This window comes from Phytoactinopolyspora mesophila, assembly GCF_010122465.1.
Lineage (GTDB): Bacteria > Actinomycetota > Actinomycetes > Jiangellales > Jiangellaceae > Phytoactinopolyspora > Phytoactinopolyspora mesophila.
Map to the genome: position 1 here is coordinate 1 of NZ_WLZY01000004.1, position 454,987 is coordinate 454,987.

The window sequence follows — 454,987 nt, forward strand, 5'->3', positions numbered from 1 at the left end:
CGTTATCGTAACAAATCCCGGTCCGGCCAAGTGAGGCCCGCATGCCAAGCTGCTTCAGCTTCTTGCTGTAATTATCAGAAGTATATTGTGAGCCGCGGTCTGAGTGAAAGATGCAGCTTTCTTCAAGATGGTGGTTACGCGCGGCCATATCAAGCGCTTCGGTGACCAATTCGGTGCGCATGTGATCGGCCATCGCGTACCCAATCACCTCTTTGTTGAAGCAATCGATGACGGTCGAGACATAGAGCCAGCCCTCCCACGTTCTCACGCACGTGATGTCCCCGACGAGCTTCACGCCGGGTCGCTCGGCGCTGAAGTCGCGGTTCACCAGGTCCGGTGTCACCGGGTCGGTGTCGCCGCGGATCGTGGTGGTCTTGTACGGCCGTGGCTGGCACGGCACCAGGCCCAGCTCACGCATCAGGTCGCGGACCAGCTCCGCGCCGATCTGCTCGCCGCCGCGGACGAGCTCAACGTGGATGCGCCGGTATCCGTAGACGCCGTCGTTGTAGTCAAACAACGCCTGGATCTTGACCGCAAGCTCCTCGCGCCGCCGCGCGGTCGCGCTCATCGGCCGGCCGCGCCAGTCATAAAACCCGGACTTCGACACCTTCAACCACGTACACATCTTCTGAATGCTCGGAGCATCGGCCGAATCGCCGTCGGCGGCGGTGGCAGCACAACCAGCGATGAACTCGTACTTCTCGCTCACCGTTGCTCCTGCGCGAAGTATGCTGCCGCTCGTTTTAGGAAGTTGTTCTCCATCTCCAGTTCACGGTTCTTCCGCTCAAGCTCTCGTAAACGAGCCCGCTCGGACATCTCCAACGCCGGCTCATCGCCAGCATGCGCCTGTCGATAAGCCTTACACCAATTATCCAGGGTGGTCTCACCCACCCCAATCTCGCGAGCCACATCGACTATTCTCCGGTCGTTCTCGACCACCAACCGGGCCGCTTCCTCGCGGAACTCAGGCGTAAACCTGCCGTTCTTCCTAGCCACGAAATACTCTCCTCTCCAAACAGAACCCTATGGGCTCCGCAGTCCGGAAAGTAGGAGGCACCCCACATTGCAGGTGGGTGTTGGGGACTCTTCGGCCCTCAGTGTTGCAGCGCTGGGGGCCGCTTTGCGTCCCGGCTGGTTTGCGGCCTTGGCTCAGGCCGCGAGGTCAACGGTCTGGGCATCGAGCCACTCCTCCACATCGGCCCAGCGGTAGCGCAGGTGGCGGCCGACCTTGAGGGCCTTGGGGCCGATGCCCCGATGGCGCCACTGGTACAGGGTGTTGTCCGGCACTCCGAGATACTCGGACAACTCCTCAGGGCTGGCGAGGGGACGACGGTCTCGGTGAGCGGCATTGTGGGGCGAAGCAGGCGGCATTGAGTCTCCTCCGGAATTCTGGGCAGGCGGAGCGTGGCACACACAACCACGCAACCCGCGCGATATCCAGCGACAGTGTGCAGACGATCCACGGCCGCACCAAACCCGGTGCATGTGGTAGTGGAACCACGGTAGGGGTAGATCCGCCGATGACCTATATGAGGCTCTTTCAGGGCACACACCTGTCTGCTTCGCCAGGTCAGGCGGGTGCTCGGGTCCACAGCGGTCCTGTCGGGTGCGGCGGGATTATGCACCATGAATCGCGGTCGCCCAAACCGCGGACTGCAAGCTACAACTACACGCTATGGAGAACCGAACCGCGAAATCCCTGCCATTCCTTACCTCCTTCGTGGGCGAGGAGGCTGTCCATGGCTGACGTCTACGACCGCTGGCACAAGAGCTATCCGAAGGAGGGCGATCCCGAATGCGCCGAGCACAAGGGAAAGGTCCCGACAAAGGGACACGGCAAGGGAAAACGCTGGCAGGTCCGCTACCGCGATCCGAGTGGTGAGCAGCGCAGCGCCAACTTCCACCGCAAGGTTGAGGCGGAGGCCGCCGCCAACGCGATCGAGAAGGATCTGCGGCAGGGGACGTACGTCGATCCCGACGCCGGAAAAGTCTTGCTGCGGACGTACGCACGGCAGTGGCTGGACGCCGCGACGGCGGGCGTTGGCACGGTGGACGCCTACGAGGGAGTGGTGCGCAACCACATCGAGCCGCACCTCGGAAGCCGCGAGCTGCGCTCGCTCAACCGGCCTTCGCTCGTCCAGGCTTGGGTGCGGAAGCTCCAGGACGCAGGTCTGGAACCGTCCACCATCGGCTGGATCAGCTCCATACTCACCGCCATCCTCGATGCGGCCGTCGAGGATGGGCTGCTGCACCGGAACCCGTGCAAGTCCAGCTCGGTCAAGCTCCCCAAGGAGCCCAGGAAGAAGATCACGCCGTGGAGCCTGGAGCGGGTCCACGCAGTGATCGCCGGTCTGCCGGGCCGCTTCCAGTGCGGCGGGAAGCTGGCCTTCGGGTGCGGGCTGCGTCAGGGCGAGGTTCTCGGCGTCGCGGTCGAGCACCTGGACTTCAAGCAGCGTCTGGTGCGCGTGAACCGGCAGATCAAGCTGGTGCGCTCCACGATGGTCTTCTCGCTGCCGAAGGGGGAGCGGGTGCGCACCGTCCCGATGCCCGACGAGCTGGCGAGGGCTCTCAAGGCCCACATGAAGGCGTACCCGCCGAGGGAGATCACCCTGCCGTGGGCCAAGCCGGACGGAGGTGAGCGCACGTTCCGGCTGCTGTTCACGACGGAACAGGGCAAGGCGTATCACCGGAGCGTGCTGAATGAGGGCGACTGGAAGCGCGCCCTCGCCTCGGCCGGGGTGATCCCGCCGCGCGACAAAGGGGCGCCGCGCTTCGCCGCCGCTCCGGAGGACGGGATGCACGCGCTCCGTCACACCTACGCCTCCGTGCTGCAAATGGGCAGAATTGCATCTGATGCATCATTCGGCAGTTTGTGTGAACGTCGTTTAGCTGGGACTCGAGGTCAATGGGCCGCTGGTGGGAGTCGCTTGATGATGTGTCGACACGCGGTGTGAGCTGCGCATTCCCGGTTCCTGTTGCTGTTGATGCAACTATGTGTCATCCATTTCTGTTGCATTGGGTGTTGATTTGTTGCATTCGGTGCTGTCCTTGGAGGGTCCTGGATGACCGAGGCGCGAACGGCGGGGTCGGCGGCGTTGGTGCTGGTCGATGGCGCGACGCCGCTGCGGGTTGAGCCGGCGCTGTTCGACTCGATGCTAAAGGGGTGGCGGCTGCAGCAGTCCAGCCGACGGCTGAGCGGGCCGCTGATCGATGGCCGGGAACGGCTCGTGCGTCGGTTCGCCGAGTTCACCGGTGCCTGGCCATGGCAGTGGACACCGGAGCAGGCGGAGGCGTGGATCGCCTCGGGTGGGTGGGCGCACTCGACGGTGCGGTCGTATCAGGGCGCGCTGGGCATGTTCCTGGGATATGTGTGTGATCCGCGGTATGGCTGGATCGCCGAGTGCGAGCAGCAGGTCGGGGCCCGTCCGGTGCAGGTGTGTCACGAGGACAACACCGTGTCGCACGTGGCCGATCACGAGGGCCGTGCGGAGCGTCGCCCGCTGACCCGTGCTGAGCTGCAGGCGTTCTTCGATGCCGCCGACGACCGGGTGGAGCAGGCGGCAGGTGCGCGGCGCAAGGGGTGGCTGGCGACGTTTCGGGACGCGACGTTGTTCAAGGTCGTCTACGGTTGGGGACTTCGTCGCCGGGAGACGGCGATGCTGGACATGGCCGACTTCACGGTCAACCCGGCGGCGCCGGAGCTGGGCCGGCTTGGTGTGGTGCATGTGCGCTACGGCAAGGCGATGAAGGGCAGCCCACCGCGGCGCAGAGCGGTGGCCACGCTGATGCCGTGGACGGCCGAGGCGCTGGAGCAGTACCTGGAGCAGGTGCGGCCCCGCTACGGCTGCGAGCGGCATCCGGCGGTGTGGCTGACCGAACGTGACGGGCGGATCTCGACACGGCAGATCGATGACCGCTTCGCCCAGTTCCGACGGCTGGCCGACCTTCCGGATGATCTTTCCGTTCACTCGCTGCGCCACTCATACGTCTCCCATCTGATCGAGGACGGGGTCGATCCGCTGTTCGTGCAACAGCAGGTGGGACATTCGTGGGCGTCGACGACCGCGGCGTACACGACGGTCGGCACCGACGCACGCAATCGGATGCTCAAGCAGGCGCTGGGTCGTGTCTACGGTCCGGATCGGGGATGATGCCCAGCATGGCGAACAAGACCGGGTATGTGTGGCATCTACGCAGGGTGATGGCCGATCGTGGCATGTTCCAAACGACCGACCTGATCGCCCCGCTGGCCGAACGGGGCGCAAAGTTGTCCAGGGAACAGGTCTACCGGCTGGTGACGGGCACGCCGGAGAGACTCAACCTGGCCGTGCTGGCCGCGTTGTGCGACATTCTCGACTGCTCCGTCGGCGACCTGATCGAACCGAGGACCTCGGCGACGCCCACGTCGGCGAAGACGTCGTCTTCTCCGGAGCCGCCCGAGCGGCTGCGGCCTCGCCGCGCCCGGATCCTGCCTGAGCCCGGACAGTAGAGTCGTGACCGGCATGGTGGTGTGTGCAGCCGGGCATCAGATGCCTGCCGGGCCGGACCGTGTCTGTTTCACCTGCCGCCGGGATGAGGTCATCGCTTGCGCCAGGGCCGTGGAGACGTCACTGTCCGGCGACGACGTGGCCGCGGCGGTGGACACGGTGGCCACCAACCCCGCGGTGTGGCGTTTCCTGGCCGAGGCGTTCGCCCGTGATCCGGACGCGCTCGCCCACGCAGCGCCACCCGTCGTTGGGCGGCTGGTGACCGAGCTGATCGCCCGCGGTTCCACCGTCATGACGGTGCCGACGTGCGTGACTTGTGGGGTGAGCGGACGGCCATTGACCGTCACCGACGACGGCGGCATGTGCAAACGATGCGCAGCACGGCGCAACCCGGCGGCCTGCTCCCACTGCGGCATCGTCAAACCGGTCGCCGGGCGCACCAACAGCGGCGGGCCGATCTGCGAACCGTGCCGCCGTCACCAGCGAGGACACCGTCCATGCGGTGTGTGCGGTAATACCACCTCGATCGCGGTACGAGCCCGCGGTGACCAACCGGACATCTGCGTCAACTGCTACCGCAGACCTGAGGCCACCTGCCACGTCTGCCGACGACGACGGCCGTGCAGCTTCGCCGACACCGACCGACCGATCTGCGCGTCGTGCTCACCCCGAGCCACGGCCATCTGCGCACGCTGCGGCGCCCATCGCCCACCCGCGGCGCGCTGGGACGAAGGGCCGATCTGCGACACCTGCTACACCGCCGCGCTACGCCACCGTGGACGCTGCGCGGTCTGCGGGGACCAGCGCCGCCTCGTCGCTCCGCCCGGGCCGGAGGCCACGACCTGCGCCGACTGCGCCGGAGTGCCCGTCGTGCACGCCTGCATCGACTGCGGGCTGGAGGACAAACTCTACGAGAAAGACCGCTGCGCCCGGTGCAGCCTGCGTCGCCGGGCCACCGAGCTGCTCTCCGGCGCCTCCGGGCAGGTCCCAGCCGAGCTGAACGGGGTGCTCGAGGCCATCTGCGCGGCCCGCACACCACGCGCGGCGCTGAACTGGCTACGCCAGGGCGCCGCCGCCGCTGTCCTGACCGAACTCGTCTCCGGACAACTCCAGCTCACACACGAGGCGTTGGACGCACACCCACATCCGAAGGCGGCCGACTATCTGCGACACATGCTCGTCGCCAGTGGCGCGCTCGAGCCCCGCGACGAGGCCCTGGCCCGCACCGAACGCTGGCTCACCGACCTGCTCGCCACTATCGACGACAACGAGTACCGTCGGCTCGTCCAAGCCTTCGCAGCCTGGCAGGTCATGCGACGGCTACGCCGTCACGCCGAGACCCGCCCAGCGCCTCGGACCTACACCGCCCACGCCAAACTGCGCATCAAGGTCGCCACCGAGTTCCTCACCTGGCTCACAGCACACGACACCACCCTGGCCGAGGCCCGCCAAACCGACATCGACCAGTGGCTGGCCACCAGCCCGCGCGCCTGCCACGTGCGAGACTTCCTCACCTGGGCCACCGAGCGGCGTCACTGCCCGGCCTTCACCATCCCGGCGCCACAACGCTTCACCGGCACCGCCACCGATTCCGACCAACGCTGGGCACACCTCGCTCGACTGCTCCACGACGACGAACTCGCCCTCGTCGACCGAGTCGCCGGCTGCTTCCTACTGCTGTTCGCCCAGCCACAATCCCGGATCGCGGTCATGACCACCGACCAGATCACCCAGCACGACAACGAGGTGTTCGTCCGCTTCGGCCAGCACGACGTGCCCGTCCCCGAACCACTCGACACGCTACTGCTCCAGCTCATCGCCAACGGCAAGTCCTACACCGGGATCGGATCACCCGCCGACACCCAATGGCTGTTCCCCGGCGGCATGCCCGGACGACCCATCACCGCATCACGACTCGCCGAACGCCTCCGCGCTGTGGGCATCTCCACCCAAGCCGGACGCCGAGCCACCCTGATCGACCTCGCCGCCAAGCTCCCCGCCGCCGTCCTCGCCGACCTGCTCGGCCTGCACCGCGCCACGGCCGTGAAATGGACCGGACAAGCCGGCGGCGGCTGGAACCGCTACGCCGCCGAGATCGCCCGCACCCGCTAGAAGCCACCCACAATCACCAACCATGCGAATAGCCCTCACCCGCCAGGACCCGTCCACCTACTCACACGAGCCGAAACATTGCTCTCTACCGGTTTCGACGCGGGAGAGACGATCAAGGCGCTCGCCGAGTACCTCGGGCATTCCGACCCCGGCTTCACGCTGCGCACGTATACGCATCTGATGCCGGCGAGCGAGTCCCGGACGCGGAGGGCGATCGACGCCGCGTTTGTCTCTGGGGGATCCGAGGGCTCGGGCGAGGGGAATCCGTGGCCGTGTGCACTGCTTGTGCACTGGCCGCCTGATCCGGGGCCGGAGGCGCAGCCAGGGTGGGGTCGCGCTCGCGGCGTCTGTATAGGTCAGACGGGATGCGGGCGGGTCAGGAGGCGTGCAGCAGGGCGTCGTTGCGCCATTTGAGGTTCTCGTGGCGTTCCTTGCGGCTACCACCGGCATCATGGCGGTGCTTCTCCTCGGAACTGACGGTGGTCCGTCTGTCACGGACGCCGTCGGCCTGTATGAGCTTATCGGCTACAACCTGCTGGCTATCAGCGCCATCCTGGCTCTGCGGGTTCTGGTGCGCGTCTTCCGCCGGTCTTGAGGACGCCGTGTTCGGCTCGTGGGTCAGCACCCGGTCCGTCGGAGCGACCGCACTCGGTGCAGGCACCCCGGCGGCGGATGTAGTAGCAATAGGTCGCGACGGCAAGCGCTACCCCCCAGAGCGGCCAGAACAGTGCCGGACCGACAGCAGCCCAGTTGTCCAGTGATAGTGCCGCACGGTCGGCATCAAGGCCGATTTTCGCCAAGCTCAGCCCAGCCGAGACGGTGAGAGCCGACACGCCCGATGCCGGGATCACCGCCAGCTTGAGCGGCACGCGGCGGCCACGCAAGACAGGCATCCAGCGAGGGAAGATCTCCCCCCACTTCTGCACCAGGCCCAGTGTCAGCAGGCTTCCCACCAGTGCGAACGAGCCCAGCCACGCACCCGACGTCAGATCGCCGGTCGCGGTCGCCTCGTCAAAGTGCTCACTGTCGATTCCGAGCGGAACACCGGCGACCCACACCCATCTGGTCAGCGCGTAGAAAGCCGGAATCACCATCGCGATGGCTACCGCGATCCGCCCTCGGCGCGCGACGACTGACGGGTCCATCCAACTCGACAGCCGGCCGCCGCGGCCGCACTTCTCGCATCTGCCAGCGGTGCGGCGTGCAAACACGGCGGTCGCCAAGACCCATGCGAATCCACCCACGAGCACCGCCAGGTGATTGAGATAGACCCAGTCCATCGCGTCGATGAAGTCGGCACGCATCTCGGCGTCGAACGGCGCGACCACGATGACCAGCGGGAGGTAGCCGACGATAGCCAAGACCCGCGCGTCCGGCACCACCAGCAGCCAGCCCAGTGCCATCAGCGAGCCGACGACGATGAGCGTGGCCCTCCACCAGGATCGAAGCTGCCTGTTCGCCTGCACCACGTGTTCGGGGCGTCCGTGGGATCCTCCTGGCAGCCGCTCCTGCACCGAATGCGGCCAGCGCGCCATCAGGAAAGCTATGCCGGCACCGGCCAGCGCGGCCGCGGCGAACAAGGGCGCGCCCACGTTCGCCGGCAGGTTCTCCAGCAAGGACAACGCCCCTTCCGGGTCGTTCTCACCAAGTGGGAATCCTCGCCCGGTGACCGTCCAACCGAGCGCCAGCAGGCCGTAAGCCAGCGACCACCCGGCGGCGGCGTACATGGCCCATCGGATGCGCCCGGAGGGTCGGACCGGCGGCGGCGCCGCGGTTGTATCTGCCATGCCTCTCAGCATGGATCCGAAAGGGTGCCCCCGAGATCCCCCCGGCACGTGAACCCGCTCCCCCGAGCGAGTGAGCCCCAACCGCCCGCGGCCATCTCCAAATGATCATGTTTGGTGGGTTTCCTCGTGCAATGCCATGCCTACAGACCTATTGAGGCACGAGAACACAAACCAAACATGATCATTTAGCTAGGGCGCGGTGGGCCGGACGAACCCGGATTCATACGCGGCGATCACGGCCTGCGTCCGATCCCGCACGCTGAGCTTGGCCAGCACGTTGCCCACGTGCGTTTTGACGGTCTCGACCCCGAGGTAGAGCTCGGCGGCGATCTCCGTGTTGGACTTGCCTGCCGCCATCATCCGCAGGACCTCGCCCTCCCGCTCGGTCAATCCGGCCCGCGTCACAGCGCTATCCGTACCGGATCGGCTCCCGCCGACGTGCTGCGCGGCCAACTGCCGGATCGCATCCGGAAACAGCAACGATTCACCGCGCACCACCAGCCGGATCGCCTGCACGATCTGCTCCGGCGGGGTGCGTTTGAGGACAAACCCGTGGGCGCCGGCCTGAAGGGCGTCGTACACGTAATCGTCGTTCTCGAAGGTGGTGATCACGAGGATCTTCGGCGGATTTGGCCGCTTCATCAGCAACCGGGTGGCCTGAATACCGTCGACCGACGGCATCCGCACGTCCATCAGGACGACGTCCGGAAGCAGCCGCGCCACCAGCGGCCCCACCTCCGCCCCGTCACCGGCCGCTCCGACGACGGTCAAGTCGGGCTGCGCATCGATGATCACCCGGAGGCCCGCACGGACGAGTTCCTCGTCGTCGACCAGCAACACCTTGATGGGTGCATCATTCATCTCGAGTTCCGTTCATCTGTTGCTCCAGGCAGGTGGGCCCGGACCACCCATGCGTCGTCAGCTGGCCCGGTGACGAGCTCGCCACCCAGCACGCTCACTCGCTCTCGCATGCCAAGCAGCCCGCGGCCGCCGGTCTTGGACGCCGGCTGCAGACCAGAGCGGCTCGGCGGGCTGACCGGGTTGGTCATCTCGATATCCACGCCGGCCGCCCCGGCACGCACATGCAGAGTCACCGGAACCGGGCCAGCATGCCGGAGGGCGTTGGTCAGCCCTTCCTGGGCGATGCGGTACGCCTCTCTCGACGTCACCGCCGGCACACCGGTGGCGTCCACGTCGATCACAGCATCGACGTGGAGACCTGCCGCACGCATCTCGTCAGCCAGCAGGCCGAGGTCATTGAGACCTCTCAGCGGCGTCGTCCGGCCGGGTTCTTGGTCGCCCCGCGGCGCGTCCGGCTCCGGACGTCCATCTCGTGGTGGTTCGTTCACCCGCAGCAGCCCGAGGACGTAATCGAGATCGTCCATGGCGGCCCGTCCGGCGTCCTCGATCGCCTGGAGTGCGCGCCGCACGAGTTCTGTATCCGAGTCCAAGACTTGCCGCGCAGCCGCCGCCTGAAGCGTCGTCACAGTCAGCGCATGCCCAACAGAGTCGTGCAACTCGCGGGCGAGCCGGTTGCGCTCGGTGAGCCGCTGAGCCTCGACTTCCAGGGCACGGATCTGCGCGACCGACGACGGTTGCAGCAGCACCGGAGCCACGGTGCCCAGCACGCGCCCGGTCACCGCCACGAGGTAGACCACCGCCAGAATCATCCCGATGGCGACGGCGAACGCGGGCACACCCTCCAGAAGGTGGAAGGGGGCGAGGTTGAACTCCGTCATCCAGCCGCCGTCGACGCCCACACCACGCATGACCAGCACGACCACGAGGGGCGCGGTGAAAAGCATCGCCAGCATGATCCCGCCGCCACAGATCAGATGCAGGCCATACCAGCTGGCGCCGCGCCATCTGGTTTCCCACGGCGGGTTCCGTTCCGGTTCCGGCAGCGGGACATCCAGCAAGCTGCGGGCAGCCGCGATCTCCAGCGCACGCGTCACCGGCAGAAATGCTGGGACGGTACCGATCGCTACGGTGACGGCCGCGAGCACCGCCACCGGAATCACCGGCGTCTGCGGATCCGCGAACATCTGCACGAACCCGGCTGCCAGCATCACGTACGGGAGCAGGATGACGCCACCGAGCAGTAGGTGCACGCCCCGACGGAAGGTGGACCTGCTGACCAGCGGCGCCAGTATCCAGCGCAGTCTCACGTGTGTGATTGTTCCCTATGCCGGCTCAGCTCGGAGCACGGACGGCGCATCTTTGTGCCTCGCGAGTGCCGGGGAGCAGAACGCCGACGTCCTGAGTGAGCAGTTCCGATCACTCAGGACGCCGGCGGTTTCGGTCAGGACGCGACGATGTTGAGCCGGACGTCAGCTGCCACCTCAGGGTGCAGCCGGACGGTCACGGTGTGTTCACCGATGGTCTTGATCGGGTTGCCGACCTCGATACGGCGCTTGTCCACGTCTGGCCCACCAGCAGCCACCACCGCGGAGGCGATGTCAGCCGGGGTGATGGCACCGAACAGCCGTCCGGTATCACCGGCCTTGGCGGTCAACCGAATCGGCGACTGCTCGAGCCGGGCCTTCACGCCGCGCGCAGTGTCAAGATCGGCGATCTCCCGGCTGGAACGCGCCCGCCGAATGGTGTCGATCTGCTTCTGTCCGCCCTTCGACCACGCGATGGCATAGCCGCGCGGAATCAGGTAGTTGCGGCCGTAGCCGTCCCTGACCTCCACGACGTCGCCAGCCGCGCCGAGCCCGGGCACTTCCTGGGTGAGGATGAGCTTCATGTCTACCGCAGCCTTCCTCAGCGAGCCGTCGAGGTGTACGGCAGCAGCGCAACCTCGCGAGCGTTCTTGATCGCGGTGGCGACGTCGCGCTGGTGACGCGTGCAGTTGCCGGTCACCCGGCGAGCACGGATCTTGCCGCGATCGGAGATGTATTTCCGGAGCAACGCCGTGTCTTTGTAATCGACGTAGCCGGATTCGTCTTTGCAAAAACCGCAAACCTTCTTCTTCGGCTTGCGCAACGTGGGGTTAGCCATCGTGGTGCTCTCCTTTGAAGAGCCCGGTCACCACACTTGGGCGGACCGGGATGGGGTTGATGGACGTGGGGCTCGATGCCCCTAGAACGGGGGTTCTTCGGCAGCCGCGGGGGCGCCGCTGGCCCAAGGGTCGCCGCCAGGTGCGGGGCCGCCGCCTTGAGCGGGTGCACCTTGCGTGGCCCAGGGGTCGTTGCCGCCCTGAGGAGCTCCGCCACCACCGAATCCGCCACCTTGACGTTGGGTCTTGGTGACCTTGGCCGTGGCGTATCGCAGGCTGGGACCGACCTCGTCGACATCGAGCTCGACGACGGTGCGCTTCTCACCTTCGCGGGTCTCGAACGAGCGTTGCTTGAGCCGACCGCTGACGATCACCCGCATGCCACGCTGCAACGACTCGGCAGCGTTCTCCGCGACCTGCCGCCAGACCGAACAGCGCATGAAGAGTGTCTCGCCGTCTTCCCACGCGTTGGTCTGCCGGTTGAACGTGCGCGGCGTAGACGCGACGGTGAAGTTCGCCACGGCCGCACCACTCGGGGTGAATCGCAGCTCCGGATCGTCGGTCAAGTTGCCGATGATGGTGATAACGGTCTCGCCTGCCATGAATTGCTCCCTAGGTCGGGTAGGTCAGTTTCTTCGTCGAGGACGCCGACCCACGAGCCCGTTCAGTGCACCTCGGGCCTAACGACCTTGGTGCGCAAGATCGACTCCGACAGTCCGAGCTGGCGATCGAGCTCGGCGACAGTGTCAGCCTCACAGGTGACGTCGAGCACCGCGTAGATGCCCTCACTCTTCTTGTTGATCTCGTAGGCGAGCTTGCGGCGGCCCCAGATGTCGACTTTCTCGACCGAGCCGCCGGCCTCGCGTACGACCCCGAGATACTGCTCGAGGGTTGGGGCGACGGTGCGCTCCTCGGACTCTGGGTCGAGGATCACCATGACCTCGTAGTGACGCATGCCGGTTCACCTCCTGTGGTCTTCACGGCCACGGTCTCTCCGCGGCAGGAGGGCTATGTCGTCCATGTTGGCCCGGCGAAGCGAACGTCGGGTCCGCACATCACCAGGCCGCAGCTAGCGTACCAGCGGACCCGTCAAATTCCGATTCCTCTGTCCACAGGCTCCAAATGATCATGTTTGGTGGGTTTTCTCGTGCCTTACCATGCCTGGAGGCCTGTTGATGGACGAGAAAACCCACCAAACATGATCATTTAGGGTGAGGGGGCGGGGATGGGGGTGCCCGATATCGCCCGCCTGCAACGCCGCACCCTCACCCTGTTGGTCGCCGCGCAGGTGGTCGGCGGACTCGGAATCGGATCGGCCATCTCGGTCGGCGCCATCCTTGCCCTGCGGTTGTCCGGCTCGGAACAGTGGTCCGGCCTGGCCGGCACCATGATCACCCTGGGAGCGGGCGCCATTGCCCTCCCGCTGGCGCGTCTGGCCGCGTCGAAAGGCCGGAGGATCAGCCTCAGCCTGGGCTGGCTGGTCGCGGCCGCAGGTGCCCTGGTCACACTCCTGGCCGCCACCGTGTCGTCATTCGTCCTGTTGCTCGCCGGGCTGCTGCTGGTGGGTTCCGGAACGGCCACCAACCTGCAGTCTCGCTACGCCGCCACTGACCTCGCCGATCCCAGGACCCGCGCCCGCGACCTGTCGATCGTCGTGTGGTCGACGACGGTCGGCTCAGTCCTCGGCCCCAACCTGACCGGCCCAGGCGAAGTGGTCGCCGGATGGCTGAGCATTCCACCGGTCGCGGGTCCATTCGTCTTCTCCGCGGCCGGGTTCGGGCTCGCGTTCGCGCTGATCGCCAGCCGATTGCGCCCAGACCCCCTCCTCATTGCCCAAGCGCGCCGCGAGCAGGTGAATCCCGGGTACCAGCCAGCGAAGCCGTCCGGTTCCGCACTCATGGTGATCCGGAAGCGCCCGGCGGCTTTGATCGGGCTTTCGGCGATGGTGCTCAGCCAGGGCATCATGGTCGCCGTCATGACCATGACTCCGGTACATATGGACCACCATGGCGCGGAACTACGCCTCGTCGGCCTGACGATCAGCCTGCACATCGCCGGGATGTATGCGTTGTCGCCGGTCGTGGGCTGGCTGACGGATCGCCTCGGGCGCCGTCCCGTGATCATCATCGGCCAGCTCGTCCTGGTCGCATCCGCCATCACCGCCGGCACCGCGCATCATTCGACGCCTCAGCTCACGATCGGGCTCGTGTTGCTGGGGCTGGGCTGGTCGGCCGGCCTGGTGGCCGGGTCGACGCTGCTCACAGAGTCGGTTCCGGATGAGGCACGGACCCGGATCCAAGGAACGTCGGACGTGCTCATGAGCCTCATGGGAGCTGTCGGTGGCGGATTGTCCGGGGTGATTCTGGGCGCTACCAGCTTCGGCACCCTGAATGCGCTCGCCGCGGTCCTCGTCATCCCCACGCTTGCTCTGATTGCGATCGAGACGGTAACCCGGCGTCGTCGCCCCCACGACGACGCGCCTGTCAGCCTCGAGCGGTAGCGTGCCAACCATGGCTGAGCTACGTATCGGCGCCCACACCGCGCAAGAAGATCCCATCGGAGGGGCGAAGGCCCGCGGGGCCAACGCCGTCCAGTTCTTTCTCGGCGACCCCCAGGGCTGGAAAGCCCCTACGGTCTCGTATCCGGGCGGCGCCGATGCTCTTCGCCACGCGGCCGCCGAAGCAGACATAGAGCTGTACGTGCATGCGCCGTACGTGCTCAACGTCGCCACCACCAACAACCGGATACGTATCCCCAGCCGGAAGATCTTGCAGAAGCAGGTGGACCTCGCTGCCGAGGTCGGGGCCAAGGGAATCGTCATCCACGGTGGCCACGTCCTCAAGGACGACGATCCCGATGTCGGTGTGGACAACTGGCGCAAGTGCGCCGAGCGGCTGGATGCCAAGGTTCCGGTCTTCATCGAGAACACCGCCGGCGGCGATCGCGCCATGGCCCGCAAGCTCGATCGGCTGGCGAGGCTGTGGGACGCCGTGGCCGAGTACGGGCTCGGTTTCTGCTTCGACACCTGTCATGCCTTCGCCGCGGGCATCGACCTGGCAGAGGCGGTCGACAAGGTCATGGCCATCACCGGCCGGATCGACCTGGTTCATGCCAACGACAGCCGGGATCCGTTCGATTCCGGCGCTGATCGCCATGCCAACCTCGGCGAAGGCACCATCGGCCTGGAGCCGATAGCCGAGGTCGTCAGGGCGGCCGGCGCTCCGGTCATCTTGGAAACGCCGGGCGCCAAGAGCGGCGAAAGTGACGACATCTCCGTGTTGCGTTCTTATCTGCACGCCTGACGCTGTGCAGGCCATACCCCTAGATTCATGATCATCTGGGTTCGCGATCGGGCCTGTCCGGAATCGTTGAAGGCGACAGGCAACGGGTACGCTCAGGCCCGTGACAAACGCACCAGCCCTCACCGTCCGGACCATCTCCCGCGAGGAACACCTCGCGGCGATCACCGACCGCCCATCGGTCAGCTTCCTGCAAACCCCCGCCTGGGCGCAGGTCAAGAAGGAATGGAAGGCCGAGTCCGTTGGCTGGTTCGACGGCGACACCATTGTCGGCGCCGGTCTGGTGCTTTACCGGCAGGCGCCGCGACTCCGTCGCTATCTGGCCTATCTGCCCGAGGGTCCGGCCATCGACTGGGAGGCCGCCGCGAAAGCCGGCGATCTGCGACGCTGGCTCGATCCCCTGGTCAGCCACGTCAAGGAGTATGGAGCGTTCGGGCTGCGGATGGGCCCCACCGTGGTCACCCGAGTCTGGGAGAACGCAACACTCAAGGCCGCGCTGGCGGACGAGCAGATCAAGCGGCTCGGCGACGTCCCCGCTGACGAAACCACCGAGATCGGCAACTCCCTGGCACGTCAGTTGCGAGACGCCGGGTGGCGCCCACCACCTGACAGCGAAGGGTTTGCCGCGGGCCAGCCACGACATGTCTTCCAGTTGCCGCTGCACGGCAAATCCGAAGACGACGTGTTGCGCGGCTTCAACCAACTGTGGCGCCGCAACGTCAAGAAGGCCACGAAGTCCGGCGTGGTAGTCACCCAGGGCAGCGGAGCCGATCTCACCGCTTTCCACGAGCTCTACGTCGAGACCGCGCACCGGGACAATTTCACGCCACGCCCGCTGGGCTATTTCCAGGGCATGTGGGAAGCGATGCAAGCCGAGTCTCCGGACCGGATCCGGCTCTACCTCGCGCACCACGAAGGCGACCTCGTAGCCGCCACCACGATGACTCGAGTGGGGACACACGCGTGGTACTCGTACGGCGCCTCCTCCAACGCGAAGCGCGAGGTCAGGGCTTCCAATGCGGTGCAATGGCAGATGATCTCCGACGCGCTGGCCGACGGCTGCGACGTCTATGACATGCGCGGCATCACCGACACCCTCGACGAGTCCGATCCACATGCCGGGTTGATCCGGTTCAAGCTGGGTACCGGCGGCCGCGCCGTGGAGTACCTCGGCGAATGGGATCTGCCGATCTCCGGCCTTCTTTACAAAGCCTTCGACCTGTACATGAAGCGCCGGAGCTGACCATGCCACTGACTCTGCATATCGACGCCGCTCGCTGGCGCGAGCACCTCTCGCGCTTCGTCGAACCGGACGGCGCGGCCGTCGTTCCCGTCGCCAAAGGCAACGGCTACGGTTTTGGCAACTCCACGCTGGCGGCCGAGGCAACCAAGCTCGGCGCCGACACCGTGGCGGTCGGGACATACGAGGAGTTGCCTGAGATCAGCCAGGCATTCCGCGGTGATCTTCTCGTCCTCACACCCTGGCGGCCATGGCTGGGCGGCGCCGGCGACGACGAACGCGTCATCCACACCATTTCCCGGGTGGCGGATTTGCAGACACTGGTGCAACACGGGGGCCGCCCACGTGTGGTGCTCGAGGTGCTCACCAGCATGCGGCGCCACGGCATCGATCCTGGCCAGCTCGAGACGGTGATCGAACTGCTCGCCGGCGTGCGGTTCGAAGGCTTCGCGTTACACCTGCCGCTGGCCGGCGACCACACCGACGAGGCGCGGCGACTGGCCACGACGGCCTTCAGCACGGTCGAGGGGGTGCCCCGCCGGCTTTGGGTCAGCCATCTGACCTCCGCCGCGGCGGGCGAACTCGCCGCGAAGACCGGCGCCGAAGTCCGGTTGCGAGTAGGCTCCGCGCTCTGGCTCGGCGACCGGGGAGCCCTGGCCGCCCGCGGCACGGTCATCGACGTCCACCAGGTCCGGCGCGGCGAGCGCTACGGCTATCGGCAACGCCGCGCGCGCCGGAACGGCTCGGTGATCGTCGTCGCCGGTGGCACGGCACACGGCATCGCGATGGAGGCGCCGTCGCCGGTCGTGACAGCTCGGCAGCGGGCCGCCTCGATCGCGAAGGGTGGCCTCGAGGCGACCGGCCGGGCGCTGTCACCGTTTCACGTGGGTGGCAAACAGCGATGGTTCGCTGAACCGCCACACATGCAATGCTCCATGATCTGGCTGCCCGGCGACGTGACGCCGCCCGCGCCCGGAGACGAGCTAGACGTCGATGTCCGGTTCACGACGACGGCCTTTGATCGCATCAGCTGGGGTTAACCGCTCCGGCAGATGGAGTCGCTCCTCGCCCAGCAGACTCGGTCGGGGGAGGCTTCGCCATCGACCTCCCTCGCTGATGCCCACCACACCATGGAGAGACTCCATCTGCCGGAGCCATCCAGCCCAGCAAAGCGGGGGGTCAGAGCGTCGGCAAAAGGCCGGCCCGCGCCAGTATCCCGCGTGCGTCCTCGGTGTATCCGCCCCGGATGACCAGGTCGTACTGCGCGGCCACGAGGTTACGGGTGGACGAGTAGCCGTTGCGCCCAGCCGTGACGGCATGAGACGCGAAGCCGAATGCCGCACCCCATGTCGCACCGATCATGGCACCGACCAGGATCAAGCCGAGCCAGGCGAATCCCGGTGAGAAGAGCCCGAGCAGCAGACCGAAGAACGATCCCAGGCCGGCACCGGTGAGCGCGCCGTGTCCGGTAGCGCGAAGCTTAGATGTCTGGCCGGTCACTCGTTCGACCAGCCGAAGATCGGATCCGACGATATCGACATTGTCGATCGGAAAGCCGTCCTGGGCGAGCTGCCGGACCGCGGACTGGGCTTCGTCATACGACGGGTAAGTCGCGACGGTGTTCCAGGCTGCTTTGATCGGGTCGAACTGGGGGGTGTCCGTGAATGTCATCGTGATCTCCTCTCGCTGAGGATCCACCACCATCGTCGGTCGCACGGCTGAGATGTACCTGTGCTTAACCTGTGAAATACCCAAGAACCGCGACCTTCACCCCTATCTGCCCGGCCGGGCCGGTGGACGAGGGTGCGGCGAGCCGTTTGGCCCATCGTCAACAGGCCGCCGGCCGCTGCCGACTCGGCTCAGATCAGGCGTTTGACTACTTCGCCCCCCTGTACGACGAGTACGACGTTGCTTGGATCGGCGAGCAAGCCGATGTCGGACAGCGGATCACCGGCGCACACGACGAGATCGGCAAGTTTGCCAGCCTCGATGCTCCCGACCCGGTCGGCGACACCCAGCAGCGTCGCGGCGTTCAGCGTTCCGGCTTGGATGGCGGCCATCGGGTCCATGCCGACCGACACCAGTTGGCTGAGCTCGGTCAGGTTCGTGCCATGCACGGAGATCGCCGCATCAGTGCCCATCGCCACCCGCACACCTCGGCGCACGGCCTCGGAGATGCGTTCGAAGGTGCGCTCTTCCAGGGCCAGCTTCGCCTCGTACGCCGCGATCGGCAGCAAGTGTCTGCGGTCGTGATAGCCGACGAAGGTCGACAGCGTGGGAACCAGGAACGTGCCCCGTTCGAGCATCAGGTCGATACCCTCATCGTCGATGAGATAGCCGTGTTCGATGCTGGTGACACCTCCACGCACCGCGTTGCGGATGCCGGCTGCGCCCTGGGCGTGTGCGGCGATGGCACGTCCTCCGTGCCGGGCGACCTCCTCGGCGATGGCGGCGATCTCACCGACTGTCAGGCCTTCGTCGTCGGGCGTGTCCGACGGGCTCGACACACCCCCGGTCGCACAGAGCTTGATCACGTCGGCGCCGTCCCGGATCAACCGTCGCGCTCCGACCCGGGCTTCTTGCTCCGAATCGACGATCTCCGCCGCCGACAGCGGGTGATCGCCGTGCAAGTCGATGCCAGTGGGCCATCGGAAGTCCGCGTGCCCGCCGGTGTGGCTCATCAATCGCACGGCTACCTGCAGCCGCGGAGCGCGCAGCAAGCCCCGCTCCTGAGCCATCCGGAAACCGGCGTCCAGCCCACCGAGGTCACGGACGCTGGTGACGCCAGCATCGAGAGTGAGCTGCGCGCGGGCCGCCACCTCGAACGCGGCCAGGCTCTGGTTGACGTCGAGGTTGTTCAGCAACAACTTCGATGCGTCCTGGTAGGCCAGGTGGACATGGCAGTCGATGAGTCCCGGCAGGAGTGTCCGGCCGCCGAGGTCAACGGTGGTGCTCCCTTCCAGCAGCCCGATCGCGCCGGCAGCGGGCCCCGCGTATGTGATCAGATCTCCGTTGACGACGACGGTTGCGTCGTCGATCGGATCGCTACCGGTGCCATCGATCAGGCGGACGTGGGTGTAGGCGGTACGAATCTCGGTCACCAGGCCTTTCTCAACGTACGAACTGCGGCAGGGCTGATAGAGCGGCTCAGAGGTGAATCCCCATCCCCGGACCAACCGGAGTGCCGGTGAAGAAGAACACCGCGAGCACCACGATCCAGAGGACCAAGAACACCAGGCTGAACGGAAGTGCTCGCGCAATCACCGTACCGAGTCCCGCATTCGGCGCGTATGCCCGCAGGAAACCCAGGATGATCACCATGTACGGATTGAGCGGGCTCAGCCCATTCGTTGCGGAGTCGCCGATCCGGAAGGCGGCCTGAATGAAGCCGGGTTCGTAACCGAGCAAGGCGAACATCGGAACGAACACCGCCGCGAAGAGCGTCCACTGCGCCGACCCGGAGATCACGAAGAGGTTGATCAACGCCGCCAGAATCACGAAGGCGACGATCGCGCCGAAGCCAGTGAAGTTCGCTCGCTCCAAGAGGTCGGCGCCGGTCACCGCCAGCCACGACGACAGCCCGCTCCAGTTGAACAAGGCCAGGAACTGAGCCATGACGAAGGCGACGACCAGGAAGCCGGACATGTCCTTGACGGCACCCGCCATCATCGAAGCGATGCTCGCGCCCCCGGTCACGGTTCGCAGGACCAGACCATAGGTGATGGACGGCACGATGAGTGTCAGGAAGACCAGGAAAACCACGGAATCGAGCAACGGCGACGACGGCAAGAAGCCGCCGTCCTCGCCCCGCATCGGCGCACCGGCCGGCAGGGTCAGCAGCAGGACGCCACTCACGGTCAGCATCAGTGCCAGACCAGACCATCGCAACCCGCGCCGCTCCTGGGGCGACAGTTCGGGGTCCAGCACCACGTCGGTTCCGTCCTCGCTCTTCGCGCCGGTCGAGGTCACGCCCTCGACAGTCTCCGTAGGCATCTGACGGCGGTTGAGGGACGGTTCCAGCACCCGGTCGATGAGCAGACCGGAGACGAGGCCGAGCAGCACTGCGATGGTCGCGGTGATGAAGTAGTTCGACACCGGCGTCACGGCTGTGCCTACATCGCCCAGCGGTTCCGCGGCCGCCGTCGTGATGCCACTGAGCAGCGCATCGGCGCTGGTAATGAATGGACTGCAACTGTATCCGGCGGTGACAGCCGCGAATGAGCCCAGCAGCCCGGCCACCGGATGCCGGCCGGCGGCCTTGAACACCATGGCCGCCAGCGGTGGCAGCGCCACCATGGCCGCATCGCTCATGATGTTTCCGGCGACCGACACGATCCCGACGACGTACGGCAGCGCCCAGCGCGGTGCCCGGCCGAACGCCCGGCGCACAACAGCGGCGAGCAGGCCGGTGCGCTGGGCGACCCCCACCGCGAGGAGAATCGTCAGGACCACACCGAGCGGCGGGAACTCGACGAAGTTGGTCACCATGCCCGTCGTGAGCCAGGTGATGCCCTCACCGGTGAAGAATCCGCGGATGGGTGTCGGCTCTTCGGCGTCGGGGAGTTCGACTACGACGTCCGCGGCGGCCATCACCGTCGACACCACGGCGATCACGGCGAACAGAAAGATGAACAGTGCGAATGGATCGGGCAGGCGGTTGCCGGCGCGCTCGATTCCGTCGAGGACGCGGGCTCCTAGACCTACCTTTGTGTGAGTACGGGAGTTCGTCACCATGTGCACACCTCATCGCTCGCGGATTCATGGCGTTGGTGGGACGTCGGCGGCCACGCTCGCGGAATGCTCCCGGGTGATCGGCCGGCTCTGGCTTCTGCCCTCATTGATGCGGGACACTACGTCCGGCCGGGCGGAGACTCGCCCAGGCGCAGGGAATCCGTAGGAATGAAGGATTGAATGCAGGATTCGAACGTGTTGGATGAGCTCGACCTGGAGATCGTCAATGCCCTTCAGCTAGCGCCGCGGGCACGCTGGGCTGACCTCGCGCCGATTCTCGGGGCCGACCCGACTACGTTGGCCCGGCGCTGGCAGCGACTCACCGACGACGGCATCGCGCGGATCACCGTCGTCCCCAGGCGCGGCACGGTCAGCCAGCAATCCGTGGCCTACGTGGAGCTTCGCTGCGCGAACGGGGCTATCCCGAAGGTGACTGCCAGGCTCGCCGCCGACCCGGACGTGCTGACCATCCATCACACGGCAGGCTTCGCCCAGCTGATGATTGTGCTGACGGCCGGGCCCCGTCTGCCCGACTATCTGCTGAATCGGATCGGCCCCATCTCGGGCGTCCTGGACTACGCGGTGCACATCATCACTGATCTGCCTTTCGAGACGGACCGCTGGCACATCCGGGCACTGACCGCGGACCAGCACAATCGCCTCCGGGCACTAGGCGTCGGCGCCGGCGACGGACGGTCATTGGAGGGACGAGTCACCGATCTGGACCGGGAGCTCGTGACCCGGCTGTGCGTCGATGGGCGGGCCAGCTATCAAGAGCTGGCGGATCAGACCGGCGTCAGCGCCCCCGCCGTGGCTCGCCGGCTGAACCGGCTACTGCGTGCCCGGGTGATCGGTCTCCGATGTGACGTGTCCCGGCGACGCCTGGGGCTGCCGGGCGCGGTGTTCCTGCGCGGCACGCTTGACCGGGCCGAGTTCCGCACGGCAATGGGCGAACTCGGTGCGCGGATTCCGGAGCTGAGGCTGATCACGGCGGTCGCCGGCGCGAGCAACTCCCAGCTCTCGGTGTGGCTTCGCTCGATAGCCGATCTGTTCCAGGTCGAGGAACGACTTGCCCGCGAACTCCCGAGCCTTCGCGTTACCGACCGGATCGTGGTGTTGCGCACCATCAAACTCATGGGGCACATCCTCGACGACTCCGAACGGCGAATCCGTACCGTCCCGATCAACGTCGACTATCTCTGAACCCGCGCTGGTAGCCCGCCTGGGCCACAAACGCTGCCCGAATCCTCGGTGATCGTCAGTACGTTGTGGTCGCTGTGAGGTGATCATCAGTACTTTGTGGTCACGGGATTGCGACCACAACGTACTGTCGATCACCGCTGTGTTACAGGAGGGCCTGGTCCCGTGCCGCATCGGCGATCCGCATACCCAGGTCATCCAGTTCGTCCAGGATGAGCCCCGCACCCCACACTTGGTTACGCTTCCGCTCGGTCAGCGGGCGCAGGACACCCGCGTCCCGGAGCCGATCGATGGCTGCATACACGCTGCTTACCGGCGCAGCGATCTTTCCGCAAACATCCTCGGCCGATATGACCGGTTGGGCCGGCAACAGGGCCAGCACCATGTCCACCGCGCTGCCACGGCGCGTCCGTCCCACCCACGTCCGCCATTCCGACTCGATCTCCGTCAAGCGCTCCGCGGTGGTGTAGGACTCGCTCGCGGCGATCAGCGATGCGCTGGCAAAGGATCTGACAATCGCCCGGAATTCGCCGCGCCGGTAGTCGTTGAGCAGGCCAAAATAGCCATCGCGGTTCGCCACCAGGGCCGACGCCAGCGGGACAACGATCCTCTTGGTGGCACCTCGGCGGCGCAGAATCGCGTTGATCAACGCCCTGCCGATACGCCCATTGCCGTCAGTAAAGGGATGAATCGACTCGAACTGAGCATGCGCGATCGCCGCCTGCACCAGAGCGGGAACGTCATCGCGGTTGGCGAATCTGACCAGATCGTCCATGTACTCAACGACGGTCTCCCAGGGCGGCGGCACGTAAGTCGCGTGGCGAGGCGAGTAGTCGCTACCGCCGATCCAGTTCTGAACGTCACGCAGCCGTCCGGCATAGTGACGTTCCACGGGATCGTCCCGCAAGAGTGCCGCATGCGCGGATGTCATGGTGGAAACATCGATCAGCCGCGTGCGTTCCACCTCCGCGATCATGGTGTCCAGCGCCTCGGTAGCCGCTACCATCGAGGCTGCGGACGAGTTTGTCTTGATGCCGTGCAGGGCACGAGCGTAGTCATCGATGCTGGCCTCGACCTGCTCGATCTTCGACGAAGCGACCGACTCAGTCCGCAAAAGCAGCACACCGAGCGCGCCCAAGCCGCGACCGTGCGCGGTATCCAGCGCGGTGACCTCCCGCGCCGCTTGTTCGACCACACTGGCCAGCAACCCATCCACGCTGATCGAGATGTCTGCGATCAGCGGTGGCAGCGCTACCTCGATCTCGCTCAACATCCGATCGTCGCGAGTGCCGCCGCGAACCGCCTGGCGCCAGGGGCGTATCTCGTGCCTATGCGCCGGCCACTCATGGCTCATGTCGGGTCCCCGCTAAGTCGGAACAATGATGTCGTTATTCCGACTTAGCTTATCTAACTCGGAATAACGATGAGCTTACTCCGAGTTACGGCCGTGCGCCTCGAATCATCCCGCCCATCGGCCGGTCAGGAAGACGACCGCCCACACACTCATGAGCGGAACGCTGACGGCGAGGTAGACCCACAGCACCCATCGGCGGCGGACAGCCAGCAGGGCGATGCCGATCCACAGCGGCCACCACAGGAGGGTGGCGCGCGGGACCGAGAACAACCAGTACGAGGTGGCGAAGGCGGCCACCTGCAGGCCGACCCACGTCGCCTCACCCCATCGGCGCCACACGATCAGAACCACGGTGAGCGCCACTCCGATCAGGGTGGCGACGAGTTCGGCGCCGAACATCCACGCGAACCCGGGTGATTGAGTGCCGCCGAAAGCCGCGTTCCACGTGTTCGCCCAGGCGTCCCAGGGCCAGGTGAACTCACGGTTCCACTCCTGGGCCTGGGCGTCGAGCCAGGCCAGCCAGTTGCCGGTGAGGTTCTTCAGGTAGGCCATCCACGCCGCCAGTGGTACAAGCGGCAGGAACAGCCAGCCGAAGCCGGACCAGGAGCGAGCGGCCTGGCGGGTGGTGAGCCAGTGCACTCCGATCGCGATCGCGAGAAAGATCCCGCTGACACGCACGGTGCAGGCCAGTGCCGCCAGCACGCCCGCCATCAGCCAGTTGCCACGACGTGCTGCCAGCCACGCCGGCAGGGCACACGCGAGAAACAGCGCCTCGGTGTATGGCGCGGCGAGGAAGACCGCGGGCGGTGCGCACACCCAGGCGAGCACCGCGAGCCGGCCGACCGCCGGACCGCCTTCGAGTTCACCGAGGCGCCCGAGAGCTACCGCGGCGATTCCCCCGGCAACGAGGGAAATGAACAAGCCGGTGACAACATGCGGGATCCCGATCTGGTGGCCGAGCCAGAGGAGACCAGGCAGCCCGGGGAAGAACGCCTCGTTGGGCACGCCGGTGGGCTCACCGCCGTAGCCGAACTCCGCGATGCCACGGTAATGGTGGAAGTCCCACTGGATCCATTGGTCGAACCACCCGGCGACGTCGGTACCGTTGGCGGCGAACAGCCAGGCTGTCGCGGCCGCGACAATCCACACCGACAGTCGGCTGAGTGCCCAGATGCCCAGCGCGTCGCGATCGATCTCCCGCGTCGGCCACGAGGCGCTGCCAGATCGGCCCGGTCTCGCATGGCCGGTGAGCTGACCCGCACTGGTGCCCTCGCCGGCGCTCATCGCACTCCCCGCCGGCCGGTGGCGAGTTCGGGTCTGGCCTCTTGCGGGTCGGACACGTACGCGCGCACGGGATCGTGTTCGGGATGCAAGACGTCCCGGACCACAAATCCGGCCAGCCAGATGAGAGCCACGACACGCAGCACAATCGAGAGCGCGTAGATCTCGGCCGAGATGATCGGCTCACCGTAGAAACCGGCCAGGTGCAACCACACGGCCACGAAATAGACAACTTCCGCTGCCTGCCAGACGAGTAGTTCCCGCCAGCGCGGGTGGGCCAGCACGGCGAGTGGCAGGAGCCACAGTGTGTACTGCGGAGACCATACTTTGTTGATCAACACGAAGGCGGCCACCGCGAGGAACGCCAGCTGTGCCAGACGGGCCGGTTCAGGAGCCACGACCGCGAGGACGATGATCAGCCCCAGCAAGATCAGTCCCGCGCCCACAGCGAGGCGGTTGATGTCCTGGCCGGCAAAGATCGCAATCCCGAAGGTGTCACCCAAAATCTCCAGGGCATGCCAGATCGAACCGAATTCCGCTCCTCGGTCCGCGTTGAACTCGAAGAACGACGCCCAGCCCTCGCGCGCCACCATGGCCACCGGAATGTTCACCGCGAGCCATGTCACTACCGCGGCTCCGGCGGTCACCCCCAGTCTTCCGAGCGCCGCTGCCCGGTCGGGTGCACGCATGGCGACAAGCAGCATGGGGCCCAGCAGCAGAACGGGGTAGAGCTTGGTTGCCGCGCCGAGGCCGATCAGTACCCCGGCCCAGGCTGATCGCTCACGCGTCCAGGCCAGTATCGCCACGCTGGTCATGGCGACTGCCAGCAGGTCCCAGTTGATGGTGGCGCTGAGGAGCAACACCGGCGACGCCGCTACGAGCATCGCGTCCCACGGCCTGCGCGGCACGGTCCGCGCTGTCGCCACGACAACGACCAAAGCGGCGATGCCCATCAGCAACGCGGTGAATTCGTAGAAGCGGACCCCTTCGGCAAGCCTTCGATCGTCAGGGTCCGGATCGGCTACGGACTGGGCCGTCTGAGCGACGTAGGCCGAAGCCTGCATGACCGCTCCGGTGAATACCGGGTATTCCAGCGCCCGATCGACGTAGGCGATCTCACCGTCGGCGAAGCCGCGTTCGCGATAAAGGAAGGGGACGTCGCTGTAGCACATCGCCGTCCACACGGTTGGGTCGTCGCGGCTGGCCCAGGAGGCGTCGTGACAGGGCTTGTCGGCGATGAAACCCAGAGCGAGAACAAAACAAGCCACGGCGAGCGTCACCCGCAGCGGCCCCCACCATCGCATGGGCTCCGCCCCGGCGTGCCTTCCGGCCGGCCCCCCGATCCACTCACTGGCGGCAGCCGCCAGCCGATCGTCTCGGCTCGGCCGTGCGGTGCGCGAGTTCACGGACATATCGTGCCGCACCGGGTCACGACCGCGCTCAGCGGTAGCGGTCGCGCGGGTCGGAGGCCAGTGTTCACGTGATCGTGAAGCCAGCTCGGCGAATCTCGCTTCGATCGACCAGGCGCTCAGTCCCAGCCGGCATCCCCTTCGTCGGTGCCGTCGTCGCCCTGATCGGTGCCGTCCTCGTCGCCCCCGCGGTCGTTGCCACGATCATTGCCGTTCTGGTTGCCGTTCTGGTTGCCGCCCCAGACGTCGCCGTTCTCGTCGTCACCGCCGCTCTCGTCGCCGGTGCCGCCGTCGTCGCCCTGATCGGTGCCGTCGTCGGTGCCGCCGTCGTCGCCTGAGTGGTCGCCACCTCGGTCGTTGCCGCCTTGGTTGCCACCTTGGTTGCCACCTTGGTTGCCGCCCTCGTCTGCGCCGGATTCGTCGCCGCCGGACACGTCGTCCTCTTCACGCGGCGGCTCCGGCTCACGGGTCGGCTCCGGCGTCGGCTCCTCGGTCGGCTCCGGGTTGACCGGCTCGCCGACATCGGCGCGTTCCGGGAACTCGAGAACCTCCTCGTCTTCGAGCACGGCGGACATGAACGCGGTCCAGATACGCGCCGGGTACCGCCCGCCCGGGAAGCTGCTTTCTCCGTCGATGCCACGCAACGACTCAGTGCCGCCGGCCTCGCCCTCACCGCGGATGAACGAGACCGCGGTGGCCAGCTGCGGCGTGTAGCCGGCGTACCAGGCGGTCAGGTCTTGGTGAGTTCCGGTCTTACCGGCCGACGGGCGCCCGAGCTCCCGCGCGACATGACCGGTCCCGTTCTCACCGTCCACAACCTGTGTCAGTGCGTACGTGGTGTCGGCCACGACGGCGGCGTCGAACACGGCCTTCGGTTCCGGTTCGACCGAATGCACAACGTTGCCGCCGCGGTCGGTGACCCGTCGGACCGTGTACCAGTCGGTCTGTCGCCCGCCTGCCGCGAGGGTGGCGTAGATCTCGGCCATCTCCACGGTGGAGACCTTGCCGATTCCCAGCGTGACGCGGGCGTCGTTCTCCAGATCCTCGGCGTTCTCGGGCACGCCGGCCCGGATCAGTGCGTCGACGACCCGGCTCGGCCCGAGTTGCATGGTGAGATCGACGAAGGCCGTGTTGATCGATCGCTCCATCGACTCGACGAGATCAACCGCCTCGCCATAGTCGGCATCATTCTGGTTGTTGACCGGCGGGCCGAGTTCGGGCGGGTCGAACGGTGAGTTGCCCCAGTACCGGCTCTCGAGAGAAATCCCTTCCTCGAGAGCCGCGATCAGCGTGAAGGGCTTGAATGCCGAGCCGGCCTGTTGTTTGCCGTCTATGGCGTCGTTGAACGATTGCTCGACGGCGTCCGGCCCCCCGTACATCGCGATGACGCCGCCGTCCTCGGGGCGCACGGCTGCCAGGCCGATACGCACACCTTCGGCGGATTCGGTGGGCCGTTCTTCCTCGACCGCCCGTACCGCCGCCTCTTGGGCGTCTTTGTCAAAGGTGGTGATCACCCGGAGGCCGCCCGTTCTGATCTCAGCCTCGTCGATGCCCGCGGCGCGCATCTCCTTCTCAACTTGCTGCAGCAGGTACCCGTTGGGCCCGCCGAGCCGATTCTGGTCTTGCCGTGGCTGGACTTCAGGCGGCTCGGCTTCCCTGGCCTCTTCCGGAGCGACCGTACCCATCGCCAGCATGCCGTCGAGGACGAACCGGAAGCGCGCTTCGAACCGCTCGGTGTTCTCCGGCCCCAGGGTGGGGTCGTAGCGGTGCGGGGACCGCAGGATCGTGGCGAGCGCGATCCCCTCCTCCAGAGTGGTTTCGCTCACCGGCTTGCCGAAGTAGGACTTCGCCGCGGTCTGCACGCCGTACAGGCCATCGCGGCCGTACCAGATGGTGTTGAGGTACGAGGCCAGGATGTCGTCCTTGTCGAGCTGCTGGTCGATCTTGATCGACACGAACAGCTCGTTGATCTTACGGTCCCAGCTCTGGTCCTGAGTGAGGTAGTAGTTCTTGACGTACTGCTGGGTGATGCCGGACCCACCGCCGTCAATCTCTCCCCCGGACCGGACGAAATTGAGTCCGGCGCGGGCAATGCCGGCGGGGTCGAATCCAGGGTTGCTGTAGAAGCGGCGGTCCTCAGCGGCGAGCACGGCGTTGCGCACGTGTTCGGGAATCTGGGAGAGATCCACACTCTCCCGGTTCTCGGCGTTGAACCGGCCCAGCTCGGTCTCACCGTCGCTGTAGTAGACGATGGTCGTCTCTGACAGCGCGAAATCGTTGGGCTCGGGGATATCCGTCCAGGCGTAGACCACGCCGATGCCGATGACTCCCAGGCAGGTGAAGCCGAGGAAGTACAGGAAGAACGCCTTGAAGCTGACGAACTTCCGCCAACCACGTTTCCTGGGCTTACCGGCTTTGCCGGCCGCACCGCTCTGCGCGTTCTTACCGTGCGCAGCATAACGCCGGCGCGATCCTCCGCGCGCGGCGTTCGCTCTACGTCCTGCGTCCGTCACGTCTGCGTCTCGATGTCTCGAATTGGGTCTGAGGCGGCCTGAGGTCCGCATAGGTCCAATGGGCAACGGTACATCCTCGCGCCAGGCGCTTGTGACACTCACACCGTCGCGAGGTACTATCTCGATGTATCAATTCGATACATCAGTCCGTCAGCACTGCGATAGGGAGCGTACTTCGTGGGCAAGCGTGCCGAAGCTCTGGAGCTGGCCGTACTCGGTCTGCTCCATGACGGGCCGCTGCATGGCTACGAGTTGCGTAAGCAGGTGAACTCGCTGCTCGGGTGGGGCAGGGCATTCTCATACGGCACGCTCTATCCCACGTTGAAGGAGATGGTCCGGCGCGGGCATCTGGCCGAGGACGAAACCATCGACACCTCGGGCACGTCACGCAGCGGCCGCCGCGGCCGGATCGTCTACAAACTCACACCGGAAGGCAAAGAGCGCTTTACCGAGTTGCTCAGCGCCGCCGGTCCATCGTCGTGGGATGACGAGCAGTTTGGTGTTCATTTCGCCTTCTTCGGGCGGGCCGACGCCGACACCAGGATGCGCATCCTGATCGGCCGGCGGTCTCGTCTTCAAGAACGGCTAGAGCAATTCCGGTCCGCGCTGAACCGGACCCGGGAACGGCTCGACGCCTACACGCTCGAACTGCAGCGGCACGGCCTGGAATCCGTCGAGCGCGAGGTCAAGTGGCTCGACGGCCTCATCAGCGCCGAACAGCGCACCAACACATCAGAAAACAATCATTCGCGGGAGCATCCGCTGTTCCCAACGTCCGGCTCCGAGCCGGACCGACCAAGTGACCATGAAAAGGAGAAGAGCTGATGAGCTCGCTTCGGGTAGCTATTGTCGGCGTAGGTAACTGCGCCGCATCCCTTGTTCAAGGTGTTCATTACTACCGCGATGCCGACCCGGCAACCAAGGTTCCGGGCCTGATGCACGTGCAGTTTGGTGACTACCACGTTCGTGACATCGAGTTCGTCGCCGCCTTCGACGTTGACGCCAAGAAGGTCGGCCAGGATCTGGCCGATGCTCTGGGTTCGAGTGAGAACAACACGATCAAGATCTGCGATGTGCCGCCTACCGGTATCAGCGTCCAGCGTGGCCCCACACTCGATGGCCTCGGAAAGTACTACCGCGAGACGATCACCGAGTCCGACGAGGATGCCGTCGACGTGGTCGAGGTGTTGAAGGCCACTCAGACCGACGTCCTGGTGTGCTACCTGCCCGTCGGCTCGGAGCAAGCAGCGAAGTTCTACGCACAGTGCGCGATCGACGCCGGGGTGGCGTTCGTCAACGCACTTCCGGTGTTCATCGCGGGCACAAAGGAATGGGCCGACAAGTTCACCGCAGCCGGTCTGCCGATCGTCGGCGACGACATCAAGTCGCAGATCGGCGCCACGATCACCCACCGCGTACTCGCTCGGCTCTTCGAAGACCGCGGGGTCACCGTCGACCGCACGTATCAGCTCAACGTCGGCGGCAACATGGACTTCAAGAACATGCTCGAGCGCGACCGGTTGGAGTCCAAGAAGGTATCCAAGACCCAGTCAGTGACGTCGCAGCTGGCAAACGGCCTGGACGACCGCAACGTGCACATCGGGCCGTCCGACTACGTCGCATGGCTCGACGACCGCAAGTGGGCGTTCATCCGGCTCGAGGGCCGGAACTTCGGCGACGCCCCGGTGAGCCTGGAGTACAAGCTCGAAGTGTGGGACTCCCCCAACTCGGCCGGCATCATCATCGACGCCCTCCGTGCCGCCAAGATCGCCAAAGATCGCGGCATCGGCGGCCCGATCCTGTCGGCATCCTCGTACTTCATGAAGTCGCCGCCCGAGCAGTACTCGGACAGCGAGGCACACGACCTGGTCGAGGCCTTCATCGCGGGCACCGTGGAGCGCTGATCACACCTGTACGGCATACAGCCGCACACACGACCTAGCAGTCTGCGCGCTGAAACCACTGGTCACTCCGAGAACCGCGCGAATGGCGAGCCCGTCGGCTCGCTGTTCTCGCGGGCTCTGAGGACTGTTCCTGGTGCGGGCCGGTCGTTCAGGCGTGAGCTGGTCCGGAACCAGAGCCGCCGCAGTGACGTTCAGAACACGGGTGGGGCCTACGCTCACGTGACGTCGCAAGAGCGAAAAAACCGCCCAAAGCGACCGGGTTCCGGCATCGAGCGTTTGGCCCACTCGACTACCATTCGAATGTCCGGCTTATCGGTCGTCTATTGACAGAGCGGGTGCGAGACAGCCAGCGTCGGCTATTGTCCCGTGTCCTGTCGTCCTGTTGTTCGGCGGCCATGATGGACTCGCGCGATCCACGCGCGACTCCGGGGACGCCAGACCAAGGGAGGAACGTTCGATGACGCGGACCGCGCGAGGCCGCCGGGGAACCAGCGCAAACCCGAAAAGAGCGCGCGCAGCTCATCAGTCACCCGAACCCGCAACGCCGGCCGAAGAGCAGCCGCCTGCCCAGGACGAGGGCGAGCGCTCCTCTTTCTGGCACACCCTGCTGCACGACCGAAGCGTTCGGTCCAGGGTTGCCGCGCTGGTCATCGTCCCGTTGCTGGGCACGTTGGTGCTCGGCGCCCTGTTCTTCAAGAACGCTCTCGACGACGCCGGGTCGGCGGGCGACGTCGAGCAGCTCGCCACGGTCGGCGTAGCCGCGACCGATCTGCTTCACCGGATCCAGGACGAGCGCGATGTGACCGGCCTCAATCAAGCCGGTGCCACGGGTGTCGGCGCCGTGGGTGACGCCCGGGACCGCACTGACACCGCCATCGAACAGCTCCGGGGCAGCCTTGGTGACGTGCGGGCCGCTGGTCCCGCCGCAGCATCCGTCGTCGAGGCGCTCGATGAGGAGCTCGACCAGCTCGCCACCCACCGGGCCCAGAGCGACGAGTCCGACCCCGCCTTCGACGCCGGCGGTGCTTCCGGATACCACGAGCTCGCCGAAGCCGTGCGCGGAGTTGTCACGGCCTCGGGCACGGTGGTTCACGATGGCGAGACCGCCCGCCTGATCACGGGGTTGGACAACATCACCCAGGCCGTCGAGTCGGCCTCGATGGAGCGCGGTCTGGTCACGTTCCACCTGACGCCGGGCGAAGAGCCGTCATCGTCGCTGACCACCAACGCCGTTGTCTATCGCGGACAACAAGATCTGCTGCTCGGCCGTTACCTGGCCGGGCTCGACGACACCGATCAGGCCCAGGGCCTGGCCAGCCGGATCGCCGGCGCCGATGAGCTCACCGCGGAGACCATCGAGGAGATCCGCGCCGGAGACGAAGTCGGCCAGTCACACGAACAGTGGTTCGAGAGTTCCACCGAACGCCTGGACACGCTGCGTTCGATCGAGACCGAAGCGGCGGAGACGGTCGTCGATCAAGCCGCCAGCGCGGCCAGTGGCGCCCGCACCACCGCCATCCTGAGCGCCGTGGCAGTCCTGATCGTGCTCGCGCTGACCATCTTCCTCGCGGTGGTGGTCGCCAGGTCCATCGTCGGGCCCTTGCGCCGGCTTCGGGGCGCCGCCCAGCAGACAGCTACCAAGGACCTCCCCGCGTTCGTGGAGCGGATTCACCGGGACGGCCCGGCCGCGGCAGCCACGTTCGGCTCAGGGGCTGACGACGCCATCGTCGCCGAGGGCAACGACGAGATCGGCGAGGTCGCCAACGCCTTCAACGATGTCCACGCCATGGCCGTGCGCATCGCCGCCGACCAAGCGTTACTCCGCCAGAACCTCGACACCATCGTGGTCAACCTCTCCCGGCGCACCCAGTCCCTCGTCGATCGCCAGCTCGGTGAACTCGAGAGCCTCGAACAGCGCGAACGAGACCCAGACCAGCTCAGCACGCTGTTCCGCATCGACCACATGGCTACCCGGGTGCGCAGGCATGCCGAGAGCCTTCTGGTGCTGGCCGGCGTGCAGGAGATGCGCAAGCAAAGCTCCTCGGCTCCCGTGCTCGACGTGGTGCGAACCGCCGTCGGTGAGGTCGAGCAGTACCCCCGCGTGAAGTTCGGCGTCATGCCCACCGACCTCGTCTCGGCATCGGCCGTCGACGATATCGCGCACCTGCTGGCCGAGCTCATCGACAATGCCACCGAGTTCTCCTCGCCGTCCACGCCGGTGCGCGTCACCAGCCAGCCGTTGCTGGGCGGCGGGCTGCGAATCCAGGTGACCGACAGCGGCCTCGGCATCCCGGCCGAGCAGCTCGAGAAGCTCAACGAGCGCCTGGCCAACGTCGGCGACATCGACGTCGCCACGTCGCGAACGCTGGGCTTGTACGTCGTGGCGCGGCTGTCCGCCAAGCACGGCATCCGGGTCCGCCTCGAGCCGGGTTCCACCGGCGGCACGGTGGCACATGTCGACCTACCGGCCAATCTGATCCACTCACCGCTGGACTCAGACGTTCAGCTGCCGGGCCACCAGCAGCACCAGGACCCCTTCGACGCTCCCCGTGCCCAGATGCCGGCCTCCCGCGCCGACACCGATCCTGGCCACACCCAGTCGTTCCCCGAGCCAGACCCCTTCCCGCCGCCACCGGCCGACCGGCCGGCACCACGAGCACCGGCCCGTCCGGCAGCCGAGCCCTCGGGATTCCCGCCGCCCCCAGCACAGCCTCCGGCGCAGACGCCTGAACCCGCTTACGGCGCCCACAGCTTCACCTCCGACCGGACCCCAGCGGCCGAGACCACCGGGCAGATGTTCGCCCAGTCCGCCCAGGCGAAGAGCGAATCACCGATCTTCGAGTCGGTCCGGTCGGCGTGGTTCAGCAGCGAGAGCTCGTCGGACTGGTCGAGTCCGGCCGACGCCGGCTGGCGACGTGCTGCTGAGGTGCTCCGGTCGGCGGAGGAAGCCGCGAGCGCCCGGCATACCCAACCGGCCGCTCGCCCGCCAGGCCACCGCAGGGCGCGTCCGGCGGCCGGAACGCAGGAGTGGCCGAGCAGCACCACACCATCGGTCGACGCGGGCCGGGTCGAGACGGGCGCCCACGTGACCGCGGCGTCCGAGACCCCGGCCGCGGCTGCGAGCAGCGCCGCGGATGTACCGGCGATGAACGCTGCTGGGCTCCCTGTGCGCCGCCGTGGCGCATCCCTGGTGCCCGGCTCCATCGCCGAACAGCCAGACTCGCGAACATCGAACCGGCCCGCGGCTCCCGCAAAGAGCGCAGACTCCGTATCATCCACACTGGCAAGCTTGCAAAGAGGTGTCGGTCGCGGACGTCAGGAAACTGGTGGCTGGGTCCCTAAGCGGCCCAGCGACCCCGAGAGGAGCAGGCAGTGACGAATGGGACGAACGATGAGCTCAATTGGCTCCTCGATCGCTTCGTCGACCGCACGACCGGTGCCGCGCACGCAGTGGTGGTATCGGCCGACGGCCTTCACCTGGCCGGTTCGTCCGGCCTTCCACAGGAGCGTGGCGAACAGCTGGCGGCTGTTGTATCCGGATTGGCGAGCCTCACCGTAGGGGCGTCACTGATCCTCAACGCCGGCGAGGTCCAACAGACCTTGGTCGAGATGGCCGACGGGTTCCTGCTCGTCATGGCCGTCGCTTCGGGTGCGCATCTGGCCGTTTTGGCGGCGGGGGGATGTGACCTCGGCCAAGTCGGCTACGAGATGGCGTTGCTCGTCGAGCGGGTCGGCGCCGCACTCAACCCGGCCGCCCGTGTGGGGTGACGCACACGGTGAAGATCGGATCGGGGGAATCGGCCTACGTGACCGGGAAGAATCATGGGGACCGCCATGTCGGTACCTGACTCTGGCCGCATAAGGCCTTATCTTGCGACGAGGGGCCGGACCCGACCGGTCCAGGACATCGCCATCGAGGCGCTTGTATCGACTACCAACGCTGGCCGGAATCGTGGGATAGATCCCGAGCCAGAACGAGATCGCATTTTGCGACTGTGCCATTCGCCCCGGTCAGTGGCTGAGATAGCCTCGCTTGTCGCCACGCCACTGGGCGTTGCTAGGGTGCTTGTCGCCGATCTCGAGGCCGAAGGCCTCGCCCGCGTAGCGGATCCGCACGCGGCATTCCACGGGTCGGCAGAGCCGGCTCGCGATTTGAGTGTGCTGGAAAGGGTGAGGGATGGCCTCCGTCGACTCTGAGGTGTCCCGAGGGACACACGCCTCGCAGGACGCGCTTTCGGTGAAGATAGTGGTCGCCGGCGGGTTCGGCGTTGGTAAGACGACGTTCGTCGGTTCGGTGAGCGAGATCGAGCCGCTTCGGACCGAAGCGCTCATGACCGACGCTTCGTCGAGCGTCGACGATCTCAGCATGCTGCCGGAGAAACGGACGACCACGGTCGCCATGGACTTCGGCCGGATCACCCTGGCTGAGGACCTGGTTTTGTACCTATTCGGTACCCCTGGTCAAAGCCGGTTCTGGTTCATGTGGGACGACATCACCCGGGGCGCCATCGGCGCGGTGGTCTTGGTGGACACGCGTCGCCTGGCCGACTGCTTCGGTGCGGTCGATTACGTGGAGCAGCGCGGCATTCCGTTCCTCGTCGCGCTGAATGCCTTTGACGGCGTGCAGCAGCACTCGGTCGAGGAGGTCCGCGACGCGCTGCAGATCGGGCCCGAGGTGCCGTTCGTCGTCACTGACGCACGCGACCGTGAGTCGGTGAAGACGGTTCTGGTGACGCTCGTGGAACACGCCATGTCGATGGTGGCGCAACAGGGCTGATTCTGTCACTGCTCCGGAGTTGTGGCCTCAGGCTGTTCCGACCACCAGGTCAACAGCTCGGCTTTGGCATCCTCCTCGCTGAGCGGCCCGCGATCCATACGTACCTCGAGCATGTGCCGGTAGGCGCGGCCCACCACCGGGCCGGGCCCGGTGCCGAGTATGCGCATGATCGCGTTTCCGTCGAGGTCCGGCCGGATCGCGGCCAGCTCTTCTTCCTGCTCCAGCCGTTCGATCCGCTTCTCGAGGTCGTCGTACGACCGTCGCAGCGCATCAGCTTTCTTGGGGTTTCTCGTCGTGCAGTCGGAGCGGGTCAGGACGTGCAGCCGAGCCAGCAGATCACCGGCGTCACGCGCGTAGCGCCGTACGGCGGAGTCGGTCCATTGCCCGCCTCGGTATCCGTGGAACCTCAGGTGCAGCTCGGTGAGCTTGGCCACGCTGTTGACCACGGCGGACGGATAACGCAGTGCCGTGAGCCGTTTGCGGACCAGCTTCGCGCCGACAACATCATGGTGGTGAAAACTGACGCCGCCGTCGGGCTCGAACCGGCGGGTCTTCGGCTTGCCGATGTCATGCAGCAGCGCGGCCAGCCGGGTGACCAGATCAGGGCCGCCGTCCGGCAGCCTGTTCTCGAGTTCGATCGCCTGGTTCAGCACGGTCAGGGAATGTTCGTAGACGTCCTTGTGCCGGTGGTGCTCGTCGATCTCCAAGCGCAACGCCGGGAGCTCGGGCAGCATCCGGTCCGCCAGGCCGGTGTCGACCAGCAATCTGAGTCCCCGTGTGGGCTCAGTGGCAAGAACCAGCTTGGACAGCTCATCACGTATCCGTTCCGCCGAAACGATGTCGAGGCGGTCGGTCATGTCCGTCATGGCTTGGACCACTTCCGGGGCCACGTCGAAACCGAGCTGCGCGGCGAAGCGCGCCGCACGCATCATCCTCAGCGGATCGTCGGAGAACGACGCCTCCGGCGTCCCGGGTGTCCGGATGATCCTCCGGCCGAGATCAGCCAGACCTCCGTGCGGGTCGACGAACTCGCGTCCAGGAAGCTTCACCGCCATCGCGTTGATCGTGAAGTCGCGCCTTACCAAGTCCTCCTCGATCGTCTCCCCGAAGGCGACGTCCGGTTTGCGGCTGGCGCGGTCGTAGTTCTCCGAGCGATATGTGGTGATCTCGATGTGGAAACCGGACTTCTTGGCGCCGATCGTCCCGAACGCCTGGCCCACGTCCCACACGTTCTCGGCCCAACCCGTAAGAAGCCGTTTCGTCTCCTTGGGCAGGGCCGACGTGGTGAAGTCCAGATCCTGGCCGAGCCGGTCGAGCAAGGCGTCACGCACCGACCCGCCCACCAATGCGAGCTGGTGGCCGGCCGCGGCGAAGCGCTCCGCGAGCTCATCGGCCACCGGCGAGATCCGGAGAAGTTGGCGGACGGCGCGGCGTTGGGCCGCGGTGAGCGCATGCTGATGATCGGTCAACCCAGTCACGACCCACCAGCGTACGACGTGTGGCTGAGGAACAAGAATCCCGTACTGGTAGAGCACTGATGGGACCTATGACGGCACTCCCTGGACCGGCGGTAACGGGGTCATTCCCGCCAATCTATGAGCGGGACCTCTACCCTGGACGTATGCCCGGCCGGATAGTCCTGACCATCGCCGCGGTGGCCGTGGTGTCGATGATCTTCGCCGCTCCGGCCCCGGCGGCAGACCGGCCCGACGCACAAGACACTGGCGCCACCGCCGAGAGCTACCTGAACACGGTCGAGCCATCTGCCCTTGCCCCAGGCGAAACACTGACTCTTGCCGGTGTCGTGGAGAACACGGGTGATGAACCGATCACCAACGTCCAGGCACTGCCGCGCTGGAATACCGTTCAGCTCGAGACCCGGGACGAGATCGCGCTCGTGTCCGTCGACGACACCGTACGCTGGGGATTTCGCTATGACGACCCCTTCCAGGTTGTCGCCGAACGGCTCGATCCTGGCGAACAGGCGGAGTTCCGCCTGGACATCGATGCCGAGCAACTTTCTTTCGGCAGTCCCGGTGTCTACACCGTGGGCGTCGACATTCGCGGTTCCCTCACCGACGGGGACCGGGTCACACTCGATACGGCCCGGACGGTGGTGCCGTGGATACCGGACGACGTCCCGGCGAAGGTGGACGTTGCCCTGCTGTGGCCCGCCGAGGCGCCGCCGGCCCTGATGCCGAGTGGTGACCTGCGCAACGACGCCGTCGCCGGCCGGATCGCCCCAGGCGGCCCTCTCGATGCGATCGTCGACGCGGCCGGCTCCAATCCGGTGACCTGGCTCGTCGATCCGGATCTCCTCGACACGGTCGACGCCATGACCGAATCCGATTCCGGTGACGCGGCCGAAGCCGCGGAGGAGTGGGAGTCGAAGTTCCAGCCGGAGCGCGACGGCAGCCTGTATCTGCTGCCCTACGCCCGCCCGGACGTGAGAGCTCTGCTGGCCACCGATCCCGAGCTCGCCTCCCAGCTCACCGCTGCGTCGGTCGACGCGACCCGGCAGACCGCCCGGACCCTGGCGGACGTGCGTACCGGGGTGGCACGTGCGGACGCCGGTGCTGACGACGACGTGTTCTCGGCGCTTGCCGACGCCGGAGTACGCACCGTGATCCTGTCCGGGGCCGCCGCGACGTCGTCGGAGAGCCCGATGGCTCACATGAGCACAGCCCGGGGCGAACTCGAGGTGGTGCTGACCGATCCGGGCCTCGACGCGGTGGTGGCCGACGCCCACAACGCGACCAACACCGACGCCGGCCTGCTGGAGCTTCGCCAGCGGTGGGCCGCGGAGACCGCCATGGCCGCGATAGAAGCCGAACTCCGGGGGGCTCAGCCCCAGCCGCTCGTCGTCGCGCCACCGGCGCGCTGGACGCCGCATGAGGACCTTGCCAACGCCGTAGTCGATGTGTGGACGGACTTGCCGTGGGTCGAGCCTGTCACCGTCGACGAGCTGCCGGCGCCATCCCAGCCGGCGTCTGTGACCGTTGAGCCCGCGGATGCGGGAAACGTACTGCCGGCAGAGAACGTCGCGGCGGCTGCTGACCTGCAAGATGCCGTGCAGAAGTACACCGAACTCCTGGCCGATCCGGATCAGGACCTGAACCGGGCGCTGGGTCTGGCCGCGATCCGGGCGGCGTCCTCAGGATGGCGCGATGACCCGGCCGCGGGTCTCGAATACGCCTCGGACATCACCGACGAACTCGGCCGGCAGCTCGGCGAGGTGAGCGTCACCGTTCCCGAGTCGGTCACCCTGTCCAGCCGAACCGGGATCTTTCCCCTGACCGTCACCAATGAGCTCGACGAGCCGGTGACCGTCAAGCTCGCCATTCAGTCCGCCAACCCGGATCGCCTCCGTGTCGACGACGTGCCGGAACAACAGGTCGGTGCGGGTTCACGTGAAACCATCGAGATCAAGGCACAGGCGGCAACGAACGGACGGGTACCCATCACCGTCCAGCTCGTCACCCACAGCGGCGCTCCGCTCGGCCCGACAACCCAGTCGGTGGTCAACGCGACCGACTACGGCACTATCGGCTGGATCATCATCGTCGGCGCCGGAGCATTGTTCGGAGCCGCGGTGATCCGCACCATGCTGCGACGTCGAAACTCGGCGACCGGCGACCACGATTCGGTGAGCGAGTCCGCGGCAGATGACGTCGCGACCGGTGACGACCCCGGTTCGGCGGGTGCCGCCGGCGATCACACCGGTGCCGCGCCACGGCCGCCTGCGCAGGGGGTCACGCGGTGACCGATACGCGTAACGTCGAGTCGCCCGACCCTAGACGCCCCAGCCTCCTCGGCTCCAGCGTCGTCATGGCGGCCGGCACGATCGTCTCGCGGCTGACCGGGTTCGGACGAGCCGCCATCATCGCCGCGGCACTCGGGCTGACCGTCGCCACGGCCGACGTGTTCAACGTGCCCAACGTCATCCCCAACATGATCTACATCCTCGTGGGCGGGGGTGTCCTCAACTCCGTACTGGTGCCGGTCTTGGTGCGAGCCATCAAGAACGACGCCGACGGTGGCGCGGCGTACTCACAGCGGCTGTTCAGCCTGGCCATCACCGTGCTGGGGGTGGCAACCGTCGTGGCGGTTCTCGCCGCGCCGTGGATCATCCGGGCGATCGTCGACTCCAGGTATCTCGAACCGGAGATGCGGCCGCTCTACGACAACATGGTGATGTTCGCCCGGTTCTGCCTGCCGCAGATCTTCTTCTACGGGTTGTACGTCCTGATCGGCCAGATCCTCAACGCCAAGGGCCGTTTCGGGCCGATGATGTGGGCGCCGATTCTCAACAACGTCGTGGCGATCGCTGTCTTCGCTCTCTACCTCATCGTCTACGGCACCAAGTCTGCAGGCACGTTCTCCACCGCCGAGATGCTTCTGCTCGGCCTCGGCTCGACCGCCGGAGTGGCCGCACAGGCGCTCATCCTGATCCCCGTCCTGCGCAAGACCGGCTTCTCGCTCCGGTTCCGGACCGATTGGCGCGGCGCCGGCCTTCGTGAACCGATCCGGATGGGCTTGTGGAGCGTCGGGTTCGTCATCGTCAACCAGATCGCCTACCTCTTCTTCGTCAACGTCGCGACCGGTGCCAGTGCCACAGCGGTCGATGGCGACGGCGCCGGCTACACCGTGTACGCGAACGCCATGTTGATCATGATGGTGCCGCACGCGATCATCACGGTCTCTCTAGCCACAGCGCTGCTGCCCCGTCTGGCCGATCTGGCGGCCGACGGGCACATCGACGAGGTCAGGGAGAAGCTGGTCTCGGTCGTGCGCATCTGCCTGGCCATCCTCCTGCCCATGGCCGCGCTGATGGCCGTGCTGGCCTTCCCGATCACGGCGGTGATCTTCGACTACGGCTCAGCCGAAGGCCAGACCGGGATGCTGGCCCGTACGCTGATCGCGCTCTTGCCCGGCCTGCTCGCGTTCACCGTGCATTACCTGTGCCTGCGCGGTTTCTACGCGCTCAAGGACACCCGGACACCGTTCTTCACCCAGTTGTGGATCGCTGCGGTGATGATCGTCTGGGCCATCGGGCTGAGCGTGATCTCGCCGAGCCCCCATCTCGTCACGATGACGCTGGCCACCGGATACAGTGCGGCCTATCTCGTCGGAGCCACCGTGAGCGTCGTGCGCCTACAGCGCGAGATCGGTGCGATCGACTTCTCGCCGCTGGTACAGCATATGGCCCGGCTGGCCATCCCCACCGGTGTCGCCGCCGGACTGGCCTGGCTGCTCTGGCGCGGCTGGTCGCAGCTCGGCCTGCTGAGTGCGTTCCCCTCCATGATCGAACGGTTAGTGGAGCTTGCCATCAGCGCCTCCGTGGGGGGCGCCACCTTCGTGGCCCTGGCATACGTCTTCCGCATCTCCGAAGTTCGCCGCGCGATCACCATGATCATGGCCAAGCTCCGTGGCCGGCACGCCGAGGCGGCACCCGCCGAAACCGAGAGCACCATTCCGGACGACATGCTCGAGGAGACCGCCGACTACATTCCGCCGGTGCTGGAGACGGGCACCCTCAGCATCTTCCGCCGTCCCAACTTCGACCCCGACGTCACGGTCGAGTTCTTCCTGGACGAAACCATGCACGGCGCGACCATGCATGGCATGCCCGCTCTCACTGACCGGCCCCGGCCGCCGAGCATCCTGCAGGAGGGAAACCCGGCGGCACGGCGCCATCCGAATCTCGACATCGACACCCATCCGGAGCTGCCCAAGCACGGGGAGGCCGGCCTTTCACAGCCCTCGGGGCGGGCACGCACACTGGCCGGACGGTACCGGGTCGAGAACCTGCTCGACGAGACCGCTGGGGTGCGCTCGTGGCTCGGGTTCGACGAGATCCTTCAGCGCCAGGTGTTCATCCAGACCATCCCAGCCGGCGACCCCCGCGGGGACGACTTCATCCGTGCCGCGAGGAAAGCCTCCTCGATCGACGATCCACGCTTCCTGCGGATCCTCGACATCGGGGCGGAGGACCTTTCCTATCTCGTGCGCGAGTGGACCCCTGGCCGGAGCCTTGCCGGCCTCCTGGCCGAAGGCCCGTTCCACACCGAGCACGCCTCGGCGATCGGCCGTGAGGTCGCGGACGCTCTCGCTGTCGCGCACAACATGCAACTCTCACACCGCCGGCTCAGCCCGACCCTGGTATTCCTCACCGCGGAGGGATCGATCAAGATCGCCGGCCTCGAGACCGAGGCGGTGCTCTACGGCGCGGCCGAGATCAACCTCGACGGCGCCGAGACTCGAGAAACCGATGCGGGCGTCCTCGACGCCGCTGGCGTCGGAAGCGTCCTGTACGCCTGTTTGACGGCCCGGTGGCCCATCGGAGCCTCCGGAGGGCTCGAACCCGCTCCTCGCATCGACGGGCGACTGGCTTCGGCCCGGCAGGTCAGACCCGGAATACCCACCTCGCTGGACGTCGTCACCGACCGCTCCATCGGCAACGCTCGCCGCCATCATGTCCCGCCGCTTCGTTCGCCTTTCGAGATCGCCTCCGAGCTGGGCACCGGTCCGGGAACCGACCAGTTCGCGATCGTCGGACAGGACTCCGCCGAGGGTAACGGCAACGGCCTGCTGGATCCGGTCTCCGGCCCGTATCTCGGCGTACCCGCGGGCACGGCGGCCACACAGCTACGCAGCCGGCGCGACCGGCGCCGGACCAGCAAACTCGGCAGATTCCTGGGCGTCTTCGGTGCGGCTCTGTTGCTGGTCGGGGCAACCCTCGTCGGACTGCAGCTGATGCTCAGCGCGTTCGACGATCCGGACCGGCCCGCCCGAGAGGAGCCCGGCTCGGCCGAGACAGGCGAAGATCCCACCTCGCCACCGCCGGAACCAGAACCGGAGGCGGAGCCACTAGAAGCCGTCACAGCGGACTACTTCGACCCCTTCGGCGGCACCCCGGAGAGTCCCACCGAAGTCGGCAATGCGACAGACGGCAACCTCGACACCGTGTGGCGCACGCTCCGGTATCTGGACCCGCTAGAGGCACAAAAGCCTGGCGTCGGGTTGTACGTAGACCTCGGTGAACCCAAGAGCATTACTGAGATCGAAGTAACGCTGATGAACGACGACGCCGATCTCGAACTACGCGTGGCGCCGGAGGATGCAAGCAGCGTGCCAGGCGACTTCGACGATTGGTCCAGGGTTCACGTCGAGGAGAATGCCGAGCTCACGTTCGGTCATACACTTGAGGAATCCGTCACAACACGCTATGTCTTGGTGTGGTTCACACGGCTGCCACCTTTCGAGGGTGACTATCGAAGCGGCATCGCCGACGTGACGGTCTTGGGCACCGAGGGAGGTTCGCAGTGACGGGTGGGCCGTCCGGGTACCAGGACGCTGACGATGGTGAGCTATTGCGCCGCCATGTTGGCGGAGAACACGAAGCATTCGGCGAACTGGTCCGGCGGCACCAGGACCGGCTCTGGGCAGTAGCGCTCCGCACCCTTGGAAATCCCGAAGATGCCGCGGACGCGCTTCAGGACGCACTAGTCAACGCGTTCCGGCGAGCGTCGTCATTTCGAGCCGAATCGGCAGTAACCACCTGGCTGCACCGGGTAGTGGTCAATGCGTGTCTGGACCGCATCCGGCATACCGCCGCGCGTCCCTCGGACCCGGTTGCGTTCGACGGCACCGAGAACCCCGTTCTCACCGCGGCCGCCGGCGCCGGCGGCGACCCGGCGGAACATGCCCCGCTGCGGCTCGACCTGCAGGCAGCGTTGGCGTCCCTGCCCGATGAACAACGCGTGCCGCTGGTCCTCGTCGACGTCGAGGGTTACCGGGTGGCCGAGGTCGCCGAGATGCTGAGTCTCCCCGTCGGGACCATCAAAAGCCGGTGTGCCCGAGGCCGTGCCCGGCTACTCCCACTGCTCACCCAAGGCGAATCCTCGCAACCCAGAGGGAACCAAGCAGACAACCCTCGCGTCCCACCTGCAGCGACCAGTGAACCAGGAGGAGGTGATCGCCGGTGACCCGGACCGACGCGCACCCTCCTGGGCACGTACTGGCTGAGCTGGCCGAAGGCATCCTGGACGACGTCGACGCGGCTGAGGTTCATGCCCACACCGTCGACTGTGCGCTGTGTCAAGACACTCTCGGACGTCTCACGGAGGTCCGCCGCCTGCTGCAGGGAGCACCCGCCGAGATCGCGCTGCCTGGCCACGTGTCCGCCCGGATCGACGCCGCACTGGCCGCCGAGGCAGCAGCCGGCCACGGTGCGGAATCCGATGCCACCGTGACGAACGTCACCTCCATGAACGATCGCCCTATCGCGTGGTTCCGCAAGAGCCTGCCCCGGGTAGTTGCGGCCGCCGCGGCCGCGGCCGTGGTGGGCTTCGCCGGATACGCCGTTCTCTCCGGCGACGAGCAACCGGTCCCGTCGGCCGGCGAGAACGCGGACGAGGATCGGGCCGAGGCCGAGGAAGACTTCGCGGACGACGATTCCGCCGGGCTCGAGGCGCAAGACCAGCCCACGGTCGCGGATGCCCCTGATGCCATGGCCGAAGACGGCGCCGTGGCTGATGGCGACGTTCTGGTCGACGCCGCGTTGGCCGTCTGGGCCGAGCGCACTGAGGTCCGGCCCGACTGCGGTGATGGTCTCGCTCACGACCTGGAGTTCGAGCTCGTGGGCAGCACCGAGGTCGAAGGTGAAGTTCTGGTTGTGCTCTCCGACGCCGGTGAGCTGTTCGGCTGGACGCTCCCGGATTGCGACTCCGGCCCTACTACCGGGGAGCCGGTGGTCGTGGTGCCCGAGCCTGAGCAGTGATGCCCGCCGGACAACGGCGTGCCGGTTCGGCCGCGGGAATTCTCGGCGCCTAGGATCCGTTGGGCCAGATGAACTCACGACTCATCCGTGGAAGGCACCAAGGTGACCGAGACTCGACAGCTGATCATCATCGGTTCCGGCCCAGCCGGATACACGGCGGCCGTCTATGCCGCTCGCGCGCGCCTCGATCCTCTCGTTCTGGAGGGAGAGGTCGAGTGGGGCGGTGCCCTGATGAACACCACTGAGGTGGAGAACTATCCCGGATTCCGCGACGGCATCATGGGACCCGCGCTGATGGAAGAGATGCGGGCACAGGCCGAGCGGTTCGGCGCGGAGATCATCACCCGCGACGCCGTGGACGTGGATCTGACCGGTCCCGTCAAGGTCGTCAAGGACGGTGAAGGCAATGAGTACCGCGCCCACGCGGTGATTCTGGCCATGGGCTCGGGCTACCGGAAACTCGGTCTCGAGAACGAGTCGCGGCTGTCCGGACACGGTGTCTCCTGGTGCGCCACCTGCGATGGCTTCTTCTTCCGGGACCAAGACATCGCCGTCGTCGGCGGTGGCGACTCCGCGATCGAAGAGGCGACCTTCCTGACCCGCTTTGCCAGCAAGGTCTATCTCATCCACCGGCGCGACGAACTCCGTGCGTCCAAGGTGATGCAGGAGAGGGCCTTCGCGAACGAGAAGATCGAGTTCGTCTGGAACACCGAGATCGCCGACGTCCTGGGCGAGGAGAAGGTGTCGGGGCTGCTCCTGCGCGACACCCGTACCGGCGCAGAACGTACCCTGGACGTCACCGGACTGTTCGTCGCGATCGGTCACGATCCCCGTTCTGAGCTGGTCAGGGGGCAGGTGGATCTCGATTCGGAAGGCTACGTGCTGGTCGATGCTCCGTCGACGCGCACCAACCTCCCGGGTGTGTTCGCCTCCGGCGACCTCGTCGACCACGTCTATCGGCAGGCCGTCACCGCGGCGGGCACCGGGTGTTCGGCCGCGCTCGATGCGGAGCGGTTCCTTGCCGAGCTGGATCTGACCCCCACGGCTCAGATCGCCGGGTCGGAACTCGTACCGTCCTGACCTTTGTTTCATCCGTCCTTCGGGCCGGCGACACCGCACCATCCATAGTTGAGGAGTACACATGGGAACCATCCAGCACGTGACTGACGCTGACTTCGAAGAGAAGGTCCTGAAGAGTGACAAGCCTGTACTCGTCGACTTCTGGGCTGAGTGGTGCCGGCCGTGCCAGATGATCGCTCCGGTGCTCGAGGAGATTGCCCAATCGCAGGACAACCTCCAGATCGTGAAGCTGAATATCGACGAGAACCCCGCGACGGCGGCTGCCAACCGAGTGACCTCGATTCCGGCGTTGAACGTCTACTCCGGCGGCGAGGTCGTCAAGCAGATCATCGGCGCCAAGCCCAAGTCCCTCCTCCTGAACGAACTCGCCGACTACGTCGGCTAGTCTCGTTCGATGACGACAGTTCGCTACCGCTTGGGCGACACCGGACCTGCCATTTCGGAGATCCGGACCAAACTCACGCTGCTGGGGCTGCTGGACGACACCGCCCCTGGCCCGCACACCTTTGACGAGGACGTTGACCGGGCGGTCCGGCAGTTCCAGCAGGAGCGCGGTCTGACCGTTACCGGCGTCGTCGATGCCACCACCTACCGGGTGCTGGACGAGGCCCGCTGGCGCCTGGGCGACCGGCTGCTCTCGTACGTCGTCGCGAATCCGCAAACGGGCGACGACGTTCTCGCGCTGCAGCGCAGATTGAGCGAACTCGGTTTCGATGTCGGTCAGGTCGACGGTGTCTTCGGTCCGCGTACTGACGAGGCGGTGCGGGAGCTGCAGCGCAACACCGGCCTCACGCCCGACGGAACCTGCGGGCCGAGCACCTTCAAGGCACTTGGCCGGCTGGCCCCGATCGTCACCGGCGGCCGCCCGGACACGCTACGCGCCTCGGAGGCGCTGCGGCGTGCCGGCAAGCGGCTGCCGGGCAAGGTCGTCGTGATCGACCCCGGTCACGGTGGAGCCGACCGCGGAAACACCGGGCACGGTCTCGAGGAGGCCGCCATAGTCGAAGATCTCGGGGCCCGCATCGAAGGTCGGCTGACCGCTACCGGCGTCCAGACGTATCTGACCCGAGGACCTGGCTCCGAGGTCGAGCTCGACGAGATCGGCCGCGCAGAGTTCGCCAACGAGACCGGCGCGAACCTCATGGTCTCGCTGCACGTCGACGCCCATCCGAACCCGTCGGCCTCCGGTGTGTCGACGTACTACTACGGCGGCGACCGCCCGGGCACTATGAGTGCCATCGGCGAGCAGTTCGCCGGATTGATCCAACGCGAGATCGTCGCCCGAACCGACCTGCTCAACTGTCACAGCCATGCCAAGACCTGGGACCTGCTGCGGCACACGAAGATGGCCACCGTGCGGGTAGAGCTCGGATACGTCACCAACGAGAACGACGCCGCGCGGCTCGCAGACCCCGACTTCCGCGACGTCATCGCCGAGGCGATCGTCGTCGCTGTTCAGCGCGTCTACCTGCCTACCGGCGAAGACGCGCCTACGGGCGTGCTCCACCTGGATGATCTCGCTCAGGTGTGATGTGTCATAACCGTGCCCACTAAGCAATGTGCGTTGAGCCACGTTTTGGGGCATTGTTGGTAGCTGGCGGCGATGCTATCCGAGCGTGGTCGACGAGCGAAGGTGGAGGTGTGACGTGGGGCAGGATCCAGACGCGAATCAGAGGACTGCCGAAGCAGCAACACCTGCGACCGGCTCCCGGCTAGATTCATACGTTGACCGCTATGCCACCCGTACTCATGGCATGACCGCCTCAGAGGTCCGCTCGCTGTTCGCCGTGGCCTCCCGGCCGGAGGTCGTGTCCTTGGCCGGCGGCATGCCCAACATCTCGGGTCTACCAATGGATGTCGTCGGCTCGCTGCTGAACAACCTGATCGAGAAGCGCGGCCTGACCGCCCTGCAGTACGGCTCCGGCCAAGGTGACCCCCGCTTGCGGGAGCAGATATGTGAGGTCATGAGTGCTACCGGCGTACGAGGGCATCCGGACGATGTCACCGTCACGGTAGGCTCCCAGCAGGCCTTGGACCTCGTCACCAGGATTTTCATCGATCCGGGCGACGTGATCCTGGCCGAGGCGCCGTCGTACGTCGGTGCGTTGAGCACGTTCCGCTCCTACCAGGCCGAAGTTGTGCATGTGGAGATGGACGACGAAGGTCTCATCCCGGACCGTCTGCGCGAAGCGATCCGCGCGGTGAATGCCAGCGGACGGCGCATCAAGTTCCTGTACACGATTCCCAGCTACCACAACCCGGCCGGAGTCACGCTTCCCGCCGAACGACGCACCGAGATCCTGCGAATCTGCCGGCAAGAGGACCTGCTCATCATCGAGGACGACCCCTACGGTCTACTGGGTTTCGACGGCGAAGTGCCGCGAGCCATGCGGGCCGACGACGACGAAGGGGTGGTGTACCTCGGCTCGTTCTCGAAGACGTTCGCGCCCGGCTTCCGCGTCGGATGGACGCTGGCGCCACATGCCGTACGGGAGAAGCTCGTCCTGGCGGCCGAGAGCAGCGTATTGTGCCCGCCTACCTTCAGTCAGCTGGCGGTCTCGGAATACCTCTCGGGGTATGACTGGCGGGGTCAGGTCAAGGCTTTCCGTGAGCTCTACCGCGAACGGCGTGATGCGATGCTCGGCGCATTGAGTGATCTCATGCCCGAGGGCACGCATTGGACCCACCCGAGCGGTGGCTTCTACGTGTGGCTGACCTTGCCAGAAGGCCTCGACACCAAGGCGATGCTGCCTCGTGCCGTGACCAACCGGGTCGCGTACGTCCCTGGCACCGCCTTCTACGCCGACGGCTTCGGCAGCCGCTCGATGCGGCTGTCCTACTGCTACCCCACACCCGAACGGATCCGTGAAGGCGTGCGACGCCTGGCGCAAGTCGTGGAGCAGGAAGTGGAGCTGCGCACCGCGTTCGGCGCCTCGACGTCGTCGCGCCGGCCCGGACTCGACGCCCCCGCACCGGACCAGAGCTGATCCAGACGCGCCCCGGCTCGAACATCCCTGATTCCAGATGAAAGGCGATCAGATGAGCGATCTCGGCCACGTACTCGTCCTGGCCGGCGGACTCTCCCACGAACGGGACGTCTCGTTACGGTCGGGGCGTCGGGTGGCCGAGGCGCTCCGGGAGATCGGCGTCGACGTCAGCCAGCGTGACGCCGACGCGGATCTCCTGTCGACGCTCGTGAGTGAGCCGCCAGCTGTCGTTTTTCCGCTGCTGCACGGCACTCAGGGCGAAGACGGAGCCATCCAGGAGGTTCTGACCCTGGCCGGGATCCCGTATGTGGGCTCTCCGCCCGGTAGCTGCCGGCAAACCTTCGACAAGCCGGTGGCCAAAGGGCTGCTCGAGGCCGCCGCCCTCAAGACACCCCCCGGGGCGGTGTTGTCTCAGGCCACATTCCGTGATCTGGGCGCAGCAGCACTGCTCGACGCCTTGGTTGCCCGCCTCGGCCTCCCGCTCATAGTCAAGCCAGCCCGCGGCGGGTCATCGCTAGGCACATCGGTCGTGACCGAGGCCGAGAGCCTGCCATCGGCCATGGTGGAGTGTTTCGCCTATGGTCAGGCAGCTATGATAGAACAAAAGATCGATGGAACGGAGATCGCCGTCTCGGTGGTCGACACGGGGTCTGGGCCAAAGGCGCTGCCCGCCGTCGAGATCGTCGCCGAGTCAGGCACGTACGACTACCACGCCCGCTACACCGCCGGCACCACCGAATACTTCGTCCCGGCACGGCTCGGCGACGCCGTGGCCCAAACCGTCGCCGACGCCGCCGTGAAAGCTCACCGAGCCCTCGGCCTCCGGGATCTTTCCCGCACCGACATGATCGTCGACCACCACGGCACGCCCTGGTTGCTCGACGTCAACGTGGCGCCCGGCATGACGGAGACATCATTGCTGCCCCAAGCGGTGCGTGCCGCTGGAATCGGCCTGGGTGATCTCGTGCGAGATCTGCTTGTGGTGGCGTTGAATCGCCGCTGATCATCGCACTTGTCGTTTGAGGCGCTTCTGTCGTGTCCGTGGGCGCAGGCGCCTTGGCGGGTGGTGTGTACGTGGGCGGGTTGGGTGTTGTGGCGCATGCCCGAGCCCTTTTGAGTTCGGGTGGCGTGCCTGCTCGAACCACCGGGCCCACTGAACTGCTCAAGCCGCTGGTGCCGGCGGCCCGTCGTGGTTCACACGACGATCTTCACGACTGGTGTGTGCCCACTCGTGTGAATTCTGACGGCGTACAGCGGCATTGGCTGGCACGACGATCTCCACGACCCCGAATACCGACCCGGCGGCCCGTCGTGATTCACACGACGATCTTCACACCAGCAGCAACCACCCACGAAGGCGACACACCACAGCCAGACCTCGCCGAAAGCCCTTAGGGAACAACCCGCCAGCAGCGGCCCCCACGAACTCACCCACGCATAAGTCACAAGAGCCTCATTTGATCGCCGTGATTCAGCCGACGTCGCCGCCCTGGCAAGCCATCGCCTGGACCTGCTCGAGCATGCGCGCCCAGACCCCCGGCCTTCGACCAGCGGCCGAAGTTCTTGTAGATCGCGTTCCAGTTCCCGAACCGCTCGGGCAACACGTTCACACCTCATCGGAGATCGCGTCACGCGACACAAGCACAAGGCTGCGCCCCGACGACTTCGAAGCCCCTAGCAACACACTGCGAGGCTGACCGAGACTCGTTGCCCGTGCGGACCACGAAGCGTCTACTGGTCAGACGGGATCGGTGAACGAGATCGGCTTGCCGGTGGCGTGGGCATATGCGATCTCCCTACTCGTGGACTCGCCGATATACCCGCCGGGGTTGACGACCAGAACCCGGTCAGCCAGGTCGATCTTGCGCAGGTGGAGCGCGTCCAGCGCGGTCTTCTGCTCGTTGGTGATCAACTCGTCAGCTTCGCCTGGCGCGACGACGATGACACCTGCCAAGGTCAGATCACGGTTCGCCGCACGCATCTCGTCTACGAACCGCGTAGAGCCGCAGATGCAGACGATCTCAGGTCGGTCGGGCACGTCTCAGTCCTTCGGTCGAACGGGAAGGCCGTCAGTGCGCACGGGGTGTTGACAGAGCGGCACACGAGTCAACAGCTTACGCGGCGAGATGGACACCACGCGGCTGCACCGTCGCAGGCGGGAGGCATGGCCCGTACTGGGAATGGCGCTGCTCGACGGCGAAGTCTGGTGTGCGTTCGGCTCGCCAGCTTCCTTGAGCAACACGGCCTGGCTCGAAGCGGCGAGTGTGTGCCCTGGGCGCGTACTCGCGGCGGCGGCCGTTGTTTCACGGGAAACATGCACCGAGACCTTCGGTGTTCTCACCCATGGCGGGGCAGATCACCTCAGCTTCACTCTCGTCGCCCTTCGGGAAGCGTAGCCGCGGCAATCCGCTGAAACTGTGCACTAGATCCAGGAACCAACACGTTGACGCCACTCCCCGGCGGCGCGTCAGGCCGTGGGGTCCCCGCTTCCGCGTGCCTGCACTCGGCGGCGGGGATGTTTCACGGGAAACATGCCGTTCCCGGGACCACGAGCCCGCTGCATAGTGGCCGGGTGCCTAGCTTCCGTTGCTGTCGGGGGCGATCTTGGGGTCGATGGTGCTGACGATCCGGTCAAGGTCTTCGATGCTGGCGAACTCGATCGTGACCTTCCCCTTGCTCCGGCCCAGGTCGACCTTCACCCGGGTCTCGAGCCGATCAGACAGCGCAGATGCGATGTCATTCAGCCGCGGCGCCACCGGCTTCGGGCCTCGCCGCTGCTTGCGGGCCGGTGTGTTGCCGTCGCCGATCGCGACGATCTCTTCAACTGAACGAACACTTAGTCCTTCGGCGACGATCCGTTGAGCCAGCCGCTCCTGGGCACCGCCGTCCTCCAAGCCAAGGAGTGCCCGGGCGTGCCCCGCGGACAACACACCCGCTGCGACCCGACGCTGTACCAAGGGTGGCAACTTCAGCAACCGCAGAGTGTTGGAGATCTGGGGACGGCTCCGGCCGATTCGCCCCGCCAATTCATCGTGTGTGCATGAGAAGTCGTCCAGGAGTTGCTGGTATGCGGCCGCTTCTTCCAGGGGATTGAGCTCGCTCCGGTGCAAATTCTCCAGGAGCGCGTCCCGAAGCATCTCGTCGTCGGACGTCGACCGCACAATCGCGGGCACAGCGGCCAGTCCGGCACGTTGCGAAGCGCGCCAGCGCCGCTCGCCCATGACGAGCTCGAAGTGACCCTCGTCGATCTGCCTCACGACGATTGGCTGGAGGAGCCCGATCTGGCCGATGGAAAACGCCAGCTCCGACATGGCTTCCTCATCGAAGTCCTGGCGCGGTTGCCGGGGGTTTGGCTTAATCGCCTCGATAGGTATCTCAGCAAACGCGGCGCCTGTCACTGGCACTAGGCCGTCATCCGAGGGAGCCGCGCGTGGGGCCGTTTCACGTGAAACAGTGTTGCCGACCTCTTCGGCAATGTGACCGCCAGAAACCGGCTCGGCCTTCAGAACGTCAGCCGGGGCGCTGGGAGCTTGTTGCTCATCCACCGGCCCCGTCGGGATCAGCGCTCCTAACCCACGCCCAAGTCCCCGCCGCCGTTCCGTCATCGCTGATCCCCCGTCGTTCGGTCATCTCTACCAACGCCCCGCTCGGCGATCTCCCGTGCTGCCTCGAGATACGACAGGGCACCGCTCGACCCGGGATCGTACGTCATCACGGTCTGTCCATAGCTGGGCGCCTCGCTGATCCGGACCGAACGTGGCACCGCGCTCTTCAGAACCGTATCCCCGAAATAGCGGCGAACCTCGTCGGCCACCTGGGAGGCCAGACGAGTCCGGCCGTCGTACATCGTCAAGATGATCGTGGATACGGCTAGTTCCTGGTTCAAATGCGCACGCACCATGTCGATGTTCTTGAGCAACTGGCTCAATCCTTCGAGTGCGTAGTACTCGCACTGAATCGGGATCAGCACCTCGTCGCCGCCTACCAGCGCATTCACCGTCAGCAAGCCCAGGGACGGCGGGCAATCGATGAACACGTAGTCATACCGGCCGCCGTCAGCTTTCACGTGTTGCTCGATCGCATCTCGCAGCCGGGCCTCACGGGACACCGTCGAGACGAGCTCGATCTCCGAACCCGCGAGATCGATCGTTGCCGGAACACACCACAACGTCTCGAAACCCTCAACCTGCTGCACGACGCCATCCATCGGATTCTGCTCGATGATCACGTCGTAGATGCTGGGGATCTCCGCGTGGTGGTCGATCCCCAGAGCCGTCGAGGCATTGCCTTGTGGATCGAGGTCGAGCACCAGTACCCGCAGGCCGCTGACGGCCATCGCCGCGGCGAGATTCACGGCCGTCGTCGTCTTGCCGACCCCGCCCTTCTGATTGGCCACCACCATGACCCGCGGGCTGTCCGGCTTGGGCATCGGCATCCGATTGCGGCCGGTGGCGATCAGCGCAGCCGCTGCCTCTCGTGCAATCGGGGTGTCCGAATCCGCGAGCACTCCGGGCCCGCCCACATCGGCAAACTCCGAGGCTCGTCGCGCCGACGAGACCACGTCGTTCTCAACCATCGGGTCGTCACTGCTCACCGGCTCATCCTTCGGGGTTCGTTCCGACTCTTCATGCCTGGACGTCTCGCTGTCCGCGATCCATCCCACAGGGGCGCTCCCCGTCTCCCGGCCGTCCGGCCTGATCTGCGGCCAGCCGAGACCACGCACCACCGACGTCATACTCTCAGGACTTCCTTCCGGGCCGCCCTGCCCCCTGGGCTGTCTCACCTCTGTTAAGCCTTTGTCACTACCGCCACTAACGTAGCCGGATCGACCACATTCTTCCCTACAGTTTCCACGGTCCAAGACGCCGCACCGGCACTTCTCAGACTCGACCGCGCTTTTTGCAGCTCTTCGTGCACTGATTCGCCTTTCAGAGCCACGAGGCGACCGCCAGGGCGAAGCATTGGAGCACTCAAGGTCATCAGATGGCCAACCTTCGCGACCGCCCGCGCGGTGACCACGTCGAACGGAGAAGGAGGCAGGTAGTCCTCGGCTCGTGCACGCACCACGGTCACATGGGGAAGGCCAAGCAGCGCAACTGTCTCAAGTAAGAACTCGGTGCGTCGGAGCATCGGCTCGATCAGCACGATCTCCAGATCGGGGCGAGCAATCGCCAATGCCAGGCCGGGTAAACCTGCACCCGATCCAATGTCGGCCACTTTCTCGCCGTGACCGATCACCTCACCGATCACAGCACAGTTCAGCAAGTGCCGGTCCCACAGGCGAGGCCCCTCGCGCGGGCCTATGAGCCCACGCTCGATGCCAGCCTCGGCCAGCCACGATACATATCTCTCCGCCATCGGCAGTCTGGAGCCGAAGACGGTGGTCGCGCCCCCCGGCGGCGCGCCAGTTTCACGTGAAACCGAGGGCTCAGACCCTGGCGTCACGCCGGCAGAACCACCACATATCGGCGCGGCTCCGCACCCTCCGACTCGCTCCGCAAGCCTGCGTCGGCGACGGCGTCGTGAATGACCTTGCGTTCGAAGGGCGTCATCGCCCCCAGCGACTCCGGCTCACCGGAGGCACGCACCGTCTCGACCGCACGCTTCGCAAGCTCAACCAGCTCACTCTTGCGTTGTGCCCGGAAGCCACCGATGTCCAGCATCAACCGGCTACGCTCGCCTGTCTCTCGTAGTACAGCGAGCCTGGTCAGGTCCTGCAGCGCATCCAGCACTTCGCCGTCTGGACCAGCCAGCGAACCCAGGTCGTCGCCCACCACCGAGACCACCGCGCGGTCGTTCTCAACGTCCAGGTCGATATCGCCGTCCATGTCGGCGATATCGAGTAGCCCTTCCAGATAGTCCGCAGCCACATCGCCCTCGTGTTCGAGCTGGCTCAGCTCGGGCTTCTTCTCCGCTTCGACGTCCTGAACCGCTGCCGCGCCCGCGTCCGCATCACTCACCAATGACTCCTCAAGAACTGAACTCGTCCAACGCGCCGACCGTGAACCGGTGACTACTTACGCTTCTTCTTCCGCTGCGACTTACTTGCCCGCTGCGTATTGCCCGTCCGCTGCGATCTACTTGTCCGCTTGGGCTGTTGGCGCCGGACCTCACCGTTCTCCTGTCCTGCTTCGACCTCCGGAGCGGCCTCAGGCTCAGCCACCGTCAGCCCTTTACGGCGTGCCTTCTCCGCCTGGCGACGCTGCTGGGCCATCTCGGCATCGCTGCCCGGCGCCGGCATCCGGCGGATCACATAGAGCTGCTGACCCATGGTCCAGAAGTTCGACGTGAGCCAGTAAAGCACGGTGCCCAGCGGGAAGTAGACACCCGAGAAGAGGAAGACCAGAGGCAGCACATACAGCAAGATCTTCTGTTGCTGCGCGAACGGACCTTCCAGGGCCTCCTTCGGCATGTTCTTGCGCATGATCTGCCGCTGGGTGATGTACTGCGATACCACCATGCCGACCACCATGATCATCGCGAGCACACGGGTCTGCATGACGTCAGTGGTGAGGAAAGAGTCCGCCAGGCGGGCACCGAAGACCTCAGCGCGGCCAGCCGATTCGAAGAGGCCGAGGTGGTCGGCGAAAGCTCCACGCGGCCGGTCGCGCGCGATGCCGTCCAGCACGCGGAACAGCGAGAACAGGAACGGCGCCTGCAGCAGGATCGGCAGGCAAGAAGCGAAGGGGTTGGTCCCGGTCTTCTTGTAGAGCTTCATCATCTCCTGCTGGAGACGTTCCCGATCGCCCTTGTACTTCTTCTGCAGCTCACGTAGCTGAGGCTGCAACAGCTGCATCTTTCGCTGCGACCGGATCTGCCGCACGAAAAGCGGGATCAGCAGGATACGAATAACGATAACGAGACCGATGATCGACAGCGCCCAGTTCACGCCGTCGTGGTCGATGCCTATCAGCTCCGCGAAGACCCAATGCCAGCCGATCATGATCCAGCTGACCAGCCACAACAACGGCGAAAGAATGGTATCCACGGGTGCTCAGGCTCCTCGGCAAACAGAGATTTCAGAGACGGGCGTGATCCGAGTGTCTTCGATCGAGGACTCGTCCTCGCCATCGGTTCCGGCGGCGCGGCCCCACCAAAGGTAATTGGCCCGCGTTGGCACCAGGTCTACTCCGCCTTCGCACCAGGGATGGCAACGACCCAGCCGGCGCAGCGATAACCAGCTACCACGCACAGCGCCGTGGGTCTCCAGGGAACCTAGGGCATAGGCCGAACACGACGGGTAGTAGCGGCACGTCGGGCCATACAGCTGGCTCGAGATCAGCCGATACAGCTTCAGAACAGCGATCAGCAACCGGGACATCTACCGACTCCGTGCCCGATTGAACGCACTCGAAAGTGCTCGTTGAAGATCAGCGCCCATGGATTCGCTCGACAATCCGGCCGCTCCGGGAAGCGCCCGGACGACCACTGTGGAGCCATGGGGGATTTGGTCCATCCGGCTCGCCATTTGATGACGCAGCCGACGGCGCACGGTGTTGCGGACCACGGCGCCTCCTACTGCACGTCCCACGACAAAGCCCACCTTTGCCGGGCTCGAATCTTCTGTCACGGCCGCGTGCACGACCACCGAAGCCGCCCGAGCCGCCGATCCGCGCCGGACTGTCCGAGTGAAATCACGGGACCGGCGAAGGCGGTGCTCCGACTTCAGCAACCTCGTCTGGCCGAGTCAGGCGGACAGCTGCGAGCGGCCCTTGCGCCGGCGCGAAGCGACGATGGCGCGACCAGCGCGCGTACGCATACGCAGCCGGAAGCCGTGGGTACGGGCACGACGGCGGTTATTCGGCTGGAAGGTGCGCTTCACGTCCGGGCTCCTGAAGTCGATAGACAAGCTGTCTGTGGGTACACGTTACGGTCTGTCCGACGATACGCGTTCTCTGGTGCCGGGAACCATCGTGTCTTAGGCACACTGATAAAAGCCCCCCGTCGGACCGATTAACGGTACGCGCTCACGGCACTTCAGGTCAAACTGCCAGCATTCTGCCCTTCAGCATCACGCAAACCCGCTAGCATCTCACTCAACCAAAGCATGACAGGATAGCGACACGCCCATGAGACTTGTACGTACCTGTGGACATCGGTTGAACGCTTGGCCGCATGTTGTTAGCGTCACGTGTTCCACAGGACGGTCGATCAAGGCCTGAGCCGATCTTCACCAGGACGCATCGGAGCAGGTCAACGAGAGAAAGACGGCTCGTCGTATACGCGACACGCACCTCTCCACATCCTGTGGAGGACGGTGTGGACAACATATTACGGGGGGTGGCGTCCCAAGCGCTGCCAGTTTGGAGTATGGAGTGACCGATCAACCGATCGGCGACTTCACCGTCGCCTGGGCCAAGGCCCTCGATGCGCTTGACGGCGAGCACGTCGGGCCCCAGCAGCGTGCGTTCCTTGCCCAGGCCCGGCCGGTCACGCTCGTCGAGGGCACCGCCGTGATTGCCGTGCCAAGCGAATTCGCTCGCTCTCAGATAGAGCAGCGGCTGCGGGGTCCGCTCATCGAAGCGCTCACCATCGTGCTGGGGCAGCCGATATCGCTGGCCATCAGCGTCACGCCGCTGCCCGAAGCTCATCATGGCAACGGCGCCTTGCCCGACGGTTCGGAGTATCACGGGGAGTCCACGTCCCCGCTCGCCGACGGTCCAGGTCCCGGATCGCGCCTGGGGCCTGGCGCTGACTCCGAACCTGCCATGCCTGGCCGTCATCAGGCCGCTTCGGCCCACGGTGAGCTCTCCGGCGCCCCCGACGTGCCACCGCACCGCGTCTCCGCCCGCCCCGAGGCCGAGGCACCGCACCTGAACAGCCGGTACAGTTTCGATTCGTTCGTCATCGGTTCGAGCAATCGATTCGCACATGCCGCCGCCGTCGCCGTCGCCGAAGCACCAGGCAAGGCGTACAACCCGCTACTCGTATACGGCGAGTCCGGGCTCGGCAAGACGCATCTGCTCCACGCGATAGGCCACTATGCGCGCGACATGTATCCCGGCACCCGGGTTCGGTACGTGAGCTCCGAAGAGTTCACCAACGACTTCATCAACTCGATCCGAGACGACAAAGCTTCGGCCTTCCAGCGGCGGTACCGGGATGTCGATGTCTTGCTCATCGACGACATCCAGTTCCTCGAGGGCAAAATCCAGACGCAGGAAGAGTTCTTCCACACGTTCAACACCCTCCATAACGCCAGCAAGCAGATCGTGATTACCTCTGACCGGCCGCCCAAGCAACTATCGGCCCTCGAAGACCGCCTGCGTAACCGCTTCGAATGGGGACTGATCTGCGATGTGCAGCCGCCGGACCTCGAGACCCGGATCGCGATCCTGTCGAAGAAGGCCGCACAGGACAACCTCAACGCCCCGCCCGACGTCCTCGAGTACATCGCCAGCCGGATCGCCACCAATATCCGCGAACTCGAAGGTGCTCTCATCCGGGTCACGGCCTTCGCCAGCCTCAACCGGCAACCTGTAGAGATCACGCTGGCTGAAGTCGTCCTCCGCGATCTAGTGCCCACTGACAGCGGCCCGGAGATCACCGCCGCGACCATCATGGCCCAGACCGCCGGCTACTTCGGATTGACTATCGAGGACATCCAGGGAACCAGCCGCAGCCGGGTGCTTGTCACAGCCCGCCAGATCGCCATGTATCTGTGCCGCGAACTCACCGATCTCTCGCTTCCGAAGATCGGACAGCACTTCGGTGGCCGGGATCACACCACCGTCATGCATGCCGAACGCAAGATCCGCACCCTGATGGCCGAGCGCAGAAGCGTTTTCAACCAGGTCACCGAGTTGACCAACCGAATCAAGCAACAGGCCCGGCAGACATGACCCGCAGCGCGCCCAGAGCCACGGATTTCTTGAGGTTCCTGTCCTCACAGGATGTGGACAACCCTGTGGACACTTGTGCGGACTCGGTGGAGTGTCGGGGGAAATCAACATTCTTGTCGTGGACGGACCTCTGCTGTGCACGTAGCGCACCGGCCGCACCCACAGCCCTCGTGGACAGCCATTCGCACTCCTACCTGCATCGTTCTAGCTTGTCCACAGTTTCCACCAACGCTATGGCCAAGACGAGTCCCTCTATGACTTATGACGAACCACAACTTCTGCCCGGCCCGCTCGGTGTGGAAAGCCGATTCGTACCCCTGCCAAACTCTTCAGGGCATCCCGCACACGTGTCGGCCACGCGTGCAAGGATGACTGCCATCAACACCCATCACTCACAGACCACGCATAGAACATCCGGCGGGCTTGTCCTGCGGGGAGGACGGTGAAACCGGTGAAGTTCCGGCTCGAACGCGACATACTTGCCGACGCCGTCGCTTGGACGGCTCGGGCTCTGCCCAATCGGCCGACGGTTCCGGTCCTGGCCGGCCTCCGGCTCGACGCCTCCGAGGGCGAAGTCGCCTTTTCCTCGTTTGATTACGAGGTCTCGGGAAAGGTATCCGTCAGCGCCGAGGTCGCTGACCCAGGTACCGTCCTTGTGTCGGGCAAGCTCTTGGCCGACATCGCGCGTTCCCTTCCGGCCAAGCCGGTCGAGTTCTCCGCTGACGGCTCAAAAGTAGTGATCACCTGCGGAAACGCCCGGTTCACGCTCGTAACGCTCCCAGTTGAGGAGTACCCCGAGCTGCCCTCGCTGCCCGCCGCATCGGGCACTGTCGACGGCAGCCTCTTCGCCGAGGCCGTCACCCAGGTAGCCGTTGCCGCGGGGAGGGACGACATGCTGCCCACCCTCACCGGTATCCGCATCGAGATCGAGGGCGAAACGGTCACGCTCGGGGCCACCGACCGGTACCGGCTAGCCGTCAGGGAGCTCACGTGGAACCCGGGCCGCCCAGATCTGTCGGCCCTGGCCCTGGTGCCCGCGCGTACCCTGGTCGACGCCGCGAAGACGCTCGCGCCGGCTGGTGAGATCACTTTGGCACTCGGTAGTGAGTCCGAAGACAGCCTCATCGGGCTCGCTGCCGGAGGTAGGCACACCACAAGCAGGCTCATCGATGGGGAATGGGTTCCCAACTACCGCCGGCTGTTCCCTGCCGAGGTCGCCACGGTGGCGAAGGTCGAGATCGACGCCCTGATCGATTCGGTGAAACGAGTCGCCTTGGTCGCTGAGCGCAACACGCCGGTCAGGCTGGCCTTCGACGACGGCCAGGTCGTTCTCGAGGCCGGTAGTGGCGAGGACGCCCAGGCGTCGGAGGCTCTTCAAGCCCACGTCGACGGACCAGCCATCGCCACCGGCTTCAACCCGACCTACCTGCTCGACGGTTTGCAGGCCCTCGGCACGCCCTTCGTCCACATGTCGTTCACCGACACCCCACTGAAGCCCGTGGTGGTCGAAGGGATCGATAGCCTGGAGAGCCAACCGTCGTCCGGCTACCGGTATCTGGCGATGCCCATCCGGTTGTCGAGTTAGAAGGGAAACACGTACGTGGAGCTTGGCCTCGTCGGTCTCGGCCGCATGGGCGGCAATATGAGAGATCGCCTCCGTGCGGCAGGTCACACAGTCATCGGCTACGCCCTCGATCCAGAGACCACTGATGTCAACAGTTTGGCTGACATGGTGAAACAGCTGCCGCAGCCGCGCGCGGTTTGGGTCATGGTGCCGGCCGGCGAGCCCACCCGTTCCACCATCACCGAACTCGCCGGCCTCCTCAGCACCGGCGACATCGTCATCGAGGGCGGCAACTCCCGGTTCACCGACGACGTCGAACATGCGGCACTGCTGCGCGAGCATGGCATCGGTTACGTCGACTGCGGTGTATCCGGTGGTGTATGGGGCCGGGAGAACGGCTACGGCCTGATGGTGGGCGGTTCACCCGAAGATGTCCAGCGTCTGACGCCCATCTTCGACGCACTCCGGCCTGAAGGCGCACGTGAGGACGGATTCGTCCACGCAGGCGGCGTCGGCGCCGGTCACTACGCCAAGATGGTCCACAACGGCATCGAGTACGGCTTGATGCAGGCATATGCCGAGGGCTTCGAACTGCTGGCGGCCTCCGACGTCGTCTCCGATGTGCCGGGTGTACTCAAAGCGTGGTCGAAGGGCACGGTCGTTCGGTCGTGGCTGCTCGACCTACTCGTCGACGCCCTCGATGAAGACCCCGAGCTCGCCGGCCTCACGGGATACGTCGAAGACTCCGGTGAAGGCCGATGGACGGTTGAGGAAGCCATCAACAACTCCGTACCGGCGCCGGTCATCACGGCCGCACTGTTCGCTAGGTTCGCCTCCCGGCAGGAAGACTCGCCGGCGATGCGCGCTGTCGCGGCCTTGCGGCAGCAGTTCGGCGGCCACGCCGTACGCCGTGTGGAGCCGGGCGACGCCTCCGGTCCTCCGGGCACAGCTAGCTGACCGATGTACGTCAGCCACTTGTCGCTGGTCGACTTCCGCTCATACGGCGAGGTCGAACTCCCACTCGACAGCGGCGTCACCGCGTTCATCGGTCCCAACGGGCAGGGCAAAACCAACCTGGTGGAAGCCGTCGGCTATCTCGCGAGCCTCGGCAGCCACCGGGTTGCTCAAGACGCGCCGTTGGTCCGGCTCGGCGCGGAGCGAGCCATAGTCCGCGCCAACGTGGCCAGCGCCGCCGACCCAGATAGCCGGCCGTCGCTCGTCGAAATCGAGATCACGCCGGGCAAGGCCAACCGCGCACGCCTCAACCGCTCCCCGGTCAGTCGTCCGCGCGACGTGCTCGGAATTTTGCGCACTGTGCTCTTCGCTCCGGAAGACCTGGCATTGGTCAAAGGTGATCCTGGAGATCGGCGCAGGTACCTCGACGAGCTCCTGGTCGCTCGCGCGCCGCGGTACGCCGGCGTCCGTTCCGACTACGAGCGCGTGCTCAAACAGCGCAACGCCCTGCTCAAGTCCGCCGGCGCGGCGATGCGGGCCAGCCGGGGCGGTTCAGGGAGAGCACCTGATCTCAGCACACTGGACGTCTGGGATACCCACCTGGCCCAAGCCGGAGCTGAGTTGCTCGCGGCGCGCCTTGAGCTGGTGGAAGCTCTGCGTCCGTTGGCGGCCAAGGCCTACGAATCCGTCGCGGCCGCGGAGGCCGGCACCGGCAACACAGACATCAGACTCGACTACAGGTCTTCTCTGGGCGCCGGTGTCGAGCTCGTTCCCGACCGCACCCATCTCGCCGCGGCCATAACGGAGGCCGCTGGTCAGCGGCGCAAGGACGAGATCGAGCGGGGGGTGTCCCTGATCGGACCACATCGTGATGATCTCGTACTCGGGCTCGGCCCGATGCCAGCCAAGGGGTACGCGAGCCACGGCGAGTCCTGGTCATTCGCCTTGGCACTGCGGCTCGCCTCGTTCGAGCTTCTCCGCACCATCGGCACCGATCCCGTGCTCATCCTGGACGATGTCTTCGCCGAACTCGATACCGGACGCCGGCAACGGCTGGCCGAGCTTGTCTCCTCAGCTGAGCAGGTCTTGGTGACCGCCGCCGTGCCGGCCGACGTCCCGGAGTCGCTCAGCGGAGCCAGATACAACGTCCTCGACGGTGCGGTCCGGAAGGCAGCATGAGCGACAAATGGGATCCCGACGGCGTTGACCTCGCCAAAGCGCTGGTTGCGCGGGCCAAGGCGAACGGCCGCGCCGGCGGAGCCAGGCGCCGGAGCCGGGTCGGGCGACGGTCCAGCACCGGCGTCAACGCCTCGTCGGGTACCGGGTGGAGCGGCCCTGGTCATGATGACCGTGATCCACAATCCCTGGCCGCAGCTGTGGAAAAGCTGGCGAACGAGCACGGCTGGGAAGAAGACCTGTCGGTGCACGGTGTCATCGCACGGTGGGACGAGCTCGTCGGCCCGGACGTCGCGGCGCACGTCACCCCCGAACGATACGAGGACACCGTGCTCACGGTGCGCGCCGATTCCACTGCCTGGGCGACCCAGGTGCGCCTGCTCGCGCAAGAACTGGTCCGGCGTCTCAATACGGCCGTGGGCCACGGCACGGTGACCCGCGTCGAGGTGCAGGGACCTCAAGGCCGGAGCTGGACCAAGGGCCGGAGGAGTGTGCCGGGCCGGGGCCCGAGGGACACCTACGGGTGAGCCTCGGGCGCCACTCTTTCTCTGCGGCCTGCTGGCGTGATCGGAAGGTTAGTGCGCGTATGGGGGCTAACCGACGGTGATCTATGCCGTCCAAACAGCATTTCTGGGCCGCTCAGGCAGCGTTCACGTCGATCGACAGGGTAGACTTGGAAGGTCCAAACAGGCCGCTCGGTCTCCTGGGGCTCTCAGCGGCCTTCAGGCGAGCTGGGCGGGCTGTGCACTTTCCGGCAGGAGGTCCCCGTTCGTGACGGACGACATCGCGTCCTACGATGCTAGCGACATCACCGTTCTCGAGGGTCTCGAGGCAGTCCGCAAACGTCCCGGTATGTACATCGGATCAACCGGTGAGCGCGGACTTCATCATTTAGTCTACGAGGTTGTCGACAACTCAGTCGACGAGGCACTCGCCGGCGTATGCGACACCATCGGGGTCACCTTGCTAGCCGACGGAGGCGTCCGCGTTTCCGACAACGGCCGCGGCATCCCGGTTACCGAGCATCCGATCGAGAAGAAGCCGGCCGTCGAGCTCGTTCTTACTCAGCTTCATGCCGGAGGCAAGTTCGGTGGTGGCGGCTACAAGGTTTCCGGTGGGCTGCACGGTGTCGGCGTCTCCGTCGTCAATGCGTTGTCCTCCAAGCTCGAGGTCGAGATCATTCGCGACGGCTTCCGCTGGACACAGACATACATTTACGGCGTTCCGGCCGCCCCCCTGCTGCGCAACGAGCCCGCGGAGGGCTCTGGCACCACGGTGACGTTCTGGGCTGACGGCGAGATCTTCGAGACCACGTCGTACGACTTCGAGACACTCTCGACGCGATTTCGGGAGTACGCCTTCCTCAACAAAGGCCTGAACCTCACGTTGCGGGACGAGCGCCCGGAAGGTATGGACGAAGGCGCCGACGAGGACGTCGAGACCGAGGACTCCGGCGGGCCGCGCGAGGTGCGCTACGAGTACGCCGACGGACTCGTCGACTACGTGAAACACCTCAATGCCGCGAAGAGCCCGGTGCACCGCACCATCATCTCTTTCGAGGCGGAGTCCGAGGACGGCGACGGCCAGGCCATGAGCCTGGAGATGGCGATGCAGTGGAACGACCAATTCACCGAGTCGGTCCATACCTTCGCCAACACGATCAACACGCACGAAGGTGGCACTCACGAAGAGGGGTTCCGGGCGGCGCTGACTTCTCTGCTCAACCGTTTCGCGCGGGACTGGGGTGTGCTCAAGGAGAAGGACCCCAACCTGACCGGTGACGACGTCCGGGAAGGCCTGACCGCCATCATCAGTATCAAACTCGCTGAGCCGCAGTTCGAAGGACAGACCAAGACAAAACTCGGCAACACCGAGGCGAAGAGCTTCGTGCAGCGAGTGTTCTACGAACAGATGGGCTCGTGGTTCGAACAGAATCCGGCCGACGGCAAACTCATTGCCCGGAAGGCACAAAGCGCCGCGGTCGCGAGGGTGGCCGCCCGCAAGGCCCGCGACGCCGCCCGCAGCCGTAAAGGCTTGATGGGAGGCGCCGGACTTCCCGGCAAGCTGGCGGATTGCCAGTCCACCAACCCGGACGAGTGCGAGCTCTTCATCGTCGAGGGAGACTCCGCCGGCGGTCCGGCCAAGCAGGGCCGCGACCCCAAGATCCAGGCGATCCTGCCGATCCGCGGAAAGATCCTCAACGTCGAAAAGGCCCGGATCGACCGGATTCTGCAGAACCAAGAAGTCCAGGCGATCATCAACGCCCTCGGCACTGGTATCCACGAGGACTTCGACATCAACCGGCTGCGCTATCACAAGATCGTGCTGATGGCCGATGCCGACGTCGACGGCAAGCACATCCAGACGCTGCTGCTGACGTTGCTGTTCCGGTTCATGCGCCCAGTCGTCGAACGTGGCCACGTCTTCCTCGCGCAGCCCCCGTTGTACAAGCTCAAGTGGGTCGGCCGGGACGTCCCCCACGAGTACGCCTACTCCGACCGCGAGCGAGACGCTCTCATCGCGGCGGGACAAGAAGCGGGTAAACGGCTACCAAAAGACGACGGCCAGCAGCGATACAAGGGTCTCGGTGAGATGAACGATGACGAGCTGTGGGACACCACCATGGACCCCGACCAGCGGCTTCTGCTGCAGGTGACGCTCGACGACGCCGCCCAGGCCGACGAAGTATTCAGCACCTTGATGGGCGAGGACGTCGAGAGCCGGCGGAAATTCATTCAGCGCAACGCCCGCGACGTCCGGTTCCTGGATATCTAGAAGTGTCCGGGCAAGGAACAAGCAGACAACCAGGTGTGACGACCAAGACGCAGGTCGTCCCGTTCGCCCGAGCTTGTGAAGGCCGGGCGACGGGAGTCGAGGGCAAGAACGACCACGCAACCAGAGGAACTTCTAGTGACTGACGACATCACCGCCGCCGGCGAGCCCGGCGCCAGCCGTATCGAGCCTGTCGATCTCCAGGTCGAGATGCAGCGCAGCTACCTCGACTACGCGATGACGGTCATCGTCGGCCGGGCGCTGCCCGACGTGCGCGACGGTCTGAAACCGGTGCACCGACGGGTCATCTACGCGATGTTCGATGGCGGCTACCGACCCGACCGCGGCTTCTCCAAGTGTTCTCGTGTCGTTGGCGACGTGATGGGTCACTACCACCCACACGGCGACTCCGCGATCTACGACACCCTGGTGCGGCTCGGCCAGTGGTGGTCGATGCGTTACTTACTGGTGCAGGGGCAGGGCAACTTCGGATCGCGAGGCGACGATCGCCAAGCGGCCATGCGTTATACCGAGTGCCGGATGGCGCCGCTGGCCATGGAGATGGTCCGTGACATCGAAGAAGACACGGTCGACTTCACGCCGAACTACGACGGTCGTGGCGCCGAGCCGAGCGTGTTGCCGGCACGATTCCCCAACCTGCTGGTCAACGGCTCCGGTGGAATCGCTGTCGGGATGGCTACCAACATTCCCCCGCACAACCTGCGCGAGGTTGCCTCAGGTGTCGATTGGTACCTCGAGCACCCGGAAGCCACCAGTGAAGAGTTGCTCGACGCGTTGCTCGAGCGGGTCAAGGGACCGGACTTCCCCACCCACGGGTTGATCGTCGGCACGAGTGGCATCCAGCAGGCGTACCGGACCGGGCGGGGCTCGGTCACCATGCGCGCTGTCGTCGAGGTCGAAGAAGACAGCCGCGGACGCACGTGCCTGGTCATTTCTGAGCTGCCGTATCAGGTCAACCCGGATGCGCTCTTGCGCAAGATCGCCGAGTTGGCCGATTCCGGCAAGGTTCCTGGTATCGCCGACCTCCGGGACGACTCCTCGTCGCGGACCGGCATGCGGATCGTCGTCATTCTGAAACGTGACGCGGTGGCCACCGTCGTCCGGAACAACCTCTACAAGCACACCCAGTTGCAGGACACCTTCGGCTGCAACATGGTGGCGCTGGTCGACGGTGTTCCGCGGACGCTCCCGCTCGATGCGTTCATCCGGCACTGGGTCACCCACCAGGTCGAGGTGATCCGGCGCCGCACCGAATTCCGGCTGCGCAAGCGTCGTGACCGGCTGCACATCGTCCGTGGCCTGCTCAAGGCCATCGACGCGATCGACGAGGTCATCGCACTGATTCGCCGCTCAGCCGATGTCGAGGAAGCTCGCACCGGGCTGATGCAGTTGCTCGAGATCGACGAGGTCCAGGCAACGGCGATCCTCGATATGCAGCTGCGCCGGTTGACAGCGCTGTCGCGGGACGAGCTCCAGAGCGAGCACGACACCTTGGTCGCCGAAATCGCCGACCTCGAGGAGATCCTCGCCTCGGAACCGCGTAAGCATCAGATCATCCGGGACGAGCTGGCGGAGATCGTCGAGAAGTACGGCGATGAGCGTCGCACCACGATCATCCCGGGCGAGGGCGACCTCACGGCCGAAGATCTCATCACAGAGGAACCGGTCGTGGTCACCATCACCCGCGGTGGTTACGCCAAGCGGACCAAGGCTGACCTCTACCGTGTGCAGAAGCGTGGGGGCAAAGGCGTTCGTGGAGCGCAGTTGCGCGAAGACGACGTCGTGGATCAGTTCTTCGTCACTACCACGCACCACTGGATCCTGTTCTTCACCAATCGCGGACGGGTCTATCGCGCCAAGGCCTACGAACTGCCCGAACTCGCTCGCGATGCCAAGGGGCAGCACGTCGCCAATCTGCTCGCTTTCCAGCCCGACGAGAAGATCGCCCGGGTCATGACGCTTCGCGACTACGAGCAGGCTCCGTACCTGGTTCTAGCCACCAAATCGGGCATGATCAAGAAAACACGGCTCACAGAGTACGATTCCAATCGCTCAGGGGGTGTCATCGCGCTGATGTTCCGGCATGATGACGATGAGCTGATTGGTGCCGAACTCGTCAGTGCCGAGGACGACATCCTGTTGGTCTCGCGGAAGGCGCAGGCGATCCGGTTCACCGCCAACGATGAGCAACTTCGCCCGATGGGACGAGCAACCAGCGGTGTGGTGGGTATGAAGTTCCGTGACAGCGACGAACTCCTGTCGATGTCCGTAGTCCGAGATGGAACCGAATCGTATGTCTTCACCGTCACAGATGGTGGGTTCGCAAAACGGACGGCCGTGGAGGAATATCGGGTACAGGGCCGTGGTGGGCTCGGCATCAAGGCAATGAAGATCAACGAGGATCGAGGTTCTCTGGTGGGTGCGCTAGTCGTCGCCGAGGGCGACGAGGTGCTCGCTATTCGTGCCACCGGCGGTGTCACGAGAAGCGCCGTGAGTGACGTTCCTGCCAAGGGGCGTGACACTATGGGGGTCAAGTACGTGTCGCTGGGTTCCGACGACGCCGTTGTCGCGATTGCGCGCGGCGCCGATGAAGAAGACGAAGCGGCCGAGGTAGCCGAGGTTCTGGAGACCGAGACCAATTCGGAAGGTGATGGCTTGTGACGAGCACCGGCGGGACCGGACGTCCCGCGACCGAAGATGCGGCCGAGCAGGCATCCGGTTCCTCGAGCGGCTCCACAACCAATGGCAGCCCAGACCCGGCTGTTCAGGCTCGACGTCCCTCGACCTCGAACGGTCCAACGGCAGGGCCTCGTGGCGCCGCAGCGGCCCGGTCGGCTACTAGCACCAGCCGCCGCAAGACCCGGCCGAAGTCGGGCCAAGCTCCTTCGGAGTCGCCACCTGCGCCGCCCGGAGCCACCCAGCAGCAGTCCGCGCAGGCTCCGTCGGCTGCGCCCCCGCCCGTGACACCGCCGTCGGGGCGGAACTCCGCGGACCGGACCACTCCCCCGGCGGTCGTCCAGGCTGCTGAGGCGCAGAACCGGTCGCGGCACCCCGCACCAAAGCCTCCGGGGCCCGCTCGCGGGCCGCGGCCTGAGCCGGTTCCACCGCCATCGGCACAGGCTGGTGGTTACCCCGCGCAGGCAGCCCCGGCGCCACCAGTGGCGCCGCCGGCACCTCAGCCATTGCCGGACGACACACAGGTCAGCATCGACGCCAAACCCGGCTACGACGACCCCAGGGCTACCACCGCTGAACGGCCAGTGGCTCAGCGGAGCCCGTCGACCCGCCGTCCACCACGAGTACGTAAGGCGAGACTGCGGTTGGTTCGGGTCGACCCCTGGTCGGTCATGAAAACGGCCTTCCTGCTGTCCGTGGCGCTCGGGATTGCATTGTTCGTCGCCGTCGCCGTCCTGTGGTCGGTGATGGACGCCGCGGGTGTCTTCGCCTCGGTCAGTGACTTGGTGACGGACTTCACCGCGTCCAGTACCAGCGCGGGTGTGGACGTTGATCAATACGTCGAACTCTCTCGCGTGCTGGGGTTCACCACGCTGATCGCCGTTGTGAACGTCGTGCTCATCACCGCGCTGGCGACGTTGGGAGCGTTCTTGTACAACCTCTCTGCCAGCCTGCTGGGTGGTCTGGAGCTGACGCTTGCGGAGGACGACTGATCGCCTACCGCTGAACCCGGGCCGGCCAGTTTGGGCTGACCGGCCAATCTGCGGTAATCTTCTGCACGCGCATCGCGTACGAGGGCCTATAGCTCAGTTGGTTAGAGCGCATCCCTGATAAGGATGAGGTCAGTGGTTCAAGTCCACTTAGGCCCACCGCAAGTCTGCAGGTCAAAGCCCGGTTCTCAGTTGAGGAGAATCGGGCTTTCGCCTTTCATGCGTCACTCGTGCGCCAACAGCCTCCGGGCTCCTGTGATTGGCCCGGATGTTGGCCGCAGCCAGGGTCACTGTTTGATCGATCCGGCGTCGCCGGGTGTCGGGCTTCTTGGCTGCGGCGATCCACTCGAGAATCAGCCGCTTCGACGATGGTGGGAAACGCCGGAAGTTCTCGCCAGCGGCTGGGTTGCCGTCGAACAGCGCTTGAAGATCATCCGGGACAGTCTCACGCTCCGCGTCGGGCAGGATCTGCCAGGTGCCGTTCGCTACGGCCGTGTCGATCACTGCCTGACCGTCCTCGGTCATCAAACCCAGCGCAACCATCCTTGTAGCGCGTTCCCGGTTCACGCGGCTCCAGCTGCTCCGCTGGCCGCGCGGGGTGAATCGGAGAAGTGAGCTGTCGGCATTGTGCTTTCGGGCGTGGCTGTCGATCCACCCGTAGCACAACGCGTGCTGGATCGCCTCGTGGTAGCGCACACCGGGAGTGGCACTGTCCTTGTGGTGGATGATCAGCCATATTTCCTTCTCGAGCCGGGCGTTGTCCGCCAGCCAGGCCCTCCAGTCGGCGGCAGTGGCTGGCGCGAAGGTTTTCACCTCACGCACCCGCCCGCGCCTCGAGCACACCAAGGTAGTGCTCGTTGTACATCACACCGAGGATGTTCCCGAACGGGTCGATGACGGAGGCGGTCACGAATCCAGGTCCGCGTTCGGTGGGCTCTTCATGTGTGGTTGCTCCCATGGCGAGCAACCGGTGGTAGGCGGCCCGAGCGTCGTCCACGGCCCAGTAGATCACCGCGCCGGCCGGCTTTTCCGATCGGCCGTGGGGAGAGAATCTACTGTCAATGATGCCGAACTCGTGCTGATAGTCGCCGACCCGGAATTCGACATACGCCGGCGGTCCTTCCACCGGGCGGACGAAGTACGGCTCGATGCCGAACACCTCGGTGTACCAGGCCGTGGCGGCGGGAACGTCGTCGGCGAAGAAGCTGACGGTGGTGAATCCTCGCAACATGGGAGTCCTTCCTCCTTGATTAGTGACACCGACCATCCTTGCGGCGAAAGTGCTCACCAATTGAGCACTTTCTTTGGGAAACTCAATTCATGCGTGCCGACCGTCTTGTGGCTGCCCTGTTGCTGATGCAGGCCCGCGGCAGAGTGACAGCCCGTGAGCTTGCTGAAGAGCTCGAGATCTCGGTGGCCACCGCCAGACGTGACCTCGAGGCTCTGTCTTCGGCAGGCGTCCCCGTCTATCCACAGCCGGGCCGTGGTGGTGGATGGTCGCTGGTCGGTGGAGCGCGTACCGATCTCAGTGGCCTCTCTGCAGGCGAGGCGCAGGCTCTGTTCCTGCTTGTCGGCCCGGCCGCGGCTGTGTCAGGCGAGGCCAAGGCGGCCTTGCGTAAGCTGCTCCGGGCATTGCCGCAGACCTTCCGGAACCATGCTGAAGCGGCCACCACGGCCACCGTGATCGATCCGACCCGATGGGGCGAGCAGCTGCGCGATAGACCGCAGATGGTCGACGCGTTGCAGGATGCGGTGGTCCGTCGTCGTAAGGTGCGCTTGACGTACGAGGGGCGCAACCGTGAGAAAACAGAACGTCTCGTCGACCCATGGGGCCTGATCGACAAAGACGAGACCTGGTACATGATCGCGGGAACCGAGCGCGGACAACGCACCTTCCGGGTGGACCGGATCGCCGGGGCCGAGATCACTGATCAGGCAGCCCAGCGTCCGGAAGACTTCTCCCTGTCCGATGCGTGGCGCGAAGTGGTCGGTGAGATGGAAGAACGACGCTCCCGAACCTGGGCGACCGTGACCATCGAGTCCAGATTCGTGCCGATTCTGAAAGATCAGTTCGGCCGGCACTGCCACGCCGACGGTGAGGTGGGCGGCGGACTCACTCGGGTCCGTCTCGCGGCCCCGACGCCACTGGACGTGGCGCGCCACCTGGCCGGCTGGGGCGCCATGGTCGACGTCCTCGAGCCGCGTGCCGTCCAGGTCGAGCTGGCCCGGATCGGTGCCGAACTGGCCGGCCGCTACGGCGGATTGGCGGACCGGGCGACCGGAGATGACGAGGATCGAAAACAGCCAGGTGAGCAGAATACGAGTTGATAATCGTTATCGACTACTATCGGCTATATGACGCCGCCGACCCATTCCGGACTCGATGCCACCGAGGCTGCCCAGCTCCAGACGAGCTGGGAAACGCAACAGGAACCGTTTCTTCCCCACCGAGCCGAAGCATTCGAAGTGCTCGTCCAGGTCGCCGCTGAAGTTGCCGGTGGGCGTGGCCGTCCATTACGAGTTCTGGAGCTAGCCGCGGGTACCGGCTCCATCACCTTGAGGTTGCTCCAGACGCTGGCCGAGGTTGATGCCACGGTGCTGGAAATCGATCCGGTTCTACTGGCAATCGCCGGGGCATCGATCGGTGACCGGGCGCAGATCGTTGAGGCGGACCTCTCGGATCCGGGCTGGCCGGCCAAATTGCCGCACCAGGGGTTCGACGTCGTCCTCAGCGGCAACGCGCTGCATTGCTTCTCGGCTGAGCGGCTCGCCGACCTCTATCGGCAGGTCCGTGGCGTTGTCGGCCCCGGTGGGGCGTTTGCGTTGGCTGAACAGATGCCGCGGAAACCGGAGCCCGGCTCCGGGGCGCCTGATGAATCCGCCTCCCCTGAAGCTGTCCGTGCCGCCGTAGATGCGTGGGACACATGGTGGGTTGATGTGCTGAGTAGACCATCTCTCAGTGCCGCCGCCGAACGTCGCCGTCATCTCCAGCTGTGCTCAGCCGACTTCTATCCGGATCCGGCGTGGCACCACGACGCTTTGACGGCGGCCGGCTTTGCCGGCACTGGCATCGGGTGGAGCAAGGCGGACACCGTTGTGCTGGTGGCAACCTGACCTGACACCTGCCCGCCGCATGGCCCGCAGGCAAGACTCACGTAGGCTCGTCGGCTGTGACCGAACCTGCAGCCGAAGACATCCGAACTCATCCGAACGTTCAGCGGGTCCGGAAGGCTCTCGACGCAGTTGGGCTCAGCAGCGACATCGTCATCTTGCCGGAATCCGCACCGACGGCGGCGGCCGCGGCCGAGCAGCTCGACTGTGAAGTGGGCGCTATCGCGAACTCGCTGATCTTCAGCTGTGCGCAGGAGCCAATTCTGGTGTTGACCAGTGGTGCCCACCGGGCTGATACCAAACTTCTCGCCCAGGCTGCGGGTGGGAGTGTCGGCCGGGGGGACCCGGAGTTCGTGCGACGGCACACCGGTCAGCCCATCGGAGGAGTGGCGCCCGTCGGGCATCCGCAGCCGATCCGGACGTTCATCGATAACTGGCTCGCGAGGCACGACCGGATCTGGGCTGCGGCCGGGCACCCTTACTCGGTGTTTCCCACCACGTTCGACGAGTTGATGGCCGCGACCAACGGCACGGCCATCGACGTTCAACTCTGACAGTTCTCCGATGCTAGCGAGCGCTTCTTCGCTGGTCGGTCACTTTGTCTGGTCCTGCGCAGCCTGACTGTAGAACTCGAAGAGCCCCGCGTAGTCGGGTTCGGCCGCTGCCGGGTCGCCGCCATCGAGGTATATGCCGAAGGCATCGAGCATGGCGTGCCAACCAGTGGCGTAGTCGACAGCCGGAGCCTGTCGTAGCTGACGATGCAGCATGACCAGCACGGTCTCGTCTCCGTCGACGGAAATGTCCCACCGCACCACCGATCGCGGCTCACCGGGCCAGATCCAGGTGTGTTCAAGCGCTCGAGGCGGCTCGACCGCCAATACCTCGCCCTCCGCCATGCCCTCGTCGCCGAAGTCGAAGACGACCTTGCCGCCGACCGTCGCCTCGATGGTCACACCCGGCACCCATTGAGCCTGCTGATCCGGATCGGTCAGCGCGGCCCATACCCGGCCTGGGGCGTGCCGAAGACGTCGTTCGAACCGGATCTGCCACTCACCGTCTGGGCCGACGCCGAGGGTGCCTCTACGGTCGCCAGGGATGGGTGGCTGGTCTTGTGCAGTACTGGCCTTGTTACTCATCAGGTGTCCTTCTCCAATTTGTCGAGGTGGCGTTCCATGGCATCGAGACGGGCCGCCCAATTGCTGCGGGTCCGTTCGATCCACGCTGAGGCTTCGTCGAGCGGCGCGGTTTCGAGGCGGTAGATGCGTTGCTGCGCTTGGCTTCGGCTACTAACGAGGCCGGCCTCACTCAGTACCCGCAGGTGGCGAGATATGGCCGGTCTGCTGACCGCGAACTCCCCCGCCAGTTCCCCCGCGGGACGTTCCCGCTCAGCAACGAGTTCGAGGAGCCGTCGCCGCACCGGATCGGCTAACGCTTCGAAGACTGTCGAGTTCACCCTCCCTTTGTAGCCTGTCAGTTACGTAACCGTCAAGTTACACAATCCTTGGCTCTACCGTGCGTTGTGATGCTTGAGCTCACTGCGCGGTGCCGCAGTTGGAATCGAGTCGGCGACGCGGGGGTTGATTGTGGGTGCTAGGGCCTAAGCTGGCGCCATGGAGCAGAAACTGCTGACCCTCGCTGATGTCGCTGAACTGTTGAACACGTCATCTGCTCAGGTATATGCACTGGTACGCAGCGGTGACCTGCCCGCCATGAAGATGGGCGGCCGCGGCCAGTGGCGGGTCCACCCCGAGCGTCTGCAGCAGTACATCGACCAGGCGCACAAGTCCACGGCTGAATGGGTAAAACAGAATCCGTTGCGCGAAGAGGCTGTCACGGGCGAGGCGGACAGCTGAGGCTTTGGTGGCCATCGTCGGCGCCTTGACACGAGCGTGGTGATCCGCTGGGCGGGCGGTCGACGATTGAGTTAGCCTCGCAGGGAAACAACAACTCACCTGGAGGGGCGGACCCACGCGTGTCCAAGAAGAAGATTCTGTTCAGTGCTCTTATTGCCGTCGCGGGATACCTCGGGTACCGCCGCTATCAGTCTGGTCAGGAGGAGCAGGGCCTGTGGGCCGAGGCGACGGACCGGGTGCCTTCGACTGACGAGCGCTGAGGCGCAAGTTTCTGACTTGAAGTTGACGTAACGTCAACTCCTATCGTTCTAGGTGGCCGGAGATACCGGCCTGGTGAACGACACGGAGGAGACGTCGTGAGCTGGTCGATCAACGAAGTGGCGCAACTGTCCGGGGTGACGTCCCGGACACTGCGTCACTACGACGCGATCGGTCTACTGTCTCCTGCCTGGACAGCACATGGCGGGCGCCGTTTCTACGAGCAGGAGCAGCTACTGCGGCTGCAGCGGATTCTTCTGCTGCGTGATCTTGGCCTTGGTTTGGACTCCATCGCGGAAGTCCTCGCCGCACAGAGCCAGCACGGAGCAGTCGACGTTCTACAGCAGCACCGTGAGTGGTTACTCGAAGAGCGACAGCGTCTAGGCCGGCTGATCAAGACCGTGGAGGACACCATCGCCACCCTCGAGGAAGGAGGGACGATGAACCCGAACGAGATCTACCAGGGCTTCGAGAACCACCGCGAGTACGAAGCCGAGGCACGTCAGCGATGGGGCGACGAAGCCGTCGACCGGGGTAACGCGATTGTCGCCGAGTGGACGCCAGAGCAATGGGCGGCGGCCAAGGCCGAATTCGACGCCCAGAACGAGGGCTTGGCCCAGCTCATGGACGCCGGAACACCGGTTGCCGACGAGCAGGTCCAGGCCATCATCGAGCGCCACTACAACGGTATGACCCAGTTCTGGACCCCGGACCGTGAGTCCTACACCGGACTCGGCCAGATGTACGTCGACGACGACCGGTTCGCCCAGAACTACGAGGCAGTCCGCCCTGGCTTGGCGGCCTATCTGCGAGACGCCATAGCGGTCTACGCCGAGAACAGACTGAGTTAACGGCAACAGTGTCGGGAAGAGCTGCAGATCTTCCCGGCACGGCCGGCTGGCCCGTTGTAATCCGAGTGTGAGCCAGTGGGCGAATAGGCGTGCCACACGATTCGGCATTACGCGCAGGGACGCGTTACCCTTGTCGCGGTCCCGTGCGCAGGGCGTTGCGCGGATCTCCCCCAGGGGGCGTAGCTCAACTGGCAGAGCACTGCCTTTGCAAGGCAGGGGTTAGGGGTTCGAGTCCCCTCGTCTCCACTCGCACGTATAGAGAGAATCTCGGCCGCCATGTCGGCCCGCGTGCCATCCACGTGCCAGAAGGGCGTCGGGTGGTGCGTCATGACTCGTCTCCGTCCGGTGTGATCGTTGCGGCGATGTGGGTGTTCATGGCGTCGGCGATCACGCGGTCACGGTCGTTGGCGGCGTGTAGGTAGATCACTGCGGCGCGAGTGCTGGAGTGGCCCATGCGCTCCATCAGTTCCCGCAGATTCGCCCCGCTGGCCGCCGCCAACGTATTTCCGGTGTGCCGGAGATCGTGAAAGTGAACGCCGCTGATCCCGGCAGCCGTGCACGCCTTGACCCAGATGCGCCGGAAGTTCTGCCGCCTGATGTAGCCGCCTTGAGGTCCGACGAACACGCGCCCACCGGGTCCGGGCTCAGCGAAAGCCGACACGTGCGACCGCAGCACGGGAAGCAGATCCGACGGAACCGCGACTCGGCGCTTGCCCGCGTCCGACTTCGGCCCTTTGACCACCAGTTCGCCGGTCTTCAGTTCGACCTGTCCACGCCGCACGGTGATCCATCCGTGATCGAGGTCTAGATCCCGGCGCCGGAGCGCGGCCAACTCCCCCAGCCGGAGCGTGGTAAAGGCCGCCAGCAGGACCAGGACCCGGTATCGGGGGTCGGTCTTGGCAAGCACGGCCGTGATCTCAGTGACCGTGAGAGTAGGGCGCTCAGGGCTTCGGTCGTCACCGGCACCTTTGATCCGGCACGGATTGCGTCGGATCAGCCCATCGTCAACGGCGGTGTTCATCATCGCCCGCACCAGCCGGTATGCCTTGGCTGCCGACGGCCAACCAGTGCCACCGTCCAGCAATGACGCGTGCCAACGACGGATTACGGCAGGGCTGATGTCGGCGAGCGCCACGTCACCTAGCCCGGGGAGAATCTGGAGCCGGAACGCACTCTCGTACCGCTCGACGGTGGTCGGTGACAGGCCCGTTCGCTCCGCGGGCCCCGTCTTGCCGAACTCCCCGAGTGAGATCTTGCCTGCGTCCGGATCGATCCAATCGCCCCTGGCCATCTGCGCGTAGACGTCAGCGAGAAACAGCTCAGCATCCCGCTTACGTTCAAACGGGTGCGGCCCGACACGTGGCAGCCCGTCCGGACCCGGATACCGCGCTTGCCACCGCCCAGACGCCAGACGACGAAGATTGCCGAACAAACGACGGCCCGCCATCACAGCACCCGCTCACGGTGTCGGCGGCGCGGTTCCACGGTGCCAGCCTCGATGAAGTCCGCCAGCGCCTTGGCCGGGATGCGCACGTGGCGACCAACTCTCACGTAGCGGATACGTCGTCCGGAGATGAGCCGCCGTGGAAATCGGGGTGTCGTTCCCAGCAGTTCGGCGGCCTGGCCGACGGTGAGTAGGCGTTCCATGGTCGGTTCCTTTCGATCATGCCGCTGTGGCGGCTCCGGGGATGGTTGCCGAAAGATTCGGGCCGGGTGGCCCGGCGCGTTGTTTGGCTTGCTCGTATTGCTCACGCCAGGCCTGTCGTCGGGTGATGGCGTGGGCGATGAGCCGCAGGTACGAGGGCGCGTCGGTGTCGCCGGGTTTGACGGGTGACCAGTGGTAGCGGGGTGCGCCGTCTGGCCGGGTGGCGGTTGCCGAAAACTCGCCGTGGTCGTCCATCTCAATGCCGGCGTCTTCGAGGACGGTCCGGACGATGGCGGCCCGGTCGGCCTTGTGCTCGGTCAACGTCTTACCAGTCCATTTACGCGAGACCAGGACCCGGCGCCCGCCCAGGCCGAGATGGTCCCGGTCATGGGCTTTCGACCGGCACAGGCCGGCGGCTTACTCACCGCCGCCCAGTCTGAAGGCTTGGATGCCCTGCTCGACCACATCCACCACACCGAGACAACAGACCCGCACGGGCAGCGATGGCCCCGCAGCAAACCACACGACGACAAAACCGCAGCCCTCGTCACCTTTCATGGCCATGGCCAGGACCGGTGAGACGCTCGGCTAGTTCAGGTGTTTGCGAACGGTGTCCCGCAACGAGTCCAGGCGCATAACCGTCATCCGCCAGACATGGTCTTCATCGATATCTGGCAACCGCGTGTGTGCGATGACGTTTCGCAGTCGGTACAGCGTGCCCCACGGCTGCACCTTCAACGGGTGCAACCCAGCCGCCTCCGTGTAGGCATGTGCCTCGTTGCCCACAGCGATCCAGAGACGATGCAGCACCCACCGGTAATCCGCGTCAGTGTCGTACCTGGTCCGATTACCCGCATCACGGCGCCGAGCGATCTGATCAAGCAGCGCATCCAGCTCCAGAAGCGCGTGACGATCTGGACGCAGCTCCTTACCGCTCACAGCGGACGAGCCGACAACAGGTCAGGACTGACGTGCGGCTTGGCCAGAACGCCATCGGAATACAACCGCACTTCAGCGCGCAGCAGCTCGACCGCCGCAAGCTCGAACGCCGCAACGTCCATCAGATCCCGATCCGGAGCCACATGCCCCAGCAGCCGACCAGGCGAGGCGAACCGCAAGTTCGTGATGCCATACCCTGCCGCAAGCTCGGCAAGCTCGTCCGAGCGTGCCCGCGCCGTGGCCTCGTCCAATAAGGGCCACTCCATCTCCGGGTGAGGCATCGTCATAGACATCAGCATACCCACCCCTTCCCACCACGCCAGATCAAACAGAACGCGCCGATCCACCGGAGATTGCCGAGTTGACCTCTTTGAGATCAAGGGACGCAGGCCCGGCCCGCCTGTCCACGACGACCTGTGTGCGGTGGTCGACGAAGGCGGCAGAGTGCGGCACGTGTTCACCGCGGAGACGCCGAACGAGCTCTGGCTGACCGACATCACCGAGCACAAGACCGCGGAAGGCAAGCTGTACCTCTGCGCGATCAAGGACGTGTTCTCTGGCCGGATCGTGGGGTACTCGATCAGCGACCAGATGAAGTCGAGACTGGCCGTCACGGCGCTCGAGAACGCCGTCGCGCGGCGCGGCGACGTCGCCGGCTGCGTGGTACACAGCGATAGAGGCAGTCAAATTCGAAGCAGGAAGTTCCTGCGTGCTCTCGCCCGTCACCGCATGGTCGGATCCATGGGAAGAGTGGCCGCGGCGGCTGACAATGCCGCCATGGAGAGCTTCTTCGCCCTGCTGCAGCAGAACGTCCTCGACCGCCGCTTCTGGTCGACCCGCGAGCAGCTGCGGATCGCCATCGTCACCTGGATCGAGAGGACCTACCACCGCCGCCGACGCCAGCCCCGCCTCGGCTGACTGACGCCCATCGAATTCGAGACCATCATGAACACGCCAGCCGCACTGGCTGCGTGACTACAACCTGTCACCTATCCGTGCAGCAGACCCCGACGCGATGCAATCACGCTGGCTGGCACGTCGCTCGCTGCACTCCTGCGGAAACGCCATGATCCCACGTTATCGGCCCGGCAATCGCGCCCTTGCCGCCGCACGTGCTGCCGTCGCACGCGAATACCCACAGCATGCAGAGCTCGTGGCGACCGAAGATCGTCAGTTTGCGCACAACGCGGCCGCCGGTAATGCCGTGCTCGCAGTCGTAGATGGTGCCCGTCAGTCCACGGACCGGCCAGGTCAGGAGGCGCGCACGACCTGTGCAGCATTGTCCTGCCTTCGTCAATGGTGCACGTTAGTCTTGTCAACCATGGCTGTGGTCCGAGGCAGGCTGCGGGACGTATCAGCTGCGCCGCCGCAGGGTGAGCTCACCGAAGACATCGTGTCGGTGCGTAACCTCGTCGTGGAGCAGATCCTGAGCGGCTCGGTCGAGCCGGTCGACTATGTCCAGGACCAGGACGAATGGGTCGTGGTGCTCGACGGCGCCGCGGTCCTGGAGATCGACGGCGAGCGGCATGATCTTGTCCGGGGTGACTGGATGCTGCTCCCCGCGGGCACACCGCATCGTCTGGTTTCGACCCAGCTCGGCACGAACTGGCTGGCGGTGCATCTTCACCCGGTTTCATCGACCGGCGGCGGCGGCGTTTAGGCTCCGAACTGAGGAATCGTCGTCGCGCAGAGGAGACCTCGATGGGCGTTTTCATCGGATCCGTGGTGCTGAATGTGTCGGACAGCGAGAGGGCTGCCGAATTCTGGAGCCAAGCCCTCGGATACGTTGCGCGCTCCAACAACCCGGAGTTCCTTCATCCTGAGAAGAGGCGTTCCACTTCGGCCACTCGGCTGGACCACAGCGCGGGTGCGCACCTTCACCTCGACAGGGGTGACAAAATGCATATCGACCTCTGGGTGGACGAGGGCTCTGACCTCGAAGCCGAGGTCGAGCGGCTCGTTTCTCTCGGCGCCACCCGAGTTGAATGGTCGTATCCGGAAGGCGCTCAACATGTAGTTCTCGCCGACACCGAAGGCAATCTCTTCTGCGTGTGCCGTTAGGCCTAGGCAGGCGAGTCAGCCCGGCACGATCGTTTCGACCAGTGCCGCCACGACCTCGTCGATGTGCTCCTCGCCCAGCACACCCGGCAGGGTCAGGTGCTCTAGGAGCAGGCCGCTCATCGCGACATAGAGCAGCACCGCGGTGGTGCGGTTTCCGGGGAAGCCACCGTCGACGTGTGTCTGCACGATCTGTTCCAGGTTGGCGCGGAACCCGCGGGTGAAGGCCGCGCGCAGCTCTGGCCGGCGCACAGCCTCCAACCGCAGCTCGAACATCGCAAGATAGCCGGCTCGGTCTGCCTCGGCACGCCGGAGCAGGTCTTGCATGAGCCGCCGTTCATGGTCGCGGTCGCGATCATCATCGAGAAGCGCGGCGGTGGTGGTGTCGTCCGGGGTGAGCCGGACGAAGACGTGTTCGCCGGCCTGTCGAAGCAGTTCGTCACGGTTGGGAAAGTAGTTCGACGTGGTGCCGACTGGGACGTCGGCGGCGGTGTCGACGGCGCGGAAGGTCAGCCCGCGTGCCCCCTGAGCGGCGAGGACGTCGATCGCTGCGTTGAGCAGCGTGGTGCGTCGCTCTGGATTCCGGACCATCGTGCCTCCTGGCAGCGCGACTTGTTCAAACCGGTACAGATGAAGTACTTTACACGTAGTAGTTTATCGCACCATCGATTGGGAGAGACCTATGCGTGAACTCGTCTACTACATCGCCATGACGATCGATGGCTACATCTGCGGACCAGCCGATGAGGTCGACTTCTACCCTAGTTCCGATGAGTACACCGCATGGATGATCCAGCGCTACGGTGACGCGCTGCCCACGCACGTGCGTCGCCAGGTGGGCGTCGACGACGCTCCGAACCAGAACTTCGACACCATCGTCATGGGCCGGCGCACCTACGACCCAGCACTGGACATTGGGATTACCAGCCCGTATGCCCACTTGCGGCAATACGTCGTCTCCCGCTCGCTGACGGAGAGCCCGGACCCGGCGGTGCAGATCATCGACGACGATCCGGTCGCCGCGGTCCGAGCGCTCAAGGCGGAGGATTCGCCGCTGGACATCTACCTGGCCGGTGGAGCTCGAATCGCGGGACAGTTGCTGCCCGAGATCGACCGGCTGATCGTGAAGCAGTACCCCGTCGTGGCAGGAGCCGGGCTGCCAATGTTCGCCAGTGAGTTCTCGCCGACTGCCTTCGACCTTACCGACGTCCAGACGTTCGCCGGCGGCAACGCCGTCCTGGATTACCGACGTCCGTCGTCGCCATGATTCATCGGCGAGCCGAATTCCAGCGCCGATTCGGATTTCGGCGGGACACCGTCGCTGCTGTCCACGCCTCAGCGTGTGGCGGAGGTCGGCGTCAGTCCGCGCAGAGGCAGAAGGGGTGACCGGCCGGGTCGAGAAACACCCTGAAGTTTGCACCGGGCTGGTGCTCGTGCTTGGTCGCGCCGAGCGCTAGCACCGCCGACTCGGCGGCGTCGAGGTCGTCGACGACCACATCGACATGCATCTGCTGAGGCGCCTGCTGGCTCGGCCATTCAGGCGGCGCGTAATCCTCGACCTGCTGGAACGAGATGCATTGACCGTATTCGCCTCGGACGTCGGCCCAGTCGGAGGAGACCTCGACCTTCCAGTCCAGCAACGCTCCGTAGAACCTGGCGAGAGCGCTCGGGTCGGGACAGTCGATGACGACACTCGGCAAGCGTGCGATAGCCATGACAAGAACTGTAGAAACGATTCCGGACGATCTACGCCCGGAATATGCAAGGTAGTGCCTCAAAACGGGGACTAAGAGTGCTCCAGATGTGGTGAAGGACCTCACGAAGGAACCGCCCCGGCTGGTTAGTTCGATCAGACGACCGTAAGTCTGTGGTCAGCCGGCAGTAAGGCGTGCCCGGCATCGTGGTCGTGACGACGATCTCGAAGGGGCACGATGATCACCACGATGACTCCGGCCGACCGCCGGGCCGGACCGCGGCAGTGGGCCGGACTGGCGGTGCTCGCCTTGCCGACGATCTTGATTGCCCTGGACCTGACCGTCCTGTATATGGCTCTTCCCCACCTCGGAGCCGATCTGGGCGCGAGCAACACCCAGATGCTATGGATCACCGACATCTACGGATTCATGGTCGCCGGGCTCCTCATCACGATGGGGACGATCGGCGACCGGATCGGCCGCCGCCGGCTCCTGCTGATCGGCGCTGCGGCATTCGGCGTCGCCTCGGTACTCGCCGCCTACTCCTCCAGCGCTGAGATGCTGATCGTGACCAGGGCTCTGCTCGGCATCGCCGGAGCTACCTTGATGCCGTCCACGCTGTCGCTGATCGGGACCATATTCAACGATCCCAAGCAGCGGGGTCTGGCCATCGGCATCTGGGGCATGTCCTTCTCGCTGGGCACCGCCATCGGTCCCGCCGTGGGCGGCGCGATGTTGCAGAACTTCTGGTGGGGGTCGGTTTTCCTCCTGGGTGTTCCCGTGATGGTGCTCCTACTCGCCACCGGCCCCGTGTTGCTGCCGGAGTACCGCGCTCCGGTGGCGGCGCGGACCGATCTCGCCAGCGTCGCGCTGTCTTTGGGTGCCATCCTGCCCGTCGTTTACGGAATCAAGGAGATCGCCAAGAACCAGGCTCTGACACCTGCACCGGCAGCGATCGTGGCGCTCGGCGTGATCATGGGGTGGCTGTTCGTGCGCCGGCAGCACAGGCTCACCGACCCGCTCCTGGACCTGCGGATGTTTCGCGATCGCCGGTTCTCCGGTGCGGTGGCCGGCCTTCTGATGGCAGCGATCACCTTGTCCGCCGTGATGCTCTTCTTCACCCAATACGTGCAGCTGGTCGAGGGCATGTCGCCGCTACGTGCCGGACTCTGGTTCCTCCCGCTGGCGGCAGCGTTCGTGGTCAGCTCGGTGGTCGCTCCGCTGCTAGCCCGAAGGGTGCGGCCGGCGTTCGTGATCACTGGTGGCCTGTCGCTCGCCGTCGTCGGCCTCGTCGTGCTGACGCAGCTGCAAGCAGCGTCCGGGTTGGCTGTCCTGGTGGCCGGTAGCACCATCTTCGCCTTCGGCGTGGTGCCGCTACTTGCCCTCGGAACCGACATGGTCGTCAGTTCCGCCCCGCAGGAGAAGACCGGATCGGCCGCTGCCACCTCCGAGACGGGAAGTGAGCTGGGTATGGCGTTGGGAATCGCCACCCTGGGAAGCGTCGGAACCGCCGTATACAGCGATCAATTGGCCGGCACGATCCCGGCCGCGGTCCCGGATCCAGCGGCAGCTGTTGCCCGCGACAGCTTCGCCAGCGCCTTCGCGGTAGCCGAGGAACTTCCTACAGCGCTCGCCGGGGACCTCATCGCCGCTGCCCGGGACGCGTTCACCACCGGATTGAACACCGTGGCGGCGATCAGTGCCGCCCTCCTGGCTTTGATCGCCGTGCTCGTCGTGGCCGTACTGCGGCACGCACGTCCGCTCGGCGCTGAGAACGACACACCAGAAACCCGCAATATCAGTCCCAACCCTTGAAAGGCGCCTCACCATGACCGTCCCCCAAGCCCGGATCGCCATCGTCTACTATTCGTCCACCGGCAACGTGTACCGGCTGGCGCAAGCGTTCGCCGACGGCGCCGCGGATGCCGGTGCGGATGTGCGGCTGCGTCGCGTGCCCGAGCTCGCCCCGGATGCGGCCGTCGACTCCAACCCGGATTGGCGTTCGCATCTGGACGCCACCGCGCACATTCAACTGGTCACGCTCGACGACTTGAAATGGGCCAACGGCTACGCCTTCGGGACGCCGACTCGATACGGAAACGTCAGTGCCCAGCTTCGGCAGTTCTTCGACACCACGGGCGGGCTCTGGGAAGCAGGAGAGCTTGCCAACAAGCCGGCGACGGGTTTCACCAGCAGCTTCTTCCCGCACGGCGGGCAAGAGTCCACCCTGATCTCGCTGTACAAGACCATGTGCCACTGGGGATCGATCGTCGTTCCTACGGGATATGTCGATTACGAGATCGCGGCGGCCGCCGGTGGGAATCCGTACGGCGTCAGCTTCGTCGAGGAGCAAGCGGACGACGATGCTCACGTCAAAGCGGTGCTGGAAGCAGCACGGAACCAGGGAAGGCGCCTCGCCGAGGCCGCGGTGATGTTGGGGGCGCTGTCGAACCGGGACGTGGCGTGAGCGGCCAGAACCGCTCGCCGGAGTTCGGCTTCTTCCCGACGCCCCTCGCTGCCGGCCAGCTGGACCTACTACATCAGGTCCAGCTGGCCGAGCAGGTCGGCATTGATCTGGTCGGAATTCAGGACCACCCTTACCAGTGGAAGTACCTCGATACGTTCACACTGTTGCCTTGGCTGGCGGGCCAGACCGAGCACATCCGGTTCTTCCCCGATGTCGCCCACCTTCCGTTGCGGCCACCAGCCATGCTTGCCAAGTCGGTCGCTTCACTTGATGTTCTCAGCGGCGGACGGATCGAGCTGGGTCTTGGCGCAGGTGCCTATCCAGAGTCCAGCCAGGCCATGGGAGCGGAAGCGCGATCACCGGCCGAAGCGATCGCGGCTCTGCAGGAAGCGATCGGAATCGTGCGTCAGTTCTGGCGATCACCCCAACCCCCTATCCATCACCATGGCGATGCCTTCCAGCTCCGCGGAGTCAAAGCGGGCCCGCCTCCCGTCCACGACATCAGCATCTGGGTGGGTGGTGACGGGCCGAGGATGCTGCGGCTGATAGCCGGCACGGCGGACGGCTGGATCTCGCCGGGAACGCGGCATCTCTCCAAGGACGAGTTGCTGGCCAAGCAGGCAGACATGGACCGCTACGTCGTGGAATCGGGCAGGGACCCGTCGGCGATCCGACGCATCACCGATGTCAGCGGAGTCATCACGGACGGACCGGCCAGCGGGTGGCTGCATGGGCCACTCGACCATTGGGTCACCGAGCTCGAAGACCTCATCGCCGAACGCTTTGACACGTTCATCTTCTGGCCCGACGACAGCTCCGATGAGCAGATCCACGCCTTCTCCGAGGTGGCCATGAAGCTGCGGAGGAAATGAGCGCGGTGCGCCGAATTACGGGAGTTCGTCGATTCCCATCTGGCCGCCGAGTGCGAACTCGGTGCCGAAGGTGTTCTCACCGAGCGCGGTTTGCGCGCGGTGCGTGATCCGGTCGACGTCGCCACGCTCGCCGGGCGGCAACGGTGCGTCCACGGAATCCCGGGCTGCGGCCGCGGCACCTAGCAGTCTTGCCGCATGATCGTGATCGCCGACCAGGGTGGAGGCGCCAGCGAGCCCTTCGAGAGCCAGCGCCACGGCGCGTGAGTCCCTCGTCTTGCGTGCCACTGCCAGTCCTTCTGTGTGCACGGTACGGGCCGACGCGGCATCACCGCGCTGCTCGGCGACGAACCCCATTTCGGCGAGGATCAATGCGGTGCCGGCATGAAGGTCCGTCCGGCGGTGCCATTCGAGCAGCTCGCTCAGCCGTTGTTCCGCGAGGTCGAGCTTGCCCGCGCGCCGGGCACCTAGAGCCAGGCCAATGGCGGCGAAAGCGGCGGCTGCGCTGTCCGACAATTCTTCGGCCAGGCGGTGTGCACGCTGGTGATATTCCTCGGCCTCGGCCAGGTCGCCGACGAGTAACGCGATCCTGCCGAGGTTGGCGAGCTGAGTTGACACGGCGGGCCACAGCTCCATGTCTTCCGCGCTGCGCAGCGCGTCCCGGTGCAGACGGGCGGCTTCGTCGTGGTGACCGGCGATCTCGGCCAATACGCCCAGCCAGCGCGTCGGATGCAACCGGCCCCAGCGATCGCCGAGCTCGTCGAAGAGCCTGAGCGACGTCTCGCTGTCGCGTCTGGCGCCCGCCAGATCTCCTGCAACCAGAGCATGCTCGGCGCGAGTGAACAGCGCCGCGGCGATGCCCCATCGGTCTCCGAGCTTTCGGAAGCCGGCCAAGGCACCGGACACCAACTCTTCACCCACCACCGTATGACCCGAGCCCGGCATGGTGAACGCACACAGCCACTGTGCGCGCGCTAGGCCGGCCGGATCATCCAGCTGTTCGTAGAGCCTGAAGACGCTGTTGCGCCGGGCTACGGGGTCGTCTTGGTAATCGGTGAACGCGACGCCGGCCAGCCACGTCAGTGCCTCGGCGCGTGAGGCGTCGACGATGCCGTCGGGGGATGGCACTGACAGCGCCCGAGTGAAACAGCGGCGTGCTTCTTGGTGCCGGCCGCGAAGGAACCAGTACCAGGCCAGCGAGTTGACGAGGCGGAGTGCCATGTCCGCGGAGCTCAGCTGAACCGTGGTCTCCAGCGCGCTGCGCAGGTTGGCGGATTCGTGGTCCAGGCATCGCAGCGCATCCCGCTGTCCGTGTCCGCGCAGGAGCGGGGCGGTCCGTTCGGCTAAGTCGGCATAGTAGGCGGCGTGTCGGCGGCGAACAGATTCTGACTCGCCCGCGTTGTCCAGCTTTTGCAGGCAGTACGCCGCCACGGATTCGAGGAGTTGATATCTGCGGCCGCCTCCGTCGTCATAGACCGCGACCAGCGACCGGTCGACCAAACGTCCAAGCAGGTCGACGACGTCAGCAGCGGCGATTCGACCACCGGCGCAGATGTCCTCCGCTGCCTCCAAGGTGCATCCGCCAGTATGGACGGCCAGCCGTTGCAGCACCGTTCGTTCGTCCGGCGACAACAACTCCCAGCTCCAGTCGATCATCGCCCGGAGTGTGCGTTGCCGTTGTGGTGCTGTGCGGTGTCCAGCGGCGAGCAGCTTGAAGCGGTCGTCGAGCCGGGACGCTAGCTCGTGCACGTCGAGTGTCCGGATCCGGCTCGCCGCGAGTTCGAGCGCCAGCGGGATACCGTCCAGTCGGCGACAGATCTCGGTCACGGCCTCGGCGTTGCCCGCAGACAATGTGAATCCGGATGCCGCTGCCGCGGCTCGGGTGACAAACAGCCGAACGGCCCCGGCCTGCGACAGCTGATCCAGCCGAGCACCGGAAGGGGGCAGGTCCAGTGGCGGAACACGGAAGACTACCTCGCCGGACAACCCCACCGGCTCTTGACTGGTCACCAGTATCCGGAGCCCGGGTGCGGACTCCAATAGCCGCTCGGCCAGGTGCGTCACCGGCTCGATGACATGCTCGCAGTTGTCCATGACGAGCAGCACCTGCTTGGGGCGAAGGGCGGCGACAAGCCGGTCGATCACCCCGGGGGGATCGGCGCCGGGTGCGACACCCATCACGGAGTCCTCACGGATCCCGACGGCGGCCGCCACGAGTGTCGCGATCGAGGTGACCCCGTCAGCCAGCGTGGTTGCGTGTGATTCCGGGCTGCCCATCTCGACGATCCAGGTACCGTCGGCGCACATGTCGCCGGTGGCCCGGGCCACTTCGATAGCCAGGCGGGTTTTGCCCACCCCGCCGGGGCCGGTCAATGTGACCAGGCGGGCCGAGTCCAGGAGCGCACGCACGTCGGCGATCGCCGCCGTCCTGCCGATCAGTCCGCCGTCGGGCTCCGTGGATATCGAAACGGGGAGGTTGGTGGGGCGCGTGGTGGAAGTGACCAGCGGTGAACGTTGCACCAGCTCGGGATCCTGGCGCAGGATCGCCTGGTGGAGCTGGACGAGTTCGGTGCTGGGATCGAGTCCTAGCTCGTCCCACAAATGGTGCCGATGCCGTTCGTAGCTCTCCAGGGCCTCGGTTTGCCGGCCCGAGCCGTACAAGGCACGCAACTGCGCCGCACGCAACCGCTCGCGGAGGGGATACTGGGCGACCAAATCGCCGATCTCACCGACGAGCAGCGCATACTCCCCCAGCTCCAGGCGGGCCTCGGCCAAATCCTCGAGCGCAACTAGTCGCTGCTCATCCAACCGGACGATCGAACCTCGTGCGAATTCCATGTCGGCGACATCGCCGAGGGCCGGGCCACGCCACAATGCCAGCGCCTGCGTCAGAAACGTGATGCGCCCGCGGGCGTCGTGCCTGGCGCGCGCTTGTGCGACGAGTGACTCGAACCGTCGTGCGTCGATGGCATCGGGCGCGGCGTTTAGCCGGTATCCCAACTTCCCGGACTCGACGAGATCGCGGGCACCGGGTTCCGCCTGGCGGAGGGCTCGTCGCAGCCTCGACACCTGGGAATGGAGAGAGCCGGAAGCGTTGCCGGGCGGGTTGTCGGGCCAGAGGTAGTTGATCAACCGGTCTGCCGAGACCGGTCGGCCCTCATTGACGAGCAGAGCGATGAGCAACGCCCGGACCTTCACTCCGGGTATGGACACCAAGCTTCCATCGGACGGCCACACCACCAACGGCCCGAGCACCCCGAACCTCATGCGCACACGATATCCGGCCCGCTTCTTGTCAGATGTCGTGCGAGTCGCTGCCTCAGATATGGATGCGCCCCCTGACAGGGAGCCCACTTCGTGGGTGCGGCGAGAGCGAACGCTTCGCCGTAGCAGCAGCTGCGGAGGTCGCCGATCCGGTGCGGTGGACGGCTAAGGAGCTTCGCAGCAGCTCAGGAGAGATGTATGGGTCGATCGATATGTGTGTCAGGTGAACAGCCGAAACGCCCTACTCATGATGTTCGACGCGTCTGCCCAAGTGGGCAGTGAGTCGATCTCGATGATGGTGTGCCTGAGTGGTTCGGTGTCGTACAGTTCGACCCTCCAGCCATTGCTGTCGTGGTCGAGGATCCCCCGGATCACGCTGATTCCTTTCCTTGTCTTGAATGGATGGGATTGAAGTCACCAACGTGAATTGTGTCACTTCTCACGCGTGATTGCCTGCTAATACGAGTCGGCCGTTCAGGTGATTTTCCCTAGGGCATATGGTGTTCGGCTCCGAGCGCCGTCCCTCCCTCTAGCCGGACTCTTACGCCCGGGGCGAAAGCCCCGGGCGATGCCGTACGGCCGTCGTTACTCTGAGACCACCCCGCCCCCTGGGAGATCGGGTTGTGGCGGCAGTGAGGGAGGGACGGGCGATGCCGGATCCAGGTGTGAAGGACCTCGGTGAAGACAAACCGCAGCCGAAGCCGTTGCTTCGAACCGCACTCGGAGACGTTCTGCGCCGCACCAGACTCGAGCAGGGCCGGATCCTGGCCGACGTAGCACGCTCGGCGAAGATCTCGATGCCGTATCTGTCGGAGGTCGAACGAGGCCGCAAGGAAGTCTCGTCCGAGGTCTTGGCTGCCATCTGCGATTCCCTGAAGATCGAACTTCCCGACCTGTTGTCCGAAGTCCGTCGTGACCTGGATGCTGATCGTCAGGTGTCGTCGGTAGTACGCCTGGATGCCTTCCGGAGTCGCCGCGCCTCGTCGCGAGTACGTCCTACCCCCGAAGCCCGGTTCCTGCTGGCTGCCTGATCACCATGCCTTGACTCGTGCGGCGGCCGGCATCGGACGGGCTTGGATCACGTGGTCCGCCAGGCCGTACTCCACGGCTTCGCGGGCACTGAAGGTCTTGCTCCGATCGGTATCGGTGCGGATCTTGTCGGCCGAATGGCCGGTGTGCAGGCTGAGGATCTCTTCCATCTCGGTACGGAGCCGGGCCAGCTCCTTGGCCTGGATCGCCAGATCTGGCAGGGTGCCGCGCGCCTGACTGGAGGGCTGATGCAGATTCACCTTGGCGTGCTTCAACACCGAACGTTTCCCGGGGGTCCCGGCCGCGAGGAGTACCGCCGCCGCGGACGACGCTTGCCCCATGCAGAAGGTGGCGACATCCGACCTGATGAATTGCATCGTGTCGTAGATCGCGGTCAGCGCGCTGAACGAACCGCCGGGTGAGTTGATGTAGAGGCCGATCTCGAGTTCGGGACTGGCGGATTCCAGGTGGAGCAGCTGGGCCATCACCACGTTGGCCACTCCGTCGTCGATCTCAGTGCCGAGAAAGACGATCCGTTCCGACAGCAGTCTGGAGTAGATGTCGAAGGCACGCTCTCCGGTCGCTGTCTTCTCTATCACCGTGGGTATCGTGTACTGGCTCATGATCAAATTCCTGCCGATCGCCTGGCGGTCGTGGGGCGGACATCGTCGACCCGTTCCACGATGTGGTCGATGAATCCGTAACTGCGGGCTTCCTCCGCGTTGAACCAGCGGTCCCGCAAGCTGTCTTGTTCGATCTTCTCGACCGGTTGTCCGGTGTGCTGGGCAATGAGCTGGGTCATTGTGGCCGACGTCCGCTCGAGCTGTTCGGCGTAGATGGCGATGTCGGCGGCGGTGCCACCGAACCCGGCGGAACCCTGATGCATCAGGACCTGGGCGTGTGGCAGGCTGAACCGCTTGCCGGGTGTCCCGGCGCACAGCAAGAACTGACCCATACTGGCGGCGAAACCCATCGCGAGTGTGCTCACGTCGTTGGGAACCAGTCGCATCGTGTCGTAGATGGCCAGCCCGGCGCTGACGGATCCGCCGGGTGAGTTGATGTAGAGGCTGATGTCGCTGCGGGGGTCTTCCGCTGACAGGAGCAAGAGTTGGCCACAGAGCCGATTGGCGACCTGGTCGTCCACCTCGGTACCGAGGACGATGATCCTCTGATGGAGCAGCCGGGCGGCAAGCTGGTCGTCCAGGCCGGCGGACGAGACGGATTCGGCGGTGTGCATACGTTCTCCCTGCGGTGAAGTCAGAGGCGCTGATCGCTACCTCGTACCTCTGATCCTGATCGTGCGGCGGTGCCCGGCCAAGGCAATCTGCCAGCAGCAGAGAATCGCGCTCCGGTCGAATGAGTGGACGGGGCGCTGGCGGTTGCGGCGCCGATGCGATTGCTGAACGCCCTCGTGGGTAAGCGTGAGGAAAGGCGTTGACGTTGCCCACGAGCGAGACGACGACGTCGCCCACGAGACGACGCTGATCGAAGAGAGCAGGGAGTAGCGCCGTGATCGACGTCGCGCTGTACGCAGTTGCTGTCTTTCTGCTTCTCAACGTCATCGTCGGTCTCGTTCGCGCGATCCGGGGTCCGTCGATCCACGACCGGTTGATCGCATTCTTGCTGCTCGGGACCACTGGTGTGGCATTGCTGGCCGTGCTTGCCTCGGTGGCGGATGTGCCGGCGCTCCGGGACGCCGCGCTGGCGCTTGTGAGCCTCGCGGCCGTCGTGGTGATCGTGCGGGTACAGGCGGAGGACGCACGTCGATGATCTCCGATGTCATCGTGGTGCTCCTGCTGCTGGCCGGGTGTGTGTTCTTCGCCGGCGGCACCGTGGGCCTGCTCCGCTTTCCCGACCTCAACAGCCGTCTGCATGCCTTGACGAAAGCCGACAACCTCGGGTTGGGCTTCGTCGTCGCCGGCCTGATCGTGCACGCCGCGGACCCGGCGGTGGCCGCGAAGCTCGTGATCATTTGGGTGTTGGCGCTGGTTGCCGCGGCGACGAGTTGCCACCTGCTCGCAGACGGCTCGGATGACGCGGAGCGTTCCAAGTGACGGCCGCCGCCTCCGCCTTCGACATTTTCCTGGGAGGGAGCCTGCTGGCGGTCGCCGCATGTGTCCTCTTCCTGCCACGCCGCGCGACCGCGGTAGTGCTGTTCTTGGTCTTCGGTGTCCTGCTCGCGATCGTCTGGGCCAGGCTGGACGCTCCGGACATCGCCCTGGCCGAAGCGATCCTCGGAGGCGGCGTCACCGGAGCCCTGCTGATCGACGCCGTAGCCGTTGGGCGGCGTGCCGCGGATGAGAGAAGTGAGGGCCCGGCAGGTGCCGCGCGATGGCTGGTCCCGATCGCCGGGGGTGCTGCGGGGGCCGTGATCGCCGTGGTCCTCGCAGCCGCTGTACTGGCATTGGACACACCTGGTATCCGGCTCACGGACGACGTGAGAGACAACATCGCCACAACCGGGGTGGAGCATCCGGTCACCGCAGTCCTGCTGAACTTCCGCAGCTACGACACGCTACTGGAGGTGGCCGTCCTGGCCATCGCCGCGATCGGAGTGCTCGGATTGCGGCGCGACGCGCCGGCCTGGAGCGACGCCTGGACGAAAGCCGCGCCGATCGCCATCGACGGGCTGGTCCGGGTCCTCACCCCGGTGATTGTTCTACTCGCCGGTTGGCTGCTCGTCGCCGGAACGACACGACCAGGTGGGGCCTTCCAGGCAGGGGCCCTTGCGGGGGCTGGATTGATCTTGCTGTACCTCGGAGGCCGGACCGGCGTGATTCCCGTCGGCCGGGGCCTGACTCCGGCGTTGATGCTGGGGCTTGCCGGATTCGTCGGGGTGGCCTTCGGGACGGCCCTCGGCGGCGACGGTTGGCTCGTCCTGGACGTGGCCTGGGCCGGGAGCGTGATCATTGCCATCGAGGTCGTCGTCACTCTCAGCATCGCAGCTGGGCTCGCGGTGATCTTCGTCGCCAATCGGGAGCCCGTGGACACCGAAACCGCTGGCGGCGGTCCGACCGATGTTTCAGGGGAGGACGCCCGATGACGCGGCTCGACCTCGCCCTATTGACGGCGATTGTGCTCGTGGCGATGGGCGTGACGAGTCTTCTGCTGACTTCCGACCTCGTACGGCGGATCGTCGCGCTGAACGTGGCGAGCGGGGGCGTGATGATGCTGTTTCTCGGGCTCGCCTACCGAGCGGATCCGGCGGCGCCGGATCCCGTGCCGCATGCGCTGGTCCTCACCGGCATCGTCATCATGGTCGCGGTCACCGGCCTGGGCCTGGGCCTGGCCCGGCGGGTGGAGTCTGTGGCCGAACAGAGCGGTGATCCCCCGCCCGGGGAGGCGGATCACTAGTCATGGATCTGCTGGCTGCTGTGGTGTTCGTCCCGCTCGCCGCGTCGATCGTGGTGACGCTGGTACCGGCTCGCCACACCGGCGTGACGACGGCCATCGGTTTGCTGACGTCGCTGGTGGTGGTCGGACTCGTGGCCGGAGTGGCGGCGACGGTGCAACGAGACGGCATCATGCGCTTCGCGCTGGCGGACTGGCGCGCTCCACTCGGCATCGAACTGCGGGCCGACCAGCTCAGCGTGCTGCTCCTCGGCCTGACTGCCTTGGTTGGCGCGGCGGTTTCGGTCTACGCGACAGGCTCGTCCAGCGCTCGTGGCGGCAGGATGTTCTGGCCGTTGTGGCTCGCGTTGTGGTCGGGGCTGAACGCGGTCTACATCGCTGGCGACCTATTCAACACCTATGTCGCCCTGGAACTCATGGGGGTGGCCGCCGTGTCGCTGGTGGCGCTCGGCGGAGCCCAGGCACTCCGGCCGGCCTTGCGCTACCTGTATGTGGCGGTGCTCGGTTCTCTGCTTTACCTGCTGGGCGTCGCCTTGGTGTACGGGCAGACCGGCACGCTCGACCTCGAACTGGCCGCGGACGGGATCCGCCCCGATGTGGTCGGTGGTGCGGTGCTTGTGCTGATGACGGTTGGCCTGGCGCTGAAGACAGCCCTGTTTCCCATGCACTCCTGGCTGCCGGACGCACACTCGTCCGCGCCGGCCGCGGTGAGTGCGTTGTTGTCCGCACTGGTGGTCAAGGCCACGCTGTATGTGCTGATCCGGGTCTGGTTCACGGTGCTCGACACGGAGCCGGCGTTTCCTCTCGATCTGGCTGTAGGCCTGTTGGGCGCCACCGCGGTCGGATGGGGCACGGCCATGGCGTTGCGAGAGGTGCGTCTCAAGCGCATTGTCGGCTACTCGACGGTCGCCCAGGTGGGCTACCTCTTCCTGGTCTTTCCGCTGGTGACGCCGGGCTTGGAGGCCGAACCGGGGTCCGCGCTCGGGGAAGCGGCGCTGGCCGGCTGGACCGGTGGGCTTGCACTGCTCCTCGGCCATGGAGTAGCGAAGGCCGCGATGTTCCTGGCCGCCGGGAACATCGGGCTCGCTTACGGCTCAGACGATATCTCGGGTATCACCGGGGCAGCAGCGCGCATGCCGTTGAGTGTGGCAGCGTTCGGGCTAGCCGGCGTCAGCCTGGCCGGTTTACCGCCGACGTTCGGCTTCATCGGCAAATGGCAACTACTGCAGGCCAGCTTGGGGACCGGGCAATGGTGGTGGGTGATCGTTCTTCTGGTCGGCGGCTTGCTCACATTCGGCTACTCAGCTCGGGTGCTGCGCGCGACGTTCAACCCGACCCGGGCGTTTGAGCTGCCGGAACCGGAACACCTGCCGAGGCGGATGGAGGTCGTCGCGCTGAGCCTGGCGGTGCTGGCCGTGGTGCTGGGCATCGGGTCGCTGCCGATCCTGACCTTCGCCGGTGACGGCGTGCTGATCGGAGCCGGGCCATGAACGCCGACGTGATCCAACCCGGCCACATCGTCGTGCCGCTGATGCTCTTGACATCGCTGCTGCCCGGCATCGTGATCTTCTTCCTACGGGAAGAACAGGTTCAGCTGCGCACCACGCTGAACATGGCCGGAGCGATCGCCAAGGTCGGTCTCACCGCGTCCCTGATCCCGCCGGTGGTGGCAGGTATTCGCCTCGAGTGGAGGCTGCCGATCCTGCCTGGGATCGACCTCGTTCTCGTGACGGACCCGCTCTCCCTGTTCTTCGTCGCGCTGTCGAGTGGATTGTGGCTCCTGACCACCATCTATGCCATCTCCTATCTGGAAGGATCACCGAACCGGAGCCGGTTCTTCGGCTTCTTCAGCCTGTGTGTCACTGCCACGACTGGGATCGCGCTGTCCGGCAATCTGCTGACGTTCCTGCTCTTCTACGAGATGCTGACGCTGGTCACCTACCCGCTCGTCGCCCACCGGGGCACCGGCAAGGCGCTCGATGCTGCCCGGACGTACCTCGTCTACACGCTGTCCGGCGGTGTCGTGTTGTTGCTCGGCGTAGCGTGGCTGACCTGGCTGGTGGGCCCGGTCGAATTCACGGCGGGCGGAGCTGACCAAGTCGCTGAGCTGGTCGCCGAGCGTCCCGCCGTGGCGACGGCGGTCTTCGCGATTCTGATCGCCGGCCTGGCGGTCAAGTCAGCGCTGATACCCCTGCACGGCTGGCTCCCGAAGGCGATGATCGCTCCCGCGCCGGTCAGCGCGTTGTTGCATGCCGTCGCGGTGGTCAAGGCGGGTGCGTTCGGCATCTTCCGGGTGATTCACGACGTCTTCGGTGTTTCCCGGGCCATGGAACTGGGCGTGCTGACGCCGCTGGCCGCCATTGCCTCGATCACCATCGTGTACGGATCGGTTCGCGCGCTGACCCAGGACGGGCTGAAGGAACGTCTCGCCTACTCCACGGTCAGCCAGCTCTCGTATATCGCCTTGGGCGCCTCCGTCATCGGCCAGGTCGCGACGACGGGTGGCGTCGTGCATCTGGTGCATCAGGGGTTCATGAAGATCACCCTCTTCTTCTGCGCCGGCATCTTCGCCGAGACGCTGAAGGTGACGAAGGTCAGCGAACTCGCCGGCATGGGCCGCAGGATGCCGCTCACGTCACTGGCGTTCACGGTGGCCGCGTTCGGCATGATCGGTCTCCCACCCATGGCGGGATTCGTCTCCAAGTGGTACCTGGGCCTGGGCGGCCTCGAAGCCGGCGAGCCATGGGTGATCGGCATCCTGGTGACAAGCACGTTGCTGAACGCCGCCTACTTTCTGCCGGCCGTCATCTCGATGTGGCTCCGACATCCCGGCCGGAGCGCGGAGTGGGCACCTGAATCGCCCGGGGGCTTCTTCGAGGCACCGAAAGCGCTGCTGTTTCCCACCCTGGTCACGGCCCTCCTCGCGTTGCTGATGGGGATGCTGGCGGGTATTCCGTACTCGCCGCTCTCGATCGCCGAGCTGATAGCCGAGGGGAGTTATCCGTTCCGATGATCACGTTATGGCTGCTTGCTGTGTTGGCTCCGTTGCTCACGGCGCTGGCGATCGCGCTGGGTGGGCTGGCCCCGGCCGCTGCGGCGCGCGCTGGCGGGACGGTCCTGACCAGGATCGCTCCGCTGGCCCCGCTGCCCGCGGGGCTGCTGGCCGTCGTCGGGACCGAGCACAGCAGGATCGAGCTGCCCTGGCTGTTGATGGGCACGGTCGTGGAACTCGACTCGGTCGGCCGCCCCCTGCTGTTGATGGCGTCGTTGCTCTATGCCGCGGCGTTGGCCTTCGTCCCTCGTTCCGGCATCGAGCGGCCCGCCTTGCTCAGTGGGCTGCTCCTGCTCTGCTTCGTGGGCAATGCCGGTGTCTTCATCGCGGCGGACGCGGTCACCCTTTATCTCACCTTCACTCTCATGAGCTTCGTGGGATATGCCGCGGTCATCCATGATCGTAGTGGTGAGGCGCGTCGGGCCGGGCGAATATACCTGGTCATGGCTGTGCTCGGTGAGGCCGCTGTGCTGGCGGCGGTCATTCTGGTCGTCGGCAGCGGTGGTGTGCTGCTGTCCGACGCCCCGGCGGCCGTGGCGGGGTCGCCATACCGCGACGTGATCATCGCGCTGCTCTTGTTCGGATTCGGTGTGAAGGCCGGCACCGTGCCGCTGCACGTGTGGCTGCCGCTGGCTCATCCGGCGGCGCCTACACCCGCGAGCGCCATCCTGTCTGGCGCCATGGTCACGGCCGGACTGGTCGGATGGCTGCGATTCCTGCCGCTGGGTGAGATCGCGAGCCCGGGCTGGGGAACCGTGTTCGTCCTCGCGGCGTTGCTCGGCGCCTTCTTGGCGGTTCCCGCTGGGCTCCTGCAATCCGATCCGAAAGTGATCCTCGCCTACAGCACGATCAGCCAGATGGGGTTCCTGGCGGTGCTGGTGGGTGTAGCACTGGCCGAGCCCGAGCTGGCGCCGGTCTGCATCCTGGCCGCTGCTTTGTATGCGCTGCACCATGGCATCGCCAAGGGCGCGCTGTTTCTCGGTATTCCGCTATGGAAATCGCACGGCGGTGGATCAGCGCGGATTCCGCTGCTCGCCGGCCTCGGTGCTGCCGCCCTGGCCATTATTGGCGTCCCGCTCACCAGCGGCTATGTCGCGAAATATGTCGCGAAGGAGGCGGTAGGCCCGGCGATGGTTCCAGCAGCCGGCGGTGTGGAGCTGGCGGAGGTACTGCCCTTGGTCGGTGCCGGCTCGACGCTTCTGCTGGCGCGCTGCGCATGGGTGTTGCTACGCCCCAGCGCTGGTCGTGCCCGTCCAGGCCCGGCGCTGCCGGTATGGCTTCTCCTGGTGGCCGGAGGATTTGCCTTGACCGCAGCTGTGGCCCACCGATGGACCGGGACCATCGCTGTGCCGAAGTTGACGGACATGTCGATCTGGTGGGAACAGAGCTGGCCGTTGCTTCTGGGCCTGGTCCTGACGGGGGCCGGCTGGTGGGTCTCCTCGCGCGACCTGGTGCCACCTTGGGCGGCGCACCCGGATGGGCGGACGGTGCCCCCGGGCGACGTGGTTGTCGTGGAAGAGGAGCTTCTTCGCCGAGTTGCTCACGTTCTGGAGCGTGTCGGCGCCGCGCTGCTAGCCGGCCATGTCTGGGTGCTGGCGATGGTCCGCCGGATGCCATCGGTTTCGCCGATCGTCGGCGTACCACAACGCATTCTCGACGGCTGGCGGGAGTCCGGCCTGGTGTTGCTCTTGTTGCTGGCGCTCTGCCTGGCGCTTGTGGTCGGGGGGTTGTCATGAGCGCACGGGCGCTTGGCATCCAGGAATGGGCGTCGTCCGCGCTGTGGCGGCTCGTCGTCCTGAGCGTTCTCTGGTGGGGTCTGATCGAAGGTGATATGTCGGTGGCGTACTACGGCCTGGTGGTGGTGCCTCTCGCTGCCGCGGCGAGTATGGGCCTGCACCGGCCCCGCCCGGACGCCGTGGGGTCGTGGCCCCGCCGGACGCTAGCGGCTGTCTCGTTGCTGAGGTGGTTCATCTGGCGGTCGATACTCGGGGGCGTTGACGTGGCCAGACGAGCGGTATCCAGGCCGGTGGATCTCGATCCAGGCTTTGTGGAGTACGAGCTGGCGCTGCCCACTGGTCTTGGCCGCTTGGCGGTGATCGATCTGGCCAGCCTGATGCCCGGCACGCTGTCCGCCGAACTCGAAGGCGACGTACTTCGGGTACACCTGCTGCACACCGAGATGCCCGGGTTGGAGCTCGTCGCCGAGCTGGAAGCCCGGGTGGGACGCGTCACCGGCTGGGACCCAGGCCAACCAGAAGAAGAAACGGACAGCCCCTGAGCCGGTTTCACTGAGACGCCGGGCCGGTCGACCCGCCTGGCCTCCGATGACGACGGGCGGGGGCTACGGGCGGAACGTGTCGGCTGCGTCCTGGATCCGAGCGAGGTAGCTGGCCCACCAGGCGGGATCGCCGACTTCGTCGTGATCGGCGCCAGCCCGTCCGTCGATCAACTCACGGATGATGTCGGCGTGCCCGGCATGTTGAGTGGTGTCGGACAGGACACGGATCAGCAGCGCACCCAGCGTGGTTTCCCTACGAGGTTCTGGCCACCACGGCACGTGCGCGGGCGCGTCGAGAGCCAGCTCTTGCAGGGATTGGTCCGAGTGCTGCCAGGCCGACTGGTAGAGCGCTATGAGGTCTGCCTTCGACTCCTCGGCGGTAGCCCACATGTCGGCGCTTTCCCAGATGGATCCGTCGTCGACCCAAGCCAGTCTTATAGGAGAGCGGCGGCCCACGCAGTCCCCCAGGTATCCGAGTTCGACGCCGGTCAGATGCTTGACCAAACCCAGCAGGTTGGTGCCGGTCGGGGTGAGGGGCCGCCGGATGTCGTATTCGTCGAGACCCTCCAACTTGGACAGCATCGTCTCGCGGGCCTGTTGAAGGTAGCGGTGGAGTTCACCTTTGACGTCCAGACTGGTTGTTCGCTCACCGGCAGTCATGTCGCTCACCCTATGGGCTCAGTACGGACTCGAGGAGGACAAATGTGCCGCCATCGTCTCGTACGCCCGCTGCGGGTCGTTGCTCGCCAGCGCCTCGATGATCTCCTCGTGCTCTGCCGCGATCCGGTCGAGCTCGTCTTCGTCCCACGAGATGTCCCTCGTCACCAGCCGAGTGAGTCCACGCAGGCGGCGTAGCGCGTCCTCTGCCAGATGATTGCCGGCGGCGTGCGGGATGTGCAGGTGGAAGTCGTCGTCGCAGTCGAGGTACGCATTGACGTCGCGAACCGGGATGGCCCGGCGAGCTCGGATCATGATCAGGCGTAGCTGGTCGACATCGGAGACGTCGAGTTTGGCGGCCGCCTCCCGGGCGAAGACCGGTTCCAGAGCATTTCGCATCAGGACCACTTCGGCGAGCAACTCGTCCGACGGATTGGCGATCACCACCTGGCGCCGGGCGCCTTCTTCGAGGATGCCCTGATTGAGAAGCTCGGCGAAAGCCTCGCGCACCGGCGTCCGGGACACGCCGAGCATGGCCCCGATATGGGCCTCGCCGAGACTGGTCCCTGGAGCGAACTCACCATGCAGGATAGCCCGCCGAAGCTGTTCGTAGACCCGCTTGCTCGACGGCGTCTTGTCTGGTGTCGCGGGCGGGGCCGGCTGGGGACGAAAGCCCTTCATAGACGTGCTCCACAGGTGGTAAGAACGGTGCAGCGTAGCCGGGCGGGGTAGGCGCCGCCCAGAATCAGCTTCTGTTCCGTCGCTCGGTAGTCCTGGCTGGTCCACGGATCGGATTCGGTGCCCGGATGCAGGATGTAGCGAGGGAATTCCGAGGAGCTCAGCTCGAGGCGCAAGCGGTGCCGTGGGCGTACCCGGTAGCCGGTGCTCCCGAGCTCGACGGTGACCGCCTGAGGCCACGGCCCACTCACGTAGGCGGCGCCGTCGAGGATTCTGAACGCCGTTCCGTCAGGCGCCACGTCCATCAACCTCGCCATGATGTGGGTGGACGAACAGCTCGAGCTGAGCCGGAGCGGCACGTCGGCCGGGCCGGCCAAGTCGATCGGCTCACGGACTGGGGCGGACTCGAACACAAGGACATCGTCTCGTTCCGCTGTGGCGTTCTCGTCCGCGGGCTCGATCAACGGGTGGTACGCATGGGAGAGGCTGGGCACCGGGTCACCGGGGTCGTGCAGCCAGCCAGCGTGTCGCTCAACCGGGTTCTCCGTCGTGGTCAGACTGCCACCCGACGAGCCGCCGTCCAGGTACCAGACCATCGACGTGCTCTCCGGCGGCGGCCAGGTCTGGCTTTCGTGCCAGGTGTCATGAGTGAGCATCCAGCGCACCGGAGGGGCATGGTAGGAACCGTGGCCTTCCAGGAAGTGATCGAAGAACGGCACCATCGGTTCCAGATACGCGTCAAGGAACTGGCGCATCGCGGCCGGGTCGGCACGCGGGTCGACGTACGGTTCGCCGGGGGCGCGCAGATAGGTCCAGCCGTGATCGGTTGCGTCCATGACGAGGAACTGCGGAGCCCGGTGTTGCTGCGCCGACTTTCGCCAGGTGCTGATCTGACCATGCTGGACGATGTCCCACCATCCGCCGATCTGTAGAGCCGGCACATCGCCGCGCACCGGCAGCCTCGCGGCCGGGTCGAGATTTCCGCGGGCAGCGTCGTGGAGGAATGCCGGGCGGCGGCCGCCCAACGCCGTCGGCACCACATCTGCCAGCGGCCGCACGCCCCAGTCCAACTGCCCGTCGTAGTCGTAGAGGGCCTCGTCCACCCAGGTTTCGAACGCCCACAGGGCACATACCTCGAGCGCGAATACCCCTTGGCGCGCGACGATGTCACCGAAGTCCGCGGACACCACTCTGGGGGCGATGGCGCGCAGGGCTGGATGTTGTGACGCGGCCGCGGCCCATTGCGTCCAGGCGAAGTAGGAGTCTCCGAACATTCCCACCTGGCCGGCGCACCAGCGCTGACCGGTGATCCAGTCGAGGGTGTCGTACCCGTCCAGCATCTCGTTGGCGAACGGCGCGAGCGGCCCGTCGGAGCGGATCTTTCCCCGGACGTCCTGGACCACGACCGCATAGCCGCGCTCGGTGAACCACTGGGCGATCCGTGGCATGAAGCACTCGTCACCGCACTTGTCATAGGGCAGCCGGGACAGCAGAACTGGCCACGGTCCTCCGCGCTCCGGCAGATAGACGTCGGTGGCCAGCCGGATGCCGTCGCGCATGAGTACGGCGTAGGGCTTGGCCTGACTGGACACGTCGGCGAAAGGCCGTCGGACAGCGCCGTGGGCGGACGAGTTCACGGCGTAAGAGTACCAAAGCGCCTTTCGTATACATACGGACTTGTGGTGTACTTGCGAGCCCAAGGAGGCTTGATGGACATCGAGATTCAACTTCCGGCGTTGCTGTTCGCGGCGCCGCCTGCAGCCGAGCAGCCCCCGCTGTGGCTGACGAATGCCCGGCTGTTCGACGGAACCAGGGCGCCGGTCCGGGACCATGTCGGCGTGCTGGTCGACGGCGGCCGAATCACCCGCGTCGGCGCTGCTGGCGACGGTGCTCCGGACGGCTCGGTGGTGATCGATCTGGCAGGGAAAACGCTCATGCCGGGATTGATCAACGGCCACATGCATGGCGTCGGCCAGGTTCCCGATCCGGGATTCGGCGCCCAGCCGACCCTGCCCGGAACGGCAAGCCACCTTCTCGGAGCGAAGCTGCGTGAGTTCCTGCAATACGGCGTCACCACCGTGCGCGATATGGGAACCTACGGCGACCAGGTCATGGAGAACCGTCAGGCCATGCGGTTCGGCGCCTACCGCGGGGCGCGGGTGCTCACGTGCGGGCTCATCATTTCCGGCACCGCACCCGGTGGGTTGGTCTTCGAGGGTATGTATCGCGAAGCCGACGGCCCGGACGAGGTCCGCAAAGGCGTCCGGGAGCAGATCCGCCGCGGTGCGGACTTCATCAAGATCATGACCGACGGTGCGCGTTCGGTAGAGCTCGAGTCGGGCGTGTGCCGGCACTCCGACGGTAGCGCGGCATCGTTGCCGAACCAGCTCACCTACGACGAGATGACGGTGGCCGTCGAGGAAGCCCGGCGGATGGGGTACCGGGTGGCCGCACATGCCGAGGGTCTCGCCGGCTGCGAAGCAGCGATCGACCTCTGGATGCAGACCGTAGAGCACGGCTTCTACCTGCATCGTCGTCCTGAATTACTGGACCGCATGGCGGAGCGGGACGTTGCGCTCGTGCCCACGTTCTCGAGTTCTTACGTATTCGCCGGCCGCGATCTCGATGTCGGGCTCGACGGCGACCCGCAGCGCTATTGCACGCCGGAGCTCGACGCAGTCGCCAACGCGAACATCCGCGAACTCGAAAAGACCCTCCAGGCGGCCCAGGCCGCTGGAACCTTGCTGGTCATGGGCGGCGATGACTTGGAGCTTCGGCGGGGCGGTGTCTGGATCGAGGTGCAGCGTCTGGTGCACCACGGGCTGCCGGCGCACGACGCGTTGGTTGCGGCCACGTCGGGTGCTGCGCGCGCCCTCGGCCTGGACGAGCTCGGGCAGGTCAAGACCGGCAATATCGCCGACCTTGCCGTCGTGGATGGCGATCCCATCGCGAACCCGGAGCTCCTCGGAGACCGCGGCCGGTTCTGGCTCGTCCTCCAGGGTGGCTCCGCGGTAGCGGGCTCGGCCCTGGAGGTCGGAGTCGCCGACCTGGGTATTGCCGGATGAAAGGCCGGCGAGCATGAGTTTCGGGGAGTACCTGGCCCAGCGCTGGCAGGACATCGTCGTGCTGGGGATCCAGCATGCACAAGTTGTCCTGATCGCGGTCGGGATCGCGACCGTCGTGGGCGTCGCGACCGGCATCCTCGTGGAGCGTCACCCGCTCGCCCGGCGGGCAGCACTGACCGTCACCGGCACCATGCTGACGATTCCTTCGTTCGCACTCTTCGGCTTGTTGATCCCGATATTGAATCTGGGCGCACCGCCGGCGATCGCGGCCCTGGTCCTGTATGCGCTCTTTCCCATCCTTCGGAACGCGATCACCGGTCTGGAGTCGGTGCCGGCCGAGATCGAAGACGCCGCCCGGGGGATGGGGCTGTCGAGCCGAAGCCTGCTCCTGACCGTCCGAGTGCCGCTGGCCTGGCCAGTTGTGCTCAACGGCATCCGAATCGCCACCATCATGAGCGTCGGCATCGCCGCCATCGGGGCGGCCGTCGCGGGTCCGGGCCTCGGCCGGCTGATCTTCGACGGGCTCGCCAGGATCGGCGGCGCCAACGCGCTCAACGACACTCTTGCCGGGCTCCTGGGGGTGGCGGTCCTCGCCTTGATCCTTGATCTCGGCTTCGTTCTGATCTCCCGATTCACCACACCGCGAGGTATCCGTGGCTGACAACCAAGCCAATGAATCGCCCCGGACGATGATCCATCTCGACCGGGTCAGCAAGACGTACCCCGGACCAGGCGCGCCGGCAGTGGACGAGTTGTCGCTGGAGGTGCACGCCGGCGAGATCGTGGTCCTGCTGGGCCCATCGGGCTGCGGCAAGACCACCACCATGCGCATGATCAACCGGCTGATCGAGCCGACGAGTGGCCGGATCTTCTTCGACGGCGAGGACGTGACCAACGTCAACGCTGACCAGCTCCGGCGGCGTATCGGCTATGTGATCCAGCAGGTCGGCCTGATCCCGCACCTGACGGTCGCCGCCAACATCGGCATGGTTCCGCGGGCGCTCGGCTGGGACAAGAAACGGATCCAGGCGCGGGTCACCGAGTTGCTGGACCTGCTCGGACTCGATCCCGACGTGTATCGGCGGCGGTACCCCAAGCAGCTTTCCGGCGGCGAGCAGCAACGGATCGGAGTCGCCCGGGCGCTGGCAGCGGACCCGCCTGTGATGCTGATGGACGAGCCCTTCGGCGCGCTCGACCCGATGATCCGGGACCGGCTGCAGGAAGAGTTTCTCGCGCTGCAGGAGAAGATCCAGAAGACGGTGGTCTTCGTCACGCATGACATTGAAGAGGCGATCAAGCTGGGCGACCGGATCGCCATCTTCGGCAAGGGTGGGAAGATCGCGCAGTTCGACACACCGGCCCGGCTGCTGTCCCACCCGGCCGACGAGTTCGTCGCCTCGTTCATCGGATCCGGCGGATCGGTGCGTCTTCTCGGCTTGCAGCCGGTCACGGATCTGCCCCTGGAGTCGATCGACATCGTGGAATCCAGTGCCGTATCGGTGCCCGACGCTGGCGGGGCCAGCCGCGCGCTGTGGGTTGAGGACGGCCGTCCGATGCGGTGGACGCGTGGATCCCGAGGTGACGCACTCGCGGTGGTGCGGCAGAGCCAGAGCCAGTTCGACGCTCTTGATGCGATGCTCGGTGCACACGACGATATGGCCGTGGTCGTCAGCGACGACGGCCGGGTGCTGGGCGGGCTGTCGCTGAACACTGTGCTGCGGCATACGGCGGGCAACGGTCGCGAAGCGTCTGAATCGGCCCGCGCCGACCACGAGCGAACACCATGACAGCGCAGGTTGATCACGTGCCTCCCGGCACGCACGCTGCCCTTCCCGCCAAGAAACGACGGCGGGTTCGTGACCTCACGGTCGCGGACCTCGTGTTGACCCCGGCTGTGCTGCTCAGTGTCCTGGCCGCTTTGTATCTCTACCTGCAGGGACAGGAACTCGACGAGATCGAGCAGCGGTCCATCAATTGGGCCACGATCAGCCGGCTGCTGGTGGAACACGTTCAACTGGTGGCGGTGTCCAGCCTCCTCGTCATCATCATCGCGGTTCCGATGGGGGTGCTGCTGACCCGACCGGCGCTGCGGCACGCGACGACACCGGTTCTAGCGGTGGCGAACCTCGGCCAGGCCGTGCCGTCGATCGGCGTACTCGTACTGCTCGCCGTTACTGTCGGCACCGGGTTCCGGATGGCGATCATCGCACTCGTCCTGGTCGCCTTCCTGTCAGTGCTGCGCAACACCATCATCGGAATCACCGGAGTCGATCGCTCCCTGATCGAGGCGGCGCGCGGCATGGGTCTGACCAAGACCGCGGTGCTGTTCACCGTCGAGCTTCCGTTGTCCATTCCGGTCATGCTCGCCGGGATCCGAGTCGCGCTGATCCTCAACGTCGGCAACGCGGCGCTCGCGTCGTTCACCAATGCCGGTGGGCTCGGCAGCTTGATCCAGACCGGTATCGCGTTGAACCGGATGCCGGTCCTGCTCACCGGGTGTGTGCTCGCGGCGGTCCTCGCGCTGGCGTTGGACTGGCTCGCGGGCATCGTCGAGCGAGTGCTCCGTCCACCCGGCCTCTAGGCGGCGATTCGGCCGCCCCTACACCTACCTTCAGGAAGGAACATGCTCATGCAGTCCACCGGGATCGCCGGTCCTCTCTCGTCCGGAAAGTTGCGAATCGCCGCCCCGCTCGCGGTGATCGGCTTGTTGACCAGCGGCTGTTTCGGGGATTCGGACAGCCAGGGAGGAGCCGAGCCAGGAAGGCTCGCGGAGAACGTCTCTCTCGACGACGCAAAGTTCACCGTAGGCTCCAAGGAGTTCACCGAGCAGCTCATCCTGTGTGAGATCACCGCCATCGCGTTGCAGTCCGTCGGCGCCGACATCGAACGGCAGTGCGGGCTTGCGGGGAGCGATACGACACGCACCGCGCTGACGTCTGGAAACATCGACATGTACTGGGAGTACACCGGTACCGCCTGGATCAGTTACCTGCAGCACACCGAGCCGGTGGACGGTCCCGACGAGCAGCACCGCGCCGTCGCCGAGGAAGACGAAGCCGACAACGACATCGTGTGGCTCGATTACGCCCCGTTCAACAACACCTACGCGATCGCCGCCGCGGACGGGATTATCGAAGAGTACGGCGTCACCACCCTGTCCGACTACGCCGACCTCGCAAACTCCGACCCGGCGGCCGCGTCGTTGTGCGTCAACAGCGAATTCAGCGTGCGAAACGACGGCCTACCTGGTGTGCAGGAGTCCTACGGGTTCGAGATGGCCTCGAACAACCTTGCCACCCTCGAAGAGGGGTCGATCTACAACGCGATCGGGAAGAGCGATCCGTGCAACTTCGGCATGGTGGCAACTACAGACGGACGTATCCAAGGGCTCGGCCTAACTGTGCTGGAGGACGACAACGGCTTCTTCCCGGTGTACAACCCGGCCGTCACGGTGCGGAAGCCGGTCATCGACGAGCATCCGGAGCTTGCCGAGGTATTGAACCCCATAGCGGCAGCGCTGAGCACCGAAGCCATGCAGCAACTCAACAGCGAAGTGGACATCGACGGCGAGCGGGTCGAGGATGTCGCCCGGGAGTGGCTGCGAAGCCACGGCTTCGTCGGTGACTAACGGGTAGTGGAGCAGGCGTCTACCGACATTGTGGTGCCGATAGCCACCACAATGTCGAGTCATCCGCTGTCGGTGCGGGCTGGTCGGCATCCACGGCCACGCCGCGGCGGTTGGAACCCGGCACGTCCTCATGTCGGACGAGCCGATCACCGTTTCTCGGGACCCGGCAGAGCGAACCACCGCCGTGACGGTCCCGGGCCGGGCCACCGGCTTTCTCATGGGCGGGAAACCTGGGCACGCTGCGCACCTCGCTGGGAACCGAGCTGCCGTCCCTGGAGGGCGCCATCCTGCTGATCGAGGACAACAAGGGCACCGGGCTCGGCCAGGTTGACCGCGAGCTGACCCAGCTGATGAAGTCCGGTTTGCTGGACGGCCTGCGCGGCGTTGCCCTGGGTCAGTTCACCGGCTTCGGCGATGTACCGGAAGAGTCCGATGACGGATGGACGGTGCTCGACGTGTTGCAAGATCGCCTCGGGCAATTCGGTGTGCCGGTGCTGGGTGGGCTACCCATCGGGCATGGGGCGCGGCCCTGGACGGTGCCTCTCGGCACGTCCGCCACCATTGACACCAATGCCGGCACGCTCACGGTGGAGCCGGGCGTGAAGTAGCGGCGGGTCAAGGTTGCGCGTTCGTGGTGTAGCGCCAGAACTGTCGGCCTTTCGGTTCGTCACGCACGACAACGTCGAGGGCCGCCAGTTCGGTACGCAACTGCGCGGCATCGTCCTTGTCGCCCTGCTTCAATGTCTTCTCCCGAGCCCGGAGAATGGCGTTGGGGCCAGGCGGGAGATCGGGCGCGCCGTCGACCCACCGCCGGTACTGATGCCGATGCGGATCGCCTTCCGCACACCACGGCCAGGCATGCGACTGGAACACTTCTCCGAGACGCCGGACGTCGTCGTCGTCCATGTCGAACGTACTCCGCGCCAGCTCTTCGGTGGCGGTCCCCAGGATCACCAGGTCCTTGCCTTCCACGAACACCGCGGTTGCGGATGTTCGGGAGACCCGCTGTGCCGAACCATCACGGCCGAGGGTCACCTCATGATCAGCGACACTCACGTGGAGGGCCTCGCTCTCGGCGAGAAGCGCGATGACCCAACCGGCGACCAGTCCAGCGATCATCGCGCCGATGGTGACGTAGGGCTCAGGCAGTGAATCGATCAGTTCTAGCGGGCCCTGGAACGGCATCCACGCAACACTGGTCGCGCGCCCAGCCAGCCACCGGAGGAGCAGGCCCGCCGCGGCCCCCAGGAGCGGAATCCCGACATGAACGAATACGCGTGCGGCGGCGGTAGGTTCGATCAGAGTGGTGCCCCGCCCGAGCTCCGGCTCGGCGCTCATAGTGCTGCCTCTCGTTGACCTGCGGCTGATGGAAGCCGCCTCAAGCGTGAGCGGCGGAGACGCCGGGGTGCATCGGACGGGCGGCCACGAAGGCTGGCCGGGTGGCCAGATGTTCTTGGCCGCTGGTCGGCCGTCCGGCGTGGCTTACCGACGTAAGCTCCCAAGGCATGGAACACGCCCCTGCCGATCACCAGGTACGCGGCCAGCGGCTGCACTGGTCGCTGCCCGGTGAGCTGGCGGTGCCCGACGACGAGCACACACCTGGATCGCGCCGCACCCTCCGGGACTGGGCCGCCGACGTCGCCCTGTTCGGCGCGGCTGCGGCCTTCTGGGCGCCGACGTTGGGCGATCCCACGCCGTCGGCCCCCGATGTGCCGGACTGGTTCGTGACGGTGGACCCGTGGGTGGGAGCGGCCGCCTGCTTGGCACTGTGGCTGCGGCGGCGGTTCCCGGTGGCGTTGGTCCTCGGACTGATTCCCGTACTGGTGGTTTCGGACTCCGCATTCGGCGCGGCAATGGTGGCAGTGCTGACTGTGGCCGTGCACCGGCGCTGGCAGACGGCTGCGCTGGTGACCGCCCCCTATGTCGTGATGGGTGCGCTTGCCGGGTACGCCTACCCCGATCCGGATTTGACCAGGCGCGGCACCATGATCACGGTCGTGCTGATGTTCCTCGTGCCGCTGGTCTCCGGTATCGCCATCCGGAGCCGCCGCCAGCTCGTGGTCAGCCTCCACCGCGACGCCGAGCGACAGCGCCGCGAGCACGAGCGCCGGCTCGGAGAGAGCCGGCGGGCCGAGCGGGAACAGATCGCCCATGAGATGCACGACGTCCTGGCCCACCGGATCTCGTTGCTGTCGGTTCATGCCGGAGCACTGGCCTACCGGGCTCAACGAACCGAAGAGGGCGCGGCGCCCGCCATGGATCCGGCCGAAATCGGCGAGGCCGTCGTCGTGATACGTGACAACGCAAATCACGCGTTGACCGAACTCGGGGAGGTCCTCAGGGTTCTGCGATGGGGACGTTCTGAGCACGACGGCCACCCCGCGGCGCTGCCGCAGCCCAAACTGGCTGACCTAGAGCGGCTGATAGACGAAGCGGAGGCAGTGGGACAGCAGGTGACCCTGGAACCGGGGTCGGTTCTCGACAACCGTGACCTCGTTCCCGCCCGGGTACAGCGCACCGCCTATCGTGTCGTGCAAGAAGGTCTGACGAATGCCCGTAAACACGCGCCGGGACAGCCCGTCGTCGTCCGGCTCGACGGCGCCGCCGCCGATGGACTCCGGGTGACGGTCACCAATCCACTGGCCGCGACCGTGATCGCCCGGGAGGCGAATGGCGCCGGGGTGGGGCTAACCGGGTTGGCCGAGCGGGTGACCCTCGACGACGGCACATTTGAGCACGGCGTGCGAGACGGCGGTTTCGAGGTTCGCGCACAGCTACCATGGCCGGATGACCGAGCCGCCGACTGACCCGGTCAGCGTGCTACTGGTCGATGACGATCCCCTGGTGCGGGCTGGCCTGCGGCTCATGCTGGGTGGCTCAGGCGACATCGAGATCGTGGGTGAAGTGGGTGACGGAACGGAGGTGGCTGACGCTGTCAGCCGGCACAGACCCGACGTCATCCTGATGGACATCCGGATGCCCTATCTGGACGGGATCTCCGCCACCCGGATGCTCACCTCGCGTCGCCCGGCTGCCGATCACCACCGGCAGCCGGTGGTGATCGTGCTGACGACCTTCGACGCCGACACTAACGTCATTGCCGCGTTACGTGCCGGTGCGGCTGGTTTCCTGCTCAAGAACACTCCACCCGACCAGATCGTCGAGGCGGTGCGCCGCGCGGCGACAGGAGAGCCCGTGCTCTCGCCCACCGCGGTGCGAAGTCTGATCGATCACGTCGCCACGACCGGCGCCGACGAACGATCCCGGCAGGCGCGCGACCGTTTCGCGCTGCTGGCCGTGCGGGAGCGCGAGGTAGCCGTTGCTGTCGCCGAAGGGTTGTCGAACGCCGAGATCGCCGAGCGCCTCTACATGTCCGTCGGCACAGTGAAAGCACACGTCTCCAGCATCCTGACGAAGCTGGGGCTCACGAACCGGATCCAGCTCGCGATACTGGCACACGACGCCGGGCTCGACTGACCGGATCACAAATCCGGTCGGACGACGACCGGCCTAGTTCTGACGCGGGCGCAGTCCGGCCAAGACGGTGGCGACGACGGCGTCGGCGAACTCGGGGGTCAACGGCCCGGAGCGCAGCATCCAGCGCTGGAAGAGCGGTGCGAAGAGCAGCTCGACCGCCACGTCGAGATCGACGTCAGAAGCTATCTCGCCGGCCCGTTGCGCGCTGCGTAGCCGTTGCTTTTTCAGCTCTTTGATCGGCCGGTCCAGCCGTTCGACGTAGTCGGCGGCGAGGGCGGGATCATGTGCGACCTCGGTGTTGAGCGCCCGGGTGGGAAGGTCGAATCGAGGATCCGTGAGTTCGTCGACTGTGGCCCGGAGCACGTGCTTGAGGTCCGCCGCGATGTCGCCGGTGTCCGGCAGGGTGGTGTCCGCCTGTCCGTCGGTGGCGAGGGCGAGAAAGGCGTCGAACAGGACTGCGCCCTTCGAGGGCCACCACCGGTAGATCGTCTGCTTGCCGACGCCGGCACGAGCTGCGATGGCCTCGATGCTCAGCTTCGCGTAGCCGACCTCCCCCACGAGTTCGAAGGCTGCGCCAAGGATCGCCCGCCGCGACGTCTCACTGCGACGGCTGGGCCGCGGGCCCGACGGAGTGCTGGTCACGCATCGAGCTTAGCAGCGATCTGAGACGAGACGGTCCGTCTTGACTAATGTGGCTCCGCCCTCCATAGTGGTCAATGCGATACGAGACGGTCCGTCTCGCATATCGTCCGACCACAGAACGGAGTGCGTCATGCCCGAACCGATCGCCCCGGGTACCTCGCGGACCTGGTTCATCACCGGCGCCGGCCGTGGGCTGGGCCGGGAGTTCACCAAGGCGGCGCTTGAAGCCGGAGATCAAGTGGCTGCCACTGCGCGCACGCCCTCCGCGATGGACGACCTCGCCGCCGAATACGGCTCAAGGCTGGCCGTCCTCGCGCTCGACGTGACCGACCGAGAAGGGGTCCTTGCTGCCGTTGACCACGCCGTCGCCCGGTTCGATCGCCTGGACGTCGTGGTCAACAATGCGGGCATCGCATCGTACGGCGCGGTAGAGGAGTTCACTGAGGCCGACGCCCGGGCCCAGCTCGAGACGAACTTCTTCGGTGCTCTGTGGGTCAGCCAGGCCGTACTTCCGAGGTTGAGGGAGCAAGGCTCCGGACACATCGTTCAGATTTCTAGTATCGGAGGGCTGGCGGCGTTCCCCACCACCGGGCTGTACAGCGCCAGCAAATGGGCGCTAGAGGGCATGAGTGAGGCGTTGGCCATGGAAGTGGCGCCGTTCGGTATCAAGCTCACGATCGTCGAACCCGGCGGCTACTGGACGGGGCTGTACGACAACATGCTGCAGCCCGCGGCCCACCCGGCATATACCAATATGCGATCCGAACTGGCTCGGCATTGGGCGGACAACTCGGTGGACAGTGCGCCCCATCTCGCCGCTGAAGCGCTCATGAAACTAGTGCAAAGTGATGACCCGCCGTTGCGGCTGATCCTTGGCAGCACGGTGTTCGACGCCGCATTGGACATCACACGACAGCGGATACAGGCCTGGCAAAGCTGGGAGGAAGTCAGCCGCGCGGCCGAGCAGGCTATCCCGGCCCCGGCTTCGTAACGCACGGTGACCACCGAATAGGCCCGGCCCGCCGCCCACGATTGATCATGTGGAAGGCGGGCCGGGATGGAGCGTGCTGCGCCTGGTCAGCTCTGTCCGTCGAGCGTGGCCTGGCTGTTGTTCTCCGATGATGTGGGGTTGGAAGCCGGCTTGCTTTCGGTGGTCTTCTTGGCCGGTGCCGTCTTCTTGGCAGCGGTCTTCTTCGTTGTGGTTTTCTTCGCCGTCGACTTCTTGGCGGCCGGCGAGGTGTCTTCCTCGTCACCTTCGGGCGAGGAGTCCGTGGCCGCGTCAGGCTTCTCGGCCGATGTGTCTCCGGACGAGGTGTCAGCGGCCTTGGGCTCCGGCGCCGGAGCCCAAGGACCGGCCGACGGATCGTACGTGGTCCACTGCTCGTCCACGTTTCGCCGGCGCAGGACTCCCGCCACGGCAGCGCCCGCGGCGGCAAAGCCACCGAGCACGAGCAGCACGGTACGACGGCGCTTCTTCTTGCGCTGCCGTTTCGGCTCCTCGGCGATCTCGGTGGCACGCTCGGACAACTCGTGTGCGCGTTCGGACACCCGGTCGGCAGCGTCCGCGAGCGAACCGGCAACCTTCGGAACGACGTCGTTCCGGAGGGTCTCCCGCGCCTGCGCTGCCTTGGGAGCGACCTTGGCCCGTGCCGTCTCCACTCGTGGCCCGACCCGGTCGGCCGCCGACTCGACCACTGGCCCAACACGCTCGCGAGCGTTCTGAACCACCGGGCCGGCGGCTTCGCGCGCACGTTTGCTAGCGGTGCGAGCGGCCTTACGTGCTTGGGCCGCGGCTTCGCGTACCTCTTCGGCCGCGTCCTCTGCCTGCTTCTTCCGTCTCTTGCCGAACAACCTACTCAAGACGGGCCTCCTCGTTAATCGTCTTCATTCGGCCCTTCCCCATCAGATCTAGATCATGCCTTGCTATACGACCCTATGCCTACTCGGGACACGCCGTGGGAGGATGAATGCAAAATCCATCGCTCCGATCTCGAAAGGCGAACTGTGGCTGAGAAGCTCCAAGCCTCCTTGCACACCAACCATGGCGACATCACTCTCAATCTCTTACCCAATCACGCCCCGAAAACCGTGCAGAACTTCGTTGAGCTTGCCGAAGGGACGCGTGAGTGGACCAACCCCGCCACCGGAGAGCGGACAAACAGCAAACTCTATGACGGCACGGTCTTCCATCGCGTGATCGCCGGGTTCATGATTCAAGGCGGCGACCCCCTCGGCAACGGCACCGGCGGTCCAGGCTATGACTTCGCCGACGAGTTCCACCCGGAACTCGTCTTCGACCGGCCGTACCTGCTGGCCATGGCCAACGCCGGCCCCAACACCAACGGGTCGCAGTTCTTCATCACGGTGGGCGCCCAGCCGCACCTGAACCGCAGGCACACTATCTTCGGCGAGGTCGCGGACGACCAAAGCCGCCAGGTGGTCGATTCCATCGCTCGGGTTTCCACCGGCCGCGCGGATCGTCCGGTGGACGATGTTGTCATCGAGTCCGTCACCATCACTCGTAGCTGAGATCACCGGGTATGAGCGGATCCGGTGACCAGCTGAACGCCCGCGGCGACAGCCCGGACGTGCCGGTCTGTTATCGGCACTCGGGCCGGGAAACCTATATCCGCTGCTCGCGTTGCAATCGGTTCATCTGTCCGGAATGCATGACGGCCGCGCCCGTCGGCTTTCACTGCCCGGAATGTATCGCGGAGGGAAAGAAGTCCGTCCGTGAGCCGCGAACGGCTCTCGGCGGGCAGATCCGCGAGAACGGCGACGTGATCACCAAGTCGCTGATCGGCATCAACCTGGTCATGTGGCTGCTGGTCCTGTTGATCCAGGACGGCGCTGTATCCGCCCAGACGGGCGGGGTCTGGAACGAGATTCCGGCGAGGTTCGCCCTGGTGCTCGGTTCGACGGCCGACCCGGTATCGCTGGGCGTTGTGGACGGCGAGTGGTACCGATTGCTCACCGCGGCGTTCCTGCATCAGGAGTTCTGGCACATCGGTCTCAACATGTTCGCGCTGTGGATTCTGGGCAGCGCGCTCGAACCGGTGCTGGGCCGATGGCGTTTTCTGACACTGTTCCTGCTCTCCGCGCTGGGCGGCTCCGCGGTCTCGCTCCTCGGAGCGGATCACCCTTATGTGATGTCGCTGGGCGCGTCTGGAGCCGTCTTCGGCCTGCTCGGGGCGCTGTTCATCGTTATGCGGCGATTCGGGCGGGACGTCAGCGCGGTGATGGTCATCCTCGCGATCAATGTGGTGATCGGCTTCACCATGCCGCGCATCGACTGGCGCGCGCATTTGGGCGGGCTGATCGTCGGCGCCATTCTTGCCTTCGTCTTCGCCCACGCACCACGCCAGCATCGCACGGTGTGGAGTGTGGCAGCGTGCGTCGTCGTCGCAGGTGGAGTCGTTGCCACGGCCGTGGTGGCAGTCTCGTGAGACACCGGCCTGCTCCAGTTATCCACAAGGGTTTTCCCCAGTGGGGAAAACTACACCCGTGTAATCACAGCTGTGTAGGAACTGTGTGGACAAGTCGTTCCGACTGGTCAACGCGGGAATGGCAGGTTGGACGTGATGAATCGGTCAGGATGCAGTGGTGCACCCTGACCGATTTATCCACAGAACCAGCCAAACCAGGGCGTATCACTACTTCCACTGGGTTGCGGTGATGAAACCACCGGTGATCAAACCCATTCCGATCACCAGGTTCCAGCCACCAAGTGCGTCCATGAAGCCAATGTGCTCGCGGAGCAGGTAGTACGTGACAATCCACACCAGGCCCAGGAGCAACAGCGTGAGCATGGTGGGAACGACCCAGCGGCCGGAGACACTCGGGTCGCGACCCTCACGCGGCTCCGGCGCCTGGGCGTCATCCTTCTTTCGGCGGCGCGACTTCGGCACGGTCGTTTCCTCTCCCGATAGAACTAACGGTCACTTCGTGTTAGACGATGTGCTCGGATAGCGTAGTAGTCGCCAGTGTCTACCACCTAAAGCGTCCCGTGGAGGTGCCCAGTCATGCCAGAGCGCACCGCCACGGCGCGTGGCTGGAAAATCGCGGCGCCGCTCGTGCTCGCGATGTGTGGCATCCTGCTCGTCATCAGCGCCAAGACTTCCGGTGGTACCGACCTCCGGGGCAGTGATCTGCTGGAGATGCCGGAACTCGTCCGCGCCGAGGAACGCCGCGTCCAGCAACTGGCCGCCCAGGCAGACGAGCTTCAAGCCGAAGTGGACAGTCTGACCGAGAGTCGCGCCGACGACGATACGAGACGTGTCCAAGAGCAAGTCGAAGCGCTGCGCCCCGCAGCCGGCATGACACCGGTAGAGGGACCAGGGCTGACCGTGACGCTCGACGACGCTCCCCGGCCGGTCGAACGCCAGGAGCTCGCCCCCAACACGCACATCGAGGACTACATCGTCCATCAGCAAGACCTCGAAGCAGTCATGAATGCGCTGTGGGCGGGTGGCGCCGAGGCGTTGATGGTGATGGACCAGCGGATTGGTTACACCAGTACGGTGCGATGTGTCGGGTCGTTCCTGTTTCTCGAAGGGCGGCAGTACTCGCCGCCGTACAAGATCTCGGCTATCGGTGACCCGGAGGCGCTGCAGGCCGCGCTTGACCAATCCGACGCGGTCTCGTGGTTCCGGTCGGCGTCCGACGCCCTCGGGCTCGGGTACGGAGTGGAGCTTGCCGAGACGATCACCATGCCCGCCTACGAAACCGCGCTGACGACAGGAAGCAGACTATGACACCAGGGGAGCCGCTGCGCATCCTCGTCGTGGACAACTACGACAGCTTTGTGTTCAACCTGGTGCAGTACCTTGAGCAGTTGGGTGTCGAGTGCGAGGTCCGTCGCAACGACGACGTCCCGTCGGTCGACGGGTACAACGGCGTGTTGCTCTCGCCCGGTCCGGGAACGCCGGAACGCGCCGGCGTGTGTATGGAACTGATCCGCGAATCCGCCGGCACGGTGCCGATCTTCGGGGTCTGCCTCGGACTGCAGGCCATCGGTGCCGTCTACGGAGCCACGGTCGGCCGGGCGCCCGAGCTGCTGCATGGCAAGACCAGCCAGGTGCGGCACCGATCGGCGGGAGTGCTCGACGGACTGGCGGACCCCTTCACCGCGACGCGTTATCACTCACTCGCCATCGAACCCGCGACCATGCCGGCAGAGCTTGAGACCACGGCTTGGACTGACGGCGGCGTCATCATGGCAGCCAGGCACCGCGATCTGCCCGTCGAGGGTGTCCAGTTCCACCCTGAGTCGGTCCTGACCGAGGGCGGGCACCGGCTGCTGGCCAACTGGCTCACCGTCTGCGGTGATACCGACGCGGTCCGGCGCTCGGCCGGACTCGCGCCGGTGGTATCACGCTAGCGGCCTAGTCGCCGCCGCCCCAGTCGCCGCCGAGCAGGTCACCTTCGTCGCCCTCGTCGTCGCCGTCGTCGTCGCCGTTCTGGTCACCGTTCTGGTCACCGTTTTGGTCGTTGCCGTTTTGGTCGTTGCCGTTCTGATTGCCGTTCTCGTCGTTCCCGTTGTCGTTGTTGCCGTTGTCGTTGTTGCCGTTCTCGTCACCGTTGTCCGGCTCCTCTTCCGGTGCTTCAGACACCCAGAGGATGACCGAGGAGCCCTCGTCGACGCTGGTGCCCGCGTCCGGCGTCTGGTTGAACACGGTGTCGGCCGGGAAATCGCCCGTAACCTCGTACCGCACGTCGGCTTCCAGGCCCAGGCGGGCGAGCTCGCTCTCCGCGGCGATCCGCGTCTCACCGATCAGCTCGGGGACCTCGACCTCCTGGACGCCGCTCGACACAACAAGATTCACCGTGGTGTTGGGCGCTACGGAGGTGCCGGGCTCAGGATCCGTACTGAGTACCTCGCCGGCGGGCCGGTCGCTGTCCTGAGTCTCTATGCTGCCGGGCCGCAGGCCAGCGTCCACGAGCATCTCCTCGGCCTGCTCCTGAGATCGGCCGACCACCCCGGGCACCTGCACCTCGTCCGGGTCGACACCGACGACGATCGTCACCTCGGAGCCCTCTTCGAGCTGGGTGTTCGGCGCCGGATTCTGGCTCATGACGTTGCCGACCTGGTCGGCGTCGCCCGTAGGTTCAGTGTCCACCACGGGAACGAGATCGCGGGCCTCCAGCGCCGCTTCCGCGTCCGCCTGGCTCTCGCCCACCAGGGTGGGTACGGTCACTTGCTGCACGCCGTCGGAGCGGAAGAGCAGGAAGCCGATCAGGCCGGCGATGGCCAGCACCGCCAAGGCGCCCAGGACCACCGCCCACCAGCTCACACCCTTGGCTTCGTCGTCCTCGAGGTCCTCGTCACCGTGCAGCGTGTCGGAGTCGAGCATGTGGGTGTCGTCGTACGCCGGGGCCGAGGACCCCATCAGCTGGGTGGTCGCGGAAGTGTCCGCATAGGCCGCCACCGGGAGCCCGGCCGCCGCGCGCTGAAGGTCGGCCCGCATCTCGTAAGCGCTCTGGTAACGCTCTTCGCGAGCCTTCGTCAGGGCCTTCATGACGATGGCATCGAGATCGGCTGGAATGGACGGGTCGAGCACCGACGGCGGGGTGGCCATCTCGCGCACATGTGACACGGCAACCGACACCAGCGACTCACCGACGAACGGTGGCCGGCCGGTCAGCAGCTCGTACATCACACAGCCGACGGCGTAGAGGTCGCTGCGGGCGTCGGCCTGCTCGCCCCGAGCCTGTTCCGGCGAGATGTACTGCGCGGTGCCGACCACCGCCGCGGTCTGGGTGAGCGCCATACCGGTGTCGGCCAGCGAACGGGCGATACCGAAGTCCATCACCTTGACCTCGCCGGCCGTGGTGATCATGATGTTGCCCGGCTTGATGTCGCGGTGGACGATTCCGCCCCGGTGGCTGTACTCCAGCGCGTCGAGCATCGCGCTGATGACCTCGATGGTTCGCTCCGGCGTAAACCTCGCCTGGTCACGGACCATCTCGCGGAGCGTGTGCCCCTCGACGTATTCCATGACGATGTACGGGACCCGGTGTCCATTCACCATGTCTTCGCCGGTGTCGTAGACCGCGACGATGTTCCGGTGGTTCAGCGACGCCGCGGACTGTGCCTCGCGGCGGAACCGTGCCTGGAACGTCGCATCCGACGCGTGGTCGACGCGCAGCATTTTGAGCGCCACGATGCGACCCAGACGCGTGTCACGTCCCCGCCGTACCTCCGCCATGCCGCCACGGCCAATCACCTCGCCGAGCTCATAGCGATCTCCGAGGAGTTGCGGCTCGCTCATCCTTGGCCCCTTCTCAAATGTTCGTTGCGCACGCGAACGGTACCGGCAATCGCCTCCACCGCGCTGCCCGGTCCACGACTTGAGTCCAATAAGTGAGATGTGAAGGTCATACGCCTAGCACCGCTTCCATAACCGCCTTGGCGATCGGAGCCGCCAGCCGGCCGCCGCCGATGTCGCTTCGTGCCGTGTCCGGTGCTTCCTCGATCACCACGGCTACGGCCACGCTGGGCTCGTCGGCGGGTGCGAACGAGGTGAACCACGCATACGGGGGTCGGTCTGGAGCACTTTGAGCGGTACCGGTCTTGCCCGCCACCGGGATTCCCGAGATCTGCGCGTTGGAACCGGTGCCGTTCTCCACCACCTCAACCATCATCTCGGTCAGCTGGCGTGCGGTGTCGTTGGAGATGGCCCGGGAGAGTTCTTCCGGTTCGGTCTGCTCAATGGTGGATACCAGATCCGGCGCCCGTAGTTCCTGGATGACGTAGGGATCCATGAGCACGCCGTCGTTGGCGATGGCGGCGGAAACCATGGCCATTTGCAACGGCGTCGCCGTCACGTCGAACTGCCCGATGGCGGACAACACGGTTTGCGGCGCGTCGGGGTCGTCGGGGAACCGGCTGGTGGCGGCCCGGAGGTCTTCGTTGGTCAGCGGCTGGGAGTTGAAGCCGAATCGCTCCGCCTGGTCGCGCAGGACATCGTCGCCCAGTTCTTCACCGAGGTAGGCGAAGGCGGTGTTGCAGGAGATACGCATCGCGTTGGTGATGGTGGTCTGGTCGTTGCTCCCGCAGGCCTCGCCGCTCTGGTTCGGCAGGGTTCGCTCGCTTAGTGGCAGCTGGTACCGCGCCGGGCCGGGGATGACGGAGTCCGCTTCGTAGTCGCCCGACTCGAGCGCGGCTGCGGCCGTGACCAGCTTGAAGATCGAGCCCGGTGGCAGCGGCTGCGCGATGGCGCGGTTGTCGGCCGGCTTGTCCGGGTCCGGCGGGATGTCGTTGTCGGCGTCGCCGTGGATGTCGATCCAGGCCTCGCGCTGCTCGCTCGGCGAATGGCTGGCCAGCGGGTTGGGGTCGTAGGACGGTTTGCTGACCATGGCGAGGATGGCGCCGGTACGGGTGTCGATCGCGATGACGGCGCCCTTGTTGTCGCCGAGGCCGTCATAGGCGGCCTGTTGAGCGGCTGGATCGATGGTGAGTTTGACCGCACCACCCTTGGGTTCTTCTCCCGTCACGAGGTCGATCAACCGGCGCACGAACATGCGATCGTCCTCACCCGAGAGGACCTCGTTCTGCGCGCGTTCGATGGCCGAACGCTGGTACAAGTACGAGTAGTAGCCGGTGATCGGCGCATACAGCCGACCCTCGGGGTACTCGCGGAGGAACTGGAAGTCACCGTCCACCTCGGTAGACACTGCCACCGGGGTGTCGTCGGCCAACAAGATCGGCCCGCGTTCACGGGCGTACTCCGCGATGGTGACCCGGCGGTTGTCTCCTCGGGCGTTGAGCTCGTCGGACCAGAAGGCCTGGATATAGGTGATGTTCACCAGCAATGCCAAGACCAGGAGCAGGCAGCCGGCCGAGACCCGGCGGATAGGCGAGTTCATCGCAGCTTCACCACCTGCGTGACGGCATCGTCGGTGTACGACGGTGCTTCCGTGGGCGCTGGCCGACGGGCCGCGTCCGAGAGCCGGATCAGCAGCGCGATCAAGACCCAGTTCATCACCAGCGACGATCCACCCAGCGCCATGAAGGGCGTGGTCAGGCCGGACATCGGGATCAGCTTCGTCACCCCGCCGAGCACGACGAACACCTGCAGCATCAGGCCCGACGCGAGCCCGGCGGCGAGCAGTTTGCCGAACGGGTCTCGCAGCACGAGGGCTGCGCGCAGGCCGCGGGACACCAGCAGCGCATACAGGAGGATGATTGCGGTCAGACCGGCCAGCCCGAGCTCTTCACCGAGCGCGGCCCCGATGAAATCGCTCTCGGCGATCGGGATCATGTCCGGGTAGCCCTGGCCCAGTCCGGTACCGATGGTGCCGCCGTAGGCCAGGCCGAACAGGGCCTGGGCGATCTGGTTGGAGGGGTCGTCGAACGGGTTGAGCCACAGGTCGAATCGAGGCCGGACTTGACCCACGAACTGGTAGGCCGCCCATGCCCCGCCGACCATCATCATCAGGCCCAGGATGATCCACGAGATTCGCTCGGTCGCGATGTAGATCATCAACACGAAGCTGCCGAACAAAAGCACGGATGGGCCCATGTCATTTTGCACGGTGAGAATGCCCAGCGCGGCCAGCCAGACGATCAGAATCGGCCCCAGGTCACGTGCCCGCGGCAGGTCGATGCCGATGAAGCGCCGCCCCGCCAGCGCGAGAGCGTCCCGGGTCTGCACCAGGAACCCGGCGAAGGCGATGATCAAAACGATCTTGGCTGCCTCGTTCGGCTGGAAGCTCATCCCCCCGATCCGGATCCAGATCTGCGCGCCGCGGATGGAGTGGCCGATGACGGGCATCAGCGGTAGCACGAGCAGGATCAGGCCGGTCAGACCCGCGAGGTACGGATAACGGGCGAGAATCCGGTGGTCGCGGATGACGAAGAGCACGAGGACGAACAGCGCGAGTCCGACCAGCATCCAGGTCAGCTGGATCGACGCGCGTGATGTGTCGTCGGCGATGTCCAGCCGGTGGATCATGGCCAGGCCGAGGCCACACAGTGTGAGCACGATCGGCAAAATCACCGGGTCGGCGTACGGAGCGCGGATCCGGATCACGATGTGTGCCACGATCGCCACGGCGAAGAAGCTGCCCATGTACGCCATTGCGTCCGCCGGTACCTCGCCGAGCGCGCCGAGATCGACGTTGACGTAGGCGAAGGTCGAAATGCCGACTGCGAACAGCAGCAGGATCAGTTCCGTGCCCCGGCCCCGGCGCGGAACCACGACATCGTCGTTCGAAGGCTGATCGAGTCTCAGCCTGTTCTGGTCGAGACTCACCGTTCCCCCGGTTCAAACTTTGGCTCATGCCAAATCGACATTCACCACACCCCCGTGCAGTCCAGGTCGGTGTCGGCTGGGAGCCAACCGTCCCGATCGGCTTCGGCGGCGCGTAGCCGGTCGGTCTCGTCGTCGGTCTCGGACTCCGCTTCAGCTTCGTCGTCGGTGTCTGCGTCCTCGGTATCGGCGTCGGCCGGTTCGGTGGGCTCGATGGTCACATCCGCCGATCCGGTCGGGTCCGGCGTGCTGGTCGGTTCGGGATCGTCGGCCGGATCGTCGTCCGGGCGCGGCAGGTCGGAGGCGTTACACGCTTGCCGGCGAAGGTCGTGGACGATCTGCTGAGCGTGGTCGATGCTGTCGGCCGCCATGGTGCCCTCGACCTGGTTCTTGTACAGCGGGGGAAGGGCGTCTACGGGCAGGCCACCCGGGGTGTCGTGCAGTTCGGACAGGCGGATCGGGCCGACCTCCTGGCTCAGGCCCTGGAAGATGGCGACCTCGCCGGCACTGCTGCCGACGTAGTACTGAGTGCGGACCCAGTTGTTCGCCAGGCTCAGGCCGGCCCAGCCGAGCAACGCGACCGCCACCAGCACTACTAACGGCCGGACCCAGCGGAAGCGCCGAGGCGGCCGTGGTGCGTACCGCATGGCTTCGAGCTCGTCGGGGTCGCGTGGGCGTTCCTCGCCACCGAGCAGTACCCGCAGGGCGGCTGCCGGCCGCCGGCGTGTCGGACGCTCCCGGGACGGCGGGTGGTCTCCAGCGGCGGCGCCTACGAGGAATGATTCGGTGGTGAATCCGGCGGCGGCCTCGTCCTCCGCTTCGAGGATGTCGGCGACGATCAATGTGACGTTGTCCGGGGCGCCGCCGGCCAGCGCCAGCCGGATGAGTTCGTCCGCGACATCGTCCAGAGCATCCATGGCCCCGAGCGTCTCGGCGAGTGTGCTGTCGGAGACCACACCGGAGAGGCCGTCGCTGCAGAGGAGGAGCCGATCGCCGGCCGCCACATCGATGAGCATGAGATCGGGTTCGACCTGGCCCTGACCCTGCAACGCTTTGAGGATCAGTGAACGTGCCGGATGCACGCTCGCCTCGTCGAGAGTGATGCGGCCTTCGTCGACCAGCGTCTGGACGAATGTGTGGTCGTGGGACAGCTGGTTGATGGAGCCGTCCCGGAGGAGGTAGGCGCGGGAGTCTCCGATGTGACCCATGCCGAGAGCGGTGCCGTTCCACAACAGCGCGGTGACCGTGGTTCCCATACCCTCACGGGTGGGATCGTCGGTGATCAATTGACGGATGTGGTCATTCGCCGCGCTGATGGCCGAGGACAACGACGCCAGCGGATCGTCATGCGCCGGTACGTCTTCGACCTGGACAAGTTCTTCGATGGCGGCCTGGCTGGCAACTTCGCCGGCGGCGTGGCCACCCATGCCGTCGGCCACTGCGAGCAGATGCGGGCCGGCGTAGCCGGAGTCTTCGTTGCCCTCACGGATGAGACCGACATGCGATCGGGCAACGTACTGCAGCGTCAACGGCATCTGTGCCTACTTCCGCAGCTCGACGACGGTCTTACCGAGGCGGAATCGGCTCTTGACGTTGACCGGTGTGCTGCGTGTGAGCCGGTCGTTGCCGATGTATGTGCCGTTGGTGGATCCGAGATCCTCGACATACCACTGACCTTCGTGGAAACGCAGCCGAGCGTGCTGCGTGGAGATGTATTCATCGGCCAGTGGGAAGGTGCAGTCATCACCACGCCCGAATGTGACGGGCGCACCCTGCAGCGGGGCGTGCCGGCCGGTGTCCGGGCCCTCGATGATGACGACGCTGGACGGCTGCCCCTTGCCGTTGCGAGGTTGCTTTGCCTGACGGGCCGCCTCGCGGGACTGTTTGGGCGGCTTCGGCGGGCGCACGCCGAACAGGTCAGCACGCATCGCCGAGGTGACGGAGAGCACGAGCAGCCACAGCACGGCGAGGAAGCCGAGCTTGATAACCGTCAGGGTTAACTCAGACACCCCTCACCTCCTTCTGTGTACGTGAACGACCGTCGAACCGAGCGAGATCCGCGAGCCGTCGGTCACCTGGGCTTGAGGCACGCGTGCGCCATCGATCACCGTACCGTTCGTTGAGCCGAGATCCACGGCTACCAGCTGAGTTTCTTGCCCGGTCTGGTGCACACGTACCTCTACATGGCGTCGGGAGATGCCGGGATCATCGATGCGGATGTCGGCTTCGCTGCCTCGGCCGAGCACCACGCCGGGGGGAATGACCGGATGCTGGGTGCCGTTGATCACCAGGTATCCGGCGGCGCGAGTCTCACTGGTGGGAGTCGGCGCGTACACCGGGGCACGGTCGACACCGGCCCTGACCTGGCTGCGGACGCGGAACTGTCCGGTGCCGAGGTCTTCGTGCCGCTCGAACGCGACACTGACCGGGCCGGTGAAGGCATAGTGCTGCAGGTTGGCGTGTTCGTTGGCCATGTCGATGAGTTCTTGGGTGAGCGTGGCCGTATAGGGACCAAGGTGGTCATGATCGGCCGGACCCAGCTCCACGACGAACGCGTTGGGCACGAGTGAACGCTGGCGCGAGACGATCTGCGCGTTGTTGTCGATCTCACGCTGGATGGCGGCCGCTATCTCGACCGGTTGAACCTGTGACCGGAACGCCTTGGTGAATACACCTTGGACAAGACCCTCGAGCCGTCGCTCAAACCGCTGCAGAACCCCCATGGCCACCTCCTTCGCCTCATGACATCTCCACCCGCTGCCTTCAGCCTCCGATCGTAACGGCGACAACGCCACCGACGTGGGCATGGGCTCGGCTTTTACGAGTGCATCCGACCATTGTGCGCCCTCAGAGCCACTGGTTCGTGCACACGTGCGTGCGTGTTAGACTGCTTTGCCGCAGACGACATTGTGTCGTTATGGTGATGGGTAGCAGCGCGCGGGTGGCGGAATAGGCAGACGCGCACGGTTCAGGTCCGTGTGTCCGAAAGGACGTGGGGGTTCAACTCCCCCCTCGCGCACCAAAGTTCAATCCCTTGGCCGGGTACGTCCGGGCCAGGGGATTTTTCTTTGGTCTGGCTGCTCCGATCAGACGCCGTTCTCCAGTGTGCCCTTGCTTCACGACTACAGCTCCGGTGTGTTACTGCCTCGTGCGGAACAACCTCATGGTGATAGGGCCGAAAACGGCGACCAGCAGGGCGCAGGCGAGGAGCACCCACATGACCTGCGAGCCGTCGACCGATCCGTGCATGAGCCCACGAGATGCCGTCGACAGGTGCGTGATCGGGTTGACGTCGACGAATGCTTCCAACCATCCGGGCATGGTCGCGGGGTCGACGAAGACGTTGCTGATGAACGTGAGCGGAAACAGGATCATCATGCTCACTGCCATCAGTGACTCTTCAGTCCGCATCAGCATTCCAAGCGTTGTCCATACCCAGGACAGGCTGAAGGCGAAGACGAGGAGCAAAGCCACGGCGGCGATGACTCCGATGGCGCCGCCGGCCGGCCGGAAACCGAGCAATAGGCCGAGCCCGATCACGATCAGGGAGGCGAGTGTATAGCGAAGTACGTCTCCGAAAAGGGCGCCGACGAGTACGGCAGGCCGCCAGATGGGCAACGAGCGAAACCGGTCGAAGACCCCCTTGTTGATGTCTTTGTTGATGCCGAGGCCCGTGTACATGGTGATCATTGCCACGGTGAGGACCAGGATGCCGGGCAGGAGCTCCTGGATGTACTCGCGCGGGGAACCGGCGAGAGCGCCACCGAACAGGAAGGTGAACATCAGCGTGAACATGATGGGGAACATGGTCACGTCGAAGAGCTGCTCGGGAACATGTTTGATCTTTAGTAGTGCTCGCCAGCCGAAGGTGAACGAGGCGCGGGCCGGCGAAGGGCGTGGCGGCCGCTGTCCGGTGGCGAGTGCGGCGAGCAGTTTTTCGTCGACGGTCGGCTGCGTCCGGCTGAGCCGATCCGAGGCGGGCGTAGTCATGCTGCTTCCTCGCTAGTGGTCTCGGGTTCTTCTTCGGCAGGGTGCCCCGTGAGTGCCAGGAAGACTTCGTCCAAGCTGGGCTGACCCAATGAGAACTCGCTGACGCCGATACCGGAGCTGGTGAGTTCGTTGATGGCCAGCGAGACAAGGGCGGCGTCGCCCGTCTGGGCCGTAAGGGCCACGGGGTCGTTCTCGAGGTAAACCTGGGTGCCGAGGCGTTGGCTGAGAAGCTGCTCGGCATCCGGGCGCTGCGCTGCGTCCGCCAGCCGGATGTGGACCGTTCCGGAGCCGACTGAAGCCTTCAGCTGACCGCTGGTCCCCTCGGCGATGACCTTGCCGTGGTCGATGACCGCGATCCGATCGGCGAGCTCATCCGCTTCGTCCAGGTATTGAGTGGTCAGTAAGACAGTGGTGCCGCCCGCCACCAGGACCCGGACGATATCCCACACCTGATTGCGACTCCGGGGATCGAGGCCGGTGGTGGGCTCGTCGAGGAACAAGACGTCCGGCGTGGCGACGATGCTGGCGGCGATGTCGATGCGCCGGCGCATACCACCGGAGTATTTCTTCACCTGGCGATTGGCGGCGTCGGTCAAGCCGAACGCGTCGAGTAGATCGGAGGCCCGGGACCTTGACTGCTCTCGCGAGTGTCCGAGCAACCGCGCCAGCAATATCAGATTCTCCAGCCCGGTGAGGTCTTCGTCGACGGAGGCGAACTGGCCGGTGAGGCTGACCCGGCTGCGCACGGCGTCCGCCTCGCGCTGGACGTCGTGGCCGAGCACCCGAGCCGTTCCGGCATCGGGCTTGAGCAGCGTGGCGAGCATCCTGACGGCAGTGGTCTTGCCTGCGCCGTTGGGTCCGAGAACACCGAACACCGTTCCGGCGCGCACGGAGAGGTCGATGCCGTCCACCGCACGGGTCTCACCGAAGTGCTTCACCAGCCCCGACGTCTCGACGGCCAGGTCGGCGTCTGTATCAACCACTTGTATTCCCCCTTCTGGCCCGATCAGTACGGGCAGTTCAGTGTTCTGACGGTGACGACGGGGTAGACCGGACTCACCGTCAGGAATCATCGCTGCCTGCCAAGGGCGACTCAGCTGTTGATGGGGCCGCGGCACCTTTTTCGGAGTAGCAGCATCCTCCTCGGAATATAGGACCAACCAGTGACAACGTCCATGGGATATCGCCACCCATGCCGGTGATCGTCACCGATACGTGTGTTGCGGTTTGGTCACGGGGGTCGACCGGCAAGACATAAAGTGATTAGATCACTTTATGTCTTCCTATGGTCCGGCCACGGGTACCGGCAGCCCTGAGCGCCGTAGCCTGTCCAATGACCTCGCGATGGCCGTGGCCACCATGATTCACGACGAGTCGCTGCAGCCCGGTGACCAGCTGGAGTCAGTCAAAACGCTCGCAGGTCGGTTCCAGGTGGCCGTACCGACTATGCGGGAGGCGTTGCGTCGGCTCGAGGCCATGGGCGGAGTGAACCTCCGCCACGGCTCGGGTGTGTATGTAGGCGAGAACGTGCGACGGATGGTGCTGCCGAATCCACTGTCGCCCAAGCCGACCGGCGACCAACTCATCGAACTGCTGGAAGCGCGCCGGCAGATCGAACCGCCCATCGCCGCCCTGGCGGCCACGGTCCGCAGCCCGGACGGAATCGACCTCCTGGTGGACACGCTGGACGAGGCACGCCGGTGCATCTCGGGCCATGACGATCGGTTGTGGCTGGTCAACCTGAACTTTCACCGAACCATCGCGACCACGGGCGGTAACACGATCCTGGCCGAGGTCCTCGACTCCATCGTGTTCATCCATGCCGAAGAGCAGCGGGAGATCCTCCGTCTTCACGGCGATGAAGAACGCGACTTCGACGAACACCGGCGTATCACCGAGCTGATCGTGGACGGCGACGTGAATGCTGCTCGGCAGGCCATGGAGGAGCATCTCGACAACGTCCTCCGCATCGTGCGGGAGCGGCTCTCTCGCGAATCCTGACCTGACCGGCGAAAGACTTCCAGACCGTCGGGCGCCTGAGCCTGCCTCCTTCGTCTGCGGGCGCCCGAAATCGACCAACACACAACGAGGTGGAGTCATGAAGAACAGTTCCAAGCTCATGATCGCGGGTCTCGCCGCCGGCGCGCTGCTGTTGAGTGCCTGCGGCGGCGACGACGGCAACGGCGATGGCACTAGTAGTGCCAACGGCAACGGCACCAGTGGCGCCAACGGCGAGGCCCCCTCCGGCGGCGGGACGCTGAAGTTCTACACCGACAAAGCCGCATGGGAACCGCAGTTCGACCGGGTCAGTGATGCCTCCGAAGAGCAGATCGGATACGACCTCGACTTCACCGGCTACTCCGAAGCCGACGCCTACTCCGCCTTCATCAAACAGTCCTTCCGCACCGCGGAGAAGCCCAGCCTGTTCACCTGGCACACGGGCGATGCCCTGGCCGAGCTGGTGGACGAGGGCATGGTGGCGCAGACCAGTGACCTGTGGGCCGAGGCGATGGCGAGTGGCGACATCCCCGAAGACCTCGAGCAGTACTACACGTACAACGGCGAGCAGTACTGCGTGCCGCTGCACGTCGTCTACTGGGTGATCTACTACAACAAACACGTCTTCGCCGAGCATGGACTGGACGTGCCGGAGACGTGGGACGATCTGATGGAGATCGCGGACACACTCGCGGGCGAAGGGATCCCCGCCTTCTACCAGACCAACATCCTGTTCTCGTTCGTCTGGTTCCAGACTCTGCTTGCCGGCAGCGATCCCGACCTGTACGAGGCCCTGTCCACCGGTGACGCCAGCTACACCGATCCGGGCGTCGTGGCCGTCATGGAGCAGTGGCGCGACATGATCGACGCCGGCCACTTCACCGCTCCGGACAGCGCGGATGACCCCCAGATTCTGCTGAACAACGGCGACGTCGCGATGCTCAACTTCGGCACGTTCTTCACCGGAGCGCTGAACGAGCTGGGCATGGAGTCCGGTGAGGACTATGACTTCTTCGTCGTTCCCAACATGGACCCGTCGTTGCCGCAGACCTCGCTGATCGTGGAGTCCGGCCCGCTCTGCGCGGCCGAAGAGGCCGACGACCGCGCTGACGCCATGGAGTACATGAGCTGGTGGGTCGGCGCGGAGGCGCAGACCGAATGGGCTAACGCGCGCGGCGATGTCTCGTACAACCCGAACGCCGAAGTACGCGACGAGCGTCTGGCCGATCTCGGAGAACAGGCCGGCACCGACGACGTCCGGCTGATCGAGCGCTACTTCGAGGCGACCCCGCAGCCGATCCTGACCGCCGCGCTGGACGGGTTCGGCGCGTTCGTGACCAACCCGGGTGACCCGATGCCGATCCTGGAGGCGATTGAGGCCGAAGCGGACGCGTACTGGGCCAGCCAGCAGTGACCTCGCAGTCCGTACAGCTCGAGCCTGAGACGGGGGTCGCGCGCCGCAGTGGTGGGGGTGGCGCGCGACCCGCATACCGGTGGCCGGCGAAGGGTTTCGTCGCCCCGGGCGTGTTCATCGTGGCCGGGCTGCTCTACCTGCCGTTCCTGTGGACGACATATCTGAGCTTCACCCGCTACCGCGGCCTTGGGGCGCCGGAATGGGTCGGCCTGGACAACTACCAGGCGTTGTTCTCCGACCCGGCGTTGCTGACGTCGCTGCGGAATACCGCGCTGTGGGTGGCGGGGACCATCATCGTGCCGGTGGGCATCGGCCTGCTGATCGCCGTGCTCACTTACAACATGCGCTTCGGCGGATGGTTCCGGCTGCCGTTCCTCATCCCCTACGCCATCTCTGGCGTGGCGGTCGGGGTGATCTGGGGGTTCATCCTGCAGAGCGGTGGCGCGCTGACCCAGGCAATGGATTTCGTGGGACTGCCGGGAGCCGAGTCACGCTGGTTGCTGGACGCACCGCTGAACACCTTCGTGATGATAGGCGCGGCAGCGTGGCAGGCATCGGGGGTGAACGCGTTGCTGTTCGTCATCGGCCTGCAATCCATCCCGAAGGAGCCGCTCGAGGCGGCCCGGGTGGACGGCGCGTCAGGCTGGCGGATGTTCAGCAGCATCCTGTGGCCGATGCTGCGGCCCCTGACAACCGTCGTCGTCGGCCTGTCAATCGTGGCGAGCCTGAAGACCTTCGACGTGGTCTACATCATGACGCAGGGTGGTCCGGGACGCTCGTCGGAGACGCTCGCCATCACGATGTATCGCGAGACGTTCGTGCAGAGCGAGTACGGCATGGGCGGCGCGGTCTCGGTGTTCCTCACCGTGGTGACTCTCACCGCCTCCATCGCCTATCTGCGCCGGCAGCTGTCCGAGCGCAAGGCGCTGTAGGGGGCGACGATGACCAAAGTGATCAAGCCGGTCTTCCTCGGACTGCTGGGCCTGCTGTGGCTGCTACCCGTGTACCTGCTCGTCGTAAACGCATCGAAGCTGCCCGGCGACTATTCGTCGTCCACCGTGTGGCAGCCGTCGTTCGGAACCGCGCTGCTAGACAACTTCCGCGATGTGTGGGACCGGGCCAATCTGGGCTCTTCGATCATGAGTACGCTCATCTACAGCGTGAGCGGCCCGCTGATCGGTGTCCTGATCGGCGCCGGCGTCGGCTTCGCCATCGTGGCGTTGCGGATCCGGCACGGATTCTGGTGGTTCATCTTCATCTTCGGCGGGACGGTCTTCCCCCTGCAGATGATCCTGATGCCGCTGTTCGTTGGCTACGCCGACACCGGTCTGTACGACACCCGCATCGGTCTGATTCTCGTCTACACGGTGATCAGCGTGCCGTTCTCCGCGTTCGTCATGCGCAACTTCTTCACCGGAATCGCCCACCACGTGTTCGAGGCCGCGGTGGTGGACGGTGCTTCCACGTGGCGGATCTTCTGGCGGATCTACCTGCCGATGTCCCAGAGCGCGATGGTGGCGGTCTTCATCTTGCAGGCGACGTTCATCTGGAACGACCTGCTGCTCGGCCTGACGCTCAGCCAATCCGACAGCGTCCGCCCGATCATGCCGGCCCTGACCAGCCTGCAGAGCACGTACGGCGGCTCGGCGATGCCAGTGGTGCTGGCAGGCGGACTGCTCGTATCAATCCCGACGGTGGTGCTGTTCCTCGCCACTCAGCGGATCTTCTCGCGGGGACTCGCGCTGGGCCAGTTCTAGCGCCACCAGATCACCGATCCGACAAGGAGACGAGAGATTTCGATGACACCGACGATCGAGCCGCGGCCCCGTGTCGTCGCCGTGACCGGCGGCGCGGCAGGCATCGGCGAAGCGGTGACGCGGCACATGGCCGGAGCTGGGGCGACCGTCGTCGCTCTGGACCGGGACCGGGCCGCGCTTGCTCGGCTGACCTCCGCCGCCGAATCCGATGGCCTGTCGGTCGAGGCGGAGCAGGTCGATGTGAGCGACGAGGCCCAGATCGCTGCCGCCGCGCGGCGGGTGTCCGAACGCCACGGCGGAGTGGACGTGCTGGTCTGCGCGGCCGGGGTGCAGCGGTACGGCACGGTCGATGAGATGAGCATGGACGGCTACGACGAGGTGATGGCGGTCAACGTGCGCGGAGTGTTCGCGTCGTGCCACCACTTCGTCCCGCTGATCCGGGCTCGCGGCGGCGGGTCCGTCGTCGTCGTCGCATCGGTCCAGGCGTACGCGGCCCAAAGCGGAGTCGCGGCCTACGCGGCGAGCAAGGGAGCCCTCGTCGCGATGGTCAAGGCAATGGCCGTGGACCACGCGGCCGAGGGGATCCGGGTCAACGCCGTGTGCCCCGGCTCCGTGGACACGCCGATGCTGCGGTGGGCAGCCGACCGGTTCTCCGGCGACCGCAGCGCGGATGACCTGGTGGCGGAGTGGGGCCGGTCGCATCCACTCGGCAGGGTCGCGACGCCGTTGGAAGTGGCGCAGGCGATCGCCTTTCTCGCCGGCCCCGAAGCAGGCTTCGTCACCGGTGCCGACCTGCGGGTCGACGGGGGTTTGACCGCGGGGCTGAGCGTTGCGCTTCCCGAGTAACAACTGAGGAGAACAGAGACGATGCGGATCACTGACGTCCGTGCCACTACCGTCACGATGCCCCTGCGGGCTCCGTTGCGACACAGCAACGGGGCTCACTGGGGACGGTTCGTCCGGACCCTGGTCGAGGTCGAGACCGACAACGGCCTGATCGGCCTGGGCGAGATGGGCGGTGGCGGACAGAGCGCGGAGGCCGCGATCACGGGCCTGCGGGACTACCTGGTGGGGCACGATCCCGCCCGGACCGAGGCGCTGCGATTCATGCTGGCCAATCCGACGGCCAGCCTCTACAACAACCGCACCCAGCTACTCGCCGCGATCGAATTCGCCTGCCTTGACCTGCAGGGACAGCATCTCGGTGTGCCGGTGCACGACCTTCTCGGCGGCAGGGTCCGAGACCAAGTCGAGTTCGCCAGCTACCTGTTCTTCCGGTATCCCGGAGCGGACGGTGGGGGTGAGGTCCGCACCGCCGAGCAGCTGGTCGAGCATGCCGGTCGGTTACGGGAGAAGTACGGTTTCACCACCCACAAGCTCAAGGGCGGCGTCTTCTCGCCGGAATACGAACTTCAGTGTTACCGGGCGCTGGCCGAGGCATTCCCGCAGGATCGGTTCCGCTACGACCCCAACGGTGCGCTCAGTGTCGAGGAGGGCATCCGGTTCGCGCGGGCGATCGAGGACCTGCCCAACGATTTCCTGGAAGACCCGACCTTTGGCCTCAACGGGTTGCGCCGGGTGCGTGAGAACACCTCGCTGCCGATCGCGACCAACACCGTGGTCGTGAACTTCGAACAGCTGGCCACCAATGTCCGCGACCCGGCCGTGGACGTCATCCTTCTCGACACGACCTTCTGGGGCGGCATCCGGCCATGTGTGAAGGCTGCCGGTGTCTGCGAGACGTTCCAGCTGGGCGTCGCGGTGCACTCATCGGGAGAACTCGGCGTGCAGCTGGCCACGATGCTGCACATGGGCGCCGTCGTGCCCAACCTGACGTTCGCCGCGGACGCGCACTATCACCACCTTCAGGACGACGTGATCCAGGGCGGCAAGCTCGCCTACCAAGGCGGTGCCATCGAGGTGCCGTCCGGGCCGGGACTGGGTGTCTCGCTCGACCGGGACAAGGTCGCCGAGTACGCCGAGCTCTACCGCGAACTAGGCAACTACCCGTACGACCGCGATCCAGGCCGTCCAAACTGGTACCCGCTGCTGCCCAACTTCGACTACGCCGACCCCTCCACGCCGGGCACCACCTGGAACGAGGCACGTATCTCATGACATCGCCAGACATCCCCACCGTGCACGATCTCACCAGCGACGTGATGACACACCGGTTCGACGACATGTTCAACCCGCCGGGGCTGACCAACTTCCTCGGCGCCGTCCAGGTGGACCACGACGTCGTCGCGGTGCGCAGTGTGAACTTCCCGCCCTTCTCACATGGCGACACGGTGACCGGAGCGCTCTACCTCGACGGCAGGTTGCTGCGTTCCTTCGGCTGTGCGGTTGAAGTGGTGTGGCGCCCGGACCGGGTGGAACGGCATTGCGTCGTCGACGGCCTGCTGATCGAGACCGTCACGGTATGCCCGCCCGGTGAGCTGGGCGTCGTTGTCGATATCCGGGTGACCAATCAGGGCGATGTGGCGCGGACGGTGTCACTGGGTTTGTCGACGGCGTCCACGGTCACCGCCTCCGGCAAGCCATGGCTCGCGTCGTCGCCTCCGGGCGAGCCGAACACACTGGAGGCGGTGCCCGGCCTGGCAGCTGTGCTTGGCCGCGGTACGTCGGCCGCCGTGAGTGTGCAGGGATGGGCCGCGCAGCGTGACTCCGGCGACGATCCCGACCCGGCCCCCGGCAACGGGCCACGGATGCTGCCCACGCGGCTCACGCTGCAGCCCGACGAGACTGGCCGCGTTGGATACGTGCATGTCGTCGGCGGTTCGGAGGACGAGGCACTCGCCGCGTTCGGTCGATTGGCCGACGACGTTCCCGCCGCGGTCGAGGCGGCTGAGACTGAGTGGAATCGGCAGCTCGAAGCCGTTTTCACCCCGGGCTCGGGTGAGTTCTCCGGAAGCATGCCGATCCTGCGCACGAGCTCGGATGCGCTGCGCAAGCTCTATTGGTGGGGGGTCGTCGGCACCATGTGGTTCCGCCGCGACAGCGCGGCCAGCGTGATGGGACGGACCTACGACACGCTCACCCCCCGTTACTGGCAGACCACCACCTTCATCTGGGACTACAGCCTCAGCTCGATGGTGCACGCGTTGCTGGATCCGGAGCCGATGCGCAGACACATCGAGCACTGGGTGACAACGGACATCCACACACACTTCGGCACCGAATGGCAGGCGGGCGCACCGGTCGGGAACTGGTACTCGGTCAACGACTACGCGATGACCAGGCTGGTCCGCGATTATGTGCGATTCAGTGGAGATCGGGACTTCCTCGGCCGGTCGCTGGCCGCGGCGGACGGGCCCACGCGGCCGGTCGCGGCGCATGTCGGTGACTGGGCCGAGGCGTGGAAGGGACTACGCGCGGGCAGTGCGCTGGCCGACTACGGAGAGATCGACAACCTGCTGGAATGCGTGAGCACGTACGTCCACGAGGTCGCCAGCCTGAACGCGGCCAACGTCTGGTGTATGCGCGCAGCGGCCGAGGTCGCCGAGCTGACCGGCGACGACGCCGGGGCCAAGCGGTTGCGCGCCGAGGCGGACGAACTGGTCGAACACGTGATGGAGCTCTACGTCGACGGAGCGGGATTCTTCCAAGCCCGCCATCCCGACGGCCGGCTGGTGCCGGTCCGGCATTGTTACGACTTCACGACGGTGGGTACGACGATCGCCGCGGACCTGCCCGATGAGCGGCGGGCCGAGATGGTGGACTTCTTCCGGCGGGAACTCCAGACGCCGTCGTGGATGCGGGCTTTGTCACCGTACGACGACGACGCCACCTTCAGTGTCCGCCCCGACCACCAGTGGAATGGCGCATATCCCGCGTGGCCGGCCGACGCCGCCCGAGCGCTCGTGGCGTTGGGCGCCGGCGACGTCGCCCTGGATTGGCTGCCCGGCCTGGCTCGTACGGCCAACCAGGGCCCGCCCGGACAGGCGCATTTCGTGGAGGAAGCCGAGCCGCCGGTGAACGGTGGTGCGGTGAAGTCGCCGCCGCAGTATCCGTACCTCATCGACTGGGCTTGTTCGTCGGCCGGCTCGTGGGCGGCGCTGGTGATCGAGTCGATATTCGGCGTGTCGGTGTCGCTGGACGGGACGGTGAATGCTGATCCGCTGGTGGCCCGGCTGGATCCGGCTGCCGAGTTGAACGGTCTGGTGGTGGGTGGCGTGAGCTACGACGTCTTTGCCGACGGCACGGTCAGGCCATCTGCGACCGCGGAAAGCTGATCGGGATTCAGGCGGACTCGGCTTCGATGAGCCGCCGTGGACCCTCGCCGTGAGTGCCGAGCTCGTCGTGCGTGTTCGCCAGTGAGCATCGGTTCAGTGACAGGCAGCCGCAGCCGATGCAGTCGGTGAACTCGTTGCGGATCTGCTGCAGCTTGCGAATGCGTTCGTCGAGCTCGGAGCGCCACGCCCGGGAGAGCTTCTCCCAGTCCTTCTTGGTGGGATTGCGCCCGTTGGGGAGGTTGTCGAGCGCGGTTTTGATCTCGGCGAGGGGGATGCCGACGCGCTGGGCTATCCGGATCAGCGCGACCCGGCGCAATGTGGAGCGGGCGTAGCGGCGTTGGTTGCCAGTGGTGCGGCGGGACGTGATGAGTCCCTTGCGTTCGTAGAAATGCAATGCTGAGACGGCGGCGCCGCTGCGAGCGGACAGCTCGCCGACCGTCAGCTCCTTGCGATCCCATGCCGGTGGTTCCATGACCTCGTCCACGGTGTGGATGCTCCAGACTCATCGACCTCAACCAGAGTTGAGGTATTAGGATACTCGGTCCAGCCCTGTCGTATACCACTACCCGCGGTGATCGTCAGTGGGTTGTGGTTGCTGGCGCGCCCGTTATGTCCCGATCTGTACTCACGGGAGCGACCACAACCCACTGACGATCACCGGCGGGCGGGGGTATTAAGGATCTCGTAAGCATGCGCCAAGCGGCACAGTGGCATGCTGGGGCACTGAGACCAGCGAAATGATGTGAGGATGGTTCATGCGTACTCGCCGGATGGTGCCCGTGTTGGCCCTGGCTGTGGTTCTAGGGCTCACTGCGTGTGGCTCGGACGACGCCGGCTCGGCCGCCTTGGACAGCACGGCAGAACCTACCGAGGCCGCCATGGGCGACGAACAAGATGAGTCGGGCGACGAGGCGGCCATGGACGGCGCCGATGAGGCCGGCGACGAGGACGCGACGGAAGACGAAGGGGCCGGGCCGGAGGAGGACGCGGTGGGCGACGACGCCTCCGATGAGGCGGACGGCGCCGAGGCGAGCGGTCCGGAGATCACTGGCACCACGCTGGACGGCGAACCCTTTGACGGTGCTGACGTCGCTGGTCAGCCCGTCGCGTTGTGGTTCTGGGCGCCATGGTGCACCAAGTGCATCGCCCAAGCACCCGCGGTGTTGTCGCTCGCGGCCGAGTACGAGGGTGAGGTGCAAATCATCGGTGTTGCCGGCGAGGCGTCCGAGGCTGAGATGCCGGAGTTCGTCGAAAGGACGAACACTGGCGGGCTGACCCATTTGGCCGATCCGGATGGTGAGATCTGGCGACAGTACGGCGTGACCGAGACCAGCACTTTCGTCTTCCTCGACGTGGACGGCGAGCCCGTCGATAGCGGGAGGTTCAGCGACAATGACCTGGCCGACCGGGTTGCCGCACTGAGCTGAAGCTGGCCGTCCGGTGCCAGTGGCTCGACGTTGGGAGTGGGCTCAGGCGGGTTCCACCGATGTTCGCTGCGTGCTGAGGTTCGCATGTTCCGCCGCGGCGCGACCGGCCCCGTACCCGTCGGCATTTCCCGCCGAGAAAGACCGCTTGACGATCCGGCCGCTGAACAGTTCGCCGAAGAGGTCGGTTACCGCTTGCTCGCGGCGGGCGAACACCGGAACTAGCTGCGCGCCGGTAGCCGCGACGTTCTCCTCGGTGACCTCTCGCCTGACTTGGCTCATGTTCGCGGTTCCTGGCTAGGTGCAGGCTGTTGACCTGTGCCTTCGTTGTGTTGGTGTCGTGGATTTGCGCACTAGGTTGATCTATTTAGGCCGTGTTGGTGGCGTATGTGCGCACCGTGAAGACGGCCTCGGGATCCACGGCGGTGCAGATCGTGCACTCCTCACGCCGTGGGTCGCGGGATATCGAGCACATCGGCTCGGCCCACGACGACGCGCAGCTCGAGCTGCTCAAGGCGGCGGCGCGACAGCGCTTGGCCGCAGGCCAGGGCGAGCTCGATCTGGGGCCTAGGCACCGGCGCCGAGGTCGGTGGGCTCACCGCCGCCGACCGCTACCCGACGACTTCCGCGACGCACTCGCGCAAATCCACCGTCGATCAGGTGCGCACTAATTTGAGCCAACTCGGTCTGCCGCTATTCGACGGTCCAGGGGTCGCTACCAGCGATAAGCGCCGCGAGATCACCGCTGCCCTAGGCTCCACAGTATGGTCGAGCTGATCGCTCATTAGGTTATGGCGGCGATGGCTTCGATCTCTAGCAGCCATTCCTCCGCGTAGATGTCGGTGATGATGATGGTTAACGCTGGCCGGTGGCTGCCCAGGACTTCCGCTCTGATCTTCCCGTTGGCTTCTCGGTACTTGCGGTCGGAGAGGTAGATCGTGACCTTCACTAGATGCTGGACACCCATGTCGGCCTCGGCCAGCACGGCAAGCAAGTTGTGCCAGGTCATTCGGCATTGCGACTCGAAGTCGGGCGGCACGTGGCCGTCGGCATCTCCCCACGGGACCTGCCCGCTGACGAACACGACGCGGCTCGCGTTTTCGATCAGCGTCCCATGCGTGTAGCTACCGCTGGCCGGAGGCAATACTGCCGGGTCGAGGTTCTTCATCCGGGCTCCTTCGTCCTTCTTGATGGTCACTTCGCCTGGCCCGGCTGATGCGACGACGAACCTGCGACGTGCATTGCGGTGTAGTAGATGCACTCGAGATTGCCAGGGTTGCTGAACGCGTGGCGGCAGTCACCGGCGTAATACAGCGAGTCGCCAGTCGACAGTCGGTGCTCGACGCCGTCTAGCGTCACTACGAGTTCGCCGCATTCAACGGCCACGTATTCGCGAGATCCTGGCCCGTGAGGTGCGAACTCACCCACATCAACGCCCGCCGGGATGGTTGTCCGAATGAACTCGAACTCAACTCCTGTAAGGTTGGGAGACAAAATTCGCCGCTCCCATCCGGTGGGGTGGGTGATGGCCGGCTGGTGATCCCGCTGAAGCGGGATGATCCTGTCGGGCTGATCCTCGCCCAGAAGCTTCGATACCGTAGTTCCCAGCGCAGATGCCAACCGAGCGAGGACAAGTACGGTCGGAATGCGCGCCTCGCGCTCCACATCAGAGATCATGCTCCGGCTCACTCCACTGGCTTCCGCCAGTGCAGCCAGACTCAGTCCTTGTCCTGTACGGAATTCCCGTACTCGTGTTCCAAGGCCCTCCAGTGGTTCGTTCATTCATCCACTATAGCGGACGAAGGTCTGGCATAGTAGACGATTCTGTTGGTTGGCCTGTTTGCCAGCGGTGCCGCCCGGCCCTCCCAGGCCTGTGTAGCCGGTTGCCGCACCTGCCTGGGTGATCGGCGCGCCTGGTGATGTGCTCATCGTCGAGACTCCCGGCGGTGGCGGCTACGGCACACCGTCCGCCTGACGCGCCACTCCCGGTGATCGAGAGGGCGTTGTGGTCGTTATCCGCTGAATCCGTGGGTGAAACTTGACTTGAACGCGTTCGAGGGCAACACGGCGGAGACCACGACCATGCTGCCAGCAATTCAGGCGTTCATGGCCGCCCACGATCTGCCCGATGTGACGATCGTGGCCGACGCCGGGATGATCTCGGATGCGAACAAGAAGGCGATCGAGGCCGCCGGACTCTCGTTCATCCTCGGCATGAAGATCCCCGACGTGCCATACGTGATCGACAAGTGGTGCCTGGACCACGTCGACAAGGAAACCGGCCAGGTCAAAGAGATCCCGGACGGGCACATCTTCACCCAACCCTGGCCGGCCGGACCGACCGACAAGCGCCGCGACCAGATGATCTTCTATCAGTACCGAGCCGATCGAGCCCGCAGGACTCTGCGTGGGATCGATCAGCAGGTCGCCAAGGCCGAGAATGCCGTGGCTGGCAACGTCCCGGTGAAGCGGAACCGGTTCATCCAACTGAGCGGCGGCACCAAGAAGGTCAATCGCACGCTGGAGGCCAAGGCCCGCGCCCTGGCCTCCGATCAAGGGCTACACGACAAACCTGCAGGGTGTGAGCGCCGAGTTCGTCATCAGCGCGTACCACCGGCTGTTGCGGATCGAGTATCAACTCTTCCTGAAGTTCGCCGCATCCTGTGTTTCCGCAGGAGGGTCGTTGTTGCTGGTGGCTGCGTTGGCGACACGCTCGCTCGGCACCTGATTGAAATCCTCGACATTGATCGGGATTGCTGAACACTGATCGGGAAAGCAGGTTCTTGTGCGGGAAGTCTGAACTCCGGGAGGTGGCCGGGGATGGCGTCGCTGGCGGTGGTACGCGACATCCATTCGCCGCGGTTGTTGGACGCTGCGGATGCGGCGGCGGCGTTTCAGGAGGATCTGTTCGCGGAGTTCGTGCTGGCGCGCTCGGCGCATGGTGCGGCGGATGCGACGGTGCGCGCGGAGTTGGCGGCGGTGACGGAGTTTCTGGACTGGGCAGGCTGTTACGCGTGGGAGGTCCAGCCCGGGCACGGTGACCGGTTCCTGGCCGAGGCGCAGCGAGAACGGGCGGCCAAGACCCGGCAGATGAAGGCGGGACGGATCGCGACGTTCTATCGGTTCTTGGAGGTGCGCTACCAGGGCGAGATCCACCGCCTCACGGGTCGGGTGGTGACCTCGCCGATTGATGAGGTCAACCGGCCGAGAAGTACCGGTCCGTGCACGGTGCGGGTACCACCGTCGCCGGTCGAGTTGAGCGGGTTCTTCACCCGCTGGCGTGAGGCGTTGGCCGAGGCCCGCAAGTGGCGAACCGCCACCCGCAACTACGCGATGGCCCGGCTCGCCGCGGAGGTGGGGTTGCGGGCAAACGAATTGTGCGAGTTGGCTCTGGACGATCTGCATTTCGACCACGGCCCGCTGGGCAAGATCCACGTCCGGATGGGCAAAGGGTCGCGCGGATCAGGTCCACGGGAGCGGCTGGTGCCGATGCTAGGCATCGCCCGCACGCTGTTGACATGGTGGGTCGAAGACGTGCGCGGGGAATTCAGCGACGACTTCGAACGACCCCGCGCCGCGCTGTTCCCCTTCGAACGGGGCGGACGAGCTGACAAGGAAGCGTTCCGGGTGGCGGTCAGAGACGCCGCGGCTGAGCATCTGCGTGGACCGGTGCGCACGCTCACCCCGCATGTGTTGCGTCACGCCTGCGCGTCCAGGCTGTATGCCGACGGGCTGAGCCTGCTCGCCCTGCAACAGGCCCTCGGGCACCGATGGCTAACCACGACGGTTTCGTACGTCCACGTCGCCAGCGAAGCGATCGAGGCGGAGTACGCCCGAGCGGCCGAACGGGCCGCGGCCCGATTGACAGCCCGCTGAACAGGGAGGACACGAACTGATGCGATGGAACTTGCGGATGGTCGCCGCGCAGCGGGGTGTGTGGAAGGCCAGCGACTTGCGTCGAGCGCTGGCTGAGGCCGGACTCGAGCTGTCGGCCGGCAAGATGTCGCACCTGTGGTCGCAAACCCCGATCTCGATCCGTCTGGACGATCTGGACGTGATCTGCTCGGTGCTGGAGTGCGACCCCGCTGACCTGCTGATCCCCGAAGCCCAGGTCGCCGAGCCCGCTGGGCCGGCGGTGGACGCCGCCTCGGACGCGCCCACGGTTCGTCCCCGGCGGGGCAACAGAGGGCGTTCGGTGCCGCCGGTATGAATCGCCGCCCCCGGCTGATCACCTGCCCCGAATGTGGCCGGCACGTCCCGATCCACGCCCAGGGCCGTTGCGCAGGGTGCTATCAGCGGGCTCGCCGTCACTACGCGGTCTGCGACGTCTGCGGCGAGTACCGGCAAACCTACGGGCGCACCTGCCTGCGCTGCCAGAGCCGTCGTCGCGCGACCGGCGGGTGCTGCGCCAACTGCGGACGCAAGGTCGCACGGCTATGGACCGGGCGGTGCTCGTTCTGCGCCCACACCCCCTGGCAGGTCGGCAGCTGCGTCGACTGCTTCGCCTGGGCGGCCAGCATCGTCGATGAGCGTTGCCGCGCCTGCCGACAATTCATCGGCCGAAACGCCCAAGGGCACGTGTCGTTCCTGCCACCGGTCGCTGGCAGTCAACCGCGACGAACGCTGCCGGCTCTGCGCCACGGCCCGCCGAAACGCGCACCTGGACGGCGACCCCGACTGGGAAACCGAACCCGGCCAACGCCGGGGCATTCAATTGTTCCTCGGCGACAGCTTCTCAGCACCACCGCGCGCCGCACGGTTACGCCCAGCACCACCCGATCCCGAGGCCGCCGCGGTCCCGGCAGCCGGACAGCAGATGGAGCTGTTCAGCCTCCGCCCCGCTCCCGATCGCGCCGACGGCGCAGCCCGCACCTGGGCATCCTCACCCGCCGGTGCTGAGCTACTCGCAGCGGTGACCACCTTCGACCGGACACGGGGCTGGCCCGCCGCCACGACCCGCGGCGTTCAACGCGCCATCGCCCTGGTCGCGGTCACCAGCTCCCACTTCGACCCCAGCCCGGCGGTGCTGGCCGAGCTGCGGCGCCGCTACCTCCCGCTGCGGCGGCTGCGCGAGTTCCTCGCCGCCGCCGAACTCGGTCCCTTCCCACGCCAGATGCACCCCACCAGCCTCGTCAAGCACACCCTCGGCGAGCTGCCCGCCCCGATGGTCAAAGAACTGACCGCCTGGATCACCGCCCTGACCGGCGATGACAGCACGCACCGCCGAACCCGTCCTCACACGAGCTCCACCATCGACTCCTACCTTCGGGCCGTACGAGCGGCCGTGCAACAGTGGGCGCGGCACTATCCATCGCTGCGGCAGGTCACCGACGACGACGTCGACACCCACCTCGAGCCGCTCCGCGGATCGCGACGCACTCACACCGCAGTGGCGCTGCGGTCGCTGTTCGGCACACTCAAAGCCCACAAAATGATCTTCGCCGACCCCGCTCGCCACACCCGACCCGGCAACTATCCGCGCCGACCCGTCCTCGGCCTGGATGACGCCACCCGCACCGGCCTGCTGCCCAGCCTCGACCGCGCTGACCACCGCCTCGTGGTGCTGCTGGCCGCAGTCCACGCCCTGTCCCGCGCCGACATCGCCAAGCTCCGCCTCGACGACGTCGATCTACACGCTCACACCATCGTCATGCACGGCCACACCCGGCCACTAGACACCCTCACCCACGACCACCTCGTCGCCTGGCTGCACGAACGACGCCAGCGCTGGCCGAACACGGCTAACCCGCACCTGCTGATCACCACACAGTCGGCGCTCGGCCTCACATCAGTCTCGACCGCCTACTTCCAAGGGCTCCCCATACCGGTCGCCGATCTCCGAGCCGACCGGCTCCTCGGCCAAGCCCGCGACACCAGCGGCGACGTCCTCGCGCTCATGCACCTATTCGGCCTCAGCAGCCGCGGCGCCGCTCGATACTGCACCGAACTCGAACCCGACGTTCCGACGAACTTCCGTTAACCATCGTCCCGGACCCGCGCTCCCACCCCAAGTTCGCAGATAACGACCCTTCAGTAATCCGGAACTTCCGGCATTCAAGTCCTTCCGGATATCCAAGCACGACCTGCAGGCCAGACCGATCTACCACCACAACGCGACTCGATCGCCGCGCACCTGACCCTCGTGTTCGCCGCCCTCGCCATCTCCCGGTGGATCGAGGAGCGCACCGGCTGGTCAATCAAGAAGTTCGTCCGCACCACACGCCGCTACCGCACCATCCAGATCCAGGCCGGCAACCAAACCATCACCGCCGCCGACCCGCTACCCGACAACCTCCGCGACGCACTCGCGCAAATCCACCGTCGATCAGGTGCGCACTAATTTGCGCCAACTCGGGACCGGGTGGCCGCACTGAGCTGAAGCTGGCCGTCCGGTGCCGGTGCCGGTGCCGGTGCGGGCGGCTCGACGTGGGAGTGGGCTCAGGTGGGTTCCACCGATGTTCGCTGCGTGCTGAGGTTCGCATGTTCCGCCGCGGCGCGACCGGCCCCGTACCCGTCGGCATTTCCCGCCGAGAAAGACCGCTTGACGATCCGGCCGCTGAACAGTTCGCCGAAGAGGTCGGTTACCGCTTGCTCGCGGCGGGCGAACACCGGAACTAGCTGCGCGCCGGTAGCCGCGACGTTCTCCTCGGTGACCTCTCGCAGCCGCTCACCGATACGAGTGGCGTAGGCGATGAGGAACGAGTGCCGGAACGACCTCGTCCTGGACCGGCCTGTGCTGGTCACCTGCCGTCCTGTGCCCAGCATGGCGCGGGTGGCCTGAACCATGAGCGATGTGCTGAGCAGTTCTACGGCTTCCAGATCGGCGGTGTCGCCCAGTACGGTCACGAAGCCGAGCTTCTCGTAGCTGACCGTGCGGCAGTGGTTGGCCGAGGCTACCTCCGCGACCAGTAGCGATTTGGCGCCCACGTAGGGGGGCTCCAGCCAGATCCGGCTGGCAGTCGCTTCGGAGTTTTGGTGCGGGGCCTCTGCCATGGCCCGCTGGATCGAATGCCTGGCCATGAGTTCTTGGGCCTTGGCTGACAACGCCTCTGCTTCGTCGCTGAACGTGGTGGACTCCGCCTTGGCGAGAAGCGCGCGGATCTTGCCGAGCATCCTTTCGTCGATGCCGGATCTGTTTTGCTCTGCCGAGCCGGCGGCTACCCGTCCCGGTGGCGGGATGATGACCGGTAGGTTGCCCATGCTCATGAACAGGGCGACCAGCTCGACCATGGTGTTCACCATCACCCCGCGGTCGAGGCCGTGACGATCGGCCCACTGACTCGGGTGCGGCTGTTGCGGATCCCACCACTGAGCCGCCTCGAGTTCGTCGAGCTGCTCACGCCACCGGGGATGGATCGCGGCTGCCGAATACTGTGCGGCGTTGTCGGCGATGGTGTCGACGGCGAGGTTCGCCGCGAGGTCTGAGCGGTTCCGGCGGGCCATCTGGTAGACGTCCACCGGGAGCCAGCCGCGTGCCCAGAGCTGAGCCACCCAGGACCGGAGCACCCGCGTGATGGCGGCGTCAACGATTCGGGGCTGCTGTCCCAGCGAGCCGTTGAGCAGTGAGTCGGTGACGCGGCTGACCGCTGCGGTGTTGTGGCGGACTCGAAAGGCCGCCGCCGTCTCCAGCGCGTCGGCCGCGGCTCTGACGGATTCGGTATGGGGGCGTTCAGTCATGGACGGGGTTCTCCCAGAGTGGTTGTCACTGAGACAGGGGTCTGAGAGGTCTTGGACCATATGCGGACCGCGATCTCTGGGGCCATCTTGCCGAGCGCCGCCGACATTGAGCAGTGCCGAACGCACGATTGTGGATAACCGGGCCGCTCCGGGACGCCGTTCCTGTGGACAACGGGTCAGTTCGGATCCGGCTCTGGATCGGCTGCCAGACTCAATCCGTTCTTCAGCCGGGCGAATGTACGGTCGATCACCTCGTCGAGCGATTCGCGGTAGCCGGTGTCGTGCCAGTACGACAATGCGCGGACGAAAGCGGCCACGACCGCCGCGGTGACTACTTGGACCTCGAGGTCGGCCGACTCCCACCGGGTGTGCCGGGCAAGGATGTCGCGCAGCGCGACCTCCATCTCATCGGTCTGCCGGAGCATCTCGGCCCGGACGGCAGGCTCTTCCATCGTGTATCTCATGCGGCGCCGGATGACCTCCTGCTCCTCGCGTATCAGGTCGCGCAGGGACGAGGAGAGTGCGTTCTGGAGCGCGGTCATCACGTCTTGGTCGACCAGTTCACGTTCGAAGGCCTCGAACAGCATGGGGTCGTACTCGTCGTACAGGACGAGCTGTTCCTTGGTGCCGAAATACCGGTAAACCGAACTGGGGGAAACGTCCGCCTCGGCCGCGATGCGTTCGATGGTGACCTGCTGGTAACCCTGTGCATCGAACAGATCGAGAGCTGTCCGCTGAATATGGCGCATGGCCTCGAGCTTCTTTCGCTCGCGTCGACCCGGGACGTGTTTCATCGCGAGTGATAGTACAGCCGAGCCGTGGGGTGCGGACATCTTCCGGGCCCGCGGCGCGCGTGCCCGCGGATCTTTACGGCTTGCCGAGCACTTGAGTCCACCGGGTGTCGAGCAGGCCGCCGTGTGTGCCGACTCCGATGACGGTGAAATCGCAGTCGACGATCTTGGCCCGGGACTCCGAGTGTCGCGTCCAGCCTTTCACCACGGTCCGTCCACCGAGAATCCCGCGCGCGATGTTCTCCTCGACGGGTCCGTTGAAGCCGGCCTGGCGTGCCCGATCGGTGGGGTCGTGGCCGTCCGGATTCGTGTGTGAGTGGAACCGTTGCTTGCGCATGTCGGCACTGTGTGCCCGGGCGGCCTCGGTGAGGTGGGATTCGGGCCGCAAGTCCGGGCATCCCGCGTCGCGGCGGACCCGGTTGGTGGCATCGACGACGACCTGTTCGGCGCGGGTCAGCACCGGTGGCTCGGCCGTGGGCGTAGCCGTCGGACTCGACGATGGTGTGCGGGTTGGTGGTGGCGTGGGTGTGTACGGGTCGGTGGCCGTCGGGGTAGGCGACGGCGTGTGCGTGGGTGACGGCGTCGTTGTCGGAGTGGGCGACGGCGTGGCCGTGGGTGACGGCGTAGGTGTCGCGGTCTGACGCGGCGTCCGGTCAGGATCAGAGGGAGGCCGCCGAGGACCATCGCCGGTGCCGGAACCGGTGTCCGAACCTCCAGCCGGGTAGTCCGCGATCTCGTCCACCGATCCGTCCCGCTCGGCCGACCGGGAGGACGAGTCCTCAAGGCTGCGTTCGGCGGAGCCGGCGTCACTCCACGGTTGTGATGCCGGCGAACCGGGTGTGGACTCGGCCGAGGCCGCATCGGACTCGGCATCTCGACGGTCCGTCGCGCCGGGATCGTCGTCGCCCATCGTGACCATGGCGTCGCCGGACCCGGATTCACGACCTGCCTCGACGGTGCCTGACTCTCCAGACGGCTCGTACTCGCGCAGCGCTACATATGAGCTCACTACGATGGCGAGCGGCAACACCACCGCGGCTGTAAAACGTATACGTACTAAGAGCTGAGAGTTCCTACGATGGCGTGGATGCCGACTTTGCACTTTCCCCTACCCTTTCCGCGGTTTCCCGTGGACCCAAGTACGGGACGATACTGCACACAGCGCCCGGGAGCATATGGGCCGAGTGTCCCATTCTCGGTAACTAGACGCCCTATCTATGGTGATGATCGACATGTCATCTAAACATGCGACATATGTAGTTGCGGCGGCTATCGTGGACGATCTGGCTCACCCAGGGCGGCTGCTGGCCGCCCGCAGAACGTCGCCGCCCGCGTTGGCCGGGCAGTGGGAGTTTCCCGGCGGGAAGGTCGAGCCGGGAGAATCCGCGGTACAAGCACTACACCGCGAACTGAAGGAAGAGCTGGGCGTCCGTGTCCGGCTCGGGGGCGAGGTCCGAGGGCCTTCCGGCGACAGCTGGCCGCTCACTGGGTCGTTGAGGATGCGACTGTGGTGGGCGGTTGTGGTCGGTGGCACGCCCAGGGCGCTGCAGGACCACGACGAGGTCCGTTGGCTCGAACCGGGACGGTGGGAGGATCTGCCGTGGGTGCCGGCCGATATCCCGATCGTGCGGAGTCTGAACAGGTCCGCCACCTCCGCGCGCCCGAGTCCACCGATGGGTGGATGAGAGCAGGGCATCAGGGCATTACGCTGAGTGTCGTGTCGACACCACAAGAGCCGGCGGCTGAACACAACAAGCCTGCGATCCGTGCATCCGATCACGAACGACAGGCCGTGGTCGACCTGTTGTCCGAGCACACCACCACCGGCCGGCTCACGCTGGCCGAGCTGGAAGAACGCGTCGAAGCGGCGTATTCGGCCACCACTCGGGACGAGCTGGTGAAGCTGACCGCCGATCTTCCGGCGCCGAGCGCCACTCGCGCCCCCGAGGCCGCCCAGCCTCGCGTCTCGGGATCATCACGGAAAGTCACCAAGTGGATCTTCGGCATGATGGGCGGCAGCTCGAAGCGTGGCCGCTGGCGGGTGGCCGAGCGGGTGAGAGTCGTCGCCATCATGGGCGGTCATGACATCGATCTACGGGCGGCCGAGCTCGAGAGCGATGAGACCACCCTCGTCGTCATCAGCATCATGGGCGGTTCGGAGATATATGTGCCGGACACCGTCGAGGTCGACGTGGGCGGGTTCAGCCTGATGGGCGGCAGTGATGAGCGCGGGAGCGCCCGGCCACCCCGTCCGGGCGCGCCGCGCATCCGGGTACGCGTATTCGACCTCATGGGCGGCTCCACGGTCTGGAAGCTGCCGGACGAGGCCCGGGATGTCTCCTTGAAGGAAGCCCGGAAGATGGCGAAGAGACTCGGCTGAAGCTGACTACCCGGTGTCCACGGGCCGTTTCGCCTAACGGCGTGGTTCCTCGGCCTGGTCGTCGGGAGGTACCAGGCAGGCCCGCTCGAGGATCACGGCCGCAGCCGTGACCAGGACTGCCGCGCCCACCATCAGGCCGGCTCGCAGCAGCGCGTCGCGGCCCATCGGGCTCGCGAGATGGTCGGTCGCCAGCACCGACAACCCCACATAGCCGCCCACCAGGGCAGCGCCGAAGAACTCTGTGGCCTTGGCCAGTGCGAGGATTCGTGCCACCCGCAATGGGCCGAGATAACGGTCGTGGCGGCGTTCCTCGATCCATCCTCGTACGGCGCGTGCGCCGGCGAACATCATGCCCGCGAGGATCAGGACGAAGATCAGCAGCACGATCGGGACCAGCGGTAGCGCATCCGTCCGGTCGAGGACGAGCCGGCTGAGCGACCAGCCGATCGGCGCCGCGATGATCGCTACCCATCCGAGGGTGCTGATCTTTGTCTTCTGCATCACAGGTGGCGCGCCTGGCGCGTGGACGGCGACGGGATCATCTCACGTGCCCGTTACCCGAAACGGAGCTGCCGAAGCACGGTAGCCGAACCCGCGCGGCACTACGGACGTGGTGGTCCGTGGGGCCACGCGGGCTCTCCGTCGCCATCTGCGGCGCTCAGGCCGGCAACTCGAGCGCATCGTCGGTTCGCCGCACACCTGTCGCATCGACGGCCGAGTTCAGGTCGACAACCCGGCCCAGACCCGGCACGTCGAAGTCAGGGTCGACGTCCGCCCATGGCATCAGCACGAACGCACGCTCGGCCAGGCGAGGATGCGGCACCTTGAGGTCTTCGTCGTCCGCGGTGACATCACCCACGGCGAGGACGTCGACGTCCAGTGTCCGCGACCCGTCCGGCTCGTCTCTGGTGCGTCCGTAGGCGGTCTCGGTCGCCATCGCACGTTCGAGCATCGAACGAGCTGACAACGTGGTGTCGACCACCAGGACGGCGTTGAGAAAGCTGGGCTGCCCGGGCGGCCCACCGACCGGTTCTGTTTCGTAGACCGGAGAGACCGCCACCGGAACGATCTCCGGTGAATCGGTGAGCGCATCGACAGCGCCTTGGAGGAAGTCGAGCCGTTCGCCAAGATTGCTGCCGAGCGCGAAGGCCGCGCGACGCAGCGGGCGTAAGTCGCCCGTCAGCGTGTCGGCGTCGACCACGTTGGGATTGGGAACATTGCTCACGTGCGGGCCCTTCGAATAGTCACGGTCACGTCACCGACCGGCACCGTGGTGGGTGCTTCCGGTTTATGCACGGTTACTTCGACATCTTCCACCCGGTGATCTTCCAGGCAGACGTCGGCGATCCGCTGGGCAAGGGTTTCGACCAGCTTGACCGGCTCGCCTTCGACGACGTCGACGACGCGTTCGGCAAGGATGCCGTAGTCGACCGTATCGGACAATTCGTCGCTGGTCGCCGCCGGGCGAGTATCGACACTCAGCGCGATGTCCACCACGAACTGCTGGCCGTGCTCTTGCTCATGCGGAAACCAGCCATGGCGGCCCTGCGCGGCGATGGCGCGCAGCTCGATACGGTCAGGCACGAGACGACCCTAGCCGTAGGTGAGGGGGCGGCGCTGCCCCTGGGTGAGTGGATTCGGCCACTTCCGGCCTTGCCCAGTGTCGACGCGGCCTGATTTCGCATGGTCGTGTACGCGAATGACCGCCCCGTCACCTGGTCCGGAGCCGTTCAGTGTGCTTCGGCGCCGAGGCGGGCGGCCACCAGTACGGCGTCCATGTTCGCGGGCACCTCGTGTACCCGAATGCACCACGCCCCGTCGAGGGCGATGGTGGTGGTCAGAGCGGCGGTGGCGGCGTCGCGCTGGGCAGGTGCGCGGCGGGCGCCGGTGTGTGGATCCGCGAGGAGCTCGCCCAGGAACGTCTTCCGCGAGGCCGCGACGAGCACGGGAAAGCCAGCGGCGACGATCTCGGGCATCCGGGCCAGGATCGACCAATTGTGCTCCCACGTCTTGGCGAAACCCAGTCCGGGATCGATCACGACGCGACCGGGGTCCACGCCGGCGGCGACGGCTGCGTCGATGCGGGGCCGGAGTTCCGCTATGAGTTCGGTGACGACGTCGTCGTAGTCGGCATGCTCCTGCATATGGCTGGCGTGGCCACGCCAGTGCATCAGGACGACGGGGGCCCGGGCGTCGGCCACCACCCGCAGCAGGTCTCGATCGGCGAGCCCGCCGGACACGTCGTTGACCATATGTGCCCCGGCCACGAGTGCCTGATGGGCCACTTCGGCCCGCATGGTGTCCACCGACACAGTGACGCCGGCAGCCGCGAGCTCGCGCACGACCGGCACCACCCGGCGGAGCTCTTCCTCTGCCGGCGGGCGTTCAGCGCCGGGGCGGGTCGACTCGCCACCGACGTCGACGATGTCGGCGCCCTGCGCGGCGAGGCGCAGGCCGTGGTTGATCGCGCCTTCGGCATCGAACCACAGCCCGCCGTCGGAGAACGAGTCCGGAGTGACGTTGACCACGCCCATGATGAGGCACCGCGACGGCTGTGGTAGGCCGGTTACGTGGGCGGCTGGTCGGCCGGGCCGGTGCGTGATGGTCACAGCTCCAGGCTACGCGTCAGCTGTCCAACTGACGTGATACCCGCGACCACGTCATTCAGCTGGCGCCGGGACGCGGATCTCACCGCGGGCCGCCGCGAGGGCGATGTCCGTGCGGTGGTGGCTACCCTCGAGCTCGATCCTGGCCATACCCGCATAGGCATGTTGCCTGGCGGCGTCCAGGTTCTCCCCGGTGGCCGTGACGGACAGCACCCGGCCACCACTGGAGACGATCTGCCCTGACGAATCGGTCCGGGTGCCCGCGTGCAGCACGTCGGTCTGCGGGAGGGCGGCGGCCTCGTCCAACCCATGCACCGGGTCGCCCTTCCGAGGCGCTTGCGGATAGCCGTGCGCGGCGAGGACGACGCTGACGGCTGCACCGCTGTCCCACCGTGGGCCCGGGTGCTCCGCCAGCGTGCCGGTGGCGGCCGCGAGCAGGAGCCCACCGAGTCCGGAGCGGAGAAGGGCGAACACCGGCTGGATGTCCGGGTCCCCGAAACGGGCGTTGAACTCGACGACGCGGATACCTCGCGACGTGACTGCCAGTCCGGTGTACAGAGCACCCACAAAAGGAGTGCCGCGGTTGCGCATCTCGTCGACAGTTGGGACGACCACCCGCGCGAGCACGTCGTCGACGAAATCGTCGGCGACCCATGGCAACGGCGAGTACGCACCCATCCCACCGGTGTTGGGTCCGGCATCGCCGTCGTAGGCCCGCTTGAAATCCTGCGCCGGCGGCAGCGGCACCACCGTGTGCCCGTCGGTGACGCAGAAGAGCGACACCTCCGGCCCGTCCAGGAACTCCTCGATCACGACCTTTTCGCATGCCTGCGCGTGCGCCAGCGCGGCTGCGCGGTCGTTGGTGACCACAACCCCCTTGCCCGCCGCGAGGCCGTCGTCCTTCACGACGTACGGAGCGCCGAAGCGATCCAGCGCGGCCTCGGCCTCGGCCGGTGTCTCGCACACGACGGCCATGGCTGTGGGAACGCCGGCTGCGGCCATAATGCTCTTCGCGAAGGCCTTCGAACCTTCGAGCCGTGCGGCCAGCGCCGAAGGGCCGAAACAGGGGATCTCGCGAGCGCGGACCGCGTCGGCGACGCCGTTGACCAACGGTGCCTCTGGCCCGACGATCACCAGCTCGGCGCCGAGGCGGACGGCCAGATCTGCCACGGCTGCGCCGCTCAGGATGTCTACGTGGTGGACCGTCGCCTCTGCCGCCATGCCGGGGTTGCCCGGGGCGGCGTGGATCTCGGAGACGTCTGGATCGTGGTGAAGGCGACGGACAATCGCGTGTTCGCGGCCGCCGGAACCTATGACAAGGGCTCTCACACGCCAGGAGCCTAGCGCTCCGGGGCGTAGGCGAGCGTGGGGGGAAGGGCCGCGAAGTGTTCCGCGGGCCTCGCTTCTGTGCGGGAAAAGCGTCGCACAGAAGCTCGTAAAGCGCCCGCGGAACACTTCCCGCCCCTTCCCGCTTGGTCCGCCCTGTGCTGCGCGGCTCCTGGCGTGAGGTGGCGAAGCAATCGGTGATCGTGAGCGGATTTTGGTCGTCAACGGGTCCGGTATGCGGGATTTGTCGCCTAGATTCACGACCAAAATCCGCTCACGATCACCGGTGGTCGAGTGCGGGAAGGGCCGGGGTGAAGGGCCTTGGGAGGCAGCGGGGGCGTGCCGTTCATGTGGGTTTATGTCACAGGAGACCGGTATGATCGTGGAGCGTGACAGGTGATGGAAGATGGATCGATCTGGTCGGCGCGGTCAATGTTCGTGATCTCGGCGGCTTGCCCACACACGACGGCAAAACCACGAAATTCGGGCAGGTGCTCCGCGCGGACAACCTGCAAGATCTGACCGAGGCGGATATCGCCCATCTGCTCGACGGCCTCCGGCTGACCGACGTTGTGGACCTCCGCAGCGGTGCCGAGATCGAGCTCGAGGGGCCCGGTCCGCTCACCGCCCGGCGGGACGTGACCATCCATCACATGCCCATGCTCGCCGAGCCCGAGCCGGAAACCGGCGTCGATGGCGAGGCAGTCTTGCCTTGGGCGCAGCGTGACGGCGAAGAAGAGCGTCCGTGGCTGCCGCCGGGTGAGTTCTACCTCAGCACGCTCAAGCAGCGGCCGGGCACGGTCCTCAGCGCGTTGCGTGTAGTGGCGTCGAGCCCGGGTGCTGCCCTGGCCCACTGCGCCGCGGGTAAGGACCGTACGGGCATCCTCGTCGCCTTGACGCTCACCGCGGTGGGGGTGCCGGACGAGGCCATCGTCGAGGACTATGCCCTGTCCAACTCTCGTATCGAGAAGATCATCGACCGTCTCAAGAAGACGCCCACATACGCCGAAGACCTTGACAGCCGGCCGATGAGCAGCCATTTCGCTCTACCCGAGACCATGCGCGACTTCCTCGATCTGGCTCATGAACACTTCGGCGGGCTCGGTGAGTGGCTGACCAGCCACGGCTGGACGGCAGACGACACCGAGGTCCTGCGCCGCCGGCTGGTCGCCTGAGAGTGATCTCAACTCCGGGTCGCGGCCTGCCATTGGCCATGATGGACGACGTCCTCCAGGCCGCGCCTGCCGCGTTTCAGTGAGGGGGAACGTCGGTCTGGCGCTCGCCATCCGATGGTGATCGCACCGATGGGCGCGTATTCCCCGGGTATGCCGAATTCCGCGCGAAAACTCGGAATCCGCTCCGGCGGGATACCGAAGAAACACGCACCCAGGCCCTCGTCCACGACCGTCAGCAACATCAGCAGGCTGGCCATGCCGGTGTCGATGTCCCAGTACGGCGCCGGCCATCGAGACTCATCCAGGTCGGTCCAGCCTTTGTCCGGTGCGGCATAGCGCTCGAGATACGCCTGCTTGTTCGACATCGGGACGATGATCACCGGGGCTCGCCGCATGCCCTCCGACCAGGGATCGGTTCCGCCGCCCGGTGCCGTCGTGGCGGACCAGAAACGGGTGACGTCGGCAGTGGCATCGAGCCGCAAGAAAGCCCAGCCCTGGCTGAAACCCGCACTGGGGGCGTGCAGCGCGTTGGTCAGGACCCGATCGATGATGGCGGGGTCGACCGGGCGGTCCGCATAGTTGCGGACCATGCGCCGCCGCCGGACGACGTCAGCGAATTCCACGCGTTGCTCCTGATGGTTCTCGCGTGGCTATTCGGCGTCGAGATCACGTTCGAGCAGTGCGACCAGTGCGTCGAGCGCCTCGTCCGCGCGGTCTCCGTCGGCGGACAGGATGACTTGATCACCCTGTTCGACACCGAGCGTCATGATCGACAGGATGCTCGACGCGTCGACGGGTTCGCCGTCGGGCTTGCGGATGGTGACCTTGACCGGCTGCTCTGCCGCGGCCTTGACGAATACGGCCGCGGGCCGGGCGTGCAAACCAGACTGGCTGGCAACGGCGGTAGTGCGCTCTGGCACGGCTCTCCCCCAACATCGTGATGGTGTCCCTCCAGAGGGTAGCGCGTGCGCGTGATTGAAGCCCGTTCGTCCCCCGTCACTGACAAGGTGGTTGCCCACCTCGCGTATGAAGGCCGTGACGGTGGATACTGGCTGTGAGACTTCTCGCCTCCCGAAGCCGCGGGGTGAGAGCGGACCGGTGTCCGTCGCAGTCGTCCACATCGAATGGAGCACCTATGCCGATTGCCACCCCTGATACCTATGCGGAGATGATCGCACGCGCCAAGGCTGGCCGGTTCGCGTATCCCGCTATCAACGTCTCGTCCACGCAGACGCTGAACGCCGCTCTGCGCGGGTTCGCCGATGCCGAGAGCGACGGCATCATCCAGGTCTCGACGGGCGGTGCCGAGTATCTGTCCGGGCCGACGGTCAAGGACCGGGTGCGTGGCGCCGTGGCCTTCGCCGCGTTCGCGCACGAGGCGGCCAAGAGCTATGACGTCCAGATCGCCCTGCACACGGACCACGCACCCGTCGATGCCGTCGAGAACTGGGTCAAGCCGTTGCTGGCCGCGTCCACCGAGCGGGTCAAGAGTGGTGGTGACCCCCTCTTCGGCTCGCACATGTGGGATGGCTCGGCCGTGCCGCTCGAGGAGAACCTCAAGCTCGCCGAAGAGTTGCTGGCGCTGTCCGCTGAAGCCAAGACACTTCTCGAGATCGAGGTCGGTGTGGTCGGCGGCGAGGAAGACGGCGTCGCGCACGAGATCAACGACAAGCTCTACACCACCGTCGAGGACGGCCTGGCTACCGCCGCTGCCCTGGGCACAGGTGAGAAGGGCACCTACCTGACCGCGCTGACGTTCGGCAACGTTCACGGCGTCTACAAGCCGGGCAATGTCAAGCTGCGCCCGGAGATCCTGCGCGACATCCAGCAGGCTGTCGGTGAGAAGTACGGCAAGGAGAAGCCGTTCAACCTGGTGTTCCACGGCGGCTCGGGATCCACCGCCGAGGAAGTCGCCGCGGCTGTCGACTACGGCGTGGTGAAGATGAACATCGACACTGACACGCAGTACGCGTTCACCCGCCCGGTCGTGGAGCACATGTTCAAGAACTATGACGGTGTGCTCAAGATCGACGGCGAGGTCGGCAACAAGAAGGCCTACGACCCCCGTGCGTGGGGCAAGGCCGCCGAGGCCGGCATGGCGGAGCGTATTGTCGAGGCCTGCCAGTGGCTGCGTTCCGCAGGTCAGAGGATGCGTTGATGACCGGCGAGAACCTCTTCGCGGGCCCTCCGGAGACACATTTGCCGGATGATCCAGCGGCCCGGGAGGCGCTCGAGGCGGGCATCGACCCCGCGACGGTAGCGGCGTCGCACCCGTCCTATCCGATGGCGTGGGCGCTGCTCGCTGATCGCGCCTTCGAGGCCGGAGACGCGGTGTCCTCGTATGCGTTTGCCCGTACCGGTTACCACCGCGGCCTCGATCAGCTTCGGCGAGCGGGCTGGAAGGGCCATGGACCCGTTCCCTGGGAACACGGCCCGAACCAGGGCTTCCTTCGGGCGCTGCATGCGCTCGGCAGGGCCGCGGAGTCGATCGGCGAGGCCGACGAGGCGGAGCGGTGTGCGCAGTTTCTCCGAGATTCGAGTCCGGCCGCGGTAGAGGCGTTGTCTTAGTCTGAGCCGCCGGTAGCGGGGGCTCGGCGTCACGATGGATGGCACCAAGCCCCCCACCGTCAGCGGAGAACGGCGGAATCGCCCCCTGCTGCGATTCCGACTCTCCACCTGGCACACATCATGCCGAATTCTGTGGCCGGGCGCATGAAATCCGTCGGTTCCGGCGGCCGCGGGTCTTCTTCCGGCAGGTCTTCCGGTAACCTCCTGTCGGCCATGTTTTTGTGAGAAGGGGGAGCACCCCGTATGCCCGCGATAGTGCTCGTCGGCGCCCAATGGGGTGACGAAGGCAAGGGGAAGGCGACCGATCTGCTTGGCGGGTCGGTCGACTACGTCGTCAAGTTCAACGGCGGCAACAACGCCGGCCACACGGTGGTGATCGGGAACGAGACGTATGCGTTGCACCTGTTGCCGTCTGGCATCCTCTCGCCAGGTGTGGTGCCCGTCATCGGCAACGGCGTCGTGGTCGATCTCGGTGTCCTGTTCGACGAGATCGACGCGCTCGAGGCTCGTGGGGTGGACACCTCGGCGCTCATTGTCAGCGCCAACGCCCACCTGCTTCCGCCGTACAACCGCACGCTCGACAAGGTGGTCGAGCGATTCCTCGGCAGCCGCCGCATCGGCACCACTGGTCGCGGGGTGGGCCCCACCTACGCGGACAAGATGTCCCGCGTCGGGCTGCGGGTCCAGGACCTCTTCGACGAGAAGATCCTCCGGCAGAAGGTCGAGGGCGCGCTTGTCCAGAAGAACCAACTGCTGGTCAAGGTTTTCAACCGGCGAGCCGTCACGGTCGACGAGATCGTCGACGAGCTGCTGAGCTATGCTGATCGGCTGCGGCCTATGGTGCGGGATACCAGCCTGCTGCTGGCCAAGGCGCTCGACAACGGTGACAACGTCGTTCTCGAAGGCGGGCAGGCCACCCTGCTCGACGTAGACCACGGCACCTATCCGTTCGTCACGTCGTCCAATCCCACCTCCGGCGGAGCATGCACGGGTGCGGGCATCCCGCCGACGCGTATCGACAGTGTCATCACTGTGATGAAGGCTTACACGACCCGGGTCGGCGAAGGTCCGTTCCCCACCGAACTCACCAACGAAGACGGCGTCCGGCTGCGCAAGGAAGGCGGCGAGTTCGGTGTCACCACCGGCCGGCCCCGGCGATGTGGCTGGCTGGACACCGTGATCGGCCGCTACGCGGTCCGGATCAACGGGACCACGGACTTCGTGCTGACCAAACTCGACGTGCTCAGCGGATGGGATCAGATCCCGGTGTGTGTGGCCTACGACGTCGATGGTGTCCGGCACGACGAGATGCCCATGACCCAGACGGATTTTCACCACGCCACCCCCATCTACGAGTATTTCGACGGTTGGGACGGCGACATCTCCGGTGCCCGGAAGATGTCCGACCTGCCGAGCGCCGCACGCCGTTATGTCGAGGCTGTCGAGGAGATGTGCGGCGCCCCTATCTCGGCGGTGGGCGTAGGCCCGGGTCGCGAGTCCATCATCGCCGTGCGAGACCTGATCCGGTAGGCACCAGTGTTCATGATCATCGGTTAGGTGCTGTGCCGGATGACCAGTTCAGTCGGTAACACGACGGCCTCGACCGGCTCCCCGCCGAGCAGCCGCAGCAGAAGGCGGGCCAACGTGTGGCCGATCTCCTCGATCGGCTGGCGCACGGTGGTCAGCGGGGGGTCCGTGTAACGGGCCAGCTCGATATCGTCGAACCCCACGACGGCCACATCAGCCGGTACCCGCCGACCGGCCTCGCGCAAGGCCCGCAAAGCGCCATGTGCCATCAGGTCGGAGGCGACGAAGACGGCGTCGAGCCGCGGATCGTCGGCGAGCAGCTGACGCATCGCGGCCTCGCCGGACTCCCGGGTGAAGTCGCCCACCGCGACGATGGACCGGCGGTCCGACGCGCCCAGTACCTGCCGGTAGGCATCGAGGCGGGCGATTCCGGCGACCATGTCCTGCGGTCCGGCGATGGTCGCGATCCGTCGCCGTCCGCTGGAGAGCAGATGCTCGATGGCCGCGACCACGCCGGCTTCGTGGTCGACGTCGACATAGGGCACCGTAGAGCGGCTCAGCGGCCGGCCACTGCAGACGACCGGGACACCGTGGCTGGCCAGCATCTCCGGCAGGGGGTCGGCACCGTGCATTGAGGCGAACAGGACACCGTCCACATGGCCGCCGGTGGCATACCGTTTGGCGCGCTCGTGGGCGGCTGCCGAGCCCAGGAGCATCAGGACGAGCTGTTTGTCCGCCGCCTCGAGTTCCTGGCTCACGCCCCGGATGACGCCGGGAAAGAACTGGTCGTCGGAGAAGACGCGGGTGGTGGTCTCAGGTAGTAACAATGCGATCGAATCGGTGCGCTGGGTGACGAGGCTGCGGGCCGCCAGGTTCGGCACGTAGCCGAGCTCGGCGACGGCCCGGTGGACCGCTTCCCGGATTGACTCGGCAACCGTCGTGGATCCGTTGACCACCCGGGAGACGGTAGCCCGGGACACGCCGGCGCGTGAGGCGACCTGCTCGAGTGTGGGGCGGCTCATGGCGTGGCCGGCAGGCCGTGCCGAGCGATGACCTGTTGATACCAGCGGGCGCTGTCTTTCGGCACCCGGGCCTGGGTCGGGTAGTCCACGTAGACGATGCCGAACCGTTTGCGGTACCCCTCGGCCCACTCGAAGTTGTCGAGGAATGACCACACAAGATATCCGCGCACGTCGGCGCCGCCGGAGATCGCTGCGTGCACCGCCCGCAGGTGCCCGTCGAGGTATCGGATGCGGTCGGCGTCCGCGACCCGGCCGGTGGCGACGTCGAGGTGGTCGTCGAAGGCAGCGCCGTTCTCGGTGATCCAGATCGGCACCGTTGGATAGTCAGCCGCCAGCCGGGTCAGGAGTGTGGTGAGGCTGGCGGGTTCTATCGGCCAGCCCATCGAGGTGACCGGCCCTGGCACGGGCGGGAACGCCACGCCTTCGCTGCCGGGATAGGCACCGGCGGCGGGGCTGTCTCCACGGGCAGCGACGACGGTGGGTGCGTAGTAGTTGATGCCGAGCAGGTCGATGGGTGTGGCGATGACGCCGGCGTCAGTATCACGCAGCCAGTCCGCGGTGCCGAAACGCCGGGCAACCTCCAGAACGTCGGCGGGATACTCACGCCCGAACAGCGGGTCGAGGAAGACGCGGTTGTGCAGCCCGTCGATCAGCTGTGTCGCTGCTGTGTCGGCCGCCGACGCCGGATCGGCCGGGCGCACCACGGCTGGATTGAGCGTGATGCCCACGCGGTTCGCACCGCCTGCGCGCAGCGCTTCGGTCGCCAGGCCGTGACCGAGCATCAGGTGGTATGCCGCGGCGAACGACGCGGCCGGATCCTGACGCCCGGGAGCGTGCACCCCAGCGGCGTAACCGAGGAAGGCGGCGCACCATGGCTCGTTCAGCGTGATCCAGGTGCTGATCCGATCGCCGAGGCGGGCGTGTACCGCGGCGGCATACTCGGCGAAGCGATACGCGGTGTCGCGTGTTGCCCATCCACCGGCGTCTTCGAGGCTTTGCGGGAGATCCCAGTGATAGAGAGTGGCAACGGGGTCGATGTCGCGGTCGATCAGGGTGTCGGTGAGGCGGTCGTAGAAGTCGAGGCCGGCGGGGTTCACCGGGCCGATGCCGTCGGGTCGGATCCGGGGCCAGGAGATCGAGAACCGGTACACACCAAGGCCCAGGCCGGCCATGGTCGCCACGTCCTGTTCATAGCGGTGGTAGTGGTCACAGGCGACGTCGCCGGTGTCTCCGGCATGGACCTTGCCAGGGGTATGGCTGAACGTGTCCCAGATGGACCGGCCGCGGCCGTCCTCCGCTGCGGCGCCTTCGATCTGGTAGGCGGCGGTAGCCGCGCCCCAGACGAACCCCGGGGGGAACGAGACCGCAGCTTCTGGGGCGGCCTGTTCCATAGCCTGTGTACTCATCCTTTGACCGCTCCTTGCATGATGCCACCGATGATCTGTTTTCCGAGCACGACGAAGACCACCAGCAGCGGCAGTGTGGCCAGCAAAGTCCCCGTTAATACTAAAGAGAAGTCCGTGACGTAGCCGCTGCGCAGGTTCGACAGCGCCACCTGCACGGTGTAGTTGTCCGGCGACGACAACACGATCAACGGCCAGAAGTAATCGTTCCACGCCGTGAGGAAGGTCAACATGCCCAGGACCGCCGCTGCCGGCCGGGCGATGGGCAGTACGACGTGCCAGAACAGCCGGTGGGTGGCGGCGCCGTCGATCCGCCCGGCCTCCAGCAGTTCGGTGGGCAGCGCTTCGCGCAGGTACTGCGTCATGAAGAAGACGCCGAAGGCGTTCACCAGGGCGGGCATGATCACGGCTTGCAGCGAGTCGGTCCAGCCGAACTGATTCATCAGCAGGTACAGGGGGACGATCCCGAGTTGTGTCGGCACCATCATGGTCGCGACGACGACAACGAGCAGTGCCGTGCGGCCTTTGAAGCGGAGTTTGGCGAAGGCGAATCCGGCCAGCGTGGAGAACAGCACGACGGAAGCGGTGATGGTCCCGGCGACGATCACCGAGTTCACCATGGCTGCGCCGAAGGGCACGGTGTCGAACACCCGCCGGACGTTGTCCACCAGGTTGGCGCCTGGAAGCAGGGGCGGCGGAATCCGGCCGAGGGCGGAGTTGTCCTGTGATGCGACGACGAAGCTGAAGTAGAGCGGGAAGGCGGAGAAGAACATCACCGCCAGGAGCGTCAGATATGTGAGCCGGCCGGGCCGCAGCCGATGTGACAGGGTGCGGACGGGGCGGTGTGATCGTCGGCCGATCCGCGGGGCGGGGCCGGCTTCACCACCTTTGACGAGCTGCATAGTCATGAGCTGCTCCTGATCCGGCGCACCAACAGGTAGTTCAGCACGGCGATGACGACGATGATCACGAACATCACCCATGCCGTCGCTGAGGCGTACCCGAATTGGAAGCCGCGGTTGAAGCCGTGTTCGTACAGATAAAGCGTGAGCGTCTGGAACTGGCGCGACGATCCGCCGGTGACCGTGTCATAGCCGCCACCGGCGAACAGCTGTGGCTCGGCGAAGACTTGAAGGCCATAGATGGTGGAGACGATCACGGTGAAGATGACAGTCGGACGGATCATCGGGATGGTGATGCTGCGCAGCTGACGGATCGACGACGCGCCGTCGAGCGTCGCCGATTCGTACATGTCGCGCGGGATCGCCTGCATCGCCGCCAGATAGATCAGCGCGTTGTATCCGGTCCACTTCCAGATGATCATCACGGCGATCGCGATGTGCGACGACGCGACCCCGGCCTGCCAGTCGATCCGGCCGGCCCCGAGTGACTCGAGTACCCAGTTGATGACCCCGAAGTCACGGCCGAACAACTGGCTGAAGATCACGGCGACGGCGACGACGGAGGCGACGTTCGGCAGCAACATGCCCATCTGAAAGAACGTGCGTCCACGCAGGCGCATCGTGAGTAGATGCGCCATCAGCAAAGCCAGGAGGAGTTGCGGCACGGTCCCGAGAACGAGGATGGAAACGGTGTTGCGTAGTGCGTTCCAGAAGTACGGATCCCCCAGGAGACGCTGGTAGTTGTCCAGCCCCGCGAAGGTGTGTTCGTCGGAGAGCAGGCTCCAGTCGTGCAGCGACACCCAAGCGGTGTAGCCAAGCGGAAACAAGCCGAACGCGGCGAACAGCACGAAGAACGGGGCGATGTACAGGTAGGGCGAGGCTTTGACGTCCCACCTGTACAGCCGGCTTCGGGTGGAGGAGTTCACGATTGCCGAACTAGGCCAGCGACTCGAGGTCGGACAGCACCTGTGTCCACGCCTCGTCCGGTGTCTGGGCGCCTTCCTCGATCCGTCCCAGCCCTTGGCCGATGATCGTCAGCACATCGCCCTGCAGCGGACCCTGATACTGCGGCTGGACCAGCTGCGCCGCCTCGGTGAAGATCTGTCCGATCGGGGCGTCGTTGAAGTACTCCTTGCTGAACTGGGTCAGTTCCTCGTCGTCGTACAGCTCCGGAGTGGATGGGAAGTTGCCCGTCTCCTGGAAGACCTTGAGTTGCTGCTCCGGTGCGGTCAGCCATTCGATCAGGTCGTAGGCAGCCTCGGGGTTCTCCCCCTGTGCTGGCAGGACGAGGTGGGCGCCACCCATGTTTCCGGCTCCACCGGGCACGGAGGCGACGTCCCACAGCCCTTCGGCATCGGGTGCGCTGCCTTCGATGTACGCGGTCATCCATGCCGGGCAGATGATGGTGGCGAAGGTGCCTTGACCGAATGCGGCGGTCCATTCTGGTGTCCAAGCGGTGAGCTGGTTGGACATACCTGCCTCGATGGCCTCCACCGCGAGATCCCAGGCGTGTTTGACGTGGTCGCTTGTCGCCACGATCAGGTTGTCGTCCGAGTCGTAGACGCCGACGGGCGCCTGCTCGATCATGGCGCGGAACATGTTGCCGGAGCTCTCGAAGAAGTACTTGCCATCAGCCGCGGCCATGAATTCTTGTCCGGTCGCGACATAGTCTTCCCAGGTTGGCCATAGCTGAGAGACTTCGTCGCGGTCCGTGGGGAGGCCGGCTTCGTTGAACAGATCTGTCCGATAGCACATGGCCATGCCTCCGACGTCGGTACCTAGACCGATGAGGGCCGAGTCGTCGCGGGCCAGCGCTTGCTGCCATTTCCAATCCAGCCAACGGTCCTCGAGTTGGTCCGCGCCCAGATCGAGCAAGTTGTGGAAGCGGTCCGGGGTAGCAGTGAACTGGCTGATGAAGCCGACCTCTACCGCTTCGATGTCGGCCGTGCCCGAGCCTGTGGCCAGGCGTTGGGTCAAGTTGGTGTGGTGGTCGCTGAACTCGGCGATGCGTTCCTCGATGGTGATGCCGGGGTGTGCCGCCTCGTACTCGGCGTAGAGCGGTTCGAAGCCGAAATCGCCGAACAGGCCAATGGTCAGGGTGATCGCCTCGCCGTCAGATCCGGCGTTCGAGGCGGCGTCGGGCTCATCGCTGGAGCTGCAGGCGGTGAGGCAGAAAAGTCCGGCCGCAAGCCCGGCGGCAAGGAATCGGCGGGTGTGGATGGCGCGCATCTCGTCCTCCCTGGAGGTTGTTGAGCGATCTGAAGAGAGCGCTCTCACACGAGAGTGTTTCGCTATGTGATGTATGTCAATAGTGCACGTCACCTACGTTACCTATGTGTGACTCTTGTGGAGAGCGCTCTCTGACCTCGCTGCCGTGCTGCGCCCGGCGTGCTGGCGACGATTGCTGAATCAGGCGAGGGTGGAGCGAGCCATCGTGAGGCCCGTGGGAGACTCGTGGAGCACGTGGAAGCCGAGGTGCCGGTAGAAGCCGATCGCGTTGGTGTTGGTGGCGCCGACGCCGAGGTGGACGCCGGGCGAGCCGGCCGCGTGCAAGGCGTCCAGCAGTCGCTTCATGAGTACCCGGCCCATCCCCTGGCCCTGGGTGCGGGGTAGCAGGTCGATGTGCAGGTGTGACGGATACTCGGCGGCGACGTCGGCCGCCGCCGTATGCGGATGGTGGATCAGATGGACGAACCGCGATTCGGTGGCCTCTGCGGAAAACGAGCCGAGCGGATACCTGCTGCGCAAATTGGGCCACCATCGCGATTCACAGACCTTCTCGAAGGCCCGGGTGTCCTTGGCGCCCAGCACGTAACCGGCGACGCCGTCGTCGTCCTCGACGACGAATGCCACGTCTGCTTCGAACTCGATATACGGCCCCACGTAGATTTCGCCGAGGATGCGCCGGTCGGTGAACGCGTCTTCGCCACCGGGCCCGGTCTTCAGGCAGATCTCATAAAGAGCGTCGTCATCACCGGGTTGGTACGGGCGCACGTTCATGTCACCTGAAACTATCGGCCGGGTTGTCTTCCGCGCAAAGTCCGATGACGCGGCCTACCGGCCGCGCTCACGCTGCACGAGTGCGTTGAGGAGCCCGGCCGCGGTCGCGGCGTCGTCGACGACCACGACCAGCCGGCGCCCGCTGACCCGCTCGAGCACGATGGCCTCGCCGCCGCGCATCACGAATCCGCTGGCGCCCCGGTATGGGCCGAACGCGGCGATCCGGAAGCCGTACCCGCCGAAGTGCCGGATCGGGTTCACTGTGGCGGTTTTGGCATGGTCGATCTCATCGAGAGCGGTATTGAACTTCGGCCATCCCACCGCGCTGGTGATGGTCAGGCCGCGCTGATCGATGGTGACCCGGATCGAGAGCATTAATGCGACCAGCGCGAAGAGCAGAACAGTGAGGATCAGCACAAGCCACAGGCCGGTCGCCGCGGTCACCACGCCGGTGAACCCCGCGACGAGGGCGAGGAGCATCACGACGTTGCTCCCAGCTGCCACTGACTGAGTCCACGTGACCAGTTCCGATGAGCCGAGTGACAGCGCGGGTGCGTCTTCCGGTAGGTCGTCCACGGGCCGGCCCCAGCGCGGAATGATCGCCACGGCGACCACGGCGATCCCAACTCCGGCGGCTATCCCGCCGACTATGGCGCCGGCATCGAGGCTGGCCTCCGCGGCGGCGGTCAGGCCACGCTGTCCGGCGATCAGCACGACCATCATCACGGTGACGAACGCGGCTGTGCCGGACGTGGTGCCGGCGATGACTCGGGCGAGCGAGGCATCCATCTGCCCGGCCATGGTCACCGCCGCACCGACCACCGCGAACAAGGCGCAGAAGCCGGCGATCAGAAGGGCGGTCTCGGTGACTCCGGCGAAGCCGTCGGCGTCGCCGCGGACGGCCCAGTGGATGGCGATCTCGGCGGGCAAGTCGTCGCGCCAGCTCATCACGAGAATCGCGCCGACGATACCGACACTCAGCGGCAGAGCGGCTGTGGCCAGCAGGATTCGCGCTGTGGGCCGTGGTCGTTCACCCGCGTGGCGCGTGTCGATCATGGTGTCTCCTATGTGGTTCTGGTGTGGCTTGTCACGCCGGCGGTTGTTCCGGGTATTCGGCTGTGATCAGTTCGATCAGTTCGTCACGGGTGAGCCCGAATCGCCGCGCCTGGCTCACCAGCTCGGCGACGGCCTCGCGCAAGCTGGCGAGGCCTTCGCTCGCCTGCTCGGTCAGCACGGCGCCGCGACCGCGCCGGAGCTCTATCAGCCCTTCGTCCCGCAACTGCTGATAGCCCCGGAGTGCGGTGTGCATATTCACGCCGAGTGACTCCGCAAGTTCGCGGGCGCCGGGCAGCCTCTCGCCGGGACGGAGCTCGCCCCGGGCTGCCGCGCCGCGCACGGCAGCGGCAAGCTGCGCGAACAACGGCACGGGCGAACTCGGGTCTAGGCGGATGAGCATGCAACTTAGTCTATTGTTCTAGCGTTAATAGAACAAGTTGAGTGCCTGGTCCGACCGTTGACGGAGATGCCATCCCAGCGGAATCCGGCGACCGTCCCTGCGGTACCGTCGCCGCATGGCTGATCGTGAACGCCCGTCCCCGCCGGTGGCCAAACGGGTGCCGCACACACGCACGTTCCACGGCGACACCGTCGACGACGAGTACGCGTGGCTGATCGATCGAGACGATCCCGACACACTCGCCTATCTCGAGGCGGAGAACGCATATACCGAGGCGCAGACCGTTCACACGAAGGCCCTGCAGGAAGAGATCTTCGAAGAGATCAAAGCGCGCACTTTGGAGACGGACCTGTCAGTGCCGGTGCGCCGCGGGGAGTGGTGGTACTACATACGCACCGTCGAAGGACAGCAGTACCCGATCCATTGCCGTTCTCGCACCGAGCCCAAACTGCCGGACGACCCCACCGAGCCGATCACGCCCCCGGCTGACGAGCAGGTGATGCTCGATCAGAACGAACTCGCGGGCACATCCCCGTATTTCGCACTGGGTGCCTTCGACATCAGTCCGGACGGGCGGTTGCTGATCTTTTCCACCGATTACGACGGCAGCGAGAAGTACACGTTGAAGGTGAAGGACCTGAACAGTGGTGCGGTCCTTTCCGACGAGGTACCCAATACCTACTACAGCACGGCGTGGTCGGCGGACGGCTCGACGCTGTTCTACACCACGGTCGACGACGCGATGCGCCCGTATCGAGTGTGGCGGCATCGGCTCGGAACGGACGCCTCGACCGACGAGATCGTGCACCAAGAGGATGACGAGCGTTTCTTCGCCGGAGTGGGGCTGACGCGAAGCGACAGCTACATCGTCATCGCGGTGGACAGCCAGGTGACCAGCGAGATCAGGGTGCTCGATGCCACTGATCCCATGGGCGAGTTCAGTGTCGTCGAGCCGCGGCGTCAAGGTGTCGAGTACTCGATCGACCACGCCGGCGAGCACTTCTTCATCGTGCACAACGACGGCGCCGCCGACTTCGAACTGGCGAAGGCGCCGGTCACCTCACCCGGGCGAGCGAACTGGCAGCCGGTCTTGCCCTCCGACGCCGACACCCGCATCGTCGGCGTGGATTGCTTCGCGGGCCACGTGGTTGTCTCCCTGCGACGCGGCGGTAGCACGGCACTTCACGTCATCCCGCTTCTCGGTGGCGAGCCGGAGCCGGGCACCGACATCGAGTTCCCGGAGGAAGTCAGGACCGTCCGTCCGGGCAGCAACCCGGAGTTCCGTACATCGACGTTCCGCCTCGGTTACACCTCGCTGGGCACGCCCAGTTCAGTGATTGACTATGACGTCAACACCGGTGAGATGCAGGTACGTAAGCGCCAGCCGGTCCTGGGCGACTTCGACGCGGACCAGTACGAGACATTCCGTGAATGGGCGACGGCGGCGGACGGCGCCCGCATACCGATCTCGGTGGTGCGGCGGCGCGACACGCCCGGCGACGGTTCCGCGCCGTGTGTGCTCTATGGTTACGGGTCCTACGAGTCCTCGATGGACCCATGGTTCTCGATTCCCCGGCTCTCGCTGCTCGACCGAGGGTTCGTCTTCGCCGTGGCGCACGTGCGTGGTGGCGGCGAGATGGGACGTTCTTGGTACGAGAACGGCAAACTACTGGCAAAGCGAAACACTTTTACCGACTTCATCGCCTGCGCTGAGCGGCTGGTGGAAGCGGGCTGGACGGCACCGGACCGGCTGATCGGCCGAGGCGGGAGTGCGGGTGGCCTGCTGATCGGCGCGGTGGCCAACATGGCGCCCTCCGCGTTTGCCGGACTGGTGGCTGAGGTGGCGTTCGTGGACCCGTTGAACACCATCCTCGATCCGACCCTCCCGCTCACGGTGATCGAGTGGGAGGAATGGGGTAACCCGATTGAGTCGGCCGAGGTCTACGAGTACATGAAGTCCTACTCGCCGTATGAGAACGTGGAAGCCAAGGAGTATCCGGCGATCCTGGCCACGGCGGGCCTCAACGACCCCCGCGTGGGGTACCACGAACCTGCCAAGTGGGTGGCTCGGCTGCGCGCCACCGCCACTGGCACCGCACCCATTCTCCTGAAGACGGAGATGGGTGCCGGCCACGGTGGGCTCTCTGGGAGGTACGACGCCTGGCGTGACGAGGCGTTCACGCTCACATTTGTCCTCAACACGGCGACTCGATGACCTTGCACATATCCGGATTTCCGGGATGATGTACTACGCCCGCTGATGAAGCGGGCTAACTACGTCATGGGGAGCCTTGTGTCCAACTCATTCGATATCAAATCACTTCCGCTATACCGGCAGATCGCCCTGATCGGTGGCTTTCTGCTCTTCATCTCCCTGTTCTTCCCGTGGGTGCGGGCCAGTGCCGACATGGGCGGCGGCCTCGGCTCGGTCAGCGGCAGCGCGAGCGGGTGGGACGGGATCGGAACTCTGGTAGGACTTCTGGCCATTGTTCTGGTCGCTTGGGAAGTCATCCGTGTGCTCGGTGTCAGCAACCAGGTCAAGATCAACCCAGACATCCTGACCGCGGCTATCGCCGCGCTGGTAGCTCTGTTCGGTGTCATCCAGTTCATCAGGGCGTTGTCCCAGAGTGCTCCCATGCCGGGAATCAGCGTCGGACCGCACGTGGGGGCCTTCCTGATCCTGATCTTCAGCATCGGCCTCGGGTATGCGGCATTCCTCGCGTTCCAGGCCGCCGGTGGTTCGGCGGCCCTGCAGGACCTGAACAAGGCCCAGGCGGCCTCGGCCGACGCTGCTCCGGCTCCGACGGACAACGACGTGCCGCCGCCGGCCGCCCCGGAAGACCCGAACGCCGACGACCAGCGGCAGGCTCCGTCTGGGAGCTAGTGACCGGCGCCGGGGCCATATGGGCCTGGCTTAGCTGTAAAGCCGCGGCTCGCCGCCCTTTCGTGGCAGTTGATTGCATTGTTGGCGATGCCCTGGGTACTCGTCACATGTGAGAACTCACGAAAGGGCGGTGAGCGTTGTGACCGAGTCGGGTAACACTCGGCAGCGTGAGGAGTCGGCGGCGCAGCTCGTGGCCGACATGTCGGAGCAGACGTCTCGGCTGGTGCGAGACGAGATCCGGCTGGCTGTCGCGGAGCTGCGTGAGAAGCCGAAGTATGCGGGTCTCGGCCTCGGACTTTTCGGATCGGCGGGATTGTTCGCGTTTTTCGGCACGGCAGTCCTCATCACTGCGGCAATATTGGCGTTGGACCTGGCCGTCCCGGCCTGGGCCGCGGCGTTGATCGTGGCGGCGGTGCTGTTCGTCCTCGCCCTGATCGCGGCGTTGGTCGGCAAGCGAGAGATACAGCAGGCCAAGCCGATGCCGGAGCGAGCGGCGGAGAATGTCCGCCGTGATATCGAAGAGATCACCGGACGGGGGACGTCGTGATGGGCAAGACGAATCTAGCGCCCGAACCATCGTCGGATGCCAGCATCGATGAGCTGGAGCGGGATATCGAGCGCACCCGCGAGGAACTAGGCCAGACCGTAGAAGAGCTGGCCGGCCGGGCCGCCGCGACGGTCAAGCCGGTGGGATACGCCGTGGTCGGGCTGGCGGCGGCAACCGTGATCGTGTGTGTCATCGCCTGGCGTCGTCGCCGGTAGGAGGCGGGTCATGGCTGAAGAGACGCCGGCGAAGAAGGCCGGGCCGACGGACACCGAGGCACCGCCGGAGTCCACTCCTGAACCTCCGAGTGAGCCGGCTGCCGAGGATCAAGGGGAGAATCTGGAACCGCCGAGTGAGCCGGCCACCGAGAAGCAAGGACCGGATCTGCCGCGCGGTTTCGTCCTCAAACGAGTGGTACGTGGATTCTCCGCCCACAAAGGCACCGACCTGGCGGCGGCGTTGACCTACTATGCCGTGCTGGCGGTCTTTCCGGCGACCATTGCCCTCGCGTCGGTACCGGCGCTGGTGGGTCAGGAAGCCGACCCCACAGCGGCGATCCTTGACGTAGTGGACGACGTCGCGCCGGCGCTCGTGGAGGACCTGCGTGGTCCCATCGAACAGTTGGCCCAAGTTCCCGCCGCCGGACTGGGTCTGCTGATCGGGCTGCTCGGTGCCCTGTGGGTGGCATCGGGCTATGTGGGTGCCTTCGGGCGGTCCCTGAACCAGATCTACGGGGTAGAGGAAGGACGTCCGTTCTGGAAGCTTCGCCCGGCCATGCTGCTGGTCACGCTCGCTACCGTGGTCTTGGTCGCGCTGGCGGTCGTCCTGCTGGTGATGACCGGTCCACTAGCGCGTGCGGTCGGGGACGCGATCGGGCTGGGTGACGTTGCGGTGACGGTGTGGGACATCGCGAAGTGGCCGGTGCTGATCGTCGTGGTCCTGATGGTCATCGCGCTGCTGTATTGGGCGACACCGAATGTGCGGCACCCGAAGTTCCGCCTGATCAGCGCGGGCGCACTCTTGGCGCTTGTCGTGTGGGCCGTCGCGTCGGCCGGCTTCGGCTTCTACGTGGCCAATTTCGCCGACTATGACCGAACCTACGGCTCCTTGGCGGGCGTCGTCGTGTTCTTGCTGTGGTTGTGGATCACCAATATCGCGCTGCTGTTCGGTGCGGCGTTCGATATGGAACGGGAGCGGGTCCGTGAGCTGCGGGCCGGAATCCCGGCCGAAGAGCGGCTTCAGCTGCCGCCTCGGGACACCCGTAAGAGCGACAAAACGGCGGCAAAGGCGGCTCAGGATGCGCAGTCTGCGCGAGAGTTCCGCGAGCACCAGGGGCGGCGCGACGCCGACTGACTGGTTGGCGGGCATCAGCAGACGCTGGCCCGGCGGGCGATCGCGCGGGAGTGCAGTCTCCGGGCCAGCCCGCCGGTCCAGCCCGAGACACTGGCCAGGATGAGCGCGGTTCTCTCCATCAACCGGGCGCGACGCTGTGCGGCCCGCTCGGCCCGGCGCCTACGCTGTCCGGCCAATGCCGCTCGGCTCAGTGACGCGTCCCGAATGCGTTCCTTGCTCTCGTGTCTATGGAGCAGGTAATGGTCGTCGAACATGACAGGGCTCCTTGGGTTCAAATTCAGTTGCTGCGGGTGACGGTGATGGCGCCGCTGACGGTCTTGGCCGATACGGCCACGGTGCGGTCCCCGTCGGCGGGGGCGTCGGTGGGGGCGAGGTCGGACCTGACCCGGCCGGAGACGGCGGAGCAGTCGAGTTTCGCCGCGGTGCCGGACGCCACGCCGATGGTGACGTCACCGGAGGCAGTCTTCGCCTCCAGGGTGCCCTCCACGGTGCGTTGGACCCTGACGTCGCCAGAAGCGGTCTTGGCGGTGACTCGTGCGCTCATCGAGCCGATCTCCACGTTGCCCGATGCGGTGCGAAGTTCGCTGTCGCCGGCTAGATCGGTGACGCGCACATCACCCGAGGCGGTGTTGACGTCGACCCGGCCGGCGCAGCGCTCGACGTTCACATTGCCCGAGCCCGACGACGCGCGGACCGATGAGACGTCGTCGACCTGGATGTCGCCACTGCCTGTCTTGGTCAAGACGTCGGTGCAGCCAATGGCGGTGATGTTCCCGGAGCCCGTATGCAACGACGTCTCTGCGAGCCCGCCGCCGGCGCGGATGTTGGCAGAACCGGTGTGGACCGTGAGCGTGCTGGCCTGCGGGACGGTGACCTGGATGTCGATGGCCGGATCGGGTAAGAGGCTGGGGCCGGTACCTTGGCGCGAAACCTCGACGCGCAGCGAGTTCCCATGCTGCTCGACGGTGGCGCGTTCGATCACCGCGAGGGCTTCGGTATCGCCGGATCTGGACGGCCGGAGGTGCACTTCCGCTTCAGAGACGTCCGCGGCGAGGACTTCGACGTGTCCGGAGCGGGACGTGATCGAGACGTCCATCGGCGCAGGTGCAGGAAAGGTGCGGCGGTAATTGGAGGATGTCACAGGATTCTCCCTGGAGTATGCGGGTGAAGGTGAATGACGCGGGTCAGCGAACCCAGCCGGAGACGCGTCGTCCCAGGCTGATGTGGACCCCGGACTGCGGGCCGTCGAGCATCTGACTGATGGCCCGGACCAGCCAGGCGTTCACAGACAGGCCGTCGGCCGCGGCGGCTTCTTCGGCTCGGGTCTTGAGACTCTCCGGCAGCCGCAGCGAGATCCGCGACATGCTCTCGTCAGCCTCCGGTGGTGGCGGCGGGCTCGGAGGTTCTGGCGGCTGAGGCGGTGTGAAGCCGGCCGTCACGCGCTCGTCGCTGGCGACGAATTCCGGGTTTCCGCCCCGGAGCCGGACGTCCACCGAAACGCCGTCGAGTTGAGTGGTGATCTCCGCCGCGGCATCACCGAAGGCCTCGATCAGAGTTAGCCGCAGCGACGGTTCGACCGCGTACGAGAGCCGGTCAGCCGCCTCCCGTACGTCGTCTGCCGCGGCCTGCGCCGCAGCGGCCAGTGAGCCGCGGAGGGAATCGACGTATGGGGTGAGTTCCATGACGCCACAATGACATCATCTTGGCGTCATGTCAACGTCATTCGGCGTCATGGTGGCTTGAGTGTGACGCCATGATGACGTGTGGGTGGCGTCGCGGTGATTTGAGTATGGCGTCATGCTGACGTGTGAGCGGCGCCTTCTCGGCGTCAGGCAGCGCCAGGGCGCAGCACAATGCCAGCAACCCATTCGGTGATCGTGAGCGGATCGGCGCGTACGCCGGCGCCGAAATGTACTATTTGTGGTCTTGGCAGCAGCAATAAACCGCTAACGATCACCGGAGTCGGGGCCGGGATCGGTTCTGGGTAGAACTGGCGCCGGAAGGCTCGCTACCGGGGAGAGGGCCTGGGCTTACTCGGCCTTCTCCGCGAGGGCGTCGCGTTGTGCGGTGCCCCGCCTGACGCCCGCGAGCAGCAGCTGGGCAACGTCTACGACGTCGACGTTCTCGCCCTGGCCGTTGGCCTGCGCTTCGGTGAGACCGTCGGACAGCATGACGCGGCAGAACGGGCAGCCCACGGCGATCGACCCGGCGCCCGCTGTGGCATCGCCGTTGGTCGCGCCGAGGGTGTTCAGTGCTTCTTCGGTGCGGTCGGTGTTGATCCGCTTGCCGATGCGCTCTTCCATCCACATGCGGGCACCACCGGCGCCACAGCAGAACGACGTGGAACCACTGCGGGGCATCTCCCGGTACTCGACTCCGGGAAGCGCGCCGACGAGCTCGCGAGGGGGTTCGTACACCTGGTTGTGCCGTCCCACGTAGCAAGGGTCGTGGTACGTGACGGATCGACCGGCGACCTCGCCCTCCGGTGGCGCCACCGGGGTGAGCTTGCCCTCGCGGACCAGCCGGTTGAGTAGCTGCGTGTGGTGGACGACCTCGAGCTCGAGGCCCAGCTGCTGGTACTCGTTCTTGAGCGTGTTGAAACAGTGTGCGCAGCTGGAGACCACACGTACGGCCTTGGTCTCGCGCAGGACCTCGACGTTTTGCAGGGCCAACTGCTGGTACAAGAACTCGTTACCGGAACGTCGTGCGGGGTCGCCGGTGCAGGTCTCGCCGTCGCCCAGGACCGCGAAGGAGACACCCGCGGTGTGCAGCAATTCGGCGACGGCTTGGCTGGTCTTCTTGGCACGGTCTTCGAAGGCGCCGGCGCAGCCGATCCAGAACAGCCAGTCGACCTCGTCGAGCGACTCGACGTCGACCCCGACCTGCTTGACTTCGAACGGCAGCGTGCTGGCCCATTCCATCCGCTTGGAGGCGTTCATGCCCCACGGATTGCCGGACTTCTCGAGGTTCTTGAACAGCCCGTTGAGCTCGTTGGGGAATTCGGTCTCGATGAGGGTCTGATAGCGGCGCAGGTCGAGGATGTGGTCGACGTGCTCGATGTCCACCGGACACTGCTCGACGCAGGCGCCGCACATGGTGCATGACCAGAGCACGTCGGGATCGATGACCGCTCCGCCGTGCGGGCGGGCAGGGTCGCCTTCCGTGGGCCCGACCAACGCGCGCTCGGCTTCGGCGAGGGCAGCGGCCGGGACGTCGGCCAGCTGCTCCGGCGTGGCTTGCTCCTCGCCCATCATGTCTTTGCCTCCACCCGCCAGCAGGTAGGGGGCCTTGGTGAATGCGTGGTCGCGAAGCTGCATGATCATCAGCTTCGGTGACAGCGGCTTGTCGGTGTGCCAGGCCGGGCACTGCGACTGGCATCGCCCGCACTCGGTGCAGGTGTTGAAGTCGAGCAGGCCCTTCCAGGAGAAGTCTTCGACTCGGCCGACGCCGAGAGCGGCATCTTCGTCGAGATCGTCGATGTTCTCGAAGTCGACGGGTTCGCCCTTGACAGCCAACGGCTTCGCGGCACCGAGTGCGGGGCGGCCGTCGGCGTTGCGCTTGAAGAAGATGTTGAAGAATGCCAGCCCTCGGTGCCAGGCCACGCCCATGGTGAGGTGCCAGGAGATCACGGCGAAGAACAACCACGAGATCGTGATCTTGACGGCGGCGACGACGTGCACCGTCATCTCGACGGTGGAGGTGGCCACCCCCGAGAACGCCTCGCCGATGAAGAACGTGAAGGGGAAGTGGGAGGCATCGCCCATCAGCCGGTACTCCAGCCCGCGTAGCAGCAGGATGGAGGTGGCGATGGCGCCGATGGTGAACTCGACGTAGTACGCCTGCCAGAACGTCGAGCCGAAGAAGCGCGAACGCCGGCCCTTTTCACGCGGGTGACTCACCTGGCGGATGACGGTGAGGGTGAGAATGCCCAGGAGAGTCAGCCAGGCGAAGGCCTCGAGCAGCCATTCCAGTGGGTGCCAGTGCCCGATGAGCGGCAGCGCGAACTCTGCGTCGAAGAGCTGACCATAGGCGGTCACGAGGGTGATGAACAGGAGGAAGAAGCCCATCGCGACGAACCAGTGCGCCACGCCCACCAGCGGTCTCTTGACCATCTTGGTATGCCCGAAGAACTCCCGGGCGACGGTGGCGACCCGGCGGCCGGGGTGGTCGGTGCGGCCGTGCTCAGGCTGTCCTACCCGGATGACCCGCACGATCCGGATGATGGCGTCGGTCAGCACCACGAGTGCCAGCGCGGTGACCCCAAGCGCTACGGCAACGGCGACGTATTGCATCGAGGGCAGGCTCCCTTCAAATGTTCCTCTGCCGGAAGGATATGTTCGATCCGGCAGAAACTAGACTACCCGCCAGTAACTTAGATGTCCGCCCGGTGGAAACTCAGAAACGAACGGCTCGGGGTGGGGCCGCGTTGACCCTGGTAGCGCGAACCATACCGACCGGAACCGTACGGCTCCTCCGCTGGGCTGCTCAGGGCGAAGAAACACAGCTGCCCGATCTTCATGCCCGGCCACAGCTTCATCGGAAGCGTGGCGACATTCGACAGCTCCAGTGTGACGTGGCCGTTGAATCCGGGATCGATGAAACCGGCCGTCGAGTGTGTGAGCAGGCCCAGCCGGCCCAACGAGGACTTTCCTTCGAGCCTGGCGGCGACATCCTCGGCCAGCGTCACGACTTCGAGGGTGGATGCCAGCACGAACTCACCGGGATGCAAGATGAACGCCTCGCCCTGCACCGGCTCGACGAGCCGGGTCAGGTCAGGTTGTTCCTCCGACGGGTCGATATGCGGATACCGGTGGTTCTCGAAGACCCGGAAGTACCGGTCGAGCCGCACATCGATGCTCGACGGCTGCACCATGTCAGGATCGTAGGGATCCAGCGCCACCCGTTTGTTCTCGACGGCGGCTTTGATGTCCCGATCCGAAAGCAGCATGCTCGGACGATACCGAACTGTGGAAGCCAGGGCGACACCGATGTGCCGGTCAGCAGGGGGTGTCGTCCTCGATGAGGTCGTCGCTGACCATCCACTCCCCGAGCTGGGCGTCGACAGTGGCACTGATGACAGCCGTGGCGTTGCCCTGTGCGCCGCGTATGGCGTGTTCACCTTCGTCGTCGATATAGGTGAGATCGGTGCCGTCGAGACAGCCACCCAGGAGCACGTAGATCTCGTCGCTGTGTTCGACTTCGAGGTGGACGACGAGTTCACCGCTGTAGCGTAGTCCGTTCTCTGCTTGGTAGTCGATTGAGCTCTCGAGGCTCTCCGCCAACGCCGGGTAGGCGAGATCTTCGATTCGCTCGTCGAACTCGACCTCACGTTGGGCTGTGCGCCGTTCGCGGAGGTACTCGATGTATACGGCTACGGCTTGCGCGGCCTCTTCGGGAATCTCGTCGGGTTCGACAATTGTCAGGCCGGCCTCGGGAAATTCGTGTGTCTGTCCCCCGAGGCTCATTTCGCCGGCGTTGTCCGGCGGCGCGGTCTCGGTAGTGTCGGCGCTTTGTGTCCGTTCGCCGCCCTTGGTTGGTTCACCGTGTTCGGGCTCCGGCGTCGAATCGTCCGCCACCGTGCTGGGCGGATCGGTAGCGTCCAGCCCAACGGGCTCTGCGGAGTTGCCGGAACAACTCGTTGCCGCAAGCACACACAACGCCGCAGCGAGCAGGGGCATGCGCAACCGATGTGCCATGCTCACTCCACCCTCTCGATCAACCGGTGACTCTGGCTTGCACCTCGGCTACCGGCACGAGGAACTCTTGCTGGGTGGTCTGGGGATCCAGGGGTCCCTGTAGCTCGTCGTTGAAGAACCACTCGACCGACCAATGGCTCTGGGCTTGTACCCGGGTTGTCTGACCAGGCTGGTTGGCACTGGACCGGCGGAACTCCAGGAAGCAGTCGGACGTTGCGCCGGGAGCCCATGCAATGCCGAACCCGTCACAGACGACGGACTCTGCTGTGGCCGCGGAGAACCCCATCTCGCTCAGAACCGCGTCGACCGTGGCGCGGTTGCCGGCCGCCTCGGCGTGGACCTCGAGGTCCACTGGCCCGTCGTCGAGCCAGAACCAGGTGGGCATGTTGACCAGCGTCGCGCCGTCGCCTTGCCGTTGCGGGTTCCAGGAGACTTCAGGCGCAGGCAGTTCCAGGGCATCATGGGCAGCCTCGAGCAGGAACTCCGGCGGGATGTCTGGAACTGGGATCGGATCTCCGGGAAACACGTAGGTCACCGGATTGTTTTCGGTGAACTCGATAGCCTCGTCGAGGCTGACTCCCGCGCAGCCGGTGTCCCACCAGTTGCCTTCATCTTCGTCCTTGTACTCTTCGAGCATTTCCAGCGTCCATTTTCCCCCGCCTGTCGGTCCCCCTGTGAAGGAGGAGCGCTGGGCATAGGCTTCCGCACCGGAGTGCGGAAGCTCGAAGTAATAACACGGTGGCCTGGACCACACCGTGTTTCCCGGGATCTCGTAGCCATCTTCACCGGCTGTGGTGCCGGATCCCCAGACATTCACGCTGAGGTAGCCTTGCCGGGCGTCGCCATGGCCACCGTTGTCGTCACAGACTCCGAAGGAGCACCGAGAGCTTGGAGGTTCCGCAGCCATCTCTGCGGCGGCGGGCTCTGTGGTGGTGAGCGACAAGCCCGACACCAATGCGATGCCCAGCGCACTTGCCGACAACGTTTTGGCCCCCGACTTGTTTGGGGCCGAGGGGCTCCTGCTGCTCACGTGTGCTGTCCGTGGCATGGGTCTCCTCATCAGGCCTTGGCTCGCAGTCACGCGCGTCCGAGGACGGCAACGACATCGATTAGAACCTAACAGAAGACATGACCGCCGAAAAGGACGTTCCCTGTCTCACGTGTGACCGTGAGACAGGGAACGTGTACTGATCTTCAGCCGCTGCTGGTTACAGCGTGCCGGCCTTGAGACTGTCGACGAAGTCCTGGTTGTCGGCGATCCACTCGGCGACAGCCGCCTCGTGGTCGCCACCGTCGTAGTGGTCCTCGCTGAACATGATGTTCTCCAGTTCGGCGAGTTCGTCGGTTGTCATGGAGAAGTTGCGGAGCATCTGCGCCACATTCGGGTAGTCGGCCTCGAAGCCGGACCGGCCGAAGTTGTAGATGTACTCCGTCTCACCCAGCGCGCCCTCGGGGTCTTCGAGGTCACGGATCGGGAACGCGTCGTACGCCCAGTGCGGGTGCCACAGGGTCACCACGACGTTCTCGCCGGCATCGAGCGAGGCCTGAAGCTGCGCCAGCATCGCTGGAGTGGACGAGTCGAGGAAGGCCCAGCCGCCATCCGCGAGCTCGTAGGTCGGGAAGACCTCGTTCTCGGTGATGTCGGTCAAGCCAGCGCCGGCGTCGATGCCGTAAACGGCCGAACCGTCGAACTCGTCGGCGTAGTCGGCCAGCTCGGCCAGCGACTGAACAGGCGCGTCCTCGTTGACGGCGATGGTCAGCTTGGCATTGTCGTACCAGCAGCCCAGGCTCTCCATGTCGTCGCCGTACTCGTCGAGGTACTGCGGGTGCGTGACGGGCAGCCAGCCATCGGTCATGAAGTCGATGTCGCCGGCCGCGACGCCCGCGTAGGTGACACCGGCCTCGAGTTCTTCGAACGACACGGAGTAACCCATGTCCTCGAGAACCGCCTGGAACAGGTAAGCAGACGCGTACGACTCGTCCCAGCCGTCGAAGATCCCGATGACGAGGTCGGTCTCGTCATCACCGGTTCCCTCCGGGTCGGGAATCTCTGCGGCACCTTCAGTGGTGTCGCAGGGCGCCCATTCCGTGGCGGCTACGTCGTCGTCTTCGTCTGGGTCGTCTTCGTCGGGTTCGTCCTCGTCCGGGTCTTCTTCACCCGGCGCGGTGACGTCGGCGTCGTCGGCGGCGTCGTCGTCCGCGCCGCAGGCGGCGAGTACGAGCCCGCCCGCGACGAGGCCAGCGGCCAGTGCGGTGAGCTTGGACTTTCGCATTGTTCCTCTCCCCTAACTTGTTATGTGACTTGCACGGTCCGGGTGCTTAGTCCCGGACTCGGCTGGCTCGGACCACAGGGGCGCGATCAGCGAGCGCAGCGACAACTCGGTCCAGATAGATGGCCAGTATGACGATCGCCAGACCTCCTTCCACACCGAGTGACAGATCAACGCGGGTGAGCGAGGATCGGACCTCGCGGCCGAGGCCATGGGCCCCGATGAATGCGGTCAGCACCACCATGGACAAGGCCAGCATGATGACCTGGTTGATGCCGGCCATGATGGTCGGCATGGCCAGTGGCAGCTGGATCTGCCGCAGAATACGCCGCGGTGTCGAGCCGAAGGCCAGCCCGGCCTCTACCACCTCGGCATCTACCTGCCGGATCGCCAGCTCGGTGAACCGGACACCCGGAGGCATGGCGAAGACGATCGTGGCGACGATACCGCCGGTCACACCGACGCCGAACGCGACGATCGCCGGAACCAGATAGACCAGCGGCGGCATGGTCTGCATGAAATCGAGGACCGGCCGCACAGCGTTGCTGACCGACGACGATTTCGCGGCCCAGATGCCGATTGGGATGGATAGTGCGACGGCGAGGCCGGCGGCGACCAGCACCATCGCCAGGGTGTACATCGCCTCGCTCCATTGATCGACCGCAGCGATGATGTAGAACCCGACGACGGTGACAACCGCGAGTTTCCACGACCGTACGCCCCACGCCAGCGCGGCGAACAGGGCGATCATGATGAGGAAGTGGGGCGTCTCGAGTACCGTGTCCATGGCATCGAACGCACCTTCGAGGCCGTTCTGAATGCCGTCGAAGACCACGGAGAAGGTGCTGACGATCCACCTGATCCCGTCCTCGATCCGGTCACCGAGGTCGATGCGCGGATCGAGCGGGTCGAACGATTCAGTTCTGAACACGATCAGGCCCCCGTCGAATCCGGCGTTACCGTGCGGCCAATGTCAGGCCCTGGACCGGGTACCGGTTCGGCATGGTCGGCATCGGGTTGGCCGATCGGTTCAGTCTCGTCCGGTGCCGGCACTGCTTCACCCGTGTGGACGACGTCGGCGATGCTTGCCATGGCGTTCAGCAGCGTGACCCGCGGAACGACGCCGACCAGTCGCTTCTCGTCGTCGATCACCGCGAGCGGCAGCGGGGATTCGGCTGCGGGCGCGAACAGATCGACCATGTAGGTGTCTTGATGGACCGATGCGACGTTCGAGTCGATGACCCCGTCGAGCGACGTGTCGCCGCGCTGGACCGCACTGACGACATCCTTGTCGTAGACCACGCCATGCAGTTTGTTGTCCCTGCGGCCAACGGCGAAAGCCGCACTCATCTGCTTCTCCCGCATCGCATGCTGTGCCTCTCGGGGCCCTGCCTGTGCATTAACCACATATTGCGCCGGTTCCATGACACTGGAAGCAGTGAGTACCCGGGTGCGGTCGACGTCGGCGACGAACTGAGCAACGTAGTCGTTGGCGGGATCGTTCAGCACCTCCTCGGCAGAGCCGATCTGGACGATGCGGCCATCGCGCATGACGGCGATCCGGTCGCCAAGGCGCATCGCCTCGTTGAGGTCGTGTGTGATGAAGACGATGGTCTTGTTCAGCGAACTCTGCAGCTGAACCAGCTGATCCTGCATTTCACGTTTGATCAGCGGGTCGAGTGCCGAGAATGCCTCGTCCATCAGCATGATGTCGCTGCCTGCGGCCAGCGCACGCGCGAGCCCGACCCGCTGTTTCATACCACCTGAAAGCTGTACGGGGAACTTGTCCTCCCAGCCAGCCAGCCCGACCATCTCCAGCGCTTCGGCCGCCTTGGTGAATCGTTCTTCTTTGTCCATGCCCTGGATGTCGAGGGCATAGGCGGCGTTCTGGAGCACCGTGCGGTGCGGCAGCAGAGCGAAGTGCTGGAAGACCATGCTGATCTTCTCTTTGCGCACCTTGCGCAGTTCGGCGTCGCTGACGTTGGCGATGTCGATGCCGTCGATATAGACATGCCCGTCGGTGGTTTCCCACAGACCGTTGAGCATGCGGATGAGTGTGGACTTGCCAGACCCGGACAGCCCCATGACGACGAAGATCTCGCCGGGCTGGACCTCGAAGCTCGCGTCGATGACGGCTGCCGTCGCACCGAGCTTGGCAACGTCCTCGCGGCTAGCTCCTTCCTTGAGTTGACGCACTGCCTGGTCGGCCTTGCGGCCGAACACCTTGTACAGGCCTTCCGCGCGAACCGCGGCCAAAACCTCACCTCTCCGTTCGTTGGCCACGCGACACACCGGGTTCACCGGATCGGGCACCTCGGGTGCCGAACTGGCAGCCCGTGAGCCACGCGACTCGTCGACAAGCCGGGGTTTGACCTACGCTCGCATACAGCGACGCGATGACATCGCCACGCACCATCGATCAGGCGATGACTGGGTTGGGCGTCACCACCCGACCAGTCCGGGCAACCCCGCCTTTGTCCTGGTCCACTGCCCAACGCTATACGACCGGTTTACCTGGTCGCACGCACCGGGGCAGCGCGGACCCCACAATGTGGGGTGATCGAGACTAGATCGCAACCAGTTGTCTCACGTGACGGAACGGCTTAGCCGCTGCGCAACGCCGTGATCGGTTCTATCGTCGACGCTCGCCAAGCCGGATACATCCCGGCGACGAGGCCGATCAGCGCGCCCAGCAATGGCGCGGTGCCGGCCAAGCGGTAGTCCAGCAGTGGTGTCCAATCGCGCAGTGCCGAAACGCCCACGGTCACCAGCACGCCGGCAGCTGCACCGACTAGTCCACCGAGAAAGCCGATGACGACGCTCTCTGCGACGAACTGACCCGCTATGTGCCTACGTGCCGCCCCTACTGACCGCCGCAAACCGATCTCCGAGACGCGTTCCATGACCGAGAGCAGCGTGATGTTCGCGATGCCGAGGCCGCCTACCAGGAGCGCCAGCCCGCCAAGGGCGAGGAACACGGCATTGACGTCGGTGGACACGTCTTCTCGCATAGAACCGGGACGCGGCGGAACCTCTACGCTGAGCAGGCTTGGATTGTTCGGCGACACAGCCAGTGGCGCCTGGCCGCCGACGAGCTGGGCGGCACCGAGGACCGTCCGGATCTCCAGCGCTTCGGGTGCTTCCAAACCGAACACCGACGAGGCCGTGCCCATGGGCATGATGACGGCATCCAGCAGTTCAGTGCGGTGCGAGACCGTATCGAGGATGCCTGCGACGGTGAACGGCCGTTCGCCGATGAAGATGGTCGGCTGCGATTCCACGCGGGTGATGCCGAGCCGTTCCGCGGCATACCGGCCGAGGACGACCAGCTCGTCGCCTCGCTCGTCGTGCCCGGAGTCGAAGAACCTGCCGGTGGACAGCACGCCGTTGAGGGCGTCGAACAGGCCGGGTGAACCGGCCATGACCGGAATGTCATGGTCGATCCCCCCTGCCGGATCGACCACAGGTATGCCGCGGACGCGCGTTTTGCCGACGTCCACGCGAGCGAAGGTGCCGGATGCGGCGACGCCGGCCAACCGGTCGACCCGTTCCGTGGCATCCCAGGGCAACTGAGTGGCCTGAACCGAGCCGTCGGGGCCGTCGCGCTCACCGGCTTCGACGACGACGCGCGTGGCGGCCACGGCGTCGAAGCGGTCGGTGATCTGCCCGGAGGCGGTCTGCCCGAGCCCCATGGTGGAGACCAACGCGGCTACCCCCAGAACAGTGCCGAGGGTGGTCAGGATCAGCCGCGAGGGACGCGCTGCGACGCCGGCCAGCGCCTCGCCCAGGAGATCCCGGAAGGTGAATCGAAATCTCATGACATCACCTGGTTGGCCGGGGCGCCGAGCGGATCCGCGGCAAGCTTCCGGGGTACTGGTTGGTCGATTCCCTCGCTCAGGGTTCCGTCGGTGATCCGGACCCGCCGATCGGCCCGGTGGCTGACGTCGTCGTCGTGGGTGATCACCGCCAAGGTGAGGCCTTCGGCGTGCAGCTTGTCGAACACCTCGAGAACTGCCTCGGCATTACCGGAGTCGAGGTTCCCCGTCGGTTCATCGGCGAGCAGCAGGCTCGGCTCGGCGACGAGCGCCCGGGCGATGGCCACGCGTTGCCGCTCGCCGCCGGAGAGTGTGGTCGGCTCGAAGTCGATCCGATGCCCCAGGCCGACGCGCTCGAGGGTGGCACGGGATCGCTCCAGGCGTTCCCGCTTCGGCACCCGTCGATACAGCATGGACAGGCCGACGTTCTCCAGCACGCTCCGGTGTGGCAGAAGGTGAAAGGCTTGAAAGACGAATCCGATCCGCTCGCCGCGCAGCGTGGAGCGGCGGGCCTCGGAAAGCCCGCTGACATCCACTCCGTCCAGCCGGTACGTGCCGGTGGTCGGCCGGTCTAGCAAGCCCAGGAGATGCAAAAGTGTCGATTTCCCGGAGCCGGACGGGCCGATGATGGACACGTACTCGCCTTCCCAGATCGTGACGTTGACATCGCGCACGGCCTGAACCTCGGGCGGGCCTGGAAACGAGCGGCTGACTCCGGTCATTTCCACTACGGGAGGGGTTACCGCGGCCGATGGGTCAGCGCTCGTCATCTGACTCCCCTTCGCCGTCGCCCGTGTCGGCTTCGCCGCCGATGACCACCAGGTCGCCTTCCTCGAGTGACCCTTCGACGGGCTCGACCTCGGCATAGCCGCGCGCGGTCAGCCCGACCTCCACCTCCAGCAGCTCGATGATCTCTTCGCCCTCCGCGGAAAGGCGCTGGACCTCGACCCTCGCCTCGCCACCCGGACCGGCTGTGAGCGCTGCTAGCGGCACCGCCAGGACGTCACCCTCGGTGCTCTCGACCGGGATCGTCACCCGCACGTTGGCGCCGCGGAGTTCATCGACCTGATCAGCGGTAAGGTCCTCAGGTGTCATGGTCACCCGGTGCCCGGAGGAGTCACCGGACGGTTCACGTATCCGGGTGATGGGCGCTGTGATCTGCTCCCCGCTGGGCAACTCGATCATGGCTTCCATGTCCTCTTCAAGCAGCTCGCGAGCGGCCTCGTCCACCTCCGCCGTCACGACGAGGTCGGTTCCGCTGATGGACATCACGGTTCCCTCAACGACGCCTCCGCGGCGTACCTCGACGTCGTCGACCCGACGCGGCAGCGAGGAGACGAAGACCACCTCGGAAGCGGGCAGAGGTGTTCCGGCTTCGGTGGCGGCCGCATCCCGGGCGGCCTGAGCATCGCTCAGCCGCTGGCGGGCATTGTCCAGCATCTTCTGCTCCGCGGATGTGTCCGGACCCTTCTGCAGATCGGCCAGGGTCGCCTGGGCCAGCCTCAGCTGAGCCTCGGCCTCGGCGACGAGATCCGTGTCGCCGTCCCGGCGCGCCTGCTTCAACGCTCGGGTAGCCTGATCGACATCGTTCTGGGCGGCGACCTTCTCCGCTTCGGACGGCCCGGTCTTGGCCGCATCGAGTGCGGCTTCGGCGTCGGCGACTTCGTCTTCGGCCATCTGCATGGCCTGCCGGGCGGTGTCGAGCTCAGCCTGAACATCCGGGGCCGCCGCCGGTGGACTGTATCCCGCCTCGTCGAACAGTTCCGCCACCGCACGTCCCGTGGCGCTGGTGTAGGTGTCGTCGACCGTGCCGGGATCGAACCCGAGCGCGTCCAGCGCTTTCTCGAGTTGTTCCACGTCCGGGCCAGACATGCCGGGCCGCAGTGAGCGGTACATCGGCAGATCGCCCGGCAAGGCGATGACCGGCCGGCCGACGATCTCCAGCAGGACGTCGCCCGCCTTGACCTGGTCGCCGACGTCAGGAACTTGACCGGTGACCACGGGAGAGGTCTCCAGCCCGGCCAGCTCCGGCGCGACATCGACGGCCCCGGTGTACGACGCCTCCCCGCGGGTTGTCACCTCACTTTCCAGAGTCCGCCGCTCCACCGGAACGGTGACCGCGGTCGCGGTGGGCGGTGCTGTCCGCGCGGCGGCCTCCTCCGGTGAGGTAATACGCGTACCGGCGAAGACGCCGGCGGCCAGCGCCCCGACGGCGACTGCGACCACGATCACCAGTACTCGGCTGCGCGAACGCATCACCCGGCCGCACCCGACTCAGCCAGCCAATCGCGGTAACGCTCGAGCTCCTCGCGGTTGGCGTCGACGAACTCCTGCTCCATCTGATGAGCGACTTCGCGGTACGTCTCGTCGAAATGGTCCTGGTTGCAGGTGAAGTCCGCGGTCGCGACGTCGATTTCGTATTCCTGAACTTCCCGGAGAACAGCCGGGTCGATCGTGTCGGCCGAATCACCGACCACGAAGCCGGTCTCGGCATCGCCCGATGAACTCGCCTCCATCATCCGGTCGAAGACCGCACTCTGGGCGTCGTCAGGGGCGTCGAAGTCCGCGTATCCGGCGTCTGCCATGCAGCCACGCCAGTCCGCGAGTGCGTCCTCGATCCGTGGGTCCCGGCGGATCCGGTCCTGCAGTGCGGCGATCTCGTTCCACAGGCTGTCGAACTGCGAGTGGTCGAACTCCTCGGCATCGAAGGTGGACTCGCCGTAGACCTCGTCGCCTGCTTTGCCCATGCAGCCGGTGTCGGCGCCGTCCAAGTCGACCTGGTCACCGAGGCTCTCGTCCCGGACGGTGCCGTCGTCATCAACGCTGACCGCCATCGTTGGCACATCGCCCCACAAGGCCAGGTCGTATGCCTCCTGGGCCGACTCGGACAGCTCAGCGCGAATCGCCTGGTTGGGATCGTCCGGCGTGCCGTCGCCCTCCGCTGGCCCGAACATCAGGGTGGAGATGCCGTAGCCGTACTCCTTGGCGAATTCCTCCGGTTCCAAGGCGTACGCGTCCTCGAACCGTGAGACTCCGGCCGAGACGTCGTCGAGTGAGGTCGGCACGTACTCGAAGCCCTCTTCCTGCATACATTCCGCGACCAGTTCCTGTACGCGGCGGTACCTCTGCCGGTCTTCGTCCGTGGGTTCCTGGTCACCGAAGCCGGCGACGGCTACAACGCTGCTACCGCCGAAGCCGATAGTTGATGAGCCCATGTACTCGGCCAGGGGACTCTCCTCGCCTCCCGATTCTGACATCTCCCCCCGGTTGGAAGTGGCCGAGTCGTCGTCGCTACATCCGGCAAGTACCAGCCCGGTCATACCCAGAGCAGCCCACATCGTGGTTCGCATTCGTCTGTTCATGAGCCCGAGACTGCATGAGGAGCTGTGAAGATCTGGTGAAGAAGCGATCAGCGCCGGACTCTTCCCGGGATCGTCATCTCGAGGAACCGGATACGGGGGCGGGTGGTCGTGGCAGTCATCAGGACGCGCCCGATCCGTGGAGAAACTCGCGATACCGCTCGAGCTCCGCTCGCTGAGCATCGACGAACTCTTCCTCCAGTTCCATAGCGACCTCGTGGTATGCGGCCTCATGCTGGGCCCGGCATTGCAGGTCGGCGGTCGCCAGCTCGATCTCGTGCTTCTGGAGTTCGGCCAGAACCTGCGGTGCGATCACGAATCGGGTGTCTCCCTCGACGATGACGCCGACGTCGCCGGATGTTGAAGCGGCTTCGGCCTCCGGCACGCTTACCTCGGACGCCCGGTCCTGAATCGACCAGTACGGCTGGTCCAGTTCCTCGAATCCCGAAAAGCCTTGGCCGGCCATACATTCCCGCCATTCGTCGACCATCGCGGATACCCGCGGATCCCGGTCAACACGGTCGAAGAGCGCGTCAACATCGTTGAACAGGGCGTCGAACTCGCTGCTGATCTCATCCAGATTCGGCTGGTCGTCAACCATGTCCGCATACGCCTGGTCGTAGCAACCGGAGTTTTCCCGCAGGCCGGAATCCTCGTCCTGCTTTCCCCAGAGCGCGTCGTCGTGGGCCTCGCGCGCGGCACCGCCGAGGTTCTCCTGTATTTCCTCGTTGGGGTCGGGTTCGCGGGGTTCGTTGGCGGTCGAGGTGAAAATGATGGTGGTGAGGCCATAACCGAATTGCTCCGCGAATTCGGCAGGTTCCAGCGAGTAGGCCTCGTCGAACTCATTCGGGCCGGTGTCATCGTTCTCCAGTGTTGTGGGCACGTATTCGAAGCCCGCGTCGCGCATACATTCGGCGACCGACTCCTCGACGTGGCGGTGCTGCCGGAACTCTTCCTCGGAGTGCTCCGGAACATCGTCGTCCGCCCTGAACCCATGTCTGCCGAAACCGGATGTCACCGGTGTATGGCTCATGAACTCAGCGAGTGGACCAGAGGTGTCGTGGTCGGCATCCGGGCCGTCAGCTGTGTCGGTTTTCGAGCAGCCAGTCATCAGAAGGAATGTCGCGGCGCAGAAGGACAATGCTGTGCGCTGGTAGTTGTTCGTCATGCCGCATACGGTGCCGAGAAGCTGTGAAGTACCTGTGAAAGCGCGGTCAGATCCTCACTCTTCACAAGTTCTTGACCGGATCCTGGAACACTGGCGCGCATGGGAGCCCGAATCCTGGTAGCCGAGGACGACCACAAACAGGCCGATCTTGTGCGCCGTTACCTCGAGCGGGAGGGTCATTCGGTCATCGTCGCGCCCGACGGCAGAGTGGCACTCGACGAGGCACGGCGTCGCTCACCCGACCTGGTAGTGCTCGACGTCATGATGCCGCGAGTCGACGGGCTGGATGTATGCCGGATCCTGCGCACCGAGGCAGACGTCCCGATCATCATGCTGACCGCTCGAAGCACCGAGGACGATCTGCTGCTGGGGTTGGACCTCGGCGCCGACGACTACATCACGAAGCCGTACAGTCCGCGGGAGCTCGTGGCCAGGGTCCGGACGGTCCTGCGCCGCGCTGTGCGGCAAGTTTCGCTGGACGACGCGGTCCATCGGATCGGAGAGCTCGAGGTCGACCCGGTGCGGCACGAGGTCCGGCTGGCAGGCGACCGAGTAGTGGTGACACCCGCGGAGTTCAAGATCCTGGCCTGCCTGGCCGCCTCGCCCGGGCGGGTCTTCAGTAGGCAGTACTTGTTGGAGCAGGCGTTCGGCTTCGACCACTACGTGCTCGAGCGCACCGTGGATGTCCACGTCATGAACTTGCGTCGCAAGATCGAGTCCGATCACACCAGGCCGGCATATTTGTTGACCGTGTACGGCGTCGGCTACAAGATGACCGAGAAGATCAGACCATCCGGTCAGGCAGTGACCGTGGGGGCGTCCGATGCGACATAGCGTCCTGCTGAGGTTGCTGGGCCTCTCACTAGCCGTGGCCGTATTCGCCATTGCCGCTACCGCATGGCTGACCAGCCGGGACACCAGCGAACGGTTCCGTGGTGAGTTCGAGCGGACATTGGAGGCTGACACCTTCATCTACCAGGGGTTGAGTGAATACGCCTCGCGGAACGATTCATGGGACGGCGTCGACACAGTCGTGGCCGAACTGGCCGAACGCACCGGCCGCCGGGTGGCGCTGACCACCCTGGACGGCGACGTCCTGGCCGATTCCGCCGCCATCTCCGGTCAGCCTGCCCCAGCGCTGGCCTCGACTCCCACCGCGGAGATCGACGCGCTCTCCGGCCAGTTCCAAGGGGTGGAGACAACGGTGGTCGGCTACCAGGGTGACACATTCGTCGCCGAGACCATGGACACGATGGCCTTGCACGATATCTCGGATCCGTACTCGCTTCGCGGCACCGTGGGCCAGCTCGCCGTCTCTGCCGCGGCGCCGTCGAGCGTCTCGCCGGTGTGGCGGCTCGATCCCGACGAAGCAGCCGCGCGTTTCTCCTTGGCTGCGGATGCCCAGGAGTGTCTGAAGGAAGATCTCGATCTTGACGACGAGGTGATGGTCACCCCTTCCGGCGAGGTCTTGCTCCTCGGCGACGCCTATGTGGAGAAGGTCCTCCGCGGCGTGGTCAGTGAGGATCACTCTGGCGAATTCGTTCAGGGGCTGAACTCGCTGGACCTCGGTGGCGCCGCCGCCCACTCCTGCCTGCCGGCGGAGCTGTTCGAAGCAAGCGACGCGGCCTTGGCGTTCAACCGGCAGGAGATCAACTTGCTGGAAGAATGCCTCGACAACGGCAACGTCCCCCACATGGTGGTGGACGTCGAAGCCGGGCTCAAGCGAGTCATCCCGGAGCCAAGCGCTCATGGCGATCTGTCCTCGCTCGACGAGACGGAATGGAACCACTGGATCGACTGCGAGCAATCGGCGTGGAACGAGACGATGGAGGATTTCGTCGCCGAGCCTGCGCTGCTCTACTCGGGTGACGCGGGCCGGTTCGACCCATTTTTCGGTGACGGCTGGTGGCGGACCACCTTGGCTGGGCTGGCTGTGCTCGCGGCCGCCACCGGCGTGACCGTGCTGGTCGGCCGTCGGCTTACCCGCCCGATCCACGCTTTGACCACAGCGGCGACCCGGATGGGGGAAGGCGATCACAGCGCGCGTGTCGACGTCGGCGGCCAGAGCGAGCTGGCCCGGCTCGGTACCGCCTTCAACTCGATGGCTGAGTCGATCGAGACGAACGAGCGGCAGCGCAAGGCCATGGTGAGCGACGTCGCTCATGAACTGCGCACGCCGCTGTCCAACGTGCGGGGGTATCTGGAGGCTGCTGAGGATGGCGTCGTGCCACTCGACCGGGCGCTGGTCTCGTCGCTGCTCGAGGAGTCGGGTCTGCTAGAGCGGCTGATCGACGACCTGCAAGATCTGGCGCTGGCTGATGCCGGGAAGCTGCGGGTTCATCCTCAGGAGGTTGACGCCGAGCAACTGGCCCGGCACGTCGTCGCGGTCCAAGGGGCATCGGCGGACGACGCCGGGGTGAGCATCGAACTCGAGTCGGAGTCGGCCACCGTCGTTGTTGATCCCGAGCGGCTCCGGCAGGCGCTGGGGAACCTGGTCGCCAATGCGGTGCGATTCTCCGACGACGGCGCCCACGTGACCGTCCGGGTCCGGCCCGAGGACGCGGAGGGGGACTGGGTGCTCTTCACCGTCGAGGACGACGGCCCGGGGATACCCGAGGAGCACGTGCCCCGGCTGTTCGACCGCTTCTACCGGGTGGAACAGTCCAGAAGCAGGGCAACCGGCGGCAGCGGCCTGGGACTCGCGATCACCAAGCACCTCGTCGAAGCACACGGCGGGACGATCAGTGTTGAGAGCACGGTTGGTGAAGGCAGCGTCTTCACTATCCGGTTGCCCGCACGTATTCCGGTGCCGACCACCTGAGGTGTCTTCAACAGCAGAAAGCGGGTATTATCCACGACGACGCCGTCCGCATGGGCGGCGTATGCGGGTGTAGTTCAATGGTAGAACTTCAGCTTCCCAAGCTGACAGTGCGGGTTCGATTCCCGTCACCCGCTCCACCGCATCAACACAGGCCACGGCCTGTGTGAAGCGCTCACGCCGGGTGAGCGCGGGTCATTCTGTTCCCTCCTTGGGCATTTCACGGGCCATTAGCCAACTGTCGCGGGTAGCCCGGCCGTTCCGTCGTCATCCTCGTCGTGCCCGGTTTCGGTGAGCTGGGCGTCCAGTTGGTCGGCGATGGCCTTATCCGCTTCCTGCGGAGCATCGGCTAACTGAGAGAATGCGAGTCTCCGCCGAGAACAGGGGGACGTGGTCGTGTCACTCAAGCTCATCGAATGGCGGCCCGATTGGGCGCGAGAGTTCGATGTCCTGGCTGCTCTGATCAGGGAGGCATGTGGACCATCGGTGGTGCGGGTCGACCACATCGGCTCGACGTCTGTGCCGGGGATGGTGGCGAAGGACTGCATTGATGTCCAAGCCATCGTGCGCAGCCTGTCCGATGTGAAGCTTACGGAGGGCTTGTTGAGCTCAGGGTTTACAGTATCGCCGGGCCCTTCGGAGTATCGGGATCACGTCCCGGAGAGTTGGAATGGAGATCCGGCTGCTTGGGACAAGTTGGTGTTTCGCCCTCCCCTTGGTACCCGGATAGGCAATGTGCACGTTCGGGTCGCAGGCCGCCCCAATGAGCGGTACGCGTTGCTCTTCCGTGATTTCCTGACCCATGACCAACCGGCACGCGATGCCTGGGCAGAGTTCAAGCGACGGCTAGCACGTGCCGTGGCTCCCCAGCTGACTACGTATGGTCAGATCAAAGACCCGGCCACCGATGTACTGATGGCTGCCGCCGAGCGGTGGGCTGCCGAGACCGGCTGGAAGCCCCCGCAGCCTGTTAATGGATCAGTTTGACAACGGTGGCCGCCGCGTTCATCGGGAGACCGTGTGGAATCTGACATCGTCACCCGCTCCACAAGCTGACTTCGATACCGTCAGGTGGCGCAGAATGCCAGAAAAGGGGCGCTTAGCTCACCTGGCGGTATCGAAGTGCCGATGCTGAGACTGGTACCGATGGCAGCTATGAGGGGGCGGCGGGACGGGGTTGACTCTCACTCGCGTGAGGCTTGCAGAATCAGTGCCATGGATAGCGCAGAGGAGCGGTTGCAGATCGGCGCGTTCGCTGAACTGGTGGGTCTGTCCATCCCCCAGCTCAGGCGGTATGACCGCCTTCGTCTCCTGGAGCCGGCCGGCCGCTCTGCCGGGGGTATCGCTACTACAGCAGCGGCCAGACCGGCGCTGCGAGGGTGATCGCCCTGCTGCGTTCGATGGACATGCCTCTTCGGGAGATTCGCCGGATGATCTCCGGCGCGGGCGAGGCTGAGCGCCGCCGTATCTTTCAGGACCACCGGGCCCGGCTCGAGGGCCGTGTGGAGGAGGTTCGCGGTCTGCTCGATGCGGTGGACGCTATGACCGAGGAGAATCCCATGAGTGCGGAAACTTGTGTGTCGAGCTGGCTTCACGTGATGCCGCGCCTGCCGGTGGCGGACATGGAACGCTCGCTTGCCTATTACCAGGAGGCGCTCGGCTTCCGACTGGATTGGCGCATGCCCTCTGGACAGGTCGCCATGATGGCCAACGGACAGATCGAGATGCTGATGCTGATGCAATGGGCAGGGGGCGGGGCGCCACCTACTCAGTCGGCCTACGTCTATGTCGAGGACCCGGACGCGCTATGCGCCGAGTATCAACAGGCCGGTGCCGACATCGTCGAGTCCGTGGCCACTCGCTCTTACGGGATGCGCGATTTCATCGTTCGTGATCCCGACGGGCATACGTTCACCCTTGGCCGCGGCACCGACAAACTGCGTGATGTGGCCGATCAGTATGGCGTGCCAGCGGACGCGATCTCGGTAGACCCCAACTGGCTCGAGCAGCGTAAACCGCGTCCCTAAAGGTGTCTTCATCCGGCCCGGTGGTCATCGACGACGTCATCGCCGAAGGCAGCAGCAAGCGCCTTCGCGATGAGGTCGGGCAGGTCGGTTTGTCCGTCATCCTCGGCCCAGCGCACCAATGCCGTGTGCATGGCGGCCAGGCAAGCGCTCGCCGCGGCATGGGCGTGGAACGCTGTGTCGGGGTCGGCGGCATCGTCGCCGAGTGCCTCGACGATCGCCTGCTGAAGGGCGTAGTTGCTGTCCAGGTGTCTGGCCCGTAAGGCCGGAGTCGTGATCATGAGCCGGAGACGGGCGAGCAGGAATTGCCCGGCTGTCGTGGGTCTGTCGCCGCGGCTGCCGCCCGTGAGCGTCGCGGCCCCGTCAATGAGCGCGCGACTGATGCGGCGTACCAAGGGTTGGGCGGCGGACGTGGCGGCCATTCGCTCGGCGACGAGCCGGACGTGGTCGTCGATGAGCACGAGGTCTTCCTTTGTGGGGAAGTGCCGGTACACGGTCATGGGCGACACCCCCGCGGCTTCGGCGACGTCGGTCACGGTGGTGGCGTCGTAGCCGTTTTCGGTGAACAGCCGTACCGCATGCGACTGAATCATGCGCTGTGTCTCGGCTCGCCGGTTCGCTCGCAGGGTTGAGTACTGGTCGGGCATGTGATAGACACTACCTCACTGATAGTAACTACCAGATTGGGAGTAACTAACATGAGGTGGCTGGCATGACTGATCTGATCGGCAGGACGGCGCTGGTGACTGGAGCATCACGCGGCATTGGGCAGGCGATCGCCGCCGGGTTAGCGGCGAAGGGGGCGATGGTGATCGTGCATTTCGGCACGGACCAGGAGGGTGCGGCGGCGACGGTTGGCGAGATCGAACGTGCTGGCGGGACAGCGGTGGCCGTCGGTGCAGAGCTTGGTGTGGAGGACGACGTCGAGACTCTCTTCGCCGGAGTCGAGGCCGGTCTTGCCGGACGGCCGCTCGATATCCTTGTCAACAACGCGGCAGCCGCGCCCGCCGGTCCACTCGGTACTACAACCCGCACGGAGTTCGACCACCTCTTCGCGGTGAACGTCCGGGCGCCGTACTTCATCATCCAGCGAGCTTTGCCCCTCCTGCCCGATGGCGGCCGCATCGTCACGATCTCGTCCGTGGCGACCCGGATGGCCAACCCCACCCAGACCTCCTTCGCCATGACGAAGGGAGCGGTCGAGACGATGAGTATGACCTTGGCCAACAAGCTCGGGGCCCGGGGAATCACGGTGAACGCGGTCGCTCCCGGCGCCACCCGGACGGCGACCAACGGTGCGTTCTTCGAAGCGCCGGGCCTGGCCGACTTCATCGCTGGAACGACGGCGCTCAACCGGCTGGGCAATGCCGACGACGTCGCCGACGTCGTGGCGTTCCTGGCCTCGAATGCCGCCCGCTGGATCACCGGCCAGGTCATCGATGCCAGTGGGGGGCTGTTCCTCGGTCCACGCACCTGATCGGAGGTTTCCGGCATAGTGTCATTCGGATGGCACTCCGTGACGTTGTTCGGTGCGCCCGGCCATGAAGGTTCTTGTCTTGGGTGGTAGTGGTTTCCTCGGTTGCGAACTGGCGCGGCGGGCGGTGGAAGCGGGCCACGACGTGACCGCGACTTATCTGAACCGGCTGGGCGAGGTTGATGGCGTCGAGTGGTCTCTGCTCGATATCCGCCACCGTGAAGAGGTCGTCAACCTGGTTGGCACGCTCGGACCGGACGTCGTGATCAATACGGCATACCGTCAAACAGACTGGATCATCACTGCTGATGGCGCTGCACATGTCGCACTCGCCGCCTCCGCGGTCGGTGCGCGTCTTGTGCATGTCTCCAGCGACGCCGTCTTCTCGGGTGCCGATGTTCACTACGACGAGACCAGCGTTCCCGACCCCATCACGCCCTACGGTGCAGCCAAGGCCGCAGCGGAAACGGCGATCAGGGCGATTACGCCGGGAGCGGTGATAGCCCGCACGTCGCTGATCATCGGGGATGGCGGATCGTCGCACGAAGCCGTCGTCCATGCGTTGGCCACCGGTGAGCGCCAGGGGATGTTGTTCACCGACATGGTGCGGTGCCCGGTACACGTCGCCGACCTTGCAGCGGCGCTGCTTGAGCTCGCATCGTCAGATCTGGCCGGAGTGCACCACATCGCTGGTGTGGATGCCGTGAGCCGCTACGAATTAGGGCTACTGGTCGCGCGGCGGGATGGGCTGGATGCCGATGCCCTCCCGTCGGGCCGGTGTGCCGCCGCCGGCTTCTCTGGTCCGCTCGACGTGCGCTTGGACTGCACCGCCACCCAGCGACATCTCCGGACCAAGCTCCGCGGCGCGCGAGAGTTCCTAGCACCTGTTTGACGGGTCAAGACCGCCAAGTGTTCTTGGCTGCAACCTTGCACCTCACGCGACGTGAGGTCGTACGGTCGAGTTCATGGCAACGGGCCAGGGAGACCGGACCGGTCGCAGAGTAGGCGAATTGGCAGCGGCGACCGGACTGACCGTCCGCACGCTGCACTACTACGAGGAGATCGGCTTGCTGGTGCCCTCGGCGCGTACCTACGCCGGACACCGGCTCTACGACGACGCCGACGTGGCCCGGTTGTACCGGATTTGCGTGCTGCGACGGTTGGGCCTGCCACTTGTTGAGATCGGCCGGGCGCTCGAGGAACCGGCCTGGAATCTGCGCGCCGCGATGACAGCTCACCTCGGTGAACTCGACCGCCGGCTCGAGGCGATGGGCCGGCTTCGCTCCCGCCTCGCTGGTCTATTGGGCTCGATCGGTACTGGGGACTCTCGGCTCACCCACGACCTGCTCACCACCGTTGAGGAGATGACCATGCTTGACACCGCTGTTCAGGGACGGATCATGTTGCTGGTGTACGAGGACATCGGGGCTGCTCACGACTGGCTGGTCCGGGTCTTCGGCCTGGGGCCGGGCCGGGTCGACCGCAATGATGAGGGCCGGGCTGTGCACGCCGAGTTGCAGGCGGGTGACGGTGTCATCTGGCTTCACCAGGAGCAGGATGACTGGGGGCTTGGCTCGCCCCAGTCGGTGGGAGCCGCGACCGCATGCGTGGCCGTGATGGTCGACGACGTCGATGCCCACTACCGCCACGCCGTGAGCGAGGGCGCGAGTGTCGTGCACGAGCCAGTCGATCAGCCGTACGGATACCGCGAGTACAGCGCTCGTGACCTCGAAGGCCACCTCTGGTCGTTCATGAAACCACTCGACTAGGCACGGTGCCGGGAGTGGTGGGTCACCGCCTGGGGCACCCGTCTTCACGGCGTCGGACGCTCTGCAGGACGCTACAGTTCGTCCTGCGGGCCGTGGCTCATGGCGCTCACTCTGCAGGACGCTGTGTTACGTCCTGCTCATCGGCGTGCGAGCCGCGTTTGTGCCGCGACGTAGAGCGTTTCTTGTGCGCCCGCCTGCCCATCAGCGAGTTGGCCAACGACGTGGCGAGGGCAACGAACAGGCCCACTGCCAGCAGCGCGTACAGCATCGTGAACACCTTGGCGATCGGCTGCTCCGGCGTCAGATCGCCGTAGCCGATCGTCAGGCCCGTGACGACGGAGAAGTAGGCGCTGTCCAGCACCGACCAGCCCTCCACCAGTGTGTAGAAGATCGTGGCGCTGACCAGCAACGTGACCAATGTGACGGTTACGCCCCGGAAAGCACGATCGCGCCACGAGATGCGCACCGCCGCGATGAAGCGGCGAATCATCAACAGAAGGCCCAACATTCCTGCAAGATACGGCAACCAACGACCGGTGGCGGCGGTCAACGCCGAAGCGGTTGACCGGCATGATGTGCTTCATGCTGACCGTTGGTGCCATCCGCGAGTACATCCGGGGCCTTCCAGACGACACTCCGGTGGTGCTGGATGTCCACCTGGAACATCAATACCTGCGTATCGAGAACCTGAACCTGACGACCGCACAGGATGCGACGCTCGGCGGCGATCCGCATGAGGGCATCGAGTTGCAGTTCTTCTGGGAGGCGACTGGTTGACCCTCAACCTGGTCGAGGTGCCAGGGTGCATGGCGTGGACGACGACGAACTGCGCGGCATCGGCGACATGGCGCAGGCCAGCGGACTGAGCGTCAGCGCCCTGCGCTTCTACGATCGTGCCGGGCTGTTGATTCCTGCCGTTGTGGATCCAGCAACCGGCTACCGCCGATACTCCGCCGACCAGCTTGCGTCGGCGCGGCTGTTGGCCGGGATGCGTCAAGTGGGCCTGCCGCTCGCCGAGATTGCCGCCGTACTGGAGCAGCGTTGCGACGTGGCGGCAGCCACCAGTGTGCTTGACGCCCACGTCCGCCGGCTGGAAGACCGTTTGGACGACGCCCGCCGTGAACTGCGAAGGCTACGTTCCCTCCTGGATTCGGAGCAGGGGGAGCCGTCGCGCTGGCCCGACGAGTCGGTCAGCGTCGACGTCGACGCCCGAGCTCTGGCCCGGGCCCTCGACGCGATCCGTTTCGCGGTGGCTGACGCTTCGCGGGAGCCACGTCTCAACGGTGCACTGATCGAATGCGAGAGCTCCGCGGTCCGGATCGTCGCTACCGACCGTTATCGCCTGACGGCATGCGAGGTAGTGGCGTTTCAGCGGGCCGGCACGCGGATGAGCGTGGTCGCGCCGGCGGGGTTTCTCGACGACGCGCGAGCGCTGCTGGACCACGACGGCGACGCGACCATTGACCTGGACCGCGGGCGCATCGCGATCACGGCTGCCGCCGCCCACGTCAGCGCCGACTGCATGGTCGATGCGTTCCCCGATTATCGGCAGATCCTGCGCCGGCACGCAGGCGGCAGCCGTTTCGTCGTCGATGCCCAAGACCTTCGCGCGCATGTGAGCTCGGTGACGGCCCGGCCCTTCTACCGGGAATCCGACGGCGTGCGGACGACGGTGATCACTTTGAGGGCCCACTCAGACGGGACGTTCGAAGTGACGGCAAATCAGCCGGAGACCGAGACAGACGTCATTCTCGATCGAAGCTTCCTACTCGAGGCGATAGACGCTTGCGCAGCGGAGCGGATCACGCTGGAGATCGCCGGGCCGCTGGCACCCGTGGCGCTACGTCGTCCCGACGACGAGCAGTTCGTGTCGTTGCTGATGCCCGTGCGGCCATGATGGCTGGGCAGCGCTCGGCGCCGCCGGCGTCGTCACCGCACGACTCCCACGTCCCCGCTGCGTATTGGCTCTGGTTGTCCGGTGCCGCGTGCTCGATGCTCGGCACGCAGGTCATGGCCTTCGCGATGGCGTGGAGCGCCACCGGCCAGGGCGGGCTGTTCGCCGGGCTGGTGCTCACCATGGTGGTGCTGCCCAGGATCCTGTTCTCGCTGGTGGGTGGTGCCATCGCGGACCGTGTCGGTGCGTGGCCGGTGCTGACCGGCGCGGCCGCGGTCATGCTCGCCCTGATGCTGTGCGTGGCGGGTGTTGCGTCACAGGCCGGTGACGCGCCCGCATTGCTGCTCGTAGCCGCGCTGGCGATCGGCCTGGTTGATGCTTTCCATTTCCCCGCGTCAGCATCGGTGCCAAGGCTCCTGGTCGCCGACGGCGGGCTGGCCAGGGCGGCGTCAGCCCGGCAGATCGTGTTTCAGCTCAGCGGCTTTGTCGGTGCTCCGCTCGGTGGGCTGCTCGTCGCGACGGCCGGGTTGGCCGCTGCGGCCCTGGCCAATGCGGCGGCCTACAGCGTGATGCTGGCGATGCTGATCGCGCTCAGCCGTCGTGGCCTGGCCCAGCACCACCAGCCAGACATCCAAGCCGATCCCTGGTGGCGCCGGTCCGCCGACGGACTCAAACTCGCCGCGCAAGACGCCCTGCTGCGCCCGGCTTTGCTGCTCATCATCGGGGCGGCGGCGTTCCTGCTGCCGCTCTCGTCACTTCTCGTGCCGTTACTCGCCCGGGAGCGGCAATGGCCGCCCGCTTCGGCCGGCGTCGTGGTCGGCGCGATCGCCTTCGGTACGGTAGCCGTGGCGGGCATTGTCACCGTCTCCGGCGCGCGCACCCGCCCTGGGTACACCGCGGCGACGGGGCTACTGGTGGCGGCGGCCGGTGTCACGGCATTGGCCTTGGCCCCCACCTTCGCGGTGGCCCTCCCTGCCGGGGCGGTGGCAGGTGTCGGCACTGGCCTGTTCACCACACACGTGGTTCCGCTGATCCTCGGCAACACACCCCGGACACATACGGCGCGGATCCAGGCCGTGGTACTTCTCGCCCAGTCCTTGCCGCTGCTGGTGACCAACAACGGCCTCGGCGCACTCGTCGACCTGGCACAAGCCAGCACGGTGATCGCTATGTGCGCGACTGGCCTGGTGATATGCACGTTAGCGGTGCTGGCGGCATCGCCGACGCTTCGGCGCACCTAGTCTCAGGACGGCAGAGTCTGTTCCTGCAGCTGCGCGAGTTGGTGGACGTGCGGGCGGGTCGCCGGGTAAAGCTCCAGGTAGGTCTCGTACAGGCTGTCGTAGACGTCCCGAGTGGAATCGTCCGGCGTCACCGTATGGCTGATCCTCGACCAGTTGGTCCCCGGTTCCAGCAACCCGACGCCGATACCGGCCAGCAGCGCATCGCCGTAGCTGGCGCCGATGGTCTCCTTCGGGATGGCTTGCTCGCGCCCGCTGACATCGCTGACGATCTGCGTCCACAGCGGGCTCTGCGTGCCGCCGCCGACCGCGATCAACCGGGCCGGCGGGCCGTCGTCGTCCAGCAGTTCCAGAATCTGGCGGGTACCGAAGGCGATGCCCTCGTAGGCAGCCCGGAACAGGTGCCCGCGGCCGTGCCGCAAACTGAGACCGGCGACGACGCCTCGCGCCCGTGAGTCGAAATGCGGTGTCCGCTCCCCCGCGAAGTACGGCAGCATCATCAGCCCCTCAGACCCGGGCGGCACCTGCGACGCCTCCTCAACCAGCTGCTCGTAGGCGACACCGCCGACGAGCTCCTGCAGCCACCCGGTGAGGCTTCCCGACGTGGCCATCCCGGCGGCCAGTGTGTACGTGCCGGGTTCCACCCCGGCCGTGGTCCAGAGCACCGGATCGGCTCGGGGCTCGGTGAGCAATCCGACGAAGAACGCGGTGGAGCCGTACATGACCATCAGATCGCCCGGCTCGCGGACCCCGGCGCTGAACGCCTCGGCCCAGGCGTCGACCGTGCCCGCCGAGACCGGTGTGCCTTCGGCCAGCCCGGTTTCGGCCGCGGCCCGGCCGGTGACCTTGCCGACTACCTCACCGGACCAGGCCAGTTGCGGCAGCGGTAGACCACCGGCGACCTCGTCGGCCCACTCCCGGTTCCAGTCCCGGGCATGGATGTCGTACATCGGATCACATTGGCTGGCGGTGAGGTGGTCGAGCACGTACTCGCCGGAAAGCCGCGCGGTGATGAACGAACTGGAGCTGTACCACCGCGCGGTGCGCTGCCACGACGCTGGCTCGTTGCGTCGGGCCCACAGCAATTTGGGCCCGACGGCCTGGGAAGACAATGCCTTGCCGCAGCGCCGCAAGACTTCATCCGCGCCGAAGCGATCGGTCAGTCCCTCGATCTCCGCCGTGGCGCGGGTATCGATTCCGTAGAGAATCGCCGGGCGTACGGGCTGGACATCCGCGGTGCACAGCACCAGGCACGGTCCCACCCCGCTGACGCAGACCCCGGCGATGCGCGCCCCGCTGCTGCGTCCGACTAGTTCGCGGGCGAGGCTGGTGACGTCGTTCCACCACACGGCCTCGGCGTCCACCTCGGCCCAGCCTGGCCGCGGCAGCGACATCGCGTGTGAGCGAGCGGCGGTGGCCACGATCCGGCCGTCGGGCGTGGACAGGACCCCTTTGCTGCTGCCGGTTCCCATGTCGATACCGAGGAGAAGCTCGTCCATGTCCACCACCACGATCGTCGGGGCAGGCTGCCCCACATCCTAGGCAGCGGTGGCGGCGGATGGGAGAGGCGTATCACGAGCGGATACACGCGAGGTTGCGGCGACAGTGCTCAGGAGTGCACGTGCTCACCGCCCTCTCCGGCCTCGAAGCGGGAGATGATCGCCACCTTGCTCGCGGACGCCGACGCGGTGTCGAACTGGAGGTCCAGCCATTCCGACACCAGCAGGCGGGCCAGCTCGGGCCCGACGACCCGGGCACCGAGCGCAAGGACCTGACAGTCGTTGGACAGCACGGAGCGTTGCACCGAGTAGCTGTCGTGGGCGACGGTGGCGCGGACCCCGGGGACCTTGTTGGCGGCGATGGCCATGCCGATGCCGGTTCCGCAGACGAGCACGGCGCGGTCGGCGTCGCCTCGGGCCACCGCCTCGGCTGCGGCGAGGCCGACGTCGGGATAGGTGCGGTGGTCCTCGGAGTCGTGGACGCCGAGGTCGCTGACGTCGACGACCCGTCCGTCAGTGCGCAACGTGTCGGCGATCAGGTCCTTGAGCTGCAGTCCGGCGTCGTCAGCGCCGACGACGATCCGCCACGCATGGGTCATAGCTGTGCTCCTGTGGTTTCGGGGGCGGCGGGTGTGCCGGAGCGCTCCCCGGCGAAGTGGGCGGCAAGGGCCGCCGCCGAGGCGGCGAGGGAGACCGCGCCCGGGTCGGGTGTGCCGTCGCTCCGGTCGCCAAGACGGGCTGCTCTGCCGCGCCTGGCCGTCATCTGGGCGGTGGCGGCGGCGGCCGACTGCGCGGCGTCTGCTGCATGAGCCCAGGCAGCGCGGAGGTCAGCCCCGTCGGCCATCGCCGAGCGGAACGTTTCCACCAGTGGGTGCAGCGCGTCTACGAGTGTTTTGTCGCCGGGCTGGCTCTGCCCGAGCCGGACGACGGCTTCCTCTGCCGCGGCGAGCGCGTCAGCGAGCAGCGTTGCCTCGAGGCCCTCCGGGCCGGCCGGCTCGATCAGCCGCCCTACGGTCGTCAGTCCGGCACCCCAGAGGGCTCCCGACGCTCCGCCGGCCGCATCGGCGAACGCCATGCCTGCGGCGATCAGGACGGCGCTGGCATCCGGGCCGGCGCGGCCGGCCGCCTCAACCGCCGCGTCCATGCCACGGGTCATCGTCGTTCCGTGATCGCCATCGGCGGCGACCGAATCGAGCGCTCCCAGGTGGTCCTCCAGTTCCTTCAAGCGGCCCGCGACGACGGCAAGACCGGCGCGCGCAGCTCGCCCGGACGGCGTCAGCTCCATTTCCGGGAATCCGCTGCTCTGCTGGTCCTCCGCGCCCGTGGCGCCCAGCGGCGCGGCCTGGCGCCCGTCGAGCGGGAGCCGCTCGGTGCGGATGTAGCCGGGCGCGGTGGCCGGAGCCGACAGCAGGCCCTCGAGCTCGTCGTCAGTCCACACCAGGGTGACCGAGCAGCCGGCCATGTCCATCGACGTCACGAACTCCCCGACCTCAGGTTCGGTCAGGGAGACGCCGGCTGCGTCGAATCGGCCGGCCAGCGATCGGTAGAGGACGAACAGTTCTTCGTACTTGACCCGGCCAAGGCCGTTGACCAGGATCCGGGCGCGAGTGGCGCCGGACGGGCGTTCGGCCAGCAGCCGGTCGACCAGCAGGCCTGCCAGCTCGTCCGCACTGGAGCGGGGCATGGTCGAGATCCCTGGTTCGCCGTGGATGCCGAGCCCCAGCACCATCGAACCTTCCTCGACGGTGAACAGCGGCTCCGAGCGGCCGGGCACCATGCAGCCGTCGAACCCGACGCCCACGGTGCGGCAGCGATCGTTGCAGTGCCGGGCGATACGTTCCACCTCGTCGAGTGAGTCACCGCGGTGCGCGGCCGCCGCGGCGGCGCGGAAGACGAAGAAGTCGCCGGCGATGCCGCGGCGTTCGCCGATGCGCTCGGGCGGCGCCGACGCGATGTCGTCGGTCACCAGGACGATCCGGGCGTCGATGCCGTCGCGTGCTGCGGCTTGGTCGGCTGCGAGCCCGAAGTGCATGACGTCGCCGGCGTAGTTGCCGAACAGCATCACGACACCAGCCCCACCGTCCACCGCCCGGATGGTGCGATAGACCTGCTCGGCCGAGGGGCTGGTGAAGATGTCGCCGCACACCGAGGCGTCGGCGAGGCCGGGGCCGACGAGGCCCGCGAAGGTCGGGTAGTGTCCCGACCCGCCGCCGACGATCGTCGAAACCCGTCCCGGCGCCGGTGCGGTCACCGACGCGACGGCCGAGGTGTCGGGGACGCGGCGAAGGATCCGGGAGTAGGCGGTGACGAGCCCGTCGATCGCCTCGTCTTTGAATGCCCGCTCGGTGTTGTACACGTAGGTCATGGTCGGCCTCCTTCGGGCCAGGTGTCGTGGGTCGTCATCGCAGCCGTTCACCCGATTCGGGGTCGAAGAGGTAGACGCGTTCCGGGTGGGCGTCGAAACGGATCGTGTCGCCATGGCTCCAGTGGTCGCCCGGCGCCGTCTGCACCGTGATCGGCGTGTCCGTACCGGGCAGAATCACGGTGGCCTGGCCGAACTCGAGCAGGTTCTCGTAGACCCTGATCTCGCCCCGCAGAACCGTTGCTTCGGCGCCGATGCCGGTCCGGCAGTCCTGCGGGCGTACACCCACGGTGACGCGCTGGCCGTCTGCCGCGGATCGTGCGGCGGTCAGCAGCTCACCGGACTGCCCGACCTGCACGGTGACCCGGTCACCATGGGCCCGTACGGTGCCTTCGATCAGATTGATCTTCGGCTCGCCGACGAAGTCGGCGACGAACAGGTTGGCCGGATCGTCGAAGATCTCGTCGGGCGTCCCGAACTGCCGGATCACGCCGCCGTCCATCACGGCCATCCGGTCGGCCAAGCTCAGGGCTTCGAGCTGGTCGTGCGTGACGACGATCGTCGTGTACCCGAACTCACGCTGCAGAACCTTGAGTTCCCGACGCACCCGCTGCCGCTGCGAGGCGTCGAGGTGTGACAAGGGCTCGTCGAGCAGCAGCACAGGTGGGTTGCGGATCAGCGCCCTGGCCAGTGCGATGCGTTGTTTCTGCCCGCTGGAAAGCCCGGCCGGGCGCAGGTCGAGCAACTCCGTCATGCCGAGCCGTTCGGCCAGCACGTCGACCCGTTGACGCACGTCCTTGGCCTTGCGCGCCTTCAAACCGTAGGCAAGGTTCTCCCGCACGGACAACGGCGGATACAGTGCGTAGCTTTCGAACCCGACACCGATGTTGCGCCGCCGGGCGGGCAGGTCGGCCACGGAGGCGCCGCCGATCCGGATGTCCCCGGAGGTCACCGTCTCCAGACCGGCGATCATCCGTAACGTTGTGGTCTTGCCGCACCCGGACGGACCAAGCAGCGCCACCATCTCACCTGGCTCGATCTCCAAGTCGAGCCCGCGAACCGCCCGGAAGGACTCACGTCCGCGGCTCTCGTAGGTCTTGTACAAGCGGTCCAGCACCAGGCTTTGTGCCGTGCTGGCTCCGGAGAGAACGTCGTTCACCGCTGTCATATCCGCTGTGTCCCTTCCATCGCAGCCGAACCCAGCCGCGTGGTGTCCGCTCCCGCGTCACCCCCGGCGAAGATGTGCACGTGTTCGAGGGGAACGTCCAGGTCGACATGGTCCCCTTCGCCGCGCGCACCATCGCTGGAGGTGACCACGATCACCTGAGTTCCGCCGACGTCGACGCTCATCTCGACCGACCGCCCCAGCCGCTCGGCCAGTTCGACGGTGCCGCGCATGCTCAGGCGTCCGGCGGAGTCGCGCATGCTCAGGCGTCCGGCGGAGTCGCGGCCGGGCTCGGCGGAGGCGGTGGAGACGTCCCGCGGCCGGATACCCACGCGGACCCGTTGACCGTCCGCAAGGTGGAGCGACGGCGGTGCCGGCACGTCGATCGAACCGGCACTCACCACGATCCGGCCGCTCTCGACGCGACCATCCAGCAGGTTCATCTCGGGCTGGCCCAGTGCACGGGCGACGAAGGTGTCCACCGGCGCCTTCCACACCTCTTCAGGCGTGCCTACCTGGACGATGCGACCCGCACGCATCACGCCCACGCGGTCGCCCAGCGCCAGCGCTTCCTGATAGTCGTGCGTCACGTACAGGGTGGTGATGTCCGACAACTGTCCGAGCTGTTTGAGCTCAGCCCGCATCGCCGAACGCAGCTTGGCGTCGAGGTGCGACAACGGCTCGTCGAGCAAATAGATGTCAGCCGGGCGCACCAGAACCCGGCCGAGAGCCACGCGTTGCCGCTGGCCGTTCGAGAGCTCCCGTGGCAACCGGTTCAGCAGGTGAGATATGCCAAGGGTGGTGGTGACCGTCTCGATGCGTTCGCGCTGCTGTTGCGAGCTGAACCGGCCTGAACGGCCGGAGCGCAGCGGTGAGGCCAGATTCTCGAACACCGACTTCTGCGGATAGAGGGCGTAACTCTCGAAGGCCATCGCCACGTTGCGGTGGTAGGGCTCCACCCCGGTCATGTCCTGGCCGCTGATCTCGATGCGTCCGTCGTCGACGTCGACCAAACCGGCGACGCACTTCAGCGTGGTTGTCTTGCCGGCACCGGACGGGCCGAGGATGGCGAAGAACTCGCCGTTCTCGATTGCCAGATCAATTCCATCGACGGCCGTGGTCTGGCCGTAGGTCTTGTGCAGTCCTTGCACTTTCAAGGTGCCCATCAGGCCTTCACCGCCCCGAATGACAGCCCGCGCACCAGATACCGCTGGATGCTGAGCGCGAGTATGAGTGGTGGCAACGCGGCGATGACCGCGGCTGCCGCCGTGAGGTTGTAGTACGCCTGCCCGCCACCGCCAAGGAACTTGGTGATCGCCACCGTCACGGTGCTGGCCTCGTTACCGGTGAGGATCAGCGCGAACACGTAGTTGTTCCACGCGAAGATGAATGCGAGCAGAGCCGCGGCGGCGATCCCTGGGCGGACCAGGGGCAGTGCCACCATCACAAAGGCACGCCGCCGGGTGTAGCCGTCGAGCAGGGCCGCCTGTTCCAGGTCCTCCGGCAGGTCCTGGAAGTAGGACCGGAGAATCCACACCACCAGCGGCATGGTCACCAGTTGCAACACCCAGATCATGCCGACCCTGGTGTCGAACAGCCCGATCTGGTGGTAGATGACGAACAACGGGACGATCACCATCAGCTCGGGCGCGAACCGGAACGACAGGATCGTGAACATCACGTCGTTGGACCCGCGGTACTTCCACCGCCCCGCCGCGTAGGCGGCCGGTACCCCGATCACCAGCGAGACGAGCACCGCCCCAGCGCAGCTGATCACACTCGTGATCAATGTGCTGGTGAAGTCGACACTGGTCAGAGCCGTCCCGCGGTCACTGAGGACGATCGCGAAGTTCTCCAGCGTCGGCGAGAACACGAAGTACGTCGACGTCTGTTCGGCCGGCGTCTTCAGTGCCAGCAGCACCATCCACAAGATCGGGAACAGCGCGAACGCGAACCAGGCCACGAGGGCGATATCGGCGAGTACCGACCCGGCGGTGAACCGGCGGCGGCCGGGTAGCAATTCCTTGACCATGCCTTCAGCCCTCCGCCCCGGCGGCCCGTCGCTGTGCCTTGCCGAGCACACTGACGAGATACCTCGCGGTGATGAACACGAGAACCCACAGCAGGAACATGTAGGTACTGCCCTGGGAATAGTTCAGGTTGATGATCGAGTCCTCGTAGGCACCGATCTGCAGCGTCCGGGTGACCGCGCCCGGCCCACCCGCCGTCAGCACATAGACATGATCGAAGATCTTCAGGCAGTCCATGAACCGGAAGATGACGGCGACGAGGATGTACGGCCAGATCATCGGCAGCATCAGCCGCCGGAACATGTAGAACCAGCCGGCTCCGTCCACCTCAGACGCCTCGAACGGCTCCTTTGGCAGTGAGCGGATGCCGGCGAGTACCAGGATCGCCACGAACGGGGTGAAGATCCAGACGTCGACGAGAATCACCGACCAGAGCGCCATATCCGTGCTCAGCCAGTTGAACGTCGACCCGAGCCCGAAGATGTGGTTGATCACCCCGAACTGCGGGTTGTACATCAGGCCCCAGATCACCCCGGCGATGACCGGCGCCACCATCAAGGGAAGGATCAGCACCCGCTCGAAGAGCTTCCCTATCCGGCTGGCGCGGTTGAGCAGCAGGGCGATGCCGATGCCGAGCACCATCTCCACCGTGGTGGCGACTACCGCGTACACCAGCGTCACCCGCACGCTGCCCCAGAACCGGCTGTCCGAGAGCACCCTGGAGAAGTTGTCGAAGCCGACGAACGACGGCAGCGGGTTGATGGCTGAGTAGTTGAGCACGCTGTAGTAGGAGCCGAGAATGAACGGGTAGAGAATGCCCGCGATGATCAGGACGGCGGGAATCGACAGCAGGTAGGGACGTGCCTTGCGCCGCCAGGTGGGCACGGACGGTGGCCGGTCCGGTTCTCGTTTGACCGGTGTGGGCTCCTGGGTGCGCCCCGTGACCGTAGTGGACACCGGCGACCTCCTTTCGCGATCGGTCCAGCTGCGCTGGTCAGGAGTTCACGATGTCGGTGCTGGCGGCAGCCAGATCGTCGAGCCGGCTCTTGGCGTCGGCTCCGGAGTAGATGTCCTGGAGTGCCACGGCCCAGTCTTCGGTGGTCTCGAAGAAGCGACTTTGGGGCGTGAACTGGATGCTCGTGCTGTCGATGACGGTCTCGAAGGTCTCGAGATAGCCCGGGAAGTCGCCGAGCGTTTCCTTGAATGCCCCGTCGAACACGGACTGCCGGGTCGGGTCAGCGAAGGCGCCCTCGCGCACGGCGTCGGACATGGCTTCCTTGCCGGTCGCCCACTGGATGAACAGCCAGGCAGCGAGCTTCTTCTGCGAGGCCGCGTTCATGGCCAGCGACCACGTCCACAGGTTGGTCGCGTAGTTGCCGTCCGGCCCGGCCGGCCCGGGATGCCACGCGAGGTTGCCTGCCTCCTGGCTCGCGCCGGGTTTGTTCTGCGGGTAGGTCGCGGAGTCGGCGTCGTAACACATCATGGCGGTGCCATTGCCGAGGTCACGGGTGCAGTCGGGGTACTCGTACGTGGTCCACGACGTCGGGCCTGCCTCCTTGGCGAGCTCCACCCACTTCTTGGTGAAGTCGACGGCTGTCTCCGAGTTCATCGCCGCCACCAGCTCAGTGCCGTTGACTTCGTAGTCGACCGCGCCCTCGCGGCTGAACTGGCTCATGAATCCGGGATGGATGGTGGCCCATGACCGGGAACCGCGGAACGTGACGCCGTAACGGTTCTCCGACCGGTCGGTCAGGTCGATCGCGAGCTGCATGAAGTCGTCGAATGTCTCGGCTGGTTTGATGCCGCGCCGGTCGAACTCGGCTTTGTTGTAGGCGACGACGTTGGTCTCGAAGCCCCAGGGGATCGCCCACTGCCCACCGCTGCCCAGCGGGCTGCCCTTCTCGAAATCCCACCGGGTGGCCATTCGCAGACCCTCGTAGATGTCCTCGAAGTCGTACTCGTCGCTGGTCGCCGAGGAGTTCTCCAGCCACGGGCTCAGGTCTTCCAGCCAGCCTGGCGGGCCATAGGTCCAGACGAAGTAGGCACCGAGCATGAAGACGTCGTGCTCGCCGCTTCCGCCGGCCAATTCGGTGTTGAGTTTGGTGAAATAGTCCGCCTCCGGCACCAGCTCGGCGACGACATCGATGCCGGTGAGTTCGGTGAACTCCTCCAGTAGCGGCTGGAAGCTCTGCTGGTAGGGGTGTGGCGTCTGGAGGATCTTGATGGATTCGCCTTCGGCTTTGCGCCAGTCGAACCCGCCGCTCACCTCTTCTGCGCCGTTCTCTTGGTCGGTTGTCGTTCCACCGCCGACGCCGCAGGCTGACAGTATCGGTGCGAGCGCCGCGCTTCCCCCGGCGATGCCCATCAGTTTGAGAAGGTCCCGGCGGCGCAACGGGTCGCGGTTGGCCGAGAACATGGGTGTACTGCGTCCGGTCATGCCACTGCTCCTGAGGTCTAGTTCGGGTCTGCAGGGATCTTCAGAGGTCACTCGGGGATGAGTGAGACTTTGATCGACTCGGTTCCGTCAGCGACCAGATCGAGGCCGGCCTGGAAGTCGGCCAAGGGCAGCTGGTGGGTGCAGATCTCATCCATCGGCAGCCGCCCGGACTCGACCATGCGGATCGCCGCCGGCCAGCAGTGCGGCCCTAGGTGGGCGCCCAGCACGTCCAGCTCTTTGTCGTCGCTGATGATGCTCCAGTCGACGGTCACGTCCTCTTTGAAGACGCTGTACTCCACGAATGTCCCCAGCTTGCGCAGCAGGTTCAGTCCTTGCGGGACGGCTGACGGATGGCCGGTTCCCTCCAGGTAGACGTCGGCGCCGTAACCATCGGTGAGCTGGCCGACGACGTGCTGGGGGTCGTCCCGCGAGATGTTGAGTGTGATGTCGGCACCGCATTTGGCCGCGAGTTCGAGCTTGCGGTCGGATACGTCGAGGGCGATCACATGTGCCGGGAACTTGGCTGCCGCCCCGGCGACCATCCCTAAACCGATCGGGCCGCAGCCGGCCACAACCACCACGTCGTCGAACCGGATGTTCGCCCGTTCGACGGCGTGCAGCGCACAGGACAGCGGCTCGACGAATGCGGCATGTGCGGGTGGCAGTGTGTCGCTGACCCGGTGGACAAGTGCTTCCGGCGGGAACACCATGTACGACGCCATCGCCCCGGGTGTGCGTCGTTTGAAGCCGTAGAGCTCGTGCGGGGCACACATCCAGTACTGTCCGCGGGCGCAGTAGCGACATTGCCAGCACGGCACGATTTGCTCGGAAACGACACGGTCACCCGTGTCGACGCCCCACCTCTCGCGCGCAGCGTCGTCCAGGGCGATGATCCGGCCGGCGAATTCATGGCCTGGAATCACCGGTGACTCGGTGTAGGCCGCTCTGCTGTCGTCTCCCCAGAACTTGGCGGCACCGTGGTAGCACTTCAGATCGCTCGCGCAGATGCCGACAGCCTCGACCCGCACCAGAGCACCGCCGGGCGGCGGCGCGGGCACCGGCACCTCTTCCAAGCGGTAGTCCTGGGGGCCGTGGCACACCACGGCTTGCATCGTCTGTGGGAGGCCACCGGTGGGCGTCGACGGCTCGTTGACCAGCGGATTCGCTGGCGCCTTGCTGATAGGGGATTGCATGGAGACCTCCCGCGTGTCGGTGTAGCGCAGGTTAAGTACGTGTAACGCGGACCACACTAAGGTCGTACTGCAACTTTGTCCAGAACTTTTGTGCAAGGAATGGTGGAGCCTGAAACAATGTGCAACACTGCGGATGTGGAGGAGGATGACCATGCAGACAGGGTCTGAGGGCATGTACAGCACCGACGGGGAGGACGCGTCAGACAACCGCGCGGGCGCCGACTCTCGATTCCCTCCTGACCTCATGTATGCCGCGGCGCGGTTGTACTACCTCGAAGAGGCCAATCAGGCCGAGGTGGCGAGGCGGATCGGTACCAGCCGGGCCACCGTCAGCAGGCTGTTGTCGGAAGCCCGCCGCCAGGGCATCGTGCGGATCGAGGTGGTGCTCCCCGAGATGGAACAGACTGATGATCTCGCCGCTCAGGTGGCGGCCGAACTCGGTCTGCAGCGAGTCCATCTGTCGCAGACGTCAGCGTCGGGACATACCGGACGGGTACTCGCGCCGGCCTTGTCCGAGGCCCTTGAGTCGGTGGGATTGACGGCGGGTGACGTGCTGCTCGTCTCCAGCGGCCGCACCGTCTACGAGGCAGCGCAGTTTGATCTGCCCCGCCTGCCCGGCGTCCTGGTGGCTCCCACCGTCGGTGGTCAGGACGAGCCCGAGGCGTGGTATCAGACCAACGAGATCACCAGGGCGGTCGCGGTCAAGATCGGCGGGCGTCCGACGTTCTTATACGCCCCGGCCCTACCTGGACCAGATCTCTACGCGAGTCTGCTGGACGACCCCTCGATCCGGCGAGTGCTCGAACTATGGGTGTCCGCCAAGTGTGTCATGGTGGGCATCGGCGCTCCGCCGTTGACCAGGCAGTCGCTTCCCGCTTTTGTCCCGACGGACGCCGCCAGCCTGCGAATGGCGGTGGCCGATATCTGTTCCCGCTTCTATGACCGGCACGGCAAGCCGGTCAGCTTTCCGGGCAGCGACCGGTTGATGGCCACCGGCCTCGACATGCTGGAGAGGATTCCCTACGGCATCGCCGTCGCCGTCGGTGCCGAGAAGGTCGCCGGAATCATCGCGGGTGCCCAGGCCGGCTATTTCAACCGGCTGGTCACCGATCCGGAGACAGCTGCGTTGTTGCTCTCGGCAGCAGAGCAGCAGGCGACCGGGTAAGCTGCGTGGCCCGGAAGCGGCTCGTTGGAGTGCCGCATACCGGCTATGTAGCGCACCACGATACTGATAGTCCGTGAGCATCGAACGTGCCGACGAGATCGCCGAACCCAGCGCCGATGCGCCAGTCCGCCCAGTGGTCGTCACATTGGGCGTTCCATATCTCGCGCTTCTCTGGGCCGCGGTCGTGGGCTGGTGGGCCCCGATGTGGACCGACGACAGCCTGCGAGACATTGCCGTACAGATGCTGCTGGGGACGGCGATCTTATACACGGTGCTCTATCGGCTCTGGCGTGGTGGGCCGATGGCGTTGCGGGTGGTCGCCCTGCTGACCACCGTCATTCCGGGGTTCAGCCTCGTGGCAGTGGCGTTGATCGGCGTGATGATGCGCGACAGCTTTGGCGATGGGTTCTTCGGCGACCTGCCCCAAGCGTGGTGGATGATGATCCTGGCGTACGGGGGCGCGTTCACAGTCGGCCTTGGGTTGCACAGGCCGAACGTGCGCGAGTGGAGCGCCGCCCTTCATCCGCCTCGAAGCCGCGCCGAGATCGCATTGCGGCAGGCCGGCGGGTTGCCCTTCCGGCCACCGTCGCGAACCGCGCGTGTGGGGCCGGACTCTGCGCAGGATGAGGCGGAGGCAGCAAGCGCGGGCTCGGTGGATTCTGATGACGCGTCGGTCACCATCGACCTGGCAGCGAAGCTTCGCGGGCATGCCAAGGTGCGGATCGGCTGCTTCTCCGTTTTCGTTGTCATCTTTGCGGTGATCGCGCTGGTCATCCTGGTCCAATCGATACGCGGGGACGAAGATTGGCTTCCTGCCGCGTCGATTGGGGCCTTGGTGCTCCTACTCATCCTGACGCTGGTCATCAGCGTGCGCCGCTTCAGCGTGCGGCTAGGGGCGCGGTCGGTGCTGACCATCGACCGAACCGGCTTGGCGTGGCAGGGTGGTCACGACCTCGCGCGGTTCTCCTGGAACGGTCTGGCAGGCGTCGGGATCTCGTACAACATGGTGTCGACCAAGAACGGCCGCAAGATGCACATGCCGCAGCTCGACCTTTTCGAACAGGTCACCAGCCCGGCGGGCCGCTGGCCGGAACTCGACCGGCGTCGCCGCCAGGAGCGGCCCCCCGAGCCGCAACTGCCGGAAGCGCGCTACCGGCTCATGTTGCCCATGACGGATCAGGTCTATCGCGCGATCGAAGACGCGGTCCAGATCCACCGGCCAGATCTGTGGTTGGGCTGGTTTGAGCGTTCGCGTAGCGATACGCCGTGGTTCATGCGCTAGTGCCGGACACGGTGCGCCTCAACAGCGGCACTGGAAGTGCAGGACGTTAAGCAGCGTCCTGCAGAGTGAGCGCTCCAGCGCACACCCTGCAGGACGCAACACGACGTCCTGCAAGGTCGCACGTGCCGAAGTTGTGAAACCCTGTTGCGACGGGCGGGCCACACGGTTAGACCAGCTATGTGTCCGACATAGACCCGGCCATCCGGGATCACTACGTAAGCCGCAACGAGCGCGACCGGCTCACCGCCGGTGCCGGGCTGGTCGAGTTCCTACGCACGCAGGAGCTGCTCGGTCGGGTTCTACCCTCGGTGCCGGCCGTCGTTCTCGACGTGGGCGGCGGCGCCGGCATCCACGCTGCACCGCTGGCGCAGCAGGGCTACGAGGTGCACCTGATCGATGCCGTGCCGTTGCACGTCGAGCAGGCTCGCGAGATACCCGATTTGGCGAGCGCGTCAACGGGCGACGCCCGCGAGCTCGCCTGGCCTGACGACAGCGTTGACGCCGTGCTCCTGCTGGGGCCGCTGTATCACTTGACCGAGCGTGCCGACCGGGTACGGGCGCTGGCGGAGGCGCGCCGTGTACTTCGCACCGGGGGTGTGGTGGCCGCGGCCGCGATCAGCCGGTACGCCTCGACACTCGGCGGGTTGTTCCGAGGCCAGCTTCGTCACCCGGGTTTCGAAGCGATCGTCGAGCGAGACCTCATCGACGGCCAGCATCGTAACCCTGACGACGTCCCCGAATGGTTCACCACGGCCTACTTCCACGAGCCACGGGAGCTGATGGACGAGGCGAGCGACGCGGGGCTGGTCGACACCTCGGTTCTGGCCGTCGAAGGCCCGGCTGCGATGCTGCCGGATGTGGACCGGTGGCTGGCTGATGATCGGGACCTGCTGATGCGGGCGATCCGCCGGGTCGAGGCCGCGCCCGCGCTGCTGGGCGTGAGCCCGCATGTCTTGCTGTGTGCTTATGCGGCGTAGCTGCCGGTTGTCACCGCTGGCAGGCACAATGACGCTATGAGCGATGATCCGCTGGACCGGTTACGACGCCTGTGCCTTGACCTGCCGGAAGCGACGGAGCGCCTCAGTCATGGTGAGCCGACGTGGTTCGTCCGGGGCAAGAACGTGTTCGTCAGCTACGCCGATCACCATCACGATGATCGGCTGGCCTTCTGGTGCGCGGCGCCGCCCGGCACCCAAGAGGCGTTGATCTCGTCGGACCCGGATCGATTCTTCCGGCCGCCCTACGTCGGTCACCGGGGGTGGCTCGGCGTCTGGCTCGACGTTCCGGTCGACTGGGAGGAGATCGCCGAGATCGTCGTCGACGCCTACCGTGTCGTCGCCCCGAAGAAGCTGGTGGCCGAACTGGATGTCCGTCATTGAACCGGCGCGTACGCTGGCTGCTGTGGACCAAGAAGAGCGCCTGGCCGTCTTCCTCGACTATGAGAACCTCGCGCTCGGGGCGCGTGATCACCTTGCGGGTATGACGTTCGACTTCCGGCCCATTGCCGACGCGTTGGCCGAGCGGGGCCGGGTCGTCGTACGTCGTGCATACGCGGACTGGTCCTACTTCGACGAGGACCGCCGGGCGCTGACCCGTTCTCATGTGGAGCTGATCGAGATTCCGCAGCGGATGGGCGCGTCGCGCAAGAACGCGGCGGACATCAAGATGGTCGTCGACGCCGTCGAGATGGCCTTCGAGCGCGACTACATCTCCACATTCGTGATCTGTACTGGAGACAGCGACTTCACCCCGCTTGTCCATAAGCTGCGTGAACTCAACAAGCGGGTCATCGGCGTGGGCGTGGAGCAGTCCACGTCCAAGCTGCTGCCGCCCGCGTGCGACGAGTTCCTCTATTACGACCGCCTCGAAGGTGTCGAGGTTCCGGCACCACGTTCACGTGAGCGTTCCAAGCGCCGGACGCTCGAGCCGGTCCCGGAGCCGGCGCCCGTGCAGCAAGAGTCCGAACCGGCTGCCGACAAGGACACCGACGACGTCGACCAACTCGCGGTGCGAGTGGCGCAGACAGTGGCCGGCCTGCAACGGACTTCGAGTGGCCAGGTCAATGCGTCCACCCTCAAACGAACCCTGCTGCGCAAAGATCCCACGTTCAACGAGGCCGATTACGGATTCCGTGCGTTCGGTGAACTTCTGCGGCATCTCGCCGAACGCAAGGTACTCGAGCTGGCCGAAGGTCAAGCCAAGGGGGATCCAGAGGTCTCGCTGCCCGAACACGGCGATCGGGAGGAAGCCTTCGCGCTGCTGCGATCGACCGTAGCGGAGTTCGCTGACGGTCCGGTCGCGCTGTCCGGCCTGAAGAACCGGCTCCGCAAGAACCAGCCTGGTTTCAGTGAGAAGAAGCTCGGCTACGGCAGCTTTCTGCAGTTCTGCCGGGCCGCCGCGACCGCGGGCGTTGTTGAGCTTGTCTGGGACTCTGATGCCGACGACTATTTCCTGACGACCCCGTGATCGCGGGATGGGGTACGCGCCGCTTCAATCAGGTGGGGCGAGGCGAACAACGACATCGCGAAGCTGCGGAAGGCCGATGCACTCCTTGACGCAGCGGGCAAACAGCCACTGAGTCAGCCGCTCGACCTGCAGGCCGAGAAGATCGGCCATGCGCTGAGCGTAAGCATGAGGGTCCTGACGAAGACGCTGCTGGTGGAGCATATGTTGCAAGGGGTCGTAGGCAGGGTCGCCAAGGTACGGTTTGGGGTCGATGACGAGCCAGGGCTCCCTCTCGGCGGCCAGAATGTTCCTGGCATGCAGATCGGTACAGAGCAAGACCTGGTCCGTGGTGGTCCGAGGCAGCGAGCGGAACAGCTGCATGCCGGCTCGGGCCAGTCCTGGGTCCAGGTGGCCAGGGACCAAACATGATCATCTAGCTCGGGGTGTGAGATAGGTCAGAGGGCGGCGTCGAGCTCACCGAGGCGCTGGATCAGGCGGAGGTTCTCGCTGTAGTCGACCGGGCAGTTGATCACCGAGACGCCGTCCTCGTCCAAGGCCGTGCGAAGGGTGGGCAGCAGCTGGTCGGCGGAGGTGATCTGATACCCCTTCGCGCCGAAGCTCTCCGCGTACTTCACGACGTCGGGATTGGTGAACGCGGTGTTGCTGTGCTCGCCGAGCTCCATCTGCATCTTCCACTCGATCAGGCCGTAGCCGTTGTCCTCCCAGATCAGCACGGTGAGCGGGATGTTCTCTCGCACCGCCGTCTCGATCTCCTGCGAGTGCATCAGCCACGCGCCGTCGCCCATGATGGCCAGCACTTTCTGGTCCGGCTTGGCGAGTGACACTGCCAGCGCGCCGGGCAGCGCGAAGCCCATGGTGGACAGTCCGTTGGAGATCAGGCAGGTGTTCGATGAGTAGGTCGGGTACAGACGCGCCATCCACATCTTGACCGCTCCCGTGTCGACCAGGGCGATGTCCTCGCGGCCGAGTGCCTCGCGCGTGTCGGCGACGACGCGCTGCGGGGCCAGCGGAAAGCGGTCGTCCTGGCGACCATGGTCGAGCTCTTCGGCCAGCAAGGTGCTGGACCGGGTCGGCCCAGTGGCTGGACAGTGGTGATCGCCCAATGCCTCGAGCAGTGCGGTGAGAGACGAGCTGATGTCGGCGATGATGCCGACGTCCACCGAGTAATGGGCATCTACCTCCGCCGGGAAGCGGTGTACGTGGATGACCTTCTTGTCGGAATCCGGATTGATCCGGACGGGGTCGAACTCTTGGAGTTCGTAGCCGACCGAGATGATCAAGTCGGCTTCCTCGAAACCGAAGTTCGCGTAGTCGCGGCCCATGAACCCGAAGGTTCCGACCGAATTCGGGTGGTCGTCGGCGAAGACGCCCTTACCGTGGAACGTGGTGGCCACGGGCACGCCGAGGGCCTCGGCGAACTTCGTGAGGGCCTCCGACGCGCCGCCACGAGCTGCCCCGTGTCCGGCCAGGACGATGGGGTGCTCGGCTTGCCGGATCAGATCGGCCGCACGTCGGACCTGGTTGGGCGACGGCGCCTCCGGTTGCACGACGTTGCGTGGCAACGGCTGCAACGACGGCTCGGCGGACGCGTCGTCGACGTCTTCGGGCACCGCCAGATAGACCGCGCCGGGACGTTCGGTCTCCGCGGTCTTGAACGCCTTGCGGATCATCTCCGGAATCGCGTCCGGGGTGGGGACACTCGCCGACCATTTGGTGATCGGATTGAACAAGCTGACCAGGTCGACGAACTGGTGCGATTCCTTGTAGTTGCGGTCGCGGCCCACCTGTGCGGACAGCGCCACCAGTGGAGTGCTGTTGGTCATCGCATCGGCCACGCCGAGTTGCAGGTTGATCGCCCCGGGGCCGAGAGTCGCGGAGACAACTCCGGCCGAACCGGTGACCCGCCCGTACATCTCCGCCATGAACGACGCCGCCTGCTCGTGGCGGGTCAAGAGGTAACGGATGCCGGAGCGTTCCAGCGCGAGGGTGAGATGGATGTTCTCCTCCCCGGGCAGGCCGAAGACAACGGTGACGCCTTCGTTCTCCAGGCAGCGAACTAGGAGTTCGGCGGCAGAGCTGACGTTTTCGCCGGTGGGCTGGGTCATGGCAGCGGCCTCACAAGGTGTTGTCGTGGTCCACGGCTGCCTGGCGCGAGCACCGGGTGGGTGCTCGCGCCGGGCGAACCGATCAGCTTGTTCCCTTGGGACCCACGCTATCGAGCCGCTCGCCGGGGCCAGGTATCACCTCGAGTTCGAGCTCGACGGGTGGCACGGACTCCAGGTTCTCGGCTGCCGGCTCAGAGTGCTTCAGCGTGGCCGCCACGTCGGTCTCAGCGTTGCCGCCCGCCCCTTCGGTGTTCTCGCCCGGGGTGTCGTGGGGGCGGATGTGTCGCAGGAGGACGGCGACGAACGTCGCGACTATCACCATCAGGCCCGCGCCGACGATCGCCGACGTGTGGAATCCCTGGGTGAACGCCGCCCGCGCCGCGACGAGCAGCGGCTCGGCAACCTGGGCCGGAAGCTGTTCTGCCGTGACGAGTGCTCCGGCCAGCGTGTCACGCGAAGCTTCCGCCGCGACTTCAGGTGTGCCAGCCGGGACCGAGTCCAAATTGTTCCGGTACACCGCGACCCCGACGCTGCCGAGAATCGCCAGTCCGAGCGCTCCGCCGAACTCCTGGCTGGTTTCGGATACGGCCGAGGCCGCGCCGGCTCGCTCCGGTGGAGTGGCGCTGATCACCAGGTCGGTGCCGAGCGCGGCGGCCGGTGCGAACCCTCCGGCCATCAAGGACGCGCCGATGATGAGCGGAGCGATACTTCCGCCTGCTTCGACCTGGGTGAACAACGAGACGCCGACGGCGCCGAGCGCGAAACCGGAAGCGATCAAGAAGGCCGGCCGGATCCGCCGCACCAGCATCGGCGCCAGCATCATGCCGATCATGCCGGCCGCCGTCGACGGCAGGACCCACAACCCCGCCCGCCAGGGCGACAGGCCGTGAACCAGCTGCATGTACTGCATGACGAACAGGTTGAGTCCCATCATCACGAACACGGCGGTGGTCATGGCGGCGAGCGAAACGCTGAACGCGGGATTGCGGAAGAGCTTGATGTCGATCAGCGGGTCGTCGAGGGTCTGCTGCCGGCGCATGAAGGCCAGGCCGAAGCCGATTCCGACGACGATCGCCGCGACCGGCAGGAGCCCCCAGCCGTCTTTGGCCAGTTCCTTGATGCCGTAGATGACCGGTAGAGCGGTGGCCAGCAGCAAGAGCGCGCTCACGAGATCCAGTCGACCGGCGTTGGTGCTTCTGTACTCGGGCAGCAGGAACGGCCCGATCACCAGCAGGATCACCATGACGGGGACGCCGACGAGGAAGACCGAACCCCACCAGAAGTTCTCCAGCAGCGCTCCACCTACCAGCGGCCCGGCAGAGCCACCCACCATGAAGCTCATCGCCCAAATAGAGATCGCGGTGGTGCGCTGCCGGTCGTCGAGGAACATGTTCCGGATCAACGACAAGGTAGAGGGCATCAGTGTCGCGCCGGCCACACCGAGCAGGGCACGGGTCACGATCAGCATCTCGGGTGTGGTCGAGTAGGCGGCGAGCACGGAGGCGGCTCCGAACGCCGCTGCGCCGATGAAGAGCAGGCGCCGGCGGCCGATGCGGTCGCCGAGGCTGCCCATGGTGATCAGGAATCCGGCGATGACGAAACCGTAGATGTCGGTGATCCAGAGCAACTGGGTGCTGCTGGGTTGCAGGTCCGCGCTCAGGTGTGGAACCGCGAGGTGCAGGATGGTGAGATCCATGATGACGAGCATGGCCGGCAAGGCCAGCACGGCTAGCCCGATCCATTCTCGCAATCCCGCGCGTGGGGGCGCAGTGGTTGTCATTTCAGGTCCTTTCGGGTCAGCTGGCCGCCGACCACGCGTCTGACGACCTGAAATGAACTTAGAAGCTTAACCATTATTGAGGTCAAGCCGGTGAGATCGGCGTCACAGCTCCCAGCTGAATTCGCCGGCCGGACGGTACTGGCATTGGGTGCCGGTGATGACCGAAGAACGCAGATGCTCCGCTAGCTCGGGATGCCGGTCGGCCAGCCGGCGTAAGGTATCGCGGATCCGGGCGGTCACGGTCTTGCGAGAGCGTTCGGCCTCGTCTCCGAGCCGCCGTGTTCTCCCGGCCAGTCCCGCGGCGGCGCGAAGTTCGTCGAGCAGAGCAGCACGCTCGCGATCTAGTTCGCCCGCTCGTGCGTCGTCGTGCTGACCCAGGGCTCGTTCGATCTCATCGTCCAGTTGGGTGAGCCGGTGCCGGTACTGGGCTTTCGCGGTGTCGTCCAGCATGTCGTCGCCGCCTAACTGGCGAGAAGCGCGGATCTCCGCATCGCTGCCGTCGGTGAGGAGATCCACCGCGGGCACGTCCACACCCGGGCGGCTCAGAAGAAAGTGCAGATCGTGTAGCCCTTTGGCGTCGGGTATATGAACGGTTCGTCCGGCGAAAGTGAGCGTCCACACCGAGCCGTCGAACCGGAAGACGTTGCCGATTCCGTCTTCTCCGGCCGGGATGCGTGGCCCGTCGCTGGGCGGCGCTAACTCGGCGAGTGCGTGCTGAACGCGGGCACGAAGCTCGGCGTCGTCCAGCTTTTCGGCCATGACGCCTGCCTGCTCGAACGTCTGCCGGGCGTCATCGGTCTTCCGGGCGCGTCGCTGCTGGTCCGCGAGTGCGAACGTGACCCATGCGCGCCGCCACGGATGATCGGCCGGGATCAGCTCGAGCACCCGCCGGTAATGCGTGGCGGATTCCTCCGAAGCCAGCCGGCACGATGCCTCCCGCGCTGCCGCGAGCAGATAACGGATGGCCGCGGGCTCGGAGATCTCGGGAACGGCCAGGTACGCGTGATGGGCCAGGCGTGAAGCCGATGTGTCGTCCCGGGGGCGCTCTTTCAGCGCTCTGGTGGCGGCTGCGTGCCGAGCCCGTAGTTCGGCGGTCTCCAGAGTGTCGTGCAGCGTCTGCCGGACGAGGTCGTGCGCGAACGCGAACCGGCCGGATCCCATCGGCACCACGAGGCGCGTCACCGTTGCCTCGTCCAAGAGCTGGCGTACCTCGGCCGCCGGCAGACCGGCGACCGCGGCCAAGGTCTGACGGTGGAACTCGGGCCCAAGCACGGCGGCGTCGGTCAGCACGTTCAGGATCGGCCTCGGCAGGTAGGACAGGTGCCGATGGACAGCATCGCGCAGCCCAGGCGCCACGACGTCCAACTGCCCACCGGCCTGTGACAACCGGGCCATCTGCTCGACGAAGAGTGGATTCCCTCCGGTGCGGTGATGTATCTCGACCGCATACTCCTCGGTGGGCGCGGACCCGGTGATCTGGGTGATGACGCCGGCGACGGCCGAGACGTCCAGGCCGGTCAGCGTCACCGCCGTGGCCTTCATCTCCAGCGGTCGGAGGCAATCACGCAACGGGTGACCGGACGTCTCGACCTCCACGTCGCGATACGTCCCGACCAGCAGCACTCGCTCGAACCAGGTATGGCGCACGACGAAGTCCAGCAGCTGAAGGGATGCGGGATCGGCCCAGTGCAGGTCGTCGAGGGCGATCACCAGAGCTTGCTCACGAGCGACAGTCGCCAGCAGGGATGTCACCGAGTCGAACAGCTGGAACGCCGCGTCGCTGAATTCGGCGGACGTCGGCGGCACCGTGAAGTCGCCCAGCAGATAGGTGAGGCCCTCACCTACCGCCTCGGTAGCCGACGCCCAGCCTTCAGGCCCGAGCTCGCGCTGCACACTGCGCAGCACCTGGACCCAGGGCCAGTAACCTGGTGCGCCCTCGTGTTCCCAGCAGGCGCCACTGGCAATCAACGCGCCTCGCGACGAGGCCTCGCTCAACGCCCGTGTGACCAGAGTCGTTTTGCCAACGCCCGCCTCGCCGGTCACCAGAACCAGGCCGCCGTGGCTGTCCAACGTGCGGTTGACCTCGGCTTGGACCAGCTCTAAAGGGCGTTCGCGGCCGATGAGCGTGGGTGCCACGTCTTCTGTCCTCCGCCGTGCTTGGCGATCTCGCTGGATCGAATCTAGCGATTGCCAGATGCGAGCCAGCGCCTTTCTGGTGAGAACACCCACGCTACCGGAGGACGTCATGGACAGGATCGTCAACAGCCGAGCCTCGGCCGATGCCCCGCTGCGAACCGCGGTGATCGTCGGCAGTACGCGTGAGGGCCGCGGTGGTGCGGCGATTGCGCAGTGGTTCGCCGAGTGTTCCCGGCAGGAGGCCGCTCTCGAACTCGACGTGATCGATCTCGCCGAGTTCTCTTTCCCGCAGCGGTATCCCCGCCGGGCGACGCCGGCCATGCTCGATTTCTCGAAGCGCGTGGACCGGGCCGACGCGTTCGTCGTCGTGACGCCCGAGTACAACCACGGGTATCCGGCCTCGCTCAAGCAGGCGATCGACTACTGCTGCGACGAGTGGTTCGCCAAACCCGTCGGCTTCGTCGCTTACGGAACGGCCGCACAGGGCTTGCGCGCCGTGGAGCAGCTGCGCCAGGTGTTCAACGCCCTGCACACGGTGACTATCGCCGACGTGGTCAGCTTCAACCGGTTCGACGGCAGCCTCGGCGACGACGGCCGCCCGCGAGACACCGAGGCGGCGGGCATCGCGGTGCGCCGGATGCTCGCGCAGCTGACGTGGTGGGCACGGGCGCTGCGAGCGGCCCGTGCCGAACTGCCCTTCGCGGCCTGACCAGGGCCCACACCTTCGCTGCACATCTTCACCCCGACACCAAAAAGGCGAATTTCAAGGAGACATCAATGATCCACGCGAAGAATCTGACTCGCCGCTTCACGCTGAAGAACGAGACCGTTGAGGCGGTACGCGGCGTCGAGATCGATGTCGTCCCGGGCGAGCTGGTAGCTTTCCTCGGTCCTAATGGCGCCGGCAAGAGCACCACTCTACGGATGCTGACGACGCTGCTACCGCCTAGCGCGGGCACCGCCACCGTCGCCGGGTACGACATCGACCGTGACCCGGTAGAGGTCCGGCGCCGGATCGGCCACATCGGCCAGGGCAACGGCTCGTTCGACGGCATGCGGGTGCGTGAGGAGCTGTTCACCCAGGGGCGGTTCTATGGCCTCGATCGCCGGACCGCCCAGGCTCGCGTCGACGAACTGCTGGACCAGCTGGATCTGTCCGCTCAGGCCGACCGTGACGTCGCGCGGCTCTCCGGTGGCCAGCGTCGTCGCCTGGACATTGCGATGGGGCTGATCCACCGGCCTCGGCTGTTGTTCCTCGACGAGCCGTCGTCCGGCCTCGATCCCCAAAGCCGCGCGAACCTGCTGGAGCACATCCGCCGGCTGCACCGGGAGGAGGACGTCACGGTCTTCCTGACCACCCACTATCTGGACGAGGCCGACGCTCTCGCGGAGCGGGTGATCGTGATCGACCACGGCACGATCATCGCCGACGGCACACCCAGCCAGCTCAAGTCCAAAGTCTCGGGTGACCTCGTCACCGTGCAGCTCGCGGAGCCGGAACAGGTCGCGGCCGCGGCTGAGGTGGCAGGACGCATACCCACCGCCCACGAGCTGGACCAGGCTGATGCGGAGCTGACGTTCCGGGTCGAGAACGGTGACGCCGCCATTCCAGAGCTAGTCCGATCGCTGGACGCGGCCGGGTTGACGCTGCGCGGTACTCAGGTGAAGCGACCGACTCTCGACGACGTCTTTCTCACGCTGACCGGCCGGAGCCTGCGCGACGAATGACCAACGGGTGGTCCCCAATCTCGAACCATTTCATCCCAGGAAGGACACTGACATGAATCTGCTCGTTGTGACCGGCGCGGTTTTCAACCGTGAGTTCCGTGCCAAGATCCGCACCCCGTGGCCGCTCATCGAATCGCTGGCCGACCCACTCTTGCTGCTGGTGTTGTTCGGACCCTTGGTTGCTGGCCTGGGGACCATGCCGGGGATGCCTACTGACAACACGATCCAGTGGTTTGTTCCCGGGATCCTGGTGCTGATGGTCTTCATGACCGGAGCCTTTATCGGGTCTGGCCTGCAGGAGGAGCGGCAGGCTGGCTCCTTCGAGCGGATGCTCGTGACGCCGGCGAACCGGCTCGCGTTCCTGCTGGGCCGGGTGCTCAGGGTCGTGATCGTCGTGCTGATCCAGGCGGTCGTCGTGGTGGTCGCCACCGTTCCATTCGGCCTGGAGGTCCATCTCAACGGCATGATCGTCGGCGCGGCATTGCTGGCGGTGCTCGCTGCGGCGCTCGGTATCGGCTCGCTCGCGGTCGGGCTGATGCTGCAGAACGCGTACGCGTTCTGGGGAGTGATGACCCTGGCCTACACACCGATCATCATCACCTCGGGTGCGATGCTGCCGATGAACCTGGCGCCGGACTGGTTGTTCGCGATCTCGCGGATCAATCCGCTGGCCCACGTGGTGGAAGCGCAGCGTTCGCTGTTCGCCGGAGACCTGTCCAACCCGGCCATCTTCTGGGGGTTCGCCGTGGCGCTGGCCTTCGGCGCGCTGGCAGCGTATGCGGGCACCAGGTCGATGCGCCGGATCCGGATCTGACCTGCCAGGCGCAGGTGATCTCGCCTCCCCTTCCTCCGTGATCGTGAGCGCGTTGTGGCTGTTCTCGACGGGACAAACTGGTCCAAAACGCCTCCCGTAACAGCCACAACGCGCTCACGATCACGGAGGAAGGAGGGCGCGCCGGAGAGGTCAACCCGCAGGATGACGCCGCCGGGGCTGCGCAGCGCATAAGGTCATTGCCTGTGCGAAGGCGTGACCAGGTATATCTGTGGCTGCGAGACCATCCCCTCGTGGTCGATTCTCTTCTGGCCGGGTCGTTGTTCTTCGTGCTCGGGTTCGCGGGCTGGCCGGTGTTCTTCGATCCGTACGCGCTGTCGCTGAGTGGTGACGTGCTGGTGCCTTCGCTCACCTTCGGGGTGAACCAGGCTCTGTACACCGTCGGGACACCCCTTGTCTCCGCCGGTCTGATCTTGCCGCTGGCCCTGCGCAGAGTCCGGCCGGAGTGGACCGGCTTCCTCGTCTTCAGCACCGCTTTCCTGCAGTGGCTGTTCGCGATTCCGATCCAGGCCTCCCAGATCGGTGTTCTGATCGCGTTGCATGCCCTGGCGGCCTACGGTAGGCGCTGGGCAGCCCGGACCGGGTTGGTATTGAGTCTGATCGCGGCCCCGCTGGCCGTTGCGCGGTATGTGATCACCTTCGACACCGCCGTGCCGGTCGCTATCGGCATCGTCGCCCTCGTCCTGGCCGCATGGGCCGTCGGCGACCTCCAGCGGGTGCGTCGTCAGCAGCTCGACGGCTTGCGAGAACACGCCCACCGGCTGGAGGTGGAACGTGAGCAAGAGGCTCGGCTGGCGGCCGCTGACGAGCGGGCCCGGATCGCCCGGGAGATGCACGACGTCGTGGCGCACTCGTTGTCCGTCGTGATCGCCCAGGCCGACGGTGGTCGTTACGCCGCGAACGACGATCCGAAGGCCGCCGTGCGAGCTTGCACCACGATCTCCCAGACCGGCAGGAGTGCATTGACCGAGATGCGCAGGCTGCTGGGGGTGTTGCGCACGGAGGACGGGGACGTCCGCGCACCGGCACCCGGGCTGGCGAACCTCGACGATCTCGTCGCCGGGATCCAGGACAGCGGACTACCGGTGCGTTTCACGACAACGGGCACCGTACGCCCGGTGTCGTCCGGTATCGAACTCGCCATCTACCGGATCGTCCAGGAAGCGCTGACGAATGTCCTCAAACACGCGGGGCCGGACGCAACAGCCGAGGTGCGGCTGGACTGGACCCCTGCCGGGCTGCTGCTTTCCATCACCGACGACGGCCGCGGCGCGGCTGCCGACAGTTCGCTGCGCAACGAGGCCGCGGGCGCGGGCAACGGCATACCCGGCATGAGCGAGCGGGCCGCTCTCTACGGCGGGAAACTCCAAGCCGGGCCGGTTCTCGGTGGCGGGTTCGTGGTTCGTGCCCGCATTCCGTACCTGACAACGGAGACAATGAACCAGTGACGCCCACCGCGATGAGCCAGTCCGAACCAGCCGATCACCCGGAGTCGCCCGCCCGCCCGATCAGGGTCGTCCTGGTCGACGATCAACGCTTGGTGCGGGCCGGGCTCGGCATGGTCATCAACTCCCAGCCCGACCTGGAGGTCGTGGCCGAAGCCGACAACGGCGCCGACGCGTTGCAGACCTTGGGGGTGACCCGGTCCGACGTCGTCCTGATGGACGTGCGTATGCCTCGTCTGGACGGGATCGAAGCCACCCGGGCGCTGCTCAGCGACCCGCGCTACGCGCCCGTGCCCAAGGTGGTCGTGCTGACCACCTTCGACCTCGACGAATACGCGCTGGCCGCGATCAAGGCGGGGGCGAGCGGCTTTCTGCTCAAGGACGCGCCGCCGGAGGAACTGCTCGGCGCCATTCGCACGGTCTACCGCGGTGACGCGGTGATCGCGCCCAGCACCACCCGACGGCTGCTCGACCATGTCGCGCCGTTGCTGCGTGAGGAGGAACCCGACGCCGGACCGGAGGTGCTGAGCAAGCTCACCGAGCGCGAGCGCGAGGTCCTCGTCCAGATGGCGCGCGGGTTGTCCAACGGTGAGCTCGCCGCGCACTTCGTGGTATCCGAGGCGACCATCAAGACACACGTCGGGCGGATCCTCGCCAAACTCGGTTCGCGAGACCGGGTCCAGGCCGTGGTCGTCGCCTATCAGACCGGGCTGGTCAAACCGTAGGTTGTGTCCCTGGGCAGGTGCCACCGGGCGACGTGGTGGGCTCGAAGTGCCACGGCTCGTTGTCGTAGCGGCGGCACAGCCCGAATCTCCAGCCGTTCTCCGCTAGCCAGGCGGCGGCTTCCGGTGGTCCCACGTCGACGGCGAGACCACGCACGTGCATCGACTCGTCTGGTGGCAGGACCCATCGCCCAGCCGCTTCCTCGGAGCCGTGTTTGTCGACTGCCTCCCAGAAGAGCTGCTCCTGACGCCCGTAGCTGCGCCAGCCGGACGTCACGACCAGCTCGATTCCTTGCTCAGCGGCGGCGTGAACCGCTTCGTCGACCCGGGCGGCCATGGCAGACGTCAGGCCGCCGGGATCTGGCCCCTCGTCCAGCGCCGGGTCGATCTCGTGTGGGTCTTTCGTGTCGTCACCAGATGGAGGCGGCCCGATGTCGCCTGGAAACGACTCGCCCAGCGGATCCGCCGTTTGCGCGGGGTCATCCGAGCCGCGCACCACGATCGAGGTGCCGATGCCACCGATCAGGACCGCACCGAAAGCAGCAAGAACTCCGCGCCGGGTCAGGAATGTTGATTGAGACATGGTTCAACTCCAGCAGAGACGAGGTGCCAGTCGCGTCCACCCGAAGAGTGATCGCAAGAGTCCCCGGTACCGCCACGGGCTGACACCCGGACCCGCCCTAGCTCCGACGTTCCGTCCGCCCGCTCGCGCCTAGCGTCGTTCCCAGATGACGACGGGTCGACGTGACCACGAGCATCCGATGAGGGGAGACACCCATGTCCATGTCGGCCATGAAGGCTGAGCCCGCGGCGCACGAGATGGCCGCGGCTGAGCGGCATGCCGTCACAGCGGCCGGGCTCACGAAGGTCTACGGCTCCGGTGGCGCCGCGGTCCGGGCCTTGCGCGACATCGACATTGCTTTCGAAGTCGGGAAATTCAGCGCGATCATGGGGCCGTCTGGCTCCGGGAAGTCCACGCTGATGCACTGCCTGGCCGGGCTGGACAGCGTCACGTCGGGCCGGGTTTGGCTCGGGTCCACGGAGCTGACCCAGCTGGGCGACAACGCACTCACCCGGCTCCGGAGGGAGCGCATTGGCTTCGTCTTCCAGGCGTTCAACCTGATTCCGACGCTGACGGCACGACAGAACATCGAGCTCCCTCTCGAACTGGCCGGCCGGCGAACGGATCCGGAGAAGTTCGACGCGCTCACCGGCATACTCGGCATCGCGGACCGCCTGGAGCACCGCCCGGCAGAGATGTCAGGAGGGCAGCAACAGCGGGTCGCCATCGCGCGGGCCCTGATGAGCGGACCAGACGTCGTCTTCGCGGACGAGCCCACGGGCAACCTGGACTCGCGAGCCGGGGCGCAGCTGCTCGATTTCCTCAGGCGTAGTGTGCGTGAGCTGGGACAGACCATCGTCATGGTGACGCACGACCCGGTAGCGGCGGCATACGCCGAACGTGTGGTGCTGCTGGCCGACGGCCAGCTGGCGGCGGACATCGCCGAGCCCACTTCCGAGCGAATCCGTATCGCGCTGGATCGGCTCTGGGACGCGGAACTCTGATGATGCTGCGCACACCCTTCACGCAAATGCGCAGCCACGCCGGGCGGCTCGTGGCCGCCGCCGTGGCTATTATCATCGCCACCGCGTTCGTGACAGCTACTGCCGTCGGCGCCAATGTCCTCGAGCGCACCGCGTACAACGCGATCTCGGTGGGCTACGCCCAGGCGGACGTCGTCGTATCGACGACCAGCGACGCCTTTCCCTCGGCGCTTGTGGAACAGGTCCGCCAGTCGGTCGGGGTCTCAGGCGCTGACGGCCGGTTCACCACGTACCTGGTGCTCGAAGCCGGCCATCGCAGTGACAGCCCGCTGGCCGCGCCGCTGCCGAGCACACCCGCCCTCCGGATCGAGCCGAGCCGAGGTGAGCACCCGGCGCGGCCGGGCGAGGTCATGATCGCCGACGTGGTGGCCGAGCGGCTGGGCCTCACGGTCGGTTCGACGGTTGAGACCCCGGTATGGGACAACATGAGCGAAGGCGACGCCGGCCCCCCGGCGGAGCGGTTGACCGTGACCGGGCTCTTCGCTCACCCCGGCGCCGCCTTCGACCCGCATATCCCGAGCGTGTTCGGTACCTCTGCCGACGTCGCACGATGGGCCGGCTTGCCTGAGAGCATGTACCACAGCATCCTGGTGACGGCCGAGGACGGCACGTCATCGGAGCAACTGCGCAACACGCTGGCGCCGCAGCTGCGCGAATCAGGCGGTGTTGTCCGCACCGCGGACGAGCACGCGGCCTATCTGACCGCGCGGTTTACCTCCGGTGCGTACATCCTCGCCGCCGTTCTCGCGGGATTGGTCGGGGTAGCACTCGTCGTCGCAGGCATGGTCATCGCCAACACCTTCACCGTTCTGGTCGCTCAGCGCACCCGTGAGCTGGCGCTGCTGCGCTGTATTGGGGCGACGCGGCGGCAGGTGCGCAACGGTGTCCTGGTGGAAGCCACCGTGCTCGGGGTCGTGGCATCCGTAGCGGGAATCGCGGTAGGTGTTGGTTTGGCCCAGCTCGCGGTGATCGGACTCAGGAGCCTCTTCGACGGCCCATGGGTTCCGCGCCACGCAGAGGTGTCAGTCCTCGCCGTCGTCGTTCCATTGGTGGTCGGAACGGCGATGACCGTATTGGCCGCGCGTGGACCGGCCCGGGCAGCAACTCGGGTGGCGCCACTGGCCGCGTTGCGCCCGAGCGCTGTCCAGGGGACGGGCACAAGGACGTCGGCTGCCCGGGTGCTGGTATGCACCGGGTTGCTCGGCACCGGAGGTGTTCTGCTGGCGGCCGGGGCGTGGATCACCAGTCAGGCAAGCACCGCTGCCGGGTTAGCCCTCGGTGTGCTGGGTGGGGCGGTCTCGTTCGGTGGTGTGATGGCCGGTGCGGTCGTGATCGTCCCGGCATTGCTGGCCGCCGTAGCTCGGATACTGCGGCGGACTGGAGGGGTACCCGCCAAGATCGCGGCGGTGAACGCCGTTCGGCATCCGCGTCGCACGGCATCCACGATGGTTGCCTTGCTGATCGGCGTCACGCTGGTGACCACGATGTCGGTGGGAGCAGCATCGGCGCGGGCGACCTTCGAGAGCGAACTCGACAGCCATTATCCGGTCGACGTCGTGGTCGGACCGGTCCAATCCAGCGACTCGATGGGCGAGCTGCCTCCGGGTACGGCGGCGGCGGTGAGTGGTGTCGAGGGAGTCGAGACCGCCGTGCCGTGGCTCGCCACACGGGCACATGTGGAAGGTGTTCTGACCGGCGGCAATAGTGAACCGGGCCCGCCGGAAGGTGATGCCGACCGAGGCGGGGGGTTGGAAGTGGACGTCTTGGGCGTCGATCCGGCGGCGGTCGCGGAGGTGGCTCGCGTCGAGTTGTACGAGCTCCGTGCGGGCACCGCGATCGTGCCGGCGTGGCTCGCCTCCGAGTTTGATTTGCTGGATGGCGACACCCTCCGGCTTTCCGCTGCTGGCGGCGTTGTCCACATGCGGGTGGCTATCGCGCCGGACGGGCGGGGGATCGTGGTGACCGAGGAAGACCTCACGGCCCTCGCGCCCGGTGCCCCGGCGAGCGAATTGTGGGTGGGCTTGACCTCGGATGCCACCGCGGCTGAGACGGTCCGGGCGATTCAGGATGCCGTCAGCGACGTGGCCGGAGGAAACGGCGCCATCCCGGTTACCGGCGCCGCCGCTCAGCGAGCGGAGGTGCGCAGCGTCCTCGACACCATGCTCATGGTGGTGATCGGCCTGCTGCTGGTGTCGGTGCTGATCGCCCTGATCGGTGTCGGCAACACATTGTCGTTGTCGGTGATCGAACGGAGCAGAGAATCGGCGACGCTTCGAGCACTGGGTATGACTCGTCGCCAGCTCCGGCAGATGCTGGCTGTGGAGGGTGTGCTCGTCGCCGTGGTGGGAGCGGTGCTGGGGCTTGCGCTCGGCCTGCTCTACGGCTGGCTGGGCACACTCACGGCTTTCGGCGGGGTATGGGAGGTCATCCTGGACGTGCCGTGGCTGTGGTTCGCCGTGATTCTGGGTATCGCGGTGGCGGCGGGGCTGGTCGCGAGTGTGTTGCCGGGTCGCCGGGCGGCCAAGGCCGCTCCGGTCGCCGCGCTCGGTATCCGCTAGCTCTACGGGTCGCGTGTCGAAGGACGGGGATCGCGCGGCAATACGGTAGACAAGGTGAAGGCCCCTCGGAATAAGGGTCCGAGGGGCCTTCGGGTCGACCGCTAGCCTGGGACCTGGTGCGACCCAGGTGCCCGGCGTCGCCTCCGATGCTGCGACTGCGTTCGTCGCGTGTGGTCTCCCACCCGCCACCAACACATAGCGATCAGGTCTTCCGGTCCGTACAAGCCGTCACGCACCGGCCGTGTCTCACCGGGTTGCCCCGGCAAGCCGCCTGCCGTTCTCGGTTGACCCAGTCCTGCCAGATTCGGTCTCCATCAGCCAGGTTTCCCTGGTGATGACGGGACCGCCCGGCAAGGACGATGGAGCATGTCTAGTCCTCGCCGTGCACATTGCGCAAGGGGTATGGACCGAGAAACCCGGGCCGACGATTTGTGCACAGCTTCATCCACAAGCCGGCCAGCGGGGCCGGGCCTTACCCACACCCCTGTGCGCAAAATCTGTGGACGACTTGCTCACTCGTCGTCGTCGAGCTCGTCATCGTGAACCTCGTCCTCGAGGTCGATATCGGCCTCACCGTCCGCGTAGAGGTCTAGAGAGTCGCCCGCGGCGTTTGTCAGCGTCATCCGGTCTCCGTCGATCTGCACGGTGACCTCTTCGCGCAGGACCTGGAGCATGGCGCTGTCGATCTCACCGATCTCGCCCAGACACGCTCGCTTGGTCGCGATCACCGGGCCGAGCGTCAGCGAATCATCCTCGGCAGCCTCGACGTCCCCACCGAAGCTGTTGCACCCGGTATTCCCGCCGATCCGGGTGTCCTCGAACACCACGAAGGCATCGGCATCGTCCGGGGCGTCAACACTGGTGTCGTTCGTCGTCAGGCTGTCGAGCCGCCACTGGGTGCCCATCAAAGGCGCGTCTTCTTCGGTCTCCGAGCCAGGACCGTTCTCTGGGACCACTGTTGTGTCGTCATCGCCATTGTTTCCGCACGCGGCCACGGCGACTACGCCGGCCACGGCAATCAACACTCGAAGTCGTCTCATATGAGTGGGACGCGCCCGCCCGCCGGCCCGTTCCATCGAGATCATGTGTGCCTCCGGGATCTGTCAGAACTATGAGCCGGACCCGGTTGAGTGCGGCCGCGTCCGATCATGGCAGAGCGCACCCGCACCGGTGTCGGCTACCCTGGCCGTTACCCTCAGCGACGCCCTAACACACGGGTGACCGCGGCGCCGATCGTGGTGGCCAGCACTGTGCCCATGACAATCAGTCCGTAGGCCACCCACAAGTCGGCACCGCGAGGGTCCCACGCCAGCATCTGGCCGAGCCGGAACACGGGAATCAAGAGGTCGAGCGTGTAGCCGAACGGATTGAACGTCGGGTGGACCCCCGCCTCGACCGGCTCGAGTGTCCGAGTGGCGAAGAACGCTGTTCCCATGGCCAGCAGCCCTGCGAACCAGATGGCCGCGAGTCCGGGCCGGTAGCCATACCCGACCATCGCGTCCTGCACGTAGCCCCAGGCCTTCATCAGCAGATGCCCGAACGAGCGTTGGAGGAGATCACGCCGGTGCCGGTGGCGGGCGAGCAACACACGCCGGGCCGCGGCGTCATCGCCGACGCGGCGGTAGTGTGCCGCGAGTTGCTGGTACGCCTGGTGCTGGTAGCCCGACGGATCGCGGCGTAGCCACGCCAGCGCGGTGCTCACATCCGCACCGCCGGGATCATCGAAGGTAAGACCGGAGAGCAGCACCGTCGTGGTGTCGGAAGGATCGAGAACCAGCGTACGTACTTCGGCGTCGCGCAGGTCGACTCCGCATTCACCGTTGGGCAAATCGACCGAGCCTGCGCGTACAGCTGACAGGTCGATCTCCATGGGGTCGGACAAGGCACGCCGGCGCGGCACGGACAGCCCGTTCAGCGACAACTGCCGCGCGATCTCGCCCTGTCTTATCGTTACCAGCGGCCGGGATTCGCCGATCACCGACAGGTCACTGCACTCCAGGTCGCCTGCGACCCGGCACCGGGAAAGGACGATGACACCTTGCACCTCCAGATCCGTCAGCCGTAATACCCCGCAGGCCATGTCAGCGGCTACCAACGCTGAGCCATCGCTGGCCTCGATCCGGGCGCCTCTGAGACTGACGCCTGAGGCGAACGTGGAACCGCTGAGCCGGATGGTCCCGTGGAACTGGCCTCCGTCGATGAGCAGGTCGTCCGAGGTTGTCTGTAGTGCGCTCAGCACAACCGGGCCATCCGGGGCGTCGATCCCGTGGCCGGCGAAGTTGGCGTCTCTGATGATGATCCGGCGCCGGACGTGTGCTTGGTCGAGCCCGGCGGTGCCCACGATTTCGGTGCGTTTGAGTGAGATCTTTCCGCCGACGTCGATGCCGGTGCAGTCCAGTGCCTGATGACCGGGCGTGCTCAACACGCCTCCGTCGAGAATCACGTCTCCGCCGATGACGGCGTCCCGAAGGATGACCCTGCCGTTAGCCCAGAACGAGCCCGCGTTGGACGAGTAGGGATCGTCGCCGAGGATCAAGTCGCCGTTCACGTGCACCCGCGAGCCGATGAGGGCGTTCCCCTCCGGGTTGATGATCCGAGCCCCGGTGAGCGACAGGCTGTCGGTGACCGCCGCGGTCAGGCGCACCGCGCCCTTGGCCACGAGGTTGCGGGCAGTGATGCGGCCGTCCACCTGAAGGCCGATCGCGTCGACGACGATGCCGGGCCCCTCGATTTCGGCATGGCGCAGGAGCACATCGCTGCGTACGCGCGCGTGAAACAGCCGGAGCTTTCCCCGGATGTTCGAGCCGTCCATCACGAGGCTCTTGCCGATATCGGCGTGGGCGAGGTCGACATCGCCGATCGCGTGGAAATCGGGCCGCAGCGTCATCCTGCCGCCCACCACCGCCCTGGAGCCGGCCAGCGCACGCTGGCCGGCGCCGTCCAGGTGGGCGCCACCTAGCAACAGGCCGGTGCCCACCTGGGCGGCGTAGATGTTCAACGTGCCTTCGTTACGCAACCCCTCGCAATTCAGCTCGCGCCGGATGGTTGCTGCTTGGAGGCTGACTGACCAGGTGTCGTGCGGCCACGACACCGTGGTGTCGACCAGGCGCAGATTCGTGGACTCGATCTCGTCGAACGCGACCTGCCCGTGGAAGGTCGCCCGATCGGCCACGATGTTGGTGATCCGTGCGCCGCTGGCGACTACGGCGCGCCCGCCGGTCTCGCGGACGGACAGATCCCGCATGGCCAGCGTGTCGCGGATGACACTGCGGGGCAGCGACAGCGCTCCGAGGATCCGGGCTCCGTTCTCGATCTCGATCCGGTCCGCGTTCACGTCGCCGGCGGAGAGGGCGTAACCCTTCGGGCAAGCTAGTACCGCGCTGTTGAACGCGATGGTGCCTGAGATGGTCGCATGGCGGAGATCGAGCCTTCCGGTGCACCGTACGTTGTTCGCGAGCACCCCGGCGGCGGTGAGGCGGGTGGCATCAAAAGCGGTGCCGGTGCCGTTGCGCATCACCGCACCGGTCATGTCGACCCGGCCGTCGATCGAGGTATTGCCGGCCAGTTCGATCGCGCCGCGAGCGCGGATTCCGGCCAGCCCGAGCCGGCCACCGACGCGCAGCCGCTCGGCATAGATGGCTTGGTCGCGTTCGGAGAACACCCTGGCGCGATCTAGCACCAGATCGCCCCAGACCGTGAGGTTCCGGGCGTGTAAGGGCGGCTCCGAGCCGACGAGGCGGCTGTCTTCGAGGGACATCGAGCGGTGCACGCGGGTATCCGCGATGACGGCGGCGCCCAGGTGGCAGTCACGGACCGTGAAGGCGCCTTCGACGTCGATCGACTCGGTCCGGAGGCTGGGTAGCCGGCAGCGGACCAGTTCGATGCCGGCGGCCATCAGCTCGGCGAACCCCACCACTTCGTCGATCCAGCACAGATCCAGCCGCAGTGGCCGGCCGAGGCGACCGTAGCGGAACAGCATGTTGCCGGTGACGCGGACGCCGGTCAACCGGACGGCGGCCCCGTGGGATGCGGTGCCGTCGCGGAGAAACTCGGCCAGCGGGTCAGCGTGGACGATCCGGTTCTCCGGCCAGATCGAGGGGTCGGAGACGGCACGGGGATCGATGTCCAGGCCAAGGACGGCTTCTTCGCCCCGCTCCAGCGAATCGCGCAGCGCCCGTTCCGCGGGCCGCAGCTTGTCCCGTGCCACGTGGTGTCCTCCTGCTGGGTTCGCGGTAGTGATCGGCTGTTCGTTCATTGAGGATCTACCGGACAGTCGGGACGATCAAGGCCACGCGCACGGTGGCGCCGGACTTGCCAAAGTTACTGGCGAGTAGCATCATGGGGTTACTCACCAGTAACTACCCGGCTCGGGACGGCCTGACGGAGGAAGCATGGGCCATTACAAGTCCAATCTGCGGGACATCGAGTTCAACCTCTTCGAGGTGCTCGGCAGAGAAGAACTGCTGGAAAAGGGGCGATACGAGGACTTCGATCTCGACACCGTTCGAAGCATCCTGGCCGAGGTGGACCGGATGAGCCGTGCGGAACTCGCCGAGTCCTACGAGGACTCCGACCGCAACCCACCGACCTACGACCCCGAACGTCGCACGGTCACGGTGCCCGAGTCGTTCAAGAAGAGCTATCAGGCCTTTGTCGACTCCGAGGTCTGGCGGTTCGCCCTGCCGGAAGGGTTGGGCGGTACGCCCCTGCCGCGTTCGGTGTACTGGGCGGCAGCCGAGATGATCACGGGGTCCAATGCCGCGGTGTGGATGTATGCCTCCGGACCGGCGTTCGCGAGCGTCGTATGGGAGAACGGCACCGAAGCGCAGAAGCGCATCGCCGAGATCATGATCGATCGTTCGTGGGGCGCCACCATGGTTCTGACCGAGCCCGACGCCGGATCTGATGTCGGCTCGGGCCGGGCGCGGGCTTTCCAGCAGGACGACGGCACCTGGCGTATCGAAGGCGTGAAGCGGTTCATCACCTCCGGCGAGCACGATATGGCCGAGAACATCATCCACCTCGTGCTGGCCAGGCCGGTAGGTGTCGAAGGCGCCGGCGGGCCGGGCACCAAAGGGCTGTCGCTCTTCATCGTGCCCAAGTACCGGTTCGATCTGGAGACTGGTGAGCTCGGCGAGCGTAACGGCGTCTACGCCACGAACGTCGAGAAGAAGATGGGGCTGAAGGTCTCCTCCACCTGTGAGCTGACCTTCGGCGATGGTGAGCCGGCCGTGGGCTATCTGCTCGGCGAGGTGCACAACGGCATCGCGCAGATGTTCCAGGTCATCGAATACGCCCGAATGATGGTCGGCACGAAAGCGATCGCCACGCTGTCCACCGGTTACCTCAACGCCTTGGAGTACGCCAAGGAGCGAGTCCAGGGACCGGATCTGATCCGCGCGTCGGACAAGACCGCGCCGCGGGTGACCATCACACATCACCCGGATGTGCGCCGGTCGCTGATGACGCAGAAGGCCTACGCGGAAGGCATGCGGGCTCTGGTTCTTTACACGGCCACCATGCAGGACCGGGTGATAGACGCCGAAGCCCGGGGCGAGACCGACGAGACGGCGGAACGAGTCAACGACCTGCTGCTGCCGATCGTCAAGGGTTACGGTTCGGAGCGTTCCTGGGTGTTGCTGGGTTCGGAGTCGCTGCAGACTCTGGGCGGGTCGGGTTATCTCCAGGACTACCCGCTGGAGCAGTACGTACGGGACGCCAAGATCGACACCCTGTACGAAGGCACTACGGCGATTCAGGGGCAGGACTTCTTCTTCCGCAAAATCGTCCGTGACAACGGCCAAGCCATCGGCTGGCTCTCGAAGCAGATCCAGGAGACCCTCGCGGCCGAAGCGGGCGGCGATGCGCTGAAGGCCGAGCGCGAGCTGCTCGCGACCGGCCTCGAGGACATCCAGGGCATGCTCGGAGCCATGATCGGATTTCTGATGTCGGCAGACCCCTCTGCCGATGGCGGCGATCCGCGCAACGTCTACAAGGTCGGGCAGAACACCACCCGTCTGCTGCTGTCGGCCGGTGACGTCGTGCTGGCCTGGCTGCTCCTCAGGCAGGCCGCCGTGGCCTTGGAGAAGCTCCGTGGAGACGTCAAACCCGCCGACAAGGCCTTCTACGAGGGCAAGGTGGCCTCGGCACAGTTCTTCGCCCGGCAGATCCTGCCCCGGCTTTCCGCCGAACGAAGCATCGTCGAAGGCACTGACAACACCCTCATGGAGCTTGCCGAAGAGGCATTCTGATCCGCCCCTCCCCATGATCATGAACACTAGTTGACCGATATGGTCATCTAGTGTTCATGATCATGATGCCGTTGCGCGGCTGGAGATCTGCTGCACCGCCCAGGCGTTGCCGTCCGGGTCGCTGAAGAAGACGAATCCGACGTTGTCGAGCGGGTGCGCGACGGGGCCGGGGTTCTCACCCAGGACCTGCACCTCGCTGACTTCCACTCCGCGCTCGACGAGTTCGGCGTGGGCAGCGTGGATATCGGGAACCACGAGTTGCAGGCCTTTGAGTGAGCCAGGTGGCATGTGCGGGACCACGCCGTGGCCGATCACAACCGAGCAGCCGGAACCGCGAGGCGTGAGCTGCACGAGGCGATTCTTCTCATCGATGGTGGTGTCGTGATCGACGTTGAAGCCCAGTTGGTCGGCGTAGAACGCTTTGGCTCGGTCGACGTCGGCCACCGGAACTATCACAACTTCGAGTGTCCAGTTCATCGGGCATCCTTTCAGTGTTCGGACCGCCGCGTCGCTTCGGTGCTCGGCGCCGGATCTCGTGTTTTCGTCGGTTGGCGAGCTCTCAGCTCGTCCGGGTTCTCGCACGTAGCACCTGATCGAGCCGGGTATAGGCCTCGCTGAGGCCGCGTGCCATGGGGTAGCGCAGCACTTTGTCCCGAGCCGCTTGTGACGCATAGCGCACGACAGTCCTCAGGGTGGTCACTTCTTCCGTCTCGGACAGTTGGTGCGCGATGAGTGTCTCGCCTGGATACGACTGGTTGTCGAACACCTCGGTGAAAACGAGGCGTGCGGGCGGGTCGATCTGGCGGTACTCGCCACGCTGGCCCATCTCCTCGCCGTCCGGGCCACGTGAGACGAAGCGCCAGGTACCTCCCTCGCGGAGGTCTATCTGGCACTCGACGAGCGTCCAACCACGGGCGCCGTACCAGCGACGAAGCAGGTCAGGGCGGGTGAGGGTCTCGAAGAGAAGCTCGCGGCCCGCGGCGAACTTCCGGGTCAGAACGATCTCTGTCGCTGTGGGGGTCGCGACGGTGAGTCCGGTATCGACGCTCATGGTGCTGCGTCTTCGTCGTTCTTGAGTTCTGTCAGCAGGGCGTCGAGGCGCTGGTAGCTCTCCTCCCAGTAGCTGCGGTAGTTCTCCAGCCACCGGTTCGCTTCTTCCAGCGGTCGCGCGTTCAGCCGGCAGGGCCGCCGCTGGGCATCGCGGCTGCGGGTGATGAGCCCGGCACGCTCGAGGACCCTGAGGTGTTTCGACACGGCCGGCTGGCTCATGTCGAACGGATCAGCTAGTTCGGTGACCGTCGCCTCACCTGCGGTGAGCCGGGCCAGGATGGCGCGACGGGTGGGATCGGCCAGTGCGGCGAAGGTCGCGTCGAGGACGTCAGTAGACATTCATAACCCTTTAGTTTTGGAACCTATTGGTTTTATAACGGACGTCGAGCTGGATGTAAAGGGCGGCGGCGAAATAGCTGGAGTGCGGCTGGGCTGCCACTGGCAGAACGGACCCCGTACGGCGTATCAACAGGGCCGCCGGTTCGGCGGCAGACACCCGGCGGGCAACCTAGTCGCCGGCATCCTTGGCCGGTTGTAGGCGGCGGGGGAAGGGCACGCTTCGGGAACCCGGCTATGTGCGGCTGCGTTCACGTCAGAGAGATGGCGTCGAGGTGTCGAGGAGTCTCTGTGCCGCTGCCTACAGGTCGCAGGTCGGTATCGGTCTGATGGGTAGTGCGTGACCGGTAACCAGCGTGTGGAAACATCTAACAGCGTGATGTCGGCTATTTCAGCATGTCAGCTTCTGGCGCGGAACGGGAAGTGAGTCCGGGGCCATGACGCGGAGAGTGCGCGGCGCCGGCGGCGGCCGCCGTTTCGGCATGGGCCGTAGGGTCCTCGCGGTGGCTGCTCTTGCGCTGACGTCGATGGCCGGCCTGGCCACCACGGCCAGCGGGAGTGGCCAGCCTGGCACGGGCGACGAGCCAGAGCCCTCCGAGCACGGCGGCCCTAACGTGGTCCTCGCCGGCGTGGCAGGCTTGGCCTGGGAAGACGTCACACGAGACGACATGCCCACGCTGTACGAGATGGCTGGCACGGACGCCGTCGCGGCGCTGACCGCGCGGACCATCCGGTCACGTACCTGCGCGGTCGACGGTTGGCTGACCGTCAGCTCAGGCCGTCGTTCGACCGATCTCATCGACTCCGACGGCGACGGAACCGCGGACCGGTACTGCCGGCCAGCTCCTACACCTGTGCGCGACGACGACGGTGGCGCCATGGTGCCTGGCTGGCAGACCTACGTCGAGGAGCAGAAGAACCACGCTTACAACCCCACTCTGGGGCTGGTCGGTGACAGGCTCGGCGAACGCGGAATGTGCGCTACCGCGGCCGGGCCCGGTGCCGCGCTCGCGCTGGCGGACACCACGGGCCGGGTGGCTTCCTATGGGCCTAACCCGGCTGAAGTCGACACCGCCGTGATGAGTGAGTGTCCCGTCACGGTCGTCGATCTTGGCGCTATGCCCGCGCCCGCACCTGCCGCCAGCGACGAGCAGGAGCGTCAGAACGCCCTGGAGCAGCGTCGTCAGGTAGCCGGTGGCATCGACGACCTGCTCGCGTCTCTCCGGGAGGAACTGCCGGAGAACACCGCATTGCTCGTCATCGGCGTCTCGGACAGCGGCCCCACTGCCATCCCGCTGCACAACGACCCGTCGCGGATTGCCGGCTCAGCGCTTCGCGTCGCCGTGGCGAGTGGGCCCACACCCGACGGCGGCGAGTACGGCCCGCGTTGGCTCACATCGGCGTCGACTCGATGGTCGGGGATCGTCCAGATCACCGACGTCGCATCGACACTGCTCGAGTACGCCGGCTTCGAGGAGCCCACCCAGGGATCAGTGGGCCGGCCTTGGAGGACCGCCGGGGCGCACCCGGCTGAAGCATCCGAGACCATTGCGGACCTGCTCAGCACCAACACGGCGGCGCAGATTTACCGCACCCAGTCCGGGCCGTTCTTCCAGTTCCTCGGCATCATCCAGCTGGTCGTGTTCGGGATCGCGCTGGCCATGGTGATGCTCCGCCCCGCGAGCCGTCCGGCCGTCTTGCGATCGGTGCATGTCGCAGCGCTGGCCATCGCATCCTTCCCGGTAGCCTCATATCTGGCCAATCTTGCGCCATGGGCACATTCCGACCGGCCAGCGCTCTACCTCTGGTCGATCATCGTCGCGATCAGCGTGGCCCTCACGACAGTCGCCGTGACCGGCCCCTGGCGCCGGCGCATCTACGGACCAGCGGGTTTCTTGGGTGCCGTGACCGCAGGGGTCATGGCCATCGATGTAACGACCGGTTCCAACCTGCAGCAACTGAGTCTCCTCGGGCTGTCGCCGGTGGTGGCTGGCCGTTTCTACGGACTCGGTAACATTCCGTTCGCCATCTTCATCGCCGCCTGCCTGGTGGCCGCTGCCGCGCTGGCACAGCTGATGCTCGACCGGGGGGTCTCGCGGCGAACAGCTGGAGCTGTCACGGCCGTCATCGGGATGGTCGCCACGATCGTCACGGGCGCTCCGCAGGCCGGTGCCGACGTGGGCGGCATCCTGGCCGCCATCCCTGGCTTCGCGGTGCTTGTCATCGGTGTCCTGGGCACCCGGCTCACGATCATCAAGCTCTTCGGGGCCGGCGTGGCCGCTTTAGCGGTGTTCCTGCTCATCGCCTGGCTGGACTGGTTGCGTCCGGCTGGCTCCCGTACCCATTTCGGTGGCTTCTTCGACGACCTCACCTCGGGTGAGGCGCTGACGGTGATCTGGCGCAAGATGGGTGCGTCGTTCGGGACGCTGAACCGTCTTCCCTACTACGCGTGGACCGTGCCGATCGCCTATGCAGCCATCCTGTGGCTCACCAGCCGCTCCGGTGCTGCTGGAGTGCGGGCTGCGCTGGCTCGCTGGCCGATCATGAATTTCCTCATATGGTCTGGCCTCATGGCCGGCGCCGCCGGGTTCGCCGCCAACGATTCCGGCATCATCATTCCGGCGTTGTTGCTGACCACGGGCATTCCGCTGGTTGTGTCCGCCATAGTGGCGGCCCGGCGAGAAGCGGACCAGGGCACGCCCGTCGAGGAACCGTCGACGCCCGAGCTACGCGCGGGTGCGACGAAGCCTTGACGGCGGCGACGGGCGGACACCGCGGGTGACCAGCGCCCGTAGGACGCCGGCGTACTGCTTGCCCCGATGGACCTGAGCCTTCCAGTCCGTTCCGGTGACGCGGTGGTGCAGGCTGACGTCGACCTCGAGCGCGCGGTAGCCCTGCCGCAGAAGGTCGATGGTCAGCCCCGTCTCCACGCCCCAGCCGGGAGCTAGCGGCAGCGCGGCCTCGAACGCCGAGCGAGTGAGGCACCGCTGGCCGGACAGCGGCTGGCGTGGGGCCCATCCGGTGGCACGCGCGATGCCCTCGCGAGACAGATCCACTACGAGCCCACGGCCACCCCCCGCGTGGGACTGGGCCGGCAACACCGCGATGGTCATGTCCGCCTCGCCGTTGATCACCGGCTCGATGAGCGGAGCAGCCTTGGCGGCGCTGTCTTCGAGGTCGGCGTCGAGAAACAGCAGGGCCCGGGGTGCCGGCCGCGCAGTTTCCCGCGACTCGATGGCTGTGACCGCGGCGGCGCCGGTCTCCATGGCGGCAGCCTTGCCGCGATTGCGGGGATGCGCGATGACCGTGGCCCCTGCCGCCGTCGCTTCTGCCGCCGTACGGTCGGTGGATCCGTCGTCGACGACGATCACCAGGTCGGCCGCGGGCAGGCCGGCCGCTGAGCGAACGGTGGCGCCAATGCGGGCTTGTTCGTCCTTGGCGGGGATGATGATTGCGACACCTGGCGACGTCTGGCTCATCTCCCACACTCTAGAGCGCCCGGCGCGCGTTGAGGCACTGGGTTGGCCTCACAGCTAGCGCGGGTAGTCATCGTGGTTGGAACGTGTCTATGACGATCGCTTGCAGGGAAGGTCGCGTAGCCTCGGCAAGGATGAGACCACGCAGCAACGGCGCCGACTCCGAGGTGGGACGGCTTCGAGCCGTCCTTCTGCACCGGCCCGGTCCGGAACTCAAACGTCTGACGCCGCGTAACAACGATGCCTTGTTGTTCGATGGCATCCCCTGGGTTGATCGCGCTCAGGAAGAACACGATGCCTTCGCCGAGACGCTACGGAATCACGACGTGGAGGTCCTGTATCTCCGTGAGCTGTTGGTCGAGACCTTGCGGCTGGAGGCGGCCCGGCAGTTGTGCATCGACGCGGTGCTGACCGACGCGCGCCTCGGTGACACACTTCGTGCCGCTTTGCGGGCCCATCTTGGCGGCCTGCATCCCGAAGACCTTGCCTACGTTTTGATCGCCGGGCTTGCGCATGAGGAGTTTTCCGCGGGTCGAGGCCTCGGATATGTGTTGATGGATCGTTATGACTTCGTCATCGACCCGTTGCCTAATCTTCTGTTCACTCGTGATTCGAGCGTGTGGGTAGGGGATCGGGTGGCAGTCAGCAGCCTGGCTATGCCGGCGCGGCGGAGAGAAACCAGCCTGACCGCGGCGATCTATGCGCACCATCCCCGATTCGAGGGGGTGGACGCGATCTACACTCCGGAGCTCGAGACGCTCGAAGGTGGTGACGTGCTGCTGATGGCGCCGGGCGTCGTAGCGGTGGGCACCGGAGAGCGCACAACGCCCGCGGGTGTGGAACGCCTCGCACGCAACGTCCTGGGCAGTGGCCTGGCCCGTACGGTTCTCGCCGTTCCGGTGGCCCAAGACCGTGCCACGATGCACCTCGACACGGTGTGCACCATGGTGGATGCCGATGCCGTCGTGATGTATCCGAACGTCGTCGACGAGCTTCACGCTTTCGCTATCCGGCTGGCTGAGGGCGACCTCGTCGTCAGCTCTCCGGCACCGTTCGTAGAACTCGCGGCCGAAGCCATGGGCATCGACGAGTTGCGGATCATCGATACCGGGCTGGACCCGGTGACGGCCGAGCGTGAGCAGTGGGACGACGGCAACAACACGCTGGCCGTCGCTCCGAGACTAGCGGTGGCATACGAGCGAAACGTCGAGACGAACGTCCGGCTTGAGGCCGCGGGTATCGAAGTGCTGCGCATTCCGGGCAGCGAATTGGGGACCGGCAGGGGTGGGCCACGTTGTATGTCGTGCCCGATCGCGCGTGATTCGCTGGATCTGAACGATTAGATGCGGTCAGTTCGGCTGGTTAAGGAAAAAAGTTGCTGCGGCAAATGACGCATCACGCCCAGAGACTGTAATCTTGAGCAAGCCCCGGTCGCACGTGTTCCCCCGTCATGTGTGACCGGGGTTCTCATGTCCGCCCGAGGCTTTGCCCCTCGGATCAGCCCAGTGGCTGGCAGCGCACTCAGCGGATCGTTACCTGCCGGTTGGCCAGACCGGCCCGTGCACGGCGCTGTTCACCGTCGAGGGCCGTGGTTTCCCCCAGGGCCTCCTCCAGACGCTTCCGCAGCGCCGCCACCGGCTCTTCTGCTTGGTCCGCCTGGGTGCCGTCGGCGAGGTCCCATACCGGCACCAGGAGACCGTGGGCGCGGAAGGTGCCGAGCAGCCGGGTGTCGGGCCCCAAGGTGTCGTCTCCTCGGACGTGGAGCCGGGCTAGGGCGTCGAGCAGTGGCTCTTCCTCGTAGGGAAGTACCCAGCGAACTTGGTCACGGTCGCCGAGTCGGCACCAATACGCGGCCTCGACCGAGGTGAGCCGGGCAGCCGGTACGGCTGCTTCGTTGGCGTTCTCGAGCAACGACCGTTCATGGGCAGTGGGCTCGGACTCCGGATCGAGCCAGAAGTCAAAGCCGTCGTGGACGGTGACCTCAAAACTCGAGTCGGGTGACACGAGGTCCTGGAGGCGGGGCGCTTGTGGCGGCCGGGGCCCGGGCGCGACCGGCGAGCCTGGATCGGCGGCGAGTGACTGCTGCAAGGTGTGTCCGAGGTCAGCGCTGGGGTCGCCGGTCGCGGCAACCGTCTGAAGACCGAGCAGGATCTCGCCGGATTCGCGCACCAGCGCCGGAGCGGCGCCCGGAAGGATGCTGGCGACGGTGATCTCACGGCCGCCGTGTTCACCGGCCAGCTGGACCGTTGCCGTCGCGGCCGAGACGATCTCCCGGAGAGCGACCCAATCGCATTCACCGGGCAAACCGCGGAACGGTCTACTGACATACTGACGGTCGGCCGCCCTGGCCTTCTTGCCGTGGCAGATTTTGTAGCGCTTCCCGGAACCACAAGGGCACGGCTCGCGCGGACCGACAACTGGGATCTCGACGCTGTTACTCACGTGTCCGAGACTAACTGCTCGGGAGTCCGGCAGAAGAGTCACGCGGCCTGAATTCCGCTAGCGTGTGCGGGGGAACGCCGTTGCGGGCGGCTGCAAAGGGCTGGTGCTCCCTTATTTGTCGATGCCTCGCTCCCAGGGCCCGACGACGGCCTGGACGGTCACCCGGCCGTTCTCCGAGCGTACCGACCAGTCGCGAGCGAGTGCGTTCACCATGGCCAGTCCCCGGCCCTCCAGCTCGACGGGCGGCGCATGTTTGAGTTCGGGGCGCTCGTCGCCACCACCGTCGGTCACGTCGATGAGAACGTGCCGATTCGTCACGTTCCACCTGAGGAGGACGCCTTCGCGAGAATCAGAGAACTTGATGGGTGTGGCGTGGCGAAGCGCATTGGAGACGAGTTCGGTGACAACTACCAAGACGCTGTCCAGGACAGTCTGCGGAATGCCGGCGACGCGAAGATCATCAGCGACGGCATGGCGAGCGGCAGGCACACTGCTGATGGCATTGGCGACTTCGAGTGCCCGAGCGTCCTCAGCCGTCACGGGCTGCCGGACGGCTGCGGTCCGAGCCATCGTGCACCTCCCTCCCGAATGCTTCGGTACGTTACGCCCGAGTGGAGTCGTGCCCTGAATTCACGTCTGTCAAACATTGGTGGCCCCTATGTGCATCGGCAGTTTGCGACGTTTGGCTCGCATCTACAGCGATATCGCACGAGAGGTCTCGGAGATGGTGATGAAGGCCACTTCATGTCGGCGGGGGAGCTCTTGTATCCGCATATTGAGACGGTGCTGAAGGAATTATGAAAGGTGCCGTATCGCGACCCCCAACGGGCAAAAGGCTTTCGAAGTGGTCGCTCACCAGCGTATCCGGCTTTTTGTGGCCCCCGCCTTCGGCGCAGATCGTCTACCCGCGATGCCCTCATCGCCTACATATGTCCCGCAGACGTTGTTGCATCCTTACGTAACTAGGGGTTTGGGCGCTAGGTTTAGCACGGGGCGGAGAGGATGACGATGTGGACTCACTCCCGGGCAGCGGGGAAGCGGGACACCACGGGGCGCAAGAATGGCGTTCCGGTAGAAGAGGGGGCGGCTGGCGAAGCTGCGCCCGATGCTGCGCGTTCCGGCGCTTCTGCGGTGGCACCACTCGTCGACCCAAACTCACAGAATGGCGTGCCTGCCGGCGGGCACATCGATGGCACCCCACAGGCACGTCCCGTTCCGAATGGAGTGGAGCAGGTCCGGCGGGATGACATGGCCAAGAATGGCGCTAGCCACCAAGAGGGCGGTCCGAGGCTGATGACCGTCTCAGATCTTCAGGATTCCGACGCATCGTCGGACGACGGCGACGAGACGCCCGAGCCCGAATCAGGATGGCACGAGCACGCCGACACTCAGCAGCAGACCGTTCCGGCACCAGCCGCTGCCGTCCGCGAACCGGTCCGGACCGGCGCATTCGGATTCGATACTTATGCGCTGCGCGCCACCATCACTCTCGCCGAAGACAAACTCGAGGCGTTGGCGAGGCGGTTCTATGCGAACCTCTTTGCCAGTCGGCCGGAGTTGCGCGAACTGTTTCCGGCCGGAATGGAAGTTCAGCGATCCCGTTTGGTCTCCGCGCTGATCCGGATCGTCGGCAGCGCTGAGAACCGTGAAGAGCTCGTGTCTTACCTGGAAGGGCTCGGCCGCGACCACCGCAAGTTCGGCGTCATCACTGAGCACTACGGTCCGCTGGGATCGGCTCTGGTCATGGCGTTCCGGCAGGAACTCGGCGAGCAATGGACCGAAAGGCATGAGAAGGCCTGGGTCCATGCTTACGACACCATCGCCATGATCATGGCCGAGAGCGCCGAGCGCGACGCGGTCATGTGGCCCGCGTGGTGGGACGCCGAGGTCGTCTTCCATCGGCGGCTCCTCGACGACCTCGCGATCATTCAAGCTCGTCCGCACACCGACTACCCGTATCGCCCGGGGCAATACTGCTATGTCCAGTCGTCTCGCCGTCCCAAGATGTGGCGTGCGCTGTCCATGGCGTCGGCGCCCCGCGACGATGGCCTCGTCGAGTTCCATGTCCGAGCGGTCGGAGCCGGATGGGTCAGCAGCGCGCTGGTATGGCGTACGGAGGCCGGGGACGTGCTTCGGCTAGGTGCGCCACAAGGTTACGACCTCGCCAACCCCCGGTCGGAGCGAGACCTGCTGTGCATCGCCGGTGGTGTCGGTATCGCGCCGATCCTGGCGGGCCTGCAGGAGCTGGAGCAGCGACTCGACGGCCGGCGCGTGCACGTCTTCTATGCCGGTCGCGACCGGGACAGTCTCTACGCGTTGCCGCATCTCGAGTCGATCGGCGTGCGCTATCGCCGGCTGACCGTCGTTCCGGTCGTGTCGCCGGAAGGCCCCGAGGACCGCAGTCCCGATCTGATGGGCAATATCGTCTCGGCCTACGGAGACTGGCGTCAGCACGATGTCTACCTGGCCGGCCCCACCACGATGGTGCAGGCCGCGCTGAGCCGGCTTCGAGAGCAGCAGATTCCCGAGGAGCAGATCGTCTGCGACGACTACGGCACGTGGTAGGCAGCAGCGCGCCCCGCTCGGCCGCTACGACGGGCATGTATCGGCGCCTCTAGGTCAATATTCCGAAATCGTTAGACAGCGCTAGATGTCCTGAGAGAGTGCAAGATCAGTCAGGTGGCGTACTTGCGGAGGTAGAGACCGAAATGCGGCACCGTGAAGGCGATGGTGCCGCGTTCGGCGGAGTAGAGCAGGCCCTTCTTGATCAGTGCGTCCCTGGCCGGCGACAGGGATGACGGCTTGCGGCCCAGGTGAACGGCGACATCCGATGTCGTGACCGTGCCATCGGTGAACTCCGACAACGCGGCGATCGCGAGGAGATACTCCCTCTCTGCCGGAGTCGCGCGCTCGTAGCGTGAGCCGAAGAATCCGACGGCCAGCTCGGTTTCGGCATGGGGTGCGGCAACCTTGACGTCGTCGGCGGTGATCGGTACGGCCGGTGCGTGATCCCAGGTGACTTTGCCGTAGGCCTGTACGAAGTACGGATAGCCCTCTGTGGTCGCGTACAAGGCGTCGAGTGCGGCTTGTTCGTAGGTGACATCTTCTTCGGCCGCGGGAGCCGCGAGTGCGAAATCAGCTGCCTCCCGGTCGAGGCGATCGATCCGGATGTAGCGGAAGAGTCGCTCAGAGTAGGACTTCGAGGCGGACAGGACGGCGGGCAGGTGTGGAAGTCCCGCACCGACCACGACCAGCGGTAGCGCCTGCTGCGACAGCTCGTGGCAGGCTGCGCAGAGAGCTGAGACGTCGGGCGCGGGAATGTCCTGCATCTCGTCGATGAAGACGGCGATGCCGACGCCGACATCCCGGGCCACCGCGGCCGCGTCGACCAGAAGCTCGACGAGATCGACCTCGATGTCGCCGGTATCAGCCCGGCCGGAGGCCGCCGGAAGGTCGATCCCAGGATGCCAGCGGTCGCGGAGCTTGGCGTTCTCGCCGCCTGATCTTAGTGCGAAGGCTTTGAGCACGGACAGAAACCGGTCGACGTGATCGGGGTCCCGGTGTCGAGGGGTGAGTTCGCGCACAGCCATGTGCAGGGCACTGGCCAACGGTCGCCGGATGGATTGATCCGGCCGAGCCTCGATCTTGCCGGTTCCCCAGAGCTTGCGGATAGCCTGCGACCGCAAGGCGTTGAGCAGAACCGTCTTCCCCACCCCGCGCAGGCCAGTCAGTACCAGCGACCGCTCTGGGCGGCCGCGGGCAATGCGCTCCAGAACTACATCGAACTGTTCCAGTTCGCGATCACGTCCGGCCAGCTCCGGTGGTCGCTGGCCTGCGCCGGGGGCATAGGGATTGCGTACCGGATCCATCATCGGACTCTATCGGCTCGTCTAGGTTGAGCTTTAGATTTCCTTAGATGGGGTTAGCGCGTGTTGCCCAAGATCGTCGACTCTGACGGATTCTCAGTCGCTATAGGCATCTCTAGTTCTTGAGCTAGATAATGTGATACCGGCTTATCCGGGCCGCGGCATCCTGTTCCCGGCCCGGATAAGCCCCGGAGCCTTACTTGCTGAGCGCCTTGAAACGCCGGACCGCGAGTGGCGCGAAGATCAGCAGCAGCAATAGCGGCCAGGCCACCGCCATCAGCACTGCGTTGTCGACCACCCATGAATCTCCGCCCCAGCTGGGGTTCTCGAAGAGTTCCCGGACGCCGCCCGCCGTTGCCGACATCGGGTTCCACTCGGCGATGGCGCCCAGCCAGGTCGGCATCGTGTCGGGCGACACGAACACGCTGGACATGAATGCCACCGGCCATACGAGAATCTGCACCGCTTGCACCATCTCCGGCTTGCCGGCGACAAGCGCCAGGTACAGTCCGACCCACAACATGGCGAAGCGCAGCAAGAGCAGCAAGCCGACGGCTCCGAACGCGGCGGCCAGCGTGCCGTGCCAGCGCCAGCCGATCGCCAGCCCCGCACCGACCATGATGAGCAGGCCGACGATCGAGTTCAGCATGTCGACGGTGCTACGCCCGACCAGGATCGCGGAAGGGGCGATCGGCATGGAGCGGAAACGGTCGAGTACACCTTTGTTGATGTCCTGAGTGAGCGCGACCATGGTGCCTTCGAGGCCAAAGGCCATGCTCAAGGCAAACATGCCTGGGACGAGAAACTCCTTGTAGTCGCCGCCGCCGGCGACCTCCATGCCGCCGCCCAGGAAGTAGGCGAACATCACCAGCATCATGACGGGAAACAGCAGCCCGACGACCAGCTGCCCCGGGTTGCGTCCCCAATGCGCCAGTCCTCGGCGAGTCATCGTGATGCCGTCGATGACGGCTCGCCCGGTCCGGGAGCCCGGTGTGTGCCGGCGCGTGTCCGGGTGCTGTGTGGCCGTCGTCATGCGGTGACCTCCTGATCCTCGTCACTGCGCGTGGTGGAACCGGTCAAATTCAGGAAGACCTCATCCAGCGTGGGACGGCGGAGCGCGATGTCCTCGGCGTCGATGCCGGCGTCTTCCAGTGCGCGCACCGTCTCGGACAATGCGGTCATGCGGTCGTCTACGGGAGCGCTGACGAGCCGGCGGTACGTGTCGACGGCGACTTCCTCGGCATGGGTCGCTCGCCGGACCAGGGACGCCGCAACTTCCAGCTTGCCGGCGTCCTGCACGACGACATCGATGCGGTCCGCGCCCAGGGCGGACTTCAGTTCGTCGGCGGTGCCGTCGGCGATGATCCGTCCGTGGTCGACGACGGAGATCCGATCGGCTAGCTGATCGGCTTCCTCCAGATACTGAGTGGTGAGTAGCACCGTGGTGCCGTCGCCGATCAGTGAGCGCACCGCGTTCCACACCTCGGTGCGCCCGCGGGGGTCGAGGCCTGTTGTGGGCTCGTCGAGGAAGAGGATCTCAGGGGCCATGATCAGGCTGGCGGCGAGGTCGAGCCGGCGCCTCATGCCGCCGCTGTACTGCTTGATCGCCTTCTTGCCAGTGTCGGTCAGGTCGAACTGTTCGAGCAGTTCTTCGGCCCGGAGCGCCGCGTGTTTGCCACCCAGGTGGTAGAGCCTGCCGAATAGTTCCAGGTTCTGACGGCCGCTGAGTTCCTCGTCCACTGCGGCGTGCTGTCCGAGTAGGCCGATACGGTACCGGACCTCATCCGGCTCCTTGACGACGTCGAAGCCGGCCACCTCCGCCCGGCCCCGGGTGGGCCGCAGCAATGTCGCGAGGATTCGGACCATGGTGGTCTTTCCCGCGCCGTTCGGGCCCAGGATCGCCTGGACGGTGCCGCGGGGAATGTTCAGGTCGACGCCGTTCAGGGCTTCCTTCTTGCCGTAGACCTTGGCGAGACCTTCGATGGTGATTGCGTCAGCGCCATTGGGGCTGAGCACAGTGGACCTCCCACTAGTCAAATTTGAACAGTTGGGCGAACCTAACATCCGATCGCCAACTAGTCAAACTTGATGAGTCGCCTGTCTATTCCCTCGGCGTTGTCGATACGCTGTGGCATGGAAGGGGTGTGGATGGAGACGAAGGTGTCGGTCATTCGGCTGCTGGTCCTGGGGGCGGTCCGGCAGCACGGGCGTGCGCATGGGTACCAGATCCGAAACGATCTCGAGTTCTGGGGCGCACATGAATGGTCCACGGCCAAACCTGGATCGATCTATCACGCCTTGAAGCAGCTGGCTAAGGAAGGACTCCTGCTCGCGCACGACACCGCGCCAAGCACAGCGGGCGGTCCTCCCCGCACGGAGTACGAGATGACGCCGGCAGGAGACAAGGTTTACCTGGACCTTCTGCGTGAGGCTGTGCGGGCACATGATCAGAAGACCGACTTGCTGACCACGGGGGTCGGCTTCATCGTCGACCTCAGGCGCGACGAGGCCATTGCACTGCTCGAAGAGCGCATCGTGAAGCTCCAAGAGTGGCGACGCGAGGTGCTCGAGCATTGGAGCCCTACCACTCCCCCCGAGGAGTGGGGTCACATCGGCGAGATCATGCGGCTGTGGATCCACAACGCCGACAGCGGCGTGGAATGGACCCGCGGACTCATTCGCCGCCTGCAGGAAGGCGCATATGTGATGGCGGATGAAGGGGAGCGTAGCGTCGAGGTGCTCGCTGACTGGGCTGATCTGCCGGACGTCGATGATCCTCCGGGCCCTGATCGCGGCACAATGGGCAGATGATCTCCGTCGGCCTGGCGCGCCAGCTTCGAGAAGCCGGCGTGCGATGGGAGCCGCGTGCCGGTGACCATTTCGTTCTGCCGGATCGGGGCATGGACGACGAGGTGTTCGTCGTGAGCACCATGGTGGTCGACGTTCATGAGTTTCCGACTGGACGGGTGATCGGCTTCAACGGAACTGTCGAGTGGGCATTGGACAGCGTGGAGACGGACGCGGCACTGTGGTTGCCGACCGAAGCTCAGCTGCGGGAGCTGTTGGGCGGGGCATTCATGCGACTCACCCAGGAGCGCGCGGGTTTCGCAGTGCTGCTCGAGGTGAACGGCAAAGAGATCACGCGGGAAGCCGAGGAGGCCGCGGAGGCCTATGGCCGTGCCCTGCTGTACCTGGTAGCTGGTTGACTGGCCGCCTATTTCAGAAGTCGGGACAAGCGGCGATCTGCGAGGACCTTTCCGCCCGTCTGGCAGGTAGGGCAGTACTGGAAACTCGAATCGGAGAACGAGACTTCGCGGACCGTATCCTGGCAGACCGGGCAGGCCTCGCCCGTACGCCCGTGTACGCGCATCGAGGTTCTCTTCGAGTCTTTGAGGTCGCGCGCCGCCAGTCCGGTAGCTCGTGAGAGTGCGCTGGACAGTTCGCCGACGATGACCTCGTGCAGGCGGCTGACGTCGTCGTCGGCCAATGTCGAGGCCGGATGGAACGGCGACAGCCGGGCGGCATGCAGGACCTCGTCGGAGTAGGCGTTGCCGATGCCGGCTATCACCGACTGATCCCTGAGCACTCCCTTGATCCGGGACCGTCCCGCGTCGGTCAGCAGCGCGCGCAGCCGATCCGGGGTGAACTCGGGCGACAGCGGATCGACGCCGAGCCGGGCGATTCCGGGGACCTCTGATGCGTCGCGGACGACGTAGACGGCCAGCTTCTTGCGCGTGCCGGCTTCGGTGAGGTCGAAGCCCGAGCCGTCGCTCAGATGGACGCGCATGGCCAAGGGTCCTTTGCCGGGTTTTGGTGGCCGCGGGGAGATGGAGTCGCTCCAGCGCAGCCAGCCGGCCCGGGCTAGATGGACCACCAGGTGGACGCCGTCGCAGTCGATGTCGAGGAACTTGCCGTGCCGGGATACAGCCGTGACGGTCAGACCGCCGAGTGCGGTCACTGGTGGATCGAACGTCTTGAGCACGCTGATCGCGGCGACGTCGACCCGCGTGACGACTTTGCCAACCGCATTCTCGCGCAAGAAGGCGCCCAGCGCCTCGACCTCCGGCAGTTCCGGCATGCCAACATCATGACGCACAAGACCCGAAAACGCCGCCCCAACTTCTCCGATCATTCGGAGAAGGTAGAGGCGCGGGGCAGGGCTACTGATCGGGGCCGTGACTCGCGAACGCCGGGGGAAGCTCGAGACGCAGCGCGGTCCGGAGCCGGCTCAGGTACTCACTCCTCGAGATCTCGACGACGCCGAGACTCGTCAAATGCGGGGTGCCCCATTGAACATCCAGCAGCCGGCCAGAGGCGCCGTCGGCCCTGAGTATCTCGACCAACGCCACCAGCGCGACTTTGGACGCGTCGCGGCCCCACCGCTGCCGGACGTGGAACATCGACTCACCTGCGAAGAGCCCTCCGATCGCGACGCCGTAGAGCCCGCCGGCAAGGTGACCGTCGCGCGTCCATGCCTCCACCGAGTGCGCCCACCCGAGCCGGCGCAGCCGGCTGTATGCGCCGCGGATCTCGTCCGTGATCCAGGCACCTGGCCGGCTCGGATCCGCGCAGGCCGCAAGCACTTCGTCGAATGCTGTGTCGACGCGGATCTCGAAGCGCCGACAGGCCTGCCGTAGGGAACGGGGAACTCGCAAGCCTCCGAGCGGCAGGACACCACGTGGGTTGGGCGACCACCAAGCCAGTTCGTCCGACCGGCCGAACAACCGGTCCACCGGCATCGGGAACAGGCCGGATCTGTATGCCGCCAGCAGCGTGCCGGGCTCGAGGTCGGCACCGATCGCGATCAGATCGTCATTGCCCGCGTGAACGGCGGGAAGCTCCCACCGGGTTGGGGGTGGCTCGACTGGCACCCGTGTCCTCCCAGGGCTGGTATTTCGCTGGCCAGCTTCCAGGGTATTTCTTCTCGGCAACCGGCTGGTGATTTCTTGCGGGGCACCAGGAGCGGTCCGCGTGTCTGCGTCGTAAGGTGTAAGCATGGGTCTTCGGGCGAATATGGCCATGTGGGCCGGCAACCAGGCGGCGCGCCGCACGGCGCCGGCGGTGGCGGCCCGCGGCGCTCAGCAATTCGTTGACAAGGCGATCGACGGCTTCACCGGCTTTCCCGGTGCCAGGGAGGTCGCCCGTAAGCACCTGGAGCGTCGTCGCGACGTCGATCGCGCCATCCGTGATGTGATCGAGCAGCACGTCAGGCTGGCCGGCGTCCAGGGTTTCGTTGCCAACGTCGGTGGTGTGGTCACCATGCCAGTGGCGATTCCCGCCAACATCGCCGGTGTAGCGGTGTTGCATCTGCGCATGTCCGCCGCCATCGCACACCTGCGCGGATATGACATCGCTGATCCTCGAGTCCGCACCGCTGCGCTGATGACGCTGCTGGGCAGGGACGGTGCCGAGCCGATCAGCCGCGAGAAGGACCTGCCGGCTTCCCCGCACGAGGTCGCGGTCAGTCGCGGCAGGGTGGAACCGGTCACCGTGGAGCGAGTGGCGGCACGGGTCGCCCAGGAACTGGCCGCGCGCATCGGTGGCAAACACGCCACGTTGATGCTCGCCAAGCGGGTTCCGATACTCGGCGGGGCGGTCAGTGCCGGGGTCGACGCCGTCTCAACTTGGTCGGTGGGCCGCTACGCGAACAGTCAGTTCCCGACGCACATCATGGTCGAGCCTGAGCGGCGAAGATAATCGGTTGGCGTCGGTTGCGGGAATCTCTATCGTGAGCGTGTGACCACCGCAAATCTGTCGCCTGTGTCGGAGCGCGCGCAGGCACCTGATCGTCTGCCGGTGCTCCCGGCCACCGAAGGTCTGTCCTGGCGGGCCTTGACTCCCGGCGACGTCCCGGCGTGGTATGCCCTCGTCAGTACGGTCGAGGAACACGATGATGCCGTTGAACGCTCATCCGAACGAGACCTTGCCGACGTGTTCAAGGGCACATGGCGGGACCCGGCGCGGGACAGCGTCGGCGGCTTCGACGCGCAAGGACGGCTTCGGGCGTTCGCTCGCTCGGAGTTCGAGCCGGTCACGGCAGGCACGTTGGCGCCCATCCTGTTCGGCGCCGTCCATCCGGAGTATCGCCGCCGCGGGATCGGGCGCGCTTTGATCGAATGGTCGGAGGCTCGGGCGCGGCAGCAGCTTGGCGCGGTCGATTCCTCTTTGCCGGCGCGGATCCGCGTGTTCACCGACGATCACCATATGGGCGCCAAGGCGCTGGCCGAGAGCACCGGCTTCACCCCATTGCGCTGGTATGTCGAGATGCGGCGCGACCTGGCGCAGCCATTGCCCGGCGTCAATCCTGCAGAGGGAATCCGGATCGAGGGCTACTCAGCTGAGCGCGACGAAGAGGTCAGGGTTACCCACAACGAGTCTTTCGCCCGGGACCATTGGGGCTCCAGCCCGATCAGCGCGGAGTCATGGCAACTCCAAGTGATCAACACCGAGGGGTTCCGGCCTGACTGGAGCTTTGTCGCCTACGACACCGCTACCGGCGGCGTCGTAGGCTACACCCTCGCCAGCGCCTACAAACAGGACTGGGAGGCGCAAGGCTTCAGCGAGGGCTGGACCGACCTCTTGGGTGTGCGACGCGAGTACCGAGGCCGCGGCATAGCCGGCGCCCTGTTGGCGGCTTCGATGGCCGCCTTTGCCGAGTCCGGCATCGAGTACGCCGGACTCGACGTCGACACCGAGAACCCGACCGGCGCTCTCGGCGCCTACACCCGGCTCGGCTACGACCGCTGCCGCACGGGCGTCCTGTACGCCAAGGAACTCAGCTGACCACCCCGGCAGCCCGCGAATCTCCTCGATATCCCTGCCGCAAACGTGACATGAGGCACAGAATGTTGACTATCCTCATAAGTGGAGTCGCATATGAGGACGAGCTTCGTGGATCTGTTCCGGGCCCTGTTCCAGCGCTGGCCCGGTGATGGGCGTGAGCACCATCCGGATCCCTTCGACACCCTCGCCGTTCAGTACCGCCTCTCGAGTGTCGCAGCTGAGATCCACACACTCGAGCGTGACATGCGCCGATGGGCGCGAGGACACCACTTGATCGCTGCCACGGCGGCCTACGAACATCTGCTGTGTGACGCGGCGCGGATGTCCGGGGTGCCGATTCCGGATACCGAAGGCCCCGTCCGCCGGCTGATATTGGAAGCCGAACTTCGCAACCGGGGCTGGGAATGGTGACGCCGCAGGATTCTCGAGTGCCGCTCGGAGTCCACGCTGACTCCTACAGGAGGCTTGCTTCCTGAGACTCCATGTCCAGTAGGAGGCGTTTGCGCTCCAGGCCGCCCCCGTACCCGGTGAGTGCTCCGGATGTGCCGATGACCCGGTGGCACGGGACGATGATCGAGATCGGGTTACGACCATTCGCCATACCCACTGCCCGCGACGCCGTGGGGCGGCCGATTTCTTCCGCGATTTCCCGGTAGCTGCGAACCTCGCCGTACGGGATGGTCCGCAGCGAGGCCCACACCCGGCGCTGGAATGTCGTGCCGGACGGGTTGAGAGGAAGATCGAATTCTTGCAGCTCGCCCGCGAAATACGCATCGATCTGCTTGTGTGCGTCGGCGAAGGTGGATTCGTCACGGACCCACCGCGGATCTATTCCGGCGGGCCCGTGGCGCCGCTCTTCCATGTGCAGCCCGGTGAGGCCGGCGTCGTCCGCTGTCAGTAGTAACTCGCCCACCGGACTGTCGATGGTGGTCCAATAGATCTGAGACATTGTCATTCTCCCGAAGTCGAAGTGTGAGAAGCGGCCGACCAGACGTGCATCAATGCGTACGAGCGCCACGGCCGCCATCGCTCGGCGATCGAGGTCAGCGCATCACCCTCCGTGGGCAGTCCGAGCTGACGTAAGCCGTGGACGACGCCGAGATCGGTGGGGAGGAAGACGTCTGGGTCGTTGAGCGCGCGCAGCCGCACGTAGCTAGCGGTCCACGGTCCGATTCCGGGAACGTCGAGCAGCTGGTGTTCTGCCTCGGCGCGGTCTACGCCTGGATCGAGCCGCACGCGCCCGTCGGCGATCCGGTTGGTGAGCTCATGCAGGGTGCGTTGGCGACTCTTCGGCATGGGGAAAGTCGAGGGGTCGACGCCGGCCAGAACGGCCGGAGAAGGAAACGTGTGTGTCACCGCGCCCACGGGTGCATCCAGCGGCTTGCCATGACTGGACACCAGCCGGCCGGCGACGGTGCGGGCAGCGGCGACCGATATCTGCTGCCCGATCACGGCCCGGACCGCGAGCTCAGCGCCGTCAGCGGCACCCGGTGACCGTCGCCCTGGCGCTGCGTCCACCAGCGGACGCAGCGCAGGATCGGCGCCCAGGATGTGGTCGACCGCCTGTGGGTCGGCGTCGAGATCGAAGATGCGGCGGCACCGGGCAACAGCGGCGGTCAGATCGCGCGGATCGGTCAGGTGCAACACGGCACGTACCCAGTGTGCTTGGGGCGTCAGCTCCGCGACCCCGGGGCCGTGCGGCAACGTGAGGCTCCTGCGGTACGTGCGTCCGCTGACCTCTTCCACGCCGGGGACTGCTCGCAAGGCCAGGAAATCCAGGATGCCGTCCAGGTCGGCAGGTTGCCGGTACGCCAGCCGTAGCTCGATGGTGCCGGTGGGCTCCAACCTGTCGGTTGCCGATGAGCGGCCTGGACGGCTCGCGGCCCGGCGACCCGAGGCCCTGGCCCGCAGCTCGCTCGGCGTCAGCGCGTAGATCTGGCGAATCGTGTCGTTGAACTGGCGGATGCTGGCGAAACCGGCTGCGAAGGCGATCTCGGTTACCGCCATGTCGGTGGTTTCCAGCAGGATGCGTGCCGAGTGCGCGCGTTGTGACCTGGCTATCCGCAACGGGCCGGCGCCTACCTCGTTCGTCAGCGTCCGGTGGAGCTGGCGTTCGCTGTAGCCGAGTCGGTCGGCGAGCCCGGCTACGCCGTCGCGGTCGACGACGCCGTCGGCGATCATCCGCATGGCGCGCGCGGTCACGTCGGCTCGGACGTTCCATTCCGGTGAGCCGGGGGCCGTGTCCGGCCGGCAGCGCCGGCAGGCGCGAAAGCCGGCGCTCTGCGCCTCAGCCGCGGATCGGTAGAAGCGCACGTTGGCTTGTTTCGGTGTCATCGCCGGGCAGCTCGGCCGGCAATAGATTCCGGTGGACGTCACCCCGAGATAGAAGATGCCGTCGAACCGCGCGTCGCGGCCCTGGACCGCTCGGTAGCACACGTCTGCGTCAAGCATGAGTACAGTCTGCGGGCGCGGAACCCCGATTTACTAGCGGAAATCAGACACCGCTCTGGCTGGCCCCCAGCCGCCAGCGCGTGCCTTGCCTCCTCCTGCCGTCACAGGTCGCGAAACGTCTCGATAGTGGCGCCCAGCAGGGACAGTCGCGCGGCCAGGTCCTCGTAACCCCGGTTGATCACGTAGACGTTACGCAGCACGGAGGTGCCCTTGGCGGCGAGCATGGCCAGCAGCACCACAACTGCGGGCCGGAGGGCCGGTGGGCAGATGATCTCGGTCCCGGACCAGTGGGTGGGACCCTCGACCATGACGCGATGCGGATCGAGCAATGTGACCTTGCCTCCGAGCCGGGTCAGCTCGGTGAGATAGATAGCCCGATTCTCGTAGACCCAGTCGTGAATCAGCGTGGTCCCCGAGGCCGTGGCCGCGATCAGGGCGAAGAACGGCAGGTTGTCGATGTTCAAGCCTGGGAACGGCATGGGGTGGATCTTGTCGTGGGAGGGCTTGAGCATGGACGGCCGGACGGTGATGTCCACCAGCCGGGTCTCTCCGTTGCCTGCCCGGTATTCCGCGCTGAGGTCGAAGTCGAGACCCATCTCTTCCAGAAGGGCCAGCTCGATCTCGAGGAACTCCACCGGCGCGCGCGCCACCGTGACCTCGGATGATGTGACGATCGCAGCCGTCAGCAGGCTCATCGCCTCGATCGGGTCTTCCGACGGCGCATAATCGACGTCGCACTCGATGTCTTTGACCCCACGTACTGTCAACGTGGTGGTGCCGATGCCGTCGATCTCGACGCCCAGCCTGGTCAGGAAGTAGCACAGGTCTTGAACCATGTAGTTGGGGCTGGCATTGCGGATGACGGTGACGCCGTCGTTGCGGGCGGCGGCCATGAGCGCGTTTTCAGTGACGGTGTCGCCGCGCTCGATCAGGACGATCGGGCGAGTGGGGCTGGCCGAGTGGTCGACCTCAGCGTGGTAGAAGCCGCCGGTGGCCTTGAGCTCCAGTCCGAATGGGCGCAGCGCCGCCATGTGTGGCTGTACCGTTCTGGTGCCCAAGCTGCAGCCGCCCGCGTACGGGAGCTTGAACTCTTTCTCCCGGTGCAACAGCGGCCCCAGGAACATGATCACGCTCCGGGTGCGCCGTGCGGCGGCGACATCCATGTCGTCGAGATTCAGCCGCTCTGGAGGGACGATCTCGAGGTCGCGTTTGTCGTTGAGCCAGCGGGTCTTGATGCCGATGCTCTCGATGACCTCGATGATCCGGTTGACCTCTTCGATGCGTGCGATGCCCCGCAGTACCGTTTTGCCCTTGTTGAGCAGGCTCGCACACAGGAGGGCGACGCTTGCGTTCTTACTGGTCTTCACGTCGATACTGCCGGAGAGACGCTGGCCGCCGGTCACGCGTAGGTGGGTGGGTCCGGCCTGGCCGACTGAGACGAGCTCGCTGTCCAGCGCTTTGCCGATCCGGGCGATCATTTCCAGGCTGAGGTTCTGATGTCCACGTTCTATTCGATTGACGGCGCTTTGGCTGGTTCCCAGTTGCTCAGCCAGCTGGCTCTGGGTCCAGCCTCGATGCAATCGGGAGTCACGGATTAGGGAACCGATCTGGCCGCTGTAGTCATCTGTCACGAGCGGCCACCTTATCTCACATGTGAGTTACCGGTCGCCCCGCCCTGGGGGGCTCGCGGGTGGACGTTCGCGCGTCTGGAGCGGCACGGCCGGGTACATGGCGTACGGGGATGCGGCCCAACCGTGTCACCTGGCCAAATGATCATGAGGGACTCCGATCTCGGTGGATTTGTCGGCGTGTGGCACCCGGATCTGGTGGGATTTGGGGGTACCGTGTCGGGCATGGCCTCCGTCCGTCATCGCCGCCGCCTGACCGCAGTCCGCGCACTGGCCGTGCTCACGCCAGTCCTGACCGCTGTGGGCGCGTTGAGCGCGTACGCGATGGGGGGAAACTGGCCCGTTGTGGCGGCCGCGGTTGGAGTGGCCGCTTCTATCGTTCTCGGTACTATCGCGTTCCGTCTCGAACGTCGTCTGCGTATCGAGGTCGCTACGGTCCGTGCCGACCAAGCCGCCGAGTACGCTGATGAGCACGCCCGTTATGCCGACGAGCATCGGGAGTTCACCAACCACATGGTTGGGCTGCTCGACGTCGCCGGTGAGCGGATCGATTCCATGCGCGGGCAAGTCAACCAGCTCCAGGTCGAGATCGCCTACACCCGCAGTACGCGCCCCGGCGCGTCGACGCCGAGCAATGAACTGGCTCGGCTTGCCGAGGGCGCCGAATGGAACGACCTTTGGCCTGACCTCTCCGATGCTCCTACCGTCGTCGATCTCGTCGCGTGGGACGACAAGAACCGCAACCTCTTGCCCGAAGCCGAAGAACCGGCTCCGGCGGCGTCTTACGACGAGCCCGAGGAACGCACCGCCTGAGCGGCCGCTTGCCCCTCGGTCTCGCGGTTGTTGGCTAGGGCTTCAGGCCAGCACAACCGTGACGCCGGCGGCCCGGAGTTCCTCGACGATGCCGGCGTCCGCGTCGCGGTCGGTCACCAAAACGTTGACCGAATCAGCATCGCAGATACGGGCGAACGAGCGTCTGCCCAGCTTCTCCGACCCGGCGACGACGACGACACGTCGGGCGCGGCGCACCATCATGGCATTGACGCCAGCTTCGCTCTCGTCATGACAGGAGGCGCCGCTGTCGAGAGAAAACCCGTCGACGCCCAGCATCAGCATGTCCAGCCACAGCTCCTGGAGTACAAGCGTGGCAAGCGGGCCGGTGAGCTCGTAGGACTGAGGCAAAGCGACGCCGCCCAGGATCACGGTGCGGATGAAGGGCCTCAGCACCATCTCGGTGGCGATGTTGAGCGCATTGGTGACAACCGTGACGGCCGGGCGCTGGCCTGCCTGCGCCAGCTCGGACCTGGCGGCCAGTCGCCGTGCCGTGGCCGAGGTGGTGGTACCGCCGTTGAAGGCGACCACCATGCCTGGCTCGACGAGGTCCCCGGCGGCAGCGCCGATGCGCTCCTTCGCGTTCGTGTCTCCGCGCCCGCGATAGCGCACCGGGAGATCGTAGGCCACCGAGGCGGCAACGACACCGCCATGTGTGCGGGTGACGAGTTGCTGTTCGGCCAAGGTGCTGAAGTCGCGGCGGACGGTCGCTTCGGAGACGCCGAGCGACTCCGCGGCGGAGCTGACCGATAGCCGTCCGTGCTCAGCGAGCATGTCGAGCAGAGACTGGAGCCGCTGGGCACGGTCACGGGAGTCGGAGCGCTCAGGTGGGGTTTCGATGAAGTTCATTTCACTGCTCCGGCGGTCAGGCCCGCGACCAGGCGCTTCTCGACAAGCGCGAACGGGATCACCACGGGCACGATGCCGACTATAGAGACTCCGAAGACGTCCTGCCACGCCGAATCGTTCCTCCCACGTGGCGGGCGGGGCGTCGCGGCCGGCTTGGTCGAAAGGTCTACGTTGTAGAACATGAGTGCGTGCCGAGTTCGCAGGAAGTGAGCACAAGGCCGCCGACGATGGCGACGGCCGGCCAGCTTGTGGCCCGTTTCATGTCTGCCTCCTAGGAAGAACGGCTGACGCCGAGCGCACCGGTTCGATTGTTGCACATTTATGACTGATCTAGAGTCGAAACGTTCAACATCTTGCGCTTGGGTCGCATTCTGCCTGCCCCGTCAGTTACTGGTCAAGACTCTTTGGCCATGGCGTACGATTCGGCCACGACGAGCGGGGCGGTTGAACTGCGCGGCCGTGCTCAGCGCCATCCGGAGCGCCGGACAGGCGCGGGCCCGCGAGGTGGGCGACGTGGGTAGCCCGGATGTGTCCACTGCGGAATCAGGCGTCGTTGACGGTGATGAGGTCGACCTCGCTCGGCGGGATGGCCTGACTCTCCGCCTCGACCGATCGGCGGAGGGCGGCGTGGAGAGTGGCGGGCGTCAGGACGCCGAGGTATCGGTCCTCGGCGTCGAGCACCGCGATCCAGCCGGCGTTCCACTGCAGCATCTCGGCGAAAGCGACCTTCAGGCTGTCGTCCAGCCCCACCCATGCCTCCATGCGGCGAGCGTGATCGCGCACGGCCCCGTCGCCCGTGGTCACTTCCCGGCTGATCCATCCAGCAAGGCCGCCTCCGGCATCAAGGACGACCGCCCACCGGGAGGTCCCCATCGCGGCCGCGGCCACCGTGAGGGAGTCGTCCGCCCGGACCACTGGGGGCTGTTCTAGATCCGACACGGTGACCGGCGTGACGGACAACTGCTTGAGCCCGCGGTCGAAGCCGACGAAGTCGGCGACGAAAGGCGTGGCCGGAGAGCCGAGAACGGCGGCCGGTGTGTCGAACTGTTCGAGCCGGCCACCCTGGGCGAACACCGCGATCCGGTCGCCGAGCCGCACGGCCTCCTCGATGTCGTGAGTGACGAAGAGAATGGTCTTGCGAACGTCGCTCTGCAGCCGCAGAAACTCGTCCTGGAGCTGGGACCGCACCACCGGGTCGACCGCGCTGAACGGCTCGTCCATCAACAGCACCGGAGGATCGGCGGCGAGCGCCCGAGCCACTCCGACCCGCTGGCGCTGGCCACCGGATAGTTCGTGGGGGTATCGCCGAGCATAGATGTCCGGGTCGAGCCCGACGAGTGCGAGTAGTTCGTGGGCCCGCTCCTTCCGGCGAGCCCTCGGCCAGCCGCTCAGTTCGGGAACTACAGCCACGTTCTCTTGGATCGACCGGTGCGGGAAGAGCCCGACATTCTGAATCACATATCCGATACCGCGCCGAAGCTTGACCGTGTCGGCGTGAGTGACGTCCGCCCCGTCGACGAAGATGCGCCCGCTGCTCGGTTCGACCAAGCGGTTGACCATCTTCATGGTGGTGGTCTTCCCACAGCCGGAAGGTCCCACCAGGACGACCAGCTCACCTTGCGCCACGTCGAGTGACAACTCGTGGACGGCAACCGTGCCGTCGGGATACTGCTTCGAGACGCCATCGAGACGAATCATCGGCTCTTCTGTACCGTCTTGTGGATGGCGTTGTCCAGGGCCGTTCATACGGTAACCATCCCCGACAATTGCATGGTGCGCAACGACTGGGTCTGTGCCGAGTATGTCCAGACCCGGTCCGACCACATCGTCGACGCACTTCGTGAGCACCTGTGGATCACACTCGTCGCGGTGGCCGTCGGATTCGTCCTCTCGTTCGTCCTGGCGCTCATGGCCAGGCGGTGGCGACGGCTGGCGGCTTTGATCCTCGGTACCTCGACCGTGCTGTACACAGTGCCGTCGCTGGCGATGTTCGGGCTGCTGCTCTCTGTCACCGGGCTCACCTCGACCACAGTGATCGTTGGGCTGGTGCTGTATTCACTGATCATTCTGGTGCGGGGCATCGTCACCGGCCTGGACGGGATCCCCGCCGACGTCCGGGAGGCAGCGGTGGGTATGGGATACGGCACCGTGCGGATGCTGCTGAGAGTCGAGCTGCCGCTGGCGTTACCCACGATTATCGCGGCGCTGCGTGTCGCCACCGTCTCGACGATCGCGATGACGACGCTGGGCGTCATAGTCGGTCATGGCGGCCTCGGCGAGCTCATCTTCAGTGGCCTGCGTAGCAACTTCCGGCCTGAAGTGTTGACCGCGTCGGTGCTGGTCGTCGCGCTCGCGTTGACGGCGGATCTGCTCTTGGTGTTGATGTTGCGGGTAACGACGCCGTGGCGCCGGGGGGTGAGCTGACTCATGAACGACTTCCTCGACGCCCTGCGCTGGCTAGGCAACGCCGATCACTGGAGGGGGCCGGACGGCGTTCCGACCCGTTTCGTCGAACACCTCTGGCTGTCCAGCCTTTCGTTGCTGATCGTTTGTGTCATCGCGATCCCTATCGGACTCTGGCTCGGGCACATTCGCCGCGGCGGAACGCTGGCCATCAACATCAGCAACATCGGCCGGGCGGTCCCCACGTTCGCGGTACTCGTGCTGCTGTTCATGACGCCCCTCGGGTTGTCCGACTGGACGATCATCATCGCGCTCGTCGTATTCGGACTTCCGCCGGTACTGACCAATACCTATGTCGGAGTGCATGAGGTGGATCAAGACGCGGTCGATGCCGCTCGGGGGATGGGCATGGCCGCGACGCAGGTGGTTCGTAAGGTCGAGCTCCCTTTGGCCATACCGTTGATCGTCAACGGCGTGCGGCTGGCTGCTGTGCAGATCGTCGCGACGGCGACCGTCGCCGCGCTGGTGGCTGGGGGCGGTCTCGGCCGGATCATCACCGCCGGGTTCGGACGCGGCGACCGGCCGCAGATGATTGCCGGTGCCATCCTGGTCGCCGCCTTGGCGTTGCTGATCGAAGCGCTGATGGAAATACTTCAGCGCCGGGTGGATCCGCTTCGCCGGAGCGAACGGCGACGGCTCGTCGAGCGGCCCGCGGGAGTCTGAGGTGGAGGATGCCGAAACTCAGTACGCTGGCCGGGATGAACCTGTCAGTGCCGGATAGTTGACTGTACGTACGCGGGCGCTGTGCGCAGTGACCGCCGGACACGCGTGGGGCTACCTATGCCTCACGGGACACAGAAGGCGAACACGAGAGGTTGGTCCAAACTGTCATGACCATGCGACGCACATCGGGCCTGGTCGCCGCCGGCGCGGCTTTGATGCTGGTATTGACGGCCTGCGGGGGTGACGACGACGGCAACACCGTCGATGTCGAACCCGGAGACACCACCACCGACGACGGAGGCGATCCGGACACGGCGGGAGGTTCCGTCACCGTTGGCGGAGCCAGCTTCACCGAGATGGCAATCATGCAGGAGATTTACCGCGAGCTCCTGGAAGACGCCGGTTACGACGTCGGCATCCAATCGGCTGACAATCGCGAGATATATGCCGAGGCGCTGACAGGCGGCGAGATCGACATCGTTCCCGAGTACGCTGCGACCTTCGCCGAGTATCTGAACGTCGAGGAGAACGGGGCGCAGGCGGCGGAGGACTCCCCGATCGCCACTACGGACGCCGCGGAGACCGTCGAAGCTGCCCGGCCCCTCGCCGAAGACCGTGGGCTGGTGATCCTCGAACCAGCCGAGGCGGCCAGCCAGAACGGGTTCGCCGTCGCGGCTGACTTCGCGGAGCAGCACGGCCTGCAGACGCTCTCCGATCTTGCGGCACTGGGTGAGCCGTTGGTGTTCGCCACTACTGAGGAATGCCCGGACCGACCGTTCTGCCAGCCTGGGCTGGAGAGCGTGTACGGCCTCGAATTCAGCGAGTTGCTTCCGCTGGGCTTCGGCAGTCCACAGACCAAACAGGCCGTGACCGACGGAACAGCTGACCTGGGAATCGTCGGCACCACGGACGGTACGCTCGAAGGCCTCGGTCTCGTCCTGCTGGAAGACGACCAGAACCTCCAGCTGGCGGACAACCTGGTGCCGGTGCTCAACGAAGACATCGCTGCTGACCAGGTCCTCGTCGACACTCTCGAGCAACTGTCGGGGGTGCTGACCACGGAAGACCTGGCCATGCTCAACGCTCAGGTGGATGCCGAGCGGCAACTTCCGGAGGATGTCGCGCGGGGCTACCTCGAGGAAAAGGGCCTGATCTGAGTTCTCTCGACATCCTCGACTGGCGACGCCGGGTCGCAGAACTGTACGCCACCGTGCGTGCCGCCTCCGACCCGGCGGCGGGCCATGACATCTGGAAGCGAGCACGCGACGAACTCTTCCGTCGGCACCCGGCCTCCCCGATTCCCGTCGAACAACGGGCCACCTTCGACGGCCTCGCTTACGGCGAGTATCAGCCGGACCTCAGATTCGAGGTTCAGGTTGACACCAACGTGTCACCAGAGCGGTTCGAGGTTCAGACCGGTACCGACGGCCTGGTGCCTTTCCAACGCGTCGGCCGCGTCCACTTGCCGGTCGGCGACTTGGACGTCTGGTGGCTCGACTCGTATGGCGGTGGTCTCTTCATCCCGCTCAAGGACGCCTCGGCGGGCAACATCACCTACGGTGGCGGACGGTACCTGCTGGACACCGTCAAAGGCGCTGATCTTGGCGGACACCCGCGGAACTACCTGGTTGTCGACCTCAATTTCGCCTACAACCCGTCATGCGCGTACGACCCCATGTGGGCCTGCCCGCTGGCCCCGCCCGGTAACACCATAGAGGCGAAGCTCGATGCGGGTGAGCTGAAGCCTTCGCCTGGCAAGCAATCCGGTCGCCAATAGCGGTAATGTCGCGTGTCGTGGAGCAGCTGTTCGTGCCGCCCGGCGAAGCGTGGCAACCCGTCTCACGGAAACTCGTCACGGTTCGGTTCATCGTGCTTGGGTTGACGCTGGCCATCGTGGTGCCGGTGGTGGCGATCGGATTGTGGTTCCTGATCGGCGGCTGGGCGATAGTCGTCGCCGTTGGTGTTTTGTTGGGCGCAGGCGGATGGGGCGGCTGGCTCATCCCCAGAATCTGGAGATCGTGGGGCTATTCCGAACGTCAGGACGACCTTCTCGTCACCCATGGCGTGATGTTCCGCAAGCTGACGGTGGTGCCCTACGGGCGGATGCAGTTCGTTGACGTCAACTCCGGTCCGCTCGACCGCAAATTCGGCCTGGCCACCGTGCAACTGCACACGGCTTCGCCGGCCACTGACGCACGAATCCCCGGGCTGCCGGCGACCGAGGCCGCCAGGCTGCGTGACCGCTTGTCGGCGCTAGGGGAGGCCAAGGCGGCCGGTCTGTGAACCAACCGGTGAACCACGAGACCACCGAGCTCCGGGCGTCCACTCCGGCGCATTTCAAACGCCTGCATCCATTGACGCCCCTGTTACGCGGATGGGCCTATCTCGCGGGCGTCATCGTGATCATGGGACAGAATGCGTTACGCGACCCCGGACCCATCGGCATCTACCTCGTCGTCGGTCTGGGCTTCGCCGTCCTGGCGACCATTGCGGGAGCGGTGTCCTGGTGGTTCACCCGGTACGGCTTCGACGGTGACGCCTTGCGGATCGACTCGGGTGTGCTGATGCGCCGCAGCCGCCGGGTGCGAATGGACCGGCTGCAGGCGGTCGATGTCAACCGCCCGCTGGTCGGCCGGCTGCTCGGTGTCTCCGAGTTGCGCATGGAGGTTGCCGGTGGCGGCAGGTCCGAGGCACCGCTGAGGTACCTGTCCGGAGACGACGCCGTGCGTTTGCGCGCGGAACTGCTGGCCCGTGCCGCCGGCATCGACGCTGACACACCGGAAGCGCCGGAGCGCACTGTGCACCAGGTGAATCTCGATCGGCTGGCATGGTCCACCGTGCTGTCCGGCGGATTCGTGTTCGGTGTCTTGCTGCTAGCCGCCGTGCTGGTGGCCTTGGTCGTCGCGCCCGGAGCCGCGCGCATCGGGATCCTCACCTCGATGCTGCCGGGGCTCTTGGCCGCGGGATACGTCTTGTGGACCCAGTTGGGCAGGAACTTCGGCTTTATTCTGGCGGATTCACCCGACGGGTTCCGGATCCGCAAAGGGTTGCTCGACACCCAGCATCAGACCGTTCCGCCCGGCCGGGTGCAGGGCGTGCTGATCCGGCAGCCTCTGCTGTGGCGGCTGAAGGGCTGGGCCGAGGTACACGTAGATGTGGCCGGATATGCGGGCAGCGCCTCCGGCGAGGCCGCCACCCGGACCTCGACTCTGCTGCCGGTGGCGCCTCTCGAGGACGCCCAGGGGATCACCCGGCAGGTTCTGCACGCTGATCCATCCTCGGTGAAACTCTTTCCGGCGCCGCAACGGTCGCGGTGGCTGCGACCCATCCAGTGGAGCCGGTTGGCATACGGCACCGACGAGAAGATCGTCGTCGTTCGCGAAGGGCGTTTCACCCGCCGGCTGGTTGTTGTGCCACATGCCAAGACGCAGAGCGTTCGGATGACTCAAGGGCCGATTCAGCGTGCACTCAAGCTGTCGTCAATACACGTCGACACCACTCCTGGACCCGTCAACGCCATCATCCGACACCGGCCACCCGACGAAGCCCGCCGATTCGTCGAAGAACAGGCCGAACGTGCTCGGCTGGCGCGCAGGACCGACGTCCCGGAACAATGGATGACGCGCCCTGCCCCGGATGTTGTGGAGGGTAACACCGACGGTGACGCTGATCCCGGCGCATCGAATGAGTGAGGCCGAAAGGAATCGCAACGTGTTCCGAACCATGATGAAAGGCAAGATCCACCGCGCTACCGTGACCCATGCGGAGCTGCACTACGTCGGATCGCTGACCGTGGACGAGGATCTCCTCGATGCCGCTGATCTGCTTCCCGGCGAACAGGTCGATATCGTCGACATCACCAATGGCGCTCGGCTGACCACCTACGTCATCCCGGGCGAGCGAGGCTCGGGGGTGATCGGGGTGAACGGTGCCGCTGCCCGGCTGGTGCAGCCGGGCGATTTGGTCATCGTGATCAGCTACGGGATGTACGACGACGCCGAGGCGCGAGCGCTCGAGCCGCATGTGGTCCATGTCGACGAGTTCAACCGCATCGTCGCGCTCGGCTCGGACGCCGCTGAGCCAGTTCCGGGCGCTTCTGACCAAACGCCGGGCAACGCCGCCGCACCCGCTGCCGGATGAATACGCGCGGGCGCCCAGACCCGCGGAGAATGCCGAACCGAGTCTCGTGGAGGATGAGAGCGTGCAGCACACCAACACCCTCACTCCGCGCCAGCTCGCCGACCAGTATGTCGAGACGCTCGCGGATCTGAACCCCGTCGTTGGCGCTGCGCTGGGACTGCGCCCAGGGGACGACACCATGCCCGACTTCTCTCCAGCAGGCAGCCACACACTCGCCGACGCCCAGCGGGCCACCCTCGCCGCGCTCGATGCCGCGGAGCGGGCCGATCTCCCGCCTGAAGAGGAGCGCGCCGCTCGCCTGCTCCGGGAGCGGTTGAGCGCCGAACTGGCGATCTACGACGCGGGCGACACCCTCTGCCGAGTGAGCAACCTGTTCTCACCGGTGCAGGCGTGCAGGTCGGTGTTCCTGCTGATGCCGACCGACACCGACGCGGACTGGTCCGTCATCGCACGCAGGCTCGGGAACGTGCCCGCTGCGGTCAAGAGCTACCGGGTGTCTCTCGACGAGGGCATCGCCCAGGGTGTGCTGGCCGCGACCCGCCAGGTGGAGACGATAGTCGATCAGATCAGCACCTGGATCGCCACGGATTGGTTCCAGGACTTCGTCAGCACGGGACCGTCTTCGCTGCGGTCGGAGCTCAAAGCCGGCGCCGACGCCACAACCGCCGCATTCGCGGAGTTACGCGACTACCTGGTCAACACCTACACCCCGGCGGCCGAGGGCACCCCGGACGCCGTGGGGCAGCAGCGGTACCTGCGCTCGGCCCGATACTGGACCGGGTCGGATCTCGACCTCGAAGCCACTTATCGCTACGGCTGGCAGGAGTATCACCGGCTGCGCCAGGAGATGTACACCGTCGCCGACGCGATCATGCCGGGCGCGGACCCGCAGACGGTGATGCGTCATCTCAACGAGTACGGCGAAGCCGTAGAGGGCCCGGAGCAGATCCGGATCTGGCTCCAGCAGTTGATGGACGATGCGATCGCGGACCTCGACGGCACACACTTCGATCTGGCGGATCCGATCAAACGCGTCGAGTCGATGATCGCGCCGCCCGGTAGTGCTGCCGCGCCGTACTATTCGCGGCCGTCCCTGGACTTTTCGAGGCCGGGACGGACGTGGTTGCCGACCCTCGGACGGGAACGGTTCCCGGTCTGGGACTTGATCAGCACCTGGTATCACGAGGGCGTGCCTGGACACCACTTGCAGCTAGCGCAGTGGGTCCACGTCCAGGACCGGCTGTCGAGGTATCAGGTCAGCGTGGGGTCAGTCAGCGCCGCGACGGAAGGTTGGGCGCTGTACGCCGAGCGGCTCATGGACGAACTCGGCTACCTGAGCGATCCCGCGCACCGCCTCGGCTACCTGGATGCGCAGATGCTGCGCGCCGTCCGGGTGGTCATCGACATCGGTATGCACGTGGGCATGGTCATTCCGGCCGACTCCGGCTTCCACCCGGGCGAGACCTGGACACCCGAACTGGCCCGCGAGTTCATGTCGCTGAATCTCGGCCGGGACCAGAAGTTCATCGACTCGGAGATCGTCCGCTATCTCGGCTTGCCGGGTCAGGCAATCAGCTACAAGCTCGGCGAACGGGCATGGCTGACCGGCAGAGAAGCGGCGCGTGCGGCGCGTGGTGCCGATTTCGACCTCAAAGCGTGGCACATGGCGGCGTTGTCGATGGGCGCCCTGGGACTGGACGACCTGGCTACCGAGCTCGCTCGGCTTCCCTGAGGCTGTCATGGTCGACTTTCTCGTATACCCGATCGTTGTCGCGGCCCTCGGTTTCGCCGGGTGGGCACTGGTGGCTGCGGTGATCAACCGGAACCCTCGGGAACTCTTCGTCATCGGCGCGGCGGTAGTGGAATTGCTGCTGCTGATCCAGGCTGTGGTGGCGATCATCATCATGATCATGGGCAATGGACCCGACGAGACCGCATTGTTCATCAGCTATCTCGTTTTCGTCTTGTTGCTCATGCCGATCGGCCTGTTCTGGGCCCTCGCCGAGAAATCACGGTGGGGCACCGCGGTGCTGGTCTTCGTCGCGTTGGTCGTGGCAGCGCTGATGGTGCGGCTGCAAGACATCTGGGACGGGATGCCCGTTGGTTAAGGAACGTTCCGCCGAGCAGACGCCGGATCCCCGGGCCGGCACGGTGACGGGACCAGGCCGGGTGCTCGTGGCCCTTTACGCACTCTTCGCTGTCGCCGCCACCTCGAGGGCGGTCTATCAGATCGCCACCAAGTTCGAGGAGGCGCCGCTGGCCTACGTGCTTTCGGCTTTCGCGGCTCTCGTCTACGTGGTAGCGACGGTCGCGTTGTCGCGCGCTGGGTCCACACCCCGCTCGATAGCTCTGGTCGCCGTCGTCATCGAATTCATCGGCGTGCTGGTGATCGGCACCATCACGGCGACCGGTGTCCTCGACTTCCCCGACGACACCGTGTGGTCGACCTACGGTCGCGGATATCTCTTCATCCCGCTTTTCCTGCCCGTGCTCGGTCTGCTCTGGCTCCGCCGGGTGGGTGCGCTGGGAACCCGCGCGGGTTCTTAGCCGTCGGTGAGCTGAATGGTCTCTCGGGCGAGGATGTAGGCCGGCAGCATGCCTTCGTATTCCTCGGTGTCGAGCCCGCTGACCGTGATGATCGCCATGCCGTCAGTCACCGGCAGCGCGAGTGCCCGTTGCCGTTTGCGCTCGTCGAGTGCTGCCAGGTGATAGACGTAGTGGATTTCCTCCGCCGCGGTGCCACCCACGTCGACAGCGCGGGTCTCGGCGTCCTCGATCTCTCCGGGGTGCCCGTCGAGGAAGAAGCCCAGGGCGTCTTGCGGGTCGTCGCCCGGGCCGGTCCACACCCGGATGTAGCCGATCCATCCCGCGGGTTTCGCGTCGATCTCGCAGCGGGGAAGGAAGCCGCCGCGTTCGAAATCCGAGTCGGCTGGGACTGCCTCGGCGGTCCACTGAGCGGCCAGGTCGAATGTCAACGGCAGATCGCAGGCGCCGCTGTCCGTCAAGCTCATACTGCTTGCGGCGGCGGTAGCGCCTTCGTCGAAGGGGTCGCCCGGCGTGGTCGTGGGAGCCACTGGTGTGGGCGCCGGGGCGGCGTCGCCGGCTGATCCGCCGCAACTGCTGATCGAATACGCGATGGCGACCACGAGAGCCGCCGTGCCGCGATTGAGCATGGACCGTTCCTTGAGTGAGCCGGCACACGGTGTCGGCTGTTGGCCGTGCCGAGGCGCCTGTGTGATCGTTCGAGCGGTTCAGGAGCCTACCCGGGTGTCTTCTGGCTCTTCCTTGCGGGCAGAGGCCGCGACGGCGGCGCCCAGCGCACCGGCAGCGGCGGCCACGAGTAGTGCTCGCGTGACGCCTTGGTGGTCGCCGATCCAGCCCAGTAGTGGTGGCCCGGCCAGAAAGGCGGTGTAGCCGATGGATGAGACAACGCTGACCCGGGCGGCCGCCCGCCGGGGATCGTCAGCCGCTGCGCTCATGCCGATGGGGAAGCCCAGAGCCGCGCCGATCCCCCAGATCACGATGCCGACGATCGCGAACGGCACGGAGGGGCCTAGGGCCACCATGCTGGCGCCGATCAACGCGAGGGCACCGCTCACCCGCAGCACTCGCAACCGGCCGTACATGTTCAGCAGCGCTGAACCGGACAGCCGGCCTATGGTCATCGCCGTGACGAAAAGCGCGAAGCCGGCGGATCCAGCGGCATTGGGTATGTCGTAACCGTCGACCAGGCCGACCGCGAGCCAGTCGTTGGCGATGCCCTCGATCAGCGCGAAGGACAGCACCATCACGCCGACCACCAGCGTGCGTGGTTCTCGCCAGGCCCGCAGGACAGCGGCTCGAGAGGTACGGGCGTCGTCGCGGTCGGCCGGCAGCGGCATGAAATGCCGCACACTCAGCGCCACCACGACGATAACGATGATGCCGACCATGCTCAGGTGCACCGGCACGGGGACTCTTAGCCATGTCATCCCCGCACCGATGCCGGCCCCAACGACGGTGCCGAGGCTGAACGCGGCGTGGAAACGCGGCATGATGTTCTTCTCGAGGAGCCGCTCGACCGCCGCGCCCTCGACGTTCATCGCGACATCCCAGGAACCGGTGCCGTACCCGAGGGCCGCCAGGCCGATGGCGACCGCGACGACGCTGCTCATCGGGTCGGTGCCGAAGCTGGCGAAGATCAGGCCGCCACCTGCGAGAAGCGATCCGAGAGCAACCGTGCGGGCCGCTCCGATCCGTCCGACCACGAAGCCAGATGTCGGGAGCGCGACCACGGCGCCGATTGCGAGCGCCAGCAGGAGCTTGCCGAGTTCACCTGGCGTCAGCTCCAGCGAGTCGCGTACCCCAGGAATGCGTGACATCCACGACGCGAAGCCGAAGCCATTGACCGCGAAGACGAGGTAGACGGCATTTCGGGCGGTCGTCACCTGGCGCAGGGCCTGCGACGGTGGGTCGGAGCGCGACATTGGCTGCTTCCTCAGATGTGACGGGTACTCGAATCGATTCGATCGAATCGATTCGAGTAGTTATGCTGCCATGTGTTCGCTGAGGAGCGCAAGCCTGTTTCTCGCGGTGTGTACGTCTTCGACGTGGATGGCCCGCATGTGCGGGAATGCGCGTCAGAGCCGTCTATGTGGTACCAACACTCTCGTCGCAGCCACGTCAGGAGGTCAGCAGTGAGCGGACAGCGGGCGACGCTCGCGGCAGTGGCCGCGCGGGCCGGCGTGTCCCCGTCGACGGCATCACTGGCGTTCAGTGGCGCCGGGCCGGTCGCCGAAAGCACGCGGGAGCGGGTTTTCCAGGCGGCCCGTGAGCTGGGCTACTCCGGGCCGGATCCGATGGCCAGCTCGCTCCGTCGGGGGCGCTCCGGCATCGTCGGTGCCCTGATCGGCGAAAGACTGCTCTACGCGTTCCGCGATCCGGTGGCGGTCGGGCTGCTCGACGGCCTTGCTGAAGAACTCTCCACGCTGGGATCAGGACTGTTGCTGATCTCCGGCGACGCCGACCGGACCGGCCCCACACCCGCTCAGGTGGCGCGGATGCCGATGGACGTCGTGATCTTCGCTACCTGCGGTGGTGACGACGATCCCCTGCTCGATCACTTCCTGGGCCGCGGGGTTCCAGTGGTGGCCGTCGACGGCCCTCATCGAGACGACGTCGTCGTGCTCGGCATCGACGACTACGGTGGAACGCTGACGATGGCCCGCTACTTGGCCGATCTCGGCCACCGACACGTCGGGACGGTGACGTTGCCGCTGCGCCTGGACGGGCGCCGTGGGCCCATCGACGAAGCCCGGCGGAAGACGGCCGCCTACGCCGACGCTCGCCTCCGGTTGCAGGCGGTTCGAGATGTCTTCGGCAGTGTCGCCGCGGTCGAGTCGGCGACCAATCTGATCGAAGAAGGTGAGGTTGCGGCGGCGAGTCTGCTCGATGCTCCCGACCGCCCTACCGCCGTGATCGCACAGAGCGATCTGCTGGCCGTCGGGGTGATCCGCGCCGCCGTGGGCCTCGGCCTGCGAGTCCCGCAGGATCTCAGTGTCGTCGGGTTCGACGGCATCGACGCGGGATGGCTGGATGGGTGGCTGCTGACCACCATCGAACAGCCCATCGTCGAGAAGGGGCGGATGGCGGGCAGGATGGTCGTGGACATCCTGGCTGACCGGAAGCCGTCGAGCACCCAGCTACCGGTGAATATGCGCGTCGGCGCCACCACCGCGCCTCCGCCGTGACCACGGCCCCTTGCGCGGACCGAGACAGCCGCCGCGGCTAGCTCGGTACGCTGGCGCCGTGGAGGAAACAGATGAGCAGCGCCCCGCCCGGCTCGATGTGGGTGTGGTGGGAACGGGCCGCGTAGGCGCTGTGCTGGGCGCTGCGCTGGCGCGGTCCGGGCACCGGGTCGTCGCTGGTTACGGTGTGTCGGTCACCAGCCGCAGCCGGGCCGACGCCCTTCTGCCCGGACTCGAGATGCTGGAGGTGGCGGAGGTTTTCGAACGGGCCGACCTGGTCCTGCTAACCGTTCCGGACGATGTCCTGCCCGGGCTGGTCGACGGCCTGGCAAACACCGGGGCGATCCGGTCCGGGCAGTTCGTCGTACACACGAGCGGCAGGTTCGGTGTGTCGGTGCTCGACCCAGCCACCCGTGCCGGAGGTCTTCCGCTGGCCCTGCATCCGGCGATGACGTTCACCGGCACATCGGTCGATCTACAGCGTCTCGAGGGCGCCACCTTCGGCGTGACAGCGCCGGAGCTGCTGTGGCCGGTGGCCGAGGCGCTGGTGATCGAGATGGGTTCGGAGCCGGTGCGGGTGGCTGAAGACCAGCGCGCCCTCTACCACGCGGCGCTGACCCATGGTGCCAATCACCTCGTCACTCTCGTCAACGATGCGATGGACATGCTGCGCGCGGCCGGTGTTGCGTTGCCGGAGCGCTCGCTGGCGCCATTGCTCTCGGCAGCGCTCGACAACACCCTGCGTCAAGGGGACGATGCGCTGACCGGGCCGGTGTCAAGGGGCGACTCAGGCACCGTGGCCGGGCACCTCCAGGAGATCGACCGGGCGATGCCGGAAGCAACCGCTGTCTACACGGCACTGGCCAGGCGTACCGCCGGCCGAGCGCTGGCCTCCGGCCGGCTCCAGGCCACCGATGCCGAGCCGCTTCTCGAAATCCTCGCCTCCGACCCACCCGAATGATCATGTTTGGTGGGTTTTCTCGTGCCCTACCATGCCTGCAGTCCTGTTGAGGTGCGAGAAGTCCTAGGTATGTTCCGCGTGTTCGTGGCAACAATCGACCCAGGGCACGGCCGGAGCTCACCTCGGTAGTTGCCTAAGTCGACAAGTACAGGCGGCGGACAACATCCTCGATGTCCGGCTCCTCGATACTCAGATCACGTACCTCTGTCCGTTCAGCAGCGGCTTTGAGTACGGCTGCGGCCGTCGTCGTTCCCGGGACGAATGACAACCGCTGACGTAGCCCTCCGGCCTCCACCGCCACAACGCGCGTGCCGGCGATGCCCTCGAGCGGCGGCGCGGGATCCACCAGGTCCAGCATGATGACCCGCTCGGCGCCGACCCGGTCCACTAAGCCGGGTAGCCCGCCGTCGTACACCATCCGGCCGCGGTCGACGACGACGATCCGCTCGGTCAGCCGCTGGACGTCGTCCATGTCGTGAGTGGTGAGCAGCAGGCTGGTGCCGTGCAGTTCACGCTGCTCGGTGAGGAACACCCGCAGGCGCTCCTTGCTGAGCACATCCAGCCCGATCGTCGGCTCGTCGAGAATGAGCAATGACGGCGAGTGCAACAGCGCCGCGGCGATCTCACCGCGAATTCGCTGGCCGAGGGAGAGCTGGCGAACCGGCGTGTCGACGAAGGAGCCGAGATCGAGCCGGTCGATCAGCTCGTCCCGGCGCTTCGGCCAAGCATTCGACGGCAGCCGGTGGATCGCCGCGAGGGTCCGGTAGGACTCCCGCAACGGCAGGTCCCACCATAGCTGCGTGCGCTGGCCGAAAACGACGCCGATCTGTCTGGCCAGCCGTTTTCGCTGGCGCACGGGATGCAACCCGCAGGTGCGGACCGAGCCGGACGAGGGAACCAGGATTCCAGTGATCATCTTGATGGTGGTCGACTTTCCCGCACCATTGGCGCCGATGTAGCCGAGCGCCGAGCCGTCGGCCAGATCGAGGCTGAGGCCGTCGACGGCGTGGACAACGTTGCGGGTACGACGCAGCCGCCCCGCCGGCGAGCGCACGGTGAACTGCCGCCGGAGATCGCGGAGTTGAATGACCGGTTCGTTCATGAGCCTGCTCCTGTGTAGTGACGAAGACCAGCACGCCAGCCGGTGAGTGCGACGCCCCAGATGACCACGGCCATCACCGGCGAACACCAGCCGAGCCAGGCCGGGAGCCCGGGCGGGCCGGCGAGATCCAGAAGGGCAAGTGTCGGCAGATAAGCGACGAAGGCTGCCGGTACGACGAAGGTGAACAGCACCCGTACTGGAAGCGCGAAGATGCTGGCGGGATACTGCGAGGCGTACGAGCCGCCGTACGTGAACGAGTTGGAGAACTCCGAGCCCTCTACCAGCCAGAACTGGACGGCCGCGGCGCAGACGAACAAGGCCGCGAAGATGGCGGTTCCGGCGACGACGGCCAGCGCCAGAAGCGCCACCTTGTCTGGTCCCCAGCTGATGTCGTTGAGCGGAAGCGCCACACCCAGCACGACGACGGCCACTGCGGTGCGGCCCAGCCGGCGCAACGACAGGTCGCTCGTGATCAGCTGAGCGAGGACCGGCAACGGCCGCAGGAGGAAGGCGTCCAGGGTGCCCTGCCGCAAGTAGGTGGGCAGCCGGTCGGCATGGCCGACGATCATGTCGGCGAGGCTGAAGCAGATGTTGGCCAGCGCGAACAGCAGCGCGGCCGCCGCGAAGTCGAGCTCGCCGAGGACGTCGATATTGGTGAAGATGACGAAGACCTCGCCGAATTCGAGCGCTCCGATCGCGACGCTTCCCAGCACGTCCATGGCGAAGGACCGGCGGTATGCCGTCTGTGAGCGCAGCCTGGAACTGAGCAGGACTCGATATGGGTGCAGCCGTCCGGTATCAGCCACCTTGAACCACCAGCCGCTTGGCTCCCGTCCGGAACACCAGCCGACCGGCGATGATCAGTCCCGACAGCCACAGCGCCTGCGTGCCGATGAGCATGAGCGCATCGGTTCCCTCGGCGCGGGCGGTGATGACGTCGATCGGGGTCTGGATCAAGGAGGGGAACGGCGTCCAAGCGGCCGCCGTTGCCAGCCACTCAGGAAACCAATGGATCGGTACCACCATCCCGCTCAGAAACGTGCACGCGACCATGTAGAGCGTTGTCACGCCCCGCAGGTCGAGTAGCCAGAAGGCGGTCAGGTTCATCAGCCACAGGCAGGAGAACGAAACCATCACGGCGAGCAGCAGGCTCAGTGCGGCCAGGAGGTATGGGAGCGGGGTGGCGGGCAGTGCCAGGCCCGTCACCAGTGCGCCCACCAGCAGTGGTGGTGCGCCGCGGGGAATGAACGAGTATGCGGCCCGGCCCAGATCGGCTGCCATGAACGCGAGCTGTGGATCGACGGGCCGGGCCAGGTCGATGGAGATGTCGCCGGTGCGAATGCGCAGCGCGAGTTCTTGCCAGCCGAAGACGTTGACCGGCGCCAGTAGCGCCTGCGCCAGCCAGGCATAGGTGGCGCCGGTGACGGCGTCGTAGCCGCCGAGTGTGCCGCCTGCGGCGCCGATCGCACCGATGGTGATGTAGGCCTTGATCAGTCCGAAGATGGTGTTGGTGAAGGCTCCGGCGGCTGTCGCCAGCCGGTAGGTGGACCAGCGACGGAAGCCCATGGCGATGTGCGCGGTGACGACGGCGATCCGGAGGCGGACGGGTGACATGGCGGGAGAACTCCTCGGGCTCGGCGGAAGATGATGCGTTCCGACGGCCCGGGCACCCGGTCCGGTCGTGAAGGGCTCAAGATACTAGTGGCGGTCCCAGAACTCCGTCAACTCGTCTGAACCGATCACCAGTACGGTTGGACCGGGCCACTCGCAGCGGGGTGCCCGGGAGGAGCGCGGAACGTGAGCACACCGGTAGTAGCGCGTACCAGGGACGAGCTGGGCGACGCGCTGGCACAGGCCGAAACCTTGAGCGCAGTAGTCATGACGATGGGCGCGCTTCACCAGGGGCACGCCGCCCTGATGCGCGCTGCTCGCTCAGAGGTCGGCCCGGAGGGGCTGGTGATCGTGACGATCTTTGTGAATCCCCTTCAGTTCGGCGCGGGTGAGGACCTCGACCGCTATCCGCGGAGCATGGACGAGGACCTCGCCATGTGCGCGACGGAAATGGTGGACGTGGTGTTCACGCCGGAGCGCGCCGAGATCTACCCGGAAGGCGACCCGCAGGTCACCGTCGATCCAGGGCCGCTCGGCCGGGAACTCGAAGGCGCGTCACGTCCGGGACACTTCACCGGCGTGCTGACCGTCGTGGCCAAGCTGCTCAACCTGACGGTGCCCACGTACGCGATGTTCGGCGAGAAGGACTATCAGCAGCTGACCTTGGTCCGCCGGATGGTGACTGACCTGGAGATGCCGTACGAGATCGTCGGCGTGCCCACGGTGCGTGAGCCAAGCGGCCTGGCGTTGTCGAGCAGGAACCGCTATTTGAACGACGACGAGCGCCGCCTCGCCTCGTCGTTGTCGGTAGCCCTCCAGGCCGGTGCCCACGCCTCCGCGGAAGGACCTGAAGCCGTCGTAAACGCCGCACAAGCAGTGCTGGACGAGAACCCGGGTCTAGACGTGGACTATCTGGCGCTGCGGGCGGGCGACCTCGGCACCGTTTCGGGACCGGGACCGGCGCGGCTGCTCGTCGCCGCCCGGATCGGCTCGACCCGCCTGATCGACAACATCGCCGTCGACCTGGCCGGTTGATACCGCTGTGCTGATGTGCGCCGACCATGGGCGGCTTCGCCCGGAGTCAGCTGCGGCGGACGGGTGAGTGGTCGAGAGCCGGAGCCAAGAGAGCTCTGTGATGTGTTTCACATGAAGCCTTCCGGCCCGGGGCGTAGGCGGGTTGGTGTCCTCTTCCAGGCATTCACCGCGGGTCAGTCTGCAAGACACGGGCGCTAAAAGGATGTGGGAGGCCGTAGGCTTGCCAGGCGTGACCGAAGTTCGAATACCGCGCCAGCTCCTGACCGAGCAACCAGGCTGGGCAGAGCAGGCTGATGTGGTCGTCGTCGGCAGTGGCATCGCCGGTCTGACAACCGCTCTCGAGGCCCGGAAGGCCGGGCGTGTCCTCCTGGTCACGAAGACGAGCCTGTCCGCTGGTTCCACGGCGTGGGCGCAGGGAGGCATCGCGGCGGCGCTCGGTCCTGAAGACAGCCCGGACCAGCACCTGCGGGACACCCTGGTGGCCGGTGTTGGACTCTGCGATGAGACGGCCGTGCGCACCTTGGTGACCGAAGGGCCGTGGCGGGTTCGCGAGCTGGCGGCGCTCGGTGCGGAATTCGAGCGGGCCGACGACGGCACCATAGCCCTGACCAGGGAAGGCGGCCATCGGCGAGACCGCATCGCACATGCTGGCGGCGACGCCACCGGCAAGGAGATCTCCCGAGCCCTCATCGAAGCGCTGCGAGCGGTAGAGGAAGACCCCGGCATCCAGGTCATCGAACATGCTCTGGTGACCGACGTGCTGACCGATTCGACCGGGCGGGCTTGCGGTGTCGCGCTGCACGTCATCGGTGAAGGACGTATTGACGGCGTTGGAGCCGCGCTGGGACGGGCGGTGGTTCTCGCCACAGGTGGCCTCGGCCAGGTGTACGCCTCGACGACCAACCCGTCGGTTGCCACTGGCGACGGTGTTGCCGCGGCGCTTCGCGCCGGTGCGGAGGTCGTCGACCTCGAGTTCGTCCAGTTTCATCCAACGGTCCTTTGGCTCGGCCGCTCGGCCAAGGGGCAACAGCCCTTGATCTCTGAGGCGGTGCGGGGTGAAGGTGCACATCTGCGAGACGTCGAAGGCCGCCGGTTCATGGTCGGCCAGCACCAACTCGCCGAGCTTGCCCCGCGGCACGTGGTGGCGAAGGGCATCGTCACGGCGATGGCCGAGACCGGGGCAGAACACGTCTGGCTCGATGCCAGGCATCTCGGCGCCGCTTTTCTCGAGGAGCGTTTCCCGACCATCGTCGCCCGTTGCCGTTCCTACGGCATCGATCCCGCGACGGATCTGGTCCCCGTTGCTCCAGCGCAGCACTATGCCAGCGGCGGGGTGTGGACAAGCGGACGTGGGCGGAGCACCGTCCCAGGGCTTTACGCCTGTGGTGAGGTGGCGTGCACGGGAGTGCACGGTGCCAATCGGTTGGCGTCCAATTCGCTGTTGGAAGGGCTGGTCTGGGGGCATCGAATCGCCGTCGATCTGGCGGAGAGCCTCGCCGGTGTGCCCATCGGTGATCCGGTGCCGCGGCCCGGAGGTACTGGGCTGCTGAATGCCGATGCCGGGCGCTTCGTTCAGGCGGCAATGACGGCCGGCGCCGGTGTGCTGCGTTCCGGCAGCTCATTGGCGACACTGCAGGCGCGTCTCGCGCAGTTGAGCGAGGAACGCAGTAGTACGGTTCCCACGCCACTCGCGTGGGAGACCACCAACCTGCATGCTGTGGCAGTTACGCTCGGACGTCATGCCGCAATGCGTGAGGAGACCCGCGGGGGTCATTGGCGGGAGGATTTCCCGGAGCGCGACGACGCCCGCTGGCGCGGGCATCTGGTGAGCACACTGGATCCGGACGGGATCCTAGGGACGACATTTCAGCCTATGAGGGAGAAGTAATGAGTCTGGCCGAGTCGGTGACGAGCGCCCTGCGTGACGCGAGCCTCGACCCGCTCTACGTGGAAGACCTGGTCCGGGCGACACTCGAGGAAGACTTGGCTGGTGGCGTCGACATCACGAGCGAAGCGACCATCCCGGCCGGTCAGCGGGCAAGGGCCACGTTGGCCACCCGCCAGGAGGGCGTGGTCGCCGGACTGCCGGTGATCGAGACAGTCTTCTCCGCCACCAGCGACGACGTCGTACTCGAGCGGCGTGTAGCCGACGGCAGCTGGGTGGAGCCAGGCACGCCGGTGCTCACGGTCACCGGTCTGACACGTGAGATCCTGGCCGCGGAACGGACGGCGCTGAACCTGGGTTCGCGGCTCTCCGGTATCGCGACGGCTACCAGCCAGTGGGTTTACGAGCTTCGCGGCACCCGGACGGTGGTGCGCGACACCCGGAAGACCACGCCGTTGCTCCGGCCCCTGGAGAAGTACGCGGTGCGGGTCGGCGGCGGCGAGAACCATCGGTTCTCCTTGTCGGAAGCCGCATTGATCAAAGACAACCACATTGTGGCGGCGGGTGGCATCACCGCCGCGTTTCGCGCTGTCAAGCAGGCGTCGCCGGAGATACCGGTGGAGGTGGAGGTCGACGACGTCGCCGGCGCGGTCGAGGCGGTCGAGGCCGGTGCCGAGCTGGTGCTGCTCGACAACTTCTCGGTGGACGAGGTCCGCGAGGCGGTCGCTGTTGTCGGCGGCCGGGCTCGTCTAGAGGTCAGCGGTGGTCTGACCCTCGACGGTGCTCGTGCCTACGCCGAAACGGGCGTCGACTATCTCTCGGTCGGTGCTTTGACGCATTCCGTCGTCGCGCTCGACCTCGGGCTGGATGTGGAACAGGTGCAGAGCATGCCTGGTCACCAGCAGCAGTGGTCTTCCCGGCGTGCGGACATGAATCTGGTCCGGGAGCAGCGATACGCCGATACGGCCGAGAACCCGGTGTTCGGCTAGCCCGCCCGGGCGCAGACGGGAGACACCCCATGTTGCTCGCGATCGATGTCGGTAATACCGAGACGGTGGTCGGCCTTCTCGACGGCCTCGAGGTGAAGCACCACTGGCGGGTATCCACCGTGGCCAACCGGACCGCGGATGAGTTGATGGCGTTGTTGCGCGGGCTGTTCACCGGTGTTCACGATCACGATGTGGACGGCGTCGCCGTGTGCTCCACCGTTCCAGCGGTGCTGCGCCCGGTACGGGCCCTGGTCGAGCGCTATTACCCGAACGTGCCGTCGGTGCTGGTTGAGCCCGGGGTGCGCACCGGCGTGCCCGTTCTGACGGAGAATCCGCGCGAGGTCGGCTCCGACCGTGTCGTCAACACGTTGGCGGCGATCCATCTATTCGGTGGGCCGTGCATCGTCGTCGATTTCGGTACGGCTACCACGTTCGACGTCGTGTCGGCCAAGGGCGAGTACATCGGCGGCGCGATCGCCCCAGGCATCGGCGTCTCGCTGGACGCGCTCGGCGATGCCGGAGCTCAGCTGCGCAGGGTTGAACTGGCCGCGCCGCGTTCGGTGATCGCGAAGAACACGGTCGAGGCACTGCAGTCCGGCGCTTTGTACGGGTTCAGTGGTCAGGTGGACGGAATCGTGACTCGGATGGCACACGAGCTCGCCGTGTCGCTGGACGGCCTGCCGGTTATCGCCACCGGTGGCCTCGCGACGGTGGTGTTGGACGAGGCCGCGACGATCAACCGCCACGAGCCGTGGTTGACGCTGATCGGCTTGGGTCTCGTCTTCGACCGGAATCTCAACTCGGCTGGGACAGAAGAGCGCCGAGGTCACCGACTTGCCCCAGGTGGGTGAGCTTCTCGGGGTTGATGACACTGTGCATCGTGTGAATCTGCCCGTCGGCGACACCGAAGGTCAGGACGCCGAGCACCTCGTCGCGGGGTGAGAAGACCCGGAGCGCCGGCTGGCCGTTGGCTTCCACGGGTTCGATGCGCATTCCCACCCGGGCGCTCTGTTTGAGCAGTCCGATGAAGAACCGCGCGACCTGCACGGGACCGCCGACCGGGTGCTCGAGAGCCGGTGCGTTGCCGCCACCGTCTCCGACGAAGACGACATCGTCAGCGAGTAGCTGATGCAGCGCTTCCATGTTGCCCTCGTTGGCGGCAGTGAGAAAGCTCTTGGCCAGTTCTGCCTGGTGCTGCCGGTCGGCTTCGAACCTCGGGCGCCGCTCAGCAATCGCTCGCTTGGCTCTCGCGAGAATCTGGCGGCAGTTGCTCTCGCTCTTCTCGACGATGCCGGCGATCTCGTCATAGCCGTAGCCGAAGACCTCACGCAACAGGAAGACCGCGCGTTCTACCGGTGCCAGCGTCTCGAGTAGCACGAGGAACGCCGTCGATATGGTCTCATCGGTCTCGACGCGGCGTGCGGGTTCGTCGTCGGAGGTGATCAGCGGCTCTGGGAGCCACTGCCCGACGTAATGCTCGCGTCGTACCCGTGCCGATCGGAGCGCGTCGATGGCCAGCCGGGTTGTGATGGTGGTGGCGAAGGCGTCCGGTGAGTCGATGGCGGTGCCGTCCAGCTCACTCTTGTACATCCGCAGGAAGGCATCCTGGACGATGTCTTCGGCCTCGGCCACGCTGCCGAGCATCCGGTAGGCGATGGAGAACATCAGCGGCCGGAGTTCGTCGTGCTGGAGTACGGTCACAGGCCGATATAACCATGATCCTGCCCTGCCCACCATGACGCCGACATGTTCCAGATATCCGATTTCTTCGATCGACTGTCACAACCGGCTGGGGTGTCTCGTCGTAGGGGAAACAGAGAGGAGCAGGACATGAAGATCTTCGTAGCGGGTGCCGCCGGCGTGGTCGGCAAACACCTGGTTCCCGAGTTGGTCGCCGCTGGACACGACGTGGTGGGGACCACCCGGGATGCCATGAAGGCAGACCAAGTGCGAGCTCTTGGCGCGGAGCCGGTTGTGCTCGACGCCCTGGACCGCGACGCCGTCATGACGGCGGTCGCCGATGCACATCCAGATGTCGTCATCCATCAGCTGACAGCTATCGGCGCGACTGATTTCAAGAAGTTCGACGAGAGCTACGAGATGACTAACCGGCTGCGCACCGAAGGGCTCGACTATCTCCTGGAAGCTGCCAGGGAGGCCGGTGCCAAGCGATTCATCGCGCAGAGCTTCACCGGCTGGCCGAATGCACGCACCGGCAGCGAGATCAAGACCGAAGAAGACGCGCTGGACCCGGCCCCGTCGCCGGCGTCCACGAAGTCGCTGGAGGCGATCCGCCACCTGGAGTCTGCCGTGACGGCGGCGGCCGGGATCGAGGGAATCGTCCTGCGATATGGCGTGCTCTACGGTCCGGGGACCGCCTTCGGTGCCGGTGGTGAGATGGTGGAGGTGGTTTCCAAGCGCAAGATGCCGATTGTGGGCGGCGGCGCGGGCGTGTTCTCGTTCGTCCACGTGGCTGATGCCGCGGCAGCAACGGTTGCGGCGCTAGAGAACGGCCGTCCCGGCATCTACAACATCGTCGACGACGAACCCGCGCCGGTTGTCACCTGGCTGCCGTACCTGGCCGATGTGCTCGGCGCGAAGAATCCGATGAAAATGCCGGCCTTCCTGGCCAAACCGATGCTCGGCGAGTTCGGCGTGACGACGATGACGGCCATGCGGGGCTCGTCCAACGCAAAAGCCAAGCGCCAACTCGGCTGGACGCCGGTCCACCGGACGTGGCGGGACGGGTTCCGCACGCTGACCTCTTGAGCGCTAGCGCACGCCGCCGGCGTCCGGCGCCGGCGGAGGGCTCTTTTCGACGAACTCCCAGCCTGCCGTTTCGATAGCGCGGTGCGCTGGACCCGTCAAGGCGGCGAAAGACACCTCGAAGCCCGTAGCCTCGCCACGGGCCGTGAGGTTGCGAAGAAACTCAAGCCCAACCTCGCCTAGGGAGCGCACCCGGTGCATGTCGACGACGGCATGGGTGAGCCCGCTGATCTGTACAAGCTCGGCGACTTCTTCCACGGCGGCCCTCAACTGGAGAGCCAGCGCATCGTCGATGTCGCCCGAGAGGAAGACGACGATCTCGCGTCCTCCCCGGTCGACAACCTCGACGGTGTTCATGGGCCTCACCTCCTCCTAGAAGCGTGACACCAGGGGTGGACGGACGCAATGAAGACGACTATTTGTGATCGCTCGAAATGCCTTGGCGAGCGACTCCGGCCACATGAGATCCTGGCCGTGATACCCGCAGCGGGTATCTGGGCACCTCTGCGTACCGTGCGCGGGAAGAGAATCGAAGACCACTAGGCTGGTGAGTATGAGCGAGCAGATACCCACGACCACAGACGACGACCTTCCGGAGCAGATGCGGATCCGTCGTCAGAAGCGTGCGGAACTGCTCGAATCCGGGGCGGAAGCGTATCCCCGGAACTTCGCGCGTACGCATACGCTCGCTGAGCTCCGGTCCGAGTACCCCAGCCTCGAACCAGGCACTGAGACCGGCGACCGAGTGGCCGTCAGTGGCCGGGTGATCTTCCTGCGTAACACCGGCAAGCTCTGTTTCGCTCGGCTTCGCGCGGGCGATGGTACCGAGCTGCAGGCAATGCTGGCTCTCGACCGCATCGGTGAGCAGCGCCTCGCCGACTGGAAACACCTTGTCGACATCGGCGACCACGTAGGTATCGAAGGCGAAGTCATCGCCAGCAAACGCGGCGAACTGTCGGTCCTGGCGGAGACTTGGGCCACGGTATCCAAAGCACTTCGTCCGCTGCCGATCGCCCACAAGGCACTGAACGAGGAAACTCGCGTCCGGCAACGCTACGTGGACCTGATTGTCAACGCGCAAGCGCGAGAGATGGTTCGCACCCGCGCGGCAGTAGTGCGGTCGTTACGTGAAACGCTGCACCAACGTGGTTGCGTCGAAGTGGAGACACCTGTGCTGCAGGCGATTCACGGCGGCGCGACAGCTCGCCCCTTCGAAACCCATCTCAACGCCTTCGACCTCCCGATGACCCTCCGCATTGCTCTTGAGCTGCACCTCAAACGGGCCATCGTGGGCGGTGTCGACCGGGTGTACGAGATAGGCCGGATCTTCCGGAACGAAGGCGTCGACTCGACGCACAGCCCTGAATTCACCATGCTCGAGGTCTACGAGGCCTACGGCGATTACGACACGATGGCCGATCTGACTCGGGACCTGGTGCTCGACGCCGCCAAAGCCATTGGGCGCACCGTGGTTCCGGACGGTCACGGCGCGGAAATAGACCTCGAGGCGCCATGGCGCCGGGTGACGTTGCACGACGCCGTGTCCGACGCCGTGAGCGAAGACATCAACGTTGACACGCCCGCGTCGCGGCTGCGTGAACTCGCGGCCAAACACGACGTCGCGCTGCAGCCCGGATGGGAAGCAGGCGAGATCGTTCTGGAGCTCTTCGAGAAACTCGTCGAGCACACCCTGATGACACCCACATTCGTGTGCGACTATCCCGCTTCGGTGCGCCCGCTGGCGCGTGCGCATCGAGCCGATCCGCGGCTGACCGAGTCCTGGGATCTGTTTGTGGCCGGGTTCGAACTCGGTGTGGCGTATACCGAGTTGGTCGATCCCGTCATCCAACGCGAACGCCTGGAGGCCCAGTCTTTGCTTGCGGCGGCGGGCGATCCCGAGGCGATGCAACTGGACGAGGACTTCCTCCGGGCCCTCGAGTACGGCATGCCGCCAACCGGCGGTCTAGGAGTGGGTGTCGACCGCCTGGTGATGTTGCTGACCGGCAGTGGAATCCGGGACACGATCCTGTTCCCCGTGGTGAAGCCCGAGTGACTGAACGCGCCGGTCCGGAGCGCGGCGAACAACTAGACGACGCTTCTCCTCCTGCCGTGCCGCCGGGTACGTCTCCATCCTCTTCGGCTCGGCCGCCTTTTATCGTCCGGCGTGCCCGTACGGCAGATGTAAAGGAGATACGTCAACTTCTTGATGATTACGCGAGTAAGCGGATATTGCTGTCCAAAGAGACGGTCACCCTCTATGAAGACGTGCAAGAGTTCTGGGTGGCCGAGACTCCGAGTGATGGCCGCGTGATCGGCTGTGGCGCATTGCATGTCATGTGGGAGGATCTGGCCGAAGTCCGCACATTGGCGACTGCTCCGCAGTGGCGCGGCCATGGCGTAGGTCACGTTATCCTCACCAAGTTGCTTGACGTCGCCGTAGAACTCGGCGTGACGCGTGTCTTCTGTCTTACGTTCGAGGTCGACTTCTTCGCGCGTCACGGGTTCGAAATAGTGGAGAGCGCTCCAGTTGCTCCGGAAGTCTATGCGCAGTTACTCCGTTCCTACGACGAAGGCGTTGCCGAGTTCCTTGATCTGGACCGAGTCAAACCAAACACGCTGGGCAACATCAGGATGTTGCGACGTTTTGCATGATGATCCGTTCGCTGTCTACGCCAGAAGCCTTGTGTAGTCGTAGATTGCAGTTTTACAAATAGTGGCGTACTAATAGAGTCTTAGAACATCCAACAGTGCATGCATTACGAGGGGATCTAAGATGGCCCAGAAGGTTCAAGTCATTCTTCTCGACGACCTAGACGGCGGCGAGGCGGATGAAACCATCAACTTCGGTCTGGACGGCGCAAGCTACGAGATCGATCTGTCGAAGAAGAACGCCGCGAAGCTGCGTGACGTTCTTGCCCCCTATGTCGCGACGGCGCGTAAAGCTGGCACCAAGCGTGCCCGTGGTCGCGCCAGGTCCGGAGCAGGTCGTGGTAGCGCCACAGATACCGCGGCTGTTCGTGAATGGGCTCGTGCGCAAGGGCTCAAGGTGTCCGACCGTGGCCGTATTCCGGCTGACATTCTCGAGAAGTATGAGGCCAGCCGCTGAATCGTGGTTGGCAGTGCGGGGCGCAAGCCCAGCAGGGGTTTAAGAGCAGGCGCCGAAACTGGTGCCGAACCGTCAAGGGCTCCCACGTGGATGTGGGAGCCCTTGACGCTTGTCCAGGCCACTGCTCTGGTCCCCGTGGCCAGTCTCGTGCCCAGTCAGGCCGGTACGAGCGTCTGGCGCTGACGGCCGAGGCCGGGAATCTCTAGTTCGACGACGTCACCTGGCTTCAGGTATGGCTGCCCAGCCATACCGAGCGCAACGCCCGCAGGCGTGCCGGTATTCACGAGGTCGCCGGGTTCGAGCACCATGAACTGGCTCAGATACCAGATGACATGTCCGATTCCAAAGATCAGATTCGACGAGTTCCCATCCTGCCTGAGTTCGCCATTGACCCAAAGCCGTAGGTCGAGTTTCTCTGCGTCGGGCACTTCTTGGGCCGGCACCAGCCACGGCCCGAGCGGATTGAACGTTTCACATGATTTGCCTTTGTCCCATTGGCCGCCGCGTTCGAGTTGGAACTCTCGCTCGGAGACGTCATGAGAGATGGTGTAGCCGGCGATCACGTCCATCGCGGCGGCCGGCGAATCCAGGTAGCGGCCGGTCTTCCCGATCACCACTCCGAGTTCGATTTCCCAGTCGGTCTTCTTGCTGCCGCGCGGTATCAGGACGTCGTCGTTCGGGCCGACGACGGTGTATGGCGCCTTCATGAAGATGACGGGTTCGCTAGGAATGTCCATCCCGCTCTCGGCGGCGTGATCGCTGTAGTTCAGGCCGATGCACACAATCTTTCCGGGGCGCGCGATCGGAGCGCCGATTCGCTGGCCCGATGATTCCACTGGAGCCAGTTCACCCGCCTCCAATGCCTGGCGGGTCCGAGCGATTCCGTCATCCGCCAAGAATGCCCCGTCGATATCGGAAGTGATCGGCGCGAGATCGAAGGTGGTCTCGTCGACTCGGACAGCGGGACGCTCGGCGCCAGCTTCTCCGATGCGCAAAAGCTGCATGCTTACTCTCCTGAGGATATAGGGATCTCGGTTAACGATTCTGTCAGTTTGCCCGACGAAACCAAAGTCGTAGTCAGAGTGCGAGACAGGCCGGTCTTTCTACTTTCGGTCCGGTTATCCGATCAACTATGCCGGCACCCGGAAATCGAGCTATTTGACCAGGATTCGGGGTTAGGAGTCGTGCGGCATGTGGCCCAGACAAATGATGATCACGGAACGCGTACATGGTCCGGGCTGAGCTCGCTCACGGATTGCACGCCAAGCAATTGCATCGTGCGCCGAACCTCGGTCGAGAGGATCTCCGCGGCCCGGGATACGCCGCGTTCGCCCCCGGCCATCAGGCCGTATAGGTACGCGCGCCCCACCAGGCAGGCGTCAGCACCGAGAGCCATCGCCGCCACCACGTCGGCTCCGTTCGTGATGCCGGTGTCAAGGTAGACCTCGGCGCGGTTTCCGATGGCGGCGACGACATCGGGGAGTAGCCGCAGCGGCGTGGGAGCACGGTCGAGCTGGCGGCCACCGTGATTCGACAAGACGATCGCGTCCGCGCCCGCATCGACCACTCGCTCGGCGTCAGCGGTTGTCTGTATGCCTTTGACGATCAGCGGGCCGTTCCAGATAGACCGGAGCCAGGCGAGATCGTCGACCGTCATTGTCGGGTCGAACAGTGTGTTCAGGAGTTCGGCGACCGTTCCCTGCCATTCGGAAAGCGACGCGAACGCGAGCGGCTCGGTGGTGAGTAGGTTGACCCACCAGCTGGGATGCATGGCGGCGTCGAGAACCGTCTTGGCGGTCAAGGTGGGTGGCAATGTGAAGCCGTTGCGTACGTCTCTGAGCCGGGCTCCGGCCACGGGAACGTCAACGGTCAGCATCAGTGCCTCGTAGCCGGCAGCCGCCGCCCGCTTGACCAGCTCCTCCCCGGCCGCCCGGTCCTTCCAGACGTAGAGCTGGAACCAGGTGCGAGCGGTGGGTGCCGCGGCGGCCACGTCTTCGATCGACGTGGTTCCCATCGTGGAGAGGGCGTACGGGATGCCGGCGCGTTCGGCGACGCGTACTACTGCGCTTTCGCCCTCGTGATGCATCATCCGGGTGAAGCCCGTAGGCGCGAATGCGAACGGCATGGCGCTCGGTTTGCCCAGGATACTCGTCGAGGTGTCGACTTCTGCGACGTTGCGCAGGACCGACGGCCGCAGCTCCAGGTCGCGGAAGAGCTGCCGGGCACGGCGGAGGCTGATCTCGGCTTCGGCGGCGCCGTCGGTGTAGTCGAATACCGAGCGTGGCGTGCGGCGCCTGGCGATCCGGCGCAGGTCGGAGATGGTCAGGGCTTTCTCGAGGCGACGGTCGGTCGGGTTGACCGTCATCGGCTTGGTGCGGAGAAGCGGTTTGAGTTCGGACCATCTCGGTAGCTGGCGCTGGGTCATCGAACACTCCGGCAGTGGTCTAAGGGTCGCGCCGGTGGGCCGGCTGGACCGTCGGATACGGTGCCACGTCTGGCAACCGTGTGGTCCTACCACAGTAGGCGCGTGTGGTTAGACCACACAAAGGCGCAGGAAGTAGGCTGATCACGTGAAGGCGTACGAGCTCGTGCTGGAGTGGGTCGAAGCTGAGATCGCCGGGCACCGCCTTCGTTTGGGCGACCGGCTGCCGAGTGAGCGTGCGATGGCCGACCAGCTGGGAGTCAGCCGTACATCAGTGCGTGAGGCGATCCGGGTCCTGGAGGCCATGGGTGTGATCAGGACCGCCGTGGGCTCCGGCCCCGAGGCCGGCGCCGTGATCGTCGCTGAGCCGCGTTCGCCCCTCACCTCCGCCTTGAGGCTGCATCTGGCGACCAGCCATCTGCCGATCGGGGATATCGTCCAAACCCGCATCTTGCTCGAATCCTGGGCAGTCCGCCAGGCCGGCGAGGGGGCTGATTCAGACGCCCTCGGTGTCGCTGAGCGGTTGCTCGACGCCATGGACGATCCGGGGCTCGGGCCGGAGCAGTTCCATCTGCTTGATGCCGAGTTTCACGTCGTGCTTACGGCCCTCGCGGGCAACGCCCTCGTCACTACGGTCATGGCGGCACTTCGCGAGGCGATCCACGGATACGTCATCGAAGCCGTGCCACGTCTCGACAACTGGGCGGAGACGGCGTTCCGGTTGCGTCGCGAGCATCGGGATGTGCTGGCGGCCGTACGTGCCGGCGACGCCGAGGGGGCGGCCACCCTGGTCACGGACCATATCGATGGATTTTACCGGGCCGCCCGGCTGCATTGAGTTCAGCGTTGCCGCGCGCTGGACGCGCGGACGATCAACTCAGGCTCGAATACCACCTGGCGATGTTCATGGTCAGGGTTGCTGGTCTCGTCGAGCAACTGCTCGGCGCCCGTGCGGCCGAGCAACTGGCGGGGCTGACGAATCGAGGACAGCGGCACTGCGGCGGCAGCGGCGAAATCGATGTCGTCATACCCCACGATTGCGACGTCTGCCGGGACGCGGAGGCCAGCATGGGTGAGTGCCTGCAGCAGGCCCAAGGCAACCAGGTCATTGGCGCAGAACACCGCGCTGGGGCGCTGCGTTTCCGGGAGAGCGGCGATTTGGTCGCCGGCGTCCCGGCCGCCAGTGACATTGAGCGCCGAGGTGCTCATGACCGTGAGTTCGACCTGGGCGGTGGCCTGTTGGGCGGCTTGTACGGCGCCCTCGTGCCGCTCCCGGACCTGCCGGAGGGTGGACGGCCCGCCGAGGAAGAGGATTGTGCGATGGCCGCGTTCGATGAGGTGCTCCACGGCCTGTTTCCCGCCCAGGATGTCATCGACGGCCACCGAGCACTCGTCCGGCGATTCGGCCTGGCGGTCGAAGAGCACGACGGGTGTGCCGCGCTCCCGCAGCGCTTTTATCCGTTCCCCGGACTCCTCGATCGGATTGATCAGCACCCCTTGAACTCGCATCTCGGCCAGCAGGTCGAGGTGCGATGCTTCCTTGGCGGCGTCTTCGTCGCTGTTGCAGACGATGACGGCCAGCCCTTCACGGTTGGCGGTGTCCTCGACGCCGCGGGCGACATCGGTGAAGAAGGGGTTCGAGATGTCGAGCACCACCAAGCCGAGCGTTCTGCTCCGGCCGACACGTAGCTGGCGTGCCGAGTCGTTGCGGACGAACCGCAGGTCCCTGATGGCGGCCTCGACCCGTTCACGAGTGCTGGGTGTGACGAGCTCGGGGCGGTTGAGCACATTTGAGACCGTCCCCACCGAAACCCCGGCTCGCTGCGCAACCTGCCGGATGTTCGGAGAGGGCCGGGTCATGTCGTGCCTCCCCAAAGATGTGTCCGCGGCTTTCAGAGGTCTAACTCCGTTGTGCCGTCGATGGTACGTGATGGCTGGTCCGGACCTGGGTAGACGGGCCGGCCGGGGCGGAACCGGCCGTATTGACAACCGGCAGTGGCGTGCGTACGTTGAATGAAACGATTCAGAGCTTGGCTCTGCCGATCTGATCGACCCTGTGTCGGGAGTGGTGTGTGGGTGAGTGAGATGACGATCATTGAAGCCGGGTTGCGTGCTCTGGCTGTCGAGACGGCGTCCTGGGCGTACGCGAACTCCGGCACGCGGTTCAAGGTGTTCGCCCAGCCAGGGGTGCCGAGAGACCCATTCGAGAAGATCGAGGACGCCGCCGTCGTTCATCGGCTCACCGGCGCCGCGCCATCGGTTGCGCTGCATATCCCCTGGGATCGGGTAGCCGACTACGCCAAGTTGGCCGATCATGCCAAACAAGAAGGCGTGAAGATCGGCGCGATCAACGCGAACGTCTTCCAGGACGACGACTACAAGCTGGGCAGCGTGACGCATCCCGACCCGTCGGTGCGGCGAAAAGCCACAGACCACCTGCTCGAGTGCATAGATGTCATGGACCTCACCGGGTCGGACACCCTGAAGCTCTGGTTCGCGGACGGCACCAACTACCCCGGCCAGGACAGTATCCGCGCGCGGCAAGACCGCCTCGCCGAGGCCCTCGCGGAGACGTACAACCGCCTCGGGGAGCACCAGAGGATGCTCCTGGAGTACAAACTCTTCGAGCCATCGTTCTACACCATGGATGTGCCGGACTGGGGTACGTCATATGCGCATTGCCTAGAGCTGGGACCAAAGGCGCAAGTGGTCATCGACACCGGCCACCACGCACCTGGCACCAACATCGAGTTCATCGTGGCCTTCCTGCTACGTGCGAACAAGCTCGGCGGATTCGACTTCAACTCACGGTTCTACGCCGACGACGACCTGATGGTGGGCGCCGCGGACCCGTTCCAGTTGTTCCGGATCATGCACGAGATCGTCAGCGCCGGTGCATTGGACCCGGAGGCCGGCATCGCGTTCATGCTCGACCAATGCCACAACATCGAGCCGAAGATCCCGGCGATCATCCGCTCCGTGCTCAACGTTCAGGAACTGACCGCCAAGGCGCTGCTGATCGACGCTTCAGCGTTGGCAGCGGCCCAGGAGAACGGCGATGTGCTAGGCGCCAACGAGATCTTCATGGACGCCTTCTACACCGACGTGCGGCCACTGCTCGCGCAGTGGCGCATAGATCGAGGCCTCGATGCCGACCCTATGGCGGCCTACCGGCAGTCAGGTTACGACGAGAAGATCACAGCGGAGCGGGTCGGCGGCGAACAAGCTGGCTGGGGCGCATGAGGGGCAACGAGAAGGGATGAATGACGTGACGACGCCTGAGGTGCAGGCGCTTCTGGAACGAAGCAACCGGCTCGGATCCGATCCGCGGTACACAAACTACGCCGGCGGCAACACCTCGGCCAAAGGTGTGGCCGTTGATCCGGTGACCGGCGCCGACGTCGAGCTGCTCTGGGTCAAAGGCTCCGGAGGTGACCTGGGGACGCTGACCTCCAACGGCCTTGCGGTGCTGCGGCTGGACCGGATGCGTGCGCTCGTCGACGTCTACCCCGGTGTCGCGCAAGAGGACGAGATGGTGGCCGCCTTCGACTATTGCCTGCACGGCAAGGGTGGCGCGGCGCCGTCGATCGACACCGCGATGCATGGCCTCGTGGACACCGCGCATGTCGATCATCTGCATCCCGACGCGGGCATCGCGCTGGCCACTGCCGCCGAGGGCGAAGCATTGACCAAAGAGTGCTTCGGCGATCGTGTGGTCTGGGTCCCGTGGCGCCGGCCCGGATTCCAGCTCGGTCTCGATATCGCCGCCATCAAGAGGGCGAACCCACAGGCTATCGGCTGCATTCTCGGCGGACACGGGATCACTGCCTGGGGTGAGACCAGCGAAGAGTGCGAGGCCCGGTCGTTGGAGATCATCCAGACCGCCGAGCGGTTCATCTCCACGCGTGGCACCGCTGATCCCTTCGGTCCGGTTGTCGCCGGTCTGGAGCCACTACCCGAGGCGGAACGACGCCGGCGGGCGGCCGAGCTGGCACCGCTGATCCGCGGCCTGGCGTCGACAGACAAGCCGATGGTCGGGCATTTCACCGATTCCGAGGCGGTACTGGACTTCCTGGCTCGGGAAAAGCTGCAGCCTCTGGCCGCGCTGGGAACGTCGTGCCCTGATCATTTTCTGCGCACCAAGGTGCGGCCGTTGGTCCTGGATCTGCCGCCCAGCGCCCCGCTCGCGGAGACGGTGGCCAGGCTCGAGCAACTGCACGCCGCCTACCGCGCGGACTATGCGGCCTACTATTCCCGTCACGCCACTGCCGACAGCCCGCCGATGCGTGGCGCGGACCCGGCAATCGTGCTCGTTCCCGGTGTCGGCATGTTCAGCTTCGGCCAGGACAAGCAGACCGCGCGGGTCGCGGGTGAGTTCTACGTCAATGCCATCAACGTGATGCGCGGGGCCGAAGCCATATCGACATACGCCCCGATTGCCGAGAGCGAGAAGTTCCGGATCGAGTATTGGGCGCTCGAGGAGGCCAAACTTCAGCGCAAGCCCGCGCCGAAGGCACTGGCCGGGCGGGTCGCACTGGTCACCGGGGGCGGTTCCGGCATTGGTAAAGCCATCGCCGCCCGTCTGGCCGCCGAAGGCGCGTGCGTCGTCGTCGCTGACATGAACGCTGACACCGCGGCGGCCACCGCCGCGGAGCTCGGCAGCACCGACGTCGCCGTGCCGGTCACCGTTGACGTCACGGACGAAGCCCAGGTCAGCGCCGCATTCGCGGATGCCGCGCTGGCATTCGGGGGGGTGGACCTGATCGTCAACAACGCCGGGTTGTCGATATCGAAGCCGTTGCTCGAAACAACCGCCCGCGATTGGGACCTGCAACACGATGTCATGGCCCGCGGCTCGTTCCTGGTCTCGCGGGAAGCGGCCCGGGTGATGACCGCGCAACGCATGGGCGGCGACATCGTATACATCGCCAGCAAGAACGGTGTCTTCGCCGGGCCGAACAACGTCGCCTACGGGGCTGCGAAGGCCGACCAGGCACACCAGGTACGGCTGCTCGCGGCAGAGCTGGGCGAACACGGTATCCGGGTCAACGGCGTCAACCCGGATGGAGTTGTCCAAGGGTCCGGCATCTTTGCCGGCGGGTGGGGCGCGCAACGCGCGGCCGTGTACGGCGTCCCGGAGGAAGAGTTGGGTGCCTTCTACGCCAAACGCACCTTGTTGAAGCGCGAAGTGCTCCCCGAGAACGTGGCCAACGCCGTATTCGCACTGACCGGCGGCGAGCTGAGTCACACCACCGGACTGCACATACCGGTCGATGCCGGCGTGGCGGCAGCGTTCCTGCGGTGAGTGCTCCTGCGTCCTGCAGAACGAGCCCTGGAGCGCTCGGTCAGCAGGACGCAGGATCCACTGGTGAGGAGAAGGACGGATGAGCGACGAGACCTTCAGTGCGGCGGCCGTCGATCTGGGAGCTTCCAGCGGGCGGGTGGTCCTGGGCCGGATCGGTCCGGAGCGGCTCGAGGCGGACGTGGTGCACCGATTCGCCAACAAGCCTTATCGCGACGACGAGCGGCTGTGCTGGAATCTCGGCGAGCTGTTCGATGGGATCGTGAACGGCCTGGCGCGGGCTCGTGCCGCAGACCAGGGGCTCGAATCGGTGGCGGTGGATTCGTGGGCGGTGGACTACGGTCTCCTCGACGCCGACGGCTCGCTGCTGGGCGCTCCGGTGCACTACCGCGACTCGCGAACCGATGGGATCATGGACACGATCCGGCAGCGGCTCGGCGACGAGCACCTGTATGCCATCACCGGCCTGCAATTCCTCCCGTTCAACACGCTCTACCAGTTGCTGGCCGAAGGTCCTGAACGGCTGGAGCGAGCGGCGACCATTTTGCTCATGCCAGATCTGCTCACCCACGCGTTGACCGGCGCTGTGGGCGCGGAACGAACCAACGCCTCGACGACCCAGCTCTATGACGTCTCCCGGGGCGAATGGGCGGCGGAACTGGCCACCGACCTGGGGATACCGCGACGAATTCTGCCGGACATTCACGACCCGGGAGACCCGCGTGGCCGGCTGCTGCCGGAGCTCCGGGAGCGGGTGGGCGACGACGGACGGATCATGGTGCGCGCCGCAGGCTCTCACGACACCGCGTCGGCCGTGGCCGCCGTACCTGCGTTGGGGGAACGTTTCGCGTACATCTCCTGCGGAACGTGGTCGTTGGTCGGCGTCGAGCTCGACGCGCCGGTGCTCAGCCTGGAGAGCGCTGCTGCCAATTTCACCAACGAGGTCGGGGTCGACGGCACCATCAGGTACCTGCGAAACGTCATTGGTCTATGGCCGCTGCAGGAGTGTGTCCGTGAGTGGGCGGTTGACGGTGGTTCCGCGTCGGCCGAGTTCGCTGAGTTGCTCGAGGCCGCTAACCGGGAACCGGCGCTGCGCAGTGTGTTCGATCCGGATTCGGCCGAGCTGTTGTCACCTGGTGACATGCCGGAACGTATCCGCAAGCTGTGCGCCGATGCGGGATTGCCGGTCCCCGAGACCCGGGCTGCCGTGGTCCGATGCATCTTGGACAGTCTGGCGATTGGCCATGCTCGTGCGGTCCGTGATGCCTCGCGGTTGTCCGGCCGGGCGGTAGACGTCGTTCACCTGGTGGGTGGCGGCTCGCAGAACCGGCTGCTGGCGCAGCTCACCGCGGAGGCCACGGGGCTTCCGGTTCTGGCTGGGCCAACGGAGGCGACAGCTCTGGGTAACCTGCTGGTGCAGGCGCGTGCCGCGGGCGTTCTGGGGAGCCAGGCCGAAGCACGCGCACTTGTCGCAGCTACGCAGCGGATAGAGCGGTTTGAACCCGCCGGCGGCCTTGACTGGTCGCCCTGGATCGCGGCCTGACCACGCCACGATCACCCCCATCACCGTCACCCACCCCCGGTCACCCACCCCAGTCACCCACCCCAGTCACCCACCCCAGTCACCCACCCCAGTCACCCACCCCAGTCACCCACCCCAGTCACCCACCCCAGTCACCCACCCCAGTCACCCACCCCAGTCACCGTCACCCCGCCACCCTGTTCGGTGATCGTCAGTGGGTTGTGGTCGTAAGCCCACGTAACAAAGCTCGCAAATCGGTCTCCGCGACGACCACAACCCACTGACGATCACCGATACGCGGAGCGTCACTTTTCGAGGTCGGTGATGGTGAGGTCGAGGTGAAACGGCTCGGTCAGGTGGGCTACGTCGCCTACCAGCCAGGCGCCGACCTCGGTGTAGACGCTGGCGTCGTCGGTCAGCGTATAGGCGGTGAGGCTGGTCCGCGGCTCAGTTTCGACACACCAGTAGGCCGGGATCCCGGCCGCGGCATACGTAGCTGGTTTGAGTGTTCGATCGGCAGAAGCCGAGCCGCGCGAGACGACCTCGACCGCTAGTACCAGCTCTGATGGGTAGACGAGCCCGTTGGCCGGCTGACTCGGGTTCATGCCGGCTACAGCGAGGTCCGGTATGAGATACGAGGGATGGATATCCACCACGACCGGCCCCAGAAGGCGATGGGAAGGGTCCAGCGCATCGGCGATGAACTGCTCCAGGCGCGCACGTACCCCCTCGTGGGTTTCGCCGGGCGGCGGCGTCATGTGCAGCCCGCCGTCGATGATCTCGAAGCGCCACGGCGAGTCGGGAAAGCCGCGGAGATCCTCGAATGTCCACGGCTCAACCCGGTCGGTGGGTATTCTGTGCGCCTTGTTGACCACGAGCACCTCCTGCCTGCTGCAAGTTTGCATCACGGTCGATTACGCCGCCAGTCTTGGAACCCGCGCCAATAGGGAGTCGAGTCGCCGGGCTCGCCGGCCCGGCATGCCAGCCGTCGGGAACTACCAACGTTGATCGTCAGGCGACGCACAAACCCAGTGCGACTCCTTCCTCCACCTTGTTGTCCAGGCGCCCGATCCCGCTCACTATCCGGCGCCCCTAATCGCGCGGGTCCTTAGCCGGCCGGCTGGAGCACCCGGGCCACATAGTCCGACGCCGGTTCGTCCCCGGCGACCCTGCCGTCGGCGACGACGACGACCCGGTCGACCCAATGCAGCGACTGCGGCCGATGCGTGACCACCAGTGTCGTCCGCCCGGCCGACGCCACCCGCATCGCCTGGTTGACCCGCCGTTCGCTGGCTAGATCGAGGTTGGACGTGGCCTCGTCGAGAATCAGGATCGACGGGTCATGCAACAGGGCACGTGCGAGGCAGATCAGCTGGCGCTGACCGGCCGACAGTGACCGGCCGCGCTCGGCGACCACGTGGTGGTACCCGCCGGGCAGCCGCTCGATGAACTCGTGAGCTCCTACGGCGCGCGCGGCGGCCTCGACCTCGGCGTCACTCGCAGTTGCTTTCGCGTAGGCGATGTTCTCCCGGACCGTCCGGGAGAACAGGAACGGCTCCTGTGGGACGTAGCCGAGCTGCCGCCGGTAGCTGGTGATGTCGAGCCCGTCCAGTGGCCGGCCGTCGACCAGCACCGTTCCGGAGGTGGGGTCGTAGAAGCGAGCGATCAGCTTGGACAACGTCGACTTTCCGGCGCCGGTGCGACCCACAAAGGCGACACGTTGGCCTGGAGGAACGTGCAACCCCACGTCGCGGATGGCGTCGGTGGAGGTGCCGGCATAGCGCAGCCGCACCTGGTGGAAGCGGACGTCGCCGCGCAGTTGCGGGACCGGTTCGGCGTTGGGCTGGACCGGCGTGGACGTCTCCAGTTCGAGTAACCGGCGGACTCGGACCAAGCCGGTCCGGGCCCGCTGGTACACGTCGAACACTTGGGAGAGCTGCTGGATCGGCGCGAAGACCTGAGCCAGGTACAGCAGGAACGCGATGAGCGTCCCCAGCGCCAGCGTTCCCGCCTCGATCCGGGCTGCTCCGACGCCGAGCACCGCGGCGATGGCGAGCACGGACAGCAGTTCGATGGAGGCGACGTAGGCCGACGTGGCGAAATGTCCGCGCAGACTCGCCGAGACGTACTCGCGGCCGAGCGCTGCGAAGCGCCGCAGGTTGACCGCCTCGCGCCGGAATGCATGGGTGACCCGGATCCCGGCCATGCTTTCCTGGATGTTGGCGTTGATCAGCGATGTCTGCTCGCGGGCGCGGTCATAGGCTGGGAAGGCGCGGCGTCGGTACCACCACGTGCTCAACGCGGCGAACGGGATGACACCGAGTACCACGAGCGCCAGCAGCGGGTCGAGCACGACGACCACCACGGACATTCCCGCGAATGTCGTCAGGCTGACGACGGTGTTGATCAGGCCGACCTGGAAAAGCTGGGCGATGGCGTCCACGTCGGATGTCATCCGGGTCATGATCCGGCCGGCCTGCGTGCGGTCGTAGTAGTCGATTCCTAGCCGTTGCAACTGGCCGAAGATCCGCACCCGCAGCGCGAGCAGGAGACGTTCGGTGCTGCGCGCGGTCCAGAGCAATCCGGTCCGCTGGTCCCACCACAACACACCGACCAGGCCGGCGGCGATGGCGCAGATGGTCAGCAGCACCGGTAGCGAACCGGCCAGCATCCCGTCGTCGACGGCACGACGGACCAGCATCGGGTTGAGCAGTACGATCGCGGCTTCTAGCACGACGAGGCCCAGCCCCACCAGCAGGCCGCCGATGTACGGGCGGATGAACGACGCCAGCCGGAGCGGTCCGGCGGTGCTGCCCTCGCGGGCGAGGTCGACGCCCGGGGCGTCCTTCGGCGGCGGGAGCTTGGCGATCTGCTCGGCGACCGGTTGCGGGATCTCCATCTCTGCCGGCGGCAGATGGCCGGTGGCATCTTGACGGGATTCCCACGCCGATGCGGTGGCCTCGAACCTCCCGGAGCGGGCGCGGCTGATCAGACCGGCCGGACCGGCGTCGTCGGCCGCGTCTTCGGCGTCGCCGAAGAGGTCCCGGTAGAGCGCGGATCGTTGCAGCAGTTCGTGGTGGCTGCCTTGGTCGACGACGCGGCCACCGTCCACAAGGACAACCCGGTCGGCCAGGCGCAGAGTCGACTCACGGTAGGCGACCAAGAGAACGGTTCGCTCGGCCAGGAAGGGTTTGAGGTTCGCGTGAATGCGCTCTTCCACCTGGACATCGACGGACGACGTGGCGTCGTCGAGCAGAAGGATGTCGGGCTCGGCGAGCAGGGCTCGGGCCAGTGCGACCCGCTGCCGCTGTCCACCCGAGAGCGTGATTCCTTCTTCTCCGACCATCGTGTCGTACCCGTCGGAGAGTTCGGTGATGAACTCGTCCGCCGCCGCGGCTTTCGCGGCGGCGCGGATTTCGTCGTCGGTGGCTTCGGGCCGGCCATAGGCGATGTTTGCGCTGATCGTGTCGGAGAACAGGAAACTGTTCTCGAACACGACACCGATCCGGCTCCGCAGTTCTGGCAGCGACCACCGCCGCACGTCGATGCCGTCGACGGTGATGGTTCCGGCGTCGGGGTCGAAGAACCGGGGCAGCATGGTCAGCGCCGTGGACTTGCCACACCCCGAGGGTCCGACCAGCGCTATTGTCTCCCCGGCCGCGACGTCGAGACTGAAACCGTTCATGACCTGGTGACCGTCGCCGTCGGCGTAGGCGAAACGGACCTGATGGAACGACACCGCACCGCCGTCAGAACTGACGTCGACCGGTCGGGCCGGTTCGGTGATCTCGGCTTGCAGATCGAGTAGTTCCCCGACCCGCTCCGTCGCCGCCCGGCACATGGGCGCGTTGGTCAGGACCATGCCGGCGATCCGGGCGACGCCGACCAGCTCGGCGAGGTAACCGGTGCAGGCGAGGAACACGCCGATGGTGAGATGGCCGTTGAGAACCAGGATGCCGCCGACCAACAACACCAGCACCTGCCCGGCCAACGGCGCACCCTGCAACGACGCCATGAAAGGCGCCCGGAGCCGAACCGCGCGGACCCGGGCGGCGAACATGTCCAGTAGTGAGTCGTGCAGTCGGTCTGTCTCGGCCGGCTGCTGGCCGAAGGCGCGCACCACCCGGACGCCGGTGATGGTCTCTTCGACCCGGGTGGTCATCTGGGCTTCGCGCTGCTGCGCGTCCCAACCGGCGGCGTAGACCTTGCGTCGTTGCCGATTGGTCACGGCGAACACCGCGATGATCACCGCGAGGACGAGCGTCGCGACAGGCGGCGACAGCGTGAACATGATCGCGATGGCCAGCGTGGCCGAAAGCAATGAGCCGGCCACTTGCGGGATCCACATCAGCAGCATGTGAACGTAGCGCAGGTCGCTGCTGATCCGGGACACGAGCTGACCACTCTGCAGCTGTGCATGTCCGGTGAAGTCGAGGCGCTGCAGGGTGTCGTAGACGTCGAGGCGGATGTCGTCCTGGATGCGGAACGCGGTCTTGCCCCCGATGTAGCGCCAGCCGGTGGACAGCAGGAACCGGGCGATCGCGATCGAGACGAGCAACACCAGCAGTGGCATCAACGGTGCCGTGCCGTCGATGATGGCGTGATCGATGACCCTGCCCTGGGTGACCGGCACGAGCGCGACCGTGCCAGCCCAGAACAGGGCTAGCAGAATGGAGACGAGCAACGTGCGCTTGTGCTTGAGTAAGTAGGGCTCGAGCCGGCGGAACGTTCCGAGGTGGCTGCGGTTGGAGCCTTGCGGCCTTGAGGGAGTGGGCGAATCTGAAGGTAGCGGGTTTGACGGGCCTGAAGGATTTGCCGATTGGCGGCGCGGCACAACAATCTCCGGGAAGAGTGGAACGGGTGGGGAAAATCCGATGCGGACCGCAACTATCTTACCGGCTCAGATGAGAGCGGCAACAGAATTCTTCACACCGTGCCCCTCACCCCACCTAGATGATCATGTTTGGTGGGTTTCCCCGTGCGTCAATAGGCCTACAGGCATGGTGACGCCCGAGAAAACCCACCAAACATGATCATCTAGGTGGGGTGAGGAAGAGCAGCGTCAGCGGCCCTGGTTCTTGACCGCTTCGATCGCGGCGGCCGCAGCGTCGGGGTCGAGGTACTGTCCGCCCGTGGTGACCGGCCGCATCGACTCGTCGAGTTCATACAGCAGTGGCACACCGGTGGGGATGTTCAGCCCGGCGATGGCGTCGTCGCTGATGCCGTCCAGGTGCTTCACGAGCGCACGCAGTGAGTTCCCATGGGCGACGACCGCCACCGTCTGTCCACGTCGCAGGTCCGGCACGATCGCGTCGTACCAATACGGCAGGAAGCGCTGCAGGACGTCCTTCAAGCACTCGGTGCGAGGCATGACTTCCGACGGGAGGTCCGCGTAGCGGGCATCTCCGACCTGCGAGAACTCGTCGTCGTCAGCGATGGGCGGCGGCGGGGTGTCGTACGAGCGGCGCCAGAGCATGAACTGCTCCTCGCCGAACTCTTCCAAAGTCTGCTTCTTGTCTTTGCCCTGCAGCGCGCCGTAGTGGCGCTCGTTGAGCCGCCAGGAACGACGGACCGGAATCCAGTGCCGGTCTGCGACATCAAGAGTGATGTTGGCGGTGCGAATGGCCCGCCGGAGCACGCTGGTGTGCACGACGTCGGGAAGGACGCCACGCTCGGTCAGCAGTTCGCCGCCACGCCGTGCCTCGGCCTCGCCGGTAGCGGTCAGGTCGACGTCGACCCAGCCGGTGAAGAGGTTCTTCGCGTTCCAATCGCTCTCGCCGTGACGGAGCAGCACCAGACGGTAGGTCATGGCCCGACTTTACCGAGTCTTGTTCACACCCCTTCCAGCCGGGGCGACGATGCCGTGGACGTTGAAGTCGGCGACGGCGACCGGTCAAGCGTCGCGAGGCCGGAGATGCTCGAAGGCGGCCAGGTTGCGGGTGGATTCACCCCGCGCCAGTCTCCAGGCCCACTCGCGCCGGATCGAGCTGGCGAAGCCCAGGTCCAAGATCGTGTTGAACGACGAGTCGGCGGTGTCGAGCACGGCGCCCAGCAGCCGGTCCAGCTCGTCAGCGGTCACGGCATGCAAGGGGAGCTTGGCCACCAGGTAGATGTCGCCGGCCTGGTCGATGGCGAAAGCGATCCCCGGCAGGCGGGCGTTGCGTTCCAGCATCCAGCGATGGACCTCGTCGTGGTTCTCGTCGGGACGGCGCGCCACGAAGGCGTTGACGACGAGACTGTGGTCACGTACTGCCAGGCTGCACGCGGTCGTCAGTTTGCGTTCGCCGGGAAGTTCGACGGAGAACGCTCCCGGGGCGGATTCCTCCCACGGCGCGCCGGAGGCTGCCAGATACTCCCGGACGATGTCGACGGGCTTCATGAGCAACACATCTCGAACAGATCGGCCCGGCGCCGGGCACAAGCATCGGTGTAGACATCAAGGACACGTGCCGCCGTGCTGTCCCAGCCGAATCTCGACGCATGCTCGACCGCGCCGCGGCTGAGCCGCCCCAGCCGGGCGGGGTCGTCCATCAGTGCGCTGATGACGTGAGCCCAGTCGCCCGGATAGTGTCCTTCGACGAGCACACCGGACTGACCATCGTGTACCGCGGTCCGCAACCCCCCGACGGCTGAAGCCACGACAGGTGTGCCGCATGCTTGTGACTCCAGAGCCACGAGGCCGAACGACTCGCTGTACGACGGCACCACGGTCATGTCGCTGGCGCGGTACCAGTCGGCCAGGGTGGCTTGATCAACCGGGGGATGGAAACTGACGACATCGTCTACCCCGAGCGAGCGGGCGAGCTGGGCGATTTCGTCTGGGCGCTCGGCGCCGGTGCCGGACGGACCACCGACGACGGGTACGACGATCCGGCCGCGAAGGTCGGGCTCGGCAGCTAGCAGCCGGGCAACCGTGCGGACGAGCACATCCGGTGCTTTGAGTGGCTGTATTCGTCCGGCGAATAACAGCACTATGGCTTGCTGGGCCAGACCGAGGCGCTGCCGGGCACTGCTCTGGCTGCCTGGTGTGAAGATCGACAGATCAGCGCCAGGCCACACAGTGTCGACTTTGCCTGCTTCAGCACCATATAGCTGGACGAGCTGGCGTGCTTCGTCGTCGGTGTTGGCGATGAGCCGATGGGCGGCCCGTACGACCTGTTCCTCTCCCAGCTCCCTGGGACGTGGCTCGGGGCGCTCTCCCATGGCGAGCGCGCGGTTCTTCACTCTTGCCATGGTGTGCATCGAGTGGACCAGCGGCACTCCCCACCGTTCGGTGGCCAGCTGGCCGACCTGGCCGGAGAGCCAATAGTGCGAATGAACGAGGCTGTACCAACCCGGTTCACGGGCGGCCTCGGCGCGTAGGACGCCGGACGCGAACGAACACATCTGGGCCGGAAGCTCTTCTTTCGGAAGCGGTTCGTAGGGTCCGGCCGCGATGTGCCGGACGGTGACGCCGGGCGCCGCTTCGACCCGGGGCGGGAGATCGGACGACGTGGACCGGGTGAAGATCTCGATCTCGACGCCTGCGGCGGCGAGTTCTCTGGCCAGCTCGACGACGTACACATTCATCCCCCCGGCGTCACCGATGCCGGGCTGATCGAGAGGTGAGGTGTGCACGCTGAGCATGGCTACTCGCCGGGGGACGCCGGTGCGACTCCTGTCAGACACCTGGTAGCGCCCCTTTCTGTCTGGTCGGTCTCGGCTGCTTCGCCTCTTCACAACGTGCTGATTGCTATTTCTCTTCCAACACGGCATGCACCTGATTCATAACTCTGTGGCCAACTCGTAATATGCCATTTGATGCGATCGGTGCAACCTGCCCGGCAGCATGAGCGTCATGGTGAGTGGGGGCGGCGTCGAGCCGTGCTGTGCCGGGCCAGAAGGGGAAGTAGTGCGCAACAGGAAATTCGTGAGGAATGTCCTCATCGCATCGCTGATCGTCGTTGTCGGCGCGGGGGGCGCCTACGGAGTCAACCAGCTCGTCGGCGACGAGACCGCGGAGGCGACCACACCACTGGCTCGGTCGAGTGTGTCAGCCGTCCCGAGCCCGGAGGATGTCGTCACGCTGGAGCCCGCCGAGACCACACCTGAGCCCACCATCACTCCGGAACCCGAACCCACCGAGACGCCCGAGCCGGAACCGTTGCTGGCTGCCGGCGCCAGCGGTGGCGAAGTCCGCGACCTGCAGGCCAGGCTCAAGCAGATCGGCTGGTTCGAGCCGGATATCTCCGGTGAGTACGACGATGTCACGGTTGAAGCCGTGACCGGCTTCCAGGCGCGGCGAGAGCTGCCGGAAACCGGCGAGGTGGACGAGGAGACCTGGGACCGGCTGGTGGGCATGACGCGGGAGCCGACCGACGACGAGATGCACAACCGCATCGTTGCCGGGCCGCCCATCTTGCAGCCCGGTGACTCCGGCGAACGGGTCCGCGAGCTTCAAGCTCGGCTGAAGCAGATCGGCTGGTTCGAGGGCGAGATCACGCCGAACTACGGCGATATGACCAAGCTGGCTGTCGCGGGCTTCCAAGCGCGCCGAGAGCTGCCGGAAACCGGCGACGTCGACCAGGAAACCTGGGACCGGCTGGTCGCCATGACCCAGAAACCCACCGACGACGAGCTGCACAACCGGGAACCGGAGGCGGAGGAACCCGACGAGGACGAGCCCGGCACTGAGGTGCCAGGCCTGGACCCGCGCTGTGCCACTGGACGTGCGCTGTGTATCGACAAAACCAGCAACAGCATGCGCTGGGTCATCGACGGGCAGGTCAAGATGACGCTCGACGTCCGGTTCGGTTCCGAGATGACCCCTACGCGTGAGGGCGGCTTCCAGGTGGGCTGGAAGTCGCGCGATCATGTCTCGTCCTTGTATGACACCCCGATGCCGTACGCGATGTTCTTCAGCGGCGGGCAGGCCGTGCACTATTCACCTGACTTCGCCGAGAACGGCTACAACGGAGCGTCCCACGGCTGCGTCAATGTCCGGGACAGGGACGCCATCGCCTCGCTGTTCGACCAGGTCAACGTCGGCGACAAGGTCATCGTCTACCGGTCCTGACTACCTGACCTCACCGGTGACCAGATATCGCACGTTGGCCGCGATCTCGACGGCGTGGTCGGCGAAGCGTTCGTAGTAGCGGCCGAGGAGCGCGATGTCGACGGCGGCCTCGACGCCCCGGTCCCAGTTCTCGTCGAAGAGCACCAGGAACAGGGAGCGGTGCAGCCGGTCCATCTCGTTGTCGTCCCGGGCCAGCTCGGCGGCCGCGGCGAGGTCGTGACTGCGCAGAACGCCCACCGCCTTGTCCACCATGTTCTCGGCCGTGCGGCCCATGGCGGCAAACGTGCTGCGCAGGTCTTCCGGAACGGCGTGGTCCGGATAGCGCATGCGGGTGATCTTGGCGATGTGGACGGTCAGGTCGCCCATCCGCTCGATATCCGCGGTAGTGCGCAGCGACGACGTCGTGAACCGAAGGTCGCCGGCGACGGGACTCTGGGTGGCCATCACCTCGATGGTCATCTCGTCGATTTCGAGCTGATCCCGGTTGATCGAAGGGTCGGCCTCGACGACCTTTTCGGCGAGCGCCAGATCAGCGGTCAATAATGCGCTGGTGGCCCATCGCATCTGTTCGTTCGCCTTGCGCGCCATGCCGATCAATCGGCCGGTCACGGCGTCGAGTTGTTCGCGGTAGGCGTCGCGCATGGGTCGTACGTCCCGTCGTGAGGTCGGATAGCGGGGCGGTGCCGAAGCTCACGCTAGGACGACAGCATGGACGGACGGCGGCTCAAGGTGAACCAACTGCGAAAATCGGATGAACATAGCCGCCGGGCGGCCGTCTGAGGCGCCTTTTGTGCAGCAAAAGCTCCGATGACCCTTACTATCGATGAATGTGGACGTCATTGCCGCAGGAGTGCTGGCTGCCGTCGTCGGGCTCGCCGTAGGTCTAGTGCTCGGCTGGAGGGTGCGGGCTCGTAGCCGTCAGCCCGTATCTCCGCAGCCGTCAGCTGGCTCGCCGATCCCCGAAGGCGCAGCCGAGGTGGTGGCTGTGCTGCGCTCCAGCGCCATCGTGCTGGACGAGAACACCGCCGTCGTGAAGGCCAGCCCTTCGGCGTACGCGTTCGGGCTGGTGCGGCAGGACCGGATCGCAGTACCGGAATTGTTACGGCTGGCGGAGAAGGTTCAGCGAGACGGCCAGATCCGGGAGCTTCAACTCGAGGTCCCTCGTTCCCGCGACACGACCCAGACGTTGCACGTCTCCGCCCGGGTGGCGCCGCTCGGCGACCGGCTGTTGCTCGCATTGGTCGAGGACCGCACCCATCAGATCCGGATCGATGAGGTCCGGCGGGACTTCGTCGCCAACGTCTCGCATGAGCTCAAGACCCCGGTCGGTGCGCTGATGTTGCTGGCCGAGGCGGTCCAGGACGCCAGCGACGACCCCGAGGCGGTTCAGCGCTTCGCCGCGAGGATGCAGCGCGAAGGCACCCGGCTGAGCCGGCTGGTCGAGGAGATCATCGATCTGTCGCGGTTGCAGTACGACGATCCGGTCGATTCGCCGGAACCGGTGGAGATCGACAACGTGGTCGCGGCTGCCATCGACCGCTGCCGGGTCGATGCCGAGAACCGGCATGTCCGCCTGACCGCGGGAGGAACGGCCGACCTGCAGGTTCTCGGGAATGAGAAGCAACTCGTCATCGCGGTGGGCAACCTCGTCGAGAACGCGGTCAGCTACAGCCCCGAAGGGAGCAAGGTGGCCGTCGGCGTCGGGCGACGTGAGGACTTGGTGGAGATCAGCGTCACCGATCAGGGCTACGGGATCGCCGAGACTGAGCTCGACCGGATCTTCGAGCGTTTCTACCGCGTGGATCCGGCACGTTCCCGGGAGACCGGGGGGACCGGCCTCGGATTGTCAATCGTCAAGCACATCGCCGCCAGCCACGGCGGCGACGTGAATGTGTGGAGCGTGCAAGGCGCGGGCTCGACCTTTACTCTGCGGCTTCCGCTCCATCCGTATCGACCTGGGCAACCGCCGGGGGTCGTTTCGCACGCTGCTAGGGAGGCACCGTGACCCGAGTGCTGGTCGTCGAGGACGAAGAGTCCTTCAGCGACGCACTGTCGTACATGCTCAAGAAGGAAGGCTTCGAGGTGGCAGTCGCCGCGACCGGCGACGACGCTCTCGACGAGTTCGACCGCGCCGGAGCCGATCTTGTGCTGCTCGATCTCATGCTGCCCGGCCTGTCCGGCACCGAGGTATGCAGGCAGCTCCGGCAACGCTCCGCCGTCCCGGTGATCATGCTGACCGCGAAGGACTCCGAGGTGGACAAGGTCGTGGGCCTGGAGTTGGGCGCCGACGACTACGTCACGAAGCCGTTCTCGTCCCGGGAGCTGGTGGCACGGATCCGGGCGGTGCTGCGCCGTGGCACTGAGCCCGCCGAATCCAGCCCGTCGGTACTCGAGGCCGGGCCGGTGCGGATGGACACCGAGCGGCATGTCGTGTCGGTCAGTGGTGTCTCGGTGCGGCTGCCGTTGAAGGAGTTCGAGCTACTGGAGCTGCTCCTGCGTAATGCCGGCCGGGTACTCACCAGGGCGCAGCTGATCGACCGGATCTGGGGCGCGGACTATGTCGGGGACACGAAAACCCTGGACGTGCACGTCAAGCGCCTTCGGGCCAAGATCGAACCGGACCCGGCGACCCCGACGTACCTGCTCACCGTTCGGGGTCTGGGCTACAAGCTGGAGACCTGACTCTCCACACCCGCGCGTCCCGGTGATCATGAGTAGCATGTGGTCGTGGAACAACGACCAGAATCCACTGACGATCATCGAATCGCGACCCCGGGCCACTGACGATCACCGATGAGATGGGCGGTCCGGAACTGGCTGGACAGGTTCCGGGTCGACGTAGCGGGCCGCGGGCCGGACGATCTTGCGGTGCGCGGCTTCCTCCGGAGTGTCGGCGGCCCCACCCCAGCCGCTCGGCCCGACTAGATGATCATGTTTGGTGGGTTTTCTCGCGCCTCACCATGCCTACAGTCCTGTCGACGCACGAGGAAACCCACCAAACATGATCATCTAGGTGGGGATGGAGATCAGGTCGCTGATCCGGACTGGGAGGCCCGTGGCGAAGGAACGGTTGGCGGCGGCGCCGGTCAGCATCGCGTAGGCGCCGTCGACCGGCCCGGCGGCGCGGCCGAGTGGATCCGGCTCCCGAGTGCCCGCGAACACGTCGGCCAGCAGCCGTCGATCGCCGCCACCGTGCCCGCCGCCCCCTTCCTCCTCGAGCCCGATCGGCCGCGGCGTCTCCCACAACGGTCGCAGCGTGAGCCGGGTCTGGTCGATGGGTTCGTTGCCCGGCTGGTCGGCACCGGCGGCATTGGGATCGATGACGTCACCGCTGACGTAGGAGCGCTCGACGACGTCCAGCTCCAGCCTCCCCCGCGTGCCGTTGAAGCCGACCCGGTAGCCCTCCCACGGCGAGTAGGCAGTGAGGTGGTAGCTGAGGGTGGCGCCAGTGTCGTATCGCACGAGCACGGCCATGTCGTCCTCGATGCTGATGCCGTCGGTGAAGACGTTGCGGTCTCGGATGTAGCCGTCCTCGTGCTCGGCGTCCAGATAGAGTGCCTTCAGCTCGGGTGTCGCGGCCAGGTCGATCGCCCAGGGGTCCGTGGCGATGTCCGGGCTGCCGTGACTCCGGTGCGAGCGAACCTTCTCGCCCCGGCGCTCAGCGTTGTCGCTGCCGTAGAAGCGCAGGTCACCGAAGCCGAAGACGGTCTGGGGAACGGCGCCGAGCCACCAGTTGACCAGGTCGAAGTGGTGGCTGGACTTGTGGACCATCAAGCCACCGGAATTGCGCTTGTCCCGGTGCCAGCGACGGAAATAGTCCGCCCCATGCCTGGTATCGAGTAGCCACTCGAAATGCACTGACTGCACGTCACCGATCGCGCCGGAGGAGATGAGCTCCTTGACGGCGCTGTTCCGCGGCGCGTACCGGTAGTTGAACGTCACCGTCAGTTGCCGTCCGGTCCGGGCTTGCGCATCGAGGATTTGCTGACACTTCTCTTCATCCGTGGTCAGCGGCTTCTCGGTGATGACGTCGCGGCCGTGCTCCATCGCCGTGACGATGTACCGGTGATGGGTGCGGTCGACGCTTGTCACGATCACCGCATCAACGCGCTGCTCGTCCAGCATGCGCACGAAGTCCGCCGGGCCGTAGCAAGGCACCGGCCCAGCGCCGAAATCCGTCGCGAACCAGCCGTTGTGGTGGTCCATCCGGGTCTGGTTCACGTCGCACAACGCGACCAGTTCGCCGTCGTCGCTGTGCTCTTCCAGCAGGGCCCGGGTGAACATCTTGGAGCGACTCCCGAGGCCGACTACGGCATAGCGTGCTTTCGGGCGGAGACTGGTCATATGGTCATGCTCCCTTCAAAGTCTGTTCGACGCCGTGCCGGCGCAGGGCGTCGAACCAATACGCCACGGCGTCCATGAGATCGGTGTCGTCCGCCAGGTCGGCGCCGAAAATCTCGTGAACCGCGAACACTTCTCGGACGACGTCCCGGTCCGGCGCGGCGCGCGTCAACATCGGCGTCAGTCGCTCGGCCATCGGGTCGGAGACCTGCAGGGCGTCGCCGTTGTCGTCCCGCCCGATCAGAAATCGCATCCACGCCGCGACGAGCAGCGCCGCCATCGAGGGGACGACCCCATGGGCACGTCGTTCCCGGACGGCGGACAGAACGCGCTGCGGTAGCTTCTGGCTGCCGTCCATGGCGACCTGCGCGGTGCGGTGGCCCAGCGCGGGGTTCGCGAACCTGTCCAGCACGCTTTCCCGGTAATCGATCAGATCAAGACCGTCCGGCGCGACGATTGTCGGCAGTTGGTCGTCGTCGATCAATTGCCTCGCCGCTTGCTCGATACGGGCGTCGGCCAGTGCCTCGGCGATGGTCCTGTACCCGGCCAGCGCTCCCAGGTAGGCGATGAGTGAATGCGTGGCGTTCAGCAGGCGGAGCTTGACGCGCTCGTAGCCGGCGACGTCGGTGGTGAGGATTGCGCCGGCGGCTTCCCATGATGGTCGTGGGCCGCCGAATTCGTCAGCGATCACCCACTGGCTGAACGGCTCGGCGACGACGGCCGCGTCGTCACGCACACCGCTGAGCAGCCGTTGCACCTCCGCGCGGTCGGAGTCGGCCGTGGCTGGAACGATACGGTCGACCATGGTGGACGGGAATGTGGTGTGTCGCTCGATGAAGTCCTGGAGGATATCGGTCCCAGGTCCGGTCAGTCTCTCCGCGAAATCGCGAACCAGCTGGCGGAGGATGGTCCCGTTGTCGCTGAGGTTGTCGCATGAGATCAGTGTGATTGGACCGGCGCCGGCGGCGGCGCGTCTCTGTAGTCCTCTGACCAGCTGGCCGACGACGGTTGCCGGGGGGCGGCCGAGCAGATCCGCCTCGACGTCGGAATCCACGTGGAGCCGCCCGCCGACGGCTCGGTAACCCTTCTCGGTCACGGTGAGGGTCACGACGTGGACGGCTGGATCAGCCAGCGCGGCGACGATGTCCTCCGGCTCGCGCGCCGCGCAGGCGGTACGACGGATGACGCCGACAACGTCGATCTTCGGCGCGCCGCGGGTGGGACGCTCCAGCACGCTGTAGAGGCCGTCCTGCGCGCTGAGCTGGTCGGCGACCTCGGGTGAGCGCTGGCTGGTCGCCATGATGCCCCAGTTGCTGTCTCCAGCAGCCGCGACGGCGTGGGTGTAGCAAGCTTGATGTGCCCGGAAGAACGCGCCCGCGCCGAGGTGGACGAGGCCGATCCGCAGGTCCCGAGGGTCGTACGCCGGGCGCGCGGCAGTCGGTACGCTGCCCAGCGTGGCCAGCGACAGTTGCGGGGCGGGCATCACAGGTCGTACACCTCCTTGGCACGCGCATACGCCATCGCGTGGGCGGTGTCGTGTGCCTCGTCGAGTTCGAGCCGGTGCTCCGCGACCAGCTGCGCCAGGTAGCCACAGTCGACGCGGCGAGCCACGTCATGCCGGACAGGGATGGACGCGAAGGCCCGAGTGTCGTCGTTGAACCCCGCGGTGTTGAAGAAGCCCGCGGTCTCGGTCACCAGTTCCCGGTACCGGCGGATGCCGTGTGGGCTGTCGAAGAACCACCAGGCCGGTCCGAGCAGCATCGCGGGATAGTAGCCGGCGAGCGGGGCGAGCTCGCGCGAATAGGTGGTCTCGTCCAGCGTTGAGACGACGAATCGTAGAGACGGCTCATTGCCGAAGCGGTTGAGCAACGGACGCAGACCGTTCACGTAGTCGATGGTTCCGGGGATGTCCGCGCCCTTGTCCGCCCCGTACCGCGTGTGCAACTGAGGGTCATGGTTGCGGATGGATCCGGGGTGTAGCTGCATGACCAGGTGATCATCCAGGCTCATGGCGGCCATCTGCATGAGCATGTGACCCCGGAACAGTTCGGCGTCCGCCGGATCGGGGGTGCCCTCGGTGACCCTGCGGAAGAGCTTCTCGGCATCGACGTCATTCAGCTCGGCGGTGAATGCGCTGGGGTGGCCGTGGTCGGTGGCCGTGGCGCCCAGCTGTTTGAAGTATTCGCGCCGTTGGCGCAGTGCCGACATGTAGCCCTGGTAAGTCGTCGCATCTTCCCCGGTCACCTCGGACAGCTGACGTAGCGAATCCTGGAAGGCTGGATTCTCCGGGTCCAGAACCTTGTCCGGGCGAAACGTCGGGATCACGGTGCCGTTCCACGCGCTTTCGCGGATCCGCCGGTGGTGTTGGAGTTGATCTGTGGCGTCGTCGGTCGTGGCGAGCGCTTCGATGTTGAACCGTTCGAACAACGCTCGGGGGCGGAAGTCGGGCTGGGCCAGGCGCTCGAGCAGGGTGTCGAAGACGTCGTCGGCGGTGTGGGCGGACAGCCGGGTGTGAATACCGAAGACGTCGGCCAGTTCCATTTCCAGCCATAGTTTGCTTGGCGTGCCGCGGAACAGGTGCCAGTTCTCGCAGAGCCGCCGCCAGACTTGCCGGGAATCGGTCTCTTGCTGGTGTCCTTCCAGGTCCGTCAGCCCGAGTTCGCCATGTGACAGGCCGGCAGAGTGCAGCATCCGGTGGACGTAGTGATCCGGGATCACCAACAGCTCAGCGGGATCGGGAAACGGCTGGTCGTCGGCTAGCAGAGCGGGATCGACGTGCCCGTGCGGGCACACCAGCGGGAGATCCTTCACCTGTGCGTAAAGCTCCCTGGTGATCGCCCGCACCGTGGGATCGGGCGGAAACAAACGCTCGTCTCTCGTATCCGCTTCGGCCATGCCGACGCTCCTAACCGGTTGCATCGAAACCTCTGTCTGCGCGTGGAGCAATTGCGCGACAGCATACAGGAAACCGGTTTCAGAACGTTGCCGGACTCTCCCCTAACGAGACGGAGCTCGTGGCGATTTCAGTCGCCGCGGCCGGTACGAAGATCGGGCGCGCTCATGTCTCCCGTCCCGGGTATGCCCTCGGCGAGCCCGTAGCGCAGATAGACGGTGCCCTTGGAGTCGGCTACAGGCGGTTCCAGGAGCGTGACGTTCGTCGGTACCGCGCCACCGTCGAACACCTTCTTCCCGACGCCGAGCACGATCGGGTGCACCCAGAGGTCGAGACGGTCGAACAGCTTCTCACGCAGGAGGGTCTGTACCAGATTCAGGCTCCCGACGACCTTCACGTGCTCGTGCCGGTCCCGGATCTCTCGTACCCCGCCGGCCAGATCCGGGCCGAGCAGGGTGGAGCCGGCCCACGAAAGAGCGGGCGTGCCGCGAGAGGCAACGTACTTCGGGACGCTGTTGAAGAGCGTGGCTATCTTGTTGTCCTCGCCTTCTTCCTGATTCGGCCAGTAGGCGGCGAAGATGTCATACGTCCGCCGGCCGAGCAGCAGTGCGTCCGTGCCCTCGTAGGCGGCCAGGATCTGCGCTCCGGTGACCTTGTCCAGCAAGGGTGCCTGCCAGCCACCGAACGGGAATCCAAGTGGGTCTTCTTCGGGGGTGCCGGGCGACTGCCCGACGAGGTCGAGGGTAGCGAACAGTTCGATGTGGATGAGGCCCATGACTGCTCCCGATGAGTAGATTGTCGCGGTCACGAAGGTAGACCGGTGGGCGCCCGCGGACTCATCGCCGCGACGGGACCAACTTGTACCGGTGGGCCTGAGGAATGCGCGGAACACTTGCTGCTGACGTTGTTGGGGCGGACCTGTGCGCACCGCGGTTCGCCGGAGGCGACCCTAGTCAGGGGCGGGCCCGGTGCTGCCGCGGACCTGGAGGCGGGGCCGGAACCGGACGTTCTGCTCAGGCTCTTCGTTGTTCATCAAGCCCCAGAGGCGCCGCCAAGCCTCAGGGCCCAGCTGGTCGTGCGGGACCGAGGCCGTGGTGAGCGGCGGCGTCGTGTAACGGGCGAACGGGATGTCGTCGAATCCGACGATCGACATCTGTGCCGGCACCTTGATTCCGAGCTCGTGCAACCGGCTCAGCGCGCCGAAGGCGACGAGGTCGTTATAGGCGATCAGAGCGGTGACATCGAGGTCGAGAAGCTGGTCGGCCACCGCATGCCCATCGGCGAACGTGACCCCGCAGGGCAACTCCACGAGTTCGTAGTTTTCTCCCGCGCCGGCACGCAGGGTCTCCAGCCGGATGCGATTGGATGCGCTGGTGTCCGGGCCGGCAAGAAAAGCCAGCTTGCGGTGACCGAGTCCGAGGAGATGTGCGACGAGATCGCGGATGCCGATCGCGAAATCGATCATCAGCATCGGTGTCTCTATGCCGGGCAGTTCGCGGTTGATGAGGACGAACGGCGAGAGGCGTGGTGCCAGTGCGTGGAGTTGTTCATCAGGCATGCGGGGAGCGCACAGGACTAGGCCGTCGCACCTCCGCCGCGCTTCTATGGCCAGGACCGGCTCCTCGTTGACGTTCTCGTTGGAGTCAGCGACCAGCAGGCGATAGTTCTGCTCGCCGGCCGCTGCGGTCAGACCGTGGAGCACACCCTGGAACATCGGATTGCCAAGATCGGGGACTAGCATCGCGACGATGCCGGTCCGGCCGAGGGCGAGGCTGCGTGCCACTGGGCTGGGCTCGTAGCCCAGCTCTCGTGCCGCAGTGCGGACCCGTTCCGCCAGGTCTGGGGCCACCTTCGGATTGCCGTTCATGACGCGCGACACCGTGGCGCGCGACACCCCTGCCGTCTTGGCGACGAGCCCTATGGTGACCTGAACGGGCTTTGCCGGGCCCGTCACGTCGGTATGACCGTTGTGCTGAGACCGGTTGCTCATCTCTGCGGCCTCCTCACCTCTCGCCATGGATCTGATGCCCAAAGTAGACCACGGCGGGGCGGGGAGGAGCGGGACCGTTCACATGCGGGGTGCCGAGTCTCCGGGATCGGCCGGGCAGCACCCGCACACCGCCACTTTGGTCGCGGCTACTCTTCGTCGTCCTCGATGTCTTCGTCGGTGTCCGCGGGGTCTTCGTCGTCGGCGTCTGCGTCCTCTGGGTCCTCGTCCTCCGCGACATCGAGTGCGGTGTCGTCGTCCGAGGCCGACGACTCGGCGAAAGTCACGTGCGCGTACCGGCCCTCCGCTTCCTTGACCAAGGCCTCGACGGTGACCCGTGGCGCCTCGGCGAAGTGGTACTCGACCTCGGTCAACAGGCCTGGGGTGATCTCGACGTCGGTGAACTCGATCTGCGTGGCGCTGGGCTCGAGGGCGGCGTAACCGCGTGCCGGGATTTCCAGCGGACCGTCCGGGGGCGTCGCCGATGAGCCGGCGACGCGCACCTCGAGAAGCTCGTCGTCGGAGCCGCGGTTGGCGAACGATGTCAGGAGAGTGGCGCGGCCGTCGGCGGACGTGACGACGACGACGTTGCGTAGCCCGATATCGCCCGCTTCTGCCGGAACTCCGTCATATCGCGGGTCCCACCATTGAGACTTGTCTTGGACATTGCACCCGGCGAGTACAAACGCCAGCGTCGGGATGCTGACCAGCACGCAGCGGCGGACGGCAGGTTTCACCGGATGACTCCTCGAGAACAGTGCGGTTCGGTCGTCTTACCGCCGTCAAGGGTACCGAGACGCGAATTCGGCCAGGTCCCGGGGACTTATGAGGGCCTGGTGACAAGGTTGCCGGGAGTGTACCGGCACCCTGTCTCGGCCCTGGCGAACGGGGTGGGAGCACGTGCGGCTTTGAATGTCAACCCCAACCTTCCGTCCTGACCAGCGCAAACGCAGTGGAGGTCCGGCGGAGTCGTGCTATCCTTGCTATGGGAAAGGGGACAGAAACATATGACTTTCAAGGTCGGCGAGACGGTTGTCTACCCGCACCACGGGGCTGCGCTCATCGAAGCGATCGAGTCCCGGGTCATCAAAGGAGAAGAGCGTCAGTACCTCGTCCTGAGGGTCACCCAGGGTGATCTGACGGTCAAGGTTCCGGCGGATAACGTCGACCTTGTCGGCGTCCGTGACGTGGTCAACCAAGAAGGGCTTGACCGGGTCTTCTCGGTCTTACGTGCCCCGCATACCGAAGAACCCACCAACTGGTCACGTCGCTACAAGGCAAACCTGGAGAAGCTCGCTTCCGGGGATGTCATCAAGGTCGCCGAGGTTGTTCGTGACCTCTGGCGGCGAGAGCGTGATCGTGGACTGTCGGCTGGCGAAAAGCGCATGCTGGCCAAGGCGCGGCAGATTCTCGTTTCAGAACTGGCTCTGGCCGAGCACACCAATGAAGACAAGGCAGAGACACTTCTTGACGAGGTCCTGGCTGGCTGAGAAGATCCACGCCTGCTTGTATCGGTTGCCTGAGTCGTCCCGGACACATCGGGACGACTCAGCGCTGGTTTTGGGCCGGGGTCACGAGACATGAACGGCATGGCTGCGGTTGGGCTGATCATTCCGGCTGCCGGGATGGGTGAACGCTTGGGTGTAGGAGTGCCCAAAGCGTTGTACACGGTCGGTGGCCAGACGCTGCTCGGCCACGCGCTCAGGTCCAGCGTGGACTCCGGTGTGGTCTCGTCTGTGGTGATCGCCGCGCCGGTCGGGCTGGCCGGCAGAGTGCTGGACATCCTTCAGCCGCCGCTTCCCAGAACGGTCAACGTGCAGGTTGTTGATGGCGGCCGGTCCCGGCAGGAGTCCGTGCGAGCCGCGCTGGCCGTGCTGCCGGAGAATCTGGATGTCGTGCTGGTACACGATGCCGCCCGGTGCCTGACGCCGGCAAAGATGTTCGTGGACATCGCGCACGCTGTATGGAGCGGCCACGACGCCGTCGTTCCGGGTCTTCCTGTGGTCGACACCCTCAAACAGGTCAACGGTGCCGGCGAGGTGACCGGCACGCCGGATCGCTCTGTCTTGCGTGCCGTGCAGACCCCACAGGGCTTCCGTCGTGCGGTTCTCGAACGTGCTCACAACGCCGGAGCGCAGAACGGCAGCGATGCCACGGACGACGCCGGCTTGGTGGAGCGTATGGGCTCCCCGGTGCACGTCGTTCCCGGTGACGAGGAAGCATTCAAGGTGACCCGGCCGCTGGATCTTCTACTGGCCGAAGCGGTGCTGGCCAGGCGCCGAGCCGCGGATGGGCCTGACGAGCCAGGTACTGAGCGTTGATAGGCAGATCTCCGAGCCGGCGAGCCGCCGCATGATTCCCCGAGTAGGTATCGGCACTGACGTGCACCCGCTCGAGGCGGGCCGGCCGTGTTGGGTCGCGGGTCTCCTGTGGCCGGACGAGCCTGCGGGTTGTGCAGGGCATTCCGACGGCGACGTCGCCGCGCACGCGGCATGTGATGCCGTGCTCTCGGCGGCGGGGTTGGGCGACGTTGGTGCGGTCTTCGGCACCGGCCGCCCGGAATGGGCCGGAGCCTCCGGGGTGACACTATTGACCGAGGTCGCCAGGTTAGTGCGGCAGGCATCCGGAACCATCGGCAATGTCACTGTTCAAGTAATCGGCGACCGTCCCAAGATCGGGTCGCGGCGCGCGGAGGCGGAAAGTGTGCTGAGCCGAGCCGTGGGTGCACCGGTCAGCGTCAGTGGAACCACCACTGACGGGCTCGGCCTCACTGGCCGTGGGGAAGGGCTCGCCGCGGTTGCTGTCGCCTTAGTGAGTTTCTGACGGCCGGCTGGTGGGGCGCCCTAGCACCGGCCACGGAAGCGGCGCTCGCAGAATCGCGATGGCCACCGCGAGCGCCAGACCTCCGAGCAGCCAGCCACCAGGGATATCGCTGAACCAGTGGTAGTCGAGCAGTGTCATCAACATGCCCACGACGAACACCGCGCCGAATGCGACAGCCAACCAGTGCCGGAACAACCGGCGATTGGGTCGTCCGCCCCATGCGCTGAAGAGGACCACCACGATGAGAATCCAGGTGAGTGTGGCGTTGGCCGTGTGCCCGGATGGAAACGCCTGGCCCTCGCCGTGGAGGATGTCGATCCCGGTGTGCGGCGGGGTGCGGGACAAGCTGAACTTGATCCAGTAGCCGACGAAGAAGACGGTGGCCAGGCCGGCGCCGATGGCGATGAGCGGGCGGATATTGCGCTGGTTCCACGCTACCCATGCCCCAGTTGTCACCAGGATGGGCAGGGTGTAGAGCCGCTGGCCGCCCAGGCTGGCGATGCCGTTGAGAATGCCGCGGGCGATGCCTGAAGGTTGCCGCGGATCGACGTAGCTGTGCAGGGGCCAGTCCCAGGCGATGGCCGGTCCGCGCACCACCACCTGCCAGGTCAGCAAACCCAGCAACGCCGCGCTAGTGGCGCCGAGGATCAGCGGCAGTACCCACCACCGGGTGTTCTCCTGGTCGCCGGGCACCCGAAGGTGCATGTCAGCGCCATTCTCCGGCTTGCCGGCGGCAGGCAAGCCGGGGTCGCGATGATCCGGTTCGGACCGATCGACGTCGGACACAGGTGCTGCTCCACGGGTGTTCGGGGTCTGGGACAGTGCCGATAGCGGCCAGACTAGCTACCCTTGTCCGGTGAGTTTCCGCCTGTACGACACCGCCACGCGTCAGATCCGTGATTTCCTTCCCGTCAATCCGGGCAAAGTGGGCATCTATCACTGCGGTCTGACGGTACAGGGGCCTCCGCACGTGGGCCACATCCGGAAAGAGGTAGTTTTCGATGTCTTGCGGCGTTGGTTGGAGTATCGCGGTCTCGAAGTGACGATCGTGGCAAACGTCACCGACATCGACGACAAGATCTTGAACAAGTCGGCGGCCGAAGGTTATCCGTGGTGGGCGTGGGCCTATCAGAACGAGCGAGCGCTCGACGCCGCCTATGAGATCCTGGGCTGCACACCGGCCACCTACCAGCCCCGGGCAACCGGACATATTCCGGAGATGGTCGAGCTGATGCAGGAGCTGCTGAAGCGCGGACACGCATATGAGGGCACCGACGGCTCCGGCGACGTCTACTTCGACGTGCGGTCGTGGCCCGACTACGGTGAGCTGTCCGGCCAGAAGATCGAAGAGATGGAGCACGCCGCCGACGCCGACCCGCGGTGCAAGCGCGATCCACGCGACTTCGCCCTCTGGAAGGGCTACAAACCGCATGAGCCGGTCACGGCATCCTGGCCGACGACGTTCGGTCGAGGCCGCCCGGGGTGGCACCTTGAATGCTCCGCGATGGCGGCGAAGTACCTCGGCGAAGAGTTCGACATCCACGGCGGCGGTCTCGACCTGCGCTTCCCGCATCACGAGAACGAGCTGGCCCAGTCACGCGCGGCAGGCCAGCGCTTCGCCCGGTATTGGATGCACAACGCCCTGGTGACTCAAGCCGGCGAGAAGATGAGTAAGTCGCTCGGCAATTCGCTGCTGGTGTCGGAGGTGATCCGGCGGATCCGTCCGGTCGAGCTGCGCTATTACCTGCTGGCGGCGCACTATCGGAGCAACATCGAGGTCTCGGACGAATCGATGGCGGCCGACGCCGCCGCGTTCCGTCGGCTCGAAGGGTACGTGATCCGTGCCGCGGAGTTCGTGCCGGGTGTCGCGCCCGCTGACAAGGTCCCGCGTGAGTTCGCCACGGCGATGGACGACGATCTGTCGGTGCCGCAGGCGCTGGCGGTGCTCTTCGACTCCGTCCGGGCCGGCAACAGCTACCTTGCCGCCGACCAGCGCAGCGAGGTCGCGCGGAATCTCGCCGACGTCCGGGCCATGCTGGGTGTACTGGGGCTCGATCCGCTCGCCGAGCCGTGGGTCGGCCTGGATTCGGTGGGTAGCTCCGGCGACCGGCTGCGCCGCGTCGTGGAGGGTCTGGTCGACACCTTGCTGGAGCAGCGGCAGGAGGCGCGCAAGCGCAAAGACTTCGCCGCGGCCGACGCACTTCGGGACCGGCTCGGCGAGCTGGGTATTGTCGTAGAGGACGGACCGTCCGGAACACGGTGGGAGCTGGCTGACTGATGCCTGGAAATTCGCGACGACGCGGAGCGATGCGCAAGCCCGGCACCAAGAAGGGCATGCAGGTGGGCTCCGGTGGTCAGCGCCGTCGTGGTTTGCAGGGTAAGGGGCCTACGCCACGGGCCGAAGAGAGAACCAGCCATCCGGCGGCGCGACAGTCGGCGAAGAAGCAGAAGTCCGGCGCCACGCAGACGCCCCGCAGGTCGTCCACCGAGCGTGGTCGCCCGGGCACGACTGAAACCGTAGCGGGGCGCAACTCCGTCGTGGAGGCGCTGCGTGCCGACGTGCCGGTCAAAGCGCTGTACGTGGCTGAGCGGATCGATAACGACGACCGCGTGCGGGAGGTCCTGCGCATCGCGTCGGATCGCCGGCTTCCGTTGCTGGAAGCGCCGCGATCGGAGCTGGATCGCGTCACCGGCGGCGCCGTGCATCAAGGCCTGGCGCTCACGCTTCCGCCGTATCAGTACGCCGAGCCGGCAGACTTGCTCGAGACGGCTCATGAGGCTGGCGAGTCGCCGCTGGTTGTCGCGCTCGACGGCGTCACCGATCCGCGCAACCTGGGTGCCGTCGTCCGATCTTCGGCCGCGTTCGGCGCGCACGGCGTCGTGGTGCCGGAACGTCGCAGCGCTGGTATGACAGCGGGTGCATGGAAGACATCCGCCGGCGCGGCCGCGCGGCTTCCGGTCGCCCGAGCCGTCAACTTGGCCCGGCAGCTGCGCGCCTACCAGGACGCGGGCCTGTTCGTCGTCGGTCTCGACAGCACGGGTGAGATGGAGATCGCCGACGTCGCGGCGTTGACCGAACCCCTGTGCCTGGTGATCGGCTCGGAGGGAGCGGGCATGTCGAGGGTGGTCAGTCAGGCCTGTGACCTCGTGGTGAGAATCCCGATCACACGCGAGGTCGAGTCGCTGAACGCGGGTGTGGCGGCCGGCGTGGCCCTGTACGAGATCGCCCGTGCGCGTAGCTGAATCCGTCTCCTCAGTTCACTGAGCATGCCAGCGCATCGAATGCGCTATGCTTGCGGCTGCCCTCGCGGGGCTTGTGATGCGGGTCACCACCTGCCATCGCGGCCCGCTGAGGCAACGACCACCGTCGGCGGGGCGATCTCCGGCCGGCGCGCGAGCCGTGGAGGTACAAGGACGTGCCAGTCGAACGTATGCTGCCCACTCCCGAGTCCAAGGATCTGCTATCGCTGGTCAGGGACATCGCCGACTCGGAGTTGGCGCCCAGGGCCGACGCCGCCGAGGCGGCCGCCGAGTACCCGCGGGGGCTGGTGCGCCTCTTGGGTCGATCCGGTTTGCTCGGGTTGCCCTACAGCGCCGATTACGGCGGTGCCGAGCAGCCTTATCAGGTCTATCTCCAAATGCTCGAGGAGATCGCGGCGCGCTGGGCGACGGTAGCGCTCACCGTCAGCGTCCACACGCTCTCATGCTGGCCACTTGCCGCATACGGCACTCTCGAGCAGCGCAAGCGCTGGCTGCCGGATATGGTCGGCGGCGAGTTGCTCGGCGCGTACTGCCTCTCGGAGCCGCATGCGGGTTCGGACGCAGCCGCGCTGTCCACTCGCGCCGTCAGCCGCGGTGAGGACTACATCCTGAGCGGCACCAAGGCGTGGATCACCCATGGTGGGCATGCCGACTTTTACACGGTGTTCGCCCGTACGTCCGACGATGGTCCACGCGGTATCTCTTGCTTCGTGGTGCCTGCGGATTCCGAAGGGCTGTCTTTCGGTGCTCCAGAGAAGAAGATGGGCCTCACGGGCTCGCCAACCACTCTGGTGCACTTCGACGGTGTCCGTGTTCCCGGCGAGCGCCGAATCGGTGAAGAAGGCGCCGGCTTCGGGCTCGCGCTGGAGGCACTCGACTCCGGCAGGCTAGGCGTGGCGGCTATCGCCACCGGCCTGGCCCAGGCCGCGCTGGACGCTGCCGTGGCCTACGCGAGGCAGCGCGAGCAATTCGGCCGGCCGATCATCGGTCATCAAGGGCTGGGCTTCATGCTGGCCGACATGGCCGTCGCGGTGGAGTCGGCCCGCGCCACCTATCTCGTGGCTGCTCACCGGCGAGACGCCGGATTGCCGTACCGGCATCAGGCCAGCGCCGCGAAGCTGGTCGCCACCGACGCCGCGATGAAGGTCACCACCGACGCGATCCAGGTCTTCGGCGGGGCCGGCTACACCCGGGACTTCCCGGTGGAGCGCTACTTCCGGGAGGCGAAGATCATGCAGATATTCGAGGGCACCAATCAGATTCAGCGCATGGTGATCGCCCGCAGTCTCGAACGAGGGGACACGACCGAGCGCTAACGGTCACACTCAGACGCCCAGTCTGGGTCGTAGTCCTGGTGGTCGTCCCATGCGGTGGCCAGGATGCACAGCACGATGGTGGCCGCGCTGCCCATGCAGGGCGGTTCCTCTTCCATCTCACGCCAAGTGGCACATTGTTCGATCAGAGCGCGCTTGGCGGCAATGTCGGCGAGCACCCGTGCGGGCGAGTGCAGGGCTACGTGCCAGCCGGCGCCTTCGAGCTCGCCTACCACCGGTGCGGCGATCACCATTTCGTCCGGTGTGACCGACACCGGCGGAGGTGGCGGCTCGAGGACGACATCTCCGCCGGTTTCGACGCCCCAACGGGCGCCGCCGACCGCGTAAGCCGCGTTGCGCGCCGCGGTCTCCATCTCCTCGAGCCGGGCGCGTAGAAAAGTGATCAGGTCGACGCTCATCGTGGCTTCCGTAGCTCTTCCGGCACGGTCGACTCGTCCGGTGCGGCGGTGCACGAACCGCAGCTCGCGCATTGGGTGACATCCATGGTGAAGCCGGAGGGGAAGCGGACAGTCCGGGTTTCGAGGATGCAGTCACCGTGCCGCGGTTTCATACACCGATACTCATCCATCATTTGGTGACTCCTTCCGTTAGAGGAGCACAGTACACCTACATGCGAAGAGATATGAAGACCTATATAGAGATGGACTTCTCTATATGGGAATGGCCAAGGCTATATATGTGAAAGACCGTGACGTCGAGCTGTGGCGACGCGCCGAACTGTACGCCGAATCCCGGCGGTTGACGATGTCCGCGCTGGTTCTCACCGCTCTAGAGCGCTTCCTGGAGAGCGCCGAGCGTGAATGAATCGCGACGTCCAGGCGTCATCCATCCGCCCGGGCATGACCAACCGAGCTTCGCCCCGGCCGGCGCGTCACCCGCAGTGACGGCCGAGTACCACTAGCGACGCGAACTTCCGGTCCGCGTCACTAGAACTGGTCCCACGGGACGCGAAACGGCTGTGTCTCCTCCGGATCTTCCGAGGTGCCGCCGAGGATGGCCAGCTCGTCGGGCTTGTGACGGAGCACGTTCTCGACGTAGTCCTCAGCTGCTTCAGCGATGCCGACGTCGTGGCCGGCCTGCTCCGACAGGTACCACCGATGCTCCAGGACCTCATGGAAAATCTCCGGTGCCTCGAGCTTGCCGCGGAACTCGCGGGGGATTGCCCGCACTACCGGCTCGAAGCAGTCCATGACCCATGCGTTCGCGACGATCTCCTCGTCCTCACCTTGTTGCTCGGTCTCGGCGGCATAGGCGTCCAGGTCATTGAGCAGCCGTCGGGCTTGGTTCTCCTGAGCATCGATGCCGGTGAGCCGCAGCAGCCGGCGCGAGTGGTGTCCGGCGTCGACCACCTTCGGCTGGACGCGTACCGTCCGGCCCCCGATGTCGGTCACGATGTCGAGCTCGGCGACGTCGAATCCCAGCTCATTGAGTCGTTCGACCCGGCGGGCGATCCTCCAGCGTTCATTGACGTCGAACGCTTCCCACTCGGTGAGCTCTGACCACAGCGCATGGTAGCGCTTGACCACGTGGTCGCTGGTGGCGATCGGATCGACCGAGTCGTCGAGATAGCCCGCCGCGGCGAGGTCCATCATCTCGCCGGCGATGTTCACCCTGGCGATGTCGATGTCGTGGTGGCGTTGCCCGTCGCTGAGTTCGTTGTGGAGTTCCCCGGTCTCCGCGTCGACGAGATACGCGGCGAACGCACCGGCATCGCGCCGGAAGAGAGTGTTCGACAAAGAGCAGTCGCCCCAATAGAAGCCGAGCAGGTGCAGGCGGCCGATCAGCACGACAAGAGCATCGATGAGCCGTTCGACGGTGTCCCTGCGCATCATGCGAGCGAACAGGGCACGGTACGGCAGAGAAAACTGCAGATGCCGGGTCACGAGGATCGAGTCGAGTGGGGATCCGTCCGGCGCCTGCCGCCCGCTGACCACGCCGACGGCCTGAACGGACGGAACCTCGAGACGCTCCAGGTCCCGCAGCAGCCGGTACTCGCGGTCCGCGTACGCCTGTACCACTTCTTTCAGGGCGTAGATCCGCCCACCCAGCCGGGTGAAGCGGACAACATGGCGCGAAATGCCGCGAGGCAGCGCGACCAGGTACCACTCCGGCCATTCCTCGAGGGGCATGTCCCACGGCAGGTCCAGCAGCGCCTGTTGTTCCTGCGGTGTGGCCAGAATGCGCAGTTCCATAGAGCACATTGTGTACTAGTGCCCACTCAGCTCCGGCAATTGGAATCCCTCCCCGCCCAGCAGACTCGGTCGGAGGAGGCTTCGCCATTGGCCTTCCTCGCTGATGCCCACCACGCCAGGGAGGGGTTCCAATTGCCGGAGCAGAGTGGGCTGCGACCTTGGGCGTACCCGCAACTGCTGTGGTGGTGGGAGCATGGGGCCGCCATGGAGAGGTCCCAATCACCGGAGCCGATAGGTGGTATCAGCTCGGAGGCAACTGCTGGGGCGGTGGGAGCAAGGGGGCGGTCGGAGGAGGCTTCGCCATTGGCCTTCCTCGCTGATGCCCACCACGCCAGGGAGGGGTTCCAATTGCAGGAGCAGAGTGGGCTGCGACCTTGGGCGTACCCGCAACTGCTGTGGTGGTGGGAGCATGGGGCCGCCATGGAGAGATTCCAATCCCCGAAGCCGAGCCGTCGCCCCCGATGCGCTTAGAGGAACTGCGACAGGAGAAGCATGCGAAAGGGCGGGCCTGCTGGCAATCCAGCAGGCCCGCCCGTTCAACGGATAGCGTTCAGGTGATCTTTCAGTGGCTGAGGCGCTCGCCGGTCTTGACGGAGAAGAAGTGCGACTCGCCCTCGCGGACCTTGAACACGACCTTCTCACCCTTGGCCGGGGTCATCCGAGGCTCAACCCGCGCAATGACGGTGTCGCTACGCATCCGGTCCGTCTGCTCGGCAGCCTTCGGCCCCGTGGGGTGCGCGTAGACGAACGCGTCGGAGCCGAGCTCCTCGACGACGTCGACCGTGACCGGGATGCCGCCGGTGTCCTCGCTGGACACCGGCACCAGGGACTCCGGACGGAATCCGATCGTGACGGTGTCCGAGCCTTCGGCCTTAACGGTGCTCAGCACCTCCGGGGGAACCGAGACGTCGGCTTCGCCGAGCTTGGCCCGACCACCTTCGACGAGGTCGAACGTGGCGATGTTCATGGCCGGCGAGCCGATGAAGCCGGCCACGAAGACGTTGGCCGGAGTGTCGTACAGGTTCAGCGGGGTATCGACCTGCTGGAGCAGCCCATCCTTGAGCACGCACACGCGGTCGCCCATGGTCATGGCTTCGATCTGGTCGTGAGTCACGTAGACGGTGGTGATGCCGAGCCGACGCTGCAGCGACGCGATCTGGGTACGAGTGGAAACGCGAAGCTTGGCATCGAGGTTGGACAGCGGCTCATCCATCAGGAACACCTGGGGCTCCCGGACGATGGCACGGCCCATGGCGACCCGCTGCCGCTGACCACCGGAGAGCGCCTTCGGCTTGCGGTCCAGGTACTCGACGAGGTCGAGTAGCTTGGCGGCTTCCATGACCCGGCGCTGGATCTCGGTCTTCGGGGTGCCGGCGATCTTGAGGGCGAAGCCCATGTTGGCGGCGACCGTCATGTGCGGGTACAGCGCGTAGTTCTGGAAGACCATCGCGATGTCGCGGTCTTTGGGTGGCATGTGGGTGACGTCGCGGTCACCGATCCGGATAGCTCCGGCGTCGACCTCTTCGAGGCCGGCCAGCATCCGGAGGCTGGTGGACTTGCCGCATCCCGACGGGCCGACGAGGACGAGGAACTCGCCGTCCTGGATCTCGAGATCGAGACTGTCGACGGCGGGGACGTCCTGGCCCGGGTAGACCCGGGTCGCTTTGTCGTACGTGACTGTGGCCATGGTGCTGTGTTCCCTTCACCGGCAGGTACGTGCCGGACGATCCGTAGTGAAGTGGATAGGTATGAAGTTTTCCACCGCATGGGTGTCTTGTGACGATACACGGACGGTTGGATCGGCGCCATCGTGGGTTGTTTGCCAAGAAGGGCTTTCGCTACCGCCCGATACGCCGTACGGTGCAAAAGCACGAGGTGTGCTCCGAGACGCTCAGGAGGCTCCCCATGCACGTATCCGATTTGATTCGCGCCAAGGGCAGTGATGTCGTCACCGTGTCGCCGGACGACGACATCCGCAGGCTGCTCGCGGTTCTGGCAGAGCACCATATCGGCGCCACGGTCGTGGCGGCCGGCGACGGCTCCATCGCGGGCATCGTTTCGGAAAGAGACGTGGTGCGGGCGATGGCCCGGCAGGGCGCGTCGATCCTGTCCGACCCGGTCTCGTCGATCATGACGTCCGATGTGCAGACGTGTCAGCCGGAGACCGGCCTGGAAGAGTTGTCCAGGGTGATGACCGACGGCCGCTTCCGGCACGTTCCAGTCGTCGTCGAGGGAAGGCTGGTCGGCATCGTCAGCATCGGCGACGTCGTCAAGAGCCGGATCACCGAGCTCGAGGTCGAAAGAGACTCGTTGTCCTCGTACATCCGGACAGCATCGACGTGATCAACATGAGCGAAACTGCGCCTTGGTCCTGACGGCTGAACTCCGCGGTGGACAATAGCTATTGATGTCCACTTCGTTTCGTGCCCAGGTCGTCTGGGGTGTCGGTCTGATCGCCTACATAGTGGCGGTGTTGCACCGAACGTCCTTCGGCGTGTCCGGACTCGAAGCGTCGGCTCGATTCGAGACGTCGGCCAGCGTGCTGGCCTCGTTCGTCGTCCTTCAGCTGGTCGTGTACGCCGGGTTGCAGGTCCCGGTGGGCGTCCTGCTCGACCAGATCGGACCACGACGGCTGCTCATCATCGGTGCTTTGATCATGGCATCGGGGCAGGCCGTGCTGGCGTTCGCCGAGACCGTTCCGGCGGCGGCCGGCGGCCGCATCCTAGTGGGCTGTGGCGACGCCATGACGTTCGTCAGCGTTCTCCGATTGGTGGCTACCTGGTTCCCACCGGGCAGGGTGCCGGTGCTGACCCAGGTCACCGGCCTGACTGGACAGCTGGGGCAAGTTCTTTCCGCGGTGCCGTTCGTGGCCGTGCTGAACAACTACGGCTGGACGCAGGCCTACGGTTCGGCCGCCGCGCTCAGTGTGGTGGTCGCCGTCGTGGCCATCGCGACGTTGAGGGACTCCCCGGAAGTCCGCGCATATCCGATTCAGGTGAATACCTGGAGCGGAGTGGGCAGCGACCTGATGACCGCCTGGCGCCATCCCGGTACCCGGCTCGGGCTCTGGACCCACACCACCACCGGGTTCGCGGGCATGGTTTTCGTGATGATGTGGGGGTACCCGTTCCTGGTGGCCGGGCAAGGGCTGTCTCGAGCCATGGCCGGCACGCTGCTGACGGTGATGGTGCTGGCCGGAGCCGTCGCCGGACCGTTGGTTGGTGTCCTGGTGCAGCGGCATCCTCTGCGCCGCTCCTGGCTGGTGCTTGGTGTGGTCCTGGCCAACGCCTCGGCCTGGACCGCGGTTCTGTTGTGGCCCGGCACGGCACCCTTCTGGCTGCTGGTCCTGCTGGTGCTGTCGCTCGCGCTGAGTGGACCAGGGTCGATGATTGGCTTCGACTTCGCGCGGACATTCAACCCACCCAACCGGCTCGGGACCGCCACCGGAATCGTCAACGTGGGTGGGTTCACCGCGGCCTTGCTATCGATTCTCGCGATCGGTGTGGTGCTCGACCTGCGCAGCGGCGGCACCGCGACCTACGAGCTCGACGATTTCCGGATCGCCTTCAGCGTCCAGTACGTGGTCTGGGTCGGTGGCCTACTCGGCATTCTCCGGACCCGCCGCCGGGTGCGCCGCAGGATGGCAGAGCACGGCGTCGTGGTGCCCCCTATCCGCGAGGTCATCGCCCGGCGTCGTCGCCATCGCCGCGGCCCGTAGGCGGCTCCGGCAAGTGGGTCTCTCCTCGCCCAGCAGACTCGGTCGGAGGGGCTTCGCTATCAACCTCCCTCGCCAGCTGATGGTCACGCTTGCCGGCTCCCTCGTGCCTCGTCCGCCGCCTCGCCGTTCGACATGCCCACCACACCATGGAGAGACCCATTTGCCGGAGCACCTGACTGCGTGATCATGGGAGGTTCGGGATAGCCGCGGCCAGGAGGGCACGCACACGATGCAGGTTCTCCTCGAACACCTGGAAGACCGTTTCCTGGGTGACCGGTTGTACGCCGGGATCGTCGTCGAGACCGGCGTCGTAGTCGGTGACGAGTGCGATCCCGGCGAAGGGAATCCCGGCTTCACCCGCGAGGGCCGCTTCCGGATACTGCGTCATGTTGATCACGTGCCAGCCGGCGGCGCGATAAGCAGCGGACTCGGCACGGGTGGAGAACCGCGGACCATTGGTGACAACGACGGTGCCGCCGTCGTGCACCGTGACGCCGGAGGCTCGTGCGGCGTCCAGGAGCACCTCGCGCAAGCGTGGATCGTACGGGTCCGCGAAGGGAAGATGCTGAGGACCTTCGTCGAAGTGGTCGTAGAAGGTGTCGGCCCGACCCCGCGTGCGATCAACAAGCTGGTCCACGACGACGAATTCGCCGGGACCGATCTCTGAGCGCAGCGAACCCGCGGCGAACGGCGCCACCAACGCGCGGACGCCGAGTTGGCGCATCGCATCGACATTGGCGCGGTAGTTGACTCGATGTGGCGGGAATTGATGCCGCACACCGTGCCGGGGCAGGAAAGCCACCTTGATTGGGGAACCGTTCGCCGGGCGGAACGTAGCGATGGTCACCGGGGCCGATGGCTGACCCCAGGCGGTGTCCAGGCTGACCGTTTCCAGATCCGCCGCCTGTTCCGACACGAAGGTATAGAAACCGGATCCACCGAATACGCCGACGTCTGCGCTTTTCAGGTGAGGTTTGTTGTTCATGTGGTTCCCCCGGGTGCGGTCGTGGGGTGCGGCCGGTGAGGCCGTGGGGTGAGCATGTCAGACGTACTCATCGCGTCCGTGCCGCCTCGCGTGCCCGGATCAGATGCGCTCGCATGTCCATCACGGCGCGCATTGTGCCCCGTACGGTGCCGGTGACCTTACTCCGGCCAACCCTGCGGCGGTATGGCACAGGCACTTCGGACACTCGCCAGCCGGCTTGACCGGCTCGTAACACCATTTCCAGCGGCCAGCCGGAGCGGCGGTCGGTGATCCCGAGTTCCAGGAGCGGCTCTCGCGCAGCGGCTCGCATCGGGCCGATGTCGCTGATCTGGGCTCCGCAGTACCGGTTGACCTGCCTGGCAAGATACCGGTTGGCGAGCCGGCTGTGCATCGAGAGTGCGCCGTCGCCGGCTTGCCGGGCGCCCAGCACGAGATCGGCGGTGCCGGTGGACACCGGCTGCGTGACCGTGGGGAGGTCGGCCGGATCGAGCGATGCGTCGCAGTCCATGAAACACACGACGGGCGTGGTGGCGGCCTCCAGCCCGGCGTAGCATGCGGCCCCGAACCCGAGCCGCGGCTCGGCCACCACCGTGGCGCCGTGGTCGGCAGCGATATCCGCCGAGCCGTCGTCGGAGCCGTTGTCCACGACGATCGGCCGGTAGCCGGGTGGCATCCGCTCGAGCACCCACCCGATCGCCGCTCGCTCGTTCAGTACCGGCAAGATGACGTCGATCACGGGGCTGCCTCCGGTGCCGGGGCGGTCGAGGTGGGGGCCTGGCAGGCATCCAGCACACGCGCGGTGTTGGAGCCCGGGATGAGTTCGGCGATGGCCTGCGCGTCAGCCGCATCGTCGAGATCGCGCAACGGCGGCAGCTCGGCGACGGTGAGCCCGAGCGAGCGCAGCCGGGAACACTGCCGGCTACCGGTGTCAGATCGGCTCATCGGTACTCCGTGGAAGGCAAGTGGATGCGGCGTGCCGAAGGCGATCGCCCACCAGCCGCCGTCTTCAGCCATACCGAGTGCGGCGTCAGCGGGGCCGTCCACGACGGTGGCGAGCGAGGCATCCAGGAGGGCGGCGGTGATCTGCGGCGTATCCATACCGATTTGCAAGCCCGGGCCACCGGCATATTCCCAAGCGGCGGCCAAGCGCTCGTTGAGCGAGCCATCCACCTGCGTGACGACCTCAAAACCGGGCGGCAGCCAGGGGCCGGGCGGGCCGTCCAGCGCGACAATGCGCCGTTCCGCGTGACACGCCGCCACCGCCGTCAGCGTGTCGGTCAGCGCGGCCTCGGCTATCGCGGCGGCCTGGTCCGGTGTGTAGGGAGGTGAAAGCCTGGTTTTCGCCTGACCGGCTACCGGCGATTTCGCCAGCAGGAGGATATGCGGCCGCTGCATGCCTTAGACGCTAGAGGCAGCCCGCGGCCCGAATCATTACGAACCGCGAAAGTCTTTGCTCGCACCGCGACGTGTGTGGTCCCGATCGGTCATCGTGAGTGGATGAACGAGAGCGCCCGTCGGATCGAGGCGCCGGATAGTGAGCGGACACACCAGCCGGACGGCTCCGGGTTCGGCGTCTGTTTCCGGCCCACGCGGCTGACGCTCCTTGTCCTGGTCGCCTGGGTGGTGCTCCTGGTGGGCGTCCGGCTGCTCGGGTTGCACGTCGTCGCCACCAGGGATGCGGATCTCAAACTCCGGGCGATCCCGTTGTACGGGGACTGGCAGTGGGGTATCAGCTGGTGGCTGCTGGCGCCCATCGTCGCCGGCTCGGTGTTCATTGCGGTCCTGCCGCCGTTGGTACAACGGTGGTCCTGGCGGGGAGTCCTGGCGGCCACGGCCGCTGCGGGTGTGGTGTTCAGCCTGGCGCTGGCGCTGGCCGAGACGCATCCGACGGTATGGTCCGACATCCACCACACCTATGCCGGGCATATCGGCTTCATCGACGACGCCGGTGGCGTCGAGCCGTTTCTCCGCGAGTACGCCGAAAGCCAGCTGATTCCGGCCTATCCGGTGCACCTGCGCTCGCACCCGCCAGGTTTGCTGCTGTTCTTCTGGTGGGCCGCCGAGGCCGGCGTGTCCGGCGTGGTGTTCCAGAACGTGGTCGCCATGGCCGGCGCCGCGGCGATGATCGTGGCGGCCCTGGCCATCCTGCGTGATGTCGCGAGCGAGCGGACGGCCCGCGCCGCCGCGCCGTTCCTGGTGGTGGTGCCCGCGGCGGTCTGGCAGACCAACGCGGACATCATCTTCGCCGGCGCCGGGCTCGCCGCAGTCGCGTGCCTGATCCTGGCCACCGGCAGATCGGGTCGCGAGACGGTGGCGTTCACGGTGGCGGGTGGGCTGCTGGCCGGAATCGCGTTGATGTTGTCTTTTGGTATTGCCCTGCTGGCCATTCCGGTCGTGGTCATCGCGGTATGGCGAAAGCGTTGGTGGGTGCTGGTGGGTGGCGGCGCCCTGGCGGCTGTTGTGGTGGCGCTGCCGCTGGTGTGGGGCTACTGGTGGGTGGAGGGTCTGGGGGCGACCCGAGTGCGGTACTTCGACGGTGTCGCGTCCGCGCGCGGATACTGGTATTTCCTCATCGCGAATCCGGCGGTGTATGCGCTGGCACTCGGGCCGGCGATCGTGGTCGCCCTGTCCCGCTTGCGCGACCGGCGGGTATGGCTGGTTGTCGGCGCGGGTTTGGCCGTGGTGGCGATGGCGAATCTGTCTGGGCTCTCGTCCGGCGAAACCGAACGGATCTGGCAGCCGTTCATGCCGCTCGTACTGCTGGCCGGGTGTGCCCTCGACCGGACCTCCGGTGCGTCCTGCGGATCGAGCGCTGGAGGCCCCGCCCTGCAGGACGCAGCGGACAGGCGGGCGCTGGGTGAGGTGCGCGGCTGGTTGACGCTGCAACTCGTGGTCACGGTGGCGCTCGTCGCAGCCTTACGAGTGCCATGGTGATTCTCCACTCACGGGAAATGCTGGAGGTGTGATGCGGGTCTTGGTGACCGGAGGGGCCGGGTTCATCGGCAGCCAGGTGGTCGAGCAACTGGTGGAGCGGGGTGCCGACGTCGTCGTGCTCGACTCTTTGGCGGCTCATGACGACGCGCCGGATTACCTTCCGCCGGTTGTCGATCTGCGGATCGGCGACCTCATGGACGAGGACACGGTTCGCGACGCCGTGCATGGCGTGGACGCGGTGTGCCACCAGGCGGCCCGGGTGGGCCTGGGCGTCGACTTCGACGATGTGACCAGCTATGTGTCCGACAACGATCTCGGCACGGCGTCCCTGCTCAGAGCCCTGTGGCGGCGCTCGTTCACCGGACGGCTCGTCGTCGCGTCGTCGATGGTCGTGTACGGCGAGGGCAGATATCGTTGTGCCGTCGACGGCGAGACGGCAGCCGCCCCGCGGCAAGCCGAAGACCTGCGCGCTGGCCGGTTCGACCCACCGTGCCCGCGCTGCGGAGCACCTCTCGAGTGGGTCCTGGTAGGCGAGAACGCTCCTCTCGACCCGCGCAACGTCTACGCGGCGACCAAGGTGCACACCGAGCAGTTGGCCTTCCTGTACGGGCGCGAGGCAGTCGCTTCGGTCTGTGCGCTGCGCTACCACAACGTTTACGGGCCACGGATGCCGAAAGACACCCCCTACGCGGGGGTGGCCAGCATCTTCCGCAGCGCGTACGAAGCCGGCCGGGCACCGAGGGTTTTCGAGGACGGCGGGCAGATGCGCGACTTCGTCCACGTCCGCGACGTCGCCCGGGCCAACGTGCTGGCGCTCGACTCCTCCTGGTCGGGCGCCTGCAACATCGCCAGCGGCCAGCCGCACAGCGTGCTCGACATGGCCACCGCACTCGCCGCCGGCTTCGGTGCAGCCGCGCCCGCACCGCAAGTGACCGGCGAGTTCCGGCTGGGCGACGTCCGCCATGTGGTTGCCTCTGCCGCGCTGGCCGGCGATGTCCTGGGCTTCCGCGCGGAGGTGGGTTTCGACGACGGGATGGCCGCCTTTGCGAAGGATCCGCTCCGATGAGCGCGTCAGCAAGGACGGGCACACTTTCGCAGTTTGTAAGGATCGTCGAGCCGATGTCATGTTTCGATCAACTACGAGCCGGGAGGGTGCTCGACGCACCCGCCCCTCGAGACGATCCGGCACCGCGACGAAGCGAGACGTGATCATGACGGCGGAGAAGGCGACGCAGGAAGCGCCCACGGGGCTGCGGGTCAACGGCTGGCTGCTCGCTGTCGTCCGGGTCGGCGTCGCCATGATGTGGATCGACAACACGTCGTGGAAACGGCCGCCGGATTTCGGCGAGGGTGATCCGCCGAGCATGCTCTACCGCTGGACGCTGATGGGCGTTGAGCATGAAGTGTTCGGACCGTACGCGTGGTTCCTCGAGAACATCGTGCTGCCGAACTTCACGGTCTTCGGGTGGCTGGTCCTGATCGTGGAGGCCTCGCTCGGGGCGTTCCTGCTGGTTGGCCTGCTGACCCGGGCATTCGCCGTGGTCGGCATGGTGCAAAGCGTCGCTATAGCGATGTCGACGCTCAATGCTCCGCACGAGTGGTATTGGGCATACCTGCTCATGTTCCTGGCACATCTGGCGCTGTTCGCCACCGCCGCTGGGCGCTATGTAGGCCTGGACGGTGTCCTGCGACCCATCTGGCTGCCTCGCGACAGCCGGCTTGCCCGTTTGCTGGAGAAGGTGTCATGACTGGTCAGGACACTCTGAACAGAGCCACGGCAGGCCTGGGTCTGGCGTCGATAGCCGGGCTGGTCTTCGTGATCGAGGCACTCGGTGACTTCCGGTTCATGCGGGTCAGCGGCGCGGCCATCGCGGTCGCGCTGGTGCTCGGCCTGCTGGCGTGCGTGGCGGGATGGCTCGCCCGGCCGGTGCTGGCCGTCGTCGCCGGAGTGGCGTTTCTCGCAGCCGCGTTGCTCCAGCTGATCTCGACGGCCACCGGAAACGACTGGCTGGGCGCCAGCCTCAGCACGATGTCGTTCTGGCTCGGCCTGGGTGTCGGCCTGCTCTTGGTCGGGCTGACGGCTCATTTCACCGACACCATGATCGAGAGGGAGTAGATGGATCACACAGACCCGCCGCTGGAAGCGGCCCTTGTTCCGGTGCTGGCTGCCGCCCGTGCCGCCGCCGTCGACGTCGACGCCGAAGGCCGGTTCCCGCAGGAGGCGGTTGCCGCGTTACGCGAATCCGGGCTGCTCGGGCTGACGCTCCCGACCGATGCCGGCGGCATGGGCCGAGGGCCGGAGGAGCTGGCGGACACCCTCAGCCGGATCGCCGCGGTCTGCGGTTCGACGGCCATGGTCTATCTCATGCACGTGAGTGCCGCCATGACAGTGGCCGCCGCGCCGCCGGCCGGCCAGCCCAAATTGCTCAGGCAGATGGCCGACGGAACCACGCTGGGCACGCTGGCGTTCTCGGAGCCTGGCTCGCGTTCGCATTTCTGGGCTCCGACATCGCAGGCAATCGCGGACGGCGACGGCACACGTCTGGCTGCCGAGAAGAGCTTCGTGACGTCGGCCGGACACGCCGACATCTACGTGGTCTCTACCATGACTCCGGCGGGCCAGGCAGACGGGGAGCCTGCTGTTGATCTCGTGGCCGTCCCGGCCGACCGCGATGGCGTATCCGTTTCCGCGCCGTGGCGAGGTCTGGGCCTGCGCGGGAATGCGTCATCACCGATGACGTTCGCGTTGGGCACCGCCGCCGGCGACCGGATCGGACCGGCCGGCGGCGGTTTTCAGCTCATGCTCGAAGCGGTGTTGCCGTGGTTCAATCTCGGCAACGCCGCGGTTTCGGTGGGGCTGGCCCAGGCAGCTGTCGACGCCGCGGTGAAGCATGCCTCTGGCGCCCGGCTAGAACACCTCGATGAATCGCTGGCCCACCTGCCGACCATCCGTGCGCAGCTGTCGAAGATGTCGATCGAGCTCGCGGCAACCCGGTCTTACCTCAACACCACGGCTCGCAGCCTCGCCGCTCCGGACGACACCACCACTCTGCACGTACTGGGCGTGAAGGCGATGGCCAACGACGCCGCCCTACGTATCACCGATGCGGCCATGCGGGTCTGCGGCGGGGCGGCCTTCTCGAACCGCCTGCAGCTCGAACGGTTCTTTCGTGATGCCCGCGCCGGCCATGTCATGGCCCCCACCGCCGATGTCTTGTACGACCTCTACGGCAGGGCGATCACCGGCCTGCCGTTGTTCGGAAACTGAGAGGGACACACTCATATGGCCAAGCCGCTACTCGTCGGAGCCGTCGCCTACACACCGAACGCGGTGCCCATCTGGGAGGGCATCCGCGACTACTTCACCGGCGCTCCGGTGGAGATGGACTTCGTGCTCTTCTCCAACTACGGGCGTCAGGTGGACGCGCTGATCGCGGGCACCATCGACATCGCCTGGAACACCAATCTGGCATGGGTGCGCACCGTGTTACAGACCGACGGCGGCTGCCGGGCGCTTGCCATGCGCGACGTCGACCGGACGTTTCAGACGGTCTTCGTCACCCGAGCCGGAAGCGGCTTCGCGGACCTGACCGACCTGCGTGGCCGGACACTGGCGCTCGGGTCGCGCGACTCCGCTCAGGCAGCCATCCTTCCGGTGCACTACTTGCGTGCGGCTGGGTTGAGCGACGACGACGTGACGATCGTGCGCATCGACTCCGACCTGGGCAAACACGGCGACACCGGCCGTAGCGAGCTGGACGCGATCCGGCTGCTCCTCGACGAGGAGGCCGACGCCGTCGCCCTCGGGATCAACACCTGGGAGGCCATCGGCAAGGACGAGCTGATGCCGGATGCCTTGACCGAGTTCTGGCGTTCGCCGGAGTACTCCCACTGCAACTTCACCGCCCTCGACGCCTTGCCCCAATCGGTGTCCGAACCGTGGGTCGATCACCTGCTGGCCATGTCGTGGCAAGACCCGGAGCAGCGGCGGGTCATGGAGCTGGAAGGACTGCGTGAAGCGTGGGTGCTGCCGGACCTGGCCGGGTACACGTCGTTGTTCGAAGCGGTCCGCGATCAGGGGATCTCGGCGCGATGGTGAGCCGTGTCGTGCTGGACCTGGTGGAGCGTGTCGGAGGCGCGGCCGCCGGAGACCAGGTCAACGTCGACGTCGCCCCGGAAGACAACGATGTCGTCGCCCGTTGGTGCACCCGCGCCGGACACCGGCTCGTGTCGATCCAGAACGGTGTCGCGGTCATCCGGCGGGGGCCGATACCCGATGAAGCCGGCGTGCTCGCCTCGATGCCTGCCGATCGCCGGCCAGGGGCGCGGCTGTGGATCTACACCAACTTCGACTGCAACCTGGCGTGCGACTACTGCTGCGCCCGTTCGTCGCCGCAAGCGCAACGGCGGGCGCTCGGCCCGGACACCATCCGAAAGCTCGTTGGCGAGGGGGTGCAGCACGGTGTCAGCGAGGTGTTCCTCACCGGCGGTGAACCGTTCATGCTGCTCGACCTCGACGAAATCGTCGGTGCCTGCGTCCAGCAGGCGCCGACGACTCTCCTCACCAACGGCATGCTGTTCCGCGGCCGGCGGCTGGACATGCTGCGCTCGATGCCACGCGACGGCTTCGCGTTGCAGATCAGCCTCGACTCGGCCACCGCTGACCTGCATGACCTTCATCGCGGAACGGGAAGCTGGCGACGAGCGCTCGAGGGCGTCCGGACCGCAGTGGCCGAAGGGTTCCGGGTACGAATCGCCGCGACCGTAGCCACCGGTGAGGCAGGCGCCGACGAGTTCGCCGCCTTCCACGAGCTGCTCGACGGTCTCGGCATTCCCCGGGAGGACCAGGTGATCCGTCCGATCGCGCAGCGCGGCTTTGCCGACACGGGTGTGGCGCTGACCGTCGAATCACTCATCCCGGAGGTGACCGTCACCGCCGAAGGCGTCTACTGGCATCCGGTCGCCGCCGACCACGAGGACCAGCTCGTGACCCGTCAGCTGTTCCCGCTGGGGGATGCTATCGACGAGGTGCAACGACGGTTCGTTGCCTACCGGCAGGAGACCGAAGACGCGGCCAGGCAGTTCACCTGTGCGTAGGCAGCGCCCCGTGATCAATGATCACGAGAGAGATTCAGCTTCTCCCGCACGACTCGTGATTCCAGCGCGTGTAATTCCTGGTAGATGTCGAGTGCGGCCTGCCAATGCTGGAGCGCCTTCTCGGTCTCACCCAGGGTGGAGTGGGCATCCCCGAGCCCATTGTGGCTGCGGGCGAGTTCGTAACGCAGCCCGAAGTCGGAGGCGACGGCCAGAGCGTCGTGATGGTAGCGGATCGCCTCGGCCGAAGCGCCTCGCGCCGCATGGGCCAGGCCCAGTCCGTTGAGCGCTTGGGCCCGGCTCTCGTTGTCGCGGGCGGAGGCGAGCGCTTCATGGTGGTGATGCTCGGCAGTTTCGTAGTCGCCGAGCAGCCGGTGCACCGCGCCGAGATGCTCGAGTGCCTGACCTTCCAGGCCGTGGATCTCGCTCGCGCGAGCCAGATTCAGCACCCGCTGTGCGTAGCGCAGCGCGTCGTCGTAGTTGCCGGCATCGCGGTGTAGACCTGCCAGGTTGAGCAGGATATAGGCCTGGCTCGGCGAACTCCCGAACTGTTCGTCGATCTCCACCGCTCGCTCGAGGCTTTGGAAAGCCTCCTCGTATCGGCCGAGCCGGTGGTGGATACGCCCCAGGTTGGTCAGCGGCTTGGTCTGTAGGAACTGGTTGCCCAGCTTGCCGTAGAGATCGATGGAGCGTTCCAGGTGCTGGATCGCCTCGGTGGTGGCGCCGATGTAATGACAGGTCGCGCCGAGATAGTTGAGCGTAGTGGCGAGCAATTGCGGGTCGCCGAGTTCTTCCTGCAACGCCAGCGCCTGCCGCAGGTGGCCGGCGGCGGTTTCGTACCGATCCATACGGTGGTTGGCCAATCCGAGAGCGCGTAACGCCAGTGCCTCGCCAACCCGGTCCGCATGCTCGCGCGCGGCCACGAGCGCCCGGGTGTGCAGCCGGTGCGCGTCGTCCACGTGCCACCCGACATCCAGGAATCGCCAGAGCACAGCGGACATGTCGATCGCGTACGTGGAAATGCCGTATTCGGTCGCCCGGTCCGCGGCCGACAACAGGTTCTGCCGCTCCGTTTCCAGCCATTGCAGAGCCGCCTGGTATGTGGACAACACAGGCCCGGTGACCGGGTGTTTCGTCACGGCGGGGCGCATCTCCACATGCTGCGGAGCGATGACATCCACCGCTGTCCAGGCGACTTGCAGGTAGTAGTCGAACAGCCTCGTGATTGCCGTCTGCCGGGACTCCTCGTCGTCGACCTCGCCGGCCAGTTCCGCGGCGTACGCCAGCAGGAGATCGTGCGGCTGGTAGCGACCCTCCCGAGTCTCGTCCACCAGACGGGCACGCACCAGCTCGTCCAGTAGCCGCCGGGTGGCGCGCAGGTCTTCGGTCCCCATCAGTGCCGTCAGAGCGTGCGCATCGAGGTCGTAGCCGGGATGCAGGCCGAACATGCGGAACAGGCGGGCACTTTCCGGGCTCAGCTCACGATAGGACCAGGAGAACACCGAACGCACCGATGTGTGCGCGTCACCGGCGTCGAACAAGTCGAGCTGAGCTTGCTCGTCATCGAGTTCGGCGATCAGATCCGCGACCCCGACGCCGCGCCGCTCGCCGATCCGTTCCGCGGCGATCCGCAGTGCCAACGGCAGCCGGGCGCAGCGCTCGACGAGTTGGGCGGTGGCCTCGGGATCGGCGTTGCGCCGCTCGTCGAGCAGTTCGTTGAGTAGCCTGCTGGCGTCGTCGCCGGTCATCCGGTCGAGATCGAGCCGGCGGGCGCCCTCCCGAACAGTCAGACCGGCCAGCGAATCACGGCTGGTCACCAGGACGAAACAGGTCGGTGTGCCAGGCAGCAGGGGCCGGACCTGGTCGGCTGTCACGGCGTTGTCCAGCACGATCAAGATGCGCCGCTGGTCCGCCAGCGTACGGAAGCGGGCGGCGCGCTCGGTCAGGTCTTGTGGGACGGACGTGCCTTCGACGCCGAGATCGCGCAAGAAGCGGGCCAGCGCGTCGTTGGGAGCCATCGGTTCGTCCGGTCCGTAGCCGCGCAGGTCGATGTAGAGCTGGCCATCCGGGAACCGCTCGCTCATCTGATGTGCCCACCGCACGGCGAGTGTGGTCTTGCCGACGCCGGCGGTCCCGGTGATGGTGACTATGCGCGCCGGTTCGTCGAATTCTCCAGCCGCGATCCGATCCAGTTCGGCCAGTTCCGCGGCACGTCCGACGAAGGTTCCGGGACTGTGTGGAAGCTGCGCCGGTCGTTCAGTGGTCGGACTCCCCGTTGTACCCGGCCGGATCGACTCGCCGGTGAGGATCTGCTGCTCGATCTGTCGCAGCTCTGCGCCAGGTTCCAGGCCGAGTTCCTCGACCAGCACATGGCGCGCGCCGTGGTAGGCAGCCAGTGCGTCTGCCGGGCGCCCGCCCTGGTAGAGGGCGGTCATCAACAGTGCGTGGAAACGCTCGCGCAGCGGGTGCCGCCGGACGAGGTCAGACAGCTCACCGACGATTCCGGCGTTCCGGCCGCAGCGGAGCTCGGCCGCGTACAGTTCCTCCAGCGCTACCAGGCGGACGTCTGCGAGCCGCTCGATCTCCGCCGCCAGATCAGTGACATCCAAGCCCTGGTACGGCGTCCCGCGCCACAAGCTCAAGGCCTTGCGGGTCAGCTCGGCACAACGCGCGGGATCTTGGTCGGCTACGTCGCCGGCCTCGTCGATCAGGGTGCAGAATCGTTCCGAGTCCAGCTCTCCGGGCATGACCTCCAGGCAGTAGCCTGCTGAGCTGTACGAGAGCCGTTCCGGGCGGTCGAGCATGCGGCGCAACTTGTAGATATGCAACTGGAGCTTCTGGTGCCCGCGAGGCTCTGGCTGCTCTCCCCACAAGGCGCCGAGCAAGGTGTCTACCGCGACCGGCTGGTTGGCGCGGGCCAGCAAGACGGCCAGGACGGTCTGGCGCAGTAACCCGGACACCGGCACTTCCTCGCCGTTGTCACGAAGCCGGATTGGTCCCAGAACTTCGAACTGCAAATGACCGCACTCCTGGACAAGCCAACGCTGTCTCCTCAGGGGAAACCTGTGGTGACGATACCGCAGTCGGTTGCCGCCGCATCACCATTAATCCGCACGCTGCTGCCGGGGAAAGTGTCAGGAAAGTCCCTCGATGGTGCCGAGTAGCACCATAACGGTGTATTTGACGCCGTAACGGGGACGACGATGGCCAGCGAGGAAGCGAACTTCGAGGCGCTCTACAGCGCGACAAGCCGCGCGCTACTGCACCAGATGTATGCGATGACCGGAAACATCGACGACGCACGAGAGTGCGTGCAAGAAGCCTACGTGCGGGCGTGGCAACACTGGCCTAAGGTGTCCCGTGCGGACGACCCCGCCGCGTGGCTGCGGACCGTCGCCTGGCGGATCGCAGCCAGCCGTTGGCGTAAGAGCCGCAACGGGCTTCGCGCGCTGGCCCGCAACGGCCAGTTCGAACATACCCAGCCGCCGTCGCTCGACCATGTCAGCCTGGTCACCGCGCTCCGCAAGATCCCGGAAGAACAGCGCCGGGCCATCGTTCTGCATCACCTGGTGGGGATGCCTGCCCGCGAGGTGGCCGAGGAGATCGGCGCCCCGGTGGGCACTGTCAAGGCCCGGTTGGCGCGGGGCCGCGCGGCCCTAGCCGTGCTGCTTAGGGAGGAGTTCGGCGACGAGCGTGGCGACGCGGCCGATACGGGCGCGAGTGTTCCCACGCAGCAATCCGTTCCGAAGCGGGCACGAGCACGCCGGCCACCGATGGGATCGGCGCGCCGTGCCGTGGTGAAACCAGCCGGGGTCCGTTCATCGGCCGCTGCGTGACCGGCCCAGGGCCAGAGGGTCTCGGTCTCGTTCAGTTATGGAGCCCGAAGTCGGATTCGAACCGACGACCTACCGCTTACAAGGCGGTTGCTCTGACCAACTGAGCTATTCGGGCGTGGGCGGCGTGCACCCGGGTGGGCGCGCATCCGCGTGGAGCCTGCTCCGGGAGAACGGTACCCGAGCAGGGCGGGTCTTCTCCAATCCGTTCCCCGTGCCCCGCCACTTCCGGTGATCGTGAGCGCGTTGCTGTCGCAGAATGACGACCACAACGCGCTCACGATCACCAGATCACGACAGAAACGCGCTCACGATCACGGGGAAGTGGGGGTCAGACGACGGCGCCGTAGTTCGGGTCCTCGCGGTCCCCGACGCCGGCCTTGGGCTTTTCCTCGCGTTCGGGCGCTGGGTACTTGGTCTCGAGCTCGACGGCCAGTGGTGTGGACGTGAAGTTGGACGAGTAGGTTCCGATCACGATGCCGATGATCAATGCGAAGGCGAAGTCCGACAGCGAGTCACCGCCCAGGAAGTACAACGCGATGAGTGGGAACAGGGTGCTCAACCCGGTGTTGAACGACCTGGGCAAAGTGTTCAGCACCGCAGAGTTGGCTACCCCGGCGAAGTTCTCTTCCGGTCTCCGGGTCCACATCTCGCGGATCCGGTCGAAGACCACCACGGAGTCGTTGACCGTATAACCGATGACGGTCAGGATCGCCGCCAGGAAGATCCCGTCGATCGGTTTGCCGAGCCAGGCGAACACGCCGACAACAACCACGACGTTCTGGAACAGCGCCGTGACCGCACCGGCGCTGAAGGTCCAGCGGAACCGGATCGCCAGATATGACAGTTGGGCGGCCAGCGCTATACCCAACGCGATCAGAGCGTTGCGCTGGAGCTCTGAGCCCAGACTGGGGCCGATGAGCTCGTCGCGGAGCATCTGCCCGCCATTGCCGAGTTCACTGATCGCGTCGATGATCTCGCGGGCTTCGGTGTCGCTCATCTCGACCGTGCGTACCGAGATGGCGTCCTCACCGGCGGCTCCGGACTCGTTGACGATCGCGGTGGGGAAGCCGAGCGCGGTGACGGCATCGCGGGCGTCGTCGATGTCGACCACCTCCGCGGGCTCGACCTCCACCAGGCGGCCGCCGGTGAACTCGATACCGAAGTTGAGCCCGCGCATCGCGATGCCGGCACCTGCCACGATGATCGCGATCAGGGAGGCGGCGAGCAGCCGGCGGGTGTGCTTCATGATGTCCGGGCTGCGCTCACGCAGCCATAGCCGGATGCGCCCGTGTTTCGCCAGACCGCTGATGGTGGGCCGGACCCGCACCCAGCGCTGACGGATCAGCCAGTCGGCCAGCGCCCGGCTGAGCACCAGGGCGGATAGCAGCGATGCCAGGACACCGATGGTCAGCGTGACACCGAAGCCTCGCACCGGCCCGGAGGCGAGGAAGAACAGCAGGATCGCCGCCAGCAACGTGGTGACGTTCGAGTCGGCGATGGCTGAGATGGCCTTCTTGAAGCCGCTGGGCACAGCGTTTCGCAGGCTCTTCACCTCGCCGTCGACATAGTCCTCTCGTGCTCTTTCGAAGATCAGCACGTTGGCGTCCACCGCCATACCGATGGCCAGCACGAATCCAGCCAGGCCAGGCAGGGTCAACGTGGCGCCGAGGGCGGTGAGTGCTCCGTAGGCCATCGCGGCGTATCCGATCAGGGCGCCGACGGCCATCAGACCGACCAACCGGTAGCTGACGATGATGAACAACGCCGTCAGGGAGATACCGATGGCCGCCGCCCAGGCGCTGGCCCGGATGGCCGCGTCACCGAGTGTCGGGCCGACGACGCGCTGTTCGATCACCTCGACCGGCAGCGGCAGCGCGCCACCCTCGATCAGCGCGGAAAGCTCTTCGGCGGACTCCCTGCTGAAATCGCCAGTGATGACCGATGTGCCGCCGCGGTGCCCGATGTCACAGGCTGCTCCGATGACTCGTGGTGAGGAGATGACTTCCTCATCGAGAACGATCGCGATCCGCCGCTGTGGGTCTCCCTCCGGAAAACAAGCGGCGTCGCCAGTCAAGTCGGCCCAGACATTGCCGCCCCGGCCGGTGAAGTTGATGTCGACGTACCAGCCGTCGAACTGCGCGATATCGAATTGGGCGCTGGCGCTGGACACTTCCTCACCGGTCATGGCGGAGGAGGCGATCACGATGGGGCCGCCGCGCTCGTCCTCGATCTCGATCCGCTCCGCGGTGGGGTCGAAATGGTCGTCGGTGACGCCGTTCTCAGCCGCGCCGTTGTCGGCATCGTCTTCGCTGGCGTCGTCGTCGGTGTTGGCGTCTTCGTCCGAGGCCTCGTCGCCGTCGTCTTCGACGGCCTCATCCTCTGCCTCCCCGTTGATCTGGCCGTAGCCCAGGACGGGATGGAACGTCAGCTGTGCGGTCTGGCCGAGTGCCTCCGAGGCCTCCGTGGGGTCCTCGAGACCAGGCAGTTCGACGATGATCCGGTTCTCACCGGAGCGGGACAGCGACGGCTCGGAGACACCCAGCGCGTCGACCCGGCGCCGCAGTACCTCGACGGCCCTGTCGGTGTTCTCGGAGTTGGCCTCGACATTGGGCGCGTCCTGGGCCTCGAGCGTGATCTGGGCGCCGCCCTCGAGGTCGAGTCCGAGGTTCGGTGAGGCCGTCATGGTGACCCAAGCGGAGGCTCCCAGCAGCAAGAAGGCGAGCACCACGCGCAGAACGCGGCTGCCTTCGGTGACAGAGCGGTCGCCTTTCTTGGCCGCCCGGTGCCGGAAGAGTGAGTACGCGGCCGCGCATGCGGCGACGACGGCGAGAACGAGATAGAACGCGGTCGTACCTTCCACAGGGAATCTCCATGGGATGCCACCCGGGTGAGCACAGGCGATGCGAGATGATCGCTACCGCTGGCTCCGGGCGTTGCTGGACAGGGCTAAGGCGTCTACTGCTGTCCAGTGACCGGTGGGCCACGATTGTGGTCGGTGGAGCGCGGCACCGACTGCGCGTCAGTCCGGCCGGGATCGCCCAGCAGCCCCTGCAGCGGGTAAAGGTCCAGCGGGTGCACCACGCTCCCAGCGGGAGTGTGCGCGGCGACGTCACGTTCGGGGGCTACCGTCGCTACCTTGGCGACCGGTTCGGCGAACTCGGCGATGCCGGCCAATGCGGCGGTGCTGGACGTCCCTTGGTAGGTCTCCGGAGAAAGCTCCCGGGCCGGCGTCGCCGATGCGGTGACGCCGCCGGTGATCACCATGAACAAGCCGGTCAGCAACACGGCGGGAATGGCGCGAGCGAGCAGTTGCAGCCGTCGAGAGGCGCGCGGATGGAGCACGGCGCTGAACCTCCCTAGCTCACGTTGGCGCCCTTCACCATACACCTCGGGCAGCCCACGCCACAGAGCCGTAGGTGGGGTGGCACGGACAGGTGCTGCGCCCAGGCACCCCACCTCCGCCTTCGAGGCCGGGACCACTCGGGGAACGAGCGATCCCGGCCTCGCGGGGCCGATCGGCGACGAGGGCAGCGGTCACCTGGTCGCCGAGACTCTGCGGTCTATCGGACCCTGATCAGCGGTGCGAAGTCGGCATCGGCGATCTCGCCGTTGCGCACCTGCACCTGGGTGACGGGCTTGCCGACGATGCCCTTGGGCAGGTCGATCTGGACCAGGTAGCGGCCGTCCGGCACATGCGCGAAGCCGAACCAGCCCGAACCGTCAGTGGTGCGTGTCAGCCGCTCCCCGCCGCCGGTCAACGGCCGGAGTCTCACCTCGACCTGGTCGAGCGCCTCTCCGCTCCGGGTGACGAGTGCGCCGGTGATGTGGCCGTCCTCAGGCGCGTCCTTCCAGGGCATGGACGGCACCGTGGCCGGATCTGCGAAGGGCGCGTCGGGTCCTTCGGTCAATGCCTCCGTGAGTGCGTCACGCTCGGCGTTCTTGACCGCCTGGTCAGAGCTACCGGCCGCGGTGAGGCTCGCGTTGGCGTACGAGTACCCGCTCCAGCCGACCACGGTGTTTCCGGCTTCGGTCGGAGTCAGTAGTTCGTGGACCTGCTCGAGGCTGTCCTCGATCTCGTTGAGATATAGCGCGGGACCAGAGACCGACTGCCGCTCGCCCTGCCAGTCGGCCAGGACCTCGTTCCACTCAGTGAACATCTGGGCCTGGTCGGGCATCCACTGGCGCTTGTAGTTCATGGCCACGACCGTGTCCATGATCCCTTCCTCCAGCCAGCCCTTCCAGTCCTGCAGGACCTCCGCATAAGTGCGGGTCTGTTCCCAGCCACCGACCGATTGCGGGCCGAAGCCGTAGGTGATGGCATCCATGGTCAGCCGTGCCGACGGGTCCACCTCCCACATGCCCAGATAGATCTTGCGCACGAGGTTGCTCACTTGATCGCGGCGCCAGTCGTTCCAGTCCTGATCGGAGGCGGCCGGCACGTCGTCGCGACCGGTGGCCTCTTGGAACCTTTGGACGGAGACCTCGTTGTAGCCCCAGTCGCTGTGCGTAGTGGAGGAGTTGAAGTCCGGGTAGCGGACGTAGTCGAGGTTGATGCCGTCGACGTCGTACTCGGTGACGATGCTCTGGATGGCCTCGACGATGTAGTCGACGGCGTCCGGGTGCCCAGGGTCGATGTAGGCGTTGTTGCCCTGGAACTCGGTGCCGTCCTCCTTCTTGTTCAGCCAGCGGTCCGCACCTTCGGCATCAGGACCGTGCTGATTGAAGACATGGTCCGGTGAGCTCGGCGGCGTGGCGAGGTTCCACATCGTGTTGACGTTGACCCAGGCGTGGACCTCGAGGCCGGCGGCGTGCGCCGCCTCGATGATCTCGTCCAGCGGATCGTACGGCGCGGGGTCGATGGCCGCGTCGGTGCGTGGGTAGAGGGCGCGGTTGCAGAAGCAGTCGTAACGCCGCGCGGTCTGGACGATGAGCGCGTTGGCGTTCACCGCCAGCGCGTCGTCGACGAGCTTCTCAACCTGGTCCGGGTTGTAGATTCCCGGATTGAAAGCGTCGACCCAGTAGCTACGCCACTGTTCAGGTGGGTCGTCAGGCTCTGCCGCGGACGACGGCGCGGCGATCGTGCCGATCAGCAAGCCGCTGATCGCTGCTCCTGCGGTAGCGAGCGCTCGAGGGGTTCGGAGTGATCGTGCCATGGAGGGAGCCTCCCAAGTGGACTAGACCAATATCCCGTCCACAGTGTGGACTATAGGGACCGGGTACGTCTAGAGCCAGCCGGAGAACGATTCGAATCGGGGCAACGGATCAGGCGGGCCTGCAAAACTTGAGTCAGCCTGGAAGAATGCGACCAGCTAACTTCGGAGGGCAACGTGGCAACGAAGTATCACTCGATCCGAGACAAGATTCTGGATCTCATCGCGGAGATGGACGTCGGCGATGCCCTTCCTCCGGAGCGCACGCTTGCGCCCGAATTCGGCGTCGCGAGGATGACGCTGCGCCGCGCGATCGAGGAGGTCGTGCGTGAGGGGCGGCTGAAACGCAAGCACGGGGCGGGCACCTTCGTTGCCGGTCCGAAGATCGCGCAGGGACTTGCCGTCACGTCGTTCTCCGAAGACATGCGCCAACGCGGCAACGTCCCATCCAGTCGCACACTGGACGCTGGCGAGCTCACGGCCAGCCCCAAGCTGGCCAAACGTCTCGAGATCTCCTCTGGAGAACTCGTGATGCGGGTGGTGCGGTTACGGCTGGCCGACGACGCTCCGATGGCTGTGGAGACGTTGCATGTGCCCGCACGGGTGGTGCCTGAGCTGGAAGGCGAGGCTCTGGACGACGCGTCGTTCTACGAGCTGCTGCACGAGCGGTACGGCATCGACCTGGCGGGCGGCGTGCAGACGATCGAAGCGACCGTGACCGACGAACGTGAGTCGGAGATCCTCGAAGTGCCGCTGCACTCGCCGGCTTTCCTCTTCGAACGAGTCTCGCGCGCCCGGGACGGCCAGGTTGTCGAGTTCGTCCGCTCGGTATACCGAGGAGACCGGTACCAATTCCGGGTGGAGCTGCAGCCCGCCCGGCCGGCTCGCACCGACGATCATCCGGCTGGTTCAGCTTAGAGGCCGCGCAGAATGGGAGTCGCCTGGCTCGCAGGCCCGGGCATCCTGGCTGGCGGCGTTGTCGTCAGTCGACGCACAAACCCAGTGCGACTCCCTCCGCCGCCTTGCCATCCAGGCGCCCGACCCCGCTCACTATCAGGCGCCCCATTCTGCGCGGCCTCTTAGAACCGGCGCCGTTGTTCACGCGGGTTCTCAGCCGTGCGGTAGCGCGGGACTGTGTCGGCCCGGCGAGGTCAGCGACGACCCGCTGACTCCTCCGTTGGTTCAGTTCGCTTGCGGTGCTTGCCGCCGGAACTGCGCTGCGGTGGCACTATCGGGTCATCGCGTTGAGGCATGGAGGTGGGACTTTCCTGCGTCTGCTCGGGCACCCCTGAGTGCGAATGCCAGTGCGGCGCCGGACGGTGTGTGTGTGGCTGTCCGCTAGGAGGTGGCGGAGGTGGCGGCGCAGCGTCGACCGGTTGATAGTCGAACGGGCCGGATTGGGCAGTGGACTCGTTGTCCGGCGGCGAGTAGGCGGCCGAAGAGGGCTCGTGTGATGCGTCTGGCTCGTCGTCGGACTCGGCGGACTGATCGTAGAGTTCGGTGCTCTGGTCCCTTAACTCCACCGGACGGGTGGTGTAGCTAGGCGAGTCCTCGCGCTGCGGTGCACGTCGAGCGCGCCTGCCTGGACTCGCTCCCAGCATCTCCATCGCCTCCTGAAGCCGATCGGTCGTGTCGTCGATCCACTGGACGCTGGTCGCGTCGCCGTGTCCGTGGATGGCGAGCACGTCGTCGATCGAATTCCACAGACTGGTCGCGGGATGCTCCGAGCACCACCGGAGTGCCACATGTCCGTCGGAGAACACCACACCGTACGCAACCACGCCGACGCCGGAGATGCCGGTGTAATCGACGTGTCGGACAAGGGCGAACCTGCGAGGGAACAAACGACCACCGTGGAAGAGAGTCGGGCGAGCTGATGAAAACGGCCGCCTGTACCCCCGTATCATTTGGCCTGTACGCTGCACATCTTGCTTGATGTGTGCTCAAGCTGTCACGGCGGCCTGCCGCGAGTGAGACTATTGATCTTGATTTGATGGCCTTTTCGTCAACTTTTGCCCGCTTTGCGGCCGCGTGAGAGCCCTCACAGTTTCGGCCCCACTGGTGCGTCCGGCACCATCGTGCGCCGGAATGACGCGTTACGGTTAGAGGCCGCGTGCAAGCGGGCGGTCCAGCTTTCGGACCGTTGGGTAGCGCCGACGACGAGGGAGCGTTCAAATGATGCAAGGGTCTGATCCAGCTCGGCCAGAGGTCGATCCAATGGTGCTCGATGCGGTGAAGACGGTGCGGGATAGGTTCGGCGCGGTCGGCTTGCGGCACTTGGTGACGTTGGCCAGAGACGAACTCGCCAGGGTGGAGCAGGCGGAGGCTCAACTCGGCTCCATCGACCAGACGGATCCAGTAGTCGAGCCCACCGCAGGGCCGCTGGATGTTGCGGACACGCAGGCGTGGCTGGCCTACACCGAACAGGATCCCGAAGAAGGCGAGCAAGGGCGCTCTTGACGCGTGCCCGAGCGGCTTTTAGACCGCTCGCAACGTGTCGAGGAAATTCTGAGCCCAGCGAGTGATGTCATTGCCGAGTACCCGTTCGCGGAGCAGTTTCATCCGCTGGGTGGCTTCGGCGGCGTCGAGTCGCATGGCGGCAAGCAGGGCGCGCTTCAGCCCGTCGATGTCGTGCGGGTTGACGAGGAACGCGCCGTCGCTCAGCTCATCCGCCGCTCCGGCGAATTCGGACAGCACCAGCGCTCCGCCCAGATCCGTCCGGGCAGCGACGTACTCCTTGGCCACGAGGTTCATGCCGTCACGCAGTGGCGTCACGACCATCACATCGGCCGCCCGGAGCAACGAGACCAGTTCGGCACGCTCGTAGGACGAATGTAAGTAGTGCACGGCCGGCTGGCCGATGGTGCCGTACTCGCCGTTCATCCTGCCGACCTGCAGTTCGATGTCGTCGCGTAACGTCTGGTACGCCTCGACCCGCTCCCGGCTGGGAGTAGCCACCTGGACCATGACGGCTTCGTCGGGAGTGACATCCGCTCCGGCCAAGAGCTCATCGAAGGCCTTGAGCCGGTGCCCGATTCCCTTCGTGTAGTCCAGCCGGTCGACACCGAGCAGGATGTGTTTCGGAGAGCCGACCTCCGATCTGATCCGATCGCTTCGGGCCTGGACATCGGGGTCGGACACGAGCTGGGTGATTTCGCTGACGTCGATGGAGATCGGGAAGGAACGGGCCAGCACGGTGCGGCCGTCGGCCGTGACGACTTGACGGTCGCCGGCGGTGGCATCGGTGTAGCGCTCGGCGAGGCCGATGAAGTTGTCAGCCGCCCCTTCGCGCTGGAAGCCGACCAGGTCCGCGCCGAGCAGGCCCTCGAGGATCTGCCGTCGCCATGGCAACTGGGCGAAGAGTTCCCCAGGCGGAAATGGAATGTGCAGGAAGAACCCGATCTTCAGGTCCGGCCGCAGCTGGCGCAGGATGTTCGGCACCAGTTGAAGCTGGTAGTCCTGGACGAACACGATGGCGCCGTGGTCCGCGACGTCGGCCGCGGCCCGGGCGAAACGTTCGTTGACCCGTCGGTACGCCTCCCACCACTCGCGGTGGTATTCCGGGGCCACGATCACGTCGTGATAAAGCGGCCACAGCGTCGCGTTGGAGAACCCCTCGTAGTACAGCGCGATCTCTTCCGCCGACAACGGCACCGCGATCAGATCCATCTCGTCAGTCGAGAAGGGCGCCGGCGCATCGTCACGGGATCCGGTCCAGCCGACCCACGCTCCATCGAAGGAGCGCATGACCGGCGCCAGTGCGGTGACCAAGCCGCCTGGGCTCCGTCTCCAGCTGGTGGGCCCGTCACGGGGCGTCACCCGGTCGACCGGGAGCCGATTGGCAACAACGACGAAGCTACTCTTTCCGATATCCACCACGTGGCCTCCTCGTCCGTTCTACGGTAGCTGGCCGTGACGCCGGTTGGGTGCTCGGGTGCCGCACTTCGGCCTTTCGGCGGTGTCGGAACATGGCTCGGAGCGGGCTTGTGCTTACCATGGCCCGCATGGAAGCTGTTGCCGACATGCCCATGAACGCCGCCTCGTCGGACGCGCTCGATCCACGGGAGCGTGAGATTCTCGAGTTCGAACGGCAGTGGTGGAAGTACGCCGGTTCGAAAGAACAGGTGATCCGGGAGCGCTTCGACATGACGGCCACCCGGTACTACCAGGTGCTCAACGCGCTGATCGATCGGCCGGAGGCGCTCGCGCACGACCCCATGCTCGTCAAGCGGCTGCGCCGGTTGAGGTCATCGCGTACACGTGCGCGATCCGCCCGTCGGCTTGCGGCTGAGGCGTGAAACCAAGCGCGCCGGGCACGCTTCACCGGAAGGCCTCCACTGGACGTCGGCCGTGACGATGAACCTGGTGCCCCGTGACACTGGCGAGCATTCGAGGTGACGTAGATGCCCGCCCGACGTAGGCTATACATCCCGTGACGATGCGCGAACGTCTTGACCGAGCCTGGCCGTCCCTGGTGGCGCTCCTGGGCACCGTTGGTGTCGTGCTCGTGTTGCTGTTCATCTTCGGTGACAACACCGGTGACGGTACGGGAGACGATCTCGGCGACATCGTGGTCGGTGACGATCCTGAGTTCGAAGAGGATCCCGCCGACGAGGACGACGAGCCTACGGGTGAACCGACCGATCCGGCCGACCCCGAGGCCGACGAGTCAGGTGAGGACGCCGGCGAATCCGGCGACGAGAACGAGAATGGTGAAGAGCCCGATCCCGAACCAACCACGGCGCCGCCGGAGCTGCGCTCGCCAGTGGGGATCGCCAACCAGACGGCTGTTCAGGGTCTCGAGCTGCGCGCCCAGGAGCGGCTGGAAGCCGGCGGCTGGGAGGTCGCGGCCACGAGTGGCTTTGAGGGAAATGTCCCTGCCACCACTGTGTACTACCCGCCGGGCATGGAAGAGCAGGCCCAGGCGCTGTCGCGGCAGTTCCCCGAGATAGGCAGGGTCGAGCCGACATTCGAGGGCGTGAACCAAACCCGGTTGGTTATCGTGCTGGTCGAGGACTACTCCGATGTCGTCGATGGATGACGCCGTCGCGGTTGTCCGGGAATCACTCCGGCCACGCCTGGCGCAAACACTTCTCGCTCTGGACTTCGACGGCGTACTGGCACCGATTGTCGAGCGGCCGCAGGATGCCAGGGCGCTGCCGGGTACAGCGGAGTTGCTGACCCAGATCAGCCCGCGGGTGGCCCAGGTGGCCATCGTGACCGGCCGGCCGGCGTCCGATGCCGTCCAACTGGGCGGATTGGCTGATGTGCCCGGGCTGGTTGTGTGCGGCCACTACGGGCTCGAACGCTGGATGGGCGGCCGGCTGGAGACGCCGAGCTCGGACAGCGCGGTGGACGAGGCAAGGGTTCGTGTCGCCGAACTGGTGGCGCAGCGGCCGGGAACCGCCATCGAGGACAAAGGCCACTCGGTGGCGGTGCACACCCGCCGTGCCCCCGATCCCGCCGCGAGTCTGGAAGACCTCCGGCCGCTGGTGTCCGCCATAGCTGAGGACACCGGCCTTCAGGTCACACCTGGCCGTTTCGTTCTTGAGCTACGTCCGCGAGGCGCCGACAAAGGTGTGGCGGTGCGACAGCTCGCGGCTGAAGCAGGTGCCGCGGCCGTCGTCTACGGCGGCGACGACCTGGGTGATCTTCCGGCCATTGAGGCGGTCCGTGCTCTCGAGGCTGACGGCATGCTGGGTGTGATCATCTGCAGCGATGGCACCGAGGTAGCAACCGAGCTGCGGGAGGCGGCGGATCTCGTGGTTCCGGGCCCAGAAGGTGTCCAGCGCGCCCTGCGCTCACTGTTGCTGTAACCGGCATAACGGCTGGGCAGTCGTCCGGCGCAGCTAAGCCATCCACCATGTAAGACACTTTTGTCTCACATGGTGAACAGTTCTGCGAGACCCCGTTACACACCACGTACGCTTCTGGGCAGTACTCATCCAGAGGGGGCAGAGGGACCGGCCCGGTGAAGCCCCGGCAACCACCCGCAATCCGGCGGGTTAGGTGCCAAGTCCGGCCCGCTGACCATGCGGGAAAGATGAGGAGGTATCTCCGAGATCATGACCATCACCGAGACGCCCGTCGCCGGAAAGGCCCGTGCGGACGGCCCTGATCTGGGCCGAGCCACCCACCTTTCATGTCGTGAGTGTGCGGCGACAGTTGAGCTGGGCCCGCATTACGCGTGTATGGAGTGCTTCGGGCCGCTGGAAGTTGCCTACAACTACGGCACCGTGACGCGCGAGCGAATTGAATCCGGACCAAAGTCGATCTGGCGGTACCGGGATCTGCTACCCGTGCCGGAAAACGTGGCGAGCATCCCGAACACCGAGCCGGGCTTCACGCCACTCTTGCGAGCTGACAATCTCGGGCGTGAGCTCGGCCTGAAGGCGCTCTGGGTGAAGAACGACGCCGCCAATCCCACCCACTCCTTCAAGGACAGGGTCGTGGCCGTGGCGCTGGCCGCAGCGCGTGAGCTGGGCTTCACGGTGCTCGCCTGTCCGTCCACCGGAAACCTGGCGAACGCCGTTGCTGCCGCCGCTGCCCGCGCCGGGATCCGCAGCTTTGTGTTCATTCCGAGCGACCTCGAGCAGCAGAAGGTCATCACCAGCGCCGTTTACGGCACCACTCTCGTGGCGGTTGAGGGCAACTACGACGACGTCAATCGGCTTGCGTCGGAGCTGGCCGGTCAGCACGAAGACTGGGCGTTCGTGAACGTCAACGTCCGTCCGTACTACGCCGAGGGGTCGAAGACGCTCGGATATGAGACCGCCGAGCAGCTGGGTTGGCGCTTGCCGCAGCAGGTCGTCATCCCGGTGGCCAGCGGGGCGCAGCTGGTCAAGGTCGACAAAGCTTTCCACGAGTTGGTGAAACTCGGCCTGGTCGAGGGCGAGCAACCGGCCATCTTCGGCGCGCAGGCCACCGGATGCTCGCCGGTCTCGACGGCATTCCGCGAGGGCCACGACGTCGTCCGGCCCGTTCGGCCCGACACCATCGCGAAATCGCTGGCGATCGGCAATCCTGCCGACGGTCCGTACGTCCTGGACGTGAGCCGGCGCACCGGCGGAGCTGTCGCCGATGTCTCCGACGACGAGGTCGTGGAGGGTATTCGCCTGCTGGCGCGCACCGAAGGGATCTTCGCCGAGACCGCGGGTGGTGTCACCGTCGCGGTCCTCGCCAAGCTGCTGCGCGAGGGCAAACTCGACCCGGACGCCGAAACGGTTATCTTCAATACCGGAGAGGGCTTGAAGACCCTCGACGCGGTCGCGCCCGTGGTCGGGCCGGCCGGCACCATCGCACCGACTACCGAGGCGTTCCACACCCTCGTCCCGGAGGCATAGAGAGAGCCATGAGTGTTGCTGTTCGAGTCCCCACGATTCTGCGTACCTACACGAAGGGTGAGGCAGACGTCTCTGTCGACGTGGCAGATGATGCCGTGCTGGCCGATGTGGTCGAGGCCCTCGATGCCGCTTACCCGGGAATCAAGGCGCGGATTCTCGACGACACGGGGGAGATCCGGCGTTTCGTCAACGTCTATGTCAATGACGATGACGTGCGCTTCGCTTCGGGGCTGAAGACGCCGACGCCGTCCGGGACCAAGGTCGCCGTTATTCCTGCCGTCGCCGGCGGCTGACGCGCTCCTGAATGATCATGTTTGGTAGGTCTTCTCGGGCCTCACCATGCCTGCGGGCCTGATGACGCGCGAGAAAACCCACCAAACGTGATCATTTTGCGTTGGTGGGTGGGAGTGTTGGGCGGCGGTCCGCGCTCGGTTAGCCGACCGTCACTCGGTTGATCTCGAAGGTCTCCTCAACCCAGGGAAAGACCCAGAAGAACAACGCAGCCATGATTCCGACGATCAAGATAAGAAAGGTCACCAGGCGAACCGGCCAGGGGCCGGGTAGGTGACGCCACACCCACGCGTACATATCTGTCTATCGCTCCTCAGCGTCGACCAGGACTCCGCTGGCGTACATCCGGTGGGATGATCCCCATCGAGGCCAGCAGGTGGTCAACGTCAGGCGGGCTTCGGTTGGTTCCGTACTGCGGGGCTCGCCCGGTACTGGGTCGACGACCCAGCTGTCACGAATCCCGATTTTGTTGCCGTCCGGGTGCCCGTTGGGTGCGGTGTCGAGCTCGTAGCGGTAGATGCCTTTGGCGGTCTCGATCTCGATGATGTCGCCTTCGTGTAGCTCGGGGAACTTGGCGAACGGCTCGCCGTGCCCGGAGCGGTGGGCAGCAATGGCGAAGTTTCCGAGCTCTCCCGGGTGGGCGTTGTCCGGATACCGTCCGGGCCCGTTCTTCAGATCTTCATCCTCGACGCCCTCGACGACGATCCGTTCCCAGTTCTCCCCGAAACGTTCGATGCGCAGGATGCCATAGGCGTCGCCGAGCTCGAGGCCGTCGTAAACCTCTTCGGCTTCGTCCTCGGTATCGATCTGCAACTCGAACTGATTGCGGAGATCGTTCTGCGCAGCCGCCGTCTGGAGCCCGGTGCCCCAGAGCGTGTACGCGACAAAGAGCAGGACGACAACGCCGGCGGTCAGCATGAGCTCCCCCAGCGCGCCAGCGATGACAGCTACGGGGCTGCGTTTCGGTGCGCGTCGGCGCCCCCGCCGTGCCTTGCGATGCATGGCATGAGCTTAACCCGGGAGACGCATCTTGATTAAACCCACTGATCGACAACGCACCGGAGAATGCGATCATTCTTGGTTCGCCTGCCGTGGCGCCGCGGCGCAAGCCGGGACAGATCGCTGAAATCGGGCGCTCGGCGTTGGAAGATCCGGAATCTTCCCGGATGGGGATGGACGATATGGCGAAATCTGCTAGCGTCCCCTGGGCGGCTAGTAGCACTATCGGCTAGCTCCATACCGGATCGATAGTCCACCCGGGGAGATAAGAACCAGTGAAAAGCACCCATCGCAGACGGTGGGCGGCGGCGGTAGCCGTGACAGGTGCCGGAGCTCTGGCACTTGGCGGTTCCGCGTTGCCCGCTGTCGCAATTGAGACGCAGCCCGCACACGTCGAGGACGACGCGAAGGAGTTCGGCTTCCTCGCCTCCCTGGTTGAGCCACTCGTCAGTGGGCCGGAGGCTCTCGATCAACTGGCTGAGTCCGCGCTCGCTTCGGTAGCGGACCGAGCCGGTCTGACGGTCGAGCGCCTGACCAGCTACCTGGAGCAGGATCTGGCGAGGGTTTCGCCCAACGGCTTCGTGACGTTCGTCGACGAGTGGGAGGTAACCGGCCACGATCACACGCTGGAACTCGACCAGGCGTCCGAGGTTCCCGGTGATCCGGTCAACGGCTCACGCCCGGACGCTTCCCACACACTCTTCATCGACTTCGACGGTCACACCATCGAGAACACGGAGTGGAACAAGGCCTACGAGGTCGACACCATCGAAATCGGCGCCTACGACGTCGACGACGATTTCAAGTACGTCGTATGGGAGCGCATCGCGCAGGACTACGCGCCGTTCGACGTCAACGTGACCATTTCCGACCCTGGTCCGGACGCGTTGTTCAAGTCCAGCGCGGACGACAACTCGTACGGGTCGCACCTGCTGGTTGTGCCGGACAGCAGCGTCCTTCCGCCGGCTTTGCAAGGCACAGGCGGCTGGGCGTTCGTCGGCGGTTTCGGCTCGGAGTACTTGAGCCCGGCTTTCGTGATGGCGGACGTCCTGCAGGACAACGCGGCGTACATCGCCGACGCCGGTAGCCACGAGGTCGGCCACAACCTGGGCCTCGACCACCACGGCATCGCCGGCGAAGAGTATTACTACGAAGACACACCGGCCGCGCCGGATGCACTCTGGGGCCCCATCATGGGCGCCGCGTACACCGTGCCGCTGAGCACCTGGTCCGACGGTGGCTACGCCGATGCCACGAACCCGGGTCAGGATGACATCGCGACCATTCTCGACCGAGACAGCGCGGACCATTTCGCCACCGGCTTGGTGGACGAGAACGGCGACCCATGGACCAGCGGAATCTGTCCCTACCTGGACGGCCGGCTGGACGAGGACTTCGACGGCACCCTTCGCCCGGAGCACGAAGTCTTCGAGCCGGACGCCCAGAACGAGTGCGCGTTCCAGCAGAGCGGGCACGACGGCGCTCCGCTGACGGTTCTCTGGGAGTACGTGGACCGGACCGACCGCGCGTCGGACCCCCACGGTGACGACCCCAGCGACGCCACCAGCCTCGATAACTCCACGGGTGAGTTCGCCGAGGACGGCGTGATCGTCAGCGACGGCGATGTCGACGTCTTCTCGGTGCTCACCGATGGCGGCGACTTCACCGCCACGGCGTCCCCGGTCGGAATCGGCGCCAACCTCGACGTCAAGCTGTCGCTGCTCGACGGTGAGGGCAACGTGCTCGACGAGGTAGAGCAGGAAACGACCGTCGACCCACTCGGTTACCCGGGCGACCCGGCGGCGCTGGGCCTGGACGCCACGATCGACGCGGAGCTCGAAGCCGGGGTCTACTACGTCCAGGTCGAAGGCCGTGGCCAAGGCGACCCTGGCGATAACACGCCGTCCGACGGCTCGGGTTACACCGACTACAGCAGCCTCGGTTTCTACGAGCTGACCGGTGCGGCCGAGCCGTTCGAGGCCGACCCCGTCGTCATCACGTCGCCGGAGGACGGTGCCGAAGTCGAGGCCGATGACCTCGAGGTCACCGGTAACGCCGAGGCCGAGGCCACGGTCACGCTGACCATCGACGGCGAGACGGTCGGTTCGGTCGACGTCGATGCCGAAGGTGCGTGGAGCACCACACTCGATGACAGCCTCCCGTACGGTGAGTCCACCATCACCGCTCAGCAGACGGTCGGCACCATCGAGGTTCCGGAGACCGACTCGGTCACCGTGACCGTGCCGCTGGAGGCTCCGGTCATCGTCAAGCCTGAGGAGGGTGACACGGCCGCGACCCCCACGCCGACGTTCAGCGGGACCGGAATCGCCGGTGCTACGGTCACGATCACCATCGAGTGCGACGGTGAACTCGTGGGCGAGACTGAGGTCGACGACGAAGGCGACTGGGCCTTCACACCGGACGAGGGCCTGCCCAACGGCGACTGCACTGTTGTCGCGGTGCAGTCCGTCGGTGACACCGTGTCGCCGAGCAGCGATGTGGTGAACTTCAGCGTCAACGTCGACGAGCCCGGTGACGAGGACGGCACCGAAGACGGGACCGAGGACGGGACCGACGATGGCACCGAGGAAGGCGACGAGGACGGCGACGACCTGCCGGACACCGGTTCGGGCAACCAGCTCGGACTTATCGCCGGCCTGGTGCTGCTGGCCGCAGGTGGCGCTCTGTACGCCCGGACTCGTCGGGCTGTTGTGTAGGTAAGGGGGCCATCAGCTCCTAGGACACAGATGCTGACCGGCTGGGGCGCGGAGACGATCGTCTCCGCGCCCCAGTTGCGTGTGGCCGGCAGGCGAACCCGGCTGTGCGCCGAACCTGCCGGAACCCGAGGCCGGTCGGTTACGTCCCATTCGTAGTAGAAGGTAATGAACTTCGATAGAGAGGCGGCCAACGTGACCGTTAACTCGGAGCGCCGCAAGCTGATCGCGGTGGTGGCCGTTGCGGCAGCCGCGGTGGTGATCGTGGCGGCCGGTGCGGCAGCCCTTGGGTGGCTAGCGGATCGGGACGATGAGACGGTTGTCACCCAGGAGCCTGGCGACGGTGAGGACAACACGGATACTGACGGCGATCCCACCGATGACGCGGGCACACAGGACGACGCCGGCACCCAAGACGACCCGGGTACGGATGAGGACGTTGCCGAGGACGACGTGACCGAGGGAATGACGCCCACGGGTGGCGATCTCCTGCCTGAGCCGATGGCTGGACAGGAAGCGATCGATGCGCTGGGTGACGACCTCGAGGCCGTGGCCGCGCTCAACAACCGCGACGTGGACGAGCTGCGGGAGCTGTTATTGCGCGATCAGACGCTGCATGTCAGCCCGAGCGGGTTCCTGTTCTACATCGATACCGCTACCCCGAACCTTCCCGACGATGACTAGCATCGGCCCGGCTCCCGCCAACTCAAATGATCATGTTTGGTAGGTTCTTACGTGCGTTACCAGGTTTACAGACCTGGTAACGCACCAATACTCCTGGTGATGTCGCCCCATCGCCTGCTCCGCCGGACGTGACGGCCTACGATGACACCGGGTGCTGGTGTCAAGAGCTGGTGCCGAAAAGCAGGCGCGCGGCAGGAGGCGATGTGGGCCCTACTGAGCGGTGCGACGTCGTGGTTGTCGGCTCCGGGCCGAACGGCCTGGCCGCCGCGGTCACGATGGCACGAGCCGGCCTGGATGTGCGGGTCTACGAGGCTCAGTCCACACTGGGCGGCGGTGCTCGTACCCTCGACCTCGGGCTCGCACCGGGCTTGGTGCACGATATCTGCTCCGCGGTACACCCGCTGGCCGCCGCTTCGCCCTTCTTCCGCGACTTCGACTTGGGTGCCAGGGGAGTACAGCTGCGGTATCCCGATGTCTCCTACGCGCAGCCGCTCGACGGCGGACGGGCCGGAATCGCCTACAGAGACCTGGAGCGCACGGCGGACGGGCTCGGGGCGGACGGTCGAGCCTGGAAGCGCCTTCTCGGCCCGCTGGTCAAGCATGTTCCCGGTGTGGTCGATGCCGCGTTGTCGGATCGCCGCAGCCTTCCCAAAGACCCGCTCTCGGCGGCTCAGCTGGGGCTGGCGGTGCTCGAACAAGGCACGCGGGTGTGGAACCGGCGCTGGACCGAAGACGAAGCGCCGGCGTTGCTCACCGGGGTCGGCACCCACGCCATCGGGCCGCAGCCGAGTCTCCCGGTGGCCGGCACCGCGGTCATGCTGGCAGCGCTGGCCCATTCACCTGGCTGGGCACTGCCCGTCGGCGGAAGCCAGTCGATCATCGACGCGATGGTAGATGATCTCAAGGCGCACGGCGCGCTCATCACCACCGGCGTCCACGTCACCGCACTGGACCAGCTGCCGCGCGCCCAGGCGTATCTCTTCGATACGACGCCGGACAACCTCCTTGAGGTGATGGGCGACCGGCTACCGCCCCGGTACCGCCGTGCGATGGCCCGGTATCGCTATGGCGACGCCGTCGCGAAGGTCGACTTCGTGCTCTCGGGACCGGTGCCGTGGCAGCATCCGGAGGTTGGCGCCGCCAGCACCGTGCACGTGGGAGGCACGCGTGCGGAGATGGCGTTCGCGGAGGCTGAGATCGCGTCCGGGAAACACGCGGAGCGCCCGCTGGTGCTTGTCTCCGACCCGACGCTGACCGACCCCGGCCGGGAGGCCGAGGGCTTGCGTCCCCTATGGACCTACACACACGTGCCGTCCGGATCCACGGTCGACGTCGGCGACACCGTTCAGGCGCAGATCGAGCGGTTCGCGCCGGGTTTCGGCGATGTCGTGGTCGCCCGCCGGACCATCCCCGCGGCTCAGATGCCGCACCACAATGCCAACTACATCGGTGGTGACTTCGCGGCGGGCGCACTCACCACCTGGCAGCTCCTGGCCCGGCCGGCGCTGAAATGGGATCCGTGGGCCACACCCGTTCCGGGCGTCTATCTGTGTTCGTCGGCCACCCCGCCCGCGCCGGGCGTGCACGGCATGTGTGGTTGGCACGCGGCGCGCCGGGCCCTGCGGTCGAGGTTCGGCATCCGGCGCACGCCGGACCTCTCCCCGTAACCCGTTGCGTCCTGCGGACCGAGCGCTCAAGGGCTCGACCCGCAGGACGCAACAAACTCACCCGGGCGGTCAGGTGTCTTCCGAGATGGGGGACGGGTCGTCGCCCAGGAACGGCACCAACCGAGAGAGCGCCACGTGCGCCGCCGACACCTTCCGCTCGAGTTCAGCGCTCTCGGGATTCTCGGGGTCGACCAACTCGCCAGTACCGATCACGACGTGAATGCCGGCACGGTCGCCAAGGGCGCCGGAGGCGCCAGGTCCAACGAGCCCATCGAGGTCATCTTGTCCAGCGACGTCGCTACCCCAGCTGAAGAGGTGGCAGCCCCCGATCCGTTCGTGGCAGAACGGCTCGTACATCCGGGCGACCTGCCAGACCATGACATCTACTTCGATGCCGTCCTCGGTTGCGTACCGGGCCGCGATGGTCCCCGTCTGCCATTGCTCGTCGACATCGGCGACCGCACCCGTCTCGGGGTCGTAGGTCCCTTCGACAGACGCTTCGTCACTGGGTGCGACCGGTGTCAGCGGGCCGAGGTCCAGCCGCTCTTCCAGCGTGGCCTGCATCTCCGGCCACGCGGCAAGCGCCTCCGACAAATCAATACCGCTCGTCAGGTCGGCCGGATCGTGCCGTTCGCCGACCGCCCACGCCGCGGCGGCGATGGCGTCGGTCTCCTCCGTGCTCAGGTTCCACTCAACCGGTCCCAGAGCTGTGCCGTCTTCCGCAATGTCGGAGGACGTCTGGTCCAGCGAAACGGTTGCCGCCGCGGACTGGTCCTCCAAGACCGTCAACCGCTGTACCGGCCCATCAGATTCCGACATCAGCCGCCAGCGGCCGGCATGGTCATGGCCTTCATCGCAGGTGTGCGCATTGCTCCAAAAGATTGAGTCGGCCGGAGCGTCGCTACAAGGTCGGAAGTCCTCGAGATCGGGACGGCCGTTCCCGACGGAGATCGTCAGCGTGAACCATCGCTCGTGGCGTTCAAGGGACAGATAGATTCCGTTCGCTCCGAACCCGGAATCGTAGACGTATGAGTCGTCCACGAGCTCGACGTCGTCTGGCAGCTCAGTTTCGACAGCCGCCCAGATCTCTCGCAGCAGTGGACTCTCCGCGACCTCGGGACTCAGCGGGGCACCGCCTGGCGAAGTGGCCGCCGGCTGGACCGAATCGGGGCTGCCGTCGCGTTCGTCGTCGATCAACGACAGCGGCGACGCCGGCACCACCAACGCGGCCGCCACCAGCGCTGCGGCCCCGGCACCCGCTCCGCCGACTCGTCGCCGCATGCGGCGCCCGCGCAGCGCCCGGCCACGGGCGACGTCGTCGTCGACCAGTCCGGTGTTGGTCGGTTCGTCGGTCAGCGCGTCCTCGAACATGGCGCGCAACCTCTCCTGGTTCATAGCTGCTCCTTCATTTCGGCCAGCGTGGTGGCGCCGAGCAGGTCGCGGAGCCGGTCGAGGCCCCGAGCCGTCTGGCTCTTGACCGTGCCCGTCCGGCAATTGAGGAGATCCGCGACTTGTTCGACAGAGAGGTCTTCCCAGAACCGCAGCACGAGGACAGCTCGCTGCCGTGGTGGCACGTCAGCGAGGGCGTCGAGCAGTTGCCGTCGCATACCCGGGTCGCCCTGATCAGCAGGATCGCCTGATCCGCCGGAGCCGTTCAGGGCGGCGGTCGAGGCATCGTGACGAGTGGTGTCCGTGGTGTGTTCTCTACGCCACGGGCGCCGCCGACTGTCGATGTACGTGTTGAGGAGCGCCTTGCGCGCGTAGGCGTCGACCTCATCACGGCGTTGCACCCGCCGCCAGGCTACGTACAGCTTGGCGAGTGTGTCCTGGACCAGATCCTCGGCCAGGTGCCATTCCCCGCACAGCAGGTAGGCGGTGCGCAGCAGAGATCGGCGCCGGGCGACGACGAACTCCCGGTACGACGCCTCGTCGATCTTCAGCACGTCCGCCTCCGTGGGTGGTGAGTTGACTCTCTCACCCGGTGCACGGAAGACGGGGCCGATCGCGTTGCACGACGATGGGCTGCGTCCCGCAGGCCGGGAATTCCCTAGGCCGGCGCGGGACGGAAGCGGCGCGGCAGGAGCTTCTCGGTCGGGAAGAACGCCAGCCAGCAGACCACCGTCGGCAGGAAGTGAATGCCCAGCGTGATGAAGGTGATCGCGTGAAAGCCGAGGAAGAACGCCGCGGCGAGGTATAGCGCCTTGCCACGCAGGAAGAGCACCACCGGGGAGAGGTACTCGGCGATCAGCATGATCCATTGAGAGAGCCGCAGTATCCATGGGTAGTCCAGCGACCACCTGGCCAGAGCGCTCCCGCGACGGATGAATGCCCACGTGAGCACGGCGCTGCTGCCCCAGGCGAACGGTGCGCCGTTGCGGACCCACTTGGCCAGCGCCGCGCCGAAGTAGGTGGCGATCACCGCGATCTGGATGCACCGGAACGCCCAGCCACCCCCGGGTGTGGTGCCCCGGTCGGTGATACGGGCCCGGCCGATAGTCGGCAGGACGAAGGCGGCGATGATCAGCGCGAGGTGGTCGTGGTCGACCTTGCCGAACGACATGCTGAGGATCAGCCACTGGAAGTAGCAGAGTGCGACCGTCCATCCGGCCAGCCTGGGCAACCTGCCCGTGGCCGCTATGAGACAGCCCACGATGATGACGATCTGCAATGTCTGAGCCAATGCCACCGAAGGCTCGGGCAGCGGAAGCGCGCGACCGATCCACAGCGGCTGGTACAGCTCCGGTGCGTATCCGTGCGGAATGACGTCATTGCGGAGATACAAGATGTCGTAGATCAGGAAGAGGTAGATGACCGCTCGCATTATCCCGACTCGGGATCGCGGGATCTCCGGTAGCCACCAGCCGACGATGCGTGAGCCGAGGCGTCGCGCTCGAGTCGGCCGAGCAGGACCCGGCTCCCCACCACTGCCGGGCGCCCGATCGAGGCCGGGGCCGTCGCTGCCCGAGCCGGCGCCGGACGCGCCGGTGGCTGGAGCGGCTGTCGTGGTGGTCTCGGGTCCCGAGCCGGCCAGCAGCGTCTCGGCGCTGGAGACGGCCCCGGAGCGAGGCTGACTTCCTCGGCCGATCATCGGATGACCTCCCACTCTGCGAGCAGTACGGTCTCCGGGTCTCCGACGACATAGCCGTCGTGCAGCTGGTAGACGTCCCGCATCAGATACATGTACGTGTATTGGTCGCGGTCCGGATGGATCTGCCGGAAAGCATCCGCAATGACCTGCATCAACGAGGGGTCCTCGATGAAGCGGCCCAACTGGCCCTCGACCTCGGCCCGGCCGATTCCGGTGCCGGTCGCGTTCAGCGGAACGCGGACGAGTTCGCCCCCCGCCTCCGTCTCGGCCTCGATATATGTCGATCTGGTCTGGCCGTTGAGGTTATGGGCGGTGGCGTACTGTGCCATCGAGCCGAAGGGGAAGTAGTCGTCTGAATCTCGAAGTGTCCCGTGCAGCAGCGCCACCATGCCCAGGCCGGCCAGCGCGATCCGCCAGCCTTTGGCCCAGCGCGGGAGCGTCTTTCGCTCCGGGGGCGCCGCAGTCATCTCGCCGTTCGTCACGTCCTAGAGACTACGCATCGTGGGGGTGGAGTCGTCTACGTCATGGCGGACTTCCGGATCATCCGATAGCGCTAGGTGCTCGGCAGTGGATCCTCCCGTGCATGGATGACGGCTCAACCGATGTGTGCCGGGGCGGAGGTGACAGGGCGAGCCCTCCTCGCGGCTTGCACTCACGGTGGGAGAGTGCTAAAACAGCGTTAGCACTCTTAAGGTAGGAGTGACAGGAAGCCGGGTCGGCGAGGCCTCGGAAAACCGGCGAAGGGTGCCGGGTATTCCTTGGCCGTCCGTCGCGGGCGTCGTACCGGGCCATCCACCCGCAACCGGGAGGACCAACCCCAATGCCAAAGATGATTGCCTTCGACGAGGAGGCACGGCGTGGCCTAGAGCGCGGCATGAATTCGCTTGCCGACGCCGTTAAGGTCACCCTCGGCCCGAAGGGCCGCAACGTCGTGCTCGAGAAGAAGTGGGGCGCGCCGACCATCACCAATGACGGTGTGTCCATCGCGAAGGAGATCGAGCTCGAAGACCCGTGGGAGAAGATCGGGGCCGAGCTCGTCAAAGAGGTCGCGAAGAAGACTGACGACGTCGCCGGTGACGGCACCACCACTGCCACGGTGCTCGCCCAGGCGCTCGTCCGCGAGGGTCTGCGCAACGTCGCAGCCAGCGCGAACCCGATCGCGCTGAAGCGCGGCATCGAGCAGGCCGTCGAAGCCGTGTCCGAGCAGCTGCTTGCGTCGGCCAAGCCGGTCGAGACCAAGGAGCAGATCGCGGCCACCGCGTCCATCTCCGCGGGCGACCCCCAGATCGGTGAGCTGATCGCCGAGGCCATGGACAAGGTCGGCAAGGAAGGTGTCATCACCGTAGAGGAGAGCAACACCTTCGGGCTCGAGCTCGAGCTCACCGAAGGTATGCGCTTCGACAAGGGCTACACCTCGGGCTACTTCGTGACCGACGCCGACCGCCAGGAGGCCGTCCTCGAGGACGCGTACATCCTGCTGGTCGAGTCCAAGATCTCGAATGTCAAGGATCTGCTCCCGCTGCTCGAGAAGGTCATGCAGAGCAACAAGCCGCTGCTGATCATCTCCGAGGATGTCGAGGGCGAGGCCCTGGCCACGCTGGTCGTCAACAAGATCCGCGGCACGTTCAAGTCGGTTGCCGTCAAGGCTCCTGGCTTCGGTGACCGCCGGAAGGCCATGCTGCAGGACATCGCGATCCTGACCGGTGGTCAGGTCATCAGCGAGACGGTCGGCCTCAAGCTCGAGAACGCTACGGTTGACCTGCTGGGCCAGGCGCGCAAGGTGGTCGTCACCAAGGACGAGACCACGATTGTCGAGGGCGCCGGCGACGCCGACCAGATCGCGGGTCGCGTCAGCCAGATCCGGGCCGAGATCGAGAACTCCGACAGCGACTACGACCGCGAGAAGCTGCAGGAGCGGCTTGCCAAGCTCGCCGGCGGCGTTGCCGTCATCAAGGCGGGCGCGGCCACCGAGGTCGAGCTCAAGGAGCGCAAGCACCGCATCGAGGACGCCGTTCGCAACGCGAAGGCCGCCGTCGAGGAGGGCATCGTCGCCGGTGGTGGCGTGGCTCTGCTCCAGGCAGCGGTCAAGGCGTTCGAGAAGCTGGAGCTCGAGGGCGACGAGGCCACTGGTGCCAACATCGTCAAGCTGGCCGTCGAGGCCCCGCTGAAGCAGATCGCCATCAACGCCGGCCTCGAAGGCGGCGTCGTGGTGGAGAAGGTCAAGGGCCTGCAGGACGGCCACGGCCTCAACGCCGCCACGGGCGAGTACGAGGACCTGCTGGCCGCGGGCGTTCCCGACCCGGCCAAGGTGACGCGCTCGGCGCTGCAGAACGCTGCTTCGATCGCGGCTCTGTTCCTCACCACCGAGGCCGTCGTGGCCGACAAGCCGGAGAAGAACCCGGCCCCGGCCGGCGGCGACCCGACCGGTGGCATGGGCGGCATGGACTTCTGAGTCCCGTCCGCTTCAACACCGAACAACGATGGTGCCCCGGCCTACTGGCCGGGGCATCGCCTTCTTTTCGTCTCCCTTGCCCGTTGATCATGGGCATGTGACACCCGTTCGGCATCTGAAAGGCTGCTTTAGGCCATGATCAACACGAAGGGGTGGAGCTGCTTTGGGGCGCTAGCGGTTGGTCGTGGGTGGGCAGGCGCGGGACAGGAGATCAGCGGCCCGTCCCGCGGCCTCTGAAACGACCCGCTCGATCGTCTCCGGGTCGAGTTCGATCACAGCAGTCCCGATGGCACCGCTTCCGGCTCCCGTCGCTTCCGTCGCTCCGACCTCCTCGGTCCGTCGCGCCGGAGCCGGGCCGGCGTTGCGTTCCTGAAGCTCGTCCAGGAGCGCGTGCTCGCCTCGGCCCCGCATCAGCAGGAGCAGGAAAGGGTCGGTATCGAGTAGCCACGACGCCTGGTAACACAACGCCGCGGCATGCGTGCAGGGATGCCCCCACTCATCGCAAGTGCACTGGGGCTCCAGATCGCCGATCCCGGGCAGTAGCCGGACTCCGGCGTCGTCCGCGGTCTCCACCAAGTCGTCGGGCACGTCGCGTTCGAGTAGGGCCGCTACGTGGCCGGCCTTGGCGGCGATGTGCTCGAGCAGCCGATCCCAGTCGGGTGCGGCGAGTTCTTCCAGGAAGACCATCGTCTCGTGCGGGGTGTAGTCGTCGCCGTAGACGGTGGCGGAGATCCGCCCCGGACTCACGGTGATGGTCCCCACATGGCCGCCGTGAGCGTAGGTCCGCCCGCGGCGCAGTTGGTCCGAGTCGAGTGACGTGTCTTCCAGAGCGTCGATCCAGGCATTTCCCCACCACGTCTGTGCCCGCCGGGTACGACGCTTGCGGGCCGGAAACGCCGGAAAGCCCTTGGCCAACTCACTCATGACCGCTGCACCCCCAAGTCTGCTGTGTTGATCATGGGCGGATGTCGCCTCAAACGGTTCGAAAACTGGAATCTGCCCATGATCAACCCGATTCGGGGCGGAGTTCGACGAGCTCGGCCAGCTCTGCGTCGGACAGTTCGCTCAGCGCTGCCTCGCCGGCGCCGAGAACGGAGTCGGCGAGACCACGTTTGGCTGCCAGCATGGCGGCGATCCGGTCCTCTACCGTGCCCTCGGCGATCAGCCGGTGTACCTGGACCGGCCGCGTCTGCCCGATCCGGTAGGCACGGTCGGTGGCCTGTTCCTCAACAGCCGGATTCCACCATCGGTCGTAGTGGATGACGTGGCCCGCGCGGGTGAGGTTCAGCCCGGTCCCGGCTGCCTTCAGGGAGAGCACGAAGATCGGTGCCTGGGCGGGCGCGCTCTCCTGGAACCGGCGAACCATGGCTTCACGCTGGTCAACGGGCGTCCCTCCGTGCAGCACCTGGATAGGCATGCCGCGGGTGGTGAAGTGTTCCTCGATCAGTTTGGCCATGCTCACGTACTGGGTGAACACCAGAACGGCGTCTTCTTCTGCTGTGATGGTGCTGACGAGATCGTCCAGCAAGTCGAGCTTGCCGGAGCGGCCAGCGGCGCCCAGCGGCTCCTTCAGATATTGCGCCGGATGGTTGCAGACCTGTTTCAGCGCCGTGAGCAGCGACAAGACGAGGCCCCGCCGGGCGATTCCGCTGCTGTTCTTGATCTTGGCCAGGGTTTCGCGAACGGTTGCCTCATAGAGAGCGGCTTGCTCCGCGGTGAGCGTTACCGGACGGTCCGTCACTGTCTTGGGTGGCAGTTCCGGCGCGATGCCCGGATCTGTCTTGCGCCGGCGCAGCATGAAAGGCGCGATCAGCCGGCTCAGCCGCTGCGCGGCAGCGGTGGCCGCCGGCTCTTTGCCGGATTCGATGGGCTCGGCCCAACGCCTGCGAAACGCTCCCAGCGAGCCGAGGAACCCCGGCGTGGCCCAGTCCATGATGGCCCACAACTCGGAGAGATTGTTCTCCACCGGGGTCCCGGTCAGGGCCACCCGTGCGCCGGCCGGGATCTCGCGCAGCGCTCTGGCAGTCTTGGAATCGGCATTCTTGACGTGCTGGGCTTCGTCGGCGACAACCAGTTGCCACGGCGTCGTGGTAAGTCCTCGGGCGGTGTAGCCGGTATCGAGTCGCATGGTGCCGTACGTCGTGAGGACGAAGCCGCCGTCGGTCTCGCCGAGAATCGCGGCCAGCTCACGCCCGGAGCCGTGATGGCGAAGCACCGGAGTGCCCGGCGCGAACCGGTTGATCTCGCGCTCCCAGTTGCCCAGCAACGAGGCCGGGCAGACGACGAGCGTCCGGCCGGCCGTGGCCGGGTCGGTCTGCCGATGAAGATGCAGCGCGATCACGGTGATCGTCTTGCCTAGGCCCATGTCGTCGGCCAGGCAAGCGCCCAGCCCCAATGACGTCATCCGATGCAACCAGCGTAGGCCGCGCAGCTGATAGTCGCGCAGAGTGGCCGCCAGCGCGGATGGAGCCTCGAGCGGCTCTGCGCCGGACTCCGGTTCGGCGATCCGCTGACGGAGTTGCTCGAGCCATCCGGTGGGCGCGACCGGGACTTGTTCACCGTCGATCTCGGCGGTCCCGGTCAGCGCCGCGCCCAGCGCCTCGAAAGCGCCGAGTGCTTTGGGGTCGGTGTCCTCAGCTTTGCGGGCGAGCCTCGGGTCGACCAGCACCCACTGACCACGCAGCCGCACGAACGGGCGGCGAGCCTCGGCCAGGGTGTCCAGCTCGGCCTGGGTGAGTTCACTGCCGCCGAGCTCGATACGCCAGCTCATGTGCAGGAGCTCGGTGCTGTCGAACGACGACGGACCGGCTTCGTCACCAGTTCTCCGCCGCAGCCGGGACAACGGGCCGGACGTCGGAATGATCGCCGTCGCGGTCAGACCGTTGGCCAGCTCCGGCGGCCATTGCACGCCGGTGCCGGTGCTGGCCAGCCGTTGCGCGCCGCCGCTGAGAAGGTCCGCCAGCTCGTCGTCGTCAAGCAAGATCCGGTCCGGGACCTTGCTCCGAAGCAATCGGTCCAACGGTTGCCAGGCACCGGCGGCCCGGCGCACCGCGAGCATGGCGCCGGCCCGGGCGCCCGGCCCGAACTGTTCGGGCCGCTCCCACAGCTCCGCGGCGTCGGCGGTGGCCGACGGCTCGGACAGGCTGTGCACCTGGACGGTGACCTGGAAGCGCTCGTCGCTTGTGTCGTCGGCGAGTCCTGCGACGCCGTCTATGAGCTCCACTCGCAGTGAGATCCGGACGCCGGCGTCCATGTCCGGATTGGCCAGATAGTCTGCGACAGCGTCGAGGTATGCGCGGACATGGCCGAGCTCTGGTGGTGCGGTTGTCTCCAGATCGCGGATCATGGACTCTGCGGTGTCGTCGAGCTCTCCTAGGCTCCAGACGATGCCGTCGTCCGTTGCGTGCGGCTCGATCCGGTGGTCGGCGACCAGCCGCAACGCGACGAAGGTGGCAGCCCGCCAGAATTCGACCGTGGGGTGAGCGGGCAATTCTCCGGACCAGCACAGCGCCGGTACGGCTTCGGCCAGGGGCAGCTCGACGAGAGTTTCGGCACTATCCGGCGGGTGGAACGACAGATGGCCGCTACGGGCCGGCACCCGGGGATTGAACACTGCGGTACATCGACGGAGTTCTGCTTCCACCCACAACCTCTTCAACGCTCGTGTGCGCGGACCCTTTTCGATGATCATGAATGCCTGGCGACCGTATAGGTCTAGAAGTGTTCATGATCACCGGGGAAGGCGAGTTGTCCGCGCGGTCTTCAGGGGCAGAAGGTCATAAGGCGCGGCGTACGCGGATGTATTCCCCACATGGCGAAAAAGACATCACAGACCTCCCAGCGGGGCCACTACGAGCCCCCCTTTCTCACAGACCCACTGCGGATCCGGACCGAGCTCCGGTTCGACGCGGAGCTCGTGCACAGCAGTTTCGTCACATGCCGTGCACCGAGGCCAGCGTCCGAATCCATTGTCGAGGAGCTGCTCCTGGACGTCCTGGGCGACCTGCCCGGCAACGTAGTCGGCACCGTCCGGCCATTGTTCCACCCACCAGCGGCGTTCGGCGATGACCGCGTCGAGGATATCCACCGCTGCCGGTGAGTCGGCTCCGCGCGCGTTGAGGTCCCGGAGCACAACTGCTCGAGCGGCGAACATGGCGTCGTCGTCGATGGTCACCATCTGATGGTGCCAGGAGAAGGACGGACCTGAAAACCGGCGCTGGTGATCTCCAGCAGCCGGGCTGAAGATGGCACACTATCCTCTGTGCAGCCCCTCCTCGAAGTCATCGCACTTGGACCCGCCGACGCAGCCGGGGCGGTTGAGGGTGGCGCCGACCGCCTTGAGGTAGTGGCCGACATGGCCGCAGACGGCCTTACGCCGGCCGTCGAGACGGTGCGCGATCTCAAACGCGAATGCGACCTGCCACTGCGGGTCATGCTGCGAGCCAACGACGGTTTCGCCACCAGCGGGTCGGAGCTCTCGCGTCTGATGGGCGCTGCGCATCAGCTCTACGCCGCGGGCGCGGACGGCTTCGTTCTCGGGTTTCTCGGACCGTCCGTACAGATCGACGTCGACGCGACCATGACTCTGGTCGAGGAGCTCAGTGGCGCCCCGTGGACCTTTCACCGGGCCATTGACCACGCGCTCGATCACGATGAGGCCTGGCGGACGCTGCTGGATCTGCCCGGCCTGGACACCGTCCTCACGGCGGGGTCGGCGCGAGGCGTGGGCACCGGGCTGGACGACCTATGCCGCCGGGCGGCGGACTCGCCCGCGGTGGCGGCGCTGATGATGGCTGGCGGCGGTCTGGCCGCAGATCATGTGCCCTGGTTGGCCAGAGCCGGCGTGCGCAAGTTTCACATCGGCAGCGCCGCTCGGCCCGGACGGTCGTGGAAGACGTATATCGACGCCAGCTTGGTGCGTTCGTGGCGGACCCTGGTCGACGACTCCGTGGCCTCAGCCCTGTGATCCTGATCGATCCGCCGATCTGGCCCGGCCACGGCCAGCGTTGGGCACATCTGATCTCGGACGAGTCATACGAAGAGTTGCATGCCTTCGCCGCTGAACTCGGGTTGTCCGCCCGGGCCTTCGACGGCGATCATTACGACGTTCCCGAGTCGATGTATGCGTCGGTGGTGGCGGCGGGAGCCGTCCCGGTGAGTGGCCGTGAGCTGGTCGCCCGGCTGAACGCGGCGGGCCTGCGGCGGCGCAAGAGAAGCCACGGAGCTGGGTGAGCCCGGGCGCGGCTGCGTGTCATCAGGCGACGGCGGGGTAAATGTAGAGACGCGGGATATTTGTAAAGATTCTCGAGGCGATTCCCGAAAAGGATGCACCCCCGGACCCGGCAGACTGGATCTCCATGGCATCTCGAGGTCGGTTGGGCGAGGCCATCGCCCGTGTAGACGAGCTCGCCGAGGCCACGCCGGCGGAGCGTAACCGGGCTGTGGATTTCCTTCGGGTGGCCGCGATCTGCGTCGTGGTTGTCTGGCACTGGGCGCTTTCGGTGAACCATCGCCGGGACGGCACCTTGGTGAACCCGAATCCTGTCGAAGACGTGCCCGGTGGCTGGTTGCTGACCTGGTTCTTGCAGGTCATGCCGCTGTTCTTCATCATCGGTGGTTACGCGAACCTGACCGGCTGGGATTCTGTGCGGCGCGCCGGGCAGGGGGCCGTGGCGTTCCTGCAACGCAGGCTGAGCCGGTTGCTGCTTCCTGCGTTGGTCTTCGCCGTCGTCTGGGTCGCGATCGATGCCGTCAGCAGGGCGACGATCGAGGGCTATGAGGGCGCGCTCACGGTGATGCCGCTTCTCTTCACGCCGCTGTGGTTCCTCGGCGCCTATCTGTGGGTCACCCTCCTGGTGCCGATCACCGCCACCCTGCATCGCCGGTTCGGAGTGCTCGCAACGGTGGTGCTGGGCCTCGTCGTGGCCGGAGCCGATCTGGGGCGTTTCGCTGCCGATCAGGAATGGCTCGGCGGGCTCAATACCGCCCTGGTCTGGGTCTTTGCCCACCAGCTCGGGTACTTGTGGCGAGATGGCGTGCTGGAGCCGGTGTGGCGGCGCTGGGCGTTCGCCTTCGGTGGTCTGGCAGTGCTAGCCGCTGCCACCACACTCGATGTCTATCCGCGCTCTATGGTCTCGATCCCCGGTGAGGACATCAGCCACATGCTTCCAACCACCGCGGTGATCGCAGCCCTGGCGGTCTCACAGGTGGGGTTCGTGACTCTGCTCGCGCCGGCCTTGTCCAGGTGGATGGAGCGGAAACGGCCGTGGCGCCTGGTCATTGCGCTGGGCAGCGTCCTGCTCACCGTTTTCCTCTGGCACATGACAGCGTTCCTGCTCGTGTTCCTCGCTGTAGAGGGACTCGGATTCACGCCGGGTTCCGAACCCACAGCCGAGTGGTGGGCGTTGCGGCCGTTCTGGATCGTGGCGCCGGCCCTTGTCCTCGTCGTGCTGGTGGCGATCTTCGCGCCGGTCGAGCAGAAGGTCCGCCGGGCGCTGGCCCTCAATTGAGGCTCTTGTGGCACGTGCGTGGGTGGGGTTCGTGAAGGGGTTACTGCGGTGTTCTTGCGGAATTGGCGCGTCGGCCGCGCGGCTGGCTGACTTTTCGCACGACGATCTTCACGACCATTGCCCCACGCCTGGCGGCAGGGCTGTGGCTGGTGCCACCGGTTGCGAAGATCGCCGTGTGCTGCCGCGCGGTGGATCGGCATTCGCGCGCGGGTCGTGAAGATCGTCGTGTGAACATGGGCCGCCCGCCGGGCCAGTACGGGCGTCGTGAAGATCGTCGTGCCAAGAAACGCCGCCGGAGGCCGTCAGGAGTCACACGAGCGGGCACACACCGGTCGTGAAGATCGTCGTGTGAACCACGACGGGCCGCCGCCAGCTTCGGCAGTCGAGCCAAGCACTGACGCCGCCCCGCCGCCCGAGGGGTCGGGACGCAGGCGCGCCACAGCACGCCACCGGCCTGCTGACACACAACGCGGCATGCGCCACCACCCACGGACAAGCAGGAAGCGCCTCAATTGATCATGGAGAAGTGCGGAGGTGTGTCAGTTCCACGGCGAGGTTGCGCCTGGCAGCGTCGTCCCAGAGCGCCTGACCGGTCGGGGTGCGAAACAGCCGCTGGCGGTTCAGCAGGGTCTCCACCACGATGAGGCGTCCGTTGCGGAAAGCAGCATCGGAGACGTGAGAGTAGTCGCGGCGCACGGCCTCGGCGTATTGCTGATAAGCGGCCTGAGTGCTGCCGAGTACCGAGAGATCGGCATCGCAGAGCGTTGCGCCGTCGACATCGCCGGGCTCGGGGTCATGGTGGACCGTGAGCAGGACGAGCCGCGCGACATCTTCCACCTGTCCGCCGGGGTAACCCAGCTCGGCAAGGGCCTCGGCGGCCAGGGCGGCGCTGGCTCGTTCGTCCTCGCCGGGTCGGCCGTCGTAAACGGCGTCGTGAAACCAGGCAGCCAGACGGACGCTGACCGGCGATTTCATCTCGGCGGCCAGTAGATCTAGCGCATCGAGCACAGCCCGCAGGTGAGCCAGGGAATGGTAATGGCGATGCGGCTCGGACCAGCGGGCCAGCAAGTCGTTGCCGCGGCGGACGGACGACGCAGAGCTGCCCACCAGGGCTGTCCAGCGTTCTTGCAGATCCCGCACGTCCCTATTGTCGTGACATGGCTAACGATTCGCGAATTGCGAATGCAAACAACTATGTGGTCGGGCCATACTCGGGTCCTATGAGTGACCTTCAGGACGACACCTACGAGCGGCCGGCGTTCTCGGATGCGCTGGTTACCGTGACCCGGCGGGGCAAACTCATGCCGGCACGACGCGGCGGTGTTCTCGAGCTCGAGACGGATGAGGAACGGGTCGAGTTGCTCGGCCCGTTCGCGAGTTCAGCACGCGTCGGGGACGAGGTCGAGGTGGTGGGCATCCCGGCCCCCGAGCCGCATGATCGACCGAGTGAGCCAGGCATGCTGGTCCGGGAGGTCCGCGTTCTGTGACGCACGCGTCACATCATGTGCCCGCACAGGCGGTTCGGGCGCCGTGCGGCCACCGTCACTCTGAGACGTCAGCCGCATCCTTCGATGTGGGTCTATGAACGGTGAACCTACGGGGTGCTGACGAAGATGTGCCCGGCGTCGCCCAGCGCCAACTCGACCAGCTCCGAGCCGCGCAGCTGGACACCGGCGTCGGTGGTCTGAGCCTGGATGGTCTTGCCCGGCGTCAGATCCGCACGGCGCAACGTGGCCAGCAGTTTCTCATCGACCTGGAGTGGTTCGCCGATGTGGCGGATGGTGACGTCCACGCCGCTGGTGGTGCTCGCGTGGCGAAGTGTGGAGACCCCGGCCCGGAAATCCTCTACCTCGACATTGCTATCGAGCTCTTGGAGACCCGGGATGGGGTTGCCGTAGGGATCGGTGGACGGCTCGTGGAGGAGGTCAACCAGCCGTCGCTCGACCGCTTCGGAGACGACGTGCTCCCACCGGCAAGCCTCGTTGTGGACGAGTTCCCAGTCGAGGCCGATGACGTCAACCAGCAGGCGTTCGACGAGCCGATGCTTGCGCATCACGCGGGTGGCGAGGGCGCGGCCCTTCTCGGTGAGCTCGAGGTGCCGGTCTTCGTCGACGTGAAGTAGCCCGTCGCGTTCCATCCGGGCGACGGTCTGGCTGACTGTCGGCCCGGATTGGTGTAGCCGTTCGGCTATGCGCGCGCGCAAGGGCACGATGCCTTCCTCCTCAAGCTCAAAGATCGTCTTGAGGTACATCTCAGTGGTGTCGATCAGGTCGCTCACCGGACCGCTCTCCTCGCTCGTGCCAACTCCCGACTCAACCTTATCTCCTCGCGGGGACAGCGCCCGCGCCTTTCTCAGCCTGGCCCGTCCTGAAGCAGGTGCTCACCGGGTCCACGAGCCCCGCGACATGACGCGCTGCACGGCATAGTCCTCGTCCAGGACAACGAGGTCGGCATAGTACCCCTCGCTCAGGGCGCCGACGCGGTCATCGAGCCCGAGCAGCCGCGCGGGGTTGGCCGCCGTCGCCTGGACTGCCTCGGAGACGGAGAACCCGGCCCGCGTGACAGCGAACTGGAACGCAGCGCCCATGGTCAGCGTGCTACCGGCGATAGAGTCACCGTCGACCAGACGCGCCACACCTGCCTCGACTCGAACGGCGAGACCACCCAGCACATACTCTCCGTCGCCGACGTCCGTGGCAGACATCGCGTCGGTGACCAGTGCGATCCGCTCCGCCCCTGCCGACCGGCGCACGTGCGAGGCGACCGCGTCGTGTAGATGCGCTCCATCGAGGATCAGCTCCACGGTCACGCGGTCGTCTTCGAGCAACGCGATGATCGGCCCAGGCTCGCGGTGATGCACCGGCGCCATCGCATTGAACAGGTGGGTGGCGACGCTGGCTCCCGCCTCGATCGCGGCGCGTACGAGGTCGTACGACGCATCGGTATGACCGATGGCTGCGATCGCGCCCGCATCGATCACCGACCGGATGGCGTCCATGCCATGTTCCAGCTCGGGTGCGAGCGTGACCATGCGGATGCGACCGCGCCCGGCATCGAGCAACCGGGTGACCGTCGACGGGTCCGGCGCGGCCAGGGCATGGGGGTCGTGCGCGCCGCGGCGCTGTGGTGAGATCCACGGACCTTCCAGGTGAATCCCCGCGACCAGGCCGTCGTCGACGAGCTCCGAGAGCCGTCGGACGTCGCGCTCGAGCTCGTCCGGAAAACCCGTGACCAGGCTCGCCATGAGCGTGGTGGTGCCATGCCGGCGGTGGGTCTCGGCGAATGTGTGTACCTGCTCCGGGTCGGCACCGACGACCGTGGCTCCGCCGCCGCCATGACTGTGAATGTCCACGAAGCCGGGCACGATCCAGCCACCGACGGTGTGGTCCGGCGGGCTCGGCGGAGTGCCGCTTCCCACGGCCGCGATCCGAGCGCCGTCGATCTTGATCCAGCCGTCTTGCACGACCTTGTGAGGGGTTACCAGTGTTCCGCCGGCTATCACTGTCATGGCATGACCGTAGCCGGTACTGTCTCGGCCATGACGCTCACCATCGGCCGCCGCTTCCGCGGCCCCTCGACCTCAGGTAATGGCGGTTACGTAGCGTCGCTGGTTGCCGCTGGTCTAGGTGTCGATGTCGCCACCGTCACGCTCCGGATCCCACCGCCTCTTGACGTCGAGTTGCGCGTGCTCGACGGCCCAGAGGGACTCCTCCTGGTCGACGGGGACACCACGGTGGCTGAGGGGGTGCCGGCGGCGGAGGCCGAGCTCGAAGCGGTCGCACCGGTGCCGGCCGACGACGCACGAGAGGCGTCAGCCAGCTACCCCGGACTCCAACGGCACCCCTTTCCTGAGTGCTTCGTCTGCGGAACAGAACGGGCGCCGGGAGATGGCATGCGGCTGTTTCCAGGGCGCCTCGGCGACGGCCGGACCGCCTGCGTCTGGACCGTCGAGCCGGATGTCGCCAAGGACCCCCGGTTCGTATGGGCGGCGCTGGACTGCCCGGGCGGCTGGAGCGCACCGATCGAGGGCCGTCCGATGGTGCTGGGCCGGATGACGGCGCGAGTGGCCGACGTGCCCGAAGCAGGCGAGAAATGTGTCGTGATGGGTTTGCTGATCGGCAGCGAAGGCCGCAAGACATGGACGGCGACGACGGCATACGGCGCCGACGGCCGCGAACTCGGGCGTGCGCACTCCACCTGGATTCGCGTGCCGACGGAATGATCCGCGCGGCCGCCGACGATTTCGCCCGCAGAAAACCCATTGCCTGACCTTGTCGTGGCCGTCTAGCGTTGGGCTTACACGGGAGAGGAGGTGGTCCAGACAGATGCATAGTTATTGGACTCGTGAGGTGGCTGCTCGCTAGCCGCCTGCTCGACGCAGGACCAAGGGTGACACCTGGTTCGCCGGCCGGTCGGCTGGCAATCTCGAGCAGTCACCCGGCCCGTGGGCTTCCGGTGCTAGTCCCACCGGACCGTGCAAATGCGCGGAAGTAGCCCACGGGCCGTTCTATTTCCGGCTTAGCGGCCCCGGCAAATGGAGTCTCTCCATGGTGTGGTGGGCATCGGCGAGCGAGGTACGAGCGAGTCCGCTGGGCGAGGAGAGACTCCATTTGCCGAAGCTAGGGAGCCAGCCGTTCCACTGCCCAGTCGCCACTGTCGCGGCGGTATCGAAGCCGATCATGTAGCCGACCAGGTCCGCCCTGCCAGAACTCGACGGTTGTGGGCACCACTCGGTGACCACCCCAGAACTCCGGCAGCGGTATCTCGTCCGGGAATCTCTGCGCCACCTCGGCGGCCGCGGCCTCAAGTTGCTCGCGGGATTCGATGACGGAGGACTGCGCGCTCGCCCAGGCACCGATCTGGGAGTCGCGGGGGCGGGTGCGCCAGTAGGCCTCGCTCTCCTCCCTGCGCAGTGGTATCGCGTTCCCGCAGATCACTACCTGGCGTTCCATCGCGAACCAGGGAAAACACAATGAGACGTGCGGGTTCTGCGTCATCTCGGCGGACTTCCTCGACCCGTGGTTGGTGAAGAAGACGAAGCCATGCGCGTCCAGTTCCTTGAGCAGCACGTGCCGTGTGCTCGGTACGCCGTCGTTGGTGGCCGTGGCGAGGATCATCGCGTTGGGCTCGGCCAGCCCGGCCGTGACGGCGTCGTGGAGCCAGCTGCGGAACTGCGTGAACGGCTCCCCTGCCACGTCTGCCTCGAGCAGCCGAGTCGATGTGTACCGGCGTCGCATCCGGGCCAGTGTGTTCCTCACAAGGACACTCTGTCACCGTGTACGGCCGAATGCCGCCTCGACGCACGACGCGCCTCTCGAACACGGACTTGTACGGTGACCATTTCGCGGACGAGGACTGGTCTAATGGCCGCTAAGTCTGTTGAACTGTGGGAAACAGCACATTCGGTACGTCCCAACTTGTCATGAGTCACTATGTCATTGGCATGATGGGTCCTCTGTCTGACTACTACACGCCCCGTGGGCGCTTCAACGCGCTGTGAAATCCGGGCCCGACACGAAGGAGTGTGCATGACGGAGGTCCAGCATGGGCTCGAAGGCGTCATCGCGTTCGAAACTCAGATCGCCGAACCGGACAAAGAAGGCAGCGCGCTGCGGTACCGGGGCGTCAATATCGACGATCTGGTCGGACGCGTGCCGTTTGAGCATGTGTGGGGACTCCTCGTTGACGGTCGGTTCGAGCCTGGATTACCCGCCGACGAGCCCCTTCAGCTCCCGTTCCGGTCAGGCGACGTGCGCGTAGACGTCCAGAGCGGGGTCGCCATGCTCGCACCGGCGTGGGGAATGGGTCCGTTGCTGGACGTCAGCGATACCGATGCTCGCGACCACCTCGCCCGGGTGACCGCCACCGCGTTGTCGTTCGTCGCGCAGTCGGCCCGCGGCAGTGAGCTGCCGGCCGTTCCCGAGGCTCAGGTCGATGCCGCGTCCTCGACTGTCGAGCGGTTCATGACCCGCTGGCGTGGTGAACCCGATCCACGTCACGTCCAGGCGGTCGACGCCTACTTCACTTCGGCTGCCGAACACGGCATGAACGCCTCGACGTTCACCGCCCGGGTGGTCGCTTCCACCGGCGCGGACGCTGCCGCATCGCTGTCCGCTGCCGTTGGGGCCATGAGCGGTCCGTTGCATGGTGGCGCGCCGTCTCGGGTGCTTGCGATGATCGAGGAGATCGAGCGCAGCGGGGACGCCCAAGGTTATGTCAAGGGTGTACTCGACCGCGGCGAGCGGTTGATGGGCTTCGGCCACCGGGTATATCGCGCCGAGGACCCGCGCGCCCGCACTCTTCGCCGAGTGGCGCGGGAGCTGGCCGCGCCGCGCTACGAGGTGGCTGAGGCATTCGAGAAGGCCGCCTTGTCGGAGCTCGCGGCGCGAAAGCCGGATCGGGTGCTCGCGACCAACGTCGAGTTCTGGGCCGCGATCATCCTCGATTTCGCCGAGGTGCCTGCCTCGATGTTCACCTCGATGTTCACCTGCGCCCGTACCGCGGGCTGGAGTGCGCACGTGCTCGAGCAGAAGAAGACCGGACGTCTCGTACGTCCATCCGCGGTCTATTCCGGCCCTGGTGAGTCCGACCCCAGCACGGTCGACGGGTGGAACCCGGCCTGGACCGTGGACTGATCCGCGATGTTACCCGGCGGTGAACTCTTCCGCCGGATGCGGCACAATGGCGTAACGACAGCGTGGTCACGTGCGTGCCTGTCCAGGAACAGGCATGTGGCAAACCGGATCAACCCGGAGAGGATCAGATGACCACCGAATTGCGAATTCCTGACCACATGAAGCCCGCCGATGGCCGGTTCGGCTCGGGGCCCAGCAAGGTCCGCTCCGAGGCTCTTGCTGCCCTGGCGGAGCGTGGCGGCGAGGTTCTCGGCACGTCGCACCGTCAGGCTCCCGTCAAGAACCTCGTGGGCCGGGTCCGCGACGGCCTGTCGGAGTTGTTCGCTCTGCCGGAGGGCTACGAAGTGGTGCTCGGCAACGGCGGAGCCACTGCTTTCTGGGACGCTGCCGCATTCGGCCTGGTGCGGTCCAAGTCGCAGCACCTCTCGTTCGGCGAGTTCTCGTCGAAGTTCGCCACGGTCGCCAAGAAGGCGCCGTGGCTGGAGAACCCGACGGTCGTCGACGCCGAGCCGGGGGCGCTGCCCACGCCGCGCCCCGAAGCGGACGTCGACGCCTACGCCTGGCCCCAGAACGAGACCTCCACCGGCGTGATGGCTCCGGTGCGCCGGGTGGACGGCGCCGGCGATGCCTTGATGCTGGTCGACGCCACCAGTGGTGCCGGCGGGCTGCCGGTCGACCCGACGCAGGTGGACGTCTACTACTTCGCGCCACAGAAGAACTTCGCATCGGATGGTGGGTTGTGGCTGGCTGCCTTCTCACCCGCCGCGCTCGCCCGTGTCGAGGAGATCGCTAGCACCGGACGGCACATTCCAGCTTCGCTGGATCTCGTGACGGCGGTGGACAATTCCCGTAAGAATCAGACGTACAACACGCCAGCTGTGGCCACGTTGTTCCTGCTTGCCGAGCAACTCGATTGGATCAACGGCAACGGCGGTCTCGACTTCGCGGTCGGTCGCACCACCGACTCATCCAACCGCTTGTATGGCTGGGCGGAGAAGGCGTCCTATGCCACGCCGTACGTGAGTGAGCCGGCCGCCCGGTCGCTGGTGGTCGGCACCATCGACTTCGACGAGTCGATCGACGCCGCTGAGGTTGCCAAGGTTCTTCGGGCCAACGGGATCGTCGACGTAGAGCCTTACCGCAAGCTTGGCCGCAATCAACTGCGGATCGCGATGTACCCGGCGGTCGACCCCGCAGACGTGGAAGCATTGACCGGCTGCATCGAATGGGTCGTGGACCAACTGGCGTCTTGAGTGTCAGCTGATCCCGGTACGGCGTTCGCCGGGCCGGTTGGCTCATCCGAAGTGGTCCTGACGTGAACAAGGCCCGGAACTCCGAGAGGAGTTCCGGGCCTTCTATGTTGAAGTCTCCCGCCTCACCAGAGCGAAAGTCATGGCGGAGCGGGAGAAGCTTGTAGTCAACGAACACTGCGGGGAAGCCCGGCCGCTGATGTGGAAAGCGGCCGGGCCTTACCCCGGATGCCTCCGTAAGGAGGACTTTGATCCCCCGCCGTGTTCGTTGACTCGATATTAGAGGGCAGGCACGGTCCGGCACGATCGTCCATTCGGCCAGCTTTGCCGACCACCTGGCTTATGACATTCCACTTTTCGTTTAGTCGCACGTGGCCGGATGTGGCTCGACAGTCCACGCAACTGAGCTGGACCGGGCATATGGGATGCTGATGGTCCGGTTGGCTGCGGCAGGGGGATGGGTGTGAGACCGAAGACCACACGACGTATCGTCGCAGTCGTGCTGGCCGCCATGGTGGTGGCGGTGATCGTCGCGGCGTTGCTGTGAGCTGCTCGCGTGTCAGGCCGGCGATGAGCCAGGGCCAAGGGGAAAGTTCTCCAGAGGTTCGTGCACGGCTTGTTGGCGATGGCTGCCGCCGAGGTGGGACCGGACCAGGGTGAGGTGGGTGGCCAGCCACGGTGGGCCGTCGTAGGTGTCGAGTGACGCTACGTAGGGACGAAGATCGCTTTGGCCCTTCGAACGAGCTACCGTGACATGGGGTCTGAACCGTCTGGGCGGGTCCCGCTCGATGCCGACCCGCCGACCCGCGGCGACCGCCGACGCGGCCAGCCGGCGCAATGGCTCGACGTCGCCGTGAACGCCGATCCAGAGCACTGCGGCGCCAAAACGTCCAGAACCACTCAACCGGAGAGTCATCGGGCGGGATCGCCCGGCGGCACGGGCGACGCGTGCGGTCAGATCCGGCACCTTCTTGTCGTCTACTTCGCCGTAAAAGGCAACAGTCACGTGCCAGTTGGCGGCGTCGGACCACCTGAGTCCGGTGTCCTTGACCGGCCGCACGTGCTCAGCCAGGTGGCGGAGAGCCGTGGCCGATGGGGTGACGGCGGCGAAAAGTCTCATCGGCTACCCGTTTACCATGCGCCGCGGGGTCAGGCGGCCTGCGGGCCGGCGTCGGCGTCTGGGTCCGATTTGAGCCGGCGGCCCGGTCGCTTCGGCAGGTCCACGACCGTCAGGCCCGGCCGCGGACGGAATCGTGGCCGGACCACGATGCCGCTCTTCGGTGCGATGTAGAGGAGCGCAACCATCGCGAACACGATGGTGAGCACGCCGCCGCCGATAAACGACCATTGGGCGCCGAAGGCGTCGGCCACCCCGCCCACTACCGGCGCACCAACCGGCTTTCCGCCCATGAGGATCATCATGTAGAGCGCCAGGACCCGGCCGCGGACATTCTGCGGCACTGTGGTCTGGACATAGGTGTTGGCCGAGACCAGGACCGTCATGGTGATGAGGCCCAGCGGGACCAGGGCGATCGCGAAGAGCACATAGGTTGGCATGAGGGCAGCCACGATCTGAAGCGCCCCGAAGACCACGGCTCCGCCGACGATCAGGCGTCGTCGTGGATATTTGCGGCGGGCCGCGAGGAGCGCTCCGGAGAGTGTGCCGATGGCCAGGATCGATCCGAGGATGCCGTATTCGCCGGCGCCTTTGCCGTACACCTCGGTGGCCATCAGTGCCATGGTCAACTCGAAGTTCATTCCGAAGGTGCCGAGGCCGAAGATGATCAGCATGACCATCAACAGGTCGGGGCGACCGCGTACGTACGTGACGCTCGCGCGCAACCTGTTCAGTGCCGATCCGCCGGCGTCTTGGTCGCTCGGCGCGACGACTGGGCGGTAGCGAAGAATGATCAGCGCGATGATCGGCGAGGCGAACGTCACCGCATTGATGACGAAGACCCAGCCGGTGCCGATGGCGTGGATCAGGAGTCCGGCCAAGGCCGGGCCGATGAGCCTGGCGGCATTGAACGACGTGCTGTTCAGCGCGATGGCGTTCGGTAGGTCTTCCGGGCCTACCAGCTCGGAGACGAATGCCTGCCGGGCAGGGTTGTCGAGGGCTTTGCCGGCCCCGAGTAGGAAGGCCAGCACGTATACGTGCCAGATCTGGGCCACTCCGGCGAGGGTGAGAACCCCGAGCACCAGGCCGACGACACCCAGGAAGCCGTTGGTGAAGATCAGCAGTTTGCGCTTGGGCAACCGGTCGGCGAGCAGGCCGCCGAACGGTGCCACGAGAAGGAAAGGCACGAACTGCAGGCCCAGCGTGACGCCCGTGGCGCGCGCGCCGCCGTCGAGAACGACGAGAACCAGCCAGAGCTGGGTGATCTGCTGCATCCACGTCCCGATGTTGGAGACGAGCATGCTGGACCAGTAGAGACGGAAATCGCGATGTCGGAGGGAACGGAAAGTAGATCTCACGAGCGGGTCAATTTCTCGAGTATGGGCAGAACGTCGCGCAGTTGCCGCTGCTCTTCGCGGGTGAGTCCCCGGAGCTGATGCGTGAGCCAAGCGTCGCGGCGTTTACGATCGGCCGCGGTGCGGCCCTGGCCGGCTTCGGTGATCCGGACGACAGCGAGGCGGCGATCTACCGGATGCGGCTCTCGGACGACGAGTCCCAGCTCTTCAAGCGCGGAAACGGTCCTGGTCATGGATGGTGGCCGGACGCGCTCGCGGGCGGCGAGTTCACCGACTGGCAACGGGCCCTGGCGTTCGAGGACGCCCAGCGCGGAGAGCTGATTGAGGCTGAGCGAGTCGTCTTCGCGTTCGTTGCGGATTCGCCGGTTGAGCCGTCCGATGGCTATCCGCAACGAGCTCGCTAGCCCGGCTTGGGTACGGGGCTGCAGTGCCTTGGACGTATCCGAGGCGGACGCGGAGGCACGATTCGAAGCTGACACTTTCATTACTATAACTCATTACCCTTGCTAAGGGCCAGTCGCATTTAGTCCTTACACTCCTGACCGGGGCGGCCGCAGGACGATGCGGTTCCAGCGCTGACGGCCCCTCGCCGGCGTCGAAGGCTCGGTGAATCGTCATGATGTGCCACGATGGACAGGTGGTCCTCGTAGCTGGCACCTCGACGGCGACGGGTGATGCTCCCCGTATCCGGCTATTGGGGGAGGTGCAGGTCGTCCCCGAAGCCGGACAAGATCCGGCACCTGTCCGGGGGTTGCCGGCGCTGCTTTTGTGCGTGCTCTCCCTGCATCTGAACCAGGTGTTGTCCCCCGACCGCCTGGCCGACGCACTGTGGGGTGAGGACCAGCCCCAGAACCCGAGCAATGCCTTGCACCGGCTGGTCGTCCGGCTGCGCCGCCTGTTGCCGGCGGACCTCGCCGCTCACCTGGTCACCCAGCGGCCCGGTTACATACTGCGGGTCCCGCGGGCTGAACTCGACATCGAGTGCTTCCCGGACCTCGTCGACGACGGCCGGCGTTTGGTGGACGAGGGCGCGCCCGCGTTGGCGAAGGTGAAGCTCGCCACCGCGCGGGCCTTGCTCCGAGGTGAGCCGTTCGGAGGCAGGACCGACCCGGCTCTACGCGTCGATGCGGCGCGGATTCACGAGCTGGCGCTGGTGGCGGAGGAAGCGGCTGCCGACGCCGCGCTCGCGCTGGGCGATCACCACGGCGCGCTCACTCGTCTCGAACCCCTACACGCCCGTCACCCCCTGCGTGAGCGCTTCGCGGAGCAACTGATGCTGGCGCGCTACCGGGCCGGACAGCAGAGCGCGGCACTGGAGGTCTACCGGACCACTCGTTCGGCGCTGGTCACCGAGCTCGGCGTCGAACCGGGCCCAGGCCTCGAAGCGCTGAACGCGGCGATTCTCAACCATGACCCCTCGCTGGTGCCGGCACCAGCCGGTGCGCCCCGCCCCGGGCCATCATCCGCCTCGGGCGACGGCCCGGGTGTACTGCCGCTGCTTGGTCGTGAAGAACTGCTCGAGGCGCTGCACGAAGCCCGGCGGCTCGCGAACGGCGGACGGCAGGTGCTCGTCATCCTCACCGGTGACGCCGGCAGCGGGCGCAGCCGGCTGCTGTCAGAGTTCGCGGCCATGCTGCCCGACCGGGAGGTGACTCTGACCACGGCACACGAGACGGACCATACGGATCCGGGCGGCTTGTTCCGCCGGCTGACCGAGGGCGCCAGCCGACGACGCGTGGTGATTCTCGACGATGCGACGGCGGCCGATCCCACGTCACTGACCCAGCTGGCCTGTGCGCATGCCGCCGGCGACGGCAACCTCATGGTGTGGGCGCACCGGAGCGTGGTGGGTCTGCCTCCGCAGCCGCTGCACCGCCTGACCCAGGGCGCGGCGGCTTCGGGCGAGGTGGTGCGGATGTACGTGCCACGCCTGACGACGGCCCAGGTGGCCGAGGCGTTCGTTGATGACACCGACATGGCTGTGGTGCGTTCCCTCGTCGAGGCTTCGGACGGGGTGGCACGCGAGCTCGAGCGGCTGGTCGCCCGGCTGGTGGCTGAATGGACACTCGACGTACGGGATCAACGGCTGGCGGTCGTCCGGGCGCTCCCTCCCCTGGCGCAACTGGACACAGGGTCGATGCCCGAAATCTGTGATCGAGAGGTCGCTGACGTCCTGGCTGTGGCGGGACGCCCGGTTCCCGTCCACGTGCTGGCGGCGGCCCTGCAACTGAACAGCGCCGATGTGGTCGAGCGGGTCCGGCCGATGATCAACGAGGGCACGGTGCGTGAAGATCCGCGCGGTCTGATGCTGGGCGGAGGGCTCGACGTCGGCCGCATCGTGGCGAGGCTCGGCGAGATGCGAAAGGCCGCGCTGCTGTCCCAGCTGGCCGACGGCTGGGTCCACGTGGGTCTCGAACGCGCGGACGCCGGTGCGGTCGGCGGGTACTACCTCAGCGCGGGACGCCCCGGGCAAGCCAGGCCGTTGCTGGCTGACGCCGGTATCCGGGCAGCGGCCCGCGAGGCCTATCACGAAGCCCTGCCACTGGTGGAAGCCGCGCTCGGCACCGGCCCGCCCGCCCATGGCGACGACGGAAACCAGGGACGGCTCCTGCTCGCGCGTGCCGAGGGCCGGGTGTTCACCGGGCCTCTCGACGCGGCGCTGACGGACGCGCTGACCGCGATCGGCCTGCTCAATGGTGCCGACCGGCAGCGCGCCCGGGTGGTGTCCGCCGAAGTCGCCATGAGCCTGCGCCGCCATGAAGTGATCGACGACCTCGTGCGTGCCGCCCGTACCGACGCCGGCGGGAGCCATGACGGCCACCTGGGTGAGCTGCTGTCGATCCACGCGAACGTCCACACGGACCGGGGTGATCACAACTTCGCGGACGCGGAGATCCGGGCCGCGCTCGAGCACGTTGACCGAACGGATGACGTGCGAGCACGCGCCCACACCTACCTGAATGCCGGCTGGATAGCGTTGGAACGCGGCGAGGCCACTACGGCATTGCGGCGGCTGACGACGGCTCTGAACACCGGGCGCCTGGCCGGCACCGACCATGAGGTCAATGCACGTCTCTTCCTGGCCCGGGCGCAGTTTCTCACCGGTGAGGTCGGCGAGGCCGTGACGAACCATCGCCGCGCCGCCTTCCGTGTCGAGACCGAGGGTATGACCGGTATGGCGGCCCTCGCCCGTGGCACCCTGGCCGCGGGCCTTCTCGTCATCGGTCGTTTCGACGACGCTCTGGTCGCCGCGGACGAGATGCTGAGGCTGGCCCCGCATGCCTCGCCGATACACGAGATCGCCGCCCGGACCCGCCGTGCCCAGGCCCTGGCCGGATCCGGCAAGACGGATGAGGCGACCGGGGAGATCGAGGACGCGCTCGCGTTGTGCCCAGCCAAGGCCGAGCGGCTCAGACTGTCGGTCACCGCCGTCGCGGCCCAGGTGGCGGCCGCGTCGTCGACGCCGTGGTCCAGCACCGCCCTGGATGAGCTGGCCGCTCGCCTCGACGCCGCCTGCCGTCCGCTCAGCGTCGTCGAGATACTCACGGTCTCGGCTGCCACCGGCGGTGGCTCGGGGCCCGCCGAGCGGGCCGTGCGATCGGCCCTCGACCTGGGGGTGCCGATGCACGCGGCCCGGGCTGCCGAAGCCGGAAGCATCTGGTCCGGCGAACTGGGCGCCGCCGTGAGCGCGGGGATCCGAGCGATGCGCACCCAGGTGCCGCCGCGTTGGCGGGCGGACTGGGAGCGTCTGCCCGAGGTCTCCTCCGCGATGGCTCATTGCGCGTGAGGACGGCGTAGCACCACGGCCAGCACGATTCCCAAGGCGAGGACGACGACGAGCAGTACCGCTGCCACGATCATCCACACGTCGGTCCCGTCAGAACTCTCGGCCGCGACCGTGTCGGTCTCGGTGTCGGCCGGAACCTCGGCCACCTCTTCGGTGGGTTCTCCGAGCGGTTCGGCGGCTTCGGTCGGAGCCTCGGTGGGATCCGCCGGCTGCGGCGCAGGCTCCCCGTCGACGTGGATGGTGATCTCGTAGGCGACTTCGTCGTCCGGTCCCAGTGAGTAGTCGACGATCTCGACGTAGTAGGTGCCGGGGCCTTCGAGGTTGCTGTACGCCGACACGGAGTGAACCGTGGGCGTCTCACCGGCTCTGAAGTACTCGCTCGAGTGGGGTGTCGACGTACCGTCCCGGTTGTGCAGTTTGATCTCCGCGCTGCCCTCGCTTCGCCGGGTTCCGCCGAGCTGGATAATCTCGACCGCCCGGAACGCCTGCCCTTCGGCGAGGTCGTAGGCATACCAGCGCCCCTCGTTCTGCACCACGCTGTCGGCGTAGGGCGTCCCGAGCTCCAGGACGGGCGCGTCACGATGGATCGCGGCCCCCTGGACGGGCTGCGCCGTGGACTCGTACCCCTGCGCGGCACGGGCTGACAGTGCTGTCATCGCGGTCGCCAGTTCCGCGGCGTCGTCCGCCTCGCGGTACTCCCCACCGGTGGCATCGGCGATGCACTGCAGGTCCTGGACCGCCTCCGGCTCGTCGTCGAGGGCGAAGCCGACCGTCTGCACCGTCACGTCGATGCCGTCGGCGATCAGCTCCTTGGCGACTTCGCAGGGAGGCGGTGGCCCACAGGTATCTAGACCGTCCGATACGAGGACGATTGTCCGCTCCCCCGTGGCGGGCAGGTCGTCGGCCGCTTGCCGCAGCGACTCCGATATCGGGGTGAAGCCGCGCGCCTCGATCCCGTCGATGGCCTCGGCCAGGCCGGTCCGGTCCAGCGGGCCGACCGGCACCACGAGTTCGGTGTCCGTACAGCCGATCTCCCGGTCCGTGTCGTCCTCGTTGGCGCCGAAGACTCGGAGGCCCACCGAGAGGTCATCGGGCAGGGCGCCGACGACGTCGTGCAGGGCGCTGCGAGCCGCGTCCATCCGGTTACCCTCGGCGACGTCTCTCTTCAGCATGGAGCTGGACGCATCCATGATGAGCAACAACGACGGCTCAGCATCCTGATCCGTCTGGGGCACCGCCGCGCTCGGTATCGCCCAGCCTGCCGCCAATGTCGCCAGCAATGCAATCGGCAGCGTGCGGATCAGCTGCGCGCCGAGCCGCCGCAGGCTTGTTCCACTCATGGTGATCGTGGTCCCTCGTGTGGTGGTGGTTAGAGGCCGCGCAGAATGGGAGTCGCCTGGCTCGCCGGGCATGCCAGCTGTCCGAGAATGGAAGGCGTTGATCGTCAGTCGTCGCACAAACCCAGTGCGACTCCTTCCTCCGCCTTGCCATCCAGGCGCCCGACCCCGCTCGCTGTCAGGCGCCCCATTCTGCGCGGCCTCTTAGAACATCCTCACGATGGACTGTGGACCTGTCACGAACCTGACATCGTCTTGTGGAGGTGCTCGCCGCCGGCGCGGAATGCGCGGCTGGAGCGGTGGTTCCGGACGGCTGGGGAACTGCCCGCTCAGGCGCTGTCAGGGCGGCGGCGGGCACGCCGGCCTCGGTATACCGTGCCGCCGCCCTCGGTGATCTCCTGGATCTCGCCGGTGAGTTCCTGGATGTCCTCGGTCATGTCGTACCGCTTGGCTCGGCGGCCCCCGAGTGTCGCGTCGTCGAGCAAGATGTCGTCGGAGCCGGGCGGCGGCGTGCTGGTCGCCGGCGGAGGTGTCGGCTCGATCAGCTCGGACCACATCGGGCTGACGGTCTGCTCGGAGGGCTCGCTCGATCCAGCGGCGCGCCTTGGCTGGTATTCCTCCTGTGGAACAGCGCTGTTCACGTTGCCCACGTCTACTCGTCCGGGACGTGCGGGGCCTTGTGACTGGCGTCTGCGGCGTCGTGGAGCGGTGGGTTCCACGGGATCCGGCGTCGGACTGGACGAGCGTGCCGGCTCCCCGGCCGGTTCGGCCGGGGAGAACGGGCCGGTATCCGCCCCTCCGGTCTCCTCGTGGTGCACTGCTGGAACGCCGGGTGGCGGGGTCTGACGACCCTCGTCGGGGACACCGCCGAACGTGGCGCTACTGCCGTACATGAGGCCGGGAGCAGTACCGCCAGGGCTCGTGCTCGGTGGACTGGGCGCAAGTGGTTCCGGGCTCGCAGGGCTGAATCCTGTGGCCGGGTTCGTCGATGGGAACGGTTCCGGGTACGCCGGCCCTCCCAGTGGATCCGCCGGGGGCAGCGCTCCTCGCCCGGTCCGGTGGCCCGGGTCAGTCGGGGGGTTCTCACCCGGAGCGGGGGTCCGCGGCGGAGCCGACGGATCGTTGAGAGGGTTTGGCTGGGCGTATGGAATGGGCCGGGTGGCGGTCTGGTCCGGCCGTACCGGCTCAGCGAGGTCACCTGGTCTGTCAGGTCCGCCTGGCTCAATTGGTTCGGCAGGTGAGCGGCGGCCTCGACGTCTCCGGTCGCCTGTGCCCGCGCCGGAGGGATCGGGCGCGGGCTCGTCCTCCGGCGTGTCTTCGTCCGAGTCCCCGCCGAGCTCTTCGTCCTCTTCGGCCTCCGCCTCGAGTTCGGCCTCGGCGATGGCATCGCGGCGCTTGCGCGTGTATTCGATGCCCAGCAGCCCTAGACCCACACCGGCGAGACACGTCCAGAGCAGCCAGCCCATGCCGGCTTGATCAAGCCGCTCGCGGTTGAAGGCCAGGACGACGAAACCGACGGCCCAGAGGATGGTGAGAATGGCGACGGTACGAACGCCGTCGACGTCCACTGGCTGGACGTGAGGCGCGTCACGAAGACGTCGCCTTCCTTTCCCCATATGACAACAGGTTAGTAGGCGGATCGGTCAGCTGCGAACCGACCGGGCATTTCGGCGGAGCCCGGTGTGTCTTCGGGGTCTTGTTCTGGCATGCTCGTTGCCTGGTTCCGCACCCGTGAGCAGGCCGAGTACCTGGTCCAATGTTCGACCTGTCGCGGATGCACGCCATCGCGCATGATCGTCGCGGCTGCCGCGGCCGCACATCCTCAAGGAGTACTGATGTCCATGATCTCGCGTCGGTCCGCCACGCTCGATCGTTTCTTCCGGATCAGCGAGCGTGGCTCGACGATTGGCCGCGAGATTCGCGGCGGCCTGGTCACGTTCTTCGCCATGGCGTACATCATCGTCCTCAACCCGCTCATCATCGGCCTCGTGCCGGACGCCGACGGAGCGTTCCTCGGCGGGGGAGCCGAGCCGGACCTGGCGATGATCGCCGCTGCCACCGCCCTGGTGGCGGGTGTTGTGACGATCGCCATGGGGGTGTTCGCCAACTTCCCGCTGGCTCTTGCCGCGGGACTCGGGCTCAACGCTTTCGTGGCCTTTGGTCTGGCGACCCAGATGACCTGGGCCGACGCGATGGGCCTGGTGGTCATCGAAGGCATACTCATCGTGATCTTGGTGCTCACCGGGTTCAGGCAAGCGGTGTTCAACGCTGTCCCACGTTCGCTGAAGACCGCCATCAGCGTGGGTATCGGGCTGTTCATCGCCCTGGTCGGACTCGTCAACGCCGGATTCGTCTCGTCGACGGGGATGCCCTCGCCGCCCATAGGTCTCGGCGCCGATGATCGGCTGTCCACCTTGCCGGTGGCCGTCTTCGTCGTGGGATTGGTCGTACTGCTCGTGCTCTACATCCGCAAGGTGAAGGGCGCGATCTTATGGACCATCGTCGGAACGGCGATTCTCGCCGTCATCGTGGAGCAGATCGCTGACCTGGGAACCACCGAAGAGAACCCGGCGGGCTGGAACCTGAATGCGCCGGCGTTCCCGGATCGGGTCGTGGACGTTCCGGACTTCGGCTTGCTGGGTCAGTTCAGCCTGCTGGGCTCGTGGGAGTCCGTGGGCGTCATCAGCGTGCTGCTGTTCGTGTTCACCCTGATGCTGGCCGACTTCTTCGACACCATGGGCACCATGGTCGCGGTGGGTTCCGAGGGCGATTTGCTGGACGAGAACGGCAACCCCTACAAGACCAAGGAGATCCTGCTCATCGACGGTGTGGCCACGGTCGCCGGCGGGAGCGCGGCGATATCGAGCAACACGTCCTACATCGAATCCGCGTCAGGCGTCGGCGAGGGCGCGCGGACCGGCTTGGCCAGCGTCGTCACCGGGTTCTGCTTCCTGCTGGCGATGTTCTTCGCCCCGCTGGTGGGGATGGTGCCGAACGAGGCTGCCGCGCCAGCGCTGGTGCTGGTGGGTTTCCTGATGATGACCCAGGTCAAGAACATTCCATGGGACGACCTCGAACTGGCCATCCCGGCCTTCCTGACCATTGCGTTGATGCCGTTCACATACTCGATCACCACCGGCATCGGGGCCGGATTCGTCACGTACGCGCTGCTCAAGATCGCACGTGGGAAGGCCCGCGAGGTGCATCCGCTGCTGTGGGTGGTCGCCGCCTTCTTCCTCGTCTATTTCGCCATCCACCCGATCGAGATGCTTCTGGGTGTCTCGTAGGCGGCGCAGCGGCGTTTCACCGGGTCAGGTGTCCCGCACCGCAGGTGTCGCGACTTCTGCCGAGAACTCAGGCGGGCGCCGCCCCGAACGACTCTTCGGCCAGCAACGACGCAACGGCCTCAGGGTCCTCGAGCGCCTGGGCCAGCAGCCAGCGCGCGGGCCAGGCGCCGGCGCTCCAGGCGAGCCCACGAGCGAGGCCATCCATCGTTGCGGCGTGTACCGCCCCGTCGTGGAACCACCAATCGACCGAGCGGCCGCCGACGATCAGGTCGTCGTGTTCGATGTAATTGTCCGGAGCCGCCGGAAGGAGAGCCAGCGCGACGTCGGGAACGGCTCTGACCTGTCCGGTCCGGAGCGGGCCGGTCGAGTAGACCTCAGAGGCCAGATCGACGTCCAGGACGTCGGCAAGCCCGGCCGAGCCGGGGATCACAGCAGGCAAGTCCAGCTGGAGCCAGTGCGGTCCGTCGCACACCACGGCATCGCCGGCATCGACGACTCGGCTGCCGGTGCCGTCCGGAACCCGGACCCTTCTGGGCGATGCCAAGGCGTTCGAGTCGCGGCCGGCCAATTCGGCGTACACCTGGGCGAGTTCGGCTGACGGCATGGTCAACGCCTCGTCTCCCAGCCGGTTCAGCAAGACTTCACCAGGGATGTCGCTCAGCACGCGCGCCATACCGATGGCCGACGCGAAACCGTCGTCGATGTCGATCGATTCGCGAGAGACCGGGGTCAGCAGACGACGGACAATCGGGTCCGCGTCGGACGTACACAACTCGTCCAGGTGTTTTCCGGCGATAGTAGCGTGTTTGCGCAGCCACCAGGCGGTATACGACTCGAGAGCATGCCGGGCGCCGTCATCGGTGACCACGTGCATCGGGGCCACGATCGCCGCGCGGGTCTCGGGATCGGCGGCCAGCCAGCTCAATACGTCGGGCCAGGCGCTGGGCCGGACCAGATCGAGGTCGCTGACACCGGCGAACTCGACGATCAGCGGCGGGAAGCCGGTGGACTGCAACGCATCGAGGGTGGATCGGACCCAGCTGTCCTCGTCATCGAGGTTGTGCCACAAGTCTGGGTCAAGGGTGATGTCGGACTCGCGCACGATCGCGAAGCCGCCTCGGACCCCGGCCGCGCGGAGCACTTCGATGCCGTGCCGCTCGGCGAAATCGGCGGCGACGGCGTACTCTGCCGGGTCCGCGTCGAGGACGTCGAGTAGCCGAACACCTGGAAGCAGGAGATCGCCGGCGGGGGCCGGCTCACCCGTCTCGTCCCGCAGCGGCAGCTGGGCCACCCACGGCTCGTCCTGGTGAGTGAGCCCGGACGCCGCGACGAGGTGGAGGACGGCGTCGGCGAGAGCGGTGTTGTCCTCGTCCATCGCATGCTCCACCGCCGCCCGCACGGCGGGATCGCGAAGGACAGCGGCGGCGTTGGCCTCGGATGCGCCCAGGCGGGCCAGCAGCGGGTGTGCCGCTTCGGGGTGCACCACCCGGAGCTGGAACGGTTCCAGCCGCTCCGGATCGATGTCGCCCGGCAACAAGACGCCGCGTGGCCCCCGCACGAGCCTGCCGTCGCTGAGCGGGACCGGGAGCGCCCCGAGTGATTCGAGGTCGGCGCCGTCCAAGGCGGTGTAGATGCTGCGCCATTCTGCAGCGGGCAGATTCAGCGATCCGAGCCCATCGACGAATTCGGCGAGCGGCAGCACCCGTGCCTTCAGCCGATGGAGAACGTCGGGGCGTTCCCATCCCGAGGCGGGGAGACCGGCGACGAACGGCGCGAGAGTCCCTGGATCCGTACCCCGCGGAAGACCTTCGACGAGTGTCACCTCTGCCGGGCAGAGCCGGCTCCGGCCATCCGCGGCCGGGATGAACGCCGTCCGCGACAGGGCGTCGAGGACAGCATGATGCAGGAGCCCGTCCACCTCGCTGGCGCCGATGGGCCCGGGCACCAGAGTCAGCGCCGCCGGGGTGGAGAACGATGCCACGAGCCGCGCGTAGGCGGCACCGACTTGCCCGGCGAGAAATTCGGTGAGCTGGCCGGATGCCACTCGCCGCCGGGTGGAGTCGAGCGGGAAGCCGGCGATCACGAGTGCCGGAAGGTCAGAGCTGTCGTCGGTGGGTGTGGGTGCGTGTACGACAGGCGGCACGGAAGCGGGCAGCGGCGCCGGACAGGACTGGTGATCGAGGTTCTCTCCGCCCGTGGCCGGACCTGCGACACTGCCCGGCCCGAACGGATCGGACGCCGTGCCGTCGTCGAGCGGTACCGCGACGGTGACCGACCACTCAGGTCGGGCGCGCTCCTCGACGGGCCGGTCGGTGAGAAGCTCCGGAGCCGCCCGACCAGTCAGCTGGGCCAGCCGCCAGCGTCGGCGGCCGACCTGCCGTTCCGAGATGCCGGTACCGGCGTCAACGATGGAGGCAGGGGTGCCTTGCAAGGTGCGGCTCTGTTTGTCTGTCTCTACCGTGAGGCTGGTCAGCGCCGGCAGTACGAGCAGCAGGGCGTCGTCGACCGCGCCGAGCATCTCGCGGACCGCGGCCACCGCGGCGTCGTTTCTCAACGGAAGGATCACACATGTGTCGTAGCCGTCGGGGACGTCCCACTGAGCCGGCTCGGCTGAGAACGGGAGCCGGAGAACCGGAACGGCGGTGCCCCGGCTCGTGACTTCAGCCGCCAGCTCCGCAACGCCGGTGACGAGGGTAAGCGCGTCCTGCCTGGACCACCGGACCGCATTGCTGTGTGAGACGACGACGGGTTCGTCCGTGACCGCCAGTACGGCAGCGAAGCCGACGCCGAACCGGCCTACTGTTTCGGACTCGCGCTTCGGTGATGCTCGTAGCGTCGACAGGCCTTCCACGCCCGCGGTGTCCAGCGGAGCTCCGGTGTTGGCCGCCAGTAGGGTCGAACCGTCGAGCCGGAGTAGAAGACGGCCAGGCACACCGGCACGCGTGGCGGCATCGGCGGCGTTCTGAGCGAGCTCGACGACGAGCCGGTCGCGATACGCGCCCAGAGCGAGCTCTTCCTCTGCGTTGGCGTCTTCGCGGAACCTCGCGGGCGATGCCGCCCACGCTGCCAGGACACGTTCACGCAGCTGGGCCGTTCCGAGTGCATCCACAGCACAGAAGTGTTCCACGCCGGCGGGACAGCTTACCGGCCAGTGCCGGCGGCACGCTGGACTCGCGGTCGGCCTCGGCGCCGTGGCGCTATGAGTAGTCCATCTCCAAGGGAACGAGCTCGTAAGACAGGGTGTCCACGACATGCTCGGGTGATTCTCCGCTGCTGCTCGACAGCCGGACGTCGCTGTGGCCACCGCACCCGTGGTCGTGGCTGACGGCTCGCCCGTCGAACGGGGTGCGCTCATTGGTGCACACGCTGAACCCCTGACCGAGAGAACCGGCCAGAGCCACGGCGAAGCCACAGGTGCCGCACTGCGCCGGCGCAGCTTTGGCGATATCGGTATCCGGGCCCACATCGCTTCCGTACCAGCGCTGCGCCGCGGCATCGCGGCCATCGCGGGAGAGCACCCATTCCCGGCCCAGTCCGAGTTCTTCGACGACGTCCATGACCTGTGGGTCAGGAACGGAGACGTAGCCGGGTTCGAGCCGCGGATCGTCGTCGGCGACGGGCAGGAGATCACCAGGACCGAGATCTTCGGGCGAGATGCGTTCCTCCCACGGCACCCACCGGGGTGCGAGCACTGCTTCCGGCCCGGGGATCAGCACGCATTCGTCCACAGTGACCCGTTTGGATCGAGAGGCCCGGGCCACCGTCACGGCCCACCGCCAGCCCTGGTAGCCAATCAGCTCACAAGCGAAATAATGGGTGAGGACGCGCTCGCCTTCGGCCTCGTGCCCGAGGTGGTCGCCGACGGCTTCGGCGCCGCCTGACTCGATGGCGCATTCCCGGGCGAGGTCGACAGCTTCGGCAGCGATGACGTCGGGCTTGGGCGCGCGGGTGCGGCGGACAGTACTCACAAGGCACGATTATCTCAAAGAATTCGTGAGACCGACAACGGCGTTCGGCCCACGATGCGATTGGATGGTCCTGTGTCCGATGTACCGCCCCCGCCGCGTGAGCCCGCTGATGGTGACCAATACGGTCACCACGGTGACGGCAGCCCGGGCCGGCACGGGCCCGGCGCAGGTGCCGGCGGTGCCCGCGATCACCGGATCCACGACCCCAGCCAGGTAGATCCGGCCGGCGGGCGCAGCCGCCGGATCGCCGGTGTGTCGGCGCGCGCCGCACGCAAGGCCGCCGTGGGCACAGCACGCGTGACGCGGGCCGGTGCTGGTCGGCTGCATCGCGCGGCCGAGGCAAAAGGCGCCGGGCAGACCGGGCTGGCCCGGTTGATCGAACTGAACGCCTTCAGCGCTTTCGCCGACGCCATGGTGATGGTCGCGCTGGCCGGAACCCTCTTCTTCTCCGTCCCGTCGGACGAGGCGCGTGGAAACGTCGCGTTGTACTTGGCGTTGACGATGGCTCCGTTCGCCATCGTGGCGCCGTTGATCGGCCCGTTTCTCGATCGATTCGCGCACGGGCGCCGGTGGGCGATCGGCATCACCGCGGCGGCGCGTGGTTTCCTGGCGTGGATCGCGGCTGACGCCGTGATGGACGAAGGCGTATGGCTGTATCCGGCGGCGCTGGGGATTCTCGTTGGCCAGAAGGCCTACGCCGTGACTCGGGCGGCGGCGGTGCCACGGCTCCTTCCAGAAGGCATCACCCTGGTCGCGGCCAATTCGAGGATGCAGCTGGCCGCCACCTTCGGCACGGCGGTCGGAGCACCGGTGGGCCTCGGACTGGCTCAGATCGGTGACGACTGGCCGTTGCGCGCGGCGTTCTTCGCCTATGTCGGCACCACGATCTTCGCGGTGCTGCTCTCGAAGAAGGTGGACTCGGAGGCCGCCGAGGCCCGGGTTCAGCAGCTGCGGCAGAAGAAGTCGGGCCGCCGGTTCCGGGTCAAAGGCACTGTGGTCCGTGCGTTGCGGGGTAATGCCGGGCTTCGATTCTTCTCCGGTTTCATGATCATGTTCTTCGCCTTCGTGTTGCGGGAAGAACCGGTCGGTGGCATGGACGGCCTCGTCCTGCTGGGGATCGTCGCGGCCTCGGCCTGGGTCGGAAGCGCCGCCGGGACCTCGTTCGGCGCCTTGGTGCGCTCACGCAGCCCGGATGCCGCGATCTTGGTGCTGGGCGGCATGGCGGCGGTGGTCGCCGCTATCGGCGCGGTGTCGTGGAACCTCGTGACGGTCATCGCCGCGGCCATCATGGGTGGCTTCGGGCAGCAGCTTGGCCGGCTGTCGCTCGACGCGATCATCCAGCGCGACGTGCCGGACCGGATGCGTTCCAACGCCTTCGCCAGGTCGGAGACGTCACTGCAATTGGCCTGGGTGCTGGGCGGCGGCGTCGGCATCTTGCTGCCGTTGGTGCCGGCCCTGGGGATGGCTATCGCGGCAGCGGTACTGGCTGGATCCGTGTTCTGGGCCGTTCAGGTCAAGCCGAGGGCGAACCAGGGCTCGCCCTCGGCGCCGACGCCGCCTCCCGACAACCGGGCGGGAGGCTAGCGCCGCGAGAAATCAGAGCTCGAGATCGTCGGCTACGGCCCGCAACACCGATGCGACCTTCCGGGCGGTCTTCTGATCAGGATGCCGTCCACGCTGGTAGCTGTTCGACAGGCCGTCGAGCAGCTTGATGAGGTCCTCGACGATGGTGCCCATCTCGTCGGGTTTCTTGCGGGTGGCGGCTGATACCGACGGCAAAGGATCGAGTACCCGTACCGACAGCGCCTGTTCACCGCGCTTTCCGGCGGCTACACCGAACTCGACCCGTTGGCCGGGTTTGAGCGCGCTGACCCCGCCGGGGAGCACGGAAGAGTGCACGAAAACGTCGCCGCCGTCGTCTTTGGAGAGAAAGCCGAAGCCCTTCTCCGTGTCGTACCACTTAACCTTGCCGGTTGGCACCGCAGACCTCGTTCGTCGTGGGATGTCGGACCGTGGCGAACCTCTCGAGGCGACCGACCCGGTGTTTGTCAACGCCGAGCCGCTCGCACTCGTGAGATTCCCTATCACGAGCGTGCCGTAGTGTCCCGTCTCGTGACGAAGAGCGCTACAGCCACCACCACACTACCGGTCGTCAACGCCGTCCGGTATGTGCAGGCGCTGCGAGAAGGAGGTTCGCTGCCTGGATTGATCGAAGCCGACGATCTTGGCACCTATGTCGTCAAGTTTCGCGGCGCGGGACAGGGGACCACGGCGCTGGTGGCCGAGATCGTCGTGGGTGGCCCAGCTCCGTGCGGCACCATCGTCTAGCCCGGACCGGTACACCCTGGTCTGACCGACGACCCGGCAGCCGGTCTAGGGAGGTTGGCCGACGTGCTGGTTCGATGATCAGGCCCGGCTCAGCCCGTCGGCCGACATGTAGGAGTCCAGCAGACGTTGCTCGGCGTCCGCGGCGGCCAGGCGCACCGCGCCGAGCGCGACGGCGTCGTCCCCCAGAGCCGACAACTCGAGGCGGGGCACCGCGAGAGCACGCTGGCCGAGGTGCCGATGGACGCCGGCCAAGACAGCGTCCCCGGCAAGTGTGATAACGCCACCGAGAATCACTAGTTCGGGATCGATCGCGGCCAGAAAGGGTGCGAAGCCGCGGGCGAATTGCGCGCACACGTCGTCGAGCACCTTGAGCGCGAGCGCATCGCCTGCGGCGGCCGCCGCAAGCACGGTGACCGCATCGGGACTCGTGATGTCGCCCAGCCGGCGGGCACGATCGATGATCGCTGCCGTTCCGATGCGGGCTTCGAGCGGGCCGAGTCCGTCCGGCTGAACACCTTGCGGTTCGGAATCGAGATCCACGAAGCCGATCTCACCCGCGGCCCCGTGGGCGCCGCGATGCAGCCGGCCCTGGACCACGACGGCGGCTCCGACCCTGGCGCCCCATTGCACGAGCACAAGATTGTCGGTGGCGCTGCCCGCCCCGTTCCACTGCTCGGCCATGATCGCCAGGTTGACGTCGTTCTCGATATGCACCGGGCAGTCGATGCTCTGCCGGAGCCAGTGCGCGAGCTCGAGGGAGTTCCATCCCGGAACGGAGGGTGCCTGGACGATGGCTCCCCGGTGCTCGTCGACGATGCCCGGAGAGCCGACCCCGACGGCCGCGAGTGACGTGGGACTCACGCTCGCCTCGTTCAGCGCCAGCTCGATGGTCCTCTTGACGTGTTCGAGCAGCTCGGAATGGGAGATCATGCTGGGCACGTCGCGGCGCACATGTGTCACCACCGCGCCGTTGAAGTCGGCTACCGCGCAGTACACCTTGTGCGGTCCTACGTCGATGCCCAGGACGTGCTGGGCGTTGTCCCGGAACCGCAGCACCCGGGCGGGCCGCCCCATGCGCGGGGTGTCCTTCGTGCGGTCTTCGGTCTCCTCGACCCATCCGTCGGTGATGAGTGTCGTGACGGCCGCTGTGACGGTTGGCCGGGACAGGCCCGTCGCCTCGACCAGTTCGGTGACCCGCGCTGATCCTGTGGCGCGAATGGCGCGGAGGACAGCGGCGCAGTTGAGCAGCCGGAGGACTTGAGGGCCTCCGCTGTGTCCGGATTGTGCCAATGCGACCCCTTGACAGGCTTGTGACCCTGGCTACATAGTGAGGAAAGTTTCTTAACTAATTGTAGGCGAGATCTTCAACCCTTTGGCCGTCCCCGACGACCCAGAGGAGAGATCATGGTCGAAAAAGTGATCCGTGCCCCTAATACTGTTCATGGCGATGCTCGTATCCGGGCTGGTCAGTATGTCGGCGTCAGAGGTTGGCGAGTTCGGTGCTCCAGGCGGCGGCAACCGATCAGTCCGGCGACGACGCCGGGTCCACGGACCAGTTCGAGGAGGGGCTTCTCGGGGAGGACATCGGTGAGCCGATGACTATGGATATCACGTCTAGCTGGCGAGTCGTCCTGCCGGAACGCGGCGGCACGGCTCACTTTCGCGAACAGGAGACCGGCGCAGCGGAGGAGAACACGGTTGTGGTCGATCCGGGCGGATCGTGGGTCTCCGGTCCGACCGGCTTCACGGTGTTTCAAGGCGACACCATCGAGTACGTCCCGGACAGCGGGTTCGGCAACATGGTCAGCACCGGCTACGAAGACAATGACGTCGTCACCACTGCGCCGCGCGGAGCGGGCTGGGAAGACGACCCCTACTACACCGCGGAGGGCGCCGGCCTCTTCTATATCTACCGCACCCCACCCGCCGGCACCGGCGACCCGACTCCGGAGAACCGGACCGGGGTACTGGGTGAGTTCAACGTGCCGCCGGTGCCGGACGACACTCAAATCGGGGAGGTGAGCATCTCCGTCGATCAGATGGTCCTGTCCACCGACGCGCGGTTGGACGGAGACCAAGACGGAGATGTCTTCACCGCAACGGTGAACGTGACCTTGGATGCCGGTGTCGCCGAGACGACGTACCGGAAGCCCGGCGCCGGCGGGTCCGAGGTCTATGACGAGCCGTTCACGATCGGCATCCCAGGCGAACACGATGGGTGTACGATCAACGACCTCATCAGCGACGACGAGGATTGGCCGAATCACGGTGCGTTCCTGGGACACCTCAGGGAAGTGACTGATTCCCAGGCGGTGGACGGCGTGATCACCAGGCGGAAACAGGGAAGCCATCAGACTGGCGGCGCCGCCCGGTCCAACGCCGGCAGCCGAGGGGGCCCACCTGACATGGACATCAGCGCCGGCCTTTGATGAGGCATCACACGTGGGGCCGGTCAACCGGAATCCGGTCGACCGGCCCCAGGACACGCGAAGACAGCCCTTTTGACCTACAGGAGAACAACAATGCCGAACCGACTTCGCTGGGTGGCCCCGTTCGCGGGACTCCTCCTGGTGCTCGCAAGCTGCGGTGAGAGCGAAGATCCACGTGAAGAAGTCGACGAGCCCGACTCGGCCGAGAACGGCGAGGCCGACGAGAACGGCGAAGTCGAAGGTGACGGTGCCGAGGGCTCGCTCATCATCGAGAGCTGGCGCAATGACGACCTCGCCATCTGGGAGGACGTGATCATCCCGGCTTTCCAGGAGCAGCATCCGAACATCGAGGTGTCCTTCCAGCCGACGGCGCCCGACGAGTACAACGCCGCGCTCGAGGCCAAACTCGCCGGAGGCACCGCCGGCGATCTCATCACCTGCCGGCCTTTCGACGTGGCCCTGGACCTCTACGAAGCCGGCCATCTCGAATCGTTGAACGACCTCCCGGGCATCGAGACCTTCAGCGACGTCGCCCGCAGCGCATGGGTGACCGACGACGGCTCGGATGTCTTCTGTGTGCCGATGGCGTCGGTGATCCACGGGTTCCTGTACAACGCGGAGATCTTCGACGAGCTAGGACTCGAGGAGCCGTCGACGGAGGCGGAATTCCACGACCTGCTTGACCAGATCGCCGCGGACGGGAATTACGCACCCCTGGTCATGGGCACCGCCGACCAGTGGGAGGCAGCCACGATGGGCTTCCAGAACATCGGCCCGAACTACTGGGACGGTGAAGAAGGCCGTCAGGCGCTGATCGACGGTACGCAGGGCTTCGACGACGATGCCTACGTGGCGGTATTCGACGAGCTGGCTTCGTGGGCGGACTACCTCCCCAGCGGATACGAGTCCGTCACATACCCGGATTCGCAGAACCTGTTCACGCTCGGCAACGGAGCCATTTTCCCAGCTGGTTCATGGGAGATCGCGTTGTTCCGGGAGCAGGCCGACTTCGAGATGGGCGTGTTCGCACCGCCGCTGCCTGAGGGGCAGGACACCTGCTACATCAGCGACCACACTGACATTGGTATCGGGATGAACCCGGATACTGACAGCCCGGAAGCCGCACGGGCGTTCCTCGAGTGGACGGCCTCGCCGGAGTTCGCCGAACTCTACGCCAATTCGTTGCCTGGATTCTTCCCGCTGTCCGACCATGAGGTGCAGCTCGACGACCCGCTGGCCCAGGAGTTCATCGACTGGCGGAACGAATGCGAGTCGACGATTCGCAACTCATACCAGATCTTGTCACGTGGTGAGCCCAACCTCGAGAACGAGCTGTGGGACCTCAGCGCGCAGGTCATCAACGGAACCATCGAACCCGCCGAAGCCGCGGAGCGGGCACAAGACGGTCTCGAGCGCTGGTACGAGCCACAGCAGTAAGACATCGATCTGCGTGCCGGCGGGTAGCCACGATGCGCCCGCCGGCGCGCACTCATGGAAAGGCACACCATGAGCAACACACAGCCCCCGGCACCTCCCGACGACGTCGGAGCTGAGGTTGCCGTGAAGGCGTCGCCGGTCAGGCCGGCGCCGTCCGCGGGGCGGCGGCCCCGTCAGCGATTCCGGCTGCACTTGCTCGTATTCCTGTTGCCGGCGGCAGCCATTTATACGATCTTCATGGTCTACCCGTTGGTCGACTCGATGCGGCTGAGCCTGTATGCCCCGCAAGACGGCATCCGGATGTTCGTGGGGCTGGAGAACTTCGTCCATCTTCTGACCGACGATCTTCTCTCCGCGCGTTTCTGGAACGCGGTGTGGAACAACCTGGTTTTCTTCGCCATCCATTTCTTCGTGCAGAACCCGATCGGGCTGCTGCTGGCGGCGCTGCTCAGCTCGGCCACCCTGAAGGGCCGCTCGATCTATCGCACGCTGCTGTTCATCCCCACGACGCTGAGCGTGGTGATTGTTGGCTTCATCTGGCAACTGATCCTCAACCCCATTTGGGGCATCGTCGAGACACCGTTGCTGGGCCAGTCGAGCACCGCGCTCATCACACTGTCGCTGATGTCGGTCTGGCAGTACATCGGCATACCGATGATCCTCTTCTACGCCGTGCTGATCGCCATTCCAGATGAGCTTCTCGAGGCCGCTCGGGTCGACGGCGCCAACGGTTGGCAAACGTTCTGGCGGGTCAAATTCCCGTTGGTGCTGCCCACGGTCGGGATCGTGTCGGTGATCACGTATGTCGCCAATATGAATGCGTTCGACCTGATCTACACCGTCAAGGGCGCATTGGCCGGGCCGGACTTCGCGACAGACATCATGGGGACACTGTTTTTCCGCACCTTCTTCGGATTCCAGCTGCAACGCGGTTCGTCCACGATGGGTGCGACGGTGGCGACCATGATGTTCGTGCTGATTCTGGTTGGTGTGCTGCTGTACTTCTTCGTCTACCAGCGCCGCGTCGAGCACTACGAGCTATGAGGGGGAACCGGTGACTGTAGCCGACGTGGAGGCCAAGGGTAGTCCAGCAACTGCTCGGCCACCTAAGCGTTGGACGGCCCGGATCGGCGGGTTTGTCCCACACGTCATCCTGCTCGCGTATGTGGTCGTCGCGTGCGGGCCGATCCTCATGATCGTCATGAACTCGTTCAAGTCGCGGCAGGCGATCTTCTCGGAACCGTTCGCGCCGCCCAACGCGTCGTCGTTCGACCTCAGCGGCTTCGAGACGGTATTCGAGCGTTCGCGTTTCGAGCTCTACTTCTTCAACAGCTTCATCGTCACCGTGTGCTCGGTGTTTCTTGTGCTGCTGCTGGGCTCGATGGCGGCGTTCGCACTGGCCGAATACCGGTTCGCGGGCATGACGCTGCTAGCGCTGTACATGGCCGTCGGGATCATGATCCCGATCCGGCTGGGGACGGTCGGCATCCTCGAGCTGCTGGTGTCGCTCGGGCTGGTCAACTCTCTGGCCGGGTTGGTCCTGGTGTATACGGCGATGGGCTTACCACTGGCGGTGTTTGTCCTGACGTCGTTCTTCAAACAGGTGCCCAAGGAGTTGAAGGACGCTGCCCGGATCGACGGTGCCAACGAATACCGGGTGTACAGCCTGGCGGTGCCGCTGATCCGGCCGGGACTGGCCGCGATCGGCATCTACACCATGCTGCCGATTTGGAACGACCTCTGGTTCCCGTTGATCCTCGCGCCGGCTGAGAACGTGCGGACGGTGACGCTGGGCGCGCAGGCGTTCCTCGGCCAGTTCGTCACTGACTGGAACGCGGTGCTTGCCGTGCTCACCCTGGCCATGCTGCCGATGATCGCCCTGTACATCGTGTTCTCCAAGCAATTCGTTCGCGGCCTGACTGGAGGGGCGCTGAAGTGAGCCGCACGCGAATCGGCATTGTCGGGGCCGGGTTCATGGGGTCCGTGCATGCTGCCGGTTGGGCCGCGTGTGCGGACGCGGACTTGGTCGCTGTGACGTCGACCCCGGGTAAACCACCGACTCAACTGGCCGAGCAGTACGGCATGCGGGCCTGCGCGACGTTGGAGGAGTTGCTCGACCTCGTCGACGTCGTGGACATCTGCGCGCCTACTGATCTCCACTACGAGATCACCCTGGCCGCCGCGGCCGCCGGTCGCGCGGTCATTTGTGAGAAACCGCTGGCCAGGCTACCAGCGCACGGGGCTCAGATGATCGAGGCCTGCCGCGAGGCCGGAGTGCCGCTGCTGGTGGCACATGTCGTGCGATTCTTCCCTGAGTACGCCGCGGCGAAAGCGTCCGTCGACAATCGCGAGATCGGTGATCCGGCGGTGGTCCGGCTGACCAGAGCCACGTTCCAGCCCGCTAAGCCCGCCGGCAACTGGTTCGTCGACGAGCAGCGGTCGGGCGGACTGCACCTGGACCTGATGATCCACGATCTCGACTACGCCCGCTGGGTGGCCGGCGACGTCGTCACGGCCTATGCCCGTAGCGTGCGGGGTGCCCGGCCAGCCGCCGACGTCGATCATGTCGCCGCTATCCTCCGGCATCGATCGGGCGCGATCAGTCATGTCGAGGGGTCGTGGGCCTATCCTCGGCCCACGTTCCGCACCCGCGGGGAGATCGCCGGCACCACAGGTGTGCTCGAGTTCGATTCCGACCGGTCCGCTCCTGTGCGCCCGGTGTTGCGTGCCCACCCTGAAGCCGGCGACACACCGTTACCCTCTAGTCCGCTGGCCGAGCCTCCGCACACCACGCAGCTCAGGCACTTCCTGGCGGTGCTGCGCGACGGCGCGGAGCCGGTCGTCACCGCCGAGGACGGGCTGGCTGCCTTGCGCATCGCGGCGGCTGTCGACGAGTCGATCACAACCGGCCGTCCGGTCGAAGTGGAGGCGCCGGCATGAGAGTGGGGTTCCTGTCCGCGGCACACGTGCACGCCGATGCCTACGTACACAACTTCCGGGCAGCAGGAGTGGAGATCGCCGGTATAACCGACGACGACGCCGAGCGGGGTGCCCGGTGGGCAGCGGCTAACGATGTCCCCTGGATGCGGTCGGCCGACGAACTGTTGGAGGCGGGCGTCGACGCGGTGGTTGTCCTCTCCGAAACCGTGCATCATCGGATCCACGTGGAACGCGCCGCTGCTGCCGGAGTGGCCGTTCTGTGTGAGAAGCCGTTGGCGACCACGGAGGAGGACGCCCGCGCGATCGTCGAGGTCTGTGCGCAGGCGGGCGTGCTGTTGATGACCGCCTTCCCGATGCGGTTCAGCCCGCCGATGCGGGAGGTGGCCGCCTTGGTGGCCGACGGCGCGCTGGGCCAGATCTACGCGTGTACGGGCACCAATCAGAGCGAGATGCCCACCCACCACCGCGCGTGGTTCGCTGACCCGCGGCTTGCCGGAGGTGGCGCGGTGATGGACCACACGGTCCACGTCGCCGACGTCCTGCGCTGGTATCTGGGCCGGGACCCGGTCGAGGTGTATGCGGCCACCAACCGCGTGTTGCATCGTGACGAGGTCACCGTCGAGACCGGCGGACTGCTGATGTTGACGTACGAGAACGGCGTCTTCGCCACGATCGACTCGAGCTGGAGCCGGCCCCGCACATACCCGACCTGGGGTGGTCTCACTCTGGAGCTGGTCGGTGAGCACGGCGCCGTCGGTGTCGATGCGTTCAGTCAGCACCTCACGGTGTACGGCGGCACCCACGGGCAGCTCGGCTGGCCGGCTTGGGGTTCGGACGCCAACCAGGGACTGATCGACGAGTTCGTCGGCGCGGTCCGGGAGGAGCGCGTGCCCTCCGTCACCGGTGACGACGGCCTCGCGGCGACGCGCGTCGCGCTCGCGGCCTACCGCTCGGCCGCCAGCGGCGAACCGGTCAGACTGTGACTGCCGTGACCTCGATCTCGACCTTGGCCGCGGCTGGGGTCAGCGCCGTGACTTGCACAACGGTGCTGGCCGGTCGGATGTTCCGGAAGGTCTCGGCGTGTGCGCGAGCGATACCGTCGAGATCCGATAGATCGGTTGTGTAGATCGTGGTGCGGACCACGTCGTCGAAGCGTGCGTCCAGATCGGCCAGCGCGAATTCGACGATTGACAGCGCGCTCCTGGTCTGGGTGTAGGCGTCAGCTCCCAGGTCGGCCTCGCGTGGCGTGGTGCCAGAGACGTATATGTGCGCTCCGGCCCGCACCGCCCGCGAGTAGCCATAGACGTCCTCGAAGGGGTTTTCCGATCCGATGGCACGCCGGGTCATGGCCGGCCGATCTTCTCGTCATTCTCCTCGTCCACAGTGCGCTGGCCGACGAAATCGTCCAGCCAGTAGGGAAAGTCGAGCAGGTCGGGAAAGACGACGTCGGCGCCTGCTTCTCTCAGCGCGACGGCATCGTGCGAACCGGTGGTCACTCCGACCGCACAAGCACCCGCTGCGCGGGCTCCGATCATGTCGCCAGGATGGTCGCCCACGTGTATCTCGGCACCGTGCTCACGTAGAGCATCGCCCTTGGTTTCGGCGAACCGCTCGCCGATGACGTCGTGAACACATAAACCGACGTGTTCCAGGACCTGGCGGACGGCGTGTTCGATCTTCGCGCTGACGACGATGACCTGCCCGCCTTTCTGGTTGACGGCGTCGACGGCCTCAGCCGCTCCAGGAAGGAGTTTCGACGCCGGCACGCCTAGGCGCGGGTACAGCTCGCGGTAGCTTCGCACGGCCGCGGGTACCGATTCCGGCGGTACGAAATGCTCCATCGTCTCCGGCAACGGCAACCCGATCAGGGGCCGCAGCTCAACCGGGTCGATCTCGCTACCGACCTGTCGCCCGGCTTCGACGAAACACGCGATGATGCCGTCCGCCGAGTCGACAAGGGTCAGGTCCAGGTCGAATCCGACGACTAAGCGCATATCGACACTCTACGTGGTCGGATCTTGCACACTGTGTAACCCCTGCGCCCCTCTCAGCCCAGTTCCTCAGGGCACCCCTGCGCGTGTTTCCCCGGGCACCCCTGCGCGTGTTCCCCCGGGCACCCCTGCGCGTGTTCCCCCGGGCACCCCTGCGCGTGTTCCCCCGGGCACCCTCTTCCCTCCCGGCCTCCGGGGGCACCCCTCCCCGGTGATCGTCAGTGGGTTGTGGTTGCTCTCGAGGCAATAAATCAGGACATAACGACTCTGCGAACAGCCACAACCCACTGACGATCACCGGGAAGGGGTGGGGATTGGGGGTGGTGGCGACGATGGGGGTGGTGGCGACGATGGGGGTGGTGGCGACGATGGGGGTGGTGGCGACGATGGGTGGTGGGGATGGGGAGGGGTAGTAGGCCAGTGCGGCATGGTGGGGAAGGCGGCGGGGCGGAGTGGTTATGCGGCGCCGAGCGCGAGGAAGGCCCACGCGGTGGCCGTGGCCACGGGCGTGTCGGCGGCCTCCCGGGCGGCGAGCAGGGCGTCGCCGAGATCGGCCCCGGCAACGAGCTTCTCGTGTATGACGAGGCTGAAGGGGACACACGCGGTGTCGCTGACCGGCACGATGCTGGCGAGCAGGCCAGTGGTACCGAGTACTGAGAGCGATGTCGCCAGCCCGAGCAGCTCGTCCACCCCCGTGGGGCTGCCGACGCCGGACTCGCAGGCGGTGAGCAACAACCGATAGGGCGCCTGCTCGAGCTGCTCGAAATCGAGGACCGTGACCGGGCCGTCGGCCATCTCCAGCGAGGAGAACATGGGGCTGTCGCCACGGAATGTGCCATGCGCTCCGATGTGGGCGAGTCTGGCCCCGTCGATCGCCTGCAGCGTGGCCGCCACCGTGGCGCGGGGGCCGGTCAGCATCGTCGCCTCCGGGTACAGACCGGCCAGCGCGGGTACTTCGGCGCCGGCGCTGCCAAGATCGGCGCCGGCGATGAGAGCCGTTCGGCCACTCCGGGCACCCGAGGAGGGCGCGGCTTCACGGGCGCGCAGCCATGCCGTGGCCGACGGCGACACCGTCACCGCTCGGCGACGCAACGACGGCAGTGCTCCCCATGGAGCAGTCTGCACCTTTCCCGGCGGGACGATGATCACGGGCCCGTCGCCGAACAGCTCGACAGCCGGTCCCAGCAGGATCTCCTCCAACCGTTCCATACTCGCCTCCACGCCATTCAACATCGCTTCGGCGGCCGCGGCGGGTGCCAGCGCCGCGGCGCGGAGGGCGAATCGTGCGTAGTCGAGCTCGGCGAAGACATCCTCGACGCGACCGGCCACCCTGCGGATCACCCGGCCGCGCCGGGCGACCGCGACGTGGAAGTTCTCATCGCGGACACCGGTGATGCTGGCCAGCGTCAAATCGTCGCCCAGGGTGTCGAGCAGCTCGCCCACGTCGAACCGGCGGCGCGACATGGACAGGTCGCCTTCGCGGGTGTGGACCCGCCGGCGGATCTTCTCCTCGATACCGCGGCGGATGGCTTCTCTGGCCGATCCGGGCAGTCTGCCGAGATCGCGGCCGGCGGCTCGGAACCGCCCGAGTTCGGCGGCCAAAGCGGGATCGTGCCGGATAGATGGTGCGGGCAACGCATGGATGGTGCTACGCCACCGCTCGGTCCAGCGGAGCAGTTCGCGTGCGGAGCCGTCGTCCACCACCTGCCGGGTGCCGAGTACAGCGAGATCGGTGCCGTGAACGGTGGAACGGGCGCGTAGCTCCAGAGCACCGAGCGACAGCGCATGTGTGTCCAGGACGTCGAGTCCGCGTTCACAGGCACGTAGCATCGTGGCCCGATCGCCTCGTAACTTGGCGAGCTGGGCGTGGGCATACCAGGCCGTGGCGCGGCGTAACGCTGAGCCACGGCGGCGTTGGACGGCAGCTGACTCGAATGACGAGCGCGCCAGCTCGGTCAGCCCGGCCGTGAGCGCCATCCGGCCGGCCAGCACCAAGGCATCGAGCCGCTCGGAAGAGTAGCGATCGCTGAGTTCGATAGCGAGGGCGGCGGCCGCCCGCGCGTCTCGCTTGGTGACCCGCCCGGCGGCTGCTTGAGCGCGTAGCATGACGAACCGCGCGTGCTGCACCGCCTCGAGCTGTTGCCGACGGCGGCTGGAGCGCTCGGCACGCCGGGCGAGGTCGAGCGCCCGGTGCGGATTACCGGCGGCGAGGTGGACCATCGCTGCCGCGATATAACCGTCGGCCCGCTGAAGGGCGGAGTCGTGGTCCTGTTCGAACAGGGCCACGAGTTGGTCAGCGGTCTCCGAGGCTTCCTCCGTCAAGCCGGCGGCGAGGTGGACGACGGCGATGTCGCGTACCACCTCAGGCGGGACTACACCCAGGGTCTCGTAGCGTTGCTGGGCCTCGTAGAGCATGGACAGTGCCTTTGGCAGCCAGCCCATCCGATGCGCGATGTCGCCGCGGTTGTGCAGCGCCACGATGGCGCTGTACGGGTCGCCGTTTGCTTCGGCCATCGCCTGAGCCTGGGCAAGCTCGCGGTCTGCTTCCTCGAACCGGCCGAGATGGAGCAACGCCGCCCCGGCGTTCTGGCGAGCCCGGCACTCCCAGATCGCATCGCCGACTTCGCTCGAGATACGAGCCGCCTCGGCATTGTCGCCATAGGCGTTCTCGAAATCGCCGAGGTGTATGCGGACCGCTCCCCGGCGGACGAGTACCCGCGCCCGTGCGTGGTAGTCCGCGCCGTTCAGCGCGTCGTCGAACGCGGCCAGCGCTTCCCGCCGCCGCCCGGCCAGTCCTAGGGCCGTCCCGAGACTCGCGCCGACCTCTACTCTGCGGTCGTCAAGCCCGTCGGCCAGTGCGGCGCGCAACCCGCGTCGCAGATACCGCAGCGCCACTCCGACCCGGCCCTGGTTGCGCTCGATGATCCCAAGCGCGTGCAAGGCGAACGTGGCCTCAAGCGGTGTGGGACCCGAGCTCAGTATGGCCCGGGCGCGACGGGTCGTGGCCTCGGGCTCGGACATCGCCAGCGCGGGCAGCTCCTCGGCCGCTCGCTCGATCCGCACCCGTCGATCCTAATGGTCCGAACTAGTGCCCTGGGCGGGACATCTTTTGGCGCCGGAAATGATCGGAACTGCGACATCTCTCCGGTATCGTCCGTCTCTGGATCCTATGAGGGGAAGGCACAACGATGACCGTAAGGCGCGGTAGCCGTGAGGCATTGAGGCAAGAAGTAGACCGCTTGGAGCGCAATAGCGCCGACCGCACCCGGGGACGCCAGTTCCCGCTCGGTGCGAAGTGGGATTCCACCGGTGCCCAGGTGGAATACCTCTACCGTAACCACCAGTTGATGTGCGACGCGGACGACCTTGACCAGGTGCTTGATGCGTTCGATCAGGTCGGCGCACAGCGACCGGCTGCCGTCAATGAGGGCCCGGTGGGACTGAAGGTACTGGACATAGGTGATCGCGACGCGGCTGAGCTGGCTGAACAGCTGCTCGGCGTCGTCGACGAGGACACCGTCGCACTCAACTACGTCCTGGAGACCCAGAGCAACACGGTCATGTGCCCAGCTACGGAGCCAGTGCCGTGGCCGGGGCCGACGCCGGTTCTCGGAGAACCGATCGGCCCGGGCCGTCCACGCCTGGCGGTCATCGACACCGGCTACCACCCGCCCGTGGCCGTGCAGTCGGGTTTCGCACGATTCGCCGCGGTCAAAGACAACTACGAGCCCGACGACGAGGTCTACGTCGAGGGCACCACTACCATCCGCCCTTACGGTGGCCACGGGACCGCGACCGCCGCGAGGCTGCTGGCCGTGTCGGGTTCGGAATCGGTGACCGTTCAGGTGCGTGACTGCCTGGTGGGCGGCGCGGTCGACGAGCTGACCATCGTCGAAGACCTGGACCGGGTTGTGCGTGCCGGAGTGGACGTCGTATGCGTCCAGGCCGGTCTATACGCCCGGGCTGGTTGTTCACCCAAAGCCTTCAACGCTTTCTATCGTCGGGTACTGCGCCGGCATCCGGACACCGTGATCGTCGTCGCCGCTGGAAACAACGGAACGGACGCGCCATTCTGGCCGGCCGCTTATCCGTGGACCACGGCCGTCGGTGCGCTGACTTCGGGTGGCGACGCGCGGGCCAGCTGGACGAACGTCGGGCACTGGGTGAACCTCTACGCGTCCGGGGAAAACGCCGTTGTCCCCTTCCCACAGGGCACATACGAGTATCTGGACGGCACGAGTGCCGAGATCACCCAGGGGCATGTGTTGTGGTCTGGAACTTCTTTCGCCGCGCCGGTAGTTGCCGGGATGATCGCGAGGCGGATGGTGGAGCGCGGAGTGAGCGCACCCGTGGCTCGCGACATCGTCCTGGAAGAAGCGCGTGTCGCCGGGCTCACCAGCACGGGGCCGCGCGTCGTCCTGCCGTGACAGACGACACGACTTCCGGAGTCCGGTCCGTGTAAATGATCATCGAAACCCGTCACAGGTGTGGATGGGTGAATCTGCCGACGCGACATCGGCCGTTCGGCCGAAGTTTCGCGGTCGGCAGGCGCTTGGCTTGCCCATTCCCCTGTGATGAGTAATCTCGTTAAAGTGAGTTTTGGACGGCGAATACCGCAGGAAGTCCCGATCGACCCGGAGATCACGGCTGAGTTGCGGGCGGCTGACGAAGAGGCGCGGCAAGAGTTCGCCCAGCGTAGCTTCGAGGTCCTGGAGCGGCTCCGCAGTCTCTAGAGGTCGCACGGAGCACGTTCGGCCCCTGGAAGTGCCCGGTACTGACCGCAGGCCTCGCACGGCCTGTCGGCGGTAGCGCCCGTCCGGCCCGGACGTCGTAGTGTAGAGCTGATGCCCAGGACGAACGCAGGGCCGAGGAGTCTCGCGGACGACTTACGGACCCGAACCGACGAGGAACTCGCGGCGTTGCTTCGGCTGCGGCCGGACCTCGTCGTGCCGGTACCGGTCGACATCGCCCAGCTGGCATCCAGAGCCGTCACCCGTTCGTCCGTGGTCCGTGCGCTAGACCGGCTCGATCAGCTCTCGTTGCACGTCGTCGACGCACTGGTGGTGCTGCCAGACCCCACGTCCGCCGGTAACGTCCAACGGATGCTCGGTCTTCCGGCGCGCACAGTCCGGACCGTGCTGGAAGCATTGCGCGCCCGGGCCTTGACTTGGGGCGAGAAGCACGAGATCCACCTCGTGCGGGCCGTGGCCGAGATCATCGGTCCGCATCCGGCAGGGCTGGGACCACCCGCCCGGCAGTTACTGATGGCGCTGCCGCCGTCACGCCTGGCCACGATGACCACCGACCTCGGGTTGCCGACGAAGGGCGATCACGCTACCCACGCGGAGCTTGTGGCAGCGCACCTTGGTTCGGCGGAAACTCTGGAACCACTACTGCAGGGCTTGAGCCCGGAGGCGGCCGCCGCCTTGCGCGCGCTGGTCGACGGGCCGCCCACCGGCCGGGTGGAAGACGCGCGGCGCGAGGTCGACCTGGCGAACGTCCGGACCCCCATCGACTACCTGCTGGCCACCGGATTGCTGATACCTGTCGACGGCGACGCCGTGGTGTTGCCCCGTGAAGTGGGCCTGCACCTGCGCGGCGGTGTCATTCGCGGGAACATCCAGGTTGCTCCGCCGGAGCCGGAAGTTTCCTCCCGCGAGGTGGACATGGTGGACCGGGCAGCCGCGGCCAGTGCCTTCGAAGTCGTCCGGAAGGTCGAGACACTGCTCGATACGTGGGCGATGGATCCGCCTCCAGTGCTGCGTACCGGCGGGCTCGGGGTCCGTGACTTCCGCAAACTGCCCGCCTTGCTCGACACCGACGAGACAGGCGCGGCGTTGATCGCCGAGCTCGCATACACCTCGGCCTTGCTGGCGCCAGCCGACGGCGGCGACGAGGGGTGGCTGCCGACACCGGAGTACGACACCTGGCAGCGTGAAACCGTTGCCGCCCGGTGGGCCGTCTTGGCCGAGTCTTGGCTGCGCTCCAGCCGCACAGCCGGATTGGTCGGTACCCGCGACGACCGGGATCGGCTGATCGCCCCGCTCGGCGGTGACCTGGACCGCCCGGTTGCTTCAGAGATCCGGCGGCAAGTCCTCGACCTCCTGGCCAGTCTGCCGGCGGGCGCAGCGCCCGAACGCGATGGCGTCGTCGAGACCGTGCGCTGGCAGCGCCCACGGCGAGGTGGCCGGCTGCGAGACGACGTCGTCGGCTGGACTTTGCGGGAGGCGGAGACACTCGGTATCACCGGCCGGGGGGCGCTGGCGTCATATGTCCGTCCGTTGCTCGGCGGCGGTGAGTCTGCGGCGACGTCGGCTGCCGTCGCCCTGACTGACCATTTGCCGGAACCGCTCGAACATGTGCTGTTGCAGGCAGACCTGACCGCAGTGGCACCCGGGCCGTTGCAACCGGAACTGGCCCGCGAGCTGAACCTGCTGGCCGACGTTGAAAGCCGCGGAGGTGCATCGGTCTATCGGTTCACCGCCGGCTCGATCCGCCGGGCGCTCGACGCCGGGCGGAGCGCGGACGATCTTCACCGGTTCCTTCTCTCGGCGTCTCGCACCCCGGTGCCGCAACCGTTGACCTATCTCGTGGACGACGTCGCCCGAAGACACGGATTGCTGCGCGTTGGTGCGGCGGCGTCGTTCATCCGTTGTGACGACCACGCGGTGCTCACGGAGATCCTGGCCGCTCCTCAAGCCTCAGCGCTGGGCATTCGCCGGCTGGCGCCCACTGTGCTGGCGTCATCGCTTGACGGTCTCACTCTGCTGGAGAGGCTTCGCCAGATGGGGTTCGCGCCGACCCCGGAAGACGCCAACGGCTCGATCGTCGTCGCGCAGGCCCGGCCGCGGCGTTCGCCGCCCCGGCCCGCCCCACAGCCGACCCTGGCCGAACGGCCCGCTCCGACCGAGACGGTCCTAGGCGCGGCCGTGCGTGCCTTGCGGGCCGGCGACCGCTCCGCCACGGTCCGCCCGCCCGACGCTGTGCCTGGCCGGTTGGGCCGGAGCGCTTCCGCCCAGATGCTCTCTGATCTTCGTCGCGCACTCGACGACGGCGCTTCGATCTGGATCGGATACGTCGACCAGCACGGTTCCACCAGCGAGCGCGTGGTGGATCCGGTACGCCTCGAAGGTGGCTGGCTCGCCGCCTTCGATCACCGCAGCAACGAGATCCGATCGTTCGCCGTGCACCGCATCAGCGGCGTTGCCGTCGTCGACGCATGAACCTGAACCACCACTACCCGCCGCCCCATTCCCGGTGATCGTCAGTACGTTGTGGTCGTTCTTGGCCATGCTGACCAGGAGCTTCGCGACGTAGCAACGACCACAACGTACTGACGATCACCGAGCGGGAGGTCAGCAAACCTCGTCGATCGGCTGCGCGCCGACCGAATCGTCGATCTCGTCGGTTCCGTCGTGGCCATCGGCATCGTCCGGCGCATCGGTGTCGCCATTGGTGTGATCGTGCAGGGGGTCCACACCCTGGGCGTCGCCATCCGGATCCCCGGTGATGTCGACGATCGCGTCGTGGTCGGTCTCGTCCGCGGGCAAGCGGTCCTCGGCCGGCGCCTCGGTGGGCGACGGCTCGGTCGCGTCAGCCTCGAGGGATTCCTGCACGAACTCGCGGATGAGATCGAAGTCGGGTGAGTGGTACTGGATGATCTCGTTGGTAAACGGCAAGCTGCGAATCTCAGCTTCCTGCACCCGCAGTGCCAACTCGGCGAAATCCTCGAGGCGCTGGCGGCCGATATCGGTCTTGATGTTGTCGCGGACCGCACTCTCCAGGTGCAGATATCTGGTTAGCAGGGTGAACGGGTTGGTTTGCTCGGCGATCGCGCCGAGCAGGCACCGTTGCCGGCGCATCCGCTCGTAGTCGTCGGAGACTGGTGGCGGGCCGCATCGCGCGCGAGCGAACCACAGCGCCTGGCCGCCGGTCAGATGCTGTTGTTCGCCTTCGTCGATCCAGTCGCGGGCGGGGGTGCAGGTGCCCCACGAGGTTGCCTGGGTACCCATAGGAATGGGGTACGGTACGTCGATCACGACGCCGCCGAGCGCATTGACCAGTGCCTGGAATCCGTCGAGATTCACCATGACGTAGTAGTCGATGTTGAGACCGAGGGCCTCTCCGACGGCCAGTTTGGTCGCTTCGGCGCCGGGGTTGTCGATGTCCTCGAAGTACTCGGGAAATTCCGCGGGGATGTTGTTGTAAATGGACGAAACCCAGAACTCGGCCTCCGGTGCGCCACGGTAACCGTCCGGATAAACGTCGCGTAGCGGCCCTTCGGGGAAGGGTGTGTGCTGCAGATTCCGCGGGATCGAGAACAGGGCGGTGTCTCCGCTCACGGTGTCGACACTGGCCACCATGATGGTGTCGGCACGGACACCGTCGCGGTCTGCACCTCCGTCAGATCCGAGGAGCAACACGTTGACCCGTTGCTCCCCGGCCCACGGGTCTTCGTTGGTGGCCGCCGGCGGAATGGTGAGGCTGTGTCGTTCTTCCTCATCGGGGAAGACCGACTGGATGAAGTCTCGTTGGGTGAAGGCGTAGTGTGAACCGATACCCATCGGGGTGACGACCGCGGCCGCCACCGCGATCACGATCACGACGGCGAGCAGCCTTTGCGCCACGTGGAGTCGCGGGGGCTCCAGCAGATAGAAGCTGACGACGGCGATCAGCAGCCAGACCGCTGCGACGCCGAGCAGGCCGTAGCCGATGAGGTTGACCCGATCCGCGTCGGCGCCAAGACGGGCCAGCCGAACCTGTCCGGCGCGCCACATGTAGAAACCGACGACGGCCAACCCGAGAAGGAACCCGCCCAGGATGACATACCCGATGCGGCGACGGCCGGCAGCGATCAGTCCGACGCCTGGAATGAGCACACCCAAGACGGCGCGGCGTAGGAATCGCGCGTAGCCGCTGCCGCCTGGCCGGAGCTTTGACCCCGCATCACCGGACGGTGGGCGTCTCGGACGATCTTGTGGGCTCATTGGTTTCATTATCCTTTACCCCGATACGCGATTCCTAGCCCACTCCTTCCCGACGATCTTCGCTGCGCGCCAGTGTCACCGCGTCCCCCTCGCTGGTCGCCGCCCGGGCTACCCAGCCGGCCAACACCGGGGCCAGTTCAGAGCCGATGGTCACGGCCGGCAACGGCTACTCTGAAGAGGTGGTCAGCAGCATCGAGGCAACCGGTGGTGTGTGATGACCGCTGGTGGACCGCAAGGGCGCTCATGGGGGAGCATTGCCTAGATGCGGGTCTACCGCGAGCGGGTTTGCTCGTGACCACCGGATGGCGATGCCGACATTGGGACGGTCGCAGACCGTGATGAAAGAACCGGGAGAAAGCCAGGCGTGACCGACGGACCACTGATCGTTCAGAGCGACAAGACGCTCCTTCTCGAGGTAGACCACGACCTGGCAGACGACTGCCGCCGGGCGATCGCCCCGTTCGCCGAACTCGAGCGCTCACCCGAGCATGTGCACACCTATCGGCTGACGCCCCTCGGACTGTGGAATGCCCGCGCCGCTGGTCACGACGCCGAGCAGGTTGTCGACACCCTGATGAAGTACTCGAGGTATCCGGTACCACATGCGCTGCTGGTGGACGTGGCCGAAACCATGGCACGCTACGGTCGGCTCCGTCTGGAGACGCATCCGGCACACGGCCTGGTCCTGCATACGTCCGACCGCCCGGTACTGGAGGAAATCCTCCGATCCAAGCGGGTGAAACCGCTGGTGGGTGCTCGCATCGACGAAGACACCGTGATGGTGCACGGCTCCGAGCGCGGCAACCTCAAACAAGTGCTCATCAAGCTGGGCTGGCCCGCCGAAGACATGGCAGGTTACGTCGACGGTGAGGCACACGAAATCGCGCTGGACGAGGACGGCTGGTCGCTGCGGCCGTATCAGCGGGAGGCCGCCGAGGGCTTCTGGCATGGCGGATCTGGCGTCGTGGTCCTGCCGTGCGGTGCCGGGAAGACCCTGGTGGGCGCCGCCGCCATGGCTCATGCGAGCAGCACCACGCTGATCTTGGTGACCAACACCGTCGCCGCCCGTCAGTGGCGCGACGAACTGATCAAACGGACCAGCCTGACCGAGGACGAGATCGGCGAGTACTCCGGTTCGAAAAAAGAGATCCGGCCGGTCACCATCGCCACTTATCAGGTGATCACCACCCGCCGGAAAGGCGCCTACACACATCTGGAGCTTTTCGAGGCGCGTGACTGGGGCCTGATCATCTACGACGAGGTCCACCTACTGCCGGCGCCCATCTTCCGGATGACCGCGGACCTTCAGGCGCGCCGGCGCCTGGGCCTGACCGCAACGCTCGTGCGCGAAGACGGCCGGGAGGACGACGTCTTCACCCTGATCGGCCCGAAGCGATACGACACCCCCTGGCGCGAGATCGAGAACCAGGGCTACATCGCCCCGGCCGAATGCGTCGAGGTCCGGGTGACCCTGTCCGAGGGTGAGCGGCTCGCCTACGCCATGGCGGAGGCGGACGAGCGCTACCGGCTCGCTTCCTGTACCGACACCAAAACCCGGGTGGTGGAGCAGCTGGTCCGGCGGCATCACGGCGACCGCACGCTGATCATCGGCCAGTACATCGACCAGCTGGACGAGCTCGCGGAGCGGCTGGACGCCCCGGTGGTGAAAGGTGACACGACCGTACGCGAACGGCAGCGGCTCTTCGAGGCCTTCCGTACCGGTGAACTCAGCACGCTAGTGGTCAGCAAGGTCGCCAACTTCTCCATCGATCTTCCCGAGGCGGCCGTGGCGATCCAGGTGTCGGGCACGTTCGGCTCGCGGCAGGAGGAAGCACAGCGGCTAGGGCGCATCCTCCGGCCGAAAGCCGACGGCCGGACTGCTCGCTTCTACTCCGTCACTGCCCGCGACACGGTCGACCAAGAGTATGCCCAGCACCGGCAGCGTTTCCTTGCCGAGCAGGGTTACGCCTACGAGATCACCGACGCTGAAGAAATCGTCCCGTAGCGTCCGTTGGCAAGGCCGGCGAGCAGCCTGGCGCAGGCGGCGGCGCGCTCGGCAATCGATGGGACGTCGATGTACTCGTCGGCGGTGTGCGCACCGCTGCCGATGGGGCCGAGACCGTCCAGAGTGGGAACACCCAGAGCCGCGGTCAGGTTGGCGTCGGAACCACCGCCGGCGAACGTCGTGGTGATGTCCAGCCCTAGTCGGCGGCCGGCATCCAGGTAGGCATTCGCCAGTTCGGTGGCCGGTTGTCCGAACGGCGGACGCCCGCCGAAAGCCGTCAGCGTAGTGGCGGTTCCTTCGACAGGTCCTGGCCCGGTGAGGCCGCGTAGGCTTTCGTGCACGGCGGCTTCGGCAGCGCTGTCGTCGAAGCGGCAGTCGATGTGCACGTGGGCCGCGTCGGGGATGATGTTGGGCCGGGATCCGCCACCGGCCAGTACGGCGTTGACGGAAGCGCCCTCGACACGAGCATCCAGTTCCTGGACCGCGATGATTTTGTGCGCCAGAGTCTCGAGCGCATTCGCGCCGGCGCCGGGGTTGGTCCCGCTGTGCGACGCGCGGCCGGTGACGTCCAGCTGGAAGCGCTGCACTCCTCGCCTGGTCGTGACGATCGCACCGTTGCGCCGGGCCGACTCGAACACGAGGGCGACGTCCTTGCCGGCCGCCTCAGCTTCGATGACCGTACGTGAGTCTCGCGAGCTCGACTCCTCGTCGCCGTTGAAGAGCAAAGTCAGGTCCAGCCCGGCCAGCTCGTCCGCGGTCAGCTCCGACAACGCCGCCAGCATGACCACCACACCACCCTTCATGTCCGCCACGCCCGGGCCGAAGGCGCGGTCTCCGGTGACGGTGAACGGCCGGGCCGCGGCGGTGCCAACCGGGAACACGGTGTCGACATGGCCGATCATCAGTACGGAAGTGAGTGCTGGGCCGGAGCCTGTTCGCCTGGCTCGGAGCACGTCCGGGCCATCGGTGACAACTCTCTCGACCGTGCATCCGAGTTTCTCGAGAACCGGAGTGATCAGGTTGTAGACCGCAGTGATTCCGCCGTGGTCACCTGGCGCGCTGTCGGTATTGACCAGGGCGGTGAGCAGGCCGAGCCACTCCTGGTCCGGGGTGGTGAGACCCTGCGTGGAGGTGGTGCACACTGTCGGCTCCTGATTCGGATCGGTGGGCGGGGATGCTGATATTATCTGTTTCCGAATTGCATTCCTATGTATACCTGCCGGTTCGCCAGACCGCCACCCGGTGCGATCTCTGTGCGGTAGGGTTTGGTCCGTCCTTCGGGAAACAGAGAGGGGCCCGCGTTGGTCTCGAGGAGAACGTCTGAGAAGCAGCGCCAAGCACTGGTCGACGACGTGCGCCGCGCCTGCCGCGACGGTGAGCTGCGCCCTGGTGACATGCTGCCCACGGTGCGTGAACTCCGGGAGAAATACCGGCTCTCACCCAGAACGGTCACAGCTGAGCTCAAGAAGCTCGTCGACGCGGGACTGCTCCGGACCGTGCCACGCGTAGGAATCTTCGTCGCCGACACAGCGGCCACCGAGCCGGACAGCTATGTCATGTTGGTTCACCCTGGCCAGGGCACCGGAGGCCGAGGCGCCTCCGATCGGGTACGGCTCGGATTCGAAGAGCGGGTCACCGAACTCGGAGCAGCCAGTGCCTGCATGGATGTCGATGTGGCACTCCGGCAGGCGGCAGAAGGTGCCCTTCCGCCGATCGCCGGATTCTTCTTCGCGATGCCGGACCGGGCTGAGGACCTGCTTGCTCTTGGCGATCCGGGCGCGGCTCGAGTGCGTTGGGCTTCGATTCCCATGACGTCGCCGAAGCCGGAGATGGTGGTTGACATGGTCACCGCTGATCATGTCGATGGCGGACAGGCCGCCACCCGGCATCTGCGGCTGCGTGGCCACCGGCGGATCGCGTTTCTCGGCTTGCATGCACCGGAGGACGACGAGCCCAGCTACCACTGGTCGGGGCTGCGGATGCAGGGTTGGCTCACCGTTATGGAACAACACGACGAGCGCACCGACAATATGATCTTCCTGCCCGAGGAGCCGCCGGCTTCATTCGGTGCGCAGGCCGAAGTGGCGACCACGGTAGCTCGCCGGCTCATCGCGCGCCGCGATGTCTCGGCAGTGGTCTGTGCCAGTCGCAACGCGGCGCTCGGCCTGCTGAACGCGCTGCAAGATGCTGAAGTGCCACCGGAAGGCTGGCCGGCGGTCGTCTCGTTCGAGAACGTGGCCGAGGTCAGCGGTGGTGAGGTGACCGCGGTGCGAGTTCCGTGTGAGGACATCGGCCGCGAGGCAGCGCAGATCCTGTGGGAGCGACGGCACGGGCGGCTTACCGGGCCGCCGGTGGACCGGCGCCTGCCGATGCCGCTCATCCGTCGTGTCGATTCGCTCGACACCCTGGCGACGCTCAATTCGGGTGAGCCAGTCAATGTGATTTCCTGAGCTGAAACAAGCTCTGTTACCGCCTGCATCCCAAAAATTCGGCGCCATGACGCGAGTGCCCGACCTCTTCCTGCGCTGCAGCGTTGGCTGCTCGTATGGCCTGTGAGCTGCCATTATTCGATCTTTCCCCGGCAGGTGAGGGTGCCCACGATTATCGCCAGCGAGGCAGGTGTGGCGACTTCGTGGAGTTACTTGTTCGTTACGCGATAACAGTTGACATGCAAAGAGTTACAGACAAGACTCGCTGCATCCAACAAGGGGAGTCCAGGACCCGAACAAAGGAGTACAGATGGCGACACCAGCTCGTTTGCCAGGTGAAAACTCCCACGTACATTCCGGATTCACCCGGCGCGGCTTTCTCCGCAATGCCGGCTTGGTCGCTGCCGGTGGAGTCGCGGCGGGCGCGTTTGGACTCTCGAACGCCCGGGTCGCCTCCGCGAGCGAACTCGATTACACCTCGCGGGAAGTCTTCGATCTGTTCGACGCCGCGTATCAAGAGCACGGCATCGGGCCGGACAACAACAATGAAGCCGGCGGCCTGGCCTGGCAGCAGGCGTACGCGCTGGATGCGTTCGTCAAGATGTACGTGGCGCACGGGGACACGTACTACCTGGACCGCCTGATCGACAACGTCGACATCGTGCTCACCCACCGGGACAGTGAACGCGGCGTCACCGATTACCGCGGCCTGTCGCTGCCGGCGTGGCGGACGAGGCATCCCTACACCCTCGGGATCTGCGCGCTTCCCGACTCCAACGGCAACGTCACGCTCGAGATCCGCAGCGGCCGCAACAACGCCGACAGCGCACACGTCGAAGTGATTCATGGCGAGGGCGACACGTTCAGCCTGGTGGTGCGCAATGAGCGGTTCGACTTCACCGACACGTTCGAGAACCTGACCATGGACCCGTCGAGTCCGGACTACGCGGTGCGCCGGATCTACGACGCCTACCCCGGCTCGATCCTCTGTACCGGCCATGACCAGAACCTGGGCACCAGGCCGGCGGCCGGCAACGTCCCGATGTTCGCGGAGCCGTTCATCATCGCCGTTCACACCGGGATGATCACCTATCCGCTCGCCAGCTTCGCGCGGATCGTCAAGACCGACCCACAGCTCGCCAACGATCCCTATTACCAGGCGAAGGCTGACGAGTACCTCGCTGCGGTCGAGGCGGCCGTCGCCGTTCACGACGACGAATGGCGCGAGACCGACAACGGCGGCGGCTACTACTTCTGGGAGAAGGGCGTGCACACCGGCTTCGACGGCCAGGCACAGCCGATGAACCAGATCCTCGCGCTCGGGCGGACCGTTCTGGAACTGGCCGCGGCCACCGGTGACCCAGGGCATATCGCGCGGGCCACGGCGTTGGCGACCATGTTCCGCGACGAACTGCTCGAGCACAACGCGGACGGCATTGCGACACTGATCTGGTACTACTTCCCGACCTACTCAGCGGCGTGGAACGGCTACGGCAAGACCGGCTCGGCGGAGACCGACATCTCCATCCACAAGCCGCAGTACGCGGAAGCCAACGGATACAAGAACTTCGAAGACTTCAGTCACGGCGCGATCGGCGCGGACTTCGCGGTCTTGGCTTACCGGCTCGGATTCGGGTTCAGTCAGGCAGACATGGTCAAGCTGGCTGCCACGTTCACCGAGAATCTCGCGGTCATCGACGACGACGGGCTGGCCAACGTCCGCTACGTGGTGAACGGCACCGGCGCTACCCGGGCCAACCCGCTTGGTGCCGCGCGTTGGATGGCGCTGGCGGCATGGGACAACGCCATCGCCGACCACTGCTTCGCCATCTACGCCGACCGCGACAATCAGCCGACCCCCACCAGCGGCACCCGCCTGCTGGGCGTGGCCCAGCTCAACTGGGCAGCACACAGCGCCGGCACCAACAGGCGGCTGCGAAGGGTCCGGAGAGCGAAGCCCTGAGCCATCCACTCCGAGCACGATGTTCTGACACCACCGAGCAGAAGCGGATGAACGCCGATGACCATCTGGGCGAACCTGATCCACATCAGTTACAACTTCTGGAGCGATACGCCGGAGCCGCGCCGGGTCAGTGCCTACCGGGACACCATGCAGTTCGACGATGCGTTGTGGATCGAGCTCACACAGCACATGGCCGACTCCGGGCTGAACATGGCCGTCTTGGACCTGGGAGATGCGGTGCAATATCGCTCGCATCCGGAGATCGCCCTGAAGGACGCCTGGACGATCGGACGCCTCGAGGAGGAGCTGGCCCGGCTGCGTGAGCTGGGTTTGGAGCCGGTGCCGAAGCTGAACTTCAGCACCAGCCACGACGCCTGGCTGGGGATCTATCACCGCCAGGTCTCCACACCCGCGTACTACCAGGTGTGCCAGGACCTGATCGAAGAGGTCAGCGAGCTGTTCGGCACGCCGCGCTTCTTCCATATCGGTATGGATGAGGAGACGGCCGTCAACCAGCCTCGGTCTCGCTTCGTGGTGGTCCGCCAGCACGAGTTGTGGTGGGAAGACCTCGCATTCTTCGAGGACGTCGTGACCCGGTCCGGTTCGCGCCCCTGGGTGTGGTCGGACTACGCGTGGCGGCACCCGCAGGACTTCTATTGGCGCATGTCTCGGTCGACGGTGCAGAGCAACTGGCACTACGACCTGAACTTCACCGACGAGAACGAGGCCGATCGGCCACGGAAGATGGAGGTAGAGGTGCGTGACTGGCGTTACCTCACTTACCTCGATCTCGACGACCAAGGTTTCGAGCAGATCCCGACCGCCAGCAACTACCGCCAGGCCAAGAGCTTCGAGGCGACCGTCGAATTCTGCCGTCACCGGCTCGACCCGAGCCGTGTGCTCGGCTTTCTGCAGACCACGTGGAAGCCGACGGTCGCGGACTTCCGCGCCCATCACCTGCAGGCCATCGACCAGGTGGCCCGGGTGATCTCGGCCGATGGCGAGAACGGTGGTCCACGATGAACACCGCGGCCGAGCTGGCGGTCAACGGCGGTGAACCGGTTCGTACAGCGCCGTTCCCGCGGTGGCCTCAGTCCGGTGACGACGAAGCGAAAGCGGTGGCGGCCGTCCTGGAGTCGGGCCAGTGGGGCAGCACTCACGGGGACGTGGTCCGCACCTTCGAGCGGGAGTTCGCCGGCTACCAGGAGGCGGCCCATGGCGTGGCGGTCTGCAACGGCACCCTCGGCCTCACCGCGGCGCTGCGGGCGCTCGGTGTCGGCCTCGGCGACGAGGTCATCATGCCCGCCTACACGTTCATCGGGAGTGCGACATCGGCTCTGATGATCGGGGCGGTGCCGGTTTTCGCCGACATCGACCCGGCGACACATCTGCTCGACCCGAAGGCCGTCGAGGCGGCGATCACCGAGCGTACCGCGGCGGTGATGCCGGTGCACCTGGCCGGGCAGCCATGTGACATGGACGCGCTCACCGACATCAGTGAGCGGCACGGCATAGCGATCGTCGAAGACGCCGCCCAGGCTCATGGCGCCGAGTGGCGCGGCCGCAGGGTCGGCGCGCTTGGTGATGCGGGCATGTTCAGCTTTCAGACCAGCAAGAACATGACCGCCGGCGAGGGCGGAGCACTCGTCACCAACTCGCCGGAGATCGCGGAGCGACTGTATGCACAGGCCAACGTCGGGCGGATCCCCGGCGGTGCCTGGTACCAGCACGAGCACGTGGGTTTCAACCTGCGCATGACCGAGTTCCAAGGCGCCATTCTCCGGGAGCAGTTGCGGCGTCATCCCGAACAGGCCAGGCTGCGGCACACCAACGCCGCCCAGCTGGCCGGGCTCATCACCGAGATAGATGGCATCACCATCCCGGCCGAGGACGAACGCGTCACCGCGCACGGCCGCAACCTGTTCATGTTCCGGGTTCCCGGTCTGGGCGGCGGCGAGAACAAGCGCGCCTTCGTCCGAGCGGTGGCGGCAGAGGGAGTACCGCTGTCCGGAGGTTACGTCGGGCTACACCGAAACGCCGCGGTCAACGCGGAGATCGGCGTGATCACCGAGCGGCTGGGCCAGCCCCGGCCGACACCCGAACTCCCGATGACCGAACAAGTAATAGCCGAGGCCATGTGGCTGTCACCGCAGACGCTGCTGGGTGCTCGCCGCGACATCGAAGACATCGCCGCAGCACTCGAGAAAGTTCTGGCGCACACAGATCTGCAGACGAACGCGAACTGAGCGCGACCGCACGACGCGTGCGCGCTCATGACCGAATCGAGAAGGAGAAGACATGGACGGCACAACGATGCCGCGTCGGCGAGGTACCGCGAGGCTTCGCGTTCTGGCGGTCTTGGCTGCCACCGCGCTGGCCGTATCAGCGTGTGGCCTGTTCGACAACGGCGACGACGCGAACGTATCGGAGCCGGGCAGTGACGACGCGCCCGAACAGGTGCTGAAGCTCTCCAGCAGCAACCTCCCCATCATTGACCCGCAGGTGGTCACCGGAGGCATGTGGCTGTCGGCGCGCGGCATCTTCGAAGGGCTCGTCGTCCAGAACGAGGACGGCACCGACGTCGAGCCAGGAATGGCCGAGAGCTGGGAGGTCTCCGACGACGGGCTGGTCTATACCTTCCAGATCCGTGACAACGCCGCGTGGTCGAACGGCGACCCGGTCACCGCGTCCGACTTCGAGCGGACCTACGAGCGGCTGTTCACCCCCGAGGCGGGAGAGACGGGGGGCAGCACATCCGGCGCCAACTCTTACCAGACGGCGACCAACATCAAAGGCGCTACCGACCTTCTCGACGGCAGCAGTGAGGACTTCTCCGACGTCGGAGTCCGGGCCGTAGACGACCTGGTGCTCGAGATCGAGCTGGACTCGCCCACCCCCGGATTCCTGATGTCGTTGACCCACCCGTCCTTGCTGCCGCTGCACATGGACACGGTGGAGGAGCATCCACAGGACTGGCAGGAGGCCGAGCACATCGTCAGCAACGGCCCGTTCGCCATCGACCGGTGGGTCACGAACTCGAGCATGACCCTCGTCCCGAACGAGCATTACTGGGATCCCGAGAACGTCCATCTGGACCGCATCGAGATCGCGTTGCTGGAGGCCGGAACGGCCGGGGCGGCGACCGTGCCGTACGAGAACGGCGAGGTCGACATCGTCGCACTGGCCAACGCGGACATCATCCGGATGGAGAACGATCCTGAGCTGGCCGAGCACCTGCGCGTCTCCGAAGCCGCCTCCTACGTCTACCTGGCGACGCTGCGCAGCGAGAACCCGCTGCTCGAAGACAGAGACATCCGCCGGGCGCTGGCGCTGGGCATCGACCGCGACTACGTCGCCGAGGTGACGCCGGACGGGCAGCCGGGACGTTCGCTGGTCCTCGGTTCGGTGCCGGGTTACGAGGCGGGTATCGAGGTCGACGACGACCTCGAAGAATCCCGACGGCTGCTCGAGGAGGCCGGATACCCGGACGGCGAGGGCTTCCCCGAGATCAACCTGCTGGCCGGCACCTCCAACGTGGACGTCGAGGCGATCGTCGACTCGTGGCGGCGCAACCTGGGCATTTCCGCGAAGGCGGACACGGTTGAGGCCGGTGTCCTGGTGGAACGCAGGTGGGCGGTCCAGGACGACGACTACGTGGGCTTCTACTACGGTTCCTTCGCCGGCACGCCGAACTGGCCCACGATGGTCAGCTCGCTGTGGTCGCCGCAGGACATCAAGGAGTTCAGTCTGCCGGCCGAGCAGTGGACCGAGTATCAGGAGATCCAGGCTGACACCGACCTGTCGACCGGTGAGCGCAACGAGCAGCTGAACGAGCTACTGGACGAGTACGCGAGCCCGGAGGCACACGAACTGGCCGCTCTCGTCGACGAAGCGATGTCCGAGCTGGACGAGGCCCGGCAGGAAGAATTGTTCAAGGAAGCGGCCAAGCTGCGCGAAGAACAGCATTTGATCATCCCGGTGCTGTGGAAAGACCGCTACTTCGCGATCCGGCCGACGATCCAGGGGCTGAACCTGCGGCCTTCTTCAGATGCCTACTACTTCAAGGGCATCCACATCGTCGCTGACGACTAACAGGCCTGCCGAATCATGATCACTAGTGCACGACACCACTCCGGGGAGGGTGCCTGATGGGTTTCGCGACGTATTTGGGTAAGCGCGTCGCACGTATGGTGCTCTCCCTGGTGGCGGTCTCCATGATCACGTTCACCTTGCTGCAGATGGCGCCGGGAAGCTTCGCTGACATCCAGCGGATCAGCGCCGGCGCCGCGCAGTTCGGGGGCGCCGGTACCGAGGACATGGTGCACGCCTTCGCCTCGCGTTACGGCGACGACATCCCTGCCTGGCAGCAATATCTGATCTTCATGAAAGGCGCTGTCACCTGGGACTTCGGCCCGTCGTACAAATATCCGACGCAGGACGTGCAGGACATCATCGCCCAAGGCTTCCCGATCTCGGCCACCATCGCCATCATCGCGGTTGTCCTCTCGTTGATGATCGCCATCCCGATCGGTGTCTACGCGGCAGTGCGACAGAACTCGAAGGCCGACCACAGTGCGATGTTCTTGATCACGCTCGGTACCGCACTGCCCAATTACCTGACCGGCGTGATCCTGGTCCTGTTCTTCACCCTGACGCTCGGTGTCTTGCCATCGAGCGGATGGGACGGTCCGCAATACATGATCATGCCGGTGCTGGCGCTGGTTCTCGGGCCCACAGCGGTCCTGGCCAGGTACGTGCGTTCCAGCATGCTCGAAACACTGCGCGAAGAGTACGTTGTGGCGGCGCTGGCCAAAGGTGGCCGGCACGCCACGGTGATCACCCGGCACGCACTGCGGAACTCGCTGATCCCCATCGTGACGGTGCTCGGCCCGCTGCTGGCGTCGCTGATGACCGGCACGGTGTTCGTCGAAGCTCTGTTCCGTATTCCGGGCCTGGGGTTGTACTTCGCCCAGGCCGCGGCGAGCCGGGACATGCCCCTGCTGATGGGCACTGCGCTGTTCTTCGCGCTGATCTTGATGACCATGAACCTGATCGTGGACCTCGTGTACGGGTACCTCGATCCCCGAATCAGAGCGGCTGGGGGTGTTAGCCGGTGGCGCTCGCAGCAGAAGCGATCGGTCAGCCAGACGGCGTAGAAATCGAGAAAGCCAGGAGCCACTGGTCGCGTGCGTGGGGCCGGTTCCGGGCGAACCGCCTCGCGTTCATCAGTTTGATCTTCTGTGGAATCCTGGTGGTGACGGCCATCGCCGCGCCGTGGATCGCGCCGTATCACTTCACGGAGACCAACCCCGAGGCCCGGCTGGCGCCGCTCGGCACCGAAGGCCATCTCCTGGGTACCGACTTGCTCGGGCGGGACATCTTCAGCCGGCTGATCTACGGCTTGCGCACGGCGCTGTTCGTGGCGTTCGGCGCGGAGCTGGCGTCGTTGCTGGTCGCGATCATCATCGGTCTGTCGGCCGGCTACATCGGTGGGCGCGTCGATCAGGGCCTGATGGGCATCACCGACGTCATGTATGCCTTCCCCAGCTACCTGTTCGCGATTGTCCTGGTCACGGTCATGGGGCGCAGCCTCTGGGCGGTGATGCTGGCGATCGGGATCTCGTCCTGGGTTACCCAGGCCCGGCTGGTACGAGCGCAAGTGCTGAGTGTGAAGGAACGAGAATACGTGGAGGCGGCCCGGTCGATGGGCGCCTCCGGAACCACCATCTCGTTGCGCTACATCCTGCCGAACGCGGTTGGACCGCTGCTGGTGACCACCAGCTTCGCGATCCCGGCGGCGATCAGTGCGGAAGCGGGCCTGGCGCTGCTCGGACTCGGTGTACAGCCACCCACGCCGTCGTGGGGGTCGATGATCTCCGAAGGCATCGGCTACATCCTGGCGGCGCCGCACATGCTGTTCCTGCCGGCCACCCTGTTCGCCCTCACACTGCTGGCGTTCACCTGGGTGGGCGACGGAGTCCGGGACGCCTTCGACGCCAGTGGGGAGAGCCGATGAGCGAGCCGCTGCTGGAGGTACGCGACCTGCGAACCGATTTCGCGCTCAAAGACCGCGAGTTGCGCGTGGTCGACGGTGTCAGCTTGACGGTCGAGCAAGGACAGGCGCTGGCGATCGTCGGGGAGAGCGGCAGCGGTAAGAGCGTGACCATGCGCAGCGTGATGCGGGTGCTGCCGAAGACGGGCCGGATCGTGGGTGGCACGGCCAAGCTCAACGGCAGGGACGTGCTCGCGTTGTCCGAACGCCAGATGCGGCAGGTGCGCGGACGGGAGATCGGCATGGTCTTCCAGAACGCGATGGAGGCGCTCAACCCCACCTTGACTCTGGAGCGGCAGCTCACCGAACACCTGCGCTGGCACGGCATCTGCGACCAGGCTGAAGCCAAACGCAGAGCCATCGAGACGCTTGGCGACGTCGGCATCCCGGAGCCGGAGAAGCGGATCCGCACCTACCCGTTCCAACTGTCCGGCGGCATGCGGCAACGCGCCATGATCGCGATGGCGATGGTGGCCCGGCCGAAACTGTTGATCGCCGACGAGCCGACCACAGCCGTGGACGTCACGGTCCAGCGGCAGATCCTCGACCTACTCGCCACCCTCAAGGAGCGCGGCACCGGCGTCATCATGATCACCCACGATCTGGGTGTCGCGCGGTATTTCTGCGACGAGGCCATCGTGATGTACGGCGGGCGGGTCGTGGAGCAGGCCTCGGTCCGCTCGCTGCTCGCCGAACCGGCGCATCCCTACTCCGCCGGTTTGCTCCGTTCGACGGTGGAGGTCGGCGGCCGGCATCGTGCGCTGACACCGATTCCGGGAGCGCCGCCGGATCTGGCCTATCGGCCGTCTGGTTGTGTCTTCCATCCCCGCTGTGACCAGGCCGAGGAGAGCTGCCGGAAGAACGAGCAGCCGCTCCTGCCGCTGCCCACCCCGGTACCCGCGGGCGGACGGGACGTTGCCGCGAGACCCGACACGACGACCACCACCTCGCGAGTGGTGGCCTGCTGGAAGGCGGTGGAGCGTGGTTGACGTGACCCAGAACGCGGCCGTGGGCGACACCCGGTCCACGACGGTGGGCGGCGACGCCGGCGTCACGCCGGTGGTGGCCGCCGAAAGCGTCGACAAGGTGTTCGCGACTCGTGCCGGCGACGTGCACGCCGTGCGGGATGTGTCGTTGGCTGTGCAGCCGGGAGAGACCTTGGGTCTGGTCGGCGAGAGCGGAAGTGGCAAATCCACGATGGCCAGGCTGCTGATGGGCCTGCTCCCGCCGACTTCCGGCACGGTGCGATTCGACGGCGTCGACCTGTCGACGATGCGGGGCGCGTCGTTGCGCCGGCTCCGTGCCCAGATGCAGATGGTGTTCCAGAACCCCTTCGGTTCATTGCTGCCGCACTACAGCGCGGTGGCGAACGTGGCCGAGCCGCTGCGGCTGCACAAGCGCGGTGACAAGAAGTCTCGCCGGGAGCAGGCGATCGAACTGCTTGAACTAGTGGGGGTGAACCCGCGCTTCGCCGACCACTATCCGCGCCAGTTCTCCGGTGGTCAGCAGCAGCGGGTGGCCATCGCCCGGGCACTCGCCCTGGAACCGCGGCTGCTGATGTGTGACGAACCGACGTCGTCCCTCGACGTCTCGATTCAGGCGCAGGTGCTGGCCCTGCTGGAAGAGCTGCGCAACCGGCTCGGGCTGACCGTCGTGTTCATCTCCCACAACCTGGCCGTGGTCGAGCGATTCGCCGATCGGGTCGCCGTGATGTGCCTGGGCCGAGTGGTCGAGATCGCCCCGGCCGAAGTCCTGTTCGACCGGCCACAGCACCCGTACACACAACAACTGCTGGCGGCCATTCTGCCGGTGACCAGTGATCCGCCTCCATTGCCACGCAGCACGTGGCAGCCGGAAAACGGCCTTGATGGGGAGCTGCGTGAAGTGGCCCCAGGCCATTTCGCGCGCGATGCGTCGCCTGGCGCGAGGGAGTGAAGTGATGAAGGAGTACCCGCATCTCAGCGTCGTGCTGGATGAGGTGTCAGCTCGCGAGGGCCACGCCGAGGGGCAAGCACCCTGGTGGACGTACTGCGCGGAGGTTCTCGACCACGTACGTGTGCCGTACGACGTGGTGCCGGCCATCGGCGATCTCGGTCTGGACGGACCCGGCGTGCTGCTTTTCCCGGAGGCACCGTCGCTGCCCGACGATCAGGCCGCGGCCGTCCGCGCGTGGGTCGAGGGTGGCGGTGCGCTCCTGTGCACCGGCGCCGGCTCACTGGGTGCGGCGTTCGGTGTCGCCGAGGTGGATCCTGTCGCCGACGGGTACGTGCTGATCGACGGCGCTGACGGCTGGCTGGACGGCGTGGACGTGCCGCTGCGAGCCCAGGGTGGAAACAAGCTGGCCGTCGGGACCGACGCGGTTGTGCTGGCCAGTTGGGCGCATGACAAAACGCCGGCGATCGTTCTGGTTCATCTGGGCCTCGGTGTGGCGATCTTCTCCGGCGTGGACATCTGGCAGAGCATCGTCCGGATCCAGCAAGGCGATCCCGTGTATACCGACGGTGTGCCCGCCGCCGACGGCAGTGCTGCCGTCGACGACGGCTCGCTGAAATGTGATGACGGGATCGTGCTGTCCTACGAGACCGACCGGGAGGTGCCGCCGCAGTCCGCTGTCCGGCGCGCGGAAGGGCGCGCCGGTCTTGACCCGGTGCCGATCTTCCACCGCCCGCACGCCGACCTCTGGCGCGGCGCCTTCCTGCAGCTTCTGCTTGGCGCCGCCCGGCACTGCGGGGTGGTGTTGCCCTGGTTGTACTACTGGCCCGCCGGAGTCCCGGCGGTGGCTCACCTGTCCGTCGACTCCGACCGCAACTCGATCGAAGACGCCGCGACGTCACTGGATCTCTTCGACGAGATCGGCGTCCGGACCACCTGGTGCCACGTCTATCCGGGCGGCTACGACACCGCGACGGTCGAGCGGATCGGTGCGGCCGGACATGAGCACGCCCTTCATTTCAATGCTGTAGGTGACGCGGACATCGCCTCGTGGGGCTGGGCACAACTACGCGCTCAGCACGCGTGGGCGCAGGCGATGACCGGACACGAGGAGATCGTCTCCAATAAGAACCACTACACCCGCTGGGAAGGCTGGGACGAGTTCTACCGCTGGTGTGTGCGGCTGGGCATCGAGATCGACGAGACCCGCGGGCCGAGCAAACGCGGCAATGTCGGTTTCCCGTTCGGCACGGCGCATCTGGCCAAGCCGATGTCCGGTACGCGCCGCCTTGACGTCTTGATGCTTCCGATGCATGCCCAGGACTTGGCCTGGACAACACACGAATCGGTGCGCAACGTGATCCTCGACCAGGTTGTCGCCCAGCACGGCGTCGCCCATTTCCTCTTCCATCCGGTGCACCTGCATCGGCGCTCGTTCGTTCGGGACGCGTGTCGCGACGTCGTCGCGGAGGCGACCCGCCGGGGGCTGCCCTGGTGGACGGCGGCGCAGCTCAACGCCTGGGAACGGCTCCGGCGAAACGTCGTTCTGGACGTCCGCCACGAGGCAGGCGGCGGGTTGGCGATCAGCGCGCACGCGCCCAACGCCATTCCCGGGGCCGCCATCATGCTGCCACTTCCGGACCCGTCAGCACAGGTGGAGACCGCCTGGTCCGATTCCGGCAGCCCGGTCCGGCCCGCTGTCGTAGAGAGGCACGGAATGACGATGCTGGAATTGGCCACCGATCTGGCCGAAGGGACCACGACGCTGCACGTCACCTGGGCGGCCGTCGCGGCGGCGCCGGACGGGGAGCTCGTGCGATGACCGAGACGCAGACCGCGCGCAATCATCCGGCGCCCGCCACTCCTGAGCTGATGGACCGGTACCTCGGCGAGATCTCGGCCATTCTGACGACCATCCGGGACGAGGAAGCCGCGGCCATCGAGGCCGCCGCTGACACCATCGCCCGGCACATCGCCGATGACCGGCTGGTCTACATCTACGGACCAGGCGGGCATTCCAATCTCGCGGCCCAGGAGGTCTTCTTCCGTGCTGGAGGACTAGCGCACATGAGTGCGATTCTCGACGACGGCACACTCCTGTCCAGCGGCGCGATGCGATCGATGGCGATGGAGCGCACCCCCGGATACGGGACTGTCGTGCTAGCGGACAACGACATCGGCGCAGGCGACCTGCTCGTCCTGGTCAACGCTTATGGAATCAACGCCGCGTTGATCGACGCCGCGTTGTATGCCAAGCGCGTCGGCGCCGTCGTCATCGGAGTGTCCTCGAAAGTGCATGCCCAGTCCACGGCGCCGGATCACCCTGCGCGGCACCCGTCCCGGCAGGATCTCCACGATCTCGTCGATGTGCACATCGACACCAAGGTGCCGGTGGGGGACGCGGTGCTGCGGCTCGACGGTGTGGACGAGCCGGTGGCGGCGATCTCGACCTTCGTGAACGCGTACGCGCTGAACTGCTTGACCGCGTCGGCGACGGCTGCCCTGGTCCGGCGCGGCATCGACCCGCCAATCTGGCGCAGCGGCAACGCGCCCGGAGGCGATGACCAACACACGGGCATCGTCGAACGGTTCCGATCCCGGGTGCGGTGGCTATGAGCGCGGGCGCCGATCGGGTATTGGTCGGTAGCGCCGTCGTCGACATCACCCCGTCGGTGGGTTCGGCCATGGCCGGATTCGCGGTACGAGTGCAGCCGGCTCAAGACGTACACGATCCGCTGCTCGCGACGGCGGTGACCGTGGCCTCCGGGACGAGCATCTCGGTGATCGTCGCCTGTGACCTGATCAGCCTGGACCCGCCCGACGCCGCCGAACTGAGCCGGCGGATCGCCGACGACATCGGGGTGCCCGCGGAGTCCGTCGCGCTCACCGTCAGCCATACCCACGGGGGGCCCAAGGTGAAGGCCGTCGGCTTTGGCCGGCCCCGGGACGAGCAGTACGTACAGACCGCCTTCGCGGGGATCGTCGACGCGGCACGGCTGGCCTGGAAGTCGCGGCGGCCCGCGACGCTGCGAGCCGGGGCGGAAGAGCTGCGCACGGTGGCCCACAACCGGCGCGGCACCGGCGTGATCGATCCGCTGGTGATCGCCGCACAATGGGCCGATGATTCCGGAGAACCCATAGCGACGCTCTTCTCGCACGCTTGTCATCCCGTGACACTTGGGCCGGACAACCTGTCCATCACTGCGGACTGGCCGGGAACCGCCCGGCGGCAGTTGCAGCAACGGACCGGCGGTGACGTGGTGTTCGTGCAGGGTTGCTGCGGCCAGCTCAACACCGGCCACCTGGCCACGGACAGTTTCAGCCTGGCAGCCGATCCGAACCGTAGCTTCGCCCAGGCCGAACGGATCGGCAAGAGTGTCAGCGACGCCGCGGCTCGTGCGCTGAATGGGGCGGCCCCGGTGCCGATCGGGTCAGTGCAAGCCCGGTCCGCGCGGGTCTACCTTCCCGTCACACCCGCACCCGATGCCGCCGCGCTCGACGAATGGGTCGCGGGCTGGCGACGGGATATCGCAGCCGCCACCGGCCCGGAACGCGGGCTGATGGAGGTGTGGATCCAATGGGCCGAATACTGGCGGGACCGGCCGTCGCCCGGAGGCATCGAGGTACCGATATCGGTGCATCGGTGGGGCGATTTCGGCATCGTGACGTTGCCGGGTGAGCCGTTCGTCGAGTTCGCGCTGGACCTCCGGCGCCGTCTGAACCGGCCGAACCTGCTGGTGATGGGCTATACCGGAGGTGTTCCCGGATATATCCCGCTGCGGTCCGAGGACTATGCGGCCGGCGGATACGAGATCGAGATGGCCTATCGCAGCTCTCGACTGTTCTCCGGGCCGTACACCAGCGATGCCGGGCCGACGCTGCTCGAAGCCGCGGTCGAGTTGGCGGCTGAGTGCGGCTTGTGACCGGACTCCGGCTTGTGGTCCGACTCCGGCGCTCCGCGCATCGGTGATCATGAGCACATGTGCGCCCTCACGGGGAACGGGGGCAGAAATCCGCTCACGATCACGGGGAAGGGGGGAGTCTTCGGGGGAGGTTCTCGGCCGGGACCGGCTCAGCTCAGCTGAGGGGGGCGGGCAGCGGATCGGTGTGGACCACGGTGAGAGTTGACACCGCGCGGGTGAGCACGACGTAGAGCCGGCGCAGTCCGTGGAGTTCCGCGGCTACGATCCGGGCCGGTTCGACGACCACCACGTGGTCGTATTCCAGACCCTTGGCCAGGCTGGCCGGCACGAGCGTCAGCGCTTCGTCGTCCTCCATCTGTCCGAAGGCGATTCCGTCGTCGGTGAGCCACCGTGCGACGTCGGCGAGGGTGGCGTCGGCGGCGATCACTCCGGCCGAACCCACCCGGGCGGTGACGTCGCGCACGGCGGCCGCCACGCTCTTGCCGAGCTCACTCGCGCTGATCTCCACGATGTCGAGCACACCCGGATTGGACCGGACCGGCTGCGGGGGTTCGACGCCCGGTGCGATCGACGGCAGCAACCGCGCCGCGAACTCGACGACGGCGGCCGGCACGCGGTACCCCTTGCGAAGAACCTCTAGGTGCACGTTCTGCTGGCCTAGGTGGCCCAGCGCTTCCGGCCACGCGGGGGTGGCCCACGGCGTCGTACCCTGAGCGATATCGCCGAGTACGGTCATCGACCCGCCTGCCGCCCTGCGGCCCACCGCGCGCAGTTCCATCGGCGACAGATCCTGGGCTTCGTCCAGCACGACGTGCCCCACGCCGCTGGCCCGTTCGATGACGCTCTGCGCCTCGTCGACCAGGACGGCGTCGGCGTGGCTCCACGGTGCGGACTTGGGCCCGCGGGCCGGTCGGTCCCACCGGATGAGCTGCTGTTCGGTGTCGTCCAGGACGCCGTCGGCCGCATTGGCCAGGAACTCCGCGTCGCCGAGCAAGCGCATGACGACCCTTTCGGCGTCCAGCGCTGGCCACAGGCCGTCGACGTAGGCCTTCACCGGGCGCGATCTCGCGACGGCGTTCTGTACGCGGTCGTCGGTGATCTCGCCTGAGGCTTCGATGCGCAGAAGCACGCGATGGGCCAGCCGCTGCGACAGCAGTGCGCGTCCGGTCGCGTAGCCCTCGCCGCGGGTCCGCAATACCTCGATCGCCTCGCTGACCTCATATGCCGGGACGCGCCAGGTGCGGCTGCCGCGGGGCACGAGGAGCGACTCAGCCGGCTCGGCGACGTGCGACCAGATCGCTCGCCGGACCACCTCGGCCATCCGGGCGTCGCCTTTCAGCACAGCGGCGTCCGAGGCGTCCTCGCGCCGTACCGGCACCGTCGCGGTCAGTTCCGGCATGGTCATCTGCCTGACGTCGACCTCACCGAGGGTAGGCAGCACCTGGGCGATGTAGTGCAAGAACGCTCGGTTCGGCCCGATGACGAGCACGCCTTGCCGGGCGAGCCGGTTGCGGTATGTGTGCAGCAAGTATGCCGCGCGATGCAGTCCTACCGCCGTCTTTCCGGTGCCTGGTGCACCCTGCACGCATACCGAATGGTCGAGCGTCAGCCGGACGACGTCGTCCTGTTCCGGCTGAATAGTGGCGACAATGTCGCGCATCGGGCCGACGCGTGGCCGCTCGATCTCCGCGGTGAGGATCTGGCTGGTGACGTCTGGTTCGTCCGGGTCGAGTGGATGCTCGTCTTCGTACGAGGTCAGCTCGCCGTCGGCGAAACCGAACCGGCGTCGCGTCACGACGTCCTGTGGATCCCGGCGGCTTGCTTGGTAGAACGCTCGCGAGACGTCCGCGCGCCAGTCGATGACGACGGGATCGCCGGCCTGGTCCATGACGTGGCGGCGGCCGATGTGGAATGTCTCGGTTGCGGCCTCGGTGTCGCCGGTGGTGGCGCCCGTATCGGACTCGCCGGTATCGTGGCGCAACCGGTCAATCCGGCCGAAGAACAACGGCAGAGCGGGATCGTCTTCCAGAGACTTGGCGCGCCGGTTCAGTGATGCCTTCAGATACTCGGTGGAGACGGCGTCCCCGCCCTGAGCGTTGAGCGCGAGCGTGCGCTCCCGCATGGCCCGTAGGTCGTCCCTGGCACGTTGCATATGGACGCGTTCAGCGGCGAGCGTCTCATTGCCGGACGAATATTCGGACGGCTGTCCCACCGGATGTGGAACATGCGGATCGGGTGGCGACGCGGCGGACACGGGCACAAACCTCCTCGGGCTCGGCGGAAGATCGAACGTTTCCGACGGCCCGGGAACCGGTCCGGTCGTGAAGAGCACAGAACATTAGCCAGCTCGGCCGTCGGCGTCAAATCCGCTCCGAGATGGCGCAGGTGGTGGCGTGGGGCGCACGGGGGCAGCGCCACCACGCCACCGGTTTCGGCGGGTCGCTCGGAATGGACATCGTCCACCCGGGGCGACTTCGAGCCGCTTCGACTGGCGTCAGGCCGACGTGGATATCTCGACCCGGTGCGGCGCGGTACCGGCATACACGTCGGCCACGGTGACCGTCAGGACGCCGGCGTTGTACGAAGCCGTCACCTTGCCCGGGTCGGCAGCTACCGGCAACGCGACCGCGCGCCGGAAGCTCCCGTAACGGACCTCCTGGATGCGACGGCCGTTGGCTTCTTCGTCACGGCTGTCCTTGCGCTCACCGCGGACGAGCAGCTTGCGGCCCTGAACCTCGACGGTGACGTCCTGCTCGGGGTCTACCCCGGGAAGGTCGAACCGGGCCACGAGGTTGTCGCCGTCGCGCTGGACGTCGGCGGCCGGAGCGAACCCGTTGCTTGCGGTAGGAGTGCCCCAGAGCGTCTGGAAGGCGCGGTCGAAGTCGGCGAACGGCCGGAGTGCGAGAGTGGTGTTCATGCTGGACTCCTTGTCTTCGTCATGCCTGGGATGACCAGGTCTGACAAGTAGAACTTGAGTCGAGCCGACTCAATTCCAGCATGGTGTTCACCCGGAGCGATCAGGCAGCCGTGGCCTGTCCACCCAGCCATGGATCGAAGCCGTCGTCGATGCCGGCCCAGCGGCTTAGGCCGGAGCTCATTTCGGCCGGGGTCAACAGGATGTCGGTGAAGGCGTTGCGCAGCCGGGACCGCTCGTTGCCGGTGCCGGTGATGACCAGCCGGGTACTGGGCTTGGTGCCTACCCACGTGCCGCCATCGCCGATGGCGAGCTGGCCGCCCGCGCCGTCCCAGATGCAGAGGGCGTCGGGCCGGGTGGGGAGCCAGAACCGGCCGCGGGACCGGATTCTGCCGGAGGCGAGCCGCTCGATGGACGCCATGAGGCGAGCTGGGTGGAACGGCCTGCTCGAATGCAGATCGAGGGTCCATGTGGGCCCACCTGGCTCGCTGGCGACGAGGGCCGGCTCGATATTCCGGGGATCGTTGCGCAGGGCTGAGCGCATCGGATCATGATGCTGGCCGAACAGCCACGTGCCGTTGATGCCATGCAGCCCGCTCCAATGCTGCGACTCCCGGCTGCGGATGTGATCCAGCAGGTCGTGGCCGCGAGCGTTGCGGTCCGGCGTGATGATGACGTCGGCGTACTCGATCTGGTGGGCCAGGGCCTCGGCCACGGCGCGGTCGTCTCCGGGGGCGAGCTCGTATCCGCGATCCGCGAGGAGGTCGTCACCGAGCAGGTCGTCTTCCAGGGTCGTGAGGTCCGCGACAGTGACAACGGAGGCGATACGCAACTGCGTCCCGGCGGCGGCGATGGCCTCGGCAACCGGCTGCGGCTCGGCTCCGACCGGCAGGGCCAGGGTGGCTGCGCTCCAGCGTTCCAGCGCGGCGAGGCGTTGCAGAGTGGGGATGACGTCCTCGCGCAAGGCGCAGTTGAGGCAGATGTGTTCGAGCCGCACTTCTTCGTCCTCGAGCACACCGCTGATGTCGGAAATGGTGCGGCGGATCGCCTCCGATCCCATCGTGTAGCTCAGAGCGACGGCTGCCGGAGCGTCGAGGACGATGGCGAGCGTGGTGGAGTCTCTGAGGACGGGGTCGGCGGTGGAGACGACGGTGATGGGGAGTGGTTCGGACACGGGCGCCCTTCTGGGTTCGCGTGGGTCAGGCAGTATGAGATTGAGAATAGCTATCAATAAGCTACCATGGTGGCGAGCCATGGGGAGTGGTGTTGCCTGGTACAACTCTCCCTGTGGCTCACCTCAATCCAAGTAACGGCAACTCTCGAGGAGCCCGTGTATGTCGGCCCACTGCCAAGTCACTGGTACGGTGCCCGGTTTCGGACATCGCATCTCCCACTCGCACCGGCGCACTAAGCGGCGGTTCAACCCCAACATCCAGCGCAAGCGCTACTGGGTGCCATCGCTGGGCCGGAACGTGACCCTCACCGTTAGCGCCCGGGGCATCAAGACCATCGACCGGCGCGGTATCGATGCTGTGGTGCGCGAGATTCTCGCCCGTGGGGAGCGGATCTGATGGCCAAGAGCGCGGACCTTCGTCCGATCATCAAGATGCGATCCACTGCCGGCACTGGCTACACCTATGTCACCCGGAAGAACCGCCGCAATGACCCCGACCGGATGCGGTTGCGAAAGTACGACCCCGTTGTGCGGCGGCACGTCGAGTTCCGGGAGGAGCGCTGATGGCTAAGAAGAGCAAGATCGCCCGGGAGCGGCAGCGCCAGCTCGTCGTCCAGCGTTACGCTGAGCGTCGCGCCGAGCTGAAGCGAGTCATCACCAGCCCCCAGTCGAGCGCGGAAGAACGGCTCGCGGCCCGCCGGGAACTGTCCAAGCAGCCGCGCGACGCGAGCGCCACACGGCTGCGCAATCGTGATTACGTGGACGGCAGGCCGCGGGCCGTCTATCGGAAATTCGGCCTGTCCCGGATTCGGCTCCGCGAGATGGCCCATCGCGGTGAGCTTCCGGGTGTGACGAAGTCGAGCTGGTAGCTCCGGCATGGTCGGGCCCGGGTTCTGACCCGGTCGGGTGGCGAGCGGTGGTGTTAGCCGCAGCCGCAGCCTCCGCCGCAGCAGCCACCGGAAGCCGGTGCGCCGGCATTGCTACGCCCAGCGATGCCAACGGTCGTGAGCAGTTTCACGGTGTCCTCGTGCCCCTCGGGGCACGGGGCGGGGGTGTTGGCGTCGGCCATCGGGCGCGATACATCGAAGCTGGACCCGCACGCGCGGCAGCGGAACTCGTATGTCGGCACGGTAATCAGTGTAGGCGCGCCCGAGTGCATCGGCGCGACCGCGGGGCATGGGGCCACGTGAGATTCGATGGCCCGCGCGCCTTCCGAGCGCCGGGCGGGCGTGGCGAAGGCCGGGATGTAAGAGGTGCAGGGCGCGGTCCACCCGGGCATGAGACCGACCGCACCCAGCACTTCATTTATTCTAAATGAGATTGATTCTCATGTCTATAGCGAGTTTCGATCCCTCATGGCGTGGGCGCGGTCGGTCAGGAACAGCCGCTCGACTTCGTTGTTCGTCAGAGACGCGGCACGCTCATAAGCCACCGCGGCTTCAGCCTGGCGGCCGAGGCGGTGCAGCAGATCGGCTCTGGCCGCGGCTAAACCGTTATAGGCGCTCAACTCACGATCTTCCTCTAGAAGCTCTACCTCGGTCAAGGCCGCCGCCGGGCCTTCTACCATCGAACGGGCCATCGCGCGGGCGAGCCGGGTGACCGGTGACGGCTGGATGCTGAGCAAAAGGTTGTACAGGGCCAGGATCTGCGGCCAGTCTGTCGCGTCGTAGCTGAGGGCTTCCGAGTGCAGCGCCGCGATGGCCGCGTGTATGGCGTACGGCCCCGGCCCCCGATGCGCCGAACGCCGCATCGCCTGTTCGGCTAGGGCCCTGCCTTCGTTGATCGCCCCGAGATCCCATGTGGACCGATCCTGTTCACGCAGGAGCGCGAGGCTGCCGTTCTCGCTGAGCCGGCCATGGGCGCGCCCCTCGGCCAGCCGGATCGTGGCCAGCAAGCCCAGGACTTCGGGTTCCTCCGGCATGAGTTCGAGGAGCGCGGCAGCCAACTCGGTGGCCAGCCGGACCCGCGTCGGGCGCCTCAGGCTGTCCCCGTGTGAAGCGGTGTGCCCCTCGGTGAATACCAGCGCGACGACGGTCAGCACGGACGGCAACCGGTCGGCCAGTTCGTGCTCGGCCGGCACTCGGTACGGGATGCCAGCGGCTCGGATCTTCTTTTTCGCCCTGGTGATCCGCGCGGCCATGGTGCGCTCGTTCACCAGGAACAGGTGTGCGATCTCGGCGGTTGTCAGGCCGCAGACCAAGCGCAACGTCAGCGCCACCCGCGCGGCGAGGCCCAGCGCCGGGTGGCAGCACAAGAAGATCAGCCGCAGCCGGTCGTCGTCGATATCGTCGGAGGGCGCTGGTGTGTGGTCGTCCTCCGGGACGATGAGCATCGGGAGTTTGCGGCTCAGCGTCTCTTCGCGCCGGATGACGTCGAGCGCCTTGCGTCGCGCGACCGTGGTCAGCCAGGCCACCGGCGTGGCCGGCACCCCGTCTCGGCGCCACGCGTCGAGCGCCGCGGCGAACGCCTCTTGGGTGGCGTCCTCCGCGGCGTCGAGATCGCGTGTGACGCGGGCTACCGATGCGAGGACCCGCGCCCATCCGCGGCGATGTGCGTCGATGAGCGCCGCGGCGACATCCTCGCCCGGATGACTTGTCATGGACACAATCATCGCGTCCAGCCCTCGTCAATCGATCGATGGTTCAGGTCAGCCGGATGTGTCCCAGGTGGGGCGCACCTCGATGCCCGCACTGACGGGGCACCGTTTGGCGATCTCGAGTGCCTCGTCGAGGTCAGCCACATCGATGATGTAATACCCGCCGAGGTTCTCTTTGAGTTCGACGTACGGACCGTCGGTGACGATCATCTGTTCCCCGTCCGGCCGCAGTGTGGTGGCTGTGGTGGACGGGCGCAGGGCGGCACCCGAGAACGTGATCCCCCGCTCCTCCAGATAACGGCAGAACTCTCCGTGCGCGTCGAGTTCGGCCTCGAGCTTCTCCTTCGGTACCGACAGCCAGTCGGTGTCGGGCTCGAACAACAGGAGCATGTACTTCATGGTGGTCTCCAATCCGTGTGACGGTGGCTCTACACAGATGACGGGTGACACAGCCCGGAATCGACGGCCCTCTTCAAATTTCTTGCTTAATCATTCTGTTATCTGGGCATGATGATACGGATGACACCTGAAAATGATCACAGGAACTTCTGGGAACGACGTCTGGCCTCGGACTGGACCGAGAGCGGTGTCGGCTACCACGCGCTGGGCCGGCCGTTCAACACGTGGGTCTATCGCGTGCGCAGGGAGGTTTTTCTTCGTGAAGCCGGCGCGCTCGGCCTGAGGAAGGCCAGCAGGGTGCTCGACGTAGGCTCGGGTACAGGTGAATATGTGCGCTGCTGGCAGCAACTCGGCGTCGGAGAGGTGGTCGGCAGCGACCTCACCGAAGCCGCCGTGACGAAGCTGCGGGAGCACCATACCGGCGTCGAGTTCGTTCAGTTGGACATCACCGAGACCGACAGCGACTTGCCGGCCGCCACCTTCGACGCAGTCTCTTGCATCGACGTCCTGTTTCACATCACTGACGACAACCGCTATCTCGCTGCCATCGACAACATCGCCCGGGCGGTGCGGCCCGGTGGATACTTCGTTCTCTCGGAGAATTTCCTCCGCCGGCCTCCGGATTACACCGCGCACCAGGTCAGCCGCACCGAAGAGTGGATCGTCTCAGCGCTGGGTGAGGCCGGATTCGAAGTGCAGCGGCGGGTGCCGATGTTGGTGCTAATGAACGCCCTCGTCGACGCGCCGAAACCGGTGCGAAAGGTCTGGGGCGGGGCGTTGCGTGCGTTCACCTTGACTCAGCCGACCGGGTGGGCTGCCGGAGCCGCTCTTTACCCGATCGAGCGCCAGCTGGTCCGCAGGTTGCATAGGAGTCCGACCACGGAGTTGATGATCTGTCGCCGAGCCTGATCTCCGGCGTCTTCCGCACGTCGGTCCGATCGCCTATTTTGGGTGACGTGACTTCGGTGAATCCTGTTGGGGCGGACCGCTCCGCCGCCATTCCGAACGTCGGCTCTTCGGTGGCCGCGACGCCGCCGGCGGAGCCGACGGCCGCAATCGCGCACTTCGCGTCTCTTCTCGCGTTCGAGACGGACTGCTGGGACGTTCACGACGCGATGAGCCGCGGCGTGCAGGACTTCGTCCTGCTCGACGTGCGTAGCCCGGACCTCTACGCCAGCGGGCACGTCCCGGGTGCGGTCAACCTGCCACATGGACGCATCGTGCAGCGCAACCTTGCGTCTTATCCCGTGGACACGCTGTTCGTCGTCTATTGTGCCGGGCCTCATTGCAACGGCGCCGACAAGGCGGCGCTCCGTCTCGCTCAGCTGAAACGACCGGTCAAGAAGATGATCGGCGGTGTCACCGGCTGGCTCGACGAAGGGTTCGAGCTCGCGACCGCGTCGGAGCGGGCCGGTCTCGCCGATTCGGGCTAGCTCGCGGCGAGGAACAGTGGCCGCCGTGCTGGTGCCCGGACCAGCCGTGTCCCCCCAGGCTCAGCGCTTGAGTTCTTGCAAGACGACCTCGAGGAAGTCCTTGAGCTCGTCCCACTTCACCCGGGCGTTGGCGAGATGTTCCTCGAGGTTCTCGATCTCGGCGGTCTGCACGGCCTGCTGACGGCGCTCCAGTTCAGCGCGGAGTTCAGTCAGGTACGACTCCGTCTCGGCAATGATCTGCTCGAGTTCGTTGTCGGGTGGTGCTGGGCCGGTGCCCTCCATGTCCGCCATCTTGGCATGTGCGGTCACAGGACGGAAGTCGCGAGAATCAAAACCCCCGGCAAGAGGAAGAACGTGCCGACCACCCATGCGGCCGCGAAGATCTTGCGCTCGGCAGCCAGCGACGACAGCCACTGCGCTCCGCGGAGCGGGATATCCCGGAGGAACGGAATCGAGAAGATCAGCACGAGTGCGAAGAGGTTGAACAGCAGGTGGACGAAGGCGATTTCAAGAGCGGGCAGTGCCTGCGGTCCGCTGACGGCGGTGGCGGCGAGCAGCGCCGTGACCGTGGTTCCCACGTTGGCGCCAAGGGTGAACGGATAGATCTGGCGCAAGCTCAGGGCGCCCGAGCCGGCAAGCGGAACCATCAGGCTCGTGCTGGTGGTGGAGGACTGGACGAGCACCGTCACCGTAGCGCCTGACGCGATACCGGAGATGGGGCCGCGGCCGATTGCGGCGTGGAGGATGCGCTTGGCCCGCCCGACCATCAGTGTCTTGAGCAGCTTGCCGATGAACCTGATCGACAGCAGGATCATCGCGGTGCCGACGATGATCATCGCGATCCCGCCGAACGCGGCCGGGAGTGCACCGGCAGCGCCCTTGACGGTGTCGGTGACCGGCGAGGTGAGAGTGCCGATGAAGTTCGTTTCCTCCATCGAGTAGCTGCTGTCGCTGACCAGCGGACCCGCAGCGGCGAGCGCAGTGCGTTCGAGGAAGCCGGTCATGATCTCCAGCGGCAAGAAGATGGCGACCGCGAGGAGATTGAAGAAATCATGCACCGTGGCAGCGGAGAACGCCCGCTTGAAGTCTTCTTTGTCGCGCACGTAGCCGAGGCTGACCAGGGTGTTGGTCACGGTGGTGCCGATGTTCGCGCCCATGATCATCGGCACCGCGACGCTGACCGGCAGACCACCGGCCACCAGGCCCACGATGATCGAGGTGACGGTGGACGACGACTGGATCAGAGCCGTCGCGATGATCCCGACCACCAGGCCGACGAACGGGTTGGTGGCGAACTGGAAGAGTTCTTCGGCCTGGTCGCCGGTGGCGGTCCGAAAGCCTGAGCTGATGATGCTGACTGCGCAGATCAGGGTGTAGATCAGGGCGACGACCAGCAGCCAGCTCAACAGTTTGTTGGCAGCTGGCCGGTGGATGTCGACGATCGGAGTGTCGTGTGTCCTGGTCATAGGAACACGGCTGGTGTCCTCGCGGAGAACCATGCTGCTCGCCATCTACCGACTCGACCCTTCGTCGACAACTTCGCGGCTACCTGACGTCATCTAGGTAAAGGAAGCCCGACTCGGGTTAACGAACGGTGAATTGGGGCCTAAATCCCCGCATACAGTGTGCGGCAGGTTGGCCGCAGGTTCAGATGGTCGTTTTCACATGCTCTGCGGCGATGCCTTTCCGCTGGTCAGGGGGCTATCGATGAAGCTCAGCCAACACCAGCCCGGCGCGGGCCTTCGGAGTGAACCAGGTGCTTTTCCGGGGCATCTTCTGGCGGGCGAGGTTCACGGCAACGAAATCCTCGACCGTGACCGGTGAAATGAGCACGGCGAGCTCCGCTCGGCCGGCGTCGACCTCGCCGCGTAGCCACCGCGGAGGGTAGTCGCCGCCGATGTAGCGGATGCGCTTGTCACCGGGATCCAGGCCCAGAACGTCACCGAAGAGCACCCGTTCGGTCAGCGCATGATCGAGCCGCTCGGTGACTACGTCGCTGTCCGGCGCCGGCAGCGCGACGGCGTGACCGGAGCCGTTCAGGTACAGGTGAATGGTCCCGGGCTGCGCGGGCGTCTCAGGCGGTGTCTCGAGGGGGGTGACAGTGGCCCCAGCGGCACGCAGCCGCTCCAGGAGGGCGGGCGCGGACATCCCCATCTCCTGAACCAGGCGGTGGTACGGATCGATGCTCACCGACGAAGGAGTGGTGACGACGGCCAGGAAGTGGGACAGGCCGCCGATCTGCGCAGCGAGACTGCGGTGGTTGCCATCGGCCACCACGAGTTCACCGCCGCCGGCGAGTTCGCGCAACCGGTCGGCCGCCGGCCCCGGCGGCACCGGCCAGACCTCGTGGGTGCGCCCGGCGCCGTCGGTGTCTGAGGCCATAGGCGCGCCCGCGGCGGCTGTCGCGCTCACCAGCTCGGCCTGGAGCTTGTCTCCATGGGCGGTCTGCATGAGCAGCACGGGGGAGAGCAGTGTGTCTGTGGCCTCGGTCAGGGCGACGCGTTCGCGCACCTTCTCTATGAAGACGTCCTCGTTGCGGATGACGAGACCCGGCTCGTCGTCACGGCCGGATATCTGAGCGGTGTCGAGCAGGCAGAACATGCCGTAGGCCGCGGTGTCCGTGGTCGGATCGGTGATCCTGTAGAGAACCACGGCGTTCTCGACCTGTACGTAGAACCCGTCGGCCTTGGCCTGGGCCAGCCGGTCAGCGGCGTCCGGGAGCGAGTCGGCGAACGTCTTGCCGAGGCTTTCCGGCGCCCGATGTGGCATCTCGATGGCCAGGGCGCTCTGCGGATTTTCCGCGATGATCGCCGTGATCTCGGCGTCGTCGGCGAACTCGTCGTAGTTCTGAGCGCCGGTTTGGCCGGTGGTGATCCACGCGTGCTCAATCGGATGGACGATCGTCATGGAGAACGACGTTATCGTGTCCGGCCGGACGGGCACGCGCGGACCGACGGTTCAGATGCGCGGACCGTACATCACGTCGGCGCCGTTGGATCCTTCGACGCCGAGGCCGCGTAGCGAGATCGCCCGGCTGATGTCGGTCGGCGAGATGATTCCCAGCAGGCGGCCTTCGTCCATGACCAGAGCACGCCCGTCGGCACAGCCTCCCAGCCGGACGAGCAGGTCAGAGACGTACTCGTCCGGCCGGACGATCGGCACCTCGTCGACGGCGCAGGCGACCTCATCGATACGGGTGTGGCTGTGCTGGTCACGTGGGACGGAGCGGATGCGGTTGAGTGTCACCAGCCCCTGGATGGAGCCGGATGAGTCGAGGAGCGGGAACGCCGAGTGGCGGCGGACCATCGCCACGTTGTGGACGAACTCGTCGACGTTCTGGCCCGGCTCTGCTGTGTCGGGGTCGGGGCTCATGATGTCGCGTGCCCGCAGGCCACCCAGCGTCACACTCATGCGGGCATGGTGTTCTTCCATTGACGCCATCGTTACGACGAACAGACCGATCAGGATCCACCACAGGCCGCCGCCGTAGTCGTTGAACAGCCAGAAGAGACCAAGCACGACGAGCAGCAGGCCGAAGACCCGGCCCGCCCGTGCCGACCATATCTGTGCGCGGTGACGGTCGCCGCGCCATGCCCAGATAGCGGCACGCAACAGCCGGCCTCCGTCCAGCGGTGCGGCGGGGACCAGGTTGAACAGTGCCAGCAGCACGTTGATGGTCGCGAGGTAACCCAGGACACCGCTGAACAGCTCTGGAGCACCGGCCCCGACGGCGGCCCAGGTAGCCGCGAAGAAGGCGGCGCCCAGCACCATGCTGATGAGTGGACCCACGCCAGCGATGCGAAAGTCGATCGCCGGGGTCGACGCTTCGCCGCGCAGCCGCGCGACACCGCCGAGCAGCCACAGCGTGATGCCTTCGACCTCGATGTCGTTCCGGGCGGCGATGACGGCGTGGCCGATCTCATGGGCGAGCAGTGAGGCGACGAACAGTAACGTCGCCGCGACAGCGGCCGCGATGTAGGCGGCTGGTGGCTCGCCGGGGAACTGGGCCGGCAAGAGCCCGCCGGCTAGGCCGAACATCAGCAGGACGACGATTCCCAGGACACTCCAGTGCAAGCCGACCCGGACACCGGCCACGGTGCCCAGCCGTACCGTCTCGGTCATGGATCGCGCACCTCCAAGCACATGCGCGGTGGCCAGAAAGGATTAGTTTCGTCATACCCCTTCCGGCGCCGGGCACGCCTCTCTCGGCCGGGTCCTGCTCGGCTGGGGGCGGTCCCGGATCTCTACCCGGAGTGCGCCAGCATGATCATCGCAAGAAGTCCTTGAGCACTGGCGCCACGACGGCGGCCTTCAGCAGGTGAGTCTGGCCCTCGAGGGTCCGGTAATGCGCGTCTGGCAAGATCTCCGCAATTGCCGCTTGTGATGCCCGCATCCAATCCGGGCTCTTGCCGCCGTCCATGACGAGCGCCGGCATCGTGACCGATGTCCAGCGGTCGGGCGGCAACGGTCTGTGATGGCGGCCGAACTCGAGGATGGCGTAATCGTACGGCAGTGTGGGCGCTACCCCTCTGAGTTTCCTCCACATCGGCATGAGCTGCATCATGACCACCGCGATGCGAGGCGTGCCCACGAGCTTCATGAAGAGCTTCACCGCGTCTCCACGCCGGTCCGCGGCCAGTAGCCCATTGAGCCGCTCGGCATAATCCGGTGGCTCGGGCGGGGCATCGTCACTGACCGTGAACGGAGCCTCGTATGTAGCGAGCTTCGTGATGCCGACGTCGTGGTTGGCAGCTTCTAGAACCAATGCCGCGCCGGAAGACATTCCGAAAGCGAATGCCGAACCCCCGGCTTCCTTGACTACAGCCTCGATGTCCTCGATCTCGCGCTCGACGGCGTAAGGAGCGGTGTCGGCGCTCTCGCCACGTCCGCGGCGGTCATAGGTCAGTACTGTGAAGGCGTCGGTGAGCTGCTCGCGCAGCTTCTTGCTCGGCCCGAAGGCCCGGTAGCACAAGGCGCCGTCGACGATGAGCAACGGCGGGCCGCTACCTGCTTGTTCGTACGCGATGGTGGTGCCGTCGCGGGATGTTGTTGTGGGCATTGTTCCTCCAGGTATCGAGGTCGTCGAATTCAGCAGGCGGACGCCGGAATGCCTGCTCTCAGGGGTGGAGCCGGGACAGCCAGGTCTGCCAGGACGCCTCGGCCGCATCACGATCGACGTCGCCGAAGACGTGATGCATCGCGACGATCGGTCCGGAGAACCCCTTGACGAACCGGTACATGGCATCCGAGGTGCGGATTCCGACGGCGTCGGTATCGATGAAGTACACGGTGCCGTCGATGGTTCGCGACTCCGGGCCTTGGAAGCGCGCCGAGGTACCGGCCCGCGGGACGTCAGGCAGGCCGAGTTCGGCGTAAAGCATGTGCCGAGCCCGCTGCCAGTCGGTGATCAACGGGCCGAACGCGGTGACGGGTGTGGCGGTGCGGCCCGCGAAATAGGTGAGATATTCGGCGAGCGTCCGGAAGTACAAGGCAAGGCCCCTGGTCATCGCGTCGTATTCGGCTTCCCAGTCATCTCCCGGTAGGAATCCGCTGACCGTCATGCGCAGTGTGGTGCTGGCTTGGTCACGGCCTTCGATCAAGAACTCGTAAGCAACGAACCGGCCGTCGTCCGCCTCGTCGGTGCGGTATGCCAACCGCCGGTGCGGTTCCCACTCGGTGATGCGATGCTCCGGCGTGTAGCCTCCGAACGCCATCCGGATCGTGCCGTCAGGACCAGGCTCGACGTCGTTGCGGCCCATGAACCACGAGTCGATGCCGGGACCGGTGGCGATCGCGTCCCACACCTGGTCGGGGTCGGCGTCGAACTCGGCGTCGTGTTGAGTGTCGAAGTGGCGGTCCATCACGATCCCTTCACCTTCGGGTGGATGGCGAGGATCACCCGGTGTTCGCGCCCGCCTTCGGCGGTCTCGTCGTGGTATTGGCTGACGAGGCGGGCTACCGTCGTGGCCAGATCCTCGGCGAAAGCCGAGCGGTCGGCCGCCGAGGCGAATCGGACCTCGGCGTCGATGGCGAAAGTGGCGACTCGTCTGCGGGCCTTGGCGGCGCCGGTCAGCAAACTGCCGACGTCGTGCACGAGTCGGGAAGCGAGGGCAAGTAGCCAACGGGCGGACAGCCGGTCCGGTGAGCGGTCCGGATCTGGCTGAACCGCACCCAGCGCGGCCGGGGAGATCACGAAGGACGAGGCGACGGCCTGCAGAACCCGTTCGGTGGCGTTGCCCTTCTTTCGCTCTTCGACCAGCTCCACCAGTCCGTGTCGCTCAAGGGCCTTGAGGTGATAGTTCACCTTCTGCCGGGGCAGGCCGACCCTCGCTGCCAGGGTGGTGGCCGACCCGGGTTCAGCGAGTTGGGCCAGCAGGCGCGCGCGGATGGGATCCAGCGAGATCTCTGCCGCCGCGGGGTCTTCGATCACCGCAACTTCGTCCATGCGGGAGAGCATTTCACCGACAAATAAAATTGTCAAGAAAGGGAAATGGTTCGGCTAGGCCGGGATTCTGGCCTACACCGAGGCGATTGCCTCCACCGCGCGCCCGACCGCGTCGAGGATGCGGTCGGTGGCGTGCTCGGGGTCCGGTTGGCCGGTATCGAGCCAGGCCATGATCGCCTCGATGATGATCACGGTGGACATGTGGGCGGTCCAGCCGGTCCACTGGTGATCGACGGTGATCTCTTCGAGGTACGGCCGCACGAAAGTCACCATGCTGGCCTTGAGTTGTTCGATGTCGTCCTGGAAGTCCGGCTCGCGAGCCGCGTGCCGGAACAGGATGCGAAAGCCGTTCGGGTCATCGCGGGCCCATTGGATCACCCGGGCGACGCTGTCGTCGTCCATCTCTCCGTCGACCACCGCTGCCGCGTACATCCGCTCCCCTGCGCGGTCGATGACGGCTTGGTAGAGATCGGTCTTGGAGTCAAAGTGCCGGTAGAGGATCATGCGCGTGACGCCCGCGACGGCCGCTACGTCGTCGAGATTCGTGTGGCTGTAGCCACCCTCCCTGGCGAAAGCCTTGGTGGCGGCGTCGATGATCTGCTCGCGGCGTTCCGCCCGGCGTAGCCGGCGCCTCGGGGCGGCGTCGGCCTGGGCTGGGCGCGGTGTGGTGTCTGGGCTGTTCGGCGGCATCGCCTCCATTCTGTCGTACTCCCTGTTCGCTGCGTCTGCATTCCGGCGTGCATCAGGGGTTGTGTGCGGGGTGGTCGCTGGGAGCTGGCCCTGGTTAGTTGACACAATTAAGTATACGAGAGAATATATATAGTTAAGTATAGTTTTGCCTGGAGGGATGCCAGATGAGCCTGCTCATGCGAGCCGGTCTGCTAGCCGGGCGACCACGTGGGCAGCTGGTGGTCGATGCCGAGGGGCTGACCAAGCGGTTCGGTGCCACGCTGGCGTTGGACGGGTTCGACCTCGCCGTTCCAGAGGGCACGGTCTGTGGGCTGCTTGGCCCCAACGGCGCCGGGAAATCCACCGCGGTTCGGATCCTCTCCACTCTGCTGCGGCCCGATGGCGGGCACGCCAGCGTCGCGGGCTTCGACGTGTTGCGAGATCCGATGCAGGTGCGCTACCGGGTCGGCCTCGCCGGTCAGCACCCGGCCGTGGACGGCGTGTTGACGGGGCGGGAGAACTTGGAGATGTTCGCCCGTTTCTATCGGCTAGGGCCGGCGGCCGCTCGGCGTCGGGCCAGTGAGCTGATTGAGCAATTCGATCTGGCGGAGGCGGCCGGGCGGCGCCCGAAGGGCTATTCGGGGGGTATGCGACGGCGCCTCGATCTCGCGATCAGTTTCATCATGGCCCCGCCGGTGCTTTTTCTCGACGAGCCCACCACCGGCATGGATCCAGGACACCGCCTCGAGGTGTGGAAGGGGGTCCGGGCGCTCGTAGCCGAGGGGGCCACCGTTCTTCTGACCACTCACTATCTCGACGAGGCGGACCAGCTGGCCGACTCGATCACCGTCATCGATCACGGCCGCGCGATCGCTCGAGGCGCCCCGGAGGAGCTCAAGTCGGCGTTGGGTGGTGACCGGATCGACGTGCTCGTGAGTGAGCCGGGCGATGTCCCGGAAGTCGCGCGGCTGCTGGCGGAGGTGACGGGCGACAGTCCAGAGATCCATGAGGACACCAGGTGGGTAGGTGTGGCTGCCGACGACCGGGTGGCAACGCTCGCGCGGGTGGCTCGTGCGCTGGACGAGCATGGCCTGGCTGTTCGTGACATCGTTCTGCGCCGGCCCACACTCGATGAGGTGTTCGTGCAGGTCACCAAGGATGTCCGGCCATGAGTAGCATCGTCATACCCCGCACCAGGCCGGCCCGATTGCGCGCGGCGCTGTCCGACAGTAAGACCATGACCCGCCGCAACCTCGTGTATTGGTCTCGCTCGCCTGAGGAGATCATCGGTGGACTGGCGTTTCCGCTGGTGTCGGTTCTTCTGTTCGGCTACGTGTTCGGCAGTGCGATGACGGTGCCTGGGGACGCCGACTACCGGGAGTACCTGCTGCCCGGCCTGTTCGGGATGACCATGGTGTTCGGCCTGGTGACCACCATCGGGGCGGTGGTCACCGACAGGGATCGGGGGGTCACTGACCGGTTCATGGCCATGCCGATCGCTTCGTCGGCGATTCTGATCGGGCGAAGTGGATCGGACACGATCCGGGCGAGCGCGGATCTGGTCGTGCTGATCGGTTGCGGGTACCTTGTCGGCTGGCGTTCCCACGGGACCGTATGGGAGACGCTGGCAGCGGTAGGGCTCTTGTTGTTGCTTCGATTCGCCCTGATCTGGGTCGGCATCTACATCGGCCTGGTCCTTCGTTCTCCCGACTCCGCGACTGTCCTGTATCCGCTGATCCTGCCGTTCGCGATGGTCGCGAACACCTTTGTGCCACCCGCCATGATGCCGGGCTGGTTGGGCACGGTGGCGGAGGCCAATCCGATGTCGTCGACGGTGGCCGCCACCCGGGAGCTCTTCGGCAACCCGGCGGTTCCCGGTGAATCGTGGATAGCTCAGCATCCTTTACCACTGGCTATCCTGTGGCCGCTGGTGTTGCTTGCCGTCTTCTTCCCGTTGGCCGTGCACCGCTATCGCCGGGCGCGGCACTGAGGGCATCCGGCGCCGCCGGGCCGGACCGTCCGCGGGTCGTTAGGCGGTATAGCCGCCGTCGACGGCGATCGAGGCGCCGGTGACCCAGGCTCCGTCCGGTCCGGCGAGCAGTGAAACCATGCCGGCGATGTCGGCGCCGGTGCCGTAACGGCCCAACGCGGTGAGTGTGCGCTCGGCTTCGGCGTCGGGCGAGTCGGCCGGGTTCATGTCGGTGTCCGTGGGGCCGGGGTGCACGACGTTCGCGGTGATGCCCCGCGGTCCGAGGTCCCGGGCGAGCCCCTTGGTCAGACCGGTCAGAGCCGATTTGGTCATCGAGTACAGCGTGACGTCAGGTACTGGGACTCGCTCGGCGTAGCAGCTGCCGATGCTGATGATGCGTCCGCCATCCGTCATGTGAGCGGCGGCGGCTTGTGCCGCGATGAACACTCCCCGGACGTGGACGGCCAGCGTTTGGTCGATCTCCTCGGTGGTGACCTGGGCGAGCGGGCCGTACGGGAAGATGCCGGCGTTGGTGACGAGGATGTCCAGCCGCCCGAACTCTCCAACTGTCTTCGAGATCGACTCTGTGACGGCTGCGGGGTCGGCCGCGTCGGCCTCCAACGTCAGCGAGCGGGCACCTTCGAAAGCGATCTGCTGGGCGACGTCGGCCGCTTTGTCGGCCGCCGAGCGGTACGTCAGGGCGACGTCGGCCCCGTCTGAGGCGAGCCGGGTGGCAATGGCCGCGCCGATGCCGCGGCTTCCTCCGGTCACCAGTGCCACCTTGCCGCTGAGTTTGTCCATGGGATGCTCCAGTTCTCGAGTTAATATGTAGCGATCGCTAAATAAACTAGTATCGAGGTCGCCGCCCGTCAATTCGCGATAGTTGCGCAGGAGGTGTTTCGGCGATGGCTGAACGTGGACGCCCGCGGGCGTTCGACCGGCAGGCAGCTTTGCGCGGGGCTATGGAGCTCTTCTGGGAGTACGGCTATGAGGGCACGTCGATCAAAGACCTGACTCATGTCATGGGTATCAACCCGCCCAGCCTTTATGCGGCGTTCGAGAGCAAGGAGGTGCTCTTTCGCGAGGCGATCGCCCTGTACGCGTCCACGGACGGTGCGGTCACGGATCGCGCGCTGCGTGAGGAGCCCACAGCTCGGGGCGCCATCGAAGCCATGTTGCGCGGCAACGCCGGACTCTACGCACGGCCGGGTCGTTCCGGCGGATGTATGTTCGTTCTGGCCGCAACCAATTGCAACGCCCGTAGCGAGGAGATCCGCGAGTTCCTGGCAGCGGAACGCAGGAAGACTGTGATGGCAGTCGAGGACCGGCTCGAGCGTGCGATCAGCGAGGGTGAACTGCCGCCCGGGACTGACACCGCGGGTGTGGCCGGCTTCTACGGCGGCGTGCTGCACGGCATATCGATCGAGGCTCGCGACGGGGTCCCCCGAGCGCGGCTGGAATCCATCGTCGACTCGGCTATGGCCGCATGGAGCGTTCTGACCGGAACGCGGCAGCTTGCCGGTGGCGGTGCGTGACCGGGCCCCGCCTGCCCCTTTTCGGTCCACGATGCAAAAGGCCGGTCCATGACGCAAAAGGCCGGTCCACGACGCAGAAAGGCCCGGTCCGGACCGGCCGGCGCGGCGTTCCGTATGCTGTGCGCCTGTGACTCATCATGAGATGTCCTCTGCCGGGCTGGACGAGCCGCTGATCGGGCCTGCGGAGCACGGGCGAGTGCATGTGATGACCTACAACGTGCGTTATGCCGCCGACGATCCCGGTCACCTGTGGGAAGAGCGCCGCCCGGTGCTCGCCCAGTTGCTTGATGTCGAGCGCCCGTGTGTCATCGGCACCCAGGAAGGCTTGTTCGGACAGGTCGCCGACATCGCGGCGGACCTGCCGTCGGGCTACGAGTGGATCGGTCAGGGCCGCGAAGGCGGCAGTCACGGCGAGTACGCGGCGGTGTTCTTCGACACGCGACGGGTCCTGCCACGCGAATACGACCACGTCTGGTTGTCCGAGACGCCAGGTGTCGTGGGATCGACCACGTTCGGCAACCTCATCCCCCGCATGGCTACCTGGGTTCGCTTCTCAGATGTGGCTACGGCGGGTGAATTCGTCGTCGTGAACACCCATCTTGATCACGCCTCTGCCGACGCGCGGCGGCGCGGCGCGGCGCAGCTGGCCGACTTGGTCGAGTCCATGCGGCCGGCACCAGTGATCGTCACCGGAGACTTCAACGCGGCAGCCGAGACCAGCGAGCCTTACCTACGTCTGGTGGCGGGGGCCGGGCTGGTTGACACCTGGCTGAAAGCCGCGGAGCGGCGAACACCGGCCTATGCGACGTTCGGTGGATATGCGATGCCGAAGGTCGGTGGTGAACGTATTGACTGGATACTCACCACGCCGGAGGTCACGCCGGACGTGGCGGCCATCAACCCGTTCCGCTCGGAGGGGCGGTTTCCCTCTGACCATGTGCCGGTCCAGGCCCTGCTCCGGCTCCCCAGCCGCTGACTGAGGCCGGTATGTGGGCCTGGTGCTTCGTCACCAGGTGAGGGAGGCAGCCAGTCCGAAGAAGGCCGCGGCCGTCAAGGCGTCGAGGGAGCTCCGGACGCTCGGGCGGTTGAGCAGCGTCATTGCCTTGCCTATCACCTGAACGAGCAACGTCAACCAGATCGCGGCCAGCATGATCGTGGTGACGGCGAAGAACACGATCTGGCCGACGACGCTGCTTCCTGGGGTGACGAACTGCGGTAGGAGGCCGACGAAGAAGAGGATCGCCTTCGGGTTGAGTGTGTTGGTCAGGACGCCGTCGCGGAACGGATGGCCGGCGGGTGCCATGATCGCCTGCTCGGTGTCGGGCTTGCCGCCGGTCGCGAGCGATCGGCGCCGGGCAAGAAAGCTCCGCAGCGATGCGATGCCGAGCCACGTCAGGTAAGCCGCCCCGGCAAGGCGCACTCCGTGGAACACGGGTGGATGTGCGGCGATGATCGCTGCCAGCCCGACGACGGCGATCATGGTGTGCAGCGTGAGGCCGGTGACGACGCCGCCCACGGCGCGATAGCCCGTCGACGGGCCGCTCAGCGAGTGTCGTAGCACAACGAGAAAGTCCGGTCCGGGCGTACACAACACGAGCAGCAGCACGCCCACGAAGGGAAGCCAGCGATCCGGAAACATCAGCGAGCCGTGTACAGAGCGGTTGCCATACGAAGAGGGTGTGGTGGGCATCCGGGTTCAGGCAATCAGTTCCGGATAAAGTCCGGTGCATGTCTGAATCAGTGACTCTGGATCCGGTTGATTGGCGAATTTTGGCCATTCTCCAGGACGACGCTTCGATCACCAACAAGGCTCTCGCCGATCGGGTCGGCCTGCCGACCTCGTCGTGCCACGAACGAGTGCGAAGGCTCCGGGCCGCGGGTGTGATCTCGGGGGTGAAGGCCGTGGTGGACCCCGCCGCTGTCGGGCGCGGGCTGCAGGCCTTCATCGCCATCCGGTTGCGGCCACACCGCCGTGATCTCGTGGAGGTGTTCACCGCCGCGGTTCTCGCCTTGCCTGAGACACTCGCCCTGTACAACGTCTCGGGCCCGGAAGACTTCTTCCTGCACGTGGCGGTCTCCGACAGCGCGGACCTACAGCGGATCATCATGGACCAGCTGGCGACTCGCCCTGAGGTGGGTCACGCGCAGACACACCTGATCTTCGACCGGCCGTTGACTGCGGCGGTGCGCCCCCGCACCTCCGGTTGACCTTCTCGGTGATCGTGAGCGGATTTTTGAGGTAACTGTGGCACAAAACCGCAGGTAGCATCTCAGCTGAACAGCAAAAATCCGCTCACGATCACCGAGAGTATTCGGGGGTTATAGGCTCCCAGCAACGTAGTCCGGGAGGTGACCTGCCGATGTCGTATGAGGCCGATGTGGTGGTAGTCGGTGCCGGCCTGGCCGGCTTGGTCGCGACGGCGGAGCTGGTGGATGCCGGCCGGCGCGTCGCCCTGGTCGACCAGGAGCCCGCGGCCTCGCTCGGCGGTCAGGCGCACTGGTCGTTCGGTGGGCTGTTCATGGTCAATTCCCCGGAACAGCGTCGGCTCGGCATCCGTGACTCGGTCGAGCTGGCCTGGCGAGACTGGCTCGGCACCGCCGGATTCGACCGTCCGGAGGACTACTGGCCGACGGAGTGGGCGCGTGCCTACGTCGAGTTCGCCGGCGGCGAGAAGCGCGCTTGGTTGCGCTCCGAGGGCGTCAGCTTGTTCCCCATCGTGCAATGGGCCGAGCGCGGTGGCGGCCACGCCGATGGCCCGGGGAACTCGGTGCCTCGGTTCCATGTGACCTGGGGGACGGGGCCGGGCGTACTCGAGCCATTCCTCCGCCGGCTGAGTGCTGCCGAGGACGACGGACGCGTGACTACCCGGTACCGGCATCGCGTCGGCGAGCTCATCCTCGACGGGGGCGCGGTTCATGGCGTGCGCGGGGAGGTGCTGGCACCCAGCACAGCGGAGCGAGGCGCACCCAGCTCCCGGGACGTCGTCGGCGAGTTCGAGATCCGGGCGCCCGCGGTGATCGTGGCGGCTGGCGGCATCGGGGCAAATGCCGACCTGGTCCGGCAGAACTGGCCCTCATGGTGCGGACAGCCACCGGCCCGGATGCTGTCCGGCGTCCCCGATCACGTCGACGGCCGGATGCTCGGTGTGGCCGAGGCAGCCGGCGGGCAGATCATCAACCCGGATCGGATGTGGCATTACCCGGAAGGGCTCACCAACTATGCCCCTGTCTGGAGCAACCACGGTATCCGGCTGCTGTCCGGGCCCTCGCCCATGTGGGTCGATGCGCGTGGGCGACGGCTGCCGTTTCCGATCTATCCCGGCTACGACACGCTCGCGGCGGTAGGACACATCGCCCGCAGTGGCCACGGCCATTCCTGGCTCGTTCTCAATCGCCGGATCGCCAGCAAGGAGTTCGCGCTGTCCGGCTCCGAACAGAATCCCGACCTCACCGGACGCGACATTCGCGGAGTGCTGGAGCGCCGGGGGTCGGTGATGACCGGGCCGGTTGGCGAGTTCTTGCGTCGTGGTGCCGACTTCGTGATCCGGAACACGGTCTCGGAACTGGTCGAAGGGATGAACGAACGTACTGACGAGCCGCTCATCGAGGCTGGTGTCCTAGAACGGGAGATCGCCGGGCGAGACGGCCAATTCCGGGCCGGGCTCGGCAAGGACGCTCAGCTCGCGGCGATCCGCGCGGCCCGCCGGTACGTCGGCGACCGGCTGGTGCGCGTGGTGCCACCACATGCCCTGCTGGACCCCGACGCCGGACCGCTCGTTGCCGTCAAGTTGTCAATACTCACCCGGAAGACCCTGGGTGGCCTGCACACCGACCTGTCGGCCCGGGTGCTCGGCGAATCCGGATCACCGGTGCCGGGTCTCTACGCCGCCGGCGAAGCCGCGGGATTCGGCGGCGGGGGAATGCACGGATACCGTGCGCTCGAAGGAACCTTTCTCGGCGGCTGCCTTTTCACCGGCCGGGTAGCCGGCCGGGCAGCCGCAGCGGCCGGGGCCTGAGCTGCGCGGTGTGGACACGGGTGGTTCACATGATGGACCGAGGCGAGGCAGCTCGGATGCCGAGCACGCCGCAGGCGATCGAAAGGGCGATCAGCATCGAAAACGGCGTTGTCCATCCGTTGGTCGTCATCGAGATCCCACCGATCACCACCGGTCCCGGAGCGCTGAAGCAGTACGCGACGGTCTGCACCATGGCAGAAACCCTGCGCGCGGCGTCACTGGTTGTGGAACGGAGCGCGATGAGGCTCAGGCCCATGGCGAGACATCCGCCTTGTGCGAGGCCGCCGAGGGCACAAAGCACGGGCCAGGCCTGTGGTGCCACGAGAAGGCCGGCCAAGAAGATCACCCACAACACCGACAGCACCACTACGACGGTGTAGCGAACTTCCCGCCTGCGGATCAACACCGGCACGGCAATGGCGCCGGCGATGCCGATTAGCTGAAAGACCGAAAGGGCCGTTCCGGCCGCTGTGGCGTCGAGGCCGCCAGCATCGCGCAGCATGGTCGGCAGCCACGCCGTGGCGGCATAGAACAGGAACGACTGAATCCCGAAGAACAGGCCGAGTTCCCAGGCGGAGCGGTTTCGCCACACCGGTTTCGGTGGGGTTCTGGCCGTAGGAGCGTCATGCTCAGGAGTCGTTGGGCTCACCTGGTGCTGCCGGTTGGTCTGGGTGGCAGCCGACCAGATGGCCAGGGCGACAACTACCAGACAAGCCCAGATCGCCAATGCCGCGCGCCACCCGATCACCGAGGCAAGTGGTGCGGTGAGCACCGCCGGGATCGTGGCGCTGATGATCAACGAGGTGGTGGAAGCGGACAAGAGCGGTCCGGGCCGCTCCGGAAAGTCACGGCGGACCAGGACTGGGATCAGCACATTCCCGACGGCGATCGCCGCTCCGATCATGATGGTTCCGGCGACGAGCAGGCCGAAACCGGCCCACGGCCGGATCGCGACGCCCACGGCGAGTACGACGAGGCTGATGGTGATGGTCAGGTCGACGCCGAGTCGACGGGCGAAGACGGCTACCAGCGGCGACACCGCGGCGAAACAGAGTACCGGGATCGAGGTGAGGAGTCCGGCAGACCCGGCGGTGATCTCGAGATCGCGCTGAATGTCCTCGAGGACTGGCGACACCGCCACGATCGGCCCGCGAAGATTCAGGCTGACGACGACGAGGGCCAGCACCAGGAACCAGCGGCCGGCTGGTGGCCCGAATCTCATTCGATTTCACCTGTTCCTCGGCGCCCGCCGGGAGAGCGTCGTCGCCTGAATCCCGGCCGTGCAGGGTGGCCGGAGTCTCGGCCACCCTATGCGATCGGGAGGTCGTTCAGCGCCGCGGAGACCGTGAACAGGGTGAGGGCCCGCTGGATCGAGTGATCAATGGTGAGCCAGGCTCTCAGGGGGTGGAAACCGTCAGTGACAGGTCGATGTCGCTGGCCGGTCCGCAGCAACCCGCTGACTCCGGTTCGGACGGCTCGTCGAGTACCCCGGCGCCGCTACACACCCCGGTTTCGGGCAAGGTCAGCTCTACCCGGGAGGCCGCATCGTGATCTCCGGCGACGGCCGCCACTACCGAACGGACTTGTTCGTAACCGGTCAACGCGAGAAACGTGGGAGCACGCCCGTAGCTCTTCATGCCGACCAGATACACGCCAGGTTCGGGCTGGGCCAGTTCGGCAGCGCCATGCGGGTAGACCGTCCCACAAGAATGCACATTCGGGTCGATCAGCGGAGCGAGTGCCCGTGGCGCTTGCAAAACCGGATCAAGATCCAGTCTGATCTCGGAAAGCCATGAAAGGTCCGGGCGGAAACCCGTCAGGGCGATCACCTCGTCCAGTGGTTCCGTGTGCTGCCCGTCGAAGGACTCGAGGACGACGCGGCCTTCCGGCATGGATCGCACCGCTGCCGTGCGGAACCCCGTCACGGTGCGGATGTGGCCGGCCGCGGCGGCTGCTTTGGCGCGCTGGCCGAGCGCTCCGCGAGCCGGGAGTTGGTCGGCCTCTCCTCCGCCGAAGACGTTGCCCACCGCGCCGCGGCGGAGCAACCACCAGATCTCCGTGCCGGGATGCTCGTCGGCGATTCCGGCTAGCGCAACCAGCGCGGTGAGCGCTGAGTGCCCGCTGCCGGCGACGGCGATCCGCCTGCCGGCATAACGTTCCCGGGTCCGCGGGTCGGAGAGATCCGGGACCCGGTAGGTGATCTGAGACCGTGCCTGCTCTTCGCCGAGGGCAGGCAGCCCGTCGCCGCCCAGGGGATTGGGTGTCGTCCAGGTGCCGGAGGCATCCACGACGGCGCGTGCGGTCAGGCGGTGCTCTTGATCTTCGGCTACGGCGTGCACGGTGAGCGGTTCGGATTCGCGATCAGCGTCGACCACGCGGTCGCGTCCTCTCCGGGCGACGCCCGTGACTCTGGTGTGGAAGCGCACCCGGTTGCCGAGCGCCGCCGCGAGTGGTTGCAGGTAGTGGGCTGCCCAATCCGCTCCGGTGGGGTAGGTACGGGGATCGGGCCGCTGCCAGCCGTGTGCCTCCAGCAGCCGCGTCGCAGCGGGGTCCAGTAACTCCGACCATGGTGAGAACAGGCGGACGTGATGCCACTGCGCTACGGCAGCGCCGGCCGTCGAACCGGCCTCCAGGACCAGCGGTTCTATGCCACGTTCGAGTAGATGAGCGGCCGCGGCCAGACCGGTGGGTCCCGCGCCTACCACGACGACCGGCTGGGTATCCGTATCCATCCAGACTCCTTTATCGATGCGTGTCGATGAATTGAGAGGAGTTTATCGACGCCGATCGATTGACGCAACCATCGATTTTGGTCGATGATGTAGGGGTGACGATTCAGGCGCCGCCGCAAGCGCTCGCCGCAGATGACGCGGCCACCTATGCCGAGTGGTTCGCATGCCTCGCGGAGCCCACCAGGGTCCGATTGCTGCACGCGGTGGCCACGGCAGGGGGCCCGGTCACGGTGGGCGAATTGACCGAGGCTCTCGGCATCAGCCAGTCCACCTGCTCCCATCACGTCCGCAAGCTGGCGGAGGTGGGGTTCGTGCTGCTGCGAAAGGAAGGCACCACCACCCTGGTCACCGTCAACGCGGCATGCTGCACTGGGCTGCCGCACGCGGCGGACGTCGTGATGGGTGTGCTGTCGCCACTGCCGTGCTGCCCGGATGACATTCCGGCCGGTGTCGACGTTCGTGCTCTTCAGGCGGCCGACTGGCCGGCGGTCCAGCGAATCTACGCCGAAGGTGTGGCTACCGGAGAAGCGACCTTCGAGACCGAGGTGCCCGCCGTCGAGACCCTGGACGCCGCCTGGCTGGCTGGACATCGATGGGTCGCCGAAGCCGACGGACAGGTTGTCGGCTGGGCCGCGGCCAGCCGGGTGTCGGCACGCAGCTGCTACGCGGGCGTCGCCGAGACGTCGGTCTACGTGGGTGCCGGTTCCCGTGGCCGCGGCGTCGGGCGCGCGTTGTTGCGCCGACAGGTTCTAGCGGCTGACGAGGGCGGGCTCTGGACACTGCAGACGTCGATCTTCCCGGAGAACCGGGCCAGCCTGGCGCTGCACCACAGTGCTGGTTTTCGCACCCTTGGGGTGCGTGAGCGGATTGCCCAGCAGCACGGTGTGTGGCGAGACACCGTCATGCTCGAGCGGCGTAGCCCAGCCCGGTGAGCAGAGCGTCTTCCCCGCACCCGCTTGAGGTGGCCGGCCGGAGCCGGACCGGGCCAGCAAACGGCAAGTGGCACTGCTGAGCAGCCCGGGCCCGGTTTAGGCTGGCCCGCATGGTCGACCGTACGGCAGTTCGCGTCAGAGTGATCGATGCCTTCACTGATCGGGCCTTCGCCGGCAATCCCGCGGCCGTCGTACTGCTCGACGCCGAGGATTGGCCGGACGAACAGTGGATGCGCGATATCGCGGCGGAGATGAATCTCTCCGAGACGGCCTTCGCCTTCCCTCTCGTGGGCTCCGTCGAGGCTGACTGGGCATTGCGGTGGTTCACGCCGGCCGCCGAGGTCAATTTGTGCGGCCACGCCACCCTGGCAACGGTGCACGCGCTGAAGGCTGACGCGCGTGTGGCGGACCAGGTCAGCTTCAGAAGTCGCAGCGGAATCCTAGGAGCACGGGTCGCTGCTGACGGTCGCATCACCCTCGATTTCCCGGCCGCGACCAGCACTCTCGTCACTGAGCCGGCCGGCCTGGCCGAGGCGCTTGGTGTGGCGCCGGACGCGGTCTACTCCACCGGGACGCTCCGCGACGTGCTCGTGATCCTCGCGGACGAGGCCGCAGTCCGGGGGCTGGCGCCTAACATCACCGAGTTGGAGGCCATCACCCGGCGCGAAGGGGTGCGAGGCGTTATCGTCACTGCGTCAGCGAAGGATCCGTCCGGCGGTCATGACTATGTGTCGCGGTTCTTCGCGCCGGCGGTAGGGGTGGCCGAAGATCCAGTGACCGGCAGCGCGCATACGGCGCTGGGACCGTTCTGGGCAGAGCGGCTGGGCCGGCCGGATCTCGTGGGCCTGCAGGCTTCGGCCCGCGGTGGTGTGGTGCACACGCTCGTCGTCGGCGACCGTGTAGAGCTGACCGGTCAGGCCGTCACGGTGCTCGACGGCACGCTCCTCCCTCCCGCGTCGTCGCACCCCCGAGCCCAGACTCCACCCAGCTAGATGATCATGTTTGGTGGGTTTTCTCGAGGGTCACCATGCCTGCAGGCCTATTGATGCACGAGAAAACCCACCAAACATGATCATCTAGCTTGGGTCAGGCGGGGCGGTGGACCTGGAACGGCGCGAAGCTCTGCACCGTGGGCATCATCTCGATGACGTTGATGTTGACGTGAGCGGGCTGCGATGCGGTCCAGTACACGGCCTCGGCCACATCCTCTGATTCCAGTGGTCGTGTGCCTGAGTAGACCGCCTGCGCCTTCTGCTCGTCGCCGTCGAAGCGCACGGTCGAGAACTCGGTGCCGCCACTCAGGCCGGGTTCGACGCATGTCACGCGCACTCCGGTGCCGTGCAGGTCGCTACGTAGGTTGAGGCTGAGCTGGTGCACGAAAGCCTTGCTGGCGCCGTACACGTTCGACCCTGGGTACGGATATGTGCCGGCGATAGATCCCACGTTGATGACGTGTCCTCGCCCGCGAGCCACCATCCCGGGCAGCACGGC

At 66.1% G+C, this 454,987-nt stretch carries 432 protein-coding genes, 5 tRNA genes, 7 pseudogenes and 1 riboswitch (1 of these 445 cut by a window edge); of the genes and pseudogenes, 234 read left to right on the top strand and 210 right to left on the bottom strand.

The features are described 5' to 3' along the window. The 3 genes from F7O44_RS12250 to F7O44_RS12260 all read right to left on the bottom strand — a co-directional run. Positions 1-709, bottom strand: a 709-nt coding sequence (locus F7O44_RS12250) for an IS3 family transposase (RefSeq protein WP_162450565.1), incomplete at its 3' end; no start/stop codon positions are given. Continuing rightward, entirely contained in the window at positions 706-996 is a 291-nt protein-coding gene (locus F7O44_RS12255; RefSeq protein WP_162450566.1) for a transposase, read from the bottom strand. The genes F7O44_RS12255 and F7O44_RS12250, both read right to left, overlap by 4 nt. Before the next feature lie 153 nt (positions 997-1,149). Continuing rightward, entirely contained in the window at positions 1,150-1,371 is a 222-nt protein-coding gene (locus tag F7O44_RS12260) for a helix-turn-helix transcriptional regulator (protein ID WP_162450567.1), read from the bottom strand. 368 nt (positions 1,372-1,739) lie between these two features. Here F7O44_RS12260 and F7O44_RS12265 point away from each other — a divergent pair, with 368 nt between their 5' ends. From F7O44_RS12265 to F7O44_RS12290, 6 genes and pseudogenes are all read left to right on the top strand, one after another. Beyond that, complete coding sequence (locus F7O44_RS12265; RefSeq protein WP_162450568.1) at positions 1,740-2,954, top strand: tyrosine-type recombinase/integrase; 1,215 nt, start codon at positions 1,740-1,742, stop codon at positions 2,952-2,954. Between the two features lie 108 nt (positions 2,955-3,062). Continuing rightward, positions 3,063-4,151 carry a tyrosine-type recombinase/integrase gene (locus tag F7O44_RS12270; protein ID WP_162450569.1) on the top strand — a complete coding sequence of 363 codons (1,089 nt, stop codon included), beginning with the start codon at positions 3,063-3,065 and terminating at the stop codon, positions 4,149-4,151. A gap of 8 nt (positions 4,152-4,159) precedes the next feature. Continuing rightward, positions 4,160-4,489, top strand: coding sequence for a helix-turn-helix domain-containing protein (locus F7O44_RS12275; protein WP_162450570.1), 330 nt, complete (start codon positions 4,160-4,162; stop codon positions 4,487-4,489). Between the two features lie 4 nt (positions 4,490-4,493). Then, a complete protein-coding gene (locus F7O44_RS12280) occupies positions 4,494-6,599 on the top strand; it encodes a hypothetical protein (protein ID WP_162450571.1) in 2,106 nt (701 codons plus the stop codon). A gap of 96 nt (positions 6,600-6,695) precedes the next feature. Beyond that, positions 6,696-6,839, top strand: a pseudogene (locus tag F7O44_RS31790) (site-specific integrase); the annotation flags it as partial. Between the two features lie 145 nt (positions 6,840-6,984). Further along, positions 6,985-7,194, top strand: a complete 210-nt coding sequence (locus F7O44_RS12290; RefSeq protein ID WP_162450564.1) for a hypothetical protein — start codon at positions 6,985-6,987, stop codon at positions 7,192-7,194. Here the strand turns inward: F7O44_RS12290 and F7O44_RS12295 are convergent. The 7 genes from F7O44_RS12295 to rpsF all read right to left on the bottom strand — a co-directional run bounded on the left by F7O44_RS12295 (position 7,142) and on the right by rpsF (position 12,342). After that, on the bottom strand, positions 7,142-8,386 hold the full coding sequence (locus tag F7O44_RS12295; RefSeq protein ID WP_162450572.1) for a hypothetical protein: 1,245 nt from the start codon (positions 8,384-8,386) through the stop codon (positions 7,142-7,144). The two genes, F7O44_RS12290 and F7O44_RS12295, sit on opposite strands and share 53 nt — an antisense overlap. Before the next feature lie 189 nt (positions 8,387-8,575). Further along, positions 8,576-9,247: a response regulator transcription factor gene (locus F7O44_RS12300; protein ID WP_162450573.1), complete on the bottom strand. Its 672-nt coding sequence runs from the start codon at positions 9,245-9,247 to the stop codon at positions 8,576-8,578. Further along, positions 9,244-10,554: a histidine kinase gene (locus F7O44_RS12305; protein WP_162450574.1), complete on the bottom strand. Its 1,311-nt coding sequence runs from the start codon at positions 10,552-10,554 to the stop codon at positions 9,244-9,246. The genes F7O44_RS12300 and F7O44_RS12305 overlap by 4 nt, the downstream gene beginning before the upstream one ends. Positions 10,555-10,688: 134 nt before the next feature. Then, positions 10,689-11,135, bottom strand: coding sequence for a 50S ribosomal protein L9 (rplI, locus tag F7O44_RS12310; protein ID WP_162450575.1), 447 nt, complete (start codon positions 11,133-11,135; stop codon positions 10,689-10,691). Between the two features lie 17 nt (positions 11,136-11,152). Continuing rightward, entirely contained in the window at positions 11,153-11,389 is a 237-nt protein-coding gene (gene rpsR / locus F7O44_RS12315; RefSeq protein ID WP_162450576.1) for a 30S ribosomal protein S18, read from the bottom strand. 81 nt (positions 11,390-11,470) lie between these two features. After that, complete coding sequence (locus F7O44_RS12320; RefSeq protein WP_162450577.1) at positions 11,471-11,989, bottom strand: single-stranded DNA-binding protein; 519 nt, start codon at positions 11,987-11,989, stop codon at positions 11,471-11,473. A gap of 62 nt (positions 11,990-12,051) precedes the next feature. Then, positions 12,052-12,342: a 30S ribosomal protein S6 gene (gene rpsF / locus F7O44_RS12325; RefSeq protein ID WP_162450578.1), complete on the bottom strand. Its 291-nt coding sequence runs from the start codon at positions 12,340-12,342 to the stop codon at positions 12,052-12,054. A gap of 270 nt (positions 12,343-12,612) precedes the next feature. Here rpsF and F7O44_RS12330 point away from each other — a divergent pair, with 270 nt between their 5' ends. The 4 genes from F7O44_RS12330 to F7O44_RS12345 all read left to right on the top strand — a co-directional run bounded on the left by F7O44_RS12330 (position 12,613) and on the right by F7O44_RS12345 (position 16,966). Then, the gene (locus F7O44_RS12330; protein WP_162450579.1) at positions 12,613-13,887 is read left to right on the top strand and encodes an MFS transporter; all 1,275 of its coding nucleotides are present in this window, start codon (positions 12,613-12,615) and stop codon (positions 13,885-13,887) included. A gap of 10 nt (positions 13,888-13,897) precedes the next feature. Then, on the top strand, positions 13,898-14,689 hold the full coding sequence (locus tag F7O44_RS12335) for a deoxyribonuclease IV (protein ID WP_162450580.1): 792 nt from the start codon (positions 13,898-13,900) through the stop codon (positions 14,687-14,689). 100 nt (positions 14,690-14,789) lie between these two features. Further along, positions 14,790-15,929, top strand: coding sequence for a peptidoglycan bridge formation glycyltransferase FemA/FemB family protein (locus tag F7O44_RS12340; protein WP_162450581.1), 1,140 nt, complete (start codon positions 14,790-14,792; stop codon positions 15,927-15,929). 2 nt (positions 15,930-15,931) lie between these two features. Further along, positions 15,932-16,966: an alanine racemase gene (locus tag F7O44_RS12345; protein WP_162450582.1), complete on the top strand. Its 1,035-nt coding sequence runs from the start codon at positions 15,932-15,934 to the stop codon at positions 16,964-16,966. Between the two features lie 139 nt (positions 16,967-17,105). On the opposite strand, the gene F7O44_RS12350 is transcribed toward F7O44_RS12345, so the two are convergent. From F7O44_RS12350 to F7O44_RS12360, 3 genes are all read right to left on the bottom strand, one after another. Next, on the bottom strand, positions 17,106-17,597 hold the full coding sequence (locus F7O44_RS12350) for a YflT domain-containing protein (protein WP_162450583.1): 492 nt from the start codon (positions 17,595-17,597) through the stop codon (positions 17,106-17,108). 188 nt (positions 17,598-17,785) lie between these two features. After that, positions 17,786-19,027, bottom strand: a complete 1,242-nt coding sequence (locus tag F7O44_RS12355; protein WP_162450584.1) for an amidohydrolase family protein — start codon at positions 19,025-19,027, stop codon at positions 17,786-17,788. A gap of 46 nt (positions 19,028-19,073) precedes the next feature. Continuing rightward, the gene (locus F7O44_RS12360) at positions 19,074-20,660 is read right to left on the bottom strand and encodes an AbgT family transporter (protein WP_162450585.1); all 1,587 of its coding nucleotides are present in this window, start codon (positions 20,658-20,660) and stop codon (positions 19,074-19,076) included. A 177-nt stretch (positions 20,661-20,837) separates the two neighbouring features. Here F7O44_RS12360 and F7O44_RS12365 point away from each other — a divergent pair, with 177 nt between their 5' ends. Further along, on the top strand, positions 20,838-21,860 hold the full coding sequence (locus F7O44_RS12365) for an Lrp/AsnC family transcriptional regulator (RefSeq protein WP_162450586.1): 1,023 nt from the start codon (positions 20,838-20,840) through the stop codon (positions 21,858-21,860). Between the two features lie 142 nt (positions 21,861-22,002). Here the strand turns inward: F7O44_RS12365 and F7O44_RS12370 are convergent, their stop codons facing one another. The 4 genes from F7O44_RS12370 to F7O44_RS12385 all read right to left on the bottom strand — a co-directional run bounded on the left by F7O44_RS12370 (position 22,003) and on the right by F7O44_RS12385 (position 28,414). Then, complete coding sequence (locus F7O44_RS12370) at positions 22,003-23,211, bottom strand: Fic family protein (protein WP_162450587.1); 1,209 nt, start codon at positions 23,209-23,211, stop codon at positions 22,003-22,005. 105 nt (positions 23,212-23,316) lie between these two features. Continuing rightward, on the bottom strand, positions 23,317-24,495 hold the full coding sequence (locus tag F7O44_RS12375; RefSeq protein WP_222851307.1) for a glycosyltransferase family protein: 1,179 nt from the start codon (positions 24,493-24,495) through the stop codon (positions 23,317-23,319). Beyond that, positions 24,492-25,898, bottom strand: coding sequence for a glycosyltransferase 87 family protein (locus tag F7O44_RS12380; protein WP_162450588.1), 1,407 nt, complete (start codon positions 25,896-25,898; stop codon positions 24,492-24,494). The genes F7O44_RS12375 and F7O44_RS12380 overlap by 4 nt, the downstream gene beginning before the upstream one ends. A gap of 122 nt (positions 25,899-26,020) precedes the next feature. Continuing rightward, the gene (locus tag F7O44_RS12385; RefSeq protein WP_162450589.1) at positions 26,021-28,414 is read right to left on the bottom strand and encodes a transglycosylase domain-containing protein; all 2,394 of its coding nucleotides are present in this window, start codon (positions 28,412-28,414) and stop codon (positions 26,021-26,023) included. A gap of 177 nt (positions 28,415-28,591) precedes the next feature. Here F7O44_RS12385 and F7O44_RS12390 point away from each other — a divergent pair, with 177 nt between their 5' ends. From F7O44_RS12390 to F7O44_RS12415, 6 genes are all read left to right on the top strand, one after another. Further along, positions 28,592-29,239 carry a helix-turn-helix transcriptional regulator gene (locus F7O44_RS12390; protein ID WP_162450590.1) on the top strand — a complete coding sequence of 216 codons (648 nt, stop codon included), beginning with the start codon at positions 28,592-28,594 and terminating at the stop codon, positions 29,237-29,239. Next, positions 29,239-30,318: an inositol-3-phosphate synthase gene (locus tag F7O44_RS12395; RefSeq protein ID WP_162450591.1), complete on the top strand. Its 1,080-nt coding sequence runs from the start codon at positions 29,239-29,241 to the stop codon at positions 30,316-30,318. Before F7O44_RS12390 ends, F7O44_RS12395 begins: the two co-directional genes overlap by 1 nt. A 457-nt stretch (positions 30,319-30,775) precedes the next feature. Further along, entirely contained in the window at positions 30,776-33,694 is a 2,919-nt protein-coding gene (locus tag F7O44_RS12400) for a sensor histidine kinase (protein WP_162450592.1), read from the top strand. Continuing rightward, complete coding sequence (locus F7O44_RS12405) at positions 33,691-34,086, top strand: roadblock/LC7 domain-containing protein (protein WP_162450593.1); 396 nt, start codon at positions 33,691-33,693, stop codon at positions 34,084-34,086. Before F7O44_RS12400 ends, F7O44_RS12405 begins: the two co-directional genes overlap by 4 nt. A gap of 66 nt (positions 34,087-34,152) precedes the next feature. Continuing rightward, positions 34,153-34,515 carry a DUF742 domain-containing protein gene (locus F7O44_RS31795; protein WP_187361306.1) on the top strand — a complete coding sequence of 121 codons (363 nt, stop codon included), beginning with the start codon at positions 34,153-34,155 and terminating at the stop codon, positions 34,513-34,515. Further along, positions 34,496-35,095: a GTP-binding protein gene (locus tag F7O44_RS12415; RefSeq protein WP_162450594.1), complete on the top strand. Its 600-nt coding sequence runs from the start codon at positions 34,496-34,498 to the stop codon at positions 35,093-35,095. Before F7O44_RS31795 ends, F7O44_RS12415 begins: the two co-directional genes overlap by 20 nt. Before the next feature lie 5 nt (positions 35,096-35,100). Here the strand turns inward: F7O44_RS12415 and F7O44_RS12420 are convergent, their stop codons facing one another. Further along, complete coding sequence (locus tag F7O44_RS12420; RefSeq protein WP_174255914.1) at positions 35,101-36,573, bottom strand: CCA tRNA nucleotidyltransferase; 1,473 nt, start codon at positions 36,571-36,573, stop codon at positions 35,101-35,103. A 143-nt stretch (positions 36,574-36,716) separates the two neighbouring features. Here F7O44_RS12420 and F7O44_RS12425 point away from each other — a divergent pair, with 143 nt between their 5' ends. The 9 genes from F7O44_RS12425 to F7O44_RS12465 all read left to right on the top strand — a co-directional run bounded on the left by F7O44_RS12425 (position 36,717) and on the right by F7O44_RS12465 (position 48,947). Next, on the top strand, positions 36,717-38,858 hold the full coding sequence (locus F7O44_RS12425; protein ID WP_162450595.1) for a DUF6049 family protein: 2,142 nt from the start codon (positions 36,717-36,719) through the stop codon (positions 38,856-38,858). Continuing rightward, positions 38,855-42,424, top strand: a complete 3,570-nt coding sequence (gene murJ, locus F7O44_RS12430; RefSeq protein WP_162450596.1) for a murein biosynthesis integral membrane protein MurJ — start codon at positions 38,855-38,857, stop codon at positions 42,422-42,424. The genes F7O44_RS12425 and murJ overlap by 4 nt, the downstream gene beginning before the upstream one ends. Beyond that, positions 42,421-43,083, top strand: coding sequence for an RNA polymerase sigma factor SigM (sigM, locus tag F7O44_RS12435; RefSeq protein ID WP_162450597.1), 663 nt, complete (start codon positions 42,421-42,423; stop codon positions 43,081-43,083). Before murJ ends, sigM begins: the two co-directional genes overlap by 4 nt. Further along, the gene (locus tag F7O44_RS12440; protein WP_162450598.1) at positions 43,080-43,877 is read left to right on the top strand and encodes a hypothetical protein; all 798 of its coding nucleotides are present in this window, start codon (positions 43,080-43,082) and stop codon (positions 43,875-43,877) included. Before sigM ends, F7O44_RS12440 begins: the two co-directional genes overlap by 4 nt. A gap of 102 nt (positions 43,878-43,979) precedes the next feature. Continuing rightward, positions 43,980-44,957, top strand: coding sequence for a thioredoxin-disulfide reductase (gene trxB, locus F7O44_RS12445; RefSeq protein WP_162450599.1), 978 nt, complete (start codon positions 43,980-43,982; stop codon positions 44,955-44,957). A gap of 61 nt (positions 44,958-45,018) precedes the next feature. Continuing rightward, on the top strand, positions 45,019-45,342 hold the full coding sequence (gene trxA, locus F7O44_RS12450) for a thioredoxin (RefSeq protein WP_162450600.1): 324 nt from the start codon (positions 45,019-45,021) through the stop codon (positions 45,340-45,342). A 9-nt stretch (positions 45,343-45,351) separates the two neighbouring features. After that, positions 45,352-46,488, top strand: a complete 1,137-nt coding sequence (locus F7O44_RS12455) for an N-acetylmuramoyl-L-alanine amidase (RefSeq protein WP_162450601.1) — start codon at positions 45,352-45,354, stop codon at positions 46,486-46,488. 115 nt (positions 46,489-46,603) lie between these two features. After that, a complete protein-coding gene (locus F7O44_RS12460; RefSeq protein WP_343073869.1) occupies positions 46,604-47,944 on the top strand; it encodes an aminotransferase-like domain-containing protein in 1,341 nt (446 codons plus the stop codon). A gap of 52 nt (positions 47,945-47,996) precedes the next feature. Then, on the top strand, positions 47,997-48,947 hold the full coding sequence (locus tag F7O44_RS12465) for a D-alanine--D-alanine ligase family protein (RefSeq protein ID WP_162450603.1): 951 nt from the start codon (positions 47,997-47,999) through the stop codon (positions 48,945-48,947). 735 nt (positions 48,948-49,682) lie between these two features. On the opposite strand, the gene F7O44_RS12470 is transcribed toward F7O44_RS12465, so the two are convergent. The 9 genes from F7O44_RS12470 to rpmH all read right to left on the bottom strand — a co-directional run bounded on the left by F7O44_RS12470 (position 49,683) and on the right by rpmH (position 55,766). Continuing rightward, complete coding sequence (locus F7O44_RS12470) at positions 49,683-49,982, bottom strand: hypothetical protein (RefSeq protein ID WP_162450604.1); 300 nt, start codon at positions 49,980-49,982, stop codon at positions 49,683-49,685. A 538-nt stretch (positions 49,983-50,520) separates the two neighbouring features. Then, positions 50,521-51,549 carry a ParB/RepB/Spo0J family partition protein gene (locus tag F7O44_RS12475; RefSeq protein ID WP_162450605.1) on the bottom strand — a complete coding sequence of 343 codons (1,029 nt, stop codon included), beginning with the start codon at positions 51,547-51,549 and terminating at the stop codon, positions 50,521-50,523. After that, on the bottom strand, positions 51,546-52,520 hold the full coding sequence (locus tag F7O44_RS12480; RefSeq protein ID WP_162451003.1) for a ParA family protein: 975 nt from the start codon (positions 52,518-52,520) through the stop codon (positions 51,546-51,548). Before F7O44_RS12480 ends, F7O44_RS12475 begins: the two co-directional genes overlap by 4 nt. A gap of 212 nt (positions 52,521-52,732) precedes the next feature. Further along, positions 52,733-53,302: a 16S rRNA (guanine(527)-N(7))-methyltransferase RsmG gene (gene rsmG, locus F7O44_RS12485; protein ID WP_162450606.1), complete on the bottom strand. Its 570-nt coding sequence runs from the start codon at positions 53,300-53,302 to the stop codon at positions 52,733-52,735. A gap of 83 nt (positions 53,303-53,385) precedes the next feature. Then, positions 53,386-53,904, bottom strand: a complete 519-nt coding sequence (locus F7O44_RS12490; RefSeq protein ID WP_162450607.1) for a Jag family protein — start codon at positions 53,902-53,904, stop codon at positions 53,386-53,388. Positions 53,905-53,957: 53 nt separating this feature from the next. Further along, complete coding sequence (yidC, locus tag F7O44_RS12495) at positions 53,958-54,932, bottom strand: membrane protein insertase YidC (protein WP_222851309.1); 975 nt, start codon at positions 54,930-54,932, stop codon at positions 53,958-53,960. 6 nt (positions 54,933-54,938) lie between these two features. Next, positions 54,939-55,265, bottom strand: a complete 327-nt coding sequence (yidD, locus tag F7O44_RS32315; protein WP_162450608.1) for a membrane protein insertion efficiency factor YidD — start codon at positions 55,263-55,265, stop codon at positions 54,939-54,941. Then, positions 55,266-55,616 (bottom strand): ribonuclease P protein component, encoded by a 351-nt coding sequence (gene rnpA, locus F7O44_RS31805; RefSeq protein WP_162450609.1) that lies wholly within the window; start codon positions 55,614-55,616, stop codon positions 55,266-55,268. 15 nt (positions 55,617-55,631) lie between these two features. Next, positions 55,632-55,766 (bottom strand): 50S ribosomal protein L34, encoded by a 135-nt coding sequence (gene rpmH, locus F7O44_RS12510; RefSeq protein WP_162450610.1) that lies wholly within the window; start codon positions 55,764-55,766, stop codon positions 55,632-55,634. A 493-nt stretch (positions 55,767-56,259) separates the two neighbouring features. Here rpmH and dnaA point away from each other — a divergent pair, with 493 nt between their 5' ends. The 9 genes from dnaA (at position 56,260) to F7O44_RS12555 (ending at position 68,097) form a co-directional block, all read left to right on the top strand. Beyond that, entirely contained in the window at positions 56,260-57,786 is a 1,527-nt protein-coding gene (gene dnaA / locus F7O44_RS12515; protein ID WP_343073871.1) for a chromosomal replication initiator protein DnaA, read from the top strand. A 451-nt stretch (positions 57,787-58,237) separates the two neighbouring features. Continuing rightward, complete coding sequence (dnaN, locus tag F7O44_RS12520; RefSeq protein WP_162451006.1) at positions 58,238-59,371, top strand: DNA polymerase III subunit beta; 1,134 nt, start codon at positions 58,238-58,240, stop codon at positions 59,369-59,371. A gap of 15 nt (positions 59,372-59,386) precedes the next feature. Then, positions 59,387-60,307 (top strand): phosphogluconate dehydrogenase (NAD(+)-dependent, decarboxylating), encoded by a 921-nt coding sequence (gene gnd, locus F7O44_RS12525; protein WP_162450611.1) that lies wholly within the window; start codon positions 59,387-59,389, stop codon positions 60,305-60,307. A gap of 3 nt (positions 60,308-60,310) precedes the next feature. After that, the gene (gene recF / locus F7O44_RS12530; protein ID WP_162450612.1) at positions 60,311-61,483 is read left to right on the top strand and encodes a DNA replication/repair protein RecF; all 1,173 of its coding nucleotides are present in this window, start codon (positions 60,311-60,313) and stop codon (positions 61,481-61,483) included. Continuing rightward, positions 61,480-62,007: a DciA family protein gene (locus F7O44_RS12535; protein ID WP_162450613.1), complete on the top strand. Its 528-nt coding sequence runs from the start codon at positions 61,480-61,482 to the stop codon at positions 62,005-62,007. Before recF ends, F7O44_RS12535 begins: the two co-directional genes overlap by 4 nt. A gap of 244 nt (positions 62,008-62,251) precedes the next feature. Further along, a complete protein-coding gene (gene gyrB, locus F7O44_RS12540; RefSeq protein ID WP_343073872.1) occupies positions 62,252-64,255 on the top strand; it encodes a DNA topoisomerase (ATP-hydrolyzing) subunit B in 2,004 nt (667 codons plus the stop codon). Positions 64,256-64,390: 135 nt separating this feature from the next. Continuing rightward, the gene (gene gyrA, locus F7O44_RS12545; protein ID WP_162450614.1) at positions 64,391-66,934 is read left to right on the top strand and encodes a DNA gyrase subunit A; all 2,544 of its coding nucleotides are present in this window, start codon (positions 64,391-64,393) and stop codon (positions 66,932-66,934) included. Positions 66,935-67,455: 521 nt separating this feature from the next. Next, positions 67,456-67,941, top strand: coding sequence for a DUF3566 domain-containing protein (locus F7O44_RS12550; protein ID WP_222851310.1), 486 nt, complete (start codon positions 67,456-67,458; stop codon positions 67,939-67,941). 82 nt (positions 67,942-68,023) lie between these two features. Then, positions 68,024-68,097, top strand: a tRNA-Ile gene (locus tag F7O44_RS12555). A gap of 15 nt (positions 68,098-68,112) precedes the next feature. Here F7O44_RS12555 and F7O44_RS31810 read toward each other — a convergent pair. Together F7O44_RS31810 and F7O44_RS12565 are read right to left on the bottom strand one after the other, a co-directional pair. Continuing rightward, positions 68,113-68,760, bottom strand: a complete 648-nt coding sequence (locus F7O44_RS31810) for a YdeI/OmpD-associated family protein (RefSeq protein WP_162450615.1) — start codon at positions 68,758-68,760, stop codon at positions 68,113-68,115. Further along, positions 68,753-69,169: a VOC family protein gene (locus F7O44_RS12565; protein WP_162450616.1), complete on the bottom strand. Its 417-nt coding sequence runs from the start codon at positions 69,167-69,169 to the stop codon at positions 68,753-68,755. The genes F7O44_RS31810 and F7O44_RS12565 overlap by 8 nt, the downstream gene beginning before the upstream one ends. Positions 69,170-69,258: 89 nt before the next feature. Between F7O44_RS12565 and F7O44_RS12570 the strand changes: the two genes are divergently transcribed. The 3 genes from F7O44_RS12570 to F7O44_RS12580 are packed head-to-tail and all read left to right on the top strand — an operon-like array spanning position 69,259 to position 71,603. Beyond that, positions 69,259-70,266 carry a helix-turn-helix transcriptional regulator gene (locus F7O44_RS12570; RefSeq protein WP_162450617.1) on the top strand — a complete coding sequence of 336 codons (1,008 nt, stop codon included), beginning with the start codon at positions 69,259-69,261 and terminating at the stop codon, positions 70,264-70,266. A 27-nt stretch (positions 70,267-70,293) separates the two neighbouring features. After that, a complete protein-coding gene (locus tag F7O44_RS12575; protein ID WP_162450618.1) occupies positions 70,294-71,052 on the top strand; it encodes a class I SAM-dependent methyltransferase in 759 nt (252 codons plus the stop codon). A 56-nt stretch (positions 71,053-71,108) separates the two neighbouring features. Beyond that, the gene (locus F7O44_RS12580) at positions 71,109-71,603 is read left to right on the top strand and encodes a YbaK/EbsC family protein (protein ID WP_222851311.1); all 495 of its coding nucleotides are present in this window, start codon (positions 71,109-71,111) and stop codon (positions 71,601-71,603) included. Positions 71,604-71,642: 39 nt separating this feature from the next. On the opposite strand, the gene F7O44_RS12585 is transcribed toward F7O44_RS12580, so the two are convergent. Further along, positions 71,643-72,185, bottom strand: coding sequence for an SRPBCC family protein (locus tag F7O44_RS12585; RefSeq protein ID WP_162450619.1), 543 nt, complete (start codon positions 72,183-72,185; stop codon positions 71,643-71,645). Continuing rightward, complete coding sequence (locus tag F7O44_RS12590; protein WP_162450620.1) at positions 72,185-72,502, bottom strand: metalloregulator ArsR/SmtB family transcription factor; 318 nt, start codon at positions 72,500-72,502, stop codon at positions 72,185-72,187. The genes F7O44_RS12585 and F7O44_RS12590 overlap by 1 nt, the downstream gene beginning before the upstream one ends. A gap of 157 nt (positions 72,503-72,659) precedes the next feature. Between F7O44_RS12590 and F7O44_RS12595 the strand changes: the two genes are divergently transcribed. The 4 genes from F7O44_RS12595 to F7O44_RS12605 all read left to right on the top strand — a co-directional run bounded on the left by F7O44_RS12595 (position 72,660) and on the right by F7O44_RS12605 (position 74,257). Continuing rightward, on the top strand, positions 72,660-72,902 hold the full coding sequence (locus F7O44_RS12595) for a helix-turn-helix domain-containing protein (protein WP_162450621.1): 243 nt from the start codon (positions 72,660-72,662) through the stop codon (positions 72,900-72,902). A gap of 119 nt (positions 72,903-73,021) precedes the next feature. Further along, the gene (locus F7O44_RS29320) at positions 73,022-73,162 is read left to right on the top strand and encodes a DLW-39 family protein (protein ID WP_174255916.1); all 141 of its coding nucleotides are present in this window, start codon (positions 73,022-73,024) and stop codon (positions 73,160-73,162) included. Positions 73,163-73,258: 96 nt separating this feature from the next. Continuing rightward, positions 73,259-74,011, top strand: a complete 753-nt coding sequence (locus F7O44_RS31815) for a TipAS antibiotic-recognition domain-containing protein (RefSeq protein WP_162450622.1) — start codon at positions 73,259-73,261, stop codon at positions 74,009-74,011. Between the two features lie 173 nt (positions 74,012-74,184). Further along, a tRNA-Ala gene (locus F7O44_RS12605) sits at positions 74,185-74,257 on the top strand. Between the two features lie 79 nt (positions 74,258-74,336). On the opposite strand, the gene F7O44_RS12610 is transcribed toward F7O44_RS12605, so the two are convergent. From F7O44_RS12610 to F7O44_RS12620, 3 genes are read right to left on the bottom strand one after another with little or no spacing between them, the layout of a single operon-like run. Continuing rightward, positions 74,337-75,458 carry a tyrosine-type recombinase/integrase gene (locus F7O44_RS12610; protein WP_162450623.1) on the bottom strand — a complete coding sequence of 374 codons (1,122 nt, stop codon included), beginning with the start codon at positions 75,456-75,458 and terminating at the stop codon, positions 74,337-74,339. Then, the gene (locus F7O44_RS12615; RefSeq protein WP_162450624.1) at positions 75,458-75,658 is read right to left on the bottom strand and encodes an excisionase family DNA-binding protein; all 201 of its coding nucleotides are present in this window, start codon (positions 75,656-75,658) and stop codon (positions 75,458-75,460) included. Before F7O44_RS12615 ends, F7O44_RS12610 begins: the two co-directional genes overlap by 1 nt. Before the next feature lie 16 nt (positions 75,659-75,674). Next, complete coding sequence (locus F7O44_RS12620; RefSeq protein WP_343073876.1) at positions 75,675-76,064, bottom strand: replication initiator; 390 nt, start codon at positions 76,062-76,064, stop codon at positions 75,675-75,677. On the opposite strand from F7O44_RS12620, the gene F7O44_RS12625 reads away from it, so the two are divergent. Continuing rightward, positions 76,044-76,235 carry a hypothetical protein gene (locus tag F7O44_RS12625; protein ID WP_162450626.1) on the top strand — a complete coding sequence of 64 codons (192 nt, stop codon included), beginning with the start codon at positions 76,044-76,046 and terminating at the stop codon, positions 76,233-76,235. The two genes, F7O44_RS12620 and F7O44_RS12625, sit on opposite strands and share 21 nt — an antisense overlap. 9 nt (positions 76,236-76,244) lie before the next feature. Here the strand turns inward: F7O44_RS12625 and F7O44_RS12630 are convergent, their stop codons facing one another. After that, positions 76,245-76,595: a hypothetical protein gene (locus F7O44_RS12630; RefSeq protein ID WP_162450627.1), complete on the bottom strand. Its 351-nt coding sequence runs from the start codon at positions 76,593-76,595 to the stop codon at positions 76,245-76,247. Next, positions 76,592-76,882 carry a hypothetical protein gene (locus F7O44_RS12635; protein ID WP_162450628.1) on the bottom strand — a complete coding sequence of 97 codons (291 nt, stop codon included), beginning with the start codon at positions 76,880-76,882 and terminating at the stop codon, positions 76,592-76,594. The genes F7O44_RS12630 and F7O44_RS12635 overlap by 4 nt, the downstream gene beginning before the upstream one ends. Before the next feature lie 10 nt (positions 76,883-76,892). Here F7O44_RS12635 and F7O44_RS12640 point away from each other — a divergent pair. From F7O44_RS12640 to F7O44_RS12650, 3 genes and pseudogenes are all read left to right on the top strand, one after another. Then, a pseudogene (locus tag F7O44_RS12640) lies at positions 76,893-77,513 on the top strand (IS3 family transposase); the annotation flags it as partial. A 403-nt stretch (positions 77,514-77,916) separates the two neighbouring features. After that, positions 77,917-78,255 (top strand): cupin domain-containing protein, encoded by a 339-nt coding sequence (locus F7O44_RS12645; protein ID WP_162450629.1) that lies wholly within the window; start codon positions 77,917-77,919, stop codon positions 78,253-78,255. A gap of 41 nt (positions 78,256-78,296) precedes the next feature. Then, positions 78,297-78,656 carry a VOC family protein gene (locus F7O44_RS12650; RefSeq protein WP_162450630.1) on the top strand — a complete coding sequence of 120 codons (360 nt, stop codon included), beginning with the start codon at positions 78,297-78,299 and terminating at the stop codon, positions 78,654-78,656. A gap of 15 nt (positions 78,657-78,671) precedes the next feature. Here F7O44_RS12650 and F7O44_RS12655 read toward each other — a convergent pair whose 3' ends face one another. Next, entirely contained in the window at positions 78,672-79,244 is a 573-nt protein-coding gene (locus tag F7O44_RS12655; protein ID WP_162450631.1) for a TetR/AcrR family transcriptional regulator, read from the bottom strand. Between the two features lie 91 nt (positions 79,245-79,335). On the opposite strand from F7O44_RS12655, the gene F7O44_RS12660 reads away from it, so the two are divergent. Further along, positions 79,336-79,920 carry a dihydrofolate reductase family protein gene (locus tag F7O44_RS12660; RefSeq protein ID WP_162450632.1) on the top strand — a complete coding sequence of 195 codons (585 nt, stop codon included), beginning with the start codon at positions 79,336-79,338 and terminating at the stop codon, positions 79,918-79,920. Positions 79,921-80,011: 91 nt separating this feature from the next. Here the strand turns inward: F7O44_RS12660 and F7O44_RS12665 are convergent, their stop codons facing one another. After that, positions 80,012-80,368 (bottom strand): VOC family protein, encoded by a 357-nt coding sequence (locus F7O44_RS12665; RefSeq protein WP_162450633.1) that lies wholly within the window; start codon positions 80,366-80,368, stop codon positions 80,012-80,014. Positions 80,369-80,584: 216 nt separating this feature from the next. Between F7O44_RS12665 and F7O44_RS12670 the strand changes: the two genes are divergently transcribed. From F7O44_RS12670 to F7O44_RS12680, 3 genes are read left to right on the top strand one after another with little or no spacing between them, the layout of a single operon-like run. After that, positions 80,585-82,162, top strand: coding sequence for an MFS transporter (locus F7O44_RS12670; RefSeq protein WP_174255917.1), 1,578 nt, complete (start codon positions 80,585-80,587; stop codon positions 82,160-82,162). A 13-nt stretch (positions 82,163-82,175) separates the two neighbouring features. Next, the gene (wrbA, locus tag F7O44_RS12675; RefSeq protein WP_162450634.1) at positions 82,176-82,814 is read left to right on the top strand and encodes an NAD(P)H:quinone oxidoreductase; all 639 of its coding nucleotides are present in this window, start codon (positions 82,176-82,178) and stop codon (positions 82,812-82,814) included. Beyond that, positions 82,811-83,686: an LLM class flavin-dependent oxidoreductase gene (locus F7O44_RS12680; protein ID WP_162450635.1), complete on the top strand. Its 876-nt coding sequence runs from the start codon at positions 82,811-82,813 to the stop codon at positions 83,684-83,686. The genes wrbA and F7O44_RS12680 overlap by 4 nt, the downstream gene beginning before the upstream one ends. A gap of 15 nt (positions 83,687-83,701) precedes the next feature. Here F7O44_RS12680 and F7O44_RS12685 read toward each other — a convergent pair whose 3' ends face one another. After that, positions 83,702-86,950: an ATP-binding protein gene (locus F7O44_RS12685; RefSeq protein ID WP_174255918.1), complete on the bottom strand. Its 3,249-nt coding sequence runs from the start codon at positions 86,948-86,950 to the stop codon at positions 83,702-83,704. A gap of 216 nt (positions 86,951-87,166) precedes the next feature. Continuing rightward, entirely contained in the window at positions 87,167-87,322 is a 156-nt protein-coding gene (locus F7O44_RS12690) for a hypothetical protein (protein ID WP_162450636.1), read from the bottom strand. Between the two features lie 275 nt (positions 87,323-87,597). Between F7O44_RS12690 and F7O44_RS12695 the strand changes: the two genes are divergently transcribed. After that, the gene (locus tag F7O44_RS12695) at positions 87,598-87,978 is read left to right on the top strand and encodes a helix-turn-helix domain-containing protein (protein WP_162450637.1); all 381 of its coding nucleotides are present in this window, start codon (positions 87,598-87,600) and stop codon (positions 87,976-87,978) included. Here the strand turns inward: F7O44_RS12695 and F7O44_RS12700 are convergent, their stop codons facing one another. Further along, positions 87,979-88,599 carry an ATP-dependent Clp protease proteolytic subunit gene (locus F7O44_RS12700; RefSeq protein ID WP_162450638.1) on the bottom strand — a complete coding sequence of 207 codons (621 nt, stop codon included), beginning with the start codon at positions 88,597-88,599 and terminating at the stop codon, positions 87,979-87,981. It abuts the gene before it with no gap. Positions 88,600-88,601: 2 nt separating this feature from the next. Continuing rightward, on the bottom strand, positions 88,602-89,213 hold the full coding sequence (locus F7O44_RS12705) for a ClpP family protease (protein ID WP_162450639.1): 612 nt from the start codon (positions 89,211-89,213) through the stop codon (positions 88,602-88,604). A 272-nt stretch (positions 89,214-89,485) separates the two neighbouring features. On the opposite strand from F7O44_RS12705, the gene F7O44_RS12710 reads away from it, so the two are divergent. The 8 genes from F7O44_RS12710 to F7O44_RS12745 are packed head-to-tail and all read left to right on the top strand — an operon-like array spanning position 89,486 to position 96,657. Beyond that, a complete protein-coding gene (locus F7O44_RS12710) occupies positions 89,486-89,746 on the top strand; it encodes an MrpF/PhaF family protein (protein WP_222851312.1) in 261 nt (86 codons plus the stop codon). Then, entirely contained in the window at positions 89,743-90,030 is a 288-nt protein-coding gene (locus tag F7O44_RS12715; protein ID WP_162450640.1) for a monovalent cation/H(+) antiporter subunit G, read from the top strand. Before F7O44_RS12710 ends, F7O44_RS12715 begins: the two co-directional genes overlap by 4 nt. After that, positions 90,027-91,019 carry a hydrogen gas-evolving membrane-bound hydrogenase subunit E gene (mbhE, locus tag F7O44_RS12720; RefSeq protein WP_162450641.1) on the top strand — a complete coding sequence of 331 codons (993 nt, stop codon included), beginning with the start codon at positions 90,027-90,029 and terminating at the stop codon, positions 91,017-91,019. The genes F7O44_RS12715 and mbhE overlap by 4 nt, the downstream gene beginning before the upstream one ends. Further along, positions 91,016-91,330, top strand: a complete 315-nt coding sequence (locus F7O44_RS12725; protein ID WP_162450642.1) for an NADH-quinone oxidoreductase subunit K — start codon at positions 91,016-91,018, stop codon at positions 91,328-91,330. The genes mbhE and F7O44_RS12725 overlap by 4 nt, the downstream gene beginning before the upstream one ends. A 2-nt stretch (positions 91,331-91,332) precedes the next feature. Beyond that, on the top strand, positions 91,333-92,817 hold the full coding sequence (locus F7O44_RS12730; protein ID WP_162450643.1) for a complex I subunit 5 family protein: 1,485 nt from the start codon (positions 91,333-91,335) through the stop codon (positions 92,815-92,817). Further along, positions 92,814-94,340: a complex I subunit 5 family protein gene (locus F7O44_RS12735; protein ID WP_162450644.1), complete on the top strand. Its 1,527-nt coding sequence runs from the start codon at positions 92,814-92,816 to the stop codon at positions 94,338-94,340. The genes F7O44_RS12730 and F7O44_RS12735 overlap by 4 nt, the downstream gene beginning before the upstream one ends. After that, a complete protein-coding gene (locus tag F7O44_RS12740; RefSeq protein WP_162450645.1) occupies positions 94,337-96,115 on the top strand; it encodes a complex I subunit 5 family protein in 1,779 nt (592 codons plus the stop codon). Before F7O44_RS12735 ends, F7O44_RS12740 begins: the two co-directional genes overlap by 4 nt. Then, positions 96,112-96,657: a Na+/H+ antiporter subunit E gene (locus tag F7O44_RS12745; protein ID WP_162450646.1), complete on the top strand. Its 546-nt coding sequence runs from the start codon at positions 96,112-96,114 to the stop codon at positions 96,655-96,657. Before F7O44_RS12740 ends, F7O44_RS12745 begins: the two co-directional genes overlap by 4 nt. Before the next feature lie 63 nt (positions 96,658-96,720). On the opposite strand, the gene F7O44_RS12750 is transcribed toward F7O44_RS12745, so the two are convergent. Genes F7O44_RS12750 through F7O44_RS12760 form a run of 3 tightly spaced genes read right to left on the bottom strand, consistent with a single transcriptional unit; the run spans position 96,721 to position 99,629 of the window. Then, positions 96,721-97,317 carry a DinB family protein gene (locus F7O44_RS12750; RefSeq protein ID WP_162450647.1) on the bottom strand — a complete coding sequence of 199 codons (597 nt, stop codon included), beginning with the start codon at positions 97,315-97,317 and terminating at the stop codon, positions 96,721-96,723. An 18-nt stretch (positions 97,318-97,335) separates the two neighbouring features. Beyond that, a complete protein-coding gene (locus F7O44_RS12755; protein ID WP_162450648.1) occupies positions 97,336-97,995 on the bottom strand; it encodes a GntR family transcriptional regulator in 660 nt (219 codons plus the stop codon). After that, positions 97,992-99,629 (bottom strand): CocE/NonD family hydrolase, encoded by a 1,638-nt coding sequence (locus tag F7O44_RS12760; protein ID WP_162450649.1) that lies wholly within the window; start codon positions 99,627-99,629, stop codon positions 97,992-97,994. Before F7O44_RS12760 ends, F7O44_RS12755 begins: the two co-directional genes overlap by 4 nt. A gap of 72 nt (positions 99,630-99,701) precedes the next feature. Between F7O44_RS12760 and F7O44_RS12765 the strand changes: the two genes are divergently transcribed. From F7O44_RS12765 to F7O44_RS12790, 6 genes are all read left to right on the top strand, one after another. After that, entirely contained in the window at positions 99,702-101,057 is a 1,356-nt protein-coding gene (locus F7O44_RS12765) for an amidohydrolase family protein (protein ID WP_162450650.1), read from the top strand. Positions 101,058-101,070: 13 nt separating this feature from the next. Then, a complete protein-coding gene (locus F7O44_RS12770) occupies positions 101,071-101,718 on the top strand; it encodes an ABC transporter permease (protein WP_162450651.1) in 648 nt (215 codons plus the stop codon). 28 nt (positions 101,719-101,746) lie between these two features. Beyond that, positions 101,747-102,844, top strand: coding sequence for an ABC transporter ATP-binding protein (locus F7O44_RS12775; RefSeq protein ID WP_162451013.1), 1,098 nt, complete (start codon positions 101,747-101,749; stop codon positions 102,842-102,844). Further along, positions 102,841-103,638, top strand: a complete 798-nt coding sequence (locus tag F7O44_RS12780) for an ABC transporter permease (RefSeq protein ID WP_162450652.1) — start codon at positions 102,841-102,843, stop codon at positions 103,636-103,638. The genes F7O44_RS12775 and F7O44_RS12780 overlap by 4 nt, the downstream gene beginning before the upstream one ends. A gap of 42 nt (positions 103,639-103,680) precedes the next feature. After that, positions 103,681-104,685 (top strand): glycine betaine ABC transporter substrate-binding protein, encoded by a 1,005-nt coding sequence (locus F7O44_RS12785; RefSeq protein ID WP_222851314.1) that lies wholly within the window; start codon positions 103,681-103,683, stop codon positions 104,683-104,685. Between the two features lie 230 nt (positions 104,686-104,915). Beyond that, positions 104,916-105,293 (top strand): hypothetical protein, encoded by a 378-nt coding sequence (locus F7O44_RS12790; protein ID WP_162451015.1) that lies wholly within the window; start codon positions 104,916-104,918, stop codon positions 105,291-105,293. A 7-nt stretch (positions 105,294-105,300) separates the two neighbouring features. Here the strand turns inward: F7O44_RS12790 and F7O44_RS12795 are convergent, their stop codons facing one another. Further along, the gene (locus F7O44_RS12795) at positions 105,301-106,023 is read right to left on the bottom strand and encodes a YqeB family protein (protein WP_222851315.1); all 723 of its coding nucleotides are present in this window, start codon (positions 106,021-106,023) and stop codon (positions 105,301-105,303) included. Between the two features lie 167 nt (positions 106,024-106,190). Between F7O44_RS12795 and F7O44_RS12800 the strand changes: the two genes are divergently transcribed. Then, positions 106,191-107,492, top strand: coding sequence for a sensor histidine kinase (locus F7O44_RS12800; protein WP_162450653.1), 1,302 nt, complete (start codon positions 106,191-106,193; stop codon positions 107,490-107,492). After that, entirely contained in the window at positions 107,473-108,162 is a 690-nt protein-coding gene (locus F7O44_RS12805; RefSeq protein WP_162450654.1) for a response regulator, read from the top strand. Before F7O44_RS12800 ends, F7O44_RS12805 begins: the two co-directional genes overlap by 20 nt. Positions 108,163-108,195: 33 nt before the next feature. Here the strand turns inward: F7O44_RS12805 and F7O44_RS31820 are convergent, their stop codons facing one another. Beyond that, the gene (locus F7O44_RS31820; RefSeq protein ID WP_162450655.1) at positions 108,196-108,804 is read right to left on the bottom strand and encodes a TetR/AcrR family transcriptional regulator C-terminal ligand-binding domain-containing protein; all 609 of its coding nucleotides are present in this window, start codon (positions 108,802-108,804) and stop codon (positions 108,196-108,198) included. Between the two features lie 130 nt (positions 108,805-108,934). Between F7O44_RS31820 and F7O44_RS12815 the strand changes: the two genes are divergently transcribed. Beyond that, entirely contained in the window at positions 108,935-109,795 is an 861-nt protein-coding gene (locus F7O44_RS12815) for an SDR family NAD(P)-dependent oxidoreductase (RefSeq protein WP_162450656.1), read from the top strand. A gap of 86 nt (positions 109,796-109,881) precedes the next feature. Here F7O44_RS12815 and F7O44_RS12820 read toward each other — a convergent pair whose 3' ends face one another. Beyond that, positions 109,882-110,664, bottom strand: a complete 783-nt coding sequence (locus F7O44_RS12820; RefSeq protein ID WP_162450657.1) for a hypothetical protein — start codon at positions 110,662-110,664, stop codon at positions 109,882-109,884. A 144-nt stretch (positions 110,665-110,808) separates the two neighbouring features. Here F7O44_RS12820 and F7O44_RS12825 point away from each other — a divergent pair, with 144 nt between their 5' ends. Further along, positions 110,809-111,333: a peptidylprolyl isomerase gene (locus F7O44_RS12825; protein WP_162450658.1), complete on the top strand. Its 525-nt coding sequence runs from the start codon at positions 110,809-110,811 to the stop codon at positions 111,331-111,333. An 11-nt stretch (positions 111,334-111,344) separates the two neighbouring features. Then, complete coding sequence (locus F7O44_RS12830) at positions 111,345-112,250, top strand: rhomboid family intramembrane serine protease (RefSeq protein ID WP_162450659.1); 906 nt, start codon at positions 111,345-111,347, stop codon at positions 112,248-112,250. Between the two features lie 207 nt (positions 112,251-112,457). On the opposite strand, the gene F7O44_RS12835 is transcribed toward F7O44_RS12830, so the two are convergent. After that, positions 112,458-112,712: a cell division protein CrgA gene (locus tag F7O44_RS12835; RefSeq protein ID WP_162450660.1), complete on the bottom strand. Its 255-nt coding sequence runs from the start codon at positions 112,710-112,712 to the stop codon at positions 112,458-112,460. A 114-nt stretch (positions 112,713-112,826) separates the two neighbouring features. Between F7O44_RS12835 and F7O44_RS12840 the strand changes: the two genes are divergently transcribed. Next, on the top strand, positions 112,827-113,558 hold the full coding sequence (locus F7O44_RS12840) for a DUF881 domain-containing protein (RefSeq protein WP_162450661.1): 732 nt from the start codon (positions 112,827-112,829) through the stop codon (positions 113,556-113,558). After that, positions 113,555-114,184: an aminodeoxychorismate/anthranilate synthase component II gene (locus F7O44_RS12845; RefSeq protein WP_162450662.1), complete on the top strand. Its 630-nt coding sequence runs from the start codon at positions 113,555-113,557 to the stop codon at positions 114,182-114,184. Before F7O44_RS12840 ends, F7O44_RS12845 begins: the two co-directional genes overlap by 4 nt. A 4-nt stretch (positions 114,185-114,188) precedes the next feature. Here the strand turns inward: F7O44_RS12845 and pknB are convergent, their stop codons facing one another. The 6 genes from pknB to F7O44_RS12875 form a co-directional block, all read right to left on the bottom strand. Next, a complete protein-coding gene (gene pknB, locus F7O44_RS12850) occupies positions 114,189-116,075 on the bottom strand; it encodes a Stk1 family PASTA domain-containing Ser/Thr kinase (protein WP_162450663.1) in 1,887 nt (628 codons plus the stop codon). 106 nt (positions 116,076-116,181) lie between these two features. After that, a complete protein-coding gene (locus F7O44_RS12855) occupies positions 116,182-117,672 on the bottom strand; it encodes a peptidoglycan D,D-transpeptidase FtsI family protein (protein WP_162450664.1) in 1,491 nt (496 codons plus the stop codon). Continuing rightward, positions 117,669-119,060: an FtsW/RodA/SpoVE family cell cycle protein gene (locus F7O44_RS12860; RefSeq protein WP_222851316.1), complete on the bottom strand. Its 1,392-nt coding sequence runs from the start codon at positions 119,058-119,060 to the stop codon at positions 117,669-117,671. Before F7O44_RS12860 ends, F7O44_RS12855 begins: the two co-directional genes overlap by 4 nt. 41 nt (positions 119,061-119,101) lie before the next feature. Next, the gene (locus F7O44_RS12865) at positions 119,102-120,592 is read right to left on the bottom strand and encodes a PP2C family protein-serine/threonine phosphatase (protein ID WP_162450665.1); all 1,491 of its coding nucleotides are present in this window, start codon (positions 120,590-120,592) and stop codon (positions 119,102-119,104) included. A gap of 6 nt (positions 120,593-120,598) precedes the next feature. Next, entirely contained in the window at positions 120,599-121,066 is a 468-nt protein-coding gene (locus F7O44_RS12870; protein ID WP_162450666.1) for an FHA domain-containing protein FhaB/FipA, read from the bottom strand. Between the two features lie 3 nt (positions 121,067-121,069). After that, a complete protein-coding gene (locus F7O44_RS12875; RefSeq protein ID WP_162450667.1) occupies positions 121,070-121,780 on the bottom strand; it encodes an FHA domain-containing protein in 711 nt (236 codons plus the stop codon). 212 nt (positions 121,781-121,992) lie between these two features. On the opposite strand from F7O44_RS12875, the gene F7O44_RS12880 reads away from it, so the two are divergent. Further along, a tRNA-Leu gene (locus F7O44_RS12880) sits at positions 121,993-122,079 on the top strand. A gap of 116 nt (positions 122,080-122,195) precedes the next feature. Here F7O44_RS12880 and F7O44_RS12885 read toward each other — a convergent pair. Together F7O44_RS12885 and F7O44_RS12890 are read right to left on the bottom strand one after the other, a co-directional pair. Then, positions 122,196-123,047 carry an ABC transporter permease gene (locus tag F7O44_RS12885; protein WP_162450668.1) on the bottom strand — a complete coding sequence of 284 codons (852 nt, stop codon included), beginning with the start codon at positions 123,045-123,047 and terminating at the stop codon, positions 122,196-122,198. Next, a complete protein-coding gene (locus F7O44_RS12890) occupies positions 123,044-124,030 on the bottom strand; it encodes an ATP-binding cassette domain-containing protein (RefSeq protein ID WP_222851317.1) in 987 nt (328 codons plus the stop codon). Before F7O44_RS12890 ends, F7O44_RS12885 begins: the two co-directional genes overlap by 4 nt. Positions 124,031-124,322: 292 nt before the next feature. Between F7O44_RS12890 and F7O44_RS12895 the strand changes: the two genes are divergently transcribed. The 7 genes from F7O44_RS12895 (at position 124,323) to F7O44_RS12925 (ending at position 132,451) form a co-directional block, all read left to right on the top strand. Then, positions 124,323-125,048, top strand: a complete 726-nt coding sequence (locus tag F7O44_RS12895) for a FadR/GntR family transcriptional regulator (protein ID WP_162450670.1) — start codon at positions 124,323-124,325, stop codon at positions 125,046-125,048. 97 nt (positions 125,049-125,145) lie between these two features. Then, a complete protein-coding gene (locus F7O44_RS12900; RefSeq protein WP_162450671.1) occupies positions 125,146-126,459 on the top strand; it encodes an ABC transporter substrate-binding protein in 1,314 nt (437 codons plus the stop codon). Between the two features lie 110 nt (positions 126,460-126,569). Continuing rightward, positions 126,570-127,391: a carbohydrate ABC transporter permease gene (locus F7O44_RS30300; RefSeq protein ID WP_343073877.1), complete on the top strand. Its 822-nt coding sequence runs from the start codon at positions 126,570-126,572 to the stop codon at positions 127,389-127,391. A gap of 9 nt (positions 127,392-127,400) precedes the next feature. Further along, positions 127,401-128,216, top strand: a complete 816-nt coding sequence (locus tag F7O44_RS12910; RefSeq protein WP_162450672.1) for a carbohydrate ABC transporter permease — start codon at positions 127,401-127,403, stop codon at positions 128,214-128,216. 42 nt (positions 128,217-128,258) lie between these two features. Then, on the top strand, positions 128,259-129,062 hold the full coding sequence (locus F7O44_RS12915; protein ID WP_162450673.1) for an SDR family NAD(P)-dependent oxidoreductase: 804 nt from the start codon (positions 128,259-128,261) through the stop codon (positions 129,060-129,062). 21 nt (positions 129,063-129,083) lie between these two features. Continuing rightward, positions 129,084-130,334: an enolase C-terminal domain-like protein gene (locus F7O44_RS12920; RefSeq protein ID WP_162450674.1), complete on the top strand. Its 1,251-nt coding sequence runs from the start codon at positions 129,084-129,086 to the stop codon at positions 130,332-130,334. Continuing rightward, positions 130,331-132,451, top strand: coding sequence for a glucosidase family protein (locus tag F7O44_RS12925; RefSeq protein WP_162450675.1), 2,121 nt, complete (start codon positions 130,331-130,333; stop codon positions 132,449-132,451). The genes F7O44_RS12920 and F7O44_RS12925 overlap by 4 nt, the downstream gene beginning before the upstream one ends. Positions 132,452-132,458: 7 nt before the next feature. Here F7O44_RS12925 and soxR read toward each other — a convergent pair whose 3' ends face one another. Next, positions 132,459-132,923, bottom strand: coding sequence for a redox-sensitive transcriptional activator SoxR (soxR, locus tag F7O44_RS12930; protein WP_162451019.1), 465 nt, complete (start codon positions 132,921-132,923; stop codon positions 132,459-132,461). Between the two features lie 283 nt (positions 132,924-133,206). Between soxR and F7O44_RS12935 the strand changes: the two genes are divergently transcribed. Beyond that, positions 133,207-133,878: a redoxin domain-containing protein gene (locus F7O44_RS12935; protein ID WP_162450676.1), complete on the top strand. Its 672-nt coding sequence runs from the start codon at positions 133,207-133,209 to the stop codon at positions 133,876-133,878. A 42-nt stretch (positions 133,879-133,920) separates the two neighbouring features. On the opposite strand, the gene F7O44_RS12940 is transcribed toward F7O44_RS12935, so the two are convergent. Continuing rightward, on the bottom strand, positions 133,921-134,157 hold the full coding sequence (locus F7O44_RS12940; RefSeq protein ID WP_162450677.1) for a hypothetical protein: 237 nt from the start codon (positions 134,155-134,157) through the stop codon (positions 133,921-133,923). Between the two features lie 98 nt (positions 134,158-134,255). On the opposite strand from F7O44_RS12940, the pseudogene F7O44_RS32320 reads away from it, so the two are divergent. Further along, positions 134,256-134,441, top strand: a pseudogene (locus tag F7O44_RS32320) (IS1634 family transposase); the annotation flags it as partial. A gap of 218 nt (positions 134,442-134,659) precedes the next feature. Here F7O44_RS32320 and F7O44_RS12950 read toward each other — a convergent pair. Beyond that, the gene (locus F7O44_RS12950) at positions 134,660-135,043 is read right to left on the bottom strand and encodes a RidA family protein (RefSeq protein WP_162450678.1); all 384 of its coding nucleotides are present in this window, start codon (positions 135,041-135,043) and stop codon (positions 134,660-134,662) included. Positions 135,044-135,069: 26 nt separating this feature from the next. After that, a complete protein-coding gene (locus F7O44_RS12955; protein ID WP_162450679.1) occupies positions 135,070-135,657 on the bottom strand; it encodes a helix-turn-helix domain-containing protein in 588 nt (195 codons plus the stop codon). Between the two features lie 255 nt (positions 135,658-135,912). Between F7O44_RS12955 and F7O44_RS12960 the strand changes: the two are divergent. The 5 genes and pseudogenes from F7O44_RS12960 to F7O44_RS12980 form a co-directional block, all read left to right on the top strand. Continuing rightward, positions 135,913-136,507, top strand: a pseudogene (locus F7O44_RS12960) (IS1634 family transposase); the annotation flags it as partial. A gap of 188 nt (positions 136,508-136,695) precedes the next feature. Next, complete coding sequence (locus F7O44_RS12965; protein WP_162450680.1) at positions 136,696-137,751, top strand: tyrosine-type recombinase/integrase; 1,056 nt, start codon at positions 136,696-136,698, stop codon at positions 137,749-137,751. Positions 137,752-137,770: 19 nt separating this feature from the next. Further along, positions 137,771-138,085, top strand: a complete 315-nt coding sequence (locus tag F7O44_RS12970) for a helix-turn-helix domain-containing protein (protein ID WP_162450681.1) — start codon at positions 137,771-137,773, stop codon at positions 138,083-138,085. Between the two features lie 315 nt (positions 138,086-138,400). Continuing rightward, positions 138,401-139,855, top strand: a complete 1,455-nt coding sequence (locus tag F7O44_RS12975) for a site-specific integrase (RefSeq protein WP_162450682.1) — start codon at positions 138,401-138,403, stop codon at positions 139,853-139,855. Between the two features lie 76 nt (positions 139,856-139,931). Further along, positions 139,932-140,215, top strand: a pseudogene (locus F7O44_RS12980) (IS1634 family transposase); the annotation flags it as partial. 98 nt (positions 140,216-140,313) lie between these two features. On the opposite strand, the gene F7O44_RS12985 reads toward F7O44_RS12980, so the two are convergent. From F7O44_RS12985 to F7O44_RS12995, 3 genes are all read right to left on the bottom strand, one after another. Continuing rightward, on the bottom strand, positions 140,314-141,552 hold the full coding sequence (locus F7O44_RS12985; RefSeq protein ID WP_162450683.1) for a DUF2786 domain-containing protein: 1,239 nt from the start codon (positions 141,550-141,552) through the stop codon (positions 140,314-140,316). A 176-nt stretch (positions 141,553-141,728) separates the two neighbouring features. Then, positions 141,729-142,346, bottom strand: coding sequence for a TetR/AcrR family transcriptional regulator (locus tag F7O44_RS12990; protein WP_162450684.1), 618 nt, complete (start codon positions 142,344-142,346; stop codon positions 141,729-141,731). Between the two features lie 73 nt (positions 142,347-142,419). Next, on the bottom strand, positions 142,420-143,373 hold the full coding sequence (locus tag F7O44_RS12995; protein ID WP_162450685.1) for a CAP domain-containing protein: 954 nt from the start codon (positions 143,371-143,373) through the stop codon (positions 142,420-142,422). A 202-nt stretch (positions 143,374-143,575) separates the two neighbouring features. On the opposite strand from F7O44_RS12995, the gene F7O44_RS13000 reads away from it, so the two are divergent. Beyond that, on the top strand, positions 143,576-144,028 hold the full coding sequence (locus F7O44_RS13000) for a (deoxy)nucleoside triphosphate pyrophosphohydrolase (RefSeq protein ID WP_162450686.1): 453 nt from the start codon (positions 143,576-143,578) through the stop codon (positions 144,026-144,028). 32 nt (positions 144,029-144,060) lie between these two features. Then, a complete protein-coding gene (locus tag F7O44_RS13005) occupies positions 144,061-144,723 on the top strand; it encodes a DUF1707 domain-containing protein (RefSeq protein WP_162450687.1) in 663 nt (220 codons plus the stop codon). A gap of 33 nt (positions 144,724-144,756) precedes the next feature. On the opposite strand, the gene F7O44_RS13010 is transcribed toward F7O44_RS13005, so the two are convergent. The 5 genes from F7O44_RS13010 to purD form a co-directional block, all read right to left on the bottom strand. Next, complete coding sequence (locus F7O44_RS13010) at positions 144,757-145,224, bottom strand: DUF3180 domain-containing protein (protein WP_162450688.1); 468 nt, start codon at positions 145,222-145,224, stop codon at positions 144,757-144,759. A gap of 157 nt (positions 145,225-145,381) precedes the next feature. Next, the gene (gene folK, locus F7O44_RS13015; RefSeq protein WP_162450689.1) at positions 145,382-145,948 is read right to left on the bottom strand and encodes a 2-amino-4-hydroxy-6-hydroxymethyldihydropteridine diphosphokinase; all 567 of its coding nucleotides are present in this window, start codon (positions 145,946-145,948) and stop codon (positions 145,382-145,384) included. Beyond that, a complete protein-coding gene (folB, locus tag F7O44_RS13020; protein WP_162450690.1) occupies positions 145,945-146,307 on the bottom strand; it encodes a dihydroneopterin aldolase in 363 nt (120 codons plus the stop codon). Before folB ends, folK begins: the two co-directional genes overlap by 4 nt. A 146-nt stretch (positions 146,308-146,453) precedes the next feature. After that, positions 146,454-147,257, bottom strand: a complete 804-nt coding sequence (gene folP / locus F7O44_RS13025; RefSeq protein ID WP_162451020.1) for a dihydropteroate synthase — start codon at positions 147,255-147,257, stop codon at positions 146,454-146,456. Positions 147,258-147,383: 126 nt separating this feature from the next. Next, entirely contained in the window at positions 147,384-148,658 is a 1,275-nt protein-coding gene (purD, locus tag F7O44_RS13030) for a phosphoribosylamine--glycine ligase (protein WP_162450691.1), read from the bottom strand. Positions 148,659-149,044: 386 nt separating this feature from the next. Between purD and F7O44_RS13035 the strand changes: the two genes are divergently transcribed. Beyond that, positions 149,045-149,830 carry a tyrosine-protein phosphatase gene (locus tag F7O44_RS13035; RefSeq protein WP_162450692.1) on the top strand — a complete coding sequence of 262 codons (786 nt, stop codon included), beginning with the start codon at positions 149,045-149,047 and terminating at the stop codon, positions 149,828-149,830. 8 nt (positions 149,831-149,838) lie between these two features. On the opposite strand, the gene F7O44_RS13040 is transcribed toward F7O44_RS13035, so the two are convergent. Then, positions 149,839-150,453: a nitroreductase family protein gene (locus tag F7O44_RS13040; RefSeq protein ID WP_162450693.1), complete on the bottom strand. Its 615-nt coding sequence runs from the start codon at positions 150,451-150,453 to the stop codon at positions 149,839-149,841. A gap of 27 nt (positions 150,454-150,480) precedes the next feature. Then, complete coding sequence (locus F7O44_RS31830) at positions 150,481-150,750, bottom strand: HPr family phosphocarrier protein (RefSeq protein WP_162450694.1); 270 nt, start codon at positions 150,748-150,750, stop codon at positions 150,481-150,483. A 215-nt stretch (positions 150,751-150,965) separates the two neighbouring features. Here F7O44_RS31830 and fbaA point away from each other — a divergent pair, with 215 nt between their 5' ends. From fbaA to F7O44_RS13060, 3 genes are all read left to right on the top strand, one after another. Next, entirely contained in the window at positions 150,966-151,988 is a 1,023-nt protein-coding gene (gene fbaA / locus F7O44_RS13050; protein ID WP_162450695.1) for a class II fructose-bisphosphate aldolase, read from the top strand. Continuing rightward, on the top strand, positions 151,985-152,398 hold the full coding sequence (locus tag F7O44_RS13055; RefSeq protein ID WP_162451021.1) for a DUF3151 family protein: 414 nt from the start codon (positions 151,985-151,987) through the stop codon (positions 152,396-152,398). The genes fbaA and F7O44_RS13055 overlap by 4 nt, the downstream gene beginning before the upstream one ends. Positions 152,399-152,641: 243 nt before the next feature. Next, on the top strand, positions 152,642-153,928 hold the full coding sequence (locus F7O44_RS13060) for an adenylosuccinate synthase (RefSeq protein ID WP_162450696.1): 1,287 nt from the start codon (positions 152,642-152,644) through the stop codon (positions 153,926-153,928). A 23-nt stretch (positions 153,929-153,951) separates the two neighbouring features. On the opposite strand, the gene F7O44_RS13065 is transcribed toward F7O44_RS13060, so the two are convergent. From F7O44_RS13065 to F7O44_RS13100, 8 genes are all read right to left on the bottom strand, one after another. Further along, positions 153,952-154,947: a LacI family DNA-binding transcriptional regulator gene (locus F7O44_RS13065; protein ID WP_162450697.1), complete on the bottom strand. Its 996-nt coding sequence runs from the start codon at positions 154,945-154,947 to the stop codon at positions 153,952-153,954. Then, positions 154,944-156,353, bottom strand: coding sequence for a GH1 family beta-glucosidase (locus F7O44_RS13070; protein ID WP_222851322.1), 1,410 nt, complete (start codon positions 156,351-156,353; stop codon positions 154,944-154,946). The genes F7O44_RS13065 and F7O44_RS13070 overlap by 4 nt, the downstream gene beginning before the upstream one ends. Then, positions 156,350-157,258, bottom strand: coding sequence for a carbohydrate ABC transporter permease (locus F7O44_RS13075; protein ID WP_162450698.1), 909 nt, complete (start codon positions 157,256-157,258; stop codon positions 156,350-156,352). The genes F7O44_RS13070 and F7O44_RS13075 overlap by 4 nt, the downstream gene beginning before the upstream one ends. After that, on the bottom strand, positions 157,255-158,178 hold the full coding sequence (locus tag F7O44_RS13080) for an ABC transporter permease subunit (RefSeq protein WP_162450699.1): 924 nt from the start codon (positions 158,176-158,178) through the stop codon (positions 157,255-157,257). Before F7O44_RS13080 ends, F7O44_RS13075 begins: the two co-directional genes overlap by 4 nt. Before the next feature lie 10 nt (positions 158,179-158,188). Beyond that, entirely contained in the window at positions 158,189-159,481 is a 1,293-nt protein-coding gene (locus F7O44_RS13085; protein WP_162450700.1) for an ABC transporter substrate-binding protein, read from the bottom strand. 180 nt (positions 159,482-159,661) lie between these two features. Next, a complete protein-coding gene (locus F7O44_RS13090; RefSeq protein WP_162450701.1) occupies positions 159,662-160,252 on the bottom strand; it encodes a GNAT family N-acetyltransferase in 591 nt (196 codons plus the stop codon). 54 nt (positions 160,253-160,306) lie between these two features. After that, on the bottom strand, positions 160,307-161,308 hold the full coding sequence (locus tag F7O44_RS13095; protein WP_162450702.1) for an SdpI family protein: 1,002 nt from the start codon (positions 161,306-161,308) through the stop codon (positions 160,307-160,309). Between the two features lie 31 nt (positions 161,309-161,339). Beyond that, on the bottom strand, positions 161,340-161,708 hold the full coding sequence (locus F7O44_RS13100) for a GntR family transcriptional regulator (RefSeq protein WP_162450703.1): 369 nt from the start codon (positions 161,706-161,708) through the stop codon (positions 161,340-161,342). Between the two features lie 115 nt (positions 161,709-161,823). Here F7O44_RS13100 and F7O44_RS13105 point away from each other — a divergent pair, with 115 nt between their 5' ends. The 5 genes from F7O44_RS13105 to F7O44_RS13125 all read left to right on the top strand — a co-directional run bounded on the left by F7O44_RS13105 (position 161,824) and on the right by F7O44_RS13125 (position 166,489). Further along, positions 161,824-163,923 carry a S9 family peptidase gene (locus tag F7O44_RS13105; RefSeq protein WP_162450704.1) on the top strand — a complete coding sequence of 700 codons (2,100 nt, stop codon included), beginning with the start codon at positions 161,824-161,826 and terminating at the stop codon, positions 163,921-163,923. Between the two features lie 45 nt (positions 163,924-163,968). Continuing rightward, positions 163,969-164,592 (top strand): hypothetical protein, encoded by a 624-nt coding sequence (locus F7O44_RS13110; protein WP_162450705.1) that lies wholly within the window; start codon positions 163,969-163,971, stop codon positions 164,590-164,592. A gap of 139 nt (positions 164,593-164,731) precedes the next feature. Continuing rightward, positions 164,732-165,139: a phage holin family protein gene (locus F7O44_RS13115; RefSeq protein ID WP_222851323.1), complete on the top strand. Its 408-nt coding sequence runs from the start codon at positions 164,732-164,734 to the stop codon at positions 165,137-165,139. Continuing rightward, entirely contained in the window at positions 165,139-165,354 is a 216-nt protein-coding gene (locus F7O44_RS13120; protein ID WP_162450706.1) for a DUF3618 domain-containing protein, read from the top strand. Before F7O44_RS13115 ends, F7O44_RS13120 begins: the two co-directional genes overlap by 1 nt. A gap of 10 nt (positions 165,355-165,364) precedes the next feature. Continuing rightward, positions 165,365-166,489 (top strand): YihY/virulence factor BrkB family protein, encoded by a 1,125-nt coding sequence (locus F7O44_RS13125; protein WP_162450707.1) that lies wholly within the window; start codon positions 165,365-165,367, stop codon positions 166,487-166,489. A gap of 14 nt (positions 166,490-166,503) precedes the next feature. Here the strand turns inward: F7O44_RS13125 and F7O44_RS13130 are convergent, their stop codons facing one another. The 15 genes from F7O44_RS13130 to F7O44_RS13200 all read right to left on the bottom strand — a co-directional run bounded on the left by F7O44_RS13130 (position 166,504) and on the right by F7O44_RS13200 (position 182,797). Next, positions 166,504-166,743 (bottom strand): hypothetical protein, encoded by a 240-nt coding sequence (locus tag F7O44_RS13130; RefSeq protein ID WP_162450708.1) that lies wholly within the window; start codon positions 166,741-166,743, stop codon positions 166,504-166,506. 23 nt (positions 166,744-166,766) lie between these two features. Continuing rightward, the gene (locus F7O44_RS13135) at positions 166,767-167,630 is read right to left on the bottom strand and encodes a DUF4097 family beta strand repeat-containing protein (RefSeq protein WP_162450709.1); all 864 of its coding nucleotides are present in this window, start codon (positions 167,628-167,630) and stop codon (positions 166,767-166,769) included. 43 nt (positions 167,631-167,673) lie between these two features. Next, a complete protein-coding gene (locus F7O44_RS13140) occupies positions 167,674-168,171 on the bottom strand; it encodes a toxin-antitoxin system HicB family antitoxin (RefSeq protein WP_162450710.1) in 498 nt (165 codons plus the stop codon). A 348-nt stretch (positions 168,172-168,519) separates the two neighbouring features. Next, entirely contained in the window at positions 168,520-170,781 is a 2,262-nt protein-coding gene (locus tag F7O44_RS13145) for a (Fe-S)-binding protein (protein ID WP_162450711.1), read from the bottom strand. Between the two features lie 80 nt (positions 170,782-170,861). Further along, complete coding sequence (gene dcd, locus F7O44_RS13150; RefSeq protein WP_162450712.1) at positions 170,862-171,437, bottom strand: dCTP deaminase; 576 nt, start codon at positions 171,435-171,437, stop codon at positions 170,862-170,864. Between the two features lie 49 nt (positions 171,438-171,486). Then, on the bottom strand, positions 171,487-172,185 hold the full coding sequence (locus F7O44_RS13155) for a hypothetical protein (RefSeq protein ID WP_162450713.1): 699 nt from the start codon (positions 172,183-172,185) through the stop codon (positions 171,487-171,489). A gap of 19 nt (positions 172,186-172,204) precedes the next feature. Continuing rightward, positions 172,205-173,002 carry a hypothetical protein gene (locus tag F7O44_RS13160; protein WP_162450714.1) on the bottom strand — a complete coding sequence of 266 codons (798 nt, stop codon included), beginning with the start codon at positions 173,000-173,002 and terminating at the stop codon, positions 172,205-172,207. 391 nt (positions 173,003-173,393) lie between these two features. Beyond that, positions 173,394-174,458, bottom strand: a complete 1,065-nt coding sequence (locus F7O44_RS13165; RefSeq protein ID WP_162450715.1) for a glycine betaine ABC transporter substrate-binding protein — start codon at positions 174,456-174,458, stop codon at positions 173,394-173,396. 46 nt (positions 174,459-174,504) lie between these two features. Beyond that, positions 174,505-175,386, bottom strand: coding sequence for an ABC transporter permease subunit (locus F7O44_RS13170; protein ID WP_162450716.1), 882 nt, complete (start codon positions 175,384-175,386; stop codon positions 174,505-174,507). Positions 175,387-175,388: 2 nt separating this feature from the next. Then, positions 175,389-176,711 carry a quaternary amine ABC transporter ATP-binding protein gene (locus tag F7O44_RS13175; protein ID WP_162450717.1) on the bottom strand — a complete coding sequence of 441 codons (1,323 nt, stop codon included), beginning with the start codon at positions 176,709-176,711 and terminating at the stop codon, positions 175,389-175,391. Positions 176,712-177,058: 347 nt separating this feature from the next. Next, the gene (locus F7O44_RS13180) at positions 177,059-178,273 is read right to left on the bottom strand and encodes an ABC transporter permease (RefSeq protein ID WP_162450718.1); all 1,215 of its coding nucleotides are present in this window, start codon (positions 178,271-178,273) and stop codon (positions 177,059-177,061) included. Further along, positions 178,270-179,040 (bottom strand): ABC transporter ATP-binding protein, encoded by a 771-nt coding sequence (locus F7O44_RS13185; RefSeq protein ID WP_162450719.1) that lies wholly within the window; start codon positions 179,038-179,040, stop codon positions 178,270-178,272. Before F7O44_RS13185 ends, F7O44_RS13180 begins: the two co-directional genes overlap by 4 nt. Next, positions 179,027-180,526: a peptidoglycan-binding domain-containing protein gene (locus tag F7O44_RS13190; RefSeq protein ID WP_162450720.1), complete on the bottom strand. Its 1,500-nt coding sequence runs from the start codon at positions 180,524-180,526 to the stop codon at positions 179,027-179,029. The genes F7O44_RS13185 and F7O44_RS13190 overlap by 14 nt, the downstream gene beginning before the upstream one ends. Next, on the bottom strand, positions 180,526-181,632 hold the full coding sequence (locus tag F7O44_RS13195; RefSeq protein WP_162450721.1) for a hypothetical protein: 1,107 nt from the start codon (positions 181,630-181,632) through the stop codon (positions 180,526-180,528). Before F7O44_RS13195 ends, F7O44_RS13190 begins: the two co-directional genes overlap by 1 nt. A 118-nt stretch (positions 181,633-181,750) precedes the next feature. Further along, positions 181,751-182,797 carry a hypothetical protein gene (locus F7O44_RS13200; protein ID WP_162450722.1) on the bottom strand — a complete coding sequence of 349 codons (1,047 nt, stop codon included), beginning with the start codon at positions 182,795-182,797 and terminating at the stop codon, positions 181,751-181,753. A 99-nt stretch (positions 182,798-182,896) separates the two neighbouring features. Here F7O44_RS13200 and F7O44_RS13205 point away from each other — a divergent pair, with 99 nt between their 5' ends. From F7O44_RS13205 to F7O44_RS13230, 6 genes are all read left to right on the top strand, one after another. Next, positions 182,897-183,631, top strand: a complete 735-nt coding sequence (locus tag F7O44_RS13205; protein WP_162450723.1) for a response regulator transcription factor — start codon at positions 182,897-182,899, stop codon at positions 183,629-183,631. After that, a complete protein-coding gene (locus F7O44_RS13210; protein ID WP_162450724.1) occupies positions 183,621-185,618 on the top strand; it encodes a sensor histidine kinase in 1,998 nt (665 codons plus the stop codon). The genes F7O44_RS13205 and F7O44_RS13210 overlap by 11 nt, the downstream gene beginning before the upstream one ends. A gap of 63 nt (positions 185,619-185,681) precedes the next feature. After that, positions 185,682-185,755, top strand: a tRNA-Gly gene (locus tag F7O44_RS13215). A 256-nt stretch (positions 185,756-186,011) separates the two neighbouring features. Then, positions 186,012-186,602 (top strand): GrpB family protein, encoded by a 591-nt coding sequence (locus F7O44_RS31835; RefSeq protein WP_162450725.1) that lies wholly within the window; start codon positions 186,012-186,014, stop codon positions 186,600-186,602. A 228-nt stretch (positions 186,603-186,830) separates the two neighbouring features. Beyond that, on the top strand, positions 186,831-186,998 hold the full coding sequence (locus F7O44_RS13225; protein WP_162450726.1) for a MerR family DNA-binding transcriptional regulator: 168 nt from the start codon (positions 186,831-186,833) through the stop codon (positions 186,996-186,998). Further along, entirely contained in the window at positions 186,995-187,642 is a 648-nt protein-coding gene (locus tag F7O44_RS13230; RefSeq protein ID WP_162450727.1) for a VOC family protein, read from the top strand. The genes F7O44_RS13225 and F7O44_RS13230 overlap by 4 nt, the downstream gene beginning before the upstream one ends. 8 nt (positions 187,643-187,650) lie before the next feature. Here F7O44_RS13230 and F7O44_RS13235 read toward each other — a convergent pair whose 3' ends face one another. After that, complete coding sequence (locus F7O44_RS13235) at positions 187,651-188,286, bottom strand: TetR/AcrR family transcriptional regulator (RefSeq protein ID WP_162450728.1); 636 nt, start codon at positions 188,284-188,286, stop codon at positions 187,651-187,653. A gap of 65 nt (positions 188,287-188,351) precedes the next feature. On the opposite strand from F7O44_RS13235, the gene F7O44_RS13240 reads away from it, so the two are divergent. The 3 genes from F7O44_RS13240 to F7O44_RS13250 all read left to right on the top strand — a co-directional run bounded on the left by F7O44_RS13240 (position 188,352) and on the right by F7O44_RS13250 (position 190,882). After that, positions 188,352-189,116, top strand: a complete 765-nt coding sequence (locus F7O44_RS13240; protein WP_162450729.1) for an SDR family oxidoreductase — start codon at positions 188,352-188,354, stop codon at positions 189,114-189,116. A 64-nt stretch (positions 189,117-189,180) separates the two neighbouring features. Further along, complete coding sequence (locus tag F7O44_RS13245; protein ID WP_162450730.1) at positions 189,181-190,005, top strand: SDR family oxidoreductase; 825 nt, start codon at positions 189,181-189,183, stop codon at positions 190,003-190,005. Positions 190,006-190,078: 73 nt separating this feature from the next. Beyond that, on the top strand, positions 190,079-190,882 hold the full coding sequence (locus F7O44_RS13250) for a MerR family transcriptional regulator (RefSeq protein ID WP_162450731.1): 804 nt from the start codon (positions 190,079-190,081) through the stop codon (positions 190,880-190,882). A 106-nt stretch (positions 190,883-190,988) separates the two neighbouring features. On the opposite strand, the gene F7O44_RS13255 is transcribed toward F7O44_RS13250, so the two are convergent. Further along, positions 190,989-191,432: a potassium channel family protein gene (locus F7O44_RS13255; RefSeq protein WP_162450732.1), complete on the bottom strand. Its 444-nt coding sequence runs from the start codon at positions 191,430-191,432 to the stop codon at positions 190,989-190,991. A 32-nt stretch (positions 191,433-191,464) separates the two neighbouring features. Between F7O44_RS13255 and F7O44_RS13260 the strand changes: the two genes are divergently transcribed. Genes F7O44_RS13260 through F7O44_RS13270 form a run of 3 tightly spaced genes read left to right on the top strand, consistent with a single transcriptional unit; the run spans position 191,465 to position 194,017 of the window. Next, positions 191,465-191,659, top strand: coding sequence for a hypothetical protein (locus F7O44_RS13260; RefSeq protein ID WP_162450733.1), 195 nt, complete (start codon positions 191,465-191,467; stop codon positions 191,657-191,659). Between the two features lie 34 nt (positions 191,660-191,693). Next, entirely contained in the window at positions 191,694-192,779 is a 1,086-nt protein-coding gene (locus F7O44_RS13265; RefSeq protein ID WP_162450734.1) for a DNA polymerase III subunit beta family protein, read from the top strand. Next, entirely contained in the window at positions 192,779-194,017 is a 1,239-nt protein-coding gene (locus tag F7O44_RS13270; protein ID WP_162450735.1) for an MFS transporter, read from the top strand. The genes F7O44_RS13265 and F7O44_RS13270 overlap by 1 nt, the downstream gene beginning before the upstream one ends. Before the next feature lie 2 nt (positions 194,018-194,019). On the opposite strand, the gene F7O44_RS13275 is transcribed toward F7O44_RS13270, so the two are convergent. From F7O44_RS13275 to F7O44_RS13315, 9 genes are all read right to left on the bottom strand, one after another. Continuing rightward, positions 194,020-195,513: an FGGY-family carbohydrate kinase gene (locus F7O44_RS13275; RefSeq protein WP_162450736.1), complete on the bottom strand. Its 1,494-nt coding sequence runs from the start codon at positions 195,511-195,513 to the stop codon at positions 194,020-194,022. A gap of 110 nt (positions 195,514-195,623) precedes the next feature. Beyond that, entirely contained in the window at positions 195,624-196,112 is a 489-nt protein-coding gene (locus tag F7O44_RS13280; protein WP_162450737.1) for a ribose-5-phosphate isomerase, read from the bottom strand. After that, positions 196,109-197,878 (bottom strand): dihydroxyacetone kinase family protein, encoded by a 1,770-nt coding sequence (locus F7O44_RS13285; RefSeq protein ID WP_162450738.1) that lies wholly within the window; start codon positions 197,876-197,878, stop codon positions 196,109-196,111. The genes F7O44_RS13280 and F7O44_RS13285 overlap by 4 nt, the downstream gene beginning before the upstream one ends. A gap of 34 nt (positions 197,879-197,912) precedes the next feature. Then, positions 197,913-199,043, bottom strand: coding sequence for an ABC transporter ATP-binding protein (locus tag F7O44_RS13290; protein WP_162450739.1), 1,131 nt, complete (start codon positions 199,041-199,043; stop codon positions 197,913-197,915). Next, the gene (locus tag F7O44_RS13295) at positions 199,040-200,206 is read right to left on the bottom strand and encodes an ABC transporter ATP-binding protein (protein ID WP_162450740.1); all 1,167 of its coding nucleotides are present in this window, start codon (positions 200,204-200,206) and stop codon (positions 199,040-199,042) included. Before F7O44_RS13295 ends, F7O44_RS13290 begins: the two co-directional genes overlap by 4 nt. Continuing rightward, positions 200,206-201,072, bottom strand: a complete 867-nt coding sequence (locus F7O44_RS13300) for a carbohydrate ABC transporter permease (RefSeq protein ID WP_162450741.1) — start codon at positions 201,070-201,072, stop codon at positions 200,206-200,208. The genes F7O44_RS13295 and F7O44_RS13300 overlap by 1 nt, the downstream gene beginning before the upstream one ends. 4 nt (positions 201,073-201,076) lie before the next feature. Continuing rightward, positions 201,077-202,027, bottom strand: coding sequence for an ABC transporter permease subunit (locus F7O44_RS13305; protein ID WP_162450742.1), 951 nt, complete (start codon positions 202,025-202,027; stop codon positions 201,077-201,079). A 37-nt stretch (positions 202,028-202,064) separates the two neighbouring features. After that, positions 202,065-203,435, bottom strand: a complete 1,371-nt coding sequence (locus F7O44_RS13310; protein WP_162451024.1) for an extracellular solute-binding protein — start codon at positions 203,433-203,435, stop codon at positions 202,065-202,067. 119 nt (positions 203,436-203,554) lie between these two features. After that, complete coding sequence (locus F7O44_RS13315; protein ID WP_162451025.1) at positions 203,555-204,619, bottom strand: alcohol dehydrogenase catalytic domain-containing protein; 1,065 nt, start codon at positions 204,617-204,619, stop codon at positions 203,555-203,557. A gap of 232 nt (positions 204,620-204,851) precedes the next feature. Between F7O44_RS13315 and F7O44_RS13320 the strand changes: the two genes are divergently transcribed. The 5 genes from F7O44_RS13320 (at position 204,852) to F7O44_RS13340 (ending at position 209,613) form a co-directional block, all read left to right on the top strand. Then, positions 204,852-205,865: a sugar-binding transcriptional regulator gene (locus F7O44_RS13320; RefSeq protein WP_222851326.1), complete on the top strand. Its 1,014-nt coding sequence runs from the start codon at positions 204,852-204,854 to the stop codon at positions 205,863-205,865. Between the two features lie 73 nt (positions 205,866-205,938). Beyond that, positions 205,939-207,147, top strand: a complete 1,209-nt coding sequence (locus tag F7O44_RS13325) for a hypothetical protein (protein ID WP_162450743.1) — start codon at positions 205,939-205,941, stop codon at positions 207,145-207,147. A gap of 179 nt (positions 207,148-207,326) precedes the next feature. After that, positions 207,327-208,124 (top strand): class I SAM-dependent methyltransferase, encoded by a 798-nt coding sequence (locus F7O44_RS13330; RefSeq protein ID WP_222851327.1) that lies wholly within the window; start codon positions 207,327-207,329, stop codon positions 208,122-208,124. Positions 208,125-208,160: 36 nt separating this feature from the next. Then, a complete protein-coding gene (locus tag F7O44_RS13335; protein WP_162450744.1) occupies positions 208,161-208,526 on the top strand; it encodes an MmcQ/YjbR family DNA-binding protein in 366 nt (121 codons plus the stop codon). 22 nt (positions 208,527-208,548) lie between these two features. Further along, positions 208,549-209,613, top strand: a complete 1,065-nt coding sequence (locus tag F7O44_RS13340) for an NYN domain-containing protein (protein ID WP_162451028.1) — start codon at positions 208,549-208,551, stop codon at positions 209,611-209,613. Between the two features lie 24 nt (positions 209,614-209,637). On the opposite strand, the gene F7O44_RS13345 is transcribed toward F7O44_RS13340, so the two are convergent. The 4 genes from F7O44_RS13345 to F7O44_RS13360 all read right to left on the bottom strand — a co-directional run bounded on the left by F7O44_RS13345 (position 209,638) and on the right by F7O44_RS13360 (position 215,634). Continuing rightward, entirely contained in the window at positions 209,638-209,973 is a 336-nt protein-coding gene (locus F7O44_RS13345) for an aminoglycoside phosphotransferase family protein (protein ID WP_162450745.1), read from the bottom strand. Between the two features lie 74 nt (positions 209,974-210,047). Beyond that, entirely contained in the window at positions 210,048-211,718 is a 1,671-nt protein-coding gene (locus tag F7O44_RS13350; protein ID WP_162450746.1) for an acetolactate synthase large subunit, read from the bottom strand. 82 nt (positions 211,719-211,800) lie between these two features. Continuing rightward, positions 211,801-213,498 carry an MFS transporter gene (locus tag F7O44_RS13355; RefSeq protein WP_162450747.1) on the bottom strand — a complete coding sequence of 566 codons (1,698 nt, stop codon included), beginning with the start codon at positions 213,496-213,498 and terminating at the stop codon, positions 211,801-211,803. Positions 213,499-213,600: 102 nt separating this feature from the next. After that, entirely contained in the window at positions 213,601-215,634 is a 2,034-nt protein-coding gene (locus F7O44_RS13360) for an ATP-binding protein (RefSeq protein WP_222851328.1), read from the bottom strand. A 109-nt stretch (positions 215,635-215,743) separates the two neighbouring features. Between F7O44_RS13360 and F7O44_RS13365 the strand changes: the two genes are divergently transcribed. The 5 genes from F7O44_RS13365 (at position 215,744) to F7O44_RS13385 (ending at position 220,364) form a co-directional block, all read left to right on the top strand. Then, on the top strand, positions 215,744-216,343 hold the full coding sequence (locus tag F7O44_RS13365) for an NAD(P)H-dependent oxidoreductase (RefSeq protein WP_162450749.1): 600 nt from the start codon (positions 215,744-215,746) through the stop codon (positions 216,341-216,343). 68 nt (positions 216,344-216,411) lie between these two features. Then, positions 216,412-217,362, top strand: coding sequence for an ATP-binding cassette domain-containing protein (locus F7O44_RS13370; protein WP_162450750.1), 951 nt, complete (start codon positions 216,412-216,414; stop codon positions 217,360-217,362). Between the two features lie 52 nt (positions 217,363-217,414). Then, the gene (locus F7O44_RS13375) at positions 217,415-218,176 is read left to right on the top strand and encodes an ABC transporter permease (RefSeq protein WP_162450751.1); all 762 of its coding nucleotides are present in this window, start codon (positions 217,415-217,417) and stop codon (positions 218,174-218,176) included. A 203-nt stretch (positions 218,177-218,379) separates the two neighbouring features. Beyond that, positions 218,380-219,642: a sensor histidine kinase gene (locus tag F7O44_RS31840; RefSeq protein ID WP_425501389.1), complete on the top strand. Its 1,263-nt coding sequence runs from the start codon at positions 218,380-218,382 to the stop codon at positions 219,640-219,642. Between the two features lie 11 nt (positions 219,643-219,653). Further along, positions 219,654-220,364, top strand: a complete 711-nt coding sequence (locus tag F7O44_RS13385; RefSeq protein ID WP_162451029.1) for a response regulator transcription factor — start codon at positions 219,654-219,656, stop codon at positions 220,362-220,364. Here the strand turns inward: F7O44_RS13385 and F7O44_RS29625 are convergent. After that, the gene (locus tag F7O44_RS29625; RefSeq protein ID WP_222851332.1) at positions 220,354-220,944 is read right to left on the bottom strand and encodes a M15 family metallopeptidase; all 591 of its coding nucleotides are present in this window, start codon (positions 220,942-220,944) and stop codon (positions 220,354-220,356) included. The genes F7O44_RS13385 and F7O44_RS29625 overlap by 11 nt on opposite strands. 200 nt (positions 220,945-221,144) lie before the next feature. On the opposite strand from F7O44_RS29625, the gene F7O44_RS13395 reads away from it, so the two are divergent. Next, a complete protein-coding gene (locus tag F7O44_RS13395) occupies positions 221,145-221,927 on the top strand; it encodes an ABC transporter ATP-binding protein (RefSeq protein WP_343073880.1) in 783 nt (260 codons plus the stop codon). A 26-nt stretch (positions 221,928-221,953) separates the two neighbouring features. Continuing rightward, a complete protein-coding gene (locus tag F7O44_RS13400) occupies positions 221,954-224,524 on the top strand; it encodes an ABC transporter permease (RefSeq protein ID WP_162450753.1) in 2,571 nt (856 codons plus the stop codon). A gap of 512 nt (positions 224,525-225,036) precedes the next feature. Here F7O44_RS13400 and F7O44_RS13405 read toward each other — a convergent pair. Next, positions 225,037-225,609 (bottom strand): META domain-containing protein, encoded by a 573-nt coding sequence (locus F7O44_RS13405; protein WP_162450754.1) that lies wholly within the window; start codon positions 225,607-225,609, stop codon positions 225,037-225,039. A gap of 110 nt (positions 225,610-225,719) precedes the next feature. Continuing rightward, positions 225,720-228,731 (bottom strand): bactofilin family protein, encoded by a 3,012-nt coding sequence (locus tag F7O44_RS13410; RefSeq protein WP_162450755.1) that lies wholly within the window; start codon positions 228,729-228,731, stop codon positions 225,720-225,722. Between the two features lie 184 nt (positions 228,732-228,915). Between F7O44_RS13410 and F7O44_RS13415 the strand changes: the two genes are divergently transcribed. Then, positions 228,916-230,775 carry an acyl-CoA dehydrogenase gene (locus F7O44_RS13415; RefSeq protein ID WP_162450756.1) on the top strand — a complete coding sequence of 620 codons (1,860 nt, stop codon included), beginning with the start codon at positions 228,916-228,918 and terminating at the stop codon, positions 230,773-230,775. A gap of 60 nt (positions 230,776-230,835) precedes the next feature. On the opposite strand, the gene F7O44_RS13420 is transcribed toward F7O44_RS13415, so the two are convergent. The 3 genes from F7O44_RS13420 to F7O44_RS13430 all read right to left on the bottom strand — a co-directional run bounded on the left by F7O44_RS13420 (position 230,836) and on the right by F7O44_RS13430 (position 232,164). Beyond that, complete coding sequence (locus tag F7O44_RS13420) at positions 230,836-231,252, bottom strand: glyoxalase superfamily protein (protein ID WP_162450757.1); 417 nt, start codon at positions 231,250-231,252, stop codon at positions 230,836-230,838. Between the two features lie 82 nt (positions 231,253-231,334). After that, the gene (locus F7O44_RS13425) at positions 231,335-231,826 is read right to left on the bottom strand and encodes an SRPBCC domain-containing protein (RefSeq protein WP_162450758.1); all 492 of its coding nucleotides are present in this window, start codon (positions 231,824-231,826) and stop codon (positions 231,335-231,337) included. After that, positions 231,823-232,164, bottom strand: a complete 342-nt coding sequence (locus F7O44_RS13430; RefSeq protein ID WP_162450759.1) for an ArsR/SmtB family transcription factor — start codon at positions 232,162-232,164, stop codon at positions 231,823-231,825. Before F7O44_RS13430 ends, F7O44_RS13425 begins: the two co-directional genes overlap by 4 nt. Positions 232,165-232,598: 434 nt before the next feature. On the opposite strand from F7O44_RS13430, the gene F7O44_RS13435 reads away from it, so the two are divergent. Then, positions 232,599-234,914, top strand: a complete 2,316-nt coding sequence (locus F7O44_RS13435) for a hypothetical protein (RefSeq protein WP_162450760.1) — start codon at positions 232,599-232,601, stop codon at positions 234,912-234,914. On the opposite strand, the gene F7O44_RS13440 is transcribed toward F7O44_RS13435, so the two are convergent. Next, complete coding sequence (locus tag F7O44_RS13440; protein ID WP_162450761.1) at positions 234,888-235,640, bottom strand: glycosyltransferase family 2 protein; 753 nt, start codon at positions 235,638-235,640, stop codon at positions 234,888-234,890. The two genes, F7O44_RS13435 and F7O44_RS13440, sit on opposite strands and share 27 nt — an antisense overlap. A gap of 131 nt (positions 235,641-235,771) precedes the next feature. Here F7O44_RS13440 and F7O44_RS13445 point away from each other — a divergent pair, with 131 nt between their 5' ends. Further along, a complete protein-coding gene (locus tag F7O44_RS13445) occupies positions 235,772-236,980 on the top strand; it encodes an arginine deiminase (RefSeq protein ID WP_162450762.1) in 1,209 nt (402 codons plus the stop codon). 178 nt (positions 236,981-237,158) lie between these two features. Here F7O44_RS13445 and F7O44_RS13450 read toward each other — a convergent pair whose 3' ends face one another. Together F7O44_RS13450 and F7O44_RS13455 are read right to left on the bottom strand one after the other, a co-directional pair. Then, entirely contained in the window at positions 237,159-238,079 is a 921-nt protein-coding gene (locus F7O44_RS13450) for a DUF5926 family protein (protein WP_222851333.1), read from the bottom strand. Between the two features lie 111 nt (positions 238,080-238,190). After that, on the bottom strand, positions 238,191-238,649 hold the full coding sequence (locus F7O44_RS13455; protein WP_162450764.1) for an ATP-binding protein: 459 nt from the start codon (positions 238,647-238,649) through the stop codon (positions 238,191-238,193). 723 nt (positions 238,650-239,372) lie between these two features. Between F7O44_RS13455 and F7O44_RS13460 the strand changes: the two genes are divergently transcribed. Continuing rightward, positions 239,373-240,644 carry a globin domain-containing protein gene (locus F7O44_RS13460; protein ID WP_162450765.1) on the top strand — a complete coding sequence of 424 codons (1,272 nt, stop codon included), beginning with the start codon at positions 239,373-239,375 and terminating at the stop codon, positions 240,642-240,644. Between the two features lie 110 nt (positions 240,645-240,754). Here the strand turns inward: F7O44_RS13460 and F7O44_RS13465 are convergent, their stop codons facing one another. The 3 genes from F7O44_RS13465 to F7O44_RS13475 all read right to left on the bottom strand — a co-directional run bounded on the left by F7O44_RS13465 (position 240,755) and on the right by F7O44_RS13475 (position 243,961). Next, complete coding sequence (locus tag F7O44_RS13465; protein ID WP_162450766.1) at positions 240,755-241,948, bottom strand: ATP-binding protein; 1,194 nt, start codon at positions 241,946-241,948, stop codon at positions 240,755-240,757. A gap of 193 nt (positions 241,949-242,141) precedes the next feature. Further along, complete coding sequence (locus F7O44_RS13470) at positions 242,142-242,978, bottom strand: ABC transporter permease (protein ID WP_162450767.1); 837 nt, start codon at positions 242,976-242,978, stop codon at positions 242,142-242,144. Next, positions 242,975-243,961, bottom strand: coding sequence for an ATP-binding cassette domain-containing protein (locus tag F7O44_RS13475; protein WP_343073873.1), 987 nt, complete (start codon positions 243,959-243,961; stop codon positions 242,975-242,977). Before F7O44_RS13475 ends, F7O44_RS13470 begins: the two co-directional genes overlap by 4 nt. Positions 243,962-244,105: 144 nt before the next feature. Here F7O44_RS13475 and F7O44_RS13480 point away from each other — a divergent pair, with 144 nt between their 5' ends. Together F7O44_RS13480 and F7O44_RS13485 are read left to right on the top strand one after the other, a co-directional pair. After that, on the top strand, positions 244,106-244,756 hold the full coding sequence (locus F7O44_RS13480) for a helix-turn-helix transcriptional regulator (protein ID WP_162451032.1): 651 nt from the start codon (positions 244,106-244,108) through the stop codon (positions 244,754-244,756). Next, positions 244,753-245,151 (top strand): pilus assembly protein CpaE, encoded by a 399-nt coding sequence (locus F7O44_RS13485; protein ID WP_162450769.1) that lies wholly within the window; start codon positions 244,753-244,755, stop codon positions 245,149-245,151. Before F7O44_RS13480 ends, F7O44_RS13485 begins: the two co-directional genes overlap by 4 nt. Positions 245,152-245,159: 8 nt before the next feature. Here F7O44_RS13485 and F7O44_RS13490 read toward each other — a convergent pair whose 3' ends face one another. Beyond that, positions 245,160-246,023 (bottom strand): Fpg/Nei family DNA glycosylase, encoded by an 864-nt coding sequence (locus F7O44_RS13490; protein ID WP_162450770.1) that lies wholly within the window; start codon positions 246,021-246,023, stop codon positions 245,160-245,162. An 82-nt stretch (positions 246,024-246,105) separates the two neighbouring features. Next, positions 246,106-246,816 carry a leucyl/phenylalanyl-tRNA--protein transferase gene (gene aat, locus F7O44_RS13495; protein WP_222851334.1) on the bottom strand — a complete coding sequence of 237 codons (711 nt, stop codon included), beginning with the start codon at positions 246,814-246,816 and terminating at the stop codon, positions 246,106-246,108. A gap of 124 nt (positions 246,817-246,940) precedes the next feature. Between aat and F7O44_RS13500 the strand changes: the two genes are divergently transcribed. The 3 genes from F7O44_RS13500 to F7O44_RS13510 all read left to right on the top strand — a co-directional run bounded on the left by F7O44_RS13500 (position 246,941) and on the right by F7O44_RS13510 (position 249,139). Further along, a complete protein-coding gene (locus F7O44_RS13500) occupies positions 246,941-247,642 on the top strand; it encodes an EcsC family protein (protein WP_162450772.1) in 702 nt (233 codons plus the stop codon). 39 nt (positions 247,643-247,681) lie between these two features. Beyond that, positions 247,682-248,728 carry a GNAT family N-acetyltransferase gene (locus F7O44_RS13505; RefSeq protein ID WP_162450773.1) on the top strand — a complete coding sequence of 349 codons (1,047 nt, stop codon included), beginning with the start codon at positions 247,682-247,684 and terminating at the stop codon, positions 248,726-248,728. Positions 248,729-248,821: 93 nt separating this feature from the next. Then, positions 248,822-249,139, top strand: coding sequence for a hypothetical protein (locus F7O44_RS13510; protein WP_162450774.1), 318 nt, complete (start codon positions 248,822-248,824; stop codon positions 249,137-249,139). 43 nt (positions 249,140-249,182) lie between these two features. Here the strand turns inward: F7O44_RS13510 and F7O44_RS13515 are convergent, their stop codons facing one another. From F7O44_RS13515 to F7O44_RS13525, 3 genes are all read right to left on the bottom strand, one after another. Beyond that, positions 249,183-249,677, bottom strand: coding sequence for a methylated-DNA--[protein]-cysteine S-methyltransferase (locus F7O44_RS13515; protein ID WP_162450775.1), 495 nt, complete (start codon positions 249,675-249,677; stop codon positions 249,183-249,185). Positions 249,678-249,679: 2 nt separating this feature from the next. Further along, the gene (locus tag F7O44_RS13520; RefSeq protein WP_162450776.1) at positions 249,680-251,179 is read right to left on the bottom strand and encodes a DNA-3-methyladenine glycosylase 2 family protein; all 1,500 of its coding nucleotides are present in this window, start codon (positions 251,177-251,179) and stop codon (positions 249,680-249,682) included. Positions 251,180-251,280: 101 nt separating this feature from the next. After that, positions 251,281-252,810, bottom strand: coding sequence for a UDP-N-acetylglucosamine 1-carboxyvinyltransferase (locus tag F7O44_RS13525; RefSeq protein ID WP_162450777.1), 1,530 nt, complete (start codon positions 252,808-252,810; stop codon positions 251,281-251,283). 222 nt (positions 252,811-253,032) lie between these two features. On the opposite strand from F7O44_RS13525, the gene F7O44_RS13530 reads away from it, so the two are divergent. After that, positions 253,033-253,620, top strand: coding sequence for a hypothetical protein (locus F7O44_RS13530; protein ID WP_162450778.1), 588 nt, complete (start codon positions 253,033-253,035; stop codon positions 253,618-253,620). Positions 253,621-253,662: 42 nt separating this feature from the next. Here the strand turns inward: F7O44_RS13530 and F7O44_RS13535 are convergent, their stop codons facing one another. The 3 genes and pseudogenes from F7O44_RS13535 to F7O44_RS13545 form a co-directional block, all read right to left on the bottom strand. Continuing rightward, positions 253,663-254,487 carry a DeoR/GlpR family DNA-binding transcription regulator gene (locus F7O44_RS13535; protein WP_162450779.1) on the bottom strand — a complete coding sequence of 275 codons (825 nt, stop codon included), beginning with the start codon at positions 254,485-254,487 and terminating at the stop codon, positions 253,663-253,665. Beyond that, a pseudogene (locus F7O44_RS13540) lies at positions 254,484-254,612 on the bottom strand (carbohydrate ABC transporter permease); the annotation flags it as partial. The gene F7O44_RS13535 and the pseudogene F7O44_RS13540, both read right to left, overlap by 4 nt. Before the next feature lie 418 nt (positions 254,613-255,030). Further along, positions 255,031-256,185, bottom strand: a complete 1,155-nt coding sequence (locus F7O44_RS13545; protein ID WP_162450780.1) for an ABC transporter ATP-binding protein — start codon at positions 256,183-256,185, stop codon at positions 255,031-255,033. Positions 256,186-256,209: 24 nt separating this feature from the next. On the opposite strand from F7O44_RS13545, the gene F7O44_RS13550 reads away from it, so the two are divergent. The 10 genes from F7O44_RS13550 to F7O44_RS13595 all read left to right on the top strand — a co-directional run bounded on the left by F7O44_RS13550 (position 256,210) and on the right by F7O44_RS13595 (position 264,300). Continuing rightward, positions 256,210-256,911 carry an ABC transporter permease gene (locus F7O44_RS13550; protein WP_162450781.1) on the top strand — a complete coding sequence of 234 codons (702 nt, stop codon included), beginning with the start codon at positions 256,210-256,212 and terminating at the stop codon, positions 256,909-256,911. Between the two features lie 3 nt (positions 256,912-256,914). Next, positions 256,915-257,613 (top strand): ABC transporter permease, encoded by a 699-nt coding sequence (locus tag F7O44_RS13555; protein ID WP_162450782.1) that lies wholly within the window; start codon positions 256,915-256,917, stop codon positions 257,611-257,613. Between the two features lie 173 nt (positions 257,614-257,786). Further along, complete coding sequence (locus F7O44_RS13560) at positions 257,787-258,770, top strand: ABC transporter substrate-binding protein (protein WP_222851336.1); 984 nt, start codon at positions 257,787-257,789, stop codon at positions 258,768-258,770. A 53-nt stretch (positions 258,771-258,823) separates the two neighbouring features. Further along, positions 258,824-259,390: a DUF1684 domain-containing protein gene (locus F7O44_RS13565; RefSeq protein ID WP_222851337.1), complete on the top strand. Its 567-nt coding sequence runs from the start codon at positions 258,824-258,826 to the stop codon at positions 259,388-259,390. A 17-nt stretch (positions 259,391-259,407) separates the two neighbouring features. Further along, on the top strand, positions 259,408-259,896 hold the full coding sequence (locus F7O44_RS13570; protein WP_222851338.1) for a PH domain-containing protein: 489 nt from the start codon (positions 259,408-259,410) through the stop codon (positions 259,894-259,896). Then, the gene (locus tag F7O44_RS13575; RefSeq protein ID WP_222851339.1) at positions 259,893-261,305 is read left to right on the top strand and encodes a PH domain-containing protein; all 1,413 of its coding nucleotides are present in this window, start codon (positions 259,893-259,895) and stop codon (positions 261,303-261,305) included. Before F7O44_RS13570 ends, F7O44_RS13575 begins: the two co-directional genes overlap by 4 nt. Positions 261,306-261,324: 19 nt before the next feature. After that, a complete protein-coding gene (gene panD, locus F7O44_RS13580) occupies positions 261,325-261,753 on the top strand; it encodes an aspartate 1-decarboxylase (RefSeq protein WP_162450785.1) in 429 nt (142 codons plus the stop codon). Positions 261,754-261,814: 61 nt separating this feature from the next. Next, positions 261,815-263,485 carry a DUF885 domain-containing protein gene (locus tag F7O44_RS13585; protein WP_222851340.1) on the top strand — a complete coding sequence of 557 codons (1,671 nt, stop codon included), beginning with the start codon at positions 261,815-261,817 and terminating at the stop codon, positions 263,483-263,485. 7 nt (positions 263,486-263,492) lie between these two features. Continuing rightward, positions 263,493-263,861: a hypothetical protein gene (locus F7O44_RS13590; protein ID WP_162450787.1), complete on the top strand. Its 369-nt coding sequence runs from the start codon at positions 263,493-263,495 to the stop codon at positions 263,859-263,861. Further along, positions 263,854-264,300, top strand: coding sequence for a hypothetical protein (locus F7O44_RS13595; RefSeq protein WP_162450788.1), 447 nt, complete (start codon positions 263,854-263,856; stop codon positions 264,298-264,300). Before F7O44_RS13590 ends, F7O44_RS13595 begins: the two co-directional genes overlap by 8 nt. On the opposite strand, the gene F7O44_RS13600 is transcribed toward F7O44_RS13595, so the two are convergent. Beyond that, positions 264,297-264,926 (bottom strand): lipoprotein, encoded by a 630-nt coding sequence (locus F7O44_RS13600; RefSeq protein WP_162450789.1) that lies wholly within the window; start codon positions 264,924-264,926, stop codon positions 264,297-264,299. The genes F7O44_RS13595 and F7O44_RS13600 overlap by 4 nt on opposite strands. A gap of 78 nt (positions 264,927-265,004) precedes the next feature. Further along, positions 265,005-266,219 (bottom strand): MFS transporter, encoded by a 1,215-nt coding sequence (locus tag F7O44_RS13605; RefSeq protein ID WP_162450790.1) that lies wholly within the window; start codon positions 266,217-266,219, stop codon positions 265,005-265,007. A gap of 210 nt (positions 266,220-266,429) precedes the next feature. Here F7O44_RS13605 and F7O44_RS13610 point away from each other — a divergent pair, with 210 nt between their 5' ends. Beyond that, positions 266,430-267,482 (top strand): LacI family DNA-binding transcriptional regulator, encoded by a 1,053-nt coding sequence (locus F7O44_RS13610; RefSeq protein WP_222851341.1) that lies wholly within the window; start codon positions 266,430-266,432, stop codon positions 267,480-267,482. Positions 267,483-267,540: 58 nt separating this feature from the next. Then, positions 267,541-268,440 carry a DUF2520 domain-containing protein gene (locus F7O44_RS13615; protein ID WP_162450792.1) on the top strand — a complete coding sequence of 300 codons (900 nt, stop codon included), beginning with the start codon at positions 267,541-267,543 and terminating at the stop codon, positions 268,438-268,440. A 133-nt stretch (positions 268,441-268,573) separates the two neighbouring features. Here F7O44_RS13615 and F7O44_RS13620 read toward each other — a convergent pair whose 3' ends face one another. From F7O44_RS13620 to F7O44_RS13630, 3 genes are read right to left on the bottom strand one after another with little or no spacing between them, the layout of a single operon-like run. Beyond that, positions 268,574-269,542, bottom strand: a complete 969-nt coding sequence (locus tag F7O44_RS13620) for an ABC transporter ATP-binding protein (protein WP_162450793.1) — start codon at positions 269,540-269,542, stop codon at positions 268,574-268,576. Next, positions 269,539-270,348, bottom strand: coding sequence for an ABC transporter permease (locus tag F7O44_RS13625; protein ID WP_222851342.1), 810 nt, complete (start codon positions 270,346-270,348; stop codon positions 269,539-269,541). Before F7O44_RS13625 ends, F7O44_RS13620 begins: the two co-directional genes overlap by 4 nt. Beyond that, positions 270,341-271,156, bottom strand: coding sequence for an ABC transporter permease (locus tag F7O44_RS13630; protein ID WP_174255921.1), 816 nt, complete (start codon positions 271,154-271,156; stop codon positions 270,341-270,343). Before F7O44_RS13630 ends, F7O44_RS13625 begins: the two co-directional genes overlap by 8 nt. 183 nt (positions 271,157-271,339) lie before the next feature. Between F7O44_RS13630 and panC the strand changes: the two genes are divergently transcribed. The 4 genes from panC (at position 271,340) to F7O44_RS13650 (ending at position 275,913) form a co-directional block, all read left to right on the top strand. Then, on the top strand, positions 271,340-272,188 hold the full coding sequence (gene panC / locus F7O44_RS13635) for a pantoate--beta-alanine ligase (protein ID WP_162450794.1): 849 nt from the start codon (positions 271,340-271,342) through the stop codon (positions 272,186-272,188). Positions 272,189-272,390: 202 nt separating this feature from the next. Beyond that, positions 272,391-274,076 carry an L-aspartate oxidase gene (locus tag F7O44_RS13640; RefSeq protein ID WP_162450795.1) on the top strand — a complete coding sequence of 562 codons (1,686 nt, stop codon included), beginning with the start codon at positions 272,391-272,393 and terminating at the stop codon, positions 274,074-274,076. Further along, positions 274,076-275,062, top strand: a complete 987-nt coding sequence (nadC, locus tag F7O44_RS13645; protein WP_162450796.1) for a carboxylating nicotinate-nucleotide diphosphorylase — start codon at positions 274,076-274,078, stop codon at positions 275,060-275,062. Before F7O44_RS13640 ends, nadC begins: the two co-directional genes overlap by 1 nt. Positions 275,063-275,091: 29 nt before the next feature. After that, complete coding sequence (locus F7O44_RS13650) at positions 275,092-275,913, top strand: type III pantothenate kinase (RefSeq protein ID WP_162450797.1); 822 nt, start codon at positions 275,092-275,094, stop codon at positions 275,911-275,913. Here F7O44_RS13650 and F7O44_RS13655 read toward each other — a convergent pair. Next, positions 275,858-276,763 carry an RNA polymerase sigma-70 factor gene (locus tag F7O44_RS13655; protein WP_222851344.1) on the bottom strand — a complete coding sequence of 302 codons (906 nt, stop codon included), beginning with the start codon at positions 276,761-276,763 and terminating at the stop codon, positions 275,858-275,860. The genes F7O44_RS13650 and F7O44_RS13655 overlap by 56 nt on opposite strands. A 129-nt stretch (positions 276,764-276,892) precedes the next feature. Here F7O44_RS13655 and F7O44_RS13660 point away from each other — a divergent pair, with 129 nt between their 5' ends. Next, entirely contained in the window at positions 276,893-277,831 is a 939-nt protein-coding gene (locus tag F7O44_RS13660) for an NAD-dependent epimerase/dehydratase family protein (RefSeq protein ID WP_162450799.1), read from the top strand. Positions 277,832-277,834: 3 nt separating this feature from the next. On the opposite strand, the gene F7O44_RS13665 is transcribed toward F7O44_RS13660, so the two are convergent. Continuing rightward, on the bottom strand, positions 277,835-278,185 hold the full coding sequence (locus F7O44_RS13665) for an STAS domain-containing protein (protein ID WP_162450800.1): 351 nt from the start codon (positions 278,183-278,185) through the stop codon (positions 277,835-277,837). A gap of 196 nt (positions 278,186-278,381) precedes the next feature. Here F7O44_RS13665 and lysS point away from each other — a divergent pair, with 196 nt between their 5' ends. The 3 genes from lysS (at position 278,382) to F7O44_RS13680 (ending at position 280,934) form a co-directional block, all read left to right on the top strand. Further along, entirely contained in the window at positions 278,382-279,881 is a 1,500-nt protein-coding gene (gene lysS / locus F7O44_RS13670) for a lysine--tRNA ligase (protein ID WP_162450801.1), read from the top strand. A gap of 56 nt (positions 279,882-279,937) precedes the next feature. Continuing rightward, on the top strand, positions 279,938-280,480 hold the full coding sequence (locus tag F7O44_RS13675; RefSeq protein WP_343073882.1) for an amino-acid N-acetyltransferase: 543 nt from the start codon (positions 279,938-279,940) through the stop codon (positions 280,478-280,480). A 121-nt stretch (positions 280,481-280,601) separates the two neighbouring features. Continuing rightward, positions 280,602-280,934, top strand: coding sequence for a histone-like nucleoid-structuring protein Lsr2 (locus F7O44_RS13680; RefSeq protein ID WP_162450802.1), 333 nt, complete (start codon positions 280,602-280,604; stop codon positions 280,932-280,934). Positions 280,935-281,089: 155 nt separating this feature from the next. Here F7O44_RS13680 and F7O44_RS13685 read toward each other — a convergent pair whose 3' ends face one another. Then, on the bottom strand, positions 281,090-281,938 hold the full coding sequence (locus F7O44_RS13685) for a fumarylacetoacetate hydrolase family protein (protein WP_162450803.1): 849 nt from the start codon (positions 281,936-281,938) through the stop codon (positions 281,090-281,092). Positions 281,939-282,147: 209 nt separating this feature from the next. Continuing rightward, on the bottom strand, positions 282,148-283,359 hold the full coding sequence (locus tag F7O44_RS13690) for an alpha-hydroxy acid oxidase (RefSeq protein ID WP_162450804.1): 1,212 nt from the start codon (positions 283,357-283,359) through the stop codon (positions 282,148-282,150). A 145-nt stretch (positions 283,360-283,504) separates the two neighbouring features. Here F7O44_RS13690 and F7O44_RS13695 point away from each other — a divergent pair, with 145 nt between their 5' ends. Next, positions 283,505-284,194 carry an FCD domain-containing protein gene (locus tag F7O44_RS13695; protein ID WP_162450805.1) on the top strand — a complete coding sequence of 230 codons (690 nt, stop codon included), beginning with the start codon at positions 283,505-283,507 and terminating at the stop codon, positions 284,192-284,194. A gap of 2 nt (positions 284,195-284,196) precedes the next feature. Here F7O44_RS13695 and F7O44_RS13700 read toward each other — a convergent pair whose 3' ends face one another. Beyond that, a complete protein-coding gene (locus tag F7O44_RS13700) occupies positions 284,197-285,216 on the bottom strand; it encodes a LacI family DNA-binding transcriptional regulator (protein WP_162450806.1) in 1,020 nt (339 codons plus the stop codon). A 225-nt stretch (positions 285,217-285,441) separates the two neighbouring features. On the opposite strand from F7O44_RS13700, the gene rhaI reads away from it, so the two are divergent. The 3 genes from rhaI (at position 285,442) to F7O44_RS13715 (ending at position 290,201) form a co-directional block, all read left to right on the top strand. Then, positions 285,442-286,599 (top strand): L-rhamnose isomerase, encoded by a 1,158-nt coding sequence (rhaI, locus tag F7O44_RS13705; RefSeq protein WP_187361318.1) that lies wholly within the window; start codon positions 285,442-285,444, stop codon positions 286,597-286,599. 16 nt (positions 286,600-286,615) lie between these two features. Then, the gene (locus tag F7O44_RS13710) at positions 286,616-288,661 is read left to right on the top strand and encodes a bifunctional aldolase/short-chain dehydrogenase (RefSeq protein ID WP_162450808.1); all 2,046 of its coding nucleotides are present in this window, start codon (positions 286,616-286,618) and stop codon (positions 288,659-288,661) included. Positions 288,662-288,740: 79 nt separating this feature from the next. Next, positions 288,741-290,201: a rhamnulokinase gene (locus tag F7O44_RS13715; RefSeq protein ID WP_162450809.1), complete on the top strand. Its 1,461-nt coding sequence runs from the start codon at positions 288,741-288,743 to the stop codon at positions 290,199-290,201. A gap of 284 nt (positions 290,202-290,485) precedes the next feature. On the opposite strand, the gene F7O44_RS13720 is transcribed toward F7O44_RS13715, so the two are convergent. The 5 genes from F7O44_RS13720 to mshA all read right to left on the bottom strand — a co-directional run bounded on the left by F7O44_RS13720 (position 290,486) and on the right by mshA (position 297,935). Beyond that, complete coding sequence (locus F7O44_RS13720; RefSeq protein ID WP_162450810.1) at positions 290,486-291,055, bottom strand: Uma2 family endonuclease; 570 nt, start codon at positions 291,053-291,055, stop codon at positions 290,486-290,488. Between the two features lie 233 nt (positions 291,056-291,288). Then, positions 291,289-294,864: an ABC transporter ATP-binding protein gene (locus F7O44_RS13725; protein ID WP_162450811.1), complete on the bottom strand. Its 3,576-nt coding sequence runs from the start codon at positions 294,862-294,864 to the stop codon at positions 291,289-291,291. Positions 294,865-295,242: 378 nt separating this feature from the next. Continuing rightward, positions 295,243-295,989 (bottom strand): phosphoglyceromutase, encoded by a 747-nt coding sequence (locus tag F7O44_RS13730; protein ID WP_162450812.1) that lies wholly within the window; start codon positions 295,987-295,989, stop codon positions 295,243-295,245. Between the two features lie 84 nt (positions 295,990-296,073). Then, entirely contained in the window at positions 296,074-296,559 is a 486-nt protein-coding gene (locus F7O44_RS13735) for a type III secretion system chaperone family protein (RefSeq protein ID WP_162450813.1), read from the bottom strand. Next, positions 296,556-297,935, bottom strand: a complete 1,380-nt coding sequence (gene mshA / locus F7O44_RS13740) for a D-inositol-3-phosphate glycosyltransferase (RefSeq protein WP_162450814.1) — start codon at positions 297,933-297,935, stop codon at positions 296,556-296,558. Before mshA ends, F7O44_RS13735 begins: the two co-directional genes overlap by 4 nt. Before the next feature lie 154 nt (positions 297,936-298,089). Here mshA and F7O44_RS13745 point away from each other — a divergent pair, with 154 nt between their 5' ends. Beyond that, positions 298,090-299,235 (top strand): L,D-transpeptidase family protein, encoded by a 1,146-nt coding sequence (locus F7O44_RS13745; RefSeq protein ID WP_222851346.1) that lies wholly within the window; start codon positions 298,090-298,092, stop codon positions 299,233-299,235. On the opposite strand, the gene phoU is transcribed toward F7O44_RS13745, so the two are convergent. Continuing rightward, entirely contained in the window at positions 299,236-299,877 is a 642-nt protein-coding gene (gene phoU / locus F7O44_RS13750; protein ID WP_162450816.1) for a phosphate signaling complex protein PhoU, read from the bottom strand. A 181-nt stretch (positions 299,878-300,058) separates the two neighbouring features. Here phoU and F7O44_RS13755 point away from each other — a divergent pair, with 181 nt between their 5' ends. From F7O44_RS13755 to F7O44_RS31130, 3 genes are all read left to right on the top strand, one after another. Then, complete coding sequence (locus F7O44_RS13755) at positions 300,059-301,240, top strand: sensor histidine kinase (RefSeq protein ID WP_162450817.1); 1,182 nt, start codon at positions 300,059-300,061, stop codon at positions 301,238-301,240. After that, a complete protein-coding gene (locus F7O44_RS13760; protein ID WP_162450818.1) occupies positions 301,237-301,917 on the top strand; it encodes a response regulator in 681 nt (226 codons plus the stop codon). Before F7O44_RS13755 ends, F7O44_RS13760 begins: the two co-directional genes overlap by 4 nt. Before the next feature lie 111 nt (positions 301,918-302,028). Then, entirely contained in the window at positions 302,029-302,160 is a 132-nt protein-coding gene (locus F7O44_RS31130) for a hypothetical protein (RefSeq protein ID WP_281353553.1), read from the top strand. 84 nt (positions 302,161-302,244) lie between these two features. Here the strand turns inward: F7O44_RS31130 and F7O44_RS13765 are convergent, their stop codons facing one another. The 6 genes from F7O44_RS13765 to F7O44_RS13790 all read right to left on the bottom strand — a co-directional run bounded on the left by F7O44_RS13765 (position 302,245) and on the right by F7O44_RS13790 (position 309,193). Next, a complete protein-coding gene (locus F7O44_RS13765) occupies positions 302,245-303,579 on the bottom strand; it encodes a Gfo/Idh/MocA family protein (RefSeq protein WP_162450819.1) in 1,335 nt (444 codons plus the stop codon). 4 nt (positions 303,580-303,583) lie between these two features. Then, positions 303,584-305,059, bottom strand: a complete 1,476-nt coding sequence (locus tag F7O44_RS13770; RefSeq protein ID WP_162450820.1) for a mannitol dehydrogenase family protein — start codon at positions 305,057-305,059, stop codon at positions 303,584-303,586. Beyond that, the gene (uxaC, locus tag F7O44_RS13775; protein WP_162450821.1) at positions 305,059-306,471 is read right to left on the bottom strand and encodes a glucuronate isomerase; all 1,413 of its coding nucleotides are present in this window, start codon (positions 306,469-306,471) and stop codon (positions 305,059-305,061) included. Before uxaC ends, F7O44_RS13770 begins: the two co-directional genes overlap by 1 nt. 128 nt (positions 306,472-306,599) lie before the next feature. Next, positions 306,600-307,244: a dihydrofolate reductase family protein gene (locus F7O44_RS13780; protein WP_162450822.1), complete on the bottom strand. Its 645-nt coding sequence runs from the start codon at positions 307,242-307,244 to the stop codon at positions 306,600-306,602. A 174-nt stretch (positions 307,245-307,418) separates the two neighbouring features. Beyond that, positions 307,419-308,459, bottom strand: a complete 1,041-nt coding sequence (locus F7O44_RS13785; RefSeq protein ID WP_162450823.1) for a LacI family DNA-binding transcriptional regulator — start codon at positions 308,457-308,459, stop codon at positions 307,419-307,421. Positions 308,460-308,605: 146 nt separating this feature from the next. Continuing rightward, positions 308,606-309,193 carry a hypothetical protein gene (locus F7O44_RS13790; protein WP_162450824.1) on the bottom strand — a complete coding sequence of 196 codons (588 nt, stop codon included), beginning with the start codon at positions 309,191-309,193 and terminating at the stop codon, positions 308,606-308,608. Positions 309,194-309,463: 270 nt separating this feature from the next. Between F7O44_RS13790 and F7O44_RS13795 the strand changes: the two genes are divergently transcribed. The 3 genes from F7O44_RS13795 (at position 309,464) to ispF (ending at position 311,279) form a co-directional block, all read left to right on the top strand. Next, positions 309,464-309,946 (top strand): CarD family transcriptional regulator, encoded by a 483-nt coding sequence (locus F7O44_RS13795; RefSeq protein ID WP_162450825.1) that lies wholly within the window; start codon positions 309,464-309,466, stop codon positions 309,944-309,946. A 90-nt stretch (positions 309,947-310,036) separates the two neighbouring features. Then, on the top strand, positions 310,037-310,777 hold the full coding sequence (ispD, locus tag F7O44_RS13800) for a 2-C-methyl-D-erythritol 4-phosphate cytidylyltransferase (protein ID WP_162450826.1): 741 nt from the start codon (positions 310,037-310,039) through the stop codon (positions 310,775-310,777). Between the two features lie 31 nt (positions 310,778-310,808). Further along, complete coding sequence (gene ispF, locus F7O44_RS13805) at positions 310,809-311,279, top strand: 2-C-methyl-D-erythritol 2,4-cyclodiphosphate synthase (RefSeq protein ID WP_162450827.1); 471 nt, start codon at positions 310,809-310,811, stop codon at positions 311,277-311,279. Here the strand turns inward: ispF and F7O44_RS13810 are convergent. Then, positions 311,265-312,065, bottom strand: a complete 801-nt coding sequence (locus F7O44_RS13810) for a phosphatase PAP2 family protein (protein WP_162450828.1) — start codon at positions 312,063-312,065, stop codon at positions 311,265-311,267. The two genes, ispF and F7O44_RS13810, sit on opposite strands and share 15 nt — an antisense overlap. A 70-nt stretch (positions 312,066-312,135) precedes the next feature. On the opposite strand from F7O44_RS13810, the gene cysS reads away from it, so the two are divergent. From cysS to F7O44_RS13825, 3 genes are all read left to right on the top strand, one after another. Next, the gene (gene cysS, locus F7O44_RS13815) at positions 312,136-313,557 is read left to right on the top strand and encodes a cysteine--tRNA ligase (RefSeq protein ID WP_162450829.1); all 1,422 of its coding nucleotides are present in this window, start codon (positions 312,136-312,138) and stop codon (positions 313,555-313,557) included. Continuing rightward, positions 313,557-314,522: a 23S rRNA (guanosine(2251)-2'-O)-methyltransferase RlmB gene (rlmB, locus tag F7O44_RS13820; protein WP_162450830.1), complete on the top strand. Its 966-nt coding sequence runs from the start codon at positions 313,557-313,559 to the stop codon at positions 314,520-314,522. The genes cysS and rlmB overlap by 1 nt, the downstream gene beginning before the upstream one ends. A 173-nt stretch (positions 314,523-314,695) precedes the next feature. After that, entirely contained in the window at positions 314,696-315,856 is a 1,161-nt protein-coding gene (locus F7O44_RS13825; protein WP_162450831.1) for an acyl-CoA dehydrogenase family protein, read from the top strand. On the opposite strand, the gene F7O44_RS13830 is transcribed toward F7O44_RS13825, so the two are convergent. Further along, on the bottom strand, positions 315,853-316,344 hold the full coding sequence (locus F7O44_RS13830; RefSeq protein WP_162450832.1) for a DUF6221 family protein: 492 nt from the start codon (positions 316,342-316,344) through the stop codon (positions 315,853-315,855). The two genes, F7O44_RS13825 and F7O44_RS13830, sit on opposite strands and share 4 nt — an antisense overlap. 208 nt (positions 316,345-316,552) lie before the next feature. On the opposite strand from F7O44_RS13830, the gene F7O44_RS31135 reads away from it, so the two are divergent. Continuing rightward, entirely contained in the window at positions 316,553-316,678 is a 126-nt protein-coding gene (locus tag F7O44_RS31135; protein ID WP_281353554.1) for a hypothetical protein, read from the top strand. A gap of 122 nt (positions 316,679-316,800) precedes the next feature. Here F7O44_RS31135 and F7O44_RS13835 read toward each other — a convergent pair whose 3' ends face one another. Then, entirely contained in the window at positions 316,801-318,066 is a 1,266-nt protein-coding gene (locus tag F7O44_RS13835; protein ID WP_162450833.1) for a DUF4032 domain-containing protein, read from the bottom strand. 562 nt (positions 318,067-318,628) lie between these two features. Then, the gene (locus F7O44_RS13840; RefSeq protein ID WP_162450834.1) at positions 318,629-319,753 is read right to left on the bottom strand and encodes an ABC transporter ATP-binding protein; all 1,125 of its coding nucleotides are present in this window, start codon (positions 319,751-319,753) and stop codon (positions 318,629-318,631) included. 218 nt (positions 319,754-319,971) lie between these two features. On the opposite strand from F7O44_RS13840, the gene F7O44_RS13845 reads away from it, so the two are divergent. Further along, positions 319,972-320,409, top strand: coding sequence for a CBS domain-containing protein (locus F7O44_RS13845; RefSeq protein ID WP_162450835.1), 438 nt, complete (start codon positions 319,972-319,974; stop codon positions 320,407-320,409). A 64-nt stretch (positions 320,410-320,473) separates the two neighbouring features. Further along, positions 320,474-321,784 carry an MFS transporter gene (locus tag F7O44_RS13850; protein ID WP_162450836.1) on the top strand — a complete coding sequence of 437 codons (1,311 nt, stop codon included), beginning with the start codon at positions 320,474-320,476 and terminating at the stop codon, positions 321,782-321,784. 184 nt (positions 321,785-321,968) lie between these two features. Here F7O44_RS13850 and F7O44_RS13855 read toward each other — a convergent pair whose 3' ends face one another. The 3 genes from F7O44_RS13855 to F7O44_RS13865 all read right to left on the bottom strand — a co-directional run bounded on the left by F7O44_RS13855 (position 321,969) and on the right by F7O44_RS13865 (position 324,164). Beyond that, entirely contained in the window at positions 321,969-322,769 is an 801-nt protein-coding gene (locus F7O44_RS13855) for an MTAP family purine nucleoside phosphorylase (RefSeq protein WP_162450837.1), read from the bottom strand. A 67-nt stretch (positions 322,770-322,836) separates the two neighbouring features. Continuing rightward, complete coding sequence (locus F7O44_RS13860; RefSeq protein ID WP_162451038.1) at positions 322,837-323,502, bottom strand: glycosyltransferase; 666 nt, start codon at positions 323,500-323,502, stop codon at positions 322,837-322,839. Beyond that, a complete protein-coding gene (locus F7O44_RS13865; protein ID WP_162450838.1) occupies positions 323,502-324,164 on the bottom strand; it encodes a TIGR04282 family arsenosugar biosynthesis glycosyltransferase in 663 nt (220 codons plus the stop codon). Before F7O44_RS13865 ends, F7O44_RS13860 begins: the two co-directional genes overlap by 1 nt. A gap of 102 nt (positions 324,165-324,266) precedes the next feature. Here F7O44_RS13865 and F7O44_RS13870 point away from each other — a divergent pair, with 102 nt between their 5' ends. The 7 genes from F7O44_RS13870 (at position 324,267) to F7O44_RS13900 (ending at position 330,800) form a co-directional block, all read left to right on the top strand. Continuing rightward, on the top strand, positions 324,267-325,703 hold the full coding sequence (locus F7O44_RS13870) for a hypothetical protein (RefSeq protein ID WP_162450839.1): 1,437 nt from the start codon (positions 324,267-324,269) through the stop codon (positions 325,701-325,703). A gap of 31 nt (positions 325,704-325,734) precedes the next feature. Continuing rightward, positions 325,735-326,769, top strand: a complete 1,035-nt coding sequence (locus F7O44_RS13875) for an NAD-dependent epimerase/dehydratase family protein (RefSeq protein WP_162450840.1) — start codon at positions 325,735-325,737, stop codon at positions 326,767-326,769. Between the two features lie 145 nt (positions 326,770-326,914). Further along, positions 326,915-327,451: a TQO small subunit DoxD gene (locus F7O44_RS13880; protein ID WP_162451039.1), complete on the top strand. Its 537-nt coding sequence runs from the start codon at positions 326,915-326,917 to the stop codon at positions 327,449-327,451. Beyond that, entirely contained in the window at positions 327,448-327,819 is a 372-nt protein-coding gene (locus tag F7O44_RS13885; RefSeq protein WP_162450841.1) for an Rv1678 family membrane protein, read from the top strand. Before F7O44_RS13880 ends, F7O44_RS13885 begins: the two co-directional genes overlap by 4 nt. Next, entirely contained in the window at positions 327,820-328,971 is a 1,152-nt protein-coding gene (gene fadE16 / locus F7O44_RS13890; RefSeq protein ID WP_162450842.1) for an Rv1679 family acyl-CoA dehydrogenase, read from the top strand. 15 nt (positions 328,972-328,986) lie between these two features. Beyond that, on the top strand, positions 328,987-329,802 hold the full coding sequence (locus F7O44_RS13895) for an Rv1680 family SBP-like protein (protein ID WP_162450843.1): 816 nt from the start codon (positions 328,987-328,989) through the stop codon (positions 329,800-329,802). Beyond that, positions 329,796-330,800: an Rv1681 family radical SAM protein gene (locus F7O44_RS13900; RefSeq protein ID WP_162450844.1), complete on the top strand. Its 1,005-nt coding sequence runs from the start codon at positions 329,796-329,798 to the stop codon at positions 330,798-330,800. Before F7O44_RS13895 ends, F7O44_RS13900 begins: the two co-directional genes overlap by 7 nt. A gap of 14 nt (positions 330,801-330,814) precedes the next feature. Here the strand turns inward: F7O44_RS13900 and F7O44_RS13905 are convergent, their stop codons facing one another. Beyond that, the gene (locus F7O44_RS13905; RefSeq protein WP_162450845.1) at positions 330,815-333,814 is read right to left on the bottom strand and encodes an AfsR/SARP family transcriptional regulator; all 3,000 of its coding nucleotides are present in this window, start codon (positions 333,812-333,814) and stop codon (positions 330,815-330,817) included. Between the two features lie 186 nt (positions 333,815-334,000). Here F7O44_RS13905 and F7O44_RS13910 point away from each other — a divergent pair, with 186 nt between their 5' ends. Further along, positions 334,001-334,633, top strand: a complete 633-nt coding sequence (locus tag F7O44_RS13910) for an RNA polymerase sigma factor (protein ID WP_162450846.1) — start codon at positions 334,001-334,003, stop codon at positions 334,631-334,633. A 38-nt stretch (positions 334,634-334,671) separates the two neighbouring features. On the opposite strand, the gene F7O44_RS13915 is transcribed toward F7O44_RS13910, so the two are convergent. The 4 genes from F7O44_RS13915 to F7O44_RS13930 form a co-directional block, all read right to left on the bottom strand. After that, a tRNA-Thr gene (locus tag F7O44_RS13915) sits at positions 334,672-334,748 on the bottom strand. 213 nt (positions 334,749-334,961) lie between these two features. Next, a complete protein-coding gene (secD, locus tag F7O44_RS13920; protein ID WP_425501392.1) occupies positions 334,962-337,358 on the bottom strand; it encodes a protein translocase subunit SecD in 2,397 nt (798 codons plus the stop codon). A gap of 230 nt (positions 337,359-337,588) precedes the next feature. Then, positions 337,589-337,975 carry a hypothetical protein gene (locus F7O44_RS13925; protein ID WP_162450847.1) on the bottom strand — a complete coding sequence of 129 codons (387 nt, stop codon included), beginning with the start codon at positions 337,973-337,975 and terminating at the stop codon, positions 337,589-337,591. Between the two features lie 218 nt (positions 337,976-338,193). Further along, complete coding sequence (locus tag F7O44_RS13930; protein ID WP_162450848.1) at positions 338,194-339,786, bottom strand: family 10 glycosylhydrolase; 1,593 nt, start codon at positions 339,784-339,786, stop codon at positions 338,194-338,196. Between the two features lie 174 nt (positions 339,787-339,960). On the opposite strand from F7O44_RS13930, the gene F7O44_RS13935 reads away from it, so the two are divergent. Beyond that, positions 339,961-340,701: a GntR family transcriptional regulator gene (locus tag F7O44_RS13935; RefSeq protein ID WP_222851349.1), complete on the top strand. Its 741-nt coding sequence runs from the start codon at positions 339,961-339,963 to the stop codon at positions 340,699-340,701. Between the two features lie 233 nt (positions 340,702-340,934). On the opposite strand, the gene F7O44_RS29430 is transcribed toward F7O44_RS13935, so the two are convergent. Then, positions 340,935-341,627 (bottom strand): hypothetical protein, encoded by a 693-nt coding sequence (locus F7O44_RS29430; protein WP_187361319.1) that lies wholly within the window; start codon positions 341,625-341,627, stop codon positions 340,935-340,937. A gap of 331 nt (positions 341,628-341,958) precedes the next feature. On the opposite strand from F7O44_RS29430, the gene F7O44_RS13945 reads away from it, so the two are divergent. Then, positions 341,959-342,243 (top strand): hypothetical protein, encoded by a 285-nt coding sequence (locus F7O44_RS13945; protein ID WP_162450849.1) that lies wholly within the window; start codon positions 341,959-341,961, stop codon positions 342,241-342,243. A gap of 18 nt (positions 342,244-342,261) precedes the next feature. Here F7O44_RS13945 and F7O44_RS13950 read toward each other — a convergent pair whose 3' ends face one another. Continuing rightward, positions 342,262-343,659 (bottom strand): trehalose-6-phosphate synthase, encoded by a 1,398-nt coding sequence (locus tag F7O44_RS13950; protein WP_162451042.1) that lies wholly within the window; start codon positions 343,657-343,659, stop codon positions 342,262-342,264. Between the two features lie 119 nt (positions 343,660-343,778). Here F7O44_RS13950 and F7O44_RS13955 point away from each other — a divergent pair, with 119 nt between their 5' ends. The 5 genes from F7O44_RS13955 to F7O44_RS13975 all read left to right on the top strand — a co-directional run bounded on the left by F7O44_RS13955 (position 343,779) and on the right by F7O44_RS13975 (position 347,419). Further along, positions 343,779-344,081 carry a DUF3263 domain-containing protein gene (locus F7O44_RS13955; RefSeq protein WP_162450850.1) on the top strand — a complete coding sequence of 101 codons (303 nt, stop codon included), beginning with the start codon at positions 343,779-343,781 and terminating at the stop codon, positions 344,079-344,081. A 140-nt stretch (positions 344,082-344,221) separates the two neighbouring features. After that, on the top strand, positions 344,222-344,824 hold the full coding sequence (locus F7O44_RS13960; protein ID WP_162450851.1) for a LytR C-terminal domain-containing protein: 603 nt from the start codon (positions 344,222-344,224) through the stop codon (positions 344,822-344,824). Continuing rightward, positions 344,808-345,599: a trehalose-phosphatase gene (otsB, locus tag F7O44_RS13965; protein ID WP_162450852.1), complete on the top strand. Its 792-nt coding sequence runs from the start codon at positions 344,808-344,810 to the stop codon at positions 345,597-345,599. Before F7O44_RS13960 ends, otsB begins: the two co-directional genes overlap by 17 nt. A gap of 122 nt (positions 345,600-345,721) precedes the next feature. Further along, positions 345,722-345,833: riboswitch (SAM riboswitch) on the top strand. A gap of 15 nt (positions 345,834-345,848) precedes the next feature. Continuing rightward, complete coding sequence (gene thrC, locus F7O44_RS13970; protein WP_162450853.1) at positions 345,849-347,126, top strand: threonine synthase; 1,278 nt, start codon at positions 345,849-345,851, stop codon at positions 347,124-347,126. Positions 347,127-347,134: 8 nt separating this feature from the next. Next, positions 347,135-347,419 (top strand): ubiquitin-like small modifier protein 1, encoded by a 285-nt coding sequence (locus F7O44_RS13975; protein ID WP_162450854.1) that lies wholly within the window; start codon positions 347,135-347,137, stop codon positions 347,417-347,419. A gap of 301 nt (positions 347,420-347,720) precedes the next feature. Here F7O44_RS13975 and F7O44_RS13980 read toward each other — a convergent pair whose 3' ends face one another. Beyond that, a complete protein-coding gene (locus F7O44_RS13980) occupies positions 347,721-348,419 on the bottom strand; it encodes a class E sortase (RefSeq protein WP_162450855.1) in 699 nt (232 codons plus the stop codon). A 272-nt stretch (positions 348,420-348,691) separates the two neighbouring features. Between F7O44_RS13980 and F7O44_RS31845 the strand changes: the two genes are divergently transcribed. The 3 genes from F7O44_RS31845 (at position 348,692) to F7O44_RS13995 (ending at position 353,481) form a co-directional block, all read left to right on the top strand. Next, a complete protein-coding gene (locus F7O44_RS31845; RefSeq protein WP_162450856.1) occupies positions 348,692-351,133 on the top strand; it encodes an Ig-like domain-containing protein in 2,442 nt (813 codons plus the stop codon). Positions 351,134-351,325: 192 nt separating this feature from the next. Continuing rightward, the gene (locus F7O44_RS13990; protein WP_162450857.1) at positions 351,326-351,814 is read left to right on the top strand and encodes a hypothetical protein; all 489 of its coding nucleotides are present in this window, start codon (positions 351,326-351,328) and stop codon (positions 351,812-351,814) included. Positions 351,815-352,017: 203 nt separating this feature from the next. Then, positions 352,018-353,481, top strand: a complete 1,464-nt coding sequence (locus F7O44_RS13995; protein WP_162450858.1) for an NAD(P)-binding protein — start codon at positions 352,018-352,020, stop codon at positions 353,479-353,481. A 69-nt stretch (positions 353,482-353,550) separates the two neighbouring features. On the opposite strand, the gene F7O44_RS14000 is transcribed toward F7O44_RS13995, so the two are convergent. From F7O44_RS14000 to F7O44_RS14015, 4 genes are all read right to left on the bottom strand, one after another. Further along, positions 353,551-354,876: a hypothetical protein gene (locus tag F7O44_RS14000; protein ID WP_162450859.1), complete on the bottom strand. Its 1,326-nt coding sequence runs from the start codon at positions 354,874-354,876 to the stop codon at positions 353,551-353,553. After that, positions 354,873-355,424: a SigE family RNA polymerase sigma factor gene (locus tag F7O44_RS29630; protein ID WP_162450860.1), complete on the bottom strand. Its 552-nt coding sequence runs from the start codon at positions 355,422-355,424 to the stop codon at positions 354,873-354,875. The genes F7O44_RS14000 and F7O44_RS29630 overlap by 4 nt, the downstream gene beginning before the upstream one ends. Positions 355,425-355,528: 104 nt before the next feature. Continuing rightward, positions 355,529-356,569, bottom strand: coding sequence for a hypothetical protein (locus F7O44_RS29635; RefSeq protein WP_162450861.1), 1,041 nt, complete (start codon positions 356,567-356,569; stop codon positions 355,529-355,531). Next, positions 356,566-357,051, bottom strand: a complete 486-nt coding sequence (locus tag F7O44_RS14015) for a hypothetical protein (RefSeq protein ID WP_162450862.1) — start codon at positions 357,049-357,051, stop codon at positions 356,566-356,568. Before F7O44_RS14015 ends, F7O44_RS29635 begins: the two co-directional genes overlap by 4 nt. A gap of 338 nt (positions 357,052-357,389) precedes the next feature. Between F7O44_RS14015 and groL the strand changes: the two genes are divergently transcribed. After that, positions 357,390-359,021 carry a chaperonin GroEL gene (gene groL, locus F7O44_RS14020; RefSeq protein ID WP_162450863.1) on the top strand — a complete coding sequence of 544 codons (1,632 nt, stop codon included), beginning with the start codon at positions 357,390-357,392 and terminating at the stop codon, positions 359,019-359,021. A gap of 171 nt (positions 359,022-359,192) precedes the next feature. On the opposite strand, the gene F7O44_RS14025 is transcribed toward groL, so the two are convergent. The 3 genes from F7O44_RS14025 to F7O44_RS14035 form a co-directional block, all read right to left on the bottom strand. Continuing rightward, on the bottom strand, positions 359,193-359,945 hold the full coding sequence (locus F7O44_RS14025; RefSeq protein WP_162450864.1) for an SWIM zinc finger family protein: 753 nt from the start codon (positions 359,943-359,945) through the stop codon (positions 359,193-359,195). Between the two features lie 82 nt (positions 359,946-360,027). Beyond that, on the bottom strand, positions 360,028-362,664 hold the full coding sequence (locus F7O44_RS14030; RefSeq protein ID WP_222851351.1) for a DEAD/DEAH box helicase: 2,637 nt from the start codon (positions 362,662-362,664) through the stop codon (positions 360,028-360,030). A gap of 183 nt (positions 362,665-362,847) precedes the next feature. Further along, positions 362,848-363,198 carry a hypothetical protein gene (locus F7O44_RS14035; protein ID WP_162450866.1) on the bottom strand — a complete coding sequence of 117 codons (351 nt, stop codon included), beginning with the start codon at positions 363,196-363,198 and terminating at the stop codon, positions 362,848-362,850. Positions 363,199-363,282: 84 nt separating this feature from the next. Here F7O44_RS14035 and F7O44_RS14040 point away from each other — a divergent pair, with 84 nt between their 5' ends. The 3 genes from F7O44_RS14040 to F7O44_RS14050 all read left to right on the top strand — a co-directional run bounded on the left by F7O44_RS14040 (position 363,283) and on the right by F7O44_RS14050 (position 365,530). Beyond that, complete coding sequence (locus tag F7O44_RS14040) at positions 363,283-363,987, top strand: copper homeostasis protein CutC (protein WP_162450867.1); 705 nt, start codon at positions 363,283-363,285, stop codon at positions 363,985-363,987. Continuing rightward, on the top strand, positions 363,984-364,253 hold the full coding sequence (locus tag F7O44_RS14045) for a DUF4031 domain-containing protein (RefSeq protein WP_162450868.1): 270 nt from the start codon (positions 363,984-363,986) through the stop codon (positions 364,251-364,253). Before F7O44_RS14040 ends, F7O44_RS14045 begins: the two co-directional genes overlap by 4 nt. A 125-nt stretch (positions 364,254-364,378) precedes the next feature. Further along, complete coding sequence (locus F7O44_RS14050) at positions 364,379-365,530, top strand: acyltransferase family protein (RefSeq protein ID WP_162450869.1); 1,152 nt, start codon at positions 364,379-364,381, stop codon at positions 365,528-365,530. A gap of 516 nt (positions 365,531-366,046) precedes the next feature. On the opposite strand, the gene F7O44_RS14055 is transcribed toward F7O44_RS14050, so the two are convergent. Then, the gene (locus tag F7O44_RS14055; protein ID WP_162450870.1) at positions 366,047-366,670 is read right to left on the bottom strand and encodes an HD domain-containing protein; all 624 of its coding nucleotides are present in this window, start codon (positions 366,668-366,670) and stop codon (positions 366,047-366,049) included. An 80-nt stretch (positions 366,671-366,750) separates the two neighbouring features. On the opposite strand from F7O44_RS14055, the gene F7O44_RS14060 reads away from it, so the two are divergent. Beyond that, on the top strand, positions 366,751-367,017 hold the full coding sequence (locus tag F7O44_RS14060) for a hypothetical protein (RefSeq protein ID WP_162450871.1): 267 nt from the start codon (positions 366,751-366,753) through the stop codon (positions 367,015-367,017). A gap of 107 nt (positions 367,018-367,124) precedes the next feature. Here F7O44_RS14060 and F7O44_RS14065 read toward each other — a convergent pair whose 3' ends face one another. Next, positions 367,125-367,808 (bottom strand): iron-dependent transcriptional repressor DtxR, encoded by a 684-nt coding sequence (locus F7O44_RS14065; protein WP_162450872.1) that lies wholly within the window; start codon positions 367,806-367,808, stop codon positions 367,125-367,127. Between the two features lie 102 nt (positions 367,809-367,910). Then, positions 367,911-369,038: an N-acetylglucosamine-6-phosphate deacetylase gene (gene nagA, locus F7O44_RS14070; protein ID WP_162450873.1), complete on the bottom strand. Its 1,128-nt coding sequence runs from the start codon at positions 369,036-369,038 to the stop codon at positions 367,911-367,913. Between the two features lie 3 nt (positions 369,039-369,041). Here nagA and F7O44_RS14075 point away from each other — a divergent pair, with 3 nt between their 5' ends. Further along, positions 369,042-369,752, top strand: coding sequence for a hypothetical protein (locus F7O44_RS14075; protein WP_174255925.1), 711 nt, complete (start codon positions 369,042-369,044; stop codon positions 369,750-369,752). A gap of 397 nt (positions 369,753-370,149) precedes the next feature. Here F7O44_RS14075 and pdxH read toward each other — a convergent pair whose 3' ends face one another. Next, complete coding sequence (pdxH, locus tag F7O44_RS14080; protein WP_222851353.1) at positions 370,150-370,788, bottom strand: pyridoxamine 5'-phosphate oxidase; 639 nt, start codon at positions 370,786-370,788, stop codon at positions 370,150-370,152. Positions 370,789-371,058: 270 nt separating this feature from the next. Between pdxH and F7O44_RS14085 the strand changes: the two genes are divergently transcribed. Together F7O44_RS14085 and serC are read left to right on the top strand one after the other, a co-directional pair. Then, positions 371,059-372,165: a citrate synthase 2 gene (locus F7O44_RS14085; protein WP_162450874.1), complete on the top strand. Its 1,107-nt coding sequence runs from the start codon at positions 371,059-371,061 to the stop codon at positions 372,163-372,165. A 128-nt stretch (positions 372,166-372,293) separates the two neighbouring features. Continuing rightward, positions 372,294-373,418 (top strand): phosphoserine transaminase, encoded by a 1,125-nt coding sequence (serC, locus tag F7O44_RS14090; protein WP_162450875.1) that lies wholly within the window; start codon positions 372,294-372,296, stop codon positions 373,416-373,418. Between the two features lie 556 nt (positions 373,419-373,974). On the opposite strand, the gene thpR is transcribed toward serC, so the two are convergent. From thpR to F7O44_RS14105, 3 genes are read right to left on the bottom strand one after another with little or no spacing between them, the layout of a single operon-like run. Further along, positions 373,975-374,535 (bottom strand): RNA 2',3'-cyclic phosphodiesterase, encoded by a 561-nt coding sequence (thpR, locus tag F7O44_RS14095; RefSeq protein ID WP_162450876.1) that lies wholly within the window; start codon positions 374,533-374,535, stop codon positions 373,975-373,977. Positions 374,536-374,564: 29 nt separating this feature from the next. After that, positions 374,565-375,890, bottom strand: a complete 1,326-nt coding sequence (locus F7O44_RS14100) for an MFS transporter (RefSeq protein WP_162450877.1) — start codon at positions 375,888-375,890, stop codon at positions 374,565-374,567. Beyond that, positions 375,887-376,366 carry a MarR family winged helix-turn-helix transcriptional regulator gene (locus F7O44_RS14105; protein WP_222851354.1) on the bottom strand — a complete coding sequence of 160 codons (480 nt, stop codon included), beginning with the start codon at positions 376,364-376,366 and terminating at the stop codon, positions 375,887-375,889. Before F7O44_RS14105 ends, F7O44_RS14100 begins: the two co-directional genes overlap by 4 nt. Before the next feature lie 158 nt (positions 376,367-376,524). Between F7O44_RS14105 and F7O44_RS14110 the strand changes: the two genes are divergently transcribed. After that, positions 376,525-379,674, top strand: a complete 3,150-nt coding sequence (locus F7O44_RS14110) for a BTAD domain-containing putative transcriptional regulator (RefSeq protein ID WP_162450879.1) — start codon at positions 376,525-376,527, stop codon at positions 379,672-379,674. On the opposite strand, the gene F7O44_RS14115 is transcribed toward F7O44_RS14110, so the two are convergent. Then, complete coding sequence (locus F7O44_RS14115; protein WP_162450880.1) at positions 379,662-381,014, bottom strand: vWA domain-containing protein; 1,353 nt, start codon at positions 381,012-381,014, stop codon at positions 379,662-379,664. The two genes, F7O44_RS14110 and F7O44_RS14115, sit on opposite strands and share 13 nt — an antisense overlap. Before the next feature lie 326 nt (positions 381,015-381,340). Beyond that, complete coding sequence (locus tag F7O44_RS29640; protein ID WP_222851355.1) at positions 381,341-382,627, bottom strand: DUF2530 domain-containing protein; 1,287 nt, start codon at positions 382,625-382,627, stop codon at positions 381,341-381,343. A gap of 219 nt (positions 382,628-382,846) precedes the next feature. Here F7O44_RS29640 and F7O44_RS14125 point away from each other — a divergent pair, with 219 nt between their 5' ends. After that, positions 382,847-384,298 (top strand): NCS2 family permease, encoded by a 1,452-nt coding sequence (locus tag F7O44_RS14125; protein WP_162450881.1) that lies wholly within the window; start codon positions 382,847-382,849, stop codon positions 384,296-384,298. Positions 384,299-384,365: 67 nt separating this feature from the next. Here the strand turns inward: F7O44_RS14125 and F7O44_RS14130 are convergent, their stop codons facing one another. Further along, positions 384,366-387,407 (bottom strand): sacsin N-terminal ATP-binding-like domain-containing protein, encoded by a 3,042-nt coding sequence (locus tag F7O44_RS14130; protein ID WP_162450882.1) that lies wholly within the window; start codon positions 387,405-387,407, stop codon positions 384,366-384,368. Between the two features lie 88 nt (positions 387,408-387,495). Then, positions 387,496-388,266 carry a DUF3027 domain-containing protein gene (locus tag F7O44_RS14135; RefSeq protein WP_162450883.1) on the bottom strand — a complete coding sequence of 257 codons (771 nt, stop codon included), beginning with the start codon at positions 388,264-388,266 and terminating at the stop codon, positions 387,496-387,498. A gap of 72 nt (positions 388,267-388,338) precedes the next feature. Here F7O44_RS14135 and F7O44_RS14140 point away from each other — a divergent pair, with 72 nt between their 5' ends. Then, positions 388,339-389,850 carry an MFS transporter gene (locus F7O44_RS14140; protein WP_162450884.1) on the top strand — a complete coding sequence of 504 codons (1,512 nt, stop codon included), beginning with the start codon at positions 388,339-388,341 and terminating at the stop codon, positions 389,848-389,850. 12 nt (positions 389,851-389,862) lie between these two features. On the opposite strand, the gene F7O44_RS31850 is transcribed toward F7O44_RS14140, so the two are convergent. After that, entirely contained in the window at positions 389,863-390,246 is a 384-nt protein-coding gene (locus F7O44_RS31850; RefSeq protein ID WP_162450885.1) for a cold shock domain-containing protein, read from the bottom strand. A 132-nt stretch (positions 390,247-390,378) separates the two neighbouring features. Here F7O44_RS31850 and F7O44_RS29645 point away from each other — a divergent pair. Further along, a pseudogene (locus tag F7O44_RS29645) lies at positions 390,379-390,564 on the top strand (HipA family kinase); the annotation flags it as partial. Between the two features lie 108 nt (positions 390,565-390,672). Here F7O44_RS29645 and F7O44_RS14160 read toward each other — a convergent pair. Continuing rightward, a complete protein-coding gene (locus tag F7O44_RS14160) occupies positions 390,673-391,884 on the bottom strand; it encodes an ROK family transcriptional regulator (protein ID WP_162450886.1) in 1,212 nt (403 codons plus the stop codon). Positions 391,885-392,093: 209 nt separating this feature from the next. Between F7O44_RS14160 and F7O44_RS14165 the strand changes: the two genes are divergently transcribed. The 6 genes from F7O44_RS14165 (at position 392,094) to F7O44_RS14190 (ending at position 398,383) form a co-directional block, all read left to right on the top strand. After that, positions 392,094-393,023: a hypothetical protein gene (locus F7O44_RS14165; protein ID WP_162450887.1), complete on the top strand. Its 930-nt coding sequence runs from the start codon at positions 392,094-392,096 to the stop codon at positions 393,021-393,023. Between the two features lie 93 nt (positions 393,024-393,116). Next, positions 393,117-394,460 carry an ABC transporter substrate-binding protein gene (locus tag F7O44_RS14170; RefSeq protein WP_162450888.1) on the top strand — a complete coding sequence of 448 codons (1,344 nt, stop codon included), beginning with the start codon at positions 393,117-393,119 and terminating at the stop codon, positions 394,458-394,460. Between the two features lie 69 nt (positions 394,461-394,529). Next, on the top strand, positions 394,530-395,504 hold the full coding sequence (locus F7O44_RS14175; RefSeq protein WP_162450889.1) for a carbohydrate ABC transporter permease: 975 nt from the start codon (positions 394,530-394,532) through the stop codon (positions 395,502-395,504). A gap of 82 nt (positions 395,505-395,586) precedes the next feature. After that, positions 395,587-396,399, top strand: coding sequence for a carbohydrate ABC transporter permease (locus F7O44_RS30330; RefSeq protein WP_343073883.1), 813 nt, complete (start codon positions 395,587-395,589; stop codon positions 396,397-396,399). After that, positions 396,396-397,400 (top strand): Gfo/Idh/MocA family oxidoreductase, encoded by a 1,005-nt coding sequence (locus tag F7O44_RS14185; protein ID WP_162450891.1) that lies wholly within the window; start codon positions 396,396-396,398, stop codon positions 397,398-397,400. Before F7O44_RS30330 ends, F7O44_RS14185 begins: the two co-directional genes overlap by 4 nt. After that, positions 397,397-398,383, top strand: a complete 987-nt coding sequence (locus tag F7O44_RS14190) for a Gfo/Idh/MocA family protein (RefSeq protein WP_162450892.1) — start codon at positions 397,397-397,399, stop codon at positions 398,381-398,383. Before F7O44_RS14185 ends, F7O44_RS14190 begins: the two co-directional genes overlap by 4 nt. Here the strand turns inward: F7O44_RS14190 and F7O44_RS14195 are convergent. From F7O44_RS14195 to F7O44_RS14205, 3 genes are all read right to left on the bottom strand, one after another. Then, a complete protein-coding gene (locus F7O44_RS14195) occupies positions 398,373-398,747 on the bottom strand; it encodes a Rid family hydrolase (protein ID WP_162450893.1) in 375 nt (124 codons plus the stop codon). The two genes, F7O44_RS14190 and F7O44_RS14195, sit on opposite strands and share 11 nt — an antisense overlap. Then, on the bottom strand, positions 398,744-399,394 hold the full coding sequence (locus F7O44_RS14200; protein ID WP_162450894.1) for an HAD family hydrolase: 651 nt from the start codon (positions 399,392-399,394) through the stop codon (positions 398,744-398,746). The genes F7O44_RS14195 and F7O44_RS14200 overlap by 4 nt, the downstream gene beginning before the upstream one ends. 453 nt (positions 399,395-399,847) lie before the next feature. Further along, positions 399,848-402,454, bottom strand: coding sequence for a CHAT domain-containing protein (locus F7O44_RS14205; RefSeq protein WP_162450895.1), 2,607 nt, complete (start codon positions 402,452-402,454; stop codon positions 399,848-399,850). Positions 402,455-402,579: 125 nt separating this feature from the next. On the opposite strand from F7O44_RS14205, the gene F7O44_RS14210 reads away from it, so the two are divergent. The 3 genes from F7O44_RS14210 to F7O44_RS14220 all read left to right on the top strand — a co-directional run bounded on the left by F7O44_RS14210 (position 402,580) and on the right by F7O44_RS14220 (position 406,614). Beyond that, the gene (locus F7O44_RS14210) at positions 402,580-403,818 is read left to right on the top strand and encodes a S8/S53 family peptidase (RefSeq protein ID WP_222851357.1); all 1,239 of its coding nucleotides are present in this window, start codon (positions 402,580-402,582) and stop codon (positions 403,816-403,818) included. 165 nt (positions 403,819-403,983) lie between these two features. Then, complete coding sequence (locus F7O44_RS14215) at positions 403,984-404,124, top strand: hypothetical protein (protein ID WP_162450897.1); 141 nt, start codon at positions 403,984-403,986, stop codon at positions 404,122-404,124. 111 nt (positions 404,125-404,235) lie between these two features. Continuing rightward, the gene (locus F7O44_RS14220; protein ID WP_162450898.1) at positions 404,236-406,614 is read left to right on the top strand and encodes a helicase C-terminal domain-containing protein; all 2,379 of its coding nucleotides are present in this window, start codon (positions 404,236-404,238) and stop codon (positions 406,612-406,614) included. Positions 406,615-406,746: 132 nt separating this feature from the next. On the opposite strand, the gene F7O44_RS14225 is transcribed toward F7O44_RS14220, so the two are convergent. After that, positions 406,747-408,378 carry an LCP family protein gene (locus F7O44_RS14225; protein ID WP_162450899.1) on the bottom strand — a complete coding sequence of 544 codons (1,632 nt, stop codon included), beginning with the start codon at positions 408,376-408,378 and terminating at the stop codon, positions 406,747-406,749. 364 nt (positions 408,379-408,742) lie between these two features. Here F7O44_RS14225 and F7O44_RS14230 point away from each other — a divergent pair, with 364 nt between their 5' ends. Continuing rightward, positions 408,743-410,383, top strand: a complete 1,641-nt coding sequence (locus F7O44_RS14230) for a DNA repair helicase XPB (RefSeq protein ID WP_162450900.1) — start codon at positions 408,743-408,745, stop codon at positions 410,381-410,383. Here the strand turns inward: F7O44_RS14230 and F7O44_RS14235 are convergent. Then, positions 410,347-411,525 carry a M20/M25/M40 family metallo-hydrolase gene (locus tag F7O44_RS14235; RefSeq protein ID WP_162450901.1) on the bottom strand — a complete coding sequence of 393 codons (1,179 nt, stop codon included), beginning with the start codon at positions 411,523-411,525 and terminating at the stop codon, positions 410,347-410,349. The two genes, F7O44_RS14230 and F7O44_RS14235, sit on opposite strands and share 37 nt — an antisense overlap. A 159-nt stretch (positions 411,526-411,684) precedes the next feature. Between F7O44_RS14235 and F7O44_RS14240 the strand changes: the two genes are divergently transcribed. From F7O44_RS14240 to F7O44_RS14295, 12 genes are all read left to right on the top strand, one after another. Further along, positions 411,685-412,833: a substrate-binding domain-containing protein gene (locus tag F7O44_RS14240; RefSeq protein ID WP_162450902.1), complete on the top strand. Its 1,149-nt coding sequence runs from the start codon at positions 411,685-411,687 to the stop codon at positions 412,831-412,833. Positions 412,834-413,122: 289 nt separating this feature from the next. Continuing rightward, on the top strand, positions 413,123-414,775 hold the full coding sequence (locus tag F7O44_RS14245; RefSeq protein WP_162450903.1) for a hypothetical protein: 1,653 nt from the start codon (positions 413,123-413,125) through the stop codon (positions 414,773-414,775). 57 nt (positions 414,776-414,832) lie between these two features. After that, a complete protein-coding gene (locus F7O44_RS14250; RefSeq protein ID WP_162450904.1) occupies positions 414,833-415,798 on the top strand; it encodes a family 20 glycosylhydrolase in 966 nt (321 codons plus the stop codon). Then, entirely contained in the window at positions 415,795-417,021 is a 1,227-nt protein-coding gene (locus F7O44_RS14255; protein WP_162450905.1) for a DegT/DnrJ/EryC1/StrS family aminotransferase, read from the top strand. The genes F7O44_RS14250 and F7O44_RS14255 overlap by 4 nt, the downstream gene beginning before the upstream one ends. Before the next feature lie 52 nt (positions 417,022-417,073). Continuing rightward, positions 417,074-418,867 carry a peptide ABC transporter substrate-binding protein gene (locus F7O44_RS14260; RefSeq protein WP_162450906.1) on the top strand — a complete coding sequence of 598 codons (1,794 nt, stop codon included), beginning with the start codon at positions 417,074-417,076 and terminating at the stop codon, positions 418,865-418,867. 56 nt (positions 418,868-418,923) lie between these two features. Next, on the top strand, positions 418,924-419,931 hold the full coding sequence (locus F7O44_RS14265) for an ABC transporter permease (protein WP_162450907.1): 1,008 nt from the start codon (positions 418,924-418,926) through the stop codon (positions 419,929-419,931). Further along, entirely contained in the window at positions 419,889-420,791 is a 903-nt protein-coding gene (locus F7O44_RS31860) for an ABC transporter permease subunit (protein ID WP_174255926.1), read from the top strand. Before F7O44_RS14265 ends, F7O44_RS31860 begins: the two co-directional genes overlap by 43 nt. After that, positions 420,788-421,816: an ABC transporter ATP-binding protein gene (locus F7O44_RS14275; protein ID WP_162450908.1), complete on the top strand. Its 1,029-nt coding sequence runs from the start codon at positions 420,788-420,790 to the stop codon at positions 421,814-421,816. The genes F7O44_RS31860 and F7O44_RS14275 overlap by 4 nt, the downstream gene beginning before the upstream one ends. A 1-nt stretch (position 421,817) precedes the next feature. Continuing rightward, entirely contained in the window at positions 421,818-422,762 is a 945-nt protein-coding gene (locus F7O44_RS14280) for an ATP-binding cassette domain-containing protein (protein WP_222851358.1), read from the top strand. Positions 422,763-422,766: 4 nt separating this feature from the next. Beyond that, on the top strand, positions 422,767-424,581 hold the full coding sequence (locus F7O44_RS14285) for a hypothetical protein (RefSeq protein WP_162450909.1): 1,815 nt from the start codon (positions 422,767-422,769) through the stop codon (positions 424,579-424,581). Next, positions 424,578-425,375, top strand: a complete 798-nt coding sequence (locus F7O44_RS14290; RefSeq protein WP_162450910.1) for a sugar isomerase domain-containing protein — start codon at positions 424,578-424,580, stop codon at positions 425,373-425,375. Before F7O44_RS14285 ends, F7O44_RS14290 begins: the two co-directional genes overlap by 4 nt. Next, positions 425,372-426,682 (top strand): hypothetical protein, encoded by a 1,311-nt coding sequence (locus tag F7O44_RS14295; RefSeq protein WP_162450911.1) that lies wholly within the window; start codon positions 425,372-425,374, stop codon positions 426,680-426,682. Before F7O44_RS14290 ends, F7O44_RS14295 begins: the two co-directional genes overlap by 4 nt. A gap of 154 nt (positions 426,683-426,836) precedes the next feature. Here the strand turns inward: F7O44_RS14295 and F7O44_RS14300 are convergent, their stop codons facing one another. The 3 genes from F7O44_RS14300 to F7O44_RS31865 all read right to left on the bottom strand — a co-directional run bounded on the left by F7O44_RS14300 (position 426,837) and on the right by F7O44_RS31865 (position 430,770). Continuing rightward, a complete protein-coding gene (locus F7O44_RS14300; RefSeq protein ID WP_187361365.1) occupies positions 426,837-428,834 on the bottom strand; it encodes a HelD family protein in 1,998 nt (665 codons plus the stop codon). 342 nt (positions 428,835-429,176) lie between these two features. Continuing rightward, complete coding sequence (locus F7O44_RS14305) at positions 429,177-429,599, bottom strand: Hsp20/alpha crystallin family protein (RefSeq protein ID WP_162450913.1); 423 nt, start codon at positions 429,597-429,599, stop codon at positions 429,177-429,179. Positions 429,600-429,699: 100 nt separating this feature from the next. Further along, positions 429,700-430,770 carry a GTP-binding protein gene (locus F7O44_RS31865; protein ID WP_162450914.1) on the bottom strand — a complete coding sequence of 357 codons (1,071 nt, stop codon included), beginning with the start codon at positions 430,768-430,770 and terminating at the stop codon, positions 429,700-429,702. A 160-nt stretch (positions 430,771-430,930) separates the two neighbouring features. On the opposite strand from F7O44_RS31865, the gene rpmB reads away from it, so the two are divergent. From rpmB to rpsN, 3 genes are read left to right on the top strand one after another with little or no spacing between them, the layout of a single operon-like run. Continuing rightward, complete coding sequence (gene rpmB, locus F7O44_RS14315) at positions 430,931-431,167, top strand: 50S ribosomal protein L28 (protein WP_162450915.1); 237 nt, start codon at positions 430,931-430,933, stop codon at positions 431,165-431,167. Continuing rightward, positions 431,167-431,334, top strand: a complete 168-nt coding sequence (gene rpmG / locus F7O44_RS14320; protein ID WP_162450916.1) for a 50S ribosomal protein L33 — start codon at positions 431,167-431,169, stop codon at positions 431,332-431,334. The genes rpmB and rpmG overlap by 1 nt, the downstream gene beginning before the upstream one ends. Continuing rightward, complete coding sequence (rpsN, locus tag F7O44_RS14325) at positions 431,334-431,639, top strand: 30S ribosomal protein S14 (protein ID WP_162450917.1); 306 nt, start codon at positions 431,334-431,336, stop codon at positions 431,637-431,639. The genes rpmG and rpsN overlap by 1 nt, the downstream gene beginning before the upstream one ends. Before the next feature lie 53 nt (positions 431,640-431,692). On the opposite strand, the gene F7O44_RS31870 is transcribed toward rpsN, so the two are convergent. The 3 genes from F7O44_RS31870 to F7O44_RS14340 all read right to left on the bottom strand — a co-directional run bounded on the left by F7O44_RS31870 (position 431,693) and on the right by F7O44_RS14340 (position 433,765). Beyond that, positions 431,693-431,899 carry an FmdB family zinc ribbon protein gene (locus F7O44_RS31870; protein ID WP_162450918.1) on the bottom strand — a complete coding sequence of 69 codons (207 nt, stop codon included), beginning with the start codon at positions 431,897-431,899 and terminating at the stop codon, positions 431,693-431,695. A gap of 204 nt (positions 431,900-432,103) precedes the next feature. Then, a complete protein-coding gene (locus F7O44_RS14335; protein ID WP_162450919.1) occupies positions 432,104-433,369 on the bottom strand; it encodes an RNA polymerase sigma factor in 1,266 nt (421 codons plus the stop codon). A 48-nt stretch (positions 433,370-433,417) separates the two neighbouring features. Further along, entirely contained in the window at positions 433,418-433,765 is a 348-nt protein-coding gene (locus tag F7O44_RS14340) for a YciI family protein (RefSeq protein WP_162450920.1), read from the bottom strand. Positions 433,766-433,885: 120 nt separating this feature from the next. On the opposite strand from F7O44_RS14340, the gene F7O44_RS14345 reads away from it, so the two are divergent. Both F7O44_RS14345 and F7O44_RS14350 read left to right on the top strand, forming a co-directional pair. Next, a complete protein-coding gene (locus F7O44_RS14345) occupies positions 433,886-434,674 on the top strand; it encodes a class I SAM-dependent methyltransferase (protein WP_162450921.1) in 789 nt (262 codons plus the stop codon). Between the two features lie 47 nt (positions 434,675-434,721). After that, entirely contained in the window at positions 434,722-435,198 is a 477-nt protein-coding gene (locus tag F7O44_RS14350; protein ID WP_222851360.1) for a rhodanese-like domain-containing protein, read from the top strand. A gap of 60 nt (positions 435,199-435,258) precedes the next feature. Here F7O44_RS14350 and F7O44_RS14355 read toward each other — a convergent pair whose 3' ends face one another. The 8 genes from F7O44_RS14355 to F7O44_RS14390 all read right to left on the bottom strand — a co-directional run bounded on the left by F7O44_RS14355 (position 435,259) and on the right by F7O44_RS14390 (position 442,333). Further along, positions 435,259-435,480, bottom strand: a complete 222-nt coding sequence (locus F7O44_RS14355; protein ID WP_162450922.1) for a hypothetical protein — start codon at positions 435,478-435,480, stop codon at positions 435,259-435,261. Between the two features lie 23 nt (positions 435,481-435,503). After that, positions 435,504-436,664 carry a Na/Pi symporter gene (locus F7O44_RS14360; protein WP_162450923.1) on the bottom strand — a complete coding sequence of 387 codons (1,161 nt, stop codon included), beginning with the start codon at positions 436,662-436,664 and terminating at the stop codon, positions 435,504-435,506. A gap of 235 nt (positions 436,665-436,899) precedes the next feature. Continuing rightward, on the bottom strand, positions 436,900-438,105 hold the full coding sequence (locus F7O44_RS14365; protein ID WP_162450924.1) for a DUF1015 family protein: 1,206 nt from the start codon (positions 438,103-438,105) through the stop codon (positions 436,900-436,902). A 51-nt stretch (positions 438,106-438,156) separates the two neighbouring features. Continuing rightward, positions 438,157-439,320: a site-2 protease family protein gene (locus F7O44_RS14370; RefSeq protein ID WP_162450925.1), complete on the bottom strand. Its 1,164-nt coding sequence runs from the start codon at positions 439,318-439,320 to the stop codon at positions 438,157-438,159. Positions 439,321-439,465: 145 nt separating this feature from the next. After that, complete coding sequence (locus F7O44_RS14375; RefSeq protein ID WP_162450926.1) at positions 439,466-440,257, bottom strand: alpha/beta fold hydrolase; 792 nt, start codon at positions 440,255-440,257, stop codon at positions 439,466-439,468. 58 nt (positions 440,258-440,315) lie between these two features. After that, positions 440,316-441,059: an SRPBCC family protein gene (locus F7O44_RS14380; protein WP_162451048.1), complete on the bottom strand. Its 744-nt coding sequence runs from the start codon at positions 441,057-441,059 to the stop codon at positions 440,316-440,318. After that, on the bottom strand, positions 441,059-441,643 hold the full coding sequence (locus F7O44_RS14385; RefSeq protein WP_162450927.1) for an ArsR/SmtB family transcription factor: 585 nt from the start codon (positions 441,641-441,643) through the stop codon (positions 441,059-441,061). Before F7O44_RS14385 ends, F7O44_RS14380 begins: the two co-directional genes overlap by 1 nt. Positions 441,644-441,715: 72 nt before the next feature. After that, positions 441,716-442,333: a TetR/AcrR family transcriptional regulator gene (locus tag F7O44_RS14390; protein WP_162450928.1), complete on the bottom strand. Its 618-nt coding sequence runs from the start codon at positions 442,331-442,333 to the stop codon at positions 441,716-441,718. A 164-nt stretch (positions 442,334-442,497) separates the two neighbouring features. Here F7O44_RS14390 and F7O44_RS14395 point away from each other — a divergent pair, with 164 nt between their 5' ends. Then, entirely contained in the window at positions 442,498-443,484 is a 987-nt protein-coding gene (locus tag F7O44_RS14395; RefSeq protein ID WP_222851362.1) for an ATP-binding cassette domain-containing protein, read from the top strand. Continuing rightward, on the top strand, positions 443,481-444,302 hold the full coding sequence (locus tag F7O44_RS14400) for an ABC transporter permease (RefSeq protein ID WP_162450929.1): 822 nt from the start codon (positions 443,481-443,483) through the stop codon (positions 444,300-444,302). Before F7O44_RS14395 ends, F7O44_RS14400 begins: the two co-directional genes overlap by 4 nt. Before the next feature lie 39 nt (positions 444,303-444,341). Here F7O44_RS14400 and F7O44_RS14405 read toward each other — a convergent pair whose 3' ends face one another. After that, entirely contained in the window at positions 444,342-445,082 is a 741-nt protein-coding gene (locus F7O44_RS14405) for an SDR family NAD(P)-dependent oxidoreductase (protein WP_162450930.1), read from the bottom strand. A 104-nt stretch (positions 445,083-445,186) separates the two neighbouring features. On the opposite strand from F7O44_RS14405, the gene F7O44_RS14410 reads away from it, so the two are divergent. After that, positions 445,187-445,816: a TetR/AcrR family transcriptional regulator gene (locus F7O44_RS14410; protein WP_162450931.1), complete on the top strand. Its 630-nt coding sequence runs from the start codon at positions 445,187-445,189 to the stop codon at positions 445,814-445,816. Between the two features lie 127 nt (positions 445,817-445,943). After that, positions 445,944-446,792: an endonuclease/exonuclease/phosphatase family protein gene (locus tag F7O44_RS14415; protein ID WP_222851363.1), complete on the top strand. Its 849-nt coding sequence runs from the start codon at positions 445,944-445,946 to the stop codon at positions 446,790-446,792. A 30-nt stretch (positions 446,793-446,822) separates the two neighbouring features. Here F7O44_RS14415 and F7O44_RS14420 read toward each other — a convergent pair whose 3' ends face one another. Continuing rightward, on the bottom strand, positions 446,823-447,506 hold the full coding sequence (locus tag F7O44_RS14420) for a LysE family translocator (RefSeq protein ID WP_162450932.1): 684 nt from the start codon (positions 447,504-447,506) through the stop codon (positions 446,823-446,825). Between the two features lie 38 nt (positions 447,507-447,544). Here F7O44_RS14420 and F7O44_RS14425 point away from each other — a divergent pair, with 38 nt between their 5' ends. Both F7O44_RS14425 and F7O44_RS14430 read left to right on the top strand, forming a co-directional pair. Beyond that, the gene (locus F7O44_RS14425; protein WP_162450933.1) at positions 447,545-448,024 is read left to right on the top strand and encodes an Lrp/AsnC family transcriptional regulator; all 480 of its coding nucleotides are present in this window, start codon (positions 447,545-447,547) and stop codon (positions 448,022-448,024) included. A 152-nt stretch (positions 448,025-448,176) separates the two neighbouring features. Further along, positions 448,177-449,832: an FAD-binding dehydrogenase gene (locus F7O44_RS14430; RefSeq protein WP_162450934.1), complete on the top strand. Its 1,656-nt coding sequence runs from the start codon at positions 448,177-448,179 to the stop codon at positions 449,830-449,832. A 25-nt stretch (positions 449,833-449,857) separates the two neighbouring features. Here F7O44_RS14430 and F7O44_RS14435 read toward each other — a convergent pair whose 3' ends face one another. Next, positions 449,858-451,054: an MFS transporter gene (locus F7O44_RS14435; RefSeq protein ID WP_162450935.1), complete on the bottom strand. Its 1,197-nt coding sequence runs from the start codon at positions 451,052-451,054 to the stop codon at positions 449,858-449,860. Between the two features lie 175 nt (positions 451,055-451,229). Beyond that, positions 451,230-452,564 carry an FAD-dependent oxidoreductase gene (locus tag F7O44_RS14440; protein WP_162450936.1) on the bottom strand — a complete coding sequence of 445 codons (1,335 nt, stop codon included), beginning with the start codon at positions 452,562-452,564 and terminating at the stop codon, positions 451,230-451,232. A gap of 95 nt (positions 452,565-452,659) precedes the next feature. Between F7O44_RS14440 and F7O44_RS14445 the strand changes: the two genes are divergently transcribed. Both F7O44_RS14445 and F7O44_RS14450 read left to right on the top strand, forming a co-directional pair. Beyond that, positions 452,660-453,496 (top strand): metalloregulator ArsR/SmtB family transcription factor, encoded by an 837-nt coding sequence (locus F7O44_RS14445; protein ID WP_162450937.1) that lies wholly within the window; start codon positions 452,660-452,662, stop codon positions 453,494-453,496. 110 nt (positions 453,497-453,606) lie between these two features. After that, positions 453,607-454,488 carry a PhzF family phenazine biosynthesis protein gene (locus F7O44_RS14450; protein ID WP_174255927.1) on the top strand — a complete coding sequence of 294 codons (882 nt, stop codon included), beginning with the start codon at positions 453,607-453,609 and terminating at the stop codon, positions 454,486-454,488. Between the two features lie 94 nt (positions 454,489-454,582). On the opposite strand, the gene F7O44_RS14455 is transcribed toward F7O44_RS14450, so the two are convergent. After that, a protein-coding gene (locus F7O44_RS14455; protein ID WP_162450938.1) for an SDR family oxidoreductase crosses the window boundary here: on the bottom strand, positions 454,583-454,987 show its 3' portion. Its footprint extends 360 nt past the window's final position; only the last 405 of its 765 coding nucleotides appear in the window; the start codon falls outside the window, past its right edge; the stop codon is at positions 454,583-454,585.

Bases quoted from the DNA above. Each gene is read 5' to 3' on its own strand.
- F7O44_RS12260 (WP_162450567.1), bottom strand. From the start codon at position 1,371: ATGCCGCCTGCTTCGCCCCACAATGCCGCTCACCGAGACCGTCGTCCC.
- F7O44_RS12265 (WP_162450568.1), top strand. From the start codon at position 1,740: ATGGCTGACGTCTACGACCGCTGGCACAAGAGCTATCCGAAGGAGGGC.
- F7O44_RS12270 (WP_162450569.1), top strand. From the start codon at position 3,063: ATGACCGAGGCGCGAACGGCGGGGTCGGCGGCGTTGGTGCTGGTCGAT.
- F7O44_RS12275 (WP_162450570.1), top strand. From the start codon at position 4,160: ATGGCGAACAAGACCGGGTATGTGTGGCATCTACGCAGGGTGATGGCC.
- F7O44_RS12295 (WP_162450572.1), bottom strand. From the start codon at position 8,386: ATGGCAGATACAACCGCGGCGCCGCCGCCGGTCCGACCCTCCGGGCGC.
- F7O44_RS12300 (WP_162450573.1), bottom strand. From the start codon at position 9,247: ATGAATGATGCACCCATCAAGGTGTTGCTGGTCGACGACGAGGAACTC.
- rplI (WP_162450575.1), bottom strand. From the start codon at position 11,135: ATGAAGCTCATCCTCACCCAGGAAGTGCCCGGGCTCGGCGCGGCTGGC.
- rpsR (WP_162450576.1), bottom strand. From the start codon at position 11,389: ATGGCTAACCCCACGTTGCGCAAGCCGAAGAAGAAGGTTTGCGGTTTT.
- F7O44_RS12320 (WP_162450577.1), bottom strand. From the start codon at position 11,989: ATGGCAGGCGAGACCGTTATCACCATCATCGGCAACTTGACCGACGAT.
- rpsF (WP_162450578.1), bottom strand. From the start codon at position 12,342: ATGCGTCACTACGAGGTCATGGTGATCCTCGACCCAGAGTCCGAGGAG.
- F7O44_RS12330 (WP_162450579.1), top strand. From the start codon at position 12,613: ATGGGGGTGCCCGATATCGCCCGCCTGCAACGCCGCACCCTCACCCTG.
- F7O44_RS12335 (WP_162450580.1), top strand. From the start codon at position 13,898: ATGGCTGAGCTACGTATCGGCGCCCACACCGCGCAAGAAGATCCCATC.
- F7O44_RS12345 (WP_162450582.1), top strand. From the start codon at position 15,932: ATGCCACTGACTCTGCATATCGACGCCGCTCGCTGGCGCGAGCACCTC.
- F7O44_RS12350 (WP_162450583.1), bottom strand. From the start codon at position 17,597: ATGACATTCACGGACACCCCCCAGTTCGACCCGATCAAAGCAGCCTGG.
- F7O44_RS12360 (WP_162450585.1), bottom strand. From the start codon at position 20,660: ATGGTGACGAACTCCCGTACTCACACAAAGGTAGGTCTAGGAGCCCGC.
- F7O44_RS12365 (WP_162450586.1), top strand. From the start codon at position 20,838: ATGCAGGATTCGAACGTGTTGGATGAGCTCGACCTGGAGATCGTCAAT.
- F7O44_RS12370 (WP_162450587.1), bottom strand. From the start codon at position 23,211: ATGAGCCATGAGTGGCCGGCGCATAGGCACGAGATACGCCCCTGGCGC.
- F7O44_RS12375 (WP_222851307.1), bottom strand. From the start codon at position 24,495: ATGAGCGCCGGCGAGGGCACCAGTGCGGGTCAGCTCACCGGCCATGCG.
- F7O44_RS12395 (WP_162450591.1), top strand. From the start codon at position 29,239: ATGAGCTCGCTTCGGGTAGCTATTGTCGGCGTAGGTAACTGCGCCGCA.
- F7O44_RS12400 (WP_162450592.1), top strand. From the start codon at position 30,776: ATGACGCGGACCGCGCGAGGCCGCCGGGGAACCAGCGCAAACCCGAAA.
- F7O44_RS31795 (WP_187361306.1), top strand. From the start codon at position 34,153: ATGTCGGTACCTGACTCTGGCCGCATAAGGCCTTATCTTGCGACGAGG.
- F7O44_RS12415 (WP_162450594.1), top strand. From the start codon at position 34,496: ATGGCCTCCGTCGACTCTGAGGTGTCCCGAGGGACACACGCCTCGCAG.
- F7O44_RS12425 (WP_162450595.1), top strand. From the start codon at position 36,717: ATGCCCGGCCGGATAGTCCTGACCATCGCCGCGGTGGCCGTGGTGTCG.
- trxA (WP_162450600.1), top strand. From the start codon at position 45,019: ATGGGAACCATCCAGCACGTGACTGACGCTGACTTCGAAGAGAAGGTC.
- F7O44_RS12455 (WP_162450601.1), top strand. From the start codon at position 45,352: ATGACGACAGTTCGCTACCGCTTGGGCGACACCGGACCTGCCATTTCG.
- F7O44_RS12465 (WP_162450603.1), top strand. From the start codon at position 47,997: ATGAGCGATCTCGGCCACGTACTCGTCCTGGCCGGCGGACTCTCCCAC.
- F7O44_RS12475 (WP_162450605.1), bottom strand. From the start codon at position 51,549: ATGACGGAACGGCGGCGGGGACTTGGGCGTGGGTTAGGAGCGCTGATC.
- F7O44_RS12480 (WP_162451003.1), bottom strand. From the start codon at position 52,520: ATGGTTGAGAACGACGTGGTCTCGTCGGCGCGACGAGCCTCGGAGTTT.
- rsmG (WP_162450606.1), bottom strand. From the start codon at position 53,302: ATGGCGGAGAGATATGTATCGTGGCTGGCCGAGGCTGGCATCGAGCGT.
- yidD (WP_162450608.1), bottom strand. From the start codon at position 55,265: ATGTCCCGGTTGCTGATCGCTGTTCTGAAGCTGTATCGGCTGATCTCG.
- recF (WP_162450612.1), top strand. From the start codon at position 60,311: ATGTACGTCAGCCACTTGTCGCTGGTCGACTTCCGCTCATACGGCGAG.
- F7O44_RS12535 (WP_162450613.1), top strand. From the start codon at position 61,480: ATGAGCGACAAATGGGATCCCGACGGCGTTGACCTCGCCAAAGCGCTG.
- F7O44_RS12565 (WP_162450616.1), bottom strand. From the start codon at position 69,169: ATGTTGCGAGGATTCACCACCGTCAGCTTCTTCGCCGACGACGTTCCC.
- F7O44_RS12570 (WP_162450617.1), top strand. From the start codon at position 69,259: ATGCGTGCCGACCGTCTTGTGGCTGCCCTGTTGCTGATGCAGGCCCGC.
- F7O44_RS12575 (WP_162450618.1), top strand. From the start codon at position 70,294: ATGACGCCGCCGACCCATTCCGGACTCGATGCCACCGAGGCTGCCCAG.
- F7O44_RS12585 (WP_162450619.1), bottom strand. From the start codon at position 72,185: ATGAGTAACAAGGCCAGTACTGCACAAGACCAGCCACCCATCCCTGGC.
- F7O44_RS12595 (WP_162450621.1), top strand. From the start codon at position 72,660: ATGGAGCAGAAACTGCTGACCCTCGCTGATGTCGCTGAACTGTTGAAC.
- F7O44_RS12610 (WP_162450623.1), bottom strand. From the start codon at position 75,458: ATGGCGGGCCGTCGTTTGTTCGGCAATCTTCGTCGTCTGGCGTCTGGG.
- F7O44_RS12615 (WP_162450624.1), bottom strand. From the start codon at position 75,658: ATGGAACGCCTACTCACCGTCGGCCAGGCCGCCGAACTGCTGGGAACG.
- F7O44_RS12625 (WP_162450626.1), top strand. From the start codon at position 76,044: ATGGGCTTTCGACCGGCACAGGCCGGCGGCTTACTCACCGCCGCCCAG.
- F7O44_RS12635 (WP_162450628.1), bottom strand. From the start codon at position 76,882: ATGACGATGCCTCACCCGGAGATGGAGTGGCCCTTATTGGACGAGGCC.
- F7O44_RS12645 (WP_162450629.1), top strand. From the start codon at position 77,917: ATGGCTGTGGTCCGAGGCAGGCTGCGGGACGTATCAGCTGCGCCGCCG.
- F7O44_RS12650 (WP_162450630.1), top strand. From the start codon at position 78,297: ATGGGCGTTTTCATCGGATCCGTGGTGCTGAATGTGTCGGACAGCGAG.
- F7O44_RS12655 (WP_162450631.1), bottom strand. From the start codon at position 79,244: ATGGTCCGGAATCCAGAGCGACGCACCACGCTGCTCAACGCAGCGATC.
- F7O44_RS12660 (WP_162450632.1), top strand. From the start codon at position 79,336: ATGCGTGAACTCGTCTACTACATCGCCATGACGATCGATGGCTACATC.
- F7O44_RS12665 (WP_162450633.1), bottom strand. From the start codon at position 80,368: ATGGCTATCGCACGCTTGCCGAGTGTCGTCATCGACTGTCCCGACCCG.
- F7O44_RS12670 (WP_174255917.1), top strand. From the start codon at position 80,585: ATGATCACCACGATGACTCCGGCCGACCGCCGGGCCGGACCGCGGCAG.
- wrbA (WP_162450634.1), top strand. From the start codon at position 82,176: ATGACCGTCCCCCAAGCCCGGATCGCCATCGTCTACTATTCGTCCACC.
- F7O44_RS12685 (WP_174255918.1), bottom strand. From the start codon at position 86,950: ATGAGGTTCGGGGTGCTCGGGCCGTTGGTGGTGTGGCCGTCCGATGGA.
- F7O44_RS12695 (WP_162450637.1), top strand. From the start codon at position 87,598: ATGCCGGATCCAGGTGTGAAGGACCTCGGTGAAGACAAACCGCAGCCG.
- F7O44_RS12700 (WP_162450638.1), bottom strand. From the start codon at position 88,599: ATGAGCCAGTACACGATACCCACGGTGATAGAGAAGACAGCGACCGGA.
- F7O44_RS12705 (WP_162450639.1), bottom strand. From the start codon at position 89,213: ATGCACACCGCCGAATCCGTCTCGTCCGCCGGCCTGGACGACCAGCTT.
- F7O44_RS12715 (WP_162450640.1), top strand. From the start codon at position 89,743: ATGATCTCCGATGTCATCGTGGTGCTCCTGCTGCTGGCCGGGTGTGTG.
- F7O44_RS12725 (WP_162450642.1), top strand. From the start codon at position 91,016: ATGACGCGGCTCGACCTCGCCCTATTGACGGCGATTGTGCTCGTGGCG.
- F7O44_RS12730 (WP_162450643.1), top strand. From the start codon at position 91,333: ATGGATCTGCTGGCTGCTGTGGTGTTCGTCCCGCTCGCCGCGTCGATC.
- F7O44_RS12735 (WP_162450644.1), top strand. From the start codon at position 92,814: ATGAACGCCGACGTGATCCAACCCGGCCACATCGTCGTGCCGCTGATG.
- F7O44_RS12740 (WP_162450645.1), top strand. From the start codon at position 94,337: ATGATCACGTTATGGCTGCTTGCTGTGTTGGCTCCGTTGCTCACGGCG.
- F7O44_RS12745 (WP_162450646.1), top strand. From the start codon at position 96,112: ATGAGCGCACGGGCGCTTGGCATCCAGGAATGGGCGTCGTCCGCGCTG.
- F7O44_RS12750 (WP_162450647.1), bottom strand. From the start codon at position 97,317: ATGACTGCCGGTGAGCGAACAACCAGTCTGGACGTCAAAGGTGAACTC.
- F7O44_RS12755 (WP_162450648.1), bottom strand. From the start codon at position 97,995: ATGAAGGGCTTTCGTCCCCAGCCGGCCCCGCCCGCGACACCAGACAAG.
- F7O44_RS12765 (WP_162450650.1), top strand. From the start codon at position 99,702: ATGGACATCGAGATTCAACTTCCGGCGTTGCTGTTCGCGGCGCCGCCT.
- F7O44_RS12770 (WP_162450651.1), top strand. From the start codon at position 101,071: ATGAGTTTCGGGGAGTACCTGGCCCAGCGCTGGCAGGACATCGTCGTG.
- F7O44_RS12775 (WP_162451013.1), top strand. From the start codon at position 101,747: ATGATCCATCTCGACCGGGTCAGCAAGACGTACCCCGGACCAGGCGCG.
- F7O44_RS12780 (WP_162450652.1), top strand. From the start codon at position 102,841: ATGACAGCGCAGGTTGATCACGTGCCTCCCGGCACGCACGCTGCCCTT.
- F7O44_RS12785 (WP_222851314.1), top strand. From the start codon at position 103,681: ATGCTCATGCAGTCCACCGGGATCGCCGGTCCTCTCTCGTCCGGAAAG.
- F7O44_RS12795 (WP_222851315.1), bottom strand. From the start codon at position 106,023: ATGAGCGCCGAGCCGGAGCTCGGGCGGGGCACCACTCTGATCGAACCT.
- F7O44_RS12800 (WP_162450653.1), top strand. From the start codon at position 106,191: ATGGAACACGCCCCTGCCGATCACCAGGTACGCGGCCAGCGGCTGCAC.
- F7O44_RS12805 (WP_162450654.1), top strand. From the start codon at position 107,473: ATGACCGAGCCGCCGACTGACCCGGTCAGCGTGCTACTGGTCGATGAC.
- F7O44_RS12815 (WP_162450656.1), top strand. From the start codon at position 108,935: ATGCCCGAACCGATCGCCCCGGGTACCTCGCGGACCTGGTTCATCACC.
- F7O44_RS12830 (WP_162450659.1), top strand. From the start codon at position 111,345: ATGAGCGGATCCGGTGACCAGCTGAACGCCCGCGGCGACAGCCCGGAC.
- F7O44_RS12840 (WP_162450661.1), top strand. From the start codon at position 112,827: ATGCCAGAGCGCACCGCCACGGCGCGTGGCTGGAAAATCGCGGCGCCG.
- F7O44_RS12845 (WP_162450662.1), top strand. From the start codon at position 113,555: ATGACACCAGGGGAGCCGCTGCGCATCCTCGTCGTGGACAACTACGAC.
- pknB (WP_162450663.1), bottom strand. From the start codon at position 116,075: ATGAGCGAGCCGCAACTCCTCGGAGATCGCTATGAGCTCGGCGAGGTG.
- F7O44_RS12855 (WP_162450664.1), bottom strand. From the start codon at position 117,672: ATGAACTCGCCTATCCGCCGGGTCTCGGCCGGCTGCCTGCTCCTGGTC.
- F7O44_RS12865 (WP_162450665.1), bottom strand. From the start codon at position 120,592: ATGCCGTTGACGCTGCAGTACGTTGCCCGATCGCATGTCGGTCTCATC.
- F7O44_RS12875 (WP_162450667.1), bottom strand. From the start codon at position 121,780: ATGGGGGTTCTGCAGCGGTTTGAGCGACGGCTCGAGGGTCTTGTCCAA.
- F7O44_RS12885 (WP_162450668.1), bottom strand. From the start codon at position 123,047: ATGACTACGCCCGCCTCGGATCGGCTCAGCCGGACGCAGCCGACCGTC.
- F7O44_RS12895 (WP_162450670.1), top strand. From the start codon at position 124,323: ATGTCTTCCTATGGTCCGGCCACGGGTACCGGCAGCCCTGAGCGCCGT.
- F7O44_RS12900 (WP_162450671.1), top strand. From the start codon at position 125,146: ATGAAGAACAGTTCCAAGCTCATGATCGCGGGTCTCGCCGCCGGCGCG.
- F7O44_RS12910 (WP_162450672.1), top strand. From the start codon at position 127,401: ATGACCAAAGTGATCAAGCCGGTCTTCCTCGGACTGCTGGGCCTGCTG.
- F7O44_RS12915 (WP_162450673.1), top strand. From the start codon at position 128,259: ATGACACCGACGATCGAGCCGCGGCCCCGTGTCGTCGCCGTGACCGGC.
- F7O44_RS12920 (WP_162450674.1), top strand. From the start codon at position 129,084: ATGCGGATCACTGACGTCCGTGCCACTACCGTCACGATGCCCCTGCGG.
- F7O44_RS12925 (WP_162450675.1), top strand. From the start codon at position 130,331: ATGACATCGCCAGACATCCCCACCGTGCACGATCTCACCAGCGACGTG.
- soxR (WP_162451019.1), bottom strand. From the start codon at position 132,923: ATGGAACCACCGGCATGGGATCGCAAGGAGCTGACGGTCGGCGAGCTG.
- F7O44_RS12935 (WP_162450676.1), top strand. From the start codon at position 133,207: ATGCGTACTCGCCGGATGGTGCCCGTGTTGGCCCTGGCTGTGGTTCTA.
- F7O44_RS12940 (WP_162450677.1), bottom strand. From the start codon at position 134,157: ATGAGCCAAGTCAGGCGAGAGGTCACCGAGGAGAACGTCGCGGCTACC.
- F7O44_RS12950 (WP_162450678.1), bottom strand. From the start codon at position 135,043: ATGAAGAACCTCGACCCGGCAGTATTGCCTCCGGCCAGCGGTAGCTAC.
- F7O44_RS12955 (WP_162450679.1), bottom strand. From the start codon at position 135,657: ATGAACGAACCACTGGAGGGCCTTGGAACACGAGTACGGGAATTCCGT.
- F7O44_RS12965 (WP_162450680.1), top strand. From the start codon at position 136,696: ATGGCGTCGCTGGCGGTGGTACGCGACATCCATTCGCCGCGGTTGTTG.
- F7O44_RS12970 (WP_162450681.1), top strand. From the start codon at position 137,771: ATGCGATGGAACTTGCGGATGGTCGCCGCGCAGCGGGGTGTGTGGAAG.
- F7O44_RS12975 (WP_162450682.1), top strand. From the start codon at position 138,401: ATGAGCGTTGCCGCGCCTGCCGACAATTCATCGGCCGAAACGCCCAAG.
- F7O44_RS12985 (WP_162450683.1), bottom strand. From the start codon at position 141,552: ATGACTGAACGCCCCCATACCGAATCCGTCAGAGCCGCGGCCGACGCG.
- F7O44_RS12990 (WP_162450684.1), bottom strand. From the start codon at position 142,346: ATGAAACACGTCCCGGGTCGACGCGAGCGAAAGAAGCTCGAGGCCATG.
- F7O44_RS13000 (WP_162450686.1), top strand. From the start codon at position 143,576: ATGTCATCTAAACATGCGACATATGTAGTTGCGGCGGCTATCGTGGAC.
- F7O44_RS13010 (WP_162450688.1), bottom strand. From the start codon at position 145,224: ATGCAGAAGACAAAGATCAGCACCCTCGGATGGGTAGCGATCATCGCG.
- folP (WP_162451020.1), bottom strand. From the start codon at position 147,257: ATGGGCGTGGTCAACGTCACTCCGGACTCGTTCTCCGACGGCGGGCTG.
- fbaA (WP_162450695.1), top strand. From the start codon at position 150,966: ATGCCGATTGCCACCCCTGATACCTATGCGGAGATGATCGCACGCGCC.
- F7O44_RS13060 (WP_162450696.1), top strand. From the start codon at position 152,642: ATGCCCGCGATAGTGCTCGTCGGCGCCCAATGGGGTGACGAAGGCAAG.
- F7O44_RS13065 (WP_162450697.1), bottom strand. From the start codon at position 154,947: ATGAGCCGCCCCACACTCGAGCAGGTCGCCTCACGCGCCGGCGTGTCC.
- F7O44_RS13070 (WP_222851322.1), bottom strand. From the start codon at position 156,353: ATGAGTACACAGGCTATGGAACAGGCCGCCCCAGAAGCTGCGGTCTCG.
- F7O44_RS13075 (WP_162450698.1), bottom strand. From the start codon at position 157,258: ATGACTATGCAGCTCGTCAAAGGTGGTGAAGCCGGCCCCGCCCCGCGG.
- F7O44_RS13085 (WP_162450700.1), bottom strand. From the start codon at position 159,481: ATGCGCGCCATCCACACCCGCCGATTCCTTGCCGCCGGGCTTGCGGCC.
- F7O44_RS13090 (WP_162450701.1), bottom strand. From the start codon at position 160,252: ATGAACGTGCGCCCGTACCAACCCGGTGATGACGACGCTCTTTATGAG.
- F7O44_RS13095 (WP_162450702.1), bottom strand. From the start codon at position 161,308: ATGATCGACACGCGCCACGCGGGTGAACGACCACGGCCCACAGCGCGA.
- F7O44_RS13100 (WP_162450703.1), bottom strand. From the start codon at position 161,708: ATGCTCATCCGCCTAGACCCGAGTTCGCCCGTGCCGTTGTTCGCGCAG.
- F7O44_RS13105 (WP_162450704.1), top strand. From the start codon at position 161,824: ATGGCTGATCGTGAACGCCCGTCCCCGCCGGTGGCCAAACGGGTGCCG.
- F7O44_RS13110 (WP_162450705.1), top strand. From the start codon at position 163,969: ATGAAGCGGGCTAACTACGTCATGGGGAGCCTTGTGTCCAACTCATTC.
- F7O44_RS13120 (WP_162450706.1), top strand. From the start codon at position 165,139: ATGGGCAAGACGAATCTAGCGCCCGAACCATCGTCGGATGCCAGCATC.
- F7O44_RS13125 (WP_162450707.1), top strand. From the start codon at position 165,365: ATGGCTGAAGAGACGCCGGCGAAGAAGGCCGGGCCGACGGACACCGAG.
- F7O44_RS13130 (WP_162450708.1), bottom strand. From the start codon at position 166,743: ATGTTCGACGACCATTACCTGCTCCATAGACACGAGAGCAAGGAACGC.
- F7O44_RS13140 (WP_162450710.1), bottom strand. From the start codon at position 168,171: ATGGAACTCACCCCATACGTCGATTCCCTCCGCGGCTCACTGGCCGCT.
- F7O44_RS13145 (WP_162450711.1), bottom strand. From the start codon at position 170,781: ATGCAATACGTCGCCGTTGCCGTAGCGCTTGGGGTCACCGCGCTGGCA.
- dcd (WP_162450712.1), bottom strand. From the start codon at position 171,437: ATGCTGCTTTCGGATCGGGACATCAAAGCCGCCGTCGAGAACAAACGG.
- F7O44_RS13155 (WP_162450713.1), bottom strand. From the start codon at position 172,185: ATGGCACATCGGTTGCGCATGCCCCTGCTCGCTGCGGCGTTGTGTGTG.
- F7O44_RS13165 (WP_162450715.1), bottom strand. From the start codon at position 174,458: ATGCGAAAGTCCAAGCTCACCGCACTGGCCGCTGGCCTCGTCGCGGGC.
- F7O44_RS13180 (WP_162450718.1), bottom strand. From the start codon at position 178,273: ATGAGATTTCGATTCACCTTCCGGGATCTCCTGGGCGAGGCGCTGGCC.
- F7O44_RS13185 (WP_162450719.1), bottom strand. From the start codon at position 179,040: ATGACGAGCGCTGACCCATCGGCCGCGGTAACCCCTCCCGTAGTGGAA.
- F7O44_RS13190 (WP_162450720.1), bottom strand. From the start codon at position 180,526: ATGCGTTCGCGCAGCCGAGTACTGGTGATCGTGGTCGCAGTCGCCGTC.
- F7O44_RS13195 (WP_162450721.1), bottom strand. From the start codon at position 181,632: ATGAACAGACGAATGCGAACCACGATGTGGGCTGCTCTGGGTATGACC.
- F7O44_RS13200 (WP_162450722.1), bottom strand. From the start codon at position 182,797: ATGACGAACAACTACCAGCGCACAGCATTGTCCTTCTGCGCCGCGACA.
- F7O44_RS13205 (WP_162450723.1), top strand. From the start codon at position 182,897: ATGGGAGCCCGAATCCTGGTAGCCGAGGACGACCACAAACAGGCCGAT.
- F7O44_RS13210 (WP_162450724.1), top strand. From the start codon at position 183,621: ATGCGACATAGCGTCCTGCTGAGGTTGCTGGGCCTCTCACTAGCCGTG.
- F7O44_RS13225 (WP_162450726.1), top strand. From the start codon at position 186,831: ATGGATAGCGCAGAGGAGCGGTTGCAGATCGGCGCGTTCGCTGAACTG.
- F7O44_RS13235 (WP_162450728.1), bottom strand. From the start codon at position 188,286: ATGCCCGACCAGTACTCAACCCTGCGAGCGAACCGGCGAGCCGAGACA.
- F7O44_RS13240 (WP_162450729.1), top strand. From the start codon at position 188,352: ATGACTGATCTGATCGGCAGGACGGCGCTGGTGACTGGAGCATCACGC.
- F7O44_RS13245 (WP_162450730.1), top strand. From the start codon at position 189,181: ATGAAGGTTCTTGTCTTGGGTGGTAGTGGTTTCCTCGGTTGCGAACTG.
- F7O44_RS13250 (WP_162450731.1), top strand. From the start codon at position 190,079: ATGGCAACGGGCCAGGGAGACCGGACCGGTCGCAGAGTAGGCGAATTG.
- F7O44_RS13260 (WP_162450733.1), top strand. From the start codon at position 191,465: ATGCTGACCGTTGGTGCCATCCGCGAGTACATCCGGGGCCTTCCAGAC.
- F7O44_RS13270 (WP_162450735.1), top strand. From the start codon at position 192,779: ATGGCTGGGCAGCGCTCGGCGCCGCCGGCGTCGTCACCGCACGACTCC.
- F7O44_RS13275 (WP_162450736.1), bottom strand. From the start codon at position 195,513: ATGGACGAGCTTCTCCTCGGTATCGACATGGGAACCGGCAGCAGCAAA.
- F7O44_RS13280 (WP_162450737.1), bottom strand. From the start codon at position 196,112: ATGACCCATGCGTGGCGGATCGTCGTCGGCGCTGACGACGCCGGACTG.
- F7O44_RS13285 (WP_162450738.1), bottom strand. From the start codon at position 197,878: ATGACCTACGTGTACAACACCGAGCGGGCATTCAAAGACGAGGCGATC.
- F7O44_RS13290 (WP_162450739.1), bottom strand. From the start codon at position 199,043: ATGACAGCGGTGAACGACGTTCTCTCCGGAGCCAGCACGGCACAAAGC.
- F7O44_RS13295 (WP_162450740.1), bottom strand. From the start codon at position 200,206: ATGGGCACCTTGAAAGTGCAAGGACTGCACAAGACCTACGGCCAGACC.
- F7O44_RS13300 (WP_162450741.1), bottom strand. From the start codon at position 201,072: ATGGTCAAGGAATTGCTACCCGGCCGCCGCCGGTTCACCGCCGGGTCG.
- F7O44_RS13310 (WP_162451024.1), bottom strand. From the start codon at position 203,435: ATGGGCATCGCCGGGGGAAGCGCGGCGCTCGCACCGATACTGTCAGCC.
- F7O44_RS13315 (WP_162451025.1), bottom strand. From the start codon at position 204,619: ATGCAAGCCGTGGTGTGCCACGGCCCCCAGGACTACCGCTTGGAAGAG.
- F7O44_RS13320 (WP_222851326.1), top strand. From the start codon at position 204,852: ATGCAGACAGGGTCTGAGGGCATGTACAGCACCGACGGGGAGGACGCG.
- F7O44_RS13335 (WP_162450744.1), top strand. From the start codon at position 208,161: ATGAGCGATGATCCGCTGGACCGGTTACGACGCCTGTGCCTTGACCTG.
- F7O44_RS13345 (WP_162450745.1), bottom strand. From the start codon at position 209,973: ATGCAGCTGTTCCGCTCGCTGCCTCGGACCACCACGGACCAGGTCTTG.
- F7O44_RS13350 (WP_162450746.1), bottom strand. From the start codon at position 211,718: ATGACCCAGCCCACCGGCGAAAACGTCAGCTCTGCCGCCGAACTCCTA.
- F7O44_RS13355 (WP_162450747.1), bottom strand. From the start codon at position 213,498: ATGACAACCACTGCGCCCCCACGCGCGGGATTGCGAGAATGGATCGGG.
- F7O44_RS13365 (WP_162450749.1), top strand. From the start codon at position 215,744: ATGGACAGGATCGTCAACAGCCGAGCCTCGGCCGATGCCCCGCTGCGA.
- F7O44_RS13370 (WP_162450750.1), top strand. From the start codon at position 216,412: ATGATCCACGCGAAGAATCTGACTCGCCGCTTCACGCTGAAGAACGAG.
- F7O44_RS13375 (WP_162450751.1), top strand. From the start codon at position 217,415: ATGAATCTGCTCGTTGTGACCGGCGCGGTTTTCAACCGTGAGTTCCGT.
- F7O44_RS13385 (WP_162451029.1), top strand. From the start codon at position 219,654: ATGAGCCAGTCCGAACCAGCCGATCACCCGGAGTCGCCCGCCCGCCCG.
- F7O44_RS29625 (WP_222851332.1), bottom strand. From the start codon at position 220,944: ATGTCTCAATCAACATTCCTGACCCGGCGCGGAGTTCTTGCTGCTTTC.
- F7O44_RS13395 (WP_343073880.1), top strand. From the start codon at position 221,145: ATGTCGGCCATGAAGGCTGAGCCCGCGGCGCACGAGATGGCCGCGGCT.
- F7O44_RS13400 (WP_162450753.1), top strand. From the start codon at position 221,954: ATGCGCAGCCACGCCGGGCGGCTCGTGGCCGCCGCCGTGGCTATTATC.
- F7O44_RS13405 (WP_162450754.1), bottom strand. From the start codon at position 225,609: ATGATCTCGATGGAACGGGCCGGCGGGCGGGCGCGTCCCACTCATATG.
- F7O44_RS13415 (WP_162450756.1), top strand. From the start codon at position 228,916: ATGGGCCATTACAAGTCCAATCTGCGGGACATCGAGTTCAACCTCTTC.
- F7O44_RS13420 (WP_162450757.1), bottom strand. From the start codon at position 231,252: ATGAACTGGACACTCGAAGTTGTGATAGTTCCGGTGGCCGACGTCGAC.
- F7O44_RS13425 (WP_162450758.1), bottom strand. From the start codon at position 231,826: ATGAGCGTCGATACCGGACTCACCGTCGCGACCCCCACAGCGACAGAG.
- F7O44_RS13430 (WP_162450759.1), bottom strand. From the start codon at position 232,164: ATGTCTACTGACGTCCTCGACGCGACCTTCGCCGCACTGGCCGATCCC.
- F7O44_RS13435 (WP_162450760.1), top strand. From the start codon at position 232,599: ATGACGCGGAGAGTGCGCGGCGCCGGCGGCGGCCGCCGTTTCGGCATG.
- F7O44_RS13440 (WP_162450761.1), bottom strand. From the start codon at position 235,640: ATGAGCCAGACGTCGCCAGGTGTCGCAATCATCATCCCCGCCAAGGAC.
- F7O44_RS13445 (WP_162450762.1), top strand. From the start codon at position 235,772: ATGAGACCACGCAGCAACGGCGCCGACTCCGAGGTGGGACGGCTTCGA.
- F7O44_RS13455 (WP_162450764.1), bottom strand. From the start codon at position 238,649: ATGGCTCGGACCGCAGCCGTCCGGCAGCCCGTGACGGCTGAGGACGCT.
- F7O44_RS13460 (WP_162450765.1), top strand. From the start codon at position 239,373: ATGACCGTCTCAGATCTTCAGGATTCCGACGCATCGTCGGACGACGGC.
- F7O44_RS13465 (WP_162450766.1), bottom strand. From the start codon at position 241,948: ATGGATCCGGTACGCAATCCCTATGCCCCCGGCGCAGGCCAGCGACCA.
- F7O44_RS13470 (WP_162450767.1), bottom strand. From the start codon at position 242,978: ATGACGACGGCCACACAGCACCCGGACACGCGCCGGCACACACCGGGC.
- F7O44_RS13485 (WP_162450769.1), top strand. From the start codon at position 244,753: ATGATCTCCGTCGGCCTGGCGCGCCAGCTTCGAGAAGCCGGCGTGCGA.
- F7O44_RS13490 (WP_162450770.1), bottom strand. From the start codon at position 246,023: ATGCCGGAACTGCCGGAGGTCGAGGCGCTGGGCGCCTTCTTGCGCGAG.
- F7O44_RS13500 (WP_162450772.1), top strand. From the start codon at position 246,941: ATGGGTCTTCGGGCGAATATGGCCATGTGGGCCGGCAACCAGGCGGCG.
- F7O44_RS13510 (WP_162450774.1), top strand. From the start codon at position 248,822: ATGAGGACGAGCTTCGTGGATCTGTTCCGGGCCCTGTTCCAGCGCTGG.
- F7O44_RS13515 (WP_162450775.1), bottom strand. From the start codon at position 249,677: ATGTCTCAGATCTATTGGACCACCATCGACAGTCCGGTGGGCGAGTTA.
- F7O44_RS13520 (WP_162450776.1), bottom strand. From the start codon at position 251,179: ATGCTTGACGCAGACGTGTGCTACCGAGCGGTCCAGGGCCGCGACGCG.
- F7O44_RS13530 (WP_162450778.1), top strand. From the start codon at position 253,033: ATGGCCTCCGTCCGTCATCGCCGCCGCCTGACCGCAGTCCGCGCACTG.
- F7O44_RS13535 (WP_162450779.1), bottom strand. From the start codon at position 254,487: ATGAACTTCATCGAAACCCCACCTGAGCGCTCCGACTCCCGTGACCGT.
- F7O44_RS13545 (WP_162450780.1), bottom strand. From the start codon at position 256,185: ATGATTCGTCTCGATGGCGTCTCGAAGCAGTATCCCGACGGCACGGTT.
- F7O44_RS13550 (WP_162450781.1), top strand. From the start codon at position 256,210: ATGGCGTTGTCCAGGGCCGTTCATACGGTAACCATCCCCGACAATTGC.
- F7O44_RS13555 (WP_162450782.1), top strand. From the start codon at position 256,915: ATGAACGACTTCCTCGACGCCCTGCGCTGGCTAGGCAACGCCGATCAC.
- F7O44_RS13560 (WP_222851336.1), top strand. From the start codon at position 257,787: ATGCGACGCACATCGGGCCTGGTCGCCGCCGGCGCGGCTTTGATGCTG.
- F7O44_RS13590 (WP_162450787.1), top strand. From the start codon at position 263,493: ATGGTCGACTTTCTCGTATACCCGATCGTTGTCGCGGCCCTCGGTTTC.
- F7O44_RS13600 (WP_162450789.1), bottom strand. From the start codon at position 264,926: ATGCTCAATCGCGGCACGGCGGCTCTCGTGGTCGCCATCGCGTATTCG.
- F7O44_RS13605 (WP_162450790.1), bottom strand. From the start codon at position 266,219: ATGTCGCGCTCCGACCCACCGTCGCAGGCCCTGCGCCAGGTGACGACC.
- F7O44_RS13620 (WP_162450793.1), bottom strand. From the start codon at position 269,542: ATGAACGAACCGGTCATTCAACTCCGCGATCTCCGGCGGCAGTTCACC.
- F7O44_RS13630 (WP_174255921.1), bottom strand. From the start codon at position 271,156: ATGTCACCCGTCCGCCTCCGGATCGCCGTCGTCACCGCGCACATCGCC.
- F7O44_RS13640 (WP_162450795.1), top strand. From the start codon at position 272,391: ATGTGGGAGGCCGTAGGCTTGCCAGGCGTGACCGAAGTTCGAATACCG.
- nadC (WP_162450796.1), top strand. From the start codon at position 274,076: ATGAGTCTGGCCGAGTCGGTGACGAGCGCCCTGCGTGACGCGAGCCTC.
- F7O44_RS13650 (WP_162450797.1), top strand. From the start codon at position 275,092: ATGTTGCTCGCGATCGATGTCGGTAATACCGAGACGGTGGTCGGCCTT.
- F7O44_RS13660 (WP_162450799.1), top strand. From the start codon at position 276,893: ATGAAGATCTTCGTAGCGGGTGCCGCCGGCGTGGTCGGCAAACACCTG.
- F7O44_RS13665 (WP_162450800.1), bottom strand. From the start codon at position 278,185: ATGAACACCGTCGAGGTTGTCGACCGGGGAGGACGCGAGATCGTCGTC.
- lysS (WP_162450801.1), top strand. From the start codon at position 278,382: ATGAGCGAGCAGATACCCACGACCACAGACGACGACCTTCCGGAGCAG.
- F7O44_RS13680 (WP_162450802.1), top strand. From the start codon at position 280,602: ATGGCCCAGAAGGTTCAAGTCATTCTTCTCGACGACCTAGACGGCGGC.
- F7O44_RS13685 (WP_162450803.1), bottom strand. From the start codon at position 281,938: ATGCAGCTTTTGCGCATCGGAGAAGCTGGCGCCGAGCGTCCCGCTGTC.
- F7O44_RS13690 (WP_162450804.1), bottom strand. From the start codon at position 283,359: ATGACCCAGCGCCAGCTACCGAGATGGTCCGAACTCAAACCGCTTCTC.
- F7O44_RS13700 (WP_162450806.1), bottom strand. From the start codon at position 285,216: ATGACCCGGCCCTCTCCGAACATCCGGCAGGTTGCGCAGCGAGCCGGG.
- rhaI (WP_187361318.1), top strand. From the start codon at position 285,442: ATGACGATCATTGAAGCCGGGTTGCGTGCTCTGGCTGTCGAGACGGCG.
- F7O44_RS13710 (WP_162450808.1), top strand. From the start codon at position 286,616: ATGAATGACGTGACGACGCCTGAGGTGCAGGCGCTTCTGGAACGAAGC.
- F7O44_RS13715 (WP_162450809.1), top strand. From the start codon at position 288,741: ATGAGCGACGAGACCTTCAGTGCGGCGGCCGTCGATCTGGGAGCTTCC.
- F7O44_RS13730 (WP_162450812.1), bottom strand. From the start codon at position 295,989: ATGACCTACCGTCTGGTGCTGCTCCGTCACGGCGAGAGCGATTGGAAC.
- F7O44_RS13735 (WP_162450813.1), bottom strand. From the start codon at position 296,559: ATGAAGCCCGTCGACATCGTCCGGGAGTATCTGGCAGCCTCCGGCGCG.
- mshA (WP_162450814.1), bottom strand. From the start codon at position 297,935: ATGCCGTGTTGGAAGAGAAATAGCAATCAGCACGTTGTGAAGAGGCGA.
- phoU (WP_162450816.1), bottom strand. From the start codon at position 299,877: ATGCGCGACGCCTACCGCGAACAACTCGACGCCGTGACCGGCCGATTG.
- F7O44_RS13755 (WP_162450817.1), top strand. From the start codon at position 300,059: ATGAATGTGGACGTCATTGCCGCAGGAGTGCTGGCTGCCGTCGTCGGG.
- F7O44_RS31130 (WP_281353553.1), top strand. From the start codon at position 302,029: ATGAGATGGGCGGTCCGGAACTGGCTGGACAGGTTCCGGGTCGACGTA.
- F7O44_RS13765 (WP_162450819.1), bottom strand. From the start codon at position 303,579: ATGACCAGTCTCCGCCCGAAAGCACGCTATGCCGTAGTCGGCCTCGGG.
- F7O44_RS13770 (WP_162450820.1), bottom strand. From the start codon at position 305,059: ATGCCCGCCCCGCAACTGTCGCTGGCCACGCTGGGCAGCGTACCGACT.
- uxaC (WP_162450821.1), bottom strand. From the start codon at position 306,471: ATGGCCGAAGCGGATACGAGAGACGAGCGTTTGTTTCCGCCCGATCCC.
- F7O44_RS13780 (WP_162450822.1), bottom strand. From the start codon at position 307,244: ATGGGCCTCATCCACATCGAACTGTTCGCTACCCTCGACCTCGTCGGG.
- F7O44_RS13785 (WP_162450823.1), bottom strand. From the start codon at position 308,459: ATGAGCAACCGGTCTCAGCACAACGGTCATACCGACGTGACGGGCCCG.
- F7O44_RS13795 (WP_162450825.1), top strand. From the start codon at position 309,464: ATGACTTTCAAGGTCGGCGAGACGGTTGTCTACCCGCACCACGGGGCT.
- ispD (WP_162450826.1), top strand. From the start codon at position 310,037: ATGAACGGCATGGCTGCGGTTGGGCTGATCATTCCGGCTGCCGGGATG.
- ispF (WP_162450827.1), top strand. From the start codon at position 310,809: ATGATTCCCCGAGTAGGTATCGGCACTGACGTGCACCCGCTCGAGGCG.
- rlmB (WP_162450830.1), top strand. From the start codon at position 313,557: ATGCCTGGAAATTCGCGACGACGCGGAGCGATGCGCAAGCCCGGCACC.
- F7O44_RS13830 (WP_162450832.1), bottom strand. From the start codon at position 316,344: ATGCGCGAGCTGCGGTTCGTGCACCGCCGCACCGGACGAGTCGACCGT.
- F7O44_RS13835 (WP_162450833.1), bottom strand. From the start codon at position 318,066: ATGGAACTGCGCATTCTGGCCACACCGCAGGAACAACAGGCGCTGCTG.
- F7O44_RS13840 (WP_162450834.1), bottom strand. From the start codon at position 319,753: ATGGCCACAGTCACGTACGACAAAGCGACCCGGGTCTACCCGGGCCAG.
- F7O44_RS13845 (WP_162450835.1), top strand. From the start codon at position 319,972: ATGCACGTATCCGATTTGATTCGCGCCAAGGGCAGTGATGTCGTCACC.
- F7O44_RS13850 (WP_162450836.1), top strand. From the start codon at position 320,474: ATGTCCACTTCGTTTCGTGCCCAGGTCGTCTGGGGTGTCGGTCTGATC.
- F7O44_RS13855 (WP_162450837.1), bottom strand. From the start codon at position 322,769: ATGAACAACAAACCTCACCTGAAAAGCGCAGACGTCGGCGTATTCGGT.
- F7O44_RS13865 (WP_162450838.1), bottom strand. From the start codon at position 324,164: ATGCAGCGGCCGCATATCCTCCTGCTGGCGAAATCGCCGGTAGCCGGT.
- F7O44_RS13870 (WP_162450839.1), top strand. From the start codon at position 324,267: ATGAACGAGAGCGCCCGTCGGATCGAGGCGCCGGATAGTGAGCGGACA.
- F7O44_RS13875 (WP_162450840.1), top strand. From the start codon at position 325,735: ATGCGGGTCTTGGTGACCGGAGGGGCCGGGTTCATCGGCAGCCAGGTG.
- F7O44_RS13880 (WP_162451039.1), top strand. From the start codon at position 326,915: ATGACGGCGGAGAAGGCGACGCAGGAAGCGCCCACGGGGCTGCGGGTC.
- F7O44_RS13885 (WP_162450841.1), top strand. From the start codon at position 327,448: ATGACTGGTCAGGACACTCTGAACAGAGCCACGGCAGGCCTGGGTCTG.
- fadE16 (WP_162450842.1), top strand. From the start codon at position 327,820: ATGGATCACACAGACCCGCCGCTGGAAGCGGCCCTTGTTCCGGTGCTG.
- F7O44_RS13895 (WP_162450843.1), top strand. From the start codon at position 328,987: ATGGCCAAGCCGCTACTCGTCGGAGCCGTCGCCTACACACCGAACGCG.
- F7O44_RS13900 (WP_162450844.1), top strand. From the start codon at position 329,796: ATGGTGAGCCGTGTCGTGCTGGACCTGGTGGAGCGTGTCGGAGGCGCG.
- F7O44_RS13910 (WP_162450846.1), top strand. From the start codon at position 334,001: ATGGCCAGCGAGGAAGCGAACTTCGAGGCGCTCTACAGCGCGACAAGC.
- F7O44_RS13930 (WP_162450848.1), bottom strand. From the start codon at position 339,786: ATGGCACGATCACTCCGAACCCCTCGAGCGCTCGCTACCGCAGGAGCA.
- F7O44_RS13945 (WP_162450849.1), top strand. From the start codon at position 341,959: ATGATGCAAGGGTCTGATCCAGCTCGGCCAGAGGTCGATCCAATGGTG.
- F7O44_RS13955 (WP_162450850.1), top strand. From the start codon at position 343,779: ATGGCCCGCATGGAAGCTGTTGCCGACATGCCCATGAACGCCGCCTCG.
- F7O44_RS13960 (WP_162450851.1), top strand. From the start codon at position 344,222: ATGCGCGAACGTCTTGACCGAGCCTGGCCGTCCCTGGTGGCGCTCCTG.
- otsB (WP_162450852.1), top strand. From the start codon at position 344,808: ATGTCGTCGATGGATGACGCCGTCGCGGTTGTCCGGGAATCACTCCGG.
- thrC (WP_162450853.1), top strand. From the start codon at position 345,849: ATGACCATCACCGAGACGCCCGTCGCCGGAAAGGCCCGTGCGGACGGC.
- F7O44_RS13975 (WP_162450854.1), top strand. From the start codon at position 347,135: ATGAGTGTTGCTGTTCGAGTCCCCACGATTCTGCGTACCTACACGAAG.
- F7O44_RS13980 (WP_162450855.1), bottom strand. From the start codon at position 348,419: ATGCATCGCAAGGCACGGCGGGGGCGCCGACGCGCACCGAAACGCAGC.
- F7O44_RS14000 (WP_162450859.1), bottom strand. From the start codon at position 354,876: ATGAACCAGGAGAGGTTGCGCGCCATGTTCGAGGACGCGCTGACCGAC.
- F7O44_RS29635 (WP_162450861.1), bottom strand. From the start codon at position 356,569: ATGATCGGCCGAGGAAGTCAGCCTCGCTCCGGGGCCGTCTCCAGCGCC.
- groL (WP_162450863.1), top strand. From the start codon at position 357,390: ATGCCAAAGATGATTGCCTTCGACGAGGAGGCACGGCGTGGCCTAGAG.
- F7O44_RS14025 (WP_162450864.1), bottom strand. From the start codon at position 359,945: ATGAGTGAGTTGGCCAAGGGCTTTCCGGCGTTTCCGGCCCGCAAGCGT.
- F7O44_RS14035 (WP_162450866.1), bottom strand. From the start codon at position 363,198: ATGGTGACCATCGACGACGACGCCATGTTCGCCGCTCGAGCAGTTGTG.
- F7O44_RS14050 (WP_162450869.1), top strand. From the start codon at position 364,379: ATGGCATCTCGAGGTCGGTTGGGCGAGGCCATCGCCCGTGTAGACGAG.
- F7O44_RS14060 (WP_162450871.1), top strand. From the start codon at position 366,751: ATGAGTGACCTTCAGGACGACACCTACGAGCGGCCGGCGTTCTCGGAT.
- nagA (WP_162450873.1), bottom strand. From the start codon at position 369,038: ATGACAGTGATAGCCGGCGGAACACTGGTAACCCCTCACAAGGTCGTG.
- F7O44_RS14075 (WP_174255925.1), top strand. From the start codon at position 369,042: ATGACCGTAGCCGGTACTGTCTCGGCCATGACGCTCACCATCGGCCGC.
- F7O44_RS14085 (WP_162450874.1), top strand. From the start codon at position 371,059: ATGACGGAGGTCCAGCATGGGCTCGAAGGCGTCATCGCGTTCGAAACT.
- serC (WP_162450875.1), top strand. From the start codon at position 372,294: ATGACCACCGAATTGCGAATTCCTGACCACATGAAGCCCGCCGATGGC.
- thpR (WP_162450876.1), bottom strand. From the start codon at position 374,535: ATGAGACTTTTCGCCGCCGTCACCCCATCGGCCACGGCTCTCCGCCAC.
- F7O44_RS14115 (WP_162450880.1), bottom strand. From the start codon at position 381,014: ATGAGTGGAACAAGCCTGCGGCGGCTCGGCGCGCAGCTGATCCGCACG.
- F7O44_RS29640 (WP_222851355.1), bottom strand. From the start codon at position 382,627: ATGGGGAAAGGAAGGCGACGTCTTCGTGACGCGCCTCACGTCCAGCCA.
- F7O44_RS14125 (WP_162450881.1), top strand. From the start codon at position 382,847: ATGTCCATGATCTCGCGTCGGTCCGCCACGCTCGATCGTTTCTTCCGG.
- F7O44_RS14170 (WP_162450888.1), top strand. From the start codon at position 393,117: ATGCCGAACCGACTTCGCTGGGTGGCCCCGTTCGCGGGACTCCTCCTG.
- F7O44_RS14175 (WP_162450889.1), top strand. From the start codon at position 394,530: ATGAGCAACACACAGCCCCCGGCACCTCCCGACGACGTCGGAGCTGAG.
- F7O44_RS14190 (WP_162450892.1), top strand. From the start codon at position 397,397: ATGAGAGTGGGGTTCCTGTCCGCGGCACACGTGCACGCCGATGCCTAC.
- F7O44_RS14195 (WP_162450893.1), bottom strand. From the start codon at position 398,747: ATGACCCGGCGTGCCATCGGATCGGAAAACCCCTTCGAGGACGTCTAT.
- F7O44_RS14200 (WP_162450894.1), bottom strand. From the start codon at position 399,394: ATGCGCTTAGTCGTCGGATTCGACCTGGACCTGACCCTTGTCGACTCG.
- F7O44_RS14210 (WP_222851357.1), top strand. From the start codon at position 402,580: ATGACCGTAAGGCGCGGTAGCCGTGAGGCATTGAGGCAAGAAGTAGAC.
- F7O44_RS14220 (WP_162450898.1), top strand. From the start codon at position 404,236: ATGCCCAGGACGAACGCAGGGCCGAGGAGTCTCGCGGACGACTTACGG.
- F7O44_RS14225 (WP_162450899.1), bottom strand. From the start codon at position 408,378: ATGAGCCCACAAGATCGTCCGAGACGCCCACCGTCCGGTGATGCGGGG.
- F7O44_RS14245 (WP_162450903.1), top strand. From the start codon at position 413,123: ATGGCGACACCAGCTCGTTTGCCAGGTGAAAACTCCCACGTACATTCC.
- F7O44_RS14250 (WP_162450904.1), top strand. From the start codon at position 414,833: ATGACCATCTGGGCGAACCTGATCCACATCAGTTACAACTTCTGGAGC.
- F7O44_RS14255 (WP_162450905.1), top strand. From the start codon at position 415,795: ATGAACACCGCGGCCGAGCTGGCGGTCAACGGCGGTGAACCGGTTCGT.
- F7O44_RS14260 (WP_162450906.1), top strand. From the start codon at position 417,074: ATGGACGGCACAACGATGCCGCGTCGGCGAGGTACCGCGAGGCTTCGC.
- F7O44_RS14265 (WP_162450907.1), top strand. From the start codon at position 418,924: ATGGGTTTCGCGACGTATTTGGGTAAGCGCGTCGCACGTATGGTGCTC.
- F7O44_RS14275 (WP_162450908.1), top strand. From the start codon at position 420,788: ATGAGCGAGCCGCTGCTGGAGGTACGCGACCTGCGAACCGATTTCGCG.
- F7O44_RS14285 (WP_162450909.1), top strand. From the start codon at position 422,767: ATGAAGGAGTACCCGCATCTCAGCGTCGTGCTGGATGAGGTGTCAGCT.
- F7O44_RS14290 (WP_162450910.1), top strand. From the start codon at position 424,578: ATGACCGAGACGCAGACCGCGCGCAATCATCCGGCGCCCGCCACTCCT.
- F7O44_RS14295 (WP_162450911.1), top strand. From the start codon at position 425,372: ATGAGCGCGGGCGCCGATCGGGTATTGGTCGGTAGCGCCGTCGTCGAC.
- F7O44_RS14300 (WP_187361365.1), bottom strand. From the start codon at position 428,834: ATGCAACGTGCCAGGGACGACCTACGGGCCATGCGGGAGCGCACGCTC.
- F7O44_RS14305 (WP_162450913.1), bottom strand. From the start codon at position 429,599: ATGAACACCACTCTCGCACTCCGGCCGTTCGCCGACTTCGACCGCGCC.
- rpmB (WP_162450915.1), top strand. From the start codon at position 430,931: ATGTCGGCCCACTGCCAAGTCACTGGTACGGTGCCCGGTTTCGGACAT.
- rpmG (WP_162450916.1), top strand. From the start codon at position 431,167: ATGGCCAAGAGCGCGGACCTTCGTCCGATCATCAAGATGCGATCCACT.
- rpsN (WP_162450917.1), top strand. From the start codon at position 431,334: ATGGCTAAGAAGAGCAAGATCGCCCGGGAGCGGCAGCGCCAGCTCGTC.
- F7O44_RS14335 (WP_162450919.1), bottom strand. From the start codon at position 433,369: ATGACAAGTCATCCGGGCGAGGATGTCGCCGCGGCGCTCATCGACGCA.
- F7O44_RS14340 (WP_162450920.1), bottom strand. From the start codon at position 433,765: ATGAAGTACATGCTCCTGTTGTTCGAGCCCGACACCGACTGGCTGTCG.
- F7O44_RS14345 (WP_162450921.1), top strand. From the start codon at position 433,886: ATGACACCTGAAAATGATCACAGGAACTTCTGGGAACGACGTCTGGCC.
- F7O44_RS14355 (WP_162450922.1), bottom strand. From the start codon at position 435,480: ATGGAGGGCACCGGCCCAGCACCACCCGACAACGAACTCGAGCAGATC.
- F7O44_RS14360 (WP_162450923.1), bottom strand. From the start codon at position 436,664: ATGACCAGGACACACGACACTCCGATCGTCGACATCCACCGGCCAGCT.
- F7O44_RS14365 (WP_162450924.1), bottom strand. From the start codon at position 438,105: ATGACGATCGTCCATCCGATTGAGCACGCGTGGATCACCACCGGCCAA.
- F7O44_RS14370 (WP_162450925.1), bottom strand. From the start codon at position 439,320: ATGACCGAGACGGTACGGCTGGGCACCGTGGCCGGTGTCCGGGTCGGC.
- F7O44_RS14375 (WP_162450926.1), bottom strand. From the start codon at position 440,257: ATGCCCACAACAACATCCCGCGACGGCACCACCATCGCGTACGAACAA.
- F7O44_RS14380 (WP_162451048.1), bottom strand. From the start codon at position 441,059: ATGGACCGCCACTTCGACACTCAACACGACGCCGAGTTCGACGCCGAC.
- F7O44_RS14385 (WP_162450927.1), bottom strand. From the start codon at position 441,643: ATGGACGAAGTTGCGGTGATCGAAGACCCCGCGGCGGCAGAGATCTCG.
- F7O44_RS14390 (WP_162450928.1), bottom strand. From the start codon at position 442,333: ATGCCGCCGAACAGCCCAGACACCACACCGCGCCCAGCCCAGGCCGAC.
- F7O44_RS14395 (WP_222851362.1), top strand. From the start codon at position 442,498: ATGAGCCTGCTCATGCGAGCCGGTCTGCTAGCCGGGCGACCACGTGGG.
- F7O44_RS14400 (WP_162450929.1), top strand. From the start codon at position 443,481: ATGAGTAGCATCGTCATACCCCGCACCAGGCCGGCCCGATTGCGCGCG.
- F7O44_RS14405 (WP_162450930.1), bottom strand. From the start codon at position 445,082: ATGGACAAACTCAGCGGCAAGGTGGCACTGGTGACCGGAGGAAGCCGC.
- F7O44_RS14410 (WP_162450931.1), top strand. From the start codon at position 445,187: ATGGCTGAACGTGGACGCCCGCGGGCGTTCGACCGGCAGGCAGCTTTG.
- F7O44_RS14420 (WP_162450932.1), bottom strand. From the start codon at position 447,506: ATGCCCACCACACCCTCTTCGTATGGCAACCGCTCTGTACACGGCTCG.
- F7O44_RS14425 (WP_162450933.1), top strand. From the start codon at position 447,545: ATGTCTGAATCAGTGACTCTGGATCCGGTTGATTGGCGAATTTTGGCC.
- F7O44_RS14430 (WP_162450934.1), top strand. From the start codon at position 448,177: ATGTCGTATGAGGCCGATGTGGTGGTAGTCGGTGCCGGCCTGGCCGGC.
- F7O44_RS14435 (WP_162450935.1), bottom strand. From the start codon at position 451,054: ATGAGATTCGGGCCACCAGCCGGCCGCTGGTTCCTGGTGCTGGCCCTC.
- F7O44_RS14440 (WP_162450936.1), bottom strand. From the start codon at position 452,564: ATGGATACGGATACCCAGCCGGTCGTCGTGGTAGGCGCGGGACCCACC.
- F7O44_RS14450 (WP_174255927.1), top strand. From the start codon at position 453,607: ATGGTCGACCGTACGGCAGTTCGCGTCAGAGTGATCGATGCCTTCACT.